Source organism: Psychrobacillus sp. (assembly GCF_032154225.1).
Lineage (GTDB): Bacteria > Bacillota > Bacilli > Bacillales_A > Planococcaceae > Psychrobacillus.
In genome coordinates, this window is the sequence record NZ_JALDYF010000001.1 from 230,687 (window position 1) to 692,059 (window position 461,373).

General features: G+C 36.6%; 469 protein-coding genes, 7 pseudogenes, 2 riboswitches and 1 other annotated feature (2 of these 479 only partly in view). Of the genes and pseudogenes, 56 read left to right on the top strand and 420 right to left on the bottom strand.

Annotation, left to right across the window (positions count from 1 at the left end):
* From RUH95_RS01165 to prsW, 28 genes are all read right to left on the bottom strand, one after another.
* On the bottom strand, positions 1-155 hold the 5' end (the start) of the coding sequence (locus RUH95_RS01165; RefSeq protein WP_313890981.1) for a ReoY family proteolytic degradation factor. 397 nt of this gene lie to the left of the window's left edge; 155 of the gene's 552 nt are visible here — the first part of the coding sequence; the start codon lies at positions 153-155; the stop codon falls past the left edge of the window.
* A gap of 24 nt (positions 156-179) precedes the next feature.
* Positions 180-1,424 (bottom strand): tetratricopeptide repeat protein, encoded by a 1,245-nt coding sequence (locus tag RUH95_RS01170; protein ID WP_313890982.1) that lies wholly within the window; start codon positions 1,422-1,424, stop codon positions 180-182.
* 91 nt (positions 1,425-1,515) lie between these two features.
* Entirely contained in the window at positions 1,516-2,808 is a 1,293-nt protein-coding gene (aroA, locus tag RUH95_RS01175; RefSeq protein WP_397469467.1) for a 3-phosphoshikimate 1-carboxyvinyltransferase, read from the bottom strand.
* 8 nt (positions 2,809-2,816) lie between these two features.
* Complete coding sequence (locus RUH95_RS01180; protein WP_313890984.1) at positions 2,817-3,917, bottom strand: prephenate dehydrogenase; 1,101 nt, start codon at positions 3,915-3,917, stop codon at positions 2,817-2,819.
* Positions 3,917-5,014, bottom strand: coding sequence for a histidinol-phosphate transaminase (hisC, locus tag RUH95_RS01185; RefSeq protein WP_313890985.1), 1,098 nt, complete (start codon positions 5,012-5,014; stop codon positions 3,917-3,919). The genes RUH95_RS01180 and hisC overlap by 1 nt, the downstream gene beginning before the upstream one ends.
* 24 nt (positions 5,015-5,038) lie before the next feature.
* Positions 5,039-5,401, bottom strand: a complete 363-nt coding sequence (gene aroH, locus RUH95_RS01190) for a chorismate mutase (RefSeq protein WP_313890986.1) — start codon at positions 5,399-5,401, stop codon at positions 5,039-5,041.
* Complete coding sequence (gene aroB / locus RUH95_RS01195) at positions 5,402-6,490, bottom strand: 3-dehydroquinate synthase (protein ID WP_313890987.1); 1,089 nt, start codon at positions 6,488-6,490, stop codon at positions 5,402-5,404.
* 4 nt (positions 6,491-6,494) lie between these two features.
* Complete coding sequence (gene aroC / locus RUH95_RS01200; RefSeq protein ID WP_313890988.1) at positions 6,495-7,676, bottom strand: chorismate synthase; 1,182 nt, start codon at positions 7,674-7,676, stop codon at positions 6,495-6,497.
* 113 nt (positions 7,677-7,789) lie between these two features.
* Positions 7,790-8,560, bottom strand: coding sequence for a CheR family methyltransferase (locus RUH95_RS01205; protein ID WP_313890989.1), 771 nt, complete (start codon positions 8,558-8,560; stop codon positions 7,790-7,792).
* Positions 8,561-9,545: 985 nt separating this feature from the next.
* On the bottom strand, positions 9,546-9,992 hold the full coding sequence (gene ndk, locus RUH95_RS01210) for a nucleoside-diphosphate kinase (RefSeq protein ID WP_313890990.1): 447 nt from the start codon (positions 9,990-9,992) through the stop codon (positions 9,546-9,548).
* Positions 9,993-10,071: 79 nt separating this feature from the next.
* Positions 10,072-11,046: a heptaprenyl diphosphate synthase component II gene (gene hepT / locus RUH95_RS01215; RefSeq protein ID WP_313890991.1), complete on the bottom strand. Its 975-nt coding sequence runs from the start codon at positions 11,044-11,046 to the stop codon at positions 10,072-10,074.
* Positions 11,047-11,066: 20 nt separating this feature from the next.
* Positions 11,067-11,771: a demethylmenaquinone methyltransferase gene (locus RUH95_RS01220; RefSeq protein ID WP_313890992.1), complete on the bottom strand. Its 705-nt coding sequence runs from the start codon at positions 11,769-11,771 to the stop codon at positions 11,067-11,069.
* A 3-nt stretch (positions 11,772-11,774) separates the two neighbouring features.
* On the bottom strand, positions 11,775-12,536 hold the full coding sequence (locus RUH95_RS01225) for a heptaprenyl diphosphate synthase component 1 (RefSeq protein WP_313890993.1): 762 nt from the start codon (positions 12,534-12,536) through the stop codon (positions 11,775-11,777).
* Positions 12,537-12,602: 66 nt separating this feature from the next.
* Entirely contained in the window at positions 12,603-12,824 is a 222-nt protein-coding gene (gene mtrB, locus RUH95_RS01230; protein ID WP_313890994.1) for a trp RNA-binding attenuation protein MtrB, read from the bottom strand.
* A gap of 67 nt (positions 12,825-12,891) precedes the next feature.
* Complete coding sequence (folE, locus tag RUH95_RS01235; RefSeq protein WP_313890995.1) at positions 12,892-13,461, bottom strand: GTP cyclohydrolase I FolE; 570 nt, start codon at positions 13,459-13,461, stop codon at positions 12,892-12,894.
* A 172-nt stretch (positions 13,462-13,633) separates the two neighbouring features.
* A complete protein-coding gene (locus tag RUH95_RS01240) occupies positions 13,634-13,906 on the bottom strand; it encodes an HU family DNA-binding protein (protein ID WP_313890996.1) in 273 nt (90 codons plus the stop codon).
* A 172-nt stretch (positions 13,907-14,078) separates the two neighbouring features.
* Positions 14,079-15,557, bottom strand: a complete 1,479-nt coding sequence (gene spoIVA / locus RUH95_RS01245) for a stage IV sporulation protein A (RefSeq protein ID WP_313890997.1) — start codon at positions 15,555-15,557, stop codon at positions 14,079-14,081.
* Positions 15,558-15,691: 134 nt separating this feature from the next.
* The gene (locus RUH95_RS01250) at positions 15,692-16,402 is read right to left on the bottom strand and encodes a hypothetical protein (protein ID WP_313890998.1); all 711 of its coding nucleotides are present in this window, start codon (positions 16,400-16,402) and stop codon (positions 15,692-15,694) included.
* Between the two features lie 13 nt (positions 16,403-16,415).
* Positions 16,416-16,613, bottom strand: coding sequence for a DUF2768 domain-containing protein (locus RUH95_RS01255; RefSeq protein ID WP_313890999.1), 198 nt, complete (start codon positions 16,611-16,613; stop codon positions 16,416-16,418).
* An 87-nt stretch (positions 16,614-16,700) separates the two neighbouring features.
* Positions 16,701-17,720: an NAD(P)H-dependent glycerol-3-phosphate dehydrogenase gene (locus RUH95_RS01260; protein ID WP_313891000.1), complete on the bottom strand. Its 1,020-nt coding sequence runs from the start codon at positions 17,718-17,720 to the stop codon at positions 16,701-16,703.
* A gap of 28 nt (positions 17,721-17,748) precedes the next feature.
* The gene (der, locus tag RUH95_RS01265) at positions 17,749-19,059 is read right to left on the bottom strand and encodes a ribosome biogenesis GTPase Der (protein ID WP_313891001.1); all 1,311 of its coding nucleotides are present in this window, start codon (positions 19,057-19,059) and stop codon (positions 17,749-17,751) included.
* A gap of 122 nt (positions 19,060-19,181) precedes the next feature.
* On the bottom strand, positions 19,182-20,330 hold the full coding sequence (rpsA, locus tag RUH95_RS01270; RefSeq protein WP_313891002.1) for a 30S ribosomal protein S1: 1,149 nt from the start codon (positions 20,328-20,330) through the stop codon (positions 19,182-19,184).
* Positions 20,331-20,420: 90 nt separating this feature from the next.
* On the bottom strand, positions 20,421-21,011 hold the full coding sequence (locus tag RUH95_RS01275) for a lysophospholipid acyltransferase family protein (protein ID WP_313891003.1): 591 nt from the start codon (positions 21,009-21,011) through the stop codon (positions 20,421-20,423).
* A 1-nt stretch (position 21,012) separates the two neighbouring features.
* The gene (gene cmk / locus RUH95_RS01280) at positions 21,013-21,687 is read right to left on the bottom strand and encodes a (d)CMP kinase (RefSeq protein ID WP_313891004.1); all 675 of its coding nucleotides are present in this window, start codon (positions 21,685-21,687) and stop codon (positions 21,013-21,015) included.
* 794 nt (positions 21,688-22,481) lie between these two features.
* Positions 22,482-23,138 (bottom strand): flagellar brake protein, encoded by a 657-nt coding sequence (locus RUH95_RS01285; protein WP_313891507.1) that lies wholly within the window; start codon positions 23,136-23,138, stop codon positions 22,482-22,484.
* A gap of 66 nt (positions 23,139-23,204) precedes the next feature.
* On the bottom strand, positions 23,205-24,488 hold the full coding sequence (locus RUH95_RS01290) for a PepSY1/2 domain-containing protein (RefSeq protein WP_313891005.1): 1,284 nt from the start codon (positions 24,486-24,488) through the stop codon (positions 23,205-23,207).
* Positions 24,489-24,497: 9 nt separating this feature from the next.
* Complete coding sequence (sleB, locus tag RUH95_RS01295) at positions 24,498-25,205, bottom strand: spore cortex-lytic enzyme (protein WP_313891508.1); 708 nt, start codon at positions 25,203-25,205, stop codon at positions 24,498-24,500.
* Positions 25,206-25,355: 150 nt separating this feature from the next.
* Positions 25,356-26,048 carry a glutamic-type intramembrane protease PrsW gene (gene prsW, locus RUH95_RS01300; protein WP_313891006.1) on the bottom strand — a complete coding sequence of 231 codons (693 nt, stop codon included), beginning with the start codon at positions 26,046-26,048 and terminating at the stop codon, positions 25,356-25,358.
* A 77-nt stretch (positions 26,049-26,125) separates the two neighbouring features.
* On the opposite strand from prsW, the gene RUH95_RS01305 reads away from it, so the two are divergent.
* On the top strand, positions 26,126-27,097 hold the full coding sequence (locus RUH95_RS01305) for an asparaginase (protein ID WP_313891007.1): 972 nt from the start codon (positions 26,126-26,128) through the stop codon (positions 27,095-27,097).
* 41 nt (positions 27,098-27,138) lie between these two features.
* On the opposite strand, the gene RUH95_RS01310 is transcribed toward RUH95_RS01305, so the two are convergent.
* From RUH95_RS01310 to RUH95_RS01345, 8 genes are all read right to left on the bottom strand, one after another.
* Positions 27,139-27,777, bottom strand: a complete 639-nt coding sequence (locus tag RUH95_RS01310) for a hypothetical protein (protein WP_313891008.1) — start codon at positions 27,775-27,777, stop codon at positions 27,139-27,141.
* Between the two features lie 999 nt (positions 27,778-28,776).
* Positions 28,777-29,601 carry a sugar nucleotide-binding protein gene (locus tag RUH95_RS01315; RefSeq protein ID WP_313891009.1) on the bottom strand — a complete coding sequence of 275 codons (825 nt, stop codon included), beginning with the start codon at positions 29,599-29,601 and terminating at the stop codon, positions 28,777-28,779.
* A 160-nt stretch (positions 29,602-29,761) separates the two neighbouring features.
* Positions 29,762-30,736 carry a YpdA family putative bacillithiol disulfide reductase gene (locus RUH95_RS01320; protein WP_313891010.1) on the bottom strand — a complete coding sequence of 325 codons (975 nt, stop codon included), beginning with the start codon at positions 30,734-30,736 and terminating at the stop codon, positions 29,762-29,764.
* A gap of 17 nt (positions 30,737-30,753) precedes the next feature.
* A complete protein-coding gene (locus tag RUH95_RS01325; protein ID WP_313891011.1) occupies positions 30,754-31,524 on the bottom strand; it encodes a metallophosphoesterase in 771 nt (256 codons plus the stop codon).
* 70 nt (positions 31,525-31,594) lie between these two features.
* Positions 31,595-32,230, bottom strand: coding sequence for a CBS domain-containing protein (locus RUH95_RS01330; protein WP_313891012.1), 636 nt, complete (start codon positions 32,228-32,230; stop codon positions 31,595-31,597).
* Positions 32,231-32,304: 74 nt separating this feature from the next.
* Positions 32,305-32,862 (bottom strand): LysM peptidoglycan-binding domain-containing protein, encoded by a 558-nt coding sequence (locus tag RUH95_RS01335; protein WP_313891013.1) that lies wholly within the window; start codon positions 32,860-32,862, stop codon positions 32,305-32,307.
* A gap of 82 nt (positions 32,863-32,944) precedes the next feature.
* The gene (locus RUH95_RS01340) at positions 32,945-34,357 is read right to left on the bottom strand and encodes a RecQ family ATP-dependent DNA helicase (RefSeq protein WP_313891014.1); all 1,413 of its coding nucleotides are present in this window, start codon (positions 34,355-34,357) and stop codon (positions 32,945-32,947) included.
* A complete protein-coding gene (locus RUH95_RS01345) occupies positions 34,350-35,384 on the bottom strand; it encodes a YpbB family protein (RefSeq protein ID WP_313891015.1) in 1,035 nt (344 codons plus the stop codon). The genes RUH95_RS01340 and RUH95_RS01345 overlap by 8 nt, the downstream gene beginning before the upstream one ends.
* A 111-nt stretch (positions 35,385-35,495) precedes the next feature.
* Between RUH95_RS01345 and RUH95_RS01350 the strand changes: the two genes are divergently transcribed.
* A complete protein-coding gene (locus tag RUH95_RS01350) occupies positions 35,496-35,744 on the top strand; it encodes a ferredoxin (RefSeq protein ID WP_313891016.1) in 249 nt (82 codons plus the stop codon).
* A gap of 46 nt (positions 35,745-35,790) precedes the next feature.
* Here RUH95_RS01350 and RUH95_RS01355 read toward each other — a convergent pair whose 3' ends face one another.
* Together RUH95_RS01355 and RUH95_RS01360 are read right to left on the bottom strand one after the other, a co-directional pair.
* Positions 35,791-36,384: an ECF transporter S component gene (locus RUH95_RS01355; protein ID WP_313891017.1), complete on the bottom strand. Its 594-nt coding sequence runs from the start codon at positions 36,382-36,384 to the stop codon at positions 35,791-35,793.
* 158 nt (positions 36,385-36,542) lie between these two features.
* A riboswitch (FMN riboswitch) is annotated at positions 36,543-36,675 on the bottom strand.
* Between the two features lie 359 nt (positions 36,676-37,034).
* Positions 37,035-37,349, bottom strand: a pseudogene (locus RUH95_RS01360) (M15 family metallopeptidase); the annotation flags it as partial.
* A 171-nt stretch (positions 37,350-37,520) separates the two neighbouring features.
* On the opposite strand from RUH95_RS01360, the gene RUH95_RS01365 reads away from it, so the two are divergent.
* Entirely contained in the window at positions 37,521-37,883 is a 363-nt protein-coding gene (locus tag RUH95_RS01365; protein ID WP_313891018.1) for a VOC family protein, read from the top strand.
* A 261-nt stretch (positions 37,884-38,144) separates the two neighbouring features.
* Here RUH95_RS01365 and RUH95_RS01370 read toward each other — a convergent pair whose 3' ends face one another.
* From RUH95_RS01370 to RUH95_RS01425, 12 genes and pseudogenes are all read right to left on the bottom strand, one after another.
* Positions 38,145-38,483, bottom strand: a complete 339-nt coding sequence (locus tag RUH95_RS01370) for a hypothetical protein (protein ID WP_313891019.1) — start codon at positions 38,481-38,483, stop codon at positions 38,145-38,147.
* Between the two features lie 130 nt (positions 38,484-38,613).
* Positions 38,614-39,873, bottom strand: coding sequence for a hypothetical protein (locus tag RUH95_RS01375; RefSeq protein ID WP_313891020.1), 1,260 nt, complete (start codon positions 39,871-39,873; stop codon positions 38,614-38,616).
* Positions 39,866-40,414 (bottom strand): annotated as a pseudogene (sigX, locus tag RUH95_RS01380) (RNA polymerase sigma factor SigX); the annotation flags it as partial. The pseudogene sigX and the gene RUH95_RS01375, both read right to left, overlap by 8 nt.
* Before the next feature lie 36 nt (positions 40,415-40,450).
* A complete protein-coding gene (locus tag RUH95_RS01385; protein WP_313891021.1) occupies positions 40,451-42,229 on the bottom strand; it encodes an ATP-binding protein in 1,779 nt (592 codons plus the stop codon).
* Complete coding sequence (locus RUH95_RS01390) at positions 42,222-42,938, bottom strand: response regulator transcription factor (RefSeq protein WP_313891022.1); 717 nt, start codon at positions 42,936-42,938, stop codon at positions 42,222-42,224. Before RUH95_RS01390 ends, RUH95_RS01385 begins: the two co-directional genes overlap by 8 nt.
* A gap of 124 nt (positions 42,939-43,062) precedes the next feature.
* Positions 43,063-44,247, bottom strand: coding sequence for a c-type cytochrome biogenesis protein CcsB (ccsB, locus tag RUH95_RS01395; protein WP_313891023.1), 1,185 nt, complete (start codon positions 44,245-44,247; stop codon positions 43,063-43,065).
* 4 nt (positions 44,248-44,251) lie between these two features.
* Complete coding sequence (gene resB, locus RUH95_RS01400; RefSeq protein WP_313891024.1) at positions 44,252-45,901, bottom strand: cytochrome c biogenesis protein ResB; 1,650 nt, start codon at positions 45,899-45,901, stop codon at positions 44,252-44,254.
* A 15-nt stretch (positions 45,902-45,916) separates the two neighbouring features.
* Positions 45,917-46,453 carry a thiol-disulfide oxidoreductase ResA gene (gene resA, locus RUH95_RS01405; RefSeq protein WP_313891025.1) on the bottom strand — a complete coding sequence of 179 codons (537 nt, stop codon included), beginning with the start codon at positions 46,451-46,453 and terminating at the stop codon, positions 45,917-45,919.
* 99 nt (positions 46,454-46,552) lie between these two features.
* Entirely contained in the window at positions 46,553-47,287 is a 735-nt protein-coding gene (locus tag RUH95_RS01410) for a pseudouridine synthase (protein ID WP_313891026.1), read from the bottom strand.
* Between the two features lie 459 nt (positions 47,288-47,746).
* On the bottom strand, positions 47,747-48,709 hold the full coding sequence (locus RUH95_RS01415) for a D-alanyl-D-alanine carboxypeptidase family protein (protein WP_313891027.1): 963 nt from the start codon (positions 48,707-48,709) through the stop codon (positions 47,747-47,749).
* A gap of 44 nt (positions 48,710-48,753) precedes the next feature.
* The gene (gene scpB / locus RUH95_RS01420; RefSeq protein ID WP_313891509.1) at positions 48,754-49,326 is read right to left on the bottom strand and encodes an SMC-Scp complex subunit ScpB; all 573 of its coding nucleotides are present in this window, start codon (positions 49,324-49,326) and stop codon (positions 48,754-48,756) included.
* Positions 49,319-50,098 (bottom strand): segregation/condensation protein A, encoded by a 780-nt coding sequence (locus RUH95_RS01425; protein ID WP_313891028.1) that lies wholly within the window; start codon positions 50,096-50,098, stop codon positions 49,319-49,321. Before RUH95_RS01425 ends, scpB begins: the two co-directional genes overlap by 8 nt.
* A 54-nt stretch (positions 50,099-50,152) precedes the next feature.
* On the opposite strand from RUH95_RS01425, the gene RUH95_RS01430 reads away from it, so the two are divergent.
* A complete protein-coding gene (locus tag RUH95_RS01430) occupies positions 50,153-50,659 on the top strand; it encodes a DUF309 domain-containing protein (RefSeq protein WP_313891029.1) in 507 nt (168 codons plus the stop codon).
* A gap of 1 nt (position 50,660) precedes the next feature.
* Here RUH95_RS01430 and RUH95_RS01435 read toward each other — a convergent pair whose 3' ends face one another.
* From RUH95_RS01435 to RUH95_RS01490, 12 genes are all read right to left on the bottom strand, one after another.
* Complete coding sequence (locus tag RUH95_RS01435) at positions 50,661-51,020, bottom strand: GNAT family N-acetyltransferase (protein ID WP_313891030.1); 360 nt, start codon at positions 51,018-51,020, stop codon at positions 50,661-50,663.
* 196 nt (positions 51,021-51,216) lie between these two features.
* Positions 51,217-52,533 (bottom strand): diaminopimelate decarboxylase, encoded by a 1,317-nt coding sequence (gene lysA, locus RUH95_RS01440; RefSeq protein WP_313891031.1) that lies wholly within the window; start codon positions 52,531-52,533, stop codon positions 51,217-51,219.
* A 69-nt stretch (positions 52,534-52,602) separates the two neighbouring features.
* Positions 52,603-54,021, bottom strand: a complete 1,419-nt coding sequence (locus RUH95_RS01445) for a spore germination protein (protein ID WP_313891510.1) — start codon at positions 54,019-54,021, stop codon at positions 52,603-52,605.
* A gap of 26 nt (positions 54,022-54,047) precedes the next feature.
* Complete coding sequence (locus tag RUH95_RS01450; protein ID WP_313891032.1) at positions 54,048-54,833, bottom strand: SigF/SigG family RNA polymerase sporulation sigma factor; 786 nt, start codon at positions 54,831-54,833, stop codon at positions 54,048-54,050.
* A complete protein-coding gene (spoIIAB, locus tag RUH95_RS01455; RefSeq protein WP_313891033.1) occupies positions 54,833-55,279 on the bottom strand; it encodes an anti-sigma F factor in 447 nt (148 codons plus the stop codon). The genes RUH95_RS01450 and spoIIAB overlap by 1 nt, the downstream gene beginning before the upstream one ends.
* Complete coding sequence (locus RUH95_RS01460; protein WP_313891034.1) at positions 55,269-55,625, bottom strand: STAS domain-containing protein; 357 nt, start codon at positions 55,623-55,625, stop codon at positions 55,269-55,271. The genes spoIIAB and RUH95_RS01460 overlap by 11 nt, the downstream gene beginning before the upstream one ends.
* A gap of 921 nt (positions 55,626-56,546) precedes the next feature.
* On the bottom strand, positions 56,547-57,836 hold the full coding sequence (locus RUH95_RS01465; RefSeq protein ID WP_313891035.1) for a thymidine phosphorylase: 1,290 nt from the start codon (positions 57,834-57,836) through the stop codon (positions 56,547-56,549).
* Positions 57,837-57,859: 23 nt separating this feature from the next.
* Positions 57,860-59,041 carry a phosphopentomutase gene (gene deoB, locus RUH95_RS01470; RefSeq protein ID WP_313891036.1) on the bottom strand — a complete coding sequence of 394 codons (1,182 nt, stop codon included), beginning with the start codon at positions 59,039-59,041 and terminating at the stop codon, positions 57,860-57,862.
* A 141-nt stretch (positions 59,042-59,182) separates the two neighbouring features.
* Positions 59,183-60,085: a site-specific tyrosine recombinase XerD gene (gene xerD, locus RUH95_RS01475; protein WP_313891037.1), complete on the bottom strand. Its 903-nt coding sequence runs from the start codon at positions 60,083-60,085 to the stop codon at positions 59,183-59,185.
* Between the two features lie 69 nt (positions 60,086-60,154).
* Positions 60,155-60,595 carry a ferric iron uptake transcriptional regulator gene (gene fur / locus RUH95_RS01480; protein ID WP_313891038.1) on the bottom strand — a complete coding sequence of 147 codons (441 nt, stop codon included), beginning with the start codon at positions 60,593-60,595 and terminating at the stop codon, positions 60,155-60,157.
* Between the two features lie 87 nt (positions 60,596-60,682).
* Positions 60,683-61,150: a hypothetical protein gene (locus RUH95_RS01485; protein WP_313891039.1), complete on the bottom strand. Its 468-nt coding sequence runs from the start codon at positions 61,148-61,150 to the stop codon at positions 60,683-60,685.
* 88 nt (positions 61,151-61,238) lie between these two features.
* Complete coding sequence (locus tag RUH95_RS01490) at positions 61,239-61,781, bottom strand: NUDIX hydrolase (protein ID WP_313891040.1); 543 nt, start codon at positions 61,779-61,781, stop codon at positions 61,239-61,241.
* Positions 61,782-61,850: 69 nt separating this feature from the next.
* Between RUH95_RS01490 and RUH95_RS01495 the strand changes: the two genes are divergently transcribed.
* Entirely contained in the window at positions 61,851-62,759 is a 909-nt protein-coding gene (locus tag RUH95_RS01495) for an aldo/keto reductase (protein ID WP_313891041.1), read from the top strand.
* A gap of 229 nt (positions 62,760-62,988) precedes the next feature.
* On the opposite strand, the gene RUH95_RS01500 is transcribed toward RUH95_RS01495, so the two are convergent.
* Complete coding sequence (locus tag RUH95_RS01500) at positions 62,989-63,204, bottom strand: hypothetical protein (RefSeq protein ID WP_313891042.1); 216 nt, start codon at positions 63,202-63,204, stop codon at positions 62,989-62,991.
* 21 nt (positions 63,205-63,225) lie between these two features.
* Positions 63,226-63,786, bottom strand: a complete 561-nt coding sequence (locus tag RUH95_RS01505; protein ID WP_313891043.1) for a maltose acetyltransferase domain-containing protein — start codon at positions 63,784-63,786, stop codon at positions 63,226-63,228.
* Between the two features lie 164 nt (positions 63,787-63,950).
* Between RUH95_RS01505 and RUH95_RS01510 the strand changes: the two genes are divergently transcribed.
* Entirely contained in the window at positions 63,951-64,337 is a 387-nt protein-coding gene (locus RUH95_RS01510) for an OsmC family protein (RefSeq protein WP_313891044.1), read from the top strand.
* Positions 64,338-64,413: 76 nt separating this feature from the next.
* On the opposite strand, the gene RUH95_RS01515 is transcribed toward RUH95_RS01510, so the two are convergent.
* The 4 genes from RUH95_RS01515 to RUH95_RS01530 form a co-directional block, all read right to left on the bottom strand.
* A complete protein-coding gene (locus tag RUH95_RS01515; protein ID WP_313891045.1) occupies positions 64,414-66,039 on the bottom strand; it encodes a purple acid phosphatase family protein in 1,626 nt (541 codons plus the stop codon).
* Positions 66,040-66,053: 14 nt separating this feature from the next.
* Positions 66,054-67,439: an MFS transporter gene (locus tag RUH95_RS01520; RefSeq protein WP_313891046.1), complete on the bottom strand. Its 1,386-nt coding sequence runs from the start codon at positions 67,437-67,439 to the stop codon at positions 66,054-66,056.
* A 129-nt stretch (positions 67,440-67,568) separates the two neighbouring features.
* A complete protein-coding gene (locus RUH95_RS01525) occupies positions 67,569-69,974 on the bottom strand; it encodes a glycoside hydrolase family 2 protein (RefSeq protein WP_313891047.1) in 2,406 nt (801 codons plus the stop codon).
* A 10-nt stretch (positions 69,975-69,984) separates the two neighbouring features.
* Positions 69,985-70,644: a TetR/AcrR family transcriptional regulator gene (locus RUH95_RS01530; protein ID WP_313891048.1), complete on the bottom strand. Its 660-nt coding sequence runs from the start codon at positions 70,642-70,644 to the stop codon at positions 69,985-69,987.
* Between the two features lie 229 nt (positions 70,645-70,873).
* Between RUH95_RS01530 and RUH95_RS01535 the strand changes: the two genes are divergently transcribed.
* Positions 70,874-73,225, top strand: coding sequence for an alpha-galactosidase (locus RUH95_RS01535; RefSeq protein WP_313891049.1), 2,352 nt, complete (start codon positions 70,874-70,876; stop codon positions 73,223-73,225).
* Positions 73,226-73,297: 72 nt separating this feature from the next.
* Here RUH95_RS01535 and RUH95_RS01540 read toward each other — a convergent pair.
* The 3 genes and pseudogenes from RUH95_RS01540 to RUH95_RS01550 all read right to left on the bottom strand — a co-directional run.
* A pseudogene (locus RUH95_RS01540) lies at positions 73,298-73,498 on the bottom strand (type I restriction enzyme endonuclease domain-containing protein); the annotation flags it as partial.
* Between the two features lie 38 nt (positions 73,499-73,536).
* Positions 73,537-74,768 (bottom strand): annotated as a pseudogene (locus tag RUH95_RS01545) (DEAD/DEAH box helicase); the annotation flags it as partial.
* 59 nt (positions 74,769-74,827) lie between these two features.
* On the bottom strand, positions 74,828-75,679 hold the full coding sequence (locus RUH95_RS01550; protein ID WP_313891050.1) for a YwqG family protein: 852 nt from the start codon (positions 75,677-75,679) through the stop codon (positions 74,828-74,830).
* 168 nt (positions 75,680-75,847) lie between these two features.
* Here RUH95_RS01550 and RUH95_RS01555 point away from each other — a divergent pair, with 168 nt between their 5' ends.
* A complete protein-coding gene (locus RUH95_RS01555) occupies positions 75,848-77,074 on the top strand; it encodes a dicarboxylate/amino acid:cation symporter (RefSeq protein WP_313891051.1) in 1,227 nt (408 codons plus the stop codon).
* 81 nt (positions 77,075-77,155) lie between these two features.
* Here RUH95_RS01555 and RUH95_RS01560 read toward each other — a convergent pair whose 3' ends face one another.
* The 3 genes from RUH95_RS01560 to RUH95_RS01570 all read right to left on the bottom strand — a co-directional run bounded on the left by RUH95_RS01560 (position 77,156) and on the right by RUH95_RS01570 (position 79,684).
* Complete coding sequence (locus tag RUH95_RS01560) at positions 77,156-77,770, bottom strand: PH domain-containing protein (protein WP_313891052.1); 615 nt, start codon at positions 77,768-77,770, stop codon at positions 77,156-77,158.
* 298 nt (positions 77,771-78,068) lie between these two features.
* The gene (locus RUH95_RS01565) at positions 78,069-78,323 is read right to left on the bottom strand and encodes a YqkE family protein (protein ID WP_313891053.1); all 255 of its coding nucleotides are present in this window, start codon (positions 78,321-78,323) and stop codon (positions 78,069-78,071) included.
* A gap of 179 nt (positions 78,324-78,502) precedes the next feature.
* The gene (locus RUH95_RS01570; RefSeq protein WP_313891054.1) at positions 78,503-79,684 is read right to left on the bottom strand and encodes an acetyl-CoA C-acetyltransferase; all 1,182 of its coding nucleotides are present in this window, start codon (positions 79,682-79,684) and stop codon (positions 78,503-78,505) included.
* Between the two features lie 81 nt (positions 79,685-79,765).
* Between RUH95_RS01570 and RUH95_RS01575 the strand changes: the two genes are divergently transcribed.
* Entirely contained in the window at positions 79,766-80,662 is an 897-nt protein-coding gene (locus RUH95_RS01575) for a hydroxymethylglutaryl-CoA lyase (protein WP_313891055.1), read from the top strand.
* 11 nt (positions 80,663-80,673) lie between these two features.
* On the top strand, positions 80,674-81,603 hold the full coding sequence (locus tag RUH95_RS01580) for an alpha/beta hydrolase (protein ID WP_313891056.1): 930 nt from the start codon (positions 80,674-80,676) through the stop codon (positions 81,601-81,603).
* Positions 81,604-81,630: 27 nt separating this feature from the next.
* Here RUH95_RS01580 and RUH95_RS01585 read toward each other — a convergent pair whose 3' ends face one another.
* The 5 genes from RUH95_RS01585 to yneA all read right to left on the bottom strand — a co-directional run bounded on the left by RUH95_RS01585 (position 81,631) and on the right by yneA (position 85,347).
* Entirely contained in the window at positions 81,631-81,849 is a 219-nt protein-coding gene (locus tag RUH95_RS01585; protein ID WP_313891057.1) for a YneF family protein, read from the bottom strand.
* Between the two features lie 148 nt (positions 81,850-81,997).
* A complete protein-coding gene (gene tkt, locus RUH95_RS01590) occupies positions 81,998-83,998 on the bottom strand; it encodes a transketolase (RefSeq protein WP_313891058.1) in 2,001 nt (666 codons plus the stop codon).
* Positions 83,999-84,087: 89 nt separating this feature from the next.
* The gene (locus tag RUH95_RS01595) at positions 84,088-84,321 is read right to left on the bottom strand and encodes a DUF896 domain-containing protein (RefSeq protein ID WP_313891059.1); all 234 of its coding nucleotides are present in this window, start codon (positions 84,319-84,321) and stop codon (positions 84,088-84,090) included.
* A 64-nt stretch (positions 84,322-84,385) separates the two neighbouring features.
* A complete protein-coding gene (locus RUH95_RS01600; protein WP_313891060.1) occupies positions 84,386-85,033 on the bottom strand; it encodes a YneB family resolvase-like protein in 648 nt (215 codons plus the stop codon).
* The gene (gene yneA / locus RUH95_RS01605; RefSeq protein ID WP_313891061.1) at positions 85,030-85,347 is read right to left on the bottom strand and encodes a cell division suppressor protein YneA; all 318 of its coding nucleotides are present in this window, start codon (positions 85,345-85,347) and stop codon (positions 85,030-85,032) included. Before yneA ends, RUH95_RS01600 begins: the two co-directional genes overlap by 4 nt.
* A 174-nt stretch (positions 85,348-85,521) precedes the next feature.
* Between yneA and lexA the strand changes: the two genes are divergently transcribed.
* Complete coding sequence (lexA, locus tag RUH95_RS01610; protein WP_313891062.1) at positions 85,522-86,142, top strand: transcriptional repressor LexA; 621 nt, start codon at positions 85,522-85,524, stop codon at positions 86,140-86,142.
* A 133-nt stretch (positions 86,143-86,275) separates the two neighbouring features.
* On the opposite strand, the gene RUH95_RS01615 is transcribed toward lexA, so the two are convergent.
* The 5 genes from RUH95_RS01615 to RUH95_RS01635 form a co-directional block, all read right to left on the bottom strand.
* Positions 86,276-86,848, bottom strand: coding sequence for a manganese efflux pump MntP (locus RUH95_RS01615; protein WP_313891063.1), 573 nt, complete (start codon positions 86,846-86,848; stop codon positions 86,276-86,278).
* A 122-nt stretch (positions 86,849-86,970) separates the two neighbouring features.
* Positions 86,971-87,582, bottom strand: a complete 612-nt coding sequence (locus RUH95_RS01620) for a histidine phosphatase family protein (protein WP_313891064.1) — start codon at positions 87,580-87,582, stop codon at positions 86,971-86,973.
* 66 nt (positions 87,583-87,648) lie between these two features.
* Entirely contained in the window at positions 87,649-88,074 is a 426-nt protein-coding gene (locus RUH95_RS01625; protein WP_313891065.1) for a hypothetical protein, read from the bottom strand.
* 44 nt (positions 88,075-88,118) lie between these two features.
* The gene (locus tag RUH95_RS01630; RefSeq protein ID WP_313891066.1) at positions 88,119-88,919 is read right to left on the bottom strand and encodes a peptidoglycan DD-metalloendopeptidase family protein; all 801 of its coding nucleotides are present in this window, start codon (positions 88,917-88,919) and stop codon (positions 88,119-88,121) included.
* Positions 88,920-89,162: 243 nt separating this feature from the next.
* A complete protein-coding gene (locus tag RUH95_RS01635; protein WP_313891067.1) occupies positions 89,163-89,690 on the bottom strand; it encodes a YehS family protein in 528 nt (175 codons plus the stop codon).
* Between the two features lie 279 nt (positions 89,691-89,969).
* Here RUH95_RS01635 and RUH95_RS01640 point away from each other — a divergent pair, with 279 nt between their 5' ends.
* The 6 genes from RUH95_RS01640 to RUH95_RS01665 all read left to right on the top strand — a co-directional run bounded on the left by RUH95_RS01640 (position 89,970) and on the right by RUH95_RS01665 (position 92,755).
* Positions 89,970-90,197 (top strand): hypothetical protein, encoded by a 228-nt coding sequence (locus RUH95_RS01640; protein WP_313891068.1) that lies wholly within the window; start codon positions 89,970-89,972, stop codon positions 90,195-90,197.
* A complete protein-coding gene (locus tag RUH95_RS01645; RefSeq protein WP_313891069.1) occupies positions 90,175-90,822 on the top strand; it encodes a proline dehydrogenase family protein in 648 nt (215 codons plus the stop codon). The genes RUH95_RS01640 and RUH95_RS01645 overlap by 23 nt, the downstream gene beginning before the upstream one ends.
* 311 nt (positions 90,823-91,133) lie before the next feature.
* The gene (locus RUH95_RS01650; protein ID WP_313891070.1) at positions 91,134-91,250 is read left to right on the top strand and encodes a YjcZ family sporulation protein; all 117 of its coding nucleotides are present in this window, start codon (positions 91,134-91,136) and stop codon (positions 91,248-91,250) included.
* A 206-nt stretch (positions 91,251-91,456) separates the two neighbouring features.
* A complete protein-coding gene (locus tag RUH95_RS01655) occupies positions 91,457-91,603 on the top strand; it encodes a YjcZ family sporulation protein (RefSeq protein WP_313891071.1) in 147 nt (48 codons plus the stop codon).
* A 193-nt stretch (positions 91,604-91,796) separates the two neighbouring features.
* Positions 91,797-92,327: a GNAT family N-acetyltransferase gene (locus tag RUH95_RS01660; protein ID WP_313891511.1), complete on the top strand. Its 531-nt coding sequence runs from the start codon at positions 91,797-91,799 to the stop codon at positions 92,325-92,327.
* A 164-nt stretch (positions 92,328-92,491) separates the two neighbouring features.
* Positions 92,492-92,755: an excalibur calcium-binding domain-containing protein gene (locus tag RUH95_RS01665; RefSeq protein WP_313891072.1), complete on the top strand. Its 264-nt coding sequence runs from the start codon at positions 92,492-92,494 to the stop codon at positions 92,753-92,755.
* 150 nt (positions 92,756-92,905) lie between these two features.
* Here the strand turns inward: RUH95_RS01665 and RUH95_RS01670 are convergent, their stop codons facing one another.
* From RUH95_RS01670 to RUH95_RS01765, 20 genes and pseudogenes are all read right to left on the bottom strand, one after another.
* Positions 92,906-94,156, bottom strand: a complete 1,251-nt coding sequence (locus RUH95_RS01670; protein ID WP_313891073.1) for a metal-dependent hydrolase family protein — start codon at positions 94,154-94,156, stop codon at positions 92,906-92,908.
* A gap of 70 nt (positions 94,157-94,226) precedes the next feature.
* Positions 94,227-95,657 (bottom strand): serine hydrolase domain-containing protein, encoded by a 1,431-nt coding sequence (locus tag RUH95_RS01675; RefSeq protein WP_313891074.1) that lies wholly within the window; start codon positions 95,655-95,657, stop codon positions 94,227-94,229.
* Positions 95,626-97,098: a serine hydrolase domain-containing protein gene (locus tag RUH95_RS01680; protein ID WP_313891075.1), complete on the bottom strand. Its 1,473-nt coding sequence runs from the start codon at positions 97,096-97,098 to the stop codon at positions 95,626-95,628. The genes RUH95_RS01675 and RUH95_RS01680 overlap by 32 nt, the downstream gene beginning before the upstream one ends.
* A 150-nt stretch (positions 97,099-97,248) precedes the next feature.
* Positions 97,249-98,358 (bottom strand): o-succinylbenzoate synthase, encoded by a 1,110-nt coding sequence (menC, locus tag RUH95_RS01685; RefSeq protein WP_313891076.1) that lies wholly within the window; start codon positions 98,356-98,358, stop codon positions 97,249-97,251.
* 17 nt (positions 98,359-98,375) lie between these two features.
* Positions 98,376-99,191 carry a GNAT family N-acetyltransferase gene (locus RUH95_RS01690; RefSeq protein ID WP_313891077.1) on the bottom strand — a complete coding sequence of 272 codons (816 nt, stop codon included), beginning with the start codon at positions 99,189-99,191 and terminating at the stop codon, positions 98,376-98,378.
* 5 nt (positions 99,192-99,196) lie between these two features.
* Entirely contained in the window at positions 99,197-100,333 is a 1,137-nt protein-coding gene (locus RUH95_RS01695; protein WP_313891078.1) for a M20 peptidase aminoacylase family protein, read from the bottom strand.
* Between the two features lie 2 nt (positions 100,334-100,335).
* Complete coding sequence (locus RUH95_RS01700; RefSeq protein ID WP_313891079.1) at positions 100,336-101,190, bottom strand: MurR/RpiR family transcriptional regulator; 855 nt, start codon at positions 101,188-101,190, stop codon at positions 100,336-100,338.
* A 149-nt stretch (positions 101,191-101,339) separates the two neighbouring features.
* Complete coding sequence (locus tag RUH95_RS01705) at positions 101,340-102,827, bottom strand: M81 family metallopeptidase (RefSeq protein ID WP_313891080.1); 1,488 nt, start codon at positions 102,825-102,827, stop codon at positions 101,340-101,342.
* Positions 102,828-102,858: 31 nt separating this feature from the next.
* Complete coding sequence (locus tag RUH95_RS01710; RefSeq protein WP_313891081.1) at positions 102,859-103,761, bottom strand: serine hydrolase; 903 nt, start codon at positions 103,759-103,761, stop codon at positions 102,859-102,861.
* A 19-nt stretch (positions 103,762-103,780) separates the two neighbouring features.
* Positions 103,781-105,853, bottom strand: a complete 2,073-nt coding sequence (locus RUH95_RS01715; protein ID WP_313891082.1) for a S9 family peptidase — start codon at positions 105,851-105,853, stop codon at positions 103,781-103,783.
* 51 nt (positions 105,854-105,904) lie between these two features.
* Positions 105,905-106,861 (bottom strand): ABC transporter ATP-binding protein, encoded by a 957-nt coding sequence (locus RUH95_RS01720; protein WP_313891083.1) that lies wholly within the window; start codon positions 106,859-106,861, stop codon positions 105,905-105,907.
* Positions 106,833-107,840 (bottom strand): ABC transporter ATP-binding protein, encoded by a 1,008-nt coding sequence (locus RUH95_RS01725; protein WP_313891084.1) that lies wholly within the window; start codon positions 107,838-107,840, stop codon positions 106,833-106,835. The genes RUH95_RS01720 and RUH95_RS01725 overlap by 29 nt, the downstream gene beginning before the upstream one ends.
* A 32-nt stretch (positions 107,841-107,872) precedes the next feature.
* Positions 107,873-108,769, bottom strand: coding sequence for an ABC transporter permease (locus RUH95_RS01730; RefSeq protein ID WP_313891085.1), 897 nt, complete (start codon positions 108,767-108,769; stop codon positions 107,873-107,875).
* Positions 108,770-109,705: a nickel ABC transporter permease gene (gene nikB / locus RUH95_RS01735; RefSeq protein ID WP_313891086.1), complete on the bottom strand. Its 936-nt coding sequence runs from the start codon at positions 109,703-109,705 to the stop codon at positions 108,770-108,772.
* A complete protein-coding gene (locus tag RUH95_RS01740; protein WP_313891087.1) occupies positions 109,705-111,366 on the bottom strand; it encodes an ABC transporter substrate-binding protein in 1,662 nt (553 codons plus the stop codon). The genes nikB and RUH95_RS01740 overlap by 1 nt, the downstream gene beginning before the upstream one ends.
* A complete protein-coding gene (locus RUH95_RS01745; protein WP_313891088.1) occupies positions 111,363-112,808 on the bottom strand; it encodes a serine hydrolase domain-containing protein in 1,446 nt (481 codons plus the stop codon). The genes RUH95_RS01740 and RUH95_RS01745 overlap by 4 nt, the downstream gene beginning before the upstream one ends.
* Before the next feature lie 524 nt (positions 112,809-113,332).
* Entirely contained in the window at positions 113,333-114,283 is a 951-nt protein-coding gene (locus RUH95_RS01750) for a dipeptidase (RefSeq protein ID WP_313891089.1), read from the bottom strand.
* Positions 114,284-114,957: 674 nt separating this feature from the next.
* Positions 114,958-115,131 carry a hypothetical protein gene (locus RUH95_RS01755; RefSeq protein ID WP_313891090.1) on the bottom strand — a complete coding sequence of 58 codons (174 nt, stop codon included), beginning with the start codon at positions 115,129-115,131 and terminating at the stop codon, positions 114,958-114,960.
* 113 nt (positions 115,132-115,244) lie between these two features.
* A complete protein-coding gene (locus RUH95_RS01760; protein WP_313891091.1) occupies positions 115,245-115,406 on the bottom strand; it encodes a hypothetical protein in 162 nt (53 codons plus the stop codon).
* Positions 115,407-115,418: 12 nt separating this feature from the next.
* Positions 115,419-115,631, bottom strand: a pseudogene (locus RUH95_RS01765) (YolD-like family protein); the annotation flags it as partial.
* 124 nt (positions 115,632-115,755) lie between these two features.
* Between RUH95_RS01765 and RUH95_RS01770 the strand changes: the two are divergent.
* Complete coding sequence (locus RUH95_RS01770) at positions 115,756-116,457, top strand: ATP-dependent DNA ligase (RefSeq protein ID WP_313891512.1); 702 nt, start codon at positions 115,756-115,758, stop codon at positions 116,455-116,457.
* Between the two features lie 165 nt (positions 116,458-116,622).
* Here the strand turns inward: RUH95_RS01770 and RUH95_RS01775 are convergent, their stop codons facing one another.
* The 7 genes from RUH95_RS01775 to RUH95_RS01805 form a co-directional block, all read right to left on the bottom strand.
* Complete coding sequence (locus RUH95_RS01775) at positions 116,623-117,438, bottom strand: undecaprenyl-diphosphate phosphatase (protein ID WP_313891092.1); 816 nt, start codon at positions 117,436-117,438, stop codon at positions 116,623-116,625.
* Between the two features lie 1,092 nt (positions 117,439-118,530).
* Positions 118,531-118,989 carry a hypothetical protein gene (locus tag RUH95_RS01780; RefSeq protein WP_313891093.1) on the bottom strand — a complete coding sequence of 153 codons (459 nt, stop codon included), beginning with the start codon at positions 118,987-118,989 and terminating at the stop codon, positions 118,531-118,533.
* A gap of 14 nt (positions 118,990-119,003) precedes the next feature.
* Positions 119,004-119,375 (bottom strand): hypothetical protein, encoded by a 372-nt coding sequence (locus RUH95_RS01785; protein WP_313891094.1) that lies wholly within the window; start codon positions 119,373-119,375, stop codon positions 119,004-119,006.
* Positions 119,376-119,433: 58 nt separating this feature from the next.
* Positions 119,434-119,790: a hypothetical protein gene (locus tag RUH95_RS01790; protein WP_313891095.1), complete on the bottom strand. Its 357-nt coding sequence runs from the start codon at positions 119,788-119,790 to the stop codon at positions 119,434-119,436.
* Positions 119,791-119,949: 159 nt separating this feature from the next.
* Positions 119,950-120,105: a hypothetical protein gene (locus RUH95_RS01795; RefSeq protein WP_313891096.1), complete on the bottom strand. Its 156-nt coding sequence runs from the start codon at positions 120,103-120,105 to the stop codon at positions 119,950-119,952.
* A gap of 15 nt (positions 120,106-120,120) precedes the next feature.
* Entirely contained in the window at positions 120,121-120,402 is a 282-nt protein-coding gene (locus tag RUH95_RS01800) for a hypothetical protein (protein WP_313891097.1), read from the bottom strand.
* A gap of 834 nt (positions 120,403-121,236) precedes the next feature.
* Positions 121,237-121,389: a hypothetical protein gene (locus RUH95_RS01805; protein WP_313891098.1), complete on the bottom strand. Its 153-nt coding sequence runs from the start codon at positions 121,387-121,389 to the stop codon at positions 121,237-121,239.
* A 223-nt stretch (positions 121,390-121,612) separates the two neighbouring features.
* On the opposite strand from RUH95_RS01805, the gene RUH95_RS01810 reads away from it, so the two are divergent.
* From RUH95_RS01810 to RUH95_RS01820, 3 genes are read left to right on the top strand one after another with little or no spacing between them, the layout of a single operon-like run.
* Positions 121,613-121,831, top strand: coding sequence for a spore coat associated protein CotJA (locus RUH95_RS01810; protein ID WP_313891099.1), 219 nt, complete (start codon positions 121,613-121,615; stop codon positions 121,829-121,831).
* The gene (locus tag RUH95_RS01815; protein ID WP_313891100.1) at positions 121,828-122,094 is read left to right on the top strand and encodes a spore coat protein CotJB; all 267 of its coding nucleotides are present in this window, start codon (positions 121,828-121,830) and stop codon (positions 122,092-122,094) included. Before RUH95_RS01810 ends, RUH95_RS01815 begins: the two co-directional genes overlap by 4 nt.
* A 15-nt stretch (positions 122,095-122,109) precedes the next feature.
* Entirely contained in the window at positions 122,110-122,679 is a 570-nt protein-coding gene (locus tag RUH95_RS01820; protein ID WP_313891101.1) for a manganese catalase family protein, read from the top strand.
* 310 nt (positions 122,680-122,989) lie between these two features.
* Here the strand turns inward: RUH95_RS01820 and RUH95_RS01825 are convergent, their stop codons facing one another.
* The 38 genes from RUH95_RS01825 to RUH95_RS02010 all read right to left on the bottom strand — a co-directional run bounded on the left by RUH95_RS01825 (position 122,990) and on the right by RUH95_RS02010 (position 153,040).
* Complete coding sequence (locus tag RUH95_RS01825; protein WP_313891102.1) at positions 122,990-123,736, bottom strand: peptidoglycan recognition protein family protein; 747 nt, start codon at positions 123,734-123,736, stop codon at positions 122,990-122,992.
* Positions 123,736-123,996, bottom strand: a complete 261-nt coding sequence (locus RUH95_RS01830) for a phage holin (protein ID WP_313891103.1) — start codon at positions 123,994-123,996, stop codon at positions 123,736-123,738. The genes RUH95_RS01825 and RUH95_RS01830 overlap by 1 nt, the downstream gene beginning before the upstream one ends.
* 5 nt (positions 123,997-124,001) lie before the next feature.
* Entirely contained in the window at positions 124,002-124,286 is a 285-nt protein-coding gene (locus tag RUH95_RS01835; protein ID WP_313891104.1) for a hypothetical protein, read from the bottom strand.
* Positions 124,287-124,354: 68 nt separating this feature from the next.
* Positions 124,355-124,630 (bottom strand): hypothetical protein, encoded by a 276-nt coding sequence (locus tag RUH95_RS01840; RefSeq protein ID WP_313891105.1) that lies wholly within the window; start codon positions 124,628-124,630, stop codon positions 124,355-124,357.
* Positions 124,631-125,463: 833 nt separating this feature from the next.
* Positions 125,464-126,585, bottom strand: a complete 1,122-nt coding sequence (locus RUH95_RS01845; RefSeq protein WP_313891106.1) for a hypothetical protein — start codon at positions 126,583-126,585, stop codon at positions 125,464-125,466.
* Positions 126,586-126,858: 273 nt separating this feature from the next.
* Positions 126,859-128,496: a hemoblobin-interacting domain-containing protein gene (locus RUH95_RS01850; protein ID WP_313891107.1), complete on the bottom strand. Its 1,638-nt coding sequence runs from the start codon at positions 128,494-128,496 to the stop codon at positions 126,859-126,861.
* Positions 128,497-128,777: 281 nt separating this feature from the next.
* Positions 128,778-130,580, bottom strand: a complete 1,803-nt coding sequence (locus RUH95_RS01855) for a hemoblobin-interacting domain-containing protein (protein ID WP_313891108.1) — start codon at positions 130,578-130,580, stop codon at positions 128,778-128,780.
* 223 nt (positions 130,581-130,803) lie between these two features.
* Positions 130,804-131,382 (bottom strand): lasso peptide biosynthesis protein, encoded by a 579-nt coding sequence (locus RUH95_RS01860; protein ID WP_313891109.1) that lies wholly within the window; start codon positions 131,380-131,382, stop codon positions 130,804-130,806.
* An 82-nt stretch (positions 131,383-131,464) separates the two neighbouring features.
* Positions 131,465-131,620 carry a hypothetical protein gene (locus RUH95_RS01865; protein ID WP_313891110.1) on the bottom strand — a complete coding sequence of 52 codons (156 nt, stop codon included), beginning with the start codon at positions 131,618-131,620 and terminating at the stop codon, positions 131,465-131,467.
* 22 nt (positions 131,621-131,642) lie between these two features.
* Positions 131,643-131,837 carry a hypothetical protein gene (locus RUH95_RS01870; protein WP_313891111.1) on the bottom strand — a complete coding sequence of 65 codons (195 nt, stop codon included), beginning with the start codon at positions 131,835-131,837 and terminating at the stop codon, positions 131,643-131,645.
* Complete coding sequence (locus RUH95_RS01875; RefSeq protein WP_313891112.1) at positions 131,837-133,108, bottom strand: phage tail-collar fiber domain-containing protein; 1,272 nt, start codon at positions 133,106-133,108, stop codon at positions 131,837-131,839. Before RUH95_RS01875 ends, RUH95_RS01870 begins: the two co-directional genes overlap by 1 nt.
* Positions 133,109-133,672 (bottom strand): phage tail protein I, encoded by a 564-nt coding sequence (locus tag RUH95_RS01880; RefSeq protein ID WP_313891113.1) that lies wholly within the window; start codon positions 133,670-133,672, stop codon positions 133,109-133,111.
* Positions 133,665-134,798: a baseplate assembly protein gene (locus RUH95_RS01885; protein WP_313891114.1), complete on the bottom strand. Its 1,134-nt coding sequence runs from the start codon at positions 134,796-134,798 to the stop codon at positions 133,665-133,667. Before RUH95_RS01885 ends, RUH95_RS01880 begins: the two co-directional genes overlap by 8 nt.
* Positions 134,785-135,093, bottom strand: coding sequence for a GPW/gp25 family protein (locus RUH95_RS01890; RefSeq protein ID WP_313891115.1), 309 nt, complete (start codon positions 135,091-135,093; stop codon positions 134,785-134,787). Before RUH95_RS01890 ends, RUH95_RS01885 begins: the two co-directional genes overlap by 14 nt.
* Positions 135,094-135,492 (bottom strand): phage tail protein, encoded by a 399-nt coding sequence (locus tag RUH95_RS01895; RefSeq protein ID WP_313891116.1) that lies wholly within the window; start codon positions 135,490-135,492, stop codon positions 135,094-135,096.
* A gap of 8 nt (positions 135,493-135,500) precedes the next feature.
* Positions 135,501-135,923: a hypothetical protein gene (locus tag RUH95_RS01900; RefSeq protein WP_313891117.1), complete on the bottom strand. Its 423-nt coding sequence runs from the start codon at positions 135,921-135,923 to the stop codon at positions 135,501-135,503.
* 2 nt (positions 135,924-135,925) lie between these two features.
* A complete protein-coding gene (locus tag RUH95_RS01905; RefSeq protein ID WP_313891118.1) occupies positions 135,926-136,945 on the bottom strand; it encodes a phage late control D family protein in 1,020 nt (339 codons plus the stop codon).
* A 4-nt stretch (positions 136,946-136,949) separates the two neighbouring features.
* Positions 136,950-137,156, bottom strand: coding sequence for a tail protein X (locus RUH95_RS01910; RefSeq protein ID WP_313891119.1), 207 nt, complete (start codon positions 137,154-137,156; stop codon positions 136,950-136,952).
* A gap of 18 nt (positions 137,157-137,174) precedes the next feature.
* The gene (locus RUH95_RS01915; RefSeq protein WP_313891120.1) at positions 137,175-139,676 is read right to left on the bottom strand and encodes a phage tail protein; all 2,502 of its coding nucleotides are present in this window, start codon (positions 139,674-139,676) and stop codon (positions 137,175-137,177) included.
* A gap of 175 nt (positions 139,677-139,851) precedes the next feature.
* A complete protein-coding gene (locus RUH95_RS01920) occupies positions 139,852-140,139 on the bottom strand; it encodes a phage tail assembly protein (protein ID WP_313891121.1) in 288 nt (95 codons plus the stop codon).
* Positions 140,140-140,153: 14 nt separating this feature from the next.
* On the bottom strand, positions 140,154-140,672 hold the full coding sequence (locus RUH95_RS01925; protein WP_313891122.1) for a phage major tail tube protein: 519 nt from the start codon (positions 140,670-140,672) through the stop codon (positions 140,154-140,156).
* Positions 140,673-140,674: 2 nt separating this feature from the next.
* On the bottom strand, positions 140,675-142,129 hold the full coding sequence (locus RUH95_RS01930; RefSeq protein WP_313891123.1) for a phage tail sheath family protein: 1,455 nt from the start codon (positions 142,127-142,129) through the stop codon (positions 140,675-140,677).
* A complete protein-coding gene (locus RUH95_RS01935) occupies positions 142,116-142,445 on the bottom strand; it encodes a hypothetical protein (protein ID WP_313891124.1) in 330 nt (109 codons plus the stop codon). The genes RUH95_RS01930 and RUH95_RS01935 overlap by 14 nt, the downstream gene beginning before the upstream one ends.
* Positions 142,442-142,906 (bottom strand): hypothetical protein, encoded by a 465-nt coding sequence (locus RUH95_RS01940; protein WP_313891125.1) that lies wholly within the window; start codon positions 142,904-142,906, stop codon positions 142,442-142,444. Before RUH95_RS01940 ends, RUH95_RS01935 begins: the two co-directional genes overlap by 4 nt.
* Entirely contained in the window at positions 142,906-143,469 is a 564-nt protein-coding gene (locus RUH95_RS01945; RefSeq protein ID WP_313891126.1) for a phage tail protein, read from the bottom strand. Before RUH95_RS01945 ends, RUH95_RS01940 begins: the two co-directional genes overlap by 1 nt.
* On the bottom strand, positions 143,469-143,786 hold the full coding sequence (locus RUH95_RS01950) for a hypothetical protein (protein WP_313891127.1): 318 nt from the start codon (positions 143,784-143,786) through the stop codon (positions 143,469-143,471). Before RUH95_RS01950 ends, RUH95_RS01945 begins: the two co-directional genes overlap by 1 nt.
* Before the next feature lie 13 nt (positions 143,787-143,799).
* Positions 143,800-144,213: a hypothetical protein gene (locus RUH95_RS01955; protein WP_313891128.1), complete on the bottom strand. Its 414-nt coding sequence runs from the start codon at positions 144,211-144,213 to the stop codon at positions 143,800-143,802.
* A 15-nt stretch (positions 144,214-144,228) separates the two neighbouring features.
* Positions 144,229-145,272, bottom strand: a complete 1,044-nt coding sequence (locus RUH95_RS01960) for a major capsid protein (RefSeq protein WP_313891129.1) — start codon at positions 145,270-145,272, stop codon at positions 144,229-144,231.
* Positions 145,273-145,284: 12 nt separating this feature from the next.
* Positions 145,285-145,662 (bottom strand): head decoration protein, encoded by a 378-nt coding sequence (locus RUH95_RS01965; RefSeq protein ID WP_313891130.1) that lies wholly within the window; start codon positions 145,660-145,662, stop codon positions 145,285-145,287.
* Between the two features lie 2 nt (positions 145,663-145,664).
* Positions 145,665-146,720 (bottom strand): head maturation protease, ClpP-related, encoded by a 1,056-nt coding sequence (locus RUH95_RS01970; protein WP_313891131.1) that lies wholly within the window; start codon positions 146,718-146,720, stop codon positions 145,665-145,667.
* Positions 146,710-148,290: a phage portal protein gene (locus RUH95_RS01975; RefSeq protein ID WP_313891132.1), complete on the bottom strand. Its 1,581-nt coding sequence runs from the start codon at positions 148,288-148,290 to the stop codon at positions 146,710-146,712. Before RUH95_RS01975 ends, RUH95_RS01970 begins: the two co-directional genes overlap by 11 nt.
* A gap of 16 nt (positions 148,291-148,306) precedes the next feature.
* Positions 148,307-148,549, bottom strand: a complete 243-nt coding sequence (locus RUH95_RS01980) for a DUF6148 family protein (protein ID WP_313891133.1) — start codon at positions 148,547-148,549, stop codon at positions 148,307-148,309.
* Positions 148,546-150,333, bottom strand: a complete 1,788-nt coding sequence (locus RUH95_RS01985; protein ID WP_313891134.1) for a phage terminase large subunit family protein — start codon at positions 150,331-150,333, stop codon at positions 148,546-148,548. Before RUH95_RS01985 ends, RUH95_RS01980 begins: the two co-directional genes overlap by 4 nt.
* Positions 150,320-150,874, bottom strand: coding sequence for a hypothetical protein (locus RUH95_RS01990; RefSeq protein WP_313891135.1), 555 nt, complete (start codon positions 150,872-150,874; stop codon positions 150,320-150,322). The genes RUH95_RS01985 and RUH95_RS01990 overlap by 14 nt, the downstream gene beginning before the upstream one ends.
* 476 nt (positions 150,875-151,350) lie before the next feature.
* Positions 151,351-151,917, bottom strand: a complete 567-nt coding sequence (locus tag RUH95_RS01995) for a tyrosine-type recombinase/integrase (protein ID WP_313891136.1) — start codon at positions 151,915-151,917, stop codon at positions 151,351-151,353.
* A complete protein-coding gene (locus tag RUH95_RS02000; RefSeq protein ID WP_313891137.1) occupies positions 151,914-152,480 on the bottom strand; it encodes a LuxR C-terminal-related transcriptional regulator in 567 nt (188 codons plus the stop codon). The genes RUH95_RS01995 and RUH95_RS02000 overlap by 4 nt, the downstream gene beginning before the upstream one ends.
* A 15-nt stretch (positions 152,481-152,495) precedes the next feature.
* On the bottom strand, positions 152,496-152,774 hold the full coding sequence (locus RUH95_RS02005) for a hypothetical protein (protein ID WP_313891138.1): 279 nt from the start codon (positions 152,772-152,774) through the stop codon (positions 152,496-152,498).
* A 92-nt stretch (positions 152,775-152,866) separates the two neighbouring features.
* Positions 152,867-153,040 carry a DUF3954 domain-containing protein gene (locus RUH95_RS02010; RefSeq protein WP_313891139.1) on the bottom strand — a complete coding sequence of 58 codons (174 nt, stop codon included), beginning with the start codon at positions 153,038-153,040 and terminating at the stop codon, positions 152,867-152,869.
* Between the two features lie 337 nt (positions 153,041-153,377).
* Here RUH95_RS02010 and RUH95_RS02015 point away from each other — a divergent pair, with 337 nt between their 5' ends.
* Both RUH95_RS02015 and RUH95_RS02020 read left to right on the top strand, forming a co-directional pair.
* Positions 153,378-153,566, top strand: coding sequence for a DUF4083 family protein (locus RUH95_RS02015; RefSeq protein ID WP_313891140.1), 189 nt, complete (start codon positions 153,378-153,380; stop codon positions 153,564-153,566).
* Between the two features lie 201 nt (positions 153,567-153,767).
* A complete protein-coding gene (locus tag RUH95_RS02020; RefSeq protein ID WP_313891141.1) occupies positions 153,768-154,277 on the top strand; it encodes a DUF3231 family protein in 510 nt (169 codons plus the stop codon).
* Positions 154,278-154,417: 140 nt separating this feature from the next.
* On the opposite strand, the gene RUH95_RS02025 is transcribed toward RUH95_RS02020, so the two are convergent.
* From RUH95_RS02025 to RUH95_RS02035, 3 genes are all read right to left on the bottom strand, one after another.
* Positions 154,418-154,735, bottom strand: a complete 318-nt coding sequence (locus RUH95_RS02025; protein WP_313891142.1) for a hypothetical protein — start codon at positions 154,733-154,735, stop codon at positions 154,418-154,420.
* A 42-nt stretch (positions 154,736-154,777) separates the two neighbouring features.
* Positions 154,778-154,948, bottom strand: coding sequence for a hypothetical protein (locus RUH95_RS02030; RefSeq protein WP_313891143.1), 171 nt, complete (start codon positions 154,946-154,948; stop codon positions 154,778-154,780).
* A 78-nt stretch (positions 154,949-155,026) separates the two neighbouring features.
* The gene (locus RUH95_RS02035; protein ID WP_313891144.1) at positions 155,027-155,656 is read right to left on the bottom strand and encodes a hypothetical protein; all 630 of its coding nucleotides are present in this window, start codon (positions 155,654-155,656) and stop codon (positions 155,027-155,029) included.
* Between the two features lie 197 nt (positions 155,657-155,853).
* Between RUH95_RS02035 and RUH95_RS02040 the strand changes: the two genes are divergently transcribed.
* A complete protein-coding gene (locus RUH95_RS02040; RefSeq protein ID WP_313891145.1) occupies positions 155,854-156,237 on the top strand; it encodes a hypothetical protein in 384 nt (127 codons plus the stop codon).
* Between the two features lie 151 nt (positions 156,238-156,388).
* On the opposite strand, the gene RUH95_RS02045 is transcribed toward RUH95_RS02040, so the two are convergent.
* The 9 genes from RUH95_RS02045 to RUH95_RS02085 all read right to left on the bottom strand — a co-directional run bounded on the left by RUH95_RS02045 (position 156,389) and on the right by RUH95_RS02085 (position 160,355).
* Complete coding sequence (locus RUH95_RS02045; RefSeq protein WP_313891146.1) at positions 156,389-156,595, bottom strand: hypothetical protein; 207 nt, start codon at positions 156,593-156,595, stop codon at positions 156,389-156,391.
* A 367-nt stretch (positions 156,596-156,962) separates the two neighbouring features.
* On the bottom strand, positions 156,963-157,130 hold the full coding sequence (locus tag RUH95_RS02050; RefSeq protein ID WP_313891147.1) for a hypothetical protein: 168 nt from the start codon (positions 157,128-157,130) through the stop codon (positions 156,963-156,965).
* Complete coding sequence (locus tag RUH95_RS02055) at positions 157,127-158,026, bottom strand: hypothetical protein (protein WP_313891148.1); 900 nt, start codon at positions 158,024-158,026, stop codon at positions 157,127-157,129. Before RUH95_RS02055 ends, RUH95_RS02050 begins: the two co-directional genes overlap by 4 nt.
* Positions 158,027-158,091: 65 nt before the next feature.
* Complete coding sequence (locus RUH95_RS02060; protein ID WP_313891149.1) at positions 158,092-158,226, bottom strand: hypothetical protein; 135 nt, start codon at positions 158,224-158,226, stop codon at positions 158,092-158,094.
* Positions 158,219-158,416 (bottom strand): hypothetical protein, encoded by a 198-nt coding sequence (locus RUH95_RS02065; protein WP_313891150.1) that lies wholly within the window; start codon positions 158,414-158,416, stop codon positions 158,219-158,221. Before RUH95_RS02065 ends, RUH95_RS02060 begins: the two co-directional genes overlap by 8 nt.
* Entirely contained in the window at positions 158,409-159,068 is a 660-nt protein-coding gene (locus tag RUH95_RS02070) for an ORF6N domain-containing protein (protein ID WP_313891151.1), read from the bottom strand. The genes RUH95_RS02065 and RUH95_RS02070 overlap by 8 nt, the downstream gene beginning before the upstream one ends.
* Positions 159,069-159,122: 54 nt before the next feature.
* Positions 159,123-159,473, bottom strand: a complete 351-nt coding sequence (locus RUH95_RS02075) for a zinc-finger domain-containing protein (RefSeq protein ID WP_313891152.1) — start codon at positions 159,471-159,473, stop codon at positions 159,123-159,125.
* On the bottom strand, positions 159,470-159,994 hold the full coding sequence (locus RUH95_RS02080; protein ID WP_313891153.1) for an XRE family transcriptional regulator: 525 nt from the start codon (positions 159,992-159,994) through the stop codon (positions 159,470-159,472). The genes RUH95_RS02075 and RUH95_RS02080 overlap by 4 nt, the downstream gene beginning before the upstream one ends.
* Positions 159,995-160,085: 91 nt before the next feature.
* Positions 160,086-160,355: a group-specific protein gene (locus RUH95_RS02085; protein ID WP_313891154.1), complete on the bottom strand. Its 270-nt coding sequence runs from the start codon at positions 160,353-160,355 to the stop codon at positions 160,086-160,088.
* A gap of 161 nt (positions 160,356-160,516) precedes the next feature.
* Here RUH95_RS02085 and RUH95_RS02090 point away from each other — a divergent pair, with 161 nt between their 5' ends.
* Positions 160,517-160,945, top strand: a complete 429-nt coding sequence (locus tag RUH95_RS02090; RefSeq protein ID WP_313891155.1) for a hypothetical protein — start codon at positions 160,517-160,519, stop codon at positions 160,943-160,945.
* Here RUH95_RS02090 and RUH95_RS02095 read toward each other — a convergent pair.
* Positions 160,917-161,183 carry a hypothetical protein gene (locus tag RUH95_RS02095; RefSeq protein WP_313891156.1) on the bottom strand — a complete coding sequence of 89 codons (267 nt, stop codon included), beginning with the start codon at positions 161,181-161,183 and terminating at the stop codon, positions 160,917-160,919. The two genes, RUH95_RS02090 and RUH95_RS02095, sit on opposite strands and share 29 nt — an antisense overlap.
* Positions 161,184-161,218: 35 nt before the next feature.
* Positions 161,219-161,437, bottom strand: coding sequence for a helix-turn-helix transcriptional regulator (locus tag RUH95_RS02100; RefSeq protein WP_313891157.1), 219 nt, complete (start codon positions 161,435-161,437; stop codon positions 161,219-161,221).
* 150 nt (positions 161,438-161,587) lie between these two features.
* Here RUH95_RS02100 and RUH95_RS02105 point away from each other — a divergent pair, with 150 nt between their 5' ends.
* From RUH95_RS02105 to RUH95_RS02130, 6 genes are all read left to right on the top strand, one after another.
* Entirely contained in the window at positions 161,588-161,947 is a 360-nt protein-coding gene (locus RUH95_RS02105; protein ID WP_313891158.1) for a helix-turn-helix domain-containing protein, read from the top strand.
* Between the two features lie 184 nt (positions 161,948-162,131).
* Entirely contained in the window at positions 162,132-162,338 is a 207-nt protein-coding gene (locus RUH95_RS02110) for a hypothetical protein (RefSeq protein WP_313891159.1), read from the top strand.
* 155 nt (positions 162,339-162,493) lie between these two features.
* Positions 162,494-163,690: a nucleoid-associated protein gene (locus tag RUH95_RS02115; protein ID WP_313891160.1), complete on the top strand. Its 1,197-nt coding sequence runs from the start codon at positions 162,494-162,496 to the stop codon at positions 163,688-163,690.
* Positions 163,691-163,710: 20 nt separating this feature from the next.
* Positions 163,711-165,117 carry a hypothetical protein gene (locus RUH95_RS02120; protein ID WP_313891161.1) on the top strand — a complete coding sequence of 469 codons (1,407 nt, stop codon included), beginning with the start codon at positions 163,711-163,713 and terminating at the stop codon, positions 165,115-165,117.
* Positions 165,118-165,196: 79 nt separating this feature from the next.
* The gene (locus RUH95_RS02125) at positions 165,197-165,688 is read left to right on the top strand and encodes an ImmA/IrrE family metallo-endopeptidase (RefSeq protein WP_313891162.1); all 492 of its coding nucleotides are present in this window, start codon (positions 165,197-165,199) and stop codon (positions 165,686-165,688) included.
* Positions 165,689-165,763: 75 nt separating this feature from the next.
* The gene (locus RUH95_RS02130) at positions 165,764-166,894 is read left to right on the top strand and encodes a tyrosine-type recombinase/integrase (RefSeq protein ID WP_313891163.1); all 1,131 of its coding nucleotides are present in this window, start codon (positions 165,764-165,766) and stop codon (positions 166,892-166,894) included.
* Between the two features lie 102 nt (positions 166,895-166,996).
* On the opposite strand, the gene glnA is transcribed toward RUH95_RS02130, so the two are convergent.
* From glnA to cotE, 11 genes are all read right to left on the bottom strand, one after another.
* Positions 166,997-168,331 (bottom strand): type I glutamate--ammonia ligase, encoded by a 1,335-nt coding sequence (glnA, locus tag RUH95_RS02135; RefSeq protein ID WP_313891164.1) that lies wholly within the window; start codon positions 168,329-168,331, stop codon positions 166,997-166,999.
* Positions 168,332-168,370: 39 nt separating this feature from the next.
* On the bottom strand, positions 168,371-168,754 hold the full coding sequence (locus RUH95_RS02140; RefSeq protein ID WP_313891165.1) for a MerR family transcriptional regulator: 384 nt from the start codon (positions 168,752-168,754) through the stop codon (positions 168,371-168,373).
* A gap of 138 nt (positions 168,755-168,892) precedes the next feature.
* Positions 168,893-170,143 carry a methionine gamma-lyase family protein gene (locus RUH95_RS02145; RefSeq protein ID WP_313891166.1) on the bottom strand — a complete coding sequence of 417 codons (1,251 nt, stop codon included), beginning with the start codon at positions 170,141-170,143 and terminating at the stop codon, positions 168,893-168,895.
* A gap of 484 nt (positions 170,144-170,627) precedes the next feature.
* Positions 170,628-170,927 carry a rhodanese-like domain-containing protein gene (locus RUH95_RS02150; protein WP_313891167.1) on the bottom strand — a complete coding sequence of 100 codons (300 nt, stop codon included), beginning with the start codon at positions 170,925-170,927 and terminating at the stop codon, positions 170,628-170,630.
* A gap of 76 nt (positions 170,928-171,003) precedes the next feature.
* Complete coding sequence (hfq, locus tag RUH95_RS02155) at positions 171,004-171,225, bottom strand: RNA chaperone Hfq (RefSeq protein WP_313891168.1); 222 nt, start codon at positions 171,223-171,225, stop codon at positions 171,004-171,006.
* A 55-nt stretch (positions 171,226-171,280) separates the two neighbouring features.
* On the bottom strand, positions 171,281-172,201 hold the full coding sequence (gene miaA / locus RUH95_RS02160; RefSeq protein WP_313891169.1) for a tRNA (adenosine(37)-N6)-dimethylallyltransferase MiaA: 921 nt from the start codon (positions 172,199-172,201) through the stop codon (positions 171,281-171,283).
* On the bottom strand, positions 172,194-173,114 hold the full coding sequence (locus tag RUH95_RS02165; protein ID WP_313891170.1) for an alpha/beta fold hydrolase: 921 nt from the start codon (positions 173,112-173,114) through the stop codon (positions 172,194-172,196). Before RUH95_RS02165 ends, miaA begins: the two co-directional genes overlap by 8 nt.
* Positions 173,111-174,763: a glycerol-3-phosphate dehydrogenase/oxidase gene (locus tag RUH95_RS02170; protein ID WP_313891171.1), complete on the bottom strand. Its 1,653-nt coding sequence runs from the start codon at positions 174,761-174,763 to the stop codon at positions 173,111-173,113. The genes RUH95_RS02165 and RUH95_RS02170 overlap by 4 nt, the downstream gene beginning before the upstream one ends.
* An 18-nt stretch (positions 174,764-174,781) precedes the next feature.
* Positions 174,782-176,563, bottom strand: a complete 1,782-nt coding sequence (gene mutL / locus RUH95_RS02175) for a DNA mismatch repair endonuclease MutL (protein ID WP_313891172.1) — start codon at positions 176,561-176,563, stop codon at positions 174,782-174,784.
* 34 nt (positions 176,564-176,597) lie between these two features.
* Entirely contained in the window at positions 176,598-179,156 is a 2,559-nt protein-coding gene (gene mutS / locus RUH95_RS02180; protein ID WP_313891173.1) for a DNA mismatch repair protein MutS, read from the bottom strand.
* A 420-nt stretch (positions 179,157-179,576) separates the two neighbouring features.
* Positions 179,577-180,128, bottom strand: a complete 552-nt coding sequence (gene cotE, locus RUH95_RS02185; protein WP_313891174.1) for an outer spore coat protein CotE — start codon at positions 180,126-180,128, stop codon at positions 179,577-179,579.
* Positions 180,129-180,268: 140 nt separating this feature from the next.
* Here cotE and RUH95_RS02190 point away from each other — a divergent pair, with 140 nt between their 5' ends.
* Positions 180,269-180,967 (top strand): glucosamine-6-phosphate deaminase, encoded by a 699-nt coding sequence (locus RUH95_RS02190; RefSeq protein ID WP_313891175.1) that lies wholly within the window; start codon positions 180,269-180,271, stop codon positions 180,965-180,967.
* A 41-nt stretch (positions 180,968-181,008) separates the two neighbouring features.
* On the opposite strand, the gene RUH95_RS02195 is transcribed toward RUH95_RS02190, so the two are convergent.
* From RUH95_RS02195 to RUH95_RS02245, 12 genes and pseudogenes are all read right to left on the bottom strand, one after another.
* Positions 181,009-182,109 (bottom strand): DUF4179 domain-containing protein, encoded by a 1,101-nt coding sequence (locus RUH95_RS02195; protein WP_313891176.1) that lies wholly within the window; start codon positions 182,107-182,109, stop codon positions 181,009-181,011.
* Positions 182,106-182,672: a sigma-70 family RNA polymerase sigma factor gene (locus tag RUH95_RS02200; RefSeq protein WP_313891177.1), complete on the bottom strand. Its 567-nt coding sequence runs from the start codon at positions 182,670-182,672 to the stop codon at positions 182,106-182,108. Before RUH95_RS02200 ends, RUH95_RS02195 begins: the two co-directional genes overlap by 4 nt.
* 130 nt (positions 182,673-182,802) lie before the next feature.
* Positions 182,803-183,813, bottom strand: a complete 1,011-nt coding sequence (locus RUH95_RS02205; RefSeq protein WP_397469469.1) for an ABC transporter permease — start codon at positions 183,811-183,813, stop codon at positions 182,803-182,805.
* Between the two features lie 14 nt (positions 183,814-183,827).
* Positions 183,828-184,694, bottom strand: a complete 867-nt coding sequence (locus RUH95_RS02210; protein WP_313891179.1) for an ABC transporter permease subunit — start codon at positions 184,692-184,694, stop codon at positions 183,828-183,830.
* Positions 184,695-185,055: 361 nt separating this feature from the next.
* Entirely contained in the window at positions 185,056-185,625 is a 570-nt protein-coding gene (locus tag RUH95_RS02215) for a MauE/DoxX family redox-associated membrane protein (protein ID WP_313891180.1), read from the bottom strand.
* 11 nt (positions 185,626-185,636) lie between these two features.
* Entirely contained in the window at positions 185,637-185,762 is a 126-nt protein-coding gene (locus RUH95_RS02220) for a hypothetical protein (RefSeq protein ID WP_313891181.1), read from the bottom strand.
* Positions 185,763-185,891: 129 nt separating this feature from the next.
* Positions 185,892-186,239 (bottom strand): annotated as a pseudogene (locus tag RUH95_RS21495) (ATP-binding cassette domain-containing protein); the annotation flags it as partial.
* 111 nt (positions 186,240-186,350) lie between these two features.
* On the bottom strand, positions 186,351-186,956 hold the full coding sequence (locus RUH95_RS02225; protein WP_313891182.1) for a hypothetical protein: 606 nt from the start codon (positions 186,954-186,956) through the stop codon (positions 186,351-186,353).
* A gap of 13 nt (positions 186,957-186,969) precedes the next feature.
* On the bottom strand, positions 186,970-187,539 hold the full coding sequence (locus RUH95_RS02230) for a nucleotidyltransferase family protein (protein WP_313891183.1): 570 nt from the start codon (positions 187,537-187,539) through the stop codon (positions 186,970-186,972).
* Positions 187,539-189,176, bottom strand: coding sequence for a hypothetical protein (locus tag RUH95_RS02235; protein WP_313891184.1), 1,638 nt, complete (start codon positions 189,174-189,176; stop codon positions 187,539-187,541). The genes RUH95_RS02230 and RUH95_RS02235 overlap by 1 nt, the downstream gene beginning before the upstream one ends.
* On the bottom strand, positions 189,169-189,963 hold the full coding sequence (locus RUH95_RS02240) for an ABC transporter ATP-binding protein (protein ID WP_313891185.1): 795 nt from the start codon (positions 189,961-189,963) through the stop codon (positions 189,169-189,171). The genes RUH95_RS02235 and RUH95_RS02240 overlap by 8 nt, the downstream gene beginning before the upstream one ends.
* 22 nt (positions 189,964-189,985) lie before the next feature.
* The gene (locus RUH95_RS02245) at positions 189,986-191,182 is read right to left on the bottom strand and encodes an alpha/beta hydrolase family protein (protein ID WP_313891186.1); all 1,197 of its coding nucleotides are present in this window, start codon (positions 191,180-191,182) and stop codon (positions 189,986-189,988) included.
* Between the two features lie 185 nt (positions 191,183-191,367).
* Between RUH95_RS02245 and RUH95_RS02250 the strand changes: the two genes are divergently transcribed.
* Positions 191,368-192,570 carry a CynX/NimT family MFS transporter gene (locus RUH95_RS02250; RefSeq protein WP_313891187.1) on the top strand — a complete coding sequence of 401 codons (1,203 nt, stop codon included), beginning with the start codon at positions 191,368-191,370 and terminating at the stop codon, positions 192,568-192,570.
* A 300-nt stretch (positions 192,571-192,870) separates the two neighbouring features.
* Here the strand turns inward: RUH95_RS02250 and RUH95_RS02255 are convergent, their stop codons facing one another.
* The 123 genes from RUH95_RS02255 to RUH95_RS02865 all read right to left on the bottom strand — a co-directional run bounded on the left by RUH95_RS02255 (position 192,871) and on the right by RUH95_RS02865 (position 319,753).
* A complete protein-coding gene (locus RUH95_RS02255) occupies positions 192,871-193,935 on the bottom strand; it encodes a nitric oxide synthase oxygenase (protein WP_313891188.1) in 1,065 nt (354 codons plus the stop codon).
* Between the two features lie 366 nt (positions 193,936-194,301).
* Positions 194,302-194,865, bottom strand: coding sequence for a histidine phosphatase family protein (locus tag RUH95_RS02260; protein ID WP_313891189.1), 564 nt, complete (start codon positions 194,863-194,865; stop codon positions 194,302-194,304).
* A 331-nt stretch (positions 194,866-195,196) separates the two neighbouring features.
* The gene (locus tag RUH95_RS02265; RefSeq protein ID WP_313891190.1) at positions 195,197-196,390 is read right to left on the bottom strand and encodes an MFS transporter; all 1,194 of its coding nucleotides are present in this window, start codon (positions 196,388-196,390) and stop codon (positions 195,197-195,199) included.
* Between the two features lie 157 nt (positions 196,391-196,547).
* Complete coding sequence (locus tag RUH95_RS02270) at positions 196,548-197,255, bottom strand: ABC transporter permease (RefSeq protein ID WP_313891191.1); 708 nt, start codon at positions 197,253-197,255, stop codon at positions 196,548-196,550.
* 31 nt (positions 197,256-197,286) lie between these two features.
* A complete protein-coding gene (locus RUH95_RS02275) occupies positions 197,287-198,294 on the bottom strand; it encodes a LytTR family transcriptional regulator DNA-binding domain-containing protein (protein ID WP_313891192.1) in 1,008 nt (335 codons plus the stop codon).
* 718 nt (positions 198,295-199,012) lie between these two features.
* Entirely contained in the window at positions 199,013-199,447 is a 435-nt protein-coding gene (locus RUH95_RS02280; RefSeq protein ID WP_313891193.1) for a YlbF/YmcA family competence regulator, read from the bottom strand.
* Positions 199,447-200,994 (bottom strand): tRNA (N6-isopentenyl adenosine(37)-C2)-methylthiotransferase MiaB, encoded by a 1,548-nt coding sequence (miaB, locus tag RUH95_RS02285; protein ID WP_313891194.1) that lies wholly within the window; start codon positions 200,992-200,994, stop codon positions 199,447-199,449. The genes RUH95_RS02280 and miaB overlap by 1 nt, the downstream gene beginning before the upstream one ends.
* 667 nt (positions 200,995-201,661) lie before the next feature.
* On the bottom strand, positions 201,662-202,528 hold the full coding sequence (locus RUH95_RS02290) for a 2-oxoacid:ferredoxin oxidoreductase subunit beta (protein WP_313891195.1): 867 nt from the start codon (positions 202,526-202,528) through the stop codon (positions 201,662-201,664).
* Positions 202,515-204,269, bottom strand: coding sequence for a 2-oxoacid:acceptor oxidoreductase subunit alpha (locus RUH95_RS02295; protein ID WP_313891196.1), 1,755 nt, complete (start codon positions 204,267-204,269; stop codon positions 202,515-202,517). The genes RUH95_RS02290 and RUH95_RS02295 overlap by 14 nt, the downstream gene beginning before the upstream one ends.
* Positions 204,270-204,690: 421 nt before the next feature.
* On the bottom strand, positions 204,691-204,957 hold the full coding sequence (locus RUH95_RS02300) for a stage V sporulation protein S (protein WP_313891197.1): 267 nt from the start codon (positions 204,955-204,957) through the stop codon (positions 204,691-204,693).
* 84 nt (positions 204,958-205,041) lie between these two features.
* A complete protein-coding gene (locus tag RUH95_RS02305) occupies positions 205,042-205,839 on the bottom strand; it encodes a TIGR00282 family metallophosphoesterase (protein ID WP_313891198.1) in 798 nt (265 codons plus the stop codon).
* Between the two features lie 51 nt (positions 205,840-205,890).
* On the bottom strand, positions 205,891-207,453 hold the full coding sequence (gene rny, locus RUH95_RS02310) for a ribonuclease Y (RefSeq protein ID WP_313891199.1): 1,563 nt from the start codon (positions 207,451-207,453) through the stop codon (positions 205,891-205,893).
* 549 nt (positions 207,454-208,002) lie between these two features.
* Positions 208,003-209,073, bottom strand: coding sequence for a recombinase RecA (gene recA, locus RUH95_RS02315; protein ID WP_313891200.1), 1,071 nt, complete (start codon positions 209,071-209,073; stop codon positions 208,003-208,005).
* A 177-nt stretch (positions 209,074-209,250) separates the two neighbouring features.
* The gene (locus RUH95_RS02320; protein ID WP_313891201.1) at positions 209,251-210,507 is read right to left on the bottom strand and encodes a competence/damage-inducible protein A; all 1,257 of its coding nucleotides are present in this window, start codon (positions 210,505-210,507) and stop codon (positions 209,251-209,253) included.
* Between the two features lie 17 nt (positions 210,508-210,524).
* On the bottom strand, positions 210,525-211,103 hold the full coding sequence (gene pgsA, locus RUH95_RS02325) for a CDP-diacylglycerol--glycerol-3-phosphate 3-phosphatidyltransferase (protein WP_313891513.1): 579 nt from the start codon (positions 211,101-211,103) through the stop codon (positions 210,525-210,527).
* Between the two features lie 45 nt (positions 211,104-211,148).
* Positions 211,149-212,012 (bottom strand): helix-turn-helix domain-containing protein, encoded by an 864-nt coding sequence (locus tag RUH95_RS02330; protein WP_313891202.1) that lies wholly within the window; start codon positions 212,010-212,012, stop codon positions 211,149-211,151.
* A gap of 16 nt (positions 212,013-212,028) precedes the next feature.
* Entirely contained in the window at positions 212,029-212,826 is a 798-nt protein-coding gene (locus RUH95_RS02335) for a YmfK family protein (RefSeq protein ID WP_313891203.1), read from the bottom strand.
* Positions 212,827-212,948: 122 nt separating this feature from the next.
* Positions 212,949-213,680, bottom strand: coding sequence for an elongation factor P 5-aminopentanone reductase (gene ymfI / locus RUH95_RS02340; protein WP_313891204.1), 732 nt, complete (start codon positions 213,678-213,680; stop codon positions 212,949-212,951).
* Positions 213,673-214,977, bottom strand: coding sequence for an EF-P 5-aminopentanol modification-associated protein YfmH (gene yfmH, locus RUH95_RS02345; RefSeq protein WP_313891205.1), 1,305 nt, complete (start codon positions 214,975-214,977; stop codon positions 213,673-213,675). Before yfmH ends, ymfI begins: the two co-directional genes overlap by 8 nt.
* Complete coding sequence (gene yfmF / locus RUH95_RS02350) at positions 214,970-216,247, bottom strand: EF-P 5-aminopentanol modification-associated protein YfmF (protein ID WP_313891206.1); 1,278 nt, start codon at positions 216,245-216,247, stop codon at positions 214,970-214,972. The genes yfmH and yfmF overlap by 8 nt, the downstream gene beginning before the upstream one ends.
* Before the next feature lie 831 nt (positions 216,248-217,078).
* Positions 217,079-218,038 (bottom strand): ABC transporter permease, encoded by a 960-nt coding sequence (locus RUH95_RS02355; protein WP_313891207.1) that lies wholly within the window; start codon positions 218,036-218,038, stop codon positions 217,079-217,081.
* Between the two features lies 1 nt (position 218,039).
* Entirely contained in the window at positions 218,040-219,086 is a 1,047-nt protein-coding gene (locus RUH95_RS02360) for an ABC transporter permease (RefSeq protein ID WP_313891208.1), read from the bottom strand.
* Positions 219,076-220,626, bottom strand: coding sequence for an ABC transporter ATP-binding protein (locus RUH95_RS02365; protein ID WP_313891209.1), 1,551 nt, complete (start codon positions 220,624-220,626; stop codon positions 219,076-219,078). Before RUH95_RS02365 ends, RUH95_RS02360 begins: the two co-directional genes overlap by 11 nt.
* Positions 220,627-220,755: 129 nt before the next feature.
* The gene (locus tag RUH95_RS02370; RefSeq protein WP_313891210.1) at positions 220,756-221,841 is read right to left on the bottom strand and encodes a BMP family lipoprotein; all 1,086 of its coding nucleotides are present in this window, start codon (positions 221,839-221,841) and stop codon (positions 220,756-220,758) included.
* 47 nt (positions 221,842-221,888) lie between these two features.
* Positions 221,889-222,617, bottom strand: a complete 729-nt coding sequence (locus RUH95_RS02375; RefSeq protein ID WP_313891211.1) for a GntR family transcriptional regulator — start codon at positions 222,615-222,617, stop codon at positions 221,889-221,891.
* Positions 222,618-222,771: 154 nt separating this feature from the next.
* The gene (locus tag RUH95_RS02380; protein WP_313891514.1) at positions 222,772-224,988 is read right to left on the bottom strand and encodes a DNA translocase FtsK; all 2,217 of its coding nucleotides are present in this window, start codon (positions 224,986-224,988) and stop codon (positions 222,772-222,774) included.
* Positions 224,989-225,623: 635 nt separating this feature from the next.
* The gene (locus tag RUH95_RS02385) at positions 225,624-227,291 is read right to left on the bottom strand and encodes a ribonuclease J (protein ID WP_313891212.1); all 1,668 of its coding nucleotides are present in this window, start codon (positions 227,289-227,291) and stop codon (positions 225,624-225,626) included.
* 134 nt (positions 227,292-227,425) lie between these two features.
* Complete coding sequence (gene dapA, locus RUH95_RS02390) at positions 227,426-228,307, bottom strand: 4-hydroxy-tetrahydrodipicolinate synthase (RefSeq protein WP_313891213.1); 882 nt, start codon at positions 228,305-228,307, stop codon at positions 227,426-227,428.
* 14 nt (positions 228,308-228,321) lie between these two features.
* Positions 228,322-229,359, bottom strand: a complete 1,038-nt coding sequence (locus tag RUH95_RS02395; RefSeq protein WP_313891214.1) for an aspartate-semialdehyde dehydrogenase — start codon at positions 229,357-229,359, stop codon at positions 228,322-228,324.
* Positions 229,360-229,438: 79 nt separating this feature from the next.
* Complete coding sequence (locus RUH95_RS02400; RefSeq protein WP_313891215.1) at positions 229,439-230,026, bottom strand: dipicolinate synthase subunit B; 588 nt, start codon at positions 230,024-230,026, stop codon at positions 229,439-229,441.
* Positions 230,026-230,778, bottom strand: a complete 753-nt coding sequence (locus RUH95_RS02405; protein WP_313891216.1) for an NAD(P)-dependent oxidoreductase — start codon at positions 230,776-230,778, stop codon at positions 230,026-230,028. The genes RUH95_RS02400 and RUH95_RS02405 overlap by 1 nt, the downstream gene beginning before the upstream one ends.
* Before the next feature lie 41 nt (positions 230,779-230,819).
* On the bottom strand, positions 230,820-231,092 hold the full coding sequence (locus RUH95_RS02410; RefSeq protein ID WP_313891217.1) for a YlmC/YmxH family sporulation protein: 273 nt from the start codon (positions 231,090-231,092) through the stop codon (positions 230,820-230,822).
* A gap of 638 nt (positions 231,093-231,730) precedes the next feature.
* Positions 231,731-232,960 carry a M16 family metallopeptidase gene (locus RUH95_RS02415; RefSeq protein ID WP_313891218.1) on the bottom strand — a complete coding sequence of 410 codons (1,230 nt, stop codon included), beginning with the start codon at positions 232,958-232,960 and terminating at the stop codon, positions 231,731-231,733.
* A gap of 97 nt (positions 232,961-233,057) precedes the next feature.
* Entirely contained in the window at positions 233,058-235,178 is a 2,121-nt protein-coding gene (gene pnp, locus RUH95_RS02420) for a polyribonucleotide nucleotidyltransferase (RefSeq protein WP_313891219.1), read from the bottom strand.
* 144 nt (positions 235,179-235,322) lie between these two features.
* On the bottom strand, positions 235,323-235,592 hold the full coding sequence (rpsO, locus tag RUH95_RS02425; RefSeq protein WP_313891220.1) for a 30S ribosomal protein S15: 270 nt from the start codon (positions 235,590-235,592) through the stop codon (positions 235,323-235,325).
* Positions 235,593-235,727: 135 nt separating this feature from the next.
* Positions 235,728-236,675 (bottom strand): riboflavin biosynthesis protein RibF, encoded by a 948-nt coding sequence (gene ribF, locus RUH95_RS02430; RefSeq protein WP_313891221.1) that lies wholly within the window; start codon positions 236,673-236,675, stop codon positions 235,728-235,730.
* 2 nt (positions 236,676-236,677) lie between these two features.
* Entirely contained in the window at positions 236,678-237,598 is a 921-nt protein-coding gene (gene truB / locus RUH95_RS02435; protein WP_313891222.1) for a tRNA pseudouridine(55) synthase TruB, read from the bottom strand.
* A gap of 707 nt (positions 237,599-238,305) precedes the next feature.
* Complete coding sequence (gene rbfA / locus RUH95_RS02440; RefSeq protein WP_313891223.1) at positions 238,306-238,650, bottom strand: 30S ribosome-binding factor RbfA; 345 nt, start codon at positions 238,648-238,650, stop codon at positions 238,306-238,308.
* A 23-nt stretch (positions 238,651-238,673) separates the two neighbouring features.
* Positions 238,674-238,952: a DUF503 domain-containing protein gene (locus RUH95_RS02445; RefSeq protein WP_313891224.1), complete on the bottom strand. Its 279-nt coding sequence runs from the start codon at positions 238,950-238,952 to the stop codon at positions 238,674-238,676.
* Positions 238,949-241,324 carry a translation initiation factor IF-2 gene (infB, locus tag RUH95_RS02450; RefSeq protein ID WP_313891225.1) on the bottom strand — a complete coding sequence of 792 codons (2,376 nt, stop codon included), beginning with the start codon at positions 241,322-241,324 and terminating at the stop codon, positions 238,949-238,951. Before infB ends, RUH95_RS02445 begins: the two co-directional genes overlap by 4 nt.
* A 4-nt stretch (positions 241,325-241,328) precedes the next feature.
* A complete protein-coding gene (locus tag RUH95_RS02455; protein ID WP_313891226.1) occupies positions 241,329-241,649 on the bottom strand; it encodes a YlxQ family RNA-binding protein in 321 nt (106 codons plus the stop codon).
* Positions 241,646-241,924, bottom strand: coding sequence for an RNase P modulator RnpM (rnpM, locus tag RUH95_RS02460; RefSeq protein WP_313891227.1), 279 nt, complete (start codon positions 241,922-241,924; stop codon positions 241,646-241,648). The genes RUH95_RS02455 and rnpM overlap by 4 nt, the downstream gene beginning before the upstream one ends.
* A gap of 55 nt (positions 241,925-241,979) precedes the next feature.
* Positions 241,980-243,110: a transcription termination factor NusA gene (gene nusA, locus RUH95_RS02465; protein WP_313891228.1), complete on the bottom strand. Its 1,131-nt coding sequence runs from the start codon at positions 243,108-243,110 to the stop codon at positions 241,980-241,982.
* Positions 243,111-243,132: 22 nt separating this feature from the next.
* On the bottom strand, positions 243,133-243,612 hold the full coding sequence (gene rimP, locus RUH95_RS02470; RefSeq protein WP_313891229.1) for a ribosome maturation factor RimP: 480 nt from the start codon (positions 243,610-243,612) through the stop codon (positions 243,133-243,135).
* 134 nt (positions 243,613-243,746) lie between these two features.
* Positions 243,747-248,072: a PolC-type DNA polymerase III gene (locus RUH95_RS02475; RefSeq protein WP_313891230.1), complete on the bottom strand. Its 4,326-nt coding sequence runs from the start codon at positions 248,070-248,072 to the stop codon at positions 243,747-243,749.
* Positions 248,073-248,314: 242 nt separating this feature from the next.
* Complete coding sequence (gene rseP, locus RUH95_RS02480; protein ID WP_313891231.1) at positions 248,315-249,574, bottom strand: RIP metalloprotease RseP; 1,260 nt, start codon at positions 249,572-249,574, stop codon at positions 248,315-248,317.
* 43 nt (positions 249,575-249,617) lie between these two features.
* Positions 249,618-250,766 (bottom strand): 1-deoxy-D-xylulose-5-phosphate reductoisomerase, encoded by a 1,149-nt coding sequence (dxr, locus tag RUH95_RS02485; protein WP_313891232.1) that lies wholly within the window; start codon positions 250,764-250,766, stop codon positions 249,618-249,620.
* Positions 250,767-250,783: 17 nt separating this feature from the next.
* Entirely contained in the window at positions 250,784-251,575 is a 792-nt protein-coding gene (locus tag RUH95_RS02490) for a phosphatidate cytidylyltransferase (protein WP_313891233.1), read from the bottom strand.
* Entirely contained in the window at positions 251,572-252,366 is a 795-nt protein-coding gene (locus RUH95_RS02495; protein ID WP_313891234.1) for an undecaprenyl pyrophosphate synthase, read from the bottom strand. The genes RUH95_RS02490 and RUH95_RS02495 overlap by 4 nt, the downstream gene beginning before the upstream one ends.
* A 253-nt stretch (positions 252,367-252,619) precedes the next feature.
* Positions 252,620-253,177 (bottom strand): ribosome recycling factor, encoded by a 558-nt coding sequence (gene frr / locus RUH95_RS02500; protein WP_313891235.1) that lies wholly within the window; start codon positions 253,175-253,177, stop codon positions 252,620-252,622.
* Complete coding sequence (gene pyrH / locus RUH95_RS02505) at positions 253,177-253,902, bottom strand: UMP kinase (RefSeq protein ID WP_313891236.1); 726 nt, start codon at positions 253,900-253,902, stop codon at positions 253,177-253,179. Before pyrH ends, frr begins: the two co-directional genes overlap by 1 nt.
* Positions 253,903-253,979: 77 nt before the next feature.
* The gene (tsf, locus tag RUH95_RS02510; RefSeq protein WP_313891237.1) at positions 253,980-254,867 is read right to left on the bottom strand and encodes a translation elongation factor Ts; all 888 of its coding nucleotides are present in this window, start codon (positions 254,865-254,867) and stop codon (positions 253,980-253,982) included.
* A 90-nt stretch (positions 254,868-254,957) separates the two neighbouring features.
* Positions 254,958-255,680, bottom strand: coding sequence for a 30S ribosomal protein S2 (rpsB, locus tag RUH95_RS02515; RefSeq protein WP_313891238.1), 723 nt, complete (start codon positions 255,678-255,680; stop codon positions 254,958-254,960).
* Positions 255,681-255,823: 143 nt separating this feature from the next.
* Positions 255,824-256,312 carry a DUF6115 domain-containing protein gene (locus RUH95_RS02520; RefSeq protein ID WP_313891239.1) on the bottom strand — a complete coding sequence of 163 codons (489 nt, stop codon included), beginning with the start codon at positions 256,310-256,312 and terminating at the stop codon, positions 255,824-255,826.
* A gap of 8 nt (positions 256,313-256,320) precedes the next feature.
* Positions 256,321-256,623 carry an RNA polymerase subunit sigma gene (locus RUH95_RS02525; RefSeq protein ID WP_313891240.1) on the bottom strand — a complete coding sequence of 101 codons (303 nt, stop codon included), beginning with the start codon at positions 256,621-256,623 and terminating at the stop codon, positions 256,321-256,323.
* A 19-nt stretch (positions 256,624-256,642) separates the two neighbouring features.
* Positions 256,643-257,416, bottom strand: coding sequence for a FliA/WhiG family RNA polymerase sigma factor (locus RUH95_RS02530; RefSeq protein ID WP_313891241.1), 774 nt, complete (start codon positions 257,414-257,416; stop codon positions 256,643-256,645).
* 89 nt (positions 257,417-257,505) lie between these two features.
* Positions 257,506-257,805: a hypothetical protein gene (locus tag RUH95_RS02535; RefSeq protein ID WP_313891242.1), complete on the bottom strand. Its 300-nt coding sequence runs from the start codon at positions 257,803-257,805 to the stop codon at positions 257,506-257,508.
* Positions 257,805-258,302 (bottom strand): chemotaxis protein CheD, encoded by a 498-nt coding sequence (locus tag RUH95_RS02540; protein WP_313891243.1) that lies wholly within the window; start codon positions 258,300-258,302, stop codon positions 257,805-257,807. The genes RUH95_RS02535 and RUH95_RS02540 overlap by 1 nt, the downstream gene beginning before the upstream one ends.
* A gap of 1 nt (position 258,303) precedes the next feature.
* Positions 258,304-258,933: a chemotaxis protein CheC gene (locus RUH95_RS02545; protein ID WP_313891244.1), complete on the bottom strand. Its 630-nt coding sequence runs from the start codon at positions 258,931-258,933 to the stop codon at positions 258,304-258,306.
* Positions 258,934-258,936: 3 nt separating this feature from the next.
* Complete coding sequence (locus RUH95_RS02550; protein ID WP_313891245.1) at positions 258,937-259,392, bottom strand: chemotaxis protein CheW; 456 nt, start codon at positions 259,390-259,392, stop codon at positions 258,937-258,939.
* A gap of 30 nt (positions 259,393-259,422) precedes the next feature.
* Positions 259,423-261,489 carry a chemotaxis protein CheW gene (locus tag RUH95_RS02555; protein ID WP_313891246.1) on the bottom strand — a complete coding sequence of 689 codons (2,067 nt, stop codon included), beginning with the start codon at positions 261,487-261,489 and terminating at the stop codon, positions 259,423-259,425.
* A 14-nt stretch (positions 261,490-261,503) separates the two neighbouring features.
* Positions 261,504-262,562 (bottom strand): protein-glutamate methylesterase/protein-glutamine glutaminase, encoded by a 1,059-nt coding sequence (locus tag RUH95_RS02560; protein ID WP_397469475.1) that lies wholly within the window; start codon positions 262,560-262,562, stop codon positions 261,504-261,506.
* Positions 262,563-262,617: 55 nt separating this feature from the next.
* Entirely contained in the window at positions 262,618-263,484 is an 867-nt protein-coding gene (locus RUH95_RS02565; RefSeq protein ID WP_313891248.1) for a MinD/ParA family protein, read from the bottom strand.
* Entirely contained in the window at positions 263,468-264,583 is a 1,116-nt protein-coding gene (flhF, locus tag RUH95_RS02570; RefSeq protein ID WP_313891249.1) for a flagellar biosynthesis GTPase FlhF, read from the bottom strand. Before flhF ends, RUH95_RS02565 begins: the two co-directional genes overlap by 17 nt.
* On the bottom strand, positions 264,580-266,613 hold the full coding sequence (gene flhA / locus RUH95_RS02575) for a flagellar biosynthesis protein FlhA (RefSeq protein WP_313891250.1): 2,034 nt from the start codon (positions 266,611-266,613) through the stop codon (positions 264,580-264,582). Before flhA ends, flhF begins: the two co-directional genes overlap by 4 nt.
* A gap of 24 nt (positions 266,614-266,637) precedes the next feature.
* Positions 266,638-267,720, bottom strand: coding sequence for a flagellar biosynthesis protein FlhB (gene flhB, locus RUH95_RS02580; RefSeq protein WP_313891251.1), 1,083 nt, complete (start codon positions 267,718-267,720; stop codon positions 266,638-266,640).
* Positions 267,721-267,724: 4 nt separating this feature from the next.
* Positions 267,725-268,501, bottom strand: a complete 777-nt coding sequence (gene fliR / locus RUH95_RS02585; RefSeq protein WP_313891252.1) for a flagellar biosynthetic protein FliR — start codon at positions 268,499-268,501, stop codon at positions 267,725-267,727.
* A gap of 4 nt (positions 268,502-268,505) precedes the next feature.
* Positions 268,506-268,775 carry a flagellar biosynthesis protein FliQ gene (gene fliQ, locus RUH95_RS02590; protein ID WP_313891253.1) on the bottom strand — a complete coding sequence of 90 codons (270 nt, stop codon included), beginning with the start codon at positions 268,773-268,775 and terminating at the stop codon, positions 268,506-268,508.
* A gap of 13 nt (positions 268,776-268,788) precedes the next feature.
* Positions 268,789-269,454, bottom strand: coding sequence for a flagellar type III secretion system pore protein FliP (gene fliP / locus RUH95_RS02595; RefSeq protein ID WP_313891254.1), 666 nt, complete (start codon positions 269,452-269,454; stop codon positions 268,789-268,791).
* A complete protein-coding gene (locus RUH95_RS02600) occupies positions 269,447-270,127 on the bottom strand; it encodes a flagellar biosynthetic protein FliO (RefSeq protein ID WP_313891255.1) in 681 nt (226 codons plus the stop codon). The genes fliP and RUH95_RS02600 overlap by 8 nt, the downstream gene beginning before the upstream one ends.
* A 7-nt stretch (positions 270,128-270,134) precedes the next feature.
* Positions 270,135-270,497 (bottom strand): response regulator, encoded by a 363-nt coding sequence (locus RUH95_RS02605; RefSeq protein WP_313891256.1) that lies wholly within the window; start codon positions 270,495-270,497, stop codon positions 270,135-270,137.
* 19 nt (positions 270,498-270,516) lie between these two features.
* Positions 270,517-271,659, bottom strand: a complete 1,143-nt coding sequence (fliY, locus tag RUH95_RS02610) for a flagellar motor switch phosphatase FliY (protein ID WP_313891515.1) — start codon at positions 271,657-271,659, stop codon at positions 270,517-270,519.
* On the bottom strand, positions 271,652-272,650 hold the full coding sequence (gene fliM / locus RUH95_RS02615) for a flagellar motor switch protein FliM (RefSeq protein ID WP_313891257.1): 999 nt from the start codon (positions 272,648-272,650) through the stop codon (positions 271,652-271,654). Before fliM ends, fliY begins: the two co-directional genes overlap by 8 nt.
* A gap of 29 nt (positions 272,651-272,679) precedes the next feature.
* Positions 272,680-273,111, bottom strand: a complete 432-nt coding sequence (fliL, locus tag RUH95_RS02620) for a flagellar basal body-associated protein FliL (protein WP_313891258.1) — start codon at positions 273,109-273,111, stop codon at positions 272,680-272,682.
* A complete protein-coding gene (locus tag RUH95_RS02625; RefSeq protein WP_313891259.1) occupies positions 273,098-273,322 on the bottom strand; it encodes a flagellar FlbD family protein in 225 nt (74 codons plus the stop codon). Before RUH95_RS02625 ends, fliL begins: the two co-directional genes overlap by 14 nt.
* A gap of 62 nt (positions 273,323-273,384) precedes the next feature.
* Positions 273,385-274,674, bottom strand: coding sequence for a flagellar hook-basal body complex protein (locus RUH95_RS02630; RefSeq protein WP_313891260.1), 1,290 nt, complete (start codon positions 274,672-274,674; stop codon positions 273,385-273,387).
* Positions 274,675-274,755: 81 nt separating this feature from the next.
* Positions 274,756-275,136 carry a TIGR02530 family flagellar biosynthesis protein gene (locus tag RUH95_RS02635; RefSeq protein ID WP_313891261.1) on the bottom strand — a complete coding sequence of 127 codons (381 nt, stop codon included), beginning with the start codon at positions 275,134-275,136 and terminating at the stop codon, positions 274,756-274,758.
* Positions 275,137-275,154: 18 nt separating this feature from the next.
* Positions 275,155-275,862: a flagellar hook assembly protein FlgD gene (flgD, locus tag RUH95_RS02640; protein WP_313891262.1), complete on the bottom strand. Its 708-nt coding sequence runs from the start codon at positions 275,860-275,862 to the stop codon at positions 275,155-275,157.
* A 3-nt stretch (positions 275,863-275,865) separates the two neighbouring features.
* Positions 275,866-277,056 carry a flagellar hook-length control protein FliK gene (locus tag RUH95_RS02645; RefSeq protein ID WP_313891263.1) on the bottom strand — a complete coding sequence of 397 codons (1,191 nt, stop codon included), beginning with the start codon at positions 277,054-277,056 and terminating at the stop codon, positions 275,866-275,868.
* 23 nt (positions 277,057-277,079) lie between these two features.
* Complete coding sequence (locus RUH95_RS02650) at positions 277,080-277,679, bottom strand: MotE family protein (RefSeq protein ID WP_313891264.1); 600 nt, start codon at positions 277,677-277,679, stop codon at positions 277,080-277,082.
* Positions 277,680-277,688: 9 nt separating this feature from the next.
* Complete coding sequence (gene fliJ / locus RUH95_RS02655; RefSeq protein WP_313891265.1) at positions 277,689-278,138, bottom strand: flagellar export protein FliJ; 450 nt, start codon at positions 278,136-278,138, stop codon at positions 277,689-277,691.
* 3 nt (positions 278,139-278,141) lie between these two features.
* Positions 278,142-279,464 (bottom strand): flagellar protein export ATPase FliI, encoded by a 1,323-nt coding sequence (fliI, locus tag RUH95_RS02660; RefSeq protein WP_313891266.1) that lies wholly within the window; start codon positions 279,462-279,464, stop codon positions 278,142-278,144.
* A gap of 5 nt (positions 279,465-279,469) precedes the next feature.
* On the bottom strand, positions 279,470-280,252 hold the full coding sequence (gene fliH, locus RUH95_RS02665; RefSeq protein ID WP_313891267.1) for a flagellar assembly protein FliH: 783 nt from the start codon (positions 280,250-280,252) through the stop codon (positions 279,470-279,472).
* Complete coding sequence (gene fliG, locus RUH95_RS02670) at positions 280,236-281,249, bottom strand: flagellar motor switch protein FliG (RefSeq protein ID WP_313891268.1); 1,014 nt, start codon at positions 281,247-281,249, stop codon at positions 280,236-280,238. The genes fliH and fliG overlap by 17 nt, the downstream gene beginning before the upstream one ends.
* A 118-nt stretch (positions 281,250-281,367) precedes the next feature.
* Positions 281,368-282,957 (bottom strand): flagellar basal-body MS-ring/collar protein FliF, encoded by a 1,590-nt coding sequence (gene fliF, locus RUH95_RS02675; RefSeq protein WP_313891269.1) that lies wholly within the window; start codon positions 282,955-282,957, stop codon positions 281,368-281,370.
* Between the two features lie 58 nt (positions 282,958-283,015).
* Positions 283,016-283,330, bottom strand: coding sequence for a flagellar hook-basal body complex protein FliE (gene fliE, locus RUH95_RS02680; protein WP_313891270.1), 315 nt, complete (start codon positions 283,328-283,330; stop codon positions 283,016-283,018).
* 24 nt (positions 283,331-283,354) lie between these two features.
* Positions 283,355-283,816, bottom strand: a complete 462-nt coding sequence (gene flgC, locus RUH95_RS02685) for a flagellar basal body rod protein FlgC (RefSeq protein ID WP_313891271.1) — start codon at positions 283,814-283,816, stop codon at positions 283,355-283,357.
* A gap of 2 nt (positions 283,817-283,818) precedes the next feature.
* Positions 283,819-284,211, bottom strand: a complete 393-nt coding sequence (flgB, locus tag RUH95_RS02690; RefSeq protein ID WP_313891272.1) for a flagellar basal body rod protein FlgB — start codon at positions 284,209-284,211, stop codon at positions 283,819-283,821.
* Between the two features lie 380 nt (positions 284,212-284,591).
* On the bottom strand, positions 284,592-285,371 hold the full coding sequence (gene codY, locus RUH95_RS02695; protein ID WP_313891273.1) for a GTP-sensing pleiotropic transcriptional regulator CodY: 780 nt from the start codon (positions 285,369-285,371) through the stop codon (positions 284,592-284,594).
* 85 nt (positions 285,372-285,456) lie between these two features.
* Entirely contained in the window at positions 285,457-286,851 is a 1,395-nt protein-coding gene (hslU, locus tag RUH95_RS02700) for an ATP-dependent protease ATPase subunit HslU (protein WP_313891274.1), read from the bottom strand.
* Positions 286,848-287,396 carry an ATP-dependent protease subunit HslV gene (hslV, locus tag RUH95_RS02705; protein WP_313891275.1) on the bottom strand — a complete coding sequence of 183 codons (549 nt, stop codon included), beginning with the start codon at positions 287,394-287,396 and terminating at the stop codon, positions 286,848-286,850. Before hslV ends, hslU begins: the two co-directional genes overlap by 4 nt.
* Positions 287,397-287,415: 19 nt before the next feature.
* Positions 287,416-288,309, bottom strand: a complete 894-nt coding sequence (xerC, locus tag RUH95_RS02710) for a tyrosine recombinase XerC (RefSeq protein WP_313891276.1) — start codon at positions 288,307-288,309, stop codon at positions 287,416-287,418.
* 71 nt (positions 288,310-288,380) lie between these two features.
* The gene (gene trmFO, locus RUH95_RS02715) at positions 288,381-289,691 is read right to left on the bottom strand and encodes an FADH(2)-oxidizing methylenetetrahydrofolate--tRNA-(uracil(54)-C(5))-methyltransferase TrmFO (RefSeq protein WP_313891277.1); all 1,311 of its coding nucleotides are present in this window, start codon (positions 289,689-289,691) and stop codon (positions 288,381-288,383) included.
* A gap of 17 nt (positions 289,692-289,708) precedes the next feature.
* Entirely contained in the window at positions 289,709-291,784 is a 2,076-nt protein-coding gene (gene topA / locus RUH95_RS02720; RefSeq protein WP_313891278.1) for a type I DNA topoisomerase, read from the bottom strand.
* 102 nt (positions 291,785-291,886) lie between these two features.
* Positions 291,887-292,729: a DNA-processing protein DprA gene (gene dprA / locus RUH95_RS02725; protein ID WP_313891279.1), complete on the bottom strand. Its 843-nt coding sequence runs from the start codon at positions 292,727-292,729 to the stop codon at positions 291,887-291,889.
* Between the two features lie 124 nt (positions 292,730-292,853).
* Positions 292,854-293,756: a succinate--CoA ligase subunit alpha gene (gene sucD / locus RUH95_RS02730; protein WP_313891280.1), complete on the bottom strand. Its 903-nt coding sequence runs from the start codon at positions 293,754-293,756 to the stop codon at positions 292,854-292,856.
* Positions 293,757-293,774: 18 nt separating this feature from the next.
* A complete protein-coding gene (gene sucC / locus RUH95_RS02735) occupies positions 293,775-294,935 on the bottom strand; it encodes an ADP-forming succinate--CoA ligase subunit beta (protein WP_313891281.1) in 1,161 nt (386 codons plus the stop codon).
* A gap of 128 nt (positions 294,936-295,063) precedes the next feature.
* Positions 295,064-295,360: an EscU/YscU/HrcU family type III secretion system export apparatus switch protein gene (locus RUH95_RS02740; protein WP_313891282.1), complete on the bottom strand. Its 297-nt coding sequence runs from the start codon at positions 295,358-295,360 to the stop codon at positions 295,064-295,066.
* Complete coding sequence (locus tag RUH95_RS02745) at positions 295,357-297,213, bottom strand: hypothetical protein (protein ID WP_313891283.1); 1,857 nt, start codon at positions 297,211-297,213, stop codon at positions 295,357-295,359. The genes RUH95_RS02740 and RUH95_RS02745 overlap by 4 nt, the downstream gene beginning before the upstream one ends.
* 9 nt (positions 297,214-297,222) lie before the next feature.
* On the bottom strand, positions 297,223-297,990 hold the full coding sequence (locus tag RUH95_RS02750; RefSeq protein WP_313891284.1) for a ribonuclease HII: 768 nt from the start codon (positions 297,988-297,990) through the stop codon (positions 297,223-297,225).
* A 111-nt stretch (positions 297,991-298,101) separates the two neighbouring features.
* The gene (gene ylqF, locus RUH95_RS02755; RefSeq protein WP_313891285.1) at positions 298,102-298,947 is read right to left on the bottom strand and encodes a ribosome biogenesis GTPase YlqF; all 846 of its coding nucleotides are present in this window, start codon (positions 298,945-298,947) and stop codon (positions 298,102-298,104) included.
* A 15-nt stretch (positions 298,948-298,962) separates the two neighbouring features.
* Positions 298,963-299,523, bottom strand: coding sequence for a signal peptidase I (gene lepB / locus RUH95_RS02760; RefSeq protein WP_313891286.1), 561 nt, complete (start codon positions 299,521-299,523; stop codon positions 298,963-298,965).
* 127 nt (positions 299,524-299,650) lie between these two features.
* The gene (rplS, locus tag RUH95_RS02765) at positions 299,651-299,998 is read right to left on the bottom strand and encodes a 50S ribosomal protein L19 (protein WP_313891287.1); all 348 of its coding nucleotides are present in this window, start codon (positions 299,996-299,998) and stop codon (positions 299,651-299,653) included.
* Between the two features lie 136 nt (positions 299,999-300,134).
* Positions 300,135-300,866: a tRNA (guanosine(37)-N1)-methyltransferase TrmD gene (gene trmD, locus RUH95_RS02770; protein WP_313891516.1), complete on the bottom strand. Its 732-nt coding sequence runs from the start codon at positions 300,864-300,866 to the stop codon at positions 300,135-300,137.
* A complete protein-coding gene (gene rimM, locus RUH95_RS02775) occupies positions 300,866-301,384 on the bottom strand; it encodes a ribosome maturation factor RimM (protein ID WP_313891288.1) in 519 nt (172 codons plus the stop codon). Before rimM ends, trmD begins: the two co-directional genes overlap by 1 nt.
* Positions 301,385-301,496: 112 nt before the next feature.
* On the bottom strand, positions 301,497-301,730 hold the full coding sequence (locus RUH95_RS02780) for a KH domain-containing protein (RefSeq protein WP_313891289.1): 234 nt from the start codon (positions 301,728-301,730) through the stop codon (positions 301,497-301,499).
* Between the two features lie 14 nt (positions 301,731-301,744).
* Positions 301,745-302,017, bottom strand: coding sequence for a 30S ribosomal protein S16 (rpsP, locus tag RUH95_RS02785; RefSeq protein ID WP_313891290.1), 273 nt, complete (start codon positions 302,015-302,017; stop codon positions 301,745-301,747).
* A gap of 104 nt (positions 302,018-302,121) precedes the next feature.
* A complete protein-coding gene (gene ffh, locus RUH95_RS02790; protein ID WP_313891291.1) occupies positions 302,122-303,477 on the bottom strand; it encodes a signal recognition particle protein in 1,356 nt (451 codons plus the stop codon).
* A 12-nt stretch (positions 303,478-303,489) separates the two neighbouring features.
* Positions 303,490-303,819, bottom strand: coding sequence for a putative DNA-binding protein (locus RUH95_RS02795; RefSeq protein ID WP_313891292.1), 330 nt, complete (start codon positions 303,817-303,819; stop codon positions 303,490-303,492).
* A gap of 71 nt (positions 303,820-303,890) precedes the next feature.
* Positions 303,891-304,913, bottom strand: a complete 1,023-nt coding sequence (ftsY, locus tag RUH95_RS02800) for a signal recognition particle-docking protein FtsY (RefSeq protein ID WP_313891293.1) — start codon at positions 304,911-304,913, stop codon at positions 303,891-303,893.
* A gap of 16 nt (positions 304,914-304,929) precedes the next feature.
* Positions 304,930-308,484, bottom strand: a complete 3,555-nt coding sequence (gene smc, locus RUH95_RS02805; RefSeq protein WP_313891294.1) for a chromosome segregation protein SMC — start codon at positions 308,482-308,484, stop codon at positions 304,930-304,932.
* A gap of 2 nt (positions 308,485-308,486) precedes the next feature.
* Complete coding sequence (rnc, locus tag RUH95_RS02810) at positions 308,487-309,245, bottom strand: ribonuclease III (protein WP_313891295.1); 759 nt, start codon at positions 309,243-309,245, stop codon at positions 308,487-308,489.
* 198 nt (positions 309,246-309,443) lie between these two features.
* Complete coding sequence (gene acpP / locus RUH95_RS02815) at positions 309,444-309,680, bottom strand: acyl carrier protein (protein ID WP_093263354.1); 237 nt, start codon at positions 309,678-309,680, stop codon at positions 309,444-309,446.
* A gap of 57 nt (positions 309,681-309,737) precedes the next feature.
* Positions 309,738-310,484, bottom strand: a complete 747-nt coding sequence (fabG, locus tag RUH95_RS02820; RefSeq protein WP_313891296.1) for a 3-oxoacyl-[acyl-carrier-protein] reductase — start codon at positions 310,482-310,484, stop codon at positions 309,738-309,740.
* Positions 310,485-311,426: an ACP S-malonyltransferase gene (gene fabD, locus RUH95_RS02825; RefSeq protein WP_313891297.1), complete on the bottom strand. Its 942-nt coding sequence runs from the start codon at positions 311,424-311,426 to the stop codon at positions 310,485-310,487.
* The gene (gene plsX, locus RUH95_RS02830; protein ID WP_313891298.1) at positions 311,419-312,414 is read right to left on the bottom strand and encodes a phosphate acyltransferase PlsX; all 996 of its coding nucleotides are present in this window, start codon (positions 312,412-312,414) and stop codon (positions 311,419-311,421) included. The genes fabD and plsX overlap by 8 nt, the downstream gene beginning before the upstream one ends.
* Before the next feature lie 15 nt (positions 312,415-312,429).
* Positions 312,430-312,996 carry a transcription factor FapR gene (fapR, locus tag RUH95_RS02835; protein WP_313891299.1) on the bottom strand — a complete coding sequence of 189 codons (567 nt, stop codon included), beginning with the start codon at positions 312,994-312,996 and terminating at the stop codon, positions 312,430-312,432.
* Positions 312,997-313,102: 106 nt separating this feature from the next.
* Entirely contained in the window at positions 313,103-315,151 is a 2,049-nt protein-coding gene (gene recG, locus RUH95_RS02840) for an ATP-dependent DNA helicase RecG (protein ID WP_313891300.1), read from the bottom strand.
* Positions 315,141-316,040 (bottom strand): L-serine ammonia-lyase, iron-sulfur-dependent, subunit alpha, encoded by a 900-nt coding sequence (gene sdaAA / locus RUH95_RS02845; protein ID WP_313891301.1) that lies wholly within the window; start codon positions 316,038-316,040, stop codon positions 315,141-315,143. Before sdaAA ends, recG begins: the two co-directional genes overlap by 11 nt.
* Positions 316,041-316,052: 12 nt before the next feature.
* The gene (sdaAB, locus tag RUH95_RS02850) at positions 316,053-316,715 is read right to left on the bottom strand and encodes an L-serine ammonia-lyase, iron-sulfur-dependent subunit beta (protein WP_313891302.1); all 663 of its coding nucleotides are present in this window, start codon (positions 316,713-316,715) and stop codon (positions 316,053-316,055) included.
* A gap of 448 nt (positions 316,716-317,163) precedes the next feature.
* On the bottom strand, positions 317,164-317,370 hold the full coding sequence (locus RUH95_RS02855; RefSeq protein ID WP_313891303.1) for a hypothetical protein: 207 nt from the start codon (positions 317,368-317,370) through the stop codon (positions 317,164-317,166).
* A gap of 344 nt (positions 317,371-317,714) precedes the next feature.
* Positions 317,715-319,373: a DAK2 domain-containing protein gene (locus RUH95_RS02860; RefSeq protein ID WP_313891304.1), complete on the bottom strand. Its 1,659-nt coding sequence runs from the start codon at positions 319,371-319,373 to the stop codon at positions 317,715-317,717.
* Between the two features lie 17 nt (positions 319,374-319,390).
* A complete protein-coding gene (locus RUH95_RS02865) occupies positions 319,391-319,753 on the bottom strand; it encodes an Asp23/Gls24 family envelope stress response protein (RefSeq protein WP_313891305.1) in 363 nt (120 codons plus the stop codon).
* A gap of 285 nt (positions 319,754-320,038) precedes the next feature.
* Here RUH95_RS02865 and rpmB point away from each other — a divergent pair, with 285 nt between their 5' ends.
* Entirely contained in the window at positions 320,039-320,227 is a 189-nt protein-coding gene (gene rpmB / locus RUH95_RS02870; RefSeq protein WP_313891306.1) for a 50S ribosomal protein L28, read from the top strand.
* A gap of 49 nt (positions 320,228-320,276) precedes the next feature.
* On the opposite strand, the gene spoVM is transcribed toward rpmB, so the two are convergent.
* The 13 genes from spoVM to gmk form a co-directional block, all read right to left on the bottom strand.
* Positions 320,277-320,369 carry a stage V sporulation protein SpoVM gene (gene spoVM / locus RUH95_RS21500; RefSeq protein WP_397469470.1) on the bottom strand — a complete coding sequence of 31 codons (93 nt, stop codon included), beginning with the start codon at positions 320,367-320,369 and terminating at the stop codon, positions 320,277-320,279.
* A 14-nt stretch (positions 320,370-320,383) separates the two neighbouring features.
* Positions 320,384-321,040, bottom strand: coding sequence for a thiamine diphosphokinase (locus RUH95_RS02875; protein WP_313891307.1), 657 nt, complete (start codon positions 321,038-321,040; stop codon positions 320,384-320,386).
* The gene (gene rpe, locus RUH95_RS02880) at positions 321,037-321,705 is read right to left on the bottom strand and encodes a ribulose-phosphate 3-epimerase (protein ID WP_313891308.1); all 669 of its coding nucleotides are present in this window, start codon (positions 321,703-321,705) and stop codon (positions 321,037-321,039) included. The genes RUH95_RS02875 and rpe overlap by 4 nt, the downstream gene beginning before the upstream one ends.
* A 2-nt stretch (positions 321,706-321,707) precedes the next feature.
* Positions 321,708-322,589, bottom strand: a complete 882-nt coding sequence (rsgA, locus tag RUH95_RS02885) for a ribosome small subunit-dependent GTPase A (protein ID WP_313891309.1) — start codon at positions 322,587-322,589, stop codon at positions 321,708-321,710.
* An 11-nt stretch (positions 322,590-322,600) separates the two neighbouring features.
* Complete coding sequence (gene pknB, locus RUH95_RS02890) at positions 322,601-324,550, bottom strand: Stk1 family PASTA domain-containing Ser/Thr kinase (RefSeq protein ID WP_313891310.1); 1,950 nt, start codon at positions 324,548-324,550, stop codon at positions 322,601-322,603.
* A gap of 11 nt (positions 324,551-324,561) precedes the next feature.
* Positions 324,562-325,290, bottom strand: a complete 729-nt coding sequence (locus RUH95_RS02895) for a Stp1/IreP family PP2C-type Ser/Thr phosphatase (protein ID WP_313891311.1) — start codon at positions 325,288-325,290, stop codon at positions 324,562-324,564.
* Between the two features lie 25 nt (positions 325,291-325,315).
* A complete protein-coding gene (rsmB, locus tag RUH95_RS02900; protein WP_313891312.1) occupies positions 325,316-326,674 on the bottom strand; it encodes a 16S rRNA (cytosine(967)-C(5))-methyltransferase RsmB in 1,359 nt (452 codons plus the stop codon).
* Positions 326,671-327,612, bottom strand: a complete 942-nt coding sequence (gene fmt / locus RUH95_RS02905) for a methionyl-tRNA formyltransferase (RefSeq protein ID WP_313891313.1) — start codon at positions 327,610-327,612, stop codon at positions 326,671-326,673. The genes rsmB and fmt overlap by 4 nt, the downstream gene beginning before the upstream one ends.
* Positions 327,609-328,112, bottom strand: a complete 504-nt coding sequence (gene def, locus RUH95_RS02910; protein ID WP_313891314.1) for a peptide deformylase — start codon at positions 328,110-328,112, stop codon at positions 327,609-327,611. The genes fmt and def overlap by 4 nt, the downstream gene beginning before the upstream one ends.
* A 271-nt stretch (positions 328,113-328,383) precedes the next feature.
* Positions 328,384-330,795 (bottom strand): primosomal protein N', encoded by a 2,412-nt coding sequence (gene priA, locus RUH95_RS02915; protein ID WP_313891315.1) that lies wholly within the window; start codon positions 330,793-330,795, stop codon positions 328,384-328,386.
* Complete coding sequence (gene coaBC / locus RUH95_RS02920; protein WP_313891316.1) at positions 330,792-332,000, bottom strand: bifunctional phosphopantothenoylcysteine decarboxylase/phosphopantothenate--cysteine ligase CoaBC; 1,209 nt, start codon at positions 331,998-332,000, stop codon at positions 330,792-330,794. The genes priA and coaBC overlap by 4 nt, the downstream gene beginning before the upstream one ends.
* Before the next feature lie 115 nt (positions 332,001-332,115).
* Complete coding sequence (gene rpoZ / locus RUH95_RS02925) at positions 332,116-332,340, bottom strand: DNA-directed RNA polymerase subunit omega (protein WP_313891317.1); 225 nt, start codon at positions 332,338-332,340, stop codon at positions 332,116-332,118.
* Positions 332,341-332,961, bottom strand: a complete 621-nt coding sequence (gene gmk, locus RUH95_RS02930) for a guanylate kinase (protein ID WP_313891517.1) — start codon at positions 332,959-332,961, stop codon at positions 332,341-332,343.
* A 165-nt stretch (positions 332,962-333,126) separates the two neighbouring features.
* Between gmk and RUH95_RS02935 the strand changes: the two genes are divergently transcribed.
* Positions 333,127-334,809 carry an Rqc2 family fibronectin-binding protein gene (locus tag RUH95_RS02935; protein ID WP_313891318.1) on the top strand — a complete coding sequence of 561 codons (1,683 nt, stop codon included), beginning with the start codon at positions 333,127-333,129 and terminating at the stop codon, positions 334,807-334,809.
* A gap of 139 nt (positions 334,810-334,948) precedes the next feature.
* Positions 334,949-335,440: a hypothetical protein gene (locus tag RUH95_RS02940; RefSeq protein WP_313891319.1), complete on the top strand. Its 492-nt coding sequence runs from the start codon at positions 334,949-334,951 to the stop codon at positions 335,438-335,440.
* Between the two features lie 65 nt (positions 335,441-335,505).
* On the opposite strand, the gene ahpF is transcribed toward RUH95_RS02940, so the two are convergent.
* The 6 genes from ahpF to RUH95_RS02970 all read right to left on the bottom strand — a co-directional run bounded on the left by ahpF (position 335,506) and on the right by RUH95_RS02970 (position 341,041).
* On the bottom strand, positions 335,506-337,035 hold the full coding sequence (gene ahpF, locus RUH95_RS02945; protein ID WP_313891320.1) for an alkyl hydroperoxide reductase subunit F: 1,530 nt from the start codon (positions 337,033-337,035) through the stop codon (positions 335,506-335,508).
* Between the two features lie 13 nt (positions 337,036-337,048).
* Positions 337,049-337,612 carry an alkyl hydroperoxide reductase subunit C gene (gene ahpC / locus RUH95_RS02950; protein ID WP_313891321.1) on the bottom strand — a complete coding sequence of 188 codons (564 nt, stop codon included), beginning with the start codon at positions 337,610-337,612 and terminating at the stop codon, positions 337,049-337,051.
* A gap of 604 nt (positions 337,613-338,216) precedes the next feature.
* Positions 338,217-338,630 (bottom strand): DUF6944 family repetitive protein, encoded by a 414-nt coding sequence (locus RUH95_RS02955; RefSeq protein WP_313891322.1) that lies wholly within the window; start codon positions 338,628-338,630, stop codon positions 338,217-338,219.
* A 175-nt stretch (positions 338,631-338,805) separates the two neighbouring features.
* Positions 338,806-339,621, bottom strand: coding sequence for a MetQ/NlpA family ABC transporter substrate-binding protein (locus RUH95_RS02960; RefSeq protein WP_313891323.1), 816 nt, complete (start codon positions 339,619-339,621; stop codon positions 338,806-338,808).
* 15 nt (positions 339,622-339,636) lie between these two features.
* Positions 339,637-340,299: a methionine ABC transporter permease gene (locus RUH95_RS02965; protein WP_313891324.1), complete on the bottom strand. Its 663-nt coding sequence runs from the start codon at positions 340,297-340,299 to the stop codon at positions 339,637-339,639.
* A complete protein-coding gene (locus tag RUH95_RS02970) occupies positions 340,292-341,041 on the bottom strand; it encodes a methionine ABC transporter ATP-binding protein (RefSeq protein ID WP_313891325.1) in 750 nt (249 codons plus the stop codon). Before RUH95_RS02970 ends, RUH95_RS02965 begins: the two co-directional genes overlap by 8 nt.
* Positions 341,042-341,228: 187 nt before the next feature.
* Between RUH95_RS02970 and RUH95_RS02975 the strand changes: the two genes are divergently transcribed.
* A complete protein-coding gene (locus RUH95_RS02975; RefSeq protein WP_313891326.1) occupies positions 341,229-341,831 on the top strand; it encodes a hypothetical protein in 603 nt (200 codons plus the stop codon).
* A 55-nt stretch (positions 341,832-341,886) separates the two neighbouring features.
* Here the strand turns inward: RUH95_RS02975 and RUH95_RS02980 are convergent, their stop codons facing one another.
* From RUH95_RS02980 to RUH95_RS02990, 3 genes are all read right to left on the bottom strand, one after another.
* Positions 341,887-342,384: an LURP-one-related/scramblase family protein gene (locus RUH95_RS02980; RefSeq protein WP_313891327.1), complete on the bottom strand. Its 498-nt coding sequence runs from the start codon at positions 342,382-342,384 to the stop codon at positions 341,887-341,889.
* 140 nt (positions 342,385-342,524) lie between these two features.
* Positions 342,525-344,513 carry an SdrD B-like domain-containing protein gene (locus tag RUH95_RS02985; protein WP_313891328.1) on the bottom strand — a complete coding sequence of 663 codons (1,989 nt, stop codon included), beginning with the start codon at positions 344,511-344,513 and terminating at the stop codon, positions 342,525-342,527.
* Positions 344,514-345,327: 814 nt separating this feature from the next.
* Positions 345,328-345,729, bottom strand: a complete 402-nt coding sequence (locus tag RUH95_RS02990; protein ID WP_313891329.1) for a hypothetical protein — start codon at positions 345,727-345,729, stop codon at positions 345,328-345,330.
* Between the two features lie 323 nt (positions 345,730-346,052).
* Between RUH95_RS02990 and RUH95_RS02995 the strand changes: the two are divergent.
* Positions 346,053-346,756: pseudogene (locus RUH95_RS02995) on the top strand (M14 family metallopeptidase); the annotation flags it as partial.
* 69 nt (positions 346,757-346,825) lie between these two features.
* Here RUH95_RS02995 and RUH95_RS03000 read toward each other — a convergent pair.
* Together RUH95_RS03000 and RUH95_RS03005 are read right to left on the bottom strand one after the other, a co-directional pair.
* Complete coding sequence (locus RUH95_RS03000; protein ID WP_313891330.1) at positions 346,826-347,050, bottom strand: hypothetical protein; 225 nt, start codon at positions 347,048-347,050, stop codon at positions 346,826-346,828.
* 61 nt (positions 347,051-347,111) lie between these two features.
* A complete protein-coding gene (locus RUH95_RS03005; protein WP_397469476.1) occupies positions 347,112-347,327 on the bottom strand; it encodes a DUF6944 family repetitive protein in 216 nt (71 codons plus the stop codon).
* Between the two features lie 58 nt (positions 347,328-347,385).
* Here RUH95_RS03005 and RUH95_RS03010 point away from each other — a divergent pair, with 58 nt between their 5' ends.
* Positions 347,386-347,658, top strand: coding sequence for an alpha/beta-type small acid-soluble spore protein (locus tag RUH95_RS03010; RefSeq protein ID WP_313891332.1), 273 nt, complete (start codon positions 347,386-347,388; stop codon positions 347,656-347,658).
* A 48-nt stretch (positions 347,659-347,706) separates the two neighbouring features.
* On the opposite strand, the gene RUH95_RS03015 is transcribed toward RUH95_RS03010, so the two are convergent.
* Positions 347,707-348,279 carry a flavodoxin family protein gene (locus RUH95_RS03015; RefSeq protein WP_313891333.1) on the bottom strand — a complete coding sequence of 191 codons (573 nt, stop codon included), beginning with the start codon at positions 348,277-348,279 and terminating at the stop codon, positions 347,707-347,709.
* 325 nt (positions 348,280-348,604) lie between these two features.
* Entirely contained in the window at positions 348,605-353,737 is a 5,133-nt protein-coding gene (locus RUH95_RS03020) for an NPCBM/NEW2 domain-containing protein (protein ID WP_313891334.1), read from the bottom strand.
* Between the two features lie 116 nt (positions 353,738-353,853).
* A riboswitch (cyclic di-GMP riboswitch) is annotated at positions 353,854-353,937 on the bottom strand.
* 263 nt (positions 353,938-354,200) lie between these two features.
* On the opposite strand from RUH95_RS03020, the gene RUH95_RS03025 reads away from it, so the two are divergent.
* Entirely contained in the window at positions 354,201-354,824 is a 624-nt protein-coding gene (locus RUH95_RS03025; protein WP_313891335.1) for a YgaP family membrane protein, read from the top strand.
* 47 nt (positions 354,825-354,871) lie between these two features.
* On the opposite strand, the gene RUH95_RS03030 is transcribed toward RUH95_RS03025, so the two are convergent.
* From RUH95_RS03030 to hprK, 6 genes are all read right to left on the bottom strand, one after another.
* Complete coding sequence (locus RUH95_RS03030) at positions 354,872-355,708, bottom strand: D-alanyl-D-alanine carboxypeptidase family protein (RefSeq protein ID WP_313891336.1); 837 nt, start codon at positions 355,706-355,708, stop codon at positions 354,872-354,874.
* 138 nt (positions 355,709-355,846) lie between these two features.
* Positions 355,847-358,240: a bifunctional diguanylate cyclase/phosphodiesterase gene (locus tag RUH95_RS03035; RefSeq protein ID WP_313891337.1), complete on the bottom strand. Its 2,394-nt coding sequence runs from the start codon at positions 358,238-358,240 to the stop codon at positions 355,847-355,849.
* 173 nt (positions 358,241-358,413) lie between these two features.
* Positions 358,414-360,801 carry a bifunctional diguanylate cyclase/phosphodiesterase gene (locus RUH95_RS03040; protein WP_313891338.1) on the bottom strand — a complete coding sequence of 796 codons (2,388 nt, stop codon included), beginning with the start codon at positions 360,799-360,801 and terminating at the stop codon, positions 358,414-358,416.
* Positions 360,802-360,942: 141 nt separating this feature from the next.
* Positions 360,943-362,646 carry a methyl-accepting chemotaxis protein gene (locus RUH95_RS03045; RefSeq protein WP_313891339.1) on the bottom strand — a complete coding sequence of 568 codons (1,704 nt, stop codon included), beginning with the start codon at positions 362,644-362,646 and terminating at the stop codon, positions 360,943-360,945.
* Between the two features lie 131 nt (positions 362,647-362,777).
* Positions 362,778-363,320 (bottom strand): DoxX family protein, encoded by a 543-nt coding sequence (locus RUH95_RS03050; protein ID WP_313891340.1) that lies wholly within the window; start codon positions 363,318-363,320, stop codon positions 362,778-362,780.
* A gap of 104 nt (positions 363,321-363,424) precedes the next feature.
* Complete coding sequence (gene hprK, locus RUH95_RS03055) at positions 363,425-364,360, bottom strand: HPr(Ser) kinase/phosphatase (RefSeq protein ID WP_313891341.1); 936 nt, start codon at positions 364,358-364,360, stop codon at positions 363,425-363,427.
* A gap of 243 nt (positions 364,361-364,603) precedes the next feature.
* Here hprK and RUH95_RS03060 point away from each other — a divergent pair, with 243 nt between their 5' ends.
* Positions 364,604-365,800: a diguanylate cyclase gene (locus RUH95_RS03060; RefSeq protein ID WP_313891342.1), complete on the top strand. Its 1,197-nt coding sequence runs from the start codon at positions 364,604-364,606 to the stop codon at positions 365,798-365,800.
* Between the two features lie 51 nt (positions 365,801-365,851).
* Here the strand turns inward: RUH95_RS03060 and RUH95_RS03065 are convergent, their stop codons facing one another.
* Positions 365,852-366,439, bottom strand: coding sequence for an NAD(P)H-dependent oxidoreductase (locus RUH95_RS03065; RefSeq protein ID WP_313891343.1), 588 nt, complete (start codon positions 366,437-366,439; stop codon positions 365,852-365,854).
* 123 nt (positions 366,440-366,562) lie between these two features.
* Here RUH95_RS03065 and RUH95_RS03070 point away from each other — a divergent pair, with 123 nt between their 5' ends.
* Entirely contained in the window at positions 366,563-366,991 is a 429-nt protein-coding gene (locus RUH95_RS03070) for a MarR family winged helix-turn-helix transcriptional regulator (RefSeq protein WP_313891344.1), read from the top strand.
* Positions 366,992-367,395: 404 nt separating this feature from the next.
* Here the strand turns inward: RUH95_RS03070 and pyrE are convergent, their stop codons facing one another.
* The 46 genes from pyrE to RUH95_RS03300 form a co-directional block, all read right to left on the bottom strand.
* The gene (gene pyrE / locus RUH95_RS03075; RefSeq protein WP_313891345.1) at positions 367,396-368,028 is read right to left on the bottom strand and encodes an orotate phosphoribosyltransferase; all 633 of its coding nucleotides are present in this window, start codon (positions 368,026-368,028) and stop codon (positions 367,396-367,398) included.
* Complete coding sequence (gene pyrF, locus RUH95_RS03080; protein WP_313891346.1) at positions 368,025-368,735, bottom strand: orotidine-5'-phosphate decarboxylase; 711 nt, start codon at positions 368,733-368,735, stop codon at positions 368,025-368,027. Before pyrF ends, pyrE begins: the two co-directional genes overlap by 4 nt.
* The gene (locus tag RUH95_RS03085; protein WP_313891347.1) at positions 368,732-369,646 is read right to left on the bottom strand and encodes a dihydroorotate dehydrogenase; all 915 of its coding nucleotides are present in this window, start codon (positions 369,644-369,646) and stop codon (positions 368,732-368,734) included. The genes pyrF and RUH95_RS03085 overlap by 4 nt, the downstream gene beginning before the upstream one ends.
* Positions 369,643-370,419, bottom strand: coding sequence for a dihydroorotate dehydrogenase electron transfer subunit (locus RUH95_RS03090; RefSeq protein WP_313891348.1), 777 nt, complete (start codon positions 370,417-370,419; stop codon positions 369,643-369,645). The genes RUH95_RS03085 and RUH95_RS03090 overlap by 4 nt, the downstream gene beginning before the upstream one ends.
* The gene (carB, locus tag RUH95_RS03095) at positions 370,416-373,616 is read right to left on the bottom strand and encodes a carbamoyl-phosphate synthase large subunit (RefSeq protein ID WP_313891349.1); all 3,201 of its coding nucleotides are present in this window, start codon (positions 373,614-373,616) and stop codon (positions 370,416-370,418) included. The genes RUH95_RS03090 and carB overlap by 4 nt, the downstream gene beginning before the upstream one ends.
* Positions 373,609-374,709, bottom strand: coding sequence for a carbamoyl phosphate synthase small subunit (locus tag RUH95_RS03100; RefSeq protein WP_313891350.1), 1,101 nt, complete (start codon positions 374,707-374,709; stop codon positions 373,609-373,611). Before RUH95_RS03100 ends, carB begins: the two co-directional genes overlap by 8 nt.
* A complete protein-coding gene (locus RUH95_RS03105) occupies positions 374,706-375,986 on the bottom strand; it encodes a dihydroorotase (RefSeq protein ID WP_313891351.1) in 1,281 nt (426 codons plus the stop codon). Before RUH95_RS03105 ends, RUH95_RS03100 begins: the two co-directional genes overlap by 4 nt.
* Position 375,987: 1 nt before the next feature.
* Positions 375,988-376,866: an aspartate carbamoyltransferase catalytic subunit gene (locus tag RUH95_RS03110; RefSeq protein WP_313891352.1), complete on the bottom strand. Its 879-nt coding sequence runs from the start codon at positions 376,864-376,866 to the stop codon at positions 375,988-375,990.
* A 153-nt stretch (positions 376,867-377,019) separates the two neighbouring features.
* Positions 377,020-378,321: a solute carrier family 23 protein gene (locus tag RUH95_RS03115; protein ID WP_313891353.1), complete on the bottom strand. Its 1,302-nt coding sequence runs from the start codon at positions 378,319-378,321 to the stop codon at positions 377,020-377,022.
* 30 nt (positions 378,322-378,351) lie between these two features.
* A complete protein-coding gene (gene pyrR / locus RUH95_RS03120; RefSeq protein WP_313891354.1) occupies positions 378,352-378,891 on the bottom strand; it encodes a bifunctional pyr operon transcriptional regulator/uracil phosphoribosyltransferase PyrR in 540 nt (179 codons plus the stop codon).
* Between the two features lie 214 nt (positions 378,892-379,105).
* Positions 379,106-380,035, bottom strand: a complete 930-nt coding sequence (locus RUH95_RS03125) for an RluA family pseudouridine synthase (RefSeq protein ID WP_313891355.1) — start codon at positions 380,033-380,035, stop codon at positions 379,106-379,108.
* Complete coding sequence (gene lspA / locus RUH95_RS03130) at positions 380,035-380,511, bottom strand: signal peptidase II (RefSeq protein ID WP_313891356.1); 477 nt, start codon at positions 380,509-380,511, stop codon at positions 380,035-380,037. Before lspA ends, RUH95_RS03125 begins: the two co-directional genes overlap by 1 nt.
* Positions 380,512-380,649: 138 nt before the next feature.
* Positions 380,650-383,412: an isoleucine--tRNA ligase gene (ileS, locus tag RUH95_RS03135; RefSeq protein WP_313891357.1), complete on the bottom strand. Its 2,763-nt coding sequence runs from the start codon at positions 383,410-383,412 to the stop codon at positions 380,650-380,652.
* Positions 383,413-383,472: 60 nt separating this feature from the next.
* Positions 383,473-383,697, bottom strand: a binding site (T-box leader).
* Between the two features lie 52 nt (positions 383,698-383,749).
* A complete protein-coding gene (locus RUH95_RS03140) occupies positions 383,750-384,259 on the bottom strand; it encodes a DivIVA domain-containing protein (protein ID WP_313891358.1) in 510 nt (169 codons plus the stop codon).
* 96 nt (positions 384,260-384,355) lie between these two features.
* Positions 384,356-385,144, bottom strand: coding sequence for a YlmH family RNA-binding protein (locus RUH95_RS03145; RefSeq protein ID WP_313891359.1), 789 nt, complete (start codon positions 385,142-385,144; stop codon positions 384,356-384,358).
* A 48-nt stretch (positions 385,145-385,192) separates the two neighbouring features.
* A complete protein-coding gene (locus RUH95_RS03150) occupies positions 385,193-385,453 on the bottom strand; it encodes a YggT family protein (RefSeq protein ID WP_313891360.1) in 261 nt (86 codons plus the stop codon).
* Positions 385,454-385,472: 19 nt separating this feature from the next.
* On the bottom strand, positions 385,473-385,958 hold the full coding sequence (locus RUH95_RS03155; RefSeq protein WP_313891361.1) for a cell division protein SepF: 486 nt from the start codon (positions 385,956-385,958) through the stop codon (positions 385,473-385,475).
* Entirely contained in the window at positions 385,955-386,650 is a 696-nt protein-coding gene (locus tag RUH95_RS03160) for a YggS family pyridoxal phosphate-dependent enzyme (protein ID WP_313891362.1), read from the bottom strand. The genes RUH95_RS03155 and RUH95_RS03160 overlap by 4 nt, the downstream gene beginning before the upstream one ends.
* 70 nt (positions 386,651-386,720) lie before the next feature.
* Entirely contained in the window at positions 386,721-386,966 is a 246-nt protein-coding gene (locus tag RUH95_RS03165; RefSeq protein WP_313891363.1) for a YlmC/YmxH family sporulation protein, read from the bottom strand.
* A gap of 83 nt (positions 386,967-387,049) precedes the next feature.
* On the bottom strand, positions 387,050-387,838 hold the full coding sequence (sigG, locus tag RUH95_RS03170) for an RNA polymerase sporulation sigma factor SigG (RefSeq protein ID WP_313891364.1): 789 nt from the start codon (positions 387,836-387,838) through the stop codon (positions 387,050-387,052).
* A 91-nt stretch (positions 387,839-387,929) separates the two neighbouring features.
* Positions 387,930-388,637: an RNA polymerase sporulation sigma factor SigE gene (gene sigE, locus RUH95_RS03175; protein ID WP_313891365.1), complete on the bottom strand. Its 708-nt coding sequence runs from the start codon at positions 388,635-388,637 to the stop codon at positions 387,930-387,932.
* Positions 388,637-389,479 (bottom strand): sigma-E processing peptidase SpoIIGA, encoded by an 843-nt coding sequence (locus RUH95_RS03180; RefSeq protein ID WP_313891366.1) that lies wholly within the window; start codon positions 389,477-389,479, stop codon positions 388,637-388,639. The genes sigE and RUH95_RS03180 overlap by 1 nt, the downstream gene beginning before the upstream one ends.
* A gap of 963 nt (positions 389,480-390,442) precedes the next feature.
* The gene (ftsZ, locus tag RUH95_RS03185) at positions 390,443-391,600 is read right to left on the bottom strand and encodes a cell division protein FtsZ (RefSeq protein ID WP_313891367.1); all 1,158 of its coding nucleotides are present in this window, start codon (positions 391,598-391,600) and stop codon (positions 390,443-390,445) included.
* 41 nt (positions 391,601-391,641) lie between these two features.
* Positions 391,642-392,928 carry a cell division protein FtsA gene (gene ftsA, locus RUH95_RS03190; protein WP_313891368.1) on the bottom strand — a complete coding sequence of 429 codons (1,287 nt, stop codon included), beginning with the start codon at positions 392,926-392,928 and terminating at the stop codon, positions 391,642-391,644.
* Between the two features lie 112 nt (positions 392,929-393,040).
* Positions 393,041-393,391 (bottom strand): small basic family protein, encoded by a 351-nt coding sequence (locus RUH95_RS03195; protein WP_313891369.1) that lies wholly within the window; start codon positions 393,389-393,391, stop codon positions 393,041-393,043.
* Positions 393,392-393,395: 4 nt separating this feature from the next.
* A complete protein-coding gene (locus tag RUH95_RS03200) occupies positions 393,396-394,115 on the bottom strand; it encodes a DUF881 domain-containing protein (protein ID WP_313891370.1) in 720 nt (239 codons plus the stop codon).
* Positions 394,116-394,137: 22 nt separating this feature from the next.
* Entirely contained in the window at positions 394,138-394,857 is a 720-nt protein-coding gene (locus tag RUH95_RS03205; RefSeq protein ID WP_313891371.1) for a DUF881 domain-containing protein, read from the bottom strand.
* A complete protein-coding gene (locus RUH95_RS03210) occupies positions 394,838-395,656 on the bottom strand; it encodes a cell division protein FtsQ/DivIB (protein ID WP_313891372.1) in 819 nt (272 codons plus the stop codon). Before RUH95_RS03210 ends, RUH95_RS03205 begins: the two co-directional genes overlap by 20 nt.
* Before the next feature lie 18 nt (positions 395,657-395,674).
* Positions 395,675-396,724, bottom strand: a complete 1,050-nt coding sequence (locus RUH95_RS03215) for an FtsW/RodA/SpoVE family cell cycle protein (protein WP_313891518.1) — start codon at positions 396,722-396,724, stop codon at positions 395,675-395,677.
* A 43-nt stretch (positions 396,725-396,767) separates the two neighbouring features.
* Positions 396,768-398,123 carry a UDP-N-acetylmuramoyl-L-alanine--D-glutamate ligase gene (gene murD / locus RUH95_RS03220; protein WP_313891373.1) on the bottom strand — a complete coding sequence of 452 codons (1,356 nt, stop codon included), beginning with the start codon at positions 398,121-398,123 and terminating at the stop codon, positions 396,768-396,770.
* Position 398,124: 1 nt separating this feature from the next.
* Positions 398,125-399,096, bottom strand: a complete 972-nt coding sequence (gene mraY, locus RUH95_RS03225; protein WP_313891374.1) for a phospho-N-acetylmuramoyl-pentapeptide-transferase — start codon at positions 399,094-399,096, stop codon at positions 398,125-398,127.
* 47 nt (positions 399,097-399,143) lie between these two features.
* Complete coding sequence (locus RUH95_RS03230) at positions 399,144-401,024, bottom strand: penicillin-binding transpeptidase domain-containing protein (protein ID WP_313891375.1); 1,881 nt, start codon at positions 401,022-401,024, stop codon at positions 399,144-399,146.
* A gap of 89 nt (positions 401,025-401,113) precedes the next feature.
* Complete coding sequence (locus RUH95_RS03235) at positions 401,114-403,276, bottom strand: penicillin-binding transpeptidase domain-containing protein (protein ID WP_313891376.1); 2,163 nt, start codon at positions 403,274-403,276, stop codon at positions 401,114-401,116.
* A 35-nt stretch (positions 403,277-403,311) separates the two neighbouring features.
* Positions 403,312-403,680: a cell division protein FtsL gene (gene ftsL, locus RUH95_RS03240; RefSeq protein WP_313891377.1), complete on the bottom strand. Its 369-nt coding sequence runs from the start codon at positions 403,678-403,680 to the stop codon at positions 403,312-403,314.
* Positions 403,681-404,631 carry a 16S rRNA (cytosine(1402)-N(4))-methyltransferase RsmH gene (gene rsmH, locus RUH95_RS03245; protein WP_313891378.1) on the bottom strand — a complete coding sequence of 317 codons (951 nt, stop codon included), beginning with the start codon at positions 404,629-404,631 and terminating at the stop codon, positions 403,681-403,683.
* A gap of 34 nt (positions 404,632-404,665) precedes the next feature.
* Complete coding sequence (gene mraZ, locus RUH95_RS03250; RefSeq protein ID WP_313891379.1) at positions 404,666-405,097, bottom strand: division/cell wall cluster transcriptional repressor MraZ; 432 nt, start codon at positions 405,095-405,097, stop codon at positions 404,666-404,668.
* A 245-nt stretch (positions 405,098-405,342) separates the two neighbouring features.
* Positions 405,343-406,959 (bottom strand): bacillithiol biosynthesis cysteine-adding enzyme BshC, encoded by a 1,617-nt coding sequence (bshC, locus tag RUH95_RS03255; RefSeq protein ID WP_313891380.1) that lies wholly within the window; start codon positions 406,957-406,959, stop codon positions 405,343-405,345.
* A gap of 90 nt (positions 406,960-407,049) precedes the next feature.
* Positions 407,050-407,433, bottom strand: a complete 384-nt coding sequence (locus RUH95_RS03260; RefSeq protein WP_313891381.1) for a DUF3397 family protein — start codon at positions 407,431-407,433, stop codon at positions 407,050-407,052.
* Complete coding sequence (locus RUH95_RS03265; RefSeq protein ID WP_313891382.1) at positions 407,417-408,304, bottom strand: ketopantoate reductase family protein; 888 nt, start codon at positions 408,302-408,304, stop codon at positions 407,417-407,419. Before RUH95_RS03265 ends, RUH95_RS03260 begins: the two co-directional genes overlap by 17 nt.
* Before the next feature lie 999 nt (positions 408,305-409,303).
* Positions 409,304-410,845, bottom strand: coding sequence for an acyl-CoA carboxylase subunit beta (locus RUH95_RS03270; protein ID WP_313891383.1), 1,542 nt, complete (start codon positions 410,843-410,845; stop codon positions 409,304-409,306).
* A 39-nt stretch (positions 410,846-410,884) separates the two neighbouring features.
* A complete protein-coding gene (locus RUH95_RS03275; protein WP_313891384.1) occupies positions 410,885-411,097 on the bottom strand; it encodes an acyl-CoA carboxylase biotin carboxyl carrier protein subunit in 213 nt (70 codons plus the stop codon).
* Positions 411,094-412,455 (bottom strand): acetyl-CoA carboxylase biotin carboxylase subunit, encoded by a 1,362-nt coding sequence (locus tag RUH95_RS03280; RefSeq protein WP_313891385.1) that lies wholly within the window; start codon positions 412,453-412,455, stop codon positions 411,094-411,096. The genes RUH95_RS03275 and RUH95_RS03280 overlap by 4 nt, the downstream gene beginning before the upstream one ends.
* A gap of 233 nt (positions 412,456-412,688) precedes the next feature.
* A complete protein-coding gene (locus RUH95_RS03285; RefSeq protein WP_313891386.1) occupies positions 412,689-413,072 on the bottom strand; it encodes a transcriptional regulator in 384 nt (127 codons plus the stop codon).
* A 62-nt stretch (positions 413,073-413,134) separates the two neighbouring features.
* The gene (locus RUH95_RS03290; RefSeq protein WP_313891387.1) at positions 413,135-413,896 is read right to left on the bottom strand and encodes an enoyl-CoA hydratase/isomerase family protein; all 762 of its coding nucleotides are present in this window, start codon (positions 413,894-413,896) and stop codon (positions 413,135-413,137) included.
* Between the two features lie 87 nt (positions 413,897-413,983).
* Entirely contained in the window at positions 413,984-414,157 is a 174-nt protein-coding gene (gene rpmF / locus RUH95_RS03295) for a 50S ribosomal protein L32 (protein WP_090562877.1), read from the bottom strand.
* A 24-nt stretch (positions 414,158-414,181) separates the two neighbouring features.
* Positions 414,182-414,721: a YceD family protein gene (locus tag RUH95_RS03300; RefSeq protein ID WP_090562880.1), complete on the bottom strand. Its 540-nt coding sequence runs from the start codon at positions 414,719-414,721 to the stop codon at positions 414,182-414,184.
* Between the two features lie 124 nt (positions 414,722-414,845).
* Between RUH95_RS03300 and RUH95_RS03305 the strand changes: the two genes are divergently transcribed.
* Positions 414,846-416,060, top strand: coding sequence for a nucleotidyltransferase (locus RUH95_RS03305; RefSeq protein ID WP_313891388.1), 1,215 nt, complete (start codon positions 414,846-414,848; stop codon positions 416,058-416,060).
* A 4-nt stretch (positions 416,061-416,064) separates the two neighbouring features.
* Here RUH95_RS03305 and RUH95_RS03310 read toward each other — a convergent pair whose 3' ends face one another.
* The gene (locus RUH95_RS03310) at positions 416,065-417,111 is read right to left on the bottom strand and encodes a SepM family pheromone-processing serine protease (RefSeq protein ID WP_313891389.1); all 1,047 of its coding nucleotides are present in this window, start codon (positions 417,109-417,111) and stop codon (positions 416,065-416,067) included.
* Positions 417,112-417,208: 97 nt separating this feature from the next.
* Between RUH95_RS03310 and RUH95_RS03315 the strand changes: the two genes are divergently transcribed.
* The gene (locus RUH95_RS03315; RefSeq protein WP_313891390.1) at positions 417,209-418,084 is read left to right on the top strand and encodes a hypothetical protein; all 876 of its coding nucleotides are present in this window, start codon (positions 417,209-417,211) and stop codon (positions 418,082-418,084) included.
* A 619-nt stretch (positions 418,085-418,703) separates the two neighbouring features.
* Here RUH95_RS03315 and coaD read toward each other — a convergent pair.
* Genes coaD through RUH95_RS03330 form a run of 3 tightly spaced genes read right to left on the bottom strand, consistent with a single transcriptional unit; the run spans position 418,704 to position 421,204 of the window.
* Positions 418,704-419,189 carry a pantetheine-phosphate adenylyltransferase gene (gene coaD / locus RUH95_RS03320; RefSeq protein WP_313891391.1) on the bottom strand — a complete coding sequence of 162 codons (486 nt, stop codon included), beginning with the start codon at positions 419,187-419,189 and terminating at the stop codon, positions 418,704-418,706.
* Positions 419,182-419,757, bottom strand: coding sequence for a 16S rRNA (guanine(966)-N(2))-methyltransferase RsmD (rsmD, locus tag RUH95_RS03325; RefSeq protein WP_313891392.1), 576 nt, complete (start codon positions 419,755-419,757; stop codon positions 419,182-419,184). Before rsmD ends, coaD begins: the two co-directional genes overlap by 8 nt.
* Before the next feature lie 34 nt (positions 419,758-419,791).
* Positions 419,792-421,204 carry a hypothetical protein gene (locus RUH95_RS03330; protein ID WP_313891393.1) on the bottom strand — a complete coding sequence of 471 codons (1,413 nt, stop codon included), beginning with the start codon at positions 421,202-421,204 and terminating at the stop codon, positions 419,792-419,794.
* A gap of 53 nt (positions 421,205-421,257) precedes the next feature.
* On the opposite strand from RUH95_RS03330, the gene RUH95_RS03335 reads away from it, so the two are divergent.
* Positions 421,258-421,647, top strand: coding sequence for a DUF7147 family protein (locus tag RUH95_RS03335; RefSeq protein WP_313891394.1), 390 nt, complete (start codon positions 421,258-421,260; stop codon positions 421,645-421,647).
* Between the two features lies 1 nt (position 421,648).
* On the opposite strand, the gene RUH95_RS03340 is transcribed toward RUH95_RS03335, so the two are convergent.
* Positions 421,649-421,921 (bottom strand): YlbG family protein, encoded by a 273-nt coding sequence (locus RUH95_RS03340; RefSeq protein ID WP_313891395.1) that lies wholly within the window; start codon positions 421,919-421,921, stop codon positions 421,649-421,651.
* A gap of 132 nt (positions 421,922-422,053) precedes the next feature.
* On the opposite strand from RUH95_RS03340, the gene RUH95_RS03345 reads away from it, so the two are divergent.
* Positions 422,054-422,956, top strand: coding sequence for a glycerophosphodiester phosphodiesterase family protein (locus RUH95_RS03345; RefSeq protein WP_313891396.1), 903 nt, complete (start codon positions 422,054-422,056; stop codon positions 422,954-422,956).
* Between the two features lie 55 nt (positions 422,957-423,011).
* On the opposite strand, the gene RUH95_RS03350 is transcribed toward RUH95_RS03345, so the two are convergent.
* Positions 423,012-423,458: a YlbF/YmcA family competence regulator gene (locus RUH95_RS03350; protein WP_313891397.1), complete on the bottom strand. Its 447-nt coding sequence runs from the start codon at positions 423,456-423,458 to the stop codon at positions 423,012-423,014.
* A 102-nt stretch (positions 423,459-423,560) separates the two neighbouring features.
* Between RUH95_RS03350 and RUH95_RS03355 the strand changes: the two genes are divergently transcribed.
* A complete protein-coding gene (locus tag RUH95_RS03355; RefSeq protein ID WP_313891398.1) occupies positions 423,561-424,064 on the top strand; it encodes a PaaI family thioesterase in 504 nt (167 codons plus the stop codon).
* Here the strand turns inward: RUH95_RS03355 and RUH95_RS03360 are convergent.
* Positions 424,007-425,443 (bottom strand): UDP-N-acetylmuramoyl-L-alanyl-D-glutamate--2,6-diaminopimelate ligase, encoded by a 1,437-nt coding sequence (locus RUH95_RS03360; RefSeq protein WP_313891399.1) that lies wholly within the window; start codon positions 425,441-425,443, stop codon positions 424,007-424,009. The genes RUH95_RS03355 and RUH95_RS03360 overlap by 58 nt on opposite strands.
* Positions 425,444-425,580: 137 nt before the next feature.
* On the opposite strand from RUH95_RS03360, the gene RUH95_RS03365 reads away from it, so the two are divergent.
* Positions 425,581-426,312 (top strand): amino acid kinase family protein, encoded by a 732-nt coding sequence (locus tag RUH95_RS03365; RefSeq protein ID WP_313891400.1) that lies wholly within the window; start codon positions 425,581-425,583, stop codon positions 426,310-426,312.
* Here RUH95_RS03365 and RUH95_RS03370 read toward each other — a convergent pair whose 3' ends face one another.
* Positions 426,313-427,389, bottom strand: a complete 1,077-nt coding sequence (locus RUH95_RS03370; protein ID WP_313891401.1) for a CAP domain-containing protein — start codon at positions 427,387-427,389, stop codon at positions 426,313-426,315.
* 152 nt (positions 427,390-427,541) lie between these two features.
* On the opposite strand from RUH95_RS03370, the gene RUH95_RS03375 reads away from it, so the two are divergent.
* Positions 427,542-427,907, top strand: coding sequence for a YugN family protein (locus RUH95_RS03375; protein WP_313891402.1), 366 nt, complete (start codon positions 427,542-427,544; stop codon positions 427,905-427,907).
* A gap of 110 nt (positions 427,908-428,017) precedes the next feature.
* Positions 428,018-429,079: a sporulation integral membrane protein YtvI gene (gene ytvI / locus RUH95_RS03380; protein ID WP_313891403.1), complete on the top strand. Its 1,062-nt coding sequence runs from the start codon at positions 428,018-428,020 to the stop codon at positions 429,077-429,079.
* Positions 429,080-429,723: 644 nt separating this feature from the next.
* Here the strand turns inward: ytvI and RUH95_RS03385 are convergent.
* The 7 genes from RUH95_RS03385 to cyoE form a co-directional block, all read right to left on the bottom strand.
* A complete protein-coding gene (locus RUH95_RS03385) occupies positions 429,724-430,185 on the bottom strand; it encodes a DUF420 domain-containing protein (RefSeq protein ID WP_313891404.1) in 462 nt (153 codons plus the stop codon).
* 45 nt (positions 430,186-430,230) lie between these two features.
* The gene (gene ctaG / locus RUH95_RS03390) at positions 430,231-431,142 is read right to left on the bottom strand and encodes a cytochrome c oxidase assembly factor CtaG (RefSeq protein WP_313891405.1); all 912 of its coding nucleotides are present in this window, start codon (positions 431,140-431,142) and stop codon (positions 430,231-430,233) included.
* A 572-nt stretch (positions 431,143-431,714) separates the two neighbouring features.
* Positions 431,715-432,050, bottom strand: a complete 336-nt coding sequence (ctaF, locus tag RUH95_RS03395; RefSeq protein ID WP_313891406.1) for a cytochrome c oxidase subunit IVB — start codon at positions 432,048-432,050, stop codon at positions 431,715-431,717.
* 1 nt (position 432,051) lies between these two features.
* Complete coding sequence (locus RUH95_RS03400) at positions 432,052-432,678, bottom strand: cytochrome (ubi)quinol oxidase subunit III (RefSeq protein ID WP_313891407.1); 627 nt, start codon at positions 432,676-432,678, stop codon at positions 432,052-432,054.
* A gap of 3 nt (positions 432,679-432,681) precedes the next feature.
* Entirely contained in the window at positions 432,682-434,544 is a 1,863-nt protein-coding gene (locus tag RUH95_RS03405; protein WP_313891408.1) for a cytochrome c oxidase subunit I, read from the bottom strand.
* Between the two features lie 34 nt (positions 434,545-434,578).
* Positions 434,579-435,661 (bottom strand): cytochrome c oxidase subunit II, encoded by a 1,083-nt coding sequence (coxB, locus tag RUH95_RS03410; RefSeq protein ID WP_313891409.1) that lies wholly within the window; start codon positions 435,659-435,661, stop codon positions 434,579-434,581.
* Positions 435,662-435,761: 100 nt separating this feature from the next.
* Complete coding sequence (gene cyoE, locus RUH95_RS03415) at positions 435,762-436,679, bottom strand: heme o synthase (RefSeq protein WP_313891410.1); 918 nt, start codon at positions 436,677-436,679, stop codon at positions 435,762-435,764.
* 322 nt (positions 436,680-437,001) lie between these two features.
* Between cyoE and RUH95_RS03420 the strand changes: the two genes are divergently transcribed.
* A complete protein-coding gene (locus tag RUH95_RS03420) occupies positions 437,002-437,916 on the top strand; it encodes a COX15/CtaA family protein (protein WP_313891411.1) in 915 nt (304 codons plus the stop codon).
* Between the two features lie 627 nt (positions 437,917-438,543).
* On the opposite strand, the gene pyc is transcribed toward RUH95_RS03420, so the two are convergent.
* From pyc to RUH95_RS03435, 3 genes are all read right to left on the bottom strand, one after another.
* The gene (gene pyc, locus RUH95_RS03425) at positions 438,544-441,981 is read right to left on the bottom strand and encodes a pyruvate carboxylase (RefSeq protein ID WP_313891412.1); all 3,438 of its coding nucleotides are present in this window, start codon (positions 441,979-441,981) and stop codon (positions 438,544-438,546) included.
* Positions 441,982-441,993: 12 nt separating this feature from the next.
* A complete protein-coding gene (locus RUH95_RS03430) occupies positions 441,994-443,160 on the bottom strand; it encodes an FtsW/RodA/SpoVE family cell cycle protein (RefSeq protein WP_313891413.1) in 1,167 nt (388 codons plus the stop codon).
* Positions 443,161-443,276: 116 nt separating this feature from the next.
* Positions 443,277-443,558: an Fpa/YlaN family protein gene (locus RUH95_RS03435; protein ID WP_313891414.1), complete on the bottom strand. Its 282-nt coding sequence runs from the start codon at positions 443,556-443,558 to the stop codon at positions 443,277-443,279.
* 183 nt (positions 443,559-443,741) lie between these two features.
* Here RUH95_RS03435 and RUH95_RS03440 point away from each other — a divergent pair, with 183 nt between their 5' ends.
* Together RUH95_RS03440 and RUH95_RS03445 are read left to right on the top strand one after the other, a co-directional pair.
* A complete protein-coding gene (locus RUH95_RS03440) occupies positions 443,742-444,239 on the top strand; it encodes a peptidyl-prolyl cis-trans isomerase (protein ID WP_313891415.1) in 498 nt (165 codons plus the stop codon).
* Positions 444,240-444,250: 11 nt separating this feature from the next.
* Entirely contained in the window at positions 444,251-444,454 is a 204-nt protein-coding gene (locus RUH95_RS03445; RefSeq protein WP_313891416.1) for a YlaI family protein, read from the top strand.
* A gap of 710 nt (positions 444,455-445,164) precedes the next feature.
* On the opposite strand, the gene RUH95_RS03450 is transcribed toward RUH95_RS03445, so the two are convergent.
* Positions 445,165-445,491: a YlaH-like family protein gene (locus RUH95_RS03450; protein ID WP_313891417.1), complete on the bottom strand. Its 327-nt coding sequence runs from the start codon at positions 445,489-445,491 to the stop codon at positions 445,165-445,167.
* A 21-nt stretch (positions 445,492-445,512) separates the two neighbouring features.
* Complete coding sequence (gene typA / locus RUH95_RS03455; RefSeq protein ID WP_313891418.1) at positions 445,513-447,360, bottom strand: translational GTPase TypA; 1,848 nt, start codon at positions 447,358-447,360, stop codon at positions 445,513-445,515.
* Between the two features lie 105 nt (positions 447,361-447,465).
* Here typA and RUH95_RS03460 point away from each other — a divergent pair, with 105 nt between their 5' ends.
* Entirely contained in the window at positions 447,466-447,651 is a 186-nt protein-coding gene (locus tag RUH95_RS03460; protein ID WP_313891419.1) for a YlaF family protein, read from the top strand.
* 36 nt (positions 447,652-447,687) lie between these two features.
* Here RUH95_RS03460 and RUH95_RS03465 read toward each other — a convergent pair whose 3' ends face one another.
* The gene (locus RUH95_RS03465) at positions 447,688-448,479 is read right to left on the bottom strand and encodes an inositol monophosphatase family protein (RefSeq protein ID WP_313891420.1); all 792 of its coding nucleotides are present in this window, start codon (positions 448,477-448,479) and stop codon (positions 447,688-447,690) included.
* Between the two features lie 104 nt (positions 448,480-448,583).
* Complete coding sequence (locus RUH95_RS03470; protein ID WP_313891421.1) at positions 448,584-448,781, bottom strand: hypothetical protein; 198 nt, start codon at positions 448,779-448,781, stop codon at positions 448,584-448,586.
* Between the two features lie 157 nt (positions 448,782-448,938).
* On the opposite strand from RUH95_RS03470, the gene RUH95_RS03475 reads away from it, so the two are divergent.
* The gene (locus RUH95_RS03475; RefSeq protein ID WP_313891422.1) at positions 448,939-449,568 is read left to right on the top strand and encodes a YktB family protein; all 630 of its coding nucleotides are present in this window, start codon (positions 448,939-448,941) and stop codon (positions 449,566-449,568) included.
* 239 nt (positions 449,569-449,807) lie between these two features.
* Here the strand turns inward: RUH95_RS03475 and RUH95_RS03480 are convergent, their stop codons facing one another.
* Positions 449,808-450,077 (bottom strand): UPF0223 family protein, encoded by a 270-nt coding sequence (locus tag RUH95_RS03480; protein ID WP_313891423.1) that lies wholly within the window; start codon positions 450,075-450,077, stop codon positions 449,808-449,810.
* A gap of 18 nt (positions 450,078-450,095) precedes the next feature.
* On the bottom strand, positions 450,096-451,055 hold the full coding sequence (locus RUH95_RS03485; protein WP_313891424.1) for an NAD(P)H-dependent flavin oxidoreductase: 960 nt from the start codon (positions 451,053-451,055) through the stop codon (positions 450,096-450,098).
* Positions 451,056-451,192: 137 nt separating this feature from the next.
* Between RUH95_RS03485 and RUH95_RS03490 the strand changes: the two genes are divergently transcribed.
* A complete protein-coding gene (locus RUH95_RS03490) occupies positions 451,193-452,662 on the top strand; it encodes an aminotransferase class I/II-fold pyridoxal phosphate-dependent enzyme (RefSeq protein WP_313891425.1) in 1,470 nt (489 codons plus the stop codon).
* Between the two features lie 39 nt (positions 452,663-452,701).
* Here the strand turns inward: RUH95_RS03490 and RUH95_RS03495 are convergent, their stop codons facing one another.
* The 8 genes from RUH95_RS03495 to pdhA all read right to left on the bottom strand — a co-directional run.
* Positions 452,702-453,379 (bottom strand): LrgB family protein, encoded by a 678-nt coding sequence (locus tag RUH95_RS03495; protein ID WP_313891426.1) that lies wholly within the window; start codon positions 453,377-453,379, stop codon positions 452,702-452,704.
* Positions 453,379-453,753: a CidA/LrgA family protein gene (locus RUH95_RS03500; RefSeq protein WP_313891427.1), complete on the bottom strand. Its 375-nt coding sequence runs from the start codon at positions 453,751-453,753 to the stop codon at positions 453,379-453,381. The genes RUH95_RS03495 and RUH95_RS03500 overlap by 1 nt, the downstream gene beginning before the upstream one ends.
* A gap of 11 nt (positions 453,754-453,764) precedes the next feature.
* A complete protein-coding gene (locus RUH95_RS03505) occupies positions 453,765-454,574 on the bottom strand; it encodes a polysaccharide deacetylase family protein (protein ID WP_313891428.1) in 810 nt (269 codons plus the stop codon).
* A gap of 93 nt (positions 454,575-454,667) precedes the next feature.
* The gene (locus RUH95_RS03510; RefSeq protein WP_313891429.1) at positions 454,668-456,209 is read right to left on the bottom strand and encodes a methyl-accepting chemotaxis protein; all 1,542 of its coding nucleotides are present in this window, start codon (positions 456,207-456,209) and stop codon (positions 454,668-454,670) included.
* Positions 456,210-457,082: 873 nt separating this feature from the next.
* The gene (gene lpdA, locus RUH95_RS03515) at positions 457,083-458,495 is read right to left on the bottom strand and encodes a dihydrolipoyl dehydrogenase (RefSeq protein WP_313891430.1); all 1,413 of its coding nucleotides are present in this window, start codon (positions 458,493-458,495) and stop codon (positions 457,083-457,085) included.
* 3 nt (positions 458,496-458,498) lie between these two features.
* Positions 458,499-459,797 carry a dihydrolipoamide acetyltransferase family protein gene (locus RUH95_RS03520; protein WP_313891431.1) on the bottom strand — a complete coding sequence of 433 codons (1,299 nt, stop codon included), beginning with the start codon at positions 459,795-459,797 and terminating at the stop codon, positions 458,499-458,501.
* A 34-nt stretch (positions 459,798-459,831) separates the two neighbouring features.
* A complete protein-coding gene (locus RUH95_RS03525) occupies positions 459,832-460,809 on the bottom strand; it encodes an alpha-ketoacid dehydrogenase subunit beta (protein WP_313891432.1) in 978 nt (325 codons plus the stop codon).
* A gap of 3 nt (positions 460,810-460,812) precedes the next feature.
* Positions 460,813-461,373: the 3' portion of a pyruvate dehydrogenase (acetyl-transferring) E1 component subunit alpha gene (pdhA, locus tag RUH95_RS03530; protein WP_313891433.1), read on the bottom strand. It continues 552 nt past the right edge of the window; 561 of the gene's 1,113 nt are visible here — the last part of the coding sequence; the start codon falls outside the window, past its right edge — the gene reads right to left on this strand; it ends in the stop codon at positions 460,813-460,815.

The following is a 461,373-nucleotide window of genomic DNA, read 5'->3' on the forward strand; positions in this document are numbered from 1 at the left end:
TGCGCTTCCTCCACAAAATGTACGTTATTTAATAATGTCTCGTGACTTATTAAGTAATTCAAGATCCACACGCATTCTCTTCTTTTCATTTGATACTTTTTTAAAAACCAACGGACAAATTCTTTTTTCTCGCCAACTGAAACAGAAGCAGTCACGTAACCTCTCCTTCCTTTACTTAGTTATTCACTCATCTCAAACCATGTGCTATTCTCAGGATCTAATTTTTGCAATAAAGCAACAACTCCCATTGCTTCTTCTCGTTTTCCATCTTCTAGCAAGAAATAGAAGTATTTCTCCAAAAACTGTGCATCCTCTTTAAGTTCAGTATATGCTAACTTATAAAATTCGTATGCTTTTTCATAAATTTCTAAACGCTCATACGCTGAAGCTAAAAATGGGTACATAGACGACCATTCAAACTGGTCTTTTTTCAATGTTTCATACAGCTCTATCATATCTTCATCTTGCTCTTCCTTAGATAACAGGGAGGTTAACGTAAAAATAGCATCCATATATTCTGGATCTAACGCTATCGCTTCACGCAAAAACTTTTCCGCTTCTTTCACTCTACCCAATTTTAAAGAAATTTTACCTGCAAATAAATAATATTCTTTTTCAAACTCATCTCGAGCTATACCATCCTCAATTGCTTTTAGTGCTTCTTCATTGTTTTCAAGCATTGCATTCGCTTCTGCGAGTAACATATATGCCGAGAAATAATCTGGATCCATTCCCAATAAATTTTCTAAATGGTTAATAGCTGTGCTGTAATGTTGCACTTGAAAAGAAGCATACGCGGCATGAAATAATACGTCTGGCGCAACTTCTTTCTTCAGCGCTTCCGTATAATAAGGAATTGCTTCTTCATACGCTGCTCCCGCACTATATATTTCAGCAAGCTTCAAAGATAAATCAACTGCTGGAATTGTCTCTTGAACTGGAAGCAACTCCTCCATAATGCGTGCTGCTTCTAAATAACGGCCAGTTTCAAATAACAACTCACCTTTTGCATACAAAAGTAAAGGCTCATTTGGAATTAGTGCAATTGCCTCATTTATCTTTTGCTCAGCCACTTCATAAAGCCCAATCATTTGATAATAGTCCGCCAAAGTTAATAACGCTTGCGGATATGCTTCTGCCGATTTGTCTACGCTAGTTAAAAGATCTAACGCTTCATCTTCTTTGTCCATTTCCAATAAAAGCTGCGCTTGATCAATTTTCAACTGATTTTCTTCTGGAAATAAAAACTCAAGATGCTCTAATATTTTCAAAGCTTCTTGAAGATAGCCGTACTGAGAAAATATATCTGCAAGTTCATATTGTGCATCTGGATTTTCTTGCAATAGAAATGGTTCAAGCAGTGTCGTAATTTTTTCTACATTTCCTTCTTCCATCGCTTGTAGAAATGGTTGTAGTTTATCCATCTAAATCACCCGTCCTTTTAGTATCCCATTAATCGTACAGGACAGATTCATGTCATACAAGTAAAAAACTCTCCGGTAAGGGAGAGTTTCATCATTTTACGATTGTTGCAAGCTGTTCAAAGAAGTTTGGATAAGAAACAGCGATACATGCTTCGTTATCGATTGTTACTGCGCTCGATGTAATGAGAGAAGCAATTGCAGCCATCATACCAATTCGGTGGTCTCCATACGTTTTTAAATCGCCACCATGCAAAGGAGTTGGCCCTTCTATTACCATCCCATCTGCTGTTGCGGAAATAGTCGCACCGAGTTTCTTTAATTCATTCACAACAGCATCAATGCGGTTTGTTTCTTTCACTTTTAGTTCTTCCGCATCTTTAATAATCGTTTTACCAGTTGCTTGCGTTGCTAGAAGTGCAAGAATAGGTATCTCATCGATCAATCTTGGGATTAAGTCGCCACTAATTACAGAACTTTTTAATGTAGAAGTTTCAACTGTAATATCCCCTATTTCTTCATGGCTCACATTGTTTAATGCTTGTATCGTTATTTTTGCATTCATCGCTTGAAGTACATCAAGAATTCCTGTTCTCGTTTCATTTAAGCCTACATTTTGCAAAGTGAGCTTACTATTAGGAACAATAGCACCTGCAACTAGAAAGAATGCTGCGGACGAAATATCTCCCGGCACAACGACATGTGTTCCAGTTAAAGTTTGCCCACCTTTAAAACGAATCGTCTTGTCTTCCACCGAAATAGTCGCACCAAAATGTTGCAACATTTTCTCCGTATGATCACGAGACGTTTCTGTTTCAATTACGACTGTTTCCCCTTCTGCATTTAAAGCTGCAAGTAGTATAGCTGATTTCACTTGTGCGCTCGCAACAGGCATCTTATATGTAATGCCTTGCAGTTTCGTTCCCTCAATCGCAATCGGCGTATATTGTCCACTTTCACGTCCAATAAAAGATGCACCCATTAGCTTTAAAGGATCTGTTACTCGTTTCATCGGGCGTTTTTGAATAGATTCATCTCCAATTAATACGGAGGAAATAGATGAACCTGCAAGAATTCCTAACATAAGACGTGTTGTTGTACCAGAATTCCCTGTATATAAAATTTCATCTGGCTCTTTCCAAGCATCCATCCCGTTACTATGAACCGACACGTTTTCGCCGTCTACAGAAATTTTGACTCCTAATTTTGAAAAGCAGTCGATTGTGCTTAAGCAATCATCGCTTTGTAAAAAACCTTCAACTGTCGTTGTCCCTTCTGCAATCGCTCCAAACATGATGGAACGATGAGAAATCGATTTATCTCCAGGTATTCGAAGTGAACCTTGCAAGGAAGGTTGTGCATAATCTAATACTTTACTCACTGTCATTTCCTCCCTTAAGAAATATATGTTTCAAAAGTCGTATTATTAGCTATACATTGAACGCCTCGCGCTCGATCATCCATTGTTTGAAAACTAATAACTAAAATACCAAATATATCTTCTCGTGTTTCCACAATTCGTAAGTTTGTAATACTAATATTATCTTTTGCTAAATAGCCAATCACTTCCGCAATGACCCCTGCATAGTCCGGTACGTCTATGTATAAATCGTACACGGTGAACATTGCACCCTGCGCAGTTATTGGTAAGTCATCTCGAATTTGTTTTGCAGTCGAAAAATAACTTTCTATTTCTTTTTCATCTGCATGGAGCAATAGATTTTGAAGGTTTATCATTTCATTTGTCCAAACTTGAAGCTGATTGCTCAATTCTTGTCTGTTTTGAACGGTAATATCTCGCCACATAATTGGATTTGCAGATGCAATTCTTGTTAAATCACGAAATCCACCCGCTGCTAGCTGCCTCGTAAATGGAAACCGCTCATTTTCTCCAGCCAGTTGATGCACGAGAGATGCAGCGACTAGATGAGGGAAATGACTTACAACAGCAGTCATATGATCATGCTCTTCTGCATTTACTTGTACAATTTTTGCTTTCGTAACTTCCAAAAGGTCGGAAAGAATTTTCGCTTCTTTTTTATTTTCATTTGGAAATGGAGTAAGCATATAATACGCATTTTCAAATAGATGAGAACGCGCTGCTTCGACTCCACTTTTATGAGAGCCGGCCATTGGATGTCCGCCGATGAATGTAATGCCGAGTTCTCTTAACTTCTCGGCAGCTTTCATAATTTCTTTTTTTGTACTACCAGTATCTGTCACAATGACATCGTTTTTTAACTGCCAGTTAGACATTTCATCCATTAATCGAATTGTTTCATTCACAGGAGTTGCGAACACAATTACATCTGCAAGTTCCGCGGCATCTTTCGTATGGATCGCCATTTCATCAATGACTCCGATTCTTTTCGCCGTTCGAACTGTATGGATATCCGCATCAAACCCAATAATCGACACATCTGCATTACGCTTTAAGCCAAGTGCTAAAGAGCCTCCAATAAGCCCAAGCCCTATAATAAGTACGGTCCGATTCATTACAGTACGCCTTCCTCTTGTAAAACTTCATCTAATTTTTGCAATAAAGCAGTATTTTGTTCTTCCGTACCAATCGTAATTCGAAGATATCCAGGCGTACCTAGAGCATTTCCGCTACGGACGATAAACCCACGCTTCATCAGCCCTTGGAATACCACATCACTATCAGCTTTCACTTCCATTAAAATGAAGTTTGCTTGAGAAGGATAATAATCTAGATTACGCGCTTCGCAATATGCCTCAAATTGCTTCTTCCCAGCGTTATTTTGAACTTTACATTGCTGAATAAACGCTTGATCTTCTAAACCGATGATTGCTACATTTTGGCTTAGCAATGTATTGTTAAATGGTTCACGTGTTGGCTCTAACTGACCGATTACTTCTTCCGAACCAATTGCATAGCCTACACGGAAGCTTGCTAAACCATACGCTTTCGAGAATGTACGAAGGATTAAAACATTTGGATGCTTTTCTAAAAGCCCAATGGAATCTTCGTACGATTCATCCGTTATGTATTCCGTATACGCTTCGTCTAAAACGATTAATACATCGCTTGGAGCTTTCTCTACAAACTTTTTAATCGCTTGACTTGGCGTTAGTGTACCAGTCGGATTATTCGGGTTACAAATCCATACGACAGCTGTATTTTCATCTATTGCTTCATACATTTTATCTAAATCATGCTCACCGTTCACCAAAGGTACTTCTCTTACTACAGCGCCTTCAATAACTGCGTTATGCTTGTATTGACCGAATGTAATGTTCGCAGCAACCATATTCATCGTCGGTTGCAATAAAGCTCTAGAAATCATTAAAATAATATCATCCGAACCATTTCCGAATAATAATTGGTTTTCAGATATATTTACATGACTTGCTACTGCTGCACGTAATTCCGTTGCATAGCCATCTGGATAAAGAGCAAAATTAATATTTGCACTTGTTAAATATGCTTTTACTTTAGGAGAAGCTCCATACGGATTTTCATTCGAAGCAAGTTTTATCACTTGATCTAGATTAAACATTTTCTTTACTTCATCCATTGTTTTTCCTGGCTGATACGCTTGTAAACCTGCAATTTGTTTTTTGAATTTCATCCTAAAGCTCCTCGTTTCTCTCCATTATTTGATTAAATCAGGTCGTAGTTGCACAGCATTATTTAAGTATATATGTTGGATATCTTGTTGGTTTTTATCCGTATTTACATGCATTAATAGTCGAATACATTTTTCTAAAGAGCCTGGTACATTCATTTCATGTGTACACATAACCGGAACGTACGACCATCCTTCTATACTTCTAACCGCTCTTGCTGGAAAGGCGGAAGAAATATCCGTTGTCGTCGATATAATGACAGAAGCAACATATTCTGGGTCAATCCCATTTGCTTTTACCATTTCTAAAGCAAGTCTTTCCGTTTCCTTCAACACTTGCTCATTCGAATCTTCTGTTACTGTTGTTGCCCCTCTTATGCCTCTTATCACTTACTGCCCCTCCTCAATCCACTTCCTAAATTCCTCATCACATTTTTGTACTTCTTCCATCGAAATCGTTTTGACAAACGGCTCTCCGATTTTTTGAAGTAAAGCAAAATGAAGCTCTCCGTTAGTCGTTTTTTTATCTTTTAACATGAAGCTTGCTAATTCATTGAAATCGCAAGCAAGTACATGTTGAAAATTGTATCCAAGCTTTTGTGCAAGTGTATACAGTTGAAAGGCAGATGAAGATTCTAATTCCCCATGAATTTCACTTAACATTAACGCAGGAATCATACCAATCATTACTGCTTCCCCATGCGTAATTTTGCCATAACCAATAGATGCTTCGATTGCATGACCATATGTATGACCAAAATTTAAATATTTTCTATACGATTGCTCTGTTTCATCTAACTCTACAATATGTGCCTTCACTCGAATTCCTTTTTCTAACCAAACGAGCAATTCATCTTTTTGTATTGTTTCAATACTCGTTAAAGAATAAAACTCCTGAAACCAGTTACGATCGCTTATAATGGCATGTTTGATTACTTCCGCCATACCAGAGCGCACTTCTTCTACTGGCAATGTTGCTAAAAAATGAAAATCATATAATACTTCTGACGGCTGATAAAAAGCACCTATCATATTTTTTCCATTTGGATGATTGATCGCTGTCTTTCCACCAACTGCGCTATCATGTGCTAAAATGGTTGTTGGAATTTGATAAAAAGGAATCCCTCGCATAAATGTAGCAGCAACGAAACCTGTTAAATCTCCTACAGCCCCTCCCCCTAACGCAAGCAAGACTGAATTGCGTGAACAATTCTCTTGCAATAAAAACGTTTGAACTTGAAAATAAGATTCAAACGTTTTACATGCTTCCCCATTAGGAACAACATACATTTTGAAAGGTAATGAAAAATTTTCTCGAAAATACGTTTCGTGCAAGCTCCAAACATGCTCATCCGTAACAACGACAATTTGATCCGCTTTTTTCATTTTCTCCGAAATTCTATGACAAAACTCACTTAATATATTTTCCCCTAAATGGACTTCATACGAGGCAGTTGTTGTTTTAACTGGAATAATCATTTTGTTAAAACCCCTTTGTGTAAGCTCTATGTCTTTCTACTTCCGCTTTTAATAGCTCGATTTGATCTCCATTAAACGTATCTAATACAGCCGCTGCAACTTCCCAAGCAATAACTGCTTCTGCAACTACAGATGCTGCTGGCACCGCACAACTATCAGAACGTTCAATACTTGCTTTGAAAGGCTCTTTCGTATCAATATCTACACTTTGTAAAGGTTTATAAAGTGTTGGAATTGGTTTCATTACCCCTCTTACAACAATTGGCATTCCTGTTGACATACCGCCTTCTAAACCACCTAGACGATTTGTATCACGCGTATATCCAGTTTCTTCATTCCAAGAAATTTGGTCATGCACTTGGCTGCCAAATAAATTAGCCATTTCAAACCCTAATCCAACCTCGACACCTTTAAACGCATTAATACTCATCATAGCCATTGCAAGTTTACCATCTAGTTTTCGGTCGTAATGAACATAACTACCTACTCCCGCCGGCATACCTTCAACGATTACTTCTACAACACCACCAATTGTATCTCCAGCTTTTTTCGCTTCGTCAATTGCTGTAACCATTTTGGCAGAAGCTTCTGAATCTAAACAATATACTGGATCCTCTTCTACAATGTTTCTAATTTCTTCTACTGTTTTTCCAGTTGTTAAGCTTAAATCTGCTTCAATTCCACCGATTTTCGTCACATGTGCAACAACCGAAATCCCTAATTGCTTTAACAGTTGTTTCGCTACTGCCCCTACTGCAACTCGCACAGTCGTTTCTCTCGCTGAAGAGCGTTCTAGTACATTACGTAAATCACGATGACCGTACTTCATGCCTCCAACTAAATCTGCATGCCCCGGACGTGGTCTTGTTATTTGCCTTTTAATATCCTCTGGGTCTACTTCCTCCCCTAGAGGCTCAATTCCCATAATATTCGTCCAATGCTTCCAATCATCATTGTTTACGACAAGGCATACTGGAGAGCCTAATGTTTTCCCGTGGCGAACACCCGCTGTAATTGCCACTGTATCTGTTTCAATTTGCATTCTTCTTCCACGGCCATGGCCGCCTTGTCGACGCTTCAACTCTTTGTTTATATGTTCACCTGTAATTTCTAATTGGGCTGGTAACCCTTCAATAATTGCTGTTAATTGTGGTCCATGAGACTCACCTGCTGTTAAATAACGCATGATACTTTCTCCCTTCAACTCGCTAAAGTATTTAATACACTATATCAAAATTTTTATTCAAAGTATAGAGCTAAAAAGAAAACTGTCCGATTGTTACTGGACAGTTTCATAGTTTATTTTTTCCGATAAAAAAATGTGTCTTCGGTATCAAAACCATATTTACCCGGATTAAATATTTGCTCGGTACTACCTACAAACAAAATACCTCCTGGGCGTAGTGAATCGCTAAAGCTTTGATAGATTTGGTCTTTCGCTTCCTCTGTAAAATAAATCATCACATTTCGACAAATGATTAAGTCATAGTTTTTGTCGTATGTATCTTTTAATAAATTATGTTTTTTGAAAGTAACCGTCTTTTTAATAGCTTCATCTACTTTATAAAATTGTCCTTGTTCTTCAAAGTACTTTTTCTTCATATCACTTGGAACTTCTGCTAATGATCTTTCAGGATATATACCTACCTTTGCACGTGAAATAGCATTTTCATCTAAGTCAGTTGCATTGATAGACACTTGTGTAAGTGGTACATGATTCGACAAAACCATGGCAGTTGTATATGGCTCTTCTCCAGTCGAACATGCTGCACTCCATATTTTTAATTTTTTATTTTCTGCTAATAGTTTCGGAAATATTTTGTTTTGTAAAACTTCCCAACGCTTTCCGTTACGGTAAAATTCTGATACATTGATTGTCATTCTATCCAAAAATTCATTCATTAGGTCACGATCATTATCTAATGCTCCGAAAAAATCAACAAAGTTTTTGTATCCTTTTTTTTCGTATAATGAAGTAAGTCGACGTCTCATTTGCGCTTCTTTGTAAGCTGCAAGATCAATACCGGTTTTTCTCTTTATCGATTCTACAAATTTTATGTAATCTGGCATGTGACATCTATCCTTTCAAGATTCCTAAGTATAGTATATCGTATTCAGAACATTTAAGATATACGAAGATGGGAGGTATATGTGAACAGGTCTGTTGATTATCCTATTTCTTAAAAATTTGTGCTAATAGGAAAAAAACTAATACCCTTTAATACTAAAACACTCGTTTTCGACTTGCATTACGTCCTCATTCGTACTTTTGATAAAGTGTGTCTTATTGGTAGTTTCCGCTGGGATTTTCGCTGCAGAGAGGACGCTTTCCGTGGGGGGGCCGTGAGCCTCTTCGGTCGCTCCTCTGCGGGGTCTCACCTGTCCCGCTTAATCCCACTGGAGTCGCCTCCTTTTCGCTTCAATCCATTAGGGCAGGTTACTTAGCTAGAATGAATGCCCTATTTTTGCAAGGAGAAACGATCATACTTCTATGTCGAGCAAAAAAGACCTTCTTAACGAACAGCTACTATACCTTTGCTGTGTAGGCGACAAGTGTTTCGCTATTAATATAGGTTAGTAATCATGGCAGCCCATTTATAAAATGTATGATAGTCGATCTTCCAAGTAACGAAGAATTTGCAATTTGCACTTATTACATACTTTTAGCTTCTCATTTACCGTTCATTTTCAATTCTAAATAAGGCGCATTCTTTTTTGCGACGAGTAACCGCAGGAGCATTCTTTTTGCGACGAGTAACCGCAGGAGCATTCTCCATTAGATTGGAGAGAAAGGGGTGGCGACTCCGGCGGGAAAAGTGTTAGTCGAAGACCCTGGACTGAGCGCATGCGAAGGAAGCGGCTGAGGCAACGCCCGCGGAAAGCGTCCACCCCTGTAGCCGAGATCCCAGCGGAAACAACGCACTTTATGTAGAAAACAAACGGAAATACGAAATTAAAAAAAATGGTTAATCAACAGGCGTGACATGTGAACATAGTATATCTCCACAAAAAAAGACAGCCTCGTGTATAAACACAAGACTGTCTTTTATTTGAATTAGTTAACCCAGTTGTTAGCATCTTTCGCATAAGCAACTAGCTCTTCTTCTTTGAAGAATAAACCAATTTCACGCTCAGCGCTTTCAGGTGCATCAGAACCATGAATAATGTTTTTACCAACAGTTACTGCGAAATCACCACGGATTGTTCCTGGAGCAGACTCCTTTGGATTTGTAGCACCCATCATAAGACGAGCTGTTGAAATAACATTTTCACCTTCCCAAACCATTGCAAAAACTGGTCCAGAAGTGATGAATTCTACTAATTCTCCGAAGAATGGGCGTTCTTTATGCTCGCCATAATGTTGTTCAGCTAATTCAGCTGGAATTTGCATTAATTTTGCTCCAACTAATTGGAATCCTTTTTTCTCAAAACGACCTACGATTTCACCGATTAGGTTACGTTGTACGCCATCAGGCTTTACCATTAAAAATGTTTTTTCCATCATTAACACTCCTCAAATATATATATGGTCTAATTTCTCTACCGTTAAAAATAGTATCACTATGGCGCGGTATTTTCAATTAAAACTTACGCTTACTCATAAACAACGCGATATTTTGTAACGATTTTTTAGCAGAATGGGCAGGTAATTGCTTTACTTCATTTAGCGCTTTCTCCAAATACATATTACTTATTTGTTTTGCGCGCTTAATCCCATCCGAATTTCTTAGTTCAACTAACAACTTTTGCATCATTTCGTCCGTGTTATTTCCTGCAATCATTTCTGTCAATAAAGGAGAAATAGCGGGATCATTTTTCACAAACAATACAGGCAATGTAATATTTCCTTGCATTAAGTCGCTTCCTGCTGGCTTCCCTAACTGTTCATCTGTCGAAGTAATGTCTAAAATATCGTCTATAATTTGAAAAGACATACCAACATAGTAACCAAAATTCTTCAGATGTCTCGTTGTTTTTTCATCGGCTCCAGAAGCAATTGCCCCAAGCTCACAGCTCGCAGATATTAATATAGCGGTTTTTCTTTTTATTCGTCTTAAATAATCTCGAACTGTTTGATCTAACATACGCTTATCTTCGATTTGTATAATTTCACCAATACAAAGTTCAACCATCGTATGTGATAATACTTCATGTGCATATGTATTTTGTAATGTTGTTATGTATTCAATCGCCCTTGCAAAAAGAAAATCACCAGTATACATTGCGACTCTATTGTTTTGCTGAGCTTTGACCGTTTTTCTTCCACGCCTAGTGTCTGCATCATCAATTACATCATCATGTACAAGGGAGGCCATATGAATGAGCTCCAAAGGAACAGCGACATTTTTTAAAGATTCAATCGAATAGTTTCCAAACTTCGCTGCAAGCAATACAAAAACAGGTCGAATTCGCTTTCCTCCAGCAAGAAGTAAATGAAGAGAAGCTTCATTCAATAAGTGAGATGAAGAATTCACCGCTGTTGCAAGTTCTTTTTCGATGATATCTAAATCCGATTTTAAATCGGAATAAAGTAATTTCAACTTCATCTTATCCACAGATACAAACCTTCTCCCACTTAAATATCTTTTTTACGTCCAATATGTCTTGCAGCTGCTCCACCACTGTATGGCTTGCTCTTAACATTCACTAATCCTACTTCTTCAAAAAGTTTAGTTAATTCAGCTCTATTTGGAAAATCTTTAGCAGATTCCTGTAGCCATGAATACTCTTTATAACTTTTCGCAAATAGTTTTCCAAAAACCGGCATGATAAATCGGAAATAAAAACGAAATACGCCGTTGAATAATTTAGAGTCTGGATGTGAAGTTTCTAAGCAAACAACCATTCCACCTGGCTTCACAACACGGTTCATTTCTTGTAACACTTGTTTGTAGTTCGGAACATTTCGAAGACCGAAACCAATCGTAACAAAATCAAATGAATTATCTTCAAAAGGTAATTCCATTGCATTACCTTGTATTAACTCAATTTGAGAAATATGTTTCACTTTCTCTTTGCCAACATTCAACATATTTTGACTAAAATCTAAGCCAACTACTTTGCCAGATTCCCCTGTTTCCTGCGCAATTGCAATCGTCCAATCAGCAGTACCGCAACAAACGTCTAAAGCTTTATCGCCTTTTTGAACATTCATCGCTTTCATTGTATCTTTGCGCCATGTTTTATGTTGTTGAAAACTAATGACCGAATTCATCGAATCATAGTTGTCTGAAATTTTTTCAAATACTTCATGTACATGCTGTTCTTTTGACTTTTCCACAATTTACCCTTCTCTCAACTGCTTTTCCAACGAATAGACATTCACTCGCTCTAAAATGGCATTTTTTACAGGTTCTTTTAGTAATTCAGAGGAACGTATATCTTGCTCAAATGCTTGCTCCATTTTCTCTACTTCTAATTGGAGAGCATTTATGTTCGATTGAAGCACGTTCGATTTGCTTAAGTAAAAACTATGTTCATTTTTTTCATAAGCCATCAACTCTTTTTTCAAAGATACGAGCAATAATGCTTCTTTCATCATAAACACATACTCGTGGAATGTGTAATATTCAAGGAATTGTTCGATTGGTTTGCTTTCAATGATTTGAATTGACTGAACGAGCTGTTCCAATGTATATACTTGTTTATCATAAAATAACGATTTTTTTTCGGTAACGGCTGTTACGCCACTAGATAATAGTTTGATGAGATCAATCTTATTTTCTTTAGCAAGCAATTGATAATATCGACCACTATAGTAATCACCAGCGAGCACTTGCAATTGTTGCTCTCTTGATGTTGCATTGTCTTCCCTTACTAATTCATGTGCCGCAAGAGCAGTGTAAATGAGGGACACGGCAATTGTCGAAACTTTTATCGACTCATTCCATTCCTCACCATTGAATAAAGGCAATAGTGTAAAGAACAAGCGATCTTCATCTACAACTGGATAGCCCGTGTATTTTAGCAAAGTGTGTTGTTGAATTTGCATGAAAGTATTCTCTTTGTATTGCTCTACATGTTGTTTGATGAATGCTTCGTTCATACACTTTACTCCATTTCCAAACTGCAGTTAATCTTTTATATTTCGTTCATTTTTGAGCAGTTATCATTATTTTTTCGATTCACTTTGAACAACGCCGTTTGCAGTATGGATAGCTGCTTTCCCTCTAATTTTCATAGCGGAAGTATGCTCTGTAAATTGCGCTATCATAACTTCTCCAGTATCAAGCTTTTCAGAATGATGAAATTTAGTGTCTGTCCCACGTGTTAAACCGATTACATGGACACCATCTTCTTCTGCTTTTATCACAATAAAATCTGAACTAGACATTATATAGTCTCCTTTGTTCACAGCCTTTTTTTATCATACCATATTCTTACCTATTCATCCAAAACAGTTACTTCATCTGGATAAAAGATAATATTTCAGAACGTTTTACTTCGTCTGTTTCTAAAATCCCTCTCGCTACTGCTGTAATTGTTTTGGCACCTGGTTTTTTAATACCTCGCATTGTCATGCACATATGCTCTGCCTCAATTACAACGTATACTCCATGAGGATTCAACATTTCCATTATGTCATCTGCAATAGTTGATGTAATTCTTTCTTGGAGTTGCGGTCGTCTCGCAGTTGTTTCTACTGCTCTTGCTAACTTGCTTAAACCAGTTACTACTCCATCCCGTGGGATGTAAGCTACATGTGCTTTGCCGTAAAAAGGGACTAGGTGATGTTCACACATCGAATGAAAAGAAATATCCTTTACAAGAACAAGCTCTTCATGATCTTCGTTAAATACTGTTTTAAAATATTCTTTTGGATCTTGATGCAATCCTTCGAACATTTCTGCATACATTTTAGAAACTCTTTTCGGCGTATCGAGTAATCCTTCTCTTGATGGGTCCTCACCTACAGCTTCCAGAATCATTTTGACAGCTTCTTCTATTTTTTTTAGATTAACATTTGTCATCTGTAAACCTCCCAATAAACCAAACTCATATTATGTCAATAGCATCTTAGCATACGATACTACTTTAAGAAATAACTTTCATCTATGTATCCTTACATTTCATCAATTGAAAAGAACGGCTATCGTGAAGCTAGGCTCCACAATAGCCGTTCTATGTACTACAAACATCTGTTTATTTTACTGCATCTTTAAGTGCTTTACCTGGTTTAAAAGCAGGTACTTTGCTAGCAGCGATGTCGATTTCTAAACCTGTTTGTGGGTTACGTCCTTTACGTGCAGCACGTTCACGAACTTCAAAGTTACCAAAACCGATTAATTGAACTTTTTCACCATCTGCAAGAGCAGTTTGAATTGATTCAAATACAGCTTCAACAGCTTTAGAAGCATCTTTTTTAGAAAGTTCTGTAGCTTCTGCAACAGAGTTAACTAGTTCTGTTTTATTCATACCATTCACCTCCTCTCAAAGGAAGATAGCTTCAATCCTGTAAAAAGAGTATCACAACCAAAAAGCCTTAGCAACACTATTTGTACGTGTTTTATAAACTTTAGGCAAAAAAAATGGCGTTTAATGAAAAAACGGGACTTTTCGCATAGATGCGAGAAGCCCCGTTGCATATTTATAATATAAAAGTAACCATGCCTCTATCGCCTTCATTCACCATTCGTTCAATCGTTTCACGCATTCTTTTTTTCGCAACTCCAGAAACACTTTCTGTTTTATAGCGTAAACTTTCCTTCATCACCTCGACCAATGAAGTGCCAAAAACTTGTGTTTGCCATAAAGCATCTCGGTCATGTAAATAACCATGTTTTAAGTCTTTTAAAAGTTGTTGACTATGAAATTCCGAACCAAGCAATGGCGAAAATTCCGCTTCCATATCAACTCGAATAATATGAAGCGATGCGGCTTTTGCTTTTAAACTAACACCATAAAAATTATTTTGTTTAATAATTTCTGGTGCCGATGGTTGAAAATCTTGAAGCGTTGGTAAGGATACCCCATAACCATGGGTTTTCGCTGCTTCTAATGCATCAGAAAATTTATTGTATGCTTTTTTAGCAGTCGAAGCCTCTTTTACAAATAAAAGCCAATCTTTTTTTGATTGAATTGGCTCTTCCAGCCATTCATCACATACTTCTTGAAATACTTCTGGTTTCAATCCAATTTGAATACAAGCAGATCCTTTACCAGGGTTGGCCTCCACAACTTCGGCAGATTGGATGAAAGGAACTTGTTTAAATCTAGAGGCTAGCTCTTTTACATCTTTCATTTTTGACACTAATTGCAACCATTCTTGCAAGGAGGACGTAATTGCAGTATTCACGAAATGATCTGGTTCTAATACGTCTGTCCAGTCTGGTTTGACTAATTCGATATCAGTTATCGGAAATTCATAAAGTGCCTGTTGGAGTATGTATTGAATTTCCTCCGCAGTCATACGATCAATCGCTACTGCAATAACTGGTACTCCGTGCTGCTCTTGCAAGGAGTCACGTAATTGGACCGTATTTTCATGTCCTGGCAGTTTACTATTTAGTACAATGACAAATGGTTTTCCGATATCTTTTAACTGTTCGATAATTTGTTGCTCCGCATTTTCAACTGCTTTTCGAGGGATATTATTAACTGTTCCGTCAGTCGTTACGACAATACCAATTGTTGAGTGGTCACGAATAACTTTATCTGTTCCAATTCTTGCTGCTTCTTCGAACGGGATGGCTTCGTTATGCCAAGGTGTATGGACTAATTTTTGTTCATCTTCTCCAGAGTGCGTTTTTATACCGTCAATCATGTATCCAACGCAATCGACTAATCGAATTTGTAAACGAAGCTGTTCTTCTCCAACATAAATATTTGTTCCATGTGCAGGAACAAATTTTGGTTCAGCAGTCATAATGACATTCCCTGGGGAGCTTTGAGGAAGTTCATCTTGTGCTCGAACTCTTTCTGCTTCCTCTTTAATATTAGGAATGACTACTAACTCCATTACTCGTTTAACAAAAGTTGATTTACCTACTCTCACAGGCCCTACTATACCAATATACACATCTCCATTAGTTCGTTCTGCTATTTGTTCGTAAAGTTGATTCGACATGGATACTCTCCTTTCTTCGCAATCTAATATATGCACGCAAAAAACGTTTCATGCATCGCGCATGAAACGGATTCCTTTGAAAAAAACCAATCAAAAAATCCCTGTAAAAATGCACAGGGATTTAATAAATAGATTTATTTTTCAAGCATAAATACTGGCTCATTTTTTTCATTTACTGTATATGGCAATGAATATGCCGGTACAATTGCAAAATTATCCGTCAATAAAAAGCGAATATCTTCGCCAGGTTTAATGTCCAAATCGCTCTCCATAAGCATGCGATTTAGCTCAATCGAATAATCGACATACACTTTACCGTCCCCAGTTGCCACTAAAGGCAACTGAGTGTCCGAATAAGGACTTTGAACAGACAATTCGTTTTTATACCCCATCTTTTTATAATCGAGCTTATATACGCCTTCTGCAATTATTTCTGCAACTGGCCCATAACCATTAATCCCTTTACGGTAATTAATTCCTCTTAAAGTATCCGCAATTCGTAAATCTACTAGCTTTACAGTCGGATTTTCCTCCACGTCCATTAGAACATATTGATAAATCCCACCTGCTTCATACGAATTGGCAGGAGCTTTCCCAATATAAGCGGGAACTACTTTTTTGAAATCTATTGGATATTTAATGTATTGATCTGTTTCGATATCACGAGTTTTAATTGGTAGTAAGCCACCAGAACTTTCTCTAAAACTATCTACTGCAGTTTGCATCATAGCTAACTGATCTTCATATGGCAGTAAATTTTCTGGTTGTTGTCCACTTTTATAATTACAACCTGCCAATACTAATACGACTAACATTAAACTAATTATAAATTTCATTTTATTCATCTTATTCTCCTTACTAAGCTTTTGTTGGATTAAAGATAATATAGACCATCGTGATAAATCCTAAAAATAACAATATGTATGCTACTAAGCCTAAAATAAATTTTAAAAATCGATTTTTGAGCTTATTTTTCACTAAATACATGAGCCCCATAGCAATAAACAGAAAGCCCATTGATGCAAATGAAACCCACATTTTATCCATTGATGACATAAGTATCCCACCCTTCTACTCTAATAAAAAAGTATATCATATCAAAAAAGAGTTGTTTTTCATACAACTCTTTTTTGTGTGACAATTTTAGAACGTTTTATAATCCTCTAACTCATGTTTCTTTGTTCGTAGCATTAAAATATCAACAGCATCTTTCGGATTCTCGTTTTCAAATAAAACCGAATACAAAGCTTCCGTAATTGGCATATCGACTTGTTGTCTTTTAGCAAGCTGATGAGCTGCCTTCGTCGTGCGAACACCTTCTACAACCATGCCCATTTCTTCTAAAACAGTATCCAGTGAAGCACCTTTTCCGAGCATATTACCCGCTCTCCAGTTTCTAGAATGCACGCTCGTACAAGTAACGATTAAATCGCCCATTCCAGTTAAACCAAAGAATGTGTATGCTTCCGCTCCAAGACTAATACCAAGTCTTGATATTTCCGCAAGCCCTCTTGTAATAAGTGCTGCTTTTGCATTATCACCGTAACCGAGACCGTCAACTATACCTGCTCCAAGTGCAATAACATTTTTAAGTGCTGCACCAATCTCTACACCGATTACATCATCATTTGTATAGACACGGAAGTAATTGTTCATAAATAGATCTTGGACTTTTTTAGCCGCGTCTAAGTTTTCGCTTGCTGCAGTAATCGTTGTAGGATATTGTAGTACAACTTCTTCTGCATGGCTTGGACCAGATAATACAACAATCGCACCTACTCCATTTGCAGGAAGCTCATCTGAAATCATTTCAGATATACGTTTTAAAGAGTCCGGTTCAATTCCTTTTGACACATGGACAATTAATTTCTTCTCCACGAGTAAGTCCTTCATGTCCTGACAAACTCCACGTATCGCTTTTGTTGGTACTGCAATAATAATTGTAGAAGCGTGTTTTATCGCTTGTTCAAAATCACTAGTTGCTTTTAAATTACTCGGTAATAGTGTGTCCGGTAAATACTTTTTATTTGTGTGGTTATCATTGATTTCTAAAGCTTGGTTTTCTCTGTGTGACCAAAGGAGGCAGTCGTGGTTATTGCCTGCAAGCACCATTGCAAGTGCTGTTCCCCAACTACCAGCCCCGAGTACAGTTATTTTCTCCATTAAATTACGCCCCTTTAAACACGAATCATTAAGTTCTCGTGCGAGTAATAATTCGAATAGGTGTTCCTTCAAAGTCAAATGATTCTCTAATGCGATTTTCTAAAAATCGTTCATAAGAGAAATGCATCATTTCTGCTTCGTTTACAAATACAACGAATGTTGGTGGTTTAATCGCCACTTGTGTTGCATAGTAAATGCGTAATCGTTTTCCTTTATCTGTCGGAGCAGGATTACGTGCTACTGAATCTTCAATAACTTCATTCAAGGTAGCTGATTGTACACGAAGTGAATGGTTTTCACTTACTTTGTTAATAATCGGAAGAATTGCATGTACACGTTGTTTCGTTTTAGCCGAAACAAAAATGATCGGTGCATAGTCTAAGAACTGGAAATGCTCACGAATGGATTTCGTCATTTCATTCATCGTTTTATCATCTTTTTCTATAGCATCCCATTTATTCATAACAATAATAACTGCTTTTCCTGCTTCATGTGCATAACCAGCAATTTTCTTATCTTGTTCTTGAATTCCTTCTTCTGCATTTAGCACGACTAAAACAACGTCCGAGCGTTCAATAGCCTTAAGTGCCCGTAGAACACTATATTTCTCCGTTGTTTCATACACTTTCCCTTTTTTACGCATTCCAGCAGTATCGATCATGACATATTCTTGTTCGTCGAAAGTATACTCTGTATCAATTGCATCTCTTGTTGTACCAGCAATATCACTTACGATAACGCGTTCGTGCCCTAAAAAAGCATTAATAATGGAAGATTTCCCTACGTTCGGTCGTCCGATTAAAGAAAACTTAATCACTTCTTCATCGTATTCATGTTCATCTAACTCAGGGAAGTTTTTAGCAACTTCATCCAATAAGTCCCCAAGACCTAGACCATGAGATCCGGAAATTGGGAACGGCTCGCCCATACCTAGTGAATAAAAGTCATAAATCATTTCTTTCATGTCTGGGTTATCAATTTTATTTACTGCTAAAACAATCGGTTTCTTTGTTTTGTATAAAATTTTTGCGACATATTCATCCGCACTCGTAATGCCTTCACGTCCATTTGTCAAAAATATAATAACATCCGCTTCGTCCATTGCGATTTCTGCTTGTTGTTTAATCTGTTCTAGGAATGGCTCGTCACTAAGCTCAATACCACCTGTATCGATAATATTAAACTCATGTGTAAGCCAATCTGCTGAGCTATATATACGATCACGTGTAATACCTGGAATATCTTCTACAATCGATACACGCTCTCCTACGATTCGATTAAATATAGTTGATTTGCCGACATTCGGTCTACCAACGATTGCTACTACTGGTTTTGTCATACTTTTTCATCCTTCCAACTTCGTCTATGTTGTATTATACAACAAAATAGACTAAAAAGTTTTCTAACATTATGAAAGCAGGCAACATTTATGGGCTGCCTGCTCTTCTTGAAGTTCATTTATTATTTTTCAAACGAAAAATCTTTCAACTTGTCTCCGAGTACATCACTTATCGAAAAGCCTTTCGATTCTTCCGGTATTTGATAATCTTCTAAGTTATAGTCATCTTCATTTTCAACTAAATCTTTAATGCTTAGAGACAATCGTTTTTCAGCACTGCTTACTTCCAACACTTTCACTTGTACTTCTTGGCCATCTTTAAGTACTTCATGTGGCGATGCAATATGCTTATGTGCAATTTGGGAAATATGAACTAACCCTTCCACTCCTGGGAAAACTTCCACAAATGTTCCGTAAGATACGATACGTTTTACAACGCCCGTTAATACAGAGCCTTTCGAAACTTTTTCTTCTAGTTGCTCCCATGGTCCAGGTAAAGTATCTTTGATTGATAAGGATATTCTTTCTGCATCTCGATCAACAGAAAGCACTTTCACTTTTACTTCTTGTCCTTCTGAAATAACGTCATTCACATTTTCAATGCGATCATGAGAAATTTGGGAAATATGAACCAATCCATCCACTCCACCAATATCCACGAAAGCTCCAAAAGAAGCGATGCGTTGAACCGTTCCGATTAAAATATCTCCACTATAAATATTTTCAAGTGTTTTTTGTTTACTTACTGCTTTTTTGCCTTCTACAACTGCCTTATGAGAAAGAATTAAACGATTTTTATCTTTTTCTAGTTCGACAATTTTAAAAGCCAATACTTTGCCTTTATAGTCTTCAAAAGATTCAACAAAATGGTCCTCAATTAACGAAGCAGGAATAAATCCACGCACTCCTAAATCAACGACTAATCCACCTTTTACAACTTCTTTTACTTCTGTTTCGATAATTTCACCAGATTGGAACTGCTGTTCTAACTGCCCCCATGCATTTTCAGCATCTACTTTACGTTTAGAGAGGACATAATTTGTTTCCTCAACCTTTGTAATCATTAGCTCTAATTCATCACCGATGGAAACGGCGTCGGATGCTTTTTCAATATGCAGGCTAGATAGTTCACTTATCGGAACTATGCCATCAAAAGGTGCACCTTTAATTGTAACGATTGCTGATTTTTCATCTACTTGTACAACCGTCGCTTTCACCAGTTCTCCTTCTTGAAACTCATGTGTTTCTTGTAAGTTCATTTCCTCTGACATATGATATCCTCCTTCACAGCGTCTCATTATCTATTTTATGCGAATTAGCCAAGAAATACAAAAGGAAGCCCTTTAAAATTGGAAAAAGATTTATTTTTCAGTTTTATACTGTTCTAGTAACTGCGCAATATGTTGCATAATTACTTCCGTCACTTCTTCTGTAGACGCTCTTCGATCACGATAAGGCTGCATATCAATGGCATCCCCATATACAACTTTAAGCTTTTTAAATGGCTTGTAGGGCCCAATAATCGCACAAGGAACGACATTCGCCTCTCCTCTTAAAGCAAAGAAACCAGCTCCAGAAAAACCTTTTCCAAGTGTCCCGTCCTTACTTCTCGTACCCTCTGGAAATAACCCAACAACTTCGCCGTCTTTTAATAATTTAATGGCACGTCGAAGTGCATCTCGATCACTCATCCCTCTTTTTACTGGAAATGCATTTAAACCTGGTAGTAGATTTTTTAAAATAGGCATATTAAATAGTTCTTCTTTTGCCATGAAATTTACTGGTCTTGGTGCATTAATACCAACTACTGGAGGATCTAATGCATGGATATGGTTGGAACATAATAAAATTCCTCCTTCTTTCGGAAATTTTTCTGTTCCAATTACCTCAAAACGGTAAATAGGTTTAAGTGCAGTAAAAACAACTGATTTCGCAAAGGAATATAAGTTCATATTAGGCGATCCTTTCTTTTGCAAGCTGCATAATTTTCTCTGATACTTCTTCAATTGTAAGGGATGTTGTATCGATAAAAATCGCATCTTCTGCTTGTATTAATGGGGAAGCTTCTCTCTCACTATCCATTTTATCTCGAAGTGAAATTTCTTCTATTAGCGTTTCTAAACTTGTTTTGATTCCTCTTTGTTGATTGTCTAGTAATCTTCTGTTCGCTCTTTCTTCTACACTAGCAGACATGAAGATTTTTAACTCCGCATTTATTAATACATGCGTTCCAATATCACGGCCATCCATGACAATGCTTCCGTCTTTACCCATTTCAATTTGTCTCTTGACCATTTCTGTTCTTAAATTAGCATGTGCTGCTACTTCAGAAACAGAAGAAGTAACTTGTGTAGAACGAATTTGCTCGGTTACTTCTACTCCATCCAAATAAACTAGTTGTCCAGTTGCTGACGGTTTTAACTCAATTGTAGTTTGTTCTAATAAATTTGTTAGCTTTTCACCGTCTTGCAAATTTATGTTTAATTGGATTGCTTTATACGTGATTGCACGATACATTGCTCCTGTATCTACATATGTATAGCCAAGTAATTCTGCTGTTTTTTTAGCAATTGTGCTTTTACCAGCCGCTGCTGGACCGTCGATTGCTATTTGTATTTGTTTTGTCATTTTGTAGCCTCCACTCTATTCCAATTTATTTTATCATAAGAAATGTGTAAATGCCTGTTTCTAAGTAGCTTTTCCGCATACGAATAACAGGGCAAAAAAGATGCTCGGTCTATTAAATCTTAGCTTCCTGGTTTCTAGCTCGCTACAGGCTTCCCATTGGGCTATACGATGAACGGTAAAATATTTAAAGCTTGTTGAAAGTGGCTATGCCCCTTCCAACAAGCTTTTCCTTCGGTCATCGTATGGTAAATGTTCACCTTTCACTCTCCAGAAACTGCCGTGCCAAGTGATTAAATACTTTTGGCAATAGAAGAAACAAGTCGATTCTATCTACTTTACAGGCCGCCAAAGATACAATTTTGGCGGCACTTTGTAGGTTATTAGAAAGTGACACTTCTACATTCGGACATAAAGGTTGAAGTAGATGACAAATTTACTTCACACGAAAATTGTCAGTCTATTTATAACTAAAAGTGTTGATGAACTTTTTTTCTTCTTACATGAAAGAGCTAAAGTAAAAAGAACATGAGTACACTCCCATAAACAAGATGGATGTAGTGAAAAGCGGCGACACCAGCGGGAATAGCGGATGTTTTCTGCGATGAGTAACCGCGGGAGCATATGTTGTCTTTTTGCGACGAGGAGATTGAAGCTGTGCCCATGCTACGCGTCCGCTTGTAACGAAATCCACTTCATTCCTATACTCCCTTACTCTCCAAATGCACAGTAAATCCAATATTCATAATACATTTTTATATGCTTACTCTTTGAAAAAAAGCCTGTATAAACAGACTTTAGTTCAACCCTTTTTTTCTTAACATTAATTGACGTTCAAAACAATATCTAACAATCAGCTGCTTGTCTAAATCATCCGTATCTGTAAATTGAATCGAGGCAATATGTTGCTCGGATTTTTCAAAAATCCGAATAACATGGGCAGTCGTCGTAACATACTTAATATCTCCATTATTAAACGCTAAAGGTATTAACAATGAAATAGTATCGCCATCTTTAAACTTAATTTTTTTGTTTAAAATAACTGCCATTCCGCCCGCACTAATATCGTCAGCAACAAATTGATATTTATCGTCTTCAAATTGAATCGAAACATCGACAGCTGCCATTACTCGAACAAAGTCACGACGCTGAATTCTAATAAGCTCTTCTTTACCAGGGTAAGAAAGTCTAATCATTGGAATTTGACCTTTTTTCTTTCCTAATACTTCTGTTGGAAAAGCAAAAGCAGCGCTTGTATGTTCATAAAAAGAAGCTCTAAGTTGGGAGCCGTCCATTAAAAAAACAGTTTTATTCGTAATAGAATCTATTGGATAATCAATAAAAATGGAAGTATCATCTGTATCGACAACTTTACAACGATATTTCTCTACCTTTTCTGAATAGCTCGGTTCCAGTGTTAAAATGGTTCCTACTTTAATACTCAAGCTGAACACCTCACCTAATGTCATAATAAGTTTATTATGACATTAGTTCAGCCCTATTTCTATACAAAAAAATTATTATGGGAGTTTTTCCGCATGTAAAATTTCATGACTTTCCGTATCAATATAAATTTTATATGTGCCTATTGAATCGTTTCTTGTCAAAATTTGATAGGCAAGTCGTTGTTCCAACTGTTTATTTTCCACAAACGCTAACTTTTCTTCCTCGATTGAAAAATTAGGTGAAAACATTTCAGCATAATCTATCGGAACTACTTTTTGTGCGCCAATTTTTTCTTTTTGAATATACTCCATTGCATTTAACCCAAGTAATTCACCATTGTCTTTCGCAATTTTCATCTGAATGCCATCCGCATAAACTAATGCATCATATTCAGCATCTTTTTTCGCTAAAGCTATATGCCAAGCAATTGTATTTTCTCTATAATCAACCATTTCTGTATCGGTATAACCAAAGGCTTTCAAATATCCTGTTGTTTTTTCTTTCATTTTTTCTATACTAATCGTCGTTTTGTCAAATGGTCTTTCCATTAGGTACGAGAGTAAATGTCCACCTTTTTTAGTGAAATCAGCGTATCCAATTCGAATTCCTTCATGAAACTGGATATGATAAAAAGGATAGGGAGCAGTTTTAGAGCTTTCTGTTATATGCAGTTTTGCATTTTTTAACTCTGGAAATAATTCAAAAAACTTTTGTTTGACTTGCTCTTCATTTACTTCAGAATCCTCGATATTTTTTAAGTCTTTCTTTTTTTGTTGATCCATCTCACTTGCAGTCATCGGAAAATCACTTTCCGTATATGCTTTCACAGAATTTCCTAGTGCTTTCCATCCTTTTTCACTTTCTGCACTTGCTTTGTTTTGCACAAATGATGTTACGATGTAATCTTTTTTTCCTCCGTCTTTATTTGTAAAAGCCCATTGATCGGATAAGGACCTTAAGTTGTCACGAGCCGAAGTCATATTTTTTTGCCATTCTTCTATCGGCACTTTTCCATTACTAACTTCATTGGCTCCGTTACCAATTCGATTTAAATAATTCATCCATACGGTTGATGTTTCACTATCTATAGGTAGCGCCGAAATAGATGTGCGCACATCTGCCGATAGCCTCCACACATCCTCTAAAGGCTGTTCCAGTGCGGCTTTATCAGTGAATAATAATGTTTGGTCTATCGAGTCACTTAGCTTCACAAGCTTTTCAGATGCAGATGTTAATTGATTGGAATATTGGACAGCTAATGCGTTTTCTAACCGAGTATTTTTATTTTGAATGGAAAAATGATACACAAGGAATACAACAGCGACAGTAGAGGCAAATATCCATATAAACTTTTTCATGTTATCTCCTTATGAACAAAAAATATGCTGTCCGATTTTTTTAATTTGCGGGCGTGACCAAATCCATTTACTCGTTGCCGTGTCAGGATTAAAATAATAAATAGCATTTTCCGTTGGGTCCCATCCATTCAGAGCGTCTAGTACGGCTTCTTTTGCTCTTTCATTTGGCGTTAACCATATTTGACCATCTGCTACTGCTGTAAATGCTAATGGTTGGAATATCACTTCGCTAACTGTATTAGGAAAATCAGGATGCTCCACTCTATTTAAAATAACTGCAGCTACCGCCACTTGTCCTTCATATGGTTCTCCCCTTGCTTCTCCATATACGGCATTGGCGATTAGTGCTAAATCTTTTTCAGAGTATTGCGGTGGAAGTTGCATATTTGCGCTTTCCGGTTTTTTATTTTTTACTTGCTCTTCTAAGCTTTTACCCCCGTAATGTGTAAAACTATTTCCTTTTTTTATTTGCTCATGAACGAATTCTTTGTTGAATTTCGATGCTTTCACAAGTGCAGCTTTTGTTTTTTCACCAAGCATCCCGTCTATTGGCAACCCATATTTTTCTTGAAAAATCCTCAAGGCCCAATACGTACTATATCCAAATTTCCCGTCTATCTCACTCGTATAATATCCAATGTATTGCAGCCTTGACTGAAGTTCAATTACATCATCTCCAAATGCACCACGCTCTAATACTTGTGTTGAAAAAGCCATCGTAGTCTCTTCCTGATTTAAAAACGAATAACTTCCTGCTATACATATTAAGCTAATAAGGATGTATTTTATTTGTTTCAAATGACATCGCTCCTTTTTCATAGCTTGGATAAAATGTTCCTAAATATACAAAAAAAATCTAGCACTAGGCTAGATTTCTTTCTCTACAAAATATTCATGTTGCTCAAATCTTCTTTTACGAGATAAAATATGCGCTTTTTTTACTTTTGATAAACCGAACAACCATAAAAACAACATAAAAGGAGCTATTAATAACAAATCTACCCCTTTAATAATCAATATACTATTATAAGTAATATGCAAAATAAACGGGGCAATAAAAGCATAAAAAACTTCATACTTCGCTTGATTGGAAGCAGAAAACTTCGCTCTTCCTAAGTAGTACCCCATAACTACCCCAAATAGCGCGTGACTAGAAACAGGTAGAAGTGCACGTAAAAATGCTTCATCCATCCCAAAGTTTAATAAATATAAAATATTTTCAACCGTTGCAAAGCCTAGTGAAACACTTGCCCCATATAATATTCCATCATATGGATCATCAAATTCAACATGTTTGTAAATTGCTACAATTAAAATAAGCCATTTGAAAAATTCCTCAAGCGCACTTGTAGCTATCGCATGATGCAAAAAAAGAGAAGTAAATACTTGTTCTTCTTGAATAACATGTTGTATAAATAATATTGGGAAAGTTATGATAGCACCGTAGATAAATGTATGTAACAATAATCTTGAAGGCTCTTTTGCAATATCTTTGCGCAAATAAAAATAGCTTAATAATGCAAGTGCAGGAGCAATTGCAACGGAAAGTAGTATAAACATATCGTTACTCCTTCCAAATCATTATTCTCATTATACATTAAAATTTCGATTATTTGTAAAATAACGGAGGTAGACTTTTGAAAACAATTTTACTTATACACACCGGCGGAACTATTTCTATGCAAATGCAGGCAGAAACGGGCGCAGTCGTCCCTACTGATAGTAATCCATTAACGATTGAGGCAGGAAAATTAATGGAGTATGCAACAATTATTGAAAAGGAAGCATTTAATCTTCCTTCTCCACATATTACACCGAAAGAAATGCTTATTTTAAAAGAAATTATTGAACAAACCATGTCTGAGCAGCATATTGATGGGGTTGTCATCACACATGGAACAGATACATTAGAAGAGACAGCATATTTTCTAGATTTAACAGTTGATACTGCCATTCCAATTGTATTAACTGGCGCAATGCGTTCATCTAATGAAGTCGGATCAGACGGACTTTATAATTTATTGTCCGCGGTGAAAGTTGCTATAGCAGACGATGCTAAGGGGAAAGGCGTAATAGTCGTTTTAAACGATGAAATACACACTGCAGTCAACGTGACAAAAACGCACTCCAGCAATGTAAGCACTTTTCAAAGTCCTCAATATGGACCAATTGGGTTTATTTCGAAATCGGTCGTACATTTCCATCATGCACCTATCAAACGAGCGATTTTCCCGATTTCGACTGTGGAAAAAAACGTTGCATTGTTTAAAGTATATGCAGGCATGGACCCAGATTTGTTAAAAGCGACTGTACATTTAGGGTATGATGGTATCGTTTTAGAAGGATTAGGACAAGGAAATGTTCCGCCAAGCCTAGTTTCGACAATTGAAGAAATTTTGCAAAAGGAAATACCAATTGTTCTCGTTTCTAGATGTTTTAACGGAATTGCACAAGACGTTTATGGTTATGTAGGTGGCGGGAAAGGATTAAAGCAAGCAGGTGTCATTTTTGCACACGGTTTAAACGGGCAAAAAGCACGACTTGCTTTACTTATAGCGCTTAACCACCAGGAACAAACGGAAGCAATGGATCAAATATTTTCGATATAGGAAAAGGACCTGTTTAGGTCCTTTTTGTTGTTATTGTTGGTTTACTGCCCTTGTTGCCCTAAACCACCATCATCCCGTATTTCAAACTTCCCAATTTTCCCTGGTTCAGAAAGAATTGCCGCCCCTTTTACTTCGTGTTGAGAAACTTCACCTGCACTATTCGTATATTCTACCTGAGCAGTAAAGTCATAAAACTTGGGTGTGTTAATATTATCACTTTTAGTTATTTGTATATCGCTAACTTTCATTTTGTATCGAATATTTGCGTCAAATCCTAAATATCCATAATGATAATTAAAAGCAATATTACTAGAAATAAGATTATCAAAAGCATAATCCATAAAGTAAGGTCCATACACTTTTTTCACTAAGTCCTCATAGGCACGCCATTCGTCTGAGACTCCCGACTCTTCAACTCCATTTACTTCATTCGCTTCAGGTGTGCGGCTTCCTATGTCAGTCATTTTTTTTTCGATATTTTTGACAATAACCAAATACTCTTCGTTCGGAACCGTAAATTCTGATTCAAGAACAGCTTGAACAGCTTCTATATTTTTATCTTCTGATGAAATAACTACTTCTTGGTGTTCTGGATTTTCTTCCGAACAGCCAACAAATAGAAAACATGAGCAAATCAAAAAAAAGATGCCTCCTATTTTTGGGATTCGTTTATTAAACATAATAGTCCCCCCTGATAATCTGTCTAACATTAAAATTAGTATCTTTTGTTAATTGAAATACGTTATAAAAACAAAAAAGTTCCATTTTTCTGTTTTTTACTCATTTACACAAATCCTCCATGCTCCCATTTATAAAATTAGTTACGTCTGTTGATTATCTTAGTTCTTGAAAGTTTGTACTAATAGGAAAAAAGAGCACCCTTTAAAACAAAACACTCGTTTTCGACTTGCTTTACGTCCTCATTCGCACTTTAGATAAAGTGCGCCTTAGTAGTGAGCTTCCGCTAGAATTTCCGCTACAGGAGTGGACGCTTTCCGCGGGCGTTGCCTCAGCCGCTTCCTTCGCATGCGCTCAGTCCAGGGTCTTCGACTAACGCTGTTCCCGCCGGAGTCGCCACCCCTTTCGCTTCAATCCAATGGAGCTTACTAACGTATTTGGAGTGAAAAAAAAGTAAGGATAAATATTTTTTCAACTAAGTGCACTAAAATTCCAACTAAAGCTTTCATTTTTCCAACTAAGTAGAGGGACGGGAATTGACAGTGTAAAAACATGGGGAAGAGGAAAATCCATCGTCACTTTTTATAGATAAGTCCAAGTTGCCATGAATAATAGCCTATATAATTAGTCAAATACTGAATGCCGAAGCGCGTCGGGCCGCATGAGCCGAAGTATGAGACCCAATTGGGCGTAGCACAAGTTGGCTCATGCAAGGTGCGGCAAGCGCGAAGGCATAGTGGCTATTCACTAAGACACACTATATCTAGAAAACGAACGAAAATATAAAATTGAATAAAATGATTAATCAACACGTGTGAAAATTAGTATTACTATTCTCAGGTCAATTTGCAAAAATAGAAAAAGGACCGCTATTTGATACAAATCATATGACAGATTTGCTACCAATTGCGGTCCTTTTTGCTGTATTCTGATTCAGCTAGTGCCTTCGTCGATTAAAATACATTCATATTATCCAATTGAAAAGTGTAATCAACGATTCATTAAACTTCACGAAATTTAGATTTAAGCAATTGTTGAGCTTTTTGTGTATTTAAAGAGGTATCAAAAGATAGATAAGGTTTCTCTTCTTTAGAAATCATAATCGGACAGATTAGACTACTATCCAAGCCAAGCTTGCCTAAGCGTTTTTTATAAAACGTGTAGTAGCTTTCTTTATGCAAAGGTCCAGCATGTAAAATTCCATTCAATTTAATTTTAGATAGTTCAAGAATCACGCTTGATAGGTCATTAATATTTACAAACGATCTAAAGACATTTGTATACGCCTCAAATGGCTTATTTTCTTTTACTTTCTCGATTACCTGTAATGTTCGTTTGTCAATATTGTTCTCTTCATCAACATATAAGGGACCAGTTCGTAGTATTACGTGATTTGGATGGCTATCTAGAATAAGATTTTCCCCAAAATTTTTAGCATTAACATATACAGCTAATGGGGCTTCTTTAGGTAATATGCCAATGGGATCAACTTCTTTATATCCACCTTTTCCTTCAACAAAAACTGCATCCGTTGATAGAAATATAAGTCGTGTGTCACTATCCATTTCTGATAATAAATTTTTAAGCCCAACATTGATTAAATGATTTTCTTCTTCGTGCATAAGGCACCATACCACTACTTCAGGATTTATTTCTCTAATAGCATTTCCTATTGATTGTTTATCGGTAACATCTACTTGAATAATAGTTGATTTCTTTTGCGGATAACGTGAAGTCCCAAATACTGATAATTCATCGTTCTTTGAAGCAAGCTGGAATAAATTCGAACCCAAAAAACCGGTTGCCCCTAAAATAAGCATTCTCATCTAATCTTCCTTTTCTAGTTCATTTTGTATTCGCTACAATTTTTCTTTTCTTTTCTATATATCTATATTTCGACAAAGTTGGTGATAATTCCTTTAATACCAATATTTTTTAGCTACTTGCACGTCATATTTGTATCCATTCAAAAAAAGCGCAAAAGCATTAGATGCTTTTGCGCTTTCTTTCTATTTCTTCTGCAATTTGACCGCCATGGAATCTTCCGTTTTCTATAAAAATCTCATTTGCATTATTTCCGGCTGCAATTACACCAGCGATGAAAATCCCTTCTACATTCGTCTCCATCGTTTCTTCATTATATAAAGGTCTTCCAGTCTCCCCATTAATCTGTACACCCATTTTAGCAAGAAAATCGTGATCAGGATGATAACCAGTCATCGCAAATACAACATCATTTTCCAGCTGAAACTCCCCATCTGGCCCTTGAAGCGTAACTGTCAGCTCTTCAATTGAAACTACTTCCGTTTCAAACAGCATATTTATTTCATTATTGCGAGCTAAACCATCAAACTCCGGCAGCACCCAAGGCTTAATGCTTGGCGAGTATTCAGCACCTCGATAAGCAACTGTTACATTCGCACCAGCTTTGTTCAATTCCAAGGCTGCGTCTATTGCAGAGTTTTTTCCTCCGATAACTAACACATTTTGAGAAAAGTGAGGATGCCCCTCTTTAAAATAATGAGACACCTTTGCAAGATGTTCCCCTGGAATATTCATATAGTTTGGATGGTCATAATAACCAGTCGCTACAATGACATAATTTGCTTGATATTTTGCTTTAGAAGTTTGAACCGAAAAATGATTGCCTTCTTTTTTCACACTATTGACCTGCTCATACTTATGCACTTGTATATTTTTCCGTTTCACAACTTCTCTATAGTAAACTAACGCTTGATTTCGTTTTGGCTTTCTTTCCTCCACGATAAAAGGCACATCACCAATCGACAATTTCTCACTTGTGCTAAAAAAAGTTTGGTGTGTTGGATAATTATAAATTGCTTCTACAATATTTCCTTTTTCAATGACAACACAGTTTAAACCTATTTCCTGCATTGAAATTGCTGCGGCTAATCCACACGGACCTCCACCTACTATGACTACATCTACCTTTTGTTCCAACAGTAAGACTTCCTTTCTTATTTCTTACGCACTTCTCCGTACAACGTAATAATATGGCATTCCGACTTCGCACCTAATCTGAGCGGAACGCCAGTAGTCCCAAATCCATTACTGATGAGCTCTGCACTATTTTCCTTTATTTGAAACGATCCATTTTCGTATAAACCAAAGCGGCCAAATCGAATTTGACCACCATGAAGATGCCCAGCTAATAATAGATGAGGCTTTGCAACCTTTTTGGCATTACTAAAAAACGCAGGTGCATGCGACACAAAAATAACGATTTCATCATCCTTTACGTCTCGAAATGCATCATATATACGCACTTTACCCGTAAACCCATCATCAATGCCAACAATGCGTATGGACTGATTTGTTTTTGGCAATAAAACAGAGTCATTTTTCAATAGGACAACGCCGTTTTCTTCTAATATAGAACGAAATGTTTGCTCCTCTACTTCACGATCATTATTTCCGTAGACAAAATAAACATTTCCTAATTTGCAAAGTTGTTTTATATTTTGTTCGATTCGGCTAAAAGGGACTCCTTTTTCAGTTAAGTCTCCACCAATAACAACAATATCAGCTTTTCCCATAAGGGAATGGATTAACTGATCCGATATTTTTCGTCGATGTATATCGGAAATGAAAAAAAGATGAAATCTTTCCCCTTCCTTCATTTCACGAATCGGCATTGTATGTTCTTTTACATTCACTTGAAAAGCTAAATACAGCATATAGCCTACTAATAATACAAGGAAAAACACCATTATCATAACAACTTCCAATAAAATGCCCCCTACTTGTAAATACAAAAAGACAGGGGATGATCCCTGTCCTTATAACACAATTTTCCTATTACAGTTCATTGTCGATATGCATCACGCGGAATCCTGTTTTTTCTAAATCGCTTAAAATACGCTCTAAGTATTGATCACTGTCGATTTTTACAACGATTCTTCGAACTAGCTTATCGGTTTCATCGAATGTTACAAGTGAGACGATAGACGTATGATATTTGTGTAAAATATCGGACATTTTCAGTACACGTCCTTCTGATTCTACAGAAGTAAATGTAATTCGTATTCCTTTACTATTCATCCCAAACGCGCTTTTAAATTGAACGATTGTGTCATGACGAGAAACAATTCCAAGAAATTTCCTTTCATCGTCCACAACTGCAATGATCGGAAAATCATACAGTTTGATAAATGCTTTTTCAAAAACTGCATCCAACGGAACATATGTATTTTCTCTTACAATCGCGTCTCCTACATTTGTTTGGCTTAAAAAGCTCTCTTTGTCTAAGCTGCTTTTAAAAAATGTTTTGTACAGTAGGTATTGATTGAACATACCTTTATACTCTCCATTTTCCAACACAGGTAGAGCATCAATTTCTCTTTCACTCAATTTTTGAAGTGCTTCTTGTACAGTTGCACTCGCGTCTATCGTTAAACATTTCTCTTTAGGAATCATAATACTTTTTACAAACATACCTAACACCTCTTTCTCTCAGTATACAGATATATTCTATAAGCAGTATTGTTTCTCCTGCCACTTGTAATAGATTAAGGCAAAATTAATTTTTGACCAGCAGATATACTATCTGATCTCAGTCCGTTTGCATCTTTAATCTTTTCAACAGCATCAGGAGTTTTATAGTAATTCATCGCAATTCGGTAAAGTGTTTCTCCTTCTTTCACTTCATGTTTCTTCGTTTCTATAATTGGTTCCTCTACTTTAGGTTCCTCTACTGGCGGTTCTTCCACTACTGGCTCTTCTTTTTCAGGCTCTGTCGTTACCGGTGTTTCTGCTTCAACTTCAGCAGTATCTTCTTCATCTTCACCTTTATTAGATATGTTTTTTGTTTCTACTTGTATAATCTCTTGTTGTTCAGCCACTTCTTCTTTTTCAGGAGTGTAGAAAAACTGAACGTACACTAAAATACATACAGGAATCATAATAAAAACAAAAAATATAGAAGGCAGTAATAAACTTTTCGATTTTTTCTTTGGCTTCTTCGATGATTTCGTTCTTCTACTGCTTCTCGATTCCATCGAATTATCTTCCGTCCCTATCTTTTGTCTGTGTTCATCAATTTTTTTTTGGTAATCATCTTGGCTCATATTGCTCAAACTCCATTCATTCCATCATTTCTATCTCTATTATGACGAATTTTGTTGAAAAAGTAAACTTACTAAAGTAATACTAATGAAGCAGTTCATTTAGTCTAGTACTCCAATTAGGAAGGACTTTTTCTTCATTCTCTTGTCCTCTAGGTATAAGTACTTGCTGCAAATCGAGTTCGCAAACAGAGCAACACTGAGCGGGTTTCTCGATAAATGTCTCGCCAAAATAGTTCAATAATTGTTCTCTTACACATTTTTCATTACGAAATAATGTATGCAGTCTTTGTATTTCCAACCACTTTTTTTGTTTAATATCCGTAAATAATTGAATGGTCTGTTGTTCCGATAAAACTTCTTTCCAATATGTTAATATGCGAGATGTCGTTTCAGGAAGTTGAACTTGCTGCTGTTCTGTTTGGAAAACCAATCGAATGTCTGCTTCTTCTGGAAAGTCTTGCATCGAAACAAAAAAAGCTTGCTCTACATCCGAATTCGTGTAAATAAGCGATGCAATAGAATGTCCCCCGTCCCTTGCTGCCCTTCCTACCTCTTGCATGTAATTGGCGATTGACGTTGGTATATGATCATGAATAATTTGTCGAATATTATGTTTATGAATCCCCATGCCAAATGCATTCGTGGCACATATCCACTCTAATTCTCCACGTTGAAATTGCTGCTGTACTAAAATCCGGTCTTCTTGATCCATTTTAGCGTGATAATAAGCAACTGAAATTCCTTTATTACGCAGTTGTTCCGCATAAAACTGTGCTTTTTTGCGAGATTGCGTATACAAAATACCAGGCCCATTTGTAGTAGTTATTCGGCCAAATAACCAAGCAAGTTTTTCTTGTTGGTCCTCTACTTCTCTCACTTCAAATGCAATAGTCGGTCGATCAATTGAATGAATATACTCGAAAGGTTCTTTCATTCGCAGTGTTGTTTTAATATCATTTACTACTTCTTTCGTTGCGGTTGCAGTTAAAGCCAACACATTCGGTCTATGTAATGTTTGAAGCCATGTGGAAATCCTTAAATAATCTGGTCGAAAATCAAACCCCCACTGGGAAATACAATGTGCTTCATCCGCTACAATATAAGCAATCCGCATCGTAGAAAGCAGCGTATTAAAACCTTCATTTTGCAGCATTTCTGGCGAAGTAAATATAAACTTATAGCTACTTAACTGACGAAATGCTTGCTCTCTTTGTTCGTATGCCAAAAATGAATTAATCGCTACGACACGTTTTTCTCCTAACATTTTAAGTTGCTCTACTTGATCCTGCATTAACGACAACAACGGAGAAACAATTAACACCGTACCTTCCAGTAAATAAGCTGGTAGTTGATAGAGCAATGATTTTCCCATCCCAGTCGGCAATACAGCCATTACATCTTTTCCGGCAATTATTTGTTCGAGTATTTCCTTTTGTCCATCCCGAAAAGAAGTGTGGCCAAATTTTTGTTGAAGAACTTCTGTCAACTTATCCATTTGCTTCTTCTCCTTTTGTCAATCCAATTCTTATTTGAAAATAACTTAGTTCTGGAATATGCTCGCGAATTAATTTTAGTTTTTTCGTCTGTAAAAGTTGAGAAATGGTTACTACCCTCTCTAATTGTTCAGCTGATATAAATGAGGTTGTTGGGAAATTATGATTCGCAGAAACAATCTCAATGACATGGTCTTCAATTGTATTTATTTTTAAAAAACGCATTTCCGCAATTTTTTCAATAGAATATCCTTTTGCAAACAATTGATTTGTTTTGATGGCAGATTCAGTTAATGGCGTCGCCACTTCCATGTCTTGCGCAAGGTCTATCAAGTCAGGATACTGCGCACCGTTCAACTCGTTCAGCACAATATGTAAACATTCCACAAATTGAAATCTTACATCTAATACACTTGCATTATAATGGCGTGCTAGCTGCTCCCAAGTTAACCCACTCGTTTCACATCCACTTAAACGATAAACAAATAACTCCCTTTGTGAATCATCTAAAATCGACGTTTCCAATAATCTTTTCAGTTGTTCTTTAAAAGAACTTATAAAGTGCTGTGACTGATAATCTCGCTTCCGCAAATAATTTCGGACAAATTGATGAATATCCGGATTTTTTTGATTGGGAATAAATCTTTTTTCATTCGCTTGAAACTGGGATAATGTTTGCACAATAAGTTCGAGCCTACTCCAAAATAGTTGTTCGTTTCCTCTATAAATCCAGCCGTTATACATAGGCTCTTTCACCGTGTCTATTTGCATTAAACCTTTTTCTGTTACAAAAATAAACGACTCTATTATTTCTAACATTCCTGCTTCCACAAGTGTCGAAATTGCGTCATTATATTCTTCTTTTAATAATTTCGGATAGAGAGAAAAATAAGGATGAAGTTTAAAATAAGTAACATCTTGAATCGTTTGACCAGACTTTTTCCCTTTTAATAGGTAGTATGCCGCTGTTGATGAACGTTCTCCGTGAAATTTATGTATAATTATTAGTAAAAGTTCGTGAAAGGACAATTAGAATACCTCACAATTCTAAAGTATTTTTGTTGAAATGTTATGAAAACAGCTTTAGAATGAATACGATGGCTTATTCGCGAAAGTTGATATAAAGGAGAGAATATTATAATGGCTAAATATACAATTGTTGATCAAGATACATGTATCGCATGTGGTGCTTGTGGCGCTGCTGCCCCGGATATTTATGATTATGATGATGAAGGAATTGCATTCGTTATTTTAGATAATAACACGGGAACAACTGAAGTTCCAGATGAGATACTAGAGGACATGGAAGATGCATTTGAAGGTTGTCCAACTGACTCTATTAAAGTTGCAGACGAATCGTTTGATGGTGATGCACTAAAATTTGAATAGAAATATAGAAAAGGTCGTTTCTCATTCGAAGAGAAACGACCTTTTGTTAATTTATTTTAGGAACTTGGAACGAAGCTGTGACTTTGTCTAGGAATGGTTTCATTCGTTTAAATAAAACAATCATCACAATCGTCACCAATATTCCTTTTATTAAGTTGAATGGCAAAATACCGAAAATAACAGATTTTACTAATGCTGAGCCTGATTCCATTGGGAAGTTTAAAAAATACGCATACATCGGTAAAAATACATAATAGTTTAATAACCCCATACCAATCGCCATTGAAATAGTTCCAATAACTAATCCAAATGAAAGCCCTTTAGAAGTTGATACTTTTCGATAAACTAAATAGACAGGTGTTAAAAACAAAAGACTTGTGACAAAGTTCGCCATATGACCGACTGGAACTCCTGTTGGACTACCAGAAAATAACCAATCTAACACATTTTTTAGCAAAGCAACAAGTATCCCTGCTATAGGTCCCATTGTGATTGCGGCAATTAGTGCTGGAATGTCACTAAAATCCACTTTTAAATAGGCTGGTAACGCTGGTAACGGAAAAGCAAGTAGCATTAATACAAAAGAAATACTACTTAACATAGCGATTGCAATAAGCACTCGCGTCTTACTTTTTGACATAGTTCTCTCTCCTTTTGCGATTCACTCCACAAGAAGAAAAGTTCAGAACGTCTTCCAATATACTCAAAAAAATCCCATAAGCAACAACAGCTTAAGGGAGTAATAAGGCACACTTAAATAAGCGTATCCGTATAAGAGCATACGAAAAACGACTGTACCTTCACCTTCTCCCATCCAGACTATACTGTCGGCTTTGGAATCTAACCAAATCCTGCCTTACGGCTCGCGGGCTCAAGAAAAAAATCTTCTACTACCGCCGATCGGGAATTGCACCCTGCCCCGAAGATGAATCAATATTTTGTTGTAATTCAAGGTAATTTACCTCGAATTACTTACATCTTAACAAAAAAACACTACTTATGCAACAAAGCTGTTTCACTGTTCAAAACACTCATTACAGAAATACCGTTGATTTCCGCTACGGCGGACGCTTTTCGCGGGCATGGCTTCAATCTACTCATCACTACGTTCCTGCGGGGCTTTCAGCTCATGCTGTTCCCGCAGAAGTCGCCGCCTCCTCTACAATCAACAAGGGTACATCTTGCGATTTATAAAATATTGAAAATAAATACTGAAAATGCACATAAAAAACGAGCCTTGAAATGTATCTCCAAGCTCATTAGTATTAATTATCATTCGGGGTATTTAATCTACCTTTGTTCAAGTTGTACCTCTGCCAATAAATCTAGCAAGTCTTGATCTGTGACATGACTATAAAGTGCTTCATCTACACTATTCATGGCAGCCCAGTATTTATCACCGTATGACCAGTGCCACCATTCCGTAAAGTAATACTGAAGAGCGTGTGCAAGGATTTGCCGATTCTGAATGGCTTCTACAGAGATATTTGTTGCATCAAAAAAAGTTTCGTTGTCAGTCTCGTGTGGTATGGCATCAAATGGTGTACCAAGATCCAATTCGATACCATTTGAATCAATTAGGGTTACATCCACTGCGGCACCTGTTGGATGTGGAGCTACATTAGGAAAGTTCTATCTTTTAACTAGTCCCATTAGTTTAAGCACACCATTTCACAAACTATATGAATGAATCAAGTAAATATTTTATTTTACAAAAAGGATAATCATTAAGAAATGTAGAATATATATAAAAATACGAAAAACAGGAGGAATAACATGAAAAATCAAGTTTGTGTTATAAGCATCTACGTGCCCAATTTAAATAAAGCAATTGACTTTTATAGTAATACTTTAGGTTTTGAATTAGACGAAATGTATGGTCCTAAGATTGCATCACTTGTACATGGAGAATTACCAATTATTTTAGAGGAGAAAGATAATGCAACCTATAAACAAGATGTTTCTGGAGTTGTTTTAGGTTTGGGAACTGCAGATATTTATGAAAAAGTTAAATTCTTAAAAGAGAAAGAAGTAAATTTCATAATAGATGAACCAACTATTTGTCCTCCAGGCAAATATATTAGTTTTAGAGATCCCTTCGGAAATATTTTAGAATACCTCCAATTTGAAAAATTGTAACAAATACAATGAGTTCAACATAATTGTTGGACTTTTTTAGTCTTTTTGTTCATACAGTTAGGTAATCCTTTGAAGCTATCGCTGATTTTTCTCCCTGTTCACACCTTACGTTCGACTTTCAATGAGGACTCACTTAAACAATCCAGCCCATTTAGTTAAATAACAGCAAAGGCTATCTATTGAGAAGCTCTATCTCGCAAACGTACACGTTAGTTGAGGAAGGATTATCAAATTACCTATTCATGTTTGAATAGGTAATTTTCATTGAGTTTCTACCGTGTTCTTTCTGATAGATGAAAACTTTATTAAGCCAAGTAGCAAAAATAACATACTAACCGTCCATAAAACTCCTGCAATTCCGAGACGTAGAGAGATTTCTTCCGATGCCACTGGATGGTTAACATCAAAACTGACTGCACTTAATACCTGACTTATTGCCCAACTAAAAAATACAAAAAAACCAATAACCATTCCATAAGACACTCTAAATGGCTTTCGTTTTTTTGAAAACATTAACAGTAATACAACAACAAACGCTGTAGCCATTATGATTGAAACTCCACCTATTAGCATGCCCATTGTTTCTTGTTCCATCGGCATATTTTTTCACTCCTCCAAATAGCTTTTTCCATATTAACTTATTCAACATAATTGCCAAAAAACCTTCCTTTTTAAAACACAACCTAAAAAAATACCAACTCCAATATTCCGAAGTTGGTATTTCATCTTATTATTTCATATTTAGTATAAAACCATTTGGCCCACTTGGAACTGGAAGTTCCTTCGTTAAATCGAATTCGTTCCATTCTGTTTGCACAATATTTTCTAACTTTACTTCCGATCCGAAACTAGCCGCCGTTAATGCAAATGCTTCAATCATTAAATCGACATCGTTCGAATCCATTGTTGCCAAGTCTAAAGGTTTGTCGAAGCTAATGACAGCAATCCCTTTATCATCCTTGTATGAATACGTCACTTCATTTGGAATAACCGAAAAATATATATCATTTTCTGGAGTCTTCATATTTGAAAAAGCTTCCGAAAGTGTATCAAATCGTTTCCCGAAATTAGAAGATAAATACGTTTCTTTATTTAAAGAAATATACTTAAAATAACTTTGATGAGCTTGTGCACCATTAAGTGGACTAGGCTCATTCAAAATTCCTGTTTCTGCCCAATAAATAGCAGTTCCATCTTCATTGACTCTCATTAACTCATCAAAATCCGTAAAAATTTCATTTAAGGAAGACCAATAAGGTGCTGATACACCTGGTGCATAATCATAGCCATGATCCACTGGTAAATGCTGCTTTAGCATTTTTCCTTCCGCGACAAAGTAGCCTTTATACGGGTGATATGCATCGAATCCTAATGCTTCTTCATCAATCATGCTTGCATAACGCTCATATAGCTCCAAACTATTTGGCGTCGTATTCGGAAAATCTAATTCCATCTGCTCTTTTGGAATAACAATCGTAACAGGAACTGACAAAGCATTTTCTATGAAAGAAAAATGGAACACGGTGCCACCATTTAATTGATTAGCATACACTGCATTCGTTTGTTCAACTGGTGCTAGTTCAATCGTCGGCATACTAAACGTAGCTATTGCTGGGCTTTCCGATGCTTCTTCTGTCGTCACTGCTGCTTTATTGCTATCTTGATTTTCCATGGAACGCGTAGCTTGTGGCGCAGCTTCCTTATTTTCTAATTGGTCACTCATTTCAAATTTAGACATCGAAGTTTCTTTATCGTTCAAAAATGAAGTTACTAAAAATGTAAGAAGTAAAACCGATGCTATGGATGCAGTTATTGGCATCCATTTTGTAGAAGTGCTACCTATCGTCTTTCTTTTATGAGGTTTCGACGAGTCTTCCATTTCTTCTTTTACCCGATTATACACATCTTCCTTTGAACGATGATCTGTAAACTTGGGCATACTGCTTAAAAGTTCATCTAGTGCGTCATTCTCTTTTTTGAAATCACTCATGATGAACATTACCCTCCTTTTTTGAATCAGATAATCGCTCACGAAGTGCTTTAATTGCACGATGTTGCGTAGTTTTCACTTTCCCTTCTGACCAGTCCAACACTTGAGCTGTTTCTGCAATAGAAAGTTCTTGGAAAAAACGCATCGTAATAACCATTTTTTGATCACCTGTACAGTCATCTAGCGCAATTAATAGTGTTCTCATTTCATCATTTAACTGTGCTAAATCTTCTGGAAGCATATCAGAAGAAGAAAGCTGCATCGTTTCCCAATCGAAGGAATCGAATAATCTCTTCTTTCTTACTGCCTGTTTTCTAAAATGATCGATTGCTACGTTTTTGGCAATGGAAAATAACCATGTCTTTTCAGAGCTTTTTCCTTCGAAATTACTATAAGCTCTTAAAACACGTACATATACTTCTTGAGCCAAGTCTTCCGCAGTTTGCCTGTTTTTCACTAAATATATGAGAAACTGAAAAACGTCTTGATGATAGCTATCATACAAGCGATGGAAAACGGAGTCATTCATATGCTCCCCCCCGTTCTTAAGATTAGTCGTTTATGAGTCGCTTTCGTTTCATGTAATCATTGGTAATTTAATAATAAAACTTGTACCAATACCTAGCTCACTTTCAACTGATATATGGCCCTCATGTCTATCAATAATATTTTTGGCAATAGCAAGCCCTAAACCTGTACCACTCTTTCCTCTTGTTCTTGCTTTATCTGCTTTGTAAAAACGCTCAAAGACGTATGGTAGGTCATCGGCGGGAATCCCATAACCTGTATCCATTACTTGAATAACAATCGTTTGATGTTCTTTCATAAGCTTCACCGTAACTGTTCCTTCTTCTGGAGTATGACGTAAAGCATTATCAATTAGATTCGTCAAAACTTGTTCCATTCGATCTTCATCCAGTAATAATGTGAGTGAATCTATATTTGTATGCTCAAATTGTAAGTTGATATTTTTTTCTTTTGCAACTTGGTCAAACTTTTGCGTAATTCGTTCGAATGTTGGAATGACTTGCACTTCGTCTTTATGAATACTTAAATAACCCGATTCTAGTCGAGCTAAATCTAAAAGCTCCGTTACAAGTCTCCCCATTCTTTTCGACTCATCATAAATAATACGGATCATTTCGTTTCGATCTTCTTCTGTTGTAACGACTTCATCAATTATTGCTTCACTATACCCTTGCAACATAGAAATTGGCGTTCTCAGTTCATGTGAAACGTTTGCAACAAAGTCAGAACGCATTTTATCTAGTTGGTACTGTTCCGTCATATCTCGAAGTACTACTACAGCACCCCTAATAGTTTCTTTACTGTAAAGTAGACTAATGGAAATCGAGAAATAAGATCCTTGAATTTCTAAATCTTCTTCCAGCTCTTCCTCTAGATGAAATACATGGTCTAATAAGTGATACAATTCTGCCGGTAAATGCGAATTGTCTTTTGCATCTTTATTGGAATGCCATTTTTCAAATAGACGATCTGCTTGAGGGTTACTTACAACTATTTGGAAGTCTTTGTTAAACGTAAGTACTGCATCTGTCATCGACGTTAAAATACTCGAAAGTTGCTCTTTTTCTTGATTAATAACTTCCACATGATTTTTTAGTTGTTTCCCCATTCGGTTAAATGCTGTGCCAAGTTCTCCTATCTCATCTTTTTGCGTATAAGGAACTTTCGTATCAAAGTTTCCTTTCGCTAGCTCTAGTGCAGCTTCGCGCATCGTTCGAAGTGGAGATGTAATTCGAGATGATAAGAAAAACGAAAATAATGTCGTTAGAAGAAGTGCAATAGCGCCAGATAAAAAGACAATTTTCGTCGTTTCGTTCGATGTTTTATTGACAACATCTAAACTTTGGTAAATGAAAACAGCACCGTGTACATCTTCATCTGATTCTAATGGGGTTGCGAGAATACTATACGATTCCATTTTTTCATCTGTCGTCATGGAAGGCATCAGCATCTTTTTCGTTATAGGGTTATCCGATTTATATATTTGACTAAGTTGTCGATCGTTTAATATTTTTTTCTTAATAGCCTCTCTGTTTAAACCTTCATGCACAGATAAAATAACAGCTTCAGAGTTTTGGACGATTAGTGCGTTTGTTTCGGCACCTAAAATATATTGGATAATTTGCAGTGAATCTTCTACATTATCATGTTGTTCGACAATTTTTCCGATAGTAATTGCCTCTTGTCTTAACGACTCTTCCGCTTGCTGCGTATGGAAGTTTTCTAAAAACTCAAGCATTAGTACAGTTATTATAAACAACACAAATAAGACGAGAAGCACAATGGTCCCCCATAGCTTCCCGACAACACTATTCCAAATTCTATTCATTGATAACCTCAAATTTATAGCCTACACCCCAAACAGTAACAATCATTTTCGCAGACTTTTCAGATACGCGATTCAATTTTTCACGCAATCTTTTAACATGCGTATCTACTGTTCTTAAATCCCCAAAGAAATCATAATGCCAAACTTCTTTCAATAATTGCTCACGGTCAAACACTTTGTCTGGTGCTTTCGCTAAGAAATATAGCAATTCATATTCTTTTGGCGTTAAGCCTACTTCTACACCATCCGCTGTAACACGGTGTGCATCATGGTCTATCGTAAGATGTGGGAATACCACAATATCTTTTGATGTGGATGAACCTGTTGCTGGTGAAAACGCTACAGAACGTCTTAAAATAGCCTTTGTTCGTAATACAACTTCTCTTGGACTAAATGGCTTCACGATATAGTCATCTGCTCCTAGTTCAAAGCCTTCCACTCGATTCGCCTCTTCACCTTTTGCAGTTAATAAAACGATTGGTGTTTCTTTATGTTCACGTAATTCTGTCATTACTTCGATTCCATCTTTTTCAGGCATCATGATATCCAATAAAATACAATTGTAATCATTTTCTAATGCCATTTGTAAAGCAATCTCACCATTCTCTGCTTCGTCAACTATGTATCCTTCTCTTTCTAAATACATTTTCAGCAATCGGCGAATACGATCCTCATCATCTACAACTAAAAGTCTAATATTTTCAGACATAATATCCTACCCTTCTATTAGCATATATTCTATATTGTACAATTTGTACAAGCAAAATGAAAGAAAAGCTCTTATCTCTTTTTATTCATAAGAGATAAGAGCTTTCTACCTGTTCAATCTTTCATTATGCGTATGAGTGTAAACCTGCAATTATTAAGTTAACAGCGATTAAGTTAAACATAATAATAATGAAACCTATTAACGCTAACCAAGCTGACTTTTCACCTTGCCACCCTTTTGTTAGACGCAGATGTAAGAATACTGCATAAAACAGCCAAGTAATAAGTGCCCATACTTCTTTTGGATCCCATCCCCAGAATCTAGACCATGCTTCATGTGCCCAGATCATAGCGAAAATTAGTGCTCCTAAAGTAAATACAGGGAAACCAATTAAAACAGAGCGATAACCGATTTCGTCCATAAATTGTGAATTCGCTTTTTTAGCAAACGGCTGTAACACTTCTGCTAAGCGTTTTCGTGCAATTAAACGAAGTAAAACATACAATACAGATCCAAAAATAATTGACCATACAACTACTGTTAACTTCTTCGCATTAACAAGTGCTGGCGTTTCCACTAATGGTTCCATTGCATTTTCCGTAATCGCCTCTGATTGGTTCATGCCGAAAAGAGGAGGCATATTGTATTCAATTTTCAAGACTTTTTCGTCTTTGCTTACATAGTTATACTCTGCTTTATAATCTGCAATTGTAAAAGATGTCGTTGCAACAACAAAACCAAGTACTAAAACAAGGACAAACATCACCACTTCAATCCAAAAACGTTGTGCTGATTTTTTCGCCATATCAATATTTTTAAGCAACCAGATTAATCCCGCAACCGCACTAATCGCTAAAATAGCTTCTCCTAATGCTGCTGTAATTACATGAACAGTTAACCAGTAACTCTTTAATGCTGGGATCAGCGGTGTAATATCTTTAGGGAACATACTAGCATAAGCAATGATTAATACAGCAATTGGTAAAGCAAAAAGGCCAAGTGCTGGAATCCTATAGATGAAGAAGATTAAGATAAACGCTCCAACTACCATCATTCCAAACGCTGTTGTAAACTCGAACAAATTACTTACAGGAGCATGTCCTGCAGCAATCCATCTAGTAAAGAAATAACCAAGATTTGAAATAAAACCGATAATCGTAACAGTAATTGCTAATTTGCCCCAACGATCAAACGATTTTGTCGATTCAGAACTTGAACTTTTTACCGCGCCACCAAATAAAAATGTTGCGACTAAATAAGCGATAAACGAAATTAATAATAACGTACTACTTACAGATACCAAATCCATATTGTTAAACCCCTTCCTCTTTCTCCACTTTAGAATCTAAATCTTGTTGATCTTCATAAACTGGAAGTGTTGCAACTTCTGAAACTGCATCAATATCTTTTCTGATACTCAACCAGTTTTTGTTCGTATGTGCCGCTACGACTACTTGTCCATCATTTAACAGTTGGATCCAGATACGTCGATGATTCCAATACGAACCTTGTGCTACTCCAATCATGAAGATTAGACCACCAAGTCCTAAAATAGGAAGTGTTAAATCTTTCCGAATTGTTAGCCCAGATACATCTCTTGTTTCTACACTTTGGAATGCGATTTTATGTTTATTTTCTCCGAAAGGCTCCATTGTTTCTTGAATCATGACGAAACTTGTTTCTCCTTTTGGAAAATCAGGAGTAGTCATTTTTATTAAAAATGCTGGATTATTTGGAAGCGGTGTTTTCGATTGCGGTACACCATCTTCAAAACCACTAAAATCAGCATAATAATCTAAAACTTCTACTTTATAACCGTCTTGCAGCTCATATATTGGTTGAGGGTCAGCTAAATCAATTGTAAAATCCCCAAAAGAAGTTTTTGTTTCTTTATCTTGCAGCTGGAATGTCATCGTTTTTAATTCATCCAGTTTGAAATCCATTTGGAACACTGAAAAATTGGCAAATTTTAATGGTTCATTTACTTGGATAGATTCTTCTTTGACGAATGATAAATCGTTTGCATTTCCAGCAACTGCGTCATCTGCACCTTTATATAAAGCTACATCCGTTTGATAGTTTTTTGCAATTGAGCCAACCCGATCAATGGCATTTCCAAACACTTCTTCCGATTCTTCTTTTGTATAAGTTTCATAGATAAATTCTTTACTCTCTAAGAAATAGCCTTCTGTTTTTGGAACATAAAGTGTTTCCCCTTCACGAAGCCACATTGTTTCATCTACATAAAAACCTGGAATTGCACGCAACATAACGCCAAATAAGAATAAGATTAGTCCTAAATGATTGACGTAAGGGCCCCAACGAGAAAATCTTCCTTTCTCGGCTAAAATGGCATTTCCTTCACGTTTCACATTATAACGCATTGTTTTTAGCTTTTCTTCCGCTTTGTTAAGTGTGTCGTCTGGCGATTCTACCTTGCCAATTCCATACATCCGTTGACGTTTTAAAAAACTAATATGTCGCTGTGTCTTTTGTTTTTTCAATGATTTATAAAGCGGTATTACACGGTCCAAGCTCGCAATTATCAATGAAATACCAAGCATTCCTACTAAACCTTGGAACCACCATGAACTATAAAGGTCCGATAATCCAAGTTTATAATATAGAACACCAAAAGTTCCATAGATTCTCTCATAATAATCAGCAATACCAGCTTCCGTCGTAGCAGGGACATAAAATACTTGTGGGAGAATTGTTCCGATTGCTGCAGCAACTAAAATAGCAACAATGATCCACATACCTACTTTTACACTAGAGAAAAAATTCCAAACTTTATCAACAAGTGTTTTGTTGTAAGTTTGAGAGCGCCTTGCTGCTCCCTCATATCTCATATCGACAAGTGTTTTTTCTTTTGTTTTTTGATCTAATGGACGCCCACAACTTTCACATAATTCAGTTCCAGCTGGATTTACGTTTCCACATGTACAAACAATCTTGTCCATTCATAAAAACTCCTTCTATAGAGGCTTAATCTGATCCATAAAATTAGCAATATCTTGCTCCGTCATTTCACCTTCAATAATCTTCACAATTTTACCCTCAGGGTTTATTAAAAAAGTTGTAGGTAAAGGTTTAATATTATACAAATTCATCACATTTTTAGTTCGATCTATTGCAACCGGAAACGATAAGCCATAACGATTAACAAAGCTACTTACTTTTAAATCGGATTCACCGATATTAATAGCTAATGTTTGAACTCCTTGATCTTTATAAACATTGAATTGGTTGTCCATTGCAGGCATTTCCTTTGCACATGGTTTACACCAAGTACCCCAGAAATTTAAAAATAGTCCTTCTCCTTTATAATCAGAGAGACGATGTTCTGTTCCATTCATGTCAACTACTAAGAAATCTGGAGCTTTATCGCCAACTTGCAATACTGCATTTTTTTCTTTTGTCACGTTTGAATAAACCGTAAAAACAATAGCAATTGTAAGCGCTATTAAAATAACCGCTCTAATATAAAAACGTTGTTGTTTAGATTGAGCCATTTATGACCCTCCATTCCCATGCATTGCCAGCATTAATTATATCAAAATTAACACACGAAAATATAAACGACATTTGAATGCTTTGTGAACTTTCTAAATTTAGTTACCGATTTTTCCAGTTTCCGCAAGCACTCGCATCTGTTTCACTTCATGCGTTGTTAGCTCTCGCCACTCACCAGCATTTAATCCGTGCAGTCCTAAAAATCCGAAGCGTTCACGTTTTAGCTTTTGAACAGGGAATCCGATTGCATCAAACATACGACGAACTTGTCTATTTTTACCTTCGTGAATTGTAATTTCAATAATAGATTTGTCAGCTTTACGTTCAGAAGACATTAGTTTTACTCGTGCAGGGGCTGTTTTTCCATCTTCTAAAACAATTCCACGCTCTAATGGGCGCAGTTGTTCCTTTAGTGGAATTCCTTTTACTCGTGCAACATATGTTTTTTCGACTTTAAATTTCGGATGTGTTAAAGCATACGAAAAATCGCCATCGTTTGTAAGTAATAACAAACCTGACGTTTCATAGTCTAAGCGTCCTACTGGATAAAGTCTTTCTTTTACGTTTGGAAGTAAGTCTGTCACTGTTTTTCTGCCTTTATCGTCTGATACTGCTGAAATGACGCCTCTTGGTTTATACAGTAGATAATATACTTTTTGTTCTTTTTCTAATTTAACGTTGTTCACTTCTACTGTGTCGCTATCAGAAACTTTTGTTCCTAGTTCTGTTACTACTTTTCCGTTCACTTTTACTTTACCTTCTAAAATTAATTCTTCTGCTTTTCTTCTTGATGCTACACCAGCGTGTGCAAGCACTTTTTGTAATCGCTCCAACTAATTCACCTCGTCCATTCTTTCCACTAACATGAAAGAATTATGTCATACTTTTGCCCAAATTAAAAGAAGACAGTCTTTTTAGAAAAACTGTCTTCTTTACCACGCCTGTTGATTAACCATTTTATTCAATTTTGTATCTTCGTTCGTTTTCTACATAAAGTGCGACTTAACGGAGAGTTTCCGCTAGGATTTACACTGCAGGGAGGACGCTATCCGTGGGGCGGGCGGTGAGCCGAAGACCCTGGACTGAACGAAGTGAAGGAAGCGGCTGAGGCGAAAGCTTCCACCCCTGTATCGAAAATCCCTGTCAAAACTCATTAAGACGCACTATATATAAAGTACGAATGAGGGCGTAATGCAAGTCGAGAACGAGTGTTTTAGTATTAAAGGGTATTCGTTTTTTCCTATTAGCACAATTTCCAAAAATAGGATAATTAACAGACGTGCCTCCTTACATCACTTCAGTTTTGTCACATTAAAACGCAGGGCAAGATCATCTTTTATATAAACATTCCAAATATAAGGAGCATTTGCTACTTGTTTTCTTGGAATGAGCAACACATTTCGCAATTCTTTTTGCTCCGCTTTCGTTAACAATAAATACTTATCATTTTTCACTTCAATTACTTCATCTTGAAAAATACTATACTTCCCTTTTTTCACAACTTTCACACGATCATAATTTGAAAAAATTTTATTCGCTAAAGTTGTATGGGTTTGCCAATCATTCGAAAAATTTAGCGTCACAACAATCACTTCTTTTGAGCCATCTTTAAAATAAGTGACGAGTGTTCTACCTGCTCTTTTTGTATAGCCTGTTTTTCCTGCGACTGCCTCATCCGAAAAATGTAATAGCTTATGCTTATTTTTCCACGTAATTGCCCGTTCTTTTGGCTTATAAGACTTAGCGGAAGCAATTGCTTTGAACTCTTCGTTTTGCAGTGCTAAACGTAGCATATCCGCCATGTCTTTCGCTGAAGCAAAATGATTATCATCATGAAGTCCTGATGGATTTGTAAAATGTGCATTTTCCATTCCTGCATATTTTATCTTTTCATTCATTAGCTGAACGAATCCTTCAATCGATCCTCCGGTAAATTCTGCTAATGCATACGCAGCGTCGTTTCCTGATTGTAATAGCAGTCCGTGTAATAGCGACTCTACTGTCCATACTTCGCCAACCTGTAAGTATAATGAAGATCCTTCTTGAGATGCAGCTTGGGCTGATATAGTAATTTCTTCATCTAATGCGACTGCGTCTAAAACAGTTAATGCAGTCCACACCTTTGTTAAGCTAGCAATCGGCAGCTCTTCATATGCATTGCTACCTTCTAGTAATCTACCAGTACTTGCATCCATCACTGCATACGACGACGAAGCCTCTGCTTCATTCGTTTGCCAACATAAGAAAAACAACAAGACAAGCAATGCTTTTTTATATATAGTTTAAACTCCTTTTTATATTATTCCTGATTTCCAAAAGCTTCTTGAAACTTTGTCATAAATAAATCGGCATCTTCCATTTCATCCCCTTCAACCTCTTCAGGAAGTGGGGGTAGTGCTTTAATATTTTTTAATCCGAAGTATTGAAGAAACTCAGTAGTTGTTCCGTATAAAATAGCTCTTCCTGTTCCTTCAGCACGTCCGACTTCTTGCACAAGCCCTTTTGCAGCTAATGTGTAAATCGGTCTTTCTGATTTTACTCCACGAATATCTTCTATTTCGATTCTTGTTATTGGTTGTTTGTAAGCAATAATTGCTAGTACTTCTAGTGATGCTTGGGAAAGAGATTGAGCAGTAGGATTTTCTACTAACTTTTGAATACTTTTCACATTAGTTTGCTTTGTAACAAATTGAAATGTTCCAGCTAATTGTTTGATCTCAATTCCTCTGTCTTCCTGTTGCACGTAGGCTTGCATCATTGTTTCTAATGTTTCACTTATTTCTTGTTCCGTTGATTCGGTTAAAAATGCAAGTTGCTTTTTTGTTAATCCATCGTCTCCACTTACAAAAAGCAAACTTTCAATTTTACTCATCAATCTCATCTTCGAATTCACTCTCGGTATCTCCCTTTCGCAATAGAACAAATAGTTCATCGAAATTATCTTTTTGTTCTACCTGAACAATTTGACGCTTAATCAATTCTAATAAGGACAAAAATGTCGTAACAATCGTCATTTTATCTCTTGTTGGAAAAAGAGCATAGAAAGACATTTTTCCTCCACCTTGTTTTAGCGTAGTAATTACATGTTTCATTTGTTCTTTAATCGAGACTTCTTGTTTACTAATTCGCGTATGTAAAGGGGCATTTAGTTGCTTCCTTCTCAACATTTTTTGAAAAGCACCAAGCATATCAAATACATTCACATCATGTTCGAACATTGCCAGCTGCTGTGTTTCATGATAACCACTTAAATCCGCTGGAGGTCGCGTGTAAAATAACCCACGTTCTTCTTCCATCTCTTGCAAACTAGTTGCAGCTTCTTTGTACTTTTTGTATTCTATCAATCTGGAAACTAACTCATCTCGTGGATCGTCCATTTGAATATCGAAGTCATCTTCCATTTCTTCCCCATGATGAATCGGCAACAACATTTTACTTTTAATCGATAATAATGTTGCTGCCATTACAAGGTATTCGCTCGCTTCATTTAACTCTAATACTTTCATCGCATGAATATGCTCCATGTATTGCGTAGTGATCTCTGCCATCTTAATATCATATATATCTATTTCCAAACGATTTATTAAATGTAATAATAAATCTAGAGGCCCTTCAAATGCCTCGACTTTAACTTCATACGACATAATACTCCACCTATTATCGGTTTTTATCATTATTATAGAGGAAAGGTGATTGTATTGCATCCTACATACCATCCAAGTTTTGTTCAATTTCTAAAAGAATTTAATGATACACAAGATTTTTTTGAATGCCATGAGGTTTTAGAGGACTATTGGAAAGAAGTAGCTCCTACACAAAAAATGCACCCTCTAGCAGCTTTAATACTTATGTCTACAGCTATGTATCATTGGAGAAGAGAAAACTTTTCCGGTGCAATTCGAACAATGCGTTCTAGCTTACAGCGAATCGAAACAATGCAACATTCTTCTTTTTTTGAAACAATTAATTTCGGAAAACTAAAAAATGATATGACTACTGCATTAAAACTCATGAATAGTGCATTTCCATTCCAAGTGTTTTCCATTCAAATTAATGATGCTGAGTTACTTACTCGTGTAGAGAGTTTAGAACTTCCTACTAGCTTAGACTTGCATTTCCTTACACATAAACATATGCTTCGAGACCGCTCAGAAATACTGGAAGAGCGTGAAAAACAGAAAAAAAGAAGAGATGACCAAAATTAGGTCATTCTTCTTCTTTTTCAATTTGGCATTTTTCGAAGAAAGCTTTTATTTCTGCGGTAGGTCGAATAGAAGTTGTATTTAGAAAAGATGGTAGTTTTTGAACCATCTCTTTCCCGATACCTTCACCTCTATGCGAGGGGCTGACGGAGACATGCTGAACGATTCCTTCTGAACCATCCATCTTCACACCAATAAGCCCAACAACATCTTCATCCTTTTTCCAAAGAAACAAATGCCAATTTGGATCTGTATCATACTGATGAATTGTTTCTAATAATTTTTTTACGTCTTTTTCCTGCGGCATGAAAGAAAGTAACCCCATAGAAATTTTTTCAAATGTTTTTTTATAGCGAAATAGCATATTTTAAACCCTCTTTTAATTTCATCAATTACACCCTAGCGAAACGTTAAAAAGAACTTTTTATATCGTACACGACATTTGTTCAAATTACAAATTAGCGTTTGGTGCAATAAAGAACCAGTAAATTACTCCCCAAACAACTCCTGATAAAAAAAGAAGTAGAAAGAGAATGATATTAATCTTTTTCAACTTATCCTCACTCCTTTTCTAAAGTAAGTGGGAGGTCAAGATGGATTAAATCTTCTAATGATTCTCTTCTTACAGCTAATTGATGATTGCCATTTTCAACAAAAACGACTGCTGGTCTTGCTAAACGATTATAATTGCTAGCCATTGCATAGCCGTAAGCTCCCGTACAGAACATTGCTAAAATGTCCCCTGCTTGTGCTTTTGGTAATGTAATATGCTCAATTAATTTATCGCCGGACTCACAACACTTCCCTGCAATTGTGTACTGTTCCGTCTTTTGTTCTTCCATTTTATTTGCAATAACAGCATCATATAAAGCACCATATAATGCTGGACGGATATTATCAGACATACCACCATCGACTGCTAAATATGTTCGAATGTCTGGAACTTCTTTTTCCGAACCAATTGTATACAGCGAAGTTCCGGCATCTCCAACGAGTGAACGACCTGGCTCAATCCAAATTTCCGGCATTGCAAAATTCGTTTGTGCAACAAGATTTTTTACAACAATGACCATTTCTTTCACGTATACAGAAGGCTCTAATGGAGAATCTTCGTCGGTATATTTAATGCCGAAGCCCCCACCTAAATTTAACACTGTACACTGGAAATCGTACTCTTCATGCCATTCCAACATTTTTTTAATAAGCTTTTCAGCTGCAACTTTAAAACCAATCGTTTCAAAAATTTGCGAGCCAATATGACAGTGTAAGCCGAGTAATTGAATATAATCATCTTGATATACTTCGTTAAATGCCCGATCCGCTTGCCCATTTAATAAATCGAAACCAAATTTCGAATCTTGTTGACCTGTTGTAATATAATCATGCGTATGTGCTTCTACACCTGGTGTTACGCGTAATAAAATATTCACCTTTTGGTTATGCTCGGCAGCTAATTTTTTTAATAACTCAATTTCGTAAAAATTATCTACGACGATACAACCAATTTTATGCTCAATTGCTAGTAATAATTCCTCTTTACTTTTATTATTCCCGTGAAAATGAATTCGGTCTACTGGATAGCCTGCTTTAATAGCCGTATACAATTCACCAGCAGAAACAACATCTAAAGATAAATTTTCTTGTTTCATCACTTGATACATTGCTACACTTGAAAAAGCTTTACTTGCATATGCAACTTGCGCTTGTACATTTAGTTCTTTAAATGTATTGATAAATGCTTGCGCACGCTCTCTAATAAGTGACAAGTCGTATATAAATAATGGTGTGCCATATATTTTCGCTAACTCTATACTATCTACTCCACCGATTGTTAAATGACCTTTTTCATTTACAGCATGTTTTGATACCATCACCATGTACCCTACCTCATTTCCTCTTTTACTATATGAACTTTACCATACTAAAAGGGAAGAATGCAATGGGTTTTATGATCTTTTACGAACAGGTGATCGCGTGATGAACGGCCTTTTTGCATCAACAGGCATTGGAAATCTGATCAGTATTCGTAAAAATGCTTTTGGAAAGAACGGCATAGCAGGCCATAAATACGGTACATTTAAAGGCTTTATAGAACCTACATACCAAAGCAAACAAACGAGAGATATAAATAAACCATTCACACCAAAAATAGCGGTGCTTAGCAAAATAAACGTTCTAAAAATTTTCGTCGCAATACTTAGCTCATACGAAGGTATCGCAAAAGTAAATATGGCAGTTACTGCTGCGTAAAGAATTACTTCAGGTATGAATAATCCGACATCTACTGCCATCTGACCAATGACAAGTGCAGCGATAATTCCCATCGCTGTCGACAAAGGTGTCGGTGTGTGAATGGCAGCTAATCTTAAAAATTCTATCCCGATATCCGCTATTAATATTTGGAGTAAAAGAGGCACTTCTCCGAATTCTTTTGGTCCTAAAAATTCGAAAGACTTCGGCAAAAACTCAGGATGTGTAGCGAACAAATACCAAAATGGCAATAAAAATAAGCTTAATAATACCCCAGAAAAACGAATCCATCGAACGATCGTACCAATGACTGGCGCTTGTCTATACTCCTCCGCATGCTGGAGATGGTGAAATAATGTAGTCGGAACAATAATAACAGATGGAGAAGTGTCGACAATCATCACGATATGCCCTTCCAATAAATGCGCTGCCGCAATATCTGGTCTTTCCGTAAAGCGCACGAATGGTAGTGGGTGAAATCCTTGCTTAAATATCCACTCTTCTAGCGCTTTATCTGTCATTGTAAATCCATCATGCTGAATTCGATTTAAACGTTCACGTATTTGTACCAAATTATCATCATTTGCAACATCTTTAATATAAGCGATTGCAATATCTGTTTGACTTCGTGTTGAAACTTGATGTAATTCAAAACGTAAATTTACATCTCGAATTCTTCTTCTGATTAACGCCGTATTTTGAACAATATTTTCAGTGAAGCCATCCCTTGAACCTCTTACTACCTTTTCGTTATCCGGTTCTTCAGGTTGCCTTCCTGGATAAGTTCGAACATCAATTGTATAAACAGAACCATTTTTTAAAATGAATGTCACTTGTCCACTCATTAAAGCAACTAACCATTTTTCAGTCGAATCATATGCCGTTATCGAGTAATAAGGGAAATAATGCTCCATAATCGTATTTTCATCTAATTCTACATCCCATTTATCCCTTTGCACTTGAGTCAGTAATTCCGTAAGCACTTGCCCATCTACTAACCCATTAATATAAACAAGCAGCACTGGAAAATCATATAAATGAGTATGCATCGTGCCAAAATCATATGATTCATTAACACCAAACTTTTCTTTCAAAAAATCTTCTGCTGCCGACATATTTGGAAATAACGATTTCGTTTCAATCACCCATCTTTTGCTTTTTGATTGTTGCTGAAACCAGCTGGCACAAGCCATGTCTTAAGCTGGGTTAATATCTTTTTCTCTAATCTCGAAACTTGCACTTGGGATATACCTAGCCTCTCCGCAATATCACTTTGAGTACAATCCAAATAATAACGCAAATAAATAATCATTTGCTCCCTTTTTTCTAGTTTTTCGACGAGCTCCCTTAGTGGAATATGATCAAATGATTTCTCCGAGCGCTCATCTTTCATTTGATCCATTAACGTTAAAGCATCTCCACTTTCATTTTCATATAGCTGTTCCTGCAAAGATGCAGGGTCTCTGAGCGCATCGGTTGCCATCACAATTTCTTCTCTCGAAACTTCTAAAACAGTCGCCAGTTCTAGAATGGTTGGTTGCCGTTCATTTATTTTCAAAAAATCATCCGTTGCGTGCCGAATTTTAAAATTCAACTCTCGAATAGAACGACTTATTTTCACCATGCCATCGTCTCGTAAAAACCGCTGAATTTCACCTATAATCATCGGAACAGCATACGTAGAAAATTTCACTTCATAACTCAAATCAAATTTATCCACAGATTTCATTAAACCAATACAACCAATTTGAAATAAATCTTCTAAGTCCGCACCCCTAGAAGCAAACCTTTGAACAATTGACCATACAAGCCTTGTATTACCTTCAATCATTTGCTGCCTTGCTAGCTTATCTCCAGCTTGTGAAGCAGCAATTAGCTCTCTCATTGTTTCTTGTGATAATAAAGTAGACGGCTTTTTATTCATCATTAGACGATCCTAACTGATTCTTGAATTGGTACAAATCTCTTCGTAATAGTTACGGTTGTCCCCCTATCAGGAATTGAATAAATATCTACATCATCACTAAAACTTTCCATAATCGTAAAGCCCATTCCAGAACGTTCTTCTTCTGGTTTAGTCGTAAATAGAGGCTCACGTGCTTGCAAAACATCACGAATACCACGACCATAATCTACAATGGATACGATAATCTCTCTATCTAATCTACTTGCATGAATATCAATTTTTCCAATGCCATCTTCTTCATAACCATGAACAATTGCATTTGTCACCGCTTCTGAAATAACCGTTTTAAACTCCGATAATTCTTCAATCGTTGGATCAATTGCTGCGATAAAACTAGACATAACCATTCTCGCTAATGCTTCATTCTCACTTTTGGCAATAAAAGTTAATGTAATCTCATTGTCCATAAACAATTCCCCCTAACTTTGACATAATCTCAATTTCTGATTCGTTATAAATATATGGACTTAACCCCGCAAACGTGAAAATTTTCTTCATCGTTTCAGATGGATTGACAATAATCGTTTGGCCGTCGATAGGAGCTAGTTCGCGCATTCTACCAAGTATCAGACCTATACCGGAGCTGTCCATAAAGTGTAAATCTTTCAAATTCCAAACAATCACTTTAATAGAGCCATTTTTAATCATTGGTACTATCTCATTTCGAATTTCTTGCGTACTATGATGATCTAATTCACCTTTTAATCGAATAATAATTATTTCATCGCCAACTTTTTCTACTTCGTGATACATATAATCGCCTCCTCTGTTAGCCCAATTCAACATTGATATCCTGGAATCCTTGCGCATGACAAAAGTAGAAGAAATCATTGTTTATTAGTCGATTTTCGACAAAGGTTTGTTCAAGAAAAGTATGGGATTATTACTCTATTTTTAAACATAGAAAAGCAGATAATATTTTAAATTCAATCTTCATGCCTGTTGATTAACCATTTTATTCAATTTAGTATTTTCGTTCGTTTTATACATTTAATACGTCTTAATGGCAGTTTCTGCTACAGGCGTGGACGCTTTCCGCGGGCGTTGCCTCAGCCGCTTCCTTCGCATGCGCTCAGTCCAGGGTCTTCGACTAACGCTTTTCCCGCCGGAGTCGCCACCCCTTTCGCTTCAATCCAATGGAGGTTGCTACTTACTTAGAATGGAAGCGATATTTCATAGAAAAGCGAACGAATGAATAGTTTTCCAGCTAAATACGAAGTGTGGCAAATATTTAGGTAAATTCAACTAGACAAGTATTGAATAAGTGCAAATTAATCGTCACTTTTATAGATAAGTCCAAATCTCCATGAATAATAACCTATATAAAATGCGAAGGCATAGTGGCTATTTTTTAAGACACACTTTATGTAAAGTACGAACGAGGAGGTAAAGCAAGTTGCATTCTATACATTACAAAAGCTGCCAAAGATACAATTTTGGCAGCTTTTGTAGGTTTCTAGAAAGTGATACTTCTATATATGAGTTGATTGGAGTGCACCTGCGGGATCAGTGAGGCAGATGGAACATCACAACGTACCCGTAGGGGCGGTGATGGTTCATCGCTCACCCCGCGGAACGCGTCCGCCTGGAACGCAAATCAACGGTTCCCACAAAAAAAATAAGCACCCTGTAAAAGTTTTAAAAACCTTTACAAGATGCCTATTTCGATAGGTGTTACATAATTTTTAATATAGAATTCTTTTTCGCTGGTTCAACATCCGTAATAATATACGCTTCTTCGATTAACTGAATCGACGCTTCGATTTCATCTTTATTCGAATATAAAACAGCTAATGTATCGCCTTTTTTCACTCGTTGTCCTGTTAGTGATACTAATTTAATACCCGAATCAAAATCTAAAACATCCGCTTTCGTCAATCTTCCAGCCCCTACGAATAGAGAGGCTTTGCCGATCATTTCAGCATCGATTAATTGGACAAAGCCATCGTGATTAGACTTCACTTCAATTTCGTGCTTCGTATTTTTCGCGACAATATCCGAAGCATCTCCACCCTGCGCAACGATAAATTCTTTGAATTTAGTTAATGCTGCACCGCTTGAAAGTGTTTCGAGCACTTTTTCCTTAGCTTCTACATCACTTACACCAGTTGCTAATTGATACATTTTAGAAGAAATAGCTACTGTAACATCTAGTAAGCCTTGTTCACTATCTTGATAATTTTGTAAGAAATCATGCGATTCAGCAACTTCTAATTTATTTCCGATATTATGACCAAGTGGCTGGTTCATATCTGTAATAACAACCGAAACTTTTCTTCCTAGACTCTCGCCAATTCCGATCATTGTTTCAGCAAGTTCCGATGCATGCGCTAAATCCTTCATAAAAGCACCTTTACCGCATTTTACATCCAGTACGATACCATCCGCACCACTAGCAATTTTTTTACTCATAATAGACGCAGCGATTAACGGAATAGAGTCTACCGTTCCTGTTACATCTCTTAATGCATACAATTTCTTGTCCGCTGGTGTTAAGTTTCCAGATTGACCAACAATGGCAATTTTATGTTTATTCACTTGTTGGATAAATTGTTCCGAAGATAATTCTACATGAAAGCCGTCGATTGATTCTAGCTTATCTACCGTACCTCCCGTAATGCCTAAGCCTCTACCACTCATCTTCGCCACAGGAATATTTAATGATGCCAAAATTGGCGCTACTAGCAAGCTAATTTTATCCCCAATGCCTCCTGTGCTGTGCTTATCTACTTTAAAACCTTCAATAGACGATAAATCAATAACATCTCCCGAATCAACCATTGCTTTCGTTAGCCATGATGTTTCCTCTTTACTCATCCCATTAATAAGAATTGCCATTAGCATAGAGCTCATTTGATAATCAGGAATTTCATCATTTGTATAATTCGTAACCATATATTGTATTTCTTCTTCAGTTAGGGCAATATTTCTCTTTTTCTTATCAATCAATTCAAGCATGTTCATAATTATCCCCACCTCTTTAGATTTTATTTCAATAAAGACAAGAAACTCTCTCCAACTTCTGTTGTCGCTACACTGAAGTTTTCAGAAATTGTTGCTCCGATATTTGCAAATGTTTTACAAAGTGGAAGCTCTTTCATCTGTGTAAACCTTGGAGAGTACACGATTAACGGTACATACTCTCTTGTATGGTCCGTTCCTGGCATAGTAGGATCATTGCCATGATCAGCTGTAATTATAAGCAAGTCTTCGTCTGTTAGCTTTGGAAAAACTTCTGCCATTCTTACATCAAACTCTTCTAACGATTTCCCATAACCAATTGGGTCACGGCGATGTCCATAAAGTGCATCAAAGTCTACAAGATTTAAGAAACTAATACCCGTAAAATCTTTATCTAACGTTGCAATGAATTTATCCATTCCATCCATATTATCCGTTGTACGTTCTGTAGAAGTAATACCTTCTCCGTTAAAAATGTCATTAATCTTACCAATAGCAAGCACATCAAAATTAGCATCTTGTAGTTCATTCATCGCAGTTCGACCAAACGGCTTCAGTGCGTAGTCATGTCTATTGGAAGTACGTGCAAAATTGCCTGGTTCCCCGATAAATGGGCGCGCAATCACTCGGCCAACTAAAAATTCTTCTGACAATGTAAGCTCTCTAGCAACTTCACAAATATGATATAGCTCTTCTAACGGTATAATTTCTTCGTGAGCAGCAATTTGTAACACTGGATCTGCAGAAGTATAGACAATAATTGCACCTGTCTTCATATGTTCTTCGCCAAGCTCATCTAATATTCCTGTTCCACTCGCTGGTTTATTCCCAATTACTTTACGTCCTATTTTTTGTTCCAAAGCAGAAATTAGTTCATCAGGAAATCCATTTGGATATACTTTAAATGGTTTATCAATGTTCAGACCCATGATTTCCCAGTGTCCAGTCATCGTATCTTTTCCAACCGAAAGTTCTTGCATTTTTCCAAAATAAGCAGTTGGATTTTCGACTTTATCAATACCTTGAATACGATCGATGTTTCCTAGACCTAATTTTTGCATTTCCGGCATGTGAAGACCATCCATCTTCTCTGCGATATGTCCAATCGTATGAGAACCAACGTCTCCGAAAGCAGCCGCATCTGGTGCTTCCCCAATTCCTACAGAGTCCATTACAATGATATGAATTCGTTTAAATGTATTGTCCATTATTATCCCCCTAACTCGTTTCTTTTAGTTTACCAAAAAACTTCAACTTGTACAGGTCAGACCTCTGACTTTTTAAAAAAATAACGTACATATGCAACAAGTGACTCGGCATTTGCGCATATGTACGTTATTTTTTTATATTTATGCTCTCGGATGAAATTTCTTATATACTTCTTTCAATCTTGTTTTACTTACATGCGTGTAAATTTGTGTCGTAGAAATATCCGAGTGGCCAAGCATTTCTTGCACTGCTCGTAAATCTGCTCCATTTTCTATTAAGTGTGTCGCAAAAGAATGCCGCAATACATGCGGAGTTATTTCTTTTTGTATACCTGCATTCATTGCATGCGCCTTTAAAAGCTTCCAAATACCTTGTCTCGTCAACCTTTTTCCTCGTTGATTGATAAATAATGCATCTGTTTTTTCTGTCGGCTTAACTAATTTAGCTCTCGCTTCTTCGATATAGTTTGTGCAAGCATTTATTGCTGCTCCTCCAAGTGGAATAATCCGCTCTTTTCCGCCTTTACCAAAGCAGCGCACAAATCCCATCGTTAAATGCAAATCTTCTAAATCCAAATTTAAACATTCACTTATACGCATGCCACTTGCATACATCAACTCAAACATTGCAAGATCGCGCACTCCTTGCGCTTTCGACAAATCAATTCCGTTTAATAATATTGTTAGTTCTTCCACCGAAAGAAAATGAGGTAATTTTTGATCGAGCTGCGGGAGCTCTAAATGTATCGTAGGATCTTGGTTCGTCACTCTTTCCCGTATTAAAAACTTGTGAAAGGAACGAATAGATGAAATATGTCGGGAAATCGTTCGAGGTGTCTTCCCTTCATTTTTTAATGTTCTAAGATGCAAAACAATATGTTGGCGTTCCACTTCATCTAATGTATGTAATTGTTGCATTTCAAAAATGTGCTTTAAGTAATCTAGTAAATCTTTTTTATAGGAAACTAGCGTATTACTCGCTAGCTGACGCTCAATACGTAAAAAATGCAAATAATCTTCTAAATGAATCAACCCATCTTTCATCGGACTATCTCCTTTCTATATAAAAAAGGATAGCATAATGTGCTATCCTTCGCTTGTTTATACTAAGTATTAGTTGTCTTGGCAGCGGTAACATATTCCATGAAAAGTTAAACGATGATCTTTTATAATAAAGTTCCACTTTTTCTCAACAATTGCTTCCACATCTTCCAATAAATCCTCTTGAATTTCATCGACAGCACCACATTCCAAACAAACTAAATGATGATGAAAATGGGCCGCTCCTTCTTGCCTTAAATCATAACGGGATACCCCGTCACCAAACTGAATTTTATCCACAACATTTAACTCATTCAACAATTCAAGTGTTCTATATACTGTAGCCAGTCCGATTTCCGGTGATTTCTCTCTAACTAGTAAAAAGACATCTTCTGCGCTTAAATGATCTTCTTCATTTTCAAGCAAAACTCGCACTGTCGCTTCACGTTGTGGCGTCAGTTTATAGCTCGCACCAGATAATTGCTTTTTTATACGATCAATACGGCTCTCCATATGACGCCTCCTTAATACTCCTTTCATTATACCAAAGAGTCAATTCTCATTACAAGAGATTAACTTTATAATTATTATCAATAAATACTAATTATTAAATAATAAGAATGGTATTAAGAAGTACTCTATAATTATAATAATTATATATAAGGCTAACGTAAAGACATTTATTCTATTTGCAAGTGCGAGAAGAAGCAAACAATAAACTAATTGAAACGGAAACCACCAAAATACATAAGGAAAAGTCGTATCTTGTGACTGAAGTAAGTAGCTAGAACAAAAACCATAAAACGTAATCTTTAATGCACAAATAACTAAAACAAAGTTTTTCAAATAACGATGCTGATAAAATAAAAAAAATAAAACGGCAATCATTAAATGAGGAAAGATAGTTTCTAAAAAAGTAGGTTGTTCTATTAATAGAACACGTGAATCAACAAGCTGAATAATCCATTGCTGCTGTTCTGGGGAACTTCTTTCAAATAATATTAAACCGCCGACAAAGCTTATAACAAGTACAGCTAGTGAAACGAAAATAGTATAAGTTTGGTTCAAATTGGACCACCCCCTATCTATTTTCATCATATGCTTGTACAACAAACAAATATGCGCCGAGGCGTATGCTGAATTAGGCTAAATATGCTTATTTTAAATAGTCTTTTAACCAAAGATAGGCAAAAGCAGTTTTCGCATCATACACTTGTTTATTCGCAATCAAATCTCCCATCTCTTCTAACGAAACATGCATCAACTCGACAAATTCATCCTCATCTAAGGCTGCTTTTTCCTCTACTTGTACAAGATTATCTGCAAAATATACATGAATCACTTCATCTGCAAATCCAGGCGATGTCGCAAAAGATTGAATATATCGCAGGCTATTTGTCGTATATCCTGTTTCCTCTTCTAACTCACGAAGTGCAGTTGCTTCTGGTGCTTCCCCCTGCTCCATTTTTCCTGCTGGAATTTCAATAAGCGAACGTTCCAATGCTTTTCGATATTGCTCCACTAAAATTATTTTATTATCCTCTGTAATTGCTATAATCGCTACTGCTCCTGGATGTTTAATAATCTCTCGATTACCCGTTTTGCCATTAGGTAACTTCACTTCATCGACTAATAATGTAATAATTCTTCCTTTATATATAAATTTAGAGCTAATCGTTTTCTCTTCAAATTTTTTCATTTCATAACTTCCTCTCATTTGAATATGTATGATACTCATTGTACCATGGAGTAAAGGACGTGATAATTCGTGCATAAAAGACAATTAGGAAAAAGTGATCTATTTGTTTCGGAAATTGGGTTCGGCTGCATGTCGCTTTCAACCAATCAACAAGAGGCAAACAAAATTATTCAAACAGCATTAAATAATGGCATAACTTATTTTGATACGGCCGATTTATACGATCAAGGGGAAAATGAAAAAATTGTCGGGAACGCGTTGAAAGATAATCGCCAAGACATCATTCTCGCTACAAAAGTAGGAAATCGAGTAAATGCGTCGGGTGATGGCTGGTCATGGGACCCTTCTAAAAAGTGGATTACTACAGGGATTCATGCATCTTTGAAGCGACTGCAAACTGATTATATCGATGTATACCAATTACATGGCGGAATGATGGAAGACGATGTCGATGAAGTGATTGATACGATGGAATCGCTTAAAAAAGAAGGACTTATTCGTGAATATGGCATTTCCTCTATTCGACCAAATGTTATCGAACGATTCCTTCAAAAAAGCAACGCCGTTTCCGTTATGATGCAGTATAGTTTACTAGATAGAAGACCAGAAGAATGCTTTTCATTGCTCGAAGACAACCAAGCTTCCTTACTAATACGAGGAACTGTTGCAAAAGGTTTACTAACAGCTGACGGCCTTAATCGTGCAAATAAAACCCACAACTATCTTTCATATTCAAATAAAGAATTAATCGACACAATAGAAAAATTGCAAGCATTAGATGCACCAATTTCGTCCATTGCACTTCAATACGCGTTGCAAATAAAAGTAACTGGATCACTTATTATTGGCGCAAGTAGTTCCGAACAGCTAATTGAATCTATTGAAGCTTATAAACAGCCAGTACCGGAAAGTATTCTACTGGAAGCTGCGGAGATTACTAAGCGGGAGATTTATTTGGAGCATAGGATTACGATTTAAGGGAATGAAGGGTTTTCTGAGATGTTTCGAGATTTTACGAGATACTAACCTTATAATCACTCAAAAATGCTCTCTTCCATACTGGAAAAGAGCATTTTTGAATTTCTTTGACATCTCTGTCACCTTCGTTTTAAGGTTCACCAGATTTATAGATATTTTTTAAGTACCTTGAAATTGCTGCTTTTTAACTCTGCCGGTGTTTTTTCGTTTTTAGACGCATATTTGCTTATCATATCCATCTCATTGCAAATGTCGCAGCGCTGATAATCCAAAAAAAACAGCATACAAGATATAGAATTGCTATTAATTCATACGACTGAAAGAAAAATATTATTAGCGCAGTATAAATAGCCGCAACTGTAACACTTCCCCAAACATAACCTTTTGTACTTACGATAGCTTGTATTACTATAAAAACAAACGAAATGCCAATCGGAAAAAACATAATCGGTCCCCCTAAAATTAATTAAACTTCTATTTGTTTAATAATTCTTGCAGGGTTTCCGCCTACAACAACATTGTCAGGCACATCTTTTGTAACGATTGCCCCAGAAGCAATAACAACATTATTCCCAATTGTAACTCCCGGATTTATAACTGCCCTACCACCAATCCAAACATTATGACCAATCGTTACCGGCTTTCCATTTTCAACACCCGATGCCCTTTCAGTAGGATCTAATGGATGCGTTGCTGTGTATATATGTACACCCGGTGCAATAAAACAATTATCACCTATTCGAATTTCACACACGTCCAAAAACACACAATCAAAATTAGCATAGAAATTCTCACCAACATGTATGTTGTACCCATAGTCACAACGAATCGTAGGTTCTATATATAAACTTTTACCCGTTGAACCAAACAGATTTTTTAGTAATTTTGTACGTTGTTCTTCTTCTGTTTCTAGTGTTAGATTGTATATTCTAGTTTGGCTACGAGCATTCAGTCTTCCTTTTAGTAATTCTCGATCTGCTGGATTATAAAGTTCACCAGCTAACATCTTCTCTTTTTCTGTTTTCATATGCCTAATCTCCTTATCACTGTTTGTTATGTAAAAATTCGACATGTCACTTACTAATACCTGCTTGTTTATTACAACATTATGTATACCAAATACATCAGTAGCAAAAAATACATTCATTGATGCTACAATGCTTTATAATTTAATTATAGGAGGAGATAACTTTGAAATTTGAAATGAGAGAACATGGGTTTGAAACAGAAACAGAGTTTGGAAAGCTGACGATTTCAGGCAATGAGCAATATGGGTTTAGACCTTATCAGCTTTTAGTTTCATCATTAGCTGTTTGTAGTGGTGGAGTGATGCGAAATATTCTAGAAAAAATGCGGATGCCGGCAGAAAATATTACGATCGAAGTGAAAGAAGTACTCCGAAATCCGGAAATTGCCAATAGAGTCGAGAAAGTCCACTTACATTTTATAATTGAAGGTCATGCAATTAATGAATCAAAAATGGATAAAGTTTTCGAATTGACGAAGAAAAATTGTTCCATGGCACAGTCCGTCAGCGGTTCAATTGAACTTGTTGAAACATATGAAGTAAGAAGATAAAAGCTGCCAGGTTCCAATTGAATCTATTGGAACCTGGTGTATTTTCATTACATCTAGTTCATTCTCCCATTATATTCTATTTTTCAATTTTCAAGATGTCTGTCACATTACCCTTTTCATCTGTAGAGCGGATTTCAATTTTATCACGATTTATATCTACTCTTAGAATGGAGTAGTTCCCTTCTTCATAGGCCTCCCCACCGCCTAGAATAACCGGGAAACCAACTGCTCCTTTTGGTTCGAATACTTTATTCATATGGTAATGCCCACTTAACGCAACATCTAGCCCACCATTAGTCAGCAGTTGAGCCCACTCTTTTTGATACATCGCAAGCGGATCTATCCGTTCCTCCATTTGAAATTCATTCAGCGGAATATGCGACAATACTACTCTGAAATCAGCAATGTTATAGTCTTTTGTTGTAACTAGTTCCTTCAGCCATTCCGTCTCTTTTTCGCGATAAGCTTCAAAATCTACAAGTCCAAAATATTCTTCATGATCATCCTTTTTATCCTCTCCTGTATCTAAGACAAGGATTTCTGCGGGACCATGTTTAAAAGAATAGTAGTATTCACCATTAGGGCTATCCATATAATCAGGTAGCTGACTTGCGAATTTACCACGTGTTTCATGATTTCCTCGCACAAATACAAAAGGTATTTCCGATGCAAATAGTTCTGATACCGGCTTAAGAAAACTCTGGATCAACTGCGTTTCATTCATTACATAATTAAAGGCATCCCCATTAAAAACAACCAAATCGTATGGCTTCTCTGCTTCTACTTCTAAAAGTTTTGTTAGAAGATTTACGTTTTCATGTATGTCGTTAATTACAAGAAAGCTTATTTCATTTTTGTCACTACTTAAAGTATCGAAGTTTAACACTTCACCATAAAAGGTCTTTCCAAACTTAATATCATAAGGGTATTGTTTTTTTATCTTTTTTGAAACAATACGATAATCATATGCTTTTCCTGGTTCTAATCCTTCTATTTTTATTTTATTAACTGTTTGATTTCCCCCAACTAATCCTTTTTTTGTTGTATAAGCTTTTTTATCGAGCTTACCATTCTCGCCATATTCAACCCAGCTGACAGAGTGATCCTTTGTTATCCACCCCACCGTTATCGAATTTTCAGTAGGTGCATGCAAATATGGACCAGCGACTACCTCAGGCGGACCCGGATTAATCATATTCCAAGCAATCAACATAGAAATAACGATTATTATCGCAAACGAAACTACTTTGTTTTTCCATATATTAGTTATTTGTAAGAATAAAGCTAAAACAATAAAAATTATGATCAAAAGTATCCAGTTCAAAAACTCTATAAACTGAAGCTTTAAAATAGCAATCTCACTGCCCAATTCTGTAAATAAAAGAGTTAGCATGCTATTCCACACAATCAAAACAAAAAATAGCGCAATTTTGCCAACAAGCTTTGGTTTGTATTCCTCATTCATTTTAATTTTTTTTATGGATACATAAACTTGCTGACCTGAATAAACAATTAGCATTACAGTTACAATAAAAATTCCTAGTGTCCAATTCGTTGAAATACCTATTGCCACACCAAGGAATTTGTCGATATCATACCAAATAGGGCGAAGTAAGCCTAAAATCATATTAAACAGCACGAGATTTAAAGTTAGAATTGCAAAAAGTATGGACCAGTAAAATCCTTTCTTCGCTTGTTTCATTCGCTCATCTCCTATTAAATATCAGCTTCAGAAATCTTATCTCTATTAAAATTTTTAATAGTTGATAGAATTCCTTTTTCATCATATTTTAGAAAAGCTATTAAGGATGCGACGACTACTAATGCTGCAACAATAGCGGATATTCTTATGCCAACATCATTTTCAGTAGATTTTCCAATTGCCAATATGGACGGTAGTAGAATTACCGCTAAAGTCCCTCCCACTTTATTCAAAAATGAACGTATACCAAAGTACATTGCTTCTCTATTTTCACCAGTTGTATAAGCATCGTGAGCTGCACAATCAGCAATAATTGCATTAGGTAAAACACCTGTTATGGCGGAAGGAATAGAGATCAGTACAATAACTGGAATTAACTGGGCAAATCCATCGAACGGAAGCTTGCCAATAAAAGCTACATATATAAATGATAGTATTAGTAGAAAAAATGAAACAATCATAAGATTTTTCTTACCGTATTTTTTACTCAATCTATTAACTAATGGGTATTGCATGAATGACAATACACCAACCGCTGTAACAACAAGGCCAACATCACTTTCTTTTTGAAGGGCAAGTACCGTAATATAATAAACAAGGGTTGCTTGAAAGAAGCCATTTGAAAGCCAATAACCAAACTCACTATACAAAAAATAGCGGAAATTGATATTTTTAAAAACTGCTTTTAATGATGATTTCAGCTCAAGACTGGAAGGCTTAGATGTGCAATATTTTTTCTCATCAATGGTATACGCCGGAACGAGCATTAGCACAAATGCAAGAATTGCAAGGACGATAAAAGTCAGCTTGATCGCTGCCGTCTTTTCCATGTCAAATAGATCCATGAAAATCCCCCATATATTAGGAGCTAGTGTAGCAATCGCTAGACCAAGAAACCAAGTGATGGATATATATGTTGATAAGTCTATCCTGTCCTCAGTTGTACTACCTAATTCCCCTAATAGGGCAGTGTAAGGTATAACATAGGCAGTAAACGCAATATAATAAAGCGGCAATACGATTAAAAGCCAAATGGAATTAAAAGCATGTATTCCACCTTGAACAGGAACAAAAAATACTAAAATAAGTAAGATTGTTAAAGGCAACGCACTTTTCCTCATGTATGGTATTCTTCTTCCAAGAGGATGCTTGCTTTTATCGCTTAAATTTGCAATCCAAGGGTCGGTAAATGCATCAATTAATATTCCGAATCCCATTACAAGACCAATAACCGTAATACCAAGAAATATACTACCTTGTGGGATTACTACATCAATACCTGCTTCTTCTGGCGATAGGTAAAAGTACATTAACCATGTTCCTATAATTGCTGCTAGTATGGACCAGCCTAACTGGCCCAAAGCATAGAATATCTTTATTTTCCTAGGTAACGTCGTCATATTTATTCCCCCTTTTCCCTGTGATACACTGAACCATTCCCCGTTATTTGTAAGCGCTTTCTTTCGTTGTTAAAGTTAAAGTTCTCCTAACTTTTATCAAAGCCTATTTATCTAACTTTTTACTATCAATTATTTATCAACCTGGATAGTTTCCTCGATAACTCCAAAACGTTCTGATTTGACTATTACTCGACCTTTTCCTGCTTCACCTATTGACTTAATCCAGAAACCTATTGAGCCGCCAATCAATGACACTATTTTCGGACCAATTACTTCTATAGGTCCTACCGTTTCTAACACTACTGAATCATGGGCATATATAATATCGTTACCGTTATCGTCTATTAATCTCAGCACTACACGAGTCGTATCGTAGGTTTTTTCCTCCACTAAGGTTTTATTATCAACTGTTACTTTTATCATTGGATTAAAAACTTGGCTCTTATTCGTTTTTGCAACACATGTGTCGCCAATATACCCTTCAAATACATAGTCGGTTGCTTTTCCTCCCCAGCCGCCGAAGTACTTCGTATACAAATCTTCTGCATCCAGCCTATTCATCTTATATTTCATGAAAATCCATCCCATTTTTAATGTATCAATGAGCCCCAGATTGTCACCACTTTTATTCACTTGAATAAGTAATTTCTTTACGAGCTGGGCATCTTGAGGTGAAAATCTCTCATTCTCTTTAATAGAATCACCTAGTAGGTCATCAATAACGATTGGGGGATGTTTTACATGTGGATATAGATCCTTCCCCGGATAAAATTTACTGACATACTCACCGTTCTTATACAGTTTCACATAGTCACAATTTGTAAAAACATATATAGTATCAAGAATTGACCCTGCAAACTCACCTATGCAAAGTGGACTAGCTACATGCATTACAGGCGTTTGATTTTGTTGTGAACCATAGACATAAGCTGCGTGCTTCGGAATTCGGAACATATCCATGACTCCGTGATAACAGATCCTGTCACCACTGCCGAAATCCTTATGCGTATTATAGTCGAACATACACCATCCAATTGCTCCTGATATATCATCATCTTTTTGCATCGCATTCATCACATTTAAATGTCTGATTGCATGCTCTACTCGGTGAATTTCATCATCAAACTTCTTAGTCGGGTACATATGCCCGTTATATTCGGTTATCAAATATGCTTTATCCGAACGGGTAACTTTTTTCTTTTTTTGCAGTCCAATGTTGTCCCCTTTATGAATAAAATCATTATACGTGTAGACGTCTTCTAGCAGACTGCTATTTGTAATACAACGCACACCACCAGTATTTCTTGAGTCGTCCAGAGTTCTCGCTAAATCATTCGTCCTTTTATACAATTCATCATGATCCTGAGATTCATTAATTCGGACACCCCAAATAATCACGCTTGGATGATTAAAGTCTTTCATGATCATTTCTTCCACATGCTGTACAGCTATATCCTGCCAGTCTTTATCACCTATATGCTGCCATCCTGGTATTTCATCAAATACTAGAAGTCCAAGTTCATCACATCGGTCCATAAAATGATCACTTTGCGGATAATGTGATAATCTCACCGTGTTTACACCCAACTCGTATTTTAATATTTCGGCATCTTTATACTGGGCACTTTTAGGCATTGCGTAACCGACATACGGAAAGGATTGATGACGATTTAAGCCTTGAATTTTAACTTTTGTGCCATTAAGGAAAAAGCCTTTGTCAGTAAATTTGGCTTCTCTGAATCCAAATCTAATAATATGTGTATCTATAGTTCTCTCATCTTTCATTAATTGTAATTTAATATGATATAGGTTAGGTTCATCTATACTCCACAGATTAATGTCGGAAACATTTTCGTTAATAGTAATTTTTTCTTTCAACTTATTATTAATAGAAATTACTTTATGGAATGTTTGTATACACTCATTTTTGACTATTAGATCAAACTTACAAGTTAGCTCCTGAGAATCTCCCGAATTATTATACGTATATAAATCAATGTCTAAATATGGGGTTTTCGTTAGAACATCTTTTGTTTTAATACATACAGTATCAAATCTGATATTTTGACAATACTCCAGCGATACCTCGCGATAAATACCACCATAAGTCAAATAATCTACAACGAAGCCAAATGGAGGTACATCATTTCTTTCACTTGAATCCACGTAAACGGTTAACATATTATACTCACCCACATTGGCTGTTGCGGTTAAGTCAATTTTAAAAGGAGTATATCCCCCCTTATGTTCTCCTACATAAATGCCATTCAAATAGACTTTTGCATATGCCATAACGCCATTAAATTTCACATATACCTGTTCATTTTCATCCAATTTATCAATCCATATCTTTTTTCTATAGCAACTTTCAATTTGATACATACTTTCGTCGAAGTTGTTATATGGAACTTCTATATTTGTATGTGGGATGTTCACTGTTTCAAATGACGAATCATCATAAGATGGTGCAATATACGATTCATCAAATTCATGATGATATTTCCAACCGAAATTAATATCAATCGTTCTTTTCATGCTTTTCCCCCTATTTGTTTTCCAAAGAAAATAAAAATAGTTTAAATTGATGCCTTATCATTTCTCTTGAAGCTACTCCTTGTTCTTCATCAAGATGCCTTTCTCTGAAAAACACTCTCTGCGACAAGCTTAGTAATACATTGCTTATAGTTAATCCGGTTATTACTGGGTCAATATCCTTTCGTATGGAGCCATCCTCTATACCATCCCTAATCAATTGTTCTAACAAATAATCATTGCTTGAAATCATATTTTTAAAACGAGTCGTCAATTCCAAGTAAGGATATTCCCCTCTAAAATAATAGTCAAACTCTCCCGAATACTTTATTACACTTGAATTTGCTTCTACATACCTTGCAAGTTCATTAAAAAAAAGTTCAATTTTCTTCAGACCGTTCCCTTCCAATGTTTTGTATATTTCATTTTGAAAATTGTACAGTTCTTCAAACAACATGATTTCTATTTCAAAAGCTAGCTCTTCTTTTGTTTGGTAATACCTATACAAAGTTCTCCTCGTAATTTTTACTTCCTTGGCAATATGATCCATAGTTGTTTCAACAAGCCCTCTCGTTATAAAACTTTCGCGGGCAGCATGAATAATTTCGTTTCTTCGTTTTTCTTTAAGCCCCTGTCCCTCTTGCTCTTTGTAATGGCTCGTATTGATTGGCATTTTTAACCCTTCCTTTTCATCACATTAATATATAAGCCCCAAATGTCACACGTGTGACTTTTATCAAAATTTAGCATATTGATCAACAGTAGTCAAACTATTTTTATTATTCATAAAAAATAGTTTATTTATCAATAAAACCATATAAAGCGCTTAATATATTTGATATGATAAAAATGACACTCATGTGTCACGTTTATATATAACGGATCGAAAGGATGAACAAGCAATGATTAGTGAGAACTCAAAAAACCTCGAATTTCATCTGTCTACTAGGAATACTAGCTATATTATTAAAGTTATTAATAGTAAACATCTTATCAATCTGTATTATGGAAAAAAAATTAGGCATAGAGAAGATTTCAGCAGCTTATATCAAAACTTTGGTGTAGCACTTGGAAGTTCTACCTCATACAGCAAGGAAACAGGCAATTTTTCATTGGATACAACTAGACTGGAGGTCGCTACTAATGGCAAAGGAGATTATAGAGAACCCTCCTTACATATTATTTTTGACGATCAATCCAGAGTAAGCGATTTCAAATATATGTCACATCAAATAATAGATGAAAAGGTCAGGTTAAAAAGCCATCCTCATACCTTTTCTAATGACAATACATGCAAAACACTTGAAATCAAGCTTTTTGACGAAGTGAAGGATGTTTATCTCCTTCTCTATTATTCTGTATTTTATGAATGCGATGTCATTACAAGAAGCATGAAAATAGTTAATGGCAATAAAGGAACGATCCTATTGGAAAAAGTAATGAGCCTTAACCTAGACTTTAGCAATTCTGATTTTGAATTACTTACACTGGAAGGTAAATGGATCAGAGAAAGACATATGAATAAAAGAAAATTAAATAAGGGTGTTTATTATATAGATTCAAAAAAGGGTGTCAGTAGCGCTAACCACAATCCCTTTATGGGACTTATGCGATCCAACACAGACGAAAACATTGGGGAATGCTATGGTTTTGGGTTGATATACAGTGGAAACCATCAAGGTTTGATAGAAGTGAATCCCCATAATCTAACAAGAATCCAGATGGGCATCAATCCCTTTGATTTCAACTGGACACTCGAAGTAAATGCGGAGTTTGAAACACCGGAAGTGATTATGACTTATTCAGATGCTGGTCTAAATCGTATGAGTCAAAATTTTCATGAACTTATCAACACTCATCTCATTTCCCCATATTGGCAGAAAAAGCCTCGTCCTGTGCTTATCAACAACTGGGAAGCTACGTACTTTGATTTTAATGAGGCAAAGCTTCTTAAGCTGGCTAAGTCAGCGAAAAACCTTGGCATTGAACTATTTGTACTAGATGACGGTTGGTTCGGCAAACGGGATAATGACACGACTAGCCTCGGCGACTTTTTTGAAGATACTAAAAAGCTTCCTAATGGTTTAGATGGAATAAGTAGAAAGATAAATGAATTAGGACTGGATTTCGGATTATGGGTGGAACCTGAATCTATTTCTATTGAAAGTGAGCTTTACAAAAAGCATCCGGAGTGGGCCATACAACTACCTGATAGAGAACCTTCGCTAGGAAGATTCCAGCTGCAGCTAGATTTAGCAAATCCAGAGGTAATAGATTATTTGTTTAATAGCTTAAGAAATGTATTTAAAAAAGCAAATGTCAAATATGTAAAATGGGATATGAATAGAAATATAAGCGATGTTTATTCTAATTATCTACCGAAGGAAAAACAGATGGAATATCATCATAGATACGTCCTCGGACTATATGAGCTATTAACTAGATTAACGAACGAGTTTGAGGAAGTATTGTTTGAATCGTGTAGTAGCGGTGGAAACAGATTTGATCTAGGGATGCTGTACTACATGCCTCAAACCTGGACTAGTGATAACACGGATGCCGTTGAAAGATTAGATATACAATATGGAACATCCATTGTCTTTCCTTTAAGTACTATGGCAGCGCATGTCAGCGGAAAACCATCCCATCAGGTGTTAAGGCATACACCTATTGAAACGCGATTTAATGTGGCAGCCTTCGGGATTTTAGGCATTGAGCTAGACCTTACAAAACTGTCGACGTTTGAAAAAAAAGCTTTAACAGAACAGATAGCTTTTTATAAAGAACATCGAGGGCTACTGCAGTTCGGTAAATTTTACCGTATCGAGTCCCCTTTTGAATCCAATAATACAATTTGGATGGTAGTGAATGATGACAGTAGCGAAGCATTGATAGGGTACTATCAAAAACTTCAGGAAAGTAATCCTGGGTTTGAGTGTTTCAAACTGAAAGGCCTGGACGAAAGCATGTATTACTCTCTAAATACAAGAAAACAATATCTAAATGTCCAACACTTTGGTCCCCTTATTAATGATGAACTCCCGGTTAATATTACGGAAGGCGGAATCATTCACAATATTATTTGTAAAAATTACATGTACGAAATGGATCAGGAAGCTAGGAATGCCTATGGTGACGAACTGATGCATGCTGGGTTTTTACCGATTCCACAATTTGGTGGAACGGAATTCAGTGATAAAGTTAGGTATATTGGAGATTTCGGTTCTCGTATATATCATGTGAAACGTACTTAATGGTACGCTCAAAATAACGTAGCTCTGATTTCCTTCTGTGGAATTCGTAGCTACGTTTTAGCTGTTTTATATTCAATTTGTGTCAATCATCCACGTAACTAAATCATTTGTCCTATCCACCAGCATCTTCTGCAAATCAGGTGGATAACCGTACTTCTTCAGTAGTCTCCGAACAGTAATCCTCATCTTGGCTCTCACGGAATCGCGTAAATTCCAGTCGATGCTCATATTTTCTTCCATCGCCTTCATCAGATCAAGTGCAATCACTTTCAAGATGCCGTAATCTATCCATTAACGGCCTTACTAACGGTAAGCTTCTTCTTTTTTCCACCGTTAAAATGGAGCTTCATCATATTAGTGTCTTTGACTCCGAGACGATTAACTAGTTTTTCCTCGAAAAGTTTTTTCCTATAGCTACTATCTGTTGCGTTGGTGCTTCCCTCACAGGTATCTCAAAACCAATATAACTTTCAATTGTTTTAAGGATCTTGCTGTCAGTAGGCGTTGCAAACGTGATTGCCTTTCCTTTTTTACCCGCACGACCAGTTCTGCCTGTTCGGTGGACATAGCTCTCCTTTTCTATTGGAACATCATAGTTGATGACAAGTGAAATATGCTCTACATCGATTCCCCTTGCTGCTACGTCAGTTGCTACGAGATAACGGAAATTCCCCATTTTGAAACCTTCCATAACAGCAAATCGATCTTCTTGTACGATTCCACCGTGAATTTTTTCACAAGAATAGTTGGATTTCTCCAACTCTGCAAACACGGTGTCAACTTGTCTTTTGGTTTTACAGAAGATGATACAGCTATCAGGGTTGTCAATCACTGTGACATTTTTAAGCAATGCCATTTTACCTGCTTCCTTCACTTCAATCACGCTATGTTCAATCGCACTCGTCGCGACTCCTGTAGAAACAATCTGGATAGTTACGGGATTCACCATATATTTATCACAAAGAATTTCAACATTTTTTGGCCATGTAGCGGAAAAGACCATTGTTACTCTACTGGAAGGAAGTTTTTCAATAATCGCTTCTACTTGGGACGCAAAACCCATGCTTAGCATTTCATCTGCTTCATCCATTATCAAATACTTTATATCATCTACAACAATAGTTTCTTTATCAATATGGTCCATCATACGCCCAGGCGTACCGACAACAATATGCGTTTTCCGTTCCAATTCCTCCTGTTGTTGCGCAAATGATTCTTTACCGTAAACCGCCACGGTTTTAATTCCTTTCACTCGCCCAATAGTTGCCACATCTTCTCGCACTTGAACAGCAAGCTCCCGAGTTGGTGTCAGAATTAATGCTTGCGGATTTTCTCCCTCCCATTCAATCATTTCGCAAAGAGGAATACCAAATGCCGCCGTTTTGCCACTGCCTGTCTGAGACTTCACTATGAGATCCTGTTTGTCTAATGCTTTTGGTATAACTTCACTTTGAACCTCTGTTGGCGTTTCATATTTCAATAAAGCAAGTGCTTTTTTTATTTCCCTGCTTAACTTATAGTCTTCAAAACTTCTTTCATTCATATAATTAACCTCGTTTTTTATTAGTTGTTGTTGATTTTGCTTGAAACTAGCATCAACTATTAATAGCACTGGAGTGTAAACTTTGTCTGATCAAACTGCTTATCGTGCAAGTCATGTTTATCGATACAAAAGTAAAGAATCCCTACATCGCCCCACATGACACCTAATTCATCATCACTATCCATTTGAAACAATAAGACCATTTCATTGCGTTTTTGTTTAATTTCTTTCGAGTCCCAGTCTATTTTTTCTTTGTTATCATAATAGATGACATCTTCGAACACGTTATTCTGGATCGTAAAAGGTTCTCCAAACATATAGTGCATTGGATATGCAGGCAATCCCTCGTCATTTTCTACGCTCTCTTTTCTTTGCATAATGCTATCCCTGAACTCAAAGTAGCGATCCAACTCCTCTTCGTCCAATTCAATTCCAGAAATCTCGCTGGGAAAAGATATGAATTTATCAAACGTAGCTTTATATACCGGCAATGGGAAATAGTCTTCTGTTTCCTCTGGATATGCTGTGCGTGTTAGTTCTTTTACATCCCCGTCAAAATAAAAAACTTTGAAACATCCATTATCATCTTTATCAAATCCCCAAGGTTGATTGACTACATCATAAAAGAAGTAAAGTATACCTGTATTCGGAAGTAAATTTTCTCCATCAAAAAGTTTAGCCTCTAGAAGATTCAATTGTGCTAAAAATGATAAATAACCATTATGGTATGTTGGGAATGAAAAGTGGGAGGGTAAATCAGGTAAACCACCAAATTTAGATTGGCCGATTGGAATATCAACCTCGTTTGTTAGTTCTTTTACAATTCCAATAGATAAAGCTGCGATTTTCATTAGATCCTCTTTTTTGTGAATTAGATTATATTCCTTCAATAATTGATCAATTACTTGCATAGTGTATCCTCCTTCGATGAAGTAATATCCATTAACGCTCATTTATTTTATTATACCAAATTAGGATGAAACCGAAGTAAAGTTCAAAATCAAATAGTCTCTCCCTAGCACCTTTTTTGTGTTACCATATAGAGTACGAAAAATCTTAACTGAAAAGGTGATAATCCATTGAAATCATTGTGGAATCGATATAAAAAAATTCCGTTTGTAGTGAAAATATCTACCGGTTTTGTCCTCGGTGCGATTGTCGGCATCGTCTTTGGGACAAACGTTAGTTTTCTTAGTCCACTAGGAACCTTGCTGTTGAATCTATTTAGCTTGGTGGGGATTCCCGTCATTTTCCTTACAGTCGTCCTAGCCGTGAATCAAATGAATGTTACACAGTTGGGTCGGATTGGTGGCAAACTGATCCTCTATTATGCGGTCACTACAGCAGCTGCCGTTCTGATTGGTCTGTCTCTTGCGCTTTGGTTTGCTCCTGGTAGCAATATGACCTTGCCCAATGTGACAGTTGACAAACCGATCACACCTCAGTTTTCCGATGTTTTATTACAAATTGTGCCTAAGAATATTTTTGCTGCTTTCACTGCTGGTGATTTGATGGCCATCTTATTTGTAGCAGTTATTATAGGAATGGCTATTTCGGTGATGAAATTCTCCTCGGATAAGCAAATGGTAGAATACGGAACATTGCTTGATAAGATTGTTACAGCTCTCAATGTCGTGTTTTTCAAAATATTGAATGGTGTTTTGCTCTATGCACCTATCGGTATTTTTGCAGTTAGCGCTAATTTATTCGGCAGTCAAGGCGTGGAAACCTTTAAAGCACTGCTAACATTTACCGCGGTTTTCTATTTAGGACTCATCATTCTGTGGGTGTTCGTCTATGCAGGATTCTTGAAATTCTTTGGTACACCCGTCGTCAATTTTTTCAAGCAAACAAAAGATGCATATTCGACTGCTTTCTTCACTTCCAGCAGTATCGCCTCGCTTCCCCTTGCAATTGAAGCAGCAAAGAAAGCAGGTGTTTCAGAGAAGACAGCAAATTTTGCACTTCCTTTAGGGGCCGTGTTCAACTCTGACGGAGGAGCACTTCGAATGGGTGTGTCTATAGTCTTTGCTGCCAACATTACAAATCTAAACCTATCCGCTTCAGATTTTTTCATGATTATCGTGATAGGAACACTGCTATCTATTGGTACGTCGGGTGTTCCAGCTGCTGGCTTGGTGACCTTATCAGCTGTACTGACGATGTTTGGATTACCTCTTGAAATTGTTGCATTAATCGCAGGAGTGGATGCCATTATCGGCATGGGGGGTACTGCCTCTAATGTTGTCGGTGATATTGTCGGTGCCGCTGTAGTAGATCGTTCAGAAGAAAAGAAACTTGCCTAGAGCAACCATTTTAATAAAACAAAAATGCCAGGTACTAATACAATTCCGAATTGTGTCAGTACCTGGCATCTTTTCTATAAGTTAATTGTTAATATATTTTTCAAACACATCGCCAAAGTCTTTGACGTGGTATTGGTCACGAGTAGCCGTTAACCAAGAAAAACTAAACTCGGTCAATTCTTTATACTGGTCGGCTAGCTTGATATCAGACAGCCTTGCGTTATGCAACACTGTTACAGCTCTATCAAGACTTCCATTCGCTAACTCTAACAGGATATTGTTGTCGTGGACTTTTTCCGACATATAAGATAACGCTTTGTACAGATCAATCAATTGGGCAAGTTGGTTTTTATCAACATCAATGCTGAACGATTGATTACCTAAGGAAAACTTGATTTCAACATCCAAATCCACTTTACCTGCCGTTTCCAAAAACACATCGGTCATTTGATATTTCGAATACGGATAGCGTTTTAACAAACGCTTCGAAGATATCGCTTTCTCTCCATCGACATGAATAAATGCCGTGTTCGTAAAGCAATATTCATCCGCTTTTGTCTTGATTAAAAAATAAATCTTTTCATTTTCTTCATTTCGAATATAATCATCCGCATCCGTTTTATCATAATCTTCTGGACCGATGATTTTACCGATATCTGACAATCCTAACGCGTCTGAAGCAAATTTTTTCAACATACGCTCCACCCCTTCTATCTGTCTAATTTCTTTCACCTGTATTATATAACATTTCATGAGTTAAATGGCAGTACCTTTTTTTCAAAAAGATTAGTACTTACCACAACTTTTCCCCTTGAACTTCTGTCTCCTTGTTTGATAACATTGAAGATTATCTTCACTCCCTTATTAATACAGCGAATTTACAATTCCATATACAAAAAAATATGACAATCTAAATCAATAACGAATAAAAAACTGCACAGAAATCTAACTAACAGATTTCGGAGCAGTTTTTTATTTCATTACAACAATTCACCTAAAACTTCGAACCACCATAACCATGTTCATCTAATAGCTCAGCAAATGATTTGTTTTTTTCTTTTTGTTTCTTCTCAAACAACAGTTGCGCTTGTCTCTCTTCTTCTTTCTCACGCTCTACTGCCGCTAATTGATTCTTTGTTTCTTTTAGTTTAGCAAGCACATCAGAGGAAAGTTGATCTGAAAGTGTATTGCCTTCTTCTTTTTGAACAGCTGGTTTTACCTGTTGTTGTCTTTGCTTTTTCTTTGCCAATTTATTCACCTTCTTTAGCACAAATAATAGAAAGTATAACTCTCTTATTTAGTTACTGTCTAGTCTCCAGCGCCTAGCCCCTCGGAGTTAAATGCCAGTTTCTTCCGGTGTTCTGAAGAACTGCCTCCTCAGAAACCATCATTTACCTGTCGGGGCTTATCAAGGCGCTTCCGCTTTTCTTATCGTTTTACGATAGTAGCTACCCCTTGGCCTCCGCCGATGCAAAGTGTTGCTAGGCCTGTTTTTGCATCTTTTTTCTCCATTTCATGAAGTAAAGTGACAAAAATACGTGCTCCACTTGCTCCAATTGGATGTCCAAGAGCAATTGCTCCACCATTTACGTTTAGTTTATCATGATCAAATGAAAGCTCTCTATCAACTGCAATTGATTGCGCAGCAAATGCTTCATTTGCCTCGATTAAATCAATGTCATCAAGTGATAGATTCGATTTAGCCAATACTTTTTTCACTGCTTGTACTGGTCCAATACCCATAATGCTTGGATCTACTCCAGCAGATGCGTTTGCTACGATTGTCGCTAATGGTTTTAAGCCTAGTTCTTCTGCTTTTGCTTTTGACATCACAACTACTGCTGCTGCTCCGTCATTAATGCCTGAAGCATTTCCAGCTGTAACAGAACCATCTTTTTTAAATGCTGGACGTAAGCCACTTAGTTTTTCTTGTGTAGAGCCTTTTTTCGGATATTCGTCTGTAGCGAATACAATCGGATCTCCTTTACGTTGTGGAATTTCAACAGGTACGATTTCGTCAGCGAACTTGCCTTCTTCCATCGCTTTTGCAGCTAGTGCTTGAGAACGAGCTGAAAATGCATCTTGCTCTTCTCTTGTAATACTATATTGATTGCATAAGTTTTCAGCTGTTATTCCCATATGGTAATCATTGAATGCACACCATAAACCATCTGTAATCATGCTGTCGACTACTTTTTGATCTCCCATGCGGAAGCCTTCTCGAGCATTTTTCAATAAATACGGTGCTTGGCTCATATTTTCCATTCCACCAGCAACAATTATATCTGCATCTCCTGCAATAATTGCTTGCGTAGCTAAGTGAATTGCTTTTAGGCCAGATCCACATACTTTATTAATCGTTAAAGCTGAAACGGATGTTGGTAATCCTGCTTGAATGGATGCTTGTCTTGCTGGATTTTGCCCTAGTCCTGCTTGAAGTACATTCCCCATAATGACTTCATCGACGCTATCTTTTGACACTCCTGCTTTTTCTAAAGCTTTTTCAATGACAATAGCACCTAACTTTGTTGCTGGTACGTCTTTTAATGCCCCTTGAAATGAACCAATTGCAGTTCTAACTGCGCTGACGATAACTACTTCATTATTCACTTGATGTCCTCCTCAATTTCCCCAAAATAAAATTTGCTTCTTTAACCATCCATTCCTTACAATGTAGATGGAGGGATGACTATGTTTAGTTTACCAAAGAATGTGGCAATTATCGAGGTCGGTCCAAGAGACGGCTTACAAAATGAGAAAAACGAAGTACCAACAGGGGTAAAATTAGAATTTATCGAGAAATTACAACAAGCTGGGATAGAAGAAATGGAAATTACATCATTTGTTTCACCGAAATGGGTACCTCAAATGAAAGACGCGAAAAAAATTGTTGCGAATACAAGGCAAGTAGGAAGACAATTTGTTTTAACTCCAAACGAAAAAGGAATGGAGCTTGCAAAAGAAGCAGGCGCAAGTAGCTTCGCTGTATTCGTTGGAGTATCTGATAGTTTTAATAAAAAAAATATTAATAAAACGACCGAAGAAAGCATGCATGAATTAAAGCCATTTGTACAAAATTTATTAAAAGATGGACATTTTGTTCGAGCTTGCATTTCTACCGCATTCTATTGCCCGTATGAAGGTGCAATTGATCCAGCTAAAACGTTGGAATTATGTAAAGAATTCGTTTCATGGGGTGTAAACGAACTAAGTGTTGCCGACACTATTGGTATGGCGAATCCGAAAGAAAGTTATATATTATTTGATGCGATAAAAAAAGAATTTAAAGATACGCTCATAACAGCACATTTTCACGATACACGCAAAATGGGGTTAGCAAATATCTTCGCTGCACTACAAGCTGGCGTGGATCGTTTTGATAGCTCTGCCGGCGGACTTGGAGGATGTCCATTTGCTCCAGGAGCGACTGGGAATGTTGCAACAGAAGATGTCGTCAACATGCTCCACCAAATGAACATCGAAACAAATATTAATCTCGATTTATTATTACAAGCTGTCGAAGTGGTCGCTCCATATGCGTCTAGACCAATTGAGACCGGAATGTATAAACTATTTAAAAGCAAATAGGGGTTGATACTATGAAGAAACGTGTCATTATTTGGACGAGTGTTTTAACAAGCGTCCTCACAGCAAGCACTACCGTTTTAGGCTATGTTTTCACGAACAAGCTCATGTATATGAAGAAAAAAGAAGACGATTTTATACTAAATCGAGAAATAACATCCAAACGATTGGATGAAGTATGGTTTAACGAAGTAAATAAGACGGAGAAGTGGATTGAATCCAAAAACGGATATTCGTTAAAAGCCATTTTCGTTGAGCCACTAGAAACAAAAAATTACGTGATCATTTGTCATGGAGTAACGGAAAATAAAATTAACTCCCTTCGATTTGTCCGCATGTTTGAACGTTTAGGTTTTAATAGCGTCGTTTATGATCATCGCAGACATGGAGATTCAGGTGGAAAAACAACAAGTTTTGGATTTTATGAAAAAATAGACTTGCAAGCAGTTGTAGAAGCAGTGCGTGCCCGCGTTGGAGAAGATGCGGTTCTTGGTATTCACGGAGAATCAATGGGGGCAGCAACTACCCTTCTTTATGCGGGTTCTATAAAGGATGATGCAAACTTTTATATTTCGGATTGCGCCTTTTCTAATTTTGAGGAACAGGTTTACAATATTATGAGGCAAACTACGCCGCTACGTTCTAGTTTAGCTATTCGATTTGCTAGCCTATTTTTAAAAATGCGTGATGGCTATACATTTAATCTCGTGTCTCCAATTGAGGTAGTCGATAAAATTGAAAAACCAATACTATTTATTCATAGCTTACAAGACGATTTTATTTTGCCTAAAATGACAGAAGCTTTGTATGAGAAGAAAATTGGCCCAAAAACATTGAAACTTTTCGATATTGGCGCCCATGCTAAATCGTTTAATGAAAACAGCGAAGAATACGAGCAAGTCGTAGCAGATTTCTTATTAGAAAATAAGTTACTTAATAAATAGAAAAAGCACTCATTGCGAGTGCTTTTTTTACTTTTGCATTTTATTCATTTGATTCATCATTTGTTTTACTTGTTTTTCAGAAGGCTTGCGACCCATTTGTGCCATCATCATTCTAAGCATTTGTTCATTGATAGGTGGGTTTTCTTTCAAGTATTTCATCATATATTGACGTGCTGCAAAGAAACCGATTGCCGCACCACCGATTAACGCAGCTATTACAATAACAATCCAGATCCATGTATCCATATTTTCTCCTCCTTTACGTCCTTGTGTACGTGTACAAGACACCATAGAAAATTATACTATATATTTGTATTCCATTCTATATTTATTAATTTAAATATATAAGGAGCTATCCCAAAGTAAATTTGAGATAACTCCTTTTATAAAATGATTATTTTTGAAGTAAGTTTTTCATTTTAGAAACAACGTTCTCAACAGAGAAGCCGTATTCTTTCATCACGATTTCACCAGGAGCACTTGCACCGAATTTATCAATTGCAATAACATCGCCTTCAAAGCCAACATAACGGTGCCATCCAAGAGAAGCACCCATTTCAATTGCAAGACGTTTTGTTAAATGAGCTGGTAACACTGATTTTTTATACGCTTCGTCTTGTTTTTCAAATAGATCCCATGAAGGCATAGATACTACAGAAACTTGAATTCCTTCAGCAGCTAGCGCTTCTTGTGCTTCTATAGCAAGACTTACTTCTGATCCAGTAGCAAGAAGCATTGCTTCTGCATTAGCATTTGGAGAAACGACATAAGCACCTTTTGATACGCCTTCTTTAATAGATTCAACAGACCCTTTTAATGTCGGTAAGTTTTGTCTAGAAAGAACTAATACTGTTGGGTGGTTTTTAGCTGATACAGCTAATTTCCATGCTTCTGCTGTTTCATTTGCATCTGCTGGTCGGATAATAGACAATCCAGGCATTGCACGTAATGATGCGATATGTTCAACTGGCTCATGCGTTGGTCCATCTTCCCCTACCGCAATACTATCATGTGTAAATACATAAGTTACAGGTAACCCCATAAGCGCTGATAAACGAATTGCTGGTCGTACATAGTCACTAAATACGAAGAATGTTCCACCAAATACATTTAAACCGCCATGTAATGCCATACCATTTAATGCAGCACCCATTGCAAATTCACGAACACCGAACCAAATGTTTTTGCCTTCGTAATTTTCAGCTGAAAAATCTCCAACATTTTTCATTGTTGTTTTATTAGAACCTGCTAAATCCGCACTTCCTCCAAAGAATGAAGGTAAGTTTTGTGCGATCGCATTAATAGCATCACCTGAAGCAGAACGAGTCGCGTGTGATGTTCCTGCTTCGTACACTTGTAGTGCATCTGCAAAATTCGCTGGGAGTTCTCCACTTATCGCTTGTTTAAATGTCGCTGCAAGCTCAGGGAATTCAGTTTCATATGCACTGAATGTGTTATTCCAAGCAGATTCTTCTTCCACTCCTAATTGAACTGAAGCTTGTTTGAATGTTTCATAAACCTCTTCAGGTACATGGAAGTCTTCCTCAAAACTCCACTCATACGTAGCTTTTGCCAGTAGAGTTTCATCCTTACCAAGTGGCATACCATGTGCATCTGATTTACCTGCTCTGTTTGGAGAACCAAATCCGATAACTGTTTTCACTTCAATAATAGTCGGTTTATCATTTTGAGCTTTAGCTTTTTCAATTGCAGCAGAAATTTCTGCAATATCGTTTCCATCACTCACTAAAATATAGTTCCAACCATATGAATCAAAGCGTTTTTCTATTTTCTCAGAGAATGACTTATGTAAATCACCGTCTAATGAAATATCATTACTATCATAAAGTACGATTAACTTATCTAATTGTAAATGTCCAGCAAGTGAAATTGCTTCTGCTGCAACACCTTCCATTAAGTCTCCGTCCCCACAAAGTGCAAACGTGTAGTGGTCTACAATCGAATGGTTCGCCTTATTGTAAGTAGCTGCTAAATGAGCTTCCGCCATCGCCATACCTACAGCCATACCAATTCCTTGTCCCAGAGGTCCAGTAGTTGCTTCTACTCCAGCTGTGTGACCAAACTCTGGATGACCAGGAGTTTTAGAGTTCCACTGTCTAAAGTTTTTAATCTCTTCCATTGGTAGGTCGTAACCACCAAGGTGAAGTAAACTATAAAGAAGCATCGATCCATGACCTGCTGATAACACGAAACGATCACGATTGAACCAATTTGGATTGTTTGGATTGTGGCGTAAATGTTTCGTCCACAATGTGTAAGCCATTGGTGCAGCCCCCATTGGAAGACCTGGGTGACCTGAGTTTGCTTTATCTATTGCATCAATAGATAGTGTACGGATCGTATTAATTGCAAGTAAATCTGATTGTAATGACATAAGTGACATCCTCTCGAACAAATTTTTTTAAATATACTTCTAGTTTAGACAACAATGCACTCATTATCAATGGTTTCTGAAATGATTAATTAATTCAGAAATTTACCTTTTTTAGCTTGTTGTACTTTTTCAGGCGTTACATCGTTTCCATCAGGGTCTATAATTTTTACACTTTCAATTGTATCTCTCATAGTAGATCGGAATGTTTCTAAATATTCTTTTCTTAAAGCACTTTGTTCTTTTGCTTCTTCAATAGATAAACCACTTGTTTTTGCCTTTTTAGAAAGCTCACCAATTCGAGCTAATTTTACTTTACTTAACATTTTCTTCACCCTTTTATTTTATTCTTATTTAAAGGTATGAAAAAAACGCAAAGAGTGCAAACATTTACCCTCCGTGCGCTTCAATATATTCTATATACCTACGATGAACCGTTGCTTTACTAATCTCCAAGCCTAACCCTTTTAGAGTGGATGAAATTTCTTCATACGTTAAACCAGCATTACGTAATCGTACTATTTCCTCTACCGGAACATCGATACGCTCCCTACCCTCTGGATTTCCACGTGTTTTCAAGTTCTTTTCGGGACGATAGCCATTTGATACCGCTCGCTTCATCCCTCTTTTAATCTTAGCATTATGCAATTTCCTTTGGTACTCTTCTACAAGTGCCAAAATTTCTAACAGCATGGAGTCCATTTCATTTAAATTTAATATACCTTTGTCTTGTAATGTGTAAACAGATGTATCTGTTTTTTGAAGTAAATGCAGCACTGCCATTCTTCCGTTTCCACGACCAATCCTCGTTTCATCTTGAACGAATACGGCTTTAATTTGCTGATCTTTTACAAACGTCAACAAATCTAGTAAGCCATCTCTTTCAATATCATATCCACTATGCTGGTCTGTGAAAATACCTTCTACTTCATATCCTTGCATTTGTGCAAAATTACTTAGCTCTTCTTCCTGTCTTACTAAAGAAGTTTCTTGCGTTTCTTTTTCTGTACTTACCCGACAATATAAAACCGCTTTCATCTACTATCTCCCGCTAGCTCTGTTTCATGTTCAAAATGAAATGTCTCTTTTATTTCTGGAATGATTAAAACTTCCCCTGCTTCTATATGAGATGATTGTAAATTGTTCATAGCCATCACTTGATTGATCCACGATTCTTTTGGCTCGTGAGATCCGAATTTATCTGCAAGTGACCATAAAGAATCACCATTTTCAATTTTAATTTGATGTTCACTTTCTGTCGACACTATATTTGAAAAAACGACACTCATGATAAAAATAATACTTAAACCTAAGAATAGCGTAATAAAATAATTTTCCTTCATCAATTTCATCATAAATCCCCCTAATAGAATGCTTGTTCGGAATGTATGTTCTAATAATAAAACGAACACTTGTTTTTGTCAACAACTATTAGAACCTATGTTTGCATATTTTTTTATAGACTGATATACTAATGGTAAGAAGTAGATAGATGAGAAATTAAATACTTAAAAGAGGTGAGTTTATTGAAGAAAGCATCAAAAAGACAAGAAGATATATTAGCTTTCATTAAAGAAGAAGTTCGTAAAAAAGGATATCCGCCGTCTGTACGTGAAATTGGTGAAGCAGTTGGTCTTGCTTCCAGTTCTACCGTACATGGTCACCTGGCAAGACTTGAAAGCAAAGGTTTAATAAGAAGAGACCCTACAAAACCTCGCGCAATTGAAATATTGGACAACTTAAATCCCATGATAGAAAAGCAAGCTGTCGTGCATGTCCCACTTATCGGGAAAGTTACCGCTGGTTTGCCTATTACTGCAATCGAAAATATAGAAGAGTTTTTCCCTTTACCAACAACATTTGGTACTGCTGATGATCACTTATTTATGCTCGAAATTATGGGAGATAGTATGATTGAGGCTGGAATCTTGAATGGCGATTATGTAGTAGTTAAACAACAACAATCGGCTAACAACGGTGAAATAGTTGTTGCGATGACAGAAGACGATGAAGCAACTGTAAAACGTTTCTTTAAAGAGAAATCTTATTTCCGACTGCAACCTGAAAACTCTTCCATGGAGCCAATTATCGTAAACCAAGTTTCTATTTTAGGTAAAGTAGTCGGCGTTTATCGAAATATCCAATAATCGTTTCAAAGCTTGACATTTTTCTGCATACTCTGTAAGATTACTAACGAGCCGATATCATATCCAAGTGAAAAGTGGACATTTTCATTTGGATCATCGAAAAAACCCCTTTACCATTTTGGTTGAGGGGTTTTTATTTTGTGAAAATCTCATATACTCCAATTAAAATAAGTAAACAACCTGAAAGTACTGTTGAATATTTACCTAGAAATGTTTTACTGAGCAGATAACCAAAATGACTTCCTATCCCTACTGTTAATATCGAGAAAAAACCGATGGAGATAACTGTCCAAATAGCGGAAATCCCGTTTGCTCCAATACCTATTCCTCCAGCTATGCAATTAACGGATAAAATAAATCCTAGAATTATAGCTTCTTTGTAAGAAAGAGTATGGCACTTTTCTTCACTCTTTACTGGAAGATTTTTCAGGGATTCTTGATTCGAAAATCTTTTGGATAACACTGTCCATACACCTACTCCTACTAACAAAAGACTTCCAAAAATATTAGCCTTATGTGGGGAAATATACTCAATAATGGTACTACCTGCGATTACAGCTATATATGTTAGCGCCATTGAAATAATCGCAATTGTAAAGTTAGAAATAATGGAGATTTTTGTTTGTTTCACCCCATAAGCAAGACCGATTCCTAAATTATCTAGATTAGCAGCTATCCCTATAAGAATAATAGTAATCCAATGCATAAAATCCTCCTTGAAACCAGAAACCTGTTTCTATAACGATATGCAAAGGTAACTTTTTTGGTTCCAACTTCTATACTGAATGATTTGTACCACCCCATTTTTATCAAAAAGGAAAGCCATGTTTAAAGATCGTCGAATTCCAAGCTCACTCTTCTAATGCTTTTATTTGATAATTTAAAGAAAGTACTTTGCGATACTTCTTGTTTTAATGCATCATTCTTATCTAAATCACTATAAATTCCACGTAATATTCTCCCGGTTAATCCATGTGATACGACAATCACATTACGTTCTTTTTTTATACTGTCAAACCAGTCGTTTAAACGATTCTGAACGGATTCGTAACTTTCGCCATCTGGTGAATTAAAATACCAATTATACATATCTGTATTTTTAACAAGATTTGGCCATGAAGCTTCGATTTCTTTCCATGTTAATCCAGCCCACGAACCTACCGCTACTTCACTTAAACGTTCATCTTGTATGACTTTGCTAAAATCATATCCTATCATTTCACAAATAATTTCTGTACTATGTAAGGTTCTTCCAAGCGGGCTTGAAAAAATTGTCCAATTTGTGGGATCGCCAATTAGGCTTTTCAGCATTCGAGCGTATTGCTTCACTTGATTTTTCCCATCTTCTGTTAAAGCAGAGTCAAGCTCTCCCTGGTATCGCCCTTGTGTATTATAAATTGTTTCTCCATGTCCAAGTAAATAAATGATTTGTTCCAACATTGCACCCCTTTTTCTAAAAAAGAGAAACACCTACAGTAATTACATTAGGTGCTTCGATAATTTAATCTATTTATTTAGCTCTTTATAAGCAAGCACTTTCAACGCTAATAATTCTTCGTCCGTTAAACTACCCTCGATTTTATCGAGTAGTTCTTGTTTTTCTTCATTTGTTAATCCATCTTGAGCTTTCGATTGAAATTCTTTAATGTCGCTTATATTAAATTTTTTCACTAAAACTCTCGTTGCTTCTTCCTTTGTCTGGAAAGGTAATTTACTGCTGTCTATATTTTTTCCTTCTTCTATAAACGAGCGTAAGTCTGGATCTTTCATAATTTCTTCTTTAACACTTTCCAATTGCCCACTATCATTGAGTTCCACAGTTACTTTATCCATCACTTGATCGGCAATTAACTTCGTTCCAACATAATAAACCCCAAAACCTATGGCAGCCAATACGACGACTGTACTAATAAGCACTTTTAAGAATTTCAAGTAAATCTTCCCCTTCTTCTTTGCGTGCTTCTAATATAACATATTTATTTTATTTTCTTCTCTAGTTCCACTATCCGTCTTTCCAATTCTTCATTTTTCTGCGCAATCGGCAATGCGATTGCCCATGTATAAAATTGATTAACTTCTCTAAATGGATCTTTCCCATCTGTGATTTTTAATCGTATCACTTCTTGTCGAATTGCCTCCTGTGCAGCAGTTAGCTTTTGTTCTTCCACAGTCGTTCCCCCCTTTTTCAATTCGATTGCTTTATTAAGTGCAGCTAAAGTTACGGTTCCTCCAATACCATCTATTGTTAGCCCACTTGCCATTTGAAACGCTTTAATCGCGGTTTCTGTTGCTTGTCCTGCAATTCCATCCACAACCAAAGGATATCCAACTTCACTTAAAAGTTTTTGCAGCTCCATTACACTAGAATCAACGATAAAATGTAAAGGATTCACGGCATATGGTTGACCAATAGCATACTCCGGACTATGAATTTCAAAATGTAAATGTACCCCAGTACTATTTCCCGTGCTTCCTTTAATACCAATTTGCTTGCCCTGTTCCACAACTTGTCCCAACTTCACCGTAATTGCACTCAGATGTGCATATAATGTTTCATATTTCTTACCGTTTATCACATGTGCAATAGTTACTGTATTTCCATAAGTACTCAAAACTCCCGCTCTCGTCACAGTACCACGTTCAGATGCTTTAACAACTGCACTTCCATCTTTTCCAAAATCTACTCCTTTATGCGCTTTCCATTCACCTGTGATTGGATTCTTACGCGATTGACTAAATTGAGAAGTAATGTTTCCTTCACAAGGTCGAATAAACATCCCTATTCCCCCTTCCTATTTTTAATATGAGATAAAACTTCACTCTCTATTAATAAATGCTTAAATTACAATTACTGTATAGTCTATTTTCATTATTATTGATAAATAAAGTCTCTAGAGTATCCTTTGTTTGTAGAATGTTAGTTTCAAAACTAAAAGATTTAATAGATAAAGAAAAACTGCATCCGCAATTATTAGTTATCTAATAATTGCGGGTGCAGTTTTATGAAGTTCATAATTTATCTATGTTCTATACTTGAATGCTAATCCTTTTAAGAAATTTCGAGTGAACATGTCACCACACTCTTTATAATTTTTATGTCCTTCTTTTCTCAATAAAGCACTTATCTCGCCTTTTGTAATAAATATCCCGACACCTTCAAATATTTCCAGCATATCTTCACCTGTTAATGTTAACGCTATTTTCAACCGCTTAAGCATGATATTATTAATACTTTCATTACTCTTCACAGGAGATGCTGGATTTTCAGGTTGACCCGGTTTTGGATCTTGTTTCCCTCTTTTGAAAATGATTAAGCCATTTAAAAATGCTTCTAGCTTAACGTCATGTATTTTTATATTTCCATCATTTTCAACTTGATCGTCTTCGTAGTCTGCTTCCTCATCAAAGCTATCTTTCGATTTTGTAAGCATTAACAATAATTCCTCTTTTGTTACTTCCACACCACCAAGTTTAAATATCTCGATCATGTCTTTATTTTTTATGTCTAAAGCATATCTCAATCTAATTAATCTATCGTTGTTATCCATTAAAAAACCTCCTGTAGCATACCTATTTATGCATTTTTTCATAGCTGTTATAAGTCAATCTTCCTTATAAGTAGCCCATAAAATCTCGTCCATCTAATCATAACACATATGATTAATCTTACCCTCCAATTATAAATAAAGGAGCGTAAATTTATTAGAAATGCAAAGGACTGTGCCGTAACAAATATCATGTCTTAGCAAAATCGTATACTATTTAAAGCATTCTAAATTCTTACGTATTAAGAATAGAATATTGAATAGGAATCGGACGTGATACAGATGTATACTGATGCAGAACATCGTGTTTCAAAAGCATTAAAATCCATCGCACGAAACGAAGATATCAAAGAATATATTCAAAATTCCAATGAACTATTTCCTCTCTTTAAAAAAGCAGCTGCACGATTTATCTCTGGACTATCCAGAACAGATGGCATAGAACGTATTCCTTGCTATCAAAAATGGGATATCAAGTATCTATCGAATGTATTGCCGAAACACACGTGATGAGCAAGAATGCATTTTAGCAAAAAACGAATTCCTTGATCTGATTAACGAAATTAGCGAAATAAAAATGAAATCAACGGTTTCTTTTGATCTTTCACATATTGGTATGTCGATCTCAGAAGCTTTTGCAACTAAACAATTAAAAGAAACCGCACAATTAGCAAAACAGCACGATATCCAGCTCATGATTAGCATGGAGGAGTCTGAGAAGACTGATCAAATTCTTTATATATATAAAGCTCTATCACCGCTCTATGAAAATCTCGGCATAACATTACAAGGACACTTACTCCGTTCCCAATCTGACTTACAAGATTTACTGAATTATCAAGAGAAGATCCGCTTAGTCAAAGGTGCGTATCAAGAAAAAGAAGGCACGTACATCCCGCGGTCAGTAGAATTAGATAACCGTTACTTAGACTTTGCAACGGTTAGTGTGGAAAGAAATCATCCACTGTCAATTGCAACACATGATGAAAATCTAATCTTTGCCCTTAAAGAAAGAGGGCTGCTTTCCGATCACTTTACTGAAATTGAAATGCTAGATGGCGTACGTCCAGACTTACTTAAATCATTAAGAGATGAGAATTTAAAGACACAAGTCTACGTTACACATGGAAAATAACGGTACTTTCACCTTGCACATCAAATTGCAGAGCACCCACCAAACTTGTATACGTTTGTGTCTGATATGATAGAGTCAAAAAACTTACACCCCTCCCTCTATGAATAAAGAAAAGTATTATTAAAGGCAGATTTATTTCTCTGCCTTTTTTGAATTTTTTGCCCATAACATCGCTTTACGTTTCGAGTTATATACCACTAGGCACGAGCATGCCCCTCTAAAAAATATCTCCTCAAAACCAAACAAATGAATCAGACGACCATCAATTAGTTGCATACAATAAATTATCTCATATACAGGAGGTGTTCATTATGAGCTATGCAGGTGGATACGGAGAAGGCACTGGGTCTACATTCGTGCTAATTGTTGTTTTGTTTATTCTTTTGATTATTGTTGGCGCTACTTTTATGACTGGCACGGGTTACTAATACCTACAGTTGGATTGAAACCATCATCTATCACATATCAAAGACGGGTTTTTATGACCCGTTTTTTTTATTGCTGAAATTTTCTCGAATAACATTTTACTTTTCGTCTACCACAAAAAAATAGAAGCTGTAACTAAGCAAATGGACTAGATGACCATATGCAATTTACATAGTATAAGTTATCTGATATGCAGGGGGTGTACAAATTGGGTAATGAATATTGTGGACCAGGACCAGGAACGCGACCACAAGGAACAGGATTTGCTTTACTAATTGTTCTGTTTATTCTTCTAATCATTATTGGCGCAAGTTTCTTAAACCGTGGTGGTTATGACGGCGGCGGCTACTGCTAAGTTAGGTGAATTGCTCGGCTATATGTTAGTACATCGAAAACAGGTTATATAACCTGTTTTTTTGTACTTTCATCACAGCATTTCGATTCTTTTCTTGGTATAATTAGACCATGCAAATCCGAAGGGACTGAACTATGCACAGATGGCAATATTTTTCATCCAACCGATTAAAATATTGGAGGTAAAAGTATTGATAATAAAAGAAATAACTACCCAAAGATTGTATTTAAGAAAAATGGATGTTTTAGACTCACCAAGCTTATTTAAAATTTGGTCTGATCCAGATGTAACCAAATTCATGAATATTGCTACCTTTACACATGAGAACCAAGCCAGAGAAATGATTGAAATTCTTGAAGAATTGGTCCATGCCAATAAAGCGATTCGCTTCAGCATGATTGAACTAAAATCCAATGAAATAATTGGGACATGCGGATTCAATTCCATTGACTTTGAAAATGCCAAGGCAGAAATCGGTTATGATATCGCTAAAGCCAATTGGGGTCTGGGGTATGCTCCAGAAGGTATCCATGCATTGCTTAGCTATGCTTTCGAAACTTTAGAACTAAATAGAATCGAAGCAAAAGTAGAGCCTGCAAACATGAACTCCATTAAAGTGCTACAAAAACTAAATTTCACATTTGAAGGAACACTTAGACAATATGAAAAATCTAAAGCGAATTATATTGATATCAATATGTATTCTCTTTTAAAAACAGATTGATTGGAATTTCCTTGCCTATATCTCAATTGAGATATGGGCTTTTAGTTATGTGTACCATACACAAACTACTTTCTTACACCAAAAGCAGAAGAATTTGGACAAACTATGGAACTATGGTAAATTATAAAATAATAAGTAAGAAGCATATAAAAGGAGGAAATAAAATGAAAAAATTCGCAACAATACTACTTTCAATAACTTTAATATTAGGGATATCTACAATTTCACCAGTACCGACAGATGCAGCAGCTCAAAAATTTGCCAACTGCAAAGAATTAAATAAGGTTTACGCAGGTGGAGTTGCCAAAGATGCGAAGGTAAAAAATAAAGGTGGTAAGACGAAGTATAAACCTACTGTTTCTTCAGAAATATACAACCTGAACAGTGGCAAAGATCGTGATAAAGATGGCATTGCTTGTGAGCGATAATAAGCTTTCACATAAAAAGCGAGAGTCTCTTATAGCGATAAGAGCTTCTCGCTTTTCTGTATATCTATATCAAAAATATTGATTAACGGACACAATTATAAGTACTGCAATTACTTTTTCCTATTCTACTTTGCACGACTACTAGTTTATTCATACTGCGCTAAAATTCTTTACAACCTTGCCATCCTTTACGACAATCATTATATTTGTAGTGTCCGAGAGGGATTTGATATCATCCAGCGGGTTCGTTTTTGTAATTACGATGTCTGCTAGTTTTCCCGCCTCAAGTGTTCCGATATGGTCTTCCCAACCTAGACATTCTGCTGCTGTTTTTGTTGTAGCAACAATTGCTTCCATAGGCGTCATTCCAATCTCCGTCATAAGATAAAGTTCTCGCAAGTTCGTTCCATGCTTCATGACACCCGCATCAGTCCCCATTGCAATCTTGACACCCGCTTTATAAGCTTTTTCTATACTTTCTTTATGCACGTTAATCACTTCAGTTGCTTTAGCTACAGCCCACGCTGGCATACCTCCGTTTTCAGCGATTTCCATCACAGCTACCGGTGCAAGCAAAGTAGGGACAAGATAGGTTCCATGCTCAATCATAAGGTCAATGGCTTCGTCATCAAGGTAAATACCATGTTCGATTGAATGAACACCTGCTCGAACAGCATTTTTAACCCCTTCTGTCCCTTGTGCGTGAGCCATCACTTTTAAACCCTTGCGAAACTTTGCTTCTTCTACCATAACTTTTAGTTCCTCTATTGAGAACTGTGTGAATTCAGGATGATCGGTCGGACTTAGAACTCCTCCAGTCGCATGCACTTTAATGACATCTGCTCCCGCGCGAAGCATTTCTCTTACTTTTTTCCGGACTTCTTCTACACCATCACATACTCCATTTGGCATACCTGGATACGGATTTTGCATAAGTCCAACGTACTGTCCAGACGTTGTATAAGAATCACCGTGTCCACCGGTTGTTGTCAGTGCCATTATACTCACTTGCAAGCGTGGACCTTCTACTAAACCATCTTCAATTGCTTTTTTTAGACCGAGATCAGCTCCTGCACAATCGCGAACGGTCGTAACCCCTGCATAAAGTGTGTCTTTCAAATAACTGATAGATTTATAAAAGTTATATGAAAAGGGGGTTGAAAGCGTACTCTCAATCGGCCCATATTCCATCATCACATGTACATGTGAGTCTATAAATCCCGGTAAAATAAAACCCTCTTCTGCATCGATTTCTGCTATTTCACCGTCAAATGATGGGAGTTCCTTTTGAAGCCCTACAAAAACAATCTTACTTCCATCGTAAGCGACTGCCCCTCCAGCGACCGGTTCTCCTCCTTGACCATCAATTAGTGTTCCATTTTTTATAATAGTGATTGACATTTGAACTCCTCCAAATTAACGTGCTTTCATCAAAAATTGCCTTCACTTTTTTTTATTCTTTCCTACTCTTCTATTTAACTTTCGGTATTTGTCTAGATCCAAATGCAGCTCGAATAATTTTTCTTTCTTCATTTCTCACAAAACGAATCCTCGTTTCATTCTCTAAAAATTGGAGTAAGAATGAATCATTGCCCACAAACTTAAGCTCTACATCAGCGTATTCTCCAGATGAAGCGAGGAGTTTTTCATCTTTCACATAAAATCTCAGTGCCATACCTTCACCTGATAGAAATTCCCCTTCATATTCTTGCAAGGAATCTGTTACTACGTCCACTTCTTCAACGCTTATATGTTTAGCTGTGAATGGTTTTCCTAAGTATTCTTTAAATGCGCTGGATAACATTTTAGAAGATGGAGCACCTGCTAAATTTGCAAGAGCAATCCCCGTTAAACCTAATTCAGGAATAATACTCATTTGAGAAGATACTCCTTTTATTCCACCACTATGTTCAACAAGTTTGTACCCAAAGAAATCTGGTGTAATCATTAAGCCATAGCCATAATAGCTACCCGGTACCAATTCGATGAAAGGAGTCATCATTTGTTCTACGCTTTCATTTGTCAACACTTGAATGTCCCCGACCTTACCACCATTTCGGAAGATATCAGCATATTTGAGCATGTCCTTAGCTGTCGACTTCAAAAAACCGGCTGATCGCATTATAGGCGCATCCCAAGGATTATTCGATTCAAACACGATTGTTTCCTCATCTTGTTTTCGTGAGTCGTATAAAACAGCAATGTCTTCATGTGCATTTAATTCTTCCAAATGAAAGACGCTATTTTCCATACCGATCGGATTTAAAATATGTTCCATTATATATTCTTCGTAGGATTGGCCACTCACTCGTTCAATAATAAGACCGAGTAAAGCATAACAATCGTTTGAATAACTGAATTCCATACCTGGGGCACCTAATAATTCATATGTTTCTTTTGCAAGGGACGCAAAGAGTTCCTCTGCAGTTTCTACGTAAGCAAGTGGAGTTTTTGATGCTTGTTGTTCAGTTTGCTTCTCTGCTTCTTCCAATTTAAGATCGTTTTCCATACTCCTTCTCAATGCTGCAAATAGCGTTGGTAATGGTGGTAATCCAGCTGTATGTGTCATAAAATGATGAATCGTAATTTGTTCCGTGTGCTTTTTGTCCGCTGTTTTAAACTCTGGTAAATAATCGACAACAGAATCATGAACAGAAAGTTTTCCAACCTCTTGAAGTTGCATAATGGCTACACAAGTAAAGGATTTTGTAACAGAACCAATTCCGAACACCGTATCCATCGTTACTGGAAGCTCTTTTTCTATGTCACGATAGCCATAACCTTTTCCCCAGAGGAGTACTTCTTCTTTTGCAATCGCAATTGCAAAGCCTGGTATTTTACACTTTTCAATCGTCTCGTTACAATGCTGATCAATTTCCTTCGACATTTTTCTTACTTCCATGAAAACCACTCCCTTTAACTTTCGATATTTGTCTAGATCCAAATGCAACTCGAATAACTTTTCCACCTTCATTTCGCACGAAACGAATCGTTGTTTCACCTTCTAAAAGTTGAAGTAAGAATGAATCATTGCCGACAAACTTAAGCTCTAGATCAACATATTCTCCAGATGCAGCAAAGAATTTTTCATCTTTCACATAAAATTTTAGTGCCATGCCTTCACCTGATAGAAAATCACCTTCATACTCATACAAGAGGTCTGGCGCTATGTCCACTTCCTCAACGCTTATATGTTTAGCTGTAAACGGTTTTCCTAAGTATTCTTTAAATGCGCTGGATAACATTTTAGAAGATGGAACACCCGCTAAGTTAGCGAGCGCAACCCCTGTTAAACCTAATTCAGGAATAATACTCATTTGAGAAGATACTCCTTTTTTCCCACCACTATGTTCAACAAGTTTATATCCAAAAAAATCTGGCGTAATCATTAAGCCATAGCCATAATAGCTACCCGGTACCAATTCGATAAAAGGAGTCATCATTTGTTCCACGCTTTCATTAGTCAACACTTGAACGTCCCCGACCATACCCCCATTTCGATAGATTTCAGTGTATTTGAGCATATCCTTCATTGACGAATTCAAAAATCCTGACGCTCGCATTGATGTGGCATCCCAGGGATTATTTGATTCGAACACAATAGTTTCTCCATCTTTCTTTCGAGAGTTATATAAAATCGCAACATCTTCATGTGCATGTATCTCGTCCATATGACAAAGGCTATTTTCCATGCCAATCAAATCCAAAATATGTTCCTTTATATACTCTTCATAAACTTGGCCACTCACTCGGGCAATAATAACGCCGAGTAAGGCATAACCATCGTTTGAATAACTAAATTCCTTACCTGGAGCACCTAATAATTCATATTCTTCTTTCGCAAGAGAAGCAAAGAGTTCCTCAGTTGTTTCTACGTAAGGAAGAGATTTTTTTGAATCTTGCTGTTCGGCTTGTTTCGCCCCTTCATCAAACTTAGGGTCATTTTCCATACTCCTTTTCATTGCTCCATATAGAGTTGGTAGTGGTGGTAACCCACCTGTATGTGTCATGAGATGATGAATCGTGATTTGTTCGGTTTGCTTGTCATCAGGAGTTTTAAATTCCGGCAAATATGTGATAATCGGATCATGAACAGATAGTTTCCCCGCCTCTTGAAGTTGCATAATGGCTACACACGTAAAGGATTTTGTAACCGAAGCAATCCCAAAAACTGTATCCATTGTTACTGGAAGCTCTTTTTCTACATCACGATAGCCAAAACCTTTTCCCCAAAGGAGTTCCCCCTCTTTTGCAAGCCCTATTGCAAATCCAGGTATTTTATACTTTTCTACGATTTCGTTACAATACTGATCAATTTCTTTCGACATTTTTTCTACTATCATAAATCCATCTCCCTTTTTTATACAATTCTTCTCTATTCCTTGGTGCTTATTGAAAAAACCACGAAAGACCATGATATCTTCCGTGGATTTTATCCAAGAGCTAGTGTGATAGTGAAGAGGTGGACGCCTACCAATCTCTTCACAAAGTTATTAAGCTTTATAATTTATTTCCTCAACAGTGTATTTATCCATCGCTTTTAAATTTGGCTCGTATCCAATTCCATAATTTAAGGGGACAGTTATAAAACCTTCTTCTACAACGATTTCAGGAGAAACAATATCTTCTTCCCAATAACGGGATGAGCCTGCTGTATCGCCCGGTAAAATAAAGTTTGGAAGTGTTGTTAGTGCAATGTTATGCGCACGTCCAATTCCAGACTCCAACATCCCACCACACCAAACAGGTATATTACGCACCATACAATAATCATGAATTTTCTTCGCTTCTGTTAAACCACCAACGCGTCCAATTTTAATATTGATAACCTTACAGCTACCAAGTTCGAGCGCTTTTCGAGTATCTTCAAGCGAATGAATGCTTTCATCTAAACAAATAGGTGTAGTCAATTCGTTTTGCAAATTAGCATGGTCAATAATGTCATCTGACGCGAGTGGCTGCTCAATCATCGTCAAGTTAAAATCATCTAACTGTTTTAATAGATTGATATCTTTGAGTGTGTATGCCGAATTGGCATCTGCCATTAAAGGAACATCCGGGAAGCGTTTTCGTAGTTCTCGCAATACTTCCACGTCATAGCCTGGCTTGATCTTCACCTTGATGCGTTTATACCCTTCTTCGACAAAGCCCCGAACAAGTTCTATTAAATCCTCAACGTTTTCCTCAATCCCAATACTAATCCCGACTTCGATTTTATCTAATTTACCACCTAATGCTTCGGCAAGTGTCATTTTATTGCACTTTGCGTATAAATCCCAAATAGCACCTTCAACAGTCGATTTCGCCATATTATTTTTACGAATCGAACCGAATAATGCACTCACTTCATCCGGATGCCCGATTTCTTTACCTAATATAAGGGGTATTAGAAAATCTTGAATGATATGCAAATTGGTTTTCAGCGTTTCTTCACTGTACCAAGGCGAGTGAAATGCGACAGATTCTCCCCATCCTGTATTCCCTAATTCGTCTTTCACTTCCAATAGTAGAAACTCTTTTTCTTGGAATGTACCAAAACTTGTCGTGAAAGGATGTTTCATCGTCATTTTCATTTTACGAATATTAATTTCTTTAATGATCATTTAATTTCGCCTCTATTTCATAATGGAATGGACTCTTTTTTCACCAATTGATAATAATGTACGTTTTCTGATGTTCGGCTTACATTGACAAGAACATAACCTGCTCCAAACAACGATTGAAAGATTGCTCTCGTTTTCATGCGCCAATCCAGAGCGAGTTCAGGTTCATTTTTCTTTATCCCCTGAAAGTTTTGTGGAATAGGAACTTCGATTCCTTCACTATTTGTGAGAAACGTTTCGCCTGAATATAGAAGCAAGGGATTCCCTTTTTCAGACTGACTAATGTTAAATGGTCTATTATACTCGGCTATTTTCGGAACCCATTTCTCTTCTACACGTACACTTGTAATCCACCATTCGATGTTAAATCGGTCGGACGGTAACCCTTTGTTTAGACCATCTTCCATTTCACCGTAGCAATTTTCGAGATATGTATCACAAACTGCAAATAGTTTTGATACATTTAAATAGGCATTTCGACATTCAAGCGGGTCGAACGTCCACCTAATTAAGTCATAGCCCATTTCCTTAGCACACTTAAGTTGTTCCTCTTTCAGTGACTTGCCAATTCCCATTTGTTGATAATCAGGGTGGATGCCAAGCATATGCGAGCATAAATGTAATTTCCCATTTGCAATCCCTGGAAAGCTATATGAAAATCCGACAATGACGGCTCCAGAAAAAGCTCCCAACATTAATCCTCCGTTTTTCACAGCGGTATATGTTTGGTGAATTGGAATCGGATCGCTCCCCCATATTACACGTTCCAGTCCAGCGATCAGACGCATTTCCTCATTTGTTTTTAATGAGCGTATTGTTATTTTAGCCTCCACTATTTTTACACCTCTTGTTCTAATCGTTCGAATGACAGAATAACCGCCCGAACGATGATTTCAATTCCAGTTAGCAAACTCTCTTTATTAAACAACATATTAGGATGATGAAGTCCAGGTGATAAATCACAGCCAAGGCCAAGCATTGTCGATTTTACTTTTGGTCTTTTCAGTGCGTAATAATGAAAGTCTTCTCCGCCTGGGGTAACGATTGGCGGCTTGAGATATGCCTCTCCGACTGTTGCCCCTATCGCTTGCGCCATCATTTCCACAGCTGTTTCGTCTACTTCTGCAGCTGCAATTTCAGAGTCTACTTCATAATCAATTTCAACACCTGACATGACTGCAACAGAGCGCATGGCTTGCTTCACTTTACTCATTAACTCCGTCATAGCTACATTTGTTTGTGCACGTAGATCTAAACTGAATAAGGCATTTCCTGGAATAATATTCGAGGACTCCCCGCCTGCTTTGAACATTGTCATTTTCACGGAATGTGGAACCATCGGATCTAGATGAATAGATTGAAGTGCCTGAACGAGTAAAGCTCCAACTTCGATCGCATTTTCACCAAGATGTGGCCTTGCACCATGTGCATCTGTCCCACTAATGGAGCCCTGGATTGATTTTGCAGAACCATGCAGGATAGCGGGAGCCGAGTAACCGTGACCAATTTCTTGGATAGGACGAAGATGGACACCGTATAAATAATCTACGTCGTCAACAATTCCTTTATTGACAAACGATAATGCCCCATTCCCTTTTTCTTCAGCAGGTTGAAAAATTGCTTTTAAGCGGCCGATTTTTGGATATCCAAGCTTCTTTAATACGAGCATTGCACCTACTGCTATCGTCATATGGGCATCATGACCGCAGGAATGGTTTGCTTTATAGACTCCATCTACTTCTTGCCAAAGTGCATCAATGTCTGACCGAATGGCCACACAATGCGCTCCAGATCCCACAGTAACGACCAACCCCGTTGAATCATCGAATGTCGTCACTTCAAAACCTTCTTTTTCCAATAAGCCCTGCAAATAGCGAGTTGTCTCCACTTCCTGCCAACTCACTTCAGGATGTCCGTGTAAATGTGCAAACACATCATCGACAATCGATTTCACTTCCTCAACTGCTATTTTCATGTTCAATCTACTCCTTCCTCGAAAAAGAAATCGCTACGCACTGTTTTATATTGCGCATGCCTTTCATCAAAAAACTTCTTTTCTTTCACGGAGAGCCCAGCAACAATTGCATTCATCAATGAAAACAGGGGAGTCACTGCATCGATTGTCGACTTGTTTGGCGAATAAATCGAAAATAATAAATTACTATAAGAATGAATCGGTGCTAACAAAGAATCAGTAATTCCGATAACGAAAGCCTTTTGTGTATGAGCCAGCTTCGCAATTTGAATCGTTTCCTTTGTATACCGATGAAATGAGATAACAATAACGACAGATTTTTCATTCATTTGGCTAATTACTTGAATGATATCTTCCGATTCTGGCCTTAGCTGACGGACATTTCCTTTCACTAAACCAAGCGTTAAAGACAACCAGCTTGCTGCGCCATACGAAGAACGGAGTCCAAGGATGTATATGGTTTCCGCTTTCGAAAGTCTTTCGATTGCTGATTCAAAATCTTCTTCTTTTATTTGCTTAATTGTTTCTGAAATATTCTTTCGATCTCGCTCCATGACCTTTTCATAAAAATGTGGCTCTTGCTCCAGTTCAAGTTTCGATTTTTGGTATAACGTATAACTACTCTCGTGAAACAAAAGTTGCTCTCGTATTATTTTCTGCAATTCGGCATAGCCCGTAAGCGATAAGCTATAGCAAAAACGAATGACGGTCGTTTCACTGACACCAATTTTAGTGCCAATTTCTTGGGCAGATGATAGTGCAATCTCTTTTGGATGATCCGTAACATAAGTTGCAACTTTCTTTTGCCCCTTTGACATTTCATCAAATTTACTTTGGATTAATTCATTTATTTCCATTACTTCATCTCCATTATGTAACGTGATCTTTTTGTTATAAATATGCTCACGTAAAGATTCTACTGGACAAGGTTGAACTCCACTTTAGGCGGATTCTTCCCGCAAAAGACATCGCCTTGAGCTTCAATCAACTCGAGTACAAAGTCACCTCAAATTTCTACTTTAATTCCTCGATAAGAAACCTCATGTAAAGGGAATAATTTTGTTTTTAAATTTGAATAATTAAAAGAACTAAAATCGAGTGTTGTTAAGCCTGGCGAATCAACCGTAATAATCCCCTTACATATTGGTTCAAATCCCGCCCTGAAATGTTGGCTTGATTTTAATCCTACTATTTTATAATCTCGAACATCGATTCCGTGCAGCAAGAATACTTGCTCATCCAATGTTTGCGATTTTACAGAGCAAATGATGACATCAATGCCATTACATTGAACTCTGACAGATAAACCAAGGTTTACATGCGTGCCTTTCTCCATAGGTGACGTTTGAATAAATCTCCCATCCGTTATGGATTTAACATAAGCTTCTGTTTCGATTGGTTCACCGTGAAGAGAATCCGTTTTACCGCCCAACACGATATTTACAGTCGCCCCTACACCGGCCTTACTAACTTTTCGCACTGTTTCAGGATCATATATATATCCAAAACATGCACTTTCCAAATTGCTATCAATCAATTGTCGTAGTAAAAAGGTTCCGTCACCAGGAGTACCACCTCCAGGATTATCGGATGTTTCATTCAAAATGATAGGTCGCCCTTCTTGCTTTAAAGCAAGTTCTATTCCCTCTTTTGGGTTCGGTTTTTTTACAATAAAATCATGTCTCATCTTCCAAATAAAATCACTAACCTCTTCGGCTATTTGTTGCGCAAGTTCGGCATTGTCATTTGTCGTCACTAACACCCCAACACCTATATTACTAATATTTGTATAGGGAAACCCATGATAAAATGTACAATCAACTACATTTTCACTCGCTTCCCATTGATAGCATAGTTCATTTACGTCTTTAGCAGGCGATAAATTCGTTGTTGAAGTTGGAATAATCATAGGTAACAGTGATAAGTACATCGTCGGCTTCAGAGTTCCCTCTACAATCTTTTTAGCTAGCTCCACGGCTTCCATTCCATTTTCAAAACTATCTGTATGGGGATATAAATGATTGCCGATAATAACATCGGCAGCTTCAACCATTTTCTCTGTCATATTAGCATGTAAATCGAGTGTCACAATGAGAGGAATGTCATTGCCAATAATGGCGCGAATTTCGGTTAATAGTGTTCCTTCAAAATCTTCCGTCGGTTCAGCTACACCTGCCCCGTGTAAGCTGAGAACGACAGCATCATATCCTTTCGCTTCCTTCACTCTACCGATCAACTCATCTCTCAACGCATTGAAAGCCTCCGTTGTAATAATTCCCGCTGGATAGGCAAAAGTCGTGAATGTAGGTAAGATATCAATTTCAAGTTTTTCAGCCTGATCAATCATCCCACCAATCGCATTACGAACCCCTCGATGTTTTGTTAAAATCTCTTCTCCCACATCCCATCCCCATAGCCGAAACGATTGTTCGTCAGTTTTTACATTCGAAAAAGTATTCGTTTCATGTGCAATCTCTCCAATTAATATTTTCATCCTTACCGCCTCCTTTATTTGTATGGATGCCCTATACTTTAGCAGTGAACAAAAAATAATCATATGCGGATTTCGTTAAACGTGCGATCGTTCTTTCTCCTTCTTCCATTGAGCTATTATCACTTGAGAATATCGTCATCGTGAATGCGCCTAGATCCTTCGGCAAATAAACAATTCCAACGTCATTAATGACATCACCGATTGTACCTGTTTTGTGCGCAACTTTTGTTCCATTGGGTAAAAGATAAGGTATACGCCCATTAAATTGCTGTTTTGATAGGATATCTAGCATCGTGTCGCATAAATCTTCCGTTAATATTTCTTTGTTAAAAATCATTTCGAGTAAATGATTCATATCCTCCGGAGTCGATGCATTGCTTCGCTGATCCACCTGAAAGACCAAGCTACTCTTATCAAAAGAATCGGAAGTGAATTTCCGCGCACGCAACTGTTCGGCAGCTTCAGGCGTATAAGATTTAACATCTATTCCTAATCCTACACAAATCAGTTCCCAACAACTTTGGTTAATATGAAGATTTACTAATCCAAGCTCTTTCATGTAAGCGGAGACATTTTCAACACCAACCAGTCTTAAAATTCGGTCTGTTGCGATATTGTCACTCACAATAATCATCAACATCGCCAAATCTTTAATCGTGACTTTGACACCCAGGCTCAATTGGGTAAGAACCCCAGAGCCTGGTACATAATCTGTCTCTCCAATTTCAATTTGATCTGCAAGAGAAAGTTTTCCCCTGTCTACATCGCGGAGTAGTGTCGCGAGTATTGGAATCTTAAAAGAACTCGCCATTTGATACAGTTGAGTAGGGTTAATACTTGCTTTTTCCCCTGTTTGAAGATGCTGCACAGCTACACCAAACGAACCCGTTGTCTCTTTCAGAACATCTTCAAGAACACTTTGTAAATTCATCATTCTCAAACCCTTTCTTCTTTTATTTCTCCAAGTGTTCACTAACCCACTGTTTTATTGCATCTATGCGAGTAATTCGATTTTTGGGTTGCCCGTTTTGTAACATGCTATGGCTTGAATTCGGAAAACGTAGAAATTCAACTTCCTTCCCCTGACGTTTTATATGCGAATAGAATTGCTCGGCTTGCTCAATTGGACAGCGTAAGTCCTCTTCAGCATGCATGAGTAAAAGTGGTGTTTGTACATTGTCAACATAAGCGAGTGGTGAAAGCTTCCACAATGTTTCCATTTCAGTTTGACCAGCAAACTCGTTATCCAAAAAACCTGGGCAAATATCACTTGTACCATACATAGAAACCCAGTTCGAAATACAACCTTCCGAAACGGCTGCATAAAAACGATCTGTATGCGCAATGAGCCAATTCGTCATGAAGCCTCCATAACTTAGCCCATTCACCGCAACTCTTGTACCGTCAATGAAATCATAACGCTTAATAACCTCATCTACTCCATTTAAAATATCCTGCATATCTTTGCCACCGTAATCGCCTTGAACAGATTTTGTAAATTCCTCCCCAAATCCAGAACTCCCCCGTGGATTTGTATACATAACAGCAAACCCTTGTGCACTAAGCAATTGCATCTGAAGAAAATAAGTAAAAGCATGCATCGAATGAGGACCACCATGAATATCTAAAAAAAGTGGATACTTCTCTCCAGGTGTCCTATTAGCAGGTTTCAATAGGAATCCTTGAATTTTCCATCCATCTACTGAAGAATAAGAAAACTCTTCCGGCTCTACTACAACAATTTTCGTTAACAATTCCTCATTGCATGTGTCTAAGCGAATTTCTTCAATAGGAAAAGCTTCTTCCACTATTGGCAATTCATCTGTCGGCTTACGAAGTTTACGAGCAACATAATCTTCCTCTGAAAAACGAATGGCTGCAACTTTCCCTGGATGATTTCCTGATGAATACGCAGCTACAATTGTATCTTCTCCATCAAACGTAAAATGAAAAATAGTTCGTTTTCCACCAACAACTGTCGTAGGACTGCAATCCTTTGCTAGAGAAAAACGGACAACTTCATTTGTCCCTTGATGCGTGCTGAGTGCATAGATAAACTGATTATCTTTGGACCACTGCGGTTTTGCTGGCGTTCGGATATAGCGCATATCAGTATAGCTCAAATCAGCCAATGTATCTGGATACTGTTCACTCAAACAGTTGACTTCCCCACCTTCCGAAGACATCACAAATAGCTGCTTATGTATAACATCTCCATTTCCACTAAAAAAGCTAATCCATTTTCCATCGGTTGAATACGTAAGACCAGAAACCGGAAAACGACTATAAAGCATTTCTACATCCCCACCAATAGTTGGAACAGTATAAAGCTCTCCCGCAAAAAGTGGATTGGCATCTTTCGTTGTAATTGCAGTAAATGCAATTTTCTTACCGTCAGGAGAAACCGTATGTTCTAAAACAGCATACTTTTCGTCGATTAATTGTTCATAAGAGCCAGAATTGATATCGATTTCTACGATAGTCATATAAAGTTCCTTTTGTAAACCTGTTCCATCCAATTTATAATGCAGCTCATTAATTCGTTTCGGACTATTCTTCCACGTTACATAGTCACTAGCTATTTGTTGCTCTAATTCGCTTACTGAATGATTCTCCTCTAAAACTTCCACATGCCCTTGGCGTTTAACAGATACCGTCGCAAATATACTTTTTCCATCTGGGGCAAAAATAATGGAGCCCATGCTACTTCTAAAACGAGTGACCATTCTTGCTTCGTCGTCATCAAGTGAATGCATCCAAAGTTGGGTTCCACACGATTGATTGGATAAATAAGCAATCGTTTTTCCATCTGGTGCCCACACTGCATTTAAGTTACGGGTACCTAATGTCGTAAGTACACGTTCCGTTTTTCCATCCACGTCAGACAGCCATAAATGCGTTTCATAATCGTTCGTAGTTTCTCGTGCAATCGTTTTTTCATAAACGACTTGCTTGCCATTCGGAGATAATATGGGATTGCTAGGCAATTCGAATTGATATAGATCTTCAGATATAACGGATCTCATTGTATGAACCCCTTTCGAATATGAAACAATTTATCTAGAATAAGAGAATTATCAATACAAGTGACAGGCGACCTTTCTCCCTTCAACATCCTTGAACGTAGGATTTACCGACTTACAAACTTCCATCGCATGAACACAGCGGGGGTGAAACTTACAACCCGTTGGTGGATTAGATGGAGATGGTAATTCCCCTTTTAGAATAATTCTTTCTTTTTCTTCATCTGGGTCTGTTTTTGGAATGGAAGACATTAATGCCTGAGTATAGGGGTGATAAGGTTTTTCAAATAGCTTATCTTTCGTAGCTAATTCCACCATTTCTCCCAAATACATAACACCTACACGATGAGAGATATGCTCTACGACCGCTAAGTCATGCGAAATAAATATATATGACAAGCCAAGTTCTTCTTGTAATTTATTTAGTAAGTTTAAGATTTGGGACTGCACAGACACGTCCAATGCAGAAACAGGCTCATCAGCAACTACGATTTTTGGTCTAAGAATGATTGCACGTGCAATGCCAACCCGCTGGAGTTGCCCACCAGATAACTTTTCTGGATGCAGAAAGAGATGATTTTCCGATAAACCAACTAGTTTAATTGTATCGTTAATCAATTGGTTTCTTTCCACTTTCGGTACTTTATGTGCAATCAGTGGCTCGGAAATAATTTCCCGGATGGTCAATTTCGGATTCATAGAATCCATTGGGTTTTGAAAGACCATCTGTATATCTTTTCGAAACTTATGCATATCATTTTTACTAATTTTTGTAATATCTACATTTTGAAAAATTACTTCGCCACTTGTTGGTTCAATTAAGCGTAAGAGACTTCTCCCCGTCGTTGACTTTCCACAACCAGATTCCCCAACAATTCCAAGTGTTTCTCCCTCTTGCAGATCAAAACTTACTCCATTCACAGCATGAACGTAGCCAGAATGCCGAAACCATCCTTTTTTTACCGGAAATTTCTTTACCAATTCATTTACTTGCAGTAACGGCGTAGTCATCTATTATTTCCTCCTTCCCGACATGCAACCAGCACCTAGAAGAAGTTGTTCCATCAATATCTACGAATGGAGGTGGGTTGATATAACACTTCTCCATTACTTTTGAGCACCGATCTGAAAAGCGACATCCTTTTGCAAACTGATCGGGAGTCGGAACTTTTCCCGGAATCGATTTTAGATTCTTTTCTCCCTTTGATTGCTGGGGAGTTGATTCAATTAAACCGACCGTATATGGGTGCTGTGGATTTCGTAACAATGTACGGGTATCCGTTGTCTCTACAACTTGCCCTGCATACATCACAGCTACCCGATCACACATCTCGGCTACTACACCAAGATCATGCGTGATTAGCAATATAGCCATTTCAAATTCTTTCCTTAATGATTTCAATAAATCCAATATTTGCGCCTGAATCGTTACATCAAGTGCAGTTGTCGGCTCATCAGCAATTAGAAGAGAAGGATAACAAGCAACTGCAAGTGCAATCATGACACGTTGCTTCATCCCTCCAGATAATTGATGGGGATATTCATCGTAAATCGCTTCTGCCCTCGAAATTTCAACAAGCTCCAGTAGTTCGATAACTTGTTTTTTTAGTTCTGCACCTTTAATTTTCTTATGCTTTTCAAGAACTTCTCCTATTTGTACGCCGATTTTCAAAAGAGGGTTTAACGAGGTCATTGGGTTCTGGAAAATCATAGATATCCCATTCCCTCTTACTTTGCTCATCTCCTTCTCGCTAAAAACAGCCAGATTTTCTCCTTTAAATAGCACTTCTCCCTCAGATACTTCTCCATTTTTACCAAGAAGGCGCATCACGGACAATGAGGTTACGCTTTTTCCACATCCTGACTCTCCCACAATACCAAGTACTTCACCCTTTTTGACATTAAAACTTACTCGATCCACCACAGTCATAGGGCCTTTTTTTGTAGTGAATTGTGTTGTCATTCCTTTAACTTCTAACACATAGGACATTTTGCTACACCTCCATGCAATCATTTACTCTTTTAATTATTCGCAGGATCAAAAATATCACGAAGCGCGTCTCCTAAATAGTTGACTGCAAAAACAACAACCGTTATTGCAATACCCGGAAATATAGCTAACCACCATGCCTGATAAATATAATTTCTTCCCTCATTGAGCATCGAGCCCCATTCAGGTGTTGGAGGTTGTGCACCAAGTCCAATAAAGCTAAGAGCAGCTGTATCTAATATCGCTCCACCGATAAATATAGTCGTATACACTAACACAGTGGAAGCAACGTTCGGAAGAAACTGTCTCCTTAAAATCCAAGCATGTGAGCTTCCGATGGATCGACTCGCCTCAACATACCCAGATGATTTGACAGACAGTGCAGCCCCCCTAGTCAACCTCGCAAATCCAGGAATCGAAGCGATTCCGATCGCAATCATTGCATTATTAAGACTCGGCCCTAAGATCGCAACAATTGCCAATGCAAGGACAATACTTGGCAGTGCCAACAATACATCCATAATCCTCATCAATATATTATCTACAACCCCACCAACATACGCACAAATAAGACCAATAAAGGTTCCTGCAATAAATGTAATGCCTACCGCAATTGAGGCAACTTTTATAGTTACTTGAATTCCATAAATAAGTCGTGACAGCAAGTCCCTCCCAAGTGCGTCCGTTCCTAAAATATACTCTTTACTAGGTCCACTTAAAAGAGCGTCATAATGCGGTTCTATTGGATCATGCGGGGCAATAAAAGGAGCAAATATTCCAATCAAAATAATAAATAAAATTAAAAACAAACTATATCTAGCTCGTTTATTTTGATAGATTTTTGAAAATACACTAGTACCAACATTAACTGGTGACTTATGAATTGTTCGTGCTTGAATCGGTCTGTAAACCTTTCCATACTTCACCATTTAACTTTCCTCCTTCATGCTTAGATCCACACGAGGGTCAATCATACCGTATGAAATATCCACTAAAATATTTATGCTGACATAGACAATGCCCATAAATAATACAGTTCCTTGGATAAGTGGAAAATCCCTTGACGAAATTGCACCAATTGCTAATGTCCCTAACCCCGGCCAGTTGAAAACTTGTTCTAGAATAACAGTTCCCCCCAATAATCCGGCTATTTGCAAACCAATGACCGTAACAATTGGTAATAGTACATTTCTAAGGGCGTGACGCACAATAATTACCCGTTCATCGAGACCTTTCGCTCGAGCCGTGCGAATATAATCTTTAGACAGTACTTCGACCATTCCATTTCGTGTTAACCGACTAATTATTGTAGAGGCAAGTACACCAAGTGTTATCGATGGAAGTACTAAATCTCTCAAACCCGTACCCTCTGCAATGGGAAACCAGCCAAGCTTCACTGAAAACACCATAATTAATAAAATTGCAAGCCAAAAACCAGGAATTGATACACCTAACATAGCAAAACCCATTGCCATTCTATCGATGAACGTATCTTTGAACTTAGCTGCCAAAGTTCCAACTGTAAAACCAATAACTATTGCAAAGGAAATCCCAGCCGCCGCAAGTTTTACTGTTTGCGGAAAACGATCTAAAATTTCTGTTAATACCGGCTGACCTGTTTTTAGTGATGTTCCAAGATCTCCTTGAAGTACATTACTAATATAATGTCCGTATTGAACTAAAAGGGGCTGATCCAGCCCCAAATAAACTGTTAATCTCTCAATTTGATCCGGTGTCGCATTTTGACCAAGCATAATTCTGACAGGATCCCCAGGAATAAAGTGGATTAATAAAAAGGAAAGAATTGATATTCCAAAAATTACAACGATTCCTGATAAAATGCGACCTACGATAAACTGTCCCATTACTGCTCTACCCAGCTATCATGAAATAGTAAATCTGTCGCTGAATTTTTTACACCATGAACTCTTTTGTTAATAACGTGGAACACTTTCTCTGTATAGATAGGTACCCAATATGCTTCCTTTACAATAATCTTTTGGGCAGCAATATAGAGTTCTTTTCTTTTTTCCAAATCCATTTCTGTTCTTCCTTGCTCTAGTAGTGCATCAAGCTCTGGATTGTTTGCGCGAGTATGGTTTAATGCCCCTTGACTTGAATGGAATAACAGAAGCAAAATATCTGGATCGCTATAAGCATAACTTAAGAACGCAAGATCGAATTCACCGTTTCCAGCTTTTTCAATTAATGTTGCACTTTCCATTGACTGAATTTCAATGCTAATCCCAATTTCCTTTGTCATCGCTTGAATAATTTGTGCTTGCTGATTAGTAGCTGCAGTTGTTAGCAACTCTAAACTAAGCTCTTTTCCGTTTTTCTCCATTATACCTTTGCCATTCTTACTCCATCCCGAACTTTCTAGTAATTTAATAGCTTCATCTTGATTGTATTTGTACCCGTAGTTTTCAACTTCTGGATCGTAGCCAAAAAAGTTTGACGAAAGTGGCCCATCTACGACGGTCCCTTCCCCAGCCAATATCGCCTGCACTAAGATACTTTTATCAATTGCCATATTTAAGGCTTTTCGAATATTAGGGTCCTGTAATTTTTCATTTTCTGTATTCATCTCCATTAGTAACCCTAACCCTTGTCTTTCAAGCTCTTTCACTTCAAATTTGTCATTATCTCGATATCTTTGGATATCTTTTGCCTCAACATATAATGCAATGTCTATAGAACCAGTATCAAGTGCTGCTAATTTGGTCTGATAATCTGTAATAAACTTAAATTCTAGCTCGTCTGGATAAGGGCTTTCTCTGTTTTCATAATAATACTGTGGCCATTTATATGCTTCGTTTTTACTTAGTAGTATAGATTGGCCAGTTTCCCATTTATTGAATTTCCACGGACCGACTCCAACTGGATTCTTTCCGTAATTTTCACCATGCTGTTCGATTGCTGCCATTGACAATGGTTGTAAGTAACCACCTGATGCTAAAAATACTAAAAAAGGAGCTGATGGCTTCTTCAATTCAATAACTAAAGTTAACTCATCCTGTGCAGTTACCTCTTGTACATCCGATAAAAGACTTCCTGCAACAACTGCGCCAGTATCTGGATTCATTGCTCTATCAAAAGTATCTTTATAAGCTTGTGCGGTAAGTGCTGTTCCATCATGGAACGTAATGCCTGAATGCAACTTAAACGTAAGTGTTTTTCCATCCTCTGAAACTTCATAGCTCTCTGCCATGTGAGGCTTGATATCCTGTGTTTCAGGATCAACCGCTAAAAGTGCCGCACCTAGATTACTCCCAACTATAGAAGCAAGAGCCATACCTGTTTTATGCATATCTAACGTATCAGGTTCTGCATTTAATCCGATTGAAATCTTGCCACCTGTTACTGGTGTAGTACTCTCTTGTACTTCTTCACCTTTGCCCGGATCCCCCCCTTTTTCAGACTCTTTTTCACTCGTCGAACCATCCGAGCTACATGCTGATAATATCAACAGGAAGATTGCTAATAGCCCAACTGAAATTAGAGACTTATTCCATACTTTCTTCATGACTCTACCTCCGATTTCACTTTCGGTATTTGTCTAAAACCTAACGCAACTCGGATAATTGCTCCTTCTTCATTTTTCACAAAAACAATTGGAATTTCAGATTCTCTAAATAGAAGTGTAAAGCTATCATTGCCGACTGATTTAAGTTCTAAAGAATCAAAGTCTTCAGATGAAATGCAAAGTTTTTCATCTTTCACATGAAAACGAGTTTTTGAGCCTTCCCCTGATAGGAACTCCCCTTCATACTCTTGCAAAGAATCGGATGATTGTTCGATTTCTTCAAATACGATATGCGTATCAGTCACCGATTTTCCTAAATAATCTGCAAATGCGCTGAATAATAGCTTAGTAGATGGGACACCACCCAAATTGGTAAGCGACATTCCCGTTAAACCGAGTTCAGGAATTGTGTTCATTTGCGCTGCGACTCCTTTTATAGCCCCGCCATGTTCAACTAACTTGTAACCAAAGAAGTCTGGTGTAATCATTAAGCCATAGCCATAATACCTTCCTGGTGCACATTCGATAAAAGGTGTACTCATTTGTTCTACACTTTCATTCGACAACACTTGACTGTCTCCTACTTTCCCACCATTACTGAAGATTCCAGCATATTTGAGCATATCCTTAACAGTCGACTTCAAGAATCCAGCCGCACGCATTGAAGGTGCATCCCATGGATTATTTGACTCGTACACGACTGTTTCTCCATCCTTCACTTGAGAGTTATATAGAGTAGCGTAGTCTTCATGTCCATCTAGTTCTCTTAAATGGAAGACACTGTTTTTCATGCCACACGGTTCTAAAATGTTTTTCTTGACGTATTCTTCATACGTTTGGCCACTTACCCGTTCAACAATCGTCCCTAATAATGCGTAGCAATCATTCGAGTAACTAAACTCCTCACCAGGTACACCTAATAATTCATATTTTTGCTCTGCAATGTAAGCGAATAATTCTTCATAAGTCTCAACGGAAGGAATTTTTTTCTTCAATTCTGCTTCTTCAGCTGATTCCTCTGACCCCTCTAATCTTGGGTCATTTACAATACTATTTTTCAATGCTGCCAATAAAGTCGGTAGTGGAGGTAAGCCAGCTGTATGTGTCATAAAATGATGGATTGTCATTTGTTTTGTTTGTGCTTCATCAGGAGTTTTAAATTCTGGTAAATATTTAACTACAGGGTCATGAACAGAAAGCTTTCCAGCCTCTTGAAGTTGCATAATTGCGACACATGTAAAGGACTTAGTAACCGAACCAATTCCAACTACAGTGTCCGACGTCATCGGTAGCTCTTTTTCTACATCACGATACCCATACCCTTTTCCCCATAGCAATTCTCCATCTTTTTCAAGTCCGATTGCAAAACCAGGTATTTTATACTTTTCTACGATCTCGGTACAGTATTGATTAATTTCCTTCGACATGTTTTCTACTTTCATGGAATTCTCTCCCTTTATATAACTTTTTTAACGAATGATCAATGACGCTTATTGAAAAAATCAATACGAAAACTAATTTTTCCGTACCGATTTTGGTCATTAGTACTCTCCTACCAGATTGATATTTTTTCAGCGTTCACAATTGTTGTTTTTACCCTATAAGTAACCGAATATTCAGAATCAAATATACGGATAGGAACCTCTATTATTTATTGCAATGCAAGAGAATTTACGATAGCCCTATCCATGGACCAAGACACTGCTTTTTCACTTTTTTGGAAGTACAAACAACTTTAATCGAACTTAAGAAGTTTAAACTTTATTCCTTCACATCTTAACAACGTTGCATTCTCTTGTCAACTAATTATTAGACTATTTTAACTCTTTTGATATATCAGTTTTCACTACGATTGGAATTACACGAAGAAAAAAAAGCACTGCATTTCAATACAAATCCAATAACAGATTTTCATCAAAATACAGTGCTTTTACGAGTTTTCGTGTTTCCTTTTATCTTTGAGTGATTATTTAAAAACCTTTGACCCTAAAAAGTTTTGATGGGCAAAGCCTCTCACTTCATCTTCTGAATACCTTTTTAGAAGCTCATTGATTAAGTTTTGATACTTAGAAGAGTCTTCCAGGTTCTCAGTATAAAAATTAATCCCGTCAAAATCAGATCCAAATCCTATCTGTTTTACTCCACCCAACGAACATAAATGGTCAATATGACTTATAACATCCGAAATTGTCGCAGCTTCTTTCCCATTTATAAATGGAGGATAATATACGACGTGAATAAGTCCATTGTTTTCAAACATGCTCTTTATCTGCGTATCATAAAGATTTCGCGGATGGTCGCAAAGCGCTCTTACGTTCGAATGGCTCGCAAATGGATATTCGGCCAGCTCCATCACATCCCAAAATCCTTTTTCTGAAAGATGGGAGACATCAGTCAAGACACGATTCTCGTTGTTAAGTTTCACAACTTCTTTTCCGAATAACGTCAATCCGCCCCCTCGAGGTTCTTCCGCTCCATCTGCACAAAGGTTAGGATTGTTCCATGTTAACCCAATGGAAAGAACCCCTTCACGATATAGATGCCGCAGTTTCATCAGGTCATTACCAAACGCATCTGCTCCTTCTAGTGTCAGAACAGCACCAATTTCACCATCTTTTAAATTAGCAAAGTCTCCCCATTTTTTGATATGCTTCATTTCAGGATTTTTTGCAAGAACTTCTGTGTGAAACACATCGATTTGCTCCAATGCATGTTGCCATTTTTGATCCGAAGGCACTTCTGGATAAATAAATATAGCGAAAAACTGTGCCATTACATTCCCTTTTTGTAAGTTTATAAGATTTGTCTCAATTTGAATTGAGTCCTTATAATTCAATAGTTCTGCATTGTTACGCCTTCCGCTTTTGTTCATTTGTAGTTTTAATAATGCATCACAGTGCGTGTCAATTACCCTCATCTCAAAACAACTCCCCGTATTTTTTGCTGTTTTGCTAGAATTCTTTTAGTTTGATGTACTCTTTTTCTACACTAATTCTCTTAAACTTTTCCAGAAGCGAAAACAACTTAAATAATATTTTCGAAGCATAAACTTCATATTATTTATTCATAGTTTATCTATGTTATACTCCTCTGTCAATTATTTATTTAAATATTCAGATATGACGAAAGTGTTATTTTTTATGTTTTAATTTCATAACTACGAACCCTTATGGTTCTATGTGCAAAGCAACAAGAAAAGCTGTTTGGAGAAGCAAAGAATATGGAGCTAGACTAATCGAGAAATCGAATAATTTTCGTGGTAGAAATGTGGTAGGATTTAAAATCGCTACCACGAACTACTTTTAGAGCAAAATAAAAAAGCGTTGGAAGTTTAGAGCCCCAACGCTTTACTATTAATACATTTTCAAATATTGTTCTAATGATGTGCTATTAAATAATTGGCTTACTTTGACTTACAGAAATACCGATAAATGAGTGTTTCTTGAAAACATTCTACCACAGAGTTATATTGCAAATCTTTAAAATGGGGGCGAACAGGGGGCGTGATTGGGGGCGAAAATATTTATCAATACTATCCATATAAAGTGAATACAAAACCACCTTCCAAATCAATGGTTGGTGGTTTTCTAGTTAGATTATTTCAATATTCTTAATCGTGGTGAAACTTTTAACATTAATCAAATTATAAAACTTGTTATCAATTTTTAAAATACCTTCATTTACTTTCTTTGCTTCGCTATTTGATGGAATCATCCTTGCTGGTCCTTTGTGAAACTCAATAATTACAGAGTATTTCTTCTCCATCAACTCACCCCTTTTCAATAATATTCGAGATGAGCTCAAAAACTTCTCCCACTAAATCCCAAAATAGTAAATGAGTTAATCATGGATCAATAAAAAATAAGCCCTCCACAGTTTTATATTGTGGATGAGCTTTCTTCCATTTCCTGTGCAATTTTTGCGTCTCCTTGTAATTCCTCTTTTGACAATCCAGCTAGAATATTTAAAGCTGCTACTATTTCCTCTTTCGGGTGTGCTTTTAATAAGCTTTCCATAAATTCGTTTGTTTTGTCATCCACAATAATCACTTCCTATTCTAATATCGTCACATCTACTATTTCATCAAGCAGGAGTGCAAACGATTTTAATACATCTTCTAATTCGATTGTTCTTCTTTTAAGATCAATCCAAGTTATCTTACCCAATCGACAAGAAAACTCACCATCATTCCAAGTCTTAATATTTACTTCTACATTTCTTTTCATGGCGTTTTCTATAGTTTCTTCTATATTATTCATATCCCATTCATCTAATTGAAGCTATGGAGAGAAGTATTGCATCAATAAAGGATCAAAAGAAGCGAGCATGAAAATAGTAAAACCAATGCTTTTAGGTTCTCAAGATGAAGTAAAATCTGAAAAAGGATGAATTTATGAACCGAAGTTTGATGGGATAAGACTTCTAGTTGGTAACAACTTTTCTTATACAAGACATGGAACAATTACAACAAGCAATTTCCCTGAACTGCATTTTTCTAAATACGACGTATTGTTAGATGGGGAATTAATCGCCCCAGGAACTAATGCACCTGATAATTTCACTGGAGCAATGGCACGATTTAGTGGAAACAAAGAGCAACCTATCTCCTATAGGGCTTTTGATATTATTTCATATAAAAGCGAATCCATTGCAAGATATCCTATTGAGGAAAGAAAAGGCCTGCTTACTGAAGTGGTGTCAAAGATTGATTCAGAACACATAAATTTAGTTCCTTACGTACACACTGAAGGACTTACTTTATTTAATGTTATAAAAGAAAATAACATGGAAGGCATCATCGCTAAACGATTAGGCAGCTCCTACGTACCAGGAACTCGTTCTGACAATTGGAGAAAGATAATAAATTGGAGCTATCACGATTGCATAGTGTCTAAAGTTTCTACAAGACCACTAACAGTGCAACTTCAAAGTATCGATGGAGATTATCTTGGTAGCATTTCAATTGGATTTACTAAGGAAATACGAGCGGAATTGCATTCCAAACAAGTACCGTTTTCGTGTAAAGTAAAAGCTAGAGGGTTGACGAGTGGAGAAAAATTGAGGTTACCCCAAATAGTTTCTATAAATTAAAGAGACCTTCTCTATTTGAGTCTGGTCGCTTTATATCTATTTATTTTTTCAATAAAAAAGCCTTACTCAATGAATAAAAAGGCAAACTTAAAAGGACCAGGATAAGGTCCTTTTTATTGTATGCTTATTGAACTAAGCACCCGTTAGTTCAATAAGAAATATCCGTTAGAAGAACATTAGAAGTAGTGCACCTACGATGAAACAATAATATGTAAAATAAACCAGCTTCCCATTTTTCATAATTCCCATAAACCACTTCATTGCAAAATAGGTCATTAAAAGTGTAGCAATAAACGCAGCTAAATACGGAATTGCTAAGTCTACTTTATTGGGTTCATTTAGAAAATCAGAAAGACCTAGTATAACCCCTCCGAGGCTCACGGGAATATACAACATAAATGAAAATCGAAGTGCCGTATCTTGCTTCATTCCAACAGCTACTGCTGAAATAATTGTTGCACCCGAACGACTAATCCCAGGTGTTAATGCGACAGCCTGCCCTAATCCTACAATGAAAGCATCCTTAATTGTAATATCAGCCTCGCCTTTATTACCTCTTAGATTGCGAATTAACCACAAGGCAATCCCTGTTACGAAGAGCATCACCGCAATCGTTGTCATACTAACACTTTCTGCTATAAAATCACTTAATAATATCCCAAGAACACCTGCTGGAATAGTACCAATGACGATAAAGAAAACAAATCGGAAGTCACTCTTATAACGCAGATTTTTCGTTTTCAAATAAAGAATTGAATTTACTGCAAGCCTTACGATATCTTTTCTATAAATATAAAGTATCGCAAATAGTGAAGCTGTATTTGTTAATATAGCAAATGTAAATCCTTGTTCACCTAACCCCAAGATTTCACTTGCAATCATTACGTGTCCACTAGATGACACAGGAATTGGTTCGGTAAAACCTTGAACTAGCCCAATTATTATCATTTTTACTATTAAGGCAATATCTAATTCTCCCATTTTTATCTCCTCATAATTTAATGGACATATGTTTCATTTTAGTCGCTTTAGTCTTTTGTTAGAAGGTAAATCCATTCTATTTCTTCCTAAACTAAATGCTGCTGTAATTAAGTACGTTTAAAACGAATTGAGGTTCCTTTTTAAGTGATTTTTCCACTTGAGGTTATCAAAATTGTATTTTCCTAATTGAGCTAAACTGCCCCGTTAGTTTAAGTGTAATGGTTCACAATCTTTTTTATTTAGTGTGTTCCAGCATAGCAGTACATAAGAGCAAAAATAAAAATAAATGTCAAGAATGCCCCTAAAACATTTTGGTTATGAGTGCTTTTTCCATTCTTTAGGTTCTTCAAAAAAGTAGTGAAATTTAAATACCATAAAACGCCTAATAATGGTATGACAAGCAAAAGCATAAATAACATAAATTAGTTCTCTCCTTCCTTTCTAATAAGAAAATTATACCAATTGATATTATTGTACATGAAAAGGCAAATAAAAAAAGCCCCACTCAAATTAATGAGCAGAGCTTATGGTTACTTACTATTCAATTTGTCCAACATTGCTTTGGAAGGTGTTTCGTATTTAATGTGAGTCCGCATTTTAGTAACCCATTCGCCAGCACCTAAATAGTACTGCCCGCCATGACGCATTAGGTTCCTAATGTTTATGTATTCTAAAAATCCATTTTTCCAAATTCAATCACTCCTTATTTTTGACATAAAAAGAGCACCCGAATGGATGCTCTTTTGTGTCTCACATTAAATTTTTCTTGATCTTCTATTTACTGAAAATGCCTCATTGCAAATTTGGCATACGAATCTATTATTCTTAATTTCGTAGACAACATGACCTTTAGGACAAGTGTACACACCATTTTCATAACGTAAAACTGTGATACTTTTATCTTTTAAACTTTTTACCGTTATGTTATTCATAGTTATATCCTATTCCATAATTCCGCAAAAATGTCATAGCCCTATTTTTTTAGGAAGGCTTTTCTATAGTGGAAGAAACTTTTCAAAAATGTTCATCTCGCTCATTCATTTTCTTTAGAATTATTACCAATTTTAACTTACTGTTATGAGTACATCAAATTCAAATTTGCGTTAAATAGTTTAAGGAATCATTAGTAACATTCGAAACATTGTGTTTTTCCTCAGTTAACTTTAATAATTCTTCAAAAAAGATTGATGGCTTGTCATCAAAACTAGTTAACTCACTAAATGCTTTGGGATAGATAGTAAATGTTACATTTGTATCTACGCTTGGCCTTGACTCCATATAAATCATCACCATTTCAGAAAGGACATCCTTTTCTTCCTTCGAAAAAATATCTTCTTTTACTACAATCTGTGCATGAAAAAAATTCTTTCGAGATTCCCATTCTCCTTCATCATACAGGTGAGCTATATGAGGATAATCCGTTAAAGAAGAATGTCTTCTGCAATCTTCAATTATGACATAAGCAATAATACGACCTGGTTTTAAGAAATGTAAAATTTCCACATTTTTCAAAACTAATTCTTTCACAAGAAACACTTCAGGCATATTCATTTCAGTAACCACCTTTATTTAGTTACCGCTCTAAGTAGCGCACCCCAAGCTAAAACATCGTCTCCTGGGAAAAAGAATGTTGCTGTAGCTGCTACAACAACAGCGATAGCTATAATTATATCTTCAGTTTTATTCAAATCCAATTTTTTAGCTTTAATTTCTGCAGCTGCATCATCTAATTTTTTCTGTTTCTTTTCAGCATTCTTAAAATCTTTATGTTCCTTAACTTTATCTATTATTTTTTTGGGAACACCACTTCCAGCCAACGTCTTTTTGTGAGATGGTTCTCCATTAACTCCTTCGGCTGCATCAATGCCTAACTTTTTATTTGTAACATGAACATGGTATTGAGCATCATCTGAGGCCTTAGGAACATCGACTCTCATAGACCAACCTGCTCCCAAATCAATTGTTTGACCTGCAAGAGGTGTTATTATTACTTGATTATCGGTTTCTTTTTTTTATAGAAATTAATTTTTCTTCAAGTATTTTCACTTTTTCTTCAGAAACTTGTCCCATTTGAATTCTTTCCGCTTCAATCTCTTCTAACAATCTCTCAATTTCTAAAACATTCTGGGAGGACACACTCTTTTCTAAAACATTTGCACTTGCAATAGGTGGTAAAGCTACACTTAAAAATAGCACAACTGATAAAAACATTATAAACAAAGAAATTTTATTAAATTTAATTCCAACATCCCCCTTATAAGTAAATACAAGTAAAACTATAAGTGTATATTGAACAAATGTCAACATATGTAATAATTTGTTGTTTACAAAAATTTGAAACTTTCTTTTCAATTCTAAATATTTATAGCAACCCTATTTTTCTGTAAAGTCAAAAAACCTTTAGGTAGAAAGAGCTTCACCTATTGTGTTGGACTGTTTAATCGAGTAATTCAATCCTTATTTTAACATATTTTACCTATCTGTGAGTAGTTTGAATAAAATAACGCTAGCTTATGCTGCGTTTAATTGTGTTGTTAACTCTTCATATTGTGGTTGTGTAATGCGATCTCCTACTAAGAAAATATCTAGCTTCTGTTGCATATCCTCTTTTGATACAAACGATTGACGCTCGATTTGTGATTTACATGCACGATAAGTTAAGTTCATTTTGCATTCTATTTTTTATAGTCCTAATTCAATCATTGTTACTCGATAATCGACATCTACAAGATAGTCCATCATCATTTCAGGTTCCGATGGTTCTGGTAATACTTCAGGTTCGGGGGGGTTTTCGTCATACCATTTTTGTGTTCGTGAAAGGGTACATTCTTCGGGTAAACCAAATTCATTTATTCGTTTTTTATACGTGCCATATTCATCTTCCCCATATTCCCATTCTGTTATGTAGTGATACTTATGGAAGCTAATGCGGATATGAAATATATACAACATCAATTGGGACATGGTAGCCAACAAATAACAAATGATGTTTACGCTCATTTATCCCAAAAATTAAAAAAGAAAAACACCGAACAAGTCAACTCACGACTGAACGATGTTTTCAAATAATTTTTTGGGGGCGTTTTGGGGGCGTATATGATTACGCTCAGTTAAATTAAAGACACGCCCCACCGTAAACCCCTATTACCCCAGTAGTTACAGACTTAGTACATCTTCAAATATTGCTCTCTTTCCCATGGGTGAACAGTTGTGCGGAAAATATACCTGTATATAATTAGGTGAAATAAGGTATAGCAAACCTTGATTTAAAAGGTTTTTCATTGTTCTTTATGCAATCAAAAACAACTGAATAAAACTGTTTCGTGGTAGATTCGTGGTAACATTTGATGTGTTTTCGTGGTAACTAAAATTAATCAAAATAATTGAGTACGACATTAAAAATCAGGTAAATCCATCCTTTTCTAATATCATTTCACGAATGTTATACATAAAACCGTAAACGGATGCAATTATCACGCATAGATGCAAGCAAAAAAAATTGTGTCTTCTCTATTTTATAATGATTATCCGTATCAAAAATGGTATCATGATAGTTCTTTTTTATTATAAATAAAAGGAAAAACTATACCGGTGGTCGGGTTCTAAATAAGCTCGTAAACACTGATTTAACAAACTTTCTGAATAGGCTTGTGTAAAAAATGTGTAAAATGATTTCAACTAAAATAGATTAAACCAACTCAAAATTTATTGAACATGAAACTTTTTATACGCTTGTTGAATATACAGAAACACTCTTAGATACCCCAGAATATTTCAAATAAAAAACCACCTTCCAAATTAATGGTTGGTGGTTTCATCTATTTCCTTTGCGATTTTTGACATACCTTGAATTTCTTCATAAGACATTCTTTCTAAAATTTTTACCGCAGCTAATAATTCTTCTTTCGTATTTTCTGTCAAGAGTTTTTCTATTAATTCACTTGTTTCCACACTTTTCATACACCTTTTCATTCTTGTATCAATACATCTAAAATTTCATCTAGCCGCATACTTTTACCTATTAAACAAAGCCGCTAAGATGGAGCATTTTCCATTTATTAAAGTTTTTACATGATGCATTTAAAATTATATAGGTAATATTCAAAAAACAGATTGTCCCTTCAGAATCAACTGATTCCTTATTTCATAGGCTAATTTGAAGGAGTGATTTCACATGGATCGTCCACAATTTCGAGGAAGTTTTAAGCCTTATGTATCCCCTCGTGACCCATGCCCACCAATTTTAGAAAAGTTCTTTGTTTTGCCGCCACAAATTTTCACTAATTTCCAAAAACCCGGACTTCCACAAAATTCACCAGAAGAGGCTCTAAAGCAAGGATCGCTTTGGCCACAATTTGTGGATGGTTTTTCACGGGAGGAGAAAATTTCATGAAAGGGTCTGAAGAAGAATGGAATATGTTAAAAAAAGTGCAGCAAATGGATTTTGTCGTTGTAGAATTAACTCTTTACCTCGATACCCATTCTAACGATGAAGAAGCTCGAAGACAATGGAGAGAAGCGATTAAAGTAGCGGCAAATGTTCGTAAACAATACGAGATGAATTACGGTCCATTATCATTAACTTCTGTACCTTCAAAACAAGCTATTGATGTTGGGTGGCAATGGAATTCTACACCTTGGCCATGGCAACGATAAGAAAGGGGAATGGCAATGTGGGTTTATGAAAAAAAACTATTGTATCCCGTAGAAGTTACCACTTGTAATCCAATGCTTGCTAGGTACCTTATGGAACAATACGGTGGTGCAGACGGAGAACTTGCAGCTGCTTTAAGGTACATGAATCAACGTTACACTGTTCCTGATAAAGTTATTGGGTTACTTACGGATATTTCAACAGAAGAATTTTCTCATTTAGAAATGCTTGCAACCATGATTTACAAATTAACGAAGGATGCAACACCTGACCAATTAGAAAAAGCAGGTCTTGGAGCACATTTTGTAAATCACGGTCATTCCCTATTCTACGAAAACGCTGGTGGCGTACCGTTTACTGCGACATATATACAGTCTAAAGGCGACCCAATTGCCGATTTATATGAAGATATCGCTGCAGAAGAAAAAGCACGCGCAACTTATCAATGGTTAATAGATATTTCCGACGACCCAGGTATTAATGATGCCTTAGCTTTTTTAAGAGAAAGAGAAAATATTCACTCTCTCCGCTTCCGAGAAGCAGTAGAGCTACTTAAAGATGAACGAGACCGTAAAAAAATATTTTAATCCTATTTCTTTTGCGTACGATAAAAAAATATTTAGAGGAATTAGTATATTATAAAAAAGCTTGGTATCACTAAATACCAAGCTTCCAAACTTTCTTTCTTTTTATTAATTTTTTCACCTGACTTTGAAATATACATCAACTCAATCATCTGACCACGACTAAAGTATTTCTCTAACAACATACAAACAAACGTTCGCTCCTTTTCATTTAGTGTATAAGAATATACGTTTTATATGCAACTAAAATAAAATAGTAATTTTTGGACAAACAAAGAAAGCCCCACCCACATTAAGTGAGCAGGGCTTGTAATTAATTATTATTCAATTTTTCCAACATTGCTTTTGATGGTGTTTCATATAGGATGTGATCTGGCATTTTTGTCACCCATTCGCCAGCACCTAAATAATACTGCCCCCCATGTTCTTCCCGGAAGTTATATACTCTGAACTCTCCACCAGCTTTTAATGTTCTTGTGTGGACGATTTCTCCGCTTGCATGTGGCGAATCTTCCCAAACGTTAATGTCTTGCAGAACGGTTATTTTACCTTTTTGACCAGGCTTTAATTCCGTTTTACCCCACATGATTTTATCTGTGGAAGGCACCAGCAATGATTTTAATCGCTTTCGTACAATGGCCATGTTAATACCAGGGCAACTTGTGGATGCACCCTTAAATTCATTATGTCCAAGCACGTCCTCCACAGTTAAGTTAAAGCGATTCATGGCTAATAAACAACGTTCTTCGAATGTTCTCTCTTGTACAGCAGTAAATGCTCCATTACCGACTACGCAAATATGATAGGTATTTGTATTGTGGTTGGCAATGCCGTTGGTTGGATAAATTGCATCGTAACACAATTGGACTGTGCCATCAGGTAATATAATTTCATGATAACCGCCCTTTGTCCAACCTTTACTTTTCCAATGATTCCAGAAAGAAAAATAGTCACCACTCGTTGTTGCCGAATGATGACGTGCTATTTTAGTAATTTGCTTTTCACTTCGCTTTGTTTGAGAGGTTGCAGTTTGATTTCTAATGTCTTTGATTACTACCATTATTTCACCTCATCACGTGGTTTATGATAACGCATAGCTTGACTGCTATCAGACATTCCAGATGTCGTTGGGTCTAAAACAACTCCTAATAATACAAGAATTGCTAAGACGGTATTAAATAGATCTGTTACTTGCTCGTTGTAGATTGTAGTATCTACTCCTAAAAAAGAAGCTACTTGTTGAACCAGCAATAAGACCAATGCAAACAATGCTACTAAAAAAGGTTTATGCTTGAAACGTACTTTCCAGTTGATTTTCATTAATATCATCCTCCAAAAAAAGAAATTTGTAATGCGATAAATACAATACCTATTACCCCGCCGACCGATGCGGTAATTGCAGCAGCTAAAAAATATCCTTTAATTTTGTCACTATTCTTCTCCATCTTTTCAACAGACTTTTCTATAGATTTAACACTATTAGACGTTTCGTATACGATCGGTTTAATAGTTTTAACATCGTTTTCTAAATCTGAAATACGTCTTTCGTGGTCTGTTAACTTCACGGCTTGTTGAAATGTACTTAACTCATTCTCTTCTATAACATTCATCTGGCACCTCCAAATTTTGTACACAAAAAGAGCACCCAATGGATGCCCTTGATGATAAGAGTTTACTATTATTGCACTTTTAAAGTTATAGTGGCTGGATTAGAAGGTTCATATAAAGAACCATCACCATCTGCATCTACAACAATAGAAATTGTATAATTACCTGCTGAAGAAACAGTATTTCCTCGCATATCGACTGCTGCTGCATATTTTGGAATCTTGTTTATCCCTTTTAGTGTAACAGTCTTGCCACCATTACTTAAATTTGCACTAGTTATTCTATTCCATACCCCCCCCTCACTATTATAGAGATCATCTATACTGTCAGCTATAACGCCGTCCAATGTTATCACAGCTGTAGCATTTGTATAAGGTACACTACTAGAAGAAAAGTCGAAGCGTAAATCAGCTACAGTAGTATTTGCACTAGCAACTCCATCTCTAGGTAAGGCCCAGAAGAAATCTGGTACTGGCGTTTGTTTTGCAATTGGTGCGCTATTCCCGTCTTATACCTTCTCTATTTCTTGGTTTTATAACGAGCCTACACCGTGCAAGCGACTTTCATCGCACACGGCGTGCCATCAGCGATACAGTATCACTGACTAGGTTCCTTCGCTCCTGCTAGTTTTCTCCTTCTCGCATGTTACCATGCAAGTCCAAACGGCTAGCTATCAACGCTACTATGAACCCGCTGCCATCTTACAAGTGTCGTCGGTGCTGAAACACCTCGGCTTGCAAGACTTCAAACGTTCCACTACATTCATCCCTCATTTTGATTTCCTTAGGCTTCCACTATCCAGGTGTAAGAACGACCGGTTTAACAGTCAATTCGTCGATCGCCACTATAGTATTTCGACTATAGGGATGTACAGTGAACTCCTAGCTTCACATTTCGCACTGTACACTAGCTTACCCTGCCTACATGGATTCGTTTTCCTAACCATAGAAATCTTTTAAAGAACCCCGCCCCGGCACTACCGGGTACGACTTCACCTGACTTAGCCCCTTTAGCGTTTTCAGCGCTATCCGCGGACCCAGGAGGATTAGGCACTTGTTTTTGGACTGTTGAACAAGAGTAGGAATTGCACCTACTAATTGAACGTAGCAGTTAGAATATTTTTCATTCCACGCATTTCACTAATTTTACTCAGCTTATAGCGTAACGTTTCGTTTATTTTTATTGAGGAGTGACAGTTACGTTTATTGTATACGTTGTAGTAGACCTGCCGTTTTCTGCGGTAACTACTACTTGCCATGTGGCACCGCCATCAGTCATTGTTGCTGTCCCTATCGTTGCTTTTGCGTTTGTTGGTGTTGCAATGATACCTGCCGCTGTTAGGTTTGCTAAAACAGTCCCTATTGGTAGTTCGACGTTATAAATCTTTGCATCCGACACATCTACCGTTCCAGCTACACCACTTACTGTGACTGCTTTAATAGTAGAAATGTTTGATTTAGAAGGTCCACTATTATCTCCACCGCCACCAGTTGATGGTGGTGTTACTGGTGGTATCGGAACCACTGGAGTAAGAGGTAGTGGTGGAAAGAAAATTACTTGAAGTCTCTCCATTTCTTTTATTAATGCTTGATGGAACGGGTTTGAACTAGATAGCTTTGCTACTAGAACTGGAATATCTTCTATTGCTTTTTTAGCTTCTTCTATTTTTCTTGCTTGGTATAACTGTTGTGCATTAGTTAACTTCATAATAATAGTGACTGGGATAATCATCTCGTCACGTTTTGCATCTGCTAGCTTTTTATACTTCTCTAGCAGTAGATCACGAGGTGCTTTACCTGTGAAGCGATACAAAATGGACGTTCTTGATTTTAGTTGAACAGATAGCTTGTGATACGCTTTTTCAACTGCCAAGAAGTCATTTTTTGCTTCCGCCTCTTTTATTTCTTTTAGTAATGGCTCTAAATATTTCGTTGCGTAGTTGTAAGCATCGATATAAGGAATAAGCCCTTTTACGATTTTCTCTTCATACAAAGCGTCTATTTCTTTCAATTTAGCCTGTTTTTCTTTTTCTGAAAGACTAGATGCAAGAATGATTTTTCTTGTTTCTTGGTAGTTTTTCTTTACGCTGTTTAACACTGCATTAAGTATAGAACTCGAGGCTAGTTCCCCTTTTAATGCAGGTTCTACATAAGACATAGCTGCTTCTTTCATTTCCATTTTCACTGTATCAATTGATTGCTGAACAGAAGTTGTTTCTCCGTAGGCAACTGGGGAGAAAGACAAAATAGTAGAAACTAATAAAACCGCCACCATTATTTCTTTCCAAAGCTTTCTTTTCATTTTCCATCTCCTTTTTGAGTATTTGTTTACATACTCTTTTAAAGTATACATTAAATGACATCATCGCAATACTGACAAATGTTAATAATGGCTAAAAATAGTAACTTATTCTTAAACTCTGTTTTGAGTGAAAAACTGTATAAAAAGAACGCCCGAATTGGACGTTCTTACGTAGTGATATTCGATTTTATTTAGGACGCTTAAGGTTCCGAATTCGTCATAATGAAATGAGCACACAACTGTATGCTCTTAATGTTACTATTTATTAATATACTACTGCACAACAACTGTTACGATAGCATCTTGATAACCTTTTGCTTTAATTGTCCAGTCATATGTGCCTTTAGTTTGATATGTGAGTTGACCGTCACTTTTCGAATCAAAATACATTTTCCCATTGGTTATATGGAAATTGTTTGTATGATCAATTACATTACTATTCCAATCATCGTAGAAGAAAAGTGAGATTTTAGTTATAGCATTTCTCCAATTCAGATCATCCGTAAAAGTAAACTCAATAGTACTACCTATTGTCACTGTTGAAACTGCATTTATAACTGGTGAGACTTTCAAAATGATTACTGTTACCGTTACCGTTACCGATCCAGTATCAGCAGTTTTACCAGATGCTTTATGTTTTACTGTATACACAACTGTTGAAGTCCCATCAGCTAAAATCATACCTTTTGTATCATATTTTGTAAGATCAGATGTTGTATTAACCGAAATAGTATAATCAGCGTCAACTGTTGGTAGAGAAACTGTTCCAGCTAAATCTGTAGCAGCAAAGGTTAATGGAATTTTAGCTGCTTCCGCATTTACTAAATCTTGATTTTGTTGTTCTTCTTCTACTAATGTTTTAACGTCAGTAATCTCCGCTTTTGCGTCTGTAAATGCTTGATCAACATCTGTTATTGACTTTGATGCATTTATTGCGCTTGTCCATTTTGTTTTTAAAGCTGAAATCGTGTCCCAATTCGCTGTGCTATAAGAGGCATTTACATCTACTTTATAATTCGTTAGTTCTTTAATTGCTTCTGCCTTCGCTAAACGTAATGCTCGTTGCGCTGAAGTTTCGGATGAACCTCCACTACCCCCGCCTGTTGACGGTGGTGTTACTGGTGGAGTCGGAACCACTGGAGTTATAGGTGGTGGGAAGACGATTGCTTGCAGTCTCTCCAACTCTTTTATTAATGCTTGGTGGAATGCATTTGTACTAGATAGTTTTGCTACTAGTGATGGAATATCTTCTATCGATTTGATTGCTTCTTCTTTTTTTCCTGCAAGAAGTAACTGTTGTGCACTAGCAGCTTTCATCATAATAGTTACGGGAACGATCAGTTCATCACGTTTTGCATCCGCTGGCTTTTTATACTTTTCTAGCAATAGATCACGAGGTGCTTTTCCAGTGAATCGATACAAAATAGACGTTCTTGATTTTAGTTGAACTGATAACTTGTGATACGCTTTTTCAACTGACAAGAAGTCATTTTTCGCTTCTGCTTCTTTTATTTCTTTTAGCAATGGCTCCAAATACTTCGTTGCGTAGTTGTAAGCATCAATGTATGGGATAAGCCCTTTTACGATTTTTTCTTCATACAATGTTTCTAATTCTTTCAACTTCGCTTGTTTTTCTTTTTCTGACAGATTAGATGCCAGAATGAGTTTTTTTGTTGCTTCGTAGTTTTTCTTCACACTGTTTAATATAGGGTCTAGCGTAGAACTCGGTACCAGATTCCCCTTTAAAGCAGGTTCTACATAAGCCAATGCCGCTTTTTTCATTTCTATTTTTACATAGTCAATAGATTGCTGGACGGAAGTTGTTTGTCCGTGTGCAATTGATGAAAAAGATAGAATGGATGAAACTAATAAGATAGCCACCATTATTTCTTTCCAGAGTTTTCTTTTCATGTTTTCTCTCCTTTTTTGAGTACTTATATACAGACTCTTTTATAGGATAAACTAAATTTAATAATCGCAATACTGAGGAATGTTAATAGTGACTAAATATATTTATATTTATTTTTATTTTTCATAAACTCTAACTATTGTATTAAAAAAGAACACTCCGAATTGGAACGTTCTTACTTTGTTGCTATTTATTTTTTGTTTCGACGCAGTTTGTTCCAAATGCGACCTAAACAAAAAGAGCACCCGATTGGATGCCCTAGGTATTGCTAAACTATTATTTGTTATTTTAATACCATAGTTACAAAACTATCTTCATATCCAATTGCTTTAACCGTTAATACCCATGTATCTGTACCAATAATCTTAAAGTTTTTAGTTCTCAATTCACCTTCGCTAGTCACATAGTTACTTTCAGTAAATTCAGCAAATTCATTTCTGCTAGATAATACTTGAATTGAGGTAATATTATTTCTCCAATCCGGATTATCTATGAAAGTAAATACATAATTAGGAAAATAATTTACTTGCCCCTCCACAGATGCGTTCAATACTGGTGGTACTTTCAAAATGGTTACTGTTACCGTTACCGTTACCGTTACAGTATCGGCAGTTTTACCTGATGCTATATGTGTCACTGTATACACTACTTCGGAAGTACCATCAGCTTGAATTTTACCATTCATATCATAACTTATATCGCTGGTTGTTGATTTAACCGAAATTGTATAATCTGCACCAACTTTTGGGAGAGAAACTGTTCCAACTGGATTTCTAGCAACAAATGTTGATTGAATTTTAGCTGCTTCTGCTTTTACTAAATCTTGGTCCTGTACTAATGTATTAACTAAATCAATTTCCTTCTGTGCATTTATAAGTGCTTGATTAACAGCTGCAATTGTCTTTGACGCGTTGATTGCAGTTAATACATTACCCTTCACTCCCTCTATTTTTTCCCAGTTTTTTGGGCTATAATCAGCTGACTTATAACTCGCTAGCACTGCAATCGCATCTGCCTTCGCTTTATCTAAAGCTATTTCTTGGACTATTGTCAAAACTTTAGCTATTTCTGCTTTTGCATCATCTAATGCTATTGTTACATCTGTTGTTGTTTTGGCTGATTTGATTGCGTTTGTCCCAGTTTTTTTTAAAGATAAGATTGTTGTCCAATTTGCGGACGAGTAATCAGTTTCCTTATAATTTGTTAGTTTGGCAATCGCATCTTCCTTCGCTAAACGTAATGCTCGTTGTGCTGAAGTTTCGGACGAACCACTACTATCTCCACCACCTGTTGATGGTGGTGTCGAAACTACTGGTGGTAGTGGTGCTGGAAATACGATTGCTTGAAGTCTTTCCAATTCTTTTAGTAATGCCAGGTGGAACGGAAGTGTACTAGATAGTTTAGCTGCTAAAGCTTGGATTTCTTCTATCGCTTTTTGCGCTTCTTCTTTTTTTCCTGCAAGCAGTAATTGTTGTGCAGTTGTAGCTTTCATTATAATCGTCACGGGAATGATCAGTTCATCTCGTTTTGCATCTGCTGGTTTTTTATACTTGTCTAGCAATAGATCACGAGCTGCTTTTCCTGAGAAACGATATAAAATGGATGTTCTTGATTTTAGTTGAACAGATAGCTTGTGATATGCTTTTTCAACTGCTAAGAAATCATTTTTCGCTTCTGCTTTTTTTATTTCTTTTAGTAAAGGATCTAAATATTTCGTTGCGTAGTTATAAGCATCGATGTATGGGATAAGCCCTTTTACTATTTTTTCTTGGTACAATGCCTCTAGTTCTTTCAACTTCGCTTGCTTCTCTTGTTCTGACAAATTAGATACTAAAATAAGTTTTTTTGTTGCTTCGTAGTTTTTCTTCACACTGTTTAATACTGCATCGAGTGAAGAACTAGGTACTAGATTCCCCTTTAAAGCAGGGTTTACATAAGCCAAAGCTGCTTGTTTCATTTCCATTTTTACTGTATCGATTGATTGTTGGACGGAAGTTGTTTCTCCGTAAGCAGTTGGTGAAAAAGATAAAATAGTCGAAACGAGTAACACCGCTACGATTATTTCTTTCCATAGTTTACTTTTCATAATTTCTCTCCCTTTTGAAGTACCTTTAAAATACATACTCTCTTTAAGGATAAACAAATTTTTGATTATTACAATACTGAGGAATGTTAGTGATTACAAATACCTACACGTGTTTCATAAACGCTTTTTGAGTAAAAAGATATATAAAAAGAACGCTCCGATTGGAACGCTCCTCTTTGTTGAAGTTTTGTTTTTTACGACACTATATGTTCCCAATATTCATCTAACTTTTTAAAATGCGTCTTGTATCCTTATACTTCTGCCTCAGTTCAATTCTTTCTAATTTCAAGCGGAGATTTTTACCTATTACTTTTACAATTTTCCATGCTCCTTCTTTAAACACTGGATACGCATCCATATAATTAACAAACGGAGTAACGTAAATTTGTTGAGCAACTTCATCTAATCCAGCAATTGATTTTGAACCGTATTCCAAGTCGGACGCGGTTACCGTGAATAAATCATATCCACCATAAACAGGAGCATTTTTAGACCCATCTAAAGTAAGTTGTATAGCAATATCGAAAACTTTCCCATCAATTTCAACCCATGAATGATCAAAGTATTGTTCACCTGTTTTTACTTCTCCAATACACAATTCATTGTCGATTCCTTGCTCATTTAGTAAAACGTGAAAAACACTAGACATTAAATGGCAAGCCCCTGGATTAGGGTTTAATTTATAATAATCAGATACCGCAAAAAAAGTATTCAAAACTTTTTCTGATTGGTCGTGATCAAATGGTGTTTCTTCAGCTAATATTCTATATGACTTAGTATTATTTAATTTTACACTTTCCATATTCATCATTCCTCTCTTTATATTATTCTATAATTCGACATATAAGAGTGAAAATCCTTCAAACATAAAAAATAACGCTAGCTTATGCTGCGTTTAAAAGGTTTCCTAGTTCTGTGTACTGATCTTGCGTAATGCGATCACCAACCAAAAAAATATCTAGCTTCTGTTGCATATCCTCTTTTGATACAAACGATTGACGCTCAATTTGTGATTTACATGCACGGTAAGTTAAGTTCATCTTTATTCCCCATTCTATTTTTTTATAGTCCTAATTCAATCATTGTTACTCGATAATCTACATCAATTACATAGTCCATTAACATGTCAGTTTCTGATGGCGATTGCGGTACTTCGGGTTCGGGAGGATTTTCGTCTATCCATTTTTGCGTTGGGTTTAAGTGTACTAAAACATTTCCTTTTTTAAACCAATCACCGTATTCATCGGTATAATTCATTATTTAGGAACCCCCCACACGACAATTTTCCCACTAATGATTCTATGTGAAGCGTCACCTATTACCGCTTTCAACGTAACTTTTCTCAAAATATCTGCTTGTCTAGCGTTATTCAGTAACACCGCACCGCCCGCATAAAGGGGTAGATTAGACACTTGATTAGACGAACTATTATGGGTTGCCCCTCCCGCTTCAATCCATGTTTGAAAAGCCCGCTCACCTGTCTTTTGTAAAAGTGTACACATAAAGGTTGTTATAGTTTTTGACATACCAACTTTAAAAACGGTAGTCGCAGTATTATCGTTTAACAAAACCTGTATTTCTTGTGGATTAACTCCGCTATATGTCGTTTTAACATTTTCTATATATACCTCTACATCAGTATAATTTTCTAAATCATTGATAATATATTCTATTGCGGGGCTAATAGACATATCAATATCAGCAATTTTTACTTTTTGAATAGAAAGCCCAGTTGGTAGTTTCCCACTACTATCTAGCCCCACAAATCCGTTTGCTTGATTACGTAAAGACTCATTTATTTTTTTATCTAATTCGGTCTGTAACCCAGTCACTTGACCAATTGTATGCGTATGACTGGCAGGTGCTTTTGTATTAGCTATATCGGCAACCGCTTTTACCGCACCCGCTGTAGCTGCCTCATTGTTACTAGTACTAGTTATCGTTGGGTTTAATATGGTATGTCCGTAGCCTGTTGTCGTCGCCTTTTCGGCCATATGCGTCGTAAGCTTTTCGTCAGAATAGTTTTTTGCTGCCTCTTCAGCTCCATCTGCTTTTTCTTGTGCACCTGCAGGAGTTTCGAAAATTAAGCTTTGGTCGATTATTGCAGAAATGTTAGCTGCATTGCCTGTAAGGACTTGTATATCAATAGCTTTTTCGACAATATCTGCCCCTCCGCCTGGTGGTATATATTCTGCTAATGCACCAGCATTCCCATAACAATATAGGATTTCTCCTAAATCAGGATCTGTTGCAAATATCCCGATTTCCCTAAAATAAAATCCCGATTGGATTGAGTTATTATTCATTATCGTTCCAATTACCGCTGTTGTGGAATTCATTACTTTCAATTTGCTTATAGATAGGCTCATAACTTGATGTTTTAAATCAGTTAAATCAAAAATTGGTGATGTACCTAGTTGGCCATCTCCTATTCCGATACGAGTGTATATTAATGGTGCCCCTGCTTGAGCTTTTGCTTGCAAGTTTCTGCCTCTGTTTGTTAATAATATTCCTCCAAATGAACTCATTTACATCACCTGCTTAAATATATGTTTGTCTCCAACATGAACAAATGCACCAGAAAACAAGTTCATTTGTTCTGCTTGAAGCATAGTAATACTTTCTAATATTGCTGTCCTTTTTTTAACTGAATTAAGGGCACGAATAAACTCCTGTGCTCTTTCGTTTGTAACACTTTGGTTGCTTGTTATTACCCGGAAATGAAATGGCTCTCCACCGTATTCAAACCACTCTTCTACTTCTCCATCACCGAATACTGCATTTATTAGATCTTCAACCGCTTTACCTGTTCCTTTTTCCATATGAATAATCATGGATTCATTGATTAATTTCTGCTTTATTTCTATTGGATAGCTACTGTCATAAAAATCTACATGTAAATCAGCTGCAACTATATCTAATAGTTTGTTGTCTGTAAGGTTAGGATTAACGAAAAAATCTAACTTCCTAGCTTCGACTAAGGATCTAGAAGTCGAATTATCTAAAGATTTTGCAGCAGCAATGATATCTTTGTCGTGCTTAATTGAACTTGGTAAAATTGAGAGTATAGAAAGATCATCTAGTTTATTCATCTTCTAAACCTCCATATATATAAGACACCTGATCTGCATGTGCTACTTCATTTTCATTCAGTACTTGAAAAGATGGACTGATAACTTCAACCCTTTTCGCTCCGGCTTGTCTTAATTTAAATATCAGTTCTGAAGGGTTAATATCACGCCCTGTTTTTGACTTTTGCCAAAGAATGAATTCGTTAATAGCAACCTGAACATTACTTTGGATAGTAGCAAGTTTTGAAATATCAGATCCAGATACATAGTAAGTAACGTTCACGTTGTAAGATACAACATCAGGGGCACTAGCCTGCACTTTATCAGTAAGGGGTCGTTTATCCTTGCCTAAATATTTTAGGAGCCCATCCAAAAAGGTTGTCGTTGGTAAATCCCCGTTTTTTAAAATAACCCTAATATCTACAACTCCATCAGCAGGATTTAAAATCCGTGCATCAATTACAGAAGAACTGTAGCCTTTTACTAAGTATTCATACGCAGATTCTGGACCAGCAACGCTCATCCCTTCTGGAGCTAGATAAACCCTTATTCTATAAGGATCGTCTTCCTCGATATCCTCTCCACCTTGCGTTACATCTAAATTACTTGCCTCGATCAAAAAAGGCATAGAATCTACAATTACATTTATTTGACCTACTAAAAAGTTATTGCCAGATGCACCTAAATCTGATGCAATAACATTTACCACCAGTTCTTGTTCTCCTGGTTGCAATTCATTGACAGTTTCTGTTTCAAAGAAAACGTTAGAACCAGGTGAAAACCGATTCCCTTGAGGAATTAATATAATCTGCGAAAATGCTTTGGAAAACTTTAAAAGCATTCTGGTTCGTGCTGGCTTTGCTTTATTTCGAGGTGTTTTCATTCGTGCCCCGAGAAGATCTAAATTTGCACCTTTTGCATACTTTACGGAATTTTGTTTTGCAGTTTCGTTGATAACATGACGTAATTGTATTTCTCGAAGTGCTTGAGTATATAAAAAAATACGTATCGGATCACCAGGTTGCAATAATTTGCGTGTGCCTGTAGATTCAAAATACGCATTTTGATAATCGTTAACAATTTCCGCAATGATTACTTCTGGATTGGTTTCAACAAATTCAATATCCGGCAAATCACTCAGGCTCATAAGATAACACCACCTTTGGATAAAATTTCCCTTCTGATTCTTCGTAAGTGAAACTTACATCCTCAACTCGTACATCGGGTTCATACTTTCGTATTTTCGTTAAACATTCCGCGGTGTACAGATCTTGGGCTTCATTCAAAGGCAAATCTAAAACATCTAGACTAATTCCAAAACCACGATCGTATGGAACTTCACCTTCTAATGTTGTTAATATAACTTTCACATTTCGAATCTTTTCTACATCTAATTGTGAATTGGAATCTAAAAGTATCTCAGTATTTTTAAGATTTAGCATTTATAAATCCTCTCCATATTCCTCTAATGTAATATCCACTTTACAGCTATAAAGTTCACCCTTGTTCCAAATAATATCCCACGAGCTCGAAACACTCTCTACAGTCCATTTATCAGTCCCCATTAACTTACCGCCAATCACTAATGTTCGTGCTTCCTGTCGATGCTTCATACGGTGCCAAACTTCTAATTCTTTACGTGGTTTAACTCCATTAGCAGCAGATAGATGAATAGTAAATGTGATTGTGTCTAGTTCGGGTCCAATATATTCTTTGATTGGTTTTCGACCAATCACTCCATGCTTTTCATTTCGAACGGTCGAATCATATTTCATATCACTAAATGTTAGCGTCTTTTTAGCGCTTGAAACAAATTTCACATTTCCAAAATAGCCAATCATTTGATCACCTAGCCTAAAATAGTGCCTGAAATAACACCAGTTACGGTAAGATTACCATTCACAATAAGATTGCCATTTGTAGCAATATCACTGTGAATAGTAATATCATTTTCAGCACTAATAGTTAGTTTTTTTAGCTTTAAATCGTACTCAAAGACTAATCCATCTTTAAACTGTTTTACGTATTTATTTTCATCCGGAATAGGTGGTGGGTTTTCGTCATTGAAATATGGCCCTATGCAGTAACCCTCCTCTGTTCCATTCGAAAGGAAAATGCAGACCACACTTTCTCCAACAGACGGAAAACTCTGTTCGAAACTCAATAGTGCAATATCGTCTAGCACCGTATCATCTAAATCTGGGAATGTGACACGAATAGTCCCTTTTTGGACGTTTAACCCATCAACAATACCAACACGGATATTATTCATTATTAATACCCTCCTAATACTTTGTGGAGTTCTAAAGTAGTCTTATATCCAGCTAAACTATGTGATGCTTTGTCCACATAATACTTTCCACTAAAGCTTCCGAATCCCTTTAGTAAAATCGTACATGCAGCTAATATACGAGTATCCCCTACCAATTCCAGTGTTGCTGTTACTTGCTTTTTATTTTTCTTTCTTAAGGTGCTTTGAGCTAGTCTTTTTGCTTCTTCTAGATTAGCTACTCTTTTATTTACTTTGAAAATTTTATCTTTCTTTAAATCGATTTCTCTTGTAGAAAATAAGTATTCTATCAGCTTCTTTTTCTGAGGATCAAAATACTTTACACTGACTCCAACATACCCCGTGTCGGTGAGCGTTGGTTTAAAAGAATAGCCTAAAACCGTACTCGCATTTTCAATAAATGTTGCAACTGTCTTTTTAGATTCATATTCTTGCTCATTAAACACAATAACCTGTTGATCTGTAATTTTAAAAGCAAAACTTTCATCTTCACATGCTTGTTGGTAAAATGCAGCATCTGCGGTATCTGACTGTTCTTTCTTTTTAAGTAAAGGATTAGTTTTACTATCAAAAAAGAATTGCAAACCATAGCGGCTTGCAATTTCTTTCCCTAACGCTTTAATGGTTATGTTTTTCCATACCTTACTCCGTTTTGTATGCATAAAATTGCTATTCGCAGGAGTAGATACACCTTTTAAATTTATAACCGATGGTCGTCCACTGTATTCAGGTGCGTCAACCATGAATGTCCCACAAGGTAGACGTTTCTTTTCCCCATCTTTTCTCCAATTTATTGTTACGATATTAGCTATTAAGGTGTCTCCTTGCTCAAAATTCCACTTATTAATCCATTTACGATTTGCATCATTTATGGTTATCGTCACATCGTCTGCTTCGCCAGAAGCATTGTCAGTATAATTAAATGAAAGGAGGTCTTTTCCCAGTTGAGCTGTAATGTCTACTCCCTGATAAAAAACCTCCGCATATGCTCTACGCGCTAACATGTGATCATCCTCTCTTCCATGGTGGTAAATCGGCAAACTGTGTTATTGTTTCTACAATTGGTGTTTCCAAAGTTACTCCAGCAGAAAATATTACTGTTGAAGTATGTTCTGGATTCGCTTTAATCAAGACATTTGTATGAAACTCGCTATTGTATACTTTATTAGAAATGACATCCCACATATCGCCCTGAATGGTTGTGTATTTTTCCATTCCTTCACCTCATAGAAATTATTGATTAAAGCTTAATCTTTTTCGATCAGCATCTAAATCTTTAGCAAAACGCTTAAATTCTTGGAATCCTTTTTGTTGTACTTGCTCTACATCATTTTTTGAAGGATTACCATAGAAAACATAACTAGGGTTATATACAATTTGTTGGCCGCTTCCACCACTACTGTTATTGTTTGATTTTCCTAACAATGCATCTAATTTAGATAAAGGAAGTACAGCTTCTTGCTCTTTACCTTCTCCAATCATTGCTAGTGTCGCTCCTTGTGTAATGCCCCCATTTGCAAGCATAGGAATTGTAGGGAGATTAAAGCCAATTGTACTTCCGCCAAACTCAGGCACCCAATCTGGGACTGTTAAACTAACCTTATTAATACCGCCAATCATTGCGTTTGCCGCTACCACTAAGCTATTTATTGCTCCTCTACCAGCTCCTGTAACACCTGTAAATAATCCTTTTACTAAGCCTGTAATAGCTCCTACAACAGAACTTACAACTCCTTTTAAAGCCGTAAAAGGTGAAATCATGCCCATTTGCATTTGCATAAATATGCTTGAAACATTAGTCCATAAATTTCCGATTATCGCTCTTATTGCTCCGATAAAACCACTTACTCTACTTACTACAGCTCCTACGACAGTCGATATTGAATTCTCAATAAAACCAATTACACTAGAGAACATTCCTCGAACCGCAGATACAATTGACATAAAAATATTCACGCCAAAAGTTCTAGCAGTTTGAAATATGGTAATAAACCTTGAAATAGCACTTCCAGCAACACCAACAATAGATCCTACAGATTTAGCAATAGACTTAAAGATTCCGATTCCTATTTTATAAAAGCCGTCCATGAAAAGATGATAGTAATATTGCACATTTGTTGCTAATTTAGTGCCCAAACCTTTAAAAAATCCTACTATGCCTTTTACAATAGTCCCTACACTTTTCACAAGTTTTCCGACCATCATCAAGTTCCATAAATTCCAAAGAAATTGAACTGCTCCGACAAGTACTTGTTTAACAGCTTTCCATAAACCCGACCAGTCTCCTGTAAATAGAGTCGCAAATATTTTTACTACACCTAAAATAACCTTTAGTGCACCTTGTATAACACCTTTAACATTAGCCCAAACGCTGTTTAATATTAGTAGTACAACTGGTGCTAAGAATTGTATTACTTTGTTTATTACGGTAAAGACATTTTGAACTGCTTGTATAATTTGCTTTCCATTTTCATTCCAAAAAGTCGCTATTTGTTCTACAATACTTAATACAAATCCTACTATCTTGTTCACAAAAGGAGCAATTATTGGGAGAATTGTTTGAACTACAGAAATTAATCCGTTCACTACTGTTTTAATGTATTGAAAAGCAACACCTAATGCACTAATAATTTTCGATCCATGTTTGTCCCAAAAAGTAGAGATTTGTTGAAAGACATTGCTCCATACATTTATTACTGTCATTGCTATTGGTTTTACTTTAGCAACGAGACTACTAAACTCTGTTGTGACACTATTCTTAAGCACTTGAAATTTCTTTATCAATTCACCAAAATTTATTTTCTTTGATATAGCGCTTGAAAACCCGCTCATTGTATTTTTAAAATTTTCGAACTTTTTCATTACCTGGTCTGGATTTATTTTATTTAATACACTTGTCACCCTAATTAATTGTTTATTCACAATGCCCAATATTGGACTACCGAATTTCGCTAATAGAGCATCCCACGTGTTTTTTACCATCGCTAGATTATTAGCATAGCTATCTGCTTCACGTTCACCTTGGCCAAATACTCCTGCCGCTGTATGTTGTCTTAAAGCTTCTTGTGTCTTTAACGTTTCCTGCTCCGTGATAGTAAGCTTTTCCCACTTCTTTTTGTACGTCTCCAACGCTTTCGTGTTTAGCAAAGTTACATTCATGTTGACCATTGCTGTATCAACTGAGGTGTATTCGCCTTTAATCATTCCCATGAAACGTGCTGTAGTATCTGCCATTGATTCATTAGCGAACATATTCGCATCAACGGATCGCTCTAGATAATTTTGAGCAAGCTCATAAGCTTTACCTTCTTCAATGCCTTTACCTTTTAAAATTGCATAATATTGCATCATGGTGCTTTCTAGCTCACCGGGGTGCTTGTTCCACTTTTGTCCCATTTGACCAAGATACTTGTCTGTCGAAACAGTCATGGCTCCCATAACTTGTTCATATTGTTCCCGAACCGCTTGGAGTTCTGCCGAAGTCTCAGCCATCTTTTTTCCGAATCCGATTATGCTACTAACAGCAAATGCCCCTGCAAGTGCTCCACCCAAACCTAGAGCTACGCCTTTTAAAGAACCCATGCCTTTACCAAGAATTCCAGTTTGCCTATTAGCTCTTTCGGCATTTCTTGCAGTATCAGATAAATTCCGGTTGGCATTGGCAAATGCAGTACGCATTGAAGAATTCATAGAGGCCCCAAGTCTGAATGCTATCTCGTATGTTCTTGCACTCATTGTTTCTTCAATACCTCCTCTGCGTTTGTAATTGTGATTCCTAATTTATAAAAGCTCATGTTTTCGAAATAATCCATTCCCGTTTTTAAAGACAAAGAAAGACTCATGCACGTTTTCTGTAGCATGAGTCCATCTATTTTTTTTACATATTTATATCCTTCACGCTTAATGATACCTACGCGTTCAAAAAACCCATCACTTCGTTTTTCACTTTGAAACCTTCTTTTGCTGGTAGTCGATGGAAAAACTCGATTGGCTTTCCGCTTGCTTTTGCAGCAACAAGCATGGTAAAACCAAGTGATAATTCATTCATAACTGCAAAGTTTCCAGCAGCATTAAATTGTTGTTCAACCGTAAGCAAATCACTAGTAGTAAGGTTATCTAAACCACTTAAATCTACTTCCTTATAGTCAGTTCCCTCGAAATTGTAGGGTTTATTAAATTGAATTGTATTTTTACTCATCATGGTTCCTCCTGTTAGATAGCGTTTCTAATTTCAGCAAGTAAATCTGTGCCGTTTACGATAAAAACAAAGTTTAATTTATCGAATTCAAGAAGTACTTTTCCTGCTTCTTCAATTTTGATATACAAAACTTCTAATTTATTTGTTGTTTCAGTTGGTGCACCTACACTTAATTTCCCTAAACTTAAACCTTTCGGCATACCTCTTACCGTCACTTTTAAAGGTCGAATATTAGTCTTACCTTGAGCCACGTCATAGCTTTGTTGAGCCGCACGAAATACCAATGCTTTTCCAGCGTTTTTCATTAAATTAAATGATGTATCACTAAGCGTTCTGAATGGAATTTCGATTTCTTGAGAACTAAAATGCCCTGGTGTTGCAGACTCATACTCCCCTGCTATTCCTGCTCCACTTACTGTTTCCGTCATTGATTCAAAGTCTGGAAGTGTAATTTCTCCAGCAACACCTACAAGCTTGTCTACATCGTTGTACACATTGAAATTCACTACTTTATCTGGAATTGGATTACTCATCTTTATTCACCTCCTGTTAGATTTGTTGCTAAGATTGAGGGATCAAATTCCAATACATTGATAATTTCTTCGGCCGGAGTAAAGAATCCAACTTTTTGAATGAACTGGATTTTTCCGCTTAGGATTTCATTCATCGGGTTATCAACTTGTCGGAACTCAATTTTTGCGCCTGCAATAACTCCACTAGCTTGATAACCATTTGATCTAACGTTTTCTGAATCTACGATACTCTCAATTAATCGATAACTAATAGGACCATCTAGACTATCGAAAAAATTTAGAATGAACTGATTACCCCACCAGTCAAACATTCGGCGAACAGGAATAAAACGATCTTTAGGATCTGCTATGAGAGGAATATCCGCGTCAAACATAGCCGTATTGTTACCCCAAATTCTCCAACCTTTCATATTAATTGCAGTTACTACACCTTTTGCATTTAACACATTCGCTTCTACTTGGTCTAAGAACACTTCTTTACCATCATCATTTACCATTCCACTAATAGGAATTTTCATATTAGATGCTGAACGGTATGAAATACCTTTGTCTTCTGCATTTCGTCTTGCATATGCAGCTGCAACAACAGTGCTATAATTTAAAAATTTCCCCTTAATGATTGGTTTTGGCCAACATGGAATAGATGATTTATCTGTATAATAGTTGTCTTCTTTAAAAGTCAATGCATCCTCTTTTGTCTTGCCAATTAAGTCCAAAACATTCGACGCGTTGAAACAGCCATTAATTTTATAAGATTTCGCTACCAATACCGCTGCTACTTCAGGCAATTGAGAATAACCTGGTGCCAATAATATGTTTGGAACAACATCTAATGATGGAAAAATGGTTTTAGTAAGCTCTAGCCCACTAAAAGTATTTGTAGATTCCTCATATCCTCCAATAATTTCTAAAGTTGTTACTGATGAAGGATCTAATTGATCAAATGTTGCTTTTAATGATGTGATAGCTGAGCTAGAAAGAATAGATACTACTACATGCCCTTCGTCATTAAATCCAACGACATAATCTGTATCTTTTACATAAGATGTAGCCCCGGTACTATCTTTTAATACTAAGGAATCAAGTAATACCCCTTCCTCTTTTATTACTCCGATTTTATTGGTAATTGTTATACTCACGTCTGTTTCAGTCTTTTTATGAGCATTAGGATCAAGTACGTTTACGAATACAACAGGAGCTACTTTCAAAACTTCAAAGTTTACATACATCGCTTCACAAAGAGTAAAATTTTCATAATCATTTGAATACCCAAAATGACTTTTCGCTTCTTCCAATGACCTTAATAAAATCGGTTTATTTACTTTTGACTTTGGATCTGAAGTTAAGTTTATTGGTGCAGTACCAAATATTACTTGCACTGCTGAAAGTGTCTCTAATGGTTGCTCAATGGAAGTTGGATTTTCAAGTATTGTAAAGCCATGGTTATACTTCTTCATTTACAATTCCACCTTTCGTTTTACTAGCAGCCAATTCATAAAGTAAGTACTCTCGTGAACCTTTTATGACGAGATTTCTTTGCACTAAAGGGAGCTCCTTTGGTTCAATGAATAAACTTTTTAAAATCGGCATTGTTTCAATATGTTTTTTTACGTGGTCTGGTAATTCACCTTTGAATATTTGATACTGCTGCAGATTTTTTAAAGTTGGGCCAAAATAAATAAGCTGCTGATTTGATTTATCAGCAACTTTTGGCTTTGTTTTTTTATTTGGAACAGTTTTTTCAACTTCATCTAATACTTTTTCTTCTGTCATATCATTGCCTCCACATCTTCACGCATTGAGCGTGGTAATTCCCAACTTGTTTCAATCCAAGCAAAATAGTAAGGGTGGTTATCTTGATCGTTATAAAACCATTTTGGAGATTCTATCATTTCAAATTTTTCATCTACTGTAGGATTCCGTTCTAAATCCTGAATAGTTTTCTCTACAATAGATAATGCATCCCGATAACCTTGGTTATCTGAATTATCATCATGTGTAGCGATAATAAATAAAACTTTTACTTGGCCATTTTCACCTTCGTCCAAGTAGATAATGACACATGGATAATACGTGTCTTCTGGATTTCTAGAGGCAGATTTAACTTTTCTAGGAAGATGCTGTTCAAAAACTTGGACTTGTTTTAATACACCTTCCTGCGAATCCAATTGCATTCCTGTTAGAGCGTTTTTCGTTCGTGTTTTTAGAGCCTTTTGCAAATTTAACGCAGTCATTAACTAGACCTCCTAACTGTCAGAATTCTGTTTATTTCATGGTCCAACCTTTTTTCAAAAGCATCTTGACCTTTCTCTTGAATTGGACTTCCGATATCTTCATTTCCTAACATTTGAGGAATTGATGGTCCAAACAATCTGCCAATAGGAAGTCTAGACTTTTTAGCGCGAAGGAACAGTTTAGGACCGTTAATATCAGCCATGAAAGCCCCTTTTAACTTCTTTACCCCATCTTTTTTCACAGCAACGCTTAATGTCGATTTCCTTTTAGGATTAATTGACTTGGGAGTGACTTTAAATTTATCAAGAGGTATTGCTCCACCTTTTGACTTTACTTCTGCAGATAATGAACCTTTACTTGCTCTATTTTTTTTGAGAGTAACATCTATATCACCTGCTTTGATGTGATATTCTTTACGGACTTCTTTTTTGATATTCGTATTGATGTTTGACATTCCTCTGTTTAATGCACTAGCTATAGCATTAGGCGCTTTGCTTTTGAATGAGCCCAACCTTGACTGGACTTCCTTTAAACTTCGTTCATCAAAACCCACTGTAAACATCAGGCGCTAGTCCTTTCGCATAAAACTACTAGCATCCCAAGTTCTTCTTTACAATCCACTACAAGCCATTTAACGTTGTCATAAAAAACGATATTATCTGGGCGTGGATAAAAGGATATAGCAGATCGCTTGACATAAAAAAGGAGATCCTCTGTATGGACCCCTCTGACGCCTTTTCTCAATTGACGCTTTTTCATTTCATCATCATCAATTAGAACGACTACATCTTCATTTTCAAAGTTGATATTTTCTCCAAATTCATCTGGATTAAGAAATGTGTTAGAAATATCATTTTCCATTTGAGCTTTAAAATCCATATTGTCACTCCTTTTACTCAGGAATTTGATCTAAGAAATGTTCTTCCAGCTCTTTTTCAATAATTAAATTAATTAAATTTTGTTTCGAAATATTACCTGCAAATTCTAATTCTAACGATTTTGCCTCACCCCTAAGAATGTCTAGTTTGAAGTGATCATTAATTAAATTAAATACTTGGTCATCTGTTAAAGCATCTTCTGGACTTCCTAATCCATCATCTAAACCAGTTATTGGCATAGATGATTCACCATGTTCCGATTCAGTTGTTTCTTTGGAAGGAAATGAAGTTATTGTTTCATTAGTAACCTTAGCAGCATTCAAATTTAATAGACGTTTTGATGATGAGTCATCAACTTCTATTAAAATTTGATTCCGTTCAAAACGTTTACCGTTGTGCTTAATACGTTTCAATGCGATCAAATTCATAAACTTGTCTCCTCCTTATACAACCGTTGCTACATACCAACCATTAACATCTCCTGGTTGAGGCACAGGGCGTGAGCTTAAACGAACCATGAATGTTTCATTTTGTGAATCTGCCCAAGTTTTAGGAACGACTGCACCTTCATACGTAACAAACTTCTGTGATTTTTCATCAAGAATTGTGATAGCTCCATATGCAAACCCGCCTGATTTAGAGCGAGCTAACAATACTTTGTTCGCTGGGACAAATGGATGTTCATCGCCGCTTTCGTCTAGGTACCAATCATCGTACGTGTAAATTTCAATGCCTAATCCAGGTATTTTCCCAATGAATGTAATGGCATCATTTTGCACCGACGGTTGAATTTGTCCGATATTTACATTCAGTTTATTGAATTTATTTAAGAATTTTTCGTGACTCATTATCGCATTATGTGCATCTTCACCTAAAATAAGAATATTAGGAGAAACTCCTGATTCCTTAATAATATCTTTTCTCCAACCAGCGATATCACCGTAAGGATCACTATCTGGACTTGTCCATTTGTCAGTACCTGATAATACATCTGATTGAGTGAATTCATAGTCAATTTCTTGCTCAATTGTTTTTTCGCCATTTGCATCTGCATAGCCTTGCAAAATAACTTTGCCTGTAAATAATACTTGGGCAGACATCCACTCTTTCCGGCGAGTAATAGTATCACTCAACTCTTCCATATCACTTGCAAGTAATCTCACTTGACGTTGCGCTGGAGTCATTGTACTTACAACACTTTCCCCAATTAAACGAGCTTGTAGATCATCCGCTATCATTGGTCGTTGCGGTGCTAATCGTGGTGCTGTATAACGTTCCGTTTTATATCCGTCGCGTTTTACAGTAACTCCACCTACTCGTGGTGCAACGAATGGTGCAAGTGTACGTTTCCCTTTTTTAATATCTAAAAGGACTTCTTCAGTTAGGAACGTGTCTTCCCCTGGAAAAAACGTGTCTGATAAAAATGTTTGTGGTTTTGGCATGTTTTGTACTGCTTTTAATAGTGTGTGTGTGCTGTATAAATTCATTTAAAAGCCCCCTTAAATAGTTGATTTCAGATAAATACCGTTTATTTTTAGTGTTTCTTCGTGATCTGTAATAGTATCTGTTCCACCCAAAATTAATGCTGAGCGATTAAATGCGCCAGAGACATAAACTTGGGCGTTAATTGCAGTGCCAGATCCGCTACCAGTTGCAACCGTGTCCGTTAAGATAACCGTGCCAGTGATTGCTGGAGTCGCCGTTTTATTTGCAACAGCATATTTGCCTTCTGCATCTTTACCAAGTACGGTACCTCTTAATAGGTTTTCTTGACCAGCCACTACTGCTACAATCCCTACTTGCACAGGAAAAGATGTATCTGGGATTAAATTGTCATAATCGAAAGTTCCGGCCAGATTTCTTAATTGTTGTGCCATGTTTATTTCCCTCCCCATAGTTTTTCGAATTCATTTACTACTTTTTCGTCTTCAGTTGCTTTATTTTGTGGTGCATGGCCGCCAACAACTTCGTTTAATGGTTCAGCATCTTGCTGTAAATTTGCTAATGTCTGTGTACCTCTTGCTTTTTCAGCTTTAATAATATTTACCGCTAATGCTTCAGCAGTGATTTTGTCATCAAATTTAGCTGCATTTACCAACGCTTCGTTTCCTGGAATCGCAAGATCTTCAATATTTTTAATACGAAGATTTTCAGCTGCGGCACCTTCGTTATAACCCTCATTTTTTACTTTTTCAAATAGTTCTGGATGTTCATTTTTCAACTTTTCAAAATCCATAATTGTATTGCCTCCTTTTTGTGAAATTGGTTCTTCTAATGTCGAAGTACTGTTTACAACAGTATGAGAAGGATCTTGTGATAGTTCTTGACGTACTTTATCAATTACTTCCCTTGGTAACATCCCATTAACTAACTCTGGTCTTTCTAGATTAGCAACTGCTGTATATTCATTTTCAAACATTACAGTATCAATAAATCCAGCCTCTTTTGCCTCATGTGCAGTCATCCATGTGGTAGCATCCATCATGTTTTTCAACTCATCCACTGTCTTACCTGTTTTTGCAGAGTATGCATTAATAATTGATAGATTTATCTTTTGAAGGAACTCACTATTAGCATTCATATCCCGATAATCACCTTCGATACCATTTTGCGCATTGTGAATCATTAGTTGCGCAGTGGGAGACATTTCAACAATGCCTGACATAGCAATTACGGATGCAGCACTTGCAGCCACGCCGACTATTTGATTTTTTACAATCCCATCAAACGCCTTTAAATTTGTATAAATTTCTGATGCAGCAAATACAGATCCTCCACCAGAATTAATAATTACCTGCAGTTCGCGATCTTGATTTCGAACAGCTTGTTCAATTGCACTAGAAACCTTCCCTGGACTAACAGCAGGAATACCAAACCAATCATATATCCACTGATCAGCATCACCTATAATAGGTCCCTTAATGTCAATCTTCATTTTTTTCCACCTCCTCTCTTTGCTCATCTATTGGCACAGTAGCTAATGCTTCTTCTACTAACCCTGCTTCTTTACGTACCTTTTCTTCCATTACACGTAAATCGTGATTTTTGAAGAAGTCTCCACCTGTTAGCTCAGTCGTTTCACGTGTTCTGGTACTATAACCGCCTTTAACACGAAGTTCAGCAGCTCTTACTTCTTTTTCTGGATCAAGTTGTCCTTGCGTTGGACCATTCCACTCTGCTTTACAATAAGCATGCTTAACCAGTGGATCAGTAAAAAAACCTGGTGCATATATGCGCCCTTTTGCAACTGCTTCCACTAAAAAAAGCTCATAAATTGGTTGGCAAAATCCATTAGCCATCCATTCACGACGCTTTTTATACATCTTCCAAGCTTCTAAAAGAGCCCCTCTTGATGCCGAATATGATGATGTAAAATGTTTCATTAATACTTCATAAGGTATTTCAAGTGCTACACCAATCTGCCTACAAATAGATGTAACAAAACTATCAAAGGCTGTGTTTGTACGATTTGGATTTGCAAATGATACTGTTTCTCCTTCACGTAAGAAATTCACAACGCCATTTCCTAGCTCAACCGTATCATCATTGTCTGGATCTATTTGATCTCCGTCTGAAACTCCTCCTAATTCTGGATTAGGTGGTGCTTCTGTTGTTACAAATGCTGTAAACATGCTTGAAATTACAGCCGACATTAATTCTGCATCAGAATACCGAGATAACTGTTTTAATAATTCAACGACTGGTGCTAAAATCGGAACACCTCTACGTTGTTCAGGTCTTTCAACATCCATTAAATGCAATATGTTTGGTCGGCCTGACTTTGAACCATATTTTTCAATACGAGTCCATTTATTTTGAATACTAAACACTGAGCTTGGATGATATTTTGCAACGTGATAAGCAACAATTTCACCTTTGCTATCTATTTCTACACCATTAATCAACTTTTCATCTAGAAATGTATTTACTGTTGGGTTACATACTCTATCAGCTTCGATGACCTGTACAGTCAATTCATATGGTGTTCCTACTCGTTGGATCATAGGCAAGGTAGTAAATACATCACCAGACATTAAATACGATAAAAAAACAAGTTGTTGAAGCTCGTAAAAGTTACTCATACGTGTTGTATCGCAATTTTTACTTTCTGCCCAAAATGCAAATTCACGTTCAACTTTCGTTTCCCACGCATCTCCTTCTTCAGGAGTCAATCCCAAATATTCATAGTCTATTTGTGTATTAAGTTTTAAACCAGCTCCAACAATATTTGTGACCATTCCCCTTAATGCACCAGTTGCAATAGGTGCACCCATAAATAAATCCCTCGAACGCTCTCGTAATGTCCCAACATTATACTCAATGTCTTCAATTGCTGAACCTGCTTGTGTTTGAAATCCTGCCATACTGGACTTTCTAGTACTTGCTCCATGATTCCCATAACCAAAACCGCCTTGCTCTACTGCATTTACTGCTTGTCTTGTTATAGCTCGCTGTAATGCATGTTTAGGGCTTACAAATCCTACGACTTTATCAATAATATTCACTTTTTACACCCACTTCCTACAGATCACGAGGAATAAAGCGCCTTGCTCGTGTTACTTTTCGTCCAGACGCTTGCAATTCAAGTCCTGCGACTTGGTTGCGCCAGTACTCAATTTGCTTTCGAATCTCACTAATATTTGCATAAGTTAATGAACGTGAACCAATCGAATAATTTTGACCATTCGTTACTTTAAGTTCTGCATCTAACCAAGCGCCTAAATGTATTCTTGCTCGTTCTACTGTAATAATTGCTTCACTCATCGATTTGTTCTCCTTCTTCTCCTATTTGTATTCGTTGCCTTTTCCTTTTGTGATGTCATCATTTGATATTCTTTATCAAAGTTAGGGTTCAAAATTTCAATTGCTGCTGTATTATAAACTCTTAAGTCAAACGCTTCATTTCGAGCTCGTATTTTCACCCATTTTTGATAGGGTATTCCACGTTCGTATCGTGTTTCTAATTTTTCAGCTGTTAAACTTTTGAAATATGGCAATTCGTAACCCTTTCCTTTTGGGTAATGACAATAGTTTGGACCAAATTCTTCTACGTTTAAGCTTGACATTACTCTCGATTTTCCATCATTTACTCCAAGAGATACTAGCAATGCTTTTAAAGGCTTCGGTCTTGATGTTCCTGCAATAAGTGGTAAATATTCACCTTTACCTGCGCTTGCCCCTTTGATGGCATAAACTCGCCTTGCTTCTTTCGTTTTCACAAAACGATACACCTCTTGTGTGAAGTGACCACCGCTATCTATACAAGTACAAGCAATGCCAAAATGACGACCATCTTTTTTCATCCATGTTTTTGTTAAATAAGCGTCAAGCTCTTCCCAAATCCTTGTCTGACTTAAATCCCCATGTAGGACATGGTATTCTATTCCCCAAGATTCTCGACCAACTCCCCAACCAATTACTTCAATTTCAAATCGATCGTCTTGCACATCCACTGCTGCTGTTAATATTTTTACACTAGTTGGAATATCTGCTTCATATTCTTCGCGTCTATTGAAAATAATTTCATCATCAACAACTTCGCCTTCCTCTTCCCATGTTTCACCTAAAGAAGTATTAGTCCAAACTTTCAAGGCTTCAGTGCCTTTCTTTTTAGCTCTCAAATAGGAGGTAATAACTTCCCCCCACCTGCGCCAAGGACTCAGAAGTTCATTCAAATGAAAGCCACGGATCGAAGAATCTGCAGTAGCAATCCACGTTCCTTTTTGACTTTTCCATTCATGTTCCGAACTTAGACAGCCACAATATTTACAACGATGTGACTTTGTTTCAAAATCTAGTTGGCTCCACGTTAAAGGTTGATGCTCCTCGCAAAGAGGACAGGGCAAATTATAGTATTCTTTTGTACTTAACTCGAATTCTTTTTCGATTCTTGAAACTCCTTTTATCGTTGGAGTAGACACTTTAATCTTTTTTCGATTGTAAAAGTTATTAGTTCTTTTTTCAGCTAAGTCTAGTGGATCTCCTTCGCTACCAGCCGATGCAGGATACCTATCTATTTCATCTGCTAATAGTATTCGTATAGGTCGTGCTGCTAATCCGGATGGTGCATTCGCTCCACCTAATGCAATAAATCCACCAGGGAATGATTTATACATTACCGTATTCGAGCTATCCCTTGATTTCGCATCTCCAACACGTTCTTTAAGAACTGGTGTATCTCTAATCATTGGCGCTATACGTTCTTTTGAAAAATCTTTCGCTTTTTGTTCTGTTGGTTGAATCATTAACACTGGTGATGGATCAAAATCGATAAAATAGCCTAATGCATTTAGTAATATCTCTGATTTTCCAACTTGTGCAGAAGCCATAATGACAATATCTTCAGTGTACGGATCATTAATTGCATCCATAATTTCTCGTTGATAAGGTGCTCTATCTGTACGCCATTGCCCTGATTCAGCAGACGATTCTTTAGATAATTTCCGATATTTATCAGCCCATTCAGAAACAGTAAAATCAGGTGGTGGTGATAATGCCTGACTAGATAATCGTTTAAATAGGGATTTTGTTTGTTCAATTTTTTGCATCAGTATCAACTAACTCTGCTTCAAGATGGATGTTGTCTTTACTTATTTCATAAAAAACATTTGGATCATAATTCGATAATTCTTCCATCACTTCATAAATTTCTACCCTTAAAAGTTCTTTTATGGCCATGATTTCAGTTTCACCAGTAACCTTTGCTGCCGCTTTGGTCGGAAATGCTAATAATTGAGCTCTAAATGATGCAAGCATTTGATTCATTACTTCTTCGACATCTTCTGAACGATGCAATTCACCGCTCATGATTTTATATTCAAGTTCTGACTTTTTTCGTCGAGCTCGTGTCCAAAGAGTTTCCTCTTTTGTTTTGTTCATATCCTCATCGACATCTTCAACTTTTTTCTTCACTTGGTAATCAACATAAGCATGTATAGATTTTGTTAAATCATATTGACCTCTATCCACTTTCACAAACGCATTTTCCTTCTCTAATTGTCTTATTCTAGCTGTCGTATAGCCTAGTATTTTCGCTAGTTCGGACGTAGTAACAATTCCTTCTTTTTCACCTGAACCCACTTGTGTCAAGACTTACACCAACCTTTCAACAATTATTTCCCAAGAATTTATACGAAAGCGAAAATCAACTTTTCGAATTACTAACTAATCAACTTACGGGCTCGATAGCACCCGTATGGAAGCTAAAACCCCAGAAGAACCTACCGATTTGTCAGAATACTCCTCATTTATCGAACAATTAAAAGAAAGCCTTATGTATCAAGTGTTTCAAGTTCTTTTATCAGTTGACTTGAGCCTCTGTTAAGTTGTCCTATTCACTTATAGGTGGCAAAGCACAACCTCACACCCTCTCAATGTGTCTTATCTAGGATTGTGTCCGATTCGAAGAAGCGCCTTCAACCCTAGCTCTGTTCATACTTGTAAATAAATTTTCAAATGAATGTATCTATGCCTATGTTTATGACACATACAACACTTCTCTGAGCTTACATATCTAGAACCGACGCATGTTTGGGCATAATAAAAGACGCAACAGTTAAGTTACGTCATACTCTTACGTCTTTAATTGCGGTGATATTCGATTCAATACGTTCTCTTAGGATGCCTAAGTATCTATACGTTTCTTCTTCAGATGTATGATTAAATATTTGTTTTAACTCAGCTACATCTTTGTACTGCCTATAGTATCTTATCCCGAATGTTTTGCGCATTGAATGCGTGCCAAGGTTACCTTCATATTCTAATGTAACTGCAGCTTCTTTAATAATCTCATAAGCGCGCTTTCTACCGATTGGTTTCAAACGTCCTCTTCTATCTCGATTACGACTTGGAAATAGTAAGTCTGTTCGTTTCATACCGGCAGTATAATCTTTAAGAATTCGTTGTAGATGAGGGTGAAGAATAATTCGTTTTAACTTCCCTGTTTTTTGTTCATATATTACTAAATGTGTATTCTCTATGTGTGATACTCGCAAGGGCAATATGTCCGATACTCGCAGACCTATGTATACCCCAGTCATAAATAACACGTAATCCCGTTCTTTCCTTTCCCTAAAATACTTCGCAAATATCGACACCCACTCATCTTCCCAAATTGGCTCAACGCTTCTCATAACATTACCCACCCTTCTGCAATAATCTTTTGTTTGCAAACTATTAAAGTTTTAGAAATGTATTGTTGAGACGTCTCTAAAATTCTTGCAATGTCTGTTTCTGTGTATCCATTAGCATATAGTTCTAATATATCTTTCTGTCTTGCCGTTAGACTTTTCACAATCGATCTTGCTAATTCTTTTTTGAATGCCTCATTTTCCAACTCTTTTATTGATTTTTCGTTATGACTATACTTATCCAATGTTTGGAAAAAAACTGAATTCATATCAACTTTCACTTCTTTTTGAAGAGATGAACGTCTTTCAATACCTCTTCTGTGACCTGGTGTAAATCCTTTATTGAAACGTTCAATTGCAAAATTTAAATTAGAGAGCCACTTTTTAACTGTTTCAATATCTTCTTCAATTAGCTGTAGCTCTCTTATTTCTTTTGCGTTCACTACATTTGTCCGGTCACGTATGCCATCAGGTATAACTATTAAATCTCGGGCGTTTTCAAGTTTAGTTAAGAGTGCTAATGTGTCGCGCTTAGTTGCTCTATACTCAATCAATAAATCTTTCAAGACGCTACACCTCACTTAATGAATTATTTTTTGGATTAAATGTCTAGGACGACGATCAATTACCTGGTTTGCTATTTTATGGCGAGTAAAATCTATTCGTCCTTTATGTTTGGGTTGCTTTTGTTTCTTTTCTTCGATTTGATAAAACTCAATTACCTTTTCTTTAATCAGTCTCCAGTTATCGATGAGCCATCTACCAAACTGAACGAGAGCTTCACACATTGCATTGAAGGCTTTTGAAAATTCCTTTGCGATCGTTTGCAACTTTTCTAAGTTTTCTTGACTGATTTCCATAGATATCTCTCCTTTTGTAAAATAAAAAAGAGCACCAAGTAAACGTCAATTTGACGTCAGCTTAGTGCCCTCGGTTTTTCCGATAAGCGATATTAAAATTTAATTGATTCTTCCAATGTCCCGTTGCACGGTTTGCCACCTTGCCAATTAATCACTTGTTTCCCATACCCTCCTGGAGGACTTGGCAGTATAGTAACTTCACCATCTTTAACAACAATTGCTCCATTTTCTAACAAATCTACTTGTTCTAATATATTTTTATTCAACAAGACTCCTCCTTTTGTGATACACTATCCTTGTCAGAGGCAGGAGAAATCTTGTCTTTTTTTATGCAAATAAACCTTTCGGACCCTGTTTAATCTCACCAATTTTTCCTCGATCTACTACCAATAACATAATATCCAGCTCTCTACGGTCATCCTTTCTGCAATCGTGAATACGTCATACACTTCGTACTTTACCTTTTGATTTACTGGCATTATTGTTCATCCCTTCTACTGCTTATAATGGTCGAAATGTTCATTCCCCTTAGAGGATAAAACCTAATTTACTAAATTTCATAAACATGGTACAATTAGGAAAAGTATCTCTAGGAGGTTTAAAATGAACATTAATATTAATGATTTACTTTTTACACTTTTTTTATTGACTTTAATATTAATAGGTGTCATCTCTTTCTTGCTGTTTATAAGAAGGCTATTAATTAATTCAAGCTTACGGAATAACAATTCTAATGAGATTGAGACTAAATTAGATAAAATCATTGATTTACTTGAAAAAAAACCGCACTAACTCATAACTTTCTAACTATTTTCTAGGCATCAATATAGATGCTTTTTTTCTTGCCTTAATAAAAGATTTTCTTCACATTTTGTTCGAAATGCGAATAAAAATTTGATGTACGTATAACTTAAATTCAAATGAATAATCTTTTATTCTCTGCACACACTATTTCAAGTATGAAAAAATTATAAATTGAACGGGAGTGCAATTATGGGAATACTAAGTGGAAATCCTAAAGATGAACCATTACATTATGGTGAAGTGTTCGGCATTTGGACCAATTTAGCAACAAACAATGGATTAATAGCTGCATATCAAACATTTTTTAATCATACGGGTGATGATGAACTAAAAAAACTAATCGAAGAAGCAGTACAAGGTATGAAAGAAGAAAATAAACAATTAGAAAAGACATTGAAAGTAAATGGTGTCGGGCTTCCACCTGCACCACCAGAACGTCCGGAAGCTAGATTAGAGGACATTCCACCTGGTGCAAGATTTTACGATCCTGAAATCAGCGCTTCACTTTCAATGAATGTAGCGGCAGGTTTAGTTGCTTGCAGTCAAGCTATGGGAATGTCCATTAGAGAAGATATCGGTTTAATGTATGGTCAATTCCATCTGAATAAAGCTCAACTAGGTGCCAAATTGTTACGATTGAATAAAAGTAAAGGTTGGCTTGTTCCTCCACCACTACATGTAGACTTTCCAGATAAATAATAATAATTCTACAGGCAATCTATATTTGATTGCTTTTTTTAATTTTCTTAGTACATATAATGGTCAAAATACGTATTAACGCTTATTGCATTTACACTCTCTAGTAGAAACTCCAATGCGTTTGCAGCGTCTACATTGATTCATTTTCTATTTTCCTCCACTAATAAATATGGAATGCCTGTTTTTCGATCAGTGCCTCCATCTAATAACTGCCCAGTCGCTTTCATTTCGTATTCGAGTATATAGATTTCATCATCTTTTCTTGAAGCTGCCAACGATACTACATTTTCGGAATCTATTAATTTACGAAGATGGTTGTTCAAATCCATAACAGTTTCATCTGTTATAATTCCTGCTTTATGGTCTGCTATAAGTCCCTTAACTTTTTCATTTTGAATTACTTTAGGTTGGTCACCCATGTTGCAAGTGTGAATCCATTTCGGATATACTTTTCGCAATTTCATTTACTCCTTTACGCCATTTTTTGTTCGAAATGTATATTAAGCAGGTTCGCAATCTCGCTTTAAGATACATTTATCGTACTCACCATCATTAACTGTCCAACCACCTTTTTGACGATCATCGCGTATTTCAATGACTTCAAATTCTTCTCCAACTTGATCTGCATACCAGTAGGATTGTTCGGTTGATTTTCTTATTTTGACTAACAAGTTTTACACCTCACTTTTTATTCGAACAGTGTACTATTTCAATCCCACTGCCCTGACGTAATTTTTACGGAATGTGGACTAGTAGATTGTTAAGTCCCACTCTTTAATTACTTGTTTCATTAGTTCGTTTGAAAAGCAAAAGTCCCCATTCTCGGCGCACAAAATCACGTAATCGTCATCTTTCTTGTATACTGGATATTCGTTTCCCTTGTGGAATATTCTTCCCTCTACTTCGGAACTTTTTCCAAATATTATGTGATACAGCAATTTTCTTTCCACATGGTCCTTTTCTTTATTGATCGATAGGTGATGTAACTGCTGGACTACTTCCTCAAGGATCTCAACCTCGCTAGTCGTTACCTCCAACATTCCTGTAAATTCGTAGTCACCCGCCGACCAATCTTTCTCAAATTCCTCACGATTATTTTCATAAGAGCCAAAATACGGATCTTGTTCAGCTAAGTAACAAAACTCTTTGTATTTATCTAAACTATCATCGTGAAAGCTGATAACTCCAAAGTTTTCGCCTGACATATTATCTTCCACTAACAATACCCTAGCACCATTGATTGCTGCCATTCTCTGAATGTAGTTGTCATAATCGGCTTGTGTCACTGTTCCGATTGAGCCTTCATAAACATTTTTGGCATCCTCGATTGTTTTATTTCCAGTCTTTAAAATTGCTATGAATTTACGTTCTTGCGTCATTTCCTTTCTCCCTTCGTATTGAACAATTTGGTCGAACTGTTCTATTAGCCTAGATGTTCAATTTTGTAAAGCTCCATTAATGGACTCATTCGGTTTTCTCTTTGCTTCCTACCAATGTTAATTTCAAAATATTACCTAAAAAACAAACCCTACATTGTGGTAAAATTATTATAGATTTTAGAAGGGATTGGTATTTAATGAAAAAAATATTGTCTTTTGTATTTATTGCTTTATTGTTCTTTTGCTTTAGCGCCTCTTCGCCTGAAGCTTCTGCACAAAAAGTAATGTGGGGGAAAACCGAATTGAAACCTGGACAAATTGGAAAAGTAACAATCTTGCAGTCAACCTCTTTATTCAAAGTAGAAGGTGGTACTTCAGGACCTGTTAAGATTTTTGACCCCGTGCGCATACTAAATCCAGGTGAAGAATATCGTGTGTATGGTACTAAAAATATACAGGGATATGCTCCACTTTATGATGTTGGCGGTGGCTATTATGTGATACAAAATACTTATCCAAATATAGGTCACCTGATGTATGAAACTCCCTCTAAAGCAAAATTAAATTTATTAAACAAATGATAGTCACAATTTGTGGCTATTTTTTTATTTAACAGAACCTACATTTTGTGTCATTAAATGTTTACAAAACATTACCTTTTTTAATACTTTGCCACACCTTTTCATCATCCATTTAATACTGATTGCTTCACATTTTGTGTCTACTACGTCGTTACAACCTGTCTGCAACAGTGCACTTGTTTGGATTTTTACGCTTGGCCAATCTCCTTTTCGCAGTAGGAGTAGTAAGCCATTGAATGTATTTAGGTTGAACTTTTAATTTGTATGCACATTCTTCTGCTGTTCCAATGACAAGTAATTCTTCACCCTTGTAAATTGCGTATTCTGCCTTACGCATATTCTCTTGACGACTTTGCATACTGTTTTAACTCTTGGAGTTCCATATTCTCGTGATAGCAATATTTGCAAAGTATTGACTTCGTAAAAGGTAAAATAGAAATTTCAACTTCGTTTGGTATTACAAGCGGATGCCTGCAATTATCACAGATAATAAACAAACAATTCATTGCATATTCACCGCCTCTACTGATGTTTCTATAAAGTCGAATGCTACAAAGATACATGAACACTCAAAACAATATTTTGCCTTTGTACTTGGCCCCAAACCCATTAAATTTGCTGACTGCGCTAGATAATCTCCAGTCTGATTCAACATGCAATTAGGACATTTATCTTCTACGTTTCCCAAAATTATCTCTCCCTCCATCGCATGATGGAAATACTCGTTATGATCTAATCGCTTTCTGAACTGCAAGCATGTTTAACAAAGAAAAATAGTCCAGTGTTTGCAATTGCTCACCATTAGATGTTTGGTGTATTCCAAAACAGCTTAGTTCTTGGATGATGATTTGTTTCTCAGATTCTCGTGAAAGTTTGATAGGTTTGCCTATCATGATTTAACCCCCAATTCTTTTAATAACCGTTGACGTTCAGCATCAATTGCTGGATCTTTTTCAGTCGTTGTTGCAACTGGTTCATCTTGTTTATAAAACCAATCAGGCACTTTTTCTTCTCTCACACGTTTCGGCTTAGTTGGATTTAGCATTCTGATTTTCAAAGCATCATATCGTTTTCGTAATTTGATTGGCGACAATACATTCGCTTTTTCAAAATCATCTGCCTGTACCCATCGAATAAGCCTAAATATTTCACTTTTATTTCGCTTGTCCAATTCGATAATTCTTCTAAACTCCTCACACCAACTTTGTAAATTCGGTAGTTTGAAGTCTGCGCTATTCTTTTTAATTTCTGAAATAAAAAATGTAGCTAATTTCATTTCATCCGAGTTATCGTCGAAAACTTGTTTGCGACTATTCTTTTTATTACTTGTAGTCTTTGTAGTAGTCTTTGTAGTAATCTCTGGTAATGGTACTGCCAAACTGTCTAAACCATCTACGACTTTTGGCGAGTCCATATTGCCAACTTGGCAATACGTCTGACCGTATGGTGAAATGGTTTGTTTCGGCTCTAAAGCATGTAACTTTTCATAATTTATTCGATACCATTTTGTACGATCGATTGCTAACTTATTAAAACTCCCAGAGACAATTAGATTTTCATTCTCAAGATCTCTAATAATCCGATGGATCGTTCTTGCGCTCCAAAAGGGAAATTGTTTTTGCCATTCGTTCACACTGTTGTAAACCCACTTTTTCCCTTCAACTACGTTTGAACTGTGTTCTGTCCAGTAGTGCAGTTGTTGTAAAAATATCGACTCTGGAAGACCTATTAATACTGCAAGTTTTGGCATTACAAGTAATGGTCTTTCATCTAACAATAAATTCGACATGTAATCCCTCATCTCAGGTGATTTGACTTATACTGCACTATAATTCATAATAAAGTTTCAAATAATTATTTCTGTTGCTGACCAACTTTGCCGAGTTGATCAGCTTTTTCATTTCCTACGATATTCCACAAATTAGTTGCTACAACTGCTGCCGCAATCGAAAATACAAACACAAAAATACCTTCCGGACTATTAAACAAGTCGTCTCACCTCCCTTACAGGAGGCAATTTTTGCTGAATGTATTCCAATCTTCTAAAGGATCTTTGAACATCCAAGCAACGATCATTAGCTAAATCATAATCACCGTTTCTCATGTTTATTTTCATCTGCTCTAAACAATCTTCGATGCAAGCCTGTTCAAGCATTACTTCCGATAGCCACTCATCCATTCCAACGTCCTACATATTTGATCGCCTTTTGCAGTTGGTTCTGCTTAACGTCACGGTATGATTTCACTGCATATTGCTGCTTGATAGAACTATAAATCGCACGGAATACCTCGGCGCGTCTGGAAGGATTTTTTTCAAGCGCAAACACTCTTTCTCCAACGGCTTTTTGCAAACGTTTCTGCTCTCCTGAGTTCAGAGTAATTTGATTTTGTACACTCTGTTCTATAGCCAACACCTTCTTTTCTGTTTTTTCGAGCTTGTCCTCCAGCTCACATATTTTTAAATCTTGTTGTGCAATTAAAAATTCTGGGGATTGCATTTTTTTATTGAGATTGTAATACCCTTCGGTAAGCATGGTGTATGCTTTCCAAGCCTGTTCATTGGACAGCGATTTTGCATGAAGTAAAGCCCCTTGCTCCGTCCACAAATAAAGAACAGATACGTATTTAAGGCTAACGTCATTTTGTTGTGAGCCTTTAAATGCTTTTAAATTTTCGCCTGTTAAAGAGAAGTAATGCTTACCTTCCTCATACCGTTCTTGATTACGTTGAAAATTTCGCTGGATGATATTGTCCTTCGTTTCAAATGCTTCGGCTAATTGTGCGCTAGTTAATACACGCATCCCATCTTGCTCAATTACCTTTAAATCCATTGTCTTAGCCCCTTCCTAAAGGGTAACGTCAATAAGTTGTTACCCTTTGAATTATCAAACTGCGCAAGCATTACTTCTCTTCTTCAAATAAGATAAACGTTCCCTCACATCCTTATATTCACGACCAAGAGCAACAGCTAAATCAGTAGTTGAATACTCTTTATGGAAATCAAGGAGATACCAATCATCGGCTTCGGACCAATCGTTTGGTGCAATCGTTTCACCATGTCCAACGATCATTTTCCCAACTGCACATTCTGTGATACAGTGTTTATATACATGTCTTGACTTGTTATTCATGGGACAACTTTTGCAGAAGTTTTCCTCTAAATCATGAATGGCAAGCCTTGCTTTTCTTTTTTCCAACCTCGCCGCTTTAACTTCTTTTTTCGTAACCACTATCATGCTAACCATCCTTTCGCCATCCATCTTGGTAATAGACCACGAATGCATTCTTTCACAGAGATTCGATAATCCTTTTGTAACTGAATGAGCAAGTTATCGATAAAGGCTCTTCCATCCAGCAACTCTTCCATGAGATTCTTAATTTCCTGTCTTTCGATACTTGTAATAGTCGATGGCGGTTTGGCTAAACAAACATCCTCTAGTTTTTTTATCGCTTCTTTTAGCTCAATCAACGTGTACGATTCAATTGATAATCTATGCTGTTCTATACTCTTTCCTCTAAAAACTGGTGAAGTATATCCACCACTAAATTCAAAGAGAATATCATTTGCATATTCAGGATTGTCATATAGATTAATAGATGCTCTTGCAATGTCTTCTTGCATTTTCCGCTTGTCATTCTTTATATGACTCCCCAGCTGTTGGCTTATATTCAAATCAGCAGCCAATCTCTCTCCCTTCATTTCTTCACTTGCTAGAAGTCTCTCAACTGCTGGACCTACAAATGCTGATTTTTTCAACTAACTTCCTCCCCTTTTTGTATAACTACCTATCTACTTCTATACAACTTTATGTCTTACAATAAAGTTAACTTGATAGAAATAGCCCCATTCAATTCCTCGCTTGTTGCTTCAGCCAGTTAAGGAGAAATTCCTCCGTCTCTTTAGCTGGAAACAACCATTTGCGCCCAACCTTAAATTTTGGAAAGTTTTCATTATAGAAAAACTTTTCTTTGATGAAAGGTAAGCTCATATTTGTTTGGCGCATAAGCTCGTCCATATCCCAAAACGTATGACGATGTTCAATCTCTTTCAATTTCTTACTAAGTTCTTCTCGGAACATTAACTCTAATTCGCTTTCATTGACCTGCAGCGATAACATATAAAATCCTCCTTTCCGACAGGTCGTACCCATCTAGATGACTACGAACCAGCGAAGGGGTAACAATGGTTCATAGCCATCTGGAAGAGGACGACAACTCTTCCAAATCATTTTTCTCTCACTCTCCAAATCTTGTATAATCTAGAAGAGGAGGTGAAATTATGACAGAACACTTATGGGAATTAAAATTAGAACAAATACCACTTGGTTGGAACGACATGTATCAAGATGCTATTGAAAAATATCCTAACGGCGCTGAAATGAATGGTTCTTTTGTTCATCCTGTTGATTATCACGCACAGCTACTTGCCTACTTTCACGTCTATCAAGCTAAAGCAAAGTCTGCATACGATAAACTTCAAGAAAAATTTGATAAGAAACTTTTGAATACTTTAGTTCAATATGATATGTTCTTATATTCAGTAATTTATGAATGGGTTGATGATGAACGGGATTTTAGCCAATTCAATTCTTCCGATTTAGATAATCAATTAAAAGATTCTATTTATTACGTTGTAAAAGATGATTTACTCCACATGGAACCATATAAACAACTTCAACTCATTCAGATGAATTTCGATAAAATTTAGTAATGTAAAATTCAATTTGCTTTGCCATTTTGGCAGGTATCGGAGCAATATCTTTACCTGCCTCTCCCTTTGTTAGCTTTACTTCGTGTTTAATCCATCTTGCAGCTCGATATGTCAAATCAAGATCACTTGAAATTTGAGAAGCAGAAGATTCATCAAAATAATTTATTAAATCTTTATAAATTTTTTCTTCCACTTCTTTATCTCCATCACGAATGAAAGGCTGTTGTTCAAACATCCCTCTCACCTCCTTTTAAAATGAAAATGCACCACTTATATAGTATGAGATTCTTGTACTTCATTATCAAATAAAAAGAAGATATCCTCTTCTAAAATTTGGGATATTTTAAGAACAGCTTCTAGTGGTGGAGAAAAATAACCATTCTCCCAATTAGAAACAGATTGTTTCCCTTTATATCCAAGTGCTAAAGCTAACTGTTCTTGAGTAAGTTTTTTCTTTTCACGAGATTTTATCAAATTATAGTTTTTCATATTCTCACCTCCAAGTATGAACACCTTGTACTTTCATTATAAGTACAAGAATCTTGTATGTCAACAAGAAAATACAATTATCTTGTACTTACATTAACTTATTTATATTTTGTTGTACAATATACTTGTACGTCTAATAGGAGGCATACCATGCTATCTAAAAGATTAAAATTAGCTAGAAACAAAACAAGGTTAACTCAAGATGAACTTGCTAAAAAAGTTAATACTACCAAGGCGACTATCAGCAATTATGAAAACGGTCATAGCACACCTTCAAATGAAATGTTGGTATTACTTGCTAATGTATTAAATACAACCACTGACTATTTACTTGGTCGCGACATGATTCAACTCGAAAAAGATAATGAAGATAAAGACGAGGAAGAGTTTTTAAAGTGGATGGACGATCCTACGACAGATTTATTCTTTCGTGAATACATAAACAGTCCAGAAGAAATGAAGGCCCAATTACGCAAGATATGGGACATCATTAAAAATACACCCAATTAAGTGAATTATAGTAAAGATAAATATGAGATATGGCTTTGCCATGTCTCTTTTTTTATAAGCATTAAATCAAAATTTGGCATTTGAGGAACATATGGGGTTTAAATAAGGTTTATTTATCGATGACTTTATTACCACTGAAATTACAAAAGGAGGAGTTTAGAATGGGTGGATTTTTTGTTTTTAAATGAAGCCAAATATTAAAAGTAAATTAATTCTTAATGATGGTACAACAATTCATGGAAACCTTTCCCATGTTACTAAGCAGAAAATGGCTGTTATTACTTATACAAAAAACAAAAAATACAGTGTAGTTATGATACCAATCGGCAATATCTCAATTGCTATAGGAGAAGAAGTGTATACCAATGAAGAAGATGAGATTGAAATATAAACTGAAGCGAAAAAATAGGAAGAGAAAAAAATAACTGCCTCACCTCTAATTCTAACACTAGAAGTAGAGGAATTCGGTAAAACTATGGAGCTTTAGTGAAACTAAAATAGAAAGCTTAAATTTATTACTTATTAACAGTTAGGAGAGAAAATGATATGATTACAAATAATGACGAAGCATCACAAAATGAGTCCGGGCAACTTAATATAGAGGAATCTGCAGCAACTGTTGTAGAAGTAGAACTACAAGTAGCGACTAATGCTGAAGCATCATCAGCAGTTGCTGACGAGATACCGAATAAAGAAACTGTTAGTTTTCATATCAACAATCTAGCTATTACCTTATTGAATATGGAAAAATCTCAAGCTGATTTTGCAACAAAGTGTATAAAATTAATTCCCGAAGATCATAAAGTTTTTTATGATTTTTTCCAAACCCACATTGAACAAACTAGGTATGGAAAAAATACTCGAGAGTGTAAATTTACAGATTCAGACAATTCCATTTTAACAAAAATAAATCGGTATGAGCAAAATAAATCGGAAGAAAACTTCATCATATTTACAAACGAAGTAACTAAAAATCTTTTTACATTTATGAAAGAATCAACAAAAAGTAGTGGCTCATTTTTCGTATTAGATGCATTACACAATGAGGAAGAAGTAATAATATTTCTTAAACTAGATCCCAAAAATGGGGTCCAGTTAGACCCTGAAACACTTGATATAAAAGAAATTAAAAATATGTTACCTGAATCTAATGATCGGGTACATAAATGTGCAATTATCAGAAAAAATTACGTTGCAAATAGTACAAACTTATTTGTATTAGACCGTCAACAAAAAGCTGGGGAAACTTCAAAGTTCTTTATGTCTAAATTCTTACAAGCAATAGCCATACCGAATAACAATATAAAAACAGTTGCACTTCTCAATGAACTCTACACCAAGATAGAAGCGAAGCTGCCAGATACAGAAAAGGAACAAATTAACACCGCTATTGACTCAGAATTTAATAATGGGGCCACTATTCATATTCCTGAAACAGTGAAAAATATATACGAAAAACTAATATCACAAGAAACAGAAGATAGAGAAATACTAATTGAAGAATATAAAACACATTTTGTTTCCGATTTTGCGACTAAATATAAGGATTATGGTCTTGCTCTCACAATCGATAGGGAAGAAAATAAAGTACTCTATAATGCCCCTAACAACAAAATACTTTTTAGATATAATAAAGATTTGCATAACAATGAAGTTACTGTTCTTCATAATAAGACAGACGATATCTATAATATAACTATTAGAAATAATGCTAGTATTGGATTTGAGAAGAAAATAAGATAAGACAGGAGATTTAAGAGGCTATGACAAATACAAATATAATCATAGAAAAGATATATTCCGAGTTCTTAGCCCTTAATGAACTGACTATCAATTATAATCCAACTATAACTGAAAACGAATTTATGTTACAGATAGAATTTAGAGGTTTAGATTCTAGAAAAATGTTAGAAAAATTAATGCAATTACAATACTTTGAAGCGCTAAGTGATAGTGGTAGTCCTTCTTTTTTAATACAAAAATTGGACAGCAGTAGCCTTCAATTTTCCATTGAAGAAGTCCAAAAAATTAGATGGCGGATACAGTACGAAAAATCTACGGAAAATGAATATGTGCAAAACCTAGATTATTATTATTTCTTACCAGATAAAGCAATTGAACTTTTAACTAATAATCATTTTGATAGCCAGGAAGAAAAAATACTACTTGGTCTTTATAATGTAGACTCTTTTGAAACACCGATTTTTAAATTTATTAATCTCTTGACTGAAACTGATTTTAATTTTGAAAAAACCCTGAATGATGATATATTAACGCCAGTAAATCGTCTTCTTACTAACACAGATCAAAAGTTCAATTTGTATAACAATGTATACTCTTTCATGATTGTTAACCCTAACCTTGAATGTAGTTTTCAGCAAGCAATTATTAGAGAATACTATAAATCATTCTTTAAATTATTAAGTTATAAACACGATGATGACCAATATGACATTAGAGGAAATAAAAAAATTATTATATTAGTTGATGAAAATTTTTCTATATCAAATTATGTCATCTTTATAAACCTTGTTGATTTTTTATTCAAAGACGAAAGATTTTTAGAGAAATACATTATTATAAAAAACGTCTTTACGAGATATGTTCACGATAAAGAAAGTATAACAAGTTTAAATACAAAAATTATTGAAATTAATAAAACAACTAAATATTACTTTGAAAAGTATGTACAAGAAGATCTCAATGATTTTTTCAAAAATAGAGATACTGTATACAAAGAAGCGATTAATATATCTAAATCAATAAATGAACAGAATGATAAAATTAATACATATATAAATGCTTCATTAATTTCTTTTTTAATCTTAGCTGTATCTTTTTTGTTAAAAAATGTTTCCGCATTAAGTATTACTAATCTAATTGTCGCTAATGTTAGCTTACTTGTATTTTCATTTGCCTTCTATAGTTTTATTTCTAATTCTACAAAAGAACGTTATAGGACTACAGAAAGCCAGTTCATGCTATTCCTTGATAAAATGGGCATTATATTATCGGATGAAAAAGAAGAACTTATTGATACTTATTTAGAAACACCGTATAATGACTTGTTAAAATCGCTTTCTAGAGTACAAGATTTACTAGTTTATTCAAATATAATTTTAATTTGTATTACATTGATATCAGTTGGAGTTTATTTGGCATCAAAATAATTTTTCAAACCCTGCTTTCAATTAGCAGGGTTTTCTTTTATACTAAAAAGAACAAACGTTCTTTTTTAGGAGTGACAACTTGAACAATACATACTCATTACTTGAAGATTTCATTAAAAACCTTTATCAAAGAATCGGCATTTACCACCCTCACCAATTGGATATTGAAACAATTGCTGCAAGTTTAGGGATTCCATTGAACTACTATGATGGCATCAGCACATTCACTTTCAAACAATTGTTCTTGAATAATCGTTTAACTGATGAGGCACTGTGGCAAGACTTCGGGCATGAAATGTGTCACGCTTTGTGGCATTGTGGAAATCAAAGGTTCCTCCCCCCTTCTTTTGTGCAATTGCAAGAATGGAAGGCAAACAATTTTATGTATGAATTTTGCGTACCCGAATTTATGTTGAGAGAATACATGAATGATCGAGATATACACCCTATTAATCTAATTATAGAAAACTTTCATGTTACACCGGAGTTTGCTCGTATTCGCTATGAGCGTTACATGATGAAATTATACCAACAACAATCTGATGATAGATTGAATGCTCTTTTTAAGTAATTTGTATATAACGATTAGATGTAATATACACAGTTATGTGTTGGAGTTAATAGTACATAGAAAGGAGAAATGTATATGGCTTCATTTAGAAAAATGGGTGATGTTTGGCAATATCGTGTTCGCTACAAAGATATCTACTCTGAAGAATGGAAAGAAGTTTCAAAGAGTGGTTACAAAACAAAGAAAGAAGCGCAAATAGCAGCACGTGAGAGAGAAATAGAAGTGATGAATGGTTTTGAACAAGGTGAAATAAACTTTGCTATTTATATGAACGCCTGGTTAAATCAATATGTTAAAGATAAACTTAAGCCAAACACATTTAAGTCCTATCGTATATCGCTTAAAAATCATGCTATCCCCTACTTTGGCAATATGGAATTAAAAGATGTAAAACCAATGATGTATCAAAAATTTATAGACAGTAAGTTAGAGGAAGGTTTATCAACAGAAACCACTAGAAGAATCCATAACGTTATTTATCAAGCATATAAAAGGGCAGTGTTAAATGGATATGTGCAAAAAAATCCATGTGAAAATGTAAGTATTAAAAGACGTGAAGTAAAAAAGTTGAAATTTTTAGAGCCTAAATTAATTCCACCACTACTAAAGGCGTTGTATAAACGTGGTCAAATATACGGATTGTTTTTTAAATTGCTATTTGACACTGGGCTTCGCAAAGGTGAAGCTGCAGCCCTCCAATGGTCAGATATTAATTGGAAGGATAGCACGATAACAATTGAAAACTCCCTTAACTTTCAACCTGAAGAGGACGAGGAAATTCTTGGAGACACAAAAAACTTTAACTCCAAACGTACGATTGAAATAAGAAAATCGTTATTGAACGAGTTGCATACTCATTTGAAGTATCAAAATGAACGAAAATTAGCTTTAGAAGATCTTTATAATCATGAATTGAATCTAGTTTTGTGCCGCGATGATGGATCTCCTTTGCCAAAATCAACGCTTTATAATGCATTTAAAGATTGTTTGGAGAAAATCGGTCACCCTACTTCTTTACCGATTCATTCGACACGTCATACACATGCAGTACTGTTATTAGAAGCTGGTGCTGATATGAAATTTGTACAGGAGCGTTTAGGCCATGGCTCGATGCAAATAACCTCGGACGTCTATGCACATGTTTCGAAAAAGATGACAGCTAGGTCAATCGAGAAGTTTGATCAGTACATGAAAGGAATTGAATAATTTTCGTGGTAGAAATGTGGTAGGATTTAAAATCGTTACCACGAACTACTTTTTAATCAAAAGAAAAAAGCGTTGGAAGCTTAGAGCCCCAACGCTTTTCTATTAATACATTTTCAAATATTGTTCTCTTTCCCATGGGTGAACAGTTGTGCGGAACATGTCCCACTCAATCTCTTTCGCATCTACAAAGTTTGCGTAAATATGTTCGCCTAGGGCACCACGGATTATTTCATTTTTGCCTAGTTCTTGAATAGCAGCATGTAATGTTGGTGGTAAGTTGTAAATACCATGTTCATTTCTTTCTTCTTCTGTCATCATGTAAATATTTCTATCTACTGCTGGTGGTGGTGTTAACTTATTTTTAATACCATCAAGTCCAGCTTGAAGAATAACCGCCATCGCAAGGTATGGATTTGCAGCAGGGTCTACCGAACGCACTTCAATACGTGTGCTTAATCCTCTTGAAGAAGGAATACGGATTAGTGGACTTCTGTTTTGGCCAGACCAAGCAACGTAACAAGGAGCTTCGTAGCCAGGTACTAAACGTTTATATGAGTTTACTAAAGGGTTTGTAATCGCCGTAAAGCTTTGCACATGTTTTAATACTCCAGCCATAAACTGCATAGATGTTTCACTCATTTTATTTTCCGTAGAATCGTCGAAGAATGCATTTTCTTTCCCATTGAATAATGAAACGTTAAAGTGCATTCCTGATCCTGCTACTCCGAAAAGTGGTTTTGGCATGAATGTAGCATGTAAACCATGCTTACGTGCGATTGTTTTTACTACTAGTTTAAACGTTTGAATATTGTCACATGCCGTTACAGCATCTGCATATTTAAAGTCAATTTCATGTTGTCCAGGAGCTACTTCATGGTGAGATGCTTCCACCTCGAAGCCCATTTCTTCTAGCTCAAGTACGATATCGCGACGGCAGTTTTCTCCCAAATCTACTGGCGCTAAGTCAAAGTAACCACCGTGGTCATTTAATTCTAAACTTGGTTCGCCTTTTTCATCTAATTTGAATAAGAAGAATTCTGGCTCTGGCCCTAAATTGAAGCTAGTGAAGCCCATTTCTTCCATTTCTTTTAGAACGCGTTTTAAGTTATTACGTGGGTCACCAGCAAATGGTGTACCATCTGCTTTATTTACATCACAGATTAAACGTGCAACTTTCCCTTTCCCAGTAATCCAAGGGAATACAACCCATGAATTCAAGTCAGGTACTAAATACATATCTGATTCTTCAATACGAACGAATCCTTCAATAGAAGAACCGTCGAACATCATTTTATTGTCGAGAGCTTTATCGAGCTGACTCACTGGAATTTCTACGTTTTTAATCGTCCCAAGTATGTCTGTAAACTGAAGACGAATAAAATTCACCTCATGTTCTTGAACGAACTTTTTAATATCTTCTTTTGTATACTTGCTCATCATTTCACTCTCCTAAAAGTTATATAGTTAAACCTCGATCTAGCGATAGAAACGAGATAAATCTCCTTGCCTAATAGATGCACGCTGTTGCCTTTGTGCACGCTGCATTTCTTCTTTTACAATAGCTCGTAATTCTGTATCTGAAATGACTTGTCTTGCTTCTTTTAGAGAAGTTGGATTTTTTTTCATTTCAAATATTTGTTTTATACCAGCAACGTTTACTCCACTTTTCAGCATATCTTTTATTTCCAATAAAATATCGATATCGTCAAGCGAGAACATGCGCTGCTTTCCTTCCGTTCGTGCAGGTAGGACTAGTTCTTGTTCCTCATAATAACGAATCTGCCTTGCAGTTAAACCGGTTAGCTGCATTACAATGTTCATCGATAATAATGGCATGGAACGTCTCCATTCCTTTTCCATCACTGCACCCCCTTTTAGGATAGTTTTATTATATTATGATGTTAGCTTTCCTGTCAACAATATGTTAGATAAACTAACACGAAATTTTCTTTAGAAAAAAACCACTTTCTTTTCGCTATAAGAAAGTGGTCGAAATGCTTAACTGTCCAATGTTTGTACCGCACCTAAAATAGCATATTTCACATGTTCATACGTTAATCCCCCTTGGATAAACGCTGTATATGGAGGTCTAATTGGTCCGTCCGCAGTAAGTTCCATACTAGAGCCTTGCACGAAAGTTCCCGCTGCCATAATAACATCATCCTCATAGCCAGGCATATAGGAAGGTTCAGGCGCAAATTGAGCATTTACTGGAGAATGCGTTTGAATTGCTTTGCAAAATTGAATCATCTGATCCGCTGTTTGGAAAGATACCGATTGAATAAGGTCTGTTCTTTTTTCGCTATAATGTGGCTCCGTTGTCATACCGACTTCTTCTAATACGGCCGAAGTGAAAATAGCACCTTTTACAGCTTGTGAAACAATATGAGGCGCTAAGAAAAATCCTTGGTACATATCCATAAGCGTGTTTAGAGATGCTCCAGCTTCTGCTCCAATGCCTGGAGAAGTCATTCGGTAAGCACACTTCGTGACGAATTCACTTTTCCCTGCAATATATCCTCCTGTTTTTGCAATACCGCCACCAGGATTTTTAATAAGAGATCCCGCCATTAAATCTACGCCAACATTTGTTGGTTCTAGCTCTTCCACAAATTCGCCGTAACAATTGTCGACAAAAATAATCGCATCTTCTTTTAAAACTCTAATTTTTTGGACCATTGCTTTTATTTGCTCTATCGTAAATGAAGGACGTAGGGCATATCCTTTTGACCTTTGGATAGCAATGACTTTCGTATTGCTTTTCACTGCCTTTTCCACTGCCGTCCAGTCAATTGCACCCGATTCAAGTAAGTCAACATGCTGATAGCTGATGCCGAAATCCGCTAAAGAGCCAGTATCTTCTCCTTGACCACTTACAATGGACTGAAGCGTATCGTACGGCTTACCTGTTATGTATAGTAATTCATCATTCGGCCGCAATACGCCAAATAAGCTAATAGAAATAGCATGTGTACCAGAAATTATTTGTTGTCGTACAAGCGCAGCTTCTGCTCCAAATGTAGTTGCATATACTTTTTCGAGTGTATCTCGTCCATCATCATCATATCCATAGCCTGTTGATGGGTTAAAATGGTGGTCGCTTACATGATGCTCTTTAAAAGCATGTATGACTTTTTGTTGATTCATAAAGGCTATTTTTTCTACATCTTTATGAAAACTTGCAATTTTCACTTCTGCTTGTTCTGCAAGTGCTAACACTTTTTCAGATAACGTCGTCGTAAAATTCATTTCATTGTCTCCTTCATTTTTAACACGTATACAATAATACTAGAAAGTTTTTTGTTGAATGTTAACTCTCGATAAATTATTCACAACATAGTTATAGTTTTGCGCAATATTATTGGCACTACTCGCAACATTACCATAGTTATGCGCAATATTGTTCTCACTACTCGTAACATTCAATAGCTTTTTTCACAATTATACGGCTAGATTTTTCCTTTTTCATCTTTAGGATATGGATGTAGTGAAAAGCGGCGACTCCAGCGGGAACAGCGGATGTTTTCTGCGACGAGTAACCGCAGGAGCACCGAGCTGAAGACCCTGGACTGAGCGCAGCGAAACTTTGTTTTGCGACGAGTAACCGCAGGAGCACAGGAAGCGGCTGAAGCCGTGCCCGCGGAAAGCGTCCGTTTGTAACGGAATCCATTCCCATTCTTATCAAAAAAAGACTAATTTCAATGAATGAAATTAGCCTCAAATTGTAATCAAATTAAAATTCTAGCTCGCCTTCCCATGCCATCATTCCACCAACAAGATTTGTTACATTATAGCCATTCTCTTCTAATATTTCGCAAGCCTTCGCACTTCTTCCTCCAGCTTTGCAAATAATAATATGTGGAATAGCTTTATCAATTTGATCCAAACTTACATCGACAGAACCAAGTGGAATATGAACTGCCCCTGGAATAACTCCAGTTGCCACTTCGTCACTTTCTCGTACATCTATTAAACTAAACATTTCGCCTGCTTCTATCTTTTGTAAAAGCTCTTCTGTTGTAATCGTATTCATAAGTCATCTCCACTTTCCGTTGTATATATTCCTCCAAATAATAATAGGAGCATATGATTATGTCAAACAAACGGTATTATTCAGCGTTCAAATTGACAGACTTAGACGGTGAAAACGTTGAAATTGCGTGTTTATAGATTAGTTGCTGTTTGCCATCTGATTCAAGTAAAACGGTAAAATTATCGTATGATTTGATCGTGCCTTTTAACTGAAATCCATTTAATAAGAATACCGTTACAAAAATGTCATTCTTTCTTAACTGATTTAAATAATTGTCTTGAATATTTACTGGTTTCATTCCCAATACCCCCATGCGTCTATAATAACCCCACACCTATTAGTATTCGCCTTAATTAATTTAAATCCTGCACAATTCCGTTAATTTCTTTCAATATTATTTCCAATTGCTTAAAAGGATTATACCAATGGATATCCATTTTATTACGGAAATAAGTTAACTGACGTTTGGCATACCTTCTGGAGTTTTGTTTTAACGAATCAGTTGCATCTTCTAGCGTCGTTTGTCCGTCCAAGTAGGCGTAAATTTCTTTGTAGCCAATCGCTTGAATTGATTGAACATCTCGAATTCCTTTTTCATGTAGCGCCCTTACTTCCGCAAGCAATCCACTGTCCATCATTATATCAACTCGTTTATTGATTCGTTCATAAAGGAGTTCACGGTCTATATTAAGTCCAATAATATAATGCGGATATATTTCTTCATGCCCTTGGTTGTTTTCGATTTCACTTTTCACTTTCCCACTAAGCTCCACCCGTTCAATTGCACGCATAACACGTTGAATATTATTCGGGTGAATATCAGCAGCAGCAACTGGATCGACACTCATTAATCTATCGTATAATTCTTGCGGCGACAGTTTTTCAAGTTCCAGTAGTAAGCTATTATCTTGTTTTGGCTCTTCCGTGAACCTGAAATCGAAAAGAACGGATTGTATATAAAGTCCAGTACCACCAACGATAATCGGCAGTCGCCCGCGGGCAGCAATTTCCTCTATTTTTCCTCGAACTAGCTTTTGATACTCCGCTACCGAAAAACTTTCGGTCGGTTTTTTAAAGTCCAATAAATGATGAGGAACGCCGTCCATTTCTTCTTCGGTAATTTTAGCCGTCCCAATTGATAGCTCCTTGTAAACTTGCATCGAATCACCGTTAATGATTTCTCCGTTAAACGTCTTGGCGAGCTCTATGCTAAGTGCCGTTTTCCCAACTGCGGTCGGTCCCACAATTGCGATAACGAAAGGATTTTCATTCATTATGCATCAACCATTTCGCTACAGTGTCGAATGTATCTAATTTATTTTTCTCCAATAAAATCTCATGCCTTGCGTTTTCTACTAATTGAACCGTTACATTTTTCATCCCTGCATTCGTCAAACCTTTCGCTACTTTAAATATGTCTTTTCCATTGTTTCCTACTGGATCTTGTGCACCACTTATGATGAATACGGGCAAATCTTTTCTAATGCGATTAATTTCTCCCGTTTTGTGCACAGTTTTTATACCATACAACAAGTCCGCGTAAAATTGGTTCGAAGGAATAAATCCACACATCGGATCATCTGCGTATTTTTTTACTTCTGCTTCATCTGAATTTAACCAGTCAAACGGCGTTTTTGCGTCTTTAAATTGTTTATTGAAACCACCAAAAGACAGCTGATTCATTAATTTGCTTTCCGTTTTTGGCGTTTGCAATTTGCCTGATACTTTGCTAACTACTTCTCCTAAGCTTCCAAGTAAACCTTGACTATAGCCAGTTCCACAAATAACTACTTTCGACAATGAATCGCTGTATTTTTGCATATATCTACGTGTTATGAAAGACCCCATACTATGTCCAAATAAAATAAGTGGAACATCCGTTATATCTTCCCGAACTTTTCCTAACACTTCTCGTACATCTTCTGTTACTCGCTCAAAGCCATTCGAATCAGCAAAATAGCCGAGCTGACCATTTTTAGCTGCTGTATTTCCATGCCCTCTATGATCATGCCCACTAACGATAAACCCTCTACTTACTAGAAATAGTGCAAATTCATCATATCTTGCTATATGCTCCGCCATGCCATGTACAATATGCACATGACCAATTGGGACTTGCTCAGGCATATACTTCACCACATGGATGAAATGACCATCCGACATTTCTGCTTCTAAAATAGATTTCATGAAGCACCCCCTCCTTCTAAAGTAGATTCATGTAGCAAATTCGTTAATTGCTGTTCGAAATAAGCAGTTTCTTTCTCCGAGTAATTCAGTAACTGTTTCATCGCCGTCAACACATCCATATACAATGCTTTATATTGCTCTATATGAAAATAAAGCATTCCCGTTCTACGCACTAAAAAGTCTACTGGAGCATATGCCATTTCATAATGAATAGCGTAATATAACTCCGCAAGAACACTTAACGGCAAACTAGAAGTCGTTGTCGACTGTAAGATATGGGCATATTGATAAACAAGATCAACATTTGAACCGTAAAACTTCGCCAGTCTTCTTCCTTCTTCTAACGTAAGTCCATAAGAACGAGCAAGTTGTGCTTTTTGCTCGGTAAATGCTTGGAAATTTCGAGTGCCTCCAACATCCCCTCCAGATAAAGCTAAATGCTTCGTCACACAAGGTCCATATTGATGATCCCCTAGCTGTTTAGAAATTCTATCTACTATAGACTCTGCCATTTTTCGGTATCCCGTCAACTTACCTCCAGCAATCGTAAACAAGCCTGATTTCGACTCCCAAATTTCATCTTTACGAGATACTTCCGAAGGTGCTTTTCCATCTTCGTAAATGAGCGGGCGTACTCCTGCCCATGTAGATTCTACATGTTGCTCTGAAACTTGTACGGTTGGGAACATATAATGGATTGCCTGTAAAAGGTATGCAACATCTTCTTTTGTCGCAAGCGGGTTTTGTAAATCCCCTTCAAAAAATGTATCGGTTGTACCAACATATGCTTTTCCTTCTCTTGGTATCGCAAAAATCATCCGTTTATCAGGTGTGTCAAAATAGATAGCTTGTTGAAGCGGGAAATGCTTTTGATCGATTACAACATGGACACCTTTTGTCAGTTTTAGCTTTTTATTGTTATCGATTGCATCTAATGCTCTAACCGAGTCTACCCAAGGACCAGTTGCGTTCACAATTTTTTTCGCATGAATTGTTATTCTTTTTTTCTTCGCTTGATCTATTACTTCTGCTCCAATGACATCATTTTGATCGTTATAAACAAATGATTTCACTTTTGCATAGTTTAAACAGACTGCTCCTTTTTCAATCGCTTTTTTCATTACTTCGATTGTTAATCTTGCATCGTCTGTTCGATATTCGACATAATATCCTCCACCTAGAAGACCCTCACTTTTTACTAATGGTTCTTTTTGGAGCGTTTCTTCTGCAGAAAGCATCAATCTTTTTTCATCTTTTTTCACACCAGCTAAATAATCATATACTTTTAAACCAACCGAAGTAGAAAGTGGACCAAATGTGCCTTTTTTATGAAATGGTAGCAGCATCCATTCTGGTTCAGTCACATGAACTGCATTGTCATATACAATTTCTCGTTCTTTTCCAACTTCCGAAACCATTTTCACTTCTAATTGTTTTAAATAACGAAGACCACCATGAACGAGCTTCGTGGACCTACTCGATGTACCTGCCGCAAAATCTTGCATTTCTACAAGTGCAACGGACATACCTCTCGTTACGGCATCCAGTGCAATACCAGCACCTGTAATACCTCCACCAACTACTAATACATCAAATTCATAAAAATTTAGCGTGTTCAATATTTGTTCGCGTTCCACAGAAGATTTCATCAATAGTATCCACCCCTTCTACATCACTCGTTTAAACATTTTTTCCACTTCATATGTTGTAAAATGAACGATAACTGGTCTCCCATGAGGACAAGTTAACGGATGTTCTGCATTTTTTAAGCTTTCCAATAGTTGTTCCATATCTTTTAGCGTTAAATAATGGTTGGCTTTTATCGACAGCTTGCAACTCATCATAATAGCTGCTTCTTCTCTTAGCTTTTTGATATCCGGCTTGCGATTTACTAGCACTTGCTCAATCAAGCTTTCGATTATTTTCATCTCATGGCCTTTCGGAAACCATGTCGGATGTTCCCGAACGACAAAACTAGATCCCCCAAATTCCTCTAAGAATATGCCCACTTCTTTTAATGCATCCAAAGACTCTTTTATCCGGTAAGATTCATCTAGTGAATAGTGAAAAGTTAGCGGTAGCAGTAAAGCTTGTCTTTCACTCGCGTTTACTTCTCCTACTTTTTCTTTATAAAATTCATATTTGATACGTTCTTGAGCTGCATGCTGATCGATCAAATAAAACCCATCGTCACTTTGCGCAACGATATATGTTCCATGAATTTGTCCGACCACATGTAAATCTGGAAAAGGTGCTTTAGGCTCTACAGCTTCCTCTAGTAAAACTTCTTCTAAAGGCTCTATTTCATCAAAAACAACAGTTGGTCGTTCTACAATCGGCTGTTCTCCATACCGAAAAGTTGGTTCTTCTCGAGCTGGAACTGGTGCCGTTTGTTTGAAGAAATCAAATTGTATGCTCGGCTGTTTTTTCACTTCTGGCTTTTCTACAATTTTTGGAGGTTGCTGCACCCGGTGGATTACGGCACGCAGCGTTGTTCTTACAAGCTCCATCAATTCTTTTTCTTTACTTAACCGGATTTGATGCTTTGCAGGATGCACATTCACATCTGTTAGCATTGGATCTGTTTCAATATTTAATACGACAATTGGGAATCTGCCGATAGGTAAAAGCGTATGATACGCCTCTACAATTGCATTGTTTAACCCATAATGTTTGACCCACCGACCATTGACAAGAATTGTTATATAATTTTTCGAAGCTCTCGTAATCTCAGGCAAAGTTGCAAATCCCGAAATATGAAAATCAGAAGAGTCTTGTTCAAATGCAATCATATGCTTCACATTGGATACACCATAAATAGCTGCAAGCACTTGCCTTAAGTCACCTCTACCACTCGTCTGTGTAATCGTTTGTTGGTTGTTCGTTAGCTTAAACGCGATCGTTGGAAAACTAAGTGCCAAACGGTTAATCAAATCAATCGTGTGACCAAGCTCCGTTTGAATTGTTTTTAAATATTTCAGACGAGCTGGTGTGTTGAAAAATAATTGTTTCACGATAATGTCTGTGCCTCGTCGAATTGGTGCTGGTGTACAAGAAAGAACTCGTCCTCCTTCCAGCTCTACTTTCGTTCCTACATTTTCTCCATCAGAAGTCCATAAACTAATTTTAGAAACAGATGCAATACTCGCTAATGCTTCTCCTCGAAACCCTAGCGATCTAATTCGAAAAAGATCATGCTCTGTTGTAATTTTAGAAGTAGCATGTCGAGAAAAGGATTGTACTGCGTCAGCCTCGTCCATTCCTTTTCCATTATCGGTTACTTGTATCTTTATTAGTCCAGCTTCTTCTAACATAATTTCGATCGATGTACTTCCTGCATCAATTGCATTTTCTACAAGCTCTTTTACGACAGAAGCTGGTCGTTCAACTACTTCACCAGCCGCGATTTTATTGGAAAGGAGCTCGTCCATTACGATAATACTTCCCATGCTTAGCTCTCACCTACTTTCTAAAATTGCTCGTCTATTCTAATTCATTTTGTAATTCATATAATAATTGCAATGCTTCTAGTGGCGTAGTGCCAGATATATTTATTTTTTTAAGTTTTTTCATTATTTTTTCGTTTGGAATGTCCACTTTTTCTTTCGGTTGCTCTACCCGTTCCTCAAAGAAGGATAGCTGCTCCTCTTGAACGGAAGAAACAGTCGAATCATTTTTCTCTTTTTGCTCAAATGTAGTAAGGATTTCTGTTGCTCTTGCAATAATTTCTTCCGGAAGTTGTGCAAGTTGCGCTACATGGATACCATAACTTTTATCTGCTGGCCCTTCCTTTAACTTATGAAGAAATACTACTTGGCCATCTTTTTCCGTCGCTGCAACATGCACATTTCGAAGTTTAGGTAATGTTTGCTGCAAATCTGTTAGTTCATGATAATGCGTGGAAAATAACGTATTTGCTCCAATACGATTGTGAATATATTCCATCATGGCTTGCGCTAAGCTCATGCCGTCATACGTAGAAGTACCTCGTCCAATTTCATCGAATAACAACAAACTTTTCCCCGTTGCATTCATAATGGCATTTTGCGACTCCATCATTTCAATCATAAACGTACTTTGACCACCAGCTAAATCATCCGCCGCCCCAATTCGTGTGAAAATCTTATCTACAATTGGCAATTTTGCTGATTCAGCCGGAACATAACAGCCAATTTGTGCCATAATAATCGTAATTGCTACTTGTCTCATAAATGTACTTTTACCGGACATATTAGGCCCAGTAATTAACAGCATGTTTTCTTCGTTTGTTAAACGGCAATCATTTGGCACATATAATTGATTGTTCATCATTTTTTCTACAACTGGATGTCTACCTTCTTTAATTTCCATTGCATTTGATTCATGAAAAACGGGCTTTGTTAAACGATATTTTTCTGCGACTTGCGCAAACGAAATATACACATCTAACTCACTAATTTGCTTCGCTAGCTGCTGTACTTGTGGAATATATCCTTTAATTTCTTCTCTTAACTGAGTGAATAAGTCATATTCTAATAAAAGACTTTCATCTTCCGCTGATAAAATAAGCGATTCTTTTTCTTTTAGCTCATCTGTAATATAACGCTCTGCATTGGCAAGTGTTTGCTTACGCAAATATCTTGTTTCATCTGCTAAATGGATCGTCGATTTCGTTAATTCGATATAATAGCCAAATATTCGGTTATACCCTATTTTTAAATTTTTTGCGCCAGTTATTTCTCTTTCTCTTTGCTCCAGCTCCGCAATCCATCTCTTTCCATTAATAGAAGCATCTCTTAGTTGATCTAACCGCTCATTATACCCGTTGTTAATCACTCCACCATCTTTAACAGCAATAGGTGGATTTTCACTAATAGCAGTTTCTAATGTTCTCCAAATATCCTGGCAATCTTCTAACGCATTTCCTAGTGCTATTAAAGTATCATTATTCGAATGAACTAACTGTTGTTTAATGAAAGGAATTTTAGACAGTGATTTTCTAAGTTGCGCAAGATCTCTTCCCCCTGCATTACCAAATCCAATTCTTCCTACTAAACGCTCCAAGTCGTATACTTCTTTAAATGCTTCTTTAATCTCTTCTCTCAACATAAAATCATCTAAGAAACTAGTGACAACCATTAAACGATTTTCAATTGCTTTTTTATCGGCTAGTGGCTGGTGAATCCACTGCTTAAGCTTACGGCCACCCATTGCAGTAATCGTTTCGTCCAACAACCACAATAAAGTTCCTTTTTGGTCGCCATTACGAATAGAAGAAATAAGCTCTAAATTTCGTTTAGAATGATAATCGATTGCTAAAAACGAATCGCGCGTTTGAAAAGTAAACGCTTGAATATGCAATAAAGAGCGCTTCTGCGTTTTTTGAATGTATTGTAATAATCGTTTGACCGTTCTTTGTGCCTCTATTGGGTGATCCACAACATACTTCTCTGCATCCTGGTCACTTAATTCTTCCTGTTCAATCGATAAAGTGAAATCATATTGAGCAGATAAATCATTAATCAGTACATATAATTGTTCACTAACGATTAATTCTTTTGCTTGAAGTGACAATAATTCTTGCACAATTTCTTTTTCATCGCCTTTAATAATTGTTGAAAATCCGTCTCCCGTCGAAACGTCCAAATAAGAAAAAGACACTTCTTCCGGCGAGATTAAATCTGCAGAAGCGATAAAATGATTCGTTTTATTGTGCATGCCTTTTCCATCCATCATCGTTCCAGGTGTGATGAGGCGCACAACTTCTCTTTTCACAACGCCTTTTGCATGTTTTGGATCTTCTACTTGTTCACATACCGCCACTTTATATCCTTTAGTAATAAGTGTTTCTATATAATTTCCTGCTGCGTGATGCGGAACACCACACATTGGAATGCCATCTTTTCTACTCGTTAATGTTATTTCTAAAATAGCAGCAGCTTTAATCGCATCGTCAAAAAATAATTCATAAAAATCTCCCAGACGATAAAATAGAAATGCATCTATGTATTCTGCTTTAATTTTTAAGTATTGTTGCATCATTGGTGTTTGTTGTGTTGTCATAAATAATCCTTCTCTCTACTAAGCCTCTTTCTTATTTTATTATAACAAAATAAATGCGTCAGTACCTTTATGATAGAATTATCTGCAAGAAACTGTTGATTTCCGCTACAGCGTGCCCGGCTTCTATTTCCTCGTTTACTTGTGTTCCTGTGGTCTTTCAGCTCGTACAGCTGCCGCTCCAATCAACTAGTATGCATCAATAAATAACTGGCTGTATCCCTATTTGATACTTTTCCAACAAAAAATTATTTCACATTCTCAAATTGCATAAAATAATGAATTAAATACATTAACTAAAACTTAATATTTCGATAAAGCACGAATATGAAGCTATTTTTTACGTAGTAAACGCCTAATGATTAGAAAAGGACATAATTTTGTGATTTTATAAAAAAAAAGCCGGAAGTGTACGCCGGCTTTTTAAAGGGATGATGAATCGTCTTTGTCATGAGAAGAGCTGGATGAGCTAGAGGAACTTGACGAACTAGAAGAGCTTTCTTCATTTAATGCCCATTCTTCTTCAAAATCTTGTTCATGTACTTGAATGCATACAGTTGTTTCTCCTACAACTTCTGCCAACAACTCTCTTTCAACAGTTACTTGGAATTTGGTTCCTCCTGCAATAATAATTGCTTCTGTACAATTTGGTTGTTGAATTACGCGCACATGTACGTCTTCGCCTGTTGATTCACTATCTCGGAAATGTAATTTAATACGATCTTTGTAGTGGATTGTTTCTGTAAAAACAGATGTTTTGGAATGATCATGATGAGCGTACCAAACATTTATATCAAATTTACCTGTTACTTCGACATACTTCCCTTGTTTTTTCGATTGAAAAGTATGGTTGATTACCCAGCATCCTAAAATACTTGAAGGTGTGTTTGGCGGGCAAAGAACCTCACAAGATTCTGTCCGTTTTTTTCCTTTTGCAATAACCGCTTTCGTCACAATCTGGCGTAAATGTTTCATTTTTTTCCTCCTTGTGTTCAAGTCATAACATCATATGCGCTTTTCGCCCAATGGGTTCATCATTATTCGGATAATTCGTTGACCTTTCTATTTGGAGGGCATACAATTAGTGCATAAACAATGAATAGTGAGGTAATGGGATGTCATTTTTTGAAATAATACCAGTTACAAATCAACAAGAAGCTGCTGCAATTGTCGAACAAAAATTACAAGATGAATTAAATGCCGGGACATTAAATGTGTTAGGTTTAGCTACTGGAAGTACGATGATTCCTATTTATAAACAATTAGTCGAATCAGATTTAAACTTTTCACATGTTACTGCATTTAATTTAGATGAATATATAGGTTTACCATCTACAAATGAAAACAGCTATGCTTATTTTATGCAGCAGCAGTTATTTTTGAGAAAACCATTTAAAGTAACAAATATTCCAAATGGCATGGCTGAAAATTTAGAAGCTGAATGCGAACGATACGAAAATCTTTTAAACGAGTATCCATTAGACATTCAATTTCTAGGCGTTGGCGAAAATGGGCATATTGCTTTCAATGAACCTGGCACGTCGTTTGACGCAGTTACACATGTTGCTAACTTGACGGATTCTACACTTGGAGTAAATGCTCAGTATTTTGGTGATAACGAAGAAATGCCAACTACTGCTTATACGATGGGAATTGCTTCTATAATGAAAGCAAAAAAAATCATTTTGCTCGCATTTGGAGAAAAGAAGCGTCTTGCACTTGAGGCTTTACTTGGGGACGAAATAACAGAAGAATGGCCAATTACTGTTTTGAAAAATCACCCACACGTATCGGTTATTACGGATATTAACTAATAGGAAAAGACTGTCTTCTTAATCGACAGTCCTTTCTTTTATTACTTTTGTAAGTCTATTACTATTTCTTCTTGTGTATGTTCTTCTCTTTCAGATTTAGTATTTGTACTCACTATTTCCTTTACTCCATCTTTTGTTATTTCCACCCCACCAGAATCATCTGTAGAATAATTCCTTAAAACAATATGCGGTGTTACAAATAACTTCGTTGCTTTCGGATCTAATTTTTGAAACGTTTTACTTGTATGATGATCATAAGAATTTTCACCATACCCACCATTGTTTTGGCCTTCGTATACATTTCCTAAATCATCTGTAATGGCTAAGTCCACTTCGACAGCATCCCACTTATCTTTTACAGATTGCGCTACTTGTATATCGTAAGATACAGTATATGACATTGGATTTACTGCTAATTTAGTCATAGTTAGTTGTACACCATCTTGCTCCGTTACATGATTCAGTGCAGTTACCTCGGCATCAGTCGCTTTTACTGAAAGAGCAAATTTCCAACTGCCATTAACTGCTTCATCTGATCCTTCAAACATAATGCGGTCAATATCCCATTTAAAATGAACCACATCCCGATCATCTTCTTCAAAATTACTAGCTGTTATTAATCCGACATAATTGTAATCATCAACTTTCGTAATTCCTAAGCTTCCCGACATACGATTTGTCCCTCTTACCCCTAAAGTATCCATTATAAAAGGATTGTCACCTAATGGCTTTTCACTTTTAACAGAGTAAGTTACAGCAATTGTTTCTCCGTCAAAAATAGCATCGTTGATTGTGATCGCTACTCCTTTACTTTCTTCGGTCATATTTACCTCGGTGGAGAATTCCTTGTAATTATCATAAAGTCCTGTTCGACCGTTGTCCAAAAACCTAAAAATATCACCTACTACGGGAATATCACCCGCATACGCTGGAAACGTTAGCCCTACCATTGCAGTAGATAAACCAATAAACATAGCCGCCGCTGCAACATTCATTTTCCAACCTCTCCATTTTTTCTTACGTTTAATGGATGTTTTTAATGTATTTAATACTTTTGCTTTTTCTAGGTCATTCACTTCAACTTCAATGAATTCTTTTTCATCTAGCTTTACATCATTCAACAACTCATATATATCTTTCATATTAGATTACCTCCAAATGTTAGACTTGTAGCTTGCACAGAAAACTTCTTTTTCCCTCTATAAATTCGATTATCAAAAGCAGTTCTTGTTAGATCAAACTGTTTACATATATCTTCTGTGCTAATACCTAGAAAATATTTCATCATAAAGATTTCTCTATCGATTGGATCTAGCCTATTAATGAGTTTAATAAGTTCCGAACTGTTTTCCATCATGATTAGTTCCTCTTCTACCGATTTTTCTGCATTCATTTCCATATATTCTGAAGTGAACTCTACTTTTTTCATAGCTTGTCTGTAGTAGTCAATTGCTTTAAATTTCGCAATGGCACATATCCATTTTCTAAAATCAGTACCATCGCCTTTAAATTTCAGAGCATTGTTCCAAATGGATAGAAATATATCGTTTATGCATTCTTCTACAATACCTTCATTTTGCAGTGGAGCAAGAACTTTATACGTAACTCCCTTGATCAAAGGTAAATATGCGCCAACAATAAATTCTAATGCATCTTCTTCCTGCCGCTGCAGCCGCTTTATAAAGTTTTTCTCATTTGATTTCATCGTATATTTCTCCTCATTTTCTTGTAAAAGCTTTTACACTCTATACAACGAATAGAAATAGATTTTCTCTCAAGTTTACAGGAAATAAATAAAATCCCTCCATTATTTATAGTGGAAGGATTTTGTATTATTAGCTTTTTGCTTTTAATAACTGAAAAGGCTCTAGCTTATCCATTTGTCCAACAGCTTCTTGTTCAGGTACTTTTACAACTTGTTCTTCTGATGAAAGAACCGCTTGTAATCCATCTAACATACACTTAGCTGCTATTATTAATAGTGTTAATAGGGCAATAGGTACTAAAGAAATCCATGGATAGGATGTCCAAAGGAAATTCCACCACATACCTAGTGCACCCGCCCATTCGCTTGAATTCGAAACTACTCGAGCCACGTCAAATAGATCTCTTTTAACAAAATATCCCCCCATAAATATCCCCAATACACCAAGGTGTGCCATAAGAATTAGCGTTTGAATAAACTCTCTAATGTAAATAATAAATAGCTGTGGAGTTAATGTAGGAAGAATATGCTTTACAATTATACGCCTTGAACTTGCTCCTAATATACGAGAGCATTCAATAAAGTCCATTTGATTTATTAATCTAGCCTCGTTGGCAATTAACACTGATATAGCAGGAATCGACACAATCGTTAATATAAAAATATAAAAGAAAATTAGCTCCCAAAAAGAAAGTGGACTTTCTCCATACGATCCTAAAGTTTCCGTACCAAACCAACCTAAAAGAAAAAAAACTAATAGTGTTGTTGGAAAGTAATTAATCGAATCCGCTATATATTTAATTGGTCTTTCAATTTTCCTTAAATAGAAATGAATAATAAATCCAATAAATATCGAAGGAAGGACTCTTAGTATAGTAATAACCGCTGCTGCAAGTATGGTGTATTTCACGCCAATAAGCATCACTATTGCCAGATTCCTCCCAAAGTTATCGGTACCCATAGGAGGATACACTTTCCAACTATAGGGTGGTTGAATTGGTTTCTCATTGTTATCAAGTAATAAGGAACTAGTTGGGATTTTATCTTGAAAAATCAAAAAGTACAACACGCTCATTAGTAACAATCCACTTGTAAAACTAAATCCAGTAAGAAATAACTTATTCCCAAAAGCTTTCTTCAATATCCCCACCTATTTCACCACTCCAATCTTTGTCCTGTTTTATTTTTAACAAATATTGAAGCGAGTGAATAAAACAAGAAAATAGGCACATAAATCATAATTAGTGTAAATGCTATTACATTAGGCTCTGGAAATCTGATCAAATATGTGATGATACCATTAATATTAAAGAGTTTCTCAAAAATAACCATAGTGGACAGTTGCAATAAAATAACCGATTTACTGTGTGTAATAATACTAGGAACAATATTCCTTAATACATGGAATAAAAAAATATGGGATTTTCCAAACCCTTTATTTTTAGCTAGTAATATATAGGGTTTCTCTAATTCTTCATTGACTAAATACAAAATAATTTTAAATACTATCAAAGATGGAATAAGGGCTAAAGCGATTATTGGTAATAAGTATGGCTTCGTTTGAGAAGTGCTAAGTATTGGAAACAGCATAGTACCAGTTTGCTTATAATAATATAAAACAGAAAACTGAATGATAATAATTATAAACAAGTCGGGAAGCGATTCAAGTAAAGAAGCTGTTCTCACTATGATTCTATTTATCTTATTCGGTAAAAATATGGTGAAATACGATAAAACAGTACCAATTGTTATTGATGTGAATAGAGCAGCAAGAAATATTATAATGGAGTAAAAATAATAGTCCCAATAGTTAATAAAGATGGAGTACTCCGATCCAGTTGAACCAATTACCACTAAATTTTCGGAGAAAATAAGTGATTTAGTTATGTGCACAATATTTTTTACAAATATCCCTATGTCTAATTGGAGACCATTCAAAAACAACCCTACAAACGCACTTAGAAGAATTAAACCAATAACAACGCAAATAAAGCGAAAAACAGACTCTAATACATACTTCATATATGTCCCCCTCACTTTTGAAATCACATTTAACACCTACTCAAACTATAAAAAAGTTATTATTCTATAAATAACAGTTAATAATACCTATGACAACTATAATATTTCCGGAAAAACCTTCCTCCAAATAAATTGAATAAATTCACATATTTTACTTCTTATTCGTTATTAATGTTGTTATTATATCTGCTACTACTTTCAAGCCTAAATCTATTTAAAAAATCAGTAACTAGCCTAATTAGAAAAAACATTATGACCATTTGAAAAATCATAAATATCCATAATAAAGTTATTGAGACACTCATTGAAAATTTCCCCTTTACCCTTTATTCTTTATTCTTTATTCTTTATTCTTTATTCTTTATTCTTTTCCTAATATTTCTTTAAAAGAATTACTAATATAAACTAACGAGCTCAAATTAGAATATACTATTATTACCAATACACTTGAAACAATTGTAGAAAACACATAGACAGAATCTAATGAATACACCGAGTTACTACGCAAAGAGTCAATTGAGAAAATATGACCATTATAGTTCATTAAAAACACCATAATTGAACAAATCAGTATATTTCTAATTGGCAATAACCAACTTAAATTATGATCACCAATAATCCCACCACATCCACATGACATATTTCTGTTACCTCTTATCAAATTAACTATAATTGCAATTGTATACACGATGACTAATGCCAAAATTACTAAGCTAGCCAGTTCTATACGATACCCAAATAAAATTAAAAGTGAAGCAATCAGTTCAATGGTTGCATCTAAATATGCGAAATATTTAACTGCTTTGGGAGGCAGTATTTGATATTTTCTAACTACAACAATATGTTCAATCATGTTACTAAACTTTGAAATAGCAGAGCTAAAAAATATTAGTCCAATAATTATTCTACAGGATAATGATATGAGTTCCATTAGTTCACTTCCTATCCTTCATATTGATTATTAATTAATTGAGATTGAATGCTGTAAAGTTTTTCATACTCTCCTTTTTTCTTTATCAATTCTTCATGAGTACCAATTTCAACTAACATCCCATTTTTCATAACCATTATTCGATCCACCATTTTTCCAACAGCCATTCTATGTGAAATAAAAAAAGAAGTTCTTCCTTCACTAATTTCTTTGAATTGCTTGAGAAGCTCTATTTCAGCTACAGGGTCAAGAGCTGAGGTTGGTTCATCTAAAATAATTACGTTACTTTCTTTAAATAAGGCTCGCGAAAGGGCTATCTTTTGCCATTGACCTCCTGATAAGTCAACTCCATCTTTTAAAAATCTCCCTAAATTTGTTTCATATTGTTCGGAAAGTTTTACAATATCACTATGAATACCTACTTTTTTGGCCGCTACTATTATTTGTTCTTTATCCCCCAGTTTCTCGACATCCGAAAATCCAATGTTTTCTTTAACTGTAAAGGAATACTTTATAAAGTCTTGAAAAATTGTAGTGATATTCTTATTTAAAGATTCTTGTTTAATAGATTGTATATCAATATCATCAAATAAAATATTTCCTTCTGATGGAATCCCATATAATGAAACATATCATAAAGACTAGGATAAAATCAATAAATTTCCTATGAAAATTTTAACAAAAAATAAAAAAATGAGGCTCTACTTTTCAGTAGAAACTCATTTTTATTTGATAAATTCACTTCGTAATACATAAACAGCATCATAATCTTTTATTTGATCCAAATTATTTTCTACATCCTCATAAAAATCTTCTGGGAGTGAACTCATTCCATTTCCATTCGAAAAAATAATGACTGCTAGCACTTTTTCTCCACTCATCGGAATCTCTGTATTAGGGTTGCTTTCCCAATATCCTTGCTTGGCTCTCTCCATTTTTTGCAGTGTAGTAGAACCACTACCATTAGCAAAAGTTTTAAATATAGACTTATCTTCATTCCCTGGGACTTGAGTAGTAAAGAAAGTAATCAAGCCCTTTTTATCAATAGTAGTAGTTAGATGATTTATATTTTCTACTTCTAGTTGACCAAACTCATATCTATCCACCCATACCGATGCTTGTTTGAACGTTTCGTCTACATTAAAGTCAAAAACAAATGATACTTCGCTAGTAGCAGACAGTAGAGATTTCTCTCTTTCCGTTAGTTCGGATTCAGCAATCGTATTTACTACTTGTTTCAGTCCTGGTTCCTGTACCTGTTCTTCTTTATTACAAGCAGATAAAATACATACAAACAATAGTAAAGTAAATAGACTTACAATCCTTTTCATCAAACCCTCCTCATCAAATATGACTAATTTTAAGCTTATGCCATCTGCCTATCCAATTCTTTTCTCGTACTCGTTCCTCGTAAACGGAAGCTAAGATTTCATTTGTCATGAACCGAGGTATTGGCTTTACTTCTAAGTTAATCACATCACTAATCCCATACGGAGCAGCTAATCTAATATGCTTCTTCTCACCCAATGTTAATCCTAAAGCTGTTGCAGTTTCTGGGAAGTTCGCCATTCCATCAATAGAAGATGAATACGGAGGAAGATTATTTTTCACATGCATTCTTGCTTGATTTTTAATGGACCATGGAATAGACGGTGCAACACTTTTTAACTGCATTTCTAGCTTTTTTTCCTCATTTTCATTTACATTAGTTGGATCAAAATAGATGACATCAATATCAGGTAAGACCGTTCTTTCATCAAAACCATGCAAAACATCCCAAATCTTTGAGCGAACAAATCCTGCACACACCCACCAGTCTGTAAGCTTTAATGTTTGGACAGTCTTTAATATATCCATCATCCATTCGTCGTCTTCTACTAATCGTAGGATGTCTTCTTCACTTTTTATCCTCATTATGAAACCTCACTTATCTTTTTAGGGAAAAGAACACGCCAGGTTATGAAAATTGTGACGATGAGCAAAATCATATAGCCGTATAACCCATAAGGAATCTTGGAAATCACAAAATGTAGGAACGCTAAGAAACCAATAATAAACATTGTAGCGAAAACCTTGAACGTACTCATATCCTGTGTATGCTCGTATGCATTTGAAAACGGGTAAACTTCACCATTCATCATGCTAAAAGCAATAAGTGTCACCATAATTGCGACGAGTAAAACAACAAAAAGATCAGGTAATATGTCCAGGGAGAAAAATGCCGTCAGTATTACGCTTAGCACTACGAAAATCGGTAAAAAGAAATTCACTATACATGCTTTTAGTGTACCACTGTAAATTACTGCCTCATTTTGAATGGGAGCAGCTCTGTAAATCCAATGCCCTTTATAATTACTAGAAAACTTCAACATATGCACTACTGTAGGAATGACCAATAGGCTAAAGTATATAAACATAAAACCATTTCCACTCGTTATTTCCTCGAATGATCGTGTTCGTATTTCACTAAATATAAACAGTGGTGGCAGAATAAGCGCAAATCCTAATTGCGGGTAAATTTTCAGTTTCAGTTCCCGTTCTTGGCGCATCATTAAAGTTGAAAAACGGTAAAAAGTTCTCTCTTCTTCTGTCCTACATAATATTTTGGACCATAAGTTTACCATTCTTTGAGATTTCTTTTTTCGTCTACTTGAATCACTTAATAACTTTGTCAAATTTCGTTCAAAAGCAGGCATAAGTCGAATATATAAGGCAATCGACAATATAGGTCCAACGAACGCTAGAACGGATAAAATAATCATCTCGGTAGAGTAATTTTGATGTAGCAATAACTCAAAAGGAGCACCATACCAAATAGGTGGTAAGAGTAAATGCCACCATTCAAAAACATACGATATTTTTAAATTCACGATTTCAAAAGAACGTGCCACGAGCTGATAGCTAACCATTATGCCGATGCTTAAAATAATTTGTACATAATTAATAATATCTTTTAGTTTTTCTCCACTAAAAAATCGCAATATAAACAAATACGCAAATGCAGTTAAAACGACGACAAGACAGCAAATTAACACAATTTCTATAATGAAAATAAGCGCAAATACGATGCCATGCTTAAAAATACTTACAACTAAAGGAATCACTACAAAAGATCCCGTCAATAAAAACATGTAAATCATAATATGTACGACTTTTGCAGCGTTTAAAGTTCGGTTGCTTATCGGCTTCGTATGCAAAATCGTTTTATCCCGAATATCAAGTAACACCGCCGAAAAATCAGACACCATGGAAGACATTAATATAAACATTAACAAACTAAATATGATGCTCATTTGAAAAATATAATCATTGCCGAAAAATAAAAACGGCGTTAACATTAAAAGCCCATATAGACCATAGAGCCATAGTGATTTTAGAAACTGATTGCCTTCTTTCTTCACTTTCGAACCATTAAAAATAGTCGGCATCCGTCTACTATCCATCATCAGCTTCAACTGCAAAATTTTTCGCATCATCTCGTAGTCAATGCCTACTTTTAAAAATAGCGGTTTAAAATAATCGAGCACTTGAAGCGATTTAAAATCAGTCATGCGCACTACCCTCACTTACAAGTCCAACAAATCGTTCTGCAATTTGTTTATGTTCTGTAAATCCAGTAATCTGATTAAAAATTTCTTCCAATGTACCTTCTGCACTTTGCTCTTGCAATTCTTCAAAAGTTCCATCTGCTACAACTTTACCTTCCACAAGTAAAATAATTCGACTACTAATTTTCTCGACAACTTCCATAATATGTGACGAATAAAATATCGTTTTTCCTTGTGCTGCTAATTGTGCTAGTATCTCTTTAATAATCATGACACTATTTGCATCTAATCCACTTAATGGTTCATCAAAAAACAATAAATCTGGATCATGAAGTAAGCTTGAAATAATTAGCACCTTTTGTCTCATACCTTTAGAGAATGATGATAATCGCTGATGAAAGGCAGCTTCTAGTCCAAATTCCTTCATCAGCTCAAATGCTTTCTTTTCTGAGTTTTCACTACTTAATCCATATAATTCACCCGTAAATGTTAAAAATTCGCAAGCAGTTAAATTATCATACACTTCTGCTGTTTCAGGCACATATCCAATTTTCCCTTTATAGGAAAAATCTCCTTTGGCAATATCTTCACCAAAAATCTCAATTTTCCCGCCATACCCTTCGATTAATCCAAGCATAATTTTGACTGTCGTACTTTTACCAGCACCGTTTGGACCTATGTAGCCAATAATTTGCCCTTTATAGACTTCTAGGTTAATACCATTTAATATCTTTTTACTTCCATAACTCATCGTCAAATCTGTTAATGATAATATCTTTTCTTTGTTCATTTATTACCCTCCAAACTATTAGTTACTTTACAAATTCGACAATACCTTCCAATAATCCTTCTGCTAACGGAAGATTAGGATCTGAATACGTTGCCAAATTGCCTTCTACATCAGCAGGTGCTTCTTTTAATATATGGTTCATATTTTTTATTAACAATAAAGTAGAAGCAACTTTTGCGTCATATAACGCTTCTGCATCCTTTACAGGAACTTGTATATCATTCGTACCATTAATAATTAACACTTTACTATTCAACTTTTGAATTTCTTCTGCTGGATTATAAGCAAGCCATGAAATCATATATGGCTGTACAGAAGGTCGAAACACACTTTGTAGCTCTGGACTGACGTTTGTTACTAGTTCTCCTTGAGCAAGCTTACGAAGAATGTCTTTTGATTCGGTTAGTAATTTTTCTGGTAGCTGCGCTTCTAATTGTTCTAACAACACTTCACCAATAGGTCTGCCTGCCCCGGCAATCGACACAAATCCATCTATATTTGTTTTTCCAGCAGCAACCATTCCGATTAATGACCCCTCGCTATGACCAATAATTCCAACTTTGGAAAACTGTTTGTCACTTTTAGCAAACTCCACAAAAGCCCTTGCATCATCGATGAAATGCTCGAATGTTACATCTTCTTCTTTTCCAGCTAAAAGAACATTTTGTCCAACACCACGTTTATCATATCGAATGCTAGCAATGCCCTGCTCTGCCAAACCTTCTGCAATCATTTTTAAGCTGTTGTTTTTTCCTGGAATAGCAATTGAATTCCCATTATGATCTGTAGGACCTGACCCAGCAATAATAATCATCACAGGAAATGGGCCGTCTCCCTCCGGCTTTACAAGTAGCCCTTTCATTGTTCCGTTTAGTACTTCAACACTAACAGCTTCTCCTATTTCTTCCTCTACTTCTAAAGCTCCTTTTTTCAACGCAAACGGAATCGCACTACCATTCTGTGTAAACGTCCCAGAAATCGTGTCATCATTTATTTTCCCATCAAATGTAATTCGTTGTCCTTGCATGTTCATCTCCAATAAAATAGAATCGTCTTTAAGCTTTACACTAGATAATTTATAATTATCTAAGCCTTGTACCGGAATGCTAATCGTTCCATCAGTTTTTGTAAATTGAATTTCAATTGGAAGAGGTGAGTTTGGAACCTCTATTGCCCCTTGCCATGCACCCTCAACTCTTTCTAATGATTCTACTGTCATTTCCTTTCCCCCTTTCTCACACGCTGTTAATAAAATAACTGAACTAATAAGAAGAAACATGACTATTAACGCTTTTTTCATTATTAAACCCTCCGAATTCTTTCTATTGAACTTTTCTATTAAATAGTGGTAGGCTAACATAGGACTTTGTCTATTACATAGTTAATCGTTAGGAGCGAATTTTTTTGTTAACTGATCAATCAATAAGTAAAAATCGTAACATATTGTTAATAATAGGTATTATTTGTATTGCTACAACCCTTCGTTCGCCCCTTACATCTGTAGGCCCAATTATTTCCTACATTCGAGATGGACTAGGCATATCGAATGTTCTTGCAGGTTTTATCACAACGATTCCACTCATTGCATTCGCAATTGTTTCACCATTTGCAGCGAAAATTGCTCGCCGTTTTGGTATAGAATGGACATTATTTTTCTCCACTATTTTGTTGGCGACGGGAATTATTACTCGTTCTTTAGGTACGACTTCTTTGTTACTCGTTGGAACTGCATTAATCGGAATTGCGATTTCGTTTGGAAATGTGCTACTCCCAAGCCTAATAAAATTAAAATTCCCCCTTCAAATAGGTTTATTAACAGGTATTTTTACGGTATCCATGAACTTATCTGCTGGAATCGGGGCAGGAATCAGTTACCCAATTGCGGAAGGAACGACATTTGGTTGGCAAGGTGCACTTGGTTGCTGGGCAATATTAGCAATCATAGCCATTATCGTTTGGTTGCCTCAAATTAGTAAACGAAAACAACAAAACGAAAATCAGCCTATATCGAGCACTAAAAAATCTACATCGATACTTCGTTCTCCTTTAACATGGAGTATTACGTTATTCATGGGAATACAGTCACTCATTTTTTACACAACGGCTGCATGGCTACCTGAGCTGTTACAATCTCAAGGAATGAGTGCTGAGAAATCTGGTTGGATGCTATCACTTATGCAATTTGCTCAGCTACCAATGACCTTCATCGTTCCAATAATTGCAGGACGCTTGAAAGATCAACGAATACTCGTAATATCATTTACGGTTTTGTACCTAATTGGTTTCATCGGAATTTTAGCAGGCAATATATCTCTTACGATTGTGTGGATGATTATGCTCGGATTAGCAGGCGGTGCCTCATTTGGTTTAGTGATGATGTTATTTTCACTTCGCACGAGTACTCCAATGGAAGCTGCTGAACTATCAGGAACTGCCCAATCATTTGGATATCTTTTAGCAGCAGTTGGCCCCGTTCTTTTTGGTTACTTACATGATGCGACTGCTAGCTGGTTTACGCCAATGATTTTATTCCTTCTATCTACAATCGTATTATTTTTTGCTGGCATGCATGCTGGAAAAAACCGATATTTGTCTCCTGAAAACTAAGGAGTGCGTAAGCGCCTATGTCTGCCCCGTAAGGCACGTTCTTCTGAGACGAGTAACCGCAGGAGCAAAATGGGGAAAAGCGAGGAGGCAGCTCCACAGCCACCGGAGTTATGTTTATTGCGGCGAGCTTGCACAGGAGCAAAATCTTAATGCGACGAGTAACCGCAGGAGCACCTTTTCACATTTGACCCCGAGGGGCTAGGCGCTGGAGCTAGACAATTACTAAGTAAGAAAGCTTATACTTTCTTTCCAGCTAATAAAGAGGAATCAGCTAGTAAATTATGCTGATTCCTCTTTTTATTAATATGGTAAAGGTTGATAAAGATAGTTTGGTGTTTTCTTTTCATTATTGTACGGTTTGTGATAAATATGAGTTGTTGCGGGAGAGACAGGTGGTACAAGCCAAGCCCAATTCCCAGTAACGTCTCTTCCGGCTTCCGCTTCATTTGTTTCGAATCGCTTAAATTGTTGAGCTGCGGTGTGGTGGTCTACAATACTAACACCATCTTCTTTATAAGAAAGTAAAACTGCAACATTTAATTCTACTAACGCTCGGTCCTTCCAAAGAGAAGCACTCGATTTTGTATTCAGTCCCATATACTCTGCGATAATAGGAAGCATATTATAGCGATCATCATCTGCAAAATTCCGTGCACCAATCTCTGTTCCCATATACCATCCATTAAAAGGAGCAGCTACATACGAAATTCCTCCGACCTCAAGCTTCATGCTTGAAATCATGGGAACTGCATACCATTTCAATTGTAAGTCTTCAAACCACTCAAATTCTGGGTGACGAATTGGAACTTCTAGTATATATTCTTTCGGAATATCGAATAACTTCGGTGGATTATTACTCGTTTGTATAACAAGTGGCAATACATCAAAGTTCCCTCCTTGTCCTTGCCAACCAAGGTTTTGACAAACTTTCGTAAAAGCAATTGAATCTGGATCACCTATTGTCCCCACATTTGTTTCATAACCTGCATAGCGGATCAATTGATGGTTCCAAATTCGAACATTTTGAGGTGAAAATACAGTTATCGTAGGTCGAATTCTTCCTTCGTTCGTCGCAAACTGGATATGCTCAAGCAATGCTTCGAAAATTGCTACATCTGCTTGTATATGTCGTTTATCAATCACATGAAGGCTTTGCCAAAATAGTCGTCCAATACATTTATTACTATTGCGCCACGCCAGTTTAGCACCGTAGGCTAGTTCTTCTATTGTTTGCTCATAACTACCAGTTGTAACAATTTGTTGTTCTATTTCACTCAAGCGAATATGCATCTCTTGTTCTGATTGATTCGTTTCTCCATAAAAAATGCGAATAAAACTCTCCGCTTCTTTTAACATCACTTTCATCCCCTTCGCTGTCTACTACCATCATAGAAGATTTGCTTGAAGGCAAGCAAGTGCCACGAAGTAGTCAGTTGTGAGGATATTATGACAAGATTCAAAAAAACGTTGATTTTCGTTGCGAAGCGAGGAAGCTGAGGGTGTAGTATTAGAATAAAGTCTGATCATTTTTGTGTTCTTCAAACAAAACCCCTATAACTTAAGTACATCTATTCACAATTTTAAAAGTCTTAAGTTATTCCAGAAAATGCTACCTTTTTAGTGCAACAGCAGAAAAAAGCCTTACACCTTAATCAACTAAGGCACCAATCGTTTCAAGAATTAACAACCTGAAGATAAAAAGGAAGTTATTATACATTTATACTATGATATTTACCATAGTCTATTCACCATAACTAATTCATGTCTATTAAACTCCATTCTATAAATATCAGGTTTAGATGTGCTATGTAAAAAGGTCAAATCATAGTTTAAATCATAGTTTTCCATCATCAAAGTCATTACTAATCCGTGAGTGCCAATTACTACTTTTCTTCCTATATAAGTATTTAATATTTCTTCTAAAACTCTTACAGCTCTTTTTTGACAATCAGTATTCGTTTCTCCTCCATCTAAAGCGAAGTTTGGATTCGAATACGATTTTTCCAATACAGAAGATAAATCCTTATCAGATATTCGCTCGTTTTCAGCCGAAAAAATTCTTTCTTTTAAGTCTTCAAATACTAAAACTTCCTGTCCTATTTGTTTAGCTAACGGCTCTACAGTTAAAATTGATCGAATGTATGGACTTGAGATGACAGTGTTAATCCCTTCATCCTTTAAAACGTCCGTTATTCTTTGAGCGTCTAATTTTCCTTTTTCTGTTAAGCCTCTTGTTCTTTCATTTCCTTTTTTTGGTGAGTCTCCGTGTCTCACCATATAAATAAAAGTTCTCATAATATCCCTCCGATCAATTTTCATTAAATCTTAGTTTTCAAGGCTTAGATACTCTTAATTAAATCTGATATTATTTCAGAGCTTCTCGGTATTAATAACATCAACGAATCAACTATAAATAAAGTTCCAACAACGCCTGTAAGAAATTATAATATATAGTAAAAACCAATAATAAACCTCAATTTCTATAATCGAACTTTGTTTTAAATGATCAACCATTTTTATAAGACTACAAAGAAACGTCTGCTTGTAATGTCATACTGATACGAGTAACCGAATACATTCTATCAAAAAAGAGCACCTATATGAGGCACTCTTTTAAAGCTTATTCTTAAACTAATATGCTTTTATTTTTAAACAAAATAAGCGGTACAATAGCTAGTATTAAACCAGAAAACATAAATACTGCTCTTACGCCAATCAAATCGACCCAAATGCCCATTATTAAAGAGAAAATCCCGAATGCAGCCATTGATACCATACCCATTGACGTGTACACAGTTACTAGTTTTTCAGTAGGAACACTTTTTTGAATGATCGTTTGCTGCGGAATATTTTTTAGTTGCCCAAACAAACCAATTCCAGCTGACAAAAAAAGCGCTAAAATAGGTTGGCTTGTTGCACCAAATAAGATGGTCAGTACACAACATACCAAAGCTCCCAAAAATATAAATCGGTACATATATTGATCAACAAGATGAGAAAATTTCACACAAAACAAACTACCAACTAATAAACCGATAAAAAATGCACCATTTATGAGTCCCCACCATTGTTCCCCAACATGCAAAGCCTGCTCCACGTATACATAAATAATCGCAGCTATCCAAACCGTTCCAGCAACTGTTTCTAAAAATTCTATTTGAATCATTTTTTTCAATACTGGAGTCGATCTAATACTGTTCCATCCTTGCATTAATTGCGTCCATCTATTATCCTCTTTTATTGCTAGATGATCCACATGCTCGATAAGGCCTAAAAACACACTCGACAATACAAATAGACAAGCAACTAGCCAAATCAGTTCGGAGGAGCTTACAACTAACAATAAAAGCCCACCAAAAAGCCAAGCGCCTATTTGAATCGTCTGGGAAATTGTTTCTACAATACTATTTGCCTTCACTAACTCATTTTCTTCTACATAATACGGAAGAAATGTACGCAAAATCGGATTAGCAAACCCATCGAGAAATGCAATTCCAGCAATGATTAGAAAGATGAAATAATAGTTTGCTTGTTGTAAAAATAAGAATATAAAAACTCCCAATCCTATTAATAAAATCGTCTTACCAATTTGCGACATTAATAATAACGTTTTTAAACGCCATTTGCCAATAAGTAAAGGTGCCAAAATACTAGAAACAACCATTCCAGAAGTTATCGTAAATGGTATGAATGCCGCTACTGTTGCTGAATGTGTCAGTTGATATAAAAGACTAATGATACTTACTATATACAAAACATCGCCCAAATTGGCTACGGATTGACCAAGCATTAAAAAAAGAAAATTTTTATTTTGTTTCATTATTATCCCCCGTTTTTTAATCACTTTTACGTTCGGTGATTAAGAGGGCTCAGATTGGGCAGTTCATTCAAAAACTCCTTATCTACTAAACAAACAGAAGAAACTTGGGAGATAAAAAGTTTCTTCTTTACTTTGTTTTAAATTTTTGTGCTCTATATTAGTCCGTCATACGTTTTTTAAATACATATACCGTTAACAAACAAACGACAACTACCCAAACACTAATAATTCCTATGTTTGAGAAGACTTCTGCAAAGCCTGCACCCGCTTCTACTTTTTCAGCCAAATCAATTAGTTGGACGTTTGGCATATATTCCACCACTTTAAGCATTGGATACTTCTCCGACCATTCTGTTACAAATGAACCTATCGAAAAAATACCAATGACAGGAAGTACGATGACAGATGACTCCATCACGGATTTTGCAACTAGCCCTAATAACGTCCCAATTCCAATATAAAATAAACTAGATAAAATAATAGCAACTGCCACGATTGTGATATTTGCAGGTCTATATTCGGATAAAAATGCACTGAAAAATATAATGATGATAGTTAAGACAAATGATAATAAACTCTTTCCACCAAAAATCTCTAACGTGCTCGCTGGCGATAACGTAAGTCCACGCAATGTATTTTTCTCTTTTTCCTCTGCAATTAAACAACATTGCACATACGTTCCAACCATTGCAAAAGTCATATTAATCGTCATAAAATGACCTTGAATCGAATCTACACCCATACGGCTATATACAGCTGCCATAATAAGCGGTAAGAAAATGACGATGGATACAGCCATATTTCTCGAAAAATCTTTGAAATCCTTTTGAAAAATAGCGTTTACGCGCTTCCATGAAAAAGTCATACTAAATTCTCCTCCTAAGGGTGAATAGGGCTTATTTAAGACCTAACATCCCCTTTAAATCCGCCATTTTCGTTTTGGATAACGGAATAGACGATTTTTCAGTATCCTTTAAGACGAGACTATAACTATTTCTCGTCCATGTGATAACCTCACGTACTTTTTGTAAATTCACAATATAGGATCGATGGCATCGAAAGAATCCGAAAGGTAATAATCGTTCCTCTAGTTCATTTAACGTGAAAGCACATGGAAATGATTCCCCTTTAATATGTAAAAAGGATTGCCCTTCCGTACTTTCAATATAATCAATTTCTGGTGGATCAAATAGGACAATTTTTTCATTTACCTTTGTCGGAATTTTTTCAAAACGAATTGGCTGAATTACTTTTTCTTCTTTTTCAACTTCCGTTTCTACAACTTTTTGTTCTTCAAGTTCCGTTTGAATGAAATGAAGACCCTGGTCATCTAAACGATATGTTTTATCGGCAAAAGTGATTCCACTTTCTAATTGACTCGTTAATATAAATACCGTTTTTCCATCCATTCGAAGCTTGTGAAGAACAGATAGAAAAATACGTTTTGATTCAACATCTAAGTTTTGATCCGGTTCTTCCATTATGTATATGTCTGGATTTTGTATAAGTAAACAAGCTAACTGTGCACGCTTTTTTTCTGAGTATGTAAGTACTTTCGTTTTCACATTTTTCTTCGACTCTAATTGGACAAGCTGTAAAATATCTTCTATTGATTCGCTCGATTGATATAACTGATGATAAAACTTGAATGATTCGCGCAAAGTTAGACGCTCATATGCACCTTCATGGAGAAAGAAAATCCCTAATTGTTTCTTATTGGAAGAAATCAGAAGTTCACCATTCGATAAATTGCTTTTTCCTAAAAATAAGTCAATAAGCTGCTCCCTCACATTAACACTCGTACAGACAGCTACGACTTCATTTGGCTCTACAGATAAATTGAAAGCTGGAAACACAATCGAATCATTCATATGTTTTTCAGCATGAATAAATTTCAGTGACATGTTAATCCTCATTTCTATTATTCTCAACTTTATTATTATAACAGTAATCTGATTTTTCCAAAAGAGTCGCTTTAATCTTAACAGCGTAGTTTCCAGCTCGCTCTAGGCTTCTCATTGGGCCATACGATGAACGGTAAAATTTTTAGAAGCATGTTGGAAGTGGCTACGCCCTTTCCAACATGCTTGTTCTTCGGTCATCGTATGGCAAATGTTCGCCTTCCACTCGCTAGAAACTTTAGTGCCAAGTTATGAGATACTTTTGGCAATAGAAGAAGCAAGTGACATTCTATACTCTTTGAAGGTCGCCAAAGATGCAATTTTGGCGACTACTTGAAGGATTTTTATAGTGACACTTCTACATTGGGACGAAAAGTGGAGAAGTAGATGATCAATTTACTTTGTATGGAAATTATCGATTTATTACTAACTAGAAGTGCGGATGAACTTTTTTTCTTCCACTTACATGAAAGGGCTTAAGTAGAAAGAACATGAATCCATTCCCATAAATAGGATGGATGTAGTGGAAAGCGACGACTCCAGTGGGAATAGTGCGAGCTTAAAGCCCCGCAGGAGCGTCTTTTTGCGACGAGGAGATTGAAGCCGCACCCCACGGAACGCGTCCGCTTGCAACGGGATCCACTCCACCTTTCTAATTTAGTAAAAAAAGAACATACACAAAATCCTTTCAGATTTTATGCATGTTCTTCTAATTTAATGCTTAAGAACAGCTATCATAAGTTGTATTTTTTACTTTTGATCCTGTTTCTCCTCTTAAAATATCGCCTTCAGTTGCTTCGATAATTTGGTTTGTTACGTTGTTTGAAATCGAATTTGCAACTAATTGTAGAAGACTGTTTACGTCCCCTTGAGACTGTTTAAATTCTTGAACAATTGGAAGATCGTCAATTTCAGCTTCGATTGCTTCAATTTTTCCTTCAATCATCTTCAACGCTTTTTCTTTCCCTAAGTGTTGGAAGTTAACTGCTTGTTTTTGTAAACTTTTTAGACTAGCAATTTTTTCTCGAACTTTTTGATTTTCATTAATTTGTGCTTCTGCACGTTTAAAGAAATCTACTTCTTCTGTATTAGCAATCATCGTTGCGATTTCTTTTGCTTTTTCAATAATGTCATCTCTTGTATATTTTGTAGTCATTATATTCCCACCTTTTGCTCTTTTGGTGCTTCCACTAGTTCACCTGTAAGTGACCATGTTTTCGCATTTATTATTTTCACTTGTACGAGTTGACCAATAATTTCTTTTGGTCCAACAAAGTTTACTAACTTACTTTTTGATGTATATCCTGCTAGTACATCCGGGTTATTTTTACTTTCTCCTTCTACTAACACTTCAACAATTTGCCCTTCCAGCCTTTTCATCGCTTCAGCAGACATATCGTTTACTAATTTATTTAAGCGTTGCAAACGTTCTTTTTTCACTTCCATCGGTACATTATCGACCATTTTAGCAGCTGGTGTACCTTCACGAGGCGAATAAATATACGTATACGCAATTTCAAAGCCTACTTCTTTATATAAAGACATTGTTTCTTCAAATTGCTCATCTGTTTCATTCGGGAATCCTACAATAATATCTGTTGTTAAAGATACGTTTGGAATCGCAGCTTTTATTTTACTAACAAGCTCTAAATAATGCTCACGGGAATATTTACGTGCCATGATTTTCAAAATATCTGTAGAACCCGATTGAACTGGCAAGTGAATATGGTCAACTAGGTTTCCACCTTTAGCAAGTACTTCGATTAAATGATCATCGAAATCTCTTGGGTGACTTGTCATGAAGCGAATACGCGCAACATCGATTTTACGGAGATCATCCATTAAATCACCAAAGCGGTAGTTCAAGTCTTCAAAATCTTTACCATACGAGTTTACATTTTGACCTAGCAACGTTATTTCTTTATAACCTTGTGCTGCTAGATGGCGAATTTCTTGAATGATATCATCTGGACGACGGCTACGTTCTTTTCCGCGTGTATACGGAACAATGCAATATGTACAGAACTTATCGCAGCCATACATAATGTTCACCCATGCTTTGATCGAACCTTTACGTACTCTCGGAAGGTTTTCAATAACATCTCCTTCTTTAGACCACACTTCTATAACCATTTCTTTTGAAAGATATGCTTCGTTTAGTATGTTCGGCAGACGGTGGATATTATGCGTTCCAAATATCATATCGACTTGATCGTATGTTTTTAAAATTTTGTTTACTACAGATTCTTCTTGAGACATACAGCCACAAACACCGATTAAAACATCCGGATTATTTTGTTTTAAGTGTTTTAAATGACCTAGCTCTCCAAAAACTTTATTTTCCGCATTTTCACGAATAGCACAAGTATTTAGTAGGACAATATTTGCATCGTCTACTGTATTCGTTGGCTCGTATCCAAGTTCCATGAGTATACCCGCTATTACTTCCGTGTCATGCTCGTTCATCTGACAGCCGTATGTACGTATATAAAATTTGCGATTTTGTCCCATGCCTTTAAATTGTTCTGGTATGGAGAAATCATTATGATATTCTACTTCTTCTTTGCCACGTTTTTTTGCTTCTTTTAAAGATGGAGTAGTATAGACGCTTTGAAAATATTTGCTATAATCTTTCTCCGATTGTTTTTCTGGAGAAGTTGTTTGTTTTATTTGAGTACTAAGTAAACGCGATTCTTCATTCATAAAAAACGCTCCTTTCATACATTCGCAAAAAACGAATATCCATCCTATTATTATACTGAACAAAACTACATTGTCACAAGGTTTAAAGCTTAAAAGTGCTGAATTGGTCATAAATATGTATGGAAAGCTTGTTTATTTTAATGAATTCTTGAAAAAGTCGTTGATTTCCGCTGCGATGGACGTTTTTCGCGGTCATGGCTTCAATCTCCTCGTCGCAAAAAAGAATGCTCCTGTGAGGCTTTCAGCTCATGCACCTGCCGCTTCGCTCTCGGTGCAGAAAAACATCTGCTATTCCCGCAGAAGTCGCCTCCCCAACGAAAATACTTCTCCTACAGTTACTTGCCACATTAAAGACCGTTGCTTGCGACTCATAAAATATTGAAAATAAATTTCAAAAAACAACCAAATTTTAACGTACTTTCGCCACGCGCAATATTATATACGGTTCTCGCAAGTTCTTCATTACAAATTGGAAGAAGTACAAAGCAGCAACTCGGTCGGGAAAAGCGTTAGTCGAAGACCCCGCAGCGAAGCGAAACTTAGTTTACGACTATTAACCGCAGGAGCACAGAAGGCCGAAGCAACGCCTGCCGAACGTGTCTGCATGGAACGGAATCCACTCTTTTCTCCTAAAGAAAAGCCGCCAATTTGCATTGGCAGCTTGTGTTTACATGAAATCTTGTAATAATGCGTTGAACTGGTCTTCACTCATTTTCAACTCTTGATCAACAAGTGGAGCTTCTGAATAACCAGGAACTTGTGCTTGGTAAGAAGGAGCTTGCTCATTTTGATAAATGATACCTGTTACTAGCCCTTCCGTCTCCATCACAACTTTCATCGCTTCTTCACGATTTGTATGGTCGTATTCTTCATTATCCGAAAGCTTCGTTAATCTTTCTTTAAACCAATCATACGAATTCACTTTATTATACGTTACACAAGGGCTAAATACATTAATGAATGAAAAACCTTTATGATTAATCCCTGCTTCAATAATAGCAGTTAACTCTTTAATATCTGATGAAAAACCTTGTGCTACAAACGTTGCGCCAGAAGTAAGTGCCAATTCAAGTGGTTTAAGTGAAGGCTCAATTGCCCCACCTGGTGTCGACTTCGTTTTAAAACCTTCTGCTGAACGTGGAGAAGTTTGCCCTTTTGTTAAACCATAAATTTGGTTATCCATTACGACATATGTTATATCGATATTACGACGGATCGAGTGGATCGTATGTCCAAGACCAATTGCAAAACCGTCACCATCTCCACCAGAAGCGATAACATGCAAGTCTTTATTTGCCATTTTCAAACCTTGAGCAATTGGTAAAGATCTACCATGAATACCATGGAAGCCATATGAATGAATATAGCCTGAAATACGACCAGAACAACCAATACCTGAAATAACTGCTAAGTCATGAGGCTCAATGCCAACATTTGCTGCCGCACGTTGAATTGCTGCCTGCACAGAAAAGTCACCACATCCCGGACACCAGTTTGGCTTTACATTATTACGAAAATCTTTAAATGTTGCCATCTGTTAGCAACTCCTTTACTTGTTTTTCTAGCTGTAATGGTAAGAATGGTGTGCCGTCGTATTTAATAGCGTTTACTACTTTATCGTGACCGCCAACATTCATTTTTAATATATTTGCTAATTGACCCGTAGCATTGTTTTCCACTACTACTACTTTTTTAGCATTCGCAACTAGAGCTTTCATTTCTTCCGCCGGGAATGGGTGAATCAAGCGAATATGTGCGTGATTTGTTTTTATTCCTTGGGAAATAAACGTTTGTTGCAGTTCTTCTAAAACACCTCTAGTTGAGTTAAAGCCGACGAATAAAACATCTGCTTCTTCGTATGGTGCGTTTACATATACAGGCTCGTTAAATCGAACATGCTTCAATTTACTCATACGCTTGTCCATCTGAGCAATACGATTGGAAGCTGCTTCTGATGGCTTACCAGTTTCGTCATGCTCGACACCTGTTACGTGGTGGATAGCATGCTCCGTTCCGGGTAATACTCGAGGAGATACACCATCTTCTGTTACTTCAAAACGTTTGAAATACGATTTATCTGCCGCTTCAGGAATGTCTTCGTTTTGCACTAATTTACCGCGACGAATTTCAACTTTCGAATAGTCAAAAGGTTCAACCGTTTGTTTCCCTAAAGACAACTGTAAGTCTGTTAAAATAATGACAGGAAGTTGTAATTCTTCTGCAATATTAAATGCTTGAATCGTATCGAAAAATGCTTCTTCCCCAGTACTTGGTGCAATAACGACTTTTGGAATTTCACCGTGCGTACCGTAGATCATTTGCATTAAATCCGATTGCTCTTGTTTCGTTGGAAGTCCAGTTGATGGGCCACCACGTTGTGTATCGACGATTACTAATGGTTGCTCGGTCATTCCAGATAATCCGATTGCTTCCATCATAAGTGAAAGTCCTGGTCCAGCTGAAGCTGTAAAGGCACGAACACCACCGTAGTTTGATCCAATTGCCATTGTTGCAGCAGCAATTTCATCTTCGGTTTGAATAACCGCTCCACCAAATAGCGGTAGTTTTTTAATCATGTATTCCATAATTTCAGAAGCTGGCGTAATTGGATAAGCAGCCATGAAACGAACCCCTGCCGTTAAAGCTCCTAATGCGATTGCATCATTTCCAATCATGAACATACGACGCTTGCCATCAGCTGCGACAAGTTCCCACTCGCCTTGACGATCACCTAATTGTTCCGCCATTGTATCGAAGCCTTGTTGAATCGCTTCCATATTTTTTGCGACAACTTCTTCGCCTTTTTTACCGAAAATTTCATCCACTACCCCTTGGAATACCGCCTTGTCCAAATTTAATAATGCCGCAGTAGCTCCAATTGCAACCATGTTTTTCATCAATGAAGTACCAAGTTCTGAAGCAATTTCTGTAAATGGAACAATATACATTGGTGCAATACAGTCCTCTGGTGCTACTGGTGAGAATTTAGCATCTGCTAAAATAACGCTTTTTTCTGTTAGTTCTTTGTAGTTAACTTCTATTGTTTCTTGATCAAATGCTACAAGTATATCTAAATCATCTGGTATTGTACGAACTTGTGTTGGTCGTACACAGATTTTATTGTTTGTGTGGCCACCTTTAATACGAGAAGAGAAGTGACGGTATCCATATAGGTAATATCCAAGGCGATTCATTGCCATTGAGAAAATTTCCCCAGTACTTTCAATACCTTCCCCTTGCTGCCCGCCTACTTTCCATGAAAGTTGTTGCAACATACTAACATCTCCTAACTATCTGGTTAAATACATTTTTCCTTCATAAGTTTATCACGAAGTGCTCATATTCACTATGTATTCATCGTAATTTTATCGAAAATCAGACCTTTGACGGAATAAATATGAAAAGCGGAAGCGCCTATGTCTGCCCCGACAGGCACGATCTTCTGCGACGAGTAATCGCAGGAGCAAAATGGGGAAAAGCGAGGAGGCAGCTTTTCAGCCACCACAGCTATGTTTATTGCGAAGAGTAACCGCAGTAGCAAAGTCTTTCTGCGACGAGTAACCGCAGGAGCACTTTTCACATTTGACCCCGAGGGGCTAGGCGCTGAAGCTAGACAAATACTAAGTAAGAAAGCTTTCACTTTCTTTTCAGTACATAAAAAGTTAAGCCGCTACTATAAAAGTAGCGACTGAACGGTTATTTTGCTCTTTTCTCAACTAACAGCTTTAAAGCAGTTCGATCTTCACCCGAAATGACAATATCTGTGAAAGCAGGTGAACAAGTTAAATCTGTTCCACTAGGTGCGACAAATCCTCTTGCAATGGCAATTGCTTTAACTGCCTGATTTAGTGCCCCTGCTCCTACTGCTTGCATCTCTGCATACCCTTGTTCTCTAATTACTGCAACCAATGCACCAGCAACTGAATTGGGGTTTGAACGAGACGATACTTTTAAAGAATCCACTATCATTTCTCCTTTTATCGCTAGATTATGAACTTTCATTCGTTCATAACCTAACTTATGCTCCAGAGAAATCATTTAGACTTTTTATCCTTTAAAGGGGTAGTCATCGTTTATATAAACACGTTCCTGATGAATTGCTTTTCCTGTAGAACCATCTACTTCTACAAAGAAGCCACTTACTACCGAACGTCCACTTTTTGGCACTTCGAATCTTGCAGGCATATTCGTTTGAAAACGATATAATACATCTTCTTTTTTCATTCCTAAAACGCCATCATATGGGCCTGTCATACCAACATCTGTAATATAAGCAGTTCCTTCTGGTAAAATGCGTGAGTCTGCCGTTTGCACATGCGTATGCGTTCCAACAACTACCGATGCTTTACCGTCTAAATGCCAGCCTAAAGCGATTTTTTCACTCGTTGCTTCTGCATGAAAATCAACAAAAATAATCGGTGATACTTTTTTCGCTTCCTCAACTAATTCCGTTGCTTTTTTGAATGGATCATCATGTGGAGGTAAAAAAGTTCGTCCGTGCAAATTAATAACAAATACTGTTTGTCCATTTTTCGTAACGGAAGTCATCCCTTTTCCTGGTGCTTCATCTGAAAAATTAGCCGGACGAATTAAATAGTCTGTGTCATCAATAAAATCCATTATTTCTTTTTGATCCCATGTGTGATTTCCCATCGTCACAACATCAACACCCATATGGAGTAATGATTGAAAAATGGCTTTCGTAATACCGCGTCCTGCAGCGGCATTTTCCCCATTTGCAATTACTACATCTGGGCTATATTTTCTTTTTAATCTTGGTAAGTAGCTTTCCAATGCATCTCTTCCAATGGAACCTACAATGTCCCCTATAAATAATATTTTCATCTATTGTCCACTTCTTTCATGAAAAAAAGACTTCTTAAAGAAGTCTTTCTCCTATTTTGCATATTCTACTGCTCTTGTTTCTCTAATAACAGTCACTTTAATATGACCTGGGTAATCTAATTCTTCTTCAATTCGTTTGCGAATGTCTCTAGCTAAGCGATGCGCTGTAATGTCATCGATTTGATCTGGGCGAACCATAATACGAATCTCTCTTCCTGCTTGAATAGCGAATGATTTCTCAACACCATCATAAGATTCCGAGATTTCTTCTAGTTTTTCCAAACGACGAATATAATTTTCTAATGTTTCACTTCTTGCACCTGGACGAGCAGCAGATAAAGCGTCAGCCGCTGCAACTAAAACTGCTATTACAGAAGTAGCTTCAGAATCTCCATGATGGGAAGCAATACTATTAATAACTACTGGATGCTCTTTATATTTCGTTGCAAGCTCTACACCAATTTCAACGTGACTTCCTTCTACTTCATGGTCAATTGCTTTCCCAATATCGTGAAGTAATCCTGCACGTCTTGCCAGTGTAACATCTTCTCCAAGCTCTGCAGCAAGTAGACCAGCTAAAAATGCAACCTCTTTTGAATGTTTTAAAACATTTTGTCCGTAGCTTGTACGATAACGTAGTCTACCAAGGATCTTCATTAAATCTGGATGTAAGTTATGAATGCCAATTTCAAACGTTGTTTGTTCACCAATTTCACGAATTTGTTCGTCTACTTCTCTTCTTGACTTCTCAACCATTTCTTCAATACGTGCTGGATGGATACGACCATCTTGCACTAGTTTTTCAAGTGCTAAACGAGCTGTTTCTCTTCTAATCGGATCGAATCCTGATAGAATAACTGCTTCTGGTGTATCATCGATGATTAAGTCAATTCCAGTTAAAGTTTCGAGTGTTCGAATATTTCGCCCTTCTCGACCAATGATACGACCTTTCATCTCATCGTTTGGTAAATTAACAACAGAAACTGTTGTTTCTGCTACATGATCTGCTGCAAAACGTTGAAGTGCTAATGAAAGGATTTCACGCGCTTTTTTATCAGAATCTTCTTTTGCACGAGTTTCTGATTCTTTCGTCATAACTGCAATATCTGTAGCAAGTTCTTTTTCTACTTGTTGAAGAATAATTGCTTTTCCTTCTTCACGTGTTAAAGTAGAAACTCTTTCAAGTTCAGTTTGTTGTTTTGCAACAAGCTCGTCCACTTTACTTTCCATCTGTTCAATATGCTGTTGTCTTTCAGTTAGAGCATCTTCTTTACGCTCAAGACCTACTTCTCTCTTGTTTAGAGCATCATCCTTGCGATCAAGGTTCTCTTCTCTTTGTACTAACCGATTTTCCTGTTTTTGCAGTTCCATACGGCGTTCACGAATGTCAGATTCTGCTTCAGTTCGTAATTGGTGAGCTTCATCTTTAGCTTCTAATAGTGCTTCTTTCTTCAATGCTTCTGCTTCTCGCTTTGCTTCTTCTAAGATGAGTGCGGAAGATTGTTTTGCACCAGTCACTTTTGAATCGTTCACTTTTTTCAGATAGTAATAACCAACAACGACACCAATAGCCAGACCAAGCAAAGCGGAGATGATAATTCCTAGTAGTTCCATTCGAACACCCCCTATTGCTATACTTTTAAGTTTCAGTTGGGATATACATGTAAGTACATATATATAGCCCATTTCATCATTATAATAAATAAATTTATACAGTTTTAATTGTATAGATGAAGAAATACTCTGTCAAGGAATCGAAAGGATTAGTTATCAAAAAGAGTAAGTATTTTGAACGACCCGCTATAAATAGTTGGAATTTTTAGTTTTCTATAAAATTCTTGATGGATTATGGCGAAAAAAGCCCATAAATTCTTTTTCCAACTAAATACTCTAAAATTCCATCTAAACCTTCCATTTTTCCAACTAAAAACTATTCTACTCTCTCAAAATTCATAAAATAATACATTAAAGATATATATTAAAAAAAATCTGCTCGAATAAGCAGCTATTTTTTTCGTAGAAAGCTAATAATAATAATAATAATTAAAATGAACATCATTGCATCATTCTATAAGCTAAATTGATTTCGCTATCCGCTTGGAACAAAATCCTGACTATTTCCTATAAAAAAAGCCTCTCAAACTTCGAGAGGCTTTCCGTGGATTATTTTTTATCGTCTAATAGTAATTCGAATTCTGCATCATCTTCTTCTTCAGGCTCATGAGCTGCAATCGTATAAGAACCAGCCGCCATTCCAAGAGATTCACGAATTTTCAAAGCAATTTCGTTCTTAATAGCAATATTCTCTTTCAAGAATTGTTTTGCATTTTCTCTACCTTGACCTAAGCGCTCTTCGTTATATGCATACCAAGCACCACTTTTTTGTACAATATCCATTTCTGAACCTAGATCAATCATTTCACCTTCTTGTGAAATTCCTTCTCCATACATAATATCTACTTCCGCTGTTCTAAACGGAGGAGCTACTTTATTTTTTACTACTTTAATCTTCGTTTTGTTACCCATAATATCTGTACCTTGCTTGATCGCTTCTGCGCGTCTTACTTCCAAACGTACAGAACTGTAGAATTTAAGTGCACGACCACCTGGTGTTACTTCTGGGTTACCAAACATAACTCCTACTTTTTCACGAATTTGGTTAATGAAAATAGCAATCGTATTAGATTTATTTATCGCACCAGAAAGTTTACGTAATGCTTGAGACATTAAACGAGCTTGAAGACCGATATGTGAATCTCCCATTTCTCCTTCAATTTCCGCTTTCGGTACTAATGCAGCTACAGAATCTATTACGAGAATTTCAACTGCACCACTGCGTACTAATGCTTCTGCAATTTCAAGTGCTTGCTCTCCCGTATCTGGTTGAGATAAAAGTAATTCGTCGATATTTACGCCAAGTTTTTGTGCGTATACTGGATCAAGTGCATGTTCTGCATCAATAAATGCTGCTTGCCCGCCCGTTTTTTGAATTTCTGCGATTGCATGAAGTGCTACAGTCGTTTTACCTGAGCTTTCTGGTCCGTATATTTCAATAATACGACCACGTGGGTATCCACCTATTCCTAATGCTGCATCAAGTGCTAAAGAGCCACTTGGTGAAGTGGAAATTTCTAAATTGGTCTTTTCCCCAAGTTTCATAATAGAACCTTTACCAAATTGTTTTTCTATTTGTTTCAAAGCCATCTCTAATGCTGCTTTACGATCATTGCTCAATTGTATTTCCTCCCTAAAAGAAAATCTGATTTTTTATTTCTATTCTTACTATACTCGGTCAATGAGAAATATACAAGAAAAAAGCGAACGTTCATTCGTTTATTTTTTGCAACAATTTAATTTTGAGCGTGAAAAACGGCTCAAAATTAGATTTTGGACCGTTTTAGCTTTCAAAAATTAAATTTTCAACTCTTTTTGTTCACGTAGTAATCGGATTAAATAGTGAATTGTAAATTTCACCGCTCGGAGTCTATTCGTATTTCGCATACCAGATAAGCTTAGCTTATAAGAAACTGGAGCCATGTGATCTAAGGCAATTCCAATCCAAACAGTTCCTGGCGGCTGACCACCATGTCCGTCTGGTCCAGCTGCTCCCGTTATGCCTATACCGATATGTGTTCCAAACTTTTCTTTAATTCGTGTAGCCATTTCTTCTGCACATTCACTCGATACTACGCCCTTACTAGCAATCATTTGCTTATCCACGCCTAGCTGCTCCACCTTGATCTGTTCTGTATACGTAATCATTCCACCGACTAATGCTTCTCCCATTCCAGGAACTGCGGCTAACTCCGATTGGAATAATCCCGCTGTCATACTTTCAGCAGCAGAAATTGTTAAGCTATGGTCAATTAGTATTTCTCTTAGCTTGGAAGCTAGTGAATCATTATTGTAGCCATAAACATACTTTCCAACTCTATCTAAGATTTCAGCTTGAAGCTCTTCAATTTTCTGCCACGCATCGTCTTCGGTGGCACTTTTCGCCGTCAGTCTTAATGTTACTTCCCCGTCAGATGCTAGCGGAGCTAAAGTTGGGTTTGTTTGTTTTTCTAATAAATCCTGTACTTTTGTTTCTAATTCCGCTTCTCCAATTCCATAAAAGCGAATAACTTGCGACATAATAATTGTTTCTTTATGTAATAATTTCTGTAGTAATGGCTTTGCTTCGAATTGGAACATCGGCTCCATTTCTTTTGGTGGACCAGGCAACAGTATATACGCATGCTTGTCCGTTGATAAAAGCATTCCTGGGGCCATTCCATGCTTATTTTCTAGTACTGTACACCCTTCTAGTACGAGCGCTTGTTTTTTATTGTTTTCGGTCATGACACGATTCATTCTTTTGAAAAAATCTTCGATGTAAAATAGAGCATGATCGTCCATAACAAGACGCTTGCCCAAATGGGAAGAAATCGCTTCCTTCGTTAAATCATCTTTTGTAGGACCTAAACCTCCTGTGAAAATAATTAAATCCGCACGATTTTCCGCAATTTGAATGGATTCCACTAAACGTGCTGGGTTATCTCCAACAACTGTATGATAATAAACGTCAATTCCTAACTCAGCAAGCTGCGAAGAAATATAACGAGCGTTTGTATTCGAAATTTGACCAAGTAATAATTCGGAACCTACCGCAATAATTTCAGCCTTCATCTAACCATACTTCCTTCCTACTTTGAATCGAGCAATACTTTACGGTTAATATAAAAATAATCGAATCCAGACCACAAAGTGAAGAACAAGGAAACATATAACATAATAGTTGCAAACGGGAATGAAATCAGTTCAAAAATAATATTTCCAAGAAGTAATGCAGAAATAGCAACAATTTGAGTCCACATTTTAATTTTCCCAAGCTGATTTGCAGCAACTACTTCTCCTTCATTTGCTAATATTAGACGCAGTCCAGTTACAGCAAATTCTCTACTTATAATTAGTATAACAACCCATGCAGGAGCCATACCAAGTTGCACTAAAATAATAAGAGCAGCAGATACAAGTAACTTGTCAGCTAATGGATCTAAAAATTTCCCCATATTCGTTACTAAATTATACTTTCTTGCATAATAGCCATCAATAAAATCAGTAATCGAAGCAATAATGAAAATAATCGCACCTACTAAATGACCTACTGGGATTATAGCACCTAAGAAGCTTATTTCACCCCAACCAAAATCTATTAGCATAAAAAACATAAATACAGGGATTAAAAAAATACGAAACATGGAAATCTGATTCGGGATATTCATTTTCAACACGAACTAACTCCTTTCATTTCAAACGAATAAGCCATCTTATTCAGATGGCTGTTTGTTAAACTGTATAATTACATTTTGAGTCGTTTTTGGTGAAAGCATTTCAACGACTTGGTCATTTATATACACTGTATTACCTGGTGTATGCCCTAAACGCACACGAACTTGCGTTGAACCGCTGACATCTAATTCATATGTTTCACCAGCTTTTAATGATTTGTCATATAAAATTCTACTATCTTGATCTCTAATATTGAGCCATGTTGTATTCGTAGCTACAACTTTCAAAGCATAGGCTTCTGCATTTGTAAGAGAGTATGTAGTTGTCTCACCTATTGTTTCTACAAGTGTTAGCTGTTGTTCGATTACTGGCTCATCTACAATAGCTTCTTCTGGCTCTTCCTCTTCTTCAGGAGAAACTATTGGAGTTTCTTCTGGTTTTGGAGGATTTTTCTCCATCGTTAACTCTGTATTAGGCTCAACATCACCATCTACATTATTTTTAGGTAAATTTTGGAATAATATCCACACAATAACGATAATTGCAATGATAAATAAGGCCACAACAATCATTGGGAACATTTCCGTGAGTTTATTGGAAGAGCGTCCTCCTAATGATCTTCTAGAAGGTGCAACAGGTATATTTTTCGAAACATCTTCATTCATAGGAGTAGGAACTTCCGATTTAAATGTTTCTAATAGCTCGTCTCCATTTAAGCCGACTGCTTCTGCATATTGTTTTATAAAAGCGCGCACATAAAATGCGCCTGGCATCGTTGCATAATTTCCTTCTTCAATTCCTGCTAAATATCTTTTTTGAATCTTTGTTATTTCTTGTAAATCATCAATACTATATCCTTTTGCCGTTCTCGCTTCTTTTAAGCGAGCACCTAATTCTGTCAACTAAAACACCTGCCCGTTAAAAATTAAATCCACCAAAGCCGCCAAATCCTTTGTCGGACATTCCATGGTTTTTCTCCATCATTTCATACGTAATTTGTTCTTCGGGACTGTGACGAAGTTCAATAATGTAATCAAAATCATCAATAGAATACTCTGAATGCTGGATGAACATGTCCGGATGCTCTACTACCTTTATAGTAGGCATGCGCATCATTTCTCTCACGAGCTGGAGATGCTTCTCATCATTAGAGTTTCTCGTTACAATACCGTCCAAAAGGAAAATATTGCGATCGCTAAATTCATCACCAGCGAGCTGATTTCTTATTGTTTGCTTAATCATTGTAGAGGATAAAAATATCCATTTTTTATTTGCACAAACACTTGCAGCTACTACAGACTCCGTTTTACCAACACGGGGCATTCCACGTATACCAATCAATTTATGTCCATCTTTTTTAAAGATTTCTGCCATAAAATCTACTAAAAGTCCTAGCTCATCACGCACAAAACGAAATGTTTTTTTATCATCCGCATCGCGTTGTATGTATCTACCATGTCGCACAGCTAAACGGTCTCTAAGCTTTGGCTCTCTAAATTTAGTTAATTGAATCGTTTCCATCGTAGAAGCAATATGCTCAAATCGTTCGATATTTTCCTTCTTTTCCGCATTAATAAGCATCCCACGTCGACCTTCGTCAACTCCATTAATCGTCACAATATTTACTCTTAGCATTCCGAGTAAAGAAGAAATATCTCCCAGAAGTCCTGGACGATTTACTTGAATTTCGTATTCAAAAAACCAGTCACTTGCCATAGTATATCTGCCCTCTCCCATAAGATGACGTTTCTGTTCATTATAAGTTCTATCATATCTGATTTTTGAGTGTATTAAAAGAAAAAAGAAAAGAGTTAGAAAATCTCTCTTTTCTTTGCATCTCAAATATACCAGCCACCGTTCACTCGAATAATTTGACCTGTTATATAATTTGCTTTTCCATTCACTAGAAAACTAACCGTATTGGCAACGTCTTCCGTAGAACCAAACACTCCAGCTGGAATTTCATCAAGGAGCATATGACGTGTTTCATCCTCCACATGTTCGTTCATTTTCGTATTAATAAAACCTGGAGCTACCACATTAACCGTAATTTTCTGCGTCGCTACTTCCTTTGCATAAGCTTTCACAAAGGCATGCTGTGCCCCTTTCGCTGCAGAATAAGCAGCTTCATAAGAGGCACCTGTATCTCCCCAAATAGACCCTACAAAAACGATGGAAGCATTTAAATTTTTTCTGAGCTTTGGCGTCAATTGAGCAGACAAATACATAGGATGTTCTACATGCACCAAAAATAATTGACGGATTTCCTCTAATGTCGTTTCTTCCAGCCCTTTATACAAACTATGTCCTTGCGCAAACACAATCGACTGAATCGAAAATATCGAAGCAACTAATTCATCCACTGAATCTGCAGAAAGCAAATCTGCTTGCAGAAGCATAAATTCTTGTTCAGGATACGTCGATACTAATTGTTCATAGAGACTCGTTACACTGTCTTTATTACTTGCGTAATGTAAGTACAACGACCAGCCAGCGTCAGCAAGGCTACTACTAATTGCATGACCAATCTCTCCAGAAGCACCTACAACTAGCGCAAATTTTTTACTCATCGTTCTTTTTCTCGAAAGGAATAATCGTGAAAGATGTATGCGTTTCTACGTTTTTAATGGATTCAAATGCTTCTTTTACTTGCTCCATCGTTAATTTTTCTAGTGTAGGAACAACATCAAATAAATTCATATCATTAAACGAATAGCGAGTGAATTGGTTCGCAATATATTCAATCGAATTCAACGCTCGTAAGAAAAATCCGATTTTCTTGCGCGTAATTCGTTTTATATCCGCATCTGTATACGTCCAGTCCGAACCGTTTAACACAATTGCTTCCTGAATTGCTTCCACAAGTTTCTCCGGGTTCGCTGAGTCAGACCCAATCATCGAAAATCCGTATTCTTGCTCCATTGAAAAATCTGCCGAATACGATTCGTCGATTAAACCTTGCTCATATACATTTTGATAAAATGCTGATGTACGTCCGAACACTAATTCGATTGCTACTTGCATAGAAATTTCGTAATTTAGCATATCCAGTCCAGATAAATGTGTATTATTCGATTTTATGCCAAAAATAACTTTTGGTTTTTGCACATCCATTTGCAACGTTTTAGAAGGAACTGCAACTGCATGCTGTTCTTCTGGATAAAATCTCTTTATTTTTTTCGGTTCCTCGAATTTTTTAGCCGCTTGGTCCGCTTTGATGAAAGCCATCATTTCTTCTGGTTCCACTGCACCAACAACAAATAAAACCATATTCGATGGATGGTAAAACGTGTGATAGCATTCATATAAATGCTCCGCTGTAATCACTTCAATCGATTCCACTGTTCCGGCAATATCAATTTTCACAGGATGCTCTTTATACATATTTTCAATTGCACCGAAATACAAACGCCAGTCAGGTAAATCATCATACATCGTAATTTCTTGTCCGATGATGCCTTTTTCCTTATCTACCGTTTCCTTTGTAAAGTAAGGCTGTTGCACAAAATCAAGCAACACTTTTGTATTATCTAGCACTTTATCTGTCGAAGAAAATAAATACGCTGTTCTTGTAGAAGAAGTAAATGCATTTGCAGAAGCGCCATTTTCACTAAATTTTGAAAAGACATCTCCATCTTCTTTTTCAAACATTTTATGCTCTAAGAAATGCGCAATCCCATCTGGAACTATGACAGGTTCGTCTTTTCCAAGCGGAATAAATTCACGATCAATTGCCCCATAATTTGTTGTAAACGTTACAAAAGTTTTCGAAAAACCCTTTTTCGGTAAAATATAAACGTTTAGACCATTTGGCAATTGTTCATGGTATAAAGTTTCTTCTAATTGTTTAAAATATGTTTTATTCATTACCTTCACCTTCCTTACCAGATAAGAAATAAACGAATTCCTTTTCCATTTTCAGCGCCATTTGTTGAATTTGGTCTTTTGTCACATTGGTCCATTTTTCTACCCAATCTTCTACAGTAAACGCTTCATTTAACTCTTTATATTGGTCATAAATTTCAATTTGTGCACGCGCAGAATCTAATGCTTCTTTTAATTGATTTTTGAGCATGGATTTCGTTTGACTAATTTCTAAATCAGATACTTCTCCCGCTTGCATCGCTTTCACTTGCTCATCAATCAGCTTGACTGCTTTTTCTTGTAGGTTTGCATCAATGCCAGCTAAAACAAATACTAAGCCGTAAAGTGAAGAAAAACTACTCGAAACGTAATAAGCCATACTTTCCTTTTCACGTACATTCATAAATAGCTTAGAATGTGAGAAGCCACCAAGAATACCGTTCGTTATTTGCATAATAGGAAATTCTTCGGAGTAAAAAGTGATAGGTGTATTGTAGGCAATATGTAGTTTCCCTTGTTTCATATCTTGTATTTCATGTAAACTGTTGTTTGCAGTTACCATATGCTCGACTGCTTCATCCTTTGTCACACGATCTACTCTATCAGCAAAGTTGAAATGATTTTGCATTTTTTCTTTCATTTCTTGCACATCAACATCTCCGACAATGTAAATCGCCAGTTCGTTTTCATGTAACAGCTTATGATGCATATCAACTAATTCTTCATTCGTAATTGCTTGAACTGCCGCCACTGTACCATTGGCAGAAATAGAAGCCGGGTGATTAGGGCGAATATTTTCTAGCAGGCGTTGTTGCGCATATCTTGTTTTATCGTCATACATGGACTGAATACGTTCAATGACTTGTTCTTTTTCTCGCTTCACAATGGACTCTACAAATTTTCCGTTTACGAGCTGAGGTTTAAAAATAACAGTGTGCAATAAAGAAAATACTTCATCGACTATTTTCTCATTCGATAAATACGCATCATTCACCGTTTCAGCGTTCAAGCTGAAAATATGCTTGTCACCCTTTTTCGTTGTATCTACATACAAAACGGCTCCGTATAAATCATCTAAACGTTTACGAAATTCTGAATTGGATGGATATACTTCATTGCTATATTGAAGAATATTAGCAAGCACCGAACGAATTGAAGCGTCTTTTACCGCTAATGATTGTTTCCATTTAAATGAAATATTAATTGTTTTAAATTGTTCTGTCGGTCGTACGTAAAGCTTAACACCATGTGCAAGATCAAACTGTTGAAACATGTTGTTATCCCCCTTTTTCTCTCTAGTTTATCTCATTCTTCTCTCACTATACATGTTCAAGGGATTATATGACAATAATAAAAACCCAGTGCACATATTTTAATATAAAAAAACCAAAACATTCGTTATCGGCTCGCTACAGACTTCTTATTAGGCTATACGATGAACGTAAAAATTTTTAAAGTGTGTTGGAAGCGGCTACGCCACTCCCAACACACTTTTTGTTCGGTCATCGTATTGCAAATGTTCGCCTTCAACTTCCAAGTCAAGTAATTCAAGTCTTTTGGCAATAGAAGAAGCAAGTCGGTTCTATTTACTTTGCAGGTCGCCAAAGATACAATTTTGACGGTACTTTGTAGGTATTTACAGAGAGACACTTCTATATTTTTATTTAAAATAGAAAAGTAGATGACAAATTTACTTCGTATGAAAATGGTCGTTCTATTTCTAACAAGAAGTGTCCATGAACTTTCTTCTCTTCCTCTTACATAAAAGAAGTTAGGTAGAAATGACATGAATACACTTCCGTAAGTAAGATCGATGTAGTAAAAAGTGGAGACTCGGGTGGGAAAAGCACGAGCTGAAAGCCCCGCAGGAAAGATAATGGCTGAGCTTTATTTGGCCAGTGTCTTTGCGACGAGTAACCGCAGGAGCACATGTTTTTGAAGTGACGAGGAGATTGAAGCCATGCCTACCGAACGCGTCCGCTTGTAACGAAATCCACTCCCCAATCCCTATATGTACCATAAAGCCTGTGTTCATCGAACATTTGTATACACTTTCCTATTCTTCAAGAAAAAAGGGGCCAAATATATTTGGCCCCTGCATGTTTTATCGTTTTCCTTTAATATAAGGCTTCCCAATTGCTTTTGGAGCATTTGCTTTTCCAATAAATCCTGCAACCGCTAAAATCGTTAACACGTAAGGCAAGATATGCAAGAAGTAGCTAGGTACCTCTTTAATATATGGAACTTGGCCACCTACAATACTTAGCGCTTGGGCTACACCGAAGAACAAAGCTGCTCCAAGTGCTCCAAGTGGATGCCACTTACCAAAAATCATTGCTGCAAGCGCCATAAACCCTTGCCCATTAATCGTTGTATGACTAAACTCACCTGAAATCGACTGCGAATAAACCGCTCCACCAAGACCAGCTAAAGCACCTGACATCACAACCGCAATATAACGCATTTTCGTTACATTAATACCCATCGTGTCTGCAGCCATAGGATGTTCCCCTACAGCACGTAAACGTAAACCAAATGGTGTTTTAAAAATAACAAACCATGCAGCTACTGCTACACCAATAGCTAAAATAGACGTAGAATACACATCTTTAAAGAACATCGGTCCGAGAACCGGAATATCTTGTAAAAATGGAATATCAAATCGTATAAAGCGTTCTTGGATATAATCCGTTTGCCCTTTTCCGTAAATCATTTTTACAGAGAACAAAGCGATCGCTACACCAAGCATATTAATCGCAACACCTGAAATCGTTTGATCTGCACGGAACGAAATAGAAGCTACTGCGTGCATGAGTGAAAATAAACCAGAGACAACCATTGCAGCAAGTACTGCTACCCATGGAGTCAGTGAACCAAATGTATCAACAAACATAAGGTTAAAAAGAATTCCGATAAATGCACCCATTACCATTAAACCTTCAAGCCCAATGTTAATAACACCCGAACGCTCGGAGAAAACCCCACCGATTGCTGTAAAAATTAATGGAGCTGCGTAAAAAATAGCCGAAGGAACGATAAAATATAAAACTTCTAAAAAGCTCATATTATTTCGCCTCCTTTTTCTTGTTTATTTTTTCAAGGAAATAGCGAATAACATAACCACTTGCCACGAAGAAAATAATAATAGCAATAACAATGGATACAATCTCAACTGGTATGCCAGCCTCATTCGGCATATTAAGTGCTCCGTATTTTAACGAACCAAACAGAACTGCACCAAATACAACTCCGAGTGGCGAGTTTGCCCCTAACAATGCTACCGCGATCCCATCGAACCCAATTCCGGTAAATCCACCTTTAACATTCGCATATTGGAATGTACCTAATGCTTCCATCGCCCCTGCAAGTCCTGCAAAAGCTCCCGAAATAACCATCGAAAGAATAATATTTTTATTCACATTCATCCCTGCATACTCAGATGCATGTTGGTTGAATCCAACTGACTTTAACTCATAACCAGTTGTCGTTTTCTCTAAAATAAACCACATAACTAACACCATCGCTAATGCGATAAAAATACCATAATGCAAGCGAGAGTAATCAGTCATACTTTCAAAAAAGGCCGATTTTAAAGAAGCTGTTTCTTTAATCGCATCTGTTTTTTCTCCGCCACCAGATACAATTTTAATAAGTGCATTCGTCGAATGTAATGCTATATAGTTCATCATAATCGTTACAATAACTTCATGTACTTTCAGTTTTGCTTTCAATAAGCCAGGGATGAATCCCCATAAAGCTCCTGCTAGTGCTGCTGCAAGTATAGCCAGCGGTAAGTGAATATATGTTGGGAAATCGAAAGCAATTCCAACATAAGCTGCTGCAAACCAACCGACAATAAGTTGTCCTTCTACACCGATATTAAATAGTCCCGTACGGAAAGCAAATGCCACCGCTAAACCTGCCAATAAATAAGGAGTTATTTGACGAATTGTCTCTCCTATTGCATATGCGTCCCCGAAAATACCATTCCATAAAGCTGTATAGCCTTTTACAGGATCATAGCCGCTTACAAGCATAACAACTGCTCCAACAAGTAATCCTAAAATAACTGAAACAACAGGGACAAGTATATTAACGACTCTATTCGACATGCTCTTTCTCCCCCTGTTTTATACCAATATCTTTTCTACTTTGCCCCGCCATTAATAAACCTAGCTCTTGTTCCGTCGTTTCTTTTGGCGACAAAGTATCTACTATTTGTCCATCGTAAATTACCGCAATACGATCAGATACATTCATTACTTCATCTAATTCGAATGACAAGAGAAGTACAGCTTTTCCATTGTCACGTTGTTCGATTAGACGCTGATGAATAAATTCGATTGCTCCAACATCCAGCCCACGTGTCGGCAATGCAGCAATTAGTAATTCTGGGTTACGAACAACTTCTCGTCCAATAATCGCTTTTTGCTGATTTCCTCCAGATAAAGATCGTGCTAATGTTTCTTCCCCTTGTGTACGTACATCGAAATCTTTAATGACTATTTGCGCTAATTTTGAAACTTCCCCATAGTTCATAATGCCATGTTTTGAAATTGGCGGTAAGTAGTACGTTTGTAGTGCAATATTTTGGCCAATAGGGAAATCTAGAACTAAACCATGTTTATGACGATCCTGTGGAATATGTCCTACTCCAGTTTCTGTAATTTTACGAGGTTTTTTATTCGTAATATCTTGTCCGTTAATCGCAATAGAACCACTTTTCGATTTACGAAGACCTGTTATTGCTTCGATTAACTCAGATTGACCATTCCCATCAATCCCTGCAATACCTAAAATTTCTCCTTTACGAACAGTTAAATTCAATCCTTTTACTTTTTCAATTCCACGATAATCCGCTACAACTAGATCTTTCACAATGAGTGCTTCTTCCGTAGGGTTAGCTTCTTCTTTTACAACTGTGAAGTCTACTTGTCTTCCTACCATTAGAGATGCAAGATCGTTTGGATTGGTTTCAGCTGTTATAACTGTTCCAATTCCTTCCCCTTTACGAATGACAGTCACACGATCCGAAACATCCATAATTTCTTTTAATTTATGCGTGATAATAATGATCGATTTACCTTCTTGTATAAGCTTTTTCAAAATTTGCATAAATTCATTAATTTCTTGTGGTGTTAATGATGCAGTTGGTTCATCAAAAATTAAAATTTCGGCTCCTCGATAAAGTGTTTTTAAAATTTCTACACGTTGTTGCATACCGACTGAAATATCTTCAATTTTTGCATATGGGTCAACTTCTAGTCCATATGTTTCCGAAAGTACTTGAATTTTTTTAGCAGCATCTTTTATATTAATAATCCCACTTTTAGTCAATTCATTACCTAGAATTATATTTTCAGTAACTGTGAAGTTTTCCACAAGCATAAAATGTTGATGGACCATTCCAATTCCTAAATCATTTGCTACATTAGGATCTGTAATTTTAACAGACTTTCCTTTTACTTTAATCTCACCAGCTTCTGGTTGATATAAGCCAAACAAAACATTCATAAGAGTGGACTTCCCAGCTCCATTTTCTCCTAAAAGAGCATGAATTTCACCCTTTTTTAATTGAAGAGTAATGTTATCATTCGCTACAAACGATCCGAATTCTTTTCGAATGCCAAGCATTTCTATTACATAATCCAATGAGTTCACTCCCTACTATACTAGTACAAAATTAATACAAGAAAGACTTTACTATATTAAAATCTTTCTTCTATTAATTAAAATATCATAAAGGCCAAAAAATCGGCCTTTATGATGTTAGTTAAAAAATTATTCTACTGCTTCTGGAACTACAATCTCACCAGCAGCAATTTTCTTAGAGAATTCTTCTACTTGGTCTAAAATTTCTTGTGGAATAGCACCGCGAGAGTCTGCTAAAGCAACTCCGCCTTCAGCTAAACCATAAGTAACTGTTTTCCCACCTGGGAAGTTTCCAGCCATTGCATCTTTCGCAATTGTTTGAACTGCGATGTCTACACGTTTTTGCATAGAAGTAAGTGTGATATTGTGTTCACCAACAGCACCTTCTTCGTATTGGTCAGAGTCAACTCCGATTACCCAAACGTTTGCTTTAGCGTCTTTTGTTTTACGTTCTTTTGCTTCAGCAAATACTCCGTTACCAGTACCACCAGCTGCGTGGAAAATAATATCTACGCCTGAAGAATACATACGGTTAGCAGTTGTTTTACCAAGAGCAGCGTCATCGAATTTACCAGTATATTGAACATCTACTTTAATGCTTGAATCTACAGCTTTAACGCCTTCTAAGAATCCAGCTTCAAAACGGTTAATAACTGGAATATCCATTCCACCTACGAAACCGATTTGTTTAGATTCTGACATTAGAGCAGCTGCAACACCAGCAAGGAATGAACCTTCTTGCTCTTTAAACATTACAGAAGCAACGTTTGGCATATCAACAATTCCATCGATTACTGCAAGTTGAGCATCTGGTTGTTGTTCAGCAATTGTACTAATTGGTGCTTCCATTAGGAATCCAATACCGTAAACTACATCGAAATCACGACGTACTAAAGCATTAAGGTTTGTAATATAATCAGCGTCTCCAGTTGATTGAAGGTAATCGTATCCACCGTCTCCTTTTTCAAGGCCGTTTTCTTTACCGAATGCTTCAATCCCTTGCCAAGCTAATTGGTTGAAAGATTTGTCATCTACTCCACCAACGTCAGTTACCATAGCAAGAGAGAAATCTACTGCTTCTGTTGCTGGTTTGTCAGTTCCTTCAGAACCAGTGTCAGGAGTTTTTGTTTCTTCTTCCTTTGTACCACATGCACCAAGGATTGTACCAGCAGCTAGCACAAGTGATAGCCCTAATCCAAATTTACGCTTTGTCAATTTGAAAACCTCCATTTTTTTTCTTATTAGCAGGAATTTAAAACATTTTACACCCTTTTCCGGACAACATGAAAACTGAATTTATCCGCTCGAAAATAATTTTTCGAATACAAAACCACACGATCGTTTTCATCGTAATGGAGTTGTTTTAAAACAAGCAATGACGTTTCCGGTTCACAGTTCAAAGTTGGAGAAGCAACCTCATGGTAACCTACAGGATCGATAAATGTAATCGCATGCGACACATGAATGTCTCCTGATTCCTCCAACGCCGTAAAAATAGAACCTTCTTCTCTAACAAGAAAATCATTAGGTAAGTAGTTTTTCGGAACCTTATCGATGCAATATACAACAGGCTCGCCATTTGCAGTACGGACTCGTTCCATCGAAATAATTGTTTGTTCTTCGTTACATTGAAAACGTTTAACGTCTTCATCAGTTGGAAGCGATTGCATAGAACTTAAGAAGACAGTTCCAGGCTCCATACCAGCACTTCGAATCATAGAAGAAATACTAGAAAGTTGTTCAATTCCAGATGTGAAAATAGGTTTGGAATTAACAAATGTTCCGACACCATGTCTTCTAACGATGACATTTTCTTCTTCTAATAATCGAAGAGCTTCTCTTAACGTTGCACGACTTACCCCAAGTGATTTAGCTAATTCAAATTCAGAAGGAAGTTTTTCCTTCTCTTGAAATACACCATTTTCAATGTCTTTTTTTAGACGATCAATCACTTGAAGATATAAATGACGATGGTCTACTTTGATTGTCATAAAAACACCACCATTTTGAAGAGATCAGACCTCTGATGTAAAACATTCCTACTAATCAGTCATACTATACCATTTATAATCATTGAAATAAATACTTTTATCCGTATTTTAAAAAAATAATTCACAAAAACTTCATCAAAATGCAATCATACTGTCATATTAAGTCATTATCTAGTGAATGTTTTGACACAAGTACTTGGCGTGGCTTGCTTCCCTCATAAGGTCCGACAACTCCACTCATTTCTAACTGATCGATAATTCTAGCTGCTCTTGAATAGCCAATTCTAAATCGTCGCTGCAATAAAGAAACGGATGCCGTTTGCATTTCAGTAATTAATTGTACTGCATCATCATATAACTCATCACGGTCAACTTGCTCAACCGATTCTTCCACATCTTCTGGAATCATCTCTGCTTGATAATTCGCTTTTTGCTGCTCAATAACGAAGTCAACGATTCGTTCCACTTCTGCATCTGATAAAAACGCTCCCTGAACACGAATTGGCTTCGAGGTACCTGCTGGTAAGAAAAGCATATCTCCTCTTCCTAAAAGCTTTTCTGCTCCTCCCATATCTAAAATAGTACGAGAATCGATCGAAGAAGAAACAGCGAACGCAATTCGCGATGGAATATTTGCTTTAATAATACCAGTTATAACATCTACACTAGGTCTTTGTGTTGCAATGATTAAATGAATACCTGCCGCTCGTGCCATTTGTGCAAGACGTGTAATCGAATCTTCTACATCACTCGATGCAACCATCATTAAATCTGCTAGCTCATCCACAATAACAACTATATAAGGTAGCTTCGGATGTTTTTCTTCATTTTCAGTATTCCACTTTTCAATATGCTCGTTATAGCCATCGATATTTCTCGTCCCCGTATGAGAAAACAATTCATATCTGCGTTCCATTTCGGAAACCATTTTTTTCAATGCTTGCGATGCTTTTCTCGGGTCCGTTACTACCGGCGCAAGTAAATGAGGAATACCATTATATACATTCAACTCTACCATTTTAGGGTCTATCATCATCATTTTCACTTCATGTGGCTTAGAGCGCATCATAATACTAATAATGATACCGTTAATGCAAACACTTTTCCCACTACCAGTAGAACCAGCAACAAGCAAATGAGGCATTTTGTTTAACTCGGCAAGCATAGCTTGGCCGGTAACATCTCGCCCAAAACCTATTAACAACTTTAAATTAGGCTTATTATTTTCTTCTGACTCCAACACTTCTCGTAAACTAACAATCGCCACTTCTTTATTTGGCACTTCGATACCGACAGCCGATTTGCCTGGAATCGGAGCTTCTATTCGAATATCTCTTGCCGCAAGCGCTAATGCTAAATCATCATGCAAACTTACAATACGACTTACTTTCACACCGATATCCGGGAGCACTTCATACTTTGTTACTGCTGGACCTAAATGCACTTGCGTTACTTTTGCCTTCACTCCAAAACTTAAAAACGTTTGCTCTAATTTCTTTGCATTTGCTTGTATCGCATTTAACTCTCCACTTTGGTCACTATGAGTAGGCGCATCTAAAAGAGTAATTGCAGGTAATTGATAATCTTCATTTTCCAAAACTGCAGATTCTATATTGATATCAATTGGCTCTGCTGCTTGTTCAACTGGTTCTTCTCTTCTCGAAATTCGTTCCGTAAATGCCGAAATAATCGGTGCAGTTACTTGTTCTATTTCTTCCTCTACGACAATTGGTCGTACTTCATGAACCGTAACTGCCTCTTCTTGAGGTGTTTCTTTTTTCGCCCTTCTTGCTTTTCTTTCAGAAGGTGCAGGTTGCTTTTTGTTTTTTCTATTTTTAATCATTTCCTTCAACTTAGGAGACATTTCTACAAGATATGGTACAAGTGCTTTTCCAGTTAATAAAACAAGTCCAATAATAAGCAATACCCAGCTTGCCACTTTCGCTCCTGCTGAATCGAACAAAACATGGAACACCGCAAAAAGAACCGCTCCAATTATTCCTCCACCAAGTGAACTACTTCTTTCTGCGATGCCACCACTTTCTACTAGTACTCGGTAACTTTCTCGCAGTACCGAATTCGTCACTAGTGCTCCTCCTCGAAATAATTGCTCGAAAAGTGCTAAATGGCTAAATAATAAAAGACTGCTTAAAACAAGGCCACAGCCTAGTAACAAACGATGATTCCAAGAAGGCACCGTTTGCTTGATCATAATAATGAGTGCAAACACGATTAATAAAAATGGAACACCTATATGCCAGTTGCCAAGTAAAAAATAACTAACATATGCAAATGCTCTACCTACTAGCCCATATTCAAAATAGGAAATAATTGCAACACCGATGATTAATATACCGATAATTTCATACATTAAAGGATGCAACGATGCCTTTTTTGCCTTACTCGGCTGCTTTTTCTTTCTTCGTACCAATCTATTTCACCTACTTTCGTTTATAAAAAAAGTAATCGTGGATATCCGCTACGGCGGACGCTTTTCGCGGGCATGGCTTCAATCTCCTCGTCACTTCAAAAACATGTGCTCCTGCGGTTACTCGTCGCAAAGACACTGGCCAAATAAAGCTCAGCCAGTATCTTTCCTGCGGGGCTTACAGCTCACGCTATTCCCGCAGAGGTCGCCGCCTGTGCTCTAATCAACTAGTATGTATCAATTCATAGTTAAAGTTGGTTATAAATAGGAGAACGACTACTTCTTTTACTCACTTTCTAAAAAAAGAATTATTTTTTCCAAAAGACTAGACTCGCCATGTACTTCTACAAGTTTTACCAAAAAAATATAGAAGTAAGCCTTCCGTATAAAACACTAGATTAGAAAGAACAAGATTACATACTTCTAAACTAGATGGATGAAGTGAACAGCGGCGACTCCAGCAAGATAAGCGTTAGTCGAAGACCCCGCGGAAAGCGTCCGCTTGTAACGGAATCCATTCTTTCTGAAAAAAAAAAGGATTTCCCGCTTTTGTTAGCTAGGAAATCCTTTTGATCATATTAATATTCCATAATAATCGGGATGATCATTGGACGTCGTTTTGTTTTTTGGAATAAATATGAATTTAGCGTATCACGGATTTCTTGTTTAATGTTTGTCCATTCAAACGTTTCTTTATTCACATATTTCTCAACAATTGTTGTAACAAGCTTCGCAGACTCATCCATTAACTCCTCAGATTCTCTTACATAAACGAAACCTCTTGAAAGAATTTCTGGACCAGATGCGATTTTCTTTTGTGCACGATTTAATGTCACGACAACGATAAATATGCCATCTTGAGAAAGGAGCTTTCTATCACGAAGTACGATATTTCCAACGTCTCCAACACCAATACCATCGATTAATATGTTACCAGCCTGTACTCGTCCACTCATTCTCATCTTGCCACTTTTATATTCGACAATATCCCCTTTATCTGCGATAAAAATCTCAGATTTCGACATACCGACATCTTGTGCAAGCTTCGAGTGAGCGATTAACATACGATACTCCCCTTGAATAGGGATAAAATATTTTGGCTTTGTTAGATTGAGCATCATTTTTAAATCTTCTTGACTACCATGTCCAGAAACATGGACGTTTTTAGCTGAAGTTAATACTTTTGCTCCAGCTTTTGCAAGTTGGTTCATCGTTTGATACATGCCAACTTCCATACCTGGAGATGGAGTAAACGTGATCAATACAGTATCTGTATCTTTAATTTTAATATCTTTATGATGTTTGCGAACCATTTTTTCTAACGCTTCTAATGGCTCACCTTGATTACCTGAAACGATAATAACCAGTTGCTCATCTCGATACTTCCCAATCTCTTTGATTGGAATAATTGTATCTTCTTGAGCAGTGAAATACCCTAAATCTAAACCGATTTCAAAAATTGTTTCTAAGCTTTTTCCTGCAATTGCAACCTTCTTACCGGTTTCAGCAGCCTTATCAAGCACTTGTTGAATTCGGATGAAGTTTGACGCATATACCGAGACTAAAATACGACCTTTAGCAGCGTGGAATGTTTCTGATAATTGGCTTTCAATTACTGCTTCTGATGTCGTATAGCCTGGTCTTTCAGCTTCAGTTGAATCGGATAAAAGAATGAATACACCGTCTTCACCAAGTCCAGCCATTTTTGCGATATCTGGTCGATATTTGCCTTTTGCTGACTGATCAAACTTAAATTCTCCCGTGTGCACAATTGCACCTTCTGAAGTGTGAAATACAATACCGAGTGAATCTGGAATACTATGTGTCGTGTGGAAAAACGTCACATGCGTACTTTGGAAATTCATACGGCTTTTATTTGTCACTTCAAAATATTTAACCGCATGCTTTGTCGGTAACGCTTTTAAATGCGTTTTCGCTAAAGCAATCGTTAATTTTGATCCGTAAACAGGCGCTTGTATTTTTTGCAATAAATACGAAATCGATCCGATTGCATCTTCATGACCATGCGTTAAAAATATTCCTTTTACGCGATCTTTGTTTTCTTCTAGGTACGTAATATCTGGTATTACGATATCGATACCGAGCATTTCATTTTCCGGGAACATAAGTCCACTATCTACTACAAATATTTCTTCATCTATTTCTACTACATACATTGCTTTTCCGATTTCCCCTACTCCACCGAGTGGGATAATTCGAATAAGTTCATTTTTTACTTTTACCAAAGCTTTTCCTCCTATTATTAACCCGACCAACATCCACTAATTTTCATTATATCGGAGGTCGTCCATTCACACAAATAAAAAAAAGCTGAAGCATGAATTCTTCAGCTTTTTTCTTAAATCAAATTTACTTTAAACTATTTACTTTTTGAGTATTCATCCCATATTTTATCGAATGTTAATTTTTCTTCCTCCGTCAATTCGACTAATGGAAGTCTGAGTGATCCTACTTCTACCCCTATTTTAGATAAGGCATATTTTACAACTACAGGATTTGGATGCTCAAATAATCCTTTTATGACCGGCAAAATAGATTGATGAATTTCAGCAGATTTCGCATGATTTCCTTCTAAAAATGCTTGAACCATTTCTTGCATATCCTGGCCGATCACATGAGACGCAACCGAAATAATGCCTGAGCCACCAATTGCAAGTAACGGCAATGTCAAAGAGTCATCTCCACTATAAACATGGAAATTATCATCTGTTCCAGCTAAAATTTTCGTCATTTGATCTAAACTACCACTTGCTTCTTTCACTAGTTGGATATTTGGAATCTTACTTAATGCAATAACAGATTCCGGTTCTAAATTGACTACAGAGCGTCCTGGAATATTGTATACGACAACTGGTAAAGTAATCGCATTTGCTATTGCTTCAAAGTGAGCAATCATACCTCTTTGATTTGGCTTGTTGTAATAAGGAGTCACAATCATGATTGCGTCTACTCCTAGTGCTTCTGCTTCTAAAGAAAGATCAATCGATTCTGCTGTGTTATTACTACCTGTTCCCGCAATAACAGGAACTCTATTATTTACCTTTTCTACAACGAACTGAATAAGTGTTAGCTTTTCATCCGTCGTTAATGTTGGAGATTCACCTGTTGTACCACATACAACAAGTGAGTCAGTCCCAGTAGAAAGTAAGTGTTCAATAAGCTTTTCTGTTGCAATAAAATCAACGGAACCGTCTTCTTTAAACGGTGTAACCATTGCTGTCGAAATATGTCCAATATTCATCTGTTTACACCTCTTTATAAAATACCTTCTTCAACTAATGCTTCTGCGATTTGAATCGAATTTAGCGCTGCTCCCTTTAGTAGATTGTCTGATACAATCCACATATGAAAACCTTTGCTATTAGCAGGATCTTTACGAATTCTGCCAACAAAAACATCGTCTTTATTTTCTGCAAAATATGGCATTGGATATTGCTGCTCTTCTGTAGCATCTTGAACAGTTACCCCTTGCGCATTTGCAAGCAATTGTTTTAACTCTACCACAGATACATTTTCTTTTTCTACTTCAATATAAACAGATTCGGAATGTCCTGTAATAACTGGTACTCGCACGCATGTTGCTGCGATTGCTAGCTCAGGCAACGACATAATTTTTTTCGTTTCATTCATCATTTTATGCTCTTCTAATGTATAACCATCTTCACCAAATACATCTATTTGTGGGATAACATTTCCAGCAATCGGATAATGTTTTTCTGCACTTTTTACTGGAAGAATTGCAGGATTTGGATTATTTTCTTTTATATTTTCACTTTGATTTGTCAGTTCATGAATTGCAGCTGCTCCGGCACCTGATACAGCTTGGTAAGTAGATACAATCACTTTATTTAAACCGTATTGTTGTCTAATTGGTTCAAGTGTGCAAACCATTTGAATAGTCGAACAGTTTGGATTAGCAATAATCCCTGTTTGCTCATGCAACGCTTGCTTATTCACTTCTGGAACAACAAGTGGAATATCTTTATCCATCCGGAAAGCACTTGTATTATCAATAACAATTGCGCCACGACTACTCGCTTCTTTTGCTAATGCTTTGGAAATAGAGCCCCCCGCTGAGAAAAATGCGATTTGAACTCCTTTAAATGCCTCAGGTGTTGCTTCTTCAATCGTATATGTTAAGCCGTTTACTTCGACTTCTTTACCCGCTGAATTTTTTGAAGCTAAAAGTTTTAAATTAGCATAAGGAAAGCTTCTCTCTACTAGTTTTTCGATAATCTTTTGGCCGACAGCGCCTGTCGCTCCAACTACCGCTACAATATACCCTTGTGACATTAAAAGCTCCCCTTTCAAAATCAAAACATATTGGCGATATTGTATCATAAATTACATGAAAATACATCATCTATTATATTTATGATGAATAATTTATAAGCAAAGGTTGAAATTGCTTTGCTTGAATGGCATGTTCTACTGTAGGAACTATTTTTGAAAAGTCTGCAATGAGTGAGTTTGGTTTAGTTTGAGGATTATCTTGACCAAAGGGGATGAAATACACATTTTTTGTCGTTAACAACTTCATAATATTAACGCCATTAAGACCGAGTGCATCGTTTGTAGATATGCCAAGAACTACTGGTTTACCATTGCGTAAAGTTGCTTTGGCAGCCATTAATACAGGAGAATCTGTTTGCGCATTCGCAAATTTACTAATAGAGTTTCCAGTCATTGGAGCAATAATCATACAATCTAAAGGATTCGTTGGACCGAATGGCTCTGCCTCTACAATTTTCGATACGACTTTGCTTCCACTTGCTTGTTCAATCTTTTCAATCCATTCCTCACCTGTTCCAAATCTCGTAGCAGCTGTTAATACAGAATACGTAATAATTGGAACTACTATCGCATTTAAATCTGTAAACTTCTTAATCATAGGAATTACTTCTTCATACGTACAATGGGAAGCAGTAATACCTAATCCTATTCGACGACCACTTAACACTATTTTTCCCCCTCCAATAAAGCCAATTGAGTTTGAACTGCCCTTGCGATTAAATAGCCTGCATCTTGTGGAAAATATAATCCTGGTAAACTCGTTGAATGGACATAATTAGCTGGTGCACTTTCTTCCGAATGCAGCAGACAGCCAGGATTAGATGCAAGATCATAAATTTTATTGAAATAACTTGCTTCTTCATGCGCTAACCATCTAAATGGAATCGTATTGATCAAATAAGCATTTTTATCTTGTTGGCGCTCCATCACTTGTTTAAATGTTTCTATTTGATAGCCATAGCTTTTCGCTTCAAAAAGCTGATGCTCCGACCGCACGGAAATAATTACTTCCGCTCCTAAATGATGCAGTGCAAACGCTAGCCTTTTACCAACTCTTCCGTAGCCGGTAATGATAAACTTTTTATTGTATATCGACTGTTTTTCATGCGCATAAAAGTAATTAATAAAACCTTCTGCCGTTAAATTAGCATTATCCCATATCCACTGTTCATCTTCTAAATAATTGCAAATATGTCTATTCCTTTGCTTAAAAGCATTTTCTATTTCTTCATTTTTTTTGCCAACAAATACAACATGACATGATTCTGGTAATTGAAACTGCGTTTCTATCGTTAACGGATGAATCGGTAAAAAAATAATTTCGGGTTGGAAATCATCTATAGCATTTTTCAATTCAGTATCCCATATTGTTTTAGCAAATAATTGTACATTCAGATCAGCACATAATATTTCTCGCATATACAGAAATCTCTCATCCGAGCCAATAATCGCACATTTTTTCATGAATATGCACTAGGATCGTTCAAATTGTCTGTTTCGTTGAATAAAATACGATCTTTTCCGATCAATATGATTTCTTCCCAGGAAATAAATTCTTTTTTCTTAGTTGATTTATTCCCTTGAAAAAAAGAAGCTGATTTTTGAAATACTTCAAATCCTTCAATCTTCCCTGTTTCGGGATTAAACAGTAATTCTGTATTTGCTAATTTTCCGTATCTTGCTCCATCTTTCACTTGAATAAGCTCTTTCTCTGCAAGTTCTGATAGTAACAAACGCTTCCCTCCCTTAATTACTTCTACTTATGTATATGCCTTTTCCCCGTACAAAGTGATTAGAAAAGATTCTTTTAGTTTCTGGCTCGCTTTTGCCTTTGCAATGAAAGTTGAAAGGTACAACTGTAAGAAACCGTTGATTTCCGCTTCTGCGGACGCTTTTCGCGGGTATGGCTTCAATCTCCTCGTCGCTTCGCTCCTGCGGGGCTTTCAGCTCATACTATTCCCGCAGAAGTCGCCGCCTCCACTCCAATCAACTAGTGCAATACTTACGATTTATAAAGTAGAGAAAAAGATGAATAACAAAAGAGATTTCCAGATAGGAAAGTGGTTATTCCGCTTCTAGTATGCGTTACAGGAACTGCTTGTCTTCCTCTATTTCTAAAATGAGCCGTGCATAAGAAAAAATTGACTTATTGTAGCCTGTCTATAAATTACGCTTAAAATATATTAGCAATCGCTCCCTTAGATTATTGAGAAGTAAAGACAATGGATTACATTCCTGTAAGTGGAATGGATGGAGTGAAGTGCGACGACTCCAGCGAGACCAGCGCTAGTCGAAGACCCCGCAGTACAGTGAGGACGGCTGTGGCAACGCCTGCGTCCGCTTGGATCCAACCTACAAAAAAAGCCGATCATCACTGATCGACTTTTTTAGGCATTATAATAGAAATTGCAGGCTCATGTGAAAAAATCTCTTTTGACAACGCAGTTACAGACGCAAGCGTTACTTCGTCAATCGACTCAATCACTTCATCAAGTGAGCGATGACTGCCGTAAAGCAACTCATTCTTACCATTTCGGCTCATTCGTGCATTTGTACTCTCCAAGCCTAACATTAAATTCCCTTTAAGCTGTTCCTTCGAATTTTGGATCTCAGTCTCCGTAAATCCTTTTTCCTCAATTAAACGAATCGTCTCTTGAATAGAAGTTTTCAGTTCCTCTAACTGCGAACTTGAAGTCCCACCATAAATCGCAAGCACACCAGTATCCTCATAAGAAGAATGATACGAATAAATAGAATACGCTAGCCCTTTCTCTTCCCTAATTTCTTGGAAAAGTCTTGAAGACATACTACCACCTAAAATACTATTTAACACTACCAAACTATAAATATTATCCGAATTCGCACTTAACCCAGGATACCCAAAACAAATATGTCCCTGTTCTGTTTCACGAAATTTCTCCGTAAATGCCGCTGTTATCTCCGGTACACTTTTCTCTGTAGCTACCCTGCTCGGCAACTCGAAATCCCCGAAAAGTTTTTCAATATGTTCTAAAAATCCTTCTTGAATATTTCCAGCTACTGATATAACGACATTTTCAGGCGTATAATGCCTTTCCATATAAGAAACGATCGAATCTGGTGTAAAACTATTCAGCGTTTCTAATGTCCCTAAAATCGGAGCTCCTAAAGGATCATCTCCAAACATCGCTTTCCACAAATACTCATGCACAATATCATCAGGCGTATCTTCCACCATATTAATTTCCTCTAACACAACTTGTCTTTCTTTTTCAAGTTCTGTTGGATCAAATAAAGAATTAAAAAACATATCCGCAAGTACTTCTACTGCATACGGAGCATGATGATCTAACACTTTTGCATAATAGCATGTATTTTCTTTTGAAGTAAAAGCATTAATATTTCCACCAATACGATCAAATTCTTCTGCTATTTGTCTTGCTGATCTCGTCTTTGTTCCTTTAAAAAGCATATGCTCAATAAAATGCGTTAAGCCATTTTCCTCTGGGAGTTCGTATCTCGATCCTGCATGTACCCATATTCCAACTGCAACAGAGCGTACATGTGGAATATGCTCAGAAACAATTCGAAGCCCATTATTACAAGTAATTTTATTTATCAATTATTGCACCTCGATCTATTGAATTTACGTATTTAAAAAGGTTGTCGTAGACCTCTGTCTACGATCAACCTAATGTGTTGGTTTGTTCATATATATGTTATGATTGTTCCTTTTGTTCTGCACGTTCTTTTTCTTCTTGAATAACAACTTTTCTAGAAAGATTAACGCGACCTTGATTATCAATTTCGATCACTTTTACTAATAACTCGTCGCCAAGTTTTAGTACATCTTCTACGTTTTTCGTACGTTCTTCTTGAATTTCAGAAATGTGTAGTAATCCGTCTTTACCAGTGAAAATTTCCACAAAAGCACCGAATTTTTCAATTCGTTTTACTTTCCCTAAGTGGTATTCACCAACTACAGCTACACGAACGATATCTTCAATAATTTTCTTCGCGCGTGCAATCATGTCTTCATCTGGAGACGCGATATAAATTGTACCATCTTGCTCTGTATCAATTTTTACGCCAGTTTCATCAATGATTTTATTGATTTGTTTACCACCTGGTCCGATTACATCACGGATCTTATCAGGATTAATTTTAATAACAACAATTTTCGGAGCATATTTAGATAATTTTTCACGTGGTCCAGAAATCGTTGCAAGCATACTTTCTAGTATTTGCATACGACCAACTTTAGCTTGTGCTAATGCTTCTTCTAAAATTGTTTTTGATAAACCATCGATTTTAATGTCCATTTGAAGCGCTGTAATTCCTTTTGCTGTTCCAGCTACTTTAAAGTCCATATCTCCAAGATGATCTTCCATCCCTTGAATATCCGTTAAAATTGTATAGTGTTCGCCTTTTTTCACAAGACCCATTGCAATACCAGCAACCGGTGCTTTAAGTGGAACACCAGCATCCATCATTGCAAGCGTCGATGCACAAATACTTGCTTGAGAAGTTGAACCATTTGATTCTAATACTTCAGCAACAAGACGAAGTGTGTACGGGAAATCTTCTTCACTTGGAATTACTGCTTCAAGTGCACGTTCTCCTAGCGCACCATGTCCGATTTCACGACGACCTGGAGCACGAATTGGACCAGTTTCCCCAACACTAAATTGTGGGAAATTATAATGGTGCATAAATCGTTTTGACTCTTCCACGCCAATTCCATCGATTATTTGAACATCACCTAGCGGCCCTAGCGTACAAATACTTAATGCTTGTGTTTGACCACGTGTAAATAAACCAGAACCATGTGTTCTTGATAAAATGCCAACTTCAGAAGAAAGTGGACGAATTTCATCTACTCCGCGACCGTCTGGACGAATTTTGTCTTCCGTAATTAGTCGACGAACTTCATCTTTTACCATCGCATCTAAAATTTCACGAACTTGTTTTAAATCAGCATCAGTTGCTTCTTTTTCTGTAAATTGATCCATTACTTCTGTTTTCACTCCACTAATTGCATCTTCACGAGCATGCTTTTCTTGTACTTGGATTGCTTGTACAAGTTTTGTTTCGCAAAGGTCTTTTACTTCCGCAAAAAGATCCTTATCTAATTCAAACAGCGTAATTTCTTTTTTCGCTTTACCAATTTCAGCGACAATTTTTTCTTGGAATTCAATCAGTTTCACGATTTCGCTATGACCAAACATAATTGCTTCCAACACAATTTCCTCAGAAACTTCTTTCGCTCCTGCTTCTACCATGTTAATCGCTTCTTTTGTTCCAGCTACAACAAGATCTAGAATACTTTCTTTCATTTGATCAACAGTTGGGTTAATGATAAATTCATCCCCAATAAGACCAACTTGTACACCTGCAATCGGTCCGTCAAACGGAATATCTGACACGCTAAGTGCTAAAGAAGAACCTAACATTGCAGACATTTCTGTACTACAATTTTGGTCTGCAGACATAACGATAGAAATTACTTGCACTTCATTACGGAAACCATCTGGGAATAAAGGACGGATCGGACGGTCGATTAAACGGCTCGCCAAAATCGCTTTTTCAGAAGGTCTACCTTCACGTTTAATAAAACCACCTGGAATTTTTCCAACAGCATATAGTTTTTCTTCATAATTAACTGTCAATGGGAAAAAGTCTAACGGTTTTGGATGTCTTGAAGCAGTAGCTGCTGTTAATACTGTTGAATCACCATATCTTACTAGAACTGCTCCATTTGCTTGCTTAGCAAGTTGTCCTATTTCTACTTGTAATGGACGACCTGCCCATTCGTACGTAAATACTTTCTTTTCACTCATTTATAAAGGGCTCCTCTCGACTTTAAAACTGCTTATATAAAAGTTATATGTATCATAAGTAGTGTATCAAATATATCCAAACTATGCGAAAGATTTTTGCGCAAAAGAAAAAGCGGGATAATTCCCGCTTTTCTAAGTGTCATCTTATCGACGTAAACCAAGTTTTGCGATTAGATCACGGTAACGTTGTACTTCGTTTTCACGTAAGTATTTTAATAAGTTACGACGACGTCCAACCATTTTGAATAGACCACGACGTGAGTGATGATCTTTCTTGTGTGTACGTAAATGTTCGTTTAAAGAATTGATTTCTTCAGTAAGTACTGCGATTTGAATATCTGCAGAACCAGTATCGCTTTCGTGAGTTCTGTACTCAGCGATTAATTCATTTTTACGCTCTTTTGTAATTGCCATTGTTTGTTTCCTCCTAAAAATTTATAATATCCCCTAATCCTGAGCAATCGTTGGAGAATCGAAAAAGCCAAGGAACGGTTAAGCACAATTTTGTACTACAAAAGAATAACATAATCCTATATTAGAAGCAACTGATTAGTTTTTTTCGAAATAGTCGATCGCTACTAATTTATCTTTCCCAATTTGCATTTTTAATTCGTCTATACCATTAAACTTTTGCTCAGAACGTATTCGTTTATACCAATGAACGATTACTTCTTCCCCATAAATAGATTGGTCAAAGTTAATAATATGGACTTCTATGGATAGCTTCTTTTCATCTGGGTTATTAAATGTTGGTTTATATCCAACATTACAAACACCATTATGCCATTTTTCTTGTACACATATTTTCACTGCATATACACCTGTTGCTGGTGTAAATTGTCCTTCCATTAGTTGAACATTTGCAGTAGGAAAATTGATCGTTCTACCCCTTTTATCACCATGCACAACGACTCCAGATAACATAAACGGACGTCCTAATAGCTCTTTCACTTCTTCCATATTACCTGTTTTTAACTCGGCTCTAATTCGTGTAGAACTAATTTTATCACCTGTACATTGTTGTTTTTCCACAATGGAAACTGTGTAACGTCCATCAGCTAGCTGTTCCATATGCTCCATCGTCCCTTTGCCAAAAGCACCAAAAGTAAAATCAAAGCCAGCTGTTACATTCTTCACATTTGCATGTGTAATAAATGAATCGATAAACTGAGCTGGTGTTAGTTTAGAAAAATCTGAAGTGAAACGTACAACAAATAACGCGTCCACTTGTAGCTCTTTTAATATCCCTATCTTTTGTTCGAGTGGTGTAATATAAAATACTTTTTCCTTACTTTTACCAAGCACTAAGGAAGGATGGGGATCAAATGTCATGACCGCTGTTTTAATGTTCAGCTCTTTCCCTTTATCGATGGCTTGTTGAATAACTGCTTGATGCCCTCTATGTACTCCATCAAAGAACCCAATTGCTAACGAGTATGCATCATTGTTTACATTTGAATATAAATGATTTGGATAAGATAAGTGATGTACTTCCATTATTAGTCCCCTTTTTCAGTTGAAAACATTTTCTCTGGTTTCATCATACCACTTTTTGTTGGATGCTTAATATAAATTGCCTTCGGATTTTCATTTTTGGTAAATACCAATTTTTCATTTGTTTCAAGAAGAGGATTCGCTGGAATAACTTGACCATTGCCTATACTTTTCTCTAAATCATCCGTAATTTCTATTTTTGGCCAGCTTTCCAATGCATATTGAATTGGATAAATAGATGGGTCTAACTGCTCCTTATTTTTTGCTTCTTCTACCTCAGAAAGAGTTAAGCATTGAGATTTAGTAAAACTCCCTGATCCCGTTCGAACGAGTGCAGACATATGCGCAGGGAAGCCTAGTAATTCTCCGATTTGAACTGCAAGCGTACGAATATAGGTGCCTTTACCACATTTTATCTCGAGAGAAAATGTAATATCTTCACCACTAAAGCTAGTAGATTCATCGAGTAATTCTAAGTTATATATTGTTACAATACGGCTTGGTCGTTCCACTTCTATTCCTTTTCGTGCGTATTCATATAATTTTTTTCCATTCACTTTCACTGCTGAATACATAGGAGGTGTTTGTGTAATTTCTCCAGTTAATTGTGCCAGTGTTTGTAAAATTTGTTCTCGTGAAAAATGTTTCGCTGTTTTATCTTGCTCCACTATTTCTCCGTCAGCATCTTCTGTTGTAGTAGAAGTTCCAATAGATATCGTGGCAACATAGGTTTTTCCTTCATTCATAATATACTCTGAAACTTTGGTAGCTTGTCCTAAACAAATTGGCAGAACACCTTCTACACTCGGATCTAGCGTACCAGTATGACCGATTCGTTTCATCTTTAATATTTTTCGAAGTTTGAACACACAATCATGTGAGGTCATTCCTTTTTCTTTCCATAACGGAAGAATTCCTTCGTACATTTGTTTCACCCCATTTTTTCATATATAGCATCAAGCGTGTTGATTATCCATTTTATATTTTCGTTCGTTTTCTAGATATAGTGCGTCTTAACAGTAGTTTCCGCTGGGATTTTCGCTACAGGGGTGGACGCTTTCCGCGGGCGTTGCCTCAGCCGCTTCCTTCGCATGCGCTCAGTCCAGGGTCTTCGACTAACGCTGTTCCCGCAGGATCCGCCACCCCTTTCGCTTCAATCCAGTAGAGCCAGCTACTTATTTAGAATGGTAGAGACATTTCTTAAAAAGAGAGGGGAATGCATTTCCAACTAAATACGCAAGAATTCCAACTAAACCGTCCATTTTTCCAACTAAGTAGAGGGAAGTAAAATGAAAGTGTAAAAGTATTAAGAAGAGGCAAAATCATCATCACTTTTATAGATAAGTCCGAGCCGCCATGAAAAATTGCCTATATAAATAGTCAAATACTTATTGCCGAAGCGCGTTGGGCCGCATGAGCCGAAGTATGAGACCCACTTGGGCGCAGCACAAGTTGGCTCATGCAAGGTGCGACAAGCGCGAAGGCATAGTGGCTATTCACTAAGACACACTATTTCTAAAGTATGAATGAAGGCATTTTATCTTTCCTATCAACACAATTTTTTAAGAAATAGGATAATCAACAGGCATGATATAGCAAAGAAGTCTGCTTTTATGAAAGCAGACTTCTTGTTTTATTCTTCTGATGGCTTATTGATCTGTCTTAACAAATCATCAATTCGGTTTCCATAAGCTGCAGATTGATCAATTTCAAAAAGTAGTTCAGGCGTAATGCGTAATCTAATACGTTGGCCGATTTCTGAACGAATAAACCCTTTTGCTTTTTCCAAAGCTTTTAAAGTAGATCCATTGTTTCCATCAAGGACAGTAATATAAATTGTCGCTTGTTGAAGGTCTCCAGTGACTGCTACATCCGTTACAGTGATAAAGCCTACGTTAGGATCCTTTAGTTTACGACCAATAATCTCGCCTAGTTCTTTTTTCATTTGCTCAGCAACTCGGTTTGCGCGCATCGACATGATGGCTACACCTCATTTTCTGTCTATAGATATTCTTTATTGATTTCAATACATTCCCATTCAGGATTAGACTCCAAGTACCGTATAGCATGCATAAGCTCACGCTCTGCCGCTACTTTATCAGAAGCAATTGTAATAATTCCGATAAGCGTTCGCTGCCATACGTCTTGATGATCTAGTTCACTGAGTGAGACATTGAATTTTTGTTTTGTTCGGGTGAGCATTCGTTGTAGGACTGCTCTTTTTTCTTTCAATGAATGTGCAGTAGGAATTAAAAATTCGCATTCTGCATATACAATCATTTTCGTTTAATTTCTTCCATGATATACGCTTCAATAATGTCATTTTCTTTCATGTCATTAAAGTTTTTAATCGTAATACCACACTCATACCCTTTTGCTACTTCTTTAGCGTCATCTTTGAAGCGTTTTAATGTATCTAATTCACCTTCAAAAATAACAATTGAATCACGAATAATTCGAACGCCGCTATCTCTAGTAATTTTACCTTCTGTTACGTAAGATCCAGCAATTGTACCAACTTTAGAAACTTTAAACGTTTCACGAACTTCTGCTTGACCAATAATTTTTTCTTGGAATTCTGGATCAAGAAGTCCTTTCATTGCAAATTCAATTTCTTCGATTACTTTATAAATAACTCTGTGTAAACGAATATCTACACCTTCTTCATCCGCTGCACGTTTTGCATTAACATCTGGACGAACATTAAATCCAATTACGATTGCGTTAGAAGCTGCTGCAAGGCTAATATCTGATTCTGTTATTGCACCTGCACCTGTATGGATAATTCGAACATTTACACCTTCAACTTCGATTTTCATAAGAGAAGCTGCCATTGCCTCCACAGTACCTTGAACGTCTGCTTTAACAATTAAGTTTAACTCTTTCATTTCGCCTTGTTTCATTTGATCAAACAAGTTGTCTAATGTTACACGCGTTTTTTCAGAACGTTGGTTAACTTGAGCTTTTGAAGCTCTATTTTCCCCAACTTGACGTGCTGTTTTTTCATCTTCAAATACGACAAAGCGGTCTCCTGCTTGTGGTACTTCGCTTAAACCTGTAATTTCAACTGGTGTAGAAGGACCTGCTTCTTTCACACGACGACCAAGATCGTTTACCATTGCACGTACACGTCCAAATGCATGACCTACTACGATTGGATCTCCAACACGTAATGTACCATCTTGAACTAATAATGTAGCAACTGAACCTCTACCTTTGTCTAATTGTGCTTCAATAACTGAACCTAGTGCAAGTCGTTTTGGATTTGCTTTTAATTCAGCGACTTCAGAAACAAGTAATACCATCTCAATAAGATTATCGATACCATCGCCATTTAAAGCTGAGATTGGTACGAAAATTGTTTCTCCACCCCAAGCTTCTGATACTAATCCATGTTCTGTTAACTCTTGCATTACACGATCAGGATTAGCTGATGGTTTATCCATTTTGTTTACAGCAACAATAATTGGCACTTCCGCTGCTTTCGCATGGTTAATCGCTTCTACTGTTTGTGGCATAACACCATCATCAGCTGCAACTACAAGTATTGTAATATCTGTAATTCTCGCACCACGTGCACGCATTGTTGTAAAAGCAGCATGTCCCGGAGTATCTAAGAAGGTAATTTTTTTGCCATTGTTAACAATTTGGTATGCACCAATATGCTGTGTAATACCGCCGGCTTCTCCTGCAGTAACTTTTGTATTTCGAATAGAGTCAAGTAGAGTAGTTTTACCATGGTCAACGTGTCCCATAATTGTAACTACTGGTGGACGCTCCATTTTGTTTGCTTCATCTTCTTCTGTTGTTTCGATTTCGAAATGAGCCTCTAAATCTGTAATATCAATTTTGATCTCTTCTTCTACTTCTACTCCGTAGTCTGCACAAATTAACTCAATTGCATCCTTATCCAATTCTTGGTTAATAGTTGCCATTACACCAAGTAAAAACAGTTTTTTAATAATCTCAGATGGCTCGCGCCCTAATTTTTTTGCTAGTTCTGTTACTGTTAATGATTCAGTGAATGTGATTTGAGCAGGTAATTCTCTTTCTTTTCTTGGAACTGGTGGTTGAACAGGTGTCGTTGGCCCTTTTCTTCTCTTTTGGAATCTTTGACCTGGTCTTTGTTGTCCACCCTGTCTATTTTGCCCACCTGGACGACTATTAGCCGCTGGTTTATTGTTCGTAAATACTTTACCTTGGCTATTCGTATTAGGAGCTTGAGTAGCTGGTCTTGATTGACCTTGACCTTGGCTTGCTGGTCTTGACTGACCTTGCCCTTGGCTTGCTGGTCTTGATTGGCCTTGCCCTTGGCTTGCTGGTCTTGATTGGCCTTGACCTTGACTTGCTTGTCTTGATTGGCCTTGACCTTGGCTTGCTGGTCTTGATTGGCCTTGACCTTGACTTGCTGGTCTTGACTGGCCTTGGTTTGCAGGACGATTATTCTGTCCAGCTGGTTTAGATTGTGTTGAATCTTGAGGTTTAGATTGTGTTGTTTTTTTATAAATACCGTCCAATTTTTGAACTGCATCTCCTTCGAGCGTAGACATATGGTTTGTTACTTGAATATTAAGCTTTCCTAACTGCTCAATAACTTCTTTACTTGATTTTTCTATTTGTTTCGCGTACTCATGAACTCTGATTTTAGTCATTAGCTCACCCCCGGTTATATTCGTTGAGAAGGCCGGACAGTTTTTTAGCGAAACCGTCATCCATAATGGCTATTGCCACCCTGGCCTCTTTTCCCGTCGCATGTCCGAGATCGTGCCGGTCTCCAAAGACATGCAGCTCAACGTTAAAAGATGCACATTTATCACTTATTTTTTTTGCCGTATTTTTAGAAGCATCGTTCGAAAGAAATACTAACTTCGCTTTTTGACTTCTAATTTCTTTTACGACTAACTCTTCACCTGAAATAGTTTTTCTTGCGCGTGTCGCAAGGCCAAGTAACTGTAAAATTTGCTGCTCTATTGTCATTTTAGTTTTTCTCTCTCAATTATGACGATTAACTCATCATATATTTCATTCGGAATGGAAGCACCTAAATGATTGCCTAGTGAATTTTTCTTTTTAGCCTGATTTACTGCTTCTGTTGTTTTCGAAACGTAAGCCCCTCTTCCTGACTTCTTACCAGTCAGATCAACAGAGACTTCTCCTTCTTTCGAACGAACAATACGAATCATCTCTTTTTTCGAAAACATCTCACCTGTAGCAACACATTTCCGCAAGGGAACCTTTTTTTGAACAGCCATACAAGCTCACCATCCTTGTCTGTATAGTAAACTGTGTTATTTCATAAACTGGATATTATTCTTCGTCTTTATAAAAGTCAAAGTCATCCATTTCTTCTGTTGAACTCTCCATAAATACTTGTGGAGAATTTTCATTCGGATAAATTCCTAATTCTCTAGCATCTGTTTCACTCTTAATATCGATTTTCCAGCCAGTTAGCTTAGCAGCAAGCCTTGCATTTTGACCTCTTTTACCGATTGCAAGAGACAGTTGATAATCAGGTACAACAACTGTAGTAGACTTTTCTTCTTCGTTCACTTGTACATCTAGCACTTTAGAAGGGCTAAGTGCATTTGCAACGAAAACGACTGGATCTTCTGACCATTCTACAATGTCGATTTTTTCTCCACTTAATTCATTCACAATCGTTTGAACACGTGCACCTTTTGCACCGACACATGAACCAACTGGATCAATTTCATCATTATGTGCAAAAACAGAAATTTTCGATCGATCTCCAGCTTCACGAGCAATCGATTTGATCTCAACAATTCCTTCGAAAATCTCTGGAACTTCCATTTCAAATAAACGTCTAAGTAGTCCCGGATGTGTTCTTGATACAAACACTTGTGGTCCACGAGTTGTTCGTTCTACTTTTGTAATGTACACTTTAATACGCTCATGTGGATGGTACGTTTCCGTTTGAATTTGCTCATTCGCAGGAAGTACTGCTTCCACTTTACCTAAGCCTACATATATATTACGTGCATCTAAACGTTCAACGATACCATTTACAATATCATCTTCACGGTCTACATACTCTTCATAAATAAGTCCACGCTCAGCTTCACGCACTCGTTGTGTAACAACTTGCTTCGCTGTTTGTGCAGCAATACGTCCAAAATTACGTGGCGTTACTTCTTCTTCCACAACGTCTGCTAGATCGTAATGTGGATTAATAGCTTTTGCATTTTCTAAAGAAATTTGTAAACGCTCATCTGTTACTTCTTCTACTACATCTTTTCTTGAATAGACAAGCATCGATCCAGTAGCTAAGTTTATATCCACACGAACATTTTGTGCTTGGTTGAAGTTGCGTTTGTAGGCCGTCACTAATGCTGCCTCAATTGCTTCTATTAATACTTCTCTTGAAATTCCTTTTTGTGTTTCGAGCGCCGTTAGCGCATCTAAGAACTCGCTACTCATTGCTATCACTCCTCAATATACATTATGCAGAGAAATCGATTGCTAAACGAGCAAGTGCAATTTTCTCTTTTTCAATTTGAATTTTAAGCCTTCTAGTTTTCACACGTACTTCTATTAAAGCGCCTTCTTCTGCCGAATAGGAAAGAAGTGTTCCTTCAAATTCTTTCGCACCTTTTACTGGTTCATATGTTTTGATATACACAAATTTCCCAATAGCTTTTACGAAGTCCTCTTCTTTTTTCAACGGACGTTCAGCACCTGGAGAAGAAACTTCTAAGAAATAGTTTTCTGAAATTGGGTCTTCAATATCCAACTTCTCACTTAGCTTTTCACTAACTTGAGCACATTGCTCAATATCAATACCACCTGTTTCTGTATCAATATAGATTCTTAAAAACCAATCTTGACCTTCTTTTACATATTCAATTTCTACAAGTTCCAAATGTAACTCTTGTAAAATCGGAGTAACAAGCTCTTCTATTTTACTAGTGATATTACTCATACATGCCTCCTACACAACAATGATTTTCTAAATAACAACAGAAAAGAGCGGGAAATCCCACTCTTTCGTCACAGAACTATGAAACATTGGTAGGTTTATGTTACCATACTAATCACTTTCATGCAAATTGCGTACTAAAAAAGCGAGAGCTGATTAGCATCAGGTAGCCCTTCTAAACATCCCATCGTGTCCATATATTCGATAATTGTTTTCGAAACCTTTCCTCTTTGTTGCAGATCCTCTTTCGATAAAAACTCACCATCAAGTCTTGCCTTCACAATTTGAATAGCTACGTTTGTCCCTAATCCTGGAATCGCATTAAAAGGTGGAATAAGTGTATTTCCTTCTATTTTAAATTCTTTAGAATCTGATTTATATAAATCAACCTTCTGCAACTTAATGCCACGCTCTGACATTTCGAGACCAATTTCTAACACAGTTGCTAAACTTTTCTCTTTCGGCGCCGCATCAAGACCTTTGGCATTTATTTCATCTAATTTTGCTCGCATTGTATGCGAACCATTAACCATTGCCAGCAGATCAAAATCTGATGCCCGAACTGTAAAATAAGCTGCATAATATAGTATTGGGAAATGTACCTTGAAATATGCAATGCGAACTGCCATTAAAACATAAGCAGCTGCATGGGCTTTCGGGAACATATATTTAATCTTTTTACAAGATTCTATATACCAATTCGCTACACCTTTTGCTTTCATTTCCGATTCAAATTCAGGGCTAAGACCTTTCCCTTTACGAACAGACTCCATAATTTTAAATGCTAATGAAGGCTCCAGTCCTTGATAGATTAAATACACCATAATATCATCACGACAACCAATTACATCGGACAATTGACAAGTCCCACCTTGGATAAGCTCTTGCGCATTTCCAAGCCATACGTCCGTTCCATGTGAAAGACCTGAAATTTGAACAAGCTCTGAAAAAGTAGATGGCTTCGTTTCTTCTAACATTTGACGAACAAATCGAGTTCCAAACTCCGGTATGCCAAGCGTTCCTGTTTTACAGTCAATTTGTTCTTCAGTTACTCCAAGCGACTCTGTTCCACTAAATATTTTCATCACTTCTGGATCATCCGTTGGAATTGTTTTAGGATCAATTCCTGATAAATCTTGCAACATACGAATAACAGTTGGATCATCGTGTCCAAGTATATCTAGTTTTAAAAGATTGTCATGGATAGAATGAAAGTCAAAGTGAGTCGTTTTCCATTCAGAATCTTGCGCATCCGCAGGAAACTGAATCGGTGTAAAATCGAATATATCCATATAATCTGGTACTACAATAATTCCGCCTGGATGTTGACCAGTTGTTCGTTTTACTCCAGTACTACCTTGTACTAATCGGTCAATTTCTGCTCCACGCAACGTTAAATTATTATCATTCATATAGCCTCGTACATATCCATAAGCAGTTTTTTCCGCCACTGTACCGATTGTTCCAGCTCGGAACACATTATCTTCTCCAAACAGTTCTTTCGTGTAGTTATGCGCAACTGGCTGATACTCTCCACTAAAGTTCAAGTCAATATCGGGAACTTTATCTCCTTTAAAGCCTAGGAATGTTTCAAACGGAATATCTTGTCCATCTTTCACATAAGGCGTATCACATTTTTCACAGTTTTTATTTGGCAAGTCAAAACCAGAACCTACTGATCCATCTTGGAAAAACTCCGCATGCTGACAGTTTGGACATATATAATGAGGAGGCAATGGGTTTACTTCTGTAATTTCCGTCAATGTCGCAACTAATGAAGAACCAACCGATCCACGAGAACCAACTAAATATCCATCATTCAAAGACTTTTTCACTAATTTATGTGAAATTAAATAAATAACAGCAAATCCATGGCCAATAATCGATGTTAACTCTTTTTCAATACGTGCTTCTACAATTTCAGGTAAAACATCACCATAAATTCGTTTCGCCATCGCATAAGTTAATTCTCGAACTTCTTCATCTGCCCCTTCAATTTTCGGTGTGTACAAATCATCTTTAATCGGCTTTATCTCTTCAATCGAATCCGCAATTTTTTGAGTATTCGTCACAACTATTTCTTTTGCTAGTTCTGCTCCTAAAAACGACAAAGCATCTAGCATTTCATTCGTTGTACGGAAATGTACTTTTGGTAAACCCGCACGATTAAGTGGATTTGCCCCACCTTGAGAGTTGATTAATATTTTCCTGAAAATCGCATCATTCTCATGCAAATAATGTACATTGCCTGTAGCAACAACTGGTAAACCAAGTTTTTTCCCCAGCTTCACCATTTTTCGAATGATGTCTTCTAAGTTCCACTCATCTCGAACAAGCTCCATCTCCAATAAATGCGAATAAACTTCCTTCGGATGAATTTCTAAATAATCATAGAACTTCGCAATTTCTTCCACCTGTTCAAGCGGCTTTTGCATAAGTCCTTCAAATACTTCCCCTTTATCACAGCCCGAGCCAATGATTAACCCTGCTCGATGCTTTTGCAAAGTAGAACGTGTAATTCGCGGCACTCGGTAAAAAGTTGAAATATGAGATAGTGAAACAAGCTTAAATAGATTTTTCAATCCCTCATCATTGACTGCTAAAATTGTACAATGAGATGGTCTTGCTCGTTTATACGAATCCCCTTGCCCAACATGTTTATTGAAATCATCATGGTACTGAATATTTTTTTCTTCCGCTTCTTTCAGCAAATGCATCAATAAGTATCCTGTAGCTTCACAGTCAAAAATAGCTCGATGGGCTTGCGTTAACTCAATATTAAACCTTTTAGCTAACGAGCCCAGTCGATGTGTTTTCAACTCTGGATGCAAGAAACGTGCAAGCTCTAAAGTATCAATCACCGGATGTGAAAAGAAATCAATTCCAGTTCGGCGATATCCTTCATATAAAAAGCCCATATCGAACGATGCATTATGGGCAACAAGTATGCTATCACCAATAAATTCAAAAAAATCTTGGATTACCTGTTCTATTTCTGGTGCATTCTGTACCATATCATCTGTTATACCTGTCAACTCAATCGTCGTCGCAGATAAAGCATGATGAGGATTTACGAAGCGTTCAAATTTTTCTATGACGTTCCCTTGATACATTTTAACCGCTGCAAGTTCAATAATTTTATCGTACGTCGCTGATAAACCAGTTGTCTCCACGTCGAATACAATAAATGTAGCATCTTCTAATAATGTATGTTGCTCTTCAAAAGCAATTGGAACACCGTCATGCACTAGATTTGCTTCTAACCCATATAAAATCTTTATACCATTCTTTTTCCCTGCCGCATATGCTTCTGGAAACGACTGAAGATTTGCATGATCCGTTATTGCAATTGCTTTGTGTCCCCATTTTGCAGCTTGTGCAACTAAAGAAGAAACCGATGATACTGCATCCATTTGACTCATCGGCGTATGTAAATGCAATTCAACACGCTTTTCATCCGCGTTAGCTGTATCTACTCGAGAGGTGGAACTAATCTCACACATATCCTGTGCCATAATGATCAGATCTCTCACAAATGTATCATTCTGAACCGACCCTCTTACTTTTAACCACATGCCTTTTTTCAATCGTTCCATCATTTGTGCGTCTTCTTTATCACGTGAGAACATTTTCACTAAAATAGAATCTGTGTAATCCGTTATTTTTACAGTAAGCAATGAACGCCCACTTCGAAGTTCTTTTACTTCCACATCAAATACAAAGCCTTCAATCGTTACACGGCGCTCTTCATCTTGAATTTGACGAATTTCAAGTATCGGCTCATCTTTTTTAAGAGGTGTTCCTAACTGGAATGGCCCATCTGCATCTTGATCTCCGCCACTCGATTGACGATCTTGTTCTCTCTTTTGTAAGTCTTCTAATGCTTTTTTTCCGAGCTCTTCCTCTTCTAATCTTCTTTGTTCTAAAAACGCCATTTGCGCGTCTGCTATTGCTTGTGTATCTTCTACTAACCGAAAATCAACAGCCATTTTAGGGAATCCAAAGCTCATATACGTAGAAGACAATTGTTCTACATATTTCTTCTTAAACGTCAAAAGCTCTAGCTCTTGTCCACATGTAAGTTGAATCATTTGTCCATTCCACTCTGGCTCTTGTTGTAGTAGTCTGTCCCTAAGCGGCGGCGACATGTCGCTTAATTCATTAATAACGCTTTGCCAATATTGTTTTATATGCATTTCAGAAGCAATGGAACTCTCACACTCTATTGTTAGTTGCACTGCGGCAATTCCAGTAAACTTTTCTGCTAAGCGTTTGCGAAAAATAGTGTATATTTCAAACGGAAGAATTTCCTTACATTGAATTTGAAAATGCCATTGTCTAATTTTTTTATGTACGGTAAATCTTGATATGGAGGCATTGTCGAAATGCTTAACAAATTGATCTTCGGTTAAATCAAGCTGTTGCAGCAATATATGCATTCTTGTTTTGCCATCTTGCATCATGATGAATCCCCCTTTTTAACTTTGTACAGAAAAGAAAGGAAAGTTCATCAATGCGAACTTTCCTGTCTTGTATAGGTATTCTTTAGAAATGCGTAAGCGCCTATGTCTGCCCCGACAGGCAAATGGGGAAAAGCGAGGAGGCAGTTCCTCAGCCACCGCAGCTTTTTCACATTTGACCCCGAGGGGCTAGGCGCTGAAGCTAGACAGTTAATAAGTAAAAAAGTTTATACTATCTTAGCTGCTTAGAAAAAGAACCGCTGTATATCATTCCATGTCACGACAACCATTAAGCCCATCAGAAGCATAATACCTACAAAATGGACCATACCTTCTTTTTGCTTATCAATTGGTTTCCCGCGAACTGCCTCAAAAAAGAAGAATAATAATCGACCACCATCTAATGCTGGTAGTGGCAATAAATTCATAATCCCTAAGTTAATACTTAAAATAGCTGCCCAATGCATTAAATTGAAAACTCCTGCCTGCGCAACTACACCCGTTGCTTGGTAAATACCTACAGGGCCTGATAAATCATCAATCGAAAATTGACCAGTAATTAAATTACCGAGCATAGTGAAAATATTTTTTGTCCACTCATACGTTTGCTGTCCACCAAAAACAACAGCTTTAAGCGCATTTTTTTCAAGTGGGCTAGTATATTGTACGCCGATTTGACCAACTTTTTCTTTTCCAGCAACCACTTCATTTGGAGTCATTGCAACATCAAATGTTTCACCATTACGCTCTATAGTAAAGTCCATTTTTTCATTTGGATTAGCTTTAATCGTATCTGATAGCTCCTGCCATGAAACGACTGGATTTCCATTAATTTTAGTTACTAAGTCTCCATCTTTCATGCCAGCTGACTGTGCTGGACTATCAGGTAAAACAGTTGTAATAACCGGTTCATACGTCGGAACCCCTTGAAATAAACCTAATGCTAAAAAGATGAAAAATGAAAATATAAAATTGAAAAGTGGACCTGCAACTATAGCCATTGATCGCTGCCCAACTGTTTTAGATCCGAATTGGCGATCATATGGTGCTATGAACGATTCTTGTCCATTTACATTGAGAATCGTATTTCGAGCAACTTTATATCGTACTAAACGCTCTTCTTCGTCGTACCCTTCGATAAACATTTCTTTCATCAAATCCGATTTTTCTACTTCTAGAAAAAGCATGTCCGGAAATTGTTTGTTTTGATTTAACACAATATAATCAATTTCGTTTGCATCGTTCACACGAATACCCAAACGGTAACCAGGTTGAAGCTCTGTCGAATCTAAATCTTCTCCCGCCATTCGAACATATCCACCTAACGGCAATAATCGAATCGTATAAAGCGTTTCACCTTTTGTCATACCAAATACTTTAGGACCGAATCCAATCGCAAACTCGCGCACCATAATTCCTGCTTTTTTCGCAAAAATAAAATGCCCTAGTTCATGAAAAAAAACAATACTACCAAAAATTATTATAAACGCAATGGCCGTTTCCATTATACCCCACCTTTTTTTCAAACAGCTTGTCTACATTATCTCTTCATTTTAACATGTTTTGGACTGCTTTTCTCGTTTCAGCATCGACATGCAAAATCGTCTCTAAATCGGGACTTGAAATGTTCACATGCACATCCATTGCACGCTCAATTAGTTCATCAATCGTTAAAAAGCTAATCTTTTCTTCCAAAAATAGTGCAACAGCTGCTTCGTTTGCTGCATTTAAAACCGTCGTCATCGTTCCACCAGCACGACCTGCATCAATTGCAAGCTTTAATGCATGGTATCTTTTATAGTCCATTTCTTCAAAATGCAACTTCCCAATTTCCGCTAAATTTAATCGTTTAGCATTTGGACGCTCGAAACGATTTGGATAAGATAATGCATACTGAATTGGCACTCGCATATCAGGCGTTCCTAATTGCGCAATAACGCTCGTGTCATGAAATTCTATCATAGAGTGAATAATACTCTCTCTATGCAATAAAACCTCAATATCGTCATAAGAAGTGTTAAATAATACATGTGCTTCAATAACTTCCAGACCTTTATTCATCATTGTTGCAGAATCAATCGTGATCTTCGCACCCATTGACCAGTTTGGATGATTTAAAGCATCTTTCACAGTTACACCTTTTAACTCTTCTCTCGTACGATCACGGAAACTTCCACCTGATGCAGTAATAATCAACTTCGAAATTTCTGATTTCTTTTCCCCATTCATTGCTTGAAAAAGTGCAGAGTGCTCACTATCAACAGGTAAAATTGGGACATTATGCTCTTTTGCTGCTTGCATTACAAGATGCCCTGCCGTTACAAGCGTTTCTTTATTTGCAATGGCGATTGTAATGCCTTTCTTAATAGCTTCGAGTGTCGGCCTTAGTCCTACACTGCCAAGCACAGCATTTACTAGTACATCTGCATTTGTATGAGCTGCAACTTGAAACAAGCCTTCTTCTCCAAAAAATACTTGTACTTTTGGGAAATCTGCTTGTAATTGTCGTGCATCTTCTTCTAAAAAGACCGAAACAACTTCCACCGTAAACTCACTCAAAATTTTTCGTGTTTCTGTAATATTCCTACCCGCTGAAAAAGCAACTAACTGAAATTGATTTGGATGCTCTTTTATTATATCCAATGTTTGAATCCCAATAGAACCTGTTGCTCCTAATAAACTTATTCTCTTTGTCATGAAAAAATGTCGTCTCCTTAAACAAAATGTAAAAAGTGTAATAATGGAATGACAAAAAGAAGGCTGTCAAAACGATCTAAAATCCCACCATGTCCTGGTAATAACTTACCAGAATCTTTTACATTATAATGTCGTTTAATTGCTGATTCTACTAAATCACCTAACTGTCCAAAAATAGATGCGGCAATTGTAATTCCGATTAATACTAAATACGAAGAACTGAATGGACTTATCCATTGAATGATGAAAGCTGTTATAAGCGCCCACACAATTCCACCAGCAAATCCTTCGATTGTTTTATTTGGTGATATTTCTGGCCATAATTTACGTTTTCCAAATCTTCTTCCAGTAAAATACGCACCAGAGTCAGTAGTCCAAACTACTAACAATGCAAAAATGACATACGTTAAACCTATGCTTCTTGTTTCGATAAAATAGTAAAATCCAATACCAACATACAATGTAGCAAATAGCGTAAAAGCAGCATCATCAAATGTAAAATGATTTTTTACTAATACGGTATAAATCAGCAAAACAAAAGCAGCTACGAAGAGCCATTCCAATTTCGAATGTCCTGTTGCATTCAATAAATCATTAGAAATTGAAGAAGGAAGTAATAATAAATATAAAAGCAGTAAAGAAATTAGTCCTGCAGGTGAAACTAGTTTTATCCCTTTCATTCTTAATAGCTCAAATAATCCAATTGTCGCCATTGCGTATATAAGTATATTGAAAATAAGCCCGCCGTATAAAACGATCGGAACAAAGAATGCAGCAGCAACTGCACCCGTAATGATACGTTGTTTCACTTAACTTCTTCCCCCTTAAGTCCACCGTACCTTCTATTTCTTTTTTGATAGCTTTCAATAGCTTCCATCAAACAAGCTTCGTCAAAATCAGGCCATAATGTATCTGTAAACCATAGCTCTGTGTAGGCAAGTTGCCACAGCATGAAATTACTTAAACGAACTTCTCCACTTGTACGAATTAGAAGATCTGGTTCTGGTAGTCCTTTTGTCATTAAATAATCATTAAGAAGTTCTTCAGAAATCGTATCTGCTGATCGTGTTCCATTTTTTACTTCACAAGCTATTTGTTGCACAGCTTGAACTATTTCATCTCTACTTCCGTAATTCAAAGCAAAGTTCAATATTAATCCATCATTAGCTGCTGTTTTTTCCATTGCATTCACGACAGCTTTTTTTGTATGTGCAGGTAAAGAATCCAAGTTTCCCATCATCTTCACTTGAACATTTTGCTCTATTAACTCTGGCAAGTACGTTCCTAAAAACTCTTCTGGTAATCTCATTAAAAATTCTACTTCTAATTTCGGCCTTTTCCAGTTTTCTGTGGAAAATGCATACAAAGTTAACGCTTTTATACCAACTTCATTTGCAAATCGAGTAATTTTCTTTACTGTCATCATTCCCTCATGATGTCCAGCTATGCGAGGAAGAGCTCGTTTTTTTGCCCATCTTCCATTACCATCCATAATAATTGCAATATGATTTGGCAATTGTTCTTGTTGAGCTAATTTTTTTCTATCATATAAATTCGTACTTATCGTTTGTTGCTTTCTACGAATAAGTTTTTTTAGCATACTGAATCCTCCACTTTAAACCAACTCGGAACATATATATCTTATCATATCAAATAACTTCTTATTTTACTTCAATGAAATTAAGAAAAGCTGAGCAAAAAGAGAACAGGTCCAGTTTCGAAGAGTAACCGTTGATTTCCTCTTGGAACGTAATTCACTCTCTACACTTATTTGCTTTCTTAATTCATAAAAAAATAAAAAGACGTCCTGCTAAAAGGACGCCTCTCCGATATGAAAAGTTCAAAGGTTAAGATTAAACTTCCATAATTTCTTTCTCTTTGTCTTTCGTAATTGCATCGACTTTTTCAATATGAGTGTCAGTAAGTTTTTGGATATCTTCCGAATAACTTCTTAAATCGTCTTCTGTAATAGCTCCAGATTTCTCCAACTTTTTAAGATCATCGTTTCCATCACGTCGAACATTACGAATATTAATCTTCGCTTCTTCGCCTTCTTTTTTCACTTGTTTTACAAGCTCTTTTCGACGTTCTTCCGTTAATGCTGGAATAGCAATACGAATTAGTGAACCGTCATTAGTTGGAGTAATTCCTAAATCCGACTTCATAATCGCTTTTTCGATATCACCAAGAATCGTTTTGTCGTAAGGTTGAATCGTGATTAAACGTGCTTCTGGTGTCGCAATTCCAGCCATTTGACTGATTGGAGTAGGCGCACCATAATACTCAACAGAAATTTTGTCTAGCAAAGATGCACTAGCGCGACCAGCACGAATCGTAGAAAGTTCTCTACTATACGCATTAATCGTTTTCGTCATTTTGTCTTTTGTTTGCTCAATTACTTGTTTTGGCATTATGAATTCCTCCTAACGACTGTACCAATATTTTCACCTAGAACAGCCCTTTTAATATTTCCTTTTTCCATTATTGAGAATACAATAAGTGCAATGTCATTGTCCATACATAAAGTAGATGCAGTAGAATCCATTACTTGCAACCCTTGTTGAATTACTTCAATAAATGAAAGTTCTTCGTATTTAACTGCTGTACTATCCAGTTTTGGATCCGCAGAATATACGCCATCTACATTATTTTTAGCCATTAAAATAACATCTGCTTCAATTTCAGCAGCTCTAAGTGCTGCAGTTGTATCAGTAGAGAAGTATGGATTTCCTGTACCAGCTGCAAAAATAACAACACGTTTCTTTTCTAAATGGCGTATCGCCTTTCTACGTATGTATGGTTCTGCAACTTGGCGCATTTCGATAGAGGTTTGGACGCGCGTTTCAATACCGGATTTTTCAAGAGAATCTTGTAGTGCTAGAGAATTCATAACTGTAGCAAGCATACCCATATAATCAGCAGTTGCACGGTCCATGCCCATTTCACTACCAACTTTACCTCGCCAGATATTTCCTCCACCAACTACTACTGCTACTTCTACACCGAGCTCTACTACTTCTTTCACTTGTTCTGCTACAGATTTAATAATCTCTGGTGATAGCCCGAAACCTTGTTCTCCTGCTAATGCCTCGCCACTTATTTTAAGGACGATTCTTTTGTATTGTGCTTTGCTCATAAGTATCCTCCATCTCTTTTTTCTTGAAAAATAGGGAACACAAATTACGTGCCCCCTAGTTGTTTTAATTATTTTATTTATTGGTTACCTTTAACCTGGCTCATTACTTCTTCAGCGAAGTTGTCTTCACGTTTTTCGATACCTTCACCAACAGCGTAGCGAGTGAATGATTTTAAAGTACCGCCTACTGATTCAACAAATACACGTACTTTTTGGTCTGGATTTTTAACGAAAGATTGGTCTAAAAGACAAATATCTTCGAAATACTTCCCAAGACGACCTTCTACCATTTTAGCAACGATATTTTCAGGTTTTCCTTCGTTTAACGCTTGCTCTGTTAATACTTTACGCTCATGTTCAACTTCGTCAGCTGATACTTGGTCACGTGAAATGTAAGCAGGGTTTAAAGCTGCAATATGCATTGCAACGTCTTTCGCTGCTTGTGCATCAGTAGAACCTTCAAGAACTGTAAGAACACCAATACGTCCACCCATATGTAAGTATGGACCAAATGCATCCGCATCTGTTTTTGTTTCAATAACAAAACGACGAAGTGTAATTTTTTCTCCGATTTTTGCAACAGCGTTAGAAATAGCATTTTCTACTGTTACTCCTTCTTCGATAGTAGAAGCTAATGCAGCTTCAACCGAAGCTGGCTCAGTAGCTAATAAATGATTTGCTACTTGTAGAACTAATTGTTGGAACGCTTCGTTTTTAGCAACGAAATCTGTTTCAGCATTCATTTCTAATAGTACTGCTTTGTTTCCTTCAACTTGGATGAATGTAGTACCTTCAGCAGCAATACGATCTGCTTTTTTAGCAGCAGAAGAAAGACCTTTTTCACGTAAGAAGTCGATTGCAGCTTCTAAATTACCGTCAGTTTCTACTAATGCTTTTTTACAGTCCATCATACCTGCGCCTGTTTTTTCACGCAATTCTTTTACCATTTGTGCAGTGATTGCCATTTATAATTCCTCCTAGGTCGTCTAAATTCTTTTTCTCAAAAAAAGGTGATAAGTGGTTTGACCCCTTATCACCTGTTACATACTTGTGTCTTACTCAGCAGCAACTTCAGCAGAAGTTACTTCTTCGTCTTCACCTTGTCTTGCTTCAAGTAATGCATCCGCCATTTTAGCTGTTAATAGTTTAACCGCACGAATTGCATCATCATTTGCAGGAATTACATAGTCGATTTCATCTGGATCACAGTTTGTATCAACGATTCCTACTAATGGAATGTTTAATTTGCGAGCTTCTGCAACTGCAATACGCTCTTTACGTGGATCAACAACAAACATTACATCCGGAACAGCTTTCATATCACGGATACCGCCTAAGAATTTAACAAGACGCTCATGTTGTTTTTTAAGTTGAACAACTTCTTTTTTAGGAAGTACTTCAAAAGTACCGTCTTCTTCCATTTTTTCAATTGCTTTTAGACGAGCTACACGTTTTTGAATAGTACCGAAGTTTGTTAAAGTACCACCTAACCAACGTTGGTTAATGTAGTAGTTACCTGAACGTTCAGCTTCATCTTTAATTGCTTCTTGCGCTTGTTTTTTAGTTCCAACGAATAGAACTTTCCCACCGTCTTGACCAACTTGACGCATGAAATCGTATGCTTCTTCTAATTTTTTCACCGTTTTTTGTAAATCGATGATGTAGATACCGTTACGTTCCACGAAGATATATTTCTTCATTTTTGGGTTCCAACGGCGAGTTTGGTGACCGAAGTGTACACCAGCCTCTAGTAATTGTTTCATTGAGATTACTGACATGTTTGTTTCCTCCTGATTTGGTTTAGTCTTCCGCATTCATCATTTGTCTTTAGCTACCCAAAATGAGCACCTGCTAAATCCATCCGAAATACGTGTTTATTCATACCGTATTGTAATATAACATACTTTTTCTATATGCACAACTATTTTTCTTTAAATTTTAAGAAAAGGTCTACTTCTGTCTTCCCAATTTGCAAAAGCTTCGCAATTTCCTCTACACTTTTACCTTCTTCGTCAAAATAAAGTACTTTTTCTTTCATCGTAACTGGCTCTTTTTTTTCTTTCAGTGTAACTGCTTTTGAATAACTGCTCGCAGCAAGTTGTTTGGAAACAAATGTTTTTGGAATTTCAAATACAGGCGATTCTTTTGCAACAGGCAATTCGTTCACTTTTTCTTCTATTGTCGCTGCTACAAAGGATTTTTCCGTATTTTTCAATTCTTGTAAAAGGCGATTATTTTCGTCTTTTATTTCCGCAATATACGCACTAAACGAATCGTCGATTTCCGCTAAAACTTGTTCTTGTTTTTTTTCCACCTCTTTGAGCTTACCTAATTTTGTAAATAACAACGCAACTAAATAAAAACTAATTAACTGAAGTAAAAATAAGATAACTAATATAATAGATACCATAACTGCCCCTAACCACTAAAATCTACAAAGTTCCCTTTAAAGGGATGCTTCGTATTTTTCTTTTCTTGTTCTTTTTTTTCACGTTTTTTTCTTTCTTGTTCTGCACTAGATTCGCCTTTATCATCTAAACTTGCTTCTGCAGTTTCTTCTGGTTGCAAAACAGTTTCTCGATTTTTTTCTAACTGCCTTTCAGAAGCAGCCTGCGCATTCGCTTGGTTAACCGCACTTTGCTGTTGCAGTTGATCGGCGACTTTACCAGCATCAAATGTTTTCGGTATAGCAATTTGGAGTTCTATGGCTTTTAAACTCATCTAATATGCCTCCTTATGATTATACGTTCATCATTTCATTCATTAATGATTTTCTAAGCTTAAATAAGGCTTTTGAGTGTATTTGTGAAATTCTTGATGTCGATAATCCTAACATTTCACCGATAACCGTCAACGTCAGTTCTTCTGTATAAAAAAGGCTTAATACTAGTTGCTCATTTTCATTAAGATGTTGAATTTGTCCTACTAGATCCTGCAGTAATTCTTGCTTTAGCATTTGTTTTTCAGGCGTTTTTTGAGTATCATCTCGAATCACAAATGATTTACTTTCCATTTCTTCATTGTCCTGAAGTTGTTCATCAATCGATAAAACATTAGAGAAAAAATGTTCTTGTACAGTTTGATAGACATCTTCTACAGGCAAATCGACAAATTTCGCAATTTCTTCAGGAGTAGCATGTCTCATAAGCCTTTGTTCTAGTTCTTCGATTTTAGCTTCTAGTTTTTTCGATTTCTCACGGGAAGATCTTGGAAGCCAATCTTCTTTCCGTAGCCCATCAATAATGGCTCCTCGTACTCGAAATGAAGCATATGTATCGAATTTGAGATCTCTCGAGTAGTCAAACTTATTGATTGCATCGAATAAGCCCATCATTCCCAAACTTTTTAACTCATCTCTCGATATATTTTTGGGAATTCCTGCTCCAATACGTTGTACATGATATGTAACAAGGGGTGTATATTGACGAACAAGTAAATCTCCCGCTTCTGGATCTTTGCATTCTGCCCATTTTTTCCAAAGAAGCTCTTCCTCAGTCGAATGTTGTTTAGCCATAAGTATCCCCTCTCCGAATAGGCTTTTAATATATCTATTATATCAAATTTGTACATAAAAAGGGGAGCCGAATTACAATTCGACTTCCCTTATTCCTCATCTTCATTCAACATAGATTTTACAGCATCTGCGTATTGTTCAGATGAAGGTGCTTGTTGTTCAGTTGTTTTTATTTCATCTGTCAGTACCGCTTCTTCTACTACTTCCGATTGCTCTATAAAAAATGCAATAATCGCTCGGATTAAAAATGTTAGAAAAAATAAGAATACGGCCGCAATAGTGGCGCCGGTTAATATTTTAGTAGCATTTAAAAATGGAAAAGATGAAAAGAAGTATATACTAAATCCAAAAAGAGCTCCCCAAAAGTTCGAAAGAATTGTACCTGCCATTAGATATCCCTCACTCCTTGGTTCACAGTACGTATATTTAGCATGCCAGTAGCTGGATTAAATTCGATCGTCCTACCACTGCTACCACCCGTATCTTCTGAGACGATTGGTATAGAAAACTTTTTTAAATACTCTTTTACTGCCTCTACATTTCTAGGGCCAATTCTCATCGTATCTCTACCTGATGAAAACTGGAACATTTGAGCTCCACCAGCAATTTTCGCACGTAATTTGAAAGGTTGAATACCTTCAAGTTTTAATTGCTCAATCATTGCTGGAATTCCTGTATCAGCAAATTTTGCGATATTTATGCTTTCTGATCTTCCAAGACTCGAATCTGGCAGCATAACATGAATCATTCCTGCAATTTTTGATCGTTCATCGTAAAGAACAACACCAACACATGAGCCCAGACCAGAGGTACGAATTGTATTAGGAGTTTTTGCAATGTTCATATCTGCAATTCCCACTTTAACTACTTGTCCTTGTCCTAACATATTACTGTACCCCTAATGCTTGGAATATTGCCTCAAAGGATTCTGGATCTGGCAATAAAAAGAAATGTCCTTTTACACTTTCTGAATTAGGAACATCTTCTTCATTAATCGCGGTATCAATTACAATGACATAGTCACTTATATGAGAAACTTCCACTAATCCAAAACTAATAATCGCGCCAACCATATCTATGCTTAATGCAGGAACAGTTGGATATATTTTCATACGAGTAAAATCAGACAGCGCAGATAAATAAGAGCCAGATAAAATATTCCCAAGCTCTTGCATCGCAGAAGCTCCCATTTCTGAAACAGCTCCTGTTTGAAAGTCGAAACTATCGTCTTGAATTAATCGACGAATAAAACGGTTTGCTTGTTCTATCGGTAATACGAAAAACATACTTCCTGTTACTTCGCCTTCAATTCGAAGGTATATTCCTGCAACAACATTTTCCGCTCCCCCTGCTAAGTCCATCATGTCATCGAAAGACACCATTTCTACTTTAGGAACTCTCATATCTATTTTTTTATTTAGAAGAGTGGATAGGGCAGTGGCAGCATGTGCTGCCCCGATATTTCCTATCTCTTTTAAAACGTCTAAATGCATAGAAGTTATCTTTTTTTCATACATAACTTACACACCTGACTTTATTGGATTTAAAACCAAATCTAAGTGAAGAAGTATTAACAAACGACGATCTATTTTCGCCACACCATTGATAAAATCTTGCTCTAAACCACCCACTACTTCTGGTTGTGGTTCAATTGCATCCATTGGGATATCAAGAACATCATTCGCAGAGTCTACAATAACCCCAACTTCCATGTCTTCTAAGCTAATAATGATAATACGAGAATTATCATTTATTTCACTTTCAGCAAGACCGAATCGATTTTTTAAATCGATAATTGGAATAACTACCCCTCTTAAATTAATGACACCTTTCACATATGAAGGAGTTTTCGGCACTCGTGTAATATGGATTAGCTTTTCAATTGCCTTTACTTGGTTTACAGGAATAACATATTCCTTATCTAATAATTGAAAAACAACTACCTTTAAGTTTTGTACATCTACAGCTTCTGTCATAAATTACGCATCCTTTCTAAGAGCTCTCTCTTATTTTATCAATGCATTGCAGTCAACGATTAGAGCTACTTTACCGTTTCCTAAAATAGTTGCTCCAGATATTGCAAATACACTTGCTAAGTACGATCCTAATGATTTTAATACGATTTCCTGTTGTCCGATGAATGAATCTACTACTAGTCCAGCAAGTTTTTCTCCCTTACGAACAAGTACAACAGAGTAAAACTCTTCTTCATTCGTTTCTCTAGGCACTTCAAAAACATCCTCTAAAAATACAAGTGGTACAACTTTTCCACGGAAGTCGATGACTCTTTGGTTATGTGCATTCAAAATATCCGAAGATTTAATAATAGCTGTTTCAATAATAGACGACAGTGGAACTGCATAGACTTCTTTCTCTAATTCTACTAACATAACCGAAATAATCGATAGTGTTAATGGAAGTTGGATGGAGAATTTAGAACCCTTTCCTTCTGTTGACGTAATATCAATACTTCCACCAAGAGATTCTATTGTTGTTTTCACAACATCTAAACCAACACCACGTCCTGACACGTCAGAAATGACATCTGCAGTCGAAAAACCAGATGATAGAATAAATTCTGCTACTTGATTATCTGTTAATGTCGCTGCTGCACTTTCACTTACAAGGCCTTTTGAAATAGCTTTTTTCAGTACTTTTTGACGATTTACACCTGCTCCATCATCTTCAATTTCTATAAAGACGTGGTTTCCACTATGATATGCGCTTAGTACAACAGTTCCTTCTTCAGGTTTACCGTTAGCTTTTCGAATCTCAGGACTTTCAATACCATGATCCATTGAGTTGCGAATAAGATGGACAAGAGGATCTCCAATTTCATCAATTACGGTACGATCTAGCTCTGTATCAGCACCAATTACTTCTAAGTTCACTTTTTTATTTAGATCTCTTGCTAATTGCCTAACCATACGTGGGAAACGATTGAAAACAGTTTCTACCGGAACCATACGCATAGTTAAGATAATATTTTGAAGATCCCCTGAAATACGAGACATGCGCTCTACTGTTTCATCTAACTCGACATGATTCAATTCTTCTGAAATCGTTTGAAGACGTCCTCGGTCAATTACAAGCTCTTCAAATAAGTTCATCAATATATCTAAACGTTCAATATTTACACGAATTGTTTTATTGCCAGCAGCAACTTGAGTTTTATTAGAAGTTTGTTTTTCACTATCATCAGGTTTTGCTTCTACTATGCTTGTTTCAGCTTCTTCTACTTGCTTGTCAGCTGCTGGGATTACCACTACTGGAGTTGTTTCTTCATTATGACGCTGCTTCAGCTGCTCAATTGTTACAGAGTTAACTAACACTTCCGTAACTTCTGATACTTTCATCAGTTTCTTTTGAACATCTTCTTTTGGCTCAGATGTTACTACAGCAACATAAAATACCTCGTCGAATTGCTCATCTTCTAGCTTTTCAACTGATGGAGAAGATTTCACTACATCTCCTATTTTTTCAAGTATTTCAAAAACCATATATACACGAGCCGCTTTTAGTAAGCAGTCTTCACGAAGCTTTACAGAAATTTCGTATGTGTTAAAATCTTGCTCAAATGATTGCTGAATGACTGTTAATTCATAATCATCATATGAAAGCCAGTTTTGCTGAGTGTCTTCACCCGCAACATTTTCATCAACCGCTACCGTGGTTGCCGCTACAGGTACTTCTCCACCAGTCTCGATTAAATGCAATTTTTGAACTGTATCTGCTACATCCATTTTACCTTTTCCACCAGCTGCAATGTCTAGTACCATCGCTTCTAGTTGATCCACAGCAATGAATACTACATCTAACAATTCTGGCGTAACATGTAATTTACTATTTCTTATTTCATCTAGTACATTTTCCATTTTATGCGTTAAATTTGCAATGTCCTCGTAACCCATTGTTGCAGACATTCCTTTTAATGTATGTGCAGAACGGAAAACCTCGTTCACAATCGCAAGATTAGATGGATTTTTTTCTAATTCTAATAAATGCTCATTACATGCTTGTAAATGTTCCTTACTTTCTTCGATAAACATCTCTAAATATTGATTTGTATCCATGAATTAACACCCCTCTAAGACAAGTATTGTATTATTGTTCTCGCGATATTTTCTACATCGGCTACATTGTCCACTAAATTAGTTTCGACAGCAGCTTTTGGCATTCCATATACGATGCATGTATTGGCAGATTCTGCAATAGCCACTACATTTCCATGTTGCTTTAGCTCTTTTAAACCTTTTGCACCGTCTGATCCCATACCAGTCATAATGACGGCAATCTTATCGAAATCATTGTATTTACTATTATCTTCAAATAAGACGTCCACTGCTGGCCTATGCCCTGCCCTTGGTGGCTCCTTATTGTCTAAAACGATTGAATACGTGCTTCCAACTTTAGCTATTCGAAGATGGTATCCTCCTGGAGCGATATACGCATGTCCATCACGAAGAATATCACCATTTTCCGCTTCTTTTACTTCTATTTCAGACAGTTGATTTAAACGATCTGCTAAAGACTTTGTAAATCCAGCAGGCATATGTTGCACGATGAGTACTGGGGCTTTCAAATCTTTTGGCAGTTTAGTAATCACTTCTTGAAGCGCTCTAGGACCACCAGTCGACGTTCCGATTAATACCATTTTTTTTGTAGCTTTATTCCAATTTTGCACTTTGTTGGTACGAGGGATAATCGTGTCTACTACTTTTTTCTCAATTGGCACAATAGGTTGTTTTATAGTCCTATTCTCAGTTGGCTTTTTTAGTTTTGCAATAGAGACATTTGCTGCACTTTCAATTTTCTCTACTAATTCTTCTTTAATTTTATGTAAATCTAAAGAAATAGTTCCACTTGGTTTAGCAACAAAATCTACAGCTCCATATTCCATCGCCAGAAGCGTACTTTCCGTGCCTCTTTGCGTCACACTAGACAGCATTACAACCGCTACTGGGCTTTGTTCCATAATTCTCTTAAGTGCTTCAATCCCATTCATTTCTGGCATTTCAACATCCATTGTAACCACGTCAGGTTGAAGTGTTTTTATCTTCTCAATGGCGTCTTTTCCATTACGAGCAGTACCTACCACTTCTATTTTACTGCTGTCATTAAAAAAATCAGATATTAGCTTTCGCATAAAAGCCGAATCGTCTACAATCAATAATTTTTTCTTTTGTAGTAATTCCACCAGTTCACACCCTTCCTGAAAAAATACTTTTCAATCGTGATATAAATTTATTTTGCTTAGGTACACTTTCTTCTTCCAACTCAAAATCAGAAAACCTACTGACAACATTTTTTAGTTTTCTTGTTATTTCTGCATTCGGATAGAGAATTGAAAATGGTACTTGCTCTTTTACGGATTTTCGAACAACAGAATCTTCTGGTAACGATCCAAGAACGACAATTTCTTTCGATAAGAACTTAGCCATTGCAAGCTTCAATCTTGCAGTTGTTTCTGTTCCTTCTTCTTCTGTGAAAGCTCTATTGCAAAGCAAGAAAAAGTTTTTATCGGGATCTTTATAATAAATAAATTTCATCATCGAGTATGCATCCGTTATAGAAGTCGGCTCAGCAGTTGTTATCACTATTATATCATCTACGGAAACTAATAAATCTAATGTTTGGCTAGTTGCTCCTGCACCCATATCAAAAACGATATAATCATAGTTTTGCTGCAAATACTCAAATGCTTCTATGAGACGTCTGAACATATCCTCTGTCCATTCAATAACACCAGATAATCCAGATCCTCCAGAAATATATTGAAGATTTTCCGGACCATCAAACATAACTTCCTCAATTGTTTTATCGCCAACTAAGTAATCTTTTAAATTAGTTGGTACAGATTTCCCTAACAATATATGAATATTTCCCATTCCAAGGTCCATATCGATCAAAACAACTTTTTTTCCAATTGAACTTAATGTCGTTGTAAAGTTCATAGAAAAATTACTTTTACCTACTCCACCTTTTCCACTAACTACCGCGATTGAACGACCCAATTTATTTTGGCTCTTCAGCATTCGAATTCGTAATTCTTCAGCTTGATCTCTCATAACGAATCCCCTTTAATAATAAATTGAGTAATTCATTTGGATTAGCTTCAACTATATCTTCAGGGACTTCTTGACCATCTGTGTAGTAAGCAAGTCCCTTCTTATATTTAACCATTAAATTAATAATAGAGCCAATAGAATTTGTTTCATCTATTTTAGTAAAAATAAATTTCTCAATCGGGAACTCTTTAAATTGTTCAATAATGACTTCCATATCTTTTTGTTTAGATGTAGTCGATAGCACTAGAAAGGTTTCTGTATTCGCTTCAAAATCGATGAGCTTTTTTAAGTCTTCTACAAACTTAAATTCTTTATAATTGCGACCAGCAGTATCAATAAATACAACATCCAAAGTCGCAAACTTTTCCATCGCTACTTTTAAATCCGCTTCATTATAAACAATTTCAATCGGTGCTTGTAACAAACCAGCATACGTTTTTAGTTGTTCAATTGCAGCAATTCTGTATGTATCCGCTGTAATGAAACCTACTTTTTTCTTTTTTTCTAACACAGCACGTGCGGCCATTTTAGCTATTGTTGTCGTTTTTCCAACTCCAGTTGGTCCAAGCACATTAACATACTTTTTGGAGTAAGATAATCCGCCAAATGGAAAATCGCTTAATACGGAAGTAATATACTTTTCCGTAATTTGTAGTTGATCTTCCAATAAAATTTCTCCATTATTACTTTTCATATGCACAAAAAGCTCATCACTAACTGGTGTGATAAGCTCTTCTGCTAACTCATGATCGCGAAGATGGTGGATAAGAGCGTCAAACTCTTCTGGGTAATGTTCTGCCATCTGGGGACGTTGAATCGATTTGACCATATGTTTTAAATCTTCTAGCTCTCGTTTAAGCTCTACTGACATCGTATCCTTTTGTTCAAATTGAATAGAAGGCTTTTCCACTAGCTCAGCTGGTCTATCTATCGTATCCATACCAGCAAGTACTTCTATTGATTTTTTTTTGAACATTCCTAAAAAACCTTTCGAATACACTACTTTGGAATTCAAAATAACCGCGTCATCGCCTAATTCTTTTCGAATTAACTTCATTGCTTCAGGCATTGTACTTGCAGAATATTTTTTCATTTTCACTCTATATTCACCACCCCAACACTTTGTACCTCAATTGATGACTCTAGTTCATTGTAAGAAAGAATCGGAACTTGAGGGAAATATCGCTCTGTCATTTGACGCAAATACATACGAACGGCCGGTGAGCATAAAATAATTGGTGATTGCTCCATTAATGAAGCACGTTCAATTTCTTTTGCCATTGATTCCAAAATTGCTTGTGATTCATTTGGATCAATGGATAAGTAGTTACCATGCTCGGTTTGTTGTATGCTATCAGCAATTAATTTTTCCACTCGACCAGAAACTGTTAATACTTTTAATACAGGGCTGTTTCCAGCATATTGTGAAGTAATTTGTTTTGCTAAAGATTGTCTCGCATATTCTGTTAAGACATCCACATCAGAAGTCATTTTTGAATAGTCTGCTAACGTTTCAAAAATGATTGGCAAGTTGCGAATAGAAACATGTTCTTTCAATAAATTGCTTAATACTTTTTGAATTTCTCCTACCGTTAGAGGTGTTGGAGTTAGTTCATCCACAAGGATTGGATACGTTTCACGAATATGATCGATCAACTGTTTCGTTTCCTGACGCCCTAATAATTCAGCAGCATTATTTCTAATAATCTCCGTCATATGTGTAGACACAACGCTAGGTGGATCAACTACAGTATACCCAAGAATTTCTGCTTCTTCTTTGACAGATTCCGTAATCCATTTCGCCGGTAAACCAAATGACGGTTCTACTGTATCAATTCCATCAATAGAATCATCGTCCCCCGGACTCATTGCTAAGTAGTGATCAAGTAAGAGTTCTCCTCTTGCCATCTCATTTCCTTTAATTTTGATACGGTATTCATTCGGTTGAAGTTGAATATTATCTCGAATTCTTACTACTGGAATAACTACTCCAAGCTCCAAAGCAAGCTGACGACGAATCATTACTACGCGATCGAGTAAATCTCCACCTTGTCCTGCATCTACTAAAGGAATAAGTCCATATCCGAATTCGAATTCGATAGGATCAACATTTAATAGATTTATAACATTTTCAGGGCTCTTCATATTATCAGTCGTAACTTCTTCTTCGTACTCTTCCACTTCGTATGGGTCCTCTTTCGCTGCTCTACTCATCATATAAGCACCTATTGATAATGCAATAGCTATAGGGAATGTGAATATAACACCAATTGGAGTAACTATTCCTAGTAAAGCAATAGTTGCTGCTGCAACGTAAAGTAATTTTGGTTGAGATAATAACTGGCCTGAAATATCACTTCCAAGATTCCCTTCAGATGCCGCTCTCGTTACAACGATACCTGTTGCTGTTGATATTAATAAAGCCGGAATTTGAGATACAAGTCCATCCCCTACCGTTAATGTAGAAAATAGCACTGCTGCTTCCCCAAAAGGAAGACCCAATTGAACGACCCCAATAATCATACCGACAAGAAGGTTAATAATTACGATAATAATACCAGCAATGGCATCTCCTTTTACGAACTTAGTAGCACCATCCATCGCTCCGTAAAAGTCAGCTTCTCCACTAACTTTCGCTCGTCTTTCTCTTGCATCCTTTTCGGAAATCATTCCGGCATTTAAGTCGGCATCAATACTCATTTGCTTCCCTGGCATCGCATCTAATGTAAATCTAGCTGCAACTTCAGATACACGTTCTGCCCCTTTTGTAATTACGATAAATTGAATAATTACTAGAATGGCAAACACTACCAAACCAACGAGTACATTTCCTCCAGTTACAAACGTACCAAATGTATGTACAACCGTCCCAGCATCTCCTTCTGACAAAATTGCTCTTGTTGTAGAGACGTTCAAACCTAATCGAAACAAAGTAACGATTAGTAGTAAAGGAGGGAAAACAGAGAATTCAAGTGCCTCTTTCATACTCATAGCGGTCATTAATATTAACAACGCAATCGTTATATTAACAATAATTAAAAAACTTATTAACCAGTGTGGAAGAGGTATTACTAGCATCGCCACAATAGAAATTACAGCTGCTAATACGGTTATATCGCGGACTTGCATATACTTCCACCTCATTCTTTGCATTTAAATTTTTTGTTTAATACGGTAAACATACGCAAGTACTTCTGCAACTGCTTTGAAAAATTCATCCGGTATTTTTTGACCTATTTCGACTTGATCATACATAGTTCGAGCTAGTGGTCGGTTTTCTACCATAACGACATCATTTTCTTTTGCAATTAGTTTTATCTTTTGTGCGACAAAATCTGCACCTTTTGCAACAACAGTCGGAGCATCCATTGATTCATCATCGTATTTAAGTGCAATGGCGAAATGGGTTGGATTCGTGATAACCACATCTGCTGTAGGAATTTCTTGCATCATCCGACGCATAGCCATTTCTCTTTGTCTTTGCCTAATGCGAGATTTAATAATTGGATCTCCGTCTGAGTTTTTATGTTCATCTTTAATGTCTTGTTTCGACATTTTCAGATTTTTTTCATAGTCAAAACGCTGATAAAAATAATCCAATATTGATACAAATAACAATACAAATGAAGCAGCAATTCCCATCATCGCTGTCAGCCAGCCTACTGTTGAAAGAATATCCCAAGGTGTTTTAAAAGATAAAGAAAGCACCTTTTCTAAATTTGTCCAAAGGATAAGCGTTGTAACAGAGCCAATGAATGATATTTTTAAAACGGACTTTATAAGCTCAATAATTGCTTTCAATGAAAAAAGTCTCTTCAACCCTTTAATCGGATCAATTTTTTTCAAGTCAAACTTTAAAGGCTCCGTTGTAAACAGCAGTCCAAATTGAAAATAGTTAGCCGCTACTGCAGCTACTACTGCTACTAGCATTATTGGCAATAAAATTGTAGCCATTTGCATAAGTAAATTCGTATAAATCTCAATTGCAGTTTCAATTGTTATTACGTCAATTAGCATATATTTCGTAAACGTTTCAGTAAAGAAAGCAAATATACCTGTTCGTAAAAAACCCGAGAAAAAAAATAAAAACATGAATACGGAAAGTAAAACAATTGCACTTGTAACATCCGCACTTTTTAATACCTGCCCTTTTTTTCGGGAGTCTTGCCTTTTCTTAGGCGTGGCTTTTTCTGTCTTTTCTCCTGCGAAGAACTGTAAATCTAATCGGAGTTGCATACTATTAGCCACCTCCTAGAATAATCATTAAATCTCGCATTGCTACAATCATAATTTGGAACAAATCTTGGATAACAGCCATTAGTACGCCCATCATAACAACTAGCACTAAAAAACTGACACCAATCTTAATAGGAAAACCTACTACGAAAATATTTAACTGTGGAACAGTCCGAGCAGTAATACCTAAAGCTATATCTACTAAAAACAATGTTGCAACAATCGGAATAGACATTTGGAATGCTACGGCGAAAACTCCAGCAAATGTTTTCATAATAAACTCGATAAAATGTTCTTCTCCAAATGGCGGCCACGCTAACTCCAACGGGATAAATTGATAACTGTAAAAAATCCCATCTAGCAATAAATGATGACCATTCAAAGCTAATAATAATAGAAGTGCCATTGTATTTAAAAATTGTCCAACTAATGGACTTTGTGCCCCTGTTTGTGGATCTATAACGTTTGCGATAGCAAATCCCATTTGGAAGTCGATAAACCCTCCAGCTATTTGTATGGCAGACATAATAATATAAGCAAGCAGGCCAATAAATAGCCCAACAATAACTTCTTTCATAATTAATAATATGTAATCGCCATTCACTTCAAATGGTTCGACATCCATCGTATAGTACATCATCCACGAAATAATTACAGCAAATGAAACTCTATGTGAAGCTGGTATTGTTCGATGTGAGAATAATGGTAATATCACAAAGAAAGCAGATACTCGGGCTATCACAAGCAATAATACGGTTAACTTAGGTAAAATTTCTTCCATTGACTCAACCAATGTATCGTATTAAATTCTCAAAAATATCTGCTGCATACGAAGTAACTTGTGATAACATCCATGGTCCAAAGAATACAATAGCAACTAATACTGCAACTATTTTGGGAACAAACGCTAATGTTTGTTCTTGAATTTGAGTTGTCGCTTGAAAAATACTTACTGCGAGACCAGTAATTAATGCAATCAAAAGAAGAGGACCTGATGTAAGTAGAATGACCCAAATAGCTCGTTCTGCGATAGAAATTACCATTTCATTACTCATTACTTATCAGCTCCTAAAAACTTTGTAATATAGATTTCATTACTAAATACCAGCCATCTACCAAGACAAATAATAATATTTTAAATGGTAAAGAAATCATGACTGGTGGTAACATCATCATACCCATGGACATTAAAACACTTGCTACAATCATATCTATTACTAAAAACGGGATGAAAATCATAAATCCGATTTGGAATGCGGTTTTAATCTCGCTTAATGCAAATGCAGGTACCATCAAAGTTAAAGGAATATCCTCCATCTTTTCAGGTCGTTCCGCTTCTGAATAACGTAAAAACAACTCTAAATCTTTTTGCCTTGTATGCTTGCTCATAAATTCTTTAAAAGGACCACTCGCTTTTTCGTACGCTTCTTCTAATGTTATATCTTCATTAAAAAGAGGCGTTAATGCTTCTTCATTCACTTGTTGCAATGTCGGAGCCATTATAAAAAAAGTTAAAAATAACGCGAGTCCTACGATTACTTGATTGGGTGGCATTTGCTGAGTCGCAAGTGCTGTCCGCACAAATGATAGGATAATAATAATTCTCGCAAAAGAAGTCATTAATATTAATATACTAGGCGCAAGTGATAAAACAGTCATCAACAGCATTAACTTGATGGAAGTAGCAACATTGGACGGATCACTGTCCGAAAAGAACTGGACGAATTCATTCATTTTTTGTGTGCTCCTTTGTCTTCCAATCCTCTAACACTCCACTACGATCTTTTTTAATCTCCTTGAGTCTCTCTTGGAAAGTTTCGTTAAATGACGGATCTTTTTTTTCATTTTTCATCGTTTTGTCAGAAACATTTTCTTTCAAACGACCAAAAAGTTCAGAAATATATGGTACAGCTTTTCCATAGTCTTGCTTATCTTCGTAAATTTTCGTCAATTTATCTATTTCATCTGGATCCGTAATCTCTTTTAGTAGATTAATATCTTCTCCAATACCAACTAAAAACAAGGAATCTCCAACTTGAAGTAATTGAACTGACTTACTTTGTCCAAGTCCTACTCCACCTAGATTTTGAATGAGCTGATTTTGTTGAAAGCTCTTATTTCTACTGTTAAGAAAACGAAGTACTCCATATAAAAGTACAATGACAAAAAGTAATGCTAAAACCATTTTCACATAATCCCAGGCAGTTACAGAAACAGGGTCAGAAGTAATTTCTAAATCAGGTTCTACTTCCGTTTCCACTTTATCATCCGTCTCAATGCCTTGCTGTTGTTTTTTTAAGTTTTCTTCAACCGTTTCATTTGGATCATTTTCTGCACTAACTTTCATTTGTAATGGTAAAAATAAAAGTATGCAGAAAACGAAACAAAAGAGGCTTAGTTTTTTCATCGCTTCATTACGCTAGTGCTTTTGAAATTGCTTCAATTACACGGTCCGCTTGGAATGGTTTAACGATAAAGTCTTTTGCACCTGCTTGGATTGCATCAATAACCATTGCTTGTTGCCCCATTGCTGAACACATAATAATAATTGCGTTAGGATTTTTTGATTTGATCTCTTTTAACGCTGCAATACCATCCATTTCAGGCATTGTAATATCCATTGTTACAAGATCTGGTTTAAGTTCGTTGTACTTTTCAATAGCTTGAACTCCATCTGCTGCTTCTCCAACTACTTCAAAACCATTTTTAGATAAAATATCTTTAATCATCATTCTCATAAATGCTGCGTCATCTACAATTAAAATTCTTTTTGACATGATATGTCTCCTCCATTGCTTATCTTAAATTATGAATACGTTCTGCTTGACTTAAAATATCTGTAATTCGTACCCCAAAGTTTTCATCAATTACAACTACTTCACCTTTGGCAACATGTCTATTATTTACAAGAACATCAACTGGTTCACCAGCAAGTTTATCTAGTTCTATTATAGAGCCGCCTGTAAGTTCTAAAATTTCTTGTACTGTTCTTCTAGTACGTCCTAATTCTACTGTCACTTGAAGGGGAATATCAAGTAGTAAATTTAGATTTCTTGACTCATTTTGTGATAGATTAGGTGCTTCAAAACTAGCAAACTGAGCTTGTTGTACTTCCACTTGCTGTGTTTGAACACTACTTTGTGTAAATTGCATTTTCGCTTGTGGTTGTTGTGCTGCTTGTGGTTGAGCAACTGAAATTGGTCGTGTTGCTACTGGTTCTTCCATAATTGTTGCTGCAACTTGATCTTCTTCATCTTCACCCATTAATGATTTTACTAATTTCAATCCAAAATCAAGTGGGATTAATTGCATAATATTAGAATCAATTAGTTCACCAATTTTTAAACGGAAAGAAATTTTGATCAATAAATCTTCATTAGGAATTGCATCAATACCTTCTTGTAATGGTAAATTCATCAAATCAATAGATGGTGGAGAAATATCTACTTTTTTATTGAACACAGTTGACATCGAAGTAGCTGCAGATCCCATCATTTGGTTCATTGCTTCTTGTACGGCGCTTAGCTGAATTTCACTCAGTTCTGGTTTTGGATCCAATCCATCTCCACCAAGCATTAAATCTGCAATAATAGCTGCATCTGATTGCTTGATTACTAGTAAGTTCATACCAATAAGTCCTGCAGTATACTCTACTTGTACAGCGACATATGGATGTGGGAATTCTTCGATTAACTTGTGACGATTAATCATTGAAATACTTGGTGTTGTAATATCTACTTTTTGTCCTAATAGAGAGGATAACGCAGTTGCAGAGCTACCGAAAGAAATATTTCCAATTTCTCCAAGTGTATCAATTGCAAAAGAATCTAAATAATCATTAACATTCAGTTCTTCCGTACTATCCGTACTTTCAGCTTCTACCGTATTTCCTCTAAGGAGGGCCTCAATTTCTTCTTGGGAGAGCATATCATCACTCATCATCGTCCTCTCCTCCTTTCAATGTCTCAATGACTTGAACAGCCATTCTCTTTTTAAGTTTACCTGGTTGTGCTTTGTATTTTGGAATTTCCCCAACCTTTATCGTTAGAGGATCATCTATTTTTGTATTAATTTGAAGCACATCACCTATTTGTAAAAACAATAAATCTTCAATCGAAATATCTGTTGTACCTAATTCTGCGATAACTGGTATTTCAGCAGCTTTCACTCGTTTTTCAAGCACTTTTAGCTGCTCTGGTGAAACTTCTTTTTTGTCTGACTGCATCCAATAGCGAACAGATAAGTTCGGTACAATTGGTTCCAATACAACATGAGGTATACAAATATTAATCATTCCGCTTGTTTCACCAATAATTGTGTTAAAAGAAATAACAATTACTGTTTCGTTTGGAGAAATCATTTGTAAAAATTGTGGATTTACTTCAAGTTCCGTTAACATCGGATCAATTTCCGCAATATTTGACCACGCTTCTCGCAAATTATCAAACGAACGCTCAAACAAATTCGTCAATATTTTTGTCTCGATTTCAGTTATATTGTCTGCTTTTACATGGGTTTCACCCCTGCCACCCATCATCAAGTCTAACATTGAATAAGCAATATTAGGGTTAATTTCCATTAGAATATTCCCTTTAAGCGGGGGAACTTCAAAAACGTTTATAAGCGTCATGCTAGGAACCGAACGAATAAATTCTTCAAATGGAATTTGATCCACGGATACTACCGATACTTGTGCATATGTTCTTAATTGGGCAGAAAAAAATGTTGTTAGTAATCTTGCAAAGTTCTCATGTATACGAGTTAAGCTACGTATTTGGTCTTTGGAAAATCGAAGTGCTCTTTTAAAATCATATACTCTAACTTTTTTCGTTTCTTGGTCACTTTTCATCTCGTCTGCCGTCATTTCTCCAGTAGAGAGCGCACTTAACAATGCATCTATTTCGTTCTGAGATAATATATCTCCAGCCAATCTGCCCACCTCCATTCAAAAAAATTACATTACTGAATAACATAAGACGTTATATAAACTTTCTGAATTTCTCCTGCATCCATCAGTTCATTAATCTTCGTCTTTAAGGACGATTCAAATGCTGCTTTACCTTGTTTTCCTTCTAAATCCTTAGGACTCATTTCAGAAAGTTCCGTAATTACAATATTTTTCACTTGAAAATCGCGTTTTGTTAATTCTTCTGCTGCTTCTAAACTATCAGTTTGTACTTTTAATGAAATACGAATGAATTTATTTCCTACTAAATTTGTCGTAATTTCTGGTATATCGATAGAAGATTCTACGATTTGATCGATTGTTGGTCCAGCAGCTTCTTTATCGTCTCCTTTTAATTGGAATACGACTAATAACGCAACAACACCTAACAATGTAATGCAAACTAATACAATAAGCATAATCGTCAATAGTTTATTGTTCTTCATGTTCATCACCTCTTATATGGGGGTTGGATAAAATATGTACCTCATTAAAAAATTGAATCATTTGACGGGCTACATCTTCCCGCGAATTCAACGCAACATATTTGTGACCATTCGTTAGTGTTATCGTTGTATCTGGGAAAGATTCCACCGTCTCTATGTATAGAGCATTCAACGAAAATTCTTTACCGTTTAAACGAGTCAGATTAATCATTTATATAAGGGCCGGGCCACTCAGGGAACGGCCCAACCCTCCCTTACAATAAATTTACTATATTATCGTTTTAAGTTGATAAGCTCTTCTAAAATCGAATCAGATGTTGTGATTATACGAGTGTTCGCTTGGAACCCACGTTGTGCAACGATCATGTCTGTGAATTCTTCTGATAAGTCAACGTTAGACATTTCTAGGAAGCCAGAGTTAATTGATCCCATTCCTGATTCAGTAGCAACTTGAAGAATTGGATCTCCAGAGTTCGCTGTGTCTTTGAAATAGTTTGATCCTACTTTTTCCATACCGCCTGGGTTCGGGAATTTAGCAAGAACAAGTTGACCCGCCCAACGTAATGTACCTTCTTTATCAACAAATGATACAGTACCGTCTTGAGAAATGTTCATACTTTGTGCATCGGTTGGGATTCGTATTGGTCTATATTCCCCACCAACTGTAATTGCTGTATCTGGTAAATAACTACCACCAGTATTAAGGTTACCAGTAGCTTCCCAGTTTCTTTCAACATCATTTGCATCTGGGTAAGATAAGCTAATTACCGCCCCATTAGCTTCTTCTAGCGCTTTCGCAGCATCAGTTGCTGCTTTTTCTTTTTCAAGTGCATCTTTAGCGTCTGCACCATCAACATGGCTAGGGTCCTTAGCATTTTTTAATGCCTCTTCTGCTGCTTTTAATGCAGTCTCTGCAGCTTGTACTGCAGTTGGATCTGCCGGGACAATAGCTTTAGCATCCGCTAAATCTTTTTTAGCATCAGTTACGCCTAGGATTAGAGGTTCAAGGGTTGCCGCTAATGTTTCTGCTGCCGTCTTAGCTGCATCTGCTGCATCCTTTGCAGGTTGCTTCAGAGCATCCGCAGCCGCTTGTGCCGCAGCAAGTGCAGTAGGATCTACTTTAGTAACTCCACCAACTAAAAACTTACCGTCTGCATTTACTAAATATCCGTCATTGTCCATATAGAAGTTACCAGCACGAGTATACATTGGGTTTACAAAACCATCACGACTAAAGTTAGTCGAGTCCGCTACTTGGAAAAATCCGTCTCCAGAAATTGCAAGATCAAGCGTATTTCCAGTTGATTGCAAAGCTCCACCAGAGTGAATTGTGTCAATTGCAGATAATTGAGAACCTAAACCTACTTGCTTCGCATTAACTCCCCCACGTGTTCCAGTTCCAGCTGAAGCTCCTGCAGTTGTTTGCGAAATTAAATCTTTGAAAATTGTACGACCTTTTTTAAACCCGTAAGTGTTGACGTTTGCGATATTGTTACCAATTACATCTAGCTTTGTTTGGAAATTTTTTAAACCTGAAATACCAGAGTACATTGAACGAATCATTCTATTTTCTCCCTTCAAATTGAGTGCGAGCTTCAATCAGTCAGCTGCACATAGCATCCTTTGCAGGTCCTGCTATATTAGTTAATTAAGTACGATTGTGCCATCGATATTTGTAAATAGTTGGTCTTTTGCTTCCGTTCGACCCATTGCTGTAATAACAGTAGCGTTTGTTGTGCTCACAATTAATGCAGCTTGATCCATCAAGACTAGTGATTCTTTCACACCTTTAGAACGTGCTTCAAAAACTTTATCACTTACGAGCTGCCATTCAGCTTCTGAAATGTGAATATTTCTTTCATTTAAACGTGCATTCGCATGTTTGCTTACTTTTAACTCTTGTTTTGCAGCTGCATCATTCAAATGTTGTAGAAACAGTTGTTTTGTAGACGCTACTTGTTTAGATGTAAGTGGTTGACGGACATTTGGTTGTAGCGGAACGCGATTTAATTGAATTTTGTCCATAGCCACACTCCGTTCCTATTAGCTAATAGAAGTAATTTGATCTGCGGTAATAGTCGTTCCGTCGCTTAAGTTATAAACGATTACTCCGTCTTTTTTAGATACAGAATCCACTTTTGCTTCTTTTGTTTCTGGCTTAGTATCCTTATCATCTTCGGTTTTCTTGTCTTTATCCTCTTCCGGCTTAACAGGAATATAACTAACTGTTTTACCGATCATCATGCTTGCATCGACTAGACTATTAGAGCCTGAACTTCCTCCAGAAAGAACTTCAGAAATATTACCAGGATTAATCTTCTTGCCATCTGTTAATGTGAACTCAACACCACCTTCTACAAATCTTACAGAAGCGATTGTGCCTGTTCCTTCGTTAATAATTGGTTGGTTTTTTGAATCTTTTTTATCTGTTACTTCATGCCACTTTATTTGTTTCCCAACAAACGTATTGTATTGAATAAGCTGTGTTTGTTGTTGTCCAGCAGCAAAGCTCTCAAATGCTTTTGTCATATTCATCATTTGTTCTAGTGAACTAAACTGTGCCATTTGCGCGATAAAATCTTTATCTTCCATCGGGTTTGATGGATCTTGGTTTTGTAATTGGGTCATCAAAATTTTCAAAAACTCATCTTTTCCCAAATCGCTACCTGGTTTACGCACAGGTTGCTTTTTATTCGTTAGATACATATCATCTGTAATTGGTTTGTTTTTAACTGAATCTGACGTAGCCACTGATTATGCCTCCATTTCCATTAAAAAGTCTCGGAAAGACGACTGTTCTTCCGGTTCATCATTGCTACTCTCTTGTTGTTCTTGCTGTTGCTGCTTGAATGATTGATTGAAAGTTTGGTTTCTATCTTGTCTTGCTGCATCTTGTAGTGCTTGTGAAATCTCAATTTTTTCTATTTGAATATTTTGATTCACTAAGCCTTGTCTTAACTGATTTGAGTTAGAATCAAGTAAATCTTTACCTAATGCAGTTGAGGCTAGCATTCTAGCAGTTAGTTGGCCATCCTTTTGGATTAACTCGATTCGAATTGTTCCAAGTTGCTCAGGGTAGAGTTTAACAACTAATCTATTTGCTCCACCTGCTTGTCCAAACTGTATGCGATTCATCGCTTTCTCTAATTGCTTCATCAGTTCTTCTGATTGTGCTGGCTTTTGCGCTGGTAATGTTACAGTAACCGTTTCAACTTTTGCTTGTGGTATTTGTGGAGTTGGTACTTGTTGCACTACTGTTACTTCTTTTTTTTCCACTACTACTTCAGTATTTTGTGTAACTTGTTTAATAATAACTTGTTGCACTACTGGTTTCATACCTTGCATTGGTAATACCGTTTTTGTTTCAGTTGTTTTAATAGTTGATGCTGCTTCAGCCACATTTTCAAGCAATTGTTTCAAGTCAAATACAGTTGACTCTTGCTTCAATGTTAAATCAGATTTCAATCCGATCAATTGAGCAATTTTCAGAAGTTCAACTACTTGCTTTGCTTCTGCTTGAGTTGCAGGACCTTGTCCATTTAGAGAAGCAACAATTGCGTCTTTTAATTGGCTCGCTTGTTCATTAATACCCGCTAACAAATCCCAGACATTTGTTTCTTCTAAATCTAACGCTGGGTCCTTACCTAAAAGCGTATTCATAAGCTGCTCTAACTCTTTTGGATTTACTGTTAGTTCGTCCTTACCTAATAGTGATTCAAGTTCCTTTATAGAATCCATTCCAAGAATTGCCAATAGCTCATTCATCAAATCGGCTTCTACACTATTTTCACTTGAAGGCATTGGTTGTTGAACTTGGCTATTAGATAACACTTGACCAAATACATTTCCAAAAACTTGATTGCCTTCAACACTTGCTTGTAGTTGCCCTTTCGACTGAGCAGTAATATTGTTCGTCATACTCACAATTGCTGCGATATTCATCATTTCACCTCCCTTCAAATGAAAAATTATTGTTCGGTCATTAATTCTGTATATTTCGCCGCATTCTCGGGAGTCATTTTTTCATAAATCTTTGCCACAGTTTCAGGCTTCAAGCTTACTAACACGCGCAATGCTTCCGCATCGCTCATTTTTGTAATTACTGGAGCTGCTGTTTTAGCTGACATTTTTTCAAATGTAGAAACGATTTCTGCATATTCTCTTTTCGAACTTGTTTGAGCTACTTGAAGTTTTTCTATTTCGTCCAATAAACGTTGTTGCTCTACAAGCAATGTTTCATTGCTCTTGGCCGAATTATCAATTTCAAGCTGCAATTGATCTATTTGAGCTTCTTTTTCTTGTATTTGAGCTTGAAGTGTCACAACCTTTTCTTCCAAACGGTCTGTTTTCACTTCTTCTGTAATCGTTTCTTTCGAACCATTTCCAGTTAACTCTTTTGCTTTTTCAAATACATTTACTTCTGCAATATTAGCAACAATTAACAGGATGACTAAGGCAAATAAGAACGGAATGATAAATAAGTAGAGGAATAGTTTCAAACCACCACTTTTCTTTGAACCATCGTTTACTACATCCTTGTTTTTAATCGATTTGTTCTGTTTAGCCATACTTTTTACTCACCTAATCTCTTTGTTTTGAAACTTGATAGAAGATATTTCATCTAAACGTATTGTTTCAAGTCTATGTTGTTCTTGTTGGAAGCTTTCGAAGTCTTTTTCTTTCATTTTTTCAAACTTACGAACTTCTAATGTTCTTTCCAACAGTCTTTCTTCAAACCAGTGCATTTTAGAACGTGCTTGTATTACTTGTTTTTGTACAACATCAATTTGTTTAAGTAATCCATCAATATATTTTGAATAGTGATGGATACCGTCAATCGACAAACCTTGTTCTAAAAGATTATTTTGATCTTGTATTGTATTCTCTTTTTTCTTTAGTAAGTCATATAGCTCAGTCGCTACTTTTTCAAATGCAGTGACTGATTCTTTATAAGCAATTTCGGTTTCTGATTTTTCTTGTTCTCTAACAGTTAATACTTTTGAAAACTTATATTGATAAGTAACCAATTCTTATACACCACCATTAGATAATGTCACCAATTCATCTACAGTTGCCTCAAGCGATACACTGTCTAAATAACCTTGCTTTAAAAAAGATGTAATAAGCGGTTCATATTGAATCGCTTCATCGATTTCCCTTGAAGTACCACGTTTATAAGCACCTATATTAATCAAATCCTCAGATTTATTGTACGTAAAATACAAATCTCGAATTCTTTCAGCAGCCTTATTATGTTCATCGTCTGCAATATGATTCATTAACCGACTTATACTTTTTAAGACATTAATCGCCGGATATTGCCCTTTATTTGCTAATGAACGATCGAGTACTATATGTCCATCTAAAATCCCTCGCACAGTATCTGCAATTGGTTCGTTCATATCGTCACCATCGACTAATACTGTATAAAATGCGGTAATTGTTCCTTGCTCATTCGTTCCCGTTCGTTCCAAAAGCTTCGGCAAGATCGAGAATACAGATGGTGTATATCCTCTTGTTGCGGGAGGTTCACCAACTGCTAGGCCAATTTCACGCTGTGCCATCGCTACTCGCGTAACTGAATCCATCATGAGCATGACATTTAAGCCTTTATCACGAAAGTACTCTGCAATTGCTGTAGCTGTAAAAGCACCTTTTATACGCATTAATGCTGGCTGATCAGAAGTTGCTGCTACTACAATCGACTTCGCTAAACCTTCTGGACCTAAATCTCTTTCGATGAACTCACGAACTTCTCTTCCACGCTCTCCAATTAGAGCGATAACATTCAAATCTGCATTTGTATTTCGGGCAATCATTCCAAGTAAAGTACTTTTCCCTACTCCTGAACCCGCAAAAATACCGACCCTTTGCCCTTTTCCTACCGTTAACATCCCATCGATTGCTTTAACTCCTACTTCTATTCGCTCATCGATAGGTGGTCTTGTGAGAGGATTAGGAGGATCTTGTTCTGTACCTACTGTCATTAATCCTTTTGGTAATACTGTTCCATCAATTGGATTACCCATTGAATCTAGTACTTTACCAATTAATTCTGGACCAACTTTAATCTCCAGAGGACTGTTCGTACCTTCCACAAGACATCCGGTTGATATTTCTCGAATATTTGTGTAAGGCATTAATACAACAATCTCTTCTTTAAATCCAACTACTTCTGCAAGAATGATTGAATGTCCATTTCTAGGAGAGTTAATATGTATTTTACACACATCTCCTATAGAACTTTCTGGACCTTGTGATTCAATCATTAATCCAACAACGCGGTTTACACGCCCATATTTTTTAAATGAAGATAAATTGGGGATTTGCTGAATTAATTCGACTGCTTTCATCACATTCACTCCATGCTATCTAAAGTATCTACTAATTTTCGTCTTAGTTCTTGTAGTTGCTCATCAATACTCACAACAATTCTTCCATGATTCGTTTCAATGTAGCAATCTGTTGGATTAATATCTTCATCCACAAAAATCATAAATGGAACATCCACTGGAAAAATTGAAGCTAGTTCTTCTCGATTACTTGAAACCAATGAAAAATACGTTGGGGAAACATATACTTTAACTTCTTTCATTTCCCTTGCTTCTTTCAACCCACGCTTCACAATAGACAGAAAAAGTTCGTCATTTTCTTCAAGTGTTGTTCCTAAGATTCGTTCAGATGTACGAATAGCAAGTTCAAGAATAACGTGCTCTTGGTGTTGTAAATATTCCATTGCATTTTCATGTGCAATGCCTATTGCTTCATTAGCAGTAGCGACCGCTTGTTTCATATCAGCAGTCGCTTTGTTTCTACCTTCTTCTAAACCTTGTGTAAATCCTTCATCGTAAGCAGCCTGTTGAAATTCTACTTTTTGTTGTTCCCAAACAGCTATTTCGTTATCGACAAATTGCCTTGTTTCTTCTATTTCGGCAGCAAGTGCTGCTTTTCTCATGGAAATCTCTTTCTCTACTTCTTTTAGCATCTTATCTCTTTCTAGTAGAAAGGTTTCCAGGTTAAGTGTTTGATCGACTTCTATTATTTCTTCAGGTAATGTAAGGTTTTTGATCTGAATAGATCTTGCTTTTTCTACATTGCCATCCATTAGGACGTTTCGGAAAATTCTAGACAATGATGTCATCTCCTCCACCACGAGCAATAATAATCTCGCCAGCATCCTCAAGTCTTCTAATTACTGCAACGATATGTGATTGTGCTTCTTCTACATCACGCAATCGAACAGGTCCCATGATTTCCATTTCTTCCTTGAAAGTGTCTGCCATTCGAGTAGACATATTTCGGAATACAATATCTTTTACTTCTTCGCTTGATACTTTTAATGAAAGTAGTAAGTCTTCGTTTTCACAATCGCGAATAACTCGTTGAATCGAACGGTTATCCAATGTAACGATGTCTTCGAATACGAACATTCTTTTCTTAATTTCTTCGGCAAGTTCTGGATCTTGGATTTCAAGTGCATCCAAAATAGTTTTCTCTGTTGCACGGTCAACACCATTCAACACTTCGACAACTGCGTCGATTCCACCAGTTTCTGTGTAATCTTGTGTTACGGTCGATGATAATTTTCTTTCTAAAACAGATTCGATCTCACTAATTACTTCAGGTGAAGTGGAATCCATCGTAGCAATACGCTTCGCAATATCCGCTTGTACTTCTTGAGGTAACGAAGAAAGAATAACCCCTGCTTGTTGTGCTTCTAAATACGAAAGTATGAGCGCTATTGTTTGTGGATGCTCATTTTGTATGAAATTAAATAATTGAGTTGGTTCTGCGCGCCTTGCAAAGTCAAAAGGCCTTACTTGAAGCGAAGAAGTTAAACGATTAATAATCGCTTGTGCATGGTCTGTACCAAGTGCTTTTTCAAGAACTGTTTTTGCGTACCCAATTCCACCTTGTGAGATATAATCTTGCGCTAAGGCAATATTATGAAACTCTTCAATAATTTCTTCTTTAATATCTGGATCAACTTTCTTAACTCCTGAGATTTCTAGTGTTAAACGCTCGATTTCTTCTTCATTTAAATGTTTATAAATGGAAGCAGACACTTCAGGTCCTAGAGAAATCAACAAGAGCGCGGCTTTTTGTTTACCACTAAGTTCTTTGTCTTTCTTTACCATAGCCGTCCCTCCAATCAATTACACTCCGACGTAATTGCGTACAGATTTCGAACCCGGTTGCCGGTTTCAAAATCTGTAACATCCGCCGGAGGCTTTAACTTTATTTTTCTAAATAAAGTTAATCCTCAGCTATCCAAGTACGTAGCAATTTAGCGAAGTCGTCTGGCTTATCTTTCGCCATTTTTTCGAGTTGTTTGCGTCTTAAGGTAGCTTCTGTTTCTTTTTCTTCATTTATATCATCAATTGCAAGTTCTTCACTTTGTTCTTCTAGAATTTCTAGTTCTTCTGCTTCTTTTCGTCTAGAGCGCATAATAAATACTACTAAAAGAATAATTGCCGCTAGTAAAATACCACCAATAACATAAACCCACCAAGGGATTACTGGATTCCCCTCTGCTAACGTAGCATCTTTTCCGTTAAATGGTTGAACAGAAACAACAATTTTTTCTTGAAGTTGGGCTTCTGTTAACTCTCCAACTTCCCCTTTGTCGATAGAAGTACGAATAATTGTTGAAAGTATTTGTTCGATATCCGCTTGTACGCCGTCCGGCATTGTAGCTGCATCATCAGGAGTAGGAGGTTCTACCATTACTTGAATACCAATATCTCTGATTTTGTATGGACTTTCTACAATTTCTTTGCGAATTCTATTTACATCATTATTAATCGTTTCTTCGATTCTTTCATAATCCCCATTTGCTGTAGATCCTTCTTGATAATTTGTGAAATTATCCGTAGGATCTTCTCCTTGTGGAGTTCCACCTTCTAATGGATTATTACCAGTAAATGTTTCTGAAATACGTTGTGCGCTTATTTGTATACCTGTCATATTTTCTACATCTACAGGTTCTACAAGGTTTTCTTCTCTATTTTCTTGTTTGAAATCGATGTCTGTTGTAACCGAAACAACTACTTTATCTTGTCCCATTAAAGTGCCAAGCATCATTTGAACTTGTCTTTGCAAGTCGCGTTCAATCGTCTTTTTAATCGCCATTTGATCGCCGACATTTGCGCCAGCCGTATTAGTACTTGCTTGATCTAGGTCAAAATATTCAAGGAATTGATTTCTAATACTAATATCATCTGTTGATAAGTTTGGAATAGACTTTGAAACTAGTTTATAGATTGAAGTAATTTGCGTTTCAGTAAATTGGTATCCCGGAGCTGTATTCAGCACAATCGCAGCACTAGCCGCACTATTGCTTTGAGATAAAAATATACCTTCTTCCGGTAATGTAATTCTTACGGATGCATCTTTAACTCCATCAATACTTTTAAGTAAATTAGCAACTTCTGTTTGCATAGAAGCTAATTTTAAAACGCCAAATTCATTGTCCGTCATACCAAATCCAGCATTTTGAGAAAAGAAACTATAATCAATCATGCCTGATTGTGGAAATCCTTGAGCAGAAAGCTGTACTAACAATGAGTCCATTTGTTCAGCGGGAACTAAAATAGATGTTCCACCAGGAGCAACTTCATTTATGACGCCTTGTGCATCAAGCGTTTCTTTAATTCTACCTATTTCTGCTGGAGCAACATCGGAGTATAACGGAACAAGGTCCGTTCTTGTGCTAAAAAAAGTAATAATAGCTGCTAATAAAATAACAGCTACGGCACTACCAAGTATTGTTCCTTTTTGCATTTTTGTTCGACTTCGCCAAAATGCAGTAATATCATTTATGATTTTTTTCATTCTTTCATTCATCGGTATCCTCCGGTTATGGTGAATATTTTTGCTTCATATTTAGCGATAACAGAGAGGGTTACACTGGCATACGCATTATTTCTTGATAAGCTTCAATTACTTTATTTCTAATTTCCATTGTTGCACTTAATGTAATACTTGCTTTCTGTGAAGCAATCATCACGTTATGTAGTTCGACGTTCTCTCCATTAATAAGCTTTTCAGTTAATACGTCTGAAGCTTTTTGGTTTGCGTTTACGCCTTCTATTGCTGTTTTCAAAAAATCTCCAAATTTTTGCTGCGCTTCATAAGGTGTACTTGGTGTTACATTTTGCTTTACACCAGTTTCAGCTATTTTAGCGGGATTAAATAAAGAAATAGACTCTATTGCCATGTCTAGTTAGCCCTTCTTTCTATTTTATTTTCCAATTTCTAAAGCTTTTGATAACATTGCTTTATTTGCATTGAACACAGTTACATTCGCTTCATATGAGCGAGTTGCTGACATTAAATCGACCATTTCTCTTAATGGATCAACGTTTGGCATTTGAACATACCCATCTGCATCTGCATCAATATGAGTTGGATCAAAAACTAATTTAAACGGTGTTTCTCTGTCTTCGTTAATACGTGACACTTTCACTCCGTTACCCGCTTCACCTTTTTCGTATGTGCCAACAGCTACATTCAAAAAGTTTGAAAATCTTCCTTCTAATGGTTTCAATGTTACAGTTTTTCTTCTATACGCTTCCCATTCACCATCAACAAATTTCGCACGTGTTGTATCGACATTTGCCATATTAGAGGAAATAACATCCATGCGTAAACGCTGTGTTGTTAAAGCGGAAGCCGTCGTATTCATCCCATGAAAAATCGACATGATTATCTACCTCCCTTTATAACTGTTTGTAGAGAATTTAACTTCCCACTAACTCGATCAATTAATGCGTTGTAGTAAATTTGATTTGTCGCAAGATTTGCTTGTTCTTTGTCCATATCGACACCATTCCCATTATGTCGATACCTTAAGTTTGCAAATCTAGTAACATTGCTAGATGTAGGTTGCATTTTAAAATCATAATGTTTTTCTTGCGTTCGATAAGCCGACACTGTTGCGTGTTTGGCTTCTGAAAATATAGCTTCGAAGTTAGCACTTCTCGCTTTATAATTAGGAGTGTCAACATTCGCTATATTTTGCGCTATTGTTTTGTGCTTAACTGCAGAATAATCCAATCCTTTTTCTAAACTTGAAATTGTTCCTCCAAAAATGCTCACCAAACTCACCTCTTCTTTTTTCAAAGGTTAATATTTCTAATTAAACCAGTGATATCTCATTAACTTAATTGTAATGAAAACGTAACATAGTGTCTATTCTCTTTTCCAAAATATAATAGTCCAATATTCCCTATTTTTCTATCAAATTTGCTATATTGCGACACGCAAAATTTATTATTGATACCTTAAGACTAAAAATGCAAAATAAAGTACTTTTTTATAGGACTTATCTATTTTAATAATCCCATGCAGAGGGTTTTGTCGAATTTTACGCAAAAAATAATATACCGTGATAGTTTAGATATCCCTAATAATTTTATTGTGCTCATAATAAAAACCTCTCCACAAGAAGCTGGAAAGGTTTTAATTATGAGTACAATTTATTTCATTTTTAAATGCGCTAATTCTGCTAAGAATTTATCGTTTAGAACTTTAATATAAGTTCCTTTCATCCCAAGTGATCTTGACTCGATAACACCAGCACTTTCAAGTTTACGTAATGCATTTACAATAACAGATCGTGTGATTCCAACGCGGTCAGCAATTTTCGATGCAACTAGTAGCCCTTCTGTACCATCTAGTTCTTCAAAGATATGCTCAATCGCTTCTAACTCACTGTAAGATAAAGAGTTAATAGCCATTTGAACAACAGCTTTGCTACGTGCCTCTACTTCAATTTCTTCTGATTTTTCACGAAGAATTTCCATTCCTACTACTGTAGCGCCGTATTCTCCAAGAATTAAATCATCATCATGAAATTCATGTTTAAAACGTCCAAGAATTAATGTTCCTAAACGATCTCCACCGCCGATGATTGGAACAATTGTTGTTAAACCATCTTTAAATAATTCACGGTTTTCCTCTGGGAATACCGAATGTTGACTGAATACATCTAAGTTAGAAGATGTTTCGTTTACGCTGAATAAGTTTTTTGTATAGTCTTCTGGGAATTGACGTTCCTCCATCATTTTAATCATACGTTCATTTTCGATTTGTTGATGAACTTCAAAACCAAGTAACTTCCCTTTTCTACTTACGATAAATACGTTACATTCGATTACATGGCTTAACGTAGCAGCCATTTCTTTGAAATTAACCGGTTTCCCCGCTGATGCTTGAAGCATCGAGTTAATTTGTCTTGTTTTTGCTAATAAATTCATTTGTGTGTCCTCCTATTATAATTAGTGTTATTTATTGAATATTCTAAAGGTTTTTAATTGTTTTGGGAACAGGTAAAATTTAATACTATAAAATAAACTGTGATAAATCTTTGTTTTTCACAATATTATCAAGCTTTTGATCGATATAAGCCGGTGTAATTTGAATATTAGCTGGCGAAATATCCGAAGCCTCATAAGAAAGTTCCTCTAATACTTTCTCTAAAATCGTGTGAAGTCTTCTAGCTCCAATATTATCGGTTTCTTGATTGACTTCATAAGCTATCTCGCTTATTCTTTCAATCGCTTCATCAGAAAATGCAATCGTTACACCTTCAGTTTGCAATAAAGCCTCATACTGCTTGATCAATGATTGATGCGGTTCTTTTAATATACGAACAAAATCATCTTTTGTCAGTTTTTCTAATTCGACACGAATTGGGAATCTCCCTTGTAACTCCGGTATAAGATCAGAAGGCTTCGACATATGAAACGCTCCAGCTGCGATAAACAAAATATAATCTGTTTTTACAGCACCGTATTTCGTATTAATCGTTGATCCTTCTACAATAGGCAAAATATCACGTTGAACGCCTTCTCGCGATACATCCGCCGATGACCCACTACTATTGCGACTTGCGATTTTATCCATTTCATCGATGAAAATAATTCCTGTTTGCTCTGTTTTTTCAATCGCAATTTGGGAAACTTCATCGCTATCGATTAGTTTACTTGCTTCTTCTTGCATTAAAACTTTGCGAGCATCTTGCACGCGCATTTTTCTTTTTTTCTTTTTCTTAGGCATTAGACTAGAAAGAGCATCTTGCATATTCATGCCCATGCTTTCCATTCCGCCACCTTGCAGTGCATCAAATAAGGAAGCCGACTGTTCTGTTACTTCTACAGTAACTATTTCGTTTTCTAGTTTGCCATCCCTTAAATCTTCTGCAATTTGAGAACGTTTCAATCGAACTTCTGTATCATCTGTGTCAGAAGCTTCTTCCTCCATTTTTCCACCAAACAATGCTTCAAATGGATTTTGACCCGATTGCTTTTTCTTCAAAGAAGGTACCAGTAACTTCACAATCGCATCATTTGCTAGGCGAATCGCTTGGTCTTTCACTTCTTCCATTTTCTCTTCTTTCACGATTCGAATTGCAGCTTCCACTAAATCTCTCACCATAGATTCTACATCTCTTCCAACATAGCCTACTTCAGTAAATTTAGTTGCTTCTACTTTAACAAATGGTGCCTTTGTTAGTTTCGCAATTCTTCTCGCTATTTCTGTTTTTCCAACTCCTGTTGGACCAATCATTAAGATGTTTTTCGGAATAACTTCATTCTTCATATCATCATCTAATAATTGTCTTCTGTAGCGGTTTCTAAGCGCTACAGCCACAGCTTTTTTCGCTGCATTTTGGCCAATAATATAGCGATTCAAATGTTCTGTTATTTGCTTCGGTGTTAAGTTAGTTTCTTTCATTCCCCTAATACCTCCACAATAATTTGATGATTCGTAAAGACACAAATATCAGCAGCAGTTGTAAGTGATGCGACCGCGATTTCTTTTGCCGTCATATTGTCTCCAGCATACTGTTTTAAAGCTCTACCAGCTGCTAACGCGTAATTTCCTCCAGAACCAATTGCAAGAATTCCGTCATCTGGCTCAATTACTTCACCAGTTCCAGATACAAGCAATAAATTACTACTATCCATTACTAATAGCATCGCCTCTAATTGGCGTAGCATTTTATCCCCACGCCACTGTTTGGCAAGCTCTACAGCTGCACGTTGTAGATTGCCATTATATTCCAATAATTTCCCTTCAAACATTTCAAAAAGAGTAAAGGCATCTGCCACTGAGCCAGCAAAACCAGCTATTACTTGACCGTTAAATAATCTTCTCACTTTTTTAGCCGTGTGCTTCATCACTACTTGATTGCCAAGTGTAACTTGCCCATCTCCTGCCATTGCATGACTTCCCTTATGACTAACTGCAAAGATTGTTGTTGCATGAATTTCAGCCAAATTCCTATACCTCCCATACTTATGCCCTTGGATGAGCATTCATATACGTTTTTCGTAAATGTTCCTTCGTTACATGTGTATAAACTTGTGTCGAAGACAGCTGAGAATGACCTAGCAATTCTTGGACACTCCTTAAGTCTGCACCATTATTTAACAAATGCGTTGCAAATGTATGCCGCAACATATGAGGATAAATTTTTGTGGATAAAGAAGCTTTTTTCATCATTTCGTTTAGAATATACCTGACGCCACGAGCAGTCAAAGGTTCCCCTCTGCTATTCACAAATAAAAAAGGATGCGTAGTAGACTTCATCAACTTCACTCTACTTTTTTCGATGTACTCTTCTACTGCAGTAATTGCGAAATCACCGACTGGCACATAACGTTCTTTTCTACCTTTTCCCATCACACGTATAATCCCATAATGTATATCAAAATGAGTTAGCTCGATCGATATAAGCTCACTTACACGTATTCCAGTTGCATATAGTAGTTCTAGCAATGCAATATTCCTTATAGATAAAACATCTATTCCTCTATTACCTTCGAATAATTTTTCCAGCTCTTCTTCGTAAAAAAAATGTGGTAGTTTTTCTTCTTTTTTGGGGTGATACAATGATCGAAATGCGTCTTCTCGAATCCCGTATTCTTTATGCAAAAATTTATAAAAAGATCGAATGGATGAAATTTTCCTTGATATAGAGGTTCTCGCTAATTTACTCTCATAAAGATTTGTTACATATAACCTAGCATGTAAGTACTCGACATCATTTAATTGAATAACACCTTCTGTTTTTAAAAATGTTAAAAACTGTTCAATGTCTTTTTCGTATTCCTGAACGGTTAGATTTGAGTAATTCTTCTCCAATTGAATATAGGCAATAAAAGAGTGCAACTCATCTAAACCAATCATCTAAACAACTCCGAATCTTTTCCATAGTAAAAGCCTCTAAAAGTATAACAATTTTTAGAGGCTTAAAGCAATTAAATCGATGTATTTTTCATAAAATTTTGAATCGTTGTCAAAGCACGATTAGCTAGTTGTTCTGTCCGCACTTTTTTATCCCTTACTCTCTTCCCTAGCTCCGGAAATAATCCGAAATTAATGTTCATCGGTTGGAAGTTTTTCGGGTCTGCCTCTGTTATATATCTAGCCATGCTCCCTAGAGCTGTCTCACTTGGGAAGATAACTAACTCTTCGCCTTTAGCTAATTTCGCAGCATTTATACCTGCCAATAAACCACTACCGGCTGACTCAACATATCCTTCTACTCCTGTCATTTGACCAGCGAAGAAAATTTGTTGATTGGCTTTTAATTGATAAGTTGCTTGTAAAACATATGGCGAATTTATGAACGTATTGCGATGCATAACACCATATCTTACAATATCTACATTTTCTAATCCAGGAATTAACTGTAGCACTTCTTTTTGCGGACCCCATTTTAAATGCGTTTGGAAGCCAACAATATTATATAAAGTACCTGCTGCATCATCTTGTCTCAACTGAACTACTGCATGAGGTATTTTACCTGTTATAGGATCTTCTAGACCAACGGGTTTCATCGGTCCAAACAATAATGTTTTACGTCCTCTTTCAGCCATTACTTCCACAGGCATACAGCCTTCAAAGAAAATCTCTTTTTCAAACTCTTTTAAAGGAACAACTTCAGCTGCTACAAGCGCATCATAAAAACAATTAAATTCTTCTTCTGTCATTGGGCAGTTTAAATAAGCTGCTTCTCCTTTATCGTAACGCGATTTTAAGTATACCTTATCCATATCGATACTGTCTTTTTCGACAATCGGTGCCGCAGCATCGTAAAAGTATAAATAATCTTGTCCTGTCAATTCCTTAACCTTTTCTGCTAAAGCTGGAGAAGTTAAAGGTCCAGTAGCGATAACTGTAATACCTTCTGGGATTTCTGTTACTTCTCCATTTATAATTTCAATCATTGGGTGATTGCGAATTGCTTCCGTTACTCGCCCAGCAAAATCATGCCTGTCTACAGCTAGTGCTCCTCCAGCAGGCACACTACTATTATCTGCAGATTGAATAATAAGGGAGTCTAGCATACGCATTTCTTCTTTAATAACGCCTACAGCGTTAGTTAAGTTATTTGCACGTAATGAATTAGAGCAAACCAATTCAGCAAATTTATCCGTATGATGGGCTGGTGTTTGTTTAACAGGACGCATTTCATAAAGACGGACCTTTACTCCTCGCTTAGCGATTTGCCAAGCCGCCTCGCTCCCTGCAAGTCCTGCACCAATGACATTTACTATTTCAGTCATGTTAAAACCTCTTTCTTTTAGCTTTGTGGATCTTCTTTATAGTCACAAGCCACACATTGAATTTGTATGCCTTTTTTCAGTTTTTTCTCTACGAGCATTTCATTACACTTTGGACATGGTCTATTGATTGGTTTATCCCAAGATACAAATTCACACGTTGGATATTGATCGCAGCCATAGAAAAGTCGTTTTGTTTTGCTTTTGCGCTCTACAATTTGACCCGCTTCACACGCTGGACAAGGAACACCGATTTCTTTAATGATTGCTTTCGTGTTTCGGCAATCTGGAAAATTACTACATGCCATGAATTTGCCGTATCGCCCTAATTTATAGACCATAGGTGATCCACATTTTTCACAATCTTCGCCTGTAGGTTCGTCTTTAATAACGATTTTCTCCATTTCAGCATCTGCATATATGACATGCTTTTCAAAATCTTTATAAAATCCGTCGATTACTTCAACCCACTTAACTTGCCCTTCTTCGACGCTGTCCAAATCTCTTTCCATTTGAACTGTAAATTCAATATCTAAAATATCTGGGAAAAACTCTAGCACCATTTGATGAACAATCGTTCCTAGTTCAGTAGGTACAAATCGCTTTGTTTCTAGTGCAACGTATCCTCTTTTTTGAATCGTATCAAGTGTTGGAGCGTATGTAGATGGTCGTCCAATACCGATTTCTTCTAGTGTTTTTACTAATCTTGCTTCTGAATATCTTGGAGGCGGTTGTGTAAAATGCTGCTTCGGATCAATTAATAACGCATCTACTTTATCACCAACTTCTAATACTGGTAATAACTTATCTTTGTCGTCTGTTAGATCGTCAGAACCTTCTACATACACTTTCATGAATCCAGCGAACTTCACTTGAGAACCATTAGCACGAAACACAGCTTGTCCATTTTTTAAATCTACAGCAACAGTATCCAATATAGCTGGAGCCATTTGACTAGCGATAAAACGTTCCCAGATTAGCTTATACAATCGGAATAAATCTCGTGAAAGGATACTTTTCACTTGATCTGGCGTTCTAAGAACACTAGTAGGTCTAACTGCTTCATGTGCATCCTGTGCTTTTTTAGATTGCTTCTCTTCTTTTTTACTCGTTATAAACTCCGAGCCGTATTCATTTTTAATGTATTCATGTGCATCCGCTTTTGCAGTTTCAGAAATTCGAGTAGAATCTGTTCGCATATACGTTATTAAACCAACAGTTCCTTCTTTATTTCCAACATCAATTCCTTCATATAATTGCTGCGCAAGCATCATTGTTTTTCTTGCTCTAAAGTTAAGTTTACGAGCAGCTTCTTGTTGTAAAGATGATGTCGTGAAAGATGGTGCTGGATTTCTTTTTCTTTCTTTCTTCACAACATTCGTTACGGAAAACTTCTTGCCTTTCATAACGCTTAAAACATCTTTTACTTCTTGCTCGTTCGTAAGTTTCACTTTTTCTTTTTCAGTACCATAGTACATTGCATCGAATGCCTTTTTATTTTTTTCAAATTGCCCTTCGATTGTCCAGTATTCTTCTGGAACGAAATTATTAATTTCATTTTCACGATCAATGATTAAACGTAAAGCAACGGATTGAACACGTCCAGCCGATAACCCCTTCTTTACTTTTTTCCATAAAATCGGGCTAATATTATATCCAACGAGACGATCTAAAATTCTTCGTGCTTGTTGTGCATCGACTAAGTCCATATTAATAGGTCTTGGGTTTTTAAACGATTCTAAAATCGCATCTTTTGTAATCTCATTAAATACAACACGACAATCGGAATGGATGTCTACATTTAACGCATTTGCTAAATGCCAAGCAATCGCTTCCCCTTCTCTGTCGGGATCGGCCGCGAGATAAATTTTCTTCGCTTTTTTGGCTGCGGTTTTTAATTCTTGCAATACTGGCCCTTTACCGCGAATAGTTATATACTTCGGTTCGTAATTATTTTCAGTGTCTACACCCATTTGGCTTCTTGGTAAATCCCGTACATGCCCTATAGATGCTTTTACTTTATATTTTTTTCCAAGATAACGTTCTATTGTTTTTGCCTTTGCAGGCGATTCTACTATAACTAAATAATCCGACATAGATATGTGCCTCCTTATAGAAGGTAACTCGCTTTAATCAACAAAACAAATACCTGTTGCAAAATGTATAACAGATTCTTTATAAATGCAAGGCTTTTCCATCTACAATTTTTTTAATTCATGCATAATATTTAATTCTTCCAATATTTGATAACCGCTCCAAACAGGCTTAGCCCCTTCTAAAATAAGAGAATGTGGGCCTGTTGACAGCTCCGAAAAAATTGAACCTGGTACTGCAAAAATTTCTTTTCCATTTTCCAAAGCATGCTCCATTGTTGAAACTGTACCACTCTTTTCTTGCGCTTCTGTAATAACTACTCCGACAGATAATCCGCTAATAATTCGATTTCGCATAGGGAAATTCCATTTTTTCGGCGTAATATATGGAGGATATTCTGTTACAAGCAATTGAGAGTTTTCCATTTCATCAGATATTCGCGTGTTTTCTTTCGGATAAACATGAAATAAGCCTGTTCCAAGAACCGCTATCGTTCTTCCACCTAGATTCATTGTAATTTGATGGGCAAGTGCATCTGCCCCCTTAGCAAGGCCGCTAACAATTACGAAATCCTGCTCCAGTAAGGGAGGTAACAGTTGTTCTATGCTCATTTTAGAATAATTGGTCGCTTTTCTTGAACCAATAATCGCTAATTTTCTAGGGTTTTGTAGCAATGAAATATCGCCTTTTGTGTAGAGAACTGCTGGTGGATCATATAGCAATTTTAAATTTAATGGATAGTTGGGATCGGTATAACAAATTGGGGTAATACGGTGTTTTTTATACATTTGTAGAAATGGGGTTTCTACAAATTTTTGATACATTTGTCGCAAATGAATAGCACGTTCTTGTGAAATATTAAGTATTGTTGCAATTTTTTGTGTCGACATTTTTTCTAACAAAGCTAGCTCGGAACTATGTTCCATTAATAATTTGATTTTATTCATCGGTACCGGAAACACATAATGCAAAGCTAACAAACGTTGCTGAAAATGTTCGTCTATGACAAAACTCCTCCTTTATGTTAAAAAAGTACGGTAATATCATTTAAGACATTACCGTACTCTTATATTAATGTGTTTTACAAGCGTCGTAAAGACCTGCTTCTTTAATTGCTTCAATTAAAGTTTCACCGATTACCGATGGAGTTGCCGCTACTTTCATACCAGCTGCTTCCATTGCTTTAATTTTCCCTTCAGCAGTACCTTGACCACCAGAGATAATTGCACCAGCGTGTCCCATACGTTTTCCTTCAGGAGCAGTTTGACCACCAATAAATCCTACTACTGGCTTAGTCATGTTAGCTTTAATCCATGCTGCTGCTTCTTCTTCCGCAGTACCACCGATTTCACCAATCATAACAACTGCATACGTTTCTTCGTCTTCATTGAACGCAGATAATGCGTCGATGAAGTTAGTACCGTTTACAGGGTCTCCACCAATACCAACTGCTGTCGTTTGACCGATACCAGCTTGAGTTAATTGATGAACAGCTTCATACGTTAATGTACCAGAACGTGATACAACGCCTACATGGCCTTTTGTATGAATGTATCCTGGCATAATACCAATCTTACATTCATCTGCCGTAATAACTCCTGGGCAGTTTGGTCCAACTAAACGCGTTTTCTTGCCTTCCATATAACGTTTCACGTTAACCATGTCTAATACTGGGATATGCTCAGTAATACAAATTGTCATATCTAATTCTGCATCTACCGCTTCCATAATTGCATCAGCAGCAAATGGAGCTGGTACATAAATTACTGAAACATTAGCGCCAGTTGCTTTTACAGCATCTTCAACTGTATTGAATACCGGTACGCCTTCTGCTTCTGTTCCACCTTTACCAGGAGTAACCCCAGCAACGATTTTTGTACCATATTCAAGCATTTGTTTTGTATGGAAAAGAGCAGTAGAGCCCGTAATTCCTTGAACGATTACTTTTGTATCTTTATTTATATATACGCCCACTTCATGTCCCTACCTTTCTTATCCTACAAGATTAACGATTTTTTGTGCACCGTCTGCCATAGAGTCAGCAGCGATTATATTTAAACCAGATTCATTTAATAATTTTTTACCTAAGTCTACATTTGTACCTTCAAGACGAACTACTAACGGAACCGAAAGTCCTACTTCTTTAGCAGCAATAATAACACCTTCTGCGATTACGTCACACTTCATGATACCACCAAAGATATTAACAAAAATACCTTTTACGTTTGTATCTGAAAGGATGATTTTAAACGCTTCTGTTACTTTTTCTGCTGTAGCACCGCCCCCAACGTCAAGGAAGTTTGCGGGTGAACCGCCGTAATAGCTAATTGTGTCCATCGTTGCCATAGCAAGACCAGCACCATTAACCATACAACCGATATTTCCATCTAAAGAAATGTAGCTTAAATCATATTTAGAAGCTTCGATTTCTTTTGCATCTTCTTCGTCATAGTCACGTAGTTCAAGAATGTCAGCATGACGGTATAAAGCGTTTGCGTCAAAATTGAATTTTGCATCAAGTGCTAATACATTATCGTCATTAGTAACTACTAACGGGTTAATCTCAACGATAGAAGCATCTTTTTCTTTATAAACTTGGTATAATCCAAGCATGAATTTTGCAGCTTTATTGACAAGTTTTGCTGGAATGTTCATATTGAACGCCATACGACGAGCTTGGAAGCCTGTTAAACCTACAACCGGGTCAATTTCTTCGTAGAATAATTTTTCAGGATTATTTGCTGCTACTTCCTCGATGTCCATACCGCCCTCTTCAGAGCCCATAAGTGTTACACGAGAAGTTGCACGATCTAAAACAAGACCAATATAATATTCCTTCTTGATATCGCTACCTTCTTCAATAAGTAGACGCTTAATCTCCTTACCTTCAGGACCAGTTTGGTGTGTAACTAGCACTTTTCCTAAAAGTTCTTTTGCATACTCGCGAACCTCATCTAAGTTTTTCGCGATTTTGACTCCACCAGCTTTACCACGGCCACCCGCGTGGATTTGAGCTTTTACAACAATAACGCTTGAGCCTAACTCTTTTGCCGCTTTTACCGCCTCTTCAGGAGAGAAAGCAACAATTCCGTTTGACACTGCTACGCCATATTGTCTAAGGAGCTGTTTACCTTGATATTCATGGATATTCATCTTGCATCCTCCAATCAAACTTAAGTCAAGTAATTTACTACCTTCTCATTGTATTAAAACTGTCACAACTTGTCCACACAAGTCTGGTCTTTGCGAATAACAGGGAATATTCTCACTATTTGTCGAAATTATTTTGCCCTACTTCGAGCTATCCCTTTCTCTTTATCTATTTTATAAACGAAGGCAAATACTTCGGCCACGGCTTGATATAACTCCTCAGGAATCGACTGATTAATATCGAGTTGACCAAGCAATTCAACTAAACTTGGATCTTCTTGAATCGGAACATCATGCTCCTGTGCTTTCGCTAAAATATTTTCAGCTATCTTTCCTTTACCTTTTGCAACTACTGTAGGAGAATCCGTCGCACCAGGTTTATAACTTAGCGCAATCGCTTCTTTTCGAGTATGTTTTTCTTCGTTCATATGCGTATATCTACTCCTTGCGACTCAAGTAAAGGTCCTTTTACTTTTAATGGCGAAGAAAGTTTTTGTTCTTCAAATGTTTTAACAAATACTCCTGATAATTTATATCCAACTGCCGAGAGCCCATCTTTGAGTGAATCTTTAAAAGTATTCGCTACTTGTTGTAGGCGGGTATCATTATTAAATAAAGAAATTGTCACTACTCTATTTTGCACTTGCATATCTACAACCGTTTCTTCCAAAGCATCTAATTGCAAATAAAACATAATGCGTGCAAAATCCGGGTCAATCTTCCCGTTTTCTAACATTCTTCCTTTCCACTCAAGTGTCGCATCCATTTTCTTGCCTAAAAACTCTAATGGAACTTGCATTAATAATTGGTGTTGAGGACCATTTTCTGCTGATAATAATTGCATTCCATTCATTCGACCTAGCACTAATTCCGCTTGATCTCTTAATGTAGCAGATGCAGCTTGATTTTGTAATATATCCACTAGCTGGGGTTTTAATTGCAATGCGAGCTGTCTTAAATCCTCGCTGTTGCTACCAAGCCTTGCTTCATAACTAAACCCTAAAGATCTCAATACATCCTTCATTGCATGTTCAAAAGCTTTGCCATCTAATTGCTGAAGAATAGCGGCTTCAGATTGAGCTATTTGCTGCGTTAGCATGGCATTCGGACTACTTTTCGTCATAGTTATTACTTGTTGTAGTGTTTGGTTAATCATTTCTGCATTATTTCCCTTACCAAGCAATGAAACTAAATGGTCTTTAGGTGTCAGACCATTTTGATCTTTTGAAAAAATCGCTTGTTGGCTTTGTTCAGCAAAAGCTTTTACTAATGCATTATTTAAGTTTTGCATTTGCGCAGGTTGATTTGTATCTTTTATCAGACTTAGTATTTGCTCTTTTTGACCTGATGTTAATAATGGTTGCGATTGGATTAATGTACGAATTTGCTCGATAATAGCAACTTTTTCACTTGCAGGTGCTTGCAATAAACGAGCCATTAAATCTCCTGCTGTATTTGGAATTGCCGGCTGCGCTACTGGTGGTGTTGGGTTAGATAAGGTTGCTTGAGCTGGCAATATAGCTGCTTCTTTTAATATTTGTAGTAGTGGTAACCTCGTCGAAATGTTGGTTTGTGCATTTTGAAGTGTTTCTAGTTGTTTTCCTAAAAGTGCTCCAGCAACCGGTTGACCGAATGGCTCCGCTAACTTTTGCAAGCTTTGAAGGATCGATTCTTTCACTGATAGAGGCAATGTTGTATCTTGCTGCAATGCCAGTTTAAAAGAATTAATAAGTGATTGTAGGCCATCTGTCGATTTCCCACTTATGACTGCATCAAAAACTTGCTGCGTTAACGGAAATTTCATCTCCATCATTTTTTGTAATGCTTCTAGTGCAGCTTTCATCGTTACGTCCGCAGGTAGCTGTTTGATAAGTTGCTCTGCTTGAAGAAGCGCCTCTTTCGATATCGGCAGCTGTTCTTTTAAGAAAAATTGTACGATTGCCTGCATTTCTGGTGTTTTCGGCAAATTCATCGACTGCATGAGCTGGTTAGCTTGCTGCGCAGGAGTATTTCCTTGCGTTAACGGCTCAGAAACTACTTTTAATTGAAGCTCTGGAGCTTGTTTAGATACTTGAAAAAAATGAGCGTCTCCAGCTTTTAAAGGAGTTTCAAGTTTTGCAATTACTTTTTGATTGCCAATTTGAATTTCTGCTGTTTGGTTAGGAAATAATTGTTTAACAGTTCCATGAACCACTTGCCCTTCTTTCATCGGGGCCGTTTGAGTCGATGAAATTGCTTGCGGTGTCTGTGATTGGACTGACGAAAAGGATGTAGAAGTCATCTATTCACCTCATTTTTTTAGTATGGATTTAATCGGTTCGAATGTTTTTCGATGATGCTCAGTAGGTCCATATTTCATGACCATTTCAATATGTTGCTTCGTACCATAACCCGCATGCTTGTTAAATAAATACATCGGAAATTCTTCATGTAGTTGATCCATATACTCATCCCGTGCTGTTTTAGCTAATATAGATGCCGCTGCGATTGCTAAACTTTTAGCATCCCCTTTAATAATTGAATGCGTTTCCATTTCAACAGGAAGTTGCATCGCGTCTACAAGCACTATTTGAGGACGTTTATCTAGATGTTGAACAGCACTTGTCATTGACTGCTTCGTCGCTTCGTAAATATTAAGCTCATCTATTTTTTCGACGGATTGGAAATGTACATAATAGCTAATCGCATTTTTTTTAATTTTTTCTGCTAACTCATTGCGCTTTTTTTGGGAAATTTGCTTCGAGTCATCGAGTCCAATTAGTTCTTCCGTATTTGCACTTAATATTACTGCTGCCGTTACGACCGGACCTGCAAGCGGTCCTCTCCCAGCTTCGTCGACGCCTGCTACTAAATCATTTGCTGTTTTTCGAAAACTTGCGTCAAATACTATTTTTTCTTCATGTTCCTGCATTTGTTTTTGCACTGATCGTTGTTTATTTTTCCATGTAGCTAATAATTTTTGGGCTCCTGCTCTATTATCTGCTTCAAGCTCTTCCATCCAAGGCTCCCAAGCAGTAGCAGTCGATAATTTTTCTTTGATCTCATTCAAACTTGCCATATGTAACTCAACAACTTTCTTTTCCTTATATTTATATGTATCGGCATATTTCTAAAAAAATCGAGAAAACCCTTCTCACCAATTGGTAAAAAGGGCAGTATGAACTGAATTTTATTCTACAAAATCAAATGTTAGTTTTCCGAGATGAAGATTACGAATATCGCGAATGATTAGCTCTGCTACTAAATCATAATCTATTTCTCCACCGCTGCCATAAGTTCTTCTTAGCTTTCCGATATGATCGAATGTATCTACTAAGTCCTCATGCATTTCAGTCATTTTATATCTTTCTTCCATGCGTTTTGGATAATGCTCTTGAAGAAATTTTAGCCCGTAAACAGCTAGGTTTTCCATATTGATAACAGAATCTTTGATGGCACCAGTTAATGCTAGTTTATAACCAACTTCTTGATCCTCAAATTTCGGCCATAGTATCCCAGGTGTATCCAGCAATTCGATTTCTTTTTCGAATTTTATCCATTGCTGTTTTTTCGTTACTCCAGGTGTATTTCCTGTTCGTGCGATGTTCTTTCTTGCAAATCGATTGATAAGTGTTGATTTACCTACGTTTGGAATTCCAACAATCATGGCACGAATTGCGCGAGGCTTCATCCCTCTTTCGCTCATTCGATCCCATTTGGGCTTTAAAAGCTCTTTTGCGGCTTTGAAAACAGATTGGAGTCCTTTTCCTTCCAAAGAGTTAATCGCAACAGCAGGCATCCCTTTTGAGGCGAAATAGGCAATCCATTTCTTTGTTTGCACTTCGTCCGCCATGTCCATTTTATTTAAAATAAGCAATCTTGTTTTTTGATGAATCACTTGATCGATCATCGGATTTCTAGAAGATAGTGGCAAACGTGCATCTATTAACTCAAAAACGATGTCTACTAATTTCAGATTTTCTGTTACTTCTCTTCTTGCCTTGGCCATATGACCAGGAAACCATTGTATCGTCATGTTGCACCTCCTAATTTACTTAACAAAACCAATTTCTTCTAGAGGCCAAAATACGATATTTGTATTTCCAATAATTTCATCAATATCAATAATACCAATATGTCGGCTATCTTTACTGTATCTTCGATTATCTCCCATTACGAATACGGAACCTTTTGGAATTTCACCCTTTTGTATAATATCCTCTAGTGTGAAATCTTCCGTTAAAGAGCCTTCACTAATTTCGCTTTTGTACTGATCTAAATATGGTTCTGCTATTTCTTTTCCGTTAATATATAGTTGATCATTTTTATATTCAACATGATCACCCGGAAGCCCAATTACACGTTTAATGTAGTTTTTTTGCTCCGGTGCATGGAACACGACTATATCAAAACGATCTGGCTCGCCAACCATATATCCGATTTTATTGACAACCATACGGTCACCATTTTTTAAAGTCGGCATCATTGATTCACCGTCTACTACGATGGGTGTGAATAAAAAGAAACGGATGATTGCAGCGATTCCAAAAGCGATTAATAATGCCTTGGACCATTCCCACAATTCATTTTTCTCTTTTTTTACTTGTTCCATCCATTCTCCCCCTTTAATTGCTTTCTTTATTGTACAAGGAAAATGTTATTCAAGCAAAAAGAATGCAAAAAAATGTTGTAGCAAAAGTGAAATCACCTTCGCTACAACATTTACTGTTACTCTGTTATTATCTACGAAGTTCTTTAATACGTGCTGCTTTACCACGTAATTCACGTAGGTAGAACAATTTAGCACGACGAACTTTACCACGACGAACTACTTCTAAAAGTGCGATTTTTGGCGTGTGAACTGGGAAAATACGTTCTACACCAACACCAGATGAAATTTTACGAACTGTGAAAGTTTCGCTGATTCCACCACCGCGACGTTGAATAACAACACCTTCGTACATTTGAATACGTTCACGAGTTCCCTCTACGATCTTAACGTGTACACGAACTGTGTCACCTGGACGGAAAGCTGGAAGATCTGTACGTAATTGTTCTTTTGTGATTGCTGAAATAATGTTTTGCATCATTTTCTCTCCTTGTATAGAATGCTCATACACACATTAGCCGTTGCAGCGGAACACCCAAAATGAGTACTTCACATAGAAGTACATAGTAAAATATATCATAAACATTGACTATATGCAATATTTCTATGAAAGTTTATTGCCTTTTTAACTTTTCAATTACTTGTCTATCTGAATCACTTAAATCTGCTTGTTCTAACAACTCTGGTCTTCTATCCAATGTACGTTTTAAAGATTGCTCTCTTCTCCATTTATCGATTTCTGCATGGTTGCCAGACAATAAAACATCCGGCACTTTATAGCCACGATATTCTGCTGGTCGTGTATATTGCGGATGCTCTAAAAGCCCAGTAGAGAATGAATCTTTTTCATGCGATTCTGCATTTCCTAAAACATTTGGCATTAGACGTACAACGCTATCGACGATTGTCATCGCCGCAAGCTCACCACCAGTAAGAACGAAATCCCCTAACGAAATTTCATCTGTTACTAAATGTTCGCGAATGCGTTCATCATACCCTTCATAATGTCCACATAAGAAAATTAGCTCGTCTTCCTTTGCAAGCTCTTCCGCTTTCTTTTGTGTAAAGCGTTCTCCTTGCGGGCAAAGTAAAATAATGCGTGGTTTCTTTTCATTGCCATTAGTAAGTGAATCTACCCCATCGAAAAATGGCCCTGGCTGCAATACCATACCAGCCCCACCACCATACGGGTAATCGTCCACTTTATGATGTTTATTGCCTGCGAAGTCTCGGAAATTTACTACATTTATCGCTACTTCATTCTTCTCCTGCGCTTTTTTCAAAATAGAAGAGCCAAACACTCCTTCGAACATTTCCGGAAAAAGAGACAGAATATGAATATTCATCATGACAATAGACCGTCTAACACTTCGATGACGATTTTCTTGTTTTCAATGTCAACTGATTTTACAACGTCCTCAATATACGGAATATAATGCGCTTTTCCTTTTTCAGGTTGAACAGTCCACACATCATTTGCTCCCGTTTGAAGAATTTCTGTAATCGTACCGATTGTTTCTCCTTCAGTCGACTCAACCGTACACCCGATAATTTCGTGATAATAAAATTCATTATCTTCTAGTTCCGTTAAATATTTTTCGGATACTTTTAGTACTGCATCACGGAATCCTTCTACTTCCTTTAATAAACCGTAGCCTTCGAATGTTAATAAATCAAAGTTTTTATGTTTTCGATGACTTGCTACTTTTACGATGATCGTTGGTTTTGCATCATCTGTTTTAAATAAACCAAGTTCACTTCCAACTTCATATCGCTCATCCGCAAAGTCTGTAGTTGAAATAACGCGAATTTCACCCCAAATACCGTGCGTATTCACTATCTTCCCTACTTTATACCATTCCACAAAGAACCCTCCTAAAAAAGCATCAGACGCCGTTTAAACGATGCCTTAGCTAGATACTTTATTTATTCTTTTAACAAAAAAGGAAGAACAAAGTGTTCTCCCTTTTTGTACATTAATCTAAAATGTCGACATATGTTTTTTTCTTCTGGTGACTGCCAGCTGCTGAGTAAACAATAGTACGAATTGCTTTTGCTACTCGTCCCTGTTTGCCAATAACTTTCCCCATATCTTCAGGATGAACAGAAAGTTTATAAACGACACGGCTTACACTTTCTTCTTTTTCAATCTGAACTTTATCCGGATAATCAACTAACGGTTTTACGATTGCTTCGATCAGCTGCTCCACATTGTCCCCTCCGATTATTTGCCGAGTTTTGCGTTATGGAATTTCTCCATAATTCCTTGTTCTGAGAACAAGTTACGTACTGTATCAGATGGTTTCGCACCATTTTGAAGCCATTTTAACGCTAATTCTTCGTTAATCTTAACTTCTGCTGGTTTAGTAAGTGGGTTGTAAGTACCTACTGTTTCAATTTGACGACCGTCACGTGGTGAGCGAGAGTCTGCTACTACAATACGATAGAAAGGAGATTTGTTTGCTCCCATACGTTTTAAACGAATTTTAACTGCCATTTTTTATTGCACCTCCGAATAGTTTCACACAAGATAGTATATTATCAAGCTTTTATTTGTTTGTAAAGTGTTTTTTCTTAACACCCTGTTTTTTTGTTAGAAAATTATTTAAAAAGCGAGTCTAAACCAGGCATTTTCATCTTCTTTTTCCCTTTTTGTTGCATGTTTGACATTTGCTTCATCATCTTTTTCATATCTTCGAATTGCTTTAACAATCTGTTAACGTCTTGAATTGTCGTACCAGATCCTTTTGCAATTCGTTTTTTTCTTGGACCATTAATAATATCAGGCGTTGTTTTTTCTTGCGTAGTCATGGAATAAATAATCGCTTCTACACGATCCATTTGTTTTTCATCCACTTTTGCATTTTCAAGACCTTTTATTTTACCTGCTCCTGGAAGCATTTTTAAAATTTCGTCGAGTGGCCCCATTTGTTTCACTTGGCTAAGTTGATCTAAAAAGTCGTCGAAAGTAAAAGATTGCGTACGGAATTTTTCTTCTAATTCTTTCGCTTTTTCTTCATCTACATTCGCTTGTGCTTTTTCAATAAGAGACATCATGTCTCCCATTCCTAAAATACGTGAAGCCATGCGCTCTGGATGGAATACTTCTAAAGCATCCATTTTTTCGCCCATACCGACGAACTTAATCGGTTTTTGTGTAACAGAACGGATGGATAATGCTGCTCCACCTCGAGTGTCTCCGTCAAGCTTTGTTAAAACGACACCAGTAATGCCAACCGCTTCGTTAAAGTTATTTGCTACATTGACAGCATCCTGCCCCGTCATTGCATCTACAACTAAAAACACCTCATCTGGCTCTTTAAGTGCACGGATGTCTTTTAACTCTTGCATAAGCATTTCATCAATATGCAGTCGTCCAGCAGTATCTACTAGCACTACATCGTAATGTTCTTCTTTTGCATGTTCAATTGCTTGTTTCACAATTTCTACTGGAGAAATATCTGTCCCTAAAGAAAATACAGGAAGAGATAATTGTTTCCCTAGTGTTTCCAACTGTTGAACAGCTGCTGGACGATAAATATCGGCCGCAACTAATAAAGGATTCTTATTGTACTTTTTACGAAGTACATTTGCAAGTTTCCCAGATGTCGTTGTTTTACCAGCACCTTGAAGTCCAACCATCATAATGACAGTTGGTGGTCTAGTTGAAAAAGAAATTTGACTTTGCTCTCCGCCCATTAAAACAGTCAATTCGTCTTTAACGATTTTAACGACTTGTTGCCCTGGTGTTAAGCTTTTCATCACGTCTTGACCTACTGCACGCTCTGAAACGTTTTTCACAAATTCTTTTACTACTTTTAAGTTTACGTCAGCTTCCAAAAGTGCATAACGAACGTCACGCATCATTTCTTTAACGTCTGCCTCTGTAATCTTTCCTTTTCCTTTGATTTTCTGAATCGTCCCTTGGAGTCGCTCAGCTAATCCTTCAAACGCCATGCATGCCGCCTCCTAATCCCATTCTTTTAATTGATTAATGAGTTTAATCAGTGTCTCTTCAGATGATTGATCCTTTACTAAAAGCAGAAGCTGGTCAATATTACCCTGTCGCTGTTCGAATTTCGTAAAAAGATTAAGCTTTTCTTCATATTCTTCCAACATCGCTTCTGTTCGGCGTATATTATCATAAACCGCTTGCCTAGAAATACTGTATTCTTCCGCAATTTCTCCAAGCGATAAATCATCTAAATAATAAAGCTGCATATAACTTCTTTGTTTATCTGTTAATAATGCTTGGTAAAAATCGAAGAGAAAATTCATACGAGTTGTTTTTTCAATCATTTCCATCTCTCCTTACCAATTCACTTGTCACTCTCTAGTGTATAAATAGAGTGTTCTTCTGTCAAGTATTTTTACTTGTCTTCTTCAACATTGCTTTCAGCTTCTAGACCTTCTGCAAATAGCCCGTATACATATTTTTCCGCATCAAATGGTTGCAAATCATCCATTTGCTCACCTAAGCCTACAAATTTCACTGGAATATGCAATTTTTTTCGAATAGCTAAAACGATTCCGCCTTTTGCAGTTCCGTCTAGCTTCGTTAAGACAATACCTGTTACATTTGTTGCTTCTTTAAACGTTTGCGCTTGCACAAGTGCATTTTGCCCAGTAGTAGCATCTAAAGCAAGTAGTACTTCATGCGGAGCATTCGGTATTTCCCGAGAAATAACGCGATGAATTTTTTCTAATTCATTCATCAGGTTTACTTTGTTTTGAAGTCGTCCAGCAGTATCGCATATTAAAACGTCTACATTTCTCGTTTTCGCAGCACTTAACGCATCGTACATGACAGCAGCAGGGTCTGAACCTTCCGCTTGCTTAATAACCTCTACGCCTACTCGATCTCCCCACACCTGAAGTTGATCAATTGCTCCTGCACGGAATGTATCTCCAGCAGCAAGCATCACTTTTCTTCCTTCATTTTTAAAGCGATTTGCAAGTTTTCCGATAGTAGTTGTTTTACCTACACCATTTACACCAACTACTAATATAACTGTTAAACCTTCTTCTTGAAGATTTAATTCGATTATATTTTCATCACCAGCTTCATAAATTTCTACTAGTTTTTCTGAAATAACAGATTGAATGCCTGCCGTATCTTTTATATTTTTTCGTTGTACTTCAAAGCGCAGAGCATCCATAAGCTCCATGATTGTTTCAAAACCAACATCTGCTTGCAATAAAACCTCTTCTAATTCTTCAAAAAAATCTTCGTCTACTTTACGATATTTAGCTACAAGATCATTTACTTTTGACGTAAACTGATCTCTTGTTTTTGCTAAGCCGTCTTTGAATTTATTCGTAATAGAAACAGTTTCCACCGTTTCTTCTGTAGAACCCATCATTTTTTCTTTTAACTTTTTAAAAAAACTCATTTAATTATAAGCCCCTTTACGTTACTAGTTGTTCTTCTAACTTGACAGAAACTAATTTAGATATTCCAGATTCTTGCATCGTAATTCCATACAATACATCGGCGCCTTCCATCGTACCTTTACGATGAGTAATGACGATAAATTGCGTATCATGGCTAAACTTTTTCAAATAATCACTATATCGAGTAACATTTGCTTCATCTAGTGCTGCCTCTACTTCATCCAAAATACAGAATGGTACAGGACGCGTTTGAAGAATAGAAAATAATAAAGCAATTGCCGTTAGCGCACGTTCTCCACCAGAAAGTAAAGAAAGGTTTTGCAATTTCTTTCCTGGTGGCTGAGCAACAATATCAATTCCTGTATTTAGTAAAGACGTTGGATCAGTCAAGACTAAATCTGCTTGGCCTCCACCAAATAATTCACGGAAAACAACTTTAAAATGCTTTTGAATATCATTAAATGTTGTTTCAAAGCGAATGGTCATTTCCTCATCCATCTCTTTAATCACTTCATGTAATGTTCCTTGTGCAGTAAGTAAATCCTCTCGTTGCTCCGTTAAAAACGAATGTCGTTCGCTCACTTGCTCAAACTCTTGTATAGACCCTAAATTTATCGGTCCGAGTTCTTCAATAGAACGTTTAAGTAATTTCACTTTTTTACGAGCTAGTTGCTCTTCCATTTCGAATGGGAAATCACGCTCTGCTTCTTCTAGCGTAAGCTCATACATTTCCTCTAAATGGCTTTGTAAAGCGTTTATTTCTACTTCTAGCCTGCTTAGTTTAATCTCGATAGAACGTTCTTCATTTGTTTGAAGATTGGCTTGATATTGTAATTCCTTTAATGACCCTTCAGCGTTAGTAATATTTTGCATAAGCTTTAATCTCGTTGTTTTAGCTAGTTGAATATGCTCTATTAATCGTTCTTTTTTCGCTTTCAACTGTGCGATCGTATTGCTTATTTCTTCTGCTGAAGTACCACCATGATCATCATTTTCATACCAAGCAATTTCTTTTTGAAGTGTGTCTATTTTTTGATTACTCGTCGCAATTGCTTGAACAAATTGAAGTCGTTCTTTCTCTAGTTGCGTCACTTGCTCATTCACTACTGCGATTAAAGACAATAATTCACCGAGCTCGTTTTGAATTTTATCTTTTTCTTCAATCGATTGTTGTTTTGCAAGTTGAAGCTGATCAATCGACTGTTGAATAGACACTAATAATTGTTTAATCTCTTCACTTCTTGAATTAGTTTGCTCTTTTTTACGAACTAAATCTTCATGCACATTATTTTTTTCTACTTTTTCTTCATCGTACTCTAGCAATTGATTTGTAAGCCTCGAAATAATTACTTCACACTCACGCGTTTCAGAAAGTAATGTATGTTCTTCTCCGCGCAGTACTTCTCCGCGAAGGCGCATATCCTCTTGCTCTTGTTTTAGTTGCTGCACTTCTTGCTTTTTAGAAGCAACGGATTTTTCCGCTTGAAGTACAGTATTCTCTAACTCTATCAATTTATCATTTAGTTGCTCAAGTTCTGCTTTTCGTGTAAATAAAGAAGATTGCTGCTTAACAGAACCACCTGTTAAAGAACCACCTGCATTAACAACATCTCCATCTAGCGTGACAAAACGGAATTTAAACTGCAAACTAGCGGCCATTTCATTGGCACCTTTTAAATCTTTTGCAATAATAATGTTTCCAAGTAAATTTTCTACGATGATTTTATACTCTTTATTGTAATGAACAAGCATATCCGCGGTATTTACATACGATGGATGCTGTTTTATAGCAGCTAATGTATGTTCATGGATTTTGCGTGACTTCATCACTTGGAGCGGTAAAAATGTCGCTCTACCTACTCGTTTCTTTTTCAGCCAGTCAATTGCTTGTCGTGCATCATGGCTGGAATCCGTAATAATATGCTGCGATTGTGGACCTATGGCCGTATCAATTGCATTCATAAATTCGTTCGGTATTTGGATTAACTCCGCTACAGCCCCATGAATACCTTTTAACTCTTTCTTTTCTCTTGCAATAAGAACTTCTTTAACCCCTTGGAAAAACCCTGAAAACTCCGCCTCTAATTCTTCAAGCGAATCTTTTCTTGCTTGCAGCTGATGTTTCATTTGATATGCTTTTTGCAACATCGCTTGCTGTTCTTCAAATGAAATTTCAAGACGCTCTGTTACATCGCGTGTCTTTTTGAAATCGAGTAATTTTCCCTCTAATTCTTTTTGGCAAACGAATAATAATTGAGCTAGTTCATTTTTACGATTCGTCAGTTTTTCTAACTCATCTTTTAATGCTCGGTAATCTTCTATCATTTTTTCTGAAGAGACAAGTTCAAACTGAAGTTGCTGCTCCATATGCTTCATTTCATTTTTCATCGTTGCTTCTTCGTTCAGCAAGTCGATATACGTACTTTTCAGTTCTTCTATCTCTTCTTCTACTTCAGAGGCTGATTTGCTTAACACATTATCAATATGTAGCTTTTTAGTGCGAAGCTCTTTCAGATGAGCTTGCTTTTCTGTTTTAGATACATTATTTTGTTCTAACTGTTTCTCTAGTGCCACTAGATTTACTTGCTCTTCCTCTAGTGCTTTTTTCAACTGCGCTATTTGCTGACTTGCATTTTGCTTTTTCTCAGCTAGCAACAGCTTTCTACCCTCTAAACGTTCTAATTCTGAACTTACTTCTACTAATTCACTTTGCTCTGCATCTAACTTTTCATCAATCTCGGACATTTCTTTCCGATCTTTTTGAATACTCGCTTCCAATTCGTTTATTTGCGCTACAAGCAATTGTTTCACTTCTACAAGACTTTGTAGCTTTGTATGCAACTCTGTATTTTCTTGTACGAATAAACGTAAATCATGGGCAATTACAGCAATTTCGATATCTTTTAGCTCTTCTGACATACGTAAATAATCAGATGCAAGGGAAGACTGAATTTGCAGTGGCTCCATGCGTCCATCTAATTCATGTAAAATATCTAGTACACGGTTTAAATTATCATCTGTTTCAAGCAGCTTATATTCTGCTTTCTTTTTACGTTGTTTATATTTAAGAACGCCCGCTGCTTCTTCAAATATAGTTCTTCTATCTTCTGGACGGCTGTTTAGTATTTCATCTACACGACCTTGTGAAATGATAGAAAAAGCTTCTTTCCCTAAACCAGAGTCCATAAATAAATCAGTAATATCTTTCAATCTACAATTTTGTTTATTTAATAAATATTCACTATCGCCAGATCGATAAACCCTTCTAGTAACACTAATTTCCGTGAAATCTAACGCAACTCTATTATCCGAGTTATCCAATATTAGCGTAACTTCTGCAAAATTCAGCGCTTTTCTTGAATCACTTCCAGCAAAAATAACGTCTTCCATTTTCGCCCCACGTAGTGATTTCGCCGATTGCTCTCCTAAAACCCACCTAATAGCGTCTGTTACATTACTTTTCCCACTACCATTTGGACCGACAACTGCCGTAACACCTGGAACAAAATCAATTCCAATTCGGTCTGCAAATGATTTGAATCCAATGATTTCCAACCTCTTAAGGAACAATATTATTCCTCCCGTTCATAGTCCTTTAATGCGAGTATCGCTAGTCTTGCTGCTTGCTGTTCTGCTTCTTTTTTGGAACGACCATTGCCAATTCCAAGTTCTTTTGCATTTAAAATAACACGAGAAACAAACGTACGGTTATGCGCCGGACCTTTTTCCTCGACAATTTCATAGCTTAACATACCATTATTTTGTTGTTGGATAACTTCTTGTAGCTGGCTCTTATAATCCATCACATGCGAAAAAGCACCGAGTTCGATTTTAGGAAACACAATTGTTTCTAAAAATGAAACAACTGTTGCAAGTCCCTTATCTAAATATAATGCACCGATAAATGCCTCAAAAACGTCTGCTAACAAAGCGGGTCTTTCTCGTCCGCCAGTTAGTTCTTCCCCTTTTCCAAGCAACACATATTTACCAAAGTTCAATTCATTGGCAAATACGACAAGAGATGGCTCACAAACAATTGCTGCCCGTAGTTTTGTTAGCTCTCCTTCACTCATCGCTGTATATTGCTGAAACAAGTGCTGAGAAACGGATAATTCTAAAACGGCGTCACCTAAAAATTCGAGTCTTTCATTATCGGTAAAATATTTACGTCGATGCTCATTCACATAAGATGAATGGGTAAAGGCTTGGTACAATAATGATGGATTATCAAATCGTATGTTGAAATGTTGTTGAAACTCTTCAAACTGAAGCTTTACGCTTTCTGAAAATACTGCTTTTTTTGCATGCATACTTTTACTATTTACTTTCATGAATAATCTGCCTTTCTCGCATTTATAGCTTTAGATGATGTTTACTACTGCGTAAGCCCGCCACAAAAAATTACATTCCTTACTTTTCATATACGTTCTTAAGTTTACCTGTTTATAATGCAATGTGCAAAAAGAAATAGAGACGTTCTATCTTTTATCCGTTAGGAATAGATAGAACGTCTCTTTCGCTATTTGGTATTAGCCTTGTTTACTTTCAATATAGCTAACTGCACTTCCTACAGTAGAAATATTTTCAGCATCTTCATCTGAAATTTCCATATCGAACTCATCTTCAAGTTCCATAACTAATTCTACTACATCAAGAGAGTCAGCACCTAAATCATCACGGAAAGATGCTTCTAATTTTACTTCGCTCTCATCTACACCTAGACGATCAACGATTACTTTTGTTACGCGCTCTAAAACTGTTGACACATTTGTCACCTCCCCTCAATGATTATACAAAATTCTTCCTTCTAATGAAAGAGGAGATTACATATACATGCCGCCGTTCACATGTAAAGTCTGTCCTGTAATATAATTCGCATCATCCGAAGCTAAAAATGCTACTGCTTTTGCAATATCTTCTGGATTACCAAACTTCGCTAACGGAATTTGTCCTAACATTTGCGTTTTCACTTCTTCTGGAAGTGCATCTGTCATATCTGTTGTAATGAAACCAGGTGCCACCGAATTTACTGTAATATTGCGGCTTGCAAGCTCTAAAGCAGTTGATTTTGTTAAACCAATAACTCCTGCTTTAGCTGCAACATAATTTGCTTGCCCAGCATTTCCTGACACGCCAACAATAGACGTAATATTAATAATACGACCATGTCTTTGTTTCATCATTTGACGAGTAACTGATTTCGTACATAAAAACACGCCTTTTAAATTCGTATCTAATACATCATCCCACTCTTGCTCTTTCATACGCATGATTAAATTATCTTTCGTAATGCCTGCATTATTAACTAAAATATCAATTGTACCGAACTTCTCTAATGTTTCACTAACTAATCTTTGTACATCTTCCGCCTGATCCACATTTGCTTGAACAGCAAATGCTTCTCCGCCAAAAGCTTTAATCTCTTCGACTACTGCTTCTGCTTTTTCTTTGCTACCGCTGTAATTTACCGCTACTTTTGCTCCTTCTTTTGCAAGATAAAGCGCAATATCTTTTCCTATACCACGGGATGCTCCTGTTACAATCGCTGATTTACCGTCTAATTTCCCCATTTAGCTTCCCCCTAATTCAGTAATGACTTGTTGTAATGAATCTTCGTCATGCACGCAATATGTAGTAACAGAACGATCAATTTTTTTCACAAGACCACTTAAAACTTTCCCTGGTCCGCATTCTATAAATACAGTAACCCCAAGCTCTAGCATTTTCTCTACTGATTGTTCCCATCGAACAGGTGAATACAACTGTTCTACTAACAAGCTCTTCATACTAGCTGCTTCGATTACTGGAAGTGCTGTTACATTTGAAATGACCGGTACTTGTGCATCTTGAAGTGCAATAGCTGAAATTGCCTCATCTAATTTAGCAGCTGCTGGTCGCATTAATTCAGAATGGAATGGACCACTTACTACTAATGGTATTGCTCGTTTCGCTCCAGCTTGTTTTGCTTTTTCAGACGCTTCATTTACTCCAGCAACTGTTCCAGATATAACAATCTGACCTGGGCAATTCAAATTAGCAACTTGCACAAGATGACCATCTTTAGACACTTCAGTCGTCACTTCATTTAAAGCTTCTTTATCCATACCTAAAATAGCAGCCATTGCTCCTTCACCAGCAGGCACTGCTTCATTCATAAATAAACCTCTTTGATGAACTAATAAAACTGCGTCTTCAAAACTTAATGTATTCGATGCAACAAGTGCTGAATATTCACCTAAACTATGTCCAGCAGTAAAGTCCGGATTAATGCCCGCTTCTACTAGTTTAGCCGCAATCATTGAGCTAGTTGTAAGAAGTGCTGGTTGTGCGTTGTACGTTTTCGTCAGTTCTTCGGCAGAACCGTTTAACATAATATCAGACAATGAAAAACCTAACGCTTCATCCGCTTGATCATAAAATTTACGGCTCTCCACGTTATTTTCGATTAATTGTTGACCCATACCAACAACTTGAGACCCTTGTCCTGGAAAGATAAAAGCAATTTTAGTCATTTGAAGTTTCCTTTCGTAACGTTGTTTGAATAATATCCGAGACATTATACTCTACCATCATTCTTGCTTGTCTTATTGCATGGAATACTGCATTTGCATTAGAAGATCCATGCGCTTTAATAACGGGTGCTTTTAATCCAAATAAACCCGCACCACCGTACTCCGTATAATCTAATTTAGTTTTTAACCCACGAAGTTGATCTTTCACTAAAAGTGCAGAAATTTTTGTTTTTGTCGAATGATTGAATGCTTCTTTTAACATAGAAAAAATACCAGCTGCTGTACCTTCGATTGTTTTTAATACAACGTTTCCTGTAAAGCCATCTGTTACGACTACATCCGCAACACCGGCAAGTAAATCTCTTGCCTCTACATTTCCGACAAAATTAATCGGCGCTTCGCTTAATAATGAAAAAGCAGTTTTTGCTAGCTCATTTCCTTTATTGTCCTCTGTACCAATATTCAATAATCCCACACGAGGATTTTTAATGCCACGCACTTTCTCTGCATAGACACTTCCCATTACTGCAAACTGCTCCAAATGCTCAGGTTTAGCATCCGAATTGGCTCCTACATCCAGCAAAACAAATCCTTTTTCATCTAATGTAGGTAAAGTAGGAGCTAGAGCCGGGCGATCTACTTGATCAATACGACCAACGATAAACAGACCCGCTGCCATTAAAGCACCTGTATTTCCAGCAGAAACACAAGCATCCGCTTCCCCATTTTTCACCGATTCAGCCATTTTAACCATTGAAGAATTTTTCTTTCTTCTAATGGCACGAACAGGCTCATCTGTTCCTTCAATTACCTCTTCTGTATGTATTACTTGTAATCGATCATGCGCTTGAAGAAGTGGTGCTAGTTTTGCCTCATCTCCGTACAACTGAATATGTACATCTTCAAATGCTTGTAACGCTTCATATACACCTTTTACTATTTCATGAGGTGCATTGTCTCCACCCATTGCGTCAATCGAAATTTTCATATGTCATCACCTTTTTTAAGACTTCGTCACTCTATACATACTGAAATGCCCAACAAAAACCGTGTCATTTTCCACTTTGCTCGTCACTTCAATTTCAGTGTTGTTTTTTTCCATATCATTTGAAAGTACAACTGCTTTAGCAATCACTCTATCGCCTGCTTTTACAGGCTTCACAAATACGATATTAGATTTTCTAGTTAAAGCTAATTCATCATTTATAACTGCAACAGCTAATGAATTCGCTTGCGCAAACAAATGATGACCCCTAGCAATACCATTTCTCGCAAAAACATGATCCTGTGTTATATCCAATAAGGAAATCGCTTGTTTATCTAGATCAATATCAATAATTTCTCCAATTACTTCATCAATCGGAAGAGACTTTACTTCCTCACTCAAATTATGAGCTGCAACAGATTTAATACGCTCACGTAATTCTGGAATGGAAAGCTCCATTCGATCAAGTCTAATCGTCTGCACACTCACATTAAAAGTAGAAGCAAGATTTTCATCCGTAATAAACGGATTCTTTTCTAGCGTTTCCAATAGTAGATTTTGTCTTTCTTTTTTTGTGTATTTCATCCAATCACCACCATCTTAGCACTTGGTACTAATACTAGTATATGAATATTAAAAAAAGAATGCAAGCATTGTTACACTTGCATTCCAATTATTATGGCAAACTAGATCAATCGATTCGTTCTCCGTCTAATGCGTTAGAATTTATTAATATTGTACGTAAGCTTTTCATTTCATCTGATTCCCAAAAATCCTCTGAGTTTAAAAGCCTTTCTGCGTCTGTTTTCGCAGTATTTAGTGCACGATAGTCATGAACCAAGTCCGCCACTTTGAATTCTGGTAAACCACTTTGTTTACGACCAAAAAAGTCGCCTGGTCCCCGCAATTCTAAATCTTTTTCAGCAAGAACAAATCCATCATTTGTTTCTGTCATCGAAATCATTCGTTCTTTGCCTTCTTCTGATTTTGGATCCGCAAGCAAAATGCAATACGATTGATGCTCCCCGCGGCCTACACGACCTCTTAGTTGGTGAAGTTGAGCTAATCCAAATCTTTCTGCATCAAAAATAACCATAAATGTCGCATTCGGAACATTAACACCAACTTCTACTACCGTTGTAGATACAAGCATATGTACTTTTCCATCTGAAAAATCTCGCATTACCGCTTCCTTTTCATCAGAATGTAATCGACCATGCATTAACCCGACAGAATATTCCTTGCCTAACTCTGCCGACATCATATTATAAACATCGACTACATTTTGCACATCTAGTTTTTCTGACTCTTCAATAAGTGGACAAATAATATACGCTTGCCTACCATTTGCTAACTCTTTTTTAAGCCGTACTATTATTTTATATAGCTGGTCTTCTTTCATCCAGTACGTATCTATTTTCTTACGTCCCGCTGGCATTTCATCAATAATCGAAACATCCATTTCACCAAAAGCAGTAATAGCCAAAGTTCTAGGGATAGGAGTTGCCGTCATAAATAAAACATCTGGATTTTCTCCTTTTTCCTTCAGCACTCTGCGCTGCTCTACACCGAATCGATGCTGTTCATCCGTAATAACTAAACCAAGCTTGTGAAAAGAAACATCCGGCTGGATTAAAGCATGTGTCCCGATTAACAAATCAATATTTCCCGCGGCTAAATTTTCTAAAGCCGTTCTGCGAGCCTTCACTTTTGTAGAACCAGTTAAAAGGGCAATCCTCACACCCATTGGAGAAAGCCACTCATCGAGTGAAGTCGCGTGCTGTTCTGCAAGAATTTCTGTTGGAGCCATCAGCGCCCCTTGAAAGCCAGCTGTAATAACTGCAAATAAACAAATAGCTGCAACAACTGTTTTACCAGAACCTACATCTCCTTGTAAAAGACGATTCATACGATGCGGCTCTTTTAAATCTCGACAAATCTCATTAACAACTCTTTTTTGCGCACTTGTTAACTCATATGGCAATGTGTCGATTAGTTTTTTTAACTGTTCATTATGATAGGAAACGCTATTTCCAACGTCTTGTTCTTTTCTTGCCTTTTTTATCGCTTGCATTTTCAGTTGAAAAATAAGCAATTCTTCATATACAAAACGTCTTCTAGCATTTTTTGAATGCTCTGCATTTTGCGGAAAATGAATTCCTTCTAATGCATCCGCTATTCCCGGCAAGCGATATGGACCTAATAACGCTTCCGGTAGCGGGTCTTCCATATACTCTCCCACTTCGTCTAATGCTTGACGCATAAACTTTCGAAACGTTTTTTGATTGATCGAAGCTTTTAACGAATACACTGGTTCAAAATCTTGCTGATCTGTTTTTGGACCAGCCGAAAACGTTGTAACATTTATAACTTGTCGGCCTCTATCCCATTTTCCGGTTACTGTTACAACAGAACCTGGTATAATTTTATTTTTTAAATAACCTTGATTGAAAAAAATCGCTTTTATAAGATGCTGCCCTGCTAATAAACGAACTTGCATTCTCGATTTTTTTTGCCCTAAAAAAAGGAGGGAAGGCTCACTTTCGACCCTTCCTTCTACAGTAACTCTTTCGTTATGAGGTGTTTCTGCTAAGTTCTTTAATCGAAAATCTTCATGTCTATAAGGAAATGTCATAACTAAATCTTCTAATGTAATGATCCCTAATTCATGCAATGCGTTAGCTGTACTACTTCCCACTCCTTTTAAGGAAGTAACTAACAGTTCTTTTTTAGTTTCCACTACCTACAACTGCTCCACCGAAAATTTTTGCTTCTAGCCATTTTCCTGTAGGAGTTGCAGCGAGACCACCTTGTGCCGTCTCTTTTAAAGAAGTTGGCATTGTTTGACCAATTTTATACATAGCATCGATAACTTCATCACACGGAATTCGACTCGTCACACCAGCAAGTGCCATATCTGCTGCAACTAATGAATTCGAAGCACCCATAGCGTTACGCTTTACACAAGGAACTTCTACAAGTCCCGCTACTGGATCACAAACTAAACCTAGCATATTCTTTAATGTAATAGCGAATGCTTGTGCACTTTGCTCTGGCGTCCCACCTGCCATTTCAACGATTGCAGCTGCGGCCATTCCAGCTGCAGAGCCTACCTCCGCTTGGCAACCACCAGCTGCGCCTGAAATAGATGCGTTATTCGCCACAACAAAACCAAATGCACCTGCATTAAACAAATAGCGAATCATTTGTTCTCTCGTCGGATTTAGCTTATTTTTCACTGCAAATAAAGTACCTGGAACTACTCCGGCAGATCCAGCAGTAGGAGTTGCACAAATTGTCCCCATTGCCGCATTTACTTCATTCGTTGCAACAGCTTTACTAACAGCATCTAGCATTAGATCCCCACATAATGAGTTACCTTTTTTCATGTAATTTTGAAGAAGTACCGCATCTCCCCCTGTTAAACCAGAAGTAGAACGCACTCCATTTAATCCTTTTTCAATAGCCTCTTCCATTACAGTCAAATTGCGATCCATTTGAGTCATAATTTCTTCTCGCGTACGACCCGTAATCATGATTTCCTGTTCAATCATAATTTCAGAAATCAGTTTTTGTTCTTTATTCGCTCGGTCAACTAATTCACGAACGTTGTAAAATAAAAATTCCATTAGTCTTCCTCCTTAATCTGCAATTCTCGTTACTTGCGTAATATTTGGTAACGTCGCTATTTCTTTCAATATATGTTCTTCTACGTTTTGGTCTACTTCAATAATCATTAATGCCATATTGCCTTTTTCTTTGCGGGAAACTTCCATATGGCCAATGTTAATATCATATTTAGCTAAACAATTAGCAACGTTTGCAATACAGCCTGAACGGTCTTCATGCACGACTAAAATGGCTGCTAGATTCCCTGACAGTCTTAGTGGAAAGCCGTTTAGTTCCGTAATTTCCGTTTTCCCTCCACCAATGGAAATGCCGACCATCGACATTTCTTGTTCTCCGTCTCCAATAACTAGACGTGCAGTGTTTGGATGCTCCGTATTTGCCGTTTCAGGAATAAATTCGAAAGTTAGCCCCGCCTTTTCGGCGTCTTCGAATGCCGTTTTTATGCGTTCATCAAATGTATCGTAGTCTAATAATCCGCCGATAATGGCTACATCTGTTCCGTGTCCTTTGTATGTTTCGGCAAAAGATCCGTATAAGTATATTTTAGCCCATGTTGGTTGTTTACCAAATAAGTCTCTTGCTACTCTACCGATGCGAGCTGCTCCAGCTGTGTGGGAAGATGATGGCCCAATCATTACAGGTCCAATAATATCAAAAACCGATTTGAACTTCATTGCATAGACCTCCATTTTAATCTAACTCTTTTCTTTTCATATTACACTTTTTGTACATATTAGACAAAGTATTGTCACATAAGTTTTCAATAACTATTCTGAGGGCGAAGTTTCTGGCTCACTTTAGGCTTCCCATTAGGCTATACGATGAACGCTAAAATTTTTAAAGCTTGTTGGAAGTGGCTGCGCCACTTCCAACAAGCTTTTTCTTCGGTCATCGCATGGCAAATGTTCACCTTCCACTCGTCAGAAACTTTAATGCCAAATAGTTAAATATTTTTGGCAATAGGAGAAGCAAGTGACATTCTATATACTTTGAAGGCTGCCAAAGATGCAATTTTGGCAGCTCTTTGTATGTTTTTAGAAAGAGACACTTCTATATTTGGACATAAAGTGTAGAAGTAGATGACAGATTTACTTCATACGAAAATTGTCGGTCTATTTCTAACTAGATGTGCGGACAAACTTTTTCACCTAGCATGATAACTGCGACCGCAATGATGCGTGCATCGATATTTGACGATTGGGAAATGTACGCTTGGTGATCCTCTACTACTTCTTTTGACATATTTAAACGTTCTTTGACTGCGGGTACTTGTGTGACTTGTGATCCCCTTTCAATTACTGCTGGAACGACAATATTATAGATTGCCATGTATATACTTAGTTAAAAGGTTTCTTGGTTTGAAATCACGAGGAACACCACTTACATTTACCTTATTTTATCGTACCGTAATAGGAAGATTTCCTTAGAATTTTTTGACCTAGACATATATTAGTTGATTGAAGTGCAAGACGGCGACTCCAGCGGGATCAGTGAGGCAGATAAAACATCACAACGTACCCGTAGGGGCGGTGATGGTTCATCGCTCACCCCGCGGAACGCGTCCATCTGGAACGGAAATCAACGGTTCCACCGTAAACCCTGTGTTCATGGAACATTTTTATTTACTTTCTTCAAAGAAAAAACCACGAGAAAATAACTCTCGTGGTCCCCAATTATTCAACAGATAATAGATATGGATACAACGGTTGTTTTCCGTTATATAACTCTACTTCAACATCTTCAAATTGCTCTTCAATAAACGCAGCAAGACTAGATGCTTGTTCTTCTGTAACACCTTCACCATAAATGATTGTAACTATTTCTGCATCTTCATCAATCATCGCTTCAGCAAGTTTTGTTGCCGCTTCTTCTCTCGAAGGAATAGAAAGAATAATTTTTCCATCAGCAATCCCCATGAAATCATCTTTCGTTATTTCTACCCCATCAATCGACGTATCGCGAACAGCAAATGTAATTTGACCTGTTTTCACATGTGCAAATGCATCCGTCATACCCTTTTTATTATCTTCCACAGATGCTTGTGCATTGAATGCTAAAATAGCCGCCATACCTTGTGGTAATGTTTTCGTTGGTACTACTGCTGCTTCAATACCTAAAACTTCCGCAGCTTGCTCTGCAGCCATAATAATATTTTTGTTGTTAGGTAAGATCAATACTCTTTCTGCTCCTACTGATTCAATTGCTTTCACAATATCTTCTGTAGAAGGGTTCATTGTTTGCCCACCCTCAATAACAGCAGATGCCCCTAGGCTTTTTAATAGCTCTGCTACGCCTGAACCCATCGCAACTGTTACGACAGCATACGGATGTTTTTCTTCTTTTTTCGCTGGAGTTTCTTTTGCATAGCCTTCTCCAACTAATTCTGTATGTTGCTCGCGCATATTTTCGATTTTGATTTTGATCAAATCGCCATATTGCTGTCCGTATGACAATACTTCCCCAGGCGTTTCTGAGTGAATATGGATTTTGGCAATTTCATCATCTGAAATAACTAACAACGAATCTCCATATATGCTCAAATCATTGCGGAATGCAGTTTCATCAAATGCTTTTTTACCATCTTGGAATCGAACCATAAATTCTGTACAGAAACCAAATTCAATATCTGCTGTATTCATAAACCCTTGTACATTTTTATGATGTTCAGCACTTACTAAATCATCCATTAACAGGTTACTAACAGTCTTTTCAGGTAGTTCCTCACCTTTTAGGCTCGCTAAAAATCCTTCATAAACGTAAACTAACCCTTGTCCACCGCTATCAACTACGCCAACTTCTTTTAAAACTGGCAATAAATCCGGTGTACGTTCTAATGATTTTTTAGCTTCTTCTACGATAGCTACCATTAATAAACGAATATCTTCTTCTGTTTCACTTACTTCTACAGCTTTTTTAGCAGAATCCTTTGCAACCGTTAAAATTGTTCCTTCAACAGGCTTCATAACTGCTTTATAAGCAGTTTCTACGCCGTATTGTAACGCTTGTGCAAATTTCTTTGTATCCAATGTTGGTGATTGTTCTACAAATTTTCCAAAGCCTCTGAATAACTGAGACAGAATAACACCTGAGTTACCACGTGCTCCCATAAGTAAGCCTTTAGATAACGCTTGGGCAGTTTTACCGATATGGTCCACTGTATGAGCAGCAGTTTCTTTAGCACCAGATGTCATTGATAAGTTCATATTGGTTCCTGTATCACCATCTGGAACTGGAAATACATTCAAAGCATCTACATAATCTGCATTTTGAAACAGATGATGCGCTCCCATTTTGACCATATCTGCGAACTGTATACCATTAATTGATTTCATTATTTTCTCTCCCTCATTCACACGCTTGCCACGCGAACTCCTTGTACATAAACATTTACGGATTTCACTGACATACCAAGCGATTTATGAAGTGTATATTTCACTTTCGATTGCACTTGGTAAGCTATTTCAGATATTTTTGTTCCGTAACTTACGATAATATACATATCGATATGTAAATCTTCTTTTTCTTGTCTTACAACTACACCTTTTGTAAAATTTTCTTTGCCTAGTATATCTGTTAATCCATCTCTAATTTGATGCTTTGATGCCATCCCTACTATACCGTAGCATTCTATAGCAGCCCCGCCAGCAATTTGTGCGACCGCATCTTGTGATATATCAATTTGTCCGAATTCGTTTTTCAATTCAATCGACATGATGAAACCTCCCAAGTCCTTTTTGACTATCTTATATTGTACTACACCCTTTTAAATTATAAAAGAGAGCGTTTCCTTCGTCTAGTTTTTCAATTTATATGACTATTCGCGATGTCTTTATTTATCAGTATTCCACTCTAAAGTAAGCATGTTTAATCATTTATAGTGTAAAGGTTTTTTTCTTGATAAGACTTGCACATACTAATAGTCTGTGGTAAATTGTTATAGTATGTGAAATAACGAACTGAAAAATCTTTCAGCTTCTTTTTTAAGGAGGAAATTATAATGCCAAAAGTATGTGTAATCACTGGGCGTAAAGCTCGTTCTGGTAACTCTCGCTCTCACGCATTGAACTCTACTAAACGTACTTGGGGAGCTAATCTTCAAAAAGTTCGTATTCTTGTAGATGGCAAGCCAAAACGTGTATGGGTTTCAGCTAGAGCTTTGAAATCAGGTAAAATTGAGCGCGTTTAATCGCACTCATAATTAATGCCAAGCCGACAACTGTCAGCTTGGCATTTTTTCATTTTTTCTTTTCTTCCTTTTTAAACATTCGAATACAAACTTTCGCCAAACTACTTACGGATTTAGGCAACCTAAATGTGTAGACCTTCACACAATTCCTCCCTTTTAGTCACTGCTTCTTATCATTAAACATATGCCAGCGTTAAAAGAGATAGTACCCGTTCGTCCACTTACTTCATTACTTGTAAATTTTGCATTGCCCATCGAAATCGTTTCATCTGTCACTTCATATAAAAAATCCCTTAATACAACATGTTCTATCGGTTCTCCAAACGAAAAGAACGAAATATATTTATAATGACTGTCCTCTTCAATTTCATGTGTTCCTGGCAATAAAAATCGAATGGCGTTTTGTTTATTGTAAATATAAAACGTCGTGTTAGGATAATTCAATTGGAACCGAAACATATCATGTAGCACAGCTTCATAATGATCTAGTCTGCCGCCTGTAACAGCTGTTAAAATAATCGTTTCTGCATTGTACGAAAGCGCTTTAATAACAGCAATATGCGTATCCGTTTCATTTTTTTCAACAGCTAATCTTGTTATTTTCTCAACAGACCGTTCCAATAAATGGAATTCCTCTTCCACTAACGAATCAAAGTCACCAATAATTTCATCTGGCGTTATGCCCTTTTGCAATAAATGAAGTGCGCCACGGTCTGCTCCAATAAAAATTGTTTTTTCTTTGGAAAAAGGAAGTTGTTTAAAATCAACAACTTCCTCAATTGGACCTCCAGAGCAAACTACTACTCTTGTCATTTTCCAGCTACACTTAAACCTGCATTTTTAATAGCTTGCAAGGCTTTCCCTTTATCTTCTGCATTATAAATAGCTGATCCAGCGACAAATATCGTTGCACCTGCTTCTACGCAAGGGATAATCGTTTCTTCATTGATACCGCCATCAATTTCAATTTCAATCGATAAGTTTCTTTCTTTTATAAGATCTGCTAATTGCTTCACTTTCGGAACTACCGAATGAATAAATTTTTGACCGCCGAATCCTGGATTCACCGTCATAAATAAAACCATATCAATATCTTCTAGAACATGCTGAATAGATTCAATTGGCGTATGTGGATTTAACACAACTCCAGGCTTTACTCCAAAAGAACGAATCAATTGAATCGTTCTATGTAAATGCGGAGACGCTTCCACATGAACAGTAATATAATCTGCTCCTGCTTTTGCAAAAGATTCAATATATAAATCTGCATTTTCAATCATTAAATGGACATCTAATGGTAGCTTTGTAAGCGGGCGTAACGCCTCTACAACGATTGGACCCATCGTAATATTCGGAACAAAATGACCATCCATGACATCAATATGAATAAGCTCTGCTCCTGCTTTTTCTACTTCTAATACTTCTTCTCCAAGTTTTGCAAAATTCGCTGCTAGTATTGATGGAGCTATTTTCACCATAATTAGTACCTCGGCTTTCTATCTATTATTTCATCCAAAAATTGGATATAGTGTTTGTATCGATATGCTTTTATCTTGCCAGACTCTACTCCATCTTTCACTGCACATTTTGGTTCTTTTACATGCATGCATCCACGGTATTTACACTCATCTTGAATTTCTACAAATTCAGGAAAACAACTCGAAAGTTCTTCTTTTTCCATCAAATCAAATTCAAAAGAACTAAATCCAGGCGTATCAGCGAGTAATCCTTCGCAAACTGCAATGAGCTCAACATGCCTCGTTGTATGTTTTCCTCGTCCTAATGCTTCTGAAATAATACCTGTTTTTAAGTTTAATGACGGTAAAATAGTGTTTAATAAAGTCGATTTCCCTACACCCGATTGTCCAGCAAGAACAGTCGTTTTTCCTTTTAATAAAGGAGCAATTTTGTCATCAATATCCGCATCATCTTTAAATGTCATAAGAAGCGTATAGCCAATTTGTTCATACTCTTTTATATATTGTTGAATTTTTTGTTCCAACGGCTCGTCCATTAAATCACTTTTCGTCAAACAAATAATTGGTTCGATTTGAAAAGACTCAAGCACTACTAAAAAACGATCAAGTAAAATGGTATTGAAATCTGGTTCTTTTATTGAAAACACGAGAATTGCTTGGTCAATATTAGCAATCGGCGGACGAACTAAGTTATTTTTTCGTTCATGAATAACGGTAATCGTGCCATCATTTTGTCCTTCTACAGTGTAATCTACAAAGTCTCCTACAAGCGGAGATTCGCCTCTATTTCTAAAGACGCCTCTACCTCGACATTGTATTAATTGATCATTATCATATACATAATAAAACCCACTTAACGCTTTTCTTATTTGACCTGTCGGCATCCGAAACCTCCCTATTGTATTTCATCATAAGTAATTATTTCCTGCGCAATAACTGTATTCCCTACTTCTACACGATATGCTGCTTTATCGCCTTCGCTAATTTCCAGAGATAGCTGTCTAGTAACGGTTTCGACTAAGACAAACTCTTCAATAGGTTCAGCCATCGATCTCGTTTTATCCTGAACATAAATTCGAACAACTTGCTCTTCTACTTGTCCTTCTTCCCACTCTTCCGAGTTTTCATAAGGGATTGTCACCATTTTAACAAACAATTTAGTCGGCTTCTCTTTTTGACCTGCTGAAATAACAACATCAATTGTACTTCCAGGTGCTACTTGTGTATTTGCTACGGGAGATTGTCTAATTACCTCTCCCTCTTTTATATCATTGTGATTTTCTTTGCTCGATCTGTTAATTTTGAAACCAGAAGATTTCTCATAATCACTTAATGCTTTTTCGTTAAAGCCTTTCAAGTCTTTTACGATTTTCAAATCTAGCCCTTTACTAACAGTGAATACTAATTCTGTTTCAGCTGGAATAATAAATGAGCCACCAGGTGGATCTTGCTTTAAAATAATTCCCGGCTCTTTTTCATCAAATACCTCTTCTACTTCAATCCGTAATTCTTGATTGCCAAGTAGCATTTTAACTTGATCAATATCTTTTCCTGTATAATCAGGCAGCTCAGATGTTTCTTTTCCAGAAGAGACGAATAGATGAATTTCAGCTTCTTTCTCACGAAGTTTTCCACCTTCTGGAGTCGTCCGAGTAACAAAACCTTCTTCTATTTCTTCTGAAAATTCTTCTGTCGTTTCTCCAACTTTAAATCCATCTGCTTGTAACTGTTCAATAGCTGCTTGTAATTCTAAATTGACGACATCTGGAACTTCTATTTTTTCTGGCTTAAACATTCCCGGGAACAAAATAATTATTGCTAGCGCTAGTAATAAAACACCGGCGATAATGCCACCAATTATTTTCCACTTATTGCTTTTCTTTTTCTCTTTACTCACAGGAGGTACAATCGGAATTTTCTTCGTTTCGGAAATTTCCTCGTAAGAAACAGGTTCTTTTATAACTGGAAGTATTCTCGTTGCATCTTCGTCTACAGCAACGAAAAATTTCCCTTCACTCGCTCGTTCTGGAGATAGAGCAGTAGCTAAATCTGCTTCCATTTCTTCCGCTGATTGATATCTATCGTTTTGGTCTTTTGCAGTCGCTTTTAACACAACATTTTCCAAACTTTGTGGGATAGATGGAATAATCGCACGGATAGATGGTGTTTCAGTTTGCAAATGCTTTAATGCAATCGAAACTGCGGACTCACCAGAAAACGGTAATTGGCCCGTCAATAGTTCAAATAATACGATTCCTAACGCATAAATATCTGATCGTTTATTCGCAGTTCCCCCGCGGGCTTGCTCAGGCGACAAATAATGGACCGTTCCAAGCACCGAGTTTGTTTGCGTATACGATGTTGCACTTAATGCCATCGCAATACCAAAATCCGTGATTTTCACATTTCCTTCTTCATCCAATAAAATATTTTGCGGCTTCACATCACGATGAATAATATGATTATTATGAGCATTTGCTAAAGCCGATGTTAATTGCTTCATAATAATCACAGATCTTGTCGGGGAAATTGGCGCATTATTTTGTATGTATTGTTTTAAAGTGTCTCCCTTTACATATTCCATCACGATATAATGAATAACTCCGTCTTCGCCTACGTCATAAATATTTACGATATTTGGGTGTGTAAGGCTAGTTGCAGATAATGCTTCGCGTTGGAACCGGCGATGCAATTCTTCTTCATTCGAAAAATCGTATCGCAGTATTTTAATCGCTACATCACGGTCTAGAATCATGTCATGTGCCAAATACACATTTGACATACCGCCTCCGCCAATTATTTCAAGCAGTTTATATCTGCCACTAATTCGTTTTCCAATAAGCATCCTTACACCTCCTAATCATTGGTAGAAAGTAAGATCAACGAAATATTGTCTTCTCCACCTGTTTGGTTTGCTTCATCCACAAGAGCCGTTCCTTTTTCTTGCAATGTCATCGTCGAAAAAAGAGCATTATGAATAAATGGTTCACTCACTTTATTGCTTAAACCGTCTGTACAAAAAAGTAAATAAGAATTAGACTTTAGTGCTACTTCATAAAAATCAGGATGAACTGTTCGTTCCGTTCCAATCGCTTTCATGAGAACATTTTTCTTCGGATGACTTTTTGCTTGTTCTTCATTAATCTCACCGGAGTCTATTAAAACATTTACATAAGAATGGTCGCGTGTAATTTGCAATAATGTATCCGAAGTAAGCTGATACACTCTACTATCACCGACATGTGCGATTATTCCTTTTTCGTTTTTAAACAGTCCTGCTATTAACGTAGTACCCATTCCTTCACAGCCAGCATTTCTAGCAGAGTGGTCTGCAATTGTTTGGTTAATCGATTGAAATGTGTACGTCAACCAATCTTTTGACCTGACAATTGCAGGATTATAGGCATTAAAATATCGCTTAAACTCAGTTAATGCGATTTCACTCGCTACATCCCCCGCTTTATGACCACCCATTCCATCTGCTATTACTGCCAAAACAAGTCCATCGGGACGAACAAATACATCTACTCTATCTTCATTTACCGTTCTTCTCATACCCACATCAGTTTTAACAACGAACTCCATTTGTCCACTTCACCTCTTATTGGTATTAGCCTTTTTTTCGAAACGCAGCAACGTAAAATCCGTCGCTTCTAAGGTCCTGCGGGAAAAGTTGTAACATACCCTCTTTTTCCTGCTTCTTAATATTATTTAAAACGTCTGGAAAACGTTGAAGTTCCATGTCTGGATGCGCTTGTAAAAACAGTTCGGTAGTTCCTTCATTTTCTTCGCGATCCACCGTACAAGTACTATAGACCAATAAACCATCATGCTTCAATAGCTTATATGCTTCTTCCAATAAATTTAATTGTATCGGCTTAAGAGAAGCGAAATCTTTTTCACTTTTTGTGTACTTAATATCTGGTTTTCGCTTCATTACCCCAAGACCACTACATGGCGCATCTACTAAAATACGATCAAATGATTCTGCTGGATATAGTTCCGATGCTTTACGGCCATCCATTTCCACTGTTTCGATAAAGCTAAAGCCAAGTCTATCTGCGTTTTCTTTCACTAGCTTTAATTTATGCTGATGAATATCCATCGCCACTAACTTCCCAGTGTTTTTCATTTTTTCTGCAATATGCGTTGTTTTTCCTCCAGGAGCAGAACACATATCTAAAACAGTCATTCCAGGCTCCGCTTGAAGTGCATATGCTGGAATCATCGAGCTTTCATCTTGAATCGTAACAAAACCTTGTTCAAAAGCAGTTGTTTTAGCAGCTTGTCCGTTAAATAAGTAAATACACTCAGGTAATATTTCGCTTTGTGCAACGACATATCCTTCTTGTGTCAATAAATGAAGTACTTGCTCCACTGTTCGTTTAAATAAATTGACACGTAAAGTTTGTACTGGCGGCTCATTATTTTCTTTCAACATTTTTTCCGTTTCCACGATGCCGTATTGGGAAACAAATCGTTTCACCATCCATAATGGATGACTCGTTTCAATAGAAAGTCGTTCTACATCATCTTTAATCTCTTCTGTCGAACGAACACCTTCTCTTAAAATAGAACGTAGTATTCCATTCACAGCACCAGATATTCCTTTATGACGCCCTCTTCTTTTGGCAATTTCAACCGCTTCATTGACAGCTGCATGGTCTGGAATACGAGATAAATAATGGATTTGATACAACGATAGACGTAATAATTGTAAAACCCAATCGTCTAATTTCCCTTTTACGAATGGCAGTAAATAGTAATCTAATGTCATTTTGTATTGAAGTGTTCCATATGTTAATTCTGTTAATAACGCACGATCTTTTGGATCAATCTTGTATTTTTCAATCGTTTGATGAAGTAGTAAGTTACTGTATGCTTGCTGCTTTTCTACAGCCATTAATATAGACAATGCGGCGTCTCGAACATTACCATTCCAAATTTTTTCTTGTGGTTTTTTTGTCATTCAAATTTATCCCCTATTCGCAATTTCGAGCCAACGCCTCTTAAATAATCTTCCGCTGACATTTTCTTTTTTCCAGCAGGCTGTAGTTCATTTACTCGAATTGCTTCCTCAAAACCAGTTTGAATAACAAAATAATCCGACGATATTTTAATAACAGTTCCTGGGAGTTCTTTTGCATTTTCTTGAATCGTGTCGGCTTTCCAAATTTTCACCGCTTGCTCTTCTAAAGATGTATAAGCAACTGGCCATGGATGCAAGCCACGAATTTGATTGTGTATTTGAAATGCCGTTTTGTTCCAATCAATTCGTTCTTGTTCGCGAGAAATATTTTTTGCATACGTCACTAGTGATTCATCTTGCACGATGCGATTATTTGTTTTGGAAATGATTGAAGGCAATGTCGCTTTCAATAAATCAGAACCAACTTTGCTCAACTTATCAAAAAGTAAACCGGTATCATCCGTATGCTCAATGGAAATTTCACTTTGCGAAATAATATCACCGGCATCTAATTTTTCTTCCATATACATAATCGAAACACCTGTTTTATCTTGCCCATCGATAATTGATTGATGAATTGGTGCACCACCACGATATGCAGGAAGTAAAGATGCATGTACATTAATACAGCCAAGTTCCGGTACTTCTAGCAGCTCTTTTGGTAAAATCTGTCCAAATGCAGCCGTCACGATTAAGTCTGGTTGTAAGTCGATAATTTGTTGTAGTTCTTCTGAGCCTTTTAACTTCGTCGGCTGGATGACAGGTAAGTTTAATGTAAGTGCCTCTTCTTTAACAGGAGGAGGCGTTAACACTTTCTTTCTACCAACAGGACGATCTGGCTGTGTTACAACCGCTAAAACATTGTACCCTTCTTCTACAAGCATGCCTAAAATCGGTGCTGAGAATGCAGGAGTACCCATGAATATAATTGACGTCATTCGGTTTCCTCCTCTTGTTCTTCTGCTAAACGTTCCATTTCTTCCAAATCTACATAACGAACAACTTTCGATGTAAATAAAACACCATGTAAATGATCGATTTCATGTAAAATCGCTCTTGCTTCATAATCTTCCGCTTGTAGTTCATATAACGCTCCATCACGATCTTGCGCTTCTACTTTTACATAAAATGGACGTTCTACTTCACCATAAACATCTGGAAAGCTTAAACAACCTTCTATTTCTATTTCAGATCCACCAATTTCCACGATTTCTGGATTAATCATTTCAATTACTTCTTGTCCTTCACCTAAATCGACAATTGCAACTTGAATAGCTTCTCCGACCTGTGGAGCAGCTATTCCTATTCCATCAGAAGCAACCATTGTGTCATACATATCATCTAATAGCGCTTTTAGTTTATCATCAAAATTCACTACTTCTTTACACTTTGTCGTTAATATTTCATTTGGGTGTACTACTATTGGTCTAATTGCCATTTCATTTCCTCATTTCAATCATAATCAATTTCGCCTTGGCGTAATTGTGTCCAAGTTTTGAATTGAGCTAGAGGCCTACATTACGTAGGTCATGCAGTCGTTGCGACTGGACGTCGCGAACTTAGACTGCCTTCCCCAAATCCGTTCAAAATTTGTGACATCCGCCGGAGGATTAGGCCTACAGGATGTAGGTCACTCAGGCGTTGCCGCAGGACGCGGCGATCTTAGCCAGAGTTCCTCCATTCAGCAAATGTTTTACTGCTGAATAAAGTTATAGAATGGTGGATGGATCTAAATCAATCGTAAGGATAACTCCTTTTTTCATCCATTCCGTTCTATAAATTTTAATTAGTTGCTGTAGTTTTTCAATTAAAACTGGTTCTTTTTTGTATTTTATCAAACATTGATATCTATATCTATTTTGTATCTTACTAATTGCACTTGCAGTTGGTCCAACAACCATTGTTTCGGCCGATAAATTGCCTCTTAACCAGTCTGTAGCGAGCTTCGCATATTCAGATGCTAGCATGACATTTTCATGTGTCACTTGTACTAAAGTTAAATAATAAAAAGGTGGATACTCATACTGCTTTCGAATGAGCATTTCTTTATGATAAAAGGGTTCATACAATTGCGCTTTTGAAAGTTCAACTGCGTAATGCTCAGGTGTATATGTTTGTACATACACTTCCCCTTCTTTATCATGCCTTCCTGCTCTACCACTTACTTGCGTTAACAACTGAAAAGTCTTTTCAGCAGCTCGGAAATCTGCTAAATGCAACGTCGTATCTGCATTTAACACACCAACTAGCGTAATATTCGGGAAGTCCAAACCTTTTGCAATCATTTGAGTGCCGAGTAAAATATCTGCGTCCCCGTCCCCAAACTGCTTCAAAATACGTTCATGTGAACCCTTCGTTTTTGTCGTATCGACGTCCATTCGTAGCACTCTTGCATACGGAAAAAGTTTATCTATTTCTTCCTCTACTTTTTGAGTACCTGTTCCAAAAAATCGAATATGATCACTCATACATTCTGGACATTGTCTCGGAACCGGCTCTTCATGTCCACAATAATGGCATTTCAACTGTTCACCAGCTCGATGATACGTTAGAGAAATATCACATTGCTTACATTCCACTACCGTTCCACAATCCCGACATAAAACGAAAGAAGAAAATCCTCGCTTATTTAAAAACAGCACAATTTGCTCCTTTTTCTCTATCTTTTCTCTTACCGCATCTGCGAGATCCACGCTAAACATCGAACGATTACCGTTTTTTAGTTCAATACGCATATCCACTACATGCACAGTCGGCAAAGCCTGTTCTTTCGCACGCTGCCTCAATGTCAATAAAGAATAAACACCCTTAGAAGCGCGCGCATATGATTCAAGCGAAGGTGTTGCACTACCTAAAATGACCGGACATTTATGAAATGCACTTCTCCAAATAGCTACATCCCGTGCATGATACCTTGGGTTATCCTCTTGCTTATAAGTGGATTCATGCTCTTCATCTAAAATAATGACTCCTAGATTTTTAAACGGCGCAAAAATAGCAGACCTCGCTCCCACTACAACGCTAACTTCTCCACGCCATATTTTACGCCATTCGTCGTACTTTTCTCCGATTGATAAACCACTATGCAGTACAGCAACTTTATTGCCAAAACGCAATTTAAAGCGACGTGTCATTTGCGGTGTCAATGAAATTTCCGGTACGAGCATAATTGCTTGCTTGCCATCAGAAATAGCTTTTTCAATCGTATTTAAGTAGATCTCTGTCTTTCCACTTCCCGTAACTCCGTGAAGTAAAAAAGTGGTATTTTCAGCATTTTGTTGTGCTTGATCGATGGAAGCAAGTGCATATGTTTGTTCATCCGTAAGCTGGAATCTTTTATCTTTATCTTGATAATCTAAAGAAGTAATTTCTCGATATACTTCCTCTTGTTCTTTTTCTAATATATTTTTATCGATTAAAGCTTTTATCGTTGCATTACTAGACTTTGCGAATTCTATCAGCTCTTGCGATGTAAAAGATTGTTGCTCTTGCAAAAGAAGCCATTCGATTAGTTCCTTTTGCTTTACCGCTTGTTTTGTTAGGCTCTTTAATTGATTTACTATAAATTCTTTATCCGTTGCAATTGTATATTTAACAATCGTTTTTGCTTTTGCTTGTTGTTTAATAATCGTTTCTAATTGAACGCTACCTTCTATTAAATACTTTTTCATCAGACGCAGTAATCCTGACTTCTCGATAACATCATATGAAACAACGTCTTTTTTTCCGAAAACAGTTAAAAACTGCTCGTCGACAGCAGAAGGATCAATTAACTTAATATTTTTCTTATAAGAGGCACGTAAAGCTGCTGGAAGCATCACTTGCAGTGCATCAATTTCATAACAAAGTGTTTTATTCGTCAGCCATTTGGACAGCTCTAATAGCTCCTCTGTGACAACAGGCTCTACATCAATAATCGAAATAATTTCTTTTAGCTTAGATTCATCCAAGTCCGTTTGTTCTTTTACATTTGTAATAAAACCTTGCACTTTGCGATTTCCAAAAGGAACATGAACACGACTACCTCTTTCTACGAGCGTTTCCAATTCTTCCGGTACGATATAATCAAACGGTCGATCTATCGGATAAGCAGATACATCTACAATAACTTCTACTATCATTTTTTATCATCTGTTTCTAGTTTAATAATCGTTTGCAGCAATTGAATGGCAAGCTCCTTCTTACTCAAATGAGGGAAATGCTTTTCTACATTATTTTTGCCAACTAACGTAACCGCATTTGTATCTGTACCAAAGCCAGAACCTGCTTCTGTCACATCATTTGCAATAATATAATCTGCATTTTTCTTCGCTAATTTTCCTTTTGCATAATGAACAACATCATTCGTTTCTGCCGCAAAGCCGATTAATAATTGATGCGTCTTTTTTGACCCTAGATCAGCCAAAATATCCGTCGTCCGCTCTAGGGCAATACTTGCATCACCTGGTTGCTTTTTCATCTTTTGGGCATGTACATCTTTTGGGCGGTAATCTGCAACTGCCGCTGTTTTAATAACGATATTTGCCGTATCAAATTGCTCAAGCACTGCCTCATACATTTCTTGTGCACTTTCTACAGAAACAAGCTTTACATTCGAAGGTGCTTCGATGCTAACTGGGCCTGATATTAAAATCGTTTCCGCGCCAAGACTCGCTGCTGCAGAAGCCATTGCATAGCCCATTTTCCCGCTTGAAAAATTCGTCAAAAATCGCACTGGATCGATTCTTTCTCTAGTTGGCCCAGCTGTTACAACTACCTTTTGACCTTTAAGCGGAAGCTCTTTTGGTGAAAAATAATCTTCTACTAGCTGGACAATTTTCTCAGGCTCCTCTAAACGGCCTTTTCCGACATATCCGCATGCCAAAAAGCCTTCTGAAGGCTCAATGAATGAGTATCCGTCTTTATCTAACTGTGCAATATTGCGTTTAACCGCAGCATTTTCATACATATGTACATTCATAGCAGGTGCTATCCATACTTTTGCCGTTGTCGCAAGCAAAGTCGTTGTCACCATATCGTCTGCAATACCATGAGCTAACTTCCCAATTACGTTAGCTGTTGCCGGTGCAACAAGAACTAAATCTGCCCAATCTGCCAAGTTTATATGCGCAATAACGCTTGAATCTTTTTCATCAAATGTATCAAAAAAAACGTCATTTCTAGACATCGCTTGAAAACTTAATGGTTGAACAAATTCCATTGCAGACTTTGTCATAATTACTTTTACATTTGCACCAGCTTGCGTTAGCTTACTAACAAGCGCAACCGCTTTATATACAGCAATACCACCAGTCACACAAACAACAATTTTTTTGGAAGTCAACATGATAATTTCTCCTTTTCACAAGAAATGTGTACGCGCCTATAAATAGATTTTTCTCTCTAAACAACAACCTCCCAAAGAACTATTCATTCTTTGGGAGGCATTCGCTTCGAAAATATTATACTTCGTCCTCATAAAACGCATTTTCATGAGTTGATTCAATCGTAAGTTCGCCAGCAGCTACTTCCTCTAACGCTTTCCCAACTTGTTTTGCAGATACGTATGAAGTTAAACGCTCTCCGCCTTCTTCTTGTAATTGTCTTGCTCTCTTAGAAGCTACCGTCACTAGAGAGTATTTTGAATCAATTTTATTTTTTAATGAATCGACTGATGGATATAACATTTATAAATCCCCTTCCAACATGGCTAAATATCTTTTTTCTACACGTTCACGTCGACAATGCTCCGCAGCAACGATGGCATTTATTTTTGCACATGCATTTGCTACTTCATCATTTTCAACTACATAATCATATAAATGCATCATTTCTAGCTCTTGCCTTGCAGCTTGAATTCTAGAATTGATCACATCTTCTGTTTCCGTACCTCTACCGATTAGACGTTGTTCTAATGCAGATAAACTTGGAGGTGCTAAGAAAATATAAAGTGCTTCAGGAGCTTTTTCGCGCACGACTTGTGCTCCTTGTACTTCTATTTCTAAAAACACATCTCGACCGGAGTCAAGTGTTTCATTTACATAATCAATTGGTGTACCATAGTAATTTCCTACATAAGAGGCATATTCTAATAATTTCCCTTGATCGATTAACTGCTCAAACTCTTCCTTCTGTTTAAAGAAATAATCTACTCCATCTACTTCGCCTTCTCTAGGAAGTCTCGTTGTCATCGAAATAGAATACTCGTAATTAGTTCCAGGTTCTGAAAATAATTCTTTTCTCACTGTCCCTTTACCAACCCCAGATGGACCTGATAAAACGATCAATATACCTTTTTCTCTTCGCATAACGTCTCCTTCAGATACATTCATATTCCGTCTTCCAGTGCATGGAATAAAGTTTACATACTCAACTGATTATAACACAAGTTGCTGTTAAAATGATAAGATAATAAGAAAAGTGTAAGACAATACAACTAGATTTAAAAATAATGTTTTGAAAGAGGATATATTATGGCTTTTGATGGTTTATTTACAATATCAATGACAACTGAATTACAACAATTAGTATCTGGACGTATTTCTAAAATACATCAACCAAATGCGCAAGAAATATTAATGCAAATTCGTGCGAATGGACAAAACTTTAAATTACTTTTCTCTGTCCATTCCTCTTATTCTCGCGTTCAAATTACGAATGAAACAATCGACAATCCAGCAACACCACCTATGTTTTGTATGGTTTTACGAAAGCATTTAGAAGGTGGCATCATCACATCGATCAAGCAGCACGAAACAGATCGACTAATTATTTTCCAAATTCAAAGTAAAAACGAAATTGGCGATGACATGGCTAGAGAAATTCATATGGAAGTAATGGGTCGGCATAGTAATTTACTTTTAATAGACCCTGTACGTAACATCATTCTCGAAAGTATTAAGCATTTATCACCTTCGATGAATAGCTACAGAACTATTTTGCCTGGTCAGCCATATATTGCACCACCAGCTCAAGATAAGCTTGCACCATTTCCTTTTACAGACGAGCTTTCAAACGTATTAAATCAAGCTGAAAATGCAAAAAATATTTTAAATCAAGTCGCTGGATTTTCACCACTCCATGCAGAAGAATTATTTTTCCGATTTACTCTTTCTAATAATCGACTAGAAACGTATAAATCATACATTTCCGAATTCCAGCAAGGAGGGGCAAGTAAACAAATAGTCGAAATTAATGGAAAAACCGTTTACTCACCGAATGCTTTAACACATTTAGAAGGAACAAAATATCCAGAAAACTCCCTTGGTGACTTGCTCGATCGTGTGTATTTCGCAAAAGCGGAGCGCGACCGCGTCAAACAACAAGCAGGAGATTTAGAAAAATGGCTTCAAAACGAATTAAACAAATTAAAACTAAAAATGAAAAAACTCCAAAAAGATTTTGAACAGGCGGAGAAATTAGATACATTCCAATTATACGGAGAGTTATTAATGGCCAATTCCTATGCAATCGAAAAAGGGTTAAAAGAAGTCGAAGTTTTAAACTATTACAATGAAGAAACAGTTGTCATTCCATTAGACAATCGAAAGACAGCATCTCAAAATGCACAAGCATATTACAATCGCTACACAAAAGCAAAAACTGCACTACTAAAAATTGAACAACAATTCGAAATAACAAAAGAAGATATTTCTTACTTCGAGCTACTATTGCAACAAGTGATGCAAGCATCTCCAACTGACATCGAAGAAATTCGAGAAGAACTAATCGAACAAGGCCTATTAAAGGCACGCGCTTCGAAAAAGAAGAAAAAACCAACGAAGCCAACACCTGAAAAATTCATCTCTTCAGATGGCACAGAAATTTCAGTTGGCAAAAATAATAAACAAAATGATTTTGTTACATTTAAGCTAGCCAAAAAATCCGACACATGGTTACATACAAAAGATATTCCGGGCTCACATGTCGTTATACATTCCGACACCCCTTCTGATGAGACATTACTAGAAGCAGCTAATCTTTCCGCTTACTTTAGTAAAGCGCGCGAATCTGCTTCTGTGCCGGTAGATTATACGGTCATTAAACAAGTGAAAAAGCCAAGTGGCGCAAAGCCAGGGTTTGTTATTTATTTTGAGCAAACAACTGTGTTTGTTACTCCGGATGAAGAGAAAGTTCGGTTGATGAAGAGGGGCTAAGTTTTAAAATTTTTTTCAAAAAACAGTTCGCTCAATAAAGTCTGGGCGCACTGTTTTTTTGTATTCAAGATGGGGCAAATCCCCACATAGGTGAATAGCATACATAATGAAAATATTTCTTTATAAAGGAGGAATAAGTATGATTCACTTTCAACATTTTCAAGGGACCGTCACCATGATTAGTGACTTCAACATAAATTCTACTGGCGAAGACAAAGGCTGCTATTCATTAATATCTGTAGATAATGGTCTTGGGGCTTCAGTAAATTTTGTTGTGTCACCCACTACTTATTTTGTTGATCAAGCGATGGTAGCAATTGGAGACAAAATAACAGGTTATTATGACGGAAATGCTCCAGTTCCACTTATATTCCCACCACAGTATCGGGCACTTATCATAGTTAAAGATAATCCCTATCAGAATGTAAAGGTGGACTACTTTAACTATCAATTAGAGAGTAGTGATGGGCAATTAAAATTAAATCTTTCTCCATTTACACAAATTTTATTGCCAAATGGGCAACTCTTTAGACAAAACCCCGCAAACCGAAACCTCATTGTAATTTTCGGTGCTACAACAAGAAGCATACCCGCTCAAACTACACCATCTAAAATAATCGTTTGGTGTTAATAATTACGAAAAAAGTCGCTGTGCTACCAAATATAGTAGCACAGCGACTTTTTGTTCATCGTATATTAATTTCGGATTAAGTGATCGAATGCACCCAAAGCTGCAGTTGCACCTGAGCCCATCGAAATAATGATTTGCTTGTATGCACTATTCGTACAATCTCCTGCTGCAAACACTCCTGGTATATTCGTTGCACCATGATTATTTACAACAATCTCACCTACCGGAGTACGTTCAATTGTTTCGCCTAACCAATCGGTATTTGGTACAAGACCAATTTGAACAAATACACCTTGCAATTCAACATGCTGAACCGCTCCTGTATCACGTTCAGTGTAAGAAATGCCGTTAACTTTATCCGTACCGGTAATTTCTTTTGTTTGAGCGTTCTTTACAACAGTTACGTTAGCAAGACTGTAAAGACGTTCTTGTAAAACAGCATCTGCTTTCAATTCTGCATTATATTCAAGAACAGTTACATGTTTCACAATACCTGCCAGATCAATAGCTGCCTCAACACCAGAATTACCTCCACCAATAACGGCTACGTGTTTTCCTGCGAATAATGGACCATCACAATGAGGACAGTATGCTACACCTTTGTTTTTGAATTCTGCTTCACCTGGTACTCCAACATTGCGCCAACGAGCACCTGTTGAAACGATTACGGTCTTGCTCTTTAAAACAGCACCGTTTTCTAGTTCAAGTTCAATGAATTCCTTCTTTTCCAAACGCTTTGCACGCTGTAAATTCATCACGTCAACGCCGTACTCTTTCACATGTTCTTCAAGGCTTGCTACAAGCTTTGGACCTTCTGTATGTTTTACACTAATAAAGTTTTCAATACCCATAGTATCCATAACTTGACCGCCAAAACGTTCCGCAACAAGACCTGTACGAATACCTTTACGCGCCGCATAAATCGCTGCACTTGCACCAGCTGGACCACCGCCAATAACAAGAACATCGTATGGATCTTTATTAGCAAGCTCTGATGAATCTGGACCATTACCCATTTTGGCAAGAATCTCTTCAAGAGTCATACGACCACTTGCTAAAGACTCACCATTTAAGTAAACAGACGGTACTGCCATGATGTCTTTGCTTTCCACTTCTTCTTTAAAAGCTCCACCATCAATCATCGTATGTGTAATACCATCATTAAGAATGCTCATTAAGTTCAGTGCTTGTACAACATCAGGACAGTTGTGGCAACTCAGGCTTATGTATGATTCAAAATGATACTCGCCCTTAATGTTTTTTATTTGATCGATTACACTTTGATCAACCTTTGGAGCTCTTCCACTTACCTGTAGCAAAGCCAATACTAATGAAGTAAATTCATGTCCTAAGGGGATACCCGCAAAAGTTACACCGGTATCTTCGCCGACACGATTCACACTAAAACTTGGCGTTCTTTGCAGTTGCGTTTTTTCTACTTTAATTTTGGATGACATAGTAGCTAATTCATCCACTAGATTTAGCATGTCATTAGATACGGCATCCGATCCCGCACTAACTTTGAGTAGCACTTCGCCCTCCATTAGTTCAAGGTATTGGGCTAATTGTGCTTTAATATCTGCATCTAATATCATTTAAACCCGCTCCTTAAATTTTACCTACAAGATCAAGGCTTGGCTTAAGTGTTGTCGCGCCTTCTTGCCATTTAGCTGGGCAAACTTCACCGGGATTGTTACGAACATATTGTGCAGCCTTCACTTTGTTTACAAGGATGCTTGCATCACGGCCAATACCACCTGCATTAATTTCAACTGCTTGGATAATACCGTCTGGATCAATGATAAATGTTCCACGAGCAGCAAGACCATCTTCTTCAACTAGTACTTGGAAGTTTCTTGAGATATTTAAAGTAGGATCACCAATCATAATATATTCAATTTTACCGATCGTTTCTGAACTATCATGCCATGCTTTATGTGTGAAATGAGTATCTGTTGAAACTGAGTACACTTCAACTCCAAGATTTTTTAAAGTCGCGTATTGATTTTGTAAATCTTCAAGTTCAGTTGGACATACAAATGTAAAGTCTGCTGGATAAAAACAAACAATACTCCATTTACCTTTTAAATTTTCTTCATTAACCTCGATGAATTCTCCATTATGGAAAGCTGATGCTTTGAACGGTTTTACTTCTGTTCCAATTAATAACATGATGAAATTCCTCCTCTGATGTACGTTTCAAGAATTACAAACTATAATAATTCTAATTCAATATTAATTATTGTATAAAAACTGCCCTTTTGTCAATAAAAAAAGCCTCTATTTACTTATAAATTGACTAGTCACGATAAAAAAAGACATATTTAAACACACTTAATTTTCTCAATTATCTAACTACTTTCGATAACGAGGTTTAATTATTTGGATGCAATTTTACTTTTCTTGTACCGCTACTTATTTTAACCCTAAAAAATATACGTATTCCTATTCTAAAAAATATAAAAAAGTTGTTCTTTGTTTTTAAAATAACAAAGAACAACTTTTATAAATACAGAAATTATCGATACACTGGCCAATTCGGATTTGGTACGTACCAATAATACTGCAAGTTAGGATCAGGATAAAACTTTTGATGATGGGATGTTGTTTCAAAATTACTTGCAATCGTAAATGATATAACTTTACACAGGCACCAATGACTTGCGTCCAACTTCCGATTAATGATAATCGTTCTCCTTATGTTTCTAATATTTTCGTTAAAATACACTACCAGCTGCATCAAGAAATGATCCTAATGCGAACAAGACATTTCCAGTCACTTCCAATTATTTATCGGTGAACTTCCTTCAGCAGCACCCATAGCCTCATAAATCGCTCCAAGACCTTGGATTCCACTCCCAACTGCATTTAATCCTGCTCCTTCTTCCTTTGAAATGTTCATTTCAATATTCGTTGCAACAGTGTTTGTAATATTTCCAACAGTTTGAAGCCAAGCTCCTGTAATGGTATTAATTTGGAATTGCTCTCTTTCTTCGAGAAATAACTTTTCATTTCCCAAAGCCTGAAGACTATTACCAAAAGCTTCAACCATATTTCCTTGGGCAACTAACTTTGATCCCTTTGGACTTTCAGTCGTAGTTACTTTCGTTTGTCCTACAGCGGCGATAGCCGTGCCAATTAAAACTACCCATGCGCCAGAATAAATGAGCTCTTCCCCATATATCCTCACAGCACCCCACCGTTCCATTAAAGAAGATACGATATCTTATTCATGAATATATTATATTGGTGCTTTAATTAGCTTGAAAGAAATCCTCCATGTAAGATTGCTCTAGTTAATTTAATAAAAAAGACCATTCTTTGTTGTAAAAACAACTCGAATGGTCCATTTCTTTATATCTGAATTAAAACGCAGGAATTGCAGTTTCATCGTAATTTTTTTCTAAAAACTCGCGTACTTCGGGACTCGTCATAGCTTCAGCTAGTTTTTGAATTGCCTCTGATTCAGCATTATCTTTACGAGCTACTAAAGTAATCGCAAAATCATTTTCTGCTCCTTCAGTTAGGAGTGCATCACTTTTTGGCGTTAGTCCAAGCGGTGCTGCATAAGCAGGTGTTATGATTACTGCATCAGCCTCATCATACATTCTCGCTAGCATTAACAAATCTACTTCTTCAAATCTAAAGTTTTTCGGATTATCCACCACATCCGCTTGTGTATAATAGGCACCCGTTTTCTCTTGTAAAGTAATGACATTATGTTGAGCTAACAATGCTAATGAACGATCTATATTTGAAACATCATTCGCAATGGCGATAACAGCACCTTCTGGTAAATCGTCTATCGCATTAAATTCTTTTGAATATACTCCATAATTCGCAAAATATATAGGTACTATAGGAACTAATTCCGCTTTATTATTGCTATTGAATTGCTTCATATACGGAACATGTTGAAAGAAGTTTGCATCTACCTCTTTTGCCGCAAGGGCACTGTTAGGTTGAACATTATCACTTAATACAACAATATCAAGATTAATCCCTTCCTCTGCTAATTTCGGTTTAATTAGCTCAAGAATTTCAGTCATCGGGGGAATTAACGATGCTACTTTCAATGTTACTTCTTTATCATTTTTTTGAACATTTTCTGTTTCTTTCTTTTGTCCACAACCAGCTAAAATCAATAGTAACATCGTAATTAGAATAAATATTTTTTTCATTTTTTTCACTCCTATTTATCTTTTATCACTTATTCTTGATACAGTTGTTCCAATAAATTGGATGAGCTGTACAAGTATGACCATGATAATAATCATGTATATCATTAAGTCTGTTTTAAATTGTTGATACCCGTACCGAATGGCAAAGTCTCCTATACCACCTCCTCCGACAACTCCCATAATCGTCGAATAGGAAATGAAACTAATAATCGATGTAGTTAATCCGAGAATTAGCCCCGACCGAGCTTCCACATAAAGAAATTTCAAAATAACCTCTTTAACAGATGCCCCCATTGAAACAGCTGCCTCCAATACCCCTTTTGGCACGTCCAATAAAGATTGTTCGACCAGTCGAGAATAATGCGCAATGGCAATTATAGATAACGGGACCGTTGCGGCTGCTGTGCCAATGGCAGTCCCGATGATTAACCTCGTAAATGGGATTAAAAAAACGACTAATAATAAAAACGGAAAAGAACGTATAACATTCACAAATAAATTTAATATCGAAAAAACAAACCTGTTCTCAAGTATTTGTCCTTTCCTGCAAAGGAAAAGTAACGTCCCAACTGGAAGTCCTAATAGTATGGCAGCTAAAATAGCAACACCAACCATAGTAAAAGTTTCTCCGATGGATATCCAAATTTCTGCTTCATATTGAACTAATATCTCAGGCATCGTCCAATACACCATCCTTTGTTAATTGTTCTACAAAGTACTTTGGACTATTATCTATATTTTGAATCCTTTTAGGTTCAATTAATATAGTGTCATAGATTTCTCCATCTGCCATAACAGTTACGCGATTACATATACTTTTAATCACTTCCATCTCATGGCTGACAATGATAATTGTAACACCGAAGCTTCTACTTATATTTTCGAGTACATCTAATATTTCGGCAGTTGTATTAGGATCGAGAGAAGAAGTTGGTTCATCACATAACAAAACTTGCGGATTATTTGCTAATGCCCTCGCTATTGCAACACGCTGTTTTTGTCCCCCACTTAATTGTGCTGGATATTTTTCTATAAAACTCTCCAATCCAACAAATCGAAGACACTCCATTACTCGACTCCGACGTACTTTCTTCGGAAATTTTGCTAATTCTAGAGATACAACTACATTGTCGTAAACTGTTTTATTCGCAACTAAATTAAAATGTTGAAAAATCATCCCTATTGATTTACGTGCCTGTCGAAGTTCTTTGGTACTCAAACTTGTTAACTTTTGACCATTCACTTCCACTTCACCATCATCTGGGATTTCCAACAAATTCATTAGCCGCAGCAAGGTTGATTTACCTGCCCCACTGGCTCCAATAATCCCATGAATCTCCCCCTTTTTTATCGATAAAGAGATAGATTTAATGGCTTGATACTGTGAAAAGTTTTTACTGACATTATGTAAATTAATCATAAAAAAACCCCTTTCTAGTAGTTGAAGGGTGCTTACAATGTTTATAATTATAGACTAATACTCAAGTACTGTCATTTTAGCAGATAATTTCGTCAATAAAGAATCTAAACATCAAGTTTTCTAATCTAGCTACTATGTCCAAGTTCATTTATTCATTTTCCATATACTAAAAAAAGGAGGTGAGAAAGTGAATAAAGATAAAGTAAGAATAGCATCGGCACACCAAGAGTGTATTGATCGTGCTTATCGTTTCCCCATATTTTTAAGTACGACAACTCATTTAAATGAAAACCAACAACGGTTTCTAAACCGTCTAATTTTAGAGATTGAGAATGCATTGCTTTTTCCACGTACATTACCTTTAAGCGAAAGTTATCCCGAATCGATTTTAACTGATATTCGTCGATTAGTTTCATCTAGTTATGGAATGTTGGCAGTAAATTTTCGTCGTTTTAAAATTCAGACGGTTGACGTTAATGTTGGTCCCACTCCACCATCCACTCCGTTCTGGATAGGTTCCGTTTATTCACAAGTAGAACCTTCCATGGCTTTTCAATTTGGTCTCCCCTTGTTATTAGTAAGGGAAGAAGATACTGACACAAATAATGGGATTTGGGCAGGAGGAATTGCTCCACTCAACCTATTTATAGTTTGGCATTCCGAAACTCAAACGGTTGATCAATTTTTTAACACTCCGGAATGGAGATCTGCCTTTGCAAATTGGAGTGCTCAAGTAAGAAATGCTTTTTACATCCAGACAGAACCAACGTTCAAGTACAAATGTGATTGAGAAACTCCATAATAAAAAGCAGGGAATCAGCTCGTGGTTTCCCTACTTTTTGTTGTTACATTGGAGCTGCTGAAGAAGCAGCCGCTTGGTCAGCCTTCACACAATCAATTGCGACAACAAACGCAATAATAATAGCTTCCATTTCCTCATTCAATATTTGAACCTTGTAACTGTCGCCCCAAGTGAACCACTCCTTGCTCACCTTACCAATGACCACACCATGCTGAAGAACTTGAAAATTCATATCCCACCAATTACCCTGTACTTCAATGTCTGCCGCATCAATCGTATAGCGTGCTTTAAAGAAAGAAAACTCCTTTTTAATCGTTAACACTTCTTGACCATTTACCTCAATAAAAAACTTCGGTAAAAAACTAAACACCTTTTTTGTAATCAGCGCGACTTCATCTCTAGTTGTATTCATGATGGTGAAAGTCTTTGGAATTTGCATAAAACTTCCTTCTACGTAATAAACATCGTTCTCCTGCTGATCTTTTACTGTAAACTTGCCACTTAAACTGAATACTTTCTGCTTTATATAAAGTTGCTTCATACTATGCCTCCTTTGATATAGCATATTTCTATTGCGCAGATTCCACTCTATATATGTTCAACGCATTATATTGAAATACCTTCTAAACGCCAAAAGTATGCAAACAATAAAGACGTTTACATACTTTGACGGTAAGTTTACTATTTAGTTTGAATCAGTTTCATTATTAAAGTTATTGCTTCCGCTCTCGTTATTGTCTCATCGGATGCAAATAAATTACCGTTACTTCCATTTACAATCCCTAATTCTATCATAGTAGCTGCTGAATCTCTATCTATTCCAGCAGCTCTAGCGATCAAGACTTCCAACTCCAGACGGGACATACTTGCACTTGGCCGGAAGGTTTTATACCTATAGCCTCGTGTGATTTCCGTTTCTAATATTTGCGCATTCATCCACATAGCCATGAATTCAGCGCGCGTCACCTTTGCATCTGGTCTAAACGTTCCATCGGTATAGCCCTTGGCGATACCATCGCTCAACGCTTTCTTAATAGTAGCCTCCGCCCAATGTCCGGAAATATCGCTAAATCGAGCTTTTTGTGTCGATCCACCTGAATTTCCAGATGGTACAGAAGGACCCGATGGTATACGCTTGGCAACCAGACCCGCATCAATCGTCTCATTTCTCCATGATTGTTGCCCAATAACAATGGCATCTGTCATTCCAGTGCCATCAATCTTATTAGAATCATTCTCAGACGTTGCTGCTTCTGACTTCGTAAATTTGTAATCCTTTGGAACAATAAACTGCACGAAATAAGTTCCTTGTGGCAAACCTTTAAACGCATAGTAACCCGACTGTCCTGCATTATCTGTAGTTGTCGTTTGCTTCGCTAATTGCTTTGCAGAGTCATACAGTTTTACATCGATTCCGTTAATACCAGACTCTCCCGCATCCTGAATACCATCTTCATTCGTATCTATCCATACGTAATTGCCGATTGTACCTAATGGAACCATCCCCACGTCAATCGTCTCATTTCTCCATGACTGAGGCCCAATAATAATGGCATCCGTCATTCCATTTCCATCAATCTTATTAGAATCGTTCTCAGGTGTCGCTGCTTCGGACTTCGTAAATTTGTAGTCTGTTGGAACAGTAAACTGTACGTAATAGGTTCCTTGCGGCAAACCTTCGAATCTATAGTAACCCGAACTATCCGTAGTCGTTGTCTTAATGGCATTTTTTCCAGAGTCATACAGCTTTACATTAACGCCACCAATACCTGGTTCTCCCGCATCCTGGATTCCATTTTTATTCGCATCAATCCATACGTAATTGCCGATTTTTCCTGGAAGTTGAACCATCCCAACGTCAACCATCTCTTTCTCTTCCCCAGCACTAACAACAATGGCATCCGTCATTCCATTGCTATCTGTCTTAGTTGAATCAAAAGCAGAACTATCTGGATTTTCATTTAATACTTTCGTAAATCTGTATCCAGTTGGAACAATAAACTGTAGGTAATAGGTTCCTTGCGGCAAACCTACGAACTTATAGTAACCAGAATGTCCAGCATTATCTTTCGTTTTCGTTTGCGCAATGAATTGTTTTACAGAGTTATACAGTTTTACATCGACGTCGTTAATCCCCCGCTCTCCATCATCCTGATTACCATCTTCATTCGTATCAATCCATACGTAATTTCCGATTGAACTACTGTTAGGATCAGTATTGATCGTCACAATAGCAGATGATGTAGTCATTTCATTGGTATCAACCACTGTAACAGAGGCAGTATTTGTTGTTTGTACTGCATTATTTACTCCTGTAGGCCTAGCCTTGACCTCAATGTCAAACTGACCTGCTGTTCCAGATGTCAACATCTCAGGTCCAAATGTAAGTGTCTGTCCATTACGAAACGTCCAGTCTCCTTCTAGGATTTCAAATTGTGAAGGAATCGTATCAACAATTGTTATTTCTTGACCGTTTCGTGAGGAGTCAACAACACTATATGCAATCGAATAGGTGAATGTCTCTCCTACATTGACTACACTTTTACTAGAGGTTTTCTCAAATGTTAACCCTGGAATTGACGTAGCCGCCTGAATAGGTGCAGCTAAGGACGGCAGTAACAACTGTAGCACCATTAATCCTACAAGAAAAATTGAAATTCTATTGTTCATTAAACGCTTCTCCATTCAAAAATCCACCACCCATCTTTGATATTTATTTTTGTAATCATAAATACAAAACGAAGTAAATATTATCTAAAGTAATTTACTTTCACCATTAGTATTACGAGCATATCAATATTTTGTCAAAAAAAACCAATTCCGCATCCTGTCAGGTTCAATTAATCTAGTAGACTATGGATAAGAATGTTATTGAAAAGCTACGTAATGATTACACCTAAACTTTGATTATAAAGGTTCTGCTTAATTTGCAATACTGAGGAATGTTAATAGTCTAAATTTTTTTACTACTGACAAACGTTAATAGTCTAAATTTTTTTACTACCGACAAATGTTAATAGTCTACATAAAAATAACCGATGTTCCCAGAGAATAATTCACATTCCGGGAACATCGGTTATCTACTTGGATAATAAAAACACCAAAATGGCTAGCTATTTGATAAAACATTATCGTATTTAAAATTGCATTTTCATGTTCAGTAACTGCTCTACCTAAGTGTGCTGATCCAATTGTAGTTTTACTAAAAACTTTCTGATGTTTTATCTTTTAATTTTCATTGTCTATGCACGTACCGTAATTGGTGCAAAGATTGCCACAATAACAGCGGCTCCAATGAGTGAAGCGAACATATCCCAGATTTCTCATCTCTCCACCACTTCCAGATCAAAATTCATGTGAAAAAAAAGGTTTTTTGTGTTGCACCTTTCCCCTCACTTAATATTCCACCAATTATTGATATCCTCCATTAATACAGGAATTCTCTTTATCTTTAATCGGGTGGTTTATCTGAACCAGATATCTTTCATAATAAGCCCTTAATTTTATTGACGATATTAGTTGGCATTTTAAAATTAAATGTTCTATTTACACTTACTAATTTTACTGTTTTTTGAACAGCCCTATAGCTTTTCCTAAATAATTTTCTATTTTCTACAACATCAATAATGACCGCTTCTAAAAATGCAATACTACCTACTATTAAAAGAATAATAAATGCGATCATATTGTAAATGACTTCGCTGGAAATTAGATTATAAGAAATATTGTTTAAATTGATATAAAAGAAAAGCACACCAATAGCAAATGAAAACACAGGGATATATTTCATAAAGCTATTGGACACCTTTTTTGCTAAATAGAAGGTAATACAAGCCATTAATCCCATTAAGATTAAACACACAATTACGGCAATCTTAAAGCTCATTTGTACACCTCTTTCATTTTAAATTGTAATGTTATTAGCTCATCGGGTGATTTTTATTCATACATTACTATATTCGTTCATTTTGAAATAAACACTTCAACATATAGAAAATTAACCTCGGTCAATAGAAGTACATTAAATAACTGGATTTTAATCCCTCAGCGCTAAATATAATTCATTTTTACCCAACATAAGTAAAATTTAATCCTAATTCACATCATAAGGACATCACTTTATTTAGCTGCATCTTTCTATCCAAAATTCAGGACTCATAGTACTCCTTGCCATTTCATAAAATCTTGGAGGTCTCAATGAAGGAGAGAAACGAATGGATAACTACTCTAATCACTTTGACATTTTTAAATGATTATTTACTATCCTTAACAAACCAGCAGGACATTCGCGGAATTCGAACATTCCCTTTATATCAACAAACTACATTATCCATCGTTCCAATGGTTAATCCTGATGACGTTGATTTAGTAATGACTGGACCTCCAGAAATTGAGTCCTGGAAAAACAGAGTACTCGAGTGGAATAATAGTAGCTTGGCCTTTTCAGGATGGAAAGCGAATATACGGGGTGTGGATTTGAATGATCAATTTCCTGCCAAATGGGACTTTGAAAGGGCTCGTAATCAAAAAAAGCCAGGGCCAAGAGATTATGGTGGCGAGGCCCATTGTCAGTACCCGAAGCTATTGCGATGGCAGACTTAACAAGGAAACGAGATTTTGCAAGAGTACTAGCTTTCCATACGCAAGTAGAAGTTATTTATTGGGGATTTGAAAACCTAGAACCACCTGAAACGAAAGTTCTTGTCACTTAGTTTAGTAGAGCCAGTGGATACGAGCCTATTCAATCAATTGAAAGCTATGCTGGTTATAAAGATTGGTTTATACAGGACTGGCGAAGACCTAGATTTACCGTAGAACTTGGTAGAGGAACGAATCTGCTACCGCTCACTCAATTTGATGAAATATATGAAAAAACATTAGGTATTTATTTGGCAGCTTTATATTTACCGTAATGTGGCTGAAATAAAGATATCCTTTGTAAGGTATTAGGTTTTCACTTGGAGTAAGTGATCGATATCCTATCAAATTTGTATTCGGACGTACCAATAGTACACCAAATTAGGATCCGAATAAACGGTTGCATTACATGAATTCGTTTCAATATTTTTTGCAATCGTAAATGCAAGAACTTCTGCACAAGCACCAAGAACTTGCTTCCTACTACCGATATATGATAATCTCTCTCCTGATGTATCCAATTTTTTCTCTACAAATATACTACCAGTTGCGTCAATAAATGATCCCAATGGAAATAAACCGTTTCCAGTTACCTCCAGACTTTTGATGGGTGAATTTCCTTCTATAACCTTACTGCCTCATAACCGCTCCAAAACCTTGGATCCCACTCCCAACTGCATTTAATTTTGCTCCTTCTTCCTTTGAAGTGTTCATATCAATATCCGTTGCAACTGTATTTGTTATGTTCCCAGCAACTTGAAAGCTATTACCAAAATCTTCGATGGCATTTCCTTGAGGAACTAACTCCAATCCCTTAGTGCTTCCATGATCATTTCGAAGCCACATTCTTTTCACATAATTCCTCCCTTTCTGGTAAAACTAATCGACAAAGGAGTGAAGATAAGTGGCAAATAGAAACAAAATATTGGTACCATCTGCTCGTGAAGAATTAGACAAACTAAAAACTCGAGTTATGAAAGACATGGGTTATGATGTAGATAATAAGAAACCTGGAAATGTAAAGTACGAAATTGCAAATGAATTAGATATTCCACTGAAAAAGGGGTATAACGGACAGCTTACATCTGAGCAGGCGGGCAAAATAGGTGGACCGATTGGTGGTAACATGGTTAAAGAATTAGTAAGAATGGCACAAGAACAAATGCTCAAAAAATGAACTAGCCACTGATCCTAATTAATGGATCAGCGGCTAGTTTTTTAACACTTATTCCTGTTTACTTTTTCCCGAATTTTGCAATAATTTCAGCTTATTATTTAGTATATTTGCTTGCGATAAAGCCTGCTCATCCTTTAGGATATCACCAGGTCGACCTGCTTCACCTATTATAAAAGAAGAAAAATGCATATTTAAAAAATCGAACGTATATTGGAATTGTTGTATAAGCGGCATACCTTTTATTCTTGGTTTGTCACCACCTACAGCTATAACAATTGTTTCTATTGTTTTTAATCGTTCTTTAAACTGTGGGTACCTTTCATCACGAATAGCATGACTAAATCGGTCAACCATATTTTTCATTATTCCTGACATACTATACCAATATATTGGTGTAGCAAAGACGATAATATCGTTTTCAAGAAATATTTTTATGATTTGATCATAATCATCCTCCACTATTTGAAATCCACCTTCTGAATGACGTAAGTCTTCAATTGGTCGAATGGACAATTCCTTGAGATATATCTTTTGATGCTTTATACCTTCCATTGCTATATCCGTGAGTAATTCAGTATTCCCATTTGTTCTTGTGCTTCCAATTAATGTAGCAATTTTCATTTTATCCACCTTTACTTTGTTTCTGTATTTACAAATATTATTTAGCGTATAGACAAATATATGCTAATCTTATCTAAAAAATTTCAAGAAACAGTACCCGGCTTAGGAAGAATATGCAAACCATGTACAGCTATTTGTTGCAGCAACGGGAAGTTTATATTTTGTGGACAGTTCCTATTAATGCAAAAGTAATTTTTGACATCATGCACTCCCTCTATAAATTTTATAAAAACCAATGCTATGTAAATAGTTAACCATATTGGTAGTCATTGGGTCAAAAGAAAAAAACGATGCAAATGACAGATGTCACTTACATCGATTCTTTTTACAAATTGTCTATAAAGCTTACGATTTGGATAAGATTACCTTCAACTTCATAAACCAATACGAGCATGTAATAGCCTTTATCCTCAGAAGAAAGATCCAATGTAAACTTCGGTGGATTTTGTGCCAATTCACTTACATCAAATAGTATCTCTTTATTCGTTTGAGTATGTCTGACTCCTACTTGTTTAGGAATGACATGATTTCCATCTATCCATTTCACTTGATTATTAAATTCTACTATTGGCCCTTTAAGTTCTGGGTGCTCAATAATTTGAGGATTAGCAATGATATTTTGTAATTGCTGTAAGTCTTTTAAGGGAGAGAAATCCATTATTTCATTGCCAGAAAGATCTAATGTTACTAGATTTTTCGCATATTGTAAGCCTTCCAGTGATCTTGCTCTTCGTGATTCACTAGTTAAAGTTGTAAGATCAAGCATATCACCAAGTGTAATATCTCCCGTTACTCCTAATGTTTTCTTAATAGAATCACTTAAATACTTGTCTTGTATTGTAATTATTTGCTCAACGTCTATTTCAACTAATTCATTTTTAGTTTTATTTAATAGCGCTATTGCATTGTCTACATCGATTTGAGTAGATTCCTTATTTGCTAATACTTCTTTTGCTCTTTCTATAGCATTTTGTAATGCTTCAAAGCTTTCGGAAGTATATTGCTCTTTATCTATTACTTTCGCATCTTCTACTGCTTTTTCTAAATCAATTGTGAATACTCTTTCCGAATTTGCGTAATGTAGTTTCGCATCTCCCCATGTCGCATGGTCTGAACCATTTCCATTGCCACCATCTGTAACAACTAACTTAAGCTCTCTAGCACCGGCAATACTTACCTCAACAAATTTTTGAGGTTCTCTTGAATTCATTAATCCACTATCGAATTGTTTTTCACCATCAACAAATACTTGGAATATTACGGAACCAACAGTACCAAACATTTGTCTGTCTACACCTACAAATGAAGTGAAGTAATCCGAGTTTTTATCCGTTAAATCGTACACAATTGTGGAATTAGAATGCGCTCCTATACCTTTTTCATAGGTTACTTCTTGGTTCGATTCATCTGTTAATCGCAATGTTTTTGCGCTTATAGATATGTCTTTCAAAGGACCTGTATAACTGTTTTGAGTAGACTTCCAATCAAAGTTTGATAAATACTTATAATCTTCCATATTGACAACTGAAATCGTTCTCGTTTTTTGTGTTTCATTTCCATCGCTATCTGTTACAACGTACGTAAGCTCATATTTTCCTGCTCTATTAAAACTTACTTTTTCTGCTCCTATAACCTGTACTTCGGAAGTTAAATCTCCATCTTCCGCATCCATTGCAGAATAGTGACCGTTGATGTTAATAGGTTCCCCTACTTTGGTTGCGGCTGATTTAGGTATAGTCAATGTAGGACTGCTAGAATTTTCGACTAATTTAGCATCTGCCCATACAGTATGATCTGCTGTATTGCCATTATTTTTTGCATCCGTAGTTACAAGCTTCACTTCTTTAGCACCTGTTACAGGAACTTTTACGTATTCATGGTCCGTATTTGAATTAAATACCTTACTATCAAATTTCTTTTCTCCATCTATCCATACTTCAAAGGTTGCAGAGGATGCTTTTTCTTTCATAGCTTGGTCTATTCCAATATAACTTTCAAAGAAATCAAAGCCTTTTCCTTCGATATTATAAACTACTTCAGAGTTAGCATGTACTCCAATACCTTTCGAATAGGTTACATCAAGTGCTTGTCTTAACAATGTAATTGGTCCACCTGAAGGAGCTTTATCTTTCTTTAACTCACTCCAACCAACTTTTACTGATTGGGCATTCATATCTGAAATATAAACATAGTCACTTACTACCGTAACTTTCGTTTTTTTCGTTTCTTTTGCATCCGCATTCGTTATTTCATAAACAACTTCATATTCACCCTTATTCGTTACATCCACGTTAGAAGATTTAACTACTACATCTGGAGTAATATCATTCCCTCTATAATTGGTTGCTTTTACATAATCCATTGGGTCAAATTCTTGACGCAATTTTAATGTTAAAGATTCTTCAACAGATAATGCTGGCTTAAATGACTTAAATTCCACTGGCTTTAACGTATTCAACTTTTTATCATAGACAACCACTTGATATGTGTAGTTCCTACTTGTATCCACATCTTTATCTATAAAACTATTAGAAGAAGTAAACCCAACAATCTCGCCATTTCTAATTATTTCATAACCTAAAAAGTCTTCCTTATACTGCTTATCCATTGAGAAATTTAATGTATTGGTTTTATTTGTTGAATTCGAAACTAGACTAACACCAACCATAGCATTCTTATCTTCTATGCCTTTTCCAGTATATCCAACAACATAATCATTTAAATACCATATCTTATTCGTTGGCTTTGGATACTTACTCGTTTTTTCTCTTGTTTCTTCGTCCACTACAAAACCATGTCTTGCAAAATATTCGCTTAAATCTTGTTCTAATACTTCCGAAGAAAATTCCACTAAATATTGTTGTTTCGAGCTTTCTCCATTTGTAAGCTGTACATTTCTTTCTCTATACACTCTATTTAATTTCCCCCAGTATCCAGGGCTATATAATTCTAATTGCCAGTAAACAGCTAACTTTTCGAAAACACCTTGTGCATTATAATCTGTCAAATTTTCTTTTAGAACATTTTTATATACGTTCGCTTCATAAGGTATTCTCATATTTGTTTGATTATAATAAGTAGACATATATTGCGGCAGCATGTTGTTTGTTGTTTCACCATATAACCTAACATTTACATCCATTTTATGACCGATTTCATGTGTTAAGCCCCATGATGGTCCTCTCACTTCAAATGGAATTAGATGATTTGCGACAACATCATCTAACGTACCTATATGGCCCCCAGCAGCATACATATATGCATATGGCTGTGCGAGACGGACATTTTCTCTTATTAACTTTGGATCATGACTTTCACTACTTGCATCTAAACCATAATATCTAAATATTTCTTCCATATGAATATTGTAAGACTCTATTGTTTCTAATGGACTATATCCATCTTCTATATACGTTTTGTAAGCACCAGTTGCTGTACCTGTCCAGAAAATATGATCACTTACAAATTCGAATACGTCTAGCACTTCTCTATCTTCCACATTTGGGTGCTTCGTTACATCTTCATCAATCTTTCTCTTGTATTCTGTTAAAAATGATTTGAACTCTTCAACATTTGTATTTACAGTTGCGAATGGTATTTTTTCAACACCTTCAAATCTGATAGTTGGAGCGTTGCCTTGTTCTTCTGCCGTATATGGATTAATAATATAAATACTTCCACCAGGTGTTACAGCTTTTTTATACCAGCTATCTCTATTAATTTTAGGAACAGCAATCACATTTTTTCCAACAACTAAACTAACATCTTTTCTCCAACTTGACCATGCACCTTCTTGTTGTGCAAAAGATAGTTTAGGTAATGGTGCATTTGAATCTGCATCAACGTAAACTGTTATTTTATCTCCCGGTTGAGCTGCAAATCCGGTTGGTTGAAGATTGTTACCAAAACCAAATTTTAATTTTTGGTTTGCATGCTTTACCATATCCCCACGTTGTTCTGCTACAACTAAAGTACCTTCCGTTTCTACATCACCATTTACTATTAGTTTAGCTAAATCTACTATTTCTTTGAAATTAGATGCATAAAGTGGATGCGCTTTAGCTTCATTTTCTAAAGCATTTAACTTTTCTATGCTGTTATATTCATCGATAACTTTACTCATTGTACCGTCTGCAAATAAATTCCCAATTTTATCAGATACGACGTCTTCCTTATAAAAGGCTAATTCTGATACCGTTGCCCAGTTTTGGTTGGATTTTTTGAACTTAAATTTAACTCGCTTAAATTCGATAGGCTCAAACTTTGCCTCGACTAAACCAGCTATCATATTATGTTTTCCATTTGCTACAAGTTCATATGTATCGCCTTTTGAAGTTTTGGAAGCATATATTTCAAACTCCTCTGCAAAGCCTTTACGGTCAGACTCTCTCGCTCCATAAATGACCCTATTTAGCTTTACCGCTTCTTTAAACTCTACTTCAATTTCATTTATGAAATCCTTTGAGTTAGTTTTGTTTGTTTCCCAATATGTTTTTAGATTGCCATCAACAGCATTTCCTATTACAGCATTACTATAATGACCACCATTGTTTCGTATACTCTTAATATTTTCGAATCCCATTCTAAATAGCTTAGAATAATCTTCATTTGTATAATGATTGAATGATTTCGTTACTGCAATTGTAGACTCTAGCTTGCCTTCGATTATTAATTGTTTCGCGTTTGCAATATCTTCTTTAAATTGAGGATATAACAGATGTGTTTTAGCACCTTCTTCTAACGCTTCTAATTTCTCTAGTGTATTGAACTCATCACTCACTGTGCTGAACGTATTATCAACAAATAGCTTTTTCATCTGATCTTTAACTAAGTCTTCTTTGTAAAAACAAAATTCTGCCGCACTTGCCCAATTTTGATTTGCTTTTGTGAATACAAATTTTATCCGCTTGAATTCTGTTGGGGCAAATTGGATTTCTACTGTATCTCCTGTTGAACCTTTGTATTCTCCAGATGATACTAACTGAAACTCGCCTTCATCAGTTGTTGAGCTATGTATTTCAAACTCTTGTGCAAAGCCTTTCCCTTTCGCACTTGATTGCCTAGCTGCATATACGATTCTATTTAATAGCTCCGGCTCATTAAACTGAAATACAATTTCATTTTTAAACTCCGAGTTGTTTTCTCTCCCGGTCTCCCAATGTGTATTCATATTTCCATCTATTGCATTCTCAATAACCGAGCTGACATATTTCCCACCATTGTTCGTAATTGATTCTATTTTTGAACGTTCCACTTTAAATACTTGATTGTATGAATTTAAAATGTCTGCTTCAAGTGAATCAAATTTTGAAACCGTCGCCTTACTCGATTCGCTTACCTCATTCTCTACTGCTGTAGTTGCTTCATTTTGAAATTCTTGCGCTACTACATTAACCGAGCCACTCAAGATGCTCAAAAACAGAACAGCGGATGTAGCAATCGTCATAAACTTTGTCATCATTTTTCCTCCTAATGAATTTTTTACCAAAAATGCACACAAAAAAACTACCCCTCAGAGTAGCTTCGATTCATGTAGGTCTAAACCTCACATAAACAAAAAGTAGCATTGCACTCTTTGGCAACTGGCTGACTTAGTGATACACCTTAGTCCCTTTAGCTTTGCGTCCCTATATTTCTATAGGTTTGCCTATTTAATTTTCTTATTTTTAAATACTATCACAATATAATGTAGATACACATGGATCATTTATATCATGTTAAAAATAGGTAATTTTCATCTAAACTTCACCAACTTATCCACACAATACATACCTTTTGTACTTTTCTTTTCTAAAATCTTACCTTTACTACAAGGTGAGACACATATTCAACGAGCGAATGGGAATTATAAAGCTGAACTGGGTGAACATATGATTCTATATAGACGCCTTTTCAAAAATTTGATAGGAGGTTCCACACATATGACAAATAATATGCAAAACCTAAGTCCAAGAAACGCATTTGTTCGTTTTGCATTGGGTTCTATGATGACTGCATATGGTACTGTACAGCTTATACGTGATCCAAAAAGCAGAAGAGGTCAAATGCTTATTTTGGTAGGCTCCATGAAGGTGGCAGAAGGAGCAACAAAGTTTTGCCCAAGAAAAGCAATGAGTTCATCCATGATGGATATGCAAAAGATGATGGCTAGTAACACCACTCAAGCTGCATCTGCTAGCACTGGAGCAGCAATGAATAGCGGGGCTAATTCAAACCAAAGTGATTCGAGTGGGAGTATCATGCAGATGGTCGGAAATGTAGCACAGGCCTTCACAGGTGCTGGTGCTGGTGCTGGTGCTGGACAAAATACTGCTGGCGGCAACACAAGCGGAACTACTGTCCAAACAATTAGCGACATCGCTCAAACTGTAGCACCACAAGTAGGGCAAATGATCAACGATGTAGCAGGTATGGTTGGAAATCAAAGTGCTACAGCTAGTACTAATAGTAATGCAAACACGAAAAAAGCTTCCAACAACACTAATGCAAATAGTGGAAATACAAAATCTAGCTCTGCAAATGGAAACAATAAATCGCAGCAATGACAAAAAAATAACCCATCTTTGAGCAATTAGCTCGATGGGTCATTTTTTTATTTGCTATTCTCGACATCTGTTTTATAAATCTCCAAATATTCTTCTAATGTTTGCCCGCTTGTATAAACTTCTGTTGCGATATCTTTTCCTAAATAGCGCAAATGCCATGGTTCGTACATATAGCCTGTAATATGTTCTTTTCCTTCTGGATATCGAACGATAAATCCAAAGTGATGAGCATTTTGAGCTATCCAAGTTCCCGCTGGTGTCTTACCAAAGTTTTGACTAACCCACTGCTTTTCTTTCCCTTTTTCTCCAACATCAAACGCTAATCCAGTTTGATGCTCGGATTGACCAGCTTTTGCACTAAATCTGCTCGCTTCCTTCGCACCATTATTTTTTACATATCGATCAAAGAGACCTTTTTGATAACTATAAGAACGATACGTACTAAAAGCGGTTAGATTATACCCTTCTACTTTCGCCTTTTTTTCCATCTTCTCAAATTCACTTCGAGCTTCGGCATTTTCTCCAGGAGCATATGTAGATGGAAGGTGGTACTCTTTGTTTACAATAAGTACGCCATTTATATATGTCGGTTTGACTTCCTCAACTGGTTGTCCTTGTCTTAGATAGGCCATCGACATCCAACCAGTTTTTTTATTGATAGTTCCGTAACCCCATGTGGAGTTGCCAACCTTTTTCGTTTTGCTAATTGTTATCGTGGATCCTTTTTTAGCGATAGTTAGAACCTTTCCATTTGCCCCTGCTGTAGCACGTACGTTTACGTCCGTCGTAGTAAAGTAAGTAACCGAAGCCGCTTCTGTAGTTGGGGCTAATACAAATAGCACCATTCCAATGCTCATTATTATCTTTAAGACCATTTTGTTCATTTATAATTCTCCTAAGCAAAGTTCTAATGTAAGAGAGTTCTTCTTTTGACATCAGAAGATTCAATCTAATTAATAATGTTAACCGAGTTTCGTATTTCGTTCAACCTGCTAAAATTTTTTTCCAACTGAACCATCCGATTAGACCGATTTCTCTACAAACTCCAACAAAGCTTCCTCTACCAAAGGTCGGCTGAAATAATAGCCTTGTATGCTATCGACATTCATTTCTTGAAGGATTTGGAGTTGTGCTTCTTCTTCGACGCCTTCTGCAACGATTTGGAATCCGAGGCTATGTCCTAATGTAATGATTGTTTTCAAGATGGCTTGTACGATTTTATCATTTTCTATTTGCTGGATGAAAGAACGATCGACCTTGACACGGTCGATTGGCATCAAACGCAAGTAATTCAAAGAGGAATAGCCTGTGCCGAAGTCATCTAAAGCTATTCGAATACCCATGTTTTTTAGTACGATCAGTTTTTCTATTGTTTCTTCTTGATGATCTATAATAACAGATTCTGTTATTTCCATTTCAAGCAATGAAGGATCAACTTCATAGAATGCTATTTTCTGTTGTAGCTTCTCTACAAAATCTGCTTCACGTAATTGAAGCGAGCTAACATTCATCGCAACATATTGCATGTTTAAATTTTCATTCGTAATGCGTTTTGCTAGTTGCAAGCAAGCGTCGATAACCCAGTCTCCAATGGCAATAATTTGACCGGTGCATTCTGATAGAGATATAAAGTCTTCTGGAGAAATCATCCCTAGTTCAGGGTGATTCCACCTAATTAGAGCCTCTGCACTTGTCATCTTCCCGCTTTTCACATCCAACTGCGGCTGATAATGAAGGGAAAATTCATTATTCGAAAGTGCTTTTCGGATACCATCTTTCATTTTTAGCTCTTTTTCCATATGCTTTTTCATTTCATTATTAAAGAAAGAAATGCAATTGCGTCCATTTTCTTTTGCCTGATATAGTGCTGTATCTGCATTTATAAGTAAATCTTCTTTTGTTTGTGCATCCGTCGGATAAATGGACACACCAATAGAACTAGTAATAAAGAGCTGCTCCTCAAATAATATATATGGACTTGCGAATGATTCGTAAATTTGTTGTAAGGAGGCATGGATAAAATGTAACTCTTCTTTACGTGCACGAATGATCATAACAAACTCGTCGCCACCAAAACGGGCAAAAAAACTATTCTTTGGCAACAATTCACCCATTCGTCTACCAACTTCAATAAGCAATTGGTCTCCAAATGCATGCCCCTTCGAATCATTTACATGCTTAAATTGATCCAAATCGAAAAAGATGACTGCCATTAATTCTTCGATAACATCCATTTCACTAATCCATTTTTCAAGCATCTTTTCAAGCGAATTACGATTTGCCAATCCCGTTAGGGAATCATGACTTGCTTGAAAATCAAGTTCTTCTATTTGATTTTTTATTTGCTGCGCCATTTGCTCAACTGCTCGTGCAATTTTCCCAACTTCATCTTTGCGATCAATACCAATTTTCACATCGAGATTTCCATGTTTTATCTTATTTATTTGACGGACAATAAACGGAATATCTTTCAATAAATAATGCAACACAAATGATAAAATGGACAATAAAACAACAATCGCAATAAACCAGGTTACTTGAATTGATTTTTCATATATTGTCAGGGGCTTTAAAACAACCTCTTCCGGGATATACGTTACAATTTTCCAGCCTAGTTCATCTAATTGTCGGATAGAGGCATAGTACGTTACTTTATCTTTATTCACCTTGAATACTTCCGTATTCTCTAGATTTATCCCTTGAAAGTTTTTCCACATGTTCTCTGAATCGTATAAACTATCCCCTTTATCTGAAACTAAAATTAACTTTTGGCCATTTGTTTCGAAAGGTTTTAAAAGATTTCCTATATTTTCTATGTGAAGATACATTCCTAAATAGCCTAGTCTTTTCTCATCTACTATGACTGGATGGGAAACACTTACTGTCATTTCTTTCGTTATGTAGTCTGTGTAGAGAGAGGAAAATAAAAGTCCTTCTGTTTTGGACTCTTGCGCTTGCTTATACCAAAGACGACCTTGGATATGATAGGAATTATCCGAAATATAATCATTATTTGCAATGAAATAACTGTTTTTTTCATGGGCAAGCCAAATCGTTTGAACGTCTTCATTATTTTTCTTTATATGCATTAATGCTTGTTGAACCCATTCATAGTCTTTATCTGAGTGGACGTTTTCTCTTGTTACATTTTTGGACATAAAGCTTTGGATTACTGGAATAGATGAAAACTGACGAATAATCTCTCCTTTTTGCTCGAAAACGGAAGCAACCGCATTTCTTACTTTTTCATTTTTTAAAGTTAATTTTTGCTCGACTTGATCGAGTAATATATTTTTTGTCAAGGAATGAGAGTAAAAAGCAATCATTAACATAATCGTTAAGACTACGAGAAACATCGCTACGACGACTTTTCCATTTATACCGATTTTCATCTTTTGTAGGCGGTGGCTTCTCATAGTCTCTCCTCAGTCCTCTATAATAGTCTCTCTACTTATATTCTCATCACATTGACCTTTTTCCTCTTTTTCCGACAAGTTTTCCAAAAAATATTCTTTTCTGTCACATCTTGATAAAAAAGATGCTTCCCCCGGGTACAGGAAAAGCATCTTTTTGGTTAGAATGGTGCATGTCACAAAGAACGTTTTACAAACTCTACCAACGCTTTCTCATCCAACGGTCTACTATAGTAATAGCCTTGTACGCTATCGACATTCATTTCTCGAAGGATTTGAAGTTGCGCTTCTTCTTCGACACCTTCTGCAACAATTTGGAATCCGAGGCTATGCCCTAATGTAACAATTGTTTTCAAGATACCTTGTACGATTTTGTCATTTTCTATTTGTTGGATGAAAGAGCGATCGACTTTGACACGATCAATCGGCATTAAGCGCAAATAATTCAAAGAGGAATAACCTGTACCAAAGTCATCCAACGCAATTTTGATGCCCATTTTTTTTAATGCAAGTAGTTTTTCGATCGTTTCCTCTTGATGATCCATAATAACAGATTCTGTTATTTCAATTTCCAGCAAGGAAGCTTCCACATCGTAGGAAGTAATTTTCCTTTGGAGCTTTTCAACAAAATCAACTTCACGTAATTGAAGAGAACTTACATTAATGGCTATATGTTTAATATTTAGCTTTTCGTTTGCAATGCGTTTCGCTAGCTGCAAACTAGCATCAATAACCCAATCGCCAATGGCAATAATTTGGCCGGTACTCTCCGATAAAGGAATGAAGTCCGCTGGAGAAATCATCCCTAGCTCAGGATGTTTCCACCTGATTAATGCCTCTACTCCCTCTACTTCCCCACTGTTCATATCCAGCTGTGGCTGAAAATGAAGGAAAAACTCTTCATTCAAAAGTGCTTTTCGCATACCGCCTTTTAATTTTAGTACCTTTTCAATCTGCTCTTTCATTTCATTAGTAAAGAAAGCAATGCAATTACGCCCTTTTTCTTTTGCTTGATACAGGGCAGTATCCGCATGTATAAGCAATTCGTCTTTCGTTTGTGCATCAATAGGATAGACAGAAACACCGATCGAAGTTGTTATATAAACTTGCTCCTCAAATAATAAGAATGGATTTAAAAATGATTCGTGAATTTGCTCTATAGATGAATGAACTTCATGTAATGCTTCTTTTTTAGAACGAATGATTAAAATAAATTCATCGCCACCGAAGCGACCAAAAAAACTATCTTTTGGTCGTTGGTCATTGATCCGCTCACCAACTTGAATGAGTAATTTATCCCCATATGCATGCCCTTTTGAATCATTCACATGCTTAAATTGGTCCAAATCTAGGAAGATAACGGTCATAATTTCATTAGCGACATTTATTTCTTCCATCCATTTTTGTAATGTTTTTTCTAATGAATTACGATTCGCTAAACTAGTCAATGTGTCATGTTTTGCTTGATAATTCAATTCATCCATTTGATTTTTTATTTGCATAGCCATCTGTTCAACAGCCTGAGCAATTTCACCGACTTCATCTTTCCGATTAATACCAATTTCCACACTAAGATCTCCATGCTTTATTTTATTTATTTGACGGACTATGAAAGGAATATCTTTCAATAAATAATGCAAGACTAGTGATAGAGCTGTCAGTAATACAATGATAGCAATTAACCAAGACACACGTGTTGATTTTTCAAAATCAGCAAGTGGGGCTGTAACTACTTCTTCCGGTACATACACACCTATTTTCCAACCGAGGTTATCTAATTGCCTAACAGAGGCATAATAAGTTCTCTTATCTTTTCGAAGCTTCCATACTTCCTTTTCTTTTAGCGAAGCATTTTGAAATGCTGTCCACATATTTTCTGGGTCATATAGAATATCTCCTTGATTCGAAACTAAAATCAACTTTTGTCCATCCGTTTCGAATGGTTTTAACAATTCTGTAAGATTATCTAAGTGAATATCCACACCTAAATAGCCTAATTTCTTATTCTCTACGATGACCGGTTGCGTTATACTAATCGTCAATTGATTTGAAGCATAGTCAATATAAGGTGGCGAAAATGAAGGAATGTCACTTTTTAATGCTTTTTTATACCAAGAACGTTCTCGGATATCATATAACTCATCCGATACAAAATCATGGTCTGCAACAAAATAACTATTTTCTACATTAGCTAACCAAACCAATTGAACGTTTTCATTATTGTCCTTCGCATTATTCAACGCTGTTTGAATCCAATCATAATCCTCATTAGCTCGAACATTTTCTCTTTTTTCATTAGCAAGCATAAAGCTTTCAATTACCGGAATGGATGCAAGCTGATGAACAATTTCTCCTTTTTGCTTAAATGTAGAGGAAACAGTTGTCTTTACATTCTCATTTTTTACAGAAAGCTCTCGTTCGGCTTGTTCAATTAATATATTTTTTGTCATAGAATAGGAGTAGAAAGCAATCATCAACATAGTAGACAACACTACAAGAAACATTGAAATAACAACTTTACCATTAATCCCTATTTTAAATTTATGTAACCAATGCCCCTTCATTGACTTCCCTCCCCTCTTTTTTATTCGACAAAAACACGAAAAAATTTACTATTATCAGAAAATAACGATATAAAAGAAAGTCAACCATATGCAAAATACAGTTGACTTCCTCTTTTGTTTTGTTCAAAACAAACAAAGTGTTTACACTTTGAAAAATTCAATTTGGTTTTGTAAATCTTCGGCAAGATTCGCTAAAGATTCTGCTGCTGCTGCCACTTCTTCCATAGATGCCAATTGTTCTTCCGTAGATGCTGCAACATTCTGTGTACCATATGCTGCTTCTTCTGCTATCCCTGCTAGCATTTCTTCTGACTCTAGCACTTGGTTAACTCCAACTGTAATTTGTTGAGCTGCGGCAGAAACCCCTTGTAACTGGCTTGCAACACCGTCTACTGAAATACGAATTTGAGCAAATGATTCGCTGGCTTTGTTCACTATTTCAATTCCACTCGTTACTTCACTTGTTGTTTGTTCCATTGACTGTACAGCTACTTGCGTTTCATTTTGAATTAAAGCAATCATTTCCGCAATTCGTTGAGCGGATCCAGCTGATTGTTCCGCTAATTTTCGAACCTCATCTGCAACAACTGCAAACCCTTTTCCATGCTCTCCTGCTCTTGCAGACTCAATCGCCGCATTTAGTGCTAATAGGTTTGTTTGCGTTGCAATATTTGTAATTTCTTCGATAATATTACCAATGTCTCGAGATTGTGCACCTAATCCTTCTACCACTTTTGATAGTTGTGAAACTGTCACATTAATCGAGCTCATTTGTTGGATCGTAGTTTGAATAGCTTCATTTCCTTCTAATGCCTTATGAGACGTTTCAATTGCATTTCCAGAAATTTCATGTGTATTCGAAGCGATTAAACGAATGCTTGTCGCCATTTCTTCTACAATTCTTTTACTCTCTCTTGTTCCTTCTACTTGACGCTCTGCTCCATGTGCTACGTCTTGAATCGTATTTGCAATTTCTCCACTTGCCTTCTTCGATTCTTCTGCACTTGCTGTCAATTCTTCTGAAGAGGCAGCTACTTGTTCAGACGTATTATTTACACGCTGCATTAATTCTCGCATTCTCGCTAGCATACTATTGAAAGATGTTGTTAAAATACCGATTTCATCTTTTGAACGGTATGTTCCTTCAACCGTTAAATCACCATTTTCAGCTCGTACCATTAGCTCTTGGATTCCTTTTAAAGGATTTGTAATCATACGTGTAATGCCAATTCCCATTGAAATCTTTAAGACTAAAGCAAGTCCAATAACGACCAAAACAATGAGATTACTAGTTTTAACACTACTTGTAATACTATTATCTAAATCATCAGCATACGTCTCTAGGTACACTCCGATTTGCTGTAGCAATGCATTAGAAGTTTCTAGCTTCACTTTAAGCACTTCCTGATATTTCGTATACCCTAAATCACTATTTCCCGCCATTGCAAGTGCTATAACACTTCGTAATTCTTCCACATAAGATGTGTAGTCTTTTTTAAATTGATTTATTCTCTCTTTTTCTTCATCTGACAACAAACTATCTTCTAAACTAACTACCAACCCTTTTGTTTCTTCTATTCGCTCATTAACTTGTTTTTCTAACGCTTGTATCTCCGTAGTATTAGTTGCTAATAACATTTCCAATGTAAATCCATCAATTGTACGGTTATTCGTTCGGATTTGAGCTTGCCATTTTAAAGGTAATAATGCATCTTGATACATTTGTTCCGAGTTTTCCTTCATTTTATTCATGAAATAAAACCCTGTTCCGCCTATAATTAGAAAAATAGCAATTGAAACAGTTATTAATGTAAACATTTTTCTACCTATTTTAAAATTCCGCAAACTCATCTTCCCCTCTTCATATAAAATATTAGTATAAGTTCATCATAACATCTTTTCACCTACATATATTGAAATTTCGACAAAAAAAGCACTAAATCTATAGTTTATACTAAGACTTAGTGCTCTCTATATTACTCTTTCTTTCTATGCCAAGGAGTTCCTAATAATGGAAGTGCCCATCGGTCGAGTCCGTACCATCCAGCAACTTTCCAAGCTAGTACTAACCAAGTTGCTAAAATAAATAAAATTGGGTTTGTACTAAGTGTTCCAGCAAATAAGAAACTGACATTCATAAATGCACCGAAAAAAGCGGCGATTCCTGTCAATAAACCAAAAATGAGACCTAATCCTACTAAAATTTCGCCATACGCAACGACGAAAGAAAATAACTTCGCATTTGGAAGCACATTATTTTCCAAAAAAGTAGCGTACCATCCAGCTACATCTGCTGTGTCTTGCGATTTTGCAAGAGCCCCTTTTACAAAACCTTCGAGAGCTGCTCCAGCATTATCTCCTGTCCATGCATCACTTTGTACTTTTCCCCATCCAGCTGTAAGCCAAGAATATCCAACATACACACGAATAAATAACCAAATAATTGCAGAACGAGTATTACTAAACAAAAAGCTTGAAACTGGGTTTTCAGGAATAAAAATATTATTTTTACTATTCATCTTAAACACTCCTTTTAACCACATTATATATCCAACTATGACAATTTTCTACCTAATTATTTACTATATTACAAATTTCCTAGGAAACTCGTTCTTATTCATCGTCACTTCCCATTATCTTCATCCGTTTGAAAATCCTGCTCGAGTCGTTTAACGAATTCTTCTGCAGCACTATACCCTTGTTGCTTTAAATACCAATTATTTGCGGCAGCTTCGATTAAACCAGCAACATCTCGACCTGGCTGTAATTGAATTTGAATATGTGGGATTTGCACCCCCATATATTCGGTAAACTTACTTTCTAGCTCTAACTCATTATTTAATGCATTATGCTCCCATTTCGTCAATTCAATATCAAGTGCAATACGCGTTTCTTCTTGAAAAGCAGCCCTTCCATATAAACGCACAACATTCATTAAACCGATACTTCGCAGTGCAAGAAACTCTTTGTTTTTTTCATTATGTGATCCGAGAAGCGTTTGCGGGCTTAGCTTTTTCAACACAACAATATCATCTGCTACTAGACGATGACCTCGCCCTATTAATGTATGTGCCGTTTCACTTTTCCCAACACCGGATTTCCCGCGTAGCAGTATGCCAATTCCAGACACATTTACACACACACCGTGAATAGCGATTTCCTGGGCCATTGCTTTTATCGCATATGCATCCAGCTTCGCACTTATTTCACTCGTCGAATCACGCGTGCGCAAAACGGGAATCTTTTCTTCCACACAATATTGAATAAGCCCAAGAGGCTCTGGCTGATTAGACGTAATGATAATACACGGTGGATCATATTGAACAATATTGCCAATTCGAAGTTTACATTCTTCGTCGCTTAAAGTGTGTAAATAATTTATTTCATTTTTCCCTAATATTTGTACATGTTCGTTTGCTATAAAATCAAATTTATCCATAAATTCTAATCCAGGGCGACGAACTTTCGATTTTTTTAATACTCGATATAAATGATCACTCCCTGTTAATACATCAAACGTGAATCTTTCTACAATATTATTCACTGTAATAATTTTCATATTATAATCTCTCTCTTCCTAATGACTTTAGTTAGTTCAAATGAACCGCAAATTACCCATATATAAAATACCTATAATTACTATAATTACATATACAGACCATATACCTAAGATGATTCAATACCAACAGTTTAAAGCGTTATTAATCATTTGTTTTACTAATATAATCATATTGATTGTATTTTTTATTATAGGAATATATAATTAGTTCCAATGGATTACGTAATATGAAGGGTGACTAAATTGTTTACAAATGAACACATAATAGAGCGTGACTTTTCATTTCGGAAAGATCGACTCTTGCATAATATAAAACGTGGTATGTATTTATCACAAATTTTCATGGTAATAATTTTACTCAGTTTAATAATGGTAGCAGGCACTACTTTATTCCCTAGACTAATAGTCGAAAAATTACTGCAATGCCTCGTTATTTACGGAGTTTACTTCTTTTTTAACATTGGCTATTATTTTGCTTTTAAACAAGCATTAAAAGTTAGTTCATTTAGCAAAGAACAACTAATTAAATGGGAACGTGCTATTTCTGTGTATATCCTCGTTACCATGCTTTGGGGAACTGTTATGACATTAATGAACCAAACAATTTTCTATCATTTAATTATTTTCACGTTTTGTTGTCTATTTTGTGCGTTTCTTTTTTTTACGGATAAAAAGCAAATCATTTTTCCAACGCTGCTTACTACAACTATTTTAATAATTGGACTACCATTTGTTCAGCAAGATGAAAAAGTATTATACATTCAACTTTTTCACATTGGGATGATTATATCCACTACGTTCATTTTATCTCATATTATAAACAAGATGTATTATAAATCATACATGACAACTTTACATCTAATGCAAGAAAATGAACAAAATGCAAAATTACGAGACCATCTATTAATACTAAACGAACAGCTTGATAAAGAAGTCTATTATGATGAACTAACTCAATTATACAATCGCCGTGGCTATAAAAAAGATTTAGCTCAATTATTTGATCAAGCAAATGGACAGCCGCTACAGCTTACACTTATGATGATAGACGTTGATTTTTTCAAGCAATACAATGATTGTTATGGTCATAAAATAGGAGATAAAGCACTGCAGACAATTGCACAAACTTTAGCTACGAATGCACATAAGTCTGGTTGTATTGTTGCACGCTGGGGAGGGGAGGAGTTTATCGCAGTCTGTGAGACAGAAAATGCTACTAGTGTACAAGATTTATGTCGCTATATTCAAACAGAAATCGAAAAACTTGCAATCCCTCACAAAAATTCCACAATATCTAACTTCTTAACAATTAGTATTGGTACGAGTACAAAAACTTGTACTTCTACAGATGATATAGATAGTATGATTTTAAATGCAGACGCTGCACTGTATCAAGTTAAAAACAGTAATCGAAATAACTTCGTCAATGCTTATTCTTAAAAGAAAGAACACTCACCATTCAACGGGTGAGCGTTCTTTCTTTTATAAATATTAGCTTGCTACTTTTTTGAAATAGCGATAAACTTTCTCTAACTTTTCCGTTTGCTTTCCATTTACATTTTCCATGTTTCCAAATTCAAAAAATTTTACCTTCTTAATTCCTACAAAACTAAACAAAGCCCTTTTCATTAACATTTTGTGTGCGTTATTTAACCAAAGAAGCAAATAATTAGTTGGTCCTTTCATGGTAGAAACACATACAACCGTCTTCCCTTTTAATAGACCGTCTGGAAGCAAGCCCTTCTTATCCTTGTAAGCAAAATTCGACGAAAATAATTGATCAATATATCCCATAAGCATTGCAGGTGGTCTTCCCCACCAAATCGGATAAACAAAAACAATTTTATCAGCCCAAGTAATTTGCTTTCGATATTTTTCCAATACAGGGTCTCTATGCATATCTCGTCTTCGTTTATGCTCATTAAATACAAGAAGAGGATCAAAAGCTTCTGCATATAAATCTACTACTTGTAATTCCTTTATATGTGGATTTTCATTGCTTCCTGCAATTACTTTTTGTAAAAATGCATAATTCAAGCTTTTATGATTTGGATATGTGTAAACAACTAACGTTTTCATACATCGAACCCCTTTTACTTATCATTTGATAACTAAATACTACCACCACACACTTTTAGTTGTCAAATGATAATTGTTTTTTGATAACACTTTTGATATGTTAAGAAAAAGGGGGGCAGAATTATGGACAATAAAGATCTTTTTAATAAATGTATAGCGTTATTAACTTCTTCTCATCGTGTGACACAAGAATTAACACAGAACGTCAAATCAGATGCGATTACGCCAGTTCAATATAAAATTCTCGAGTATATAACTGTTAGTCAACCTGTTAGCCCTAGTGAAATTAGCGAATGTCAAAGCATTTCTATGCCAAATACAAGCCGTGAGTTAAAGAAACTAAGTGAGAAAAAATTAATCGAAAAACTAACTGATACGGAAGATCGCAGAAAACAATATATTCGACTTTCGAAAGAAGGCGAGATTATGATGAATGAGGCTTTTGCAGCCGTAGAATTACGTTTTCTCAATCGAATACAGCACGCCTCCAAGGAAGATCTAGAAGCTATTGATCGTGCCTTAGATTTACTTCAGACAAAATTATTTTATTAAGTTTCCGGCTCGCCCTTCGCTTCACATTGATTTATACGATGAACGGAAAAGATTTTAGAGTACGCTGGAAACTTCCACACCAAGTATAGTATTGCTTTTGGAAATAGAACAAGCAAGTAGTGTTCGACTATTTATTCTATCTTTCTCAAAAGATGCGACCTGTCGATACATAAAATGAACATGAGTACATTCTTTAAAACTAGCTGGATGAAGTGGAAAGCGGCGACTCTGTCAGGTAAAAGCGCGAACTAAAAGCCCCTCAGGAGCACATGTTTTTGCGACGAGGAGATTGAAGCCGTGCCCGCCGAACTCGTCCGCTTGGAATGAAGTCCACTTTATTAATTCATATATTTTTTCTTCAAACAAAAAAACAGAGCTGCCATGGCAACTCTGTGTACGTTCAATTATTTCAATAATCCTTGCTTCAAATCGCTATGCCATTTAGAAAGCATTGGAAGATCTGCTTCTGCAATCGAGCCTGCTTCTTTTGCTGCATTTGTTAATGCATCATAATTTGTTAAGCTAACAAATGAAATGCCTGCTTCTTTGAATGCCTCTTCTGCTCTTGGTAGACCATATGTAAAAATAGATACTACTCCTAGTACTTCAAAGCCTTCTTTTTTCAATGCTTCTACAGCTACTAGACTACTACCACCAGTTGAAATTAGATCCTCAATAACAACTACTTTTTGCCCAGCTACAATTTTACCTTCGATTTGGCTACCTGTCCCATGTTCTTTCGGTTTTGAACGAACATACAGCATCGGAAGGTCTAATAAATCACTCACCCACGCAGCATGGGGTATTCCCGCTGTTGCAGTACCAGCTACAACTTCTGTTCCTGGGAATTTTTTGTCGATTGCTTCTGCTAAGCCTTTTGCAATTTCTTTGCGAATTGCAGGAGACGACATTGTAATACGGTTATCACAGTAAATCGGTGATTTAATACCTGAAGCCCAAGTGAATGGATCATTCGGCTTTAATTCTACTGCACCTACTTGAAGTAATGCTTTGGCGATTGTATTTTCTAATGTCATGCGTATTCCTCCCACATTTTCAAAATAGTATTATATGCCTCTACCGGTTTTTCTGCCTTTGTAATAGCACGACCAACAACGATATGAGATGAACCAAGAAGTCTTGCATTTGCTGGAGTTGCAACACGAATTTGATCATGTGCAGACCCTTCTGCCAATCGAATACCTGGTGTTACACGTAAAAAGTCTTGTCCACAAGCTTCTGCGATTGCTTTTGCTTCTAGAACAGAGCAAACTACACCGTCTAATGCTGCTGTTTTTGATAGTTTTGCATAGTGAACAACTGATTCATCAATCGATGTTTTGATCAGTTGCTCTTCTTGCATTTGTTTTTCTGAAGTAGAAGTTAGCTGTGTTACTCCGATGATTGAAGGTCTTTTATTGCCAGCAGTTGTTCCTGCTTCTAGTCCTTCACGCGCTGCGATCATCATTGCTTCTCCACCAGCAGCATGGACATTTACTAAGTCTGCTCCAAGTCGAGCTAGTCCTTTCATCGCTTGTCCTACTGTATTTGGAATATCATGAAGCTTCAAATCAAGAAACACATCATGACCCATTTCCTTCAATTTATAAACGATTGACGGACCTTCTTGTAAATATAGTTCCATTCCCACTTTGACAAAAAGTGATTGATCGAAAGGAGATAAAAAGCTGTATGCATCTTCTGCTGAAGCAAAGTCTAATGCAATAATTGGGCTGTTTTTCATAGTCGATGACTCCTTCCAACTAATTCAGATACTGTTTCAAAGCCTAATTCATCTAATTTTTCTGGAAGTTGCTCGATTAAATTCGGGCAAACAAATGGATCTACAAAGTTTGCTGTTCCTACTGCAACTGCACTAGCACCCGCAGATAAAAAGTCAATAACATCATCAATCGTTGAAATTCCACCCATTCCAATAATCGGAATAGATACCTGCTTCGCAACTTCGTAAACCATGCGCAAAGCAACTGGTTTAATAGCTGGACCTGACAGTCCCCCTGTTACGTTTGCGATGACTGGCTTCCCTGTTTTCGTGTCTAATCGAATGCCAAGCAATGTATTTATCATTGTAATACCGTCTGCTCCGCCAGCTTCTACTGCTTTTGCGATTTCTCCTACATTTGTAACGTTTGGAGAAAGCTTCACATAGACAGGAACAGAGGACACTTCTTTTACTGCTCTCGTTAATTCTTCTGCGACTCTTGGATCTGTTCCGAAAGTAATACCGCCTTGTTTTACATTTGGACAAGAAATATTTAACTCTAGGGCATGTACATTAGATGCTTTCGAAATCGCCTCTGCTACTGCAACATAATCTTCTGTTAAAGTTCCGGCAACATTTGCGATGATTGGCACATCGTATTGCGCTAACCAAGGAAGCTCATTTTCCATTACTTTTGTTAAACCTGGATTTTGCAAACCAATCGCATTTAGCATACCTGCAGGTGTTTCCGCTACACGTGGTGTCGGATTTCCTAGTCGCGTTTCCAGAGTAGTTGCTTTAATCATTATTGCGCCAAGTTTAGATAGGTCATATAGTTTTGCATATTCTTTCCCAAATCCGAAGCAACCGGAAGCCGGCATGATTGGATTTTTCAATGAAAGGCCTGGTAATACAACTGCTAATCTATTCATACTCGAACAACTCCTGACTGGAACACTGGACCATCTGAACAAACTTTCACATAATCAGCTTCTGTTTTTTCTGTTGTTTCACAAACACATGCAAAGCATGCCCCGATTCCACAGCCCATACGTTGTTCAAAAGACAAGTAACCTTCTTTATGCGGATACATTTTCTCTAAAGCGGAAAGCATTGGCGTTGGGCCACAGCTATAGTAAACGGCAAAATCTTCTTCTAATGTTTCTAATACGTTCGTAACAAAGCCTTTATGTCCGTGGCTACCGTCCACAGTTACGATATGCGTTTCTCCAAGCTCTTGGAAATGTTTTTCATAAAAAACAACGTCTTTTGATTGAAATCCAAGTACGTGAATTGGTTGTACACCTTTTTCAACAAGTCTTTTCGAAAGCTCATACAAAGGTGGAACACCAATTCCTCCACCGACTAATAATGCCTTTTGACCAGCTTGTACTTTATCGATTGGAAAACCGTTTCCAAGAGGTCCAAGTACATCTACTTGGTCCCCTTGTTTTTTTTCAGAAAGAAGCGTTGTGCCTCTTCCTTCTGCACGGTAAATCATTGTAAATTGTAATGTATCTTTATCTATAGAAGAAATACTTATTGGTCTTCTAAGTAAAGGGTCAAACTGATCAGACACACGTAAGTGGACGAATTGACCGGGTTCATTCATATCCAGCACATGCTGTCCAATTAATGTAAGTTCAAAAATGTTCGTCGCAATTTGTTTTTGTTTCACGACTTGCATTTGTCCTTGTCTAATCATGCTCGAACCTCCTCATGTTTCATCGTTTCTGTAGAAAATGTCATAGATTCAATTACACGCAACATTGCTTCAGCAGTATCTAATGAAGTTAAGCATGGAATACCATTTTCAACTGCTTCTCTACGAATGCGGAAGCCATCACGCTCAGGCTTCATACCTTTTGTTAATGTGTTAATGATGAACTGCGCATCACCTTTTTGAATTACGTCTAAAATTGTCGTTCCTTCAGAACCACCGATTTTGTCTACTACATCTACTGGAATTCCAGCTTGTTGAATTGCTTCCGCTGTTCCAGCAGTTGCAATAATACGGAAGCCAATTGCATTAAAACGTTTCGCAATTTCTGTTCCTTCTTCTTTATCTTTGTCTGAGATAGTCATTAGGACAGAACCATGATCTTTTATTTCCATACCTGCTGCTACCAAGCCTTTGTATAGTGCTTTTTCTAATGTAATGTCTTTCCCCATAACTTCACCAGTAGATTTCATTTCTGGCCCAAGCGTAATGTCTACACGACGAAGTTTTGCAAAACTGAATACTGGTACTTTCACGTAAACTCCTGGACGGTTTGGAGCAAGTCCTGGTGTATATCCTTGCTCTACGATTGATTGCCCTAAAATTGCTTTTGTCGCAATATTAGCCATTGGGATTGACGTAATTTTACTCAAGAATGGTACCGTACGACTTGAACGTGGATTTACTTCAATTACATATACTTCATCTTTTGAAATTACGTATTGAATGTTCATCAACCCAACAATTTTTAATCCTTTTGCTAATCGTGTTGTGTAGTCTACTAATGTATCTACATGTTGTTGTGACAGTTTTTGTGGAGGATATACGGCGATTGAGTCACCAGAGTGAACTCCTGCTCGTTCGATATGCTCCATAATTCCCGGGATTAATACGTTTTCTCCATCACAAATTGCATCTACTTCGATTTCTGTTCCCGTTAAGTATCGGTCAATTAATACTGGTTTTTCCGGGCTAGCTTCTACTGCGTGCTCCATATAATGTGTAATCTCTTCTTCGTTATAAACGATTTGCATTGCACGTCCACCAAGTACGTAAGATGGTCTAACTAATACTGGATACCCAATTTCATTTGCAATAACGACAGCTTCTTCAACTGATACAGCCGTCTTACCGAGCGGTTGGGGAATTTCGATTTCATGTAATGCTGCTTCAAATTTGTTACGGTTTTCTGCACGGTCAATATCTTCTAGTGTTGTACCTAGAATTTTAACGCCGCGTTCTTCTAAAGCTTCCGCTAAGTTGATCGCTGTTTGCCCCCCAAATTGTACGACTACTCCTTTTGGTTGCTCTAAATCAACGATATGCATTACATCTTCTACCGTTAATGGCTCGAAGTATAATTTATCTGAGATTGAGAAGTCAGTAGATACCGTTTCAGGGTTATTGTTAATAATAATTGCTTCGTATCCAGCTTCTTTAATCGCCCATACAGAGTGTACAGTTGCATAGTCAAACTCTACCCCTTGACCGATTCGAATTGGACCAGATCCTAAAACGATAACACTTTCTTTGTCCGTGCGAATTGATTCATTTTCTTCTTCATACGTTCCGTAGAAGTAAGGTGTTTCTGATTCAAATTCTCCTGCACAAGTATCAACCATTTTGTACACAGGTACGATGTCGTTTTCTTTTTTGAAATTGTATACGTCAATTTCTTTGACATTCCAATATTTCGCGATTGTTTTATCTGCAAAGCCCATACGTTTTGCTTTATATAATACTTCTGTATCAAATGGATTTGCTTGAATTACTTCTTCATATTTCACGATATTTTGAAGTTTGTTCAAGAAAAATACATCAATTTGGCTCCACTCATTCAGTGTTTCTACTGAAACCCCTCGACGAAGTGCTTCTCCGATAAAGAATAAGCGCTCATCTCCTGCACGGCGAATACGTTTTTCCATCCACTCATCTGTAATCGTTTCACTATTTTTCATTTCGATATGGAAATGACCTGTTTCAAGAGAGCGCACTGATTTAAGAATCGCTTCTTCGAACGTACGTCCAAGTGACATTACTTCTCCAGTTGCTTTCATTTGAGTACCAAGATTACGTTTTGCAGACTCGAACTTATCAAATGGCCATCTTGGAATTTTCGCAACAATGTAATCTAATGCTGGCTCAAAACAAGCATATGTTTTTTCAGTAACAGGGTTCATCATTTCATCCAGTGTAAGACCTACTGCAATTTTTGCAGCAAGCTTTGCAATTGGATAACCAGTTGCTTTTGATGCAAGTGCAGACGAACGACTTACTCGTGGGTTTACTTCGATAATATAGTAATTGAAGCTGTGTGGATCAAGCGCAAGCTGAACATTACATCCACCTTCAATTTTCAATGCACGAATAATTTTCAATGATACGTTACGAAGCATTTGGTTTTCACGGTCAGATAATGTTTGCGTTGGTGCAACTACGATGGAATCTCCTGTATGAATTCCAACTGCATCCACGTTTTCCATATTACAAACAACGATTGCATTATCAGCCGAGTCACGCATTACTTCATATTCAATTTCTTTAAATCCTGCAATTGATTTTTCAAGTAAACATTGTGTTACTGGGCTATATTTTAATCCACTTGTGACTATTTCTTGTAAGTCTGCGTCATTATGACAAATACCGCCACCTGTACCACCAAGTGTAAATGCTGGACGAACAATTACTGGGTAACCGATTCTTGCAACAAATGCTTTCGCTTCATCTAGATTATGAATGATGTCACTTTCTGGAACTGGTTCTCCTAATTCATTCATTAACGTTCGGAATAAATCACGGTCTTCTGCTTTATGAATTGCTTCTAGCTTTGTACCTAAAATTTCGATTCCTAATTCATCTAAAATTCCTGACTCATCAAGAGAAATGGCCATATTCAAACCAGTTTGTCCACCTAATGTTGGTAAAATTGCGTCTGGGCGTTCTTTACGAATAATTTTACTTACAAACGGTAATGTAAGTGGTTCAATATAAACTTTATCTGCTATTTCAGTATCCGTCATAATAGTGGCAGGGTTTGAGTTAACAAGGATTACACGATAGCCTTCTTCTCTTAATGAAATACATGCTTGTGTACCAGCGTAATCAAACTCTGCTGCTTGTCCAATGACAATTGGCCCAGAACCGATTACTAATATTGTTTGTATGTCTTTACGTTTAGGCATGTGAACTCTCCTTTTTGCTTTCAGCATTCATTAATTCGATAAATTGATCAAATAGGTGAACAGAATCCTCTGGACCTGATGACCCTTCTGGATGGAACTGAACCGAAAATACTGGGAACTTTTTATGTTTTACGCCTTCGATTGTGCCATCATTTAAAGCGATATGTGTAATTTCTAAATCTGTGTTAGCTAGTGAATCAGCATCAATTGCATAACCATGGTTTTGAGAAGTTAACTCTGTTCTTCCAGTCGTTAAATCTTTTACTGGATGATTTCCACCACGATGTCCAAATTTCAATTTGAACGATGTTGCACCACTTGCAAGTGAAATTAGTTGATGTCCAAGACATACTCCGAATGTCGGCACTTGACCAATAATTTCTTTAACCATTTCAACTGCTTCTGGAATATCTGTTGGATCTCCAGGTCCGTTTGATAGCATTACTCCGTCTGGGAACATTCCTAAAATCTCTTTTGCAGGAGTATTGTAAGGTACGACAATAATGTCGCAATCACGTTTGTTTAGTTCTCTTAAAATACCGTGCTTCATTCCGAAATCTACTAGTACCACTCTTTTTCCACGACCTGGGCTTGGATAAGGACGAGTAGTCGAAACTTGCTCTACTTCATTACGTGGAATTTCCGTATTTTTTAACTCTGCCACGATTTTTTCAACGTCTACTTCTTCACCAGCATTTGTTAATTTCCCTTTTAAAGAACCGTATTCTCGGATAATACGTGTTAACTTTCTCGTATCAATTCCTTCAATACCAGGAACTTTTTTAGCTTCTAAAAATTCGCTTAATGTACCATTGCTTCTGAAGTTAGATGGTTGTTCCGCAAGCTCTCTTATAACTACTCCCGAAAGAGCTAGATCAATCGATTCAAAATCATCTGCGTTAATACCATAATTTCCAACCATCGGATACGTAAACGTTAAAATTTGACCACAGTTCGAAGGATCTGAAATAGATTCCTGATAGCCTGTCATTCCGGTCGTAAAGATAACCTCACCAATTGTTCCTTCTTCACTTCCGAATGCATTTCCTTTAAACACAGTACCATCTTCTAATATTAAATATCTCATTTTCATGCTTTCTCCTCCTGCCAAACGATTTCTCCGTTATATATAGTGACTTGTGGCCAACCAGTACATACCCACCCGTTGAATGGTGTATTTTGACCTTTTGATAAAAATGCTTCTTTATCAATTGCTTGTTCTTTTTCTAAGTCAATCAGTACTAAATCAGCTGGTGCACCTTCTTCTAACTTTCCAAACTCAAATCCGAATACATCCGCTGGTTTATTCGTTAAATAATCTAATAGTTGTTTTAATGTCCACACACCATTTTTTACAAAATGTGTGTACAGTAAAGGAAATGCTGTTTCTAATCCGACAATTCCGAAAGGTGCTGATTCAAAACCATTTGCCTTTTCTTCCTCTGTATGCGGGGCATGGTCAGTTGCAACAAAATCTAATGTGCCGTCAAACAATCCTTCACGAAGCGCCAGCATATCGTCTTTTCCTCTTAACGGAGGATTCATCTTCCAATTTGCATCATTCGATGGAATATCGTCTTCACATAGCAATAAATGATGTGGACTTACTTCTGCCGTTACATGCACTCCTGCTTTTTTTGCGTCTCGAATCACTCGCACAGACTCTTTCGTGCTCACGTGGCATACATGATAATGAGCACCTGCTGCTTCTGCAAGTAAAATATCGCGTGCAATATGTACTGATTCTGAAACTGAAGTGATTCCTTTTAATCCTAGCTCTTTGTTTCTATTTCCTTTATGCATAACTCCGCCGTAAAGAAGAGTATTATCTTCACAATGCGCAACAACTGGAATATTCCATTTTGCGGCATCGATCATTGCCTCTAACATTGTTCCAGCTGCTTGTACACCAACGCCGTCATCCGTTAAAGCAAATGCACCAAGATTTTTTAATGCTTCGATATCTGTTCTTTCTTTACCCGCTTGACGAATCGTAATAGATGCATATGGTAAGACACGAACAAGTGCATTTTTTTCAACTAAATCTAATACATGGGAGAAGTTTTCTGCCGTATCTGGAACTGGTCTCGTATTAGGCATTGCACAAATTGTCGTGTAGCCACCTTTTGCAGCAGCTTTTGTTCCTGTTTCAATCGTTTCTTTATGTTCACCACCCGGTTCGCGTAAGTGTACATGTACATCGATGAAACCAGCTGAAACTAACATTCCTTTACCATCAATTACTTGTGCATTTTTAGCTGTTGCTTTTGCGCCGATTTTTGCAATTTTGCCATCTTGAATGACGATAGAAGTCTTTTCTAAAGCTCCATCTTTATTTACCATTTGAACGTTTTGAATAATTTTTGTCATGTTATTCTCTCCCTTTCAAAATCATCTCAATGACTGCCATGCGAATAAAAACACCATTTTCCATTTGTTTAAAAATGCGAGAACGATCACACTCTATTAGCTCACTTGCTATTTCTACATCTCTATTGAATGGTGCTGGATGCATAATAATAGAACTTTCTTTCATGCGTTTTTCTCTTTCTATTGTTAAACCAAAAGCCTCGTGATACCCCTCTTTTGAAAAAGAAGTTGCACCATCATGCCTTTCGTGTTGAACCCTTAACATCATAATAACATCGCTCGATGCAATAACTTCATCAAAATCATTTACTGCTTCAAATTCTCCTTGCCATTCAGGAGGACATACGAAACGTACTTTTGCTCCGAGTCTTGTAAGAGCATCCGCATTCGATCTTGCTACTCTACTATGCGAAATATCCCCCACGATGCTTACTACTTTATCCTTAAGTGTTCCAAACTCTTGCCAAATTGTATAAATATCTAGAAGGCTTTGTGTTGGATGATTTCCTGTTCCATCACCACCATTAATAATGGCTGGCTTCACTTTTCCAACAAGTGATTCAAAGTAATTATTTTCTTCATGTCTTATAACTAATGCATCTATGCCAATTGCTTCTAGCACTTTCACTGTATCGTAAAGCGTTTCACCTTTTAACGTACTAGAAAAACCTGCTTCAAAAGGAAGTACATCCATGTCTAATTTTCTCTCTGCCATTTCAAAACTCATTTTTGTACGAGTACTTGGCTCAAAAAAAAGATTCGCCATTGTGTAATGATTTTTCAGCGTAGATTTCGCACCTTCGCGAAATGCTTGTGCCTGTTCTAAAATAGCCCTTATTTGTTCTACAGACAAATCTTTCATAGATACTAAATTTTTCATGCTTGCATCTCCTTCTTTATAGAAAAAACCTTCTCGAAAAGTCTCGAGAAGGTTCGTTTAAGAACAGACTAGCAAAGGAATTCTATTTACATAGCTCCTACTAATCTAACCGAACCTTTCGCTGACTCACTGGACAACTAGTTAAAAGGTTATTTATTCAATTGTTTTTGTTGCTGGAACTTCCGCTTCTTTTCTACCTGGTAAAACTAAGTTCAAAACAACTCCAATGATTGCAGCTAGAGCCATTCCTTCAATACTAAGTGATTCGGAGACGATGAATTTCGCTCCGCCAATTCCAATTACTAAAATAACTGAGGCAATTACTAGGTTACGGCTGTTACCAAAGTCTACATTTGCTTCTACAAGCATACGTAAACCGCTAGCTGCGATAATCCCGAATAAAAGGATTGATACCCCTCCTAAAACTGCTGTTGGGATAGTAGAGATGATTGCCATCGCTTTCCCAAAGAATGAAAGTAAGATTGCAACTACTGCTGCGCCCATAATAACGTACACACTGTATACTCGAGTGATTGCTAACACTCCTATATTTTCACCATATGTCGTTTTAGGAGGTCCACCGATTAGTGCACTCGCAAATGTTCCTAAACCATCCCCAAGTAATGATCTATGTAAACCTGGTTCTTTAATATAATCGCGATCAACAACTTTCCCTAAAACAAGCTGATGACCAATATGTTCTGAAATGGTTACGATAACGATTGGAACCATTATTAGAAGAATTCTGAATGTCACATCAAACTCATAATGTACACCTGGTATTAAGAAGTCTGGTAAAGCGAACATTTTTGCTTCTTTAACAGGGGTGAAATTAATAATGCCAATAATTGCTGAGTAAATATACCCTACAACAAGTCCGATTAATATCGGCATTGTACTTAAAATATTTTTAAAATAAATCGTACAGAAAATTGCTGTAAACAATGTTACTAGAGCTGCTGAAAAATGTAAGAAGCTATATTCTTTTAAGCCTGTATCGCCTACTGGAATATTCATCGCCATATCCACTGCTACTCCTGAAAGACCTAAACCGATAACCATAATTACAGGTCCTACAACGATTGCAGGCAATAGCTTCATAATCCACTTATGACCGCTCTTCCAAATGACAAGTGAAACAATTCCGTAAACTAGTCCGACGAACATTGCTCCAATCATCGCATTTCCTGGATCTGTCCCTCCATTCGTTGCGATAATTATCGGTGCTATAAATGCGAACGATGAGCCTAAGTAAGCTGGTACTTGGAATTTAGTTATGAATAAGAAAATAATTGTTGCAATACCACTAGTAAGTAATGCAATAGCAGGGCTTAGTCCAACTAGTTGCGGTACTAAAATCGTAGAACCGAACATTGCGAACATATGCTGGAAGCTTAATGTGATGAGCTGTCCAGTTGAAGGTTTTTCATTTACATCTAATATTGCTTGCGACATGAACGTTCCCTACCTTTTCCTGAGATTTAATTATTCAAAAATTGTTACGGTATCTACATCATCTGTTTCTATTACTTTTACGACGATCCTTTCGCTGCTCGATGTCGGAATGTTTTTCCCAACGTAATCTGCTCTAATCGGTAACTCTCTGTGGCCACGATCTACTAACACAGCTAGTTGAATTTGTGCTGGCCTGCCTAAGTCCATTACTGCATCCATTGCAGCTCGAACTGTTCTTCCCGTATAAAGCACATCATCTACTAAAATAACTTTCTTATCCGTTACATCATGTGTTATGTCGACTTGTTGAACTAGTGCCTCATTTGAATCATTTTTTAACGATAAATCATCTCTGTATAACGTAATGTCTAGCTCTCCGGTTTTAATCGCTTTGCCTTCGATGCTTTCGATTCTATCCGCTAGCCTTTTCGCTAAAAATGCACCTCTAGTTTTAATGCCAACTAAAATGCACTCTTCGATTCCTTTGTTTCGTTCAATAATTTCATGTGCAATACGTGTAAGCGCTCTGTTAATAGCTTGTTCATCTAATATGCTTGCTTTTTCCGCCATCTTTATCCTCCTTCTTATTATTGCTGAGAAAATAAAAAACCTCTTGAGCTGAGAAGCCCAAGAGGTGTATATGCGTAAGAAAATAGGGTGAGCTCATAAGATTAAGTCCGCAGACTTATGATGAGTCACTTTCACATGTACCTTCTCAGCCTCTCTGGACTGTTATTAAAGGTGAAACTTATTTAGTTGTTTTCATTTCTTCAATCAGTATACTTCATTCATCTTCTTTTTTCAATGATTGATTTCTCAAATCTTCTATTAAATTTGTGAAATCATCTGGTAGTGGATGTGAAAACTCTAAATACTCTCCAGTTTTAGGTTGGATAAAACCTAGTACTCCCGCATGAAGCACTTGTCCATCGAAGCTAATTGTTTTCTTCGGACCATATTTTGGATCACCAGCTAGAGGATAACCAATATACTTCATATGCACACGAATTTGATGCGTTCTACCAGTTTCTAATTGACATTCTACTAATGTAAACTTATCAAAACGCTCAAGCACTCGGAAATGTGTTACTGCGTGTTTCCCATTATCGACTACCGCCATACTTTGACGATCTTTTTTATCACGAGCAATTGGCGCATCAATTGTTCCTTTGTCATGTGGAATACGCCCATGAACAAGGGCAATGTATTTACGAGTGACTGTTTTCTTTACTAATTGATCTACTAATGATTCATGCGCTACATCATTTTTCGCAACCATCAAAAGACCAGTCGTATCTTTGTCAATTCGATGTACAATACCAGGACGCATAACACCATTAATACCAGAAAGATCTTTAATTTGATACATTAAACCGTTCACTAATGTTCCACTACCATGTCCAGGTGCAGGATGAACAACCATTCCACTCGGTTTAAATACAACTACAGTATCTTCATCTTCGTGTACTATTTCTAAGTTTAAGTTTTCTGCAACGATATCAAGCGGAACTGCTTCAGGAGGAGCTACAATAATAACATCCCCGTCTTTTACTTTATAATTCGATTTAGCAGGCTCGTTATTAACTAGCACATGTCCATCTTTTATAAAGCTTTGGATTTGTGAGCGAGACCAGTCTGTATCATGGGCTGCTAGTGCTTTGTCGATTCTTTCTTTTGCTTGTTCTTTATTAATTGTAAATGTAAAATTTTCCATTACTTCACCTTTTTCTTTTCTGCTCGTTCTTCTTTTAGGATGAATAAGATAGTTATCACAACACCTATAGTTAATGCAGCATCTGCAATATTAAAAATTGGGAAATCATAATTAATAATTGGTATTAACACGTCTGCAAAGTCTACTACTTCCTTTTTTACAAGTCGATCGATAAAGTTTCCTATCGCTCCACCTAATAGCAACATTAATCCAATTTGAAACATTGGTTTGCCTTTTGCTTCTTTATGAAAATAATAAATAATCCCTATAATTACGATAATCGTTATGATCGTGAAAAAACCCATTTTCCCCTGTAACATTCCCCACGCCGCTCCACGATTACGATGTGAATACAGTGCAAGATAAGGATCTAAAATGATAATTCGTTCACCAAGCGTCATATTTTTAACGACAAGCCATTTTGTCCATTGATCAAGCGCAACAACAAATGCTGCTAGTCCATAAAATTTCCACATATCAGTTCCTCCGATATAAAAGAATCTACAATAGTTTACCATACATTACGCCTATTCGTAAAAAAGCATACTTTTCACAGAATAAATTCATCACTCATAGAAAAAATGTGGTCCTTCTATCGGACCACATTTCATTTTTTACACGTAATAATTTTCTACAACATCTGCACAACGAACACATAATGTTTCATGTTTTTCATTTGCTCCTACAGTATCAGCAATCATCCAGCAGCGCTCACATTTTTCTCCGTCCGCTTTTTCGATTAGAACAGAAGCATTTTCAAGCACTAGGCAATCCGCAGTAGCGTTTTCTTTAACTCCACCTAACACAAATTTAGAAACGATGAACAATTGAGCAAAGTCGATTCCTTCTGACTCAAATAATGATCTATATTCATCTGTTACATACAATGTAACTTTCGCTTCTAATGATTTCCCGATTGTTTTAGCATTACGAGCTTCTTCTAATGCTTTTAACACATCGTCACGAAGATCCATAATTTTATCCCACTTAGCTGCTAAAGCTTCATATTCAGGAAGTTCCACAGCATTTGGCATATCAGTAAGCTGAATGCTTTCTTCTGTTTCATGATCTAAATATGCCCATAGCTCATCTGCAGTATGAGATAAGATTGGCGTCATTAATTTTAATAGAGCTAATAACGTATCATACATAACCGTTTGCATTGCACGACGATCTTTATGATCAGTTCCGTAAATATATACAACGTCTTTTGCAATATCTAAGTAGAACGAACTTAATTCGCTAGAAACAAAGTTATTAACTGTATGATAAACACTTGCGAAATCATAACGATCATAAGCAGCACGAACTGTTTTAATCACTTCTTGCAATTTCATGTACATATATTGATCAACTTCACGAAGATCTTTAAATTCCACACGATCATTCACAGGATGGAAATCAGTAATATTCCCGTGTAAGAAGCGGAATGTATTACGAATTTTGCGGTATACTTCCGACACTTGCTTAAAGATAGCATCCGACACACGAACATCAGCTGTATAATCTACTGAAGCAACCCATAGGCGTACAATATCTGCTCCTAGTTGGTTCATTACTTTAGCAGGAACAATGACATTACCTAATGATTTACTCATTTTGCGGCCATCACCATCTAATACGAATCCGTGGCTTAATAACCCTTTGTACGGAGCGTGACCGAACATAGCAGTACTTGTGATTAAAGATGAGTTAAACCAACCACGATATTGGTCAGATCCTTCTAAGTACAAGTCAGCTGGGAATACTAAGTCTTCTCTTTCTTCTAAAACAGCTTGGTGTGTTGATCCAGAGTCGAACCAGACATCCATAATATCTGTTTCTTTCGTGAAAATACCGTTCGGGCTTCCAGCATGTGTATATCCTTCTGGCAATAAATCTTTTGCTTCTTTTTCAAACCAAATGTTTGAACCATGCTCACGGAACAATTTAGAAACATGTGAAATCGTTTCTTCTGTAAGAATCGGCTCCCCGTCTTCTGCGTAAAATACTGGAATTGGCACTCCCCATACACGTTGACGAGAAATACACCAATCTCCACGATCACGAATCATGTTGAACAAACGTGTTTCTCCCCATGCAGGAGTGAAGTTCGTATCACGAATCGCTTGTAATAATTCATCTCTAAAAGCTTCAATCGATGCAAACCACTGAGCAGTTGCACGATAAATAACTGGTTTTTTTGTACGCCAGTCATGTGGGTATGAATGCGTGATGAATGAAAGCTTTTCAAGTGCTCCAGCAGCATCTAGCGCTTCAGTAATTGCTTTGTTCGCATTATCATAAAACATACCTTCAAAACCAGGAGCTTCAGCAGTCATTACACCGCGATCATCGACTGGACTTAATACGTCTAAGCCGTATGCTTTGGCAACATAGAAGTCGTCTTCCCCGTGACCTGGTGCAGTATGAACACATCCAGTACCAGATTCCGTCGTAACATGCTCTCCAAGAATGATTAATGAATCACGATCATATAGTGGGTGTTTTGCAACTAAACGTTCCATTTCTTTCCCAAGTAATGTGCGCTCAACCGAATATTCTTCCCAGCTAAGTTCAGTAGCAACAGATTCAGCTAAATCTTTCGCTACAATATATTTCGATTCTTTCACATTAACTACCACATATTCCACTTCTGGATGTAGCGTAATTGCTAGATTCGCAGGAATTGTCCAAGGAGTAGTAGTCCAAATAATGAATTTTGTCCCTTCTTCAAGGATGCCTTTTCCTTCTGATACTTCAAAGCTCACATAAATAGACGCTGATTTTTTATCTTGGTATTCAATTTCTGCTTCTGCAAGTGCAGATTCACTTGATGGTGACCAATAAACTGGTTTAAGCCCTTTGTAAATATATCCTTTTTTCGCCATTGCGCCAAATACTTCAATTTGACGTGATTCAAATGCAGGAGTTAAAGTGATATATGGATTTTCCCAATCACCACGAACACCTAAACGTTTAAACTGCGAACGTTGATTGTCAATTTGTTGATAAGCATATTCTTCACAAAGTTTTCTGAACTCTGCTAAAGACAATTCTTTACGTTTTACACCTTTGTTTGTAAGTGCTTGTTCAATAGGTAAACCATGCGTATCCCAACCTGGAACGTAAGGAGCATGGAAACCTGTCATCGACTTTTGACGAATAATCATATCTTTTAATACTTTATTTAGCGCATGACCCATATGAAGATCTCCATTAGCGTAAGGAGGACCATCATGTAAAATAAAGAACGGACGATCAGCAGTTCTTTCTTGCACTTTTTTATAAATATCCATTTCAGCCCATTTTGTTTGAATCTCTACTTCTTTTACTGGTAAATTTCCACGCATTGGAAAATCAGTTTTCGGCATTAGTAATGTATCTTTGTATTCCATCTTTTTTTCCTCCTTTAATTTGAAAAACTATTTGCGAAAACAAAAAAACTCCTCATCCCAAAAAGGGACGAGAAGTTAATGCTCGCGGTACCACCCTACTTGCGATTTTTCAAAAAACCGCCGCTTAGTATGCCATAACGGGGCATAATCCGAAGACACTTACATTAAAAAGTTCTGTGCCTTTGCTCAAAAGGGATAATTTAAGAAAATTTCATTGCTTAGGCTCTCACCATCCCTAAGTCGCTTGTTCGAAATTTTAGTAAACGTCTTTTTCAACGCATGTTTATATGATATGCAATTATTATAGAAAAAGTAATGGAAACAGTCAAGAAGAGTGTTAGTCTTCTGTCACTGTAATTAGATCGATTTCAGTCGTATCTACATCATACTCCATTAAATGATTCCAATCATCTGTATTGATCAAATCTAATTGAGCTTCGATTAACATTTTAAAACGATTGCGGAAAACTTTCGACTGTTTTTTTAAGTCTTCAATTTCTAATGCTACTTTTCTTGCTTTTGTAAGTGCTTCATTGACAATTCTATCTGCATTCTTTTCTGCTTCTTTTACAATTAGCTTTGCTTCTTTTTGAGAATTGCGGCGAACTTCTTCAGCAGCCTCTTGCGCAACTATAATAGACTTATGTAATGTTTCTTCAATCGATGTAAAGTGCCCAACTTGTTCACTGGAAGATTTAAGCTTCATCTCTAGATCTTTTTTTTCTTTTAAGACAATCTCATAGTCTTTAATAATTTGATCTAAAAATTCATTTACTTCATCTTCGTTATATCCTCTAAATCCTTTACTAAATTCCTTGTTATTAATATCAAGAGGTGTTAATGGCATCTATTCCATCTCCTTTGCTTTGCTAGTAGTCTTTCTTTCTATTATACATTTCTGTATGTGTGAATACATCTAAAATTCAAATTTTATATATATAAATTAACTTTTTTGCTCTAAACGGCCAATTTGCAGTCGAATTTTATCTTTTTTTGTTCTGCCTTCCATCATCAGCAACTTAACTCTTCCTAATCCACGAATAGAAATTAAATCTAAATCTTGTAATTCCATAGACGTTTGCTCTTTTACAGACCAATTCACTTTCACTTTCCCACCATGAATTAGAGATGCTGATTTTTGTCTAGAAATATTAAAAATAGCAGAGATTACAGTATCTAGTCGAAGCGAACTAACGGTAAATGATTCTGTTAACCACTCTTCATGTTGCTTCAAATAGTTTAGCGGCTCCTCGACCACTTCTACCTGCACTTTCACTTTCCCGATGGATGTAAAATTAGCACGTACATAATCTAACACTTCTACTGCAACAACAAATTGAATGAACCCGTCTTCCACTCGAATATCCCCAAATTTACTTCGGTCCATACCAAGTGACATCATGGAGCCAAGAACGTCTTTATGACGCAATGTTACAAATTTTTTTGGATAATTCACTTCTACAACTTTCATCGCAAAATCTTCATTTGTCGGAACATAATAAGACGGATACAATAAAACACGTACTCGCTCTGCATCCTCAAGGACTCCTATTGATAAAGACTCTATCCCATCATATTGTCTACGTATCGAATCGACAATAAATTGCTGCCTTGGATCTAAGAAATCAGTAAGCTTTGGTGCATATCGATCTTCCACTTCTCGCATCATATGAACGACTTGTTCGATGAACGGCTGCTCTTCTTTTCTAAAATGTTGTAATACATTCTCCATATTAATGTTCCCTTTCAAATATAGTAAAAAACCCCACGAACGTGAGGTTTAGAAGAAATATGCTAGTGAAATAATACCTCTCATTGCAAGTTGCAAAGTAAAAATTGCAACAATTGGTGAAATATCAATCATTCCGATTGGAGGAATAATTTTTCTAAATGGTTCTAAATATGGTTCACAAATTTTCCCTAAAAATTGACCAAAAGCCGATTGCTGAATACTAGGTACCCATGACATTAATATGAAAATGATCAATGCGTACGAATAATATTTTAAAAATTGTGCTAGTAATAATAATACAAAACTCATAGTAGTGTTTGCTCCTCTATTAATCTAAATCGTTGTAGTAATAATCCGATATTGCTCCAGCAACTTCTACAGTATCTGGTGCACATAGGAAAATATCCGTACCTATTCGCTGTATATCTCCACCTAAAGCGTACACTGTTCCACTTAAAAAGTCGATTATCCGTATTCCTTGCTCTTTATCAATTCTTTGCAAATTGACAATAACTGCTTTTTTGCTCTTCAAATGCTCTGAAATGTCTTGTGCCTCGGCATAAACACGTGGCTCAATTAACATGACCTTCGAAGACTTTTGCATATTTTGAATACTAACAAGATTTGGTGTTGCCATATCTTTTGGAGTCGTATTGAATTTGCGCTCTTTTCCAGATGCCTTAACAGTTTGTTGCTTCATTTGATTTTCCACTGGTTTTTGCTGTTGAGGTCTTTGTTGTTGTACAGTCGTTGAAGCTATTTCATCATCTTCATCTAAATAAAAGAAATTTTTTATTTTATCTTTCATGCTCATACAATTCCCTCCTTCTCTTTGCCAACGAGTGCTGTACCAATTCGAACAAATGTAGCACCTTCTGCAATCGCTATCTGATAATCTCCAGACATGCCCATTGATAATTCTGTACATGGTGCATTCGGTAATTGCAATGCTGCTATTTTCTCCTGCAATTGTTTTAAGTTACGAAATACTGTACGAATAATGGAGATATCTTCCGTATTAGGCGCCATCGTCATCAATCCAATAACATTTATACGTGAGTAATTTGCTAGTTGTTTAATAAATTTTTCCGCTTCCTCACTCGTTAATCCATGTTTCGATTCCTCTTCTGAAACATTCACTTGCACAAAACAATCTTTTCGAGTCGTTGCTCTTTTTTCAATCTCATCTGCTAAGCTTAAACGGTCTAATGAATGCAAATAATCGATTTCATTAATAACCGCTTTTACTTTTCTCGTTTGCAATGTCCCTATGTAATGCCATTTGACCTCTTCATCAATAATGGCATCTAATTTCATCTTCAATCCTTCAGGTCGATTTTCTCCGAGATGATGAATACCTGCGGCAATTACTTCTTGTGTTCTTTCAACGGAAACCTCTTTTGTCACAGCTATTATCGTCACATCTGAAAGATTACGATTGGCAAGCGCGCAAGCTTCCTGCATATTTTCTTTTATTTGTATTAAATTTTGTTGTACATTTGTCATGTTAAAACCAACTTTTCATCACTTGTTTTTGTTTATTGTATCAATGAAAGACTGTTTTATCAATGCTGAATCAATCATGAAGCATATTTTTCGAGACAATAATGACATCTTTGCCAATTATCGATATATTTTGGACGGCAACTTTTTTCGTTTCTCTTTTTTTATTGAAAAATGTTGGATAGGCTCCTTGTGCTTCTACAACGAAGGAAACGATAAATCCTGTTTCTTTATCGATCTCCGCATCTACGATAAAACCTAATAATTGGCCGCTTGTTGCCTCAATTACTTCTTTTTGCTGTGCATCAGAAAACTTCATGTCTCTCCCCCTTTTTTATACTATATGACCCGAAAACAGAAAAAACGTTTTTTCTGTTTAGAAAAAACGTTTCGTCATCATGATTAATATTCTTTTGGATTCAATTGACTTTGAATGATAGACAATGCGCTTTTTTCTAGCCTAGATATTTGTGCTTGAGACAAACCAAGATCCATCGCAATTTCCGTTTGTGTTGCTCCAAAATAAATACGTTTCGTTAAAATCGTTTTTTGTCTCGTATCTAACTTTTGAAAACTATCTTTCACTGTAAAATAAGTAACCCATTGTTCTTCTGATACATCATTATCACATAATTGATCCATCATATAAATAGCATCCCCACCATCACTGAAAATTGGCTCCTGTAGGGAAACAGGATCTTGAATAGCATCTAAAGATAATAAAATATCTTCTGCAGGAATTTCTAATATTTTGGCTAAGTCTTCTAATGTAGGCTCTTGCAAATGCTCTGTAATGTATTGTTCTTTTGCTTTCATTGCTTTATATGCTATGTCTCGTAAAGATCTAGAAACCCGTACGGAATGATGATCCCTTAGATGCCTTTTTATTTCTCCTATAATCATTGGAACAGCATATGTAGAAAAACGTACATTATGCTTTAGGTCGAAATTTTCAATGGACTTAATAAGTCCGATACATCCAACTTGAAATAAGTCGTCAGCTTGTTCGCCACGATATGCAAATCGTTGAACAAGGCTTAATACTAGTCGCAAGTTACACATTACTAATTCGTCTTTGACAGCATGTTCCCCCGCTTGTAAACGAATAAATAGTGCTTTCATTTCTTCGTGTTTAAGTAAAGGAAGCTTAGATGTATCGATGCCGCATAATTCTACTTTTGTTCTCGTCATAGATCTTCCTCCGGACTTTTTTAATAGTTCTAAGTCAGTTTGTCCGGTAGTTTGAACTTTATTCCGAAGAAGCAGCATCCAATTTCACCCATTAAGCTATTGGCTCATTTAACAGCTCTTTTAAATCTAAAATTATTTTCTTTTCCAATCTGGAAATATACGACTGGGAAATTCCTAAATGGTCTGCAACTTCTTTTTGCGTCATTTCTTCTTTTCCATTCAATCCAAAACGGCATTGCATAATATACTTTTCACGATTCCCTAGTAAATTGATCGCTTCAAACACATGCTGACGCTCCAATTTCTTTTCGACATCCTCGATGATTAAGTCTTCACTCGTTCCTAAAATATCGGACAGTAACAACTCATTTCCATCCGAATCCGAATTTAAAGGTTCATCAAATGATACTTCCGACTTCATCCGATTTGTTTTACGTAAATGCATGAGTATTTCATTTTCAATACATCTTGAAGCATACGTAGCAAGTTTAATATTTTTATCCAAATTGAATGTTTCCACTGCTTTTATAAGCCCAATAGAACCAATGCTAATTAAGTCTTCAATGTTCGTATTTGTTTGATCAAACCTTCTTGCAATATACACAACTAATCTTAAATTCCTTTCAATAAGAACATCTCTCGCATGTTCGTCTCCATCCATAAAAGCAAGAAGCATTTCTCGTTCTTCTTCTCTCGATAACGGCTTGGGTAACGATTCATTGCCACCAATATAATGTACTCCACTTCTTTTAAACGAAAGAATCCAATAATAAATGCGACGAAAAAACTTTAATAGCATTAGCCAACACTCCTTTTCTTTAAATGGTAGTAAGAAGAGCTATGTAGTATCCCTTCTGCTCCATGTGGAAACTTATCTCTTAACTTCGTCATCACAATATATCCCTGTGGCAAAGCTTGTTCATTCACAATCCATTCGTCATATTTCAAACCTATAACCCATGTTTTTTCTTGCTGGACTGTCGCAATAGGTATTAGTCGTAACTTACTAGTGAATTGTTTTGGTATTGTGTCCATTCCTACCTTTTTATCAAATTCCCAATTCAATATTGTTTCGAATAAAGACTCGGGCAGCATATCTTTCATTACTTCTGATGCAACAAAATGAACAGGATCGTTAGATAAAGGTTCTTTACAAACGTTACCCGAATCAATAAATAGATTTAACTCTTTCGTTTGATCAAATAGTTTTAATGTCGAGCTGTAGACGAACTCTCTTTCCGTTTGACCTATGTGAATATGCAAGACATTTTTAGTTAAAAAGTATAGGCCGCCAATTACGATTAAGGCGAAATTTGTCAACATAAATATATTACTGCTCGTACTATAAAATGGCGCTATCGCTGTCAATAAACCGCCTGCAAATAAGCTTGTAAGTAATGTTAAAGCGATTGCTTTTACTATTTGTGTACGTTTTCTCCCAAATGCTATCCCAATCATTAGAAAGAAAGATAGAAAGATGGTAATGATAGGGTGAGAGAAGGTGACTGAGATTATTCCGGCTACTAAAGCCGAAAGAAACAAATATCTTTTTTTGTTTTCAATCCAACCAATTTTATTAGCGAATGCTAATACGGTATAGTTGAAAAAAGTATTAGTTGCAATCATTACTTCCGCGTACATAACTCTCCTCCTTTTGACTAAATCGTAACACGACTTTTGTAAGAAAAATGTCAAATGAACGGTGCAAAACATTCTTTTTTTACGACAAGAAATGCAGAGTTTCCTGTGTTCAACACAATTCAAGAATAGTTCTGAATAGTACGGAAGTTGTTTCGGGCACGGGGACAAGAAAAACTGGAAAAAAAACGAGCTAAAAGAGGCCCGGTCCTTTAAAAGCAAAACATCTTAGTCACGCAGTTTCCGGCTCACTCTAGGCTTCACATTATAGGCTATACGATGAAGGGGAAATTTTTAAAATGTGTTGGAAGCGGCTATACCACTTCCAACACATTTTTTGTTCAGTCATCATATAGCAAATCAAAAATTCGCCTTCCGTTCGCTAGAAACATCATAGCAAAGTAGCTAAATACTTTTGGCAATAGAAGAAGCAAGCTCATTCAATCTAGTAAGCAGGCCGCCAAAGATACAATTTTGGTGTCTCTTTGTAGTTTTTTAGAAAGAGGCACTTCTACATTTGGACATAAAGTGGAGAGGTAGATGACTAATTTGCTTCGCACGAAAATTGTCAGTCTATTTCTTACTAGAGTTGTTGATGAACTTTTTTCTTCCTCTTACATGAAAGGGCTTAAGTAGAAAGAACATGAATACACTCCTATAAGCAGGATGGATGTAGTGAAAAGCGGGGACACCAGCGGGAATAGCGGATGTTTTCTGCGATGAGTAACCGCAGGAGCACCAAGCTGAAAGCCACGCAAGAAAGAAACTGGCCAAACTTTATTTGGCCAGTTTCTTTGCGACTAGGAGATTGAAGCCGTGCCCCGCGTCCGCTTGTAACGAAATTCACTTCATTCATTCCTCTCTATTTATACCGTAAACCCAATGTTCATAGGATATTTATATATAATTTCTTTTCAAAAAAAAATAAGCAACCACCATTTTTCGGTGATTGCTTTTTAAAACGATTTAGTTTCTTCTTTGACGATTTCGTAAGAATGTTGGAATATCCAAAGCATCCTCTTGTTGATAATTCGTCGCTGGGCGCTCTTGTTGAACAGGCTGTTGATGCTGTTCTTCTTTACGCTGTTCACGAACTGGCGGTGTCGTCGCTGCTTGTTGCGATCTAGCAGCACCAAAACCAGTACCTCTTGGTTGTTTTTGCATAACAATTTCTTCATTAAATCCTGTTGCAATAACCGTAACAATAATTTCGTCTTTCAAATTATCATTAATAACAGAACCGAAAATCATATTTACTTCTTCGTCTGAAGCAGAAGCAACAATATCAGCCGCCTCTTGTACTTCAAATAAGCTTAAATTAGATCCACCAGTAATGTTCATCAATACTCCCGTTGCTCCGTCAATAGACGTTTCAAGAAGTGGACTCGAAATCGCTTTTTTCGCTGCTTCTGCAGCACGATTTTCTCCACCTGAAATACCGATACCCATCAAAGCAGCACCTTTGTTTGACATAATTGTTTTTACATCGGCGAAATCCAAATTGATCAATCCTGGAACAGCGATCAAATCGGAAATACCTTGAACCCCTTGTCGTAAAACATTATCCGCTTCTCTAAACGCTTCAAGCATTGGTGTATTTTTATCTACAATTTCTAGAAGTCGATCGTTCGGAATAACAATTAGTGTATCTACTGCTTCTTTCATCATGCCAATACCGCCTACAGCTTGTGTAGAACGTTTACGGCCTTCAAAAGTAAAAGGACGAGTAACAACACCAACTGTTAATGCACCTAAATCACGCGCAATTTGTGCAATAACAGGAGCCGCTCCAGTTCCAGTTCCGCCACCCATACCAGCAGTAACGAACACCATATCAGCGCCTTTTAACGCTTCTTCAATCTGTTCTTTACTTTCTTCAGCAGCTTTTTTACCAACCTCAGGGTTTGCACCTGCTCCTAGCCCACGCGTTAACTTGCCACCGATTTGTAATTTCACTTCGGCTTTCGACATATTAAGCGCTTGTGCATCTGTGTTAACAGCAATAAAATCAACACCTTGCACCCCATGTTCGATCATACGGTTAACAGCATTATTTCCACCGCCACCTACTCCAATAACTTTAATGATAGCTAATTGTTCATCGTTCGTCTCGAATTCTAGCATGTTATTGCCTCCTGTATTCTTTCGCTATATTCCCTGTATTTTTATTCAAAAAACTTGTCGATAAATTTCTTTGCTTTTGCTATTGCGCCTTCTTTGTTTTCATTCATTTGAGTAGTTTGTTTTTGCTTTTTCGTACTTGCAACTGTTTCAGTATGTGCCACTTGTGTTAATGCATGGCTATTACCAACTTTACCATAAAAAACATCTTCTTTATAGGCATATCTTATAAGCCCAACCGCCGTTGTATATTGTGGCTCTCTAACACCAATATAATCTGGAGTATATAATCTAACTCTAGTTTGTAAAATATGTCGAGCTAGTTGACCAATTCCTTCTAGTTTAGAAACGCCGCCTGTAATTACTACTCCCCCCGGAAGATCTTGTAATCCCATACGGTAAAATTCTTCTAATACTAATTCGAATAACTCTTCTAATCGAACACCAATTATATCGGCAATATAACGCTGTGAATATTGTTCTTTCATATCCGCACCAATTACTGGTACTTCAAAAAGCTCATCATCAGAAGCATCATCGTAGAAAGCATGTCCATATTGTAATTTAATCATTTCTGCTTGCTCTGTTGGTGTTTTTAATACAATAGACAAGTCTTTTGTAATATGGTCCCCACCGACAGGGATAACAGATGTATTGATTAAATTACCTTCGTTGAAGATTGCTATTGTCGTAGAACCTCCACCAATATCAATATAGGCAGTACCATGATTTTTTTCATCTTCTGTAAGAGCAAAATGACCACCTGCTAAAGGCTGTAAATATATCTCTCTAATAGATAGACCCGCTCTCTCTACACATCTTAAAACATTATGTAAAATTGTTTTCGATGTAGTCATCATTGTTCCATCCATCTCTAAACGAGTTCCTATCATTCCACGTGGATCTTTTATTTCTTCTAAATGATCTACGATAAACTGTTTCGGAACAATGTTAATAAGCTCACGTTCAGGTGGAATAGACATTACTTGAGCTGACTCGATGACACGTTCTAAATCTCCATCTGTAATCTCTCGGTCTTCTCTATTAACCGCAACTACACCTTTAACATTTTGGATATTCGCTAAATTAGCAGGAATACCTAATACAATTTCTTGTATGGACATTCCGATCATTCTCTCTGCTTCGCCAACCGCTTTCTTTATCGATTGAACGGTTGCGTCTATATCCACAATAGTACCTTTACGGATACCATTTGACTTTACATTACCTACACCTATTACATGCAGCGAGTCTTCACTCATTTCACCGATTAACACTTTTATGGAAGACGATCCAATATCTAGCGATACGTATAATTCTGATTGATTCAACCCGTGGCACCTCCTAATAACTCTATATTTATTATTCTATTGTATAAAACATATAAAGTCTAAAATTTTCTAAACAAATAGTTATCTTTTTTCCATTCATCCTTAAAATTACCTATACATTTTTTCTTTCAGACCATTTTGTTAAAATAATCCTTCGTATGACTGCAATATTTTGGAATAAACGAACACCAAAAGCAAATATTGCAGCTAAGTATAAATCTACTCCCAGATGGACTCCTAAAAATGCCAGAGCTGCCGCTAAAGCAATATTAAAGAAAAATCCAGACACAAATACTTTATCGTCATACACTTGTTGTAATTGAGCTCTAATCCCACCAAAAAGTGTATCTAATGCAGCTAAAACAGCTATTGATAAATAACTTTCATAAACATCTGGAATTTGAATATCAGTTAAGAGACCTAACGAAATTCCAAGTATTAAACCTAATAGCGGCAACCACATATAGTCATTCTCCTCCTGGAACTTCTAATAGAAATTGTTTACTAATTGATTGATCATATGCAGATATTCTTATACTCGTTTCAGGCTCTCCAATTTTCAATCGCAAATTATCAATAAAAAAATCGTCCCCGATGGCTGAAGCTACTAACTGATTATACATTTTTTTTGCATCTTCAAATGATGAGGTCCCTATTCTTATTTTAAATGGAGCACTTCGTACAGCTAAATTATTCACCGTCGTTTTTCCATTCACATCTCTTATAGCAGATGAATAAATAATACGTTTGCCATCCACCTCTACCGCTTTTGCTTTAAAGCTATTCACATCGTTTACAAAACGAATGAGTAAATCAGGAGAAATTTCACTTATCACTTGTCCTACTGCAATGCTTTCAAGAGATGGCTCTACAACAATTGTTAAACCAGGACCTATAAACTCCTCTAACCCAATATCTTTTTTCAACTTATTTACCGTATCATTTAATGCAATTTCAGGGCTATCACTCATCATATTTTCGTATTTCCCGATCGTTTCTTCCAACACCCGCACTTCGGATAAGAGCTCTGAATGTAATTCTTTTTCTTTCGCTAGCTCTTGTCGAATTGCCCAAACATCCCTCGTATCTCGCGTTTCTGGGTCGCGAACTGTATTATATTGAACCGCCAACATAAAGCCAACAATTAACAAAATAAGTGTAAACCGAATATAGACGGTTTTTTTCATTATTCGGCCTCCTCCACCTTGTTTAATTTTTGTCATCTCGTAAAGCAGGCATCATTATTTTACTTTTTTCTTCGACTGTTATGACTATATTATCGCTTGTTAACTGGTCTACAACTCCACCACCAAGATTTACTGAAGCGAGTAATACAGAAGGATCTCCAACTGCTTCTACTGTAAACGGAGCCGGAAACGTTTTTCCATCCACTGTAATAACAGGTCCAGTACATCGGATAAATGAATTTGCATGGAGCCTTTGTCCATTTATAGAAATGGCTTCTGCACCGGAAATTTTCAACTCATTAATAACTTTGAAAACATGACTTTCATGGACAATATAGTCATTGGGATTTTCTTGCGCTGGATTATATGCCCCGTCCTGTAAAGAAACGGATACCCCTTTTCCTTGAGAAGGTAAATCACCTATTAATAACCTTAAAAATTCCGCTTCTTTTACTAAACCTTCGACGCTTTCTTCACTATCCACAAGCGATTGTTCTGATTCCCTAATTGCTTGCTGTTTATCATTAATTTCTTCTGTCAGTTCTTTATTTCTTTCTTTTTGTTCAATTAGCTCTTCTTTATATTTTTCCTGCTCATTAAATTGAACGGATGTAGTTTTTTCTGAAGTTGTCTTTTCAGAAGAAACGCTATAAGAGTATGCGAGTATAAATCCTAACACTAAACTGACAAGCGAAAGAAGTACCCTTCCGCGAAAAGGCTTTTTAAGGGGTTTGTTCTTCATCCTCTTCCACCACCTCCCCATTTACGGCTTCCTCTTCCGTCGTTTCCTTTGGACGATATAAAGCGTCATAAGACTGAAAAAATGACCCAACTTCTAAATCGATAACTCCTTTTACACCTGGTTCAATTTGACTCACGATAGACGGATAAAAATTCATCTTTTCAGAGAAAGAAGGGATTAATGATAGTACTTCATTGCCATCGTTCATAAATAGTTGAATGGAGTACGCATCATTAGTAGTTGGTGTGTAATTAATTTGTGAAATCATCCACAACACTTCTATATTCAACTTTTTCAATTCTTTAATAAGACGAATTCTTATTTTTTCATCATCAAAGCCTGAAATAATAGGTCCATCTATCGGCAAAACTTGTCCATCTGTTTGAAGAAACTTGCCGTTTTCAAGAATGCTCTGTAAATGACCTTCTTTTTCCATATAAGCAACTTGCTTATACTCATCCACTTGAATATGAACGGCTGTTAACCAATTACGATCAACCTCTACAGACTTTACCCAATCATTTTGCTCTATTTTTTCTCGAATATCCTTTACTCCAAACCCCCACATCGATTCTCCCAACTTCAAAGAACTTTGCTCCATATACTGTTCTTTTGGAACAAGGACAGCTCCTCCTATTGTGATCGTTTGGATTTGACTATAGGATGACTGAAAATAAAGTACGATAAGTATTGTAGTGACAAAGAGAAGAAGTAGAATGGAAAACTTTCTATTTGTCCTTCTTCGTCTACGCGCCTTCAACGTAGGAATGCGATCTTCAATATCAATGATTTTTTCCATTCTACCGCCTCCCTTCTGTTAATGATGCTTTGACAGGTTTAGAATGATACCGATTATTCCCCAAGTCGTTACTAATGAAGATCCACCGTAGCTTATGAATGGTAATGTAACTCCTGTTACAGGAAGTAAGCCTGTTACAACACCCATATTTAAAAACGTTTGCACGGCAAGCAAAGATACAAATCCGATAATCGTTAGCTGTGCTGTTCGAGTTTTTGCACGTATTGCAAGTGCAAAACCCGTCGTGAAAAATAGAACAAAAGCCGATATAACGATGAACCCACCTAAAAACCCAGTTTCTTCCAATAGGATAGAAAAGATAAAATCATTTTGCGGTTCAGGTAAATATAAAAATTTTTGTCTACTATTGCCGTATCCGAATCCAAACAAACCTGCTGGACCAACTGCAAGCAATGACTGGATTGCTTGAAACCCAGAGCCAAGCGGATCTTCCCATGGGTCAAGAAAAGCTTTAATACGCACTAAACGATATGGTGCGGACACGATTAATAATACAAAAGCGACAATTCCAGACATTCCAATACCGACGAAAAACTTTAGAGGAAGGCCCGCTGCAAAAAGTAAAAAAAACGCAGCAACAACTAAAACAAAAGCAGAACCAAAATCTGGTTGTAACATAATAAAGCTAATTGGAAGCAATAGTATGAAGGCACTCTTCATATATACAGTTCGCTTCTTCTTTTTTTTATCTGCTAATGAAAATGCAAGCATTCCTAAAACCGCAATTTTAGCAAGTTCTGCTGGTTGAAAATTCATAAACCCTAATGAAATCCAGCTTTGCGAACCATTTCGAACTACTCCTATACCTGGAATTAAAACCCCAATTAAAAATACAATGGAAAGTATATATATTGAATTCCAAAATAAAGGGAGTTGAACAAAACGTTTATTTCGTATAAATAATGCACCAAGTATGCCAACTACTAAATAACTTGCTTGCTTAAAAGCAAATGGCAGTTGATCTTTGTAATGTATCTCACTCCAATAAGAGCCGGCAGAGTGCACAAAGAAAATACCGATTATCGATAAAAACAAAACTGCCGATATGAAAAGTAATGTTCTTTTATCTTTCGACTAGTTCATCCCTTCGTTATTCTTCCAAAGCAAGTACTTGTTCGATAAACTCATCTCCGCGGAGTTCAAAGCTTTCGTATTGGTCCCAGCTAGCACAAGCGGGAGATAATAATATGACATACCCTTCTTCCGAAGCTTTCACACTTTCCTTTACAGCATCCACTAAATTCGTAACTTGAATGACAGATTGTATGCCATGCAGTTCTCCAAATTGTTGCAAACGAGCGGCTGTTTCGCCAAAGTGCACTAATGCTTTCACATTATGTAAGTAAGGGATTAATTCATCAAATGAATGTCCTCGATCAACACCACCTGCGATTAAAATAATTGGTTCTGAAAAACCTTCTAATGCACTTTTCGTTGCCAAAGCATTCGTTGCCTTCGAATCATTATAAAATTTCCGACTTTGCCATTCACGAACAAATTGTGTACGATGCTTTACCCCGTGGAAAGTAGAAAGAATATGCATAATATGTTCCAGCGAACAATCCATTAATAATGCAGCCGCAGTGGCAGCTAATACATTTTCTAAGTTATGCCTTCCTCGCAGTGCAATTATGGAACGTTCGAATAATTTTTCCCCATTCCAGTACACATTTAAATCATCTGCACTAATTCCATCAGGCATCTTTTTACTCACATAGAAAGGGATTTTCTTCGCCTTACTTTGTAAAGCATAATTAGCAACAATTTCTTGTTCTGCGTTATAAATAAACCAATCAGAAGCATCTTGTGTTTTTGTTATATTGAATTTTGCATCCGTATACTCTTCAAAATCATGATGATAATCTAAATGTGCTTCATAAAGGTTCAACAAAATGGCAATTTTCGGTTTCAATTGCTCCGTCCCCATCAATTGAAAAGAAGATAATTCCGTTACAATAACATCTTCTACCGTTGCTTCCGCAGCTACTGCACTCGCAACCGTCCCAATATTTCCAGCGATTAGTGGATTTTTATGTCCCGCTGCTAGTATGTCAAATATTAACGTTGTCGTCGTTGTTTTCCCATTTGAACCAGTTATACCAATCATAGGCGCATCGCTAATTCGATAAGCAAGCTCTACTTCTGTCCAAACAGGTATATTACGTTTTTTCGCTTCCGCAATAACCGAATTCGTATAAGGTATTCCTGGGTTTTTTACAATAAGACTAAAGCCTTCATCCAGTAAATCCTCTGGATGACTTCCACAAATGACCGTCAGCCCTTTAGAAAGTAAATATTGGGCATTATCATTTTGCTCAAATGGCTTAGAGTCATTCACCGTCACAAATGCTCCTAAATCATGCAAAATTTCAGCTGCGGCCGTTCCACTTTTTGCAAGTCCCAATACAAGGATTTTTTTATGATGCACATCAGGTAACTGCTTCATCTTATAACACCTCCCCAAATAGAACGATCATCGCTGCGATAAACCCAATTGCCCAAAATACTGTAACAATTTTCGTTTCGGACCAACCTGAAAGTTCGAAATGATGATGAATTGGACTCATTTTGAAAATACGCTTACCAGTCGTTTTAAAACTAATTACTTGTAAAATAACAGACAATGTTTCCATAACAAAAATAATTCCAACAAGTAGCAATAACAACTCTTGCTTCACAAGAATCGAAACCATTGCAAGCGCTCCACCTAATGCAAGAGAACCTGTGTCTCCCATGAACACTTTTGCGGGGTTTTTATTGAACAATAAAAACCCTAAAAGTGCTCCGGCAACACTAAATGCAAAAATCGCAATATCCGTTTGTTCATAAGTAAGTGCTAGAACTCCAAATGTCGCAAACGTAACAGACGCTGTACCAGATACCAGACCATCTAAACCATCTGAAATATTAACCGCGTTGGAAAAACCAACTAGCCAAAAAATAAGAAACGCAATGTAAAATTGTCCCAAAGAAAATTCTACATTCGTAAATGGAATGGCAAGTGAAGTATCAAATGGCCCTAATTTCAATAAATAATAAGCAATAACAGAAATAACAATTTGACCGATTAATTTTTGAATAGAAGTTAAGCCAAGATTTCTTTTCATCACAACTTTAATATAATCATCTAGAAATCCAATTAGCCCAAATCCAACTAATATAATGAGCAAGACGATGGACTGCGTCGTTAACTTGTCAAAATAAAACGAAATAGCTAATGTCGAAATGATGATTGACGTTAAAAAGATGAGCCCACCCATCGTTGGTGTTCCTGCTTTTTTCTGATGTGACTGCGGACCTTCTTCTCGTATACTTTGACCAAATTTCATCCTCTTTAAATAAGGGATAACAATCGGGGCAAGAATAACAGATACAAGAAAGCTAAAAACAAGTGTAATAATCGTTGTAGATAATGTCATAAAAAAATCTCCTTAAATGCGTTCAACTATCAGTGAATGAACTATAGTTATTTATTTGTGTAAACATGAATTGTTCCGTCTATTGGGATAAGACTGTTTTCTTTTGGCAATTGAGATAAAATTTTCTCTCCATCTCCGTGCCAAACAATTTTAAACGGGTACATATACGTCGTAATTTCTTTTTTCTCCACTCCAACTAAGTTTGGAACTCGAACTTGCTCGATATCCCCCCAGCGATATTCTTTTTCTATTTGCTTTCCATCCGCTGTTATATTCAGGGAATCCTCCATTATTTGCCCAACAATTGGAGCTGCAATAACTCCCCCAAATTGAGTAGCGTGTTTGGGATTATCAATCGCAACATAGACGATTAACTCTGGATTATCTGCTGGTGCAAAGCCAATAAATGAAACGATATATTCACCTTCCATATATCTTCCGTTTTGGACTTTTTGTGCCGTTCCAGTTTTCCCACCAATTCTCAGCTGATCTCTGTAAGCATTTCTACCAGACCCTAGGGCAACAACATGCTCCAAAGCGTCACGAACTTTCGCTGAAGTTTCTTCGCTAATAACTCGCCTCTTCATTTCTGGTTCAACACTAGACAAAATTTCATCTGTTTCTCCGTCTAAAATATTTTTCACGATGAAAGGCTTATACAAATATCCGCCGTTTATAGCAGCTGCAACCGCTTGCACTTGCTGTATAGGCGTAACAGATATTCCCTGGCCAAATGAAGTCGTTGCATGCTCAACAGGACCATATCCTGCTTTACTAAATAGAATGCCCGTTGATTCTCCTGCCATCCCAGATCCCGTTGATTGTCCGAAACCAAAGTTCCGAATATACTCCGATAATTTATCTGGTCCAACTCTTCTGCCAAGCTCTATAAAACCAGGGTTACAAGAGTTTTGCACTACTTCTAGAAAAGTTTGGTCGCCATGACCTGCTCTTTTCCAGCATCGAAGTTTAGCTCCTTCTACCATCGTATAACCAACATCATGAAAATGATTTTCTTCCAAATCAACTACATTTTCTTCTAATGCTGCGCTCAATGTAATAATTTTAAATGTCGATCCCGGCTCAAAATTCATCCAAACTGGCAAATTACGATTATAAATAGTAGAGTCAACCTCTTGATAGGCCGCTGGATCGAAATTTGGTGCAGAAGCTAACGCAAGAATTTCCCCTGTATTTGGGTTCATCACAATTGCCATAGCTTGCGTAGCTTCGTATTTCAACATAGCCTGAGATAGTTCTCTTTCAACTATCGATTGAATATTCATATCAATCGTTAGCTGTACATGATTGCCAGCTACTCCATTTTTCCAACCATCATCTACATGCGGTAATGGTATACCTTTCGCATCTGTAAATAAACGGATAGCTGATGACACACCTTTTAAAGCAGAATTGTATTGGTACTCAATACCCGCAAGACCGTCTGCATCATAACCAGTAAATCCGATTAACCTAGAAAGCATATTGCCATGTGGATAGTCTCTCACATAATCAACACCGGTATATAAGCCTTTAATATTCTTGTTTTGAATTTGCGTGGCAAGTTCAGAAGTAATATTTTTTCCTGTTGGTGCAATTTTTATCAAATACTCTTTTTTGTTTAATTGATTAAACAATTTTTGTTTATCTGCTTCTAAAAGCGGCGCAAGTTGTTCTGCTACATTTGCTGGATCATCGTTTTGTGATGGCATATAGAAAAGTGTTGGCGAAAGTTTATTTCCTACAATTATTTCTCCATTACGATCTTCTATATTTCCGCGAAGGGATGCATAAGGTAATTCACGGTCCCAACTTTCTCTTGCTTTCTTTGTTAACTCATCAAATTGAAAAAACTGTAGCTGAACTAATTTCAAAATTACAAGCAAAAACAGCATTAATGTAATTAGCCAAACAGATCGCAGTCGCATTACTTGCTTTACTCGTGAAATTGCATTTTCCCCTTTTATGCTTTTTAGATAACTTATGAAACGGGGACACTAACTATTCTATTACCCTCTTAATCTTGTGGAACTGTTTCTGCCTCTTCTTCTATTTTAGGAACAATAGCTGTTTCTTTCGGTGTAGCTAACTGAACGACAATAGGTGATGTATCTGAAACAATTGACCCTGCTGTTAAACTTTGACTCGTAACAAATCCTTCACCAACAATTTCTATTGGTACATTCGATAATGTTTTATAGAGCATTAAGTTTCGTTTTGACCAGCCAGTGAAGTTTGGCAGTTGAATTTCTCCCTGCCCTTTTAAAAACACTGTCCCACGAGCAACCACCTTAGTACCTGCTGTTGGGAATTGTTCTACTACATTTTCTGCCTGTCCAATTATAACAGTTTTTAATCCCTGTGACTCTAGTAAACTCTGACTTTCTATTAGATTTTCGCCGACAACATTTGGCATTTCTATCGGGTTTTCTAGTTCTACATTTTCAGGTTTAATATTTAAATATTTCAAACTGTTTTCTGTCACCGAATTAAATATTTCAGAAACAGCATCTGCTCCTACTTCTGTCAATTTTAAATCCGGCTTATGAACAGCAACAAAAACGACTAATTGTGGATCTTCAACTGGAGCCATCCCTAAGAAAGAATATAAAAACAAATTTCTCCCCCAGTAATAACCACCACCTGGTTTAGCTATTTGGGCCGTACCCGTTTTTCCAGCGGACGTATATCCATTTAACTTAAAACGTTTAGCAGTTCCATGTTCAGAAGTGACAGTACTCGCCAAAATTTCCTTTACTTGATCAGCAGTTTTTGCAGAAATAGGTGATTGTTTCTCCTCAGGAACATGATCATTTACAATTTCGCCCGTATTAGGATTCACAATTTTATCTATTACGTAAGGCTTCATCATAACACCTTTATTTGCAATAGCAGTAACCCCTTGGATAAGTTGAATAGGTGTTACAGTTGATCCTTGCCCGTACGTAGTTGTTAATCTATTAACAGGATATCGATCGTTGATAATTCCTGGTGTTTCATGTGGTAAATCTATACCCGTTTTTTCACCAAACCCAAACAGTTTCGTGTATTCGATAAATGTTGTATCTCCAATTCGATTCAATAAGTATGCCATCGATACGTTGGAAGAACGCTGGAACCCTTCCAAAAAGGAAATCGTTCCCCAACCACCAACAGTTGCATCATTAATCGTTCGGTCATATAAAGTATAAGAACCCGACTTATACGTGTCATTTGGATTCCATTTTCCTTCTTCAATCGCAGCTGCTAAAGTAAATATTTTGAAGGTAGAACCAGGTTCTATCGTATTTTCTACAACCTCATTTAGCCAGTTTGTAGTCAAACCTTCTCTTGTATTCGGATTGAACGTTGGTCTTTGAGACATCGCTAATATTTCACCTGTTTTAGGATTCGCAACAACGGCAGTTATTTGTTCCGGATTATACTTTTCTTCTGCTCTTGTTAACGCATCATCTAAAAAGTTTTGGATTGTTTTATCGATTGTTAAGTAAATATCATTTCCATCCTGAGCTTCCGTTACCATTTTTTCAGCATTTGGCAATAAAAAGCCTTTAGTATCCCCTTTAAATTCTACTTTTCCAGGTGTACCAGTTAGCTCCTCATCGTAAATATATTCCAATCCCATTTTCCCTACTGAAATTGCTTTCCCATCTTCTTGTTCTTCTTTTAAAGCAAAACCAATTAGATGGGAAGCAAAGCTCCCATTAGGATAGATTCGCTTAAGATCTTGAAAAAATATAATGCCTGGCAAATTCAGTGCTTTAATTTCATTCATTGTTTGATGACTTATATCTCTTCCTGCTTTACCAAACTCTACTTGATATTTTCCTGCTTTAATCTTTTCATTGAGTAAATCTTCTATTTCTTGCTCTGGCATATCCAAATATGGCGCAAGAGCTTGTGCCGTTTTCCGGGAATCTACTACATGTCGTGGAGTTTTAATATCTGGCGTCGCATCTGGGCTAATTACGGCAATTAGTTTATAGCTTAATGTATCTTCCGCTATCGTTTCCCCATTGCGGTCGAGAATTTTTCCTCTACTCGCTTGTAAAGTTTGTACTCTACTATACTTCGAATCTGCTTTTACTAATAATTCTTGTCCTTCTGCTGTTCCTGTCACTTGAATAAATACAAAGCGCCCGAGTAATACAAAAAAGAGCCCTCCATATACCAAAAACATTAGAAAGGCTCCCCACTGAAAACGAAATTTTTTATTCATTGTCCAGGCACTACCTTTACGTTTTGCTCATTCAGTGTTAAACCGAGCTCCTCCGCCTTTTTCCAAATGCGCTCATAGCTAGATAATTCACTTACTTGTATGGACAAGTCTGTATTCTCTTTTGATGTTAGATCGATTTGTTTTTCGAGCCCAGTAACTTCCGTACTCACTGCCCTAATATCCGCTTGAACTTGGATTACTAGGACGGAAAGTATCGTAACAACAGAAAGCATAGCAACTAATAATATTTTTTCGCCCTTTGATAATATCTTTTTTACTTGTTTTGGCTGTTTCTTAATTTGTGGTTGTTCAGGAAAAGAAGGACGAGTTATGTATGTTTGTGACTGATGATTGCGCAACGCCATTTAAACACTTCCCTTTTCAGTTAATTTTTCCACAATTCTTAGTTTTGCCGAACGAGAACGATTATTTTGTTCTAGTTCTTCTTCCGATGGCAATATCGGCTTTCGTGTAACAAGTTTTAACATTGGCTCCATACCGGCAGGAATCACTGGTAAATTTGGAGGTAAATTAGGCAAAGATGATGCTTCTTTAAAAATTGTTTTTGTTAATCTATCTTCTAGTGAATGGAATGTAATAACACTTACTCTTCCACCTACATTAATCACTTTTAGTGCATCTTCCAATGAATCTTCTGCAGCACCTAATTCATCGTTTACTGCAATTCGAATTGCTTGGAAAATCCTTTTAGCAGGATGTCCACCTGTTCGTCTAGCAGCAGCGGGAATACCTGCTTTTATCAACTCGACTAATTGGAATGTTGTTTCTACTGGTGCTATTTCTCTTGCTTGCTCAATTTTCCTAGCAACTTGCTTAGAAAACTTTTCTTCTCCATAACGGAAAAAGATTTTCACAAGTTTTTCATACGGCCAATCATTCACAACATGGTATGCTGTCAATTCACTTGTTTGGTCCATTCTCATATCAAGTGGAGCGTCGTAGTTATAACTGAAACCACGTTCTGGTGTGTCTAGTTGCGGAGAAGACACGCCTAAGTCGTATAAAACACCATCCACTTTTTCAATTCCAAGATTGGATAATTCTTCTTTTAAATCGCGAAAATTCGCATGTACAAAAGTAACTCTATTTAAATAAGGAGCAAGCCTTACTTTAGCATTTTCAATAGCGGTCATATCTTGGTCAAAACAGATTAATCTGCCTTGATCATTTAATTGTTGAACTAAGTATTCACTATGCCCTGCACCCCCAAGTGTGCAGTCTACATAAATACCATCTGGACGAACGGCAAGTCCATCTACCGTTTCCTTTAGTAATACAGTTGTATGATGAAACAAACCTTTTCCTCCTCTTACTTCAGCTACGTTTAATTTATATATCAAAGCCAATCATATTTTCTGCAATTTCATTGAAAGAATCCTCAGACTCATCAAAGTAGTTTTCCCAAGCATCTTTCGCCCAAATTTCTAAGCGATTAGATACTCCAAGTACGACACATTCCTTGTCCATCTTTGCATAACTGCGCAAATTGCTTGGAATATTAATCCGTCCTTGTTTATCAATTTCAACCTCTGTCGCACCAGAAAAGAAAAATCGAGTAAATGCTCGAGCATCCTTTTTAGTTACGGGAAGTTCTTTTAATTTTTCTTCGAGTTTTCGCCATTCATTCATAGGATAACCAAATAAGCAATTATCAAGACCGCGTGTTAAAACAAAACAGTCATCTAAATACTCACGAAATTTTGAAGGTATGATTAACCGGCCTTTCGTGTCAACACTATGTTGATATTCGCCCATGAACATGCTATTCACCCCACTTTATGAGATTAACATACCACATCCCCCCACTTTCCTCCACATATTTCTTAAAAATAAGTCTTTAATTTTTCAAAATGCGAAAATAGTACTTGTTGAGATGTTTTTCATACAGTAATATCAACCGTTACCCGAGCATATAGTCTTGAAATTATCGTCTAAGAATAACTTTTCATGTTTTTTATTAAAAAACGCACAAAAAAGCCTCCACATTATATATGGAGGCAAAGATTTTACACTAAAACGACATGATGTTTACCATTAAACTCATATGGAATATCTAAAAGCTCTTTTATAAAGCTAGGCCCGATTTCATTCAACAGCTGCATTGGCGAATAAACTCGCTCTTGCAAACCGCCATTCGGAACTAACTCCATTGTGATTCGATCATAACGATGAATAGAAGCATCTAGCTTTCCAAGGAAGGTATCTTCAATTGCATGTTCGAGAAAATTCAACTGCTTTTCATGAATGCGTAAATTTTTCTCGACTACCAAAGATAACTTTAACTCTTCATCTTGCAACAATTCATTCAGCTGCTCGTATTTAGACGCTAACTCTTGTTTAATCGTATGAATAAGCTGAGGAACTTTTACATTTCTATGTTCATTAATATATTGAAGTTTGGCAGCATCGACTGTGCCATCCCATGTATCCGGTACGCCAAACGAAAACTTCTCTAGCAACGATTGTGTTTTTGCATTCACAACCGTGACACTCAATCGTGGCATGATGACAGGCATTTTCATTTGGAACAGTTCGAACGCAGGTTTTAAGATTCCCCAGTAAGCAATTTCACCAGGCCCACCTATAAAGCTCAGAACCGGAAAAACCATTTCTTGCATAAGTGGTCTAGAAACAACGTTATTGCTTAATTTTTCTGGGTGATTTACAGCAATATTTAGCAGTTCCTCTTCCGAAAAAGAAATCCCTTTAGATTCATGTACAAACAGCCCATCTATTCTTTCCAATAAAAAGCGTTCCCCATCTTCTACGTAAAATAAATGAGCTGCACTTTCTTTTGTTTGAATTGGAGTACCATAGCCCGCCTGATCAAAAGTAGCTTCTTTATCGAAAACGACTTTTGCTAGCTCCGAAGATTGTTTAATAATGCTTTGGAAATAATCGCTTTCTAAATTTCTTAAAGGCTTATATGCTGCGTCAATCAAAAGTAACCCTTCTTCTTGAAAAAGATCATTCATGAGAGCTGTAAAGAAATCTGTATACGTTAAGTTCTTTTCAAGTAACCCGTTCACTTTATGGAAAAGTTCTTTTGTATAAAGTGTCTCTGGCAAGCTTTGGAATACTTCGTCCAAATAAGCTTTCAATACATCTTTATTTAAAGCAGTTTCAGATGCGATTTTTTTCACTCTTGATACTTCTGGATAAACATGTTTTTGAAGCTTTCTTCCACGTTCTATGTAAACATGATTTATTTCATCAATATCATGATCTTCTCCCGCAATCCAAAAGACAGGAATTACTGGCACGCCTAATTTTTCTCTTTGTTGCTTCGCCAATACTACAACGGAAATTGCTTTATGAATGGAATACATTGGCCCAGTTAAAATACCAGCCTGTTGCCCACCAATAACAACAACTCCATCTTTCTTCAGTTCCTCTAAATGCACGTTACTTTTTTGAGAAATACCGAACTGACTCATATAACTAGTAATTACATCAACAAGTTCCGCTCTTTTATGTTTGCTAAAATCAGTTTCCTGAAGTCGACTATTTAATGCCTTTTGATCCCATTCATAATGAAAGAAAGAAGATAGGCTACATGTATCTTCCAAATATTTTTTATAAAATGCAGAAGCAAATGGTTGTGTGTGTTGCTCTAATCGCACGATTTTCTCCACCTCTTACTATCAGTTAAGTTCTTAATTAGATTAAATACTTAAAGAGTATATCACTCCATAAGGCATAGTTAAAAATTATTAGCTTATATACGCTAATACATATCGGATAACTCCTATTATCCAAATAACTATATAGAATAAGCATAATAATAAAAATAAAAACCTCCATATTCTCCGAAGAAGAGGCATCACTTCAATTTCTTTTTCGTTTCTCCACTCCAAATAAGTCAGAAGCGTAGCTATTAGCAACGCAATCATGATTAATAACAACACGATATTTTTTGAAAATACAATAGAAAAAGCATTAGAAACGGAAAAAAAGAGTAATAAAGTCGTCACGTCTGCCGCTAATCCAAACGCTTTTTTTCTTTTGAGAAAAAATTTAGCGCCGATAAACGTTAATATAAATAAAAGCACTGGATATAATATAAATACAGATAATAGCTTAGTAATTCTGGTCACCTACTTTATTCATTTCTTTCAATAACAAATAAAACGTCTGTAAAATGGGAAGTGTTTTATTTCTCTTGTCCGCTTCCAAAAGAACTGCACCAACAATCGTATCACTCTCCATTATTCGACCATTTTCATAGTCATTTAACATCGAAGAACGATTATGTTTCGTATTTTTACAAAGGGTAGTAACTTCATCCCATGTAAGGCGAATTTTCCACTCTTCAAATACACCCATCAATTCTTCGTATATATTTTTTATAATAGATTGATAGGATTCATTTTCGATAAGATCCCCGTTCGGTACTTTTGCAATCGTCGTTAAAGGGTTAATCAAACAATTTAACAATGCTTTTCTAAATAATAGTTGATCAATATTTGCCGCCCATTCTATCGGAAAGTTAGTAGAGGCACTCGCTAAAAATGTATCTTGCAGCTCCCAGTTCCCTTTGACAACTCCGATTGATGTTGTACCAACTCCTAAATGACGAACTGTTGAGGCATTTATTTTCGTTGCACCGTGCAAAACGGATCCGAGCACAATTGTTTGTTGGTTTAATTGTTGTATAAAGTTTTGATGAAGTAAACCATTTTGTATAAACAGTAGTGGTATATGTACTGGCAATAAATCTAATTGCACTTTTAATTGTGCTAAATGATGATACTTTACGGCAATTATGATTAAGTCCATGGAATGCAATTGCTGAAAGTCATTCACTTGTTTGCATAAAATCATTTCCGCAGCATTCGATTCTTTTTCTATGTATAGTTCCTGTTGTGTTTTTTCTCGCACTAAAAATGTAATATCATGAGCTGCCTCTGCTAAATAGGCACCAAACAACATTCCAACTGCCCCTGCTCCTACAATACCTATTTTCACATCTATCACCTCTATGACATCTATTTTTTCCTTTTGGACTCGCTTTACCTTTTTAGCCGTACATTACATAAGATGCGTCGTAACGTAGGGCTTCCGCTGTGATTTTCGCTGCAGGGGTGGACGCTTTCCGCGGGCGTTTCCTCAGCCGCTTCCTTCACTTCGTTCAGTCCAGGGTCTTCGACTAACGCTTTTCCCGCTGGAGTCGCCACCCCTTTCGCTACAATCCAATGGAGCCTGCTCCTGCGGTTACTCGTCGCAAAAAAGTATGCTCCTGCGGTTACTCGTCGCAAAAAAGTATGCTCCTGCGGTTACTCGTCGCAAAAAAGTATGCTCCTGCGGTTGCTCGTCGCAAAAAAGTATGCTCCTGCGGTTACTTGTCGCAAAAAAGAATGCTCCTGCGGTTACTCGTCGCAAAAAAGTATGCTACTTATTTAGAATGGAGGAACTATTTTTTACAAAAGAAAAAGTGCAAATCACAAGTTCATCGCTTCAAATCACAAATTGACGGTGCTAAATCGCAAATTAGTCGTCACTTTTTATAAATAAGCCTAAATCTCCATGAATAATAACCAGTATAAATAATGAAACCCTTGTTACCTAGCACAGCAAGGGTATAATAGCTGTTCGTTAAGAAGGTCTATTTTGCTCGACAAAGAAGTATGATCGTTTCAACTTGTAAAAAAGGGCTTTCATTCTAACTAAGTAACCTGCCCTAATGGATTGAAGCGAAAGGGAGGCGACTCCAGTGGGATTAAGCGGGACAGGTGAGACCCCGCAGGAGCACAGCGACGAGGAGGCTCACCGCCCGCCCCACGGAAAGCGTCCTCCCAGCAGCGGAAATCCTAGCGGAAACTCTCTACTAAGACGCATTATAAGTAGAAAACGAACGAAAATATAAAATTGAATAAATGGTTAGTCAGCAGCCGTGTAAATTTATATACATTCACATCTTTTTAAAAAAGGTCTACCACAGTGGTAGACCTTTTAATTTATGTTTTATTATACAGGAAGCACCGGGTGTTTTCGAGGTGCAACTGCAATTTCTTTGCTCTCATAATAACGGAAACGATTTGCTAACTCATTTCTTAAATCACTTGGAGCAACAATTTCATCGATAATCATGTCAGAAGCTAATTTATATATATCAATTTCTTCTTTATACTCTGCATGCTTTTCCTGAACAAACTTCAACTTTTCTTTCGGATCTTCAATCGCTTCGATTTTATTCGAGTAAACAGCATTTACAGCCGCCTCAGGACCCATTACAGCGATTTGGGCAGTAGGTAGTGCAATACATACATCTGGCTCAAATGCAGGGCCTGCCATCGCATATAAGCCCGCTCCATATGCTTTGCGAACAATAACAGAGATTTTCGGAACAGTTGCCGAGCTCATCGCTGCGATTAATTTAGCTCCGTGTCGAATAATTCCCGCTCTTTCTACTTTCGTTCCAATCATAAAGCCTGGAACATCAGCTAAAAACAGAAGCGGAATGGAGAAGGCATCACAAAGTGAAATAAACTTTGTTGCTTTATCCGCAGAGTCTATAAATAGAACACCACCTTTTGCTTTTGGTTGGTTAGCAATAATCCCAACAGCTTGGCCTTCAATACGAGCAAGACCAGTAATTAACTCAGGAGCAAATAGTTTCTTCACATCAAAAAATGATCCTTCGTCTATTAACGCATCGATCGCTTCATACATATCAAACGGTGCATTTTGATTTTCTGGAATAATCGCTTCTAAAGTTCTCCCTACTTTTGCTTGTCTAGGTTCCACTTTTTTCGGTTTTTCTGTGTAATTCGCAGGGAAGAAGTTTAGATAACGTTTCGCTTCTTCGATTGCTTCTTCTTCTGAAGATACGAGTACATCACCACATCCACTTACCGTACAGTGCATGCGTGCTCCACCCATTTCCTCCAACGTTACTTTTTCACCAATTACTTTTTCGGCCATACGAGGTGAACCTAAATACATCGATGCATTTCCTTCTACCATAATGACTACATCGCAAAATGCAGGTATATATGCACCACCTGCAGCAGATGGACCAAACAATAAGCAAATTTGCGGTATGAATCCCGAAATCCTTACTTGGTTATGAAATATTTTCCCCGCTCCGCGGCGATTTGGAAACATATCTAACTGATCTGTAATACGCGCCCCTGCTGAATCGACTAAATACAACATTGGCACTCTATTTTTCTCTGCTATTTCTTGAATACGAATTATTTTCTCTACTGTACGCGATCCCCATGAACCTGCTTTTACCGTCGAGTCATTCGCCATGACACAAACTGTTTGACCTCCAACTTTCCCTGTTGCAGTTACAACACCGTCCGCTGGTAAATCTCCTGCTTCCACATTTGCGAAGCGACCATCTTCTATATATTCCCCATTATCAAAAAGTAAAGCTAATCTGTCTCGAACAAATAATTTATTTTGTTCTTTCATTTTTTCATGGTATTTTTCATGACCACCTGCAAAAATCGATGATAGCTTTTCTTCTAATCGTTCATTGTATGCTTTATTTTCTCCCACTTTGTAAATCCCCTTTACAAAAAAGTACTATTTTTTCGTTTATTCGAATGTAACTAAAACGTCGCCTTCATTTACGAAATCCCCAACTTGTGCATTGATTGTAGCTACTTTCCCCACTACTTCTGCTTCAATCGGAATTTCCATCTTCATAGACTCTAATACTAAAACGACTTGTCCAGCAGAAACTTCCTCTCCTACTGCTACGTTTACTGTAAATACTGTACCTGCCATAGTTGATTCTAAGTTTTTCATTTTGATATTTCCTCCCTTTGTTGTTGCATCCATTCCCCTAAAACGGATGTTGAATAAACTCCACTCGTAAAGCTTTTCGCTTGTAAAAATTGGTGAAACAACTCAATATTTGTTTTCACACCTTCTATTTTAGCAGAAGAAAATACTTTTTGCGCTTGCTCTATCGTCAGTTCTCGATTTTCCGCATGAACAATTACTTTCGATATCATCGGATCATAAAAAGGAGTAACTTTATTTCCTTCCTCGTAACCCGCATCGACTCTAATGTCCGCAACATCTCCCCACGACTGGTGAGTGATTGTGCCAGGTGATGGGAAAAATGTTTTTGGATCTTCTGCGTATATTCTAAATTCGATTGCATGTCCAGTTGTTGTAATTAACTGCTGATCTTTCACAGGCAATTCTTCGCCTGCTGCTATTTTTAATTGCCATTCGACAAGATCAAAGCCAGTTACGGCTTCTGTAATTGGATGCTCTACTTGCAACCTCGTGTTCATTTCTAAGAAATAAAACTGGTGGTTTTGATCTACGATAAATTCCACAGTTCCCGCATTTACGTAATTTACTGCCTTCGCCGCCTTTACTGCAGCTTGTAATAACTTTTCGCGCGCTTCTTGCGGAAAATTAGGTGATGGTGATTCTTCTACTACTTTTTGATTTCTCCGTTGTACGGAACAATTCCGTTCAAATAAATGCACGACATTGCCGTGTGTATCTCCAAAAATTTGTACTTCTATATGTCGTGATTCATCTATAAATTTTTCTAAAAAAACAACATCGTTACCGAAATAGGATTTTGCACGTGTTTTGATCGAGTCAAAATGCTGCTCTAGCATGCTTTCGTCGTCACATCGAATCATTCCGATTCCGCCTCCACCAGCGCTTGCTTTAAGCATTACCGGATAGCCGATTGCTACTGCGGCTTCTTTTGCGGCATCTACTGATGTTAAGCCTTCCTCCGTACCAGGTACAACAGGAACATCCGCTGCAATCATCGTCAACCTAGAAGCAATTTTATCGCCCATTTTTTCGATCGTTTCTGGCTTAGGTCCGATAAATGTTATTCCTGCCGCTTGTGCTTTTCGAGCAAAATCGGCATTTTCCGATAAAAATCCGTATCCCGGATGAATAGCATCTACGTTTTCTTTTATCGCTAGCGCAATAATTTCATCTGCTTTTAAATACGATTGCTGTACTTGGCTAGGACCGATTAAAAAAGCATAGTCCGCTTCTTGTACATACGGTAAATCTTGATCCGCCTCCGAATAAATAGCTACCGTTTCAATATTTAATGCTTTGCTGGTTTTAATAATACGTCTTGCAATTTCTCCCCGGTTTGCAATTAATATTTTCTGCATATCTTCTTTCCCCCTTCATAGGAAAAGCATCGTCGCTTATATCTCCCCCAAAATAATAAGCATTCAGCTAATACTATGTAAAATGTGAACCCCATCTTTACTAGTCTATACGAAAAATGAAAGCGATTTCAACTATTCTACGGAATTATTTCAAGAGAGGAAGTAAAAAGTAGAGTTCTTAGCCATTTTTATATTATCGAAAAAAAGAAGCCTCTATGTTTAGAGACTTCCATTTATTTTTTCTCTACATGAGTAATTCCTTGCTTTACCCAATTTATTAACTGCTCGTAATCTGTCTTTAATAAGTTATACGCATTCGAAATTTCATCATATGATTGTTTCATCTCATCAAAAGTTGCCATCGCTAACTGCAAATGATTTTGTAGAGAAGAAGAATCCGTTACTTCCTTTTTCGGAACTTCTTTTTGTCTAACTGCAGGTCTTAAGTTTTTATTCCACCTAAAAGCACATGCTTGCTTGGATCTCCCTAATAATATACTCGCTTCATGAAATCCAGATAATTGCGTATGACCCTCTTCCATTTTCTTTAATACTAACTCTTTTAGAAGATTGTCTTCTTCCGTAGTCCAACTATCTTTCCTAATTTTAACATGCATGTATATCACCCTTTGCATTTTTTACTAATATATGCAAAGAGAATATAAATAGACTCTAAATACTACTTCTTTTTTGATAAAAAAGCGTCTACTACTTCGTGATGAATATCCTGCTCCCAAAGAATAGAGCAAGTTGTGACTTCTTCCATAATGCGATCATACAATTTTGTTTGCTGCCACTTTCTGATTGCTTGCTGTTTATATGCTTTTAAAACAGTTGCATGCGGAATAATCATTTTTTCGACAAACACATTCAAAGCATCCATTTTATCACCTGTATAAATTTCCGTTGCCCAACCAATAGATCGCAGCTGTTCCGTAGTGTAAGGTACCGATTCCGTTAACATTTGTAATGCAAAATCATGACGCATACCCTTTTCCAATAGTAAGGTTCCTCCACCCCAGCCGGAAGTAATCGCTAATTGCCCTTGGATGAATCCACATTTTGCTTCTTTTTTGATCAATCGATAGTCACAAGCTGTCGCAATTTCACAGCCCCCACCGACTGCTGTTCCATTTACTAATGCGATAACCGGAACTGGCAACGTAGATAATTCATATAAAATAGCAGCCATTTCACTTAGCATTGCATACGATTCTTTTGCTGTTTTCAATTTATGAAAAACCGATAAATCTCCTCCTGAACAAAAGGATTTCTCCCCTGCTCCTGTAATTACCGCTACTTTTATCGACTCACTTGTTTTTACTCTATGTATGAATTGTTTTAATCCTTCCATTACTTCTCCATTGATGGCGTTGTGAATAGAAGGTCTATTTATTTCAAAAATAATTATTTCTTCTGTTGCATCGATTGTGTAAGCCATTTTTATATACACCCCTTTTTTATATAACAAAAAGACTACCGAAGAGCCATGGTCTCTTTGGTAGTCTTTTAAGGAACAAATACTGAATTATTTGCTCAATACTTCTTTCCCTTTGTATTGACCGCAAGATTTACAAATACGGTGAGCCAATTTCATTTCACCACAATTTGAACAAGCAACCATACCAGGTACGGATAATTTAAAATGTGTACGACGCTTTCTTTTTACAGTTTTAGAAGTTCTTCTAGCTGGTACTGCCATAGGTGGCACCTCCTTACAGATCTATTATTCGTCTGTTTGATCAAAATACTTAGCTAAATCAGCAAGTCTTGGATCTACTTTTGGTTGTTCATCTTCCTGCACTTCTTTGAGTTCTTCGTCTGTTGCATAACTCCAACCATTTCCACCCTCATGTCTAAATTGGTCTGCACCTTCTTTATACACTTGCATTGGAATTTCTAAAAGAATTAATTCTTCTAGAACTGGATCTACATCAATAACATCGCCTTCTACAACATGAAAGTTATCATATGCTCTTGCAGAAGCGAGTGCTGTCTCAGACCAGTTGAAGATTTCATCAGATTCAATCTCAAATGGATATTCTACATCTTCCCAAGTGCGTGCACATGGTAAAATAAGAGTCCCTGAAAGCTGAAAGTGACAAGTCATTTGCGCTGCACCAAATGTACAGTGCCCTTTTACGTGAACGGGTGAAATCCTTCGAACGTCCTGGTTCCGCTTCTTCACGTTTTCGAGTTCCACGAATTCATCTAAAGTTAGTCCGTTCTCACGATATTTAGATAGCTGATGAATTGCCCATTTCATACGATTATCACCTCAAGACAACAAAGTTGATTATATAATGACTGAAATTAGATGTCAAGATAATTTCTTGTCACTCCATTATTTTAACATTATACTCTCAATAGAGAAAGGATTTGATTTCAAAATGAGAGCAACAGGAATTGTAGTTGAATACAATCCATTTCATAACGGCCATTTATATCATTTTCAGCAATCACGCCTTAAAACGAAAAGTGATATCGTAATCGCTGTTATGTCTGGAAACTTTCTACAACGCGGAGAACCTGCTTTAGTGGATAAATGGACAAGGACTAAAATGGCTCTTGCAGCAGGCGTTGACATAGTAATTGAACTCCCTTACGTTTTTGCGACCGCTCAAGCTAGCGATTTTGCTAAAGGAGCTATCTATTTGTTAGATGCATTAAAATGTACCTCTTTTTGTTTTGGTAGCGAAGAAGGCTCTCTAAATGCGTTTCATCACACGTATGATTTATTATCTACCAAAAAGGCTGATTATAATGCAGCCATTTCAAATTTAATCAAACAAGGTATCAGCTATCCAAAAGCATTGAACGAAGCGTATAAACTAATTTCAGCACATTCTACGATACCTTTAGTTGATTTATCGAAGCCAAATAATATTTTAGGATATCACTATATAGAAGCAGCGCATAATTTACAGGCGGCCATTAAGCCCGAAACAATTCAACGAGTAGTTTCTAATTATCATGATGATGTAAAAACAAACGAAACGATTGCAAGTGCGACAGGCATTCGAAAAGCGCTATTTGAAGAACAGGCACTTGCTCCCGTTCAACACTTTTTACCGAATACAAGCTATAACGAATTAGTTACGTGGAAAGAACATCAGCAAGCTTTTGGCAGCTGGGAGCAATTTTGGCCTCTTCTTCGCTTTACTATATTAAGACATTCTAAAGCTCAGCTAGCTACATTTTCTGAAGTAACGGAAGGCATGGAAAATGCCATTTGGAATGCCGCACATAAATGTGAAACTTTTGTGGAGTTCATGCATTCGATAAAATCGAAACGATTTACTTGGACAAGAATTCAACGGATGTTAACGCATATATACACAGGATTTACACGGGAGCAATTAAAACAATTCAACTTACCAACTTATATCCGTCCTTTAGGTATGAGTAAAAACGGTCAAGCTTATTTGCAATCAATCAAAAAAGACTTGCAACTCCCACTTATTAGTAGGGTAGCTGCAAGTAAAGGAAATGACATGCTAGAGTTAGATATAAAAGTCACAAATTTATATTATTTAGGGTTACAAACGACAACTAGCCAAAAACTAATTGGAAACGATTATCGTACGATTCCCATTATTCGTTAGCTACTTATTTTGGTTCTAATTCCTCTAAATAAGCAAGTGCGTCATCAATCGTTTTCACAGGTACAATTTTCATTTTTGTACCTATTTTTTTTGCCATTTTAAGTGCTTCTTCATAATTTGATATTAAATTAGGGTTATTAGCAAGTATAACTGGATCAATTTCGTCATCGGGAGCAAAAAGAATATCGATTCCTTTTCGTTCGGCTGCTACAACTTTTAAATCGATTCCGCCGATTCTTCCAACAGTCCCATCCATTCTCATTTCACCAGTTCCAGCAATATTATGCCCTTTCGAAATATCCTCTGGTAGCAATTGATTTAAAATTTCTAGCGTAAACATAAGACCTGCGGATGGGCCGCCAATTTCATCTGAATTTATATGGACAATTGGCGTTGTTGTCACTATTTTATCTTCCGTATAAGAAATACCAATACCCGGTTTTTCTAAAACACCTGGAACTGTTTTAAGCGTAACTTCTTTTTTTACTTCCTTCTCTTTTCTTTCTACAGTTAATTGAACGACATCACCTGCTTGTTTATCGCTTAAATAGGTTTTGATCTTTTCTTCCGTTAAATCCACTAAATTATCCATTCCAAGTATTTTATCACCTGGTTCTAAAACACCGTCTGCTGCACTATCCTTTACTACATTAAAAATAAATATGCCACGGTTTGTTACTTCATATGGCTTATTGGCGCGATCATAAGCTACGGTAATAGCATTAAATTGAGAATCAGACATAAGCTTTAATTGACGAACATTATATTCTTTGTCATCCTCGTCTTTATTTCTTATTTGATCTACTTTGTAAATTTTTTGATTGTCGACCATTTTGGCGTATATGTATGTAAGTGGTGTTGCTTTCGCTAAGGCAATCGTTAGAAGGCTCAACGTTCCAACATCGTCTTTATCGCCATCCTCTACTTCTACAAGTGGAGATAACTCATAAGCTCCTCCAGGTTTTGAAATATACGATTCCATCGGATAAAACGCTAATGTTGATACGAGTGCTAAGACTAAAAGAAGGATTATCGGTTTCATCTTCTTCATAAGCTATCCCTCTCTTTCTTTTCTATATTCACTTTTATAAGTTTAGCACTTCCATTTTTTCCTGACAAAACAAATGATAGATAAAGGATGAAATAATATGCATAAAATAATTACAATTGCTAGTTGGGCTCTCATTATACTGCTTTTTTTGCAGCCTGGCATAGCTCATAAAGGGGCTATGGAAGGTATGCGTATCTTCACAACCGCACTTCTCCCTTATTTACTCCCTTATTTAGTTATTACCCAAATGTTTATCCGTACTCAAAAAACTTTTTTGCAAAGTACTAACAAATTTAAACTATATATGAATGTTTATTTGCTCAGTACAATTGGCGGTTTCCCAAGTGGTGCTGCTATTATTTCATCTTTAAAAGAGATCGGCACTTTAAATAATCGAAACGCTAGCTGGCTTCTTGCTATTTGTCATGCACCTAGCCCTATGTTTGTTATTGGATTTGTTGGCATAGATATTTTCCATGCGGAAGTTGCTGGTTTGAAATTATTGATTGTGATTCATGTCATTAATATTATTTTTTTATTCGTATTTATCTTCTTTTCCGATTCAATTCAATTAACCCATGAGCAAACTAAGCTATCTACTTCTCCATTTCAAGAAAGTGTGAAAGAAACATCTCAAATATTATTACTAATCGGTACTACCGTCATCTTTTTTACTACTGTTAGTATTATTGTATTTGAATCATTCAAGGAAATTTTTCCTTCTATTTCTCCTTTATTGCTAGTATTTATCGCTTCTTTTTTTGAAATGACCGGAGGAATTAGCTTGGCTGGAAATATATTATCTGGAAATGATATGTTGCCAATGATTGTTGCGTTTATTGTTGCGTTTAGTGGATTGAGTATACATATGCAAGTAATTGTTTTAGCTCAAAAGGCTGGAATATCCATTAAACGATATATACTTTTACGAGCACTTCATATGCTACTTATTCCCCTGTTTTTTTTATTTTAATATACTTAGTTGTGCAGTTTTTGGCTCGCTCCAGGCTTCACATTGAGCTATACGATGAACGGAAAAGTTTAACTTATTGTAGGTGGCTACGCCACTTACAATAAGTTTTTTAGTCGGTCATCGTATGGCAAATGTTCGCCTTTCGATCTCTGGAAACTTCCGTGCCAAGTTGTTAAATACTTTTGGCAATGGGAGAAGCAAGTTACCATTCTTTCTATTACACAGGCTGCCAAAGATGCAATTTTGGCAGCTTTTTGTAGGTTTTTAGAAAGAGACGCTTCTACATTTGAATATAAAGTGGAGAAGTAGATGACAAACTTACTTTGTACGAAAATTGTAGATCTATTTCTAACTAGAAGTGTCGATGAACTATTTCCTCTTATTCTTACATGAAATGGCCTAGGTAGAAATAACATGAATACACTCCCATAAACAGAATGGATGTAGTGAAAAGCAGCGAAACGGGATAAGCGTTAGTCGAAGACCCCATAGTGGAGCTTTAGCGACCGAAGAGACTGAGCCAACGCCCTTAGTACGCGTCTGCTTGTAATGAAATCCACTCCTATAGCTTTCTTATTCTAAAAAAAATCCCTGTGAAAATTCACAGGGATTTAGAAAATTATTTTGTATTATACTTTAACTTTAACGCAGATTCCACATGCTTCGGAACAAGTTCACCAATATATCCGCCATATTTTGCTACTTCTTTCACAATACTAGAACTCAAAAACGAATATTGATTTTTCGTCATAATAAAAAACGTTTCAATCTCATCATTCAACACTCGATTCATCGAAGTAATCTGCATCTCATACTCGAAATCAGATACTGCACGCAATCCACGAATAATAACACTCGCATTTACACTCTCCGCGTAATCGATTAACAGTCCTTGAGAAGTTTCTACCGTTACATTCGGAAGATGTGCCGTCGCTTCTTTAATCAACTGAATCCTTTCCTCTACAGAAAAAAGAGGATGCTTCGAAGAGTTATTTAATACAACAACATATACTTTACCGAAAATTGCTGATCCACGATTAATAATATCTAAATGTCCATTTGTAATAGGATCAAAAGTCCCTGGTACTACTGCAATTTTACTCAACTGAATTCTCCTCTTCTGTACGTTTACGATAAATAGAAATAACCGTACTACCGTATGTTTCCCGTCTAGTAAGTGAAAAATCTCCTAAATCATCATCCAGCTTCACAGTTTTTTCGTGTTCACACACAATAATAGCAGAATCCGTCATACAACCATTTTCAACAATTTTCTTTGCAAAATCATAAAAAACGACTTTATCGTACGGAGGATCAACAAATAATAAATCGATTTGAAGCTCCCTTTTCTGAAACGCTTTTACTGCACGAGAAGCATCAATTCTAAATATCTCACTGGATTGCTCTAGACGACACTTTTTTAAGTTCTCTCCAATTGTTTGCACAGCTTTTTGATCTTTTTCGATAAAAATACAACTATCTATACCACGACTTAACGCTTCAATGCCTAAATTCCCACTACCTGCAAATAAATCCACCGCGATACCGCCATCAAAATAAGGACCAATCATATTAAAAATAGATTCCTTTACCTTATCAGTTGTAGGTCTTGTATTCGTGCCTGGAACTGCTTTTAATGGTATTCCTTTATTAGTCCCTGAAATAACTCTCATGCTATTTTCTCCTAGCTATCAAATTCGCATCCAATTAAAATAATGCAGATTGTGTTATATTAATTCGCTTCTCTTGTTTTTCAATTTCAAGTAAAAACAATCGAATTAACCACGCTTCTTCTACGTAATAATCTGATCCAATTTTCTCAAACGGATCTGACATTGCCTCGTATCTCTTTTCATTCAATACATAAAAAGGCTCTTGAACTGGAAAACGGAAACTTCTTGAAGCATTTTGTATATATAAACCTTTATTTGTTTCAGTAAAAGAATACCCTAGGTCCGTTAATAGCGGCTCAGCAGCATACAATACTCGTCCATCTTTAAATAAAACCTTCATATTTTCCTTCTGCAACTCATTAATATAAACAGTTCTAGAGTCCTCAAAAAGTAATGGGAAGTGCTCTTTACCGGATTCTAAGTTAAATGCAAAGAAAGATGTTTTTAAACCAATAATTTCAGATAAAAGGGCATCTAAATCTTGTCCTGTTCGTTTCTCATTCTCTGTGAGAGAAGATTTCCAAGTGCTTAATTGATCCTCCGTAAAATAATTATTCAATGTTTCATACACCCAAACGGCCTTTTCTGAACCAATTGGTCGATTTACTAAATAGCTACCAACAACTTCCGCTAACAATAAGTTATCCTCTAACCCATACTGCGTTAAAATAGTTTTGACTACTAACTCATACTCGATTGAGTTCGGATCATCGCCAGTTACTATAATACGATATGGATTAATGCCATGTTTATTTTCCGTTAATAGAACCGACATATGTTCACTGCCTGGCAAATGTAAATCAGCTAATTGTGTTAAAAGTTCTTCTGGAAGTACTTTTTTAGAATAAAACGTAAAATAATTATCTTCGTATATAACTGGAAGTACTTCTTTTTGCCAATATAAATCTGTAACTTTTCCAGCTCCAAACGCAAGTGTATAATCGATTAAATCTAAAGAAGTTTCCCCTATTATTGGAAGGCCACTAACCCACATCCCACCTCTTTTTAACTCATCTGTAATATGAAGCGTCGTGTAAGAAACTCCTCCATCATCGAGTTTCGCCATAAACTCTGTTAACGTTTTCCCATCCTCTAACCCATTTGCTAAAGGGATTTCATAAGAAATACTTTGCTTCGATGTTTCCCCTTCAAGGAAAGTAGTTAAATCCTCTGATAGTCGATCACAACTATTATTTTTACTTACATTACAGCTTCTATTTTCACTTAAAATTGGCCATGAAATAGTCGTCTCATCTTTTGGTAAATTACTAAAATGCTGTTTGACCACCATTTTGTCTGTTTTAAATTTCAATTCAATCTCTTGCTCATAAAAAAAAGATTGTTCACTATCAGCTAAACTAGAAGAGTAAACATTATATTGAAATAATAGCAACACGCTATTTACTACAATGAGCAATACAGATATAAAGGTTATAACAATTTTCATAGAATTGTCCTCCAACAAAGTGGTAAGATAAGTTCGAAAGGAAGTGTATTTCATTGATTCAACGTTTTATAGAACTTGGTGAGGGCTACGGAGATATATACGAACTTTGCGAACTCGCACGAGTAAACAAAGATCGAATACACCATGCATTTATCTTCTCATCAAAAAAAGATGATAAACAATATTATTCTATCGCAGTTGCCCTAAAACCAACTAATACAGCCAACTTCTTCCCAATCTACATATGTAGAGAAGGAATACCAAGTATAAGCCCTGTTTCCAAAAGACTTGCTGCTTTCCAAGAAACGTTAGACGAGCTAGAAATCAAACCGGTTCAAATGGATATAAGAAATTCTATATCCTTTGAGGACACAACTCTGTTTTATCAGTACTTAATTGGCATTTTACGTTTAAATCATTTAATTCCACCGCTACAAAATTAATTTACAAACCAATTTTATAGTCGTACTCTTTCGCTTTATCTGGTTTACTGTTTTCAAATTCAGTATTTAAAAATGGTCGATATGATTCTAAAATTTCTTTCACAAAAGGAAGTTTATTCATCTTTTGTTTAGCAGTTTCTATTTGATCTTGATCACAATATAAGACAACATATTTAAGTCTTTTCGAAATAAAATGGACATGTCCGTATTTTCTTAAAGACTTCGCTTGTTTTAAATGATGCACATAGACAACTAATCCTTGTCTTTCTGTCATACAATTTCCCCTCATTTCCTCATCTCAAGAATAACATAAGCATGAATTTGATAGCAACAACAATAGCTGACAGTTGCGTGTCATTTCGATATAATAAAAAATATCTTTCGTTTTAGAGGGGGAGAAAAAGGAATGGGAAAAAAAACTAACGTAGCAATTGCTATTGCAGCAGCTGCTGGAGCAGCCTGGGCAAGCACAAAAGCACTTTCAAAACCCCAAAGTCGCTCCACAAAAGAAGCACTCGAATACGGACATCCTATTGTTCTAGCGCATCGTGGTGGTTCTGCACTTGCACCTGAATGCTCACCAGCAGCTTTCGAAAATGCTGCGAAACTTGGAGTTCATGGATTCGAAATAGATTTAAGATTAACAAAAGATGAGGAAATCATCGTTTTTCATGATGAAAATACAGACAGAGTAACAAATATTTCCGGCAGAGTAGCAGATTTTACATTAAACGAATTAAAAGAAGCAGATTTAGGCTATCACTTTCAAAATTTAAATGGAGAATTTTCTTTTAGAGATCGCGGTGAACAAATAATGACATTGGGGGAACTAATAGATTTATATCCTCAAATGCTTATTAATATGGACATTAAAGACTCTCCACAAACATATGAAGGTAGCTTGATGCCATCTAAGCTATGGCGATTAATCGAAGAAAAACAAGCATATGACCGCGTTGTCGTTACTAGTTTTTTTGATGAACAAATTGATCGTTTTAATTTGTATGCACAAAACACCGTTGCTTTAGGTGCTGGTGAAAGAGAAGTGTTAAAAGCTTATTCTGCGTACACAAGTCAGTTTAAACATTTATACCATCCAAAAGCAGATGTATTTCAAATTCCGGTAAAATCGAATGTATTTCCATTAGATAGCGCAGGCTTTATAAAGTTTTTATCTTCTTTAAATATTCCTGTTCACTACTGGACAATTGATGATCCAGAAATAATGGAAAAATTGCTGCGCAACGGTGCAAAAGGTATTATTACCGACCGACCTGATTTAGCAATGGAAGCACTGAAAATCGACTAAAAAAGGATGTGTGCAAAAGCCATTGACTTTTGCACACATCCTTTTTATTTTTTGTTTAAGCAGAGCAAGAACAAGATCCACCTGTTCCACATCCGCTTCCACAAGAACTTGCTGAAGAGAAAAAGGGATTACTTACAGGTACTTTAACACCTTCTGAAACAGATTTACCGATCAACAAACTGACTTCATCTAGCAAGTCTTGCAACTCGTTTTCAGCAACTTTCAGCGTCGCTATTTCATCTACCATATCCAGCTTTCGTTTTGTTACTCGAATATCTTTCATAACAGTCGAATAATCTGGATGATATTTCCCAAAACGTTGTACCTCTTCGTATTGGTCTTTTAGTCTAGTGAAATGATTTATTTCACGTACTAAAGTAGAATTTGTATATACAGCACGATGTGCATCAGCGTATTGATCAAACTGCTCAGAGGAAAGAACCATTGTACATAGTGTATCTGACTGTTCCATTATTGTGGCCCATTCGTTCGTCATAATCATGTAACATACCTCCAATCCTTTTCATCATAACAGAAAAGGAATAAAAAATTAATCAAATTTGCCTCAACCTTAAAACTAAACATAATAGTTAGGAGAAATAAAATGTCTGAATTACAATTATTAATAAATCAAGTAACAGAAAATGCTTCAGAAGTAGAAATACAATTACTAACAAATTTTTTAAGAGGAATACAAAATAAACAACAAAACAATGCCCCAACTTATTTGAATGCTACTTTCCAAATGGACACATCATTTGAAGACGATAAATGCATTGTTACATTACCTATTACACCATTAACTTACAATAGTTTTAATATCCCACATGGTGGTGTCATTTCAACACTTGCAGACAACGCAATGGGCTTTTTAGTGAATAAAGATTTGCATGCAGAAGGGAAAGGTGCGGTTACTACAAACATGACGATTCATTTCGTTAAGGCAGCTACTGAAAAAACATTAATCGCAACTGCTACATATTTACATAAAGGCCGTCAAACAATCGTTTTAGAATGTACAGTAACGCAACCTGACGGCAAAAAGATTGCTTATGCAACTGGTTCATTTTTTGTTATAACACCGCCAAGCCCAAGCGCTTCAAAATAATCGCGTACGACTTCTTGATCAGAAAAAGGGACTGCGAGATCATGTATAATTTGTTCTTGCTCATGCCCCTTTCCTGCTATTAAAACGATGTCTCCCTCTGTAGCGATGCTTAAAGCTAATATAATCGCTTGTTTACGGTCCTTTTCGACCAATACCTTACTTTGTTCCACATATCTTACAATGTCCTCTATAATCGCTTCTGGTGACTCATTTCTTGGGTTATCCGAAGTAACAATTGTTTTCGTTGCATATTTCGTTGCAATTTCCCCCATCTGCCTTCTTTTCTGCTTATCTCGGTTTCCACCGCAGCCAAATACGACATACACATTCTTTTTAGCATATGATTGAATAGCTGATATACTAGCTTCTAACGCATCTGGCGTATGTGCATAATCGACTAATACGTTGATTCCTTTATTATTTTTTATTCTTTCTAATCTGCCCTGAGGTAACTTAACTTCTTTTATTTCTTCTAACGGAATATTGAAAGCATGCATCGTTGCAATTGCTGCCGCTAAATTCATGCCATTATAATAGCCACTATTATTCATCTCCACTTGCAATATTCGATCTTTTACTAAAAACTTGTATGCAATCATCTCTTTCGTGTAATCGGCCTTTTCGTAAACAATATCATTGCTTTCACACTGACCAAACCGAATGATAGGTAAAGGAGAATCATTCGCTACACTTCGACACCATTCGTCCTCTTGATTAATAATCAGTTTTTTGGAAAGTCGTGTTAGCAGCTGTTTCGATTTTTTATAAGGCTTTTCCCCACCATGAAACTCCAAATGATCTTTTCCTATATTTAAAAACACACCTACATCTACTGGATAATTGCCTAGTCGTTCCTCCAGCAAACCTTGAGAAGAAGCTTCTAGCACGATGTATTCAACTTGATGCACTGCACAATACGTCACGACTTGCATAAAATCGAAAAATGGTAGCGTCGTATTTTTGCGCAAAAACAAGTCTAACTTCTTCCCGTTTACATACACTCCTAGCGTGCCAATCATACAAACCGATTTGTTTTGTTGCATCAATAACTGGGCGATAAAAGAAGTCACCGTTGTTTTTCCATTCGTTCCTGTCACACCAACTACTTTCATATTACTTCCATACCTGTTATAGACATTTGTAGATATTCTTTTCATGAAAAGGCGCATATCTGTCGGAATAATAATTTGAGGTATAAAACAATCAGCAATAAACTTTTCGCTTACAACAGCGATTGCCCCTTTTTGAATTGCCTCCGCTACAAAAAGTCGATTACTCGTTTGGCAAACAAAAATATCCCCTTCTTTTATTTGTTTGGAATGATCAATGCATCTAGTTAAAATGACATGTTCGATATTTCCTACAACCTTGTACTGCAATCCTTTTAAAAGCTCTTTTAAAGGATAAATAGTTATCCCTCCCTACACCATTCTCATACTTCCGCATACAGTAAAACGAATTCCTTTTATCGTATGAACGGAGTGTTTGAAATGTCACGAGCAAAGTGGATAACGTCATGATTGTACAAAAGTATGGTGGTATCGCCATGCAGAATCAGCAAAATCGAGAATTAGTAATCGCTAGAATAAGAGCAACTATAAGCAATCGGCAAAAAGTGCTGGTCGTCGTTTCTGCAATGGGAAGAAAAGGCCAACACTATGCAACAGATACACTTCTAGAGCTAATACCTAATACTACCCAAAGCGTTGAATCTGATTTACTTTCTGCATGTGGAGAATTAATTTCTGCCTCTATTTTGAGTGCAGAGCTAAAAAATGAAGGGATTCCTGCAACAATTTTATATGGAAAAAACGCAGGGATTATAACGAATGAATCATATGGAAATGCAGATATACTGGATGTAGACACAACTAATATCATGAACGCATTCCAAGACTATCCGTGCATCATCGTTCCTGGTTTTCAAGGCTTGTCAGCCCAAGCAAACACATTTACTACTTTAGGTAGAGGTGGAAGTGACTTAACAGCAGTTGTATACGGCCATCATTTAAAAGCAGAGGTTGTGGAATTTTATAAAAATGTACCAGGAGTTATGACCGCCGATCCTTTCCGAGAGGAATCAGTCAACCTTATTCCGACTTTATCGTACGAAGAATTACAGAAAAAAATAAATGAACCAGTTGAAATCATACAAAAAAGAGCAGCAAAATTTGCTGCCCTTCACAAAGTACCCCTCCATATTCGCTCGCTATATGAAGAAACGAACGGAACATTCGTCTATCAATAATTACTCTTTTTGCTCTTTCTGAAAAGGTCTTTCGATAAAGTTTTGCGTATAATAATTGCCATATACTCCAACACCTATATGTGAATACCATTTTCCTAATAATGTATCCCTGTGATTCTTAGAATTTAGCCAACCATTTACAGCTTCCCCTGCATCTAAGTAAAATGCAGCAGTGTTTCCACCAGCACGCTCAAAAACAACGGAAGACTCGTTTAATTTATCACTAAATTTAGTAACTTCAAACGTATCATTGATGACAACATTATTTTTAGCCATTTCCTCACTATGAGATCTTGCTATTTGTTGGATAACGAAATCGGACTCTAGAACACTGAGTCCATGCTTGAAACGGTACACATTTGATATTTCAACTATTTGTCTTTCATTGGCTCTATCTACTGCGACTTGTAAAGATGAAGTCGGAGTAGTAGTGTCAATCATCGCACCATTATAAAAAATATCATATGGTTTATGTAATAAGAGTGTTTTGGGGTCTGTAAAACGAACAGCTTCTAATTGTTTATCTTTCACATCGATGTATAGCATTGCAAATAAATCTTCAAACTGAACTAAAATGCGTTTATTTATATCTTCTTCATTGAGAGAGAATGTATATGTATTCGAATCAATGGAGATAGTAATTTCAGATTGAATTATTGTAAAACGATAAATATCTTCAATTGACTGGCCAATTTCATACGGTGTTACATTAGTACCCGTTCCAAATGCGAACACTTGTGTCACAATTCCTTCCGATACACCTACTAGCTGATACGTTGAAAAAGATGAATTATATACCCACCATTCATATCCATACATGGAAGGCTCAATTCTAGTAGGTTTTCCTAACATTTCTATCGCTTCAGATGATGGTTGCCCAATTAAAGTTGAGCTACCTGTCTTTGGTCTTGTAAAAATACTATCCGATTCGACCATTTTCGACACTTCTTCTGGTATAATTTGTCCGGCATTATTAGAGCCTTTCAGTAGTTCATTTTCTTGAACTGGATTATCTAAATAGATAAATACAACTAGTACGATAGCAACAATCACTAAAATTTTCAACAGATTTTTCATCTTATTTATACTCCCCAATGTTTACTCCATTTTCCCTAGTATAACAAGCTTCTATACAAAGACACAATGTTGCCATTGCAACATTTTCGAATTTGAATTAATATTAATAGGAACGTATTCTTTGGTAATTGAACGTGAAGGAGGACAATTCAATGTATTTCGAAAACACAGGTATAGAAAACACTGTCATTGATCTTAATTTATTGGATGATCTTATGAAAAAGCACGGTTTAGTCCGCGCTGGCCAATGGGATTATGAACGTGTAACTTATGACAAAAAGTATGACATAAAAGAAGGTATATTCTACCTTCGAGTATTTGGTTTTACAAAAGACGGTGATGTAGGTGCACATGATGCAAACATCACGTTATTAAAACCAGTTGTTGGTAAACATTACTACCCTCATGGTGTAGAGTATGGTGATGGGGAAGTTTTCCCGACTCACTTACAAAAATCATGTGAAAAAACTTTATCTGCATTAAAAGCAGATCTAGCAGCTTTTGAAATTCACGCATAAGTTCACGTAGGAAATGTCAGAGTTTTTTCTCTGACATTTTTTATTTATGTTCAAATAGCAGAAAATTGTCTATACTAAATAAAATGATCTAGAAAGGAGTTGCTCTATTAATGGCCATAAAAACTTTCTACAAGAAATATATCAAATACATAATTCTTTTACTTCTACTCGTATTAATGGCAATTTTCATTTTACCGGTTTCCGTGCCAATTATTGTTGCTTTAATTACCGCAATTATTATGGAACCACTCGTAAAGTTGACACAAAAGACGTTTAAATGGTCACGAAAGCTTGCAGTTATAACTAATTTTTCATTCTTTCTAATCATTGTTTCTGTTATTTTATACTTTGCGATTACAAAGCTTTTCAATCAGTTAATATACACAACGAAAGTTTTCCCCCACTATTTAAATAATATATCCGGTTTCTGGATAGACATTCAAAATAATTTAGTTAAATTTACAGAAGGACTTCCTAAAGAAGTCGTTTCTTCGATTCAAACTAAAATAGATTCTACGCTAGCAAGCATGCAAGAATCGTTGCTTAATTTAATTAGCTATTCTAATATTACTTCACTATTCACACATATTCCTAGCTTCCTAGTTAGCTTCATCGTGTTTATTATTGCATTGTTTTTATTCATGTTAGACTTAGACAACTTACGCATGAAATTTTTTCATTATTTATCTGACAGTACCGCAGAAAAAGTGCGCTTTATGTCAAACGGCATAAAAAAATCCGTCATTGGATTTATGAAGGCACAAATATTAGCAAGCTTCTTCATCTTAGCTGCTGCTTTAATCGGTTTATATATAATTACTCCAAAATACGCATTAATAATGTCTCTCGTCATTTGGATAATCGATGTTATACCAATTCTTGGATCAATTATTATACTCGCACCTTGGTCGCTTTACCATCTACTGACGGGCGACGTTGTTCTAGGAACAAAGCTTGCAATTCTCGGAATTATATTGCTCGTTATTAGAAGAACCATTGAGCCAAAGCTAATGGGATCACATATGGGAATATCACCACTTGCTGTACTTATAGCGATGTTTGTCGGTGCTAAATTATTTGGCATCCTCGGATTTTTAATCGGACCTCTCATCGTTATCTTATTTATCACAGCGAAAGAATCAGGCATGATCAAACTGAATTTCAAAATATAATAAAACCGTTACAGCGATGCAGTTTCTAGCTCGCTTCAGGCTTCACATTGGGCTATACGATGAACGATAAAATTTTTAAAGCTTGTTGAAAGTGGCTGTGCCACTTTCAACAAGCTTTTTCGTCGGTCATCGTATGGCAACTGTTCGCCTTCCGCTCGCAAGAAACTTCCGTGCCAAGTACTTAAATACTTTTGGTAATTGGAGAAACAAGTCGGTTCTATATACTTTACAGGCCGCCAAAGATACAATTTTGGCGGCACTTTGTAGGTTTTTACAAAGAGACACTTCTATATTTTTATATAAAGTTGAAAAGTAGATAACAAATTTACTTCATACGAAAATTGTCGGTCTATTTCTAGCTTGAAGTATTGATGAACTTTTTTCTCTTCCTCTTACATGAAAGGAGTTAAGTAGAAATAACATGAATAGACTCCCATAAGCAGGATGGATCTAGTGCAAAACGGCGACTCCAGCGGAAACAGGACGAGCGGAAAGCGTCCGCTTGTCACGAAATCCACTCCACCCATTCCCATATTTCCTTACTCTCCATATGTACCGTAAACCCTGTCTTCATCGAACATTTTTTATATACTTGCCTATTCTAAAAAAAAGTACATCAAATTAACTTGATGTACTTTTTCTTATTATCCACCTATTATAGCTTTTATAACAGAAGTTGTTTCTCCGCCTTTATAAAATACATAAAGAAGTAAATATACAGCTACTCCAGTAATTGCAACGAAAAACCAAATCACACTTGTAATAGGTCCAATTTTACGATGCTTAGCTATATTATTTTTATAACCTAAATACAAAGTTACTAGCCCAAATACTGCACCTGTAGTTGCTAAAGTAATATGGAAAATCAAAAATACTGTGTAATAAATTTTAATATCATCTGGTCCACCAAATGCTGTGTTTCCGATAAATATAGTACGAGAAGCATAAATGATAAAAAATGATAATGCAGATATAGCTGCTGCAAACATTGTTTTCTTATGTGCTTCTATTTTTCTTTGCTTTATGAAAACCCAACCAATTGCTACTAATACAGCGCTTAATACGATAAAAAAAGTACTTATCGTCGGTAATACAGGTAAACTCATTGTCATTTCTCCTCAAACTTGTTTAATTCGTACGCTAGTACGTTACTAGTGCTTCGCTTGAACTTGTAAATCCGCTAAAGCTTTTGCTGTAATTTCATCTGCATTCTCTTGTTCACTGCGATACCATTTGAAGAATATCGATCCTAAAAATACTGCATAAATTATTTCTTGAATAATTTTCATCACAATTCCACCTAGCTGCTGATCTGCTAGAGGAGCCATATTCGTAAATAATTCAGGTCCAGACAAAGAAAGTCCAGATAGTGTACCTATAGGAACACATAATTCCATTGCTTTTAACCATGAATCAGCATTTGTATATGTTGCATAAAATGGGTTACTAGAAAAAATAATAAGCGCACATGCAGGTGTTATTAAAATTGCACTAGCAATAATATAACCAATTTTCTTTAAGCCATGTAGTCGTTTTCCTTCTTCTACAATATCTACAATATTCCACCACATAAATACAGCTGTAACAAACAAGATAAATGTAACAGTTCCGTGAAGTGCTTCATCTAATTTAATATAATCAAAAATTAGCGGAATATGATACATCGAGAATAACCCACAAAACACTATTAATGCTATCAATGGACTTGTAACAATCGGAAATATTCTACGTACTACTGGAAGTTCAATAACTACTTTCCATACCCACCAAGGAATACCTAACATTAGTACTGGTGGTATTAACAACAGTAAAATTGCCATTTGTACCATATGCACAGAAAACATAATATGACCTATTAAGTCAATCGGTGAACCTTTAATAATATATAAAAGGACTAAGCCAATTATAAAATAAGCAGCTTCTTTCTTTTTTAAAGGCTCTGATACTTTAAAATCTTTACGCCACTTTACGGTAATTAAAAAATATAGAACGGTTATAAAAACTAAGACACCGATCATGACTGGGCTCCATAATGCTTGAAAACCAAATATACTTAAAGGCATGTATCCTCTCTCCTTTTTGTTTCACTATTCCCATTATAAGACTCATTGCTTACAACTTCAATGAACGAACTATGACAAATGTGATTTTCATGTATTTAATCATGCGTGTTGATTAACCATTTTATTCAATTTAGTGGTTTCAGCAGGGATTTGCGCTACAGATGCCGCGGGCACGGCTTCAATCCAATGGAGCATGTCGAAAGCTGTCAGGCTATCCCTCTATTAAAGCTTTTTCTAACTAAACTTGCTTTTTCCAACTAAATATAATTCATTGAGAAATAGAAAATTGATCAGCACATTTTATCGTTAAGCACTATGATTACCAACCTATATAGATAGAGATTTACTTCATGCCTTAGCGCGTCGGGCCGAAAGAGCCGAAGTATGAGACCCACTTGGGCGCAGCACAAGTTGGCTCATATAAGGTACGGCAAGCGCAAGGCATAGTGGCTATTCACTAAGATGCCCTATTTAGCGGAAATTCCCAATAAATAGGATGATCAACAGACGTGATATTTTATAAAAACAAAAAGCCGAGACTAGTTAGAAGTCTCGGCTTTTTATTTATTAAATTAGCCCCACCAAACGATTGTTAAGAACGTTATGATGAAAACAAATCCAAAGAATGCACCTACATATAAGAAAAACGCTGGAACATTATGATTTTTTTCACTCATATGCATGAAATAATACAATTGTAGTACTACTTGCACACTTGCTAATAACAAAATAACTGGAAGGATAAAGTACATAGAGAATCCTGCAATAACTGTACTAAATGAAATTAGAGTTAGGAAAATCATAATTCCAAATGTAGTTACTTGTCCACGCATTGACTCTCTTCTTTTTTTGCGAGCATATTCATACTCAGTTTGTGATTTTACATATACATGAGCATCGTGTGACATATTAACCTACAACTCCCATCAAGTATACTACTGTAAAGATGAATACCCACACAACATCAATGAAGTGCCAGTATAACGAAGCAGTATAGTATTTCGGTGCATTATATAAGCTAAATCCACGTTTAGCATTACGGATAAGTAATAAGATAATCCATACTAAACCAATTACAACGTGAAGACCATGCGTACCAACTAGTGTAAAGAATGCAGATGAAAACGCACTTTGATTGTACGTAAACCCAATATGCACATAATGATAAAACTCATAAATTTCTAAACCTAAGAATCCTAAACCAAGAAGAACTGTTATCGCTAACCAAGTTTGCATTCCTTTAAAGTTATGGTTTTTCATATGATACATTGCATAAACACTCGTTAAAGAAGAAGTTAAAAGTAACATCGTCATTACAAATACTAATGGTAATTCAAAAAGAGTTTCAGTTGAGAATTCCATGCCACTTGGACCTTTGTTTTTTAGAGCCAAATAAGTAGCAAATAAACTAGCGAATAATACAGTTTCTCCACCTAGGAATAACCAAAAACCTAAAAACTTATTTTTACCTTCCATCGTAGCTTGCTCAGGATGTTCTGGCCAAGATTGTGGGGTATATTTCGTATTAAAGTCCATTGATTATTTCCCCCCCTTATCATTCATTAAATCCTCTTTATGAACATGGTAACCATGGTCATCTTTAAGAGAACGAACAGCCATTGAAACTACAGTAATTCCTAAACCAATAATGATTACTGGAACAGCCCATGATTTTTCACCGTTATATAGAGCCCCAAAAGCAGCTACGAATAAACCTAATGTCATCATGAAAGGAATAAATGAATTGTTTGGCATATGGATATCACCGATTGGCTCTGCATATGTCATACCTTCTTTATTTCCTTCTTGTTTCTCAATCCAGAATGTATCAAGTCCACGAACTAGTGGAGTTTGTTTAAAGTTATAAAATGGAACTGGTTGTGGAATAGCCCACTCTAGAGTACGACCATCTTCCCATGGATCATTACCAACTTTTTCATTTTTAACAACTGTAATAATGATGTTGATAACTAAAATGATAACACCAATTGCCATGAATATAGCACCTACAGAACTGATTAAGTTGAAAAGGTCCCAACCTTGGTCTGCTCCGAAAGTAAATACTCGACGAGGCATCCCCATTAGTCCTAAGAAATGTTGAATAAAGAACGTCATATGGAAACCGATGAAGAAGAACCAGAAAGTCCATACACCTAATTTTTCACTTAACATTTGGTTAAACATTAACGGCCAATATAAATGTAACGCTGCTAAGATAGCTAATACTACCCCACCAACAATTACGTAGTGGAAATGCGCTACGATAAAGTAAGAGTCATGTAATTGGTAATCAAGCGGAGCTGCTGCTTGCATGATACCTGTTACACCACCTGCTACGAATGAAGGGATGAAACCTAATGCATAAAGCATTGGAACCGTAACTTTAATACTTCCTCCCCAAATTGTAAGCAACCAGTTAAAGATTTTAACACCAGTTGGAACAGCGATAGCCATTGTTGCAACTGCGAAAATAGCATTAGCTGTTGGTCCTAAACCAACTGTAAACATGTGATGGGCCCAAACCATGAATCCTAAGAAACCGATTAATACAGTTGCAAATACCATAGATGAGTATCCAAATAAACGTTTACGTGAGAATAAAGAGAATATCTCTGAGAAAATACCGAAAGCCGGTAAGATTAAGATATAAACTTCAGGATGCCCAAATATCCAGAATAAATGCTCCCAAATAATCGTGTTACCACCCATTGTATGATCAAAGAAGTTTCCTCCAAACATACGGTCAAAGATTAAGAAGAACAACCCAACAGTAAGTGGTGGGAATGCAAATAAAATTAATGCACTAGCAATGAAAGTAGTCCAAGTAAATAGTGGCATACGCATGTATGTCATACCTGGTGCGCGCATATTAATAATCGTTACAAGGAAGTTAATACCACCGATATATGTTCCGGCACCGGCTATTTGAAGTCCGAGTGCATAGAAGTCAATACCATGTCCTTCTGATGCTAAAGATAATGATGCATATGATGTCCATCCTGCATCCGGAGCTCCACCCATAAACCATGAAAGGTTAAGGAAAACACCACCGAATAAGAATAACCAAAAACCAAGTGCATTTAAAAATGGAAACGCTACGTCACGTGCCCCAATTTGCAATGGCATAACTGCGTTCATAAATCCAAATAATATCGGCATCGCCGCGAGGAAAATCATCGTCGTACCATGCATTGTAATAATTTCATTAAATAAACCCGCACTCACGAAATCATTATCTGGTTTCGCTAATTGAATACGAATAAGCATTGCCTCTATCCCACCGATTACGAAAAACAAACCACCGGCAGCGAGGTAAAGGACAGCGATTTTCTTATGGTCTACTGTTGTTAAATAGTCCCATAGAGTTGCGCCAAAGCCTTTTTTCTTTGCGATAGAACTCACAACTTTAACCTCCTCTTTAATTATCTAGTTGAAATTACTTTTCAACAGATAGTCCCATTAAATATTCTGCAAGAGCATCTAATTGCTCTTCATTAAATTTTTCGCCATTATTAAGCGTTTCTGGCTGAGGCATTATATTGCCTGGCTTGTACTTTTGTGGATCATTAATCCAGTTTTTAAGGTTTTCTACATCATGTTTCATGAATCCAGCAACACGGTTACGATCCCCGAATGATGCTAAGTTTGGACCCATTCCACCTGCAGAACCATCAGCAGATGTAGCATGACATGCGATACAGCTTGTATTGAAAATTTCTTCCCCTTGTGTAGCAAGTTCACCTTCTGCTACAGGCACAGTTGTTTTCATTGACTCAGCCCATGCATTAAATGTTGCACGATCAACCGTTTTTACTTTGAAATCCATTAAAGCATGTGAAGGACCACATAGCTCCGCACATTTCCCGTAAAATACGCCATCTTTCAATCCCGCAGATTCTTTGTCGAATTCTAAGTAAAATTGATTAACGTTTTCTACGTTCGTATCCATCTTACCACCAGCTGTTGGAATCCAGAATGAGTGTTTCACTTCTGCAGCCGTTAGGTTGAAGTATACTTTTTCATTTGTAGGAATAACTAATTCTTGAGCAGTTACGATACCTAAATCTGGGTATTCAAACTCCCACCAGTAAAGTTTTGCAGTTACGTTTACAGTAACAGCAGTTTTATTCCCTGCTTCATCCACTTCTTCCATTGCAGAAACATCTGCATGTTTATACGTGTAATACACAGTTGGAACAGCAATAAGAATCAATAACAATATTGGGATAATTGTCCAAATCATTTCTAAGGTATGACTGCCTTCCACTTGTTTAGGAATAAAGTCTTCTCCTAGTTTTGAACGACGGAACTTCACGATAGCTAGTAGATAGATTACTACTACCACTATTATTACTAATGCCATAATTGCTGTAGTAAGTAATAATAAATTAAATTGGTCTCTTCCTACTTCCCCAGCAGGTGTTAGCGTAGATAGATATTCTTCGCCACAACCCGACAGAAAAATTGTTAGAGCTGCTAACAGTGAAAAAAGTCGCCATTTTTTAAGCCCTTTCATCATAGCTAAATCAAACCCCTCTTTCATAGTTGTATTCACGTTCAATTGGACTGTGGATCTGTTCTATTTGAATTCTTGTTGACTAAAGAAAGAATTCCAGTAGTTAAATAAACATGGAAAAGATAATCATTGATACAAATAGGATGGTCATATAGTTCAGCGAATAAACAAACATACGAGAAGCCCATTTCAGATCATCTTGCGCTCGGAAACCTTTAATCGCAAGTAACAACCAACCAATATTCAATGCCGTTGCTAATAAAATAAAGACAATTCCAAGTTCCATCAATAAAAACGGTAACGGGAACAATACAAGTACCCATAGAAGCATTGAACGCTTAGTTCGTTCAAAACCTTTTACAACAGGAAGCATTGGTATTCCTGCTGCTCTATACTCTTCCGTTCGTTTCATTGCAAGTGCGTAAAAATGTGGTGGTTGCCAAACAAACATTATTAAAAACAATGCTAAGGCACCTAAACTTAAGCCAGGTTCTACAGCAGCCCATCCAATTAAAGGAGGTATTGCTCCAGAAATACTTCCGACAACCGTGTTACTCACATGCTTTCTTTTTGACCACATGGAATAAAGAACTACATAACTGATAATTCCAGCCAGTCCCCAGACTCCCGCAGAAGTTGAAGCCATAAATAATAAAATCTCACCTACAACTAAAAAAGTTAGAGAAGTTATCAGCACGGCAGTAGGAGTAAATCTTCCAGTTACTGTTGGTCTCGATTTTGTTCTCGACATAACTGGGTCAATATCCCGATCAATATAGTTGTTCATAGCGCCAGAGCCTGCAATGATTAAAGCTGCTCCAAACAGTGTATAAAACAACAAGTCTAGTTCTTGGAGAAAGTTTTGATTAGTAAATTGAAAAGCTAACCAAATACCAGTAAACGTCGTTATCAAATTCGAATTGACAATCCCAATCTTAATAAGTGCTAGAAAGTCTTTAATGAAAGAAGTTGCTTCTGGTTTATTGTCGTTAGTAGCTGTCATTAAATGACTATTTGACATGCTGTCCCTCCTTTCAAAGTTGTAAGCATAATCCGCTACCTTTTACTATATCGAAAATCTTCTCTAATTTCTATAGGGAATATAGATTTTCTAATAATAGATGTCGAATGAGCTTATTAGAAATGCTTAACATATCAATAGTAAATCATTTCATCCTACGATTTGTGAAGGTTCATGCACGAATTTATGAACAATTTGTGAAATAACGGTACCTTCTTATACTTTCAAAGGATAAACATTGTAATTTTATCAATGTTTCGATATTATCAAAAAGCAGATACCGTCTTTTTAGACGAGCAACATACATAAAGTAGGTGACGTATTGCACATTCATAAATTATTAAAATGGTTAGCCGTTGCTTCTACCGTTGGCATGCTCCTTATCCTATTAGGTGGCGCACTCGTAACTAAAACCGATAGCGGAATGGGTTGCGGAAGACATTGGCCTGGTTGTAATGGTCAGCTTATACCAGATGTAATTACTACAGAAGTATTAATAGAATTCTCTCACCGAGTTGTTACTGGAGTAGTCGGCATTCTAATCGTCGCTTTTGCTGTTTGGGCTTGGCGTGCATTAGGACATGTCCGCGAAACAAAGTTTTTATCTTTTTTGGCTATTTTCTTTCTTGTGCTTCAAGCATTAATTGGAGCTGCACAAGTTAAATGGGGACAAGGTGACTTTATATTAGCCCTCCATTTTGGAATATCCTTAATATCATTCGCCGCAGTTTTATTACTAACCTTATTAGTTTTTGAAGTCGATCGAAAGTTTGACACGGACAAAATTAGAATCGGTAAAACATTAAAGTTTCATACAATTGGAGTTACATTATACTCTTATGTCGTAATTTATACAGGCGCTCTCGTTCGACATACAGATTCCAGTTTAGTTTGTATGGATTGGCCACTCTGTAGAAATAATGAGTTTTCATTGCCGACTAATATGTACGAATGGGTTCAAATGGGACATCGTGCTGCTGCTGGATTAATCGTTATTTGGATTATTATCATTGCGATTCATGTATTCAAAAATTACAAAGATCAGCGTGCTATTTATTGGGGCTGGATGATTGCTCTTATTCTAGTAGTTTCTCAAGCAACTACAGGTATGTTTGTAGTATTAACTAAATTAAATTTATATATTGCTTTACTGCATTCATTATTTATTTCGATGCTGTTTGGGTTATTATGCTATATGATTCTACTCTTATCTAGAAGTCACATGAAAAACAATTAAGAAAAGCATCTTAGCAACCTAGCTTTAGACTCGCTTCAGGCTTCACATTAGGTCATTCAATGAACGGTAAAATTTTAAAAGCTTGTTGGAAGTGGCTGCGACTCTTCCAACAAGCTTTTTTTCGGTCATCGTATGGCAGATGCTCACCTTCCGCTCGCAAGAAACTTCCGCGCCAAGTTGTTAAATACCTTTGAAAATAGGAGATGCAAGTGACATTCTATATTCTTTGAAGGCCGCCAAAGATACAATTTTGGCAGCACTTTGTAGGTTTTTACAAAGTGACACTTCTATATTTGGGCAAAAAGTGGAGAAGTAGATGACAAATTTACTTCGTTTGAAAATTGCCGGCTATTTCAACTAGAAGTGTTAATGAACTTCTTCCTCTTACATGAAGGAGGTTAGTAAAAATAACATAAAAACATTCTCATAAGCAGGATGGATGTAGTGAAAAGCGGCGACTCGCGCGGGAAAAGCAAATGTTTTCTGCGACGAGTAGCCGTAGGAGCACACGAAGCGACTGGAGCCGCGTCCGCTTGTAACGAAATCCACTCCATTCATTCCTATACTTCTTATTCTTTAAAAAGAGTGCCCAGTCATAAAATATGACTGGGCACTCCTTTTTTTCTACTATCTATCCATTTCGATCAATAAATCTCCTGTAGCGATTGCTTCACCAGCAATAACATGAATCTCTTTAATAACCCCGTTATAAGGAGCTTGAACAGTTGTTTCCATCTTCATCGCTTCTGTTATTAACAAATGCTGACCTCGTTTTACTTTGCTTCCGTTTGTTATAGCAACTTTTAAAACCGTACCTGGCATCGTAGCACCAATATGTCGCTCATTTGTTACATCTGCCTTCGGTTTAGACAAATGGCTTACTTCCACATTCATATCTTGAATAGAAATTTCACGCGGCTGTCCATTAAGCTCGAAATAAATAACTCTATTCCCATCATGAGTTGGTTCACTAATAGAAACAAGTTTAATAATCAAAGTTTTTCCTACTTCAATTTCCACTTCAATTTCTTCCCCAAGTCTTAAACCATACAAGAAAGTAAGCGTATCTAAAACAGAAACATCCCCAAAGTTTTGTTCTGTCAGAGAATATTCTTCAAATACTTTTGGATATAATGTGTAAGCTAAAATCTCTTGACTAGTTACTGGACGCCCTAATTTATTGAATAATTCTTCTTTTACCGCATTGAAATCAACTGGCTCTAGTAATTCTCCAGGACGAACCGTAATTGCTTCACGATCTTTTAAAATCACTTTTTGAAGTTCCTCAGGGAAACCACCAAACGGTTGACCAATATACCCTTCGAAAAATTCAATTACTGAATCAGGGAAATCAATCGTCTTCCCTCTCGTAATGACAGAAATTTCATCTAAATTATTTTGAACCATAAACAAAGCCATGTCCCCTACAATTTTCGAAGAAGGCGTCACTTTCACAACATCACCAAATAATAGGTTCACACGAGAGTACATTTCTTTTACTTCTTCCCATCTTTCCCCTAGTCCTACACCTTTTGCTTGCTGCTGCAGATTACTATACTGACCACCTGGCATTTCATGTACATATATTTCCGTATGCGGACTCATCATACCACTTTCAAAGTCTTGGTAATACTTGCGCACATCTTCCCAATAATAAGAGATTTTTTCGAAAGCATTTACATCCCCAACTACTTCTCTAACGTTACCTTTCATCGCATAGCTCAAAGTGCTCGCACTAGGTTGTGAAGTTAATCCTGCCATTGATCCAAGTGCAGTATCAACAATGTCGACTCCAGCTTCAATAGCCTTTGCATACATATAAATACCATTTCCACTTGTATCATGTGAATGTAAATGTATCGGTAAATCTACTGTGCTCTTTAGCTCGCTAATTAATCGATATGCTGCTTCCGGCTTAAGTAAACCTGCCATATCCTTAATCGCTAAAATATGAGCTCCAGATGCTTCCAATTCTTTTGCCATGTCTTTATAGTACTGAACTGTATATTTAGCACGGGAGTCGTCTAAGATGTCTCCTGTGTAACAAATCGCTGCTTCCGCTATCTTTCCAGATTGCCTTGTTGCATCAATTGCAACTTCCATTCCTTTAATCCAGTTCAAGCTGTCGAAAATACGGAATACATCAATACCTGCTTCCGCAGATTTTTGTACAAATTCACGAATTACATTGTCTGGGTAATTTGTATAACCCACCGCATTCGCACCACGGAATAGCATTTGGAAAAGTACATTCGGAATCATTTCTCTCATTTTCAATAAACGATCCCAAGGGTTTTCTTTTAAGAAACGGTATGCTACGTCAAATGTAGCTCCTCCCCACATTTCATAAGAAAACAAATTATGCATTTCTTGAGCCGATTCTTTCGCAATTCCAAACATATCATATGAGCGCACACGAGTTGCAAGTAAGGATTGGTGCGCGTCTCTAAATGTTGTATCCGTTAATAGCACATCTTTTTGCTCTTTAATCCATTTCACAACGCCTTCTGCACCATGTTGATCCAAAATTTGTTTTGTACCATCTTTTGGAGGCATATTCGTATCTATTATCGGCTTTCTAGCAACACCAAAAACAGGTTTTGATTTCTGTTCTACACCAGGGAATCCATTGATCGTTACATTTCCAATATAGTTTAGTAGTTTCGTTCCACGGTCTTTTCGATTCGAGAATAAAAATAACTCGGGAGTAGAATCTATAAAACTTGTATTAAATTGGCCAGATATAAAAAGTGGATGCTTCACTACATTTTCCAAAAAAGGGATATTTGTTTTAATTCCCCTTATTCTGAATTCTTGCAAGTTTCTGTCCATTTTAGCCGCAGCTTCTTTAAAAGACATGCCCCATGTAGATACTTTCACTAATAACGAATCATAATATGGTGTAATAACTGCACCTTGGAATCCATTTCCTGCATCTAAACGAACACCGAATCCTCCACCCGATCGATAAACCATTAATTTACCTGTATCCGGCATGAAGTTATTTAAAGGATCTTCTGTCGTTACACGAGATTGAATTGCAAACCCAAATAGCGGCATTTTTTCTTGACTTGGAATTCCCATCTCTTCACTATTTAACGCTAATCCATCGGCAATCTTAATCTGTGCATGCACGATATCGACACCTGTAATCATTTCTGTAATCGTATGCTCTACTTGAATACGTGGATTTACTTCTATAAAATAAAATTCATTTTCAGTAACTAAAAATTCAACCGTTCCAGCATTTATGTATGAAACGTTTTTCATTAGTTGAACTGCTGCTTGGCAAATTTTATCGCGAAGTTCTTTACTTAAAGAATTGGATGGTGCTATTTCTACAACTTTTTGATGCCTTCTTTGAATCGAACAATCCCGTTCATATAAGTGAAGTAAATTTCCTTGTGTATCGCCAAGTATTTGCACTTCAATATGTTTTGGTTGATAAACAAATCTTTCAACATATACTTCATCAGAGCCGAATGCCGCTTTTGCTTCGGATTTAGCTCGTTCATAAGCACTTTCTAACTCATCTTCTGTTTGGACAACACGCATTCCACGTCCACCACCACCAAGTGATGCTTTAATCATCAGTGGGTAGCCATGCAGTTTAGCAAACTCCCGAACTTCTTCTACAGTTTCCACAGGGCCATCAGTGCCAGGAATAACTGGAATTCCAGCTTTCACTGCTTGCTCACGAGCTTTTACTTTGTCACCAAACATATCTAAATGCCCCGAAGTTGGACCTATAAATATAATCCCTTCTTCTTCACATCGTTTGGCAAACTCAACATTTTCCGATAAAAACCCGTACCCTGGATGAATAGCATCTGCTTTACTTTCTTTTGCGATGCGGATAATATCCTCGATGTCTAAATAAGCATCGATCGGTTTTTTACCTTCTCCAACTAAATAAGATTCATCAGATTTAAAGCGATGAAATGAACCACTATCTTCTCTCGAATAAATCGCAACCGTTCGAAGATTTAACTCCGTACACGCTCGAAATATTCGAATAGCAATTTCCCCTCTATTGGCTACGACAATTTTTTGAATTTTTTTCATCACTTACACCCCTTAACCTTTAGTTTTTTCAATTTTCACAAACATTGAAACGTTAAGCAAAATACCCATAGCTACAGATAATAATATAACAGAGGTCCCTCCATAACTGATAAAAGGAAGTGGAACTCCAGTAAGCGGAATAATTCCCGTCATACCACCTAAGTTAACAAACGTTTGAAATCCTATAATACTGCCAATCCCAGCTGCTATCATTCGAGCTTGGGGGTCTTTCGTTGCTAAAGCAATTGAAAAAGCTTTAAATACGATAAAAAACAGTCCACATAAAACAAATAAAACACCTAGAATACCAAGTTCTTCTGCAATAATTGCCATGATAAAATCGGTGTGTGGCTCAGGTAAATAACCAAACTTTTGATTGGAATTTCCTAATCCTAAACCTTTCAAACCACCTGCACCTATCGCAATATAGCCATTTACAACTTGAAAGCCAAACCCTAGCTCATCATCAAATGGATTAAAGAAAGCCTGTAATCGACCAAGCCGCTTCTCTGTTATCAATTGGTCCTTCATAATATATATAGCAAATAGGCCCATTGAAATGACCATACCAATTAATCCAATAATTTTTGCAAATGATTTGAATTTTATTCCACTTGCTGCAATAACTGAAATTGCAACAAAGCTAATAATCATTGTATTTCCTACATCTGTTTCCATCATGATTGAAACGAATACAAAAAATAGAACGAGAAGTGGAGGACCTACTGACTCATTTAGTTTATCCAAAGTACCATTTTCATACTTCTTTGTAAATACCCCCGCAAAATATAAAACAATTACTATTTTAGCTACTTCAGAGGGTTGCAAGTTACCAAAACCTAAATTAATCCAACTTTGAGATCCACTTTCTCCTCCAACTCCAATGATATGAACTAAAAATAAAAGTATAAACATTACAACAAGCATTAATTGCATCATAAACTTACTTTTATAATGTTTATAAGGGAAAAAAGCAGCCAATAAAAAAACAGGAAACGCTACTAATAAATTTCTCTTTTGATCATTAAAAAATGCATCTGGTTCCCAATTATATTTCATTACTGCCCAACCCATACTTGCACTGTAAATCATAACTAATCCAAATAAGCACAATGCGATATATGTGAAAACTAACGGGTAATCAAAGTACTTTAAATATCTTTTAATATATGGAATCATAGTATAAACCTCGGTTTCATTAAATAAATCGTTAATTGTTAGAAAATTATAAATATATCATACCTAATATTGCTAGAAAAAAAACTCAAACAGTTTGTTTGTTTGAGTTTTACATCTTATTTTTCTGTGTGAACATCGTGTAGTGCCGATAGTTCGTTTTCTAGTGAAGCGAGTATTTCTTTCCCTTCGCTTCTCTCTAAAAGTCCTAACTTTACCGCAAAATCAATTTCACGAGAAAGCCCAAACATTTGAGTATCAAGAACCTCTTCATAAAGAGGACATTGAGGCATCATTAAATTGTCCATTTGCACTTTAATAAGTTGTGCAATTTTTTCCGCATCTTTTTTTAAAAGCTCTAAGGCTTTTTCTTGATAAGATGGCTTTATATTAGTATCCATGAGGACTCCCCCATTATTTGTAGTTTCTTTATTAACTCTTTACCTCCCTAAAGTGTATCTTTTGCGCTCAAAAATTGCAAGCGTTCTCTAACTTTCCTTTAATAGAAAGTGAAATATTCTTTAGAACTTTACAAATTAGCGTTATACTTAGATAGATTAGATAGTTTAGAGGAGGCAATTTTCTTGGAATTTATTATCCCTATAAAAGGTGCAGTTAAATTTAATATTACGTTAGACCCGTCGGTATGGATTTTTGATGATCGCAGAATTGATTTAGATGATTTTTTCTCTGGTAAATACGAATACAAAGACGAGTTAGAAGAGTATACAAAAGTCACTTCTGCACATTGGTCTCGTGAAATTATTGAAGGCTCTACAGTACCACCTACCTTAAAATCAGAAAAAAAGTATGAGCGCACAAAACTATTAACAAGTACTTTCGGAATTGATATGAAGCAATTCATTATTAACGCAGAGCCATTAATGGGTGTTACAAAAGTAGTCGTTGAAACGCCGGATGGTGAACATGCGTTTTCATTCGAAGAAATTGATTCACTTTTATTGAAATTTAGCCATAAAGGGAAGCCATTACGTGAAGATGGTCCCGTTCATATTCTTCACAAAGATGGTTCTAATATTAATAACCCTATTAAAAATGTCACTGCATTCCGAGTAGAATAGGAGCTGACTATATGAGAGTAAAATGTGTTATTTGCGATACAATTAATCAGCTTTCAGATGATTTACCGTTAGCAAAAAAACTAAGAAATCGTCCGATTCACACGTATATGTGTCCTACTTGTCACGATCGGATCAAAGAAAATACGGACGCTCGCATAGCAACAGGAAAATTCATCTTTTATAAAAACTCAAAGCTTATAGAAAATGAATTTTGACTATAATCTAAAAAAGGCGCAAACGTCATTTAAAATTAGAATACCATAGCAATACAGTTTCCCCCTCACTTTAGGCTTCACATTGAGCTATACGATCAACGGTAAAATTTAAAAAGCTTGTTGGAAGTGGCTACGCCACGGCCAACAAGCTTTTTCTTCGATCATCGTATGGCAAATGTGCACCTTCCGCTCGCGAGAAACCTCCGTGCCAATTAGTTAAATACTTTTGGCAATAGGAGAAGCAAGTTACATTCTATCAATTACGTAGGCTGCCAAAGATTCAGTTTTGGCAGCTTTTTGTTGGTTTTTAGAAAGTAACACTTCTACATTTGGTCATAAAGTAGAGAAGTAGATGAACAAACTTACCCCGTGCGAAAATTGTCGATCTATTTCTAACTAGAAGTGTTGATGAATTTTTTCTCTTCCTCTTTAAAGAGATTATGTAGAAAGAATATGAATACACTCCAATAAGCAAGAGGGATGTAGTGAAAAGCGGCGACTCCAGTGAGGAAAGTGCGAACTGAAAGCCCCGCAGGAAAGAATCTGGCCAAACCTTGTTTGGCTAACTTCTTTGCGACGAGTAATCGCAGGAGCATATGTTTTTTTCGACGAGGAGATTGAAGCCATACCCACGGAAAGCGTCCGCTTGTAACAAAATCCGTTCTATTTATTCCTATATTTTCTTCAAAAAAACAAAGCCCAGACTACATTTAAGTAGTTGGGCTTTGTTTTTTTTCTAGTCTCAAACGTATCTTATAAATGATTAAAATTAATGCCGCGACGATTAACCCCTCGACAACAGGAAGGAAAAATGCTAAAAATGTTAGCACTAAACATCCTACTAATAAAAATGTATATATAACGATATTTTGCCCAAGACGTAATTTTTTTGCAAATCCTAGCTTGTACACAAGCACTGACAACAAGAATATCGTTAGGAATAACACATATCCCGCTATATCGTAATTCGGCATTATTTCATATATATATCTTGATATACTAGACATTTTACCAAATACGAATTGCTGTTCCTCCAAGGTTTTTCACCCTTTCAGTTACTATTCTAGTTCTGCACTTTTCTTTTTCTTCGTAACACGTTCACGTTCGCTCTTCTCAAGAATTTTTTTACGTAAACGAATCGATTCCGGTGTAATTTCTAAATACTCATCATCACCTAAATACTCTAATGCTTCTTCAAGAGTTAGGATACGAGGTTTTTTAATAACATTCGTTTGGTCTTTGTTAGCTGAACGAATATTCGTTTTTTGTTTCATTTTTGTAATATTTACAGTGATATCACCATCGCGATTATTTTCCCCAACGATCATACCTTCATAAATTTCAGTACCTGGTTCTAAGAATAGAGTACCACGGTCTTCAATCCCCATCATACCATAAGTAGTTGATTTACCAGTTTCCATTGAAACAAGTACACCTTGACGGCGTCCGCCAACACGACCTGATACTACTGGCTGGTAGCTATCAAATGTATGGTTAATAATACCAAAACCTTTTGTAAGGGACATAAATTCAGTTGTATAACCAATTAATCCACGAGCAGGAACCATGAAGATTAAACGAACTTGACCATTACCACCGTTAACCATATCAACCATTTCACCTTTACGTGTTCCCATAGACTCAATAATCGAACCTACAGAATCTTCCGGTACGTCAATTTGAACGCGTTCAACTGGTTCACATTTTTTCCCATCGATTTCACGTATAATTACTTCTGGTTTAGAAACTTGTAATTCAAAACCTTCACGACGCATATTTTCGATTAAAATCGACAAGTGAAGCTCACCGCGACCTGAAACTACCCAAGCATCTGGAGAATCAGTATCTTCAACACGTAAAGATACATCCGTTTGTAATTGAGCACGAAGACGCTCTTCAATTTTACGTGAAGTTACCCACTTACCTTCGCGACCAGCGAATGGTGAGTTATTTGTTAAGAATGTCATTTGTAATGTTGGTTCGTCAATACGTAACGGCGTTAAAGCATCTGGATGGTCTGTAGGACAAACTGTTTCACCAACGTTAATTTCTTCCATACCAGATACGGCAATTAAATCTCCCGCTTTAGCTGATTCAACTTCTATGCGTTTTAAACCGAAGAAACCGAATAATTTAGTTACTCGGTAGTTTTTAATTTTGCCATCTAGTTTCATTAAAGAAACTTGTTGACCTACTTCAATTGTTCCGCGGAATACGCGACCAATACCAATACGTCCCACATAATCATTATAATCAAGTAATGCTACTTGGAATTGTAATGGCTCGTCTGAGTTATCAACTGGCGCTGGAATAGTTGAGATGATTTTTTCAAATAGACATGACATGTCTTCTTCTTGGCTAGCTGGATTAGCATCTAATGAAGCAGTACCGTTAACACCTGAAGCATAAACAACTTCGAAGTCTAATTGATCATCGTCTGCACCTAATTCAATAAATAATTCTAAAACTTCGTCTACTACTTCTGCAGGACGTGCTGAATCTTTATCTACTTTGTTAACTACAACGATTGGCGTAATTTTTTGTTCTAATGCTTTTTTCAATACAAAACGCGTTTGAGGCATACAACCTTCATATGCATCTACTACTAATACAACTCCGTCTACCATTTTTAGGATACGTTCAACTTCGCCACCGAAGTCAGCATGTCCAGGTGTATCAAGGATATTGATACGTGTGCCATGGTAATCTACAGCTGTGTTTTTTGCTAATATAGTTATTCCACGCTCGCGCTCAATATCACCTGAGTCCATAGCTCTTTCGTCTACATGCTCGTTCGATCTGAACGTTCCCGATTGTTTTAATAATTGGTCGACTAATGTCGTTTTCCCATGGTCAACGTGTGCTATAATTGCAATGTTTCTTAGATCTTGACGTAAATTTGTCATTTTTCCACTCCATATTCTTTTTTCGAGTCCATAACTGTGCTATTATATCACAAGTGAAACTAAAGTAATAATATTTTTTATCATTTTTTTTGAGGAGGCAGTAAAATGAACAATGTTAAGTGGATTTTTGTTTTATATTCTCTTGGTGCAATACTATCAATGGCATTGATTGGAATTGCAGTCGCACTTAGAAGTATTCCATTCATTATACTAAGTATTATCTTACTTATTGTCGTAATGGGATTTGGTTTTAAAGCAAAAGCAAAAATGCGTAAATTAGGATTATTATAAAATAAAATGGGTAAAGGATTTCTCCTTTACCCATTTTTATTTTAAACAAATATAATTATCAAGTAATTCCTTATGCAAAATCGGTTTAGCGATAATAAATGTATTTTGTTCCAATAAATTAATCGATTCATTCGAAAGATTTGTAACAACTGCTCCGACTTCTTTTGCTATAACCATTCCTCCTGCAATATCCCATGGTGATAAACGCATAGACATATAAGCATCTAATTTTCCCATCACTACATATGAAATTTCAATCGCAGCTGAACCATATGACCTTGTTCCTCTAACTGTCTGCATCAACTTGATCATCCCATCATGCTCTAAATACTTATTTGGAACAACCCAACTTGCATTTACCCCAATAACAGATTGTTCTATTTTTGAAGGCACTAACTTTGGGACACGAACATCATTAAAAAAGGCCCCCTCATCTAATGCAGCCGATAATAAATCGTCTTCCATTACATTATAAATGTATCCAAGCAACCCTACGCCATCCTTGTATATGCCTAAAGAAATAGCAAAGTTCTTTTTTTGATGAATAAAATTCATCGTGCCATCAATTGGATCTAGCAGCCATACATAACCATTTAAGTCTTGAATATCATCTCCAAATCCTTCTTCTCCAAAAATTCGATGATCTGGAAAGTTTTCTTTAATATGTTGAATAAAAAATTGTTCCGTTTCTTTATCAATATTAGTAACTAAATCATTTGCTTCAGATTTCGAATCGATAATAAGCTCGCTTGAAAAAGAAAATCGAATTCTTTCAGCAGCTTCTTTTATTAATGATTTTGCATATTTATCAAGTGTATGTATATTCACAATCAACCAACCTTTCCTAACGAGGTCTCTTCAGTATAAAGAAAAAAACACCGGCTGTCTTTCAATTAGCAGGTGTTTTTTAAGTGTATACAGTTGTAAAGCTTTTAATCGAGTGCATTTAATTCCTCCAAAAGTTGATGAATTTCTATTAGACGTTGTTTTGTATCATGTATTTCTTTTTCATTTTTACTATTCATTGCATCAAAAAGTGAAGCTAGTTGGTAGTCCAACTCCAATTTAAGTGTTTGAATTTTTTCTTTTTCAACATCGTTTTTTCGAATAATATGAACAATTTGTCTCATAACTAACACCCCTTCCCTCTTTTTTATTATAACGCAATTTTCTGAATTTTTTATACTTTATGTGAAAAAAATTATTTTGTCAACTCAAAAATCCTATATATAAGATTTTTACCCAACTTTCATATAAAATAAACATACAAGTGAAAGGAGTTTTAAAATGAGTAAAACTTTTTGGGTAAACAAAGATTTTGATGTATTTCAAATAGACGGGTTAGAAAATCGAATGGAAGCTTTAATTGCAAATGTTCGACCGAAATTTGAAGAGCTTGGCAGTCACTTTAGTCACTATTTTTCAGGAACTCTTGGAAATGAATATTTTCCACATGTTGCAAAACACGCTAGACGTTCTGTGAATCCTCCAAAGGATAGCTGGGTAGCTTTTGCTCCTTATAAAAGAGGCTATAAAGCATTGCCGCATTTTCAAATCGGCTTATGGGGTAGTCATTTATTTATAATCGTTGCAGTTATTTATGAGGCACCAGACAAAGTAGCAATTGCTGAGCGTTTATTGAAGAAAAAAACATTATTCAATAAACTTCCTGCGAATTATATTATTTCTGGAGATCATATGAAGATTGATACGACGCCTTTAAAGGGAGCTAAAAAAGAAGAACTTACGCAATTACTAACGCGACTTCGAGATGTGAAAAAGGGAGAGTTTTTAGTAGGTATACATATTCCGCGTGAAGAAGCTGTTACTTATTCCGATGAAGCGTTTCTACAACTTGCTGAGAATACTTTTGAACAGTTATTACCTATTTATAAAGAAATGGTTCAGATTAAATAAGAAAAGCGGAAGCGCCTATGTCTGCTCCGAAAGGCAAATGGGAAAAAGCGAGGAGGCAGCTCATCAGCCGCCGCAGTTATGATTATTGCGACGAGTAACCGCAGGAGCACTTTTCACATTTGACCCCGAGGGGCTAGGCGCTGAAGCTAGACAATTACTAAGTAGGAAACCTTATGCTTTCTTATTGGTTAAGAAAAGGTGCACCTCCAGTTGTTTATGAGCAATTGGAGGTGTTTTCCTTACTTGCGAATGATGCTGCCGTCTTCTTTTTCTTTCATTAGTTTAACGATTGGATAGCTTGCGTAACCACTTTCTTTTTCAAATTCACGAAAGTATGTTTTTTCTTCTGCGATTGAAGGTACGATTTCTTTAAATCGTCTATATTTTTGGAGTAGTTCCTCGCGTTTTACACCTTTTTCATACGCATTTTCAATTGCTTCAAAAAATTGTACTACAGCTACTATTTCATCTGTTGACCAGTCAGTGGAGAACGGATATGTATATTCCATGTTGTATTCCTCCTAAAATTAAATTTGCCATTTTTTTCGAACTTCAGTTGCTTCATTTACCATTCGAGTAATTAACTCTTCTGTGGAGGGGATATCTTTAATCAAACCAACTGATTGGCCAGCCCAACCAAAGCCAGCATCACTATTGCCTTCATAGATAAATTGCTTATTAGCTTCTCCACTAATATAATCCTTTAAAGCATCGTATGTTGGATTTTCCTTTTCCATACTTAAAATAGCTTCTGTCCAGCTATTTGTAATAGCTCTTGCCGGTGCACCGATAGATCGTTTAATAACAGTTGTATCTGTTTCTTCGCTCGTAAGCAATGCTTGTTTATAAGCAGCCGAAGCATGGATACATTCTTTCGTTGCGATAAAGCGTGTTCCCATTTCAATCCCTTCTGCTCCAAGGGCATGTGCAGCCATCCATCCTCTTCCATCTGCAATTCCACCTGATGCTATTACAGGTATAGAAACTGCATCCACAACTTGTGGAATTAAAACGATTGAACCGACATCATCTCTTCCAAGATGACCGCCACCTTCTTGACCAACAACCATTACTGCATCCGCACCAAGCTGCTCCGCTTTTTGTGCTTGGCGTTTAGCAGCTACAAGAACTAGTTTTTTTATCGATGTATGTGCAAGCTTTTCTAAAATAGGTGCTGGATTCCCTCCTGTCATTGATATTACAGGAACCTGCTCCTCTATTGCTACTTGCAACATATGTTCATAAGGTCTGCCCGTTTGACCGATAGCAAAGTTTACTCCGAACGGTTTGTTCGTCAGCTTTCTCACTTTTTGTATTTCCTCACGAAGTTCTTCAGGTGTTTGTAAGCTCATTGCAGTTACTTGCCCTAGTCCGCCAGCATTAGAAACAGCCGCACATAAATCAGAATACGCCAAATAAGCAAGCCCACCTTGAATAATCGGATATTGTATATCCAATAAATCAGTTACCCTTGTTTGAAAAGTCATCCTCATCCCTCCCGTTGCTTTAAGTGTAAAAGAATTAGCGTAATGATTCAATTCAGAATAATTTTTATAGTCACGAATGTTTGAAAGTGCTATAATTCACTTGTTTTTAAAAAATATTTGAAGAGGTGGTATGAGCGTTGTCACAATTAGAAACTCCTTTGTTCGATGCCCTACTTAAGCATCGAAATCGTCATCCTATCCAGTTTCACATTCCTGGGCATAAAAAAGGGAAAGGGATGGACCCTGCATTTCGAGAGTTCGTTGGAGATAATGTACTTTCCATAGATTTAATTAATATTGCCCCGTTAGATGATTTGCATTCTCCCAAAGGTGTTATTAAACATGCACAACAACTAGCTGCTGAAGCTTTTGGGGCGGATGAAACATTTTTCTCTGTACAAGGTACAAGCGGTGCAATTATGACAATGATCCTTACTATTTGTGGGCCTGGTGATAAATTATTAGTTCCACGAAATGTTCATAAATCAATTATGTCAGCAATCGTTTTCGCTGGTGCAATTCCAGTTTTTATCCACCCAGAAGTTGATAAAGAATTAGGCATTTCACATGGCATTTCTGCAGAATCTGTAGAAAAGGCTTTAAATGCACATCCCGACGCAAAAGGTGTTCTAGTCATTAATCCAACCTATTTCGGTTTAGCAGCTGATTTGAAAAAGATTGTTGATATATCACATAAACGAGGTATTCCTGTTGTAGTAGATGAGGCTCATGGAGTGCATATTCACTTCCATAAATCTCTACCTATTTCAGCGATGGAAGCTGGTGCTGATATGGCAGCTACTTCTGTTCATAAGCTTGGCGGCTCCATGACGCAAAGTTCCATTTTAAACGTTCGAAAAGGACTAGTTTCTACAAAACGAGTTCAGTCGATTTTGTCGATGTTAACGACTACTTCTACTTCATATCCTCTTCTAGCATCACTAGATACGGCTAGAAGGCAGTTAGCGATACATGGTGAGGATTTAATAGGAGATTCGATAAGACTTGCTAAAGACGCTCGAAAGCGCATTAATTCGATTCCTCATTTACGATGTGTAGGAGAAGAAATTTTACAGTCTTCTGCAACATTTGATATGGACCCAACGAAGCTATTAATTAATGTGAAAAATTTAGGCATGACTGGCTATGAGGCAGAAGCTTGGTTGCGTGAGAAAGCAAACATTGAAGTAGAGCTATCCGATTTGTATAATATTCTTTGTTTAATAACAATTGGCGATACTAAAAAAGAAATAAATTTACTTATTAATGCACTAACACGTATGGTAGCTGACTTTGACGTCGAGATTGTCGTAGCAGAACCTTCTGTTACATTGCCTGATATCCCTAAACTCGCTATGTCACCTCGTGATGCATTTTATGCCAAAACAGAAGCTGTGCAACTGAGTGAAGCAAGTGGACGTATATCTGCTGAATTCGTTATGGTGTATCCACCTGGTATTCCTATTTTTATTCCCGGGGAAATAATTACACAGGGGAATATTGATTATATACGCATGAATGTGGAAGCTGGTCTTCCTGTTCAAGGTCCAGAAGATGATTCATTAGAAATGATCCATGTTATTAAAGAACAACAACCGATTATATAAAAATTCAAAAAAGAGATGAAAGATAACCTTCATCTCTTTTTATATTAGAAGCCAAACAACGATTGGACAAATAAATGCCCCGACAACAGCACTTAATGTCATTGCAACTGATCCCATCGACAATGCCTGCTCCCCGTATTCAGAAAGCTTTGAAACACCGAATCCATGTGAAGCACTTCCAATAGAAACCCCTCTACTCACTGTCTTTTCAATACGAAATACTTTTAAACAAAACGGTCCAGCTATCGCCCCAGTTAAACCGGCAACCATAACAAACACTACAGTTAAAGCGGGGTTCCCTCCTACTGATTCACTAATCTGCATAGCTACAGGAGTTGTAATCGATTTAGATAAAAGCGAAAGTAATAGCTCATCTTCTAATTTCATTAACTTAGCAAATAAGACGATACTAATAATTCCAGAAAGCAAAGCTACGATTACGCTTGAAAAAATAGATACCGCATTTTTCTTAATGCTTTCCCTTTGTGTGTATAAAGGATATGCCAAACTTACAACAGCTGGCCCGAGCATAACATCAATCCATTTTGCTCCGCCCATATACACATCATACGGCACGGAAAAAATGCTTAATACTACAATGATAAGAATGGTTGCCGTTAGCACTGGAAATAAAAAAGGATTTCCAAAACGTGCATATAATTTTGCCATAAAAAAATAGATGACAATTGTCAATAAAATCATACAAAGAATAAGCATTACATCGGCTCCTTTGCGGACTCTTTATTTTCTAAGTATTGACAAATACGCCCGGAAACACCGATTGTGAAAATAGTACTTATAATAACGGAAATAACGAGCATCAATCCTTGTAAAGAAACCAACTCAGGATAATTCATTACGCCAACAGTTGCAGGAATAAAAAACAATGGCAATATAGCAAGTAAAAATCCTGCTCCATCTCTTATTAAATTCACTGGAATAATTTTAAACTGCAACGAAAGTAACAGCAATAACAGCCCTACGATACTACCCGGAAATTTTATATGTAACGATTCAACTATAAATGTTCCTAACAAAGAATATAAAAATAAAATGATAATTTGAGCGACTACACGGACATATTTGGACATTTTTTCACTATTTATTGGTCGATACCTTTAATCGTTTTTGGATCGACTAAGTCATAGCCTTTTGCACGAAGACCTTCTACGATACCCGCTAACGCCTCTGCAGTCCATTTACGATCATGCATTAATAGATTTGCTCCATTTGTTAGATATTCTGTATTTACCATAATATCTTGCAAACTTGCAGCATCCATATATTTCTTTTCCCAGTCATATCCGTAAGTCCAATTCATTAGAAGCATTCCTTCGCTTTGTACAAGCGCTCTACTGAAATCCGTGTTCACTCCAAATGGCGCTCTGAAAAATTTAGGTTTTTCTCCGATTACCGCCTCTACCACTTCGTTTACTTTCAAAATTTCTGCTTTTTGCTGTTCTTCTGAACTATTTTTTAAATTGGCATGCGTTTGTGTATGGTTTCCAATCGGAAAGCCTAAATCATAAATAGCTTTTAAATTCGCTTTTTCTTCATCTGTATCGATAAAATGACCATTCACAAAAAAGATCGCTGGTGCATTGATTTCTTTCAATGTTTTAGCCATTTCAAGTGCGTATTTATCTGGAGCATCGTCGATTGTCAATAAAACCACTTTTGGATTTGCATCACCGATTGGTTTTAACGTCCAGTTAGCTGGGCTCAATTCGTATAAAGCTTCCGCCACTACCTCTTCTTCTGCTGTTTCTTCTACTTCTACCACTTCTGGTTCTTCCACTTTCTCTTGCGGCACTGTTGCTTCTACTTTCGCTACCGGTTCTTCTTTAGCGTCTCCACATGCGGCAAGTGCAAGCATACATGTTGTTAGTATTACCCATTTTGTATATCTCAAGATGATCACCTGTCCCTTCCAACTAATATTCTATCATGGACAAAAGAAAACCGTGTAAAAAATTCTACACGGTTTGTATTTACTCGAATAAGATTAATGATGCATTCTAATTTTATCCAAAAGCGTATTTAATTCTTCTGTTAAAGATTGGAGCGATTGCGTTACTTTGTTTAATGATTCTGTTGATGTATATTGATCCTCAGCCGCATTAGAAATAACAGCTAAGTTTTGAACTACCGTTTCGTTTGAAACGTAAATCGTATTAAAAATATCATTCGTTTCTTTTGCCTGTCCAGCTACAACTTGTACGGCAGATGATATATGTTCGATTTCGTCTTCTACATCTTGCATTGAGTTTAAAATCGTATGGAATAGCTGAGCATTTCCGTTAATCGCCACACTGCCTTTATTGATTTCTTCCATCCCATCGTTCATTTGCGCTGCAATTTCTTGTACTTGTAAATCGATATTGTTTAAAACGGACTGAATATCTGTCGTTGATTGCCCAGAATTTGTAGCAAGTTTGCGAATTTCATCTGCAACGATTGCAAATCCTTTTCCATTTTCACCCGCCCTCGCTGCTTCAATCGATGCATTTAATGCAAGGAGCTTCGTTTGTTCAGAAATGCTCTCAATAACATCTAACGACTTAGTAATTTGTTGTGATTGATTTGCTAATTGAAGAACAAGATTATTGACGGATCGGATTGATGAACTGATTGCTTGCATTTGGGAAGATACGTTCGAAACAGATTCTTTCCCTAAATACGCTTGCTCTAAGCTTGATTTCGCTTTATCGGTTACATGGGTTGTTCCACCTTGAATTTTTTGTATTTCAGTTAATAGTATTTGATTTTGTGCAATACCTTGTTGTAATTTCACAGCTTCTGCCGATACATCTTCTTGATTGCTATGCAAAGCTTCCTTTATGTCATGACTAGCTTTCGTCATGACAATAGAATCATTCGCTAATACGAATGAATTCTCTGATACATATTTACTAATTTCATCTACTTCCTTCAACAAACTTTGCAACTTAGCTTCCGCCACTTGCTCCTTCTGTTGAAAATATTTTTCAGACTGCTGCGTTTTATAAATAATAATAATCGTCGCTAAGCTTGTTAATATTAAAAAAACTGCGTGAATAAGTAATAACGAAAACCCATAATTACTCGTCCCACAGAGAATTTCAGGAATTGTAAAATAGCCAAGTAAATGATGAATAGCAAAAATAACTGTACTCGTTACTACTAATGAAATACGTTGAAATGTTCCGATTAGTGCCAAAACCATAAATATAGAAAAATGGTATTCCACTAACCCATTACCTGTAGCAATTATTGCGATACTCCCAAATGTAAGTGTGAGCATTAAAATCCATTGAATACGTAAATCACTACTATCTTTCACATACATAAACCATCCAGCGATACACAAAATAATTGGTATGCTAATTAAGATGAGGACTATTATTTCATGTGATTTAGATACGTTTAATTGACCATTCATTAATATGATATGTTCTGTAAAAACAGATGATTTTCTATGTAAAAAATAGATTAACGATGGTAATATTGTTACCCCGGTCGATAACCATAATAATAATTTATTTTTTTCACGTACAATATGTTCCATTTTAAACGTCAGCCCCTATTCGATATACTAAGACTTTGTTATTATACAAATGACCACTAAACATTTACTTAACAAAAAAACAAGACCTTTGGAACTATTTGTATGTTTTAAAAAAACAAAATTTCAGCTATTTTTTCACATTATCATAAGAAAAGCCGAGAAAAAATATGGTTGGTCCTATTAAATCAAAACATCTTAGCGACACAGTTTCTGCCTCGCTTCAGGCTTAACATTAGGCTATACGATAAACGGAAAAAATTTTAAAGCTTGTTGTAAGTGGCTGCTCCACTTACAACAAGCTTTTAGTCGTCATCGTATGGCAAATGTTCACCTTCCGTTCGCCAGAAACTTCCGTGCCAAGTTGTTAAATATTTTTAGGCAATAGGAGAAGCAAGTGACATTCTATCTATTACCATGGTCGCCAAAGATACAATTTTGACAGCTCTTTGTAGATTTTTACAAATCGACACTTATACATTTGAACTTAAAGTGGAGAAGTAGAGGACATATTTACTTCGTACAAAAATTGTCGGTCTATTTCTAACTAGAAATGTAGATGAACTTTTTCTCTTCCTCTTACATGGGAGCATGAATACACTCCTATAAGTAGGAAGGATGTAGTGAAAAGCGGCGACTCGGGTAGGAAAAGCAGATGTTTTCTGCGACGAGTAACCGCAGGAGCACCGAGCTGAAGACCCTGGACTGATCGCCCAGCGAGGGAAGCGGCTGAAGCCGTGCCCACCGAACGCGTCCGCTTGTAACGAAATCCACTCTCTTCTTCTCTATATGCACGGTAATCCCTGGACTCATAGAACACTTTTTATACTTCTTTCAAAAAAACTCCTAGAGCATGAGCTCTAGGAGTTTTGTATATTATTTTGTAAGAATATGAATTGGGTGACCCATAACAACTTCCGCAGCTTCCATTGCAATTTCACCTAAAGTTGGGTGAGCATGAATAGTCATTGCAATATCTTCTACCGTCATACCAGCTTCAATTGCTAAACCAAGTTCAGCGATCATATCAGAAGCACCTTGGCCAACGATTTGTGCACCAAGTAGTAATCCGTCTTCTTTACGAGAAACAAGTTTCACAAAGCCATCTGTTGCGTTAAGCGCAAGTGCACGCCCGTTAGCTCCGAATGGGAACTTCCCAGCCGCTACATCATAACCTTGCTCTTTTGCTTGTGCTTCGTTTAATCCAACAGTTGCAAGCTCTGGATCTGTAAAGCATACAGCAGGAATTGCTAAGTAGTCGACAACAGAAGTTTGACCAGCAATAACTTCAGCAGCTACTTTTCCTTCGTATGATGCTTTGTGCGCAAGTTGAGGACCTGAAACAACATCTCCGATAGCAAAAATATTGCTAATGCTTGTACGACATTGCTTATCTACTTCGATTAAACCGCGTTCAGCAAATTTAATACCCATTTCTTCTAGTCCGATTTCATCCGTATTTGGACGACGACCTACAGTAACTAATACATAATCAGCTTCAACTTTTTTCTCTTCTCCGCCAACTTCATATGTTACTACTACGCCTGTTTCAGACTCTTCTACACCTTTTGCAGATGCTTTTACTGCAATTTCAACGCCTTTTTTCTTTAGACCTTTTTTAACGATTGCCGTCATTTGTTTTTCGAAGCCAGCTAAAATATCATCGCCGCCTTCAACGATTGTTACTTGAGAACCTAAGTTAGCAAATGAAGAACCTAGTTCCGTACCGATATATCCTCCACCGATTACAACTAAACGTCCTGGAATTTCACTTAAGTTAAGTGCACCAGTTGAGTTAATTACACGTTTTGTATATTTAAATGTTGGGATTTCAACCGGGCGTGATCCAGTTGCGATAATTGCATGTTTAAACTTATATGTCTGAGCAGATGTTTCATCCATTACACGAACAGTATTTGCATCTACAAAGTAAGCTTCTCCACTAACAACTTCGATACCATTTCCTTTTAATAAACCAGAAACACCGCTAGTCAGTTTGTTTACTACGCTGTCTTTGAAGGCTTGAGCTTTTGAAAAGTCAATTTTCACGTCAGAAGCAGTAATACCCATTTCATCTGAGTGTTTTGCTTGTTCAAAACGATGCCCTACAGAAATTAGCGCTTTAGAAGGGATACATCCTACGTTTAAGCATACGCCACCAATATATTCTTTTTCTACAACGATTACTTTTTGTCCAGTTTGTGCAGCACGAATTGCAGCTACGTATCCTCCAGGACCTGAACCAATTACTAAAGTATCTGTTTCAATCGGGAAATCTCCTACTACCATTTTTTACGCCTCCATTAATAATAGTTCTGGACTGCTAAGCAAACGTTTCATATGGTTCAACGCATGTTGCGCAGTCGCACCATCGATCATGCGATGATCAAAGCTCAATGATAATGCTAACACAGGAGCTGCTACAATTTCACCATTTTTTATTACTGGCTTTTCAGAAATTCGACCAATTCCAAGGATTGCAACCTCTGGATGATTAATAACTGGAGTAAACCATTGGCCTCCGGCAGATCCAATATTCGTAATCGAACAAGATGCACCTTTCATTTCTGCAACAGATAATTTTCCTTCACGTGCTTTAGTAGCAAGTGCATTTATTTCATTTGATACTGCAAATACGGATTTGCGGTCTGCATTTTTGATAACTGGTACAAGTAGACCTTTGTCTGTATCCGCTGCAATTCCAATATTGAAATAATGCTTTTGAATAACTTCGTTTGTTTCATCATCGTATGATGTATTTAATTGTGGGAATTCACGTAATGCACTTACAAGTGCTTTTACAACATATGGTAAGTACGTTAACTTAATATTTTTCTCTGCTGCAATGTCTTTGAACTTTTTACGATGAGCAACAAGTTCAGTTACATCTACTTCGTCCATCAATGTTACATGAGGAGCAGTATGTTTTGAATGTACCATAGCTTTAGCAATTGCTTTACGCATCGGTGACATTTTTTCTCTTGTTTCTGGGAAATCTCCTTCTAAAACAATTGGAGCAGCAACTTTTTGTTCTGTTGTTGTTGTTACTTCAGTTGTTTCTTCTACATTAACTTCTTGAGCTACTGCAACTGGATTTTGATCGCCAGTTAAGAATGCTTCAATATCAGCTTTTAAAATACGACCATTTTTCCCAGTACCATTTACTTCTGTAATATTCACTTCATTATCACGGGCAAATTTACGTACAGAAGGCATTGAAATAATGCGAACATTACCTTTTGCTTCTGTTTTTGGTTGTTCAGCTTCAGGAGTAGATTGTACTTGAGCTTCTGGTTGTTCAGCCGCTTTCGTATCTTCTGCATGATCTCCTTTAAACTTGATGTCTTCATAGCCAGGTGCATCAATTTTAATAAGTATGTCTCCAACAATGGCAACTGTTCCTTCACTTACTAATACTTCTGTAACTTTCCCTTTTACGGGAGAAGGAATTTCAACAACTGCTTTATCATTTTGTACTTCACATAATATATCGTCTTCCGCTACTTCGTCACCTGCTTTAACAAACCATTTAACGATTTCGCCTTCATGTATACCTTCACCTATATCTGGTAATCGAAATTCAAATGCCACAGTATTCACCCTTTCTTTTGCACAAATGTATTTATTAGAATGTTAATACTTTTTTAGCTGTTTCTACAATATCCTTAACGTCAGGTAACCAAACTGTTTCAGCTTGTGAGAATGGATATACTGTGTCAGGAGCAGTAACTCGTAAAACTGGCGCATCTAGGCTTAAAATTGCGCGTTCAGTAATTTCAGCAACTACGTTTGCAGAAATCCCTGCTTGTTTTTGTGCCTCTTGCACAACCATTGCACGATTTGTTTTTTCAACTGAAGCAATAATTGTTTCAATATCAAGTGGTTGAATTGTACGTAAATCTATTACTTCTACTGAATGTCCTTCTTTTTCCAACTCTTCAGCAGCTTTTAAACTTTCATGAACCATCGCACCATAAGAAATAATAGTAAGATCAGTACCTTCACGTTTTACATCTGCTTTACCAAGTGGAATTGTATATTCTCCTTCTGGCACTTCGCCACGGAAAGAACGGTACAATTTCATATGCTCTAAGAAAATAACTGGATCATTATCACGAATAGCTGAGATTAATAAACCTTTTGCATCATATGGAGTAGAAGGAATAACTACTTTTACACCTGGAGTTGATGTCATTAATAACTCTAAGCTATCTGCATGCATTTCTGGTGTATGAACTCCTCCACCAAATGGCGATCGAATCGTAACAGGTGCATTAAATGCTCCTCCTGTACGGAAACGCATACGTGCAAGTTGTCCACTAATCGAGTCCATTACTTCAAATACAAATCCAAAGAATTGGATTTCAGGAACTGGACGGAAACCTTGTAATGATAAACCTACTGCAAGACCACCAATACCTGACTCTGCAAGAGGAGTATCAAATACACGATCTTCTCCAAATTCTTTTTGTAACCCTTCAGTAGCGCGGAATACTCCACCGTTAACGCCTACGTCTTCACCGAAGACTAGGACGTTTTCATCATTTTTAAGCTCAGTACGGAGTGCATCCGTAATTGCTTGAATCATCGTCATTTGTGCCATCGGTTACTTCGACTCCTTCTCTGTATAAACGGCTAATTGCTCGTTTAAGTTATATGGATTTTCTTCATACATAATATTCATCAAGTCAGTTACTTTTTGTTTTGGAGCAGCATCTGCTTTTTTGATTGCATCTTTAATTTCTTCTTTTGCTTTTTCAATTACTTCTTCTTCTTTTGCTTCATTCCATAAGCCTTTTTCTTCTAAATATATACGGAAACGCACTAGTGGATCTTTCTTTTCCCAAGCTGAATCCGTTTCAGAAGTACGGTAGCGAGTTGGGTCATCACCAGCCATTGTATGTGGACCGTAACGGTAACACATTGTTTCAATTAGTGTTGGGCCTTCTCCATTAATCGCACGTTCTCTAGCGTCTTTTGTTACAGCATAAACTGCTAATGGATCCATTCCATCTACAAGTACACTTGGAAGACCAGCGGCAATCCCTTTTTGTGCAATCGTTTTTGCAGCCGTTTGCAATTCACGAGGTGTCGAAATTGCATATTGGTTGTTTTGAACGATAAATACTGCTGGTACACGGTATGCACCTGCAAAGTTAATCCCTTC

Coding starts and splice junctions, on each gene's coding strand:
- RUH95_RS01170 (WP_313890982.1), bottom strand. CDS start 1,424: ATGGATAAACTACAACCATTTCTACAAGCGATGGAAGAAGGAAATGTA.
- aroA (WP_397469467.1), bottom strand. CDS start 2,808: ATGACAGTGAGTAAAGTATTAGATTATGCACAACCTTCCTTGCAAGGT.
- RUH95_RS01180 (WP_313890984.1), bottom strand. CDS start 3,917: ATGAATCGGACCGTACTTATTATAGGGCTTGGGCTTATTGGAGGCTCT.
- hisC (WP_313890985.1), bottom strand. CDS start 5,014: ATGAAATTCAAAAAACAAATTGCAGGTTTACAAGCGTATCAGCCAGGA.
- aroB (WP_313890987.1), bottom strand. CDS start 6,490: ATGATTATTCCAGTTAAAACAACAACTGCCTCGTATGAAGTCCATTTA.
- aroC (WP_313890988.1), bottom strand. CDS start 7,676: ATGCGTTATTTAACAGCAGGTGAGTCTCATGGACCACAATTAACAGCA.
- RUH95_RS01205 (WP_313890989.1), bottom strand. CDS start 8,560: ATGCCAGATTACATAAAATTTGTAGAATCGATAAAGAGAAAAACCGGT.
- ndk (WP_313890990.1), bottom strand. CDS start 9,992: ATGGAAAAAACATTTTTAATGGTAAAGCCTGATGGCGTACAACGTAAC.
- RUH95_RS01225 (WP_313890993.1), bottom strand. CDS start 12,536: ATGAACGAAGCATTCATCAAACAACATGTAGAGCAATACAAAGAGAAT.
- mtrB (WP_313890994.1), bottom strand. CDS start 12,824: ATGTCTAGTTCAGATTTTATTGTGATAAAAGCAGAAGAAGATGGTGTC.
- folE (WP_313890995.1), bottom strand. CDS start 13,461: ATGACAAATGTTAATCTAAAAAAAATAGAAGAAGCTGTCAAAATGATT.
- RUH95_RS01240 (WP_313890996.1), bottom strand. CDS start 13,906: ATGAATAAAACAGAACTAGTTAACTCTGTTGCAGAAGCTACAGAACTT.
- spoIVA (WP_313890997.1), bottom strand. CDS start 15,557: ATGTCGAATCAACTTTACGAACAAATAGCAGAACGAACTAATGGAGAT.
- RUH95_RS01250 (WP_313890998.1), bottom strand. CDS start 16,402: ATGAATAAAATGAAATTTATAATTAGTTTAATGTTAGTCGTATTAGTA.
- RUH95_RS01255 (WP_313890999.1), bottom strand. CDS start 16,613: ATGTCATCAATGGATAAAATGTGGGTTTCATTTGCATCAATGGGCTTT.
- RUH95_RS01260 (WP_313891000.1), bottom strand. CDS start 17,720: ATGGAGAAAATAACTGTACTCGGGGCTGGTAGTTGGGGAACAGCACTT.
- der (WP_313891001.1), bottom strand. CDS start 19,059: ATGACAAAACCAGTAGTAGCAATCGTTGGTAGACCGAATGTCGGCAAA.
- rpsA (WP_313891002.1), bottom strand. CDS start 20,330: ATGTCAGAGGAAATGAACTTACAAGAAACACATGAGTTTCAAGAAGGA.
- RUH95_RS01275 (WP_313891003.1), bottom strand. CDS start 21,011: ATGAACTTATATTCCTTTGCGAAATCAGTTGTTTTTACTGCACTTAAA.
- cmk (WP_313891004.1), bottom strand. CDS start 21,687: ATGACAAAACAAATACAAATAGCAATCGACGGTCCAGCAGCGGCTGGT.
- RUH95_RS01290 (WP_313891005.1), bottom strand. CDS start 24,488: ATGAAAAAGTTTATATGGATATTTGCCTCTACTGTCGCTGTTGTATTC.
- sleB (WP_313891508.1), bottom strand. CDS start 25,205: ATGGCTTTTTCAACACAAGTATTAGAGCGTGGTGCATTTGGAGATGAT.
- prsW (WP_313891006.1), bottom strand. CDS start 26,048: ATGTTTATACTACTTTCCGTTGCAATTGCTCCTGCACTTGCATTATTA.
- RUH95_RS01310 (WP_313891008.1), bottom strand. CDS start 27,777: ATGTTTAATAAACGAATCCCAAAAATAGGAGGCATCTTTTTTTTGATT.
- RUH95_RS01315 (WP_313891009.1), bottom strand. CDS start 29,601: ATGAGAATGCTTATTTTAGGGGCAACCGGTTTTTTGGGTTCGAATTTA.
- RUH95_RS01330 (WP_313891012.1), bottom strand. CDS start 32,230: ATGTTTGTAAAAAGTATTATGATTCCTAAAGAGAAATGTTTAACGATA.
- RUH95_RS01335 (WP_313891013.1), bottom strand. CDS start 32,862: ATGAGCCAAGATGATTACCAAAAAAAAATTGATGAACACAGACAAAAG.
- RUH95_RS01340 (WP_313891014.1), bottom strand. CDS start 34,357: ATGGATAAGTTGACAGAAGTTCTTCAACAAAAATTTGGCCACACTTCT.
- RUH95_RS01350 (WP_313891016.1), top strand. CDS start 35,496: ATGGCTAAATATACAATTGTTGATCAAGATACATGTATCGCATGTGGT.
- RUH95_RS01355 (WP_313891017.1), bottom strand. CDS start 36,384: ATGTCAAAAAGTAAGACGCGAGTGCTTATTGCAATCGCTATGTTAAGT.
- RUH95_RS01365 (WP_313891018.1), top strand. CDS start 37,521: ATGAAAAATCAAGTTTGTGTTATAAGCATCTACGTGCCCAATTTAAAT.
- RUH95_RS01370 (WP_313891019.1), bottom strand. CDS start 38,483: ATGCCGATGGAACAAGAAACAATGGGCATGCTAATAGGTGGAGTTTCA.
- RUH95_RS01375 (WP_313891020.1), bottom strand. CDS start 39,873: ATGAGTGATTTCAAAAAAGAGAATGACGCACTAGATGAACTTTTAAGC.
- RUH95_RS01385 (WP_313891021.1), bottom strand. CDS start 42,229: ATGAATAGAATTTGGAATAGTGTTGTCGGGAAGCTATGGGGGACCATT.
- RUH95_RS01390 (WP_313891022.1), bottom strand. CDS start 42,938: ATGTCTGAAAATATTAGACTTTTAGTTGTAGATGATGAGGATCGTATT.
- ccsB (WP_313891023.1), bottom strand. CDS start 44,247: ATGGATTTGGTATCTGTAAGTAGTACGTTATTATTAATTTCGTTTATC.
- resB (WP_313891024.1), bottom strand. CDS start 45,901: ATGGACAAGATTGTTTGTACATGTGGAAACGTAAATCCAGCTGGAACT.
- resA (WP_313891025.1), bottom strand. CDS start 46,453: ATGGCTCAATCTAAACAACAACGTTTTTATATTAGAGCGGTTATTTTA.
- scpB (WP_313891509.1), bottom strand. CDS start 49,326: ATGAGTAAAATTGAAAGTTTGCTTTTTGTAAGTGGAGACGATGGATTA.
- RUH95_RS01425 (WP_313891028.1), bottom strand. CDS start 50,098: ATGTCGTATGAAGTTAAAGTCGAGGCATTTGAAGGGCCTCTAGATTTA.
- RUH95_RS01435 (WP_313891030.1), bottom strand. CDS start 51,020: ATGCTATTTCGCTATAAAAAAACATTTGAAAAAATTTCTATGGGGTTA.
- lysA (WP_313891031.1), bottom strand. CDS start 52,533: ATGGTGATGGTATCAAAACATGCTGTAAATGAAAAAGGTCATTTAACA.
- RUH95_RS01445 (WP_313891510.1), bottom strand. CDS start 54,021: ATGTCGGCAGCAGAAGATTTTTTGAAAGAAAAGTTTGGTGTTAATGAA.
- RUH95_RS01450 (WP_313891032.1), bottom strand. CDS start 54,833: ATGATGAATAAAAAGCCGTCTACTTTATTATCACAAGAAACAATGAGA.
- spoIIAB (WP_313891033.1), bottom strand. CDS start 55,279: ATGGACAATGAGATTACATTAACTTTTATTGCCAAAAGTGAGAATGAA.
- RUH95_RS01460 (WP_313891034.1), bottom strand. CDS start 55,625: ATGTATCACGAAGTAGAAAAAGTTGGCGATGAAATAATTATTATTCGA.
- RUH95_RS01465 (WP_313891035.1), bottom strand. CDS start 57,836: ATGAACATGCTTGAATTGATTGATAAGAAAAAGAGAAATATTGCCCTA.
- deoB (WP_313891036.1), bottom strand. CDS start 59,041: ATGGACAATACATTTAAACGAATTCATATCATTGTAATGGACTCTGTA.
- xerD (WP_313891037.1), bottom strand. CDS start 60,085: ATGAAAGATGGGTTGATTCATTTAGAAGATTATTTGCATTTTTTACGT.
- fur (WP_313891038.1), bottom strand. CDS start 60,595: ATGGAGAGCCGTATTGATCGTATAAAAAAGCAATTATCTGGTGCGAGC.
- RUH95_RS01490 (WP_313891040.1), bottom strand. CDS start 61,781: ATGAAAAAATTTGAAGAGAAAACGATTAGCTCTAAATTTATATATAAA.
- RUH95_RS01500 (WP_313891042.1), bottom strand. CDS start 63,204: ATGTTTTTTCCGATTGGCATTTCGTTTGTTTTTATAGTAATACAAGCT.
- RUH95_RS01505 (WP_313891043.1), bottom strand. CDS start 63,786: ATGAAAACAGAAAAAGAGAAGATGTTAGCTGGTGAACTTTATAATCCA.
- RUH95_RS01515 (WP_313891045.1), bottom strand. CDS start 66,039: ATGAAACAAGCGAAGAAAGGATTTTACTGGTCCATACTTTTTGCAATT.
- RUH95_RS01520 (WP_313891046.1), bottom strand. CDS start 67,439: ATGACGACGTTACCTAGGAAAATAAAGATATTCTATGCTTTGGGCCAG.
- RUH95_RS01525 (WP_313891047.1), bottom strand. CDS start 69,974: ATGAAAAGAACGATTGATATTAATTTCGGTTGGAAATATCATCATGAA.
- RUH95_RS01530 (WP_313891048.1), bottom strand. CDS start 70,644: ATGCCAATCAATACGAGCCATTACAAAGAGCAAGAGGGACAGGGGCTT.
- RUH95_RS01535 (WP_313891049.1), top strand. CDS start 70,874: ATGATTAGTGAGAACTCAAAAAACCTCGAATTTCATCTGTCTACTAGG.
- RUH95_RS01550 (WP_313891050.1), bottom strand. CDS start 75,679: ATGCAAGTAATTGATCAATTATTGAAGGAATATAATCTAATTCACAAA.
- RUH95_RS01560 (WP_313891052.1), bottom strand. CDS start 77,770: ATGTTGAAAAAATTTGCTTCAGACGCGTTAGGATTGTCAGATATCGGT.
- RUH95_RS01575 (WP_313891055.1), top strand. CDS start 79,766: ATGTTTAGTTTACCAAAGAATGTGGCAATTATCGAGGTCGGTCCAAGA.
- RUH95_RS01580 (WP_313891056.1), top strand. CDS start 80,674: ATGAAGAAACGTGTCATTATTTGGACGAGTGTTTTAACAAGCGTCCTC.
- RUH95_RS01585 (WP_313891057.1), bottom strand. CDS start 81,849: ATGGATACATGGATCTGGATTGTTATTGTAATAGCTGCGTTAATCGGT.
- tkt (WP_313891058.1), bottom strand. CDS start 83,998: ATGTCATTACAATCAGATTTACTTGCAATTAATACGATCCGTACACTA.
- RUH95_RS01595 (WP_313891059.1), bottom strand. CDS start 84,321: ATGTTAAGTAAAGTAAAATTAGCTCGAATTGGTGAGCTTTCTAAAAAG.
- RUH95_RS01600 (WP_313891060.1), bottom strand. CDS start 85,033: ATGAAAGCGGTTTTATATTGTCGGGTAAGTACAGAAAAAGAAACGCAA.
- yneA (WP_313891061.1), bottom strand. CDS start 85,347: ATGAAATTGATGAAGGAAAATTATTTTATTACGCTATTCTTAGGTTTA.
- RUH95_RS01615 (WP_313891063.1), bottom strand. CDS start 86,848: ATGCATTGGATTACTATTATTCTTATAGGGATAGCTGCTAATCTAGAT.
- RUH95_RS01620 (WP_313891064.1), bottom strand. CDS start 87,582: ATGTTGGAACAAATCATTTATTTACTTGGACATGGAGAAACAATTTAT.
- RUH95_RS01630 (WP_313891066.1), bottom strand. CDS start 88,919: ATGTTTATTCGACCTTGTGAAGGAAACATTACTTCTCAATTTAGTCAA.
- RUH95_RS01635 (WP_313891067.1), bottom strand. CDS start 89,690: ATGGATAACAACGATAGATTAATTAGATTGAGATATGCTTTAGACATA.
- RUH95_RS01640 (WP_313891068.1), top strand. CDS start 89,970: ATGTATACTGATGCAGAACATCGTGTTTCAAAAGCATTAAAATCCATC.
- RUH95_RS01645 (WP_313891069.1), top strand. CDS start 90,175: ATGTATTGCCGAAACACACGTGATGAGCAAGAATGCATTTTAGCAAAA.
- RUH95_RS01650 (WP_313891070.1), top strand. CDS start 91,134: ATGAGCTATGCAGGTGGATACGGAGAAGGCACTGGGTCTACATTCGTG.
- RUH95_RS01665 (WP_313891072.1), top strand. CDS start 92,492: ATGAAAAAATTCGCAACAATACTACTTTCAATAACTTTAATATTAGGG.
- RUH95_RS01670 (WP_313891073.1), bottom strand. CDS start 94,156: ATGTCAATCACTATTATAAAAAATGGAACACTAATTGATGGTCAAGGA.
- RUH95_RS01675 (WP_313891074.1), bottom strand. CDS start 95,657: ATGGAAGTAAGAAAAATGTCGAAGGAAATTGATCAGCATTGTAACGAG.
- RUH95_RS01680 (WP_313891075.1), bottom strand. CDS start 97,098: ATGATAGTAGAAAAAATGTCGAAAGAAATTGATCAGTATTGTAACGAA.
- menC (WP_313891076.1), bottom strand. CDS start 98,358: ATGATCATTAAAGAAATTAATATTCGTAAAATGAAAATGACGATGAAA.
- RUH95_RS01695 (WP_313891078.1), bottom strand. CDS start 100,333: ATGAAAATAGCAGTTGAGGAAGTGAAATCGATTGTCGATGATGTGTTT.
- RUH95_RS01700 (WP_313891079.1), bottom strand. CDS start 101,190: ATGGAAATAAATGAATTAATCCAAAGTAAATTTGATGAAATGTCAAAG.
- RUH95_RS01705 (WP_313891080.1), bottom strand. CDS start 102,827: ATGAAAATATTAATTGGAGAGATTGCACATGAAACGAATACTTTTTCG.
- RUH95_RS01710 (WP_313891081.1), bottom strand. CDS start 103,761: ATGATGAATTTACAAAGTGTTCTTGAAGATGTTCTGAAAGAGACAACG.
- RUH95_RS01715 (WP_313891082.1), bottom strand. CDS start 105,853: ATGAGATCCGTTATATCTGAAGATCTATATCAATTCGAATTGCCTAGC.
- RUH95_RS01720 (WP_313891083.1), bottom strand. CDS start 106,861: ATGACTACGCCGTTACTGCAAGTAAATGAATTGGTAAAGAAATTTCCG.
- RUH95_RS01725 (WP_313891084.1), bottom strand. CDS start 107,840: ATGTCCTATGTGTTAGAAGTTAAAGGAATGACAACACAATTCACTACA.
- RUH95_RS01730 (WP_313891085.1), bottom strand. CDS start 108,769: ATGGTGAAGTATGGAAAGGTTTACAGACCGATTCAAGCACGAACAATT.
- nikB (WP_313891086.1), bottom strand. CDS start 109,705: ATGGGACAGTTTATCGTAGGTCGCATTTTATCAGGAATCGTTGTAATT.
- RUH95_RS01740 (WP_313891087.1), bottom strand. CDS start 111,366: ATGAAGAAAGTATGGAATAAGTCTCTAATTTCAGTTGGGCTATTAGCA.
- RUH95_RS01745 (WP_313891088.1), bottom strand. CDS start 112,808: ATGAAAGTAGAAAACATGTCGAAGGAAATTAATCAATACTGTACCGAG.
- RUH95_RS01750 (WP_313891089.1), bottom strand. CDS start 114,283: ATGAGGGTAATTGACACGCACTGTGATGCATTATTAAAACTACAAATG.
- RUH95_RS01755 (WP_313891090.1), bottom strand. CDS start 115,131: ATGGAGAAGAAATACTCTGTAATTATTGAGTTTCACAAAGGACCAGCA.
- RUH95_RS01775 (WP_313891092.1), bottom strand. CDS start 117,438: ATGGGAGAATTAGATATTGCCTTAATAGTAAAAATGATAATAATTGGG.
- RUH95_RS01780 (WP_313891093.1), bottom strand. CDS start 118,989: ATGAATATGCCTGAAGTGTTTCTTGTGAAAGAATTAGTTTTGAAAAAT.
- RUH95_RS01785 (WP_313891094.1), bottom strand. CDS start 119,375: ATGAGAGTCGATGTTCCTAAGGCCTCAGATGATGCTCAATACCATGTT.
- RUH95_RS01795 (WP_313891096.1), bottom strand. CDS start 120,105: ATGAACTTAACTTATCGTGCATGTAAATCACAAATCGAGCGTCAATCG.
- RUH95_RS01800 (WP_313891097.1), bottom strand. CDS start 120,402: ATGTCCCAATTGATGTTGTATATATTTCATATCCGCATTAGCTTCCAT.
- RUH95_RS01810 (WP_313891099.1), top strand. CDS start 121,613: ATGGATCGTCCACAATTTCGAGGAAGTTTTAAGCCTTATGTATCCCCT.
- RUH95_RS01815 (WP_313891100.1), top strand. CDS start 121,828: ATGAAAGGGTCTGAAGAAGAATGGAATATGTTAAAAAAAGTGCAGCAA.
- RUH95_RS01820 (WP_313891101.1), top strand. CDS start 122,110: ATGTGGGTTTATGAAAAAAAACTATTGTATCCCGTAGAAGTTACCACT.
- RUH95_RS01825 (WP_313891102.1), bottom strand. CDS start 123,736: ATGGTAGTAATCAAAGACATTAGAAATCAAACTGCAACCTCTCAAACA.
- RUH95_RS01830 (WP_313891103.1), bottom strand. CDS start 123,996: ATGAAAATCAACTGGAAAGTACGTTTCAAGCATAAACCTTTTTTAGTA.
- RUH95_RS01835 (WP_313891104.1), bottom strand. CDS start 124,286: ATGAATGTTATAGAAGAGAATGAGTTAAGTACATTTCAACAAGCCGTG.
- RUH95_RS01845 (WP_313891106.1), bottom strand. CDS start 126,585: ATGAAAAGAAAGCTTTGGAAAGAAATAATGGTGGCGGTTTTATTAGTT.
- RUH95_RS01850 (WP_313891107.1), bottom strand. CDS start 128,496: ATGAAAAGAAAACTCTGGAAAGAAATAATGGTGGCTATCTTATTAGTT.
- RUH95_RS01855 (WP_313891108.1), bottom strand. CDS start 130,580: ATGAAAAGTAAACTATGGAAAGAAATAATCGTAGCGGTGTTACTCGTT.
- RUH95_RS01860 (WP_313891109.1), bottom strand. CDS start 131,382: ATGGAAAGTGTAAAATTAAATAATACTAAGTCATATAGAATATTAGCT.
- RUH95_RS01865 (WP_313891110.1), bottom strand. CDS start 131,620: ATGAACTTAACTTACCGTGCATGTAAATCACAAATTGAGCGTCAATCG.
- RUH95_RS01870 (WP_313891111.1), bottom strand. CDS start 131,837: ATGAATTATACCGATGAATACGGTGATTGGTTTAAAAAAGGAAATGTT.
- RUH95_RS01875 (WP_313891112.1), bottom strand. CDS start 133,108: ATGAGTTCATTTGGAGGAATATTATTAACAAACAGAGGCAGAAACTTG.
- RUH95_RS01880 (WP_313891113.1), bottom strand. CDS start 133,672: ATGAATAAACTAGATGATCTTTCTATACTCTCAATTTTACCAAGTTCA.
- RUH95_RS01885 (WP_313891114.1), bottom strand. CDS start 134,798: ATGAGCCTGAGTGATTTGCCGGATATTGAATTTGTTGAAACCAATCCA.
- RUH95_RS01890 (WP_313891115.1), bottom strand. CDS start 135,093: ATGCTAAATCTTAAAAATACTGAGATACTTTTAGATTCCAATTCACAA.
- RUH95_RS01895 (WP_313891116.1), bottom strand. CDS start 135,492: ATGATTGGCTATTTTGGAAATGTGAAATTTGTTTCAAGCGCTAAAAAG.
- RUH95_RS01900 (WP_313891117.1), bottom strand. CDS start 135,923: ATGAATAATATCCGTGTTGGTATTGTTGATGGGTTAAACGTCCAAAAA.
- RUH95_RS01905 (WP_313891118.1), bottom strand. CDS start 136,945: ATGTTAGCGCGTAGAGCATATGCGGAGGTTTTTTATCAGGGAGTAGAC.
- RUH95_RS01910 (WP_313891119.1), bottom strand. CDS start 137,156: ATGGAAAAATACACAACCATTCAGGGCGATATGTGGGATGTCATTTCT.
- RUH95_RS01915 (WP_313891120.1), bottom strand. CDS start 139,676: ATGAGTGCAAGAACATACGAGATAGCATTCAGACTTGGGGCCTCTATG.
- RUH95_RS01920 (WP_313891121.1), bottom strand. CDS start 140,139: ATGAGTAAAAATACAATTCAATTTAATAAACCCTACAATTTCGAGGGA.
- RUH95_RS01925 (WP_313891122.1), bottom strand. CDS start 140,672: ATGAGTAATCCAATTCCAGATAAAGTAGTGAATTTCAATGTGTACAAC.
- RUH95_RS01930 (WP_313891123.1), bottom strand. CDS start 142,129: ATGAAGAAGTATAACCATGGCTTTACAATACTTGAAAATCCAACTTCC.
- RUH95_RS01935 (WP_313891124.1), bottom strand. CDS start 142,445: ATGACAGAAGAAAAAGTATTAGATGAAGTTGAAAAAACTGTTCCAAAT.
- RUH95_RS01940 (WP_313891125.1), bottom strand. CDS start 142,906: ATGACTGCGTTAAATTTGCAAAAGGCTCTAAAAACACGAACGAAAAAC.
- RUH95_RS01945 (WP_313891126.1), bottom strand. CDS start 143,469: ATGTTTACAGTGGGTTTTGATGAACGAAGTTTAAAGGAAGTCCAGTCA.
- RUH95_RS01950 (WP_313891127.1), bottom strand. CDS start 143,786: ATGGATTTTAAAGCTCAAATGGAAAATGATATTTCTAACACATTTCTT.
- RUH95_RS01955 (WP_313891128.1), bottom strand. CDS start 144,213: ATGAATTTGATCGCATTGAAACGTATTAAGCACAACGGTAAACGTTTT.
- RUH95_RS01960 (WP_313891129.1), bottom strand. CDS start 145,272: ATGAATTTATACAGCACACACACACTATTAAAAGCAGTACAAAACATG.
- RUH95_RS01965 (WP_313891130.1), bottom strand. CDS start 145,662: ATGGCACAACAATTAAGAAATCTGGCCGGAACTTTCGATTATGACAAT.
- RUH95_RS01970 (WP_313891131.1), bottom strand. CDS start 146,720: ATGAAGATTGACATTAAGGGACCTATTATAGGTGATGCTGATCAGTGG.
- RUH95_RS01980 (WP_313891133.1), bottom strand. CDS start 148,549: ATGAGTGAAGCAATTATTACAGTAGAACGAGCAAGAATACATTTAGGC.
- RUH95_RS01985 (WP_313891134.1), bottom strand. CDS start 150,333: ATGCAAAAAATTGAACAAACAAAATCCCTATTTAAACGATTATCTAGT.
- RUH95_RS01995 (WP_313891136.1), bottom strand. CDS start 151,917: ATGAGAAGCGTTGAGCCAATTTGGGAAGATGAGTGGGTGTCGATATTT.
- RUH95_RS02005 (WP_313891138.1), bottom strand. CDS start 152,774: ATGGAAATCAGTCAAGAAAACTTAGAAAAGTTGCAAACGATCGCAAAG.
- RUH95_RS02015 (WP_313891140.1), top strand. CDS start 153,378: ATGAACATTAATATTAATGATTTACTTTTTACACTTTTTTTATTGACT.
- RUH95_RS02020 (WP_313891141.1), top strand. CDS start 153,768: ATGGGAATACTAAGTGGAAATCCTAAAGATGAACCATTACATTATGGT.
- RUH95_RS02035 (WP_313891144.1), bottom strand. CDS start 155,656: ATGACGCAAGAACGTAAATTCATAGCAATTTTAAAGACTGGAAATAAA.
- RUH95_RS02040 (WP_313891145.1), top strand. CDS start 155,854: ATGAAAAAAATATTGTCTTTTGTATTTATTGCTTTATTGTTCTTTTGC.
- RUH95_RS02045 (WP_313891146.1), bottom strand. CDS start 156,595: ATGCAAAGTCGTCAAGAGAATATGCGTAAGGCAGAATACGCAATTTAC.
- RUH95_RS02050 (WP_313891147.1), bottom strand. CDS start 157,130: ATGATAGGCAAACCTATCAAACTTTCACGAGAATCTGAGAAACAAATC.
- RUH95_RS02055 (WP_313891148.1), bottom strand. CDS start 158,026: ATGTCGAATTTATTGTTAGATGAAAGACCATTACTTGTAATGCCAAAA.
- RUH95_RS02065 (WP_313891150.1), bottom strand. CDS start 158,416: ATGGATGAGTGGCTATCGGAAGTAATGCTTGAACAGGCTTGCATCGAA.
- RUH95_RS02070 (WP_313891151.1), bottom strand. CDS start 159,068: ATGGATTTAAAGGTAATTGAGCAAGATGGGATGCGTGTATTAACTAGC.
- RUH95_RS02075 (WP_313891152.1), bottom strand. CDS start 159,473: ATGATAGTGGTTACGAAAAAAGAAGTTAAAGCGGCGAGGTTGGAAAAA.
- RUH95_RS02085 (WP_313891154.1), bottom strand. CDS start 160,355: ATGTTATCGCTGCAGGTCAATGAAAGCGAATTAGAGTTAATGTTCCGA.
- RUH95_RS02090 (WP_313891155.1), top strand. CDS start 160,517: ATGACAGAACACTTATGGGAATTAAAATTAGAACAAATACCACTTGGT.
- RUH95_RS02095 (WP_313891156.1), bottom strand. CDS start 161,183: ATGTTTGAACAACAGCCTTTCATTCGTGATGGAGATAAAGAAGTGGAA.
- RUH95_RS02100 (WP_313891157.1), bottom strand. CDS start 161,437: ATGAAAAACTATAATTTGATAAAATCTCGTGAAAAGAAAAAACTTACT.
- RUH95_RS02105 (WP_313891158.1), top strand. CDS start 161,588: ATGCTATCTAAAAGATTAAAATTAGCTAGAAACAAAACAAGGTTAACT.
- RUH95_RS02110 (WP_313891159.1), top strand. CDS start 162,132: ATGAAGCCAAATATTAAAAGTAAATTAATTCTTAATGATGGTACAACA.
- RUH95_RS02115 (WP_313891160.1), top strand. CDS start 162,494: ATGATTACAAATAATGACGAAGCATCACAAAATGAGTCCGGGCAACTT.
- RUH95_RS02120 (WP_313891161.1), top strand. CDS start 163,711: ATGACAAATACAAATATAATCATAGAAAAGATATATTCCGAGTTCTTA.
- RUH95_RS02130 (WP_313891163.1), top strand. CDS start 165,764: ATGGCTTCATTTAGAAAAATGGGTGATGTTTGGCAATATCGTGTTCGC.
- glnA (WP_313891164.1), bottom strand. CDS start 168,331: ATGAGCAAGTATACAAAAGAAGATATTAAAAAGTTCGTTCAAGAACAT.
- RUH95_RS02140 (WP_313891165.1), bottom strand. CDS start 168,754: ATGGAAAAGGAATGGAGACGTTCCATGCCATTATTATCGATGAACATT.
- RUH95_RS02145 (WP_313891166.1), bottom strand. CDS start 170,143: ATGAATTTTACGACGACGTTATCTGAAAAAGTGTTAGCACTTGCAGAA.
- RUH95_RS02150 (WP_313891167.1), bottom strand. CDS start 170,927: ATGAATACGATTACAACAGAAGAGCTTTTACAAAAGATAGAAGCAGGC.
- hfq (WP_313891168.1), bottom strand. CDS start 171,225: ATGAAACCAGTAAATATTCAAGACAATTATTTAAATCAGTTAAGAAAG.
- miaA (WP_313891169.1), bottom strand. CDS start 172,201: ATGAATGAAAATCCTTTCGTTATCGCAATTGTGGGACCGACCGCAGTT.
- RUH95_RS02165 (WP_313891170.1), bottom strand. CDS start 173,114: ATGAAATCTATTTTAGAAGCAGAAATGTCGGATGGTCATTTCATCCAT.
- RUH95_RS02170 (WP_313891171.1), bottom strand. CDS start 174,763: ATGAAATCTTCTGTGGAACGCGAACAAATATTGAACACGCTAAATTTT.
- mutL (WP_313891172.1), bottom strand. CDS start 176,563: ATGGGAAGTATTATCGTAATGGACGAGCTCCTTTCCAATAAAATCGCG.
- mutS (WP_313891173.1), bottom strand. CDS start 179,156: ATGACAACACAACAAACACCAATGATGCAACAATACTTAAAAATTAAA.
- cotE (WP_313891174.1), bottom strand. CDS start 180,128: ATGAAACATTTACGCCAGATTGTGACGAAAGCGGTTATTGCAAAAGGA.
- RUH95_RS02190 (WP_313891175.1), top strand. CDS start 180,269: ATGTCATTTTTTGAAATAATACCAGTTACAAATCAACAAGAAGCTGCT.
- RUH95_RS02195 (WP_313891176.1), bottom strand. CDS start 182,109: ATGAAAGATATATATGAGTTGTTGAATGATGTAAAGCTAGATGAAAAA.
- RUH95_RS02200 (WP_313891177.1), bottom strand. CDS start 182,672: ATGAAATCAAATGAGAAAAACTTTATAAAGCGGCTGCAGCGGCAGGAA.
- RUH95_RS02210 (WP_313891179.1), bottom strand. CDS start 184,694: ATGAAGTATGTATTAGAGTCTGTTTTTCGCTTTATTTGCGTTGTTATT.
- RUH95_RS02215 (WP_313891180.1), bottom strand. CDS start 185,625: ATGGAACTCATATCATTATCCTGTAGAATAATTATTGGACTAATATTT.
- RUH95_RS02220 (WP_313891181.1), bottom strand. CDS start 185,762: ATGGTTATGAAAAATGGGATGTTAGTTGAAATTGGTACTCATGAAGAA.
- RUH95_RS02225 (WP_313891182.1), bottom strand. CDS start 186,956: ATGAAAAGGATTGTAAGTCTATTTACTTTACTATTGTTTGTATGTATT.
- RUH95_RS02230 (WP_313891183.1), bottom strand. CDS start 187,539: ATGAGGATAAAAAGTGAAGAAGACATCCTACGATTAGTAGAAGACGAC.
- RUH95_RS02235 (WP_313891184.1), bottom strand. CDS start 189,176: ATGACTGATTTTAAATCGCTTCAAGTGCTCGATTATTTTAAACCGCTA.
- RUH95_RS02240 (WP_313891185.1), bottom strand. CDS start 189,963: ATGAACAAAGAAAAGATATTATCATTAACAGATTTGACGATGAGTTAT.
- RUH95_RS02245 (WP_313891186.1), bottom strand. CDS start 191,182: ATGACAGTAGAATCATTAGAAAGAGTTGAGGGTGCATGGCAAGGGGCA.
- RUH95_RS02255 (WP_313891188.1), bottom strand. CDS start 193,935: ATGAAAGTGATGTTAAAAGAAGCGGAGAGTTTTATTCGCATTTTTTAT.
- RUH95_RS02260 (WP_313891189.1), bottom strand. CDS start 194,865: ATGAGAACTTTTATTTATATGGTGAGACACGGAGACTCACCAAAAAAA.
- RUH95_RS02265 (WP_313891190.1), bottom strand. CDS start 196,390: ATGAAACAAAATAAAAATTTTCTTTTTTTAATGCTTGGTCAATCCGTA.
- RUH95_RS02270 (WP_313891191.1), bottom strand. CDS start 197,255: ATGACTTTTTCATGGAAGCGCGTAAACGCTATTTTTCAAAAGGATTTC.
- RUH95_RS02275 (WP_313891192.1), bottom strand. CDS start 198,294: ATGTCACTGAAATTTATTCATGCTGAAAAACATATGAATGATTCGATT.
- RUH95_RS02280 (WP_313891193.1), bottom strand. CDS start 199,447: ATGACTACAAAATATACAAGAGATGACATTATTGAAAAAGCAAAAGAA.
- miaB (WP_313891194.1), bottom strand. CDS start 200,994: ATGAATGAAGAATCGCGTTTACTTAGTACTCAAATAAAACAAACAACT.
- RUH95_RS02290 (WP_313891195.1), bottom strand. CDS start 202,528: ATGGCAACATTTAAAGATTTTCGTAATAATGTAAAGCCAAACTGGTGT.
- RUH95_RS02295 (WP_313891196.1), bottom strand. CDS start 204,269: ATGTTGCAACAACTTTCATGGAAAGTAGGCGGGCAGCAAGGGGAAGGT.
- RUH95_RS02305 (WP_313891198.1), bottom strand. CDS start 205,839: ATGAAAATATTATTTATAGGGGACATTGTAGGTTCCATTGGAAGAGAT.
- rny (WP_313891199.1), bottom strand. CDS start 207,453: ATGGAACTACTAGGAATTATCATCTCCGCTTTGCTTGGTCTGGCTATT.
- RUH95_RS02320 (WP_313891201.1), bottom strand. CDS start 210,507: ATGAAGGCTGAAATTATTGCGGTAGGTTCCGAATTATTACTTGGTCAA.
- pgsA (WP_313891513.1), bottom strand. CDS start 211,103: ATGAATATCCCGAATCAGATTTCCATGTTTCGTATTTTTTTAATCCCT.
- RUH95_RS02335 (WP_313891203.1), bottom strand. CDS start 212,826: ATGGCAAGTGACTGGTTTTTTGAATACGAAATTCAAGTAAATCGTCCA.
- ymfI (WP_313891204.1), bottom strand. CDS start 213,680: ATGAGTAAAAAATTTGCGCTAGTTGTAGGTGCTTCTGGAGAGATTGGT.
- yfmH (WP_313891205.1), bottom strand. CDS start 214,977: ATGAATAAAACATATTTTAAACAATTAGAAGAAACTTTATACCATGAA.
- yfmF (WP_313891206.1), bottom strand. CDS start 216,247: ATGTTTCAACAGTTTGATCTTGCACATGGTGTTAAGCTTTACGTACGA.
- RUH95_RS02355 (WP_313891207.1), bottom strand. CDS start 218,038: ATGAGCTTTTTAGAAGTTTTATATTTTATCGTTCCTTCGGCTATTTTT.
- RUH95_RS02360 (WP_313891208.1), bottom strand. CDS start 219,086: ATGTCGAATAGAGTCGTTAATATACTTGTCCCTGTTGTTTCAGTTATT.
- RUH95_RS02375 (WP_313891211.1), bottom strand. CDS start 222,617: ATGACAATCAAAGTAGACCATCGTCATTTATATCTTCAAGTGATTGAT.
- RUH95_RS02380 (WP_313891514.1), bottom strand. CDS start 224,988: ATGTATGAAATTATCGGTATATTAATCATCGGTGTTGCAATTATTTCC.
- dapA (WP_313891213.1), bottom strand. CDS start 228,307: ATGAATATTGGACATATTTCGACAGCAATGGTTACACCGTTTAAAGAA.
- RUH95_RS02395 (WP_313891214.1), bottom strand. CDS start 229,359: ATGTCACAAGGGTATATTGTAGCGGTAGTTGGAGCGACAGGCGCTGTC.
- RUH95_RS02405 (WP_313891216.1), bottom strand. CDS start 230,778: ATGCGAGAAATATTATGTGCTGATCTGAATGTACAATTATTTGCTAAA.
- pnp (WP_313891219.1), bottom strand. CDS start 235,178: ATGAGTGAAAAGAAAGTATTTACGTACGAATGGGCAGGTCGTCCATTA.
- rpsO (WP_313891220.1), bottom strand. CDS start 235,592: ATGGCAATTACAAAAGAGCGTAAAAATGAATTAATCGCTGAGTACAGA.
- ribF (WP_313891221.1), bottom strand. CDS start 236,675: ATGGAAGTACATCACTTATCTTATCCAAATCATTTATATTCAAATGTA.
- truB (WP_313891222.1), bottom strand. CDS start 237,598: ATGTACGAAGGAATTCTTCCGTTATGGAAAGAAAAAGGAATGACCTCA.
- rbfA (WP_313891223.1), bottom strand. CDS start 238,650: ATGTCGATGCGCGCAAACCGAGTTGCTGAGCAAATGAAAAAAGAACTA.
- RUH95_RS02445 (WP_313891224.1), bottom strand. CDS start 238,952: ATGATTGTATATGCAGAATGCGAATTTTTAATTCCTACTGCACATTCA.
- infB (WP_313891225.1), bottom strand. CDS start 241,324: ATGACTAAAATCAGAGTTCATGAGTACGCGAAACAAATAGAAAAATCA.
- RUH95_RS02455 (WP_313891226.1), bottom strand. CDS start 241,649: ATGACAATAGAGCAGCAAATTTTACAGTTACTTGGCCTTGCGACACGC.
- rnpM (WP_313891227.1), bottom strand. CDS start 241,924: ATGGCTGTTCAAAAAAAGGTTCCCTTGCGGAAATGTGTTGCTACAGGT.
- nusA (WP_313891228.1), bottom strand. CDS start 243,110: ATGAGTAGCGAGTTCTTAGATGCGCTAACGGCGCTCGAAACACAAAAA.
- rimP (WP_313891229.1), bottom strand. CDS start 243,612: ATGAGTAATATCACTAGTAAAATAGAAGAGCTTGTTACTCCGATTTTA.
- RUH95_RS02475 (WP_313891230.1), bottom strand. CDS start 248,072: ATGATGCAAGATGGCAAAACAAGAATGCATATATTGCTGCAACAGCTT.
- rseP (WP_313891231.1), bottom strand. CDS start 249,574: ATGGAAACGGCCATTGCGTTTATAATAATTTTTGGTAGTATTGTTTTT.
- dxr (WP_313891232.1), bottom strand. CDS start 250,766: ATGACAAAGAGAATAAGTTTATTAGGAGCAACAGGTTCTATTGGGATT.
- RUH95_RS02495 (WP_313891234.1), bottom strand. CDS start 252,366: ATGCTAAAAAAACTTATTCGTAGAAAGCAACAAACGATAAGTACGAAT.
- frr (WP_313891235.1), bottom strand. CDS start 253,177: ATGCCAAAACAAGTAATTGAGCAAACAAAAGACAAAATGACGAAAACG.
- pyrH (WP_313891236.1), bottom strand. CDS start 253,902: ATGAGCAAAGCACAATACAAAAGAATCGTCCTTAAAATAAGTGGCGAG.
- tsf (WP_313891237.1), bottom strand. CDS start 254,867: ATGGCAATCACTGCACAAATGGTAAAAGAATTGCGTGAAAAAACAGGC.
- rpsB (WP_313891238.1), bottom strand. CDS start 255,680: ATGTCAGTAATCTCAATGAAACAATTACTAGAGGCTGGTGTACACTTC.
- RUH95_RS02520 (WP_313891239.1), bottom strand. CDS start 256,312: ATGGTATCTATTATATTAGTTATCTTATTTTTACTTCAGTTAATTAGT.
- RUH95_RS02525 (WP_313891240.1), bottom strand. CDS start 256,623: ATGAGTTTAAAAGCCATAGAACTCCAAATTGCTATACCGAAAACATTT.
- RUH95_RS02530 (WP_313891241.1), bottom strand. CDS start 257,416: ATGGCTAAACAACATTCGACTGAGGAAGAGCTTCTTTGGAAAAAATGG.
- RUH95_RS02535 (WP_313891242.1), bottom strand. CDS start 257,805: ATGGCAGGTACAATTCTTTCGAACTTTTGGGGAGCTCTTTTTGGATTT.
- RUH95_RS02540 (WP_313891243.1), bottom strand. CDS start 258,302: ATGTTAGGACAAGGACAAGTAGTTAAAGTGGGAATTGCAGATATGAAC.
- RUH95_RS02545 (WP_313891244.1), bottom strand. CDS start 258,933: ATGTATGAAAAAAAGATAACTTCTATGCATTTAGACGTTTTAAAAGAG.
- RUH95_RS02550 (WP_313891245.1), bottom strand. CDS start 259,392: ATGACAGAAGCTGTAGATGTACAAAACTTAAAGGTAGTTGTTTTTCAA.
- RUH95_RS02555 (WP_313891246.1), bottom strand. CDS start 261,489: ATGGATACAAATCAATATTTAGAGATGTTTATCGAAGAAAGTAAGGAA.
- RUH95_RS02560 (WP_397469475.1), bottom strand. CDS start 262,562: ATGCGAAAGCTAATATCTGATTTTTTTAATGACAGCAGTAAAATAGAA.
- RUH95_RS02565 (WP_313891248.1), bottom strand. CDS start 263,484: ATGAGAGATCAAGCTGAAGAATTACGAATTCGAATGCTGAAGAGCCAA.
- flhA (WP_313891250.1), bottom strand. CDS start 266,613: ATGCAAGTCCGCGATATAACCGTATTAGCAGCTGTAATTTCTATTGTG.
- flhB (WP_313891251.1), bottom strand. CDS start 267,720: ATGCAACTCCGATTAGATTTACAGTTCTTCGCAGGAGAAAAGACAGAA.
- fliR (WP_313891252.1), bottom strand. CDS start 268,501: ATGGAAGAAATTTTACCTAAGTTAACCGTATTATTGCTTGTGATAGCC.
- fliQ (WP_313891253.1), bottom strand. CDS start 268,775: ATGAGTAATGAAATGGTAATTTCTATCGCAGAACGAGCTATTTGGGTC.
- fliP (WP_313891254.1), bottom strand. CDS start 269,454: ATGAATGAATTCGTCCAGTTCTTTTCGGACAGTGATCCGTCCAATGTT.
- RUH95_RS02600 (WP_313891255.1), bottom strand. CDS start 270,127: ATGAAAAAACTAAGCCTCTTTTGTTTCGTTTTCTGCATACTTTTATTT.
- RUH95_RS02605 (WP_313891256.1), bottom strand. CDS start 270,497: ATGTCAAAAAGAATTTTAATTGTAGATGACGCAGCATTTATGAGAATG.
- fliY (WP_313891515.1), bottom strand. CDS start 271,659: ATGAGTGATGATATGCTCTCCCAAGAAGAAATTGAGGCCCTCCTTAGA.
- fliL (WP_313891258.1), bottom strand. CDS start 273,111: ATGAAGAACAATAAACTATTGACGATTATGCTTATTGTATTAGTTTGC.
- RUH95_RS02625 (WP_313891259.1), bottom strand. CDS start 273,322: ATGATTAATCTGACTCGTTTAAACGGTAAAGAATTTTCGTTGAATGCT.
- RUH95_RS02630 (WP_313891260.1), bottom strand. CDS start 274,674: ATGATTCGTTCAATGTACTCTGGTATTTCAGGTTTAAAAAATTTCCAA.
- RUH95_RS02635 (WP_313891261.1), bottom strand. CDS start 275,136: ATGGACAAAATTCAATTAAATCGCGTTCCGCTACAACCAAATGTCCGT.
- RUH95_RS02645 (WP_313891263.1), bottom strand. CDS start 277,056: ATGATGAATATCGCAGCAATTGTGAGTATGACGAACAATATTACTGCT.
- RUH95_RS02650 (WP_313891264.1), bottom strand. CDS start 277,679: ATGGCTAAACAGAACAAATCGATTAAAAACAAGGATGTAGTAAACGAT.
- fliI (WP_313891266.1), bottom strand. CDS start 279,464: ATGAAAGCAGTCGAATTAATTCAGCAAATCCCCAATTTATCTTCATTT.
- fliH (WP_313891267.1), bottom strand. CDS start 280,252: ATGACATCATTGTCTAGAATTTTCCGAAACGTCCTAATGGATGGCAAT.
- fliG (WP_313891268.1), bottom strand. CDS start 281,249: ATGGTAAAGAAAGACAAAGAACTTAGTGGTAAACAAAAAGCCGCGCTC.
- fliF (WP_313891269.1), bottom strand. CDS start 282,957: ATGAATGAAAGAATGAAAAAAATCATAAATGATATTACTGCATTTTGG.
- fliE (WP_313891270.1), bottom strand. CDS start 283,330: ATGGCAATAGAGTCTATTTCTTTATTTAATCCCGCTAAAATAGCTGAA.
- flgC (WP_313891271.1), bottom strand. CDS start 283,816: ATGTCGATTTTTCATGGGATGAATACGACGGCTTCCGCTTTAACAACA.
- codY (WP_313891273.1), bottom strand. CDS start 285,371: ATGAATTTATTAGCAAAAACAAGACAAATTAACTCGATGCTTCAAGCA.
- hslU (WP_313891274.1), bottom strand. CDS start 286,851: ATGAAAGAAACTAACTTAACACCGAAGCAAATAACAGAACATTTGAAT.
- xerC (WP_313891276.1), bottom strand. CDS start 288,309: ATGATTGGTTTAGATGAGTTGCACTCTTTTATTGCCTATATTCAATTG.
- trmFO (WP_313891277.1), bottom strand. CDS start 289,691: ATGACTGAAATAGTAAATGTCATTGGTGCAGGACTTGCAGGGAGCGAG.
- topA (WP_313891278.1), bottom strand. CDS start 291,784: ATGTCGGATTATTTAGTTATAGTAGAATCGCCTGCAAAGGCAAAAACA.
- dprA (WP_313891279.1), bottom strand. CDS start 292,729: ATGAATAAAATCAAATTATTAATGGAACATAGTTCCGAGCTAGCTTTG.
- sucC (WP_313891281.1), bottom strand. CDS start 294,935: ATGAATATCCATGAATATCAAGGTAAACAGCTCCTTAGACAATATGGC.
- RUH95_RS02740 (WP_313891282.1), bottom strand. CDS start 295,360: ATGAACGAAGAAAAACATACTCGAAAAGAAGCGATTGCGCTAAGTTAT.
- RUH95_RS02745 (WP_313891283.1), bottom strand. CDS start 297,213: ATGACTTCTACATCCTTTTCGTCAGTCCAATCACAGACACCGCAAGCA.
- RUH95_RS02750 (WP_313891284.1), bottom strand. CDS start 297,990: ATGGCAAGTTTGAATGAGATCAAAGAAAAATTATCGACTGCTACTGCT.
- ylqF (WP_313891285.1), bottom strand. CDS start 298,947: ATGACGATACAATGGTTTCCTGGTCATATGGCCAAGGCAAGAAGAGAA.
- lepB (WP_313891286.1), bottom strand. CDS start 299,523: ATGGAACAAGTAAAAAAAGAGAAAAATGAATTGTGGGAATGGTCCAAG.
- rplS (WP_313891287.1), bottom strand. CDS start 299,998: ATGCAAAACATTATTTCAGCAATCACAAAAGAACAATTACGTACAGAT.
- trmD (WP_313891516.1), bottom strand. CDS start 300,866: ATGAATATTCATATTCTGTCTCTTTTTCCGGAAATGTTCGAAGGAGTG.
- rpsP (WP_313891290.1), bottom strand. CDS start 302,017: ATGGCAGTTAAAATTCGTTTAAAACGTATGGGAGCAAACAAATCTCCT.
- ffh (WP_313891291.1), bottom strand. CDS start 303,477: ATGGCGTTTGAAGGATTAGCTGAGCGACTCCAAGGGACGATTCAGAAA.
- RUH95_RS02795 (WP_313891292.1), bottom strand. CDS start 303,819: ATGATTGAAAAAACAACTCGTATGAATTTTCTCTTCGATTTTTACCAA.
- ftsY (WP_313891293.1), bottom strand. CDS start 304,913: ATGAGTTTTTTTAAAAAGTTAAAAGAAAAAATGATGGGTTCTACAGAA.
- rnc (WP_313891295.1), bottom strand. CDS start 309,245: ATGAAAGTAAATAGTAAAAGTATGCATGCAAAAAAAGCAGTATTTTCA.
- fabG (WP_313891296.1), bottom strand. CDS start 310,484: ATGGGGAAATTAGACGGTAAATCAGCGATTGTAACAGGAGCATCCCGT.
- fabD (WP_313891297.1), bottom strand. CDS start 311,426: ATGACTAAAATTGCTTTTATCTTTCCAGGACAAGGGTCTCAAGTTGTT.
- plsX (WP_313891298.1), bottom strand. CDS start 312,414: ATGAAAATTTCGATTGACGCAATGGGTGGAGACAATGCACCTCATGAA.
- fapR (WP_313891299.1), bottom strand. CDS start 312,996: ATGAAATACACAAAAAAAGAAAGACAAAATCTACTATTGGAAACGCTA.
- sdaAA (WP_313891301.1), bottom strand. CDS start 316,040: ATGGAATTTTTATTTTACAACGTTCGTGAATTAGTTGACCGAGCGAAT.
- sdaAB (WP_313891302.1), bottom strand. CDS start 316,715: ATGAAGTTCAAATCGGTTTTTGATATTATTGGACCTGTAATGATTGGG.
- RUH95_RS02855 (WP_313891303.1), bottom strand. CDS start 317,370: ATGGCAATCTATAATATTGTCGTTCCAGCAGTAATTGAAAGGGGATCA.
- RUH95_RS02860 (WP_313891304.1), bottom strand. CDS start 319,373: ATGAAATCAATTAATGGTATACAGTTCGCAGATATGGTCAAAATGGGA.
- RUH95_RS02865 (WP_313891305.1), bottom strand. CDS start 319,753: ATGTCGATTGAATTGAAAAACGAATTCGGACAAATTGATATATCACAA.
- rpmB (WP_313891306.1), top strand. CDS start 320,039: ATGCCAAAAGTATGTGTAATCACTGGGCGTAAAGCTCGTTCTGGTAAC.
- RUH95_RS02875 (WP_313891307.1), bottom strand. CDS start 321,040: ATGACAAGAGTAGTAGTTTGCTCTGGAGGTCCAATTGAGGAAGTTGTT.
- rpe (WP_313891308.1), bottom strand. CDS start 321,705: ATGGTGAAAATAGCTCCATCAATACTAGCAGCGAATTTTGCAAAACTT.
- rsgA (WP_313891309.1), bottom strand. CDS start 322,589: ATGCCGACAGGTCAAATAAGAAAAGCGTTAAGTGGGTTTTATTATGTA.
- pknB (WP_313891310.1), bottom strand. CDS start 324,550: ATGCTTATTGGAAAACGAATTAGTGGCAGATATAAACTGCTTGAAATA.
- RUH95_RS02895 (WP_313891311.1), bottom strand. CDS start 325,290: ATGGAGTTCGTTGTTAAAACTGATGTGGGTATGAGAAGAACGGTAAAT.
- rsmB (WP_313891312.1), bottom strand. CDS start 326,674: ATGACAAAAAAACCACAAGAAAAAATTTGGAATGGTAATGTTCGAGAC.
- fmt (WP_313891313.1), bottom strand. CDS start 327,612: ATGACGTCAATTATATTCATGGGTACTCCTGCATTCTCAGCACCGATT.
- def (WP_313891314.1), bottom strand. CDS start 328,112: ATGGCAATTAGACCAATAGTAGTACACCCAAATGAAATATTAACGACA.
- priA (WP_313891315.1), bottom strand. CDS start 330,795: ATGATAGTAGAAGTTATTGTAGATGTATCTGCTTATCCGATAGATCGA.
- coaBC (WP_313891316.1), bottom strand. CDS start 332,000: ATGTTGACTTCCAAAAAAATTGTTGTTTGTGTGACTGGTGGTATTGCT.
- rpoZ (WP_313891317.1), bottom strand. CDS start 332,340: ATGTTATATCCATCAGTCGATTCATTAAAAAATAAAATTGATTCAAAA.
- gmk (WP_313891517.1), bottom strand. CDS start 332,961: ATGCGAAGAGAAAAAGGTATATTGATCGTTTTATCAGGTCCATCTGGG.
- RUH95_RS02935 (WP_313891318.1), top strand. CDS start 333,127: ATGGCTTTTGATGGTTTATTTACAATATCAATGACAACTGAATTACAA.
- RUH95_RS02940 (WP_313891319.1), top strand. CDS start 334,949: ATGATTCACTTTCAACATTTTCAAGGGACCGTCACCATGATTAGTGAC.
- ahpF (WP_313891320.1), bottom strand. CDS start 337,035: ATGATATTAGATGCAGATATTAAAGCACAATTAGCCCAATACCTTGAA.
- ahpC (WP_313891321.1), bottom strand. CDS start 337,612: ATGTTATTAATTGGAACAGAAGTAAAACCGTTCAAAGCATCAGCTTTC.
- RUH95_RS02960 (WP_313891323.1), bottom strand. CDS start 339,621: ATGAAAAAAATATTTATTCTAATTACGATGTTACTATTGATTTTAGCT.
- RUH95_RS02965 (WP_313891324.1), bottom strand. CDS start 340,299: ATGCCTGAGATATTAGTTCAATATGAAGCAGAAATTTGGATATCCATC.
- RUH95_RS02970 (WP_313891325.1), bottom strand. CDS start 341,041: ATGATTAATTTACATAATGTCAGTAAAAACTTTTCACAGTATCAAGCC.
- RUH95_RS02980 (WP_313891327.1), bottom strand. CDS start 342,384: ATGAAGCAACTTTATATAAAGCAGAAAGTATTCAGTTTAAGTGGCAAG.
- RUH95_RS02985 (WP_313891328.1), bottom strand. CDS start 344,513: ATGAACAATAGAATTTCAATTTTTCTTGTAGGATTAATGGTGCTACAG.
- RUH95_RS02990 (WP_313891329.1), bottom strand. CDS start 345,729: ATGAGCTTTAAGATTGCCGTAATTGTGTGTTTAATCTTAATGGGATTA.
- RUH95_RS03005 (WP_397469476.1), bottom strand. CDS start 347,327: ATGTGGCTTCGAAATGATCATGGAAGCACTAAGGGATTGGAGTTAGTT.
- RUH95_RS03015 (WP_313891333.1), bottom strand. CDS start 348,279: ATGAAAATTGCTACATTAATTGGAAGCACAAGAACAAATGGGAATACT.
- RUH95_RS03020 (WP_313891334.1), bottom strand. CDS start 353,737: ATGACAAAGTTTATGACGATTGCTACATCCGCTGTTCTGTTTTTGAGC.
- RUH95_RS03025 (WP_313891335.1), top strand. CDS start 354,201: ATGACAAATAATATGCAAAACCTAAGTCCAAGAAACGCATTTGTTCGT.
- RUH95_RS03030 (WP_313891336.1), bottom strand. CDS start 355,708: ATGAACAAAATGGTCTTAAAGATAATAATGAGCATTGGAATGGTGCTA.
- RUH95_RS03035 (WP_313891337.1), bottom strand. CDS start 358,240: ATGAGAAGCCACCGCCTACAAAAGATGAAAATCGGTATAAATGGAAAA.
- RUH95_RS03040 (WP_313891338.1), bottom strand. CDS start 360,801: ATGAAGGGGCATTGGTTACATAAATTTAAAATAGGGATTAATGGTAAA.
- RUH95_RS03050 (WP_313891340.1), bottom strand. CDS start 363,320: ATGAATAGTAAAAATAATATTTTTATTCCTGAAAACCCAGTTTCAAGC.
- hprK (WP_313891341.1), bottom strand. CDS start 364,360: ATGAAAATTATTACAGTGAATAATATTGTAGAAAGATTCACGTTTGAT.
- RUH95_RS03065 (WP_313891343.1), bottom strand. CDS start 366,439: ATGAAAACGTTAGTTGTTTACACATATCCAAATCATAAAAGCTTGAAT.
- RUH95_RS03070 (WP_313891344.1), top strand. CDS start 366,563: ATGGACAATAAAGATCTTTTTAATAAATGTATAGCGTTATTAACTTCT.
- pyrE (WP_313891345.1), bottom strand. CDS start 368,028: ATGACATTAGAAAATACAATCGCCAAAGCATTACTTCAAGTAGGTGCA.
- pyrF (WP_313891346.1), bottom strand. CDS start 368,735: ATGAAAAACAGCCCAATTATTGCATTAGACTTTGCTTCAGCAGAAGAT.
- RUH95_RS03085 (WP_313891347.1), bottom strand. CDS start 369,646: ATGAATAGATTAGCAGTTGTATTACCAGGCCTTTCATTGAAAAATCCA.
- RUH95_RS03090 (WP_313891348.1), bottom strand. CDS start 370,419: ATGATTAGACAAGGACAAATGCAAGTCGTGAAACAAAAACAAATTGCG.
- carB (WP_313891349.1), bottom strand. CDS start 373,616: ATGCCTAAACGTAAAGACATACAAACAATATTAGTAATCGGTTCTGGG.
- RUH95_RS03100 (WP_313891350.1), bottom strand. CDS start 374,709: ATGAAAATGAGATATTTAATATTAGAAGATGGTACTGTGTTTAAAGGA.
- RUH95_RS03105 (WP_313891351.1), bottom strand. CDS start 375,986: ATGACAAAAATTATTCAAAACGTTCAAATGGTAAATAAAGATGGAGCT.
- RUH95_RS03110 (WP_313891352.1), bottom strand. CDS start 376,866: ATGAAAAATTTAGTATCTATGAAAGATTTGTCTGTAGAACAAATAAGG.
- RUH95_RS03115 (WP_313891353.1), bottom strand. CDS start 378,321: ATGTCGCAAGCAATATTAGATGTAAATGAAAAACCTTCAACTGGACAG.
- pyrR (WP_313891354.1), bottom strand. CDS start 378,891: ATGGCGGAAAAAGCAAGCATATTAGATGAACAAGCTATTAACAGAGCG.
- RUH95_RS03125 (WP_313891355.1), bottom strand. CDS start 380,035: ATGGAAAATTTTACATTTACAATTAATAAAGAACAAGCAAAAGAAAGA.
- lspA (WP_313891356.1), bottom strand. CDS start 380,511: ATGTGGAAATTTTATGGACTAGCAGCATTTGTTGTTGCGCTTGATCAA.
- ileS (WP_313891357.1), bottom strand. CDS start 383,412: ATGGAATACAAAGATACATTACTAATGCCGAAAACTGATTTTCCAATG.
- RUH95_RS03140 (WP_313891358.1), bottom strand. CDS start 384,259: ATGCCATTAACACCTCTTGATATTAATAACAAGGAATTTAGTAAAGGA.
- RUH95_RS03145 (WP_313891359.1), bottom strand. CDS start 385,144: ATGGAGAATGTATTACAACATTTTAGAAAAGAAGAGCAGCCGTTCATC.
- RUH95_RS03150 (WP_313891360.1), bottom strand. CDS start 385,453: ATGAGTTTTGTATTATTATTACTAGCACAATTTTTAAAATATTATTCG.
- RUH95_RS03155 (WP_313891361.1), bottom strand. CDS start 385,958: ATGAGCATGAAAGATAAAATAAAAAATTTCTTTTATTTAGATGAAGAT.
- RUH95_RS03160 (WP_313891362.1), bottom strand. CDS start 386,650: ATGACAAATGTACAACAAAATTTAATACAAATAAAAGAAAATATGCAG.
- RUH95_RS03165 (WP_313891363.1), bottom strand. CDS start 386,966: ATGAAGTTTTCTGATGCACAGCAAAAAGAAGTAATTGAGGCAACAAGC.
- sigG (WP_313891364.1), bottom strand. CDS start 387,838: ATGACGAGAACAAAAGTAGAATTATGCGGCATCGATACATCTAAGCTT.
- sigE (WP_313891365.1), bottom strand. CDS start 388,637: ATGCTATTAAAGTTTTTTCGTCGCATTTATTATTGGATTCTTTCGTTT.
- RUH95_RS03180 (WP_313891366.1), bottom strand. CDS start 389,479: ATGTACGCGGAAGTAATGATTGCAACTAATACTTTTTTCAACTATACC.
- ftsZ (WP_313891367.1), bottom strand. CDS start 391,600: ATGCTAGAATTCGAGACGAACGATGAACAATTAGCTATCATTAAAGTT.
- RUH95_RS03195 (WP_313891369.1), bottom strand. CDS start 393,391: ATGTGGTTGCCGCTATTAGGTTTAATACTTGGAATTTCGTTAGGTCTC.
- RUH95_RS03200 (WP_313891370.1), bottom strand. CDS start 394,115: ATGAAAAAAACCGTCTATATTCGGTTTACACTTATTTTGTTAATTGTT.
- RUH95_RS03205 (WP_313891371.1), bottom strand. CDS start 394,857: ATGAAGAACAAACCCCTTAAAAAGCCTTTTCGCGGAAGGGTACTTCTT.
- RUH95_RS03210 (WP_313891372.1), bottom strand. CDS start 395,656: ATGGAAAAAATCATTGATATTGAAGATCGCATTCCTACGTTGAAGGCG.
- murD (WP_313891373.1), bottom strand. CDS start 398,123: ATGAAGCAGTTACCTGATGTGCATCATAAAAAAATCCTTGTATTGGGA.
- mraY (WP_313891374.1), bottom strand. CDS start 399,096: ATGACATTATCTACAACGATTATTACACTTGTTTTTAGCTTTCTTGTA.
- RUH95_RS03230 (WP_313891375.1), bottom strand. CDS start 401,024: ATGCGACTGCGATCTGTTTGGCTAATTACATTAATGCTGTTTTTGCTT.
- RUH95_RS03235 (WP_313891376.1), bottom strand. CDS start 403,276: ATGTTTTTGGTATATGGAGGGCTCTTTTTTGTATTACTCGGGCGCTTT.
- ftsL (WP_313891377.1), bottom strand. CDS start 403,680: ATGGCGTTGCGCAATCATCAGTCACAAACATACATAACTCGTCCTTCT.
- mraZ (WP_313891379.1), bottom strand. CDS start 405,097: ATGTTCATGGGCGAATATCAACATAGTGTTGACACGAAAGGCCGGTTA.
- RUH95_RS03275 (WP_313891384.1), bottom strand. CDS start 411,097: ATGAAAAACTTAGAATCAACTATGGCAGGTACAGTATTTACAGTAAAC.
- RUH95_RS03280 (WP_313891385.1), bottom strand. CDS start 412,455: ATGCAGAAAATATTAATTGCAAACCGGGGAGAAATTGCAAGACGTATT.
- RUH95_RS03285 (WP_313891386.1), bottom strand. CDS start 413,072: ATGCATGTTAAAATTAGGAAAGATAGTTGGACTACGGAAGAAGACAAT.
- RUH95_RS03290 (WP_313891387.1), bottom strand. CDS start 413,896: ATGGCTTACACAATCGATGCAACAGAAGAAATAATTATTTTTGAAATA.
- rpmF (WP_090562877.1), bottom strand. CDS start 414,157: ATGGCAGTACCAGCTAGAAGAACTTCTAAAACTGTAAAAAGAAAGCGT.
- RUH95_RS03300 (WP_090562880.1), bottom strand. CDS start 414,721: ATGAAATGGGCAATTCATCAGCTATCTAAATATCGTGAGAACGGACTA.
- RUH95_RS03305 (WP_313891388.1), top strand. CDS start 414,846: ATGAGAGCAACAGGAATTGTAGTTGAATACAATCCATTTCATAACGGC.
- RUH95_RS03310 (WP_313891389.1), bottom strand. CDS start 417,111: ATGAAGAAGATGAAACCGATAATCCTTCTTTTAGTCTTAGCACTCGTA.
- RUH95_RS03315 (WP_313891390.1), top strand. CDS start 417,209: ATGCATAAAATAATTACAATTGCTAGTTGGGCTCTCATTATACTGCTT.
- rsmD (WP_313891392.1), bottom strand. CDS start 419,757: ATGAGAGTTATTTCAGGGACTAATAAAGGAATACCATTAAAAGCAGTT.
- RUH95_RS03330 (WP_313891393.1), bottom strand. CDS start 421,204: ATGAAAATTGTTATAACCTTTATATCTGTATTGCTCATTGTAGTAAAT.
- RUH95_RS03340 (WP_313891395.1), bottom strand. CDS start 421,921: ATGACAGAAAGACAAGGATTAGTTGTCTATGTGCATCATTTAAAACAA.
- RUH95_RS03345 (WP_313891396.1), top strand. CDS start 422,054: ATGGGAAAAAAAACTAACGTAGCAATTGCTATTGCAGCAGCTGCTGGA.
- RUH95_RS03350 (WP_313891397.1), bottom strand. CDS start 423,458: ATGATTATGACGAACGAATGGGCCACAATAATGGAACAGTCAGATACA.
- RUH95_RS03355 (WP_313891398.1), top strand. CDS start 423,561: ATGTCTGAATTACAATTATTAATAAATCAAGTAACAGAAAATGCTTCA.
- RUH95_RS03365 (WP_313891400.1), top strand. CDS start 425,581: ATGATTGTACAAAAGTATGGTGGTATCGCCATGCAGAATCAGCAAAAT.
- RUH95_RS03370 (WP_313891401.1), bottom strand. CDS start 427,389: ATGAAAAATCTGTTGAAAATTTTAGTGATTGTTGCTATCGTACTAGTT.
- RUH95_RS03375 (WP_313891402.1), top strand. CDS start 427,542: ATGTATTTCGAAAACACAGGTATAGAAAACACTGTCATTGATCTTAAT.
- ytvI (WP_313891403.1), top strand. CDS start 428,018: ATGGCCATAAAAACTTTCTACAAGAAATATATCAAATACATAATTCTT.
- RUH95_RS03385 (WP_313891404.1), bottom strand. CDS start 430,185: ATGAGTTTACCTGTATTACCGACGATAAGTACTTTTTTTATCGTATTA.
- ctaG (WP_313891405.1), bottom strand. CDS start 431,142: ATGCCTTTAAGTATATTTGGTTTTCAAGCATTATGGAGCCCAGTCATG.
- ctaF (WP_313891406.1), bottom strand. CDS start 432,050: ATGTCACACGATGCTCATGTATATGTAAAATCACAAACTGAGTATGAA.
- RUH95_RS03400 (WP_313891407.1), bottom strand. CDS start 432,678: ATGGACTTTAATACGAAATATACCCCACAATCTTGGCCAGAACATCCT.
- coxB (WP_313891409.1), bottom strand. CDS start 435,661: ATGATGAAAGGGCTTAAAAAATGGCGACTTTTTTCACTGTTAGCAGCT.
- cyoE (WP_313891410.1), bottom strand. CDS start 436,679: ATGTCAAATAGTCATTTAATGACAGCTACTAACGACAATAAACCAGAA.
- pyc (WP_313891412.1), bottom strand. CDS start 441,981: ATGAAAAAAATTCAAAAAATTGTCGTAGCCAATAGAGGGGAAATTGCT.
- RUH95_RS03430 (WP_313891413.1), bottom strand. CDS start 443,160: ATGATTCCATATATTAAAAGATATTTAAAGTACTTTGATTACCCGTTA.
- RUH95_RS03435 (WP_313891414.1), bottom strand. CDS start 443,558: ATGGATACTAATATAAAGCCATCTTATCAAGAAAAAGCCTTAGAGCTT.
- RUH95_RS03445 (WP_313891416.1), top strand. CDS start 444,251: ATGAGAGTAAAATGTGTTATTTGCGATACAATTAATCAGCTTTCAGAT.
- typA (WP_313891418.1), bottom strand. CDS start 447,360: ATGACAAATTTACGTCAAGATCTAAGAAACATTGCAATTATAGCACAC.
- RUH95_RS03460 (WP_313891419.1), top strand. CDS start 447,466: ATGAACAATGTTAAGTGGATTTTTGTTTTATATTCTCTTGGTGCAATA.
- RUH95_RS03470 (WP_313891421.1), bottom strand. CDS start 448,781: ATGAGACAAATTGTTCATATTATTCGAAAAAACGATGTTGAAAAAGAA.
- RUH95_RS03475 (WP_313891422.1), top strand. CDS start 448,939: ATGAGTAAAACTTTTTGGGTAAACAAAGATTTTGATGTATTTCAAATA.
- RUH95_RS03480 (WP_313891423.1), bottom strand. CDS start 450,077: ATGGAATATACATATCCGTTCTCCACTGACTGGTCAACAGATGAAATA.
- RUH95_RS03485 (WP_313891424.1), bottom strand. CDS start 451,055: ATGACTTTTCAAACAAGGGTAACTGATTTATTGGATATACAATATCCG.
- RUH95_RS03495 (WP_313891426.1), bottom strand. CDS start 453,379: ATGCTTATTCTTTGTATGATTTTATTGACAATTGTCATCTATTTTTTT.
- RUH95_RS03500 (WP_313891427.1), bottom strand. CDS start 453,753: ATGTCCAAATATGTCCGTGTAGTCGCTCAAATTATCATTTTATTTTTA.
- RUH95_RS03510 (WP_313891429.1), bottom strand. CDS start 456,209: ATGGAACATATTGTACGTGAAAAAAATAAATTATTATTATGGTTATCG.
- lpdA (WP_313891430.1), bottom strand. CDS start 458,495: ATGGTAGTAGGAGATTTCCCGATTGAAACAGATACTTTAGTAATTGGT.
- RUH95_RS03525 (WP_313891432.1), bottom strand. CDS start 460,809: ATGGCACAAATGACGATGATTCAAGCAATTACGGATGCACTCCGTACT.